Origin of the sequence: Streptomyces sp. NPDC048278, assembly GCF_040652195.1 — a bacterium.
Classification (GTDB): Bacteria; Actinomycetota; Actinomycetes; order Streptomycetales; family Streptomycetaceae; genus Streptomyces.
This window is the reverse complement of sequence record NZ_JBEZLP010000003.1, coordinates 110,379-551,225: the sequence shown is the minus strand read 5'-3', so window position 1 is coordinate 551,225 and position 440,847 is coordinate 110,379. Positions and strand designations below refer to the sequence as shown.

Here is a 440,847-nt window from a genome sequence, read left to right as displayed (position 1 = left end):
AGCAACCGTCGTCCACGGGGAGCCCGGATGATCGACACGCCGTCCCTGGTGGACCAGTACTGCCACGGCGCCCTTACGGGGCGCTGTCCGGGCCCCGTAAGGGGCGCGGGGAACTGCGCGATCAACCCCCACCGGCCCGCGGATCAATCACGACCGCCCGACGGAACCCCGAGCACCCGCGCCTCGACATCCGGGTCGACCCCGATGCCCGCCCGCACGGGCACCGCACCGTCGAGGCCCCGCAGCCACTCCCACGTGTCGGCCACCGTCACCCCCACCGGCCGGCACCGCAGCCCCGTCGCCAACGCCCGCGACACGTCCACTCCGTGCACGCCGTCGTGCAGCTCGCTGTCCGGCGGCACCCACACCGGCAGCTGCGTCCACGGCTCGATCCCGGCCGCCAGGACCGCCTCCGGCCCGGTCCACCGCAGCTCGGCAGCCGAGCCGGTGCTCCGCCGGCACGCTTCGAGCAGCTCGCCCATCGTGGCGTGCCCCGGCGGACTCACCAGGTTGTACGGCCCGGACAGGCCCTGCTCGAACGCCCCGAGGGTCCACTCGGCGAGGTCCCGGACGTCCATGAACTGCACGGGCAGCCCGCGCGGGCCCGGGGCCAGCACCGGCCCGCCCCGCGCGATCCGGGTCAGCCACCAGGGCAGCCGGCCGACGTTCTCGTACGGCCCGAGGATCAGCCCGGCCCGTACCAGCACCGAGCCGTCCGCGCCGAAGGACTCCACGGCGGCCAGCTCACCGCCCCGCTTGTCCTGCGCGTACTCGGTCGCCTCCGCGCCGGGCGCGGCCCCCGTCACCAGGACCGCCTCCTCGGTGTACCCGGCGGGGCGCGGCCAGTCGTACACCGAGAGGCTCGACACGTACGTATACCGTCCCGCACGGCCCCGCAGCAGCCGTGCCGTCGCCTGCACGGCCCGGGGCGCGGAGGACCAGGTGTCGACGACCGCGTCCCACTCGGTGCCGTCCGCCAGCGCGGTGAGGCCGTCGGGTGCGGTGCGGTCGCCGTGCAGCGACCGCACCCCGGCCGGGGGCCGACGGCTGCCCCGGTGGAACACCGTCACCTCCCAGCCGCGCCCGAGCGCCGCCTCGACGACCGCCCGCCCCACGAACTCCGTACCGCCCAGCACCAGAAGCCTCATGCCGTTGATCGTGCCCCCGGGGGACACCGGACCCAACAGGGTTCAGCCGAGGGCGGAGCGGCCCGTCGGAAGCGGTGTCTCAACGGCCCGTCGGCGGCGTGTACTTGTATCCCACCCGGCGGACCGTCTGGATCGCCCGGCGGTGCTCCGCGCCGAGCTTGCGACGCAGCCGCGCGACATGGACGTCGACCGTGCGGCCGTCGCCGACGTGGCCGTAGCCCCAGACCGTGGTGACCAGCTGGTCGCGGGTGTGCACCCGGCCCGGGTGCGCCACCAGATGGGCGAGCAGCTCGAACTCCAGGTAGGTGAGGTCGAGTTCACGCCCGTCGACCTGGGCGGTGCGCTCCACGGTGTCGACGGTGACGAGCGGCGGCCGGCTGCCGGTCGCGGTGGGTGCGGCGGCGGACGCGGTGGCGGGTTCCACGGCCGGCTGCTGCGGGTCCGGGACCGCGACCGGCAGGAAGGGCGGCTGCTGGTCCGCCGGAACCAGCACCAGGTAGCCGATCATCGGCGGCTGGCCCGGCAGGGTGGGCAGGGTGTGCTGCGGGGCGGGCAGCCAGGTGGCGCCCGGTGGCAGCAGCTCCGTCATGTCCACGACCTCGTCCCGGTCGACGGCACGCAGCCGGTGCCGGGCGGGCGAGGAGCCGTTGAGGGCGGAGGCGGGGGAGAGAGAACGAGTGGTCGCCATGAGACGTCAGCTCTTTCGCGCGAGGAGTCAGTCGGTCGAGGGCGACGGCCGCGATTCGTGGTCGGGGTCGCCGCGGGGACGTACTGCTTTCCGCGCTGGCCGAAGGCCGGGGTGTACGGCTTTAGAGGGCCCGCGCGTTCGTCGCGCGGCAACACACCCGGTCGAAGTCGTGGTGCTGACGGGAAGGCCAGAACGGCTCAAGGTCCTGGCGACCCGTCGCGCTGCACTTCTGGAAGCTGGCCATGCGCCCATTGAAGCAGACACGGCCGGGAAACTGGACCCTCCTCTCACTGCTTGGACGCTTCCTTGGCCTGACGTTGACGGAGCCGGCCGCGCCGTCATGCCGAAGGGGGCGCCCACCGTGACGGTGGGCGCCCCCTTCGGGAGCGGAGCGCGGGGATCAGACCTGGCCGGCCTTGTCCAGGGCGGTGCAGCAGGTGTCGACGATCAGCCGGGTCACGACGTACGGGTCGACGTTGGCGTTCGGGCGGCGGTCCTCGATGTAGCCCTTGCCGTCCTTCTCGACCTGCCACGGGATGCGGACCGAGGCGCCGCGGTTGGAGACGCCGTAGGAGTACTCGTTCCACGGGGCGGTCTCGTGCAGACCGGTCAGGCGGTCGTCGATGCCGGCGCCGTAGTTCTTGACGTGGTCGAGCGGCTTGGAGCCCTCGCCGAGCGACTCGCAGGCGGTGATGATCGCGTCGTAGCCCTCGCGCATCGCCTTGGTCGAGAAGTTGGTGTGCGCGCCGGCGCCGTTCCAGTCGCCCTTGACCGGCTTGGGGTCGAGGGTGGCGGAGACGCCGAAGTCCTCGGCGGTGCGGTAGAGCAGCCAGCGGGCCACCCACAGGTGGTCGGAGACCTCCAGCGGGGAGACCGGGCCGACCTGGAACTCCCACTGGCCGGGCATGACCTCGGCGTTGATGCCGGAGATCGCGAGCCCCGCCTTCAGGCAGTTGTCCAGGTGGGCCTCGACGATCTCGCGGCCGAAGATCTCGTCGGCGCCGACACCGCAGTAGTAGCCGCCCTGGGGGGCCGGGAAGCCGCCCTCGGGGAAGCCCAGCGGGCGGGAGCCGTCGAAGAAGGTGTACTCCTGCTCTATGCCGAAGATCGGCTCCTGCGCTGCGAACTTCTCGGCGACCTCGGTCAGCGCGGCCCGCGTGTTGGAGGAGTGCGGGGTGAAGTCGATGTCCAGCACCTCGCACAGGACGAGGACGTCGTCGCCGCCGCGGATCGGGTCCGGGCAGGTGAAGACCGGCTTCAGCACACGGTCCGAGGAGTGCCCCTCGGCCTGGTTCGTGGAGGACCCGTCGAAGCCCCAGATCGGCAGCGCGTCGAGACCGGCGGGGGCGCCCGCGATGATCTTCGTCTTCGAACGCAGCTTGGCCGTCGGCTCGGTGCCGTCGATCCAGATGTACTCAGCCTTGAAGGTCACGGGCCACATCCTTCGGGGTGGGTCGGGCGCACTTGCGGGTGCAGTGGCGCTACGGCACTGGGGCGCCTCGGTGTTGCCCGGAAGCCTGTCAACAGGCGATTTCCCGATCATTGCTCGAATGTGAACCCGGTGTTACCTGGTGGTTCTGTGGTGCGACTCACGTTGTGAGGGCCGGGTGGGCGGGGTACGGAGCCCAATTCGGGCACCGTACCCGCGCCTTCGCGGCGACCGCCGGCCTTCCCTCCGTCAAGGCCGGCGGCCGAGCCGCGAGCCGCCACCGCGACCTGCCGCTTCGGTCTGTCCCTTCGACCTGTCCCTTCGGGTCAGCCGACCTTCTCGATCACCGCGCGGCGGATCAGGAACTTGCCCGGTTCCCGGACCTGTTCGAAGGCCGCGTTGTTGAGCAGCACGCAGCTGCCGGAGACCGACGTGACCTTCACCGTGGTGGACTTGTTGTTGTCCAGGTTGGTGACCTTCAGCGTGGTCCCCGCCGGGAACTGGTTGCTGGAGGCGGCCGGCGTACCGGCCTCGCCGGACAGCGTGACCGTCGATCCCTTGCAGACCTGCTGCCCGGAGGCGGCGGCGCCACCGGTGTTGCCCGTGTTACCGGTGTTGCCGGTGGCCGCGCTCTGCGACGGCGCCGCCGTGGCGGTCTGGCCGGTCTGCCCGGTCTGGCCCGTCTGCGTCCCGTTCGCCGCCTGGGAGCCCTGAGCCGACTCCCCAACGACGCAACCGGACGCCTTCTGCTGGACCTTGATCTGTTCGATGACCGCCTGCCGGTTGGCGATCCGGGCCGCCGACTGGGCGTCCGGGTTCGCCTGCTGCCCGGCGATGAACTTCTGGTTGTTGCCGAGGGCCGTGGCCAGCCCCGAGCAGACGGTCGAGTCCGCCGCGGACGACAGGGTCTTCGCGCTCTGCGAGCTCTGTGCGGCGTTCGAGGTGGACGCCAGGACGAAGGCCCCGCCGCCGGCCACGGCCGCGGCGCCGACCAGCAGTGCGACCGTCTTCTTGGCGCCGAGAGTTCTCCTACGCGACATGCGCGCCTCCTGAGAAGGGGTGGGGGAACGTACGCCGATAGGTACGAGATACCGAACGTCGTTACTCAGCGGTTACAGGAGTCGCCGAAGTAACCTGCGTCACATTGGAGTTGAGGGCTGTTCAGCTCTTGCTCCTGGACAGCGCTTCCTGTAGTGCCTCGTCGGTACGGGCGATCAGTGCCGTGCCGTCGTCGGCGGTGATGATCGGCCGCTGGATGAGCCTCGGGTGCTCGGCGAGGGCGGTGATCCATCGGTCCCGCGCGCCCGCGTCCCGCGCCCACGCCTTCAGTCCCAGCTCCCCGGCGACCGCCTCCTGGGTGCGGGTGATGTCCCACGGTTCGAGCCCGAGCCGTTCGAGTACGGCCCTGATCTCGTCCTCCGTCGGTACGTCCTCCAGGTAGCGGCGGACGGTGTAGTGGGCCCCCTCGGCATCGAGCAGGCCGATCGCGCTGCGGCACTTCGAGCAGGCCGGGTTGATCCAGATCTCCATGCGGGAACGGTACGCGAGGCGCCCTCCGGAGCTGCTCTGTTCGAATTTCAGGGGGTGTCGCCGGGACTCCGCACGCACCTCGCGCCCCATCTGAAAAACCCATCCCCACCTGGGTGTTCCGTGCCTTCGCGGGCTGTCTCGTTGTCAGTGCCGACCGGTACACTGGATGCAGTGTTCGAGAGGGGCGCCGGGAAGTCCGGAGGCGCTCCGACCGCGACAGGAGGATGCCTGTGCCCGCTGCCGCACTGAAGCCGAAGCCGAAGTCCCTGCCGACCCAGTCCACCGCGAAGCGTGCGGTGCTGCTCGACTCGCCGTACGCGCCGGCGGAGAAGCGTCCGCTGCCGGCCGGGCGGCCACGCGAGTGGTACGTCTCCCACAACCGCCGCCTGAAGGCCATGCGCCTTGCCATCGCCCTGCTCGACTCCGGCGTCTACATGCCCAACCAGGCACGCAACGAGACGATACGGAGCACGGCGGAGAGCATCGGGATCCACCCGCCGTCGGACACGACGTGCCACATGGTGCGGGCCCTGATGCGATATTCGCGGTGAGCCGCCGGTGCCGGGTGCCGTTCGCCTGCGGCGGTGCCCGGCGCCGGGGCACCCTTGCCGCACGGCCGCGGGCCGGTGGGGGTTGCTCGCGCAGTTCCCCGCGCCCCTGAAAGACAAAGACCCAGCTGCGGGCAGGCGTGCCGCAGGGCGGCACGGGTGGGCGCGGCGGCACCCGGCAAGCGCCGGTAAGCGTCCCCCCGGCGTCACCCACCCAGCTCCCGTTCCACCGGTGTCCGGAACCGTGGGGTCACTCTCGCGGGGCCCACCCAGCCGCGGAGTCGCTCCGCCTCCGCCGCGACCGCCTGCTCGGCCTCTGCGCGGACGCCCGGGTCGGGGATCCGCCAGACGATCTCGCCGTCCCGGCGCTGCGCCCAGCCGCCCACCACCACCCCGTTCCACCACACCGTCGGGCCCACGTTGCCGCTTCTGTCGAAGAGCAGCGGTCGCAGCTCGGGCGGCAGATACCAGTCCCGCTGCTGCCATGCCATGGCTGTGGGGTCGAGGGCGGGGAGCAGGGCCGCCCAGGGGCGGGACGGGCCGGTGACCGCAGGCAGATCGCCGGCGGTCACGTACCCGGTGCCGCCCTCGTCCAGGGTCACCGGCTCCGCCCCGATCGCGGTCAGCGCCCGGCGGACCTCGGTCACCCGCCACCCCGTCCACCACTTGAGGTCCGCCTCCGTGGCCGGGCCGCACGCGTGCAGCCAGCGGCCGAGCAGGACCGACTGGGCCTCGGCCGGGTCCAGCTCCGGATGGTCCGGTGCCTGGGCCCAGCGGAACTGGCTCGACGTCCAGGAGCCCAGCGGGCGGCCCCGCACCACCTTGCCCTCCACGCCCAGCACCCGCAGCAGGCGTGTCGAGACGGTGTGGACGCCCTCGTAGCTCTTGCCGGCGGCGTACGGGAACTGCTCGCGCAGGCGTGGTTCGGCAGCCGCCAGCTCCGTCGCCGTCGCCTGGCCGAGCCGGGCCAGCTCGGCCAGCGTCGAGGACTCGACCTCCGCGAGCCAGGCCGCGTCCGGAGCGCCCGCCCGCGCCATGTCCTTCACCAGCGCGGCGCGTTCGCGGGCGGCCACCGTCAGGCCCGTCGAGGCGTGGACGACCGCCGTGAGAGCCGCGGGGAAGACGAACACCGTGTGCCGCATGCCGTGCATCCGCACCAGGGTGCGGTCCCCGTACAGCGCCCGCTCCGTCTCCGGCACGGTCTTCGCCGGCTCGGCCAGCCGCGCCCCCACCGCCAGGTACACCGTCGCCGGGTCCGAGCCGTGCAGCGCCACCAGCGCCTCGGCGACCTCCTCCGGCGCCGTCGCCCGTGCCGGGTCCGCCAGCCGGTGGCGCACCGCCAGCCGGGCCCGCCGCTCCGCCACCCCGATGTGCCGCCGCCCGCCGCTCATGCCGACCTCCCCGTGGACTCCTGACCGCATCCTGCCCGACGGCACTGACAATCACCTGTTCGCCGGACTCGGCATGCGGGCGCCCCCGCTCCTCCCTTTCACTGCGAACAGCAGGTCAAGGAGGGAGCAGCCGACCGAGGGGAGCGCCGTATGACCACACCCGCCGACCGTGCCGCCCGTGGCAAGGCCGCCCGCAAGCGGGCTCCCCGCTCGGCCCACGGCCGCTGGCTGCCCTCCGTCGACCGCCCCGACCCCGTCGCCGTACTGGAGCGCCAGGGCCGCGACCGGCTGCCCGAGCTGCTGCCGATCCGGTACGGGCGGATGGCCGCCTCGCCCTCCGCCTTCCTGCGCGGCGCAGCCGCCGTGATGGCCGCCGACCTCGCCGCCCGGCCGCACACCGGGCTGACCGTGCAGCTCTGCGGCGACGCGCACCTGCTGAACTTCGGGCTGTACGCCTCCCCCGAGCGGTCCCTGCTCTTCGACCTGAACGACTTCGACGAGACGTTCCCCGGGCCCTTCGAGTGGGACGTCAAACGGCTCGCGGCCTCCGTCGCCGTCGCCGCCCGCGAGAACGGGCACAGCGACCCGGAGGCCCGCGGCTCCGCCCGGGCCGCCGTGGCCGCGTACCGGACCGCCATGCGGCGGCTGGCCGGGCTCGGCGAACTCGCCGTCTGGTACGAGCGGGTCGACACCGACACCCTGACGGCCCTGGTCCGCTCCGCGCGCCGCCGGCGCCGGATCGAGGACACCCTCACCCGGGCCCGGCGCCGCACCAGCCTGCACGCGCTCGGCCGGCTCACCGAGACGGCCGGCGGACAGCGCCGCATCATCAAGGACCCGCCGCTCCTCGAACCGGCCGGCGCCTCCGACATGGCCTCCCTGCGCAAGATCTTCAGCGACTACCGCTCCACCCTCGCCGGGGAGCGCAGGCTCCTCCTCGACCGCTACCGCTTCGTCGACGCGGCCCGCAAGGTCGTCGGCGTCGGCAGTGTCGGCACCCGCTGCTTCCTCGTGCTGCTGGCCGGCCGCGACGCCGACGACCCGCTGTTCCTCCAGATCAAGGAGGCCCGGACGTCCGTACTGGAGCAGCATCTGCCGAGCGGCCCGTACGCCCACCACGGCCACCGGGTGGTCGCCGGGCAGCGGCTGCTCCAGGCCGCGGGGGACATCTTCCTGGGGTGGCTGACCGGGCCCCAGGGACGCGCCTTCTACTGGCGGCAGCTGCGCGACACGAAGGGCTCCGCCGAGGTCGCCGCCATGGACCCGACGGGCCTGCGCGGCTACGCCACCCTGTGCGGCACGGCCCTGGCCCGCGCCCACGCCCGTTCCGGTGACCGCATCGCCATCGCCGCCTACCTGGGCGGCACCGACACCTTCGACCACGCGGTCACCGACTTCGCCCTCGCCTACGCCGACCAGACCGCCACCGACCACGCCGCCCTCGGCGCGGCCGTCACCGCGGGCGTCCTGACGGCGGCGCCGGGGGTCTGAACCGGCCGTTCCGGGTCAGCCGTGCCGCGGCAGCAGCAGCCTGACGAACTCCCGCCAGTCGTCCGGGTGGTCGCGGAACCACAGGCCCAGCCGGTGCTGTGCGTCCGGGAGGTCGAAGCGGGTGTACCGGGACCGGCTGCGCAGGGCGTCCTGGACGGCCTCCGTCACCTGCGGGGGGATCACCGCGTCCGTGCCCGGCACCGCCAGTACCGAACGGCCGGCATAGGAGCGCAGCGCCTCCAGGGCGGGTGAGGCGCGCCAGGAGTCCGGGGTGCGGATGAGTTCGGTGAAGCGGCGGGTGCCGTCGCCGAAGGGAACGTCCCAGGACTCCGGGGTGTAGACCGCGGGGGAGCAGAGGCCGATCGCCGAGGCCCGGTCGCCGTAGTGCCGTACGAGATCCGCGACCGTCTGGCCGCTCATGCTGAACCCCACCAGGACCAACGGGCGTTCCGGCTCCACCTGGGCGTCGATCACCGCCGTCGCCTGCCGGAAACGGCGGCGCAGGCTCAACTCCGCGAGCACGCCCGTGCTTTCGCCGTGACCGGAGAAGTCGAAGGCCAGGGCGGGGCAGCCGTGGGCGGTGAACTCCGCGAGCAGGGGGCGCAGTCGCCGTTCGTTGCCGGTGCCCGCGCCGTGCAGCAGGACGGCGACCGGTCCGTCCGTGCCGTGCGTGCCGTCCGTGCCGTGCGCTGCCGGGGTACGGACCCCGCTGAGGCGTTCGCCGTCGTACTCGTGGGTGAAGCAGGTGAGTTGGTCCATGCCGCACATTCACCCACGGCCGCCCCACACGTGCACGCACGAAAACGGGATGCACGCCGAGTGACCGGCTCCCTACGCTGGAGAAGCGTTGCGGAGTGGTCCACCACCGCTTTCCGAAGGTCCGGCCGAGCCTCCGGGACTCGGGACTACACTGCCGCGCACCGACGGACGGCCGCCCGTCCCCCGCGCGCCGTGGGATCCGTCGACCGCTCACACCACACCACGCCACGGAGGCCCGTCATGGGCACCATCGTCCTATCCGGAACCGTCGTCCTGGTCATCCTCGGATTCGGCAACCACAACTGGTGGCTCGCCGCCGTCGCTCTGCTCTTCCTGTACGTGCAGTACGGACGGGGCTCGTCGTCGGCCTCCTCGTCGGGCGGTTCCTCGTCCGGCGGGGGAGGGGGCATGGCCGGCGACTACAAGACGTACCGCGACCGCCGTGACCAGCAGGCCAAGTGGGAGCGCCGGTACCGCCGCGAGCGCCCTCTGGAGTCCAGGCGCCAGCAGAACCAGAAGGGCAAGTGACCCACGGGTGCCTCCGGCCGGTCAGAGGCCGGGGGCACCCCAGACCGGGAACCAGCGGCTGAGGTCCTGCTCGATCCGCAGGTCGGCGGCGAGCGCCGCCTTCACCTGCAACTCCAGCGCGCCGTCCCGCCGCTGACCGGAACCGGGCAGTGGCGCGAAGGGGTAGAACGTGCCCCGCTTGTAGAGGTAGACGAGCGCGAGCCTGCGCCCGCGCTCGTCCTCGAAGGCGGCCAGGGAACAGAGCAGCTGCGGGCCGAAGCCGTTGACCTCCATCGAGCTGTTCACCGCGTGCAGGTCGTTGACCAGCTGCGGAAGCTGGTCGGGGGAGCGCTGCGAGATGAGCCAGGAGTACCCGTAGTCGTCCTGCTGCAGCTCCACCGGAACCCCGCCGCGGTCCGAGTCCGCGTCGAGGAGGGCCTGGACCTCCCGGTGGGTCTGCTCGAAGGCCGCGCCCTCCACGGTGGCGAAGCACACCGCGCCCCCGCCGGTGGGCCTGAACCCGGCCGCCGCCTCCAGCGTCAACGCCGCCGACGGCAGCGCGAACAACTGGTCGAGATCGGGCGCGACCGGCTTCGTACGGCCCAGCAGGATGTCCAGGAACCCCATGCTCACCCGGCCTTTCCGGGCGTCGCCGCCTCACCCAGTTCCGCCGAGATCCGCCCGAGCTGTTCGAGCCGCTGCTCCAGGGGCGGGTGAGTGGAGAAGAAGCGCTCGATGCCGGGCTCCTTGCCGGTCGCCGGGGTGAAGTAGAACGCGTTGAAGGCCTGGGCCGTGCGCAGGTCCTTGGTCGGGATCCGCGCGATGTCACCGGAGACCTTGGTGAGCGCCGACGCCAGCGCGGACGGCCGCCCGGTGAGCTGGGCGGCGGCCCGGTCGGCGGCCAGCTCCCGGTACCGGGACAGGGCCCTGATCAGCAGGAAGCTGATCGCGTACACGGCCGCGGAGACCCCGATGATCGCGGCGAACACGGCGGCGGTGTTCTGGTCCCGCCGGCCGCCGCCGAAGAGCTGCGAGTAGAACGCGAACCGCACGATGAGTCCCGCGATCACGCCCAGGAAGGACGCGACCGTGATCACGGCGACGTCCTTGTGCGCCACGTGCGACAGCTCGTGCGCGAGCACGCCCTCCAGCTCGGCGGGGTCCAGCCGCCGCAGCAGCCCGGTGGTCACGCAGACCACCGCATGATCGGGATTCCGCCCGGTCGCAAAGGCATTCGGCATGTCCATGTCGGACACGGCGACGACCGGCTTCGGCATGTCCGCGATCGCGCACAGCCGGTCCACCACGGCATGCAGCTCCGGATACTCCTCCCGCTCCACGACCCGCCCGCGCATGGCGAACATCGCGATCCGGTCGGAGAACCAGAACTGCGCCACGAACATCGCGCCCACCAGTACGACGACCAGCAGCCACGACTTCAGCAACACGATCAACGCGGCAACGAAGCCGACGTACAACAACCCGAGCAGGAACAGCGTGACCGTCATCCGCACGGTCAGCCGGCGGTCGCTCCGGAAGCGGCTCTGCATCTTGCCTCACCCCGCAGTCAGGCACTCGTCCCGCTGTCCAGTGTGCACCTGCCGGGGGCAATGAGGAGGTTCCGAACGTGCCTAGTAGCGGCAAAAGGTCGCTGTGAAGCAAGGGCGGCACCAAGCGCCCCGTAAGGGGCGCGGGGAACTGCGCGACCAGCCCCCGCGCACCTGTACTCGGCGCACGACCGGAGCGACTACGGCAAGTGGCTTCTAGTAGGGCGACCGCGTCTGTACGTACCCCAGCAGCACGATCACCGCCGCCACGCACCCCAGGACCAGCACCGTCGACACCCACGACGACCGCCGCGGAGCGGCCGGCCCCGGATCCGGCCGGAACGGCACCGGGCCGGGCGGGTTCGCCTTCCAGCGGGCGGCGAGCATCCGCGCCCGCGCGGACGGCTCCCTGTGCTCCGCCTGGTCGGCCCAGCGCAGGTCGAACTCGCGCTCGTCCTCCTGTTCCGCCATCCCGTTCCCCCTCCATTTCGAACGTCAGTACCCGGGCACGATACGGCGGCACCCCTGCCCCGAGAAACAGGAACGGGCCGCCGGCGGTCGGAGGGGTGTCCGTCACACGTCGATGCCCCGCTGGGCGCGCCGTGTGTTCCCGCCGGTCGTCACGGTCGACCATCGACGCATGCCCATTTGATTTTTGGATGGTGGAGACTTGACGGGACACCGGCGGAGGAGGGCGGGAGCTGCGGGGCGCTGGATCCACTCATCCGCACGGCCCGGACACGGTCGCCCTCGCCCTGTCCCACCCCGCTCCCGCGTGCCGGCCCGCCGTCCGGAACAGCTCGGGGCCGGCGGCGGCCCGGAAGAAATAATGATCATCTTTGGTTGCGCCCCGACACCGGTGCGCCCGTACGGCGGGCCGCACGCACGAGGTCGCATGAATCGAGCAAGTGGCCCCACTTCAGGCCGAGGAGACAGAGCATGAGCACACGGTTAGCCGACGATCTCACCTTCCGGGTGCTGGGGACGGTACGGGCCTTCCGCGGCGGGACGGAGATCGCGGTCGGCCCTCCCCAGCAAGCGGCCGTGCTCTCGGTCCTGCTGCTGCGCGCCGGGCACGCGGTGAGCTACGACGATCTCACCGAAGCGCTGTGGGGGAGCACGCCGCCCAAGTCCGCGGCCACCACGATCCGTACCTACGTCTGGCGGCTGCGCCGGCTGCTGGAGCGGGACCCCTCCACCCCGGAGATCCTGCTGTCGGCCGGCGACGGGTACCGCCTCGTCGTGCCGGCCGGTGCGGTGGACGTCTGGCACGCCGAGACACTGGCCCAGCAGACCGGCCGGCTCAGGGCCGAGGGGCGTCCGGAGGAGGCCGGGGAGGCGGCCGGCCGGGCACTCGCCCTGTGGCAGGGCGAGTCGCTGGCGGGGGTCCCCGGCCCCTTCGCGGCGCGCAGGCGCGACAGCCTGGAAGAGCTCAAGGTCTCCCTCCGGATGGAGCGCCTCGACCTGGCCCTGCTGCTGGGCCGCTTCCAGGCGTCGCTGCCGGCGCTGAGCGAACTCAGCGCCGAACACCCCCTGCGCGAACGGCCCCACGCCCTGCTGATGCGCGCCCTGTCCGCGACGGGCCGGCAGTCGGAGGCACTTGCCGTGTACGACCGCATGCGCCGTCGTCTCGCCGAGGAGTTCGGCGTCGATCCCGGGCGTGAGCTGGCCGAGGAGTACACGCGCATCCTCAACGGCGCCGCGGCACCCGAAGTGCCGCCGGAAGCGGGACCGGCCCGGACCCGTACCGGTCGGGCCGCCGGTCCGCCGGCGCCGCCGGACGACGACGGAGGACATCGGCACGCCGACGACCGCCGGCCCCCCGCCGAGGCCGAGCAGCGCCCGGAAGCGGGCGACGGGAAGGAGCCGGAGCCCGGCCCGCCGACGACCCGGGACCCGGGGCGGGCGCCGGCTTCGGCGGGCGAGGCGGCTCCGGACCGATCTCGGTCGGCCTTTCTGCCCATTCCGGCGCAGCTTCTCGCCGACACACCGGTCTTCATCGGCCGCGAGGCGATCGCGGGACGCCTGCACACCCTGCTCACGACGTCGGATCAACGCGCGTTGACCACGGTCGCGGTGGCCGGCATGGGGGGCGTCGGCAAGACCACGCTCGCCGTGCACGCGGCGCATCGCGCGCGGCACTGGTACCCGGACGGCCAGCTCTACGCCGACCTGCGCGGCAGCAGCGTGGCGCCGGCCGACCCGTTCGGCATCCTGGGCAGTTTCCTCACCGCGCTGGGCGTGCCGGGCGACGAACTCCCCGCGGAACTGGAGGACCGCGGGCGGCTCTTCAGGTCCCTGCTGGACCCCCGCCGGGTCCTGGTCGTGCTGGACAACGCGCGTGACGCGATGCAGCTCCGCCATCTGTTACCCGGCAGCGCCGGCTGCGCGGTGATCGCCACCAGCCAGCCGCGCCTGTCGGGTCTGGACGCCACCGTGCACATCGGCCTGGACGTGTTCACCCCGGACGAGGCACTGGCCCTGATGGAGGAGGTGGTCGGCACCGCCCGCCTCGCCGCCGAACCCGAGGCCGCGCGGGCGCTGGTCGCCGCCTGCGGCCAGCTGCCCCTGGCGACGCGGATCGTGGCGGCGCGACTGGCGGCCCGCCCGGGGTGGGCGATCGCCTCCCTGGTGCGCAAGCTCGCCGACGAACACGGGCGCATGTCCCATCTGCGCTTCGGGGACATCGCCATCGACGCGGCCTTCGAGCTGGGCTACCAGCAGCTCAACGCCGAGCAGGCCCGCGCCTTCCGGCTCCTGGCACCGGCCGCCGAGCCCGACCTCGCGCTGCCCGCCGCGGCAGCGATGCTCGACCTCGACCAGGAGAGCGCCGAGTACGTGGTGGAGTCCCTGGTCGACGCGTCGATGATGGAGTCGCCCGCGCCGGGCCGCTACCGCTACCACGATCTGCTGCGGGCGTTCGCCCGCAGCCTTCCCGCGCCGCCCGGCGAAGGGCCCGCCGGGGCCGCGGTCCGGCGACTGCTCGACTTCCTCCTGGCCTCCACCTGCCAGGCCTTCCACCAGGTCGTGCCCGGCGACCCGGTGACCGACTCCCTGGTGCGGTTCCGTTCCCCCGGTCTGGACTTCGCCGACCCGGGAGCGGCCCGCGCCTGGGTCGCGGAGGAGTCCGACGGCATCCTGGGGGCCGTGCGGCAGGCGGTGCACGATCCGGGCGCGCTCCCGGTGGCGACGGATCTGCTGATCGTCCTCAGTGTCTTCGGGCAGGAGGTGGGGCTGCCCCGGCTGAGCGCGGCGGCCGAAGTGCTGGCCGCCGCCGCCGAGAAGCACGCGGACCGGCGGGCGCTGGGACGGGCCCGGTGGCTCAGCGGCTCCCTCGCCCTGCGCGCCGGTGATCCGGCGCGGGCCGAGAGGCTCGTCACCAAGGCGGTGCAGGACTGCTGTGACACGGGCGACCGGGTCATCCTGCGGCAGGCGCTCAACGACCTGGGGCTCGCGGCACAGTTCCTCGGCCGCTACGAGGACGCCCTCGCCCACTTCGACGCCGCCCTGGTCCTGGCGGAGGAGCTGGGGCACCGTTCCGGCAAGGTGGCCACCGCCCTGAACGCCGCGCTCACCCTCATCCGCCACGGCCGGGCCACCGAGGCGGTCGCCCCGTGCGAGGAGGCGCTGGCGGAACTGCGGTCCATGGACGAGGACGCCGGGATGACCGCGTACGCGCTCTACGTACTGGGCCTGGCCCTGCACGGCATGCACCGCTGGGAGGAAGCGGCCGGACGGCTCGGGGAGTGCCTGCGGCTGTCCCTGGCCGAGGGCCTTCGGGACCGTGCCGCGCAGGCCGGTTACCGGCTCGCGGACACCTTGCGCCACATGGGCGACCTGGACGGCGCCCGCCGCCATGCGGAGGAGGCGCTCACGGTGCTGGAGGAGAGCGGCGGGGACCGCGATCTGGCCACCGCCCGGCTGGTGCTGGGCCAGGTCCTGATCGAGAGCGGGCACCTCGGCCGGGCGCGGACGCAGCTCGACGAGGCGTACGCGATGTTCAGCCGGCTCGGGCTGCCCGAGGTCCGGGAGGCCGCCGACGCCCTCGCGGCGATCGGGCACGCGCCCGCACCCTGCGCCGACCGCTGCTGACGGACGGCAGCCGGTCGTCTCGTCGGACCGGCTGCCCGACCTCCGCCGGACTCCTGGGGCCGCGACAGGCGACGTCCGCCTCCTCGCGACGCCCGCGCACACCGGACGCCGCTCCCGGTCAGGCAGACCCTGCCGTGCGCGCTAGCTGGTGGCCGTGCAACTGCTGCAGCTCGACCCGGTGTTGTTCCAGGAGACGACGGCCTGACGGTCCGACCGTGCCCCGTCGTGCGATCCGGCTCTTTCGGCGACGCCGGCCGTGCCGGCCAGCAGCACGAGGAGTCCGAGGGCGACGGCGATACGCCGGGACGGTACGAGGGTCTTGCCACGCATCATGACGCGCATCTCTCACTAGGTGCGGCGGGGCCGCTTCGTTCCTGGACCCGGCGATGCTCGCACGCCCGTGTCAACAGCCCGTCGACCCGAGGTCGACACGTACCGTCGAACCGGGATAGACGCTCTGTCGACACAGGTCACCTAGCGTTCTCGGCGGTCGGGCCACCCGGCCTTGCCGCAACGCCAGAGATCGAAGGAGAGCGACATGACTCGCAACCACGCCACCGGCCTGCGTCCCCGCCTCGACAAGGTGAAGGTCAAGGCCGCCAAGGCCTGAGGCACCGCATGGTAGCGGCTGCCGGGGAGCTCGCCTCCCCGGCAGCCGCCGCACCTCCGCACCGCTTCCCCTCTGGTACATCCGCACGTCGCGGCGGCAGCCGCCGCGCACGGCCCTGCGAGAGTGGTCCTTGACTGTCTACGACCTGAACGCCCGTCTTCCGGGGCCGGCGGACACCTCCGTCTCCCTGCTGGCCGTCGTCGACGAGCGGCTGAAGACCACCAGCATCTGCCTCGCGCTGGCCCACGGTTCGCGCGACGACCCGGAAGGCCGCGGCGGTGTGGCCCACCTGCTGGAGCACCTGGTGATGTCCTGCCCGCTCAAGGGCGACGGGCCGGAACCGTCGTTCAGCGAGTACGTGGAGCGACGGGGCGGCCAGGCCAACGCCCAGACCGGGCTCGAAGTGATGCTGTACTACGCGCAGGTGCACGCCGACGACGCCGAGGACGTGGCCGCCGCGCTGTTGCGCGCCGTGTCCGAACCGGTGCTCGGCGACGACACGCTGGACGGTGAACGCTCCGTCGTACTACAGGAGTTGACCACCGCAGCCGCCGACCCCTCGGACGTCGTCCAGGACACGGTGCTCGCGCGGCTCTTCCCCGGACACCCGCTGGGCAGACCGGTCGGCGGTGAGCCCGGCCAGCTGAACGCGGTGACACTGGAGGAACTGACGGCCGTCCACCGCGACCGGTTCGTGCGGGCCCCGGGAGCGCTGGTGGTGGTGGGCCCGCGGATCCCCGAGGTGCTGGCCGGTGCGGCCGTCGCCGGGGACGGACAGCCCCCGGTCCGCGCGCCGCACGTACCGCTGGATGCCACCGCCCCGGACGACCCGCTGCCGGATCCCGCCGACGCCGACTTCACCTGGCTGTGCTTCGGCGCGCGGTCCCCGAGGGCGGACGCTCCCGGGCGGGCCGCCTACGGTGTCCTCGCCCACCTCCTGGGCTCCAGCCCCTCGTCCCTGCTGTACCGCACTCTGCGCACCGAGCACGCGCTGTCCTACTCGTTCCACGCCTGGGACCGGGGCTACCGCGAGTCGGGAGCCTGGCGGCTGCTGATCGGCACCGAGGCGTCGGCGGCCGGCAGAGTCCGCGACCTGGTGGACGGGTTGCTGGCCGCCGTGGCCGAACAGGGGCCGGACCGCGACGACTTCGACGCGGCCGTCCGGCAGGCGGAGATGAGCCTGGTCCTGGAGTCGGAGACACCGCTGGAGTACGCCAAGCTGATCGCCGAGCGCACCTGCGCCACGGACCGTGTGTGGTCCCTCGACGACGACATCGCCGAGTTGCGCCGGGTGAGCGCCGACGACGTACGGCGGGCCGCCGCGCACGTCCGCCGCGAACTGCTGCTGACCGCCCGCTCGGTGGCCTCCTGATGTACGCCGCCGAGAGCTATCTGAAGTCCGCCGAGGACGCGGAACTGCTGGTCACGGTCGAGGGCCTGCCGTGTGTGGCGGGCGTCTCCACCGACCCCCTGTCGAACGAGCGGCGCCTCCTCGTCGAGTACGCCGATCCCGGGCTGCTGTCGGACCCCGGGTCCGTCCGTACCCTGTGGCGGACGCTGCTGGCCGGGCATCCCGACGTGTCCGCCCTCGTCGTGCGCACCGGGGGCGCCGTCCGTCTGGCGCCGCCGTGGCACCCCGACCTCACCTATGTGCGGCTGTCCGAGGACGCCGACGTGTCCGCCGGCCCGGACGCCCCCCGGGTCACCCCCGCAACGGAGGAGCAGCTGCCTCTGGTGGCCGACTGGCTCGTCCGCGCCATCCTGCACGCCGCGCGGGAACAGCAGCGGCCGGCCGACCCGGAGGCCGCGACCGCCGAGGCCGCCGCGCTGCTCGGCACCCCGACCCGGGAGTCGCTGCTGGTCCGGGAGCATGGAGTCCCGGTCGGTCACGCGACCGTCATCGGCCGGGCCTGGGACGAGATCACCGCCGAGACGCACATGGAACTGGTCGACGTCCTCGTCGAACCCGGTGCCGACGGCCCCGCCGGCCGCCGGGCCCTGGTCGCCGCGGTCGCGGAACTCGCCCGCACGGCGGGGCTCCCCCTGACCGGGCACGTCGTGCACGGCCCGGACGGCGGCGGCGACCGGGTCACCGCGGCCCTGTGCGCCCGCGGCTGGACGGTACATCACCGTTACTGGACGGCCCGTGCCGATGAACTGGCCGCGACACCGGAGGGGACCCGGCGACCGTGAACGCAACCCTGACACCACTCGACCTCGGACTGCTCCACCGGCTGCTCGACGTCCCCGAGCACGAGGGGCCGTACCGCCTGGTGCGCAGCGCCCAGCAGACCTCCGGGACGCTCGCCCAGCTGGTCGTCTCCCTGGCCGTCCGGGAGGGCGTCGAACCCGGCAGCGGCAGCAGGGACCTGTTGACGCGGGCCCGGTCCCGCGCGGCCCGCTACGCCGAACTGCGGGCGGCGCTGGCAGACGTCCCCGGGCTGCGGGTCGTCAAGGGTCCTTCGCTGGCCGGCCACTATCCGCCGGGCACCCGGCGGCCGGTGGGCGATCTCGACGTCGTCGCACCGGACGAGGAACGGCTGTGGCGTGCCGCGGCCGTGCTGTGCGCCGAGGGCGGCGAGCCCGCGGAACTGTCGCTGTTCACCGCCGCCGGGCGGCTTCAGGTGATGCTCGCCGTCCTCTGGCCCTCCCCCGACCCCTTGATGGAGGAGGAGATCCGGGTCGAGCTGTGCACGGCCGCGTTCTCCGGCGACTTCACCGCCGTGCCCGTACGGCCGGAACTGCCCGCCGACCAGGTGCTCGCCGACCTGCTGTCCGTGGCCGAGGAGCGGTTCCAGCGCGCCTTCCACGCCAAGGACGCCGTCGACCTGCTGATGCTGCTCGACAGCGGCGCGCTGGAACCGGCGGCGGTGGCCGCAGCCGCCGTCATCTGGCGGCTGGCACCCGAACTCGTCGAACTGCTCGACCTGTTGAGCACGGCCGTCGACCATCCCGCGGCCGAGCCGCTGCGGCAGGCCCTGGCCGCCTCCGCGGCGGCGGAGACCACGCGCCGGGCCGCCGTGTCCCCACCGGAACACGAACCGGCCGGTTCGGTGGCCGCCCGGCTGGAGACCGGCCGTCCGGTCTGGGGCATGCCCCTGACCCGTACGGCACGGCCCGGGGACAGGTGCGTGCTCGACCACCGGTCCTGCCCGACGCTGGCGCGCACCCCGGTCGGCGACTTCCTGCTGGTGGCCGACGAACTCGTCGACCCGGAGCTGCACGCCGCGGCCCTCGCCGCCGTCGCCGACGAGGAGGCCGCGGTATGACCGCCCCGGACCTTCCCGCGATCGAAGTCCGCTCGCTCACCAGGGAGTTCGGCTCCCGGCGGCGGCCGGACGCCATGGTCACCGCGCTGCGCGGTATCGACCTGACCGTCCGCCGCGGCGAAGTACGCGGTCTGCTCGGGCCGAACGGCGCCGGCAAGACGACGCTGTGCAAGATCCTCACGACCGTGCTGCTGCCCAGTTCGGGCACGGGCCGGGTGTGCGGCCACGACGTCGCCGCCGAACCGCGGGCGGTCAAGCCCCTGATCGGCATCGTCTTCGGCGGCGACCGCGGCCTGTACGGGCGGATCTCGCCCCGCCAGAACCTCGGCCTGTGGGGTGCGCTCTACGGGCTGCACGGCCGTGAACTCCGGCGGCGCACCGACGAGTTGCTGGACCGCGTCGGCCTGAGCGAACGGGCCGACGACCGGGTGGACGGCTTCTCCCGGGGCATGAAGCAGCGCCTGCACCTGGCCCGCGGGCTGGTCAGCGACCCCCGGGTGCTCATCCTCGACGAACCCACCACCGGCATGGACCCGCTGGCCGCCTACGACTTCCGCAAGCTGGTGGGGGAACTGCGTGCGGAGGGCCGTACCCTGCTCATCACCACGCACGACATGGCCGAGGCCGAGGCCGTGTGCGACCAGGTCACCCTGATCGACCAGGGCCAGGTACTGGTGACCGACCGGCCCGAGGTACTGGCCCGGCGGATGTCGGCCTACGAACGGGTGGAAGCCGCCGCCGTGCCCGCCGCCGTCGCCGAGGACCTGCGCGCTCTGCCCGGGGTCTCCTCGCTCGACCGGACACCCGACGGGCGGATCACCGTCGAGATCTCCGCCGCCGACACCACCGGCGAGGTACTGCGCCGACTGGTCGCGGCGGGAGTCACCTCACTGGCCACGGTCCGCCCCGGACTCGCGGAGGTCTACCGGCACCTGGTGCACGACCGCGGAATGCGGGTGACCAGGTGAACCCGACCCTGTTCTGGCAGGTCTTCCGGCTCCAGGTGCTGATGACCCTGCGGACCCCGGACACCCTCCATGTCTTCGTGACCGCACCGCTGTACACCTGTGTCTTCCTGGCCATCACCGAGCACGCCGACCGTCGCGACCTGGCCGGCTTCGCCGTGCTGGCACCGGTACTGATGTCCCTGTGGTCGATGGCGCTGATGGCGGGCGGCGAGCTGATCGGCCACGAACGTGAACGGGGCACTCTGGAGGCCGTGGTGGCCACCCCGGCGCGCTACTCGTCGGTGATCACGGCGCGGATCGCCGCCGTCACCCTGCTGAGCACGCTGAGCCTGGCCGAGGCCTGGATCGTCGCCTGGACCGGTTTCGGCATCACGGTGACGATCGCGCACCCGGTGCTGTTCGTCCTCGGAGTGCTGCTCACCGCCGCCGCGATGGCCGGCACCGCGAGCTGCGTGTCCGCCCTGTTCGTGCTGGCGCCCTCGGCCCGCATCCTCCAGAACACCCTGAGCTTCCCCTTCTTCCTCCTCGGCGGGGTCCTGGTGCCCGTGAGCTACCTGCCGCACTGGTTGCAGCCGGCGAGCAAGGCGGTGTTCCTGTCCTGGAGCGCGGACGTGCTGCGGAGCGCCGTCAGCCCCGGCCCCGTCCGCGGCACGACCGGCGGACTGCTCGCCGTCGTGCTGCTGGGGCTGGCGGGCTACGCCGCCGGGACGCTGCTGATCGACCGAATTCTGCGCAGGGTCCGGGTCACCGGCACCCTGGCCCGGATGTGAGGCCGTATGGACATCACCGCCGCCCGTGTCGTCGGCGTCACCCGCGTGGTGCGCGCCGCCGCCGCCAACGCCCTCGCCGACTTCAGAGCGACCTACACCTGGTACAGCTGGACGTTCGGCTGGCTGGGCCGGATGCTGTGCCAGGTCACCTTCTTCGCGTTGATCGGCTCCTTTCTGCACTCCGCCGAGCAGACGCGCTATCTCGTCCTCGGCAACTCGGTGATGACCTGCGTCATCGAGGCCATGACCGTGGTGGTGTCGACCAGCTGGGAACGCGCCCAGGGCACGCTGGCGCTGCTGGCCGCCGCCCCCAGCGAGATGGGCTGGGTCTTCCTCGGCCGCAGCCTCCAGTGGCCGGTCAGCGGCTGCGGCACCTCACTGGTCGCGCTGCTCCTGCTGGACCCGCTGTTCGGCGTGCACTTCGCCGCGGCCCAGGTGCCGTTGCTGGTGGCGCTGGTGGCGCTGACCGCGTTCGGCACCTACGGCTTCGGCCTGTTCCTCGGCGCGTTCGTGCTCGCCGCGCCGGCCGTCCGCAACATCGTGTACAACACGGCGTTCCTCGTCACCATGGCGATCAGCGGCGTACAGGTCCCCGTCGGGTTCTGGCCGTCCGGTGTGCGGCTGCTCGCCGCGACACTCCCGGCCACGCACGGCGTGGCCGCGGTGCGTGCCCTCGCCGACGGCGCAGGACCGGCCGCCGTCGCCCGCCCGGCGGCGTTCGCGGCCCTGGCGGGCGCGCTGTGGCTGGTGGCCGCGCTGACCGCCTTCCGCCTGTCGGCGGAGCGGGCCCGGCGGCACGACGGATACGAGTTCGCCGTATGAGCGGCGAGGCGTACGAACAGAAAGGGCACCCGATGTCCCAGCAGGCGGTACCCGAGGACCTGAGCGTTCTGGTCGTCAAGCCGGACGGCTACCGCTCCCCGCAGGTGCGCGAGTACCTCGACACGCTCCTGGACGCCTCGGGGCTGAGTGTCGAGCTGCGCTACGAGGCCTGCCTGGAGGACGAGGACGTGCTGGACACCTGGCCCAAGTTCGCCGGGCCCAAGTACCCGATCACCGCCGAGCTGCTGAGGCTGTATCTGACCAGCGGACCGTGCGAGGTCGTCGTCGTGCGCGGACCCGACGTGGTGCGGAGGTGCGCGGAGGTGCGCGGCGAGGTGCGGGCGCGGTTCGGCACCTCCGCGTTCGCCAACTGCGTGCACACCCCGACCGAACCCCACGAGATCGCCCCCAACGTGGAGAAGTACCTGGTCAGCCTGCCTACGGGGCAGCCCTTCACCCGGCATCGCGACGAGGGCGTCACGGTGGGGATCACCGGCCGGCTCGCCGCCGTACCCCGGTCCGTGCTGCTCGGTGAGGCGCGGGCCTTCTGGAAGACCGCGCAGCGGGACGGGTGGCGCGCCGCCTGGCGCCCCCGACCGAGGGGCGGGGCGTTCGGCGCCTGTCTGCTGCCCGGTGATCCGCACTCCGTGGACCACGGCATGTCGCTGATCGCGGACGCCCTGCCCGGGCTGACCCCGCGGGAGGTGATCTCCGCCTATGTGGAGGCCGAGGTGGAGGGCCGGTCCTGCCTGCTGACCGGTACCGAGACGCAGGCCCGGGACCTCGCCGGCCTGCTGGCGGCCCGGGGCCTGCACACCGAGGCCCGGCCCCTGGCCGCCGTCTAGGACGGGCCCCGAAACCACCGCGCGTGACCCGTCCCCGTGGCCCGCCGCCCCGCCCGCCCTTCTTGGAGCGCCCATGAGCCTGCAAAGTCCCCGAACGCCGCTGCCCCCTCACCTCGTGGCCCCGGACCTCGTGCCCGAGCAACAGGCCGCCGACACCAGTGCCGTCTACTACCCGGTCTCCGAAACCCGGATGGTGGCCGGTGAGGGCATCCACCTCTACGACTCCGACGGACGCAGCTACATCGACTGCGCGTCCGCGACCTTCAACCTGAGCCTCGGCTACCGCCACCCCGCCGTGATCCAGGCCATCAAGGACCAGGCCGACCAGCTCATCCACGTGACATCGGGCTTCCAGACCGCCCCCATCAACGCCCTCGCCCACCGCCTGGTGAAGCTGGCTCCCAAGACCATCAGCAAGGCACACCTGAAGGTGGACGGCGGTTCGGCCGCGAACGAGGGCGCCGTGAAGATGGCGCAGCGGGCCACCGGCCGCCGGGATGTCGTCACGCTCTTCCGCAGCCACGTCGGGCAGACCGTGATGATGGCCAGCCTGTCCGGCAACGCCTTCCGCAAGCAGCCGCTGGCACAGCTCTACCACGGCGGCCTCCAGGTGCCGGACCCGTACTGCATGCGCTGCTTCTACGGCCAGGACCCGCGCACCTGCGGACTGATGTGCGTCGACCGCATCAACGACTTCCTGGAGTACGCCAGCAGCGGCAGCGTGGCGGCCGTCCTCGTGGAGCCCATCTCGGGCAACGGCGGCAACATCGTGCCGCCGGACGGGTACTTCGCGGCGCTGCGCGAACTGTGCGACGCGCACGGCATCAAGCTGATCTTCGACGAGGTGCAGACCGGCATCGGCCGCACCGGGCGCATGTTCGCCGCCGAGCACTTCAGCGTGGACCCGGACGCCATCACCCTCGCCAAGGGCCTGGGCGGCTCAGGCGCCCAGGTCGCGGCCATCCTGACCAGCGACGAGCTGGCCGGCCTGCCGACCAACGACCACTCCTTCACCTACGGCGCCAACCTGCTGGCCGCCGCCGCGGCGCTGGCGACCCTGGACGTCATCGACGACGCGGACTTCCTGGCCAACGTCCGGGCGACCGGCGCGCACATCCTGGACCGGCTGGAGACGCTGCGCGGTACCCGCCCGCACATCGCGGACGTACGCGGTGTGGGGCTGATGATCGGCGTCGAGATCGTCGACGAGTCCGGCCGGCCGAGCGCCGCGCTCACCAACCGGCTCGCCGAACGGGCCCTGGACCACGGGCTGGTCATCCGGACCTCCCGCTACGGACACGGCAACGTCCTGAAGATCCGTCCGCCGCTCGTCCTCACGCTCGAAGAGGCCGACGTCATCTGCGACCGCTTCACCGAACTGCTGCTGGCGGAGGGCATATAAATGGATCACCGGTCAACGCCCGCCACGACGCGCCGGACCGGCGTGGACAGCGACACGGCCTTCATCGGCGGCGGCTTCCGTACCACCACCTTCCTCTCCTCGGCCCCCGCCGTGCTGCGACGGCGCGTCCGCGTGTACGAACGCGGCACCACGCTGGGCCCCGGCGGCTTCGCCCGCTACGGCATCACCACCAGCTCGATCGGCTCCCGCTTCTTCAAACACCTCGACCTGAGCGGCCCCTTCGCGCCCCTGGCCCACTCGCCTGAGCTGACCGACGTCGCCCGCGCCGAACAGCCGGTCGCCATGGACCGGCTGGCCACCGCCCTGACCACCCTCGGCCGGACGCTCCAGGAAGCCCTCGGGGAGGACGGTGTGCGACTGGGCAGCACGGTCGTCGCGGTGCACGCCGACCGCGACCGGCACCGGGTGGAGCTCCGGCTCGCCGACGGCAGCACGGAGTCCTGCCGGCACGCGGTGCTCGCCACCGGCCGGACCGAGCGCGCGCACCCGGAACTCGCGCCCTGGCGGGGGAAGGTGACACCGTCCGGCACCGTGATCTCCACGTCCCACCGGCCGCAGGTCAAGGAGCTGCTGCTCGCGGCGGGCGGACGTCCCGTCGTCGTCACGGGTGCCTCGCACAGCGCGATGTCCGCCCTCCAGGTCCTGCTCGACCTGCGGGCCGAACTGCGCGCCGAGCGCCCCGGTGCGCCGCTGCCCGTCGTCCATGTCGTCCGCCGCGGCCCGGCCCGGCTCGTGTACGACAGCGCGGACCACGCCCGCAGCGGTCAAGTGCCGGGCCGGGAAAGGCCGTTCGACCCGGCCGCCGACGTCTGCCCGGCGACCGGCATCGTCTACCGCGACTCGGGCCTGCGCCATCAGTCGCGAGCCCTGTACTGCGCGCTGTGGGCGGGCGAACTGCCGGGCACGGCGCTCGTGGACGCGCCCGTCCTCGCCGCAGCGGCCGGACTGCTCGACGAGGCCGCACTGGTCGTCCAGGCGCTCGGTTACCACGGACAGGCCCCCGACCTCCATCTCGACGGTGTGCTGGTGCGCCCCGGCGACTCACCTGAACGGCTCCTCGCGGACGACGACGGAGCCCTCCTGGTGGACGGGTCCGCGTACCCGCTGCTGTCCGTGCTCCGGGTGGAGCCGACCCCGCTCGACCGCCGTGACAACACCGCCTACGCGAGCGACCTCTACCGGCGACTCGCCGGCCGCCTGGACCGCCTGGCCGCCCCGTTCGCGGAGGTGGGTGCGTGAGAGGCGAACCCGTTCTCGACGCGCTGGCCGCCCTGCTGGACCGGCGGCGCGACGGCACCCGCCCGTACACGGTCGGCGTCACGGGGGTCGACACCGCGGGCAAGTCCCGGCTGGCCGAACGGCTGCGGACCGCACTGGAGCGGCGGGGCGTGCCCGTCGCCGTGGTGCACGTGGACGACTTCCACCGCCCGCGCGCCGAGCGGTACGACCCCGCGCTGCCGGCGCCGCGCCAGTACTACGAGCGCAGCATCGACTTCGCCCGGCTGGCCGCCGAAGTGCTGTCCCCCCTGCGGGAGGACGGCAGGCTCCACCGCACCGTCGCCGGCCTCGACCTGCCCTCCGACGCGTGGACGACGGTCCGGTACGACATCGGTCCGGACGCCGTGGTGATCCTGGAGGGCGTGTTCCTCTACCGCGGTGAGACACGGCCGTACGTCGACCTCTTCGTCCACCTCGACGTCGACGAGCAGACCGTGCTGGAGCGGGCCCGGCGGCGCGACCTGCCCGACCAGGGCGCGGAGGTCATGGCCAAGTACGCCGACAAGTACCTGCCCGCCCAGCGCGCCTATCTGGCCGAGCACCCCCCGCAGGCGTTCGCGCACGTCGTGATCGACAACTCGCGCTGGGAGTCGCCCGCCGTCCGGACCTGGCCGGGCGGGCCCCGGGCCGTGCTGTTCGACCTGTGGAAGACGCTCGTCCCGCTGCCCGAGGAGCTGAAGCGGCGCACCTTCGAGGCCACCGCCACGGCGCTCGGACAGCGCCCGGAGGACCTGGCCGACGCGTGGAAGCGCACCAGGGAGGTGCGCGAGACCCGCCCGTTCGCGGACTACCTCGACTGGCTGCGCGACCAGGTGGGCGGCGCCTGGTCCCCGCTCCAGGCGGAGGCGGCGGCGACGACCCGCCGGCTCCACGGCGAGGCCTTCGCCACCCCGCTGCCGGGCGCGGTCGAGGCCGTGGCGGTGGCCCGGCGACTCGGGATGCGGACCGCGCTGGTCTCCAACTGCACGTCCGACGTACGGGAGATGGTGCGGGACTCCGCGTTCGCGGGGCACTTCGACGCCCTGCTGCTGTCCGCGGAGGCCGGCGTCATGAAACCCGACCCGGAGCTGTTCCGCGCCGCCGCCGACCGGCTCGGCGTGCCGCCCACCGCCTGTGTCTTCGTCGGCGACGGCACCGACGGCGAGCTGTCCGGCGCCGTCGCCGCGGGGATGACCGCCGTCCTGGTGGAGTGCGGCGAGCCGCGTTCGTGGACCGGGCCGCGGATCGCCGCCCTGCCCGCGCTGACCGACCTTCTCGTCTCCGACCTCGCCAAGGGGTGATCCGCCGTCATGCGCGTCCACCACAAGGTCCTGCTCGTTCCCATGCAGCCGACGCCCAACGGCCGGCTGCACATCGGCCACGGCGGCGGCACCTACCTCCGGGCCGACGTCATCGCCCGCGCGCTCCGCGCCCAGGGCCACGAGGTCGCGGTCATCACCGGCAGCGACGTGTACGAGGACTGGGTGGTGGCCGCCGCCCATCGCGAAGGCCGTTCGCCCGAGGAGACCTACCGCGACCACCACACGGGCATCGCCCGCGATCTCGACCGTCTCGGCATCGGGCTGGACGTCTGGATCGACCCGGCAGGCGACACCCACCGGGACGCCTACCGGCACCTGCACGAGGACGTCCTGGACCGGCTGCGGACGTCCGGCGCAGCCCGCCTCGAAGCCGAACGCATCCCGTACGCGCAGGACACGGGACGAGCGCTGGTCGGGCCGTGGATCGCGGGGGAGTGCCCGCACTGCGGACGCCCGTGCGGCGGCAGCACCTGCACCTACTGCGGCGAGTACTTCGTCCCCGAGCAGCTGGTGCGGGCCCGGTCCCGGATCGGCGACAGCCCGGTCGAGTGGCGTACCGAGCAGAACTGGTTCGCGACGGCCGAGGATCCGTCGGCCATCGCCGACCGGCACCGCGCGGCGGGTCTGCGGCCGGTGTTCCTCGCCCCCCTGCTGCGCGCTCTGGACCAGCACGGCGGCCGGATCCGGCTGACCGGCCAGGGCGACTGGGGCATCCGTGGCGAAGGCCTGCCCGCCGACAAGGTGATCAGCAACGGCTACTTCCTCTACAGCGTCTACTGCGGTGAGGTGCACCGGTCGCTGACCGGCGCCGCGGTCAACCCCTTCGCGCCCGGCAGCGGTGTCACCACCGTCGGCCTGTTCGGCAGCGACAACTCCACTCCCGGGCTGCTGGTACCGGACGTGATCTCCCAGGGCTCGCAGGGGACCCTGGAGCCGTTCGACGCCACCGTCGTCAACGGCATGCTGCACTTCGAGGGCCACAAGTGCTCCACCAGCAAGCGGCACGGCATCTGGCTGTCCGAGCTGCTGGAGGGCACGTCCGTGTCCGCGGACGAGCTGCGCCACGCCCTGCTGCACGCGCCCCTCGACCACGGTCCCGCCGACATCTCCGTCGAGACGATCACCCGGCACGTCAACGTCCTGCGCGACTGGCGGGCGACGGTGCTGCGCCCCGCCCTGGACCGGTTGCGGGAACAGCAGGGGCCCGTGCGACGGGCCGAGCCCGCGCTCAAGGCGGCAGCCGACCAGTACGCGCTGCTGACCCCCTTCTCTCCCGACCTGACGGGCGCCGTGGCGGCTTTCGACGAGTGGATCGACAGGCCCCTCGTACCGGACGCGGAGTGGCTCGTGGGGGTGGCCCTGCTGGGCCGGCCGCTCCTTCCCGACCTGGCCGACCGGGTCTGGGCGCGGCTCGGCTTCCCCGGCAGTCCCGACCTGCGGCAGGCGGCCCACCTCGAACCCCGGCCGCAGCGGCTCCCCGACCCCGGCGCGCCCTCGCTGCCGGGCCCGCTCGACGCGGCGGCCCTGCGCCCGTACGTCCACCTCCAGGAACCGGAGTGACCCGACGTCCCGTCCCCTGGCTCCGGCCCGCGGTGCCGGGCCCGGAACAGGCCGTCGGCCGTGCCCTTCCCGGAGAGGAAGAGCACGGCCGACGGCCTATGCACGGCCCGGGGAAGCGGTGACCCGCTCCGCCCCGGGGCGATGTCACACGTCGAAGTAGAGCTCGAACTCGTGCGGGTGCGGGCGCAGCTGCAGCGGGGCGATCTCGTTGGTGCGCTTGAAGTCGATCCACGTCTCGATCAGGTCGGGCGTGAAGACGTCACCGGCGAGCAGGAACTCGTGGTCGCGCTCCAGGCGGTCGAGGACGGCCGGGAGGGAGGTCGGGACCTGGGCCACGTTCGCGTGCTCCTCGGGAGCCAGCTCGTAGAGGTCCTTGTCGATCGGCTCGGCCGGCTCGATCTTGTTCTTGATGCCGTCCAGGCCCGCGAGCAGCAGGGCCGAGAAGGCCAGGTACGGGTTGCCGGAGGAGTCGGGCGCGCGGAACTCGACACGCTTGGCCTTCGGGTTCGAACCCGTGATCGGGATACGCATCGCGGCGGAACGGTTGCGCTGCGAGTACACCAGGTTGATCGGGGCCTCGAAGCCCGGGACCAGACGGTGGTACGAGTTCACCGTCGGGTTGGTGAAGGCGAGCAGCGACGGGGCGTGCTTGAGGATGCCGCCGATGTAGTAGCGGGCGGTGTCCGACAGGCCCGCGTAACCGGCCTCGTCGTAGAAGAGCGGGGAGCCGCCGGCCCACAGGGACTGGTGGACGTGCATGCCCGAGCCGTTGTCACCGAAGATCGGCTTCGGCATGAAGGTCGCGGTCTTGCCGTTGCGCCAGGCCACGTTCTTCACGATGTACTTGAAGAGCTGCAGGTCGTCGGCGGCGGCGAGCAGCGTGTTGAACTTGTAGTTGATCTCCGCCTGGCCGGCGGTGCCCACCTCGTGGTGCTGGCGCTCGACCTGGAGGCCGGACTTGGCCAGCTCCAGGGAGATCTCGGCACGCAGGTCGGCGAAGTGGTCGACCGGCGGGACCGGGAAGTAGCCGCCCTTGTAGCGGACCTTGTAACCGCGGTTGTCCTCCAGCGCGCCCGTGTTCCAGGCACCCGCCTCGGAGTCGATGTGGTAGAAGCTCTCGTTCGCCGAGGTGGCGAAACGGACGCTGTCGAAGACGTAGAACTCGGCCTCGGGACCGAAGTACGCGGTGTCCGCGATACCGGTCGACGCGAGGTAGGCCTCCGCCTTCTTCGCCACGTTGCGCGGGTCACGGGAGTACTGCTCGCCCGTGATCGGGTCGTGGATGAAGAAGTTGATGTTGAGCGTCTTGTCCCGGCGGAACGAGTCCACCCGGGCCGTCGACAGGTCCGCGCGCAGCGCCATGTCGGACTCGTGGATCGCCTGGAAACCACGGATCGACGAACCGTCGAACGCGAGCTCCTCGTCCGGGTCGAACGCCTCGACGGGCAGCGTGAAGTGCTGCATGACGCCCGGCAGGTCGCAGAAACGGACGTCGATGAACTTGACGTCCTCGTCCGCGATGAACTTCTTGGCCTCGTCGGCGTTCTGGAACATCCAGCTCCTCCTACTCCCGGCCGTTCCCGTGCCGGGGTGGTAGTTCGTTCGTGCGGCCAGTGCGGTGGCACACGTTGTCGTCGACCCTAGGGACGGGTGATTTCTCGGGCGTGACCCATTTGTTTCGCTGAAGTTAACCGAGCGCGGTTCCACCGTAGCCCGTGGCACCCCGCCGACCCAGGGTCGCGGCCGGGCCCAGTACCGTGGACGGGTGGACAACAGGCAAGCAATCGGATCGTGGCTCTCCGGACCCCGCGCGGCCATGGAGGACGCGGGTGCCGAGTTCGGGTACCGGGGCGAGCAGCTGGGTCTGCCGGAAGAGGGGCCGGGCTCCATCGCCCGCCCCGGGCGGCGGCTCGGCGCGCTGGTCGTGGACTGGGCGCTGTGCGAGTTGATCGCATACGGCCTGATCACCAAGGGCTACAACCCGGCGACCACCGGCAACTGGGCTCTGCTCGTCTTCTTCGTCCTGGGCGTCCTCACGGTGGGCACGATCGGGTTCACGCCGGGCAAGCGGCTGTTCCGGCTGCGGGTCGTCGGCGTCGGCACGGGCCGCGTCCAGCCGCTGCGCGCCCTGGCCCGCACGGTGCTCCTGTGCCTCGCGATCCCGGCGCTGGTCTGGGACCGGGACGGCAGGGGGCTGCACGACCGGCTGGCGAAGACGGTAGAGGTCCGTATGTAGGTGCGGGCCGGTGGGGGCTGATCGCGCAGTTCCCCGCGCCCCCAGAAAACATAGCCGCGGGCAGGCGTGCCGCAGGGCGGCACGGGTGGGCGCTGGGGGTCCCCCCGGCCGAAGGCTGGGGGAGGCACCCTGCAAGCGCCGGTGAGCGTCCCCACCCCCGGCCCGCCCCACCCCGCTCACCTCCTCCGCAGCACCCGCGCCAGCACGTCCCGCAGCTCTCCCTCCGGGTCGGGCACGGCCCCTTCCGAGCGCCACGCCACGTACCCGTCCGGCCGCACCAGCACCGCGCCCTCCGCCGTCGTACCGTGCGCCGCGGCCCAGTCGCCGCCCTCCGCGTCGTACACAAGATCGCCCGCCGCACCGACGCGGTACGTGTCCAGCCGCAGCCGCTCCGTGTCCGCGATCCGCCGGGCGGCGGCGTGCCAGGCCGCGCCGCCCGCCGACTCCGCGTCGCTCAGCAGCACCAGTGACCGTTCGTAGAGGTCGAGCGTGGACACCCGCTCCCCCTCCCGGCGCAGCCACAGGTGCGGGGCCCGGCTGCCCGGCTGGCCGGTGAGGTTCATCCCGTTGGGTACGAGCGGCTGGTCCGGGTCGGCGCCGAGGACCGCGCCCTTCGGGTAGCGGTAGCCGAGCACGACGTTGAGGATGCCGCCGCGCCGGTCGGCGCCGACGCCGGGGGCCGGCGCGAAGCCCGGGTGGCTGTGCTCCACGGAGCGGGCGGAGGCGCGGGCGCTGGTGGCGAGGGCGACCGGGCGGCGTTCGGCGTCGTACGACTCCAGCAGGCCGGGCCCGGCCCAGCCGTCCAGGACCGCCGCCAGCTTCCACGCGAGGTTGTGGGCGTCCTGGATGCCGGTGTTGGAGCCGAAGGCGCCGGTCGGGGACATCTCGTGCGCGGAGTCGCCGGCCAGGAAGACCCGCCGGTCGGCATAGCGTTCCGCGACCCGTTCGGCGGCCCGCCAGGACGCCCGGCCGGTGATCTCGACGTCGAGGTCCGGGACGCCGACGGACCGGCGGATGTGCCGGGTGAGCCGTTCCTCCGTGAACTCGTCGAGGGTTTCGCCCCGTTCGGGGTGCCAGGGAGCGTGGAAGACCCAGCGCTCCTTGTTGTCGACGGGCAGGAGCGCGCCGTCGGCCTCCGGGTCGGTGAGGTAGCAGCAGATGAACCGGCGGTCCCCGACCGTGTTCTGCAGCAGCTTGGAACGGAAGGTGATGCTGACGTTCGCGAACAGGTCACCGGGGCCCGTCTGGCCGATGCCGAGCCGGCCCCGGACCGGGGAGCGCGGGCCGTCGGCGGCGACCAGGTAGTCCGCCCGGACGGTGTACATCCGGTCGGAGTCACGGTCACGGATGTACGCCGTCACTCCTTCGGGGTCCTGTTCGAAGGACTCCATCTCGTGGAAGTAACGCAGGTCGCCGGTGAGCGACTCGGCCGCCCGGCGGAGCACCGGTTCGAGGTCGTTCTGGCTGCACAGGCACCAGCCCGTGGGGCTGAACCTCTTGAGCCCGCCGCCCGGGTCGATCTCCTTGAACAGCCAGTCGCCGGCGTCGCCGACCAGCGTCGGGGTCTGCAGGATGCCGTGGTTGTCGGCGAGGAGGGAGGCCGCGGCCTTGATGTCCGGCTCGATGCCCGCTCTCCGGAACAGCTCCATCGTCCGCACGTTGTTGCCCCGGCCGCGTGGGTGGACCGAGGTCCCGGAGTGTCTCTCGACGAGCATGTGGCGTACGCCCAGTCGGCCCAGGAAGAGGGACATGGACAGGCCCACGAGCGAGCCGCCCACCACGAGGACGGGGACCTGGTGATCGGTTTTCTGGTGCATCGGGCACTCCAGAGGCGGGTGTTGGTGCGTCAGGTGCGTTGCAACGTCCATGCCCGTCCGGGCCCCCTCGGGAGGGGTTCCGCGGGCTCAATCACCCACCTGGTTCACGCGAGTCGCGCGCTTCGGAGGACCGGCACAGGATCAAGAAGCGCTGACGCCGCGTCATCGGCGAAGGCGCAGGCCGCTGCCCAGCGAAGGAGATGTGCGAAGCATGACGACGATCTCGGAAAAGGTTTCGGCAAAGCCGACCCGAACGACCCGCCCGGTCTCGACACGGGTCTCCCAGTCCGTCTTCGACGGCTCCCGGCTCCGGGTCGTCCTGCTGGTGGACGTCTACGACGGCGCGCAGCAGCAGTTCCTGGAGGCCTACGAGCAGCTGTGCAACCAGGTCGCCCAGGTGCCCGGCCACGTCAGCGACCAGCTCTGCCAGTCGATCGAGAACCCCTCCCAGTGGCTGATCACCAGCGAGTGGGAGAGCGCCCCGCCGTTCCTCGCCTGGGTGAACAGCGAGGAGCACGTGGAGATGGTGAAGCCGCTGCACAACTGCGTCCGTGACACCCGCTCGCTCCGCTTCCACGTGGTGCGGGAGACCGGCGGCCCGTCGGCGGACGCCGTACGCGTCCTGCAGGCCCAGCCGCGGATGGGCGACGGCGTGATCCGCCACGCGCTCACCTTCACGGTCACGCCGGGCAGTGAGGCCAAGGTCGCGAAGATCCTCGCGGACTACGCCTCGCCCGAGGCGAAGGTCGACGACTCCACCCGGCTCTGCCGGACCTCCCTGTTCATGCACGGCAACCGGGTCGTGCGGGCCATCGAGGTGCGCGGCGACCTGATGGCCGCCCTGCGCCACGTCGCCCGGCAGCCCGAGGTGCGGGCCGTGGAGGAGGCCATCAACCCCTACCTGGAGCAGGAGCGCGACCTCGACGACCAGGAGTCCGCACGGGTGTTCTTCACCCGGGCCGCGCTGCCGGCCGTCCACCACGTCACCGCCGAGGAGCTGGCCGAGGGCGAGCGGCACGCGCTGTACTACCCGGCCCGCCCGGGTTGCGGGATGCGGCTCGCGGAGCTGCTCGCGCAGCAGGACGAGGCCGCGGCCGAGGACCCGGCGAGCCCGGTGCTGCACAGCACGGTCTTCCAGCGCGACGACGTGGTCGTCCGGCTGATCGAGCAGCGGCCCGGCACACCCGTGGACGTCACCCCGGCCCACGCGCTGACCGCCCTGCTGGACGGCGACGCGGTGCGGATGCAGCTGATCACCGACCGCCGCTCACCGGACGCCTGACGCCCGACGCCCGACCCTTCAACGTCGCATCACCCCCACGGAGGAACGCAGACATGCAGCCCATTCCGAAGATCGTGGACCTCAGCGAGGTCGAGCCCAACACCCGGCGCGGCGGCGATCTGCGCGCCATGCTCACCCCGGCCACGGTGGGTTCCACCAGCGGTTTCATGGGTGTGGCCATCGTGCAGCCGGGCGACCGCATCGCCGAGCACTACCACCCGTACTCCGAGGAGTTCGTGTACGTCGTCTGCGGCGAGATGGAGGTCGACCTGGACGGCGAACCGCACCCGCTGCGGCCCGAGCAGGGGCTGATGATCCCCATGAACATGAAGCACCGCTTCCGCAACGTCGGCAGCGCCGAGGCCCGGATCGTCTTCCACCTCGGCCCGCTGGCCCCGCGCCCGGCGCTGGGCCACGTCGACACCGAGGAGACGGAAGCCGTCGCCGTGGGGCAGGTCCGGTCGTGACCCGGCGCGTGGCGGTTACGGGCATAGGCATCGTCGCTCCGGGGGGTGTGGGCGTACCGGCGTTCTGGGATCTGCTCGCCTCGGGCCGGACCGCGACGCGCGGCATCACCTTCTTCGACCCCTCGGGCCTCAGGTCGCGGATCGCCGCCGAGTGCGACTTCGACCCGGTGGCACACGGCCTGGACGCCGAGGAGATCGAGCGGGCGGACCGGTACATACAGTTCGCCCTGGTCGCCGGCGACGAGGCGGTCCGGGACTCCGGTCTCGACCTGGGCCGGGAGGACCCCTGGCGGATCGGGGTCTCCCTGGGTACGGCCGTGGGCGGCACCACCCGCCTGGAGCACGACTACGTCCTGGTGAGCGGCGCGGGCCAGCGCTGGGACGTGGACCACCGGCAGGCGCAGCCGCAGCTGCACCGGGCGTTCTCCCCGAGCACCCTCGCCTCCGCCGTGGCGGAACGTTTCGGCGCCCAGGGTCCGGTGCAGACCGTGTCCACCGGCTGCACCTCGGGCCTGGACGCCGTCGGCTACGCCTTCCACACCGTGCAGGAGGGCCGCGCCGACATCTGCATCGCCGGTGCCTCGGACTCCCCGATCTCACCCATCACCATGGCCTGCTTCGACGCGATCAAGGCCACCTCCCCGAACAACGACGACCCCGAGCACGCCTCCCGCCCGTTCGACAACCGCCGTGACGGGTTCGTCATGGGCGAGGGCGGCGCGGTGCTCGTCCTGGAGGAGGAGGAGCACGCCAAGGCCCGCGGCGCGCACATCTACTGCCTCCTCGACGGCTACGCCACCTTCGGCAACGCCTACCACATGACCGGTCTCACCAGCGAGGGCCTGGAGATGGCCCGCGCCATCGAGACCGCCCTGGACCACGCCCGCCTCGACCCCACCGCCATCGACTACGTCAACGCGCACGGCTCCGGCACCCGGCAGAACGACCGCCACGAGACGGCCGCCGTGAAGAAGGCGCTCGGACAGCACGCGTACTCGACACCCATGAGCTCCATCAAGTCCATGGTGGGCCACTCGCTCGGCGCGATCGGCGCCATCGAGGTCGTCGCCTGCGTGCTCGCCCTGGCCCACCAGGTCGTCCCGCCCACCGCGAACTACGAGACCCCCGACCCCGAGTGCGACCTCGACTACGTGCCGCGGGTCGCCCGCGAACGGAAGCTCGGCGGCGTCCTGTCCGTGGGCAGCGGGTTCGGCGGCTTCCAGTCCGCGGTGATCCTGACCCGGCAGAGAGGACGGACACGATGAGCGAACCGCCTGCCCGACGGGCGGCCGTCACCGGCATCGGTGTCGTCGCGCCCAACGGAACCAGCACCGAGACCTTCTGGAAGTCCGTCCAGGAGGGACGCAACGTCCTCGACAAGGTGACCCGCGACGGCTGCGAGCACCTGCCCATGAAGGTGGCCGGCGAAGTCCGCGACTTCGACCCCACGGCCGCCGTCGAGGAACGCCTCATCGTCCAGACCGACCGCTTCACGCACTTCGCGATGGCCGCGGCCGACCTGGCACTCGAAGACGCCCGGCTCGGCCGCGCCGACACCGACGGCTCGCCGTTCGACGTCGGCGTGGTCACCGCGGCCGGCTCCGGCGGCGGCGAGTTCGGCCAGCGCGAGCTCCAGCAGCTCTGGGGCAAGGGCAGCCGGTTCGTCGGCCCCTACCAGTCCATCGCCTGGTTCTACGCGGCCAGCACCGGCCAGATCTCCATCCGGCGCGGCTTCAAGGGCCCCTGCTCGGTGGTCGCCGCCGACGAGGCCGGCGGCCTGGACGCCCTCGCCCACGCCGCCCGCGCGGTGCGGCGCGGCACGGACGTCATCGTGGCCGGCTCCACCGAGGCGCCCATAGCTCCGTACTCGGTGGTCTGCCAGCTCGGCTACGAGGAGCTCAGCCGGGAGACCGACCCGGCCCGCGCCTACCGCCCGTTCACCGAGCAGGCCTGCGGGTTCGTGCCGGCCGAGGGCGGCGCCATGCTCGTCGTGGAGGACACCGGCTCGGCCCGCCGGCGCGGACTGCCGGTCCGGGCCACCATCGACGGCCACGCGTCGACCTTCACCGGCGCCTCCCGCTGGGCCGAGTCCCGGGCCGGGCTCGCCCAGGCGATCCGCGGGGCGCTGGCCGAGGCCGGCTGCGCCCCCGAGGAGGTCGACGTGGTCTTCGCCGACGCCCTCGGCGTCCCGGCGGCCGACCGGGCGGAGGCGCTGGCCATCACCGACGTCCTCGGCGCGCACGGCAGGCGGGTGCCGGTCACCGCGCCCAAGACCGGGATCGGCCGCGGCTACTGCGCGGCCCCCGTGCTGGACACCGCCGCCGCGGTGCTGGCAATGGAACACGGGCTGATCCCGCCGACCCCGGGTGTCCACGACATCTGCCACGACCTCGACCTCGTGACCGGCAGCGCCCGCGCGGCGCGGCCACGCACGGCACTGGTGCTCAGCCGGGGCCTCATGGGGTCGAACTCGGCGCTCGTGCTGCGCCACGGCGCGGCCGAGTGAGTCGAACACACCAGCTGCCCAGCAGAGCAGCTAAGAAGAAGGAGTCGCTATGAGCATCACCGTGGACGAACTGTCCGAACTCATGAAGAAGGCCGCCGGCGTCACCGTCTCCCCGGCCGACCTCCAGGACCGGGCCGACAGCGGCTTCGACGTCCTCGGCGTCGACTCGCTCGGCCTGCTCGGCATCGTCGGCGAGCTGGAGAACCGGCACGGCGTGCCCATGCCGGTGGACGCCGAGCGGTGCAAGACGCCCCGCCAGTTCCTCGACCTCGTCAACAGCGCCATGCCCGCGGGAGCCTGACATGACCGGACACACCCAGAACGAGATCACCATCGCCGCACCCGTCGACCTGGTCTGGGACATGACCAACGACGTGGCCAACTGGCCCCAGCTGTTCAGCGAGTACGCCAGCGCCGAGATCCTCGAGGACGACGGGAAGAAGGTCACCTTCCGGCTGACCATGCACCCCGACGACAACGGCAAGGTGTGGAGCTGGGTCTCCGAGCGCGAGGCGGACCGCCGCGCCCTCCGGGTCAGGGCCCGCCGGGTCGAGACCGGCCCGTTCGCGCACATGGACATCCTCTGGCAGTACGAGGAGGTCCCCGCCGGCACCCGGATGGTCTGGACCCAGGACTTCGCGATGAAGCCGGAGGCCCCGGTCGACGACGACTGGATGACCGACAACATCAACAAGAACTCCAAGATCCAGATGGCCCTGATCCGGGACAAGATCGAGAAGGCGGCCACCGGCCGGCGTCCCGACCCGGCCCTGGCCGACTGATCCGACTGAGCCGACCGAACCGCACGAGCCGTACGACAGGAGAGACACCGTGCACCAGGCCCTGATCGTCGCCCGTATGGCACCGGGCTCCGCCCCCGACATCGCGAAGGTGTTCGCGGACTCCGACCGGGGAGAACTGCCGCACCTCGTCGGGGTCACCCGGCGCAGCCTCTTCCAGTTCGGTGATGTGTACATGCACCTCATCGAGTCCGAGCGCGAGCCGGGACCGGCCATCGCCAAGGTCACCTCGCACCCCGAGTTCAGGGACGTCAGCGACCGTCTCACGGCGTACGTCAGCGCGTACGACCCGGAGACCTGGCGCTCCCCGAAGGACGCGATGGCCCAGCGCTTCTACCTCTGGGAGCGCGACGGCGGCGCGTGATCCCGCGTACCGCCGTACGCCAACGGTGCCGGACCCGCGCACGACGCGGGCCCGGCACCGGCGCATGCCGGGGTACCCGTCAGGCGGGCACCGTGCAGTCGAAGGCGTGCAGGTACGGGTTGACCGGCCGGATGTCGTTGACGTTCAGGCCCGCCTCCGTCAGCCGGCGCACCATGCTGTCGGTGGTGTGCTTGGCCCCGCCGACGTTCAGCAGGAGCAGCAGGTCCATCGCGGTGCTGAACCGCATCGACGGGGTGTCGTCGACCAGGTTCTCGATGATCACCACCCGGGCCCCGGGCCCGCCCGCCGCGATCACGTTGGCGAGCAGCCGCGCGGTGGAGTCGTCGTCCCACTCCAGGATGTTCTTGATGATGTAGACGTCCGAGTCGACCGGTACGGCCTCCCGGATGTCGCCGGGCACGATCCGCGCCCGGTCCCCGAGGTCGCCGCCCTCGCGCAGCCGGGGCAGGGCCTTCTCCACCACCTTGGGCAGATCCAGCAGGTAGCCCTTCATCGCCGGGTACTTGTCCAGCAGGCTGGCCACCACGTGCCCCTGCCCGCCGCCGAGGTCCGCGACCGAGCGGCTGCCGGAGAGGTCGAGCAGGGCGGCGACCTCCCGGGCCGACTGCTCGCTGGAGGTGGTCATCGCCCGGTTGAAGACGTCCGCGGATTCCGGCGCGTCCTCGTTCAGGTAGACGAAGAACTCCTTGCCGTAGAGGTCCTCGACGACGTTGCGGCCGGTGCGCACGGCCTCGTCGAGCATCGGCCAGGCGTCCCAGGTCCACGGTTCGGTGCACCACATGGCGATGTAGCGCAGGCTGTGCGGGTCGTCCTCGCGCAGCAGCCGGGAGGTCTCGGTGTGGGCGAACGTCCCGTCCGGCCGCTCGGCGAAGACGCCGTAGCAGGACAGGGCGCGCAGCAGCCGGCGCAGCGGCTTCGGGTCCGTCTTCACCGTCGACGCCAGGGACTCCACCGTCATGGGGGCGTCCCCGAGCGCGTCGGCGACGCGCAGCCGGGCGGCGGCGCGGACGGCGGCGGCACAGGCCGCCCCGAACACGAGCTCGCGCAGCCGCATCGACGGCGGCGGAGCGTCCTCCTCCGGCCCCTTGGCCGGCGTCGTGAGGTCGCGTGCTGGTGCGGTCATGTGCCGCCTTCCTTCCGTGTGGGGGGTCGTACGGCCGTCAGGTCAGCACAGACCCGAGGGCTTGGACTTCTTGCAGGTGTTGTCCTTGAAGGCGTTGCCGTGCTTGCCGGCCTCCTGGTTGACCAGGTCGGCGGGGGCGTTGCCCGACAGCTTGTTGCGGGTGATCTGGTTCTTGTCGCTGGTGACACCCACGAAGCTCTTGAAGACCACGACACCGCCCGACAGCGGCGACTTGCCGGAGTTGCCGGTGACGGTGTTCCCGGTCACCAGGGTGTTCTCGGCGCCGGTCAGCACGATGCCGGAGCCCTGCAGGAAGGCCAGCCGGGCGGTCTTCTTGCAGTACTTGTTGTTCTTCACGACCTGGTTGTCGGCGACCGTCAGGTGACCGGCCTTCGGTTTGTTCTCGTCGCCGACGACGAAGACGCCCGCGCAGTTCCCGGTGACCGAGTTGTCGGAGACCGTGAGGTTGCGCAGCCGGCGGACGGTGACGCCGATGCGGTTGTTCTCCAGCAGGTTGTGCTCGACGACCGTGCCGAACGTGTCGACGGCGCCCTTCTCCGCGGTCACGGAGTTGGCGAGGAAGATGCCCGCGTCGCCGTTGTTCCGGGCGACGTTGTTCTGGTACATGCTGTGGACCGACCGCTCCTCGGCGAGGCCCCACTGCCCGTTCTTCACGGCGGCCACGCCGTGCACGTGCAGGTTGGCCGTGCCCACGGCCATGACGCCGGTCCGGGAGAACCCGGTCACGGTCAGGTGGGCGACGGTCACGTCCTCGACGGGCTGGTTCTTGGCGCCGACCACGCAGATGCCGTTGCCCATCTCGGCGCAGGACTTCACGGCGGTCTTCTTCGTGCCGCGCATCGCCTTCGTGGCCTTCTTGGACTTCTTGACCGGCTCCAGCACGGTGTCCGGACCCACGCCACGCAGGGTGAGGCCGGGCGTGGTCACCTTGACGCTCTCGTGGTAGGTGCCGGCCAGCACCAGGACCGTGTCACCGGGCTCGGCGGCGTCGACCGCCTTCTGGATGGACTCACCCGGGTGCACGGTCAGAACGCCGTGCGAGGAGGTCGCCGGAGCGGCACCGAGGAGGGAGCCGCACAGGGCGGCGCTGCACGCGAGGTATGTGATATGGCGTTTTGTCACATCCGGCAGATTAGGAGCAGATGACCCGATAAGCGGCCGGATACTCCGTTCGGCGGCGTGTCACGACCGCCCTGCTTGGAGGCCCTGCTTGGAGCGCCCCATAGGGGCGCGGGGAACTGCGCGAGAAACCACGAAGGCGCGGCAGTCGCCAACGCAACCACCGCGCCCGAGCTCGTAGGCGTGCCTACCGGCGTCTACCGCCCCCGAGGCCCACCCTTGGGCATCCGCATCCCCTTGGGCATCGGCCCCTTCGGCAACGGCATGTTGGACATCAGGTCCCCCATCGCCCGCAGCCGGTCGTTGGTGGTCGTCACCTGCGGCCCCGTCAGCACGCGAGGGAACTTCAGCATCGTGGTCCGCAGCTTCTTCAGCTCGACCTGGCCGTCACCCGTGCCCACGATCACGTCGTGCACCGGCACGTCCGCCACGATCCGGGCCATCTTCTTCTTCTCGGCGGCCAGCAGGGTCTTCACCCGGTTCGGGTTGCCCTCGGCGACCAGGACGATGCCGGCCTTGCCGACCGCCCGGTGCACCACGTCCTGGCTGCGGTTCATCGCCACCGCCGGCGTCGTCGTCCAGCCCCGCCCGATGTTGTCCAGCACGGCCGCCGCGGCGCCCGGCTGGCCCTCCATCTGTCCGAAGGCCGCCCGCTCGGCCCGCCGGCCGAAGACGATCGCCGTCGCGAGGAACGCGAGCAGCAGGCCCAGGATGCCCAGATAGACCGGATGGCCGATCAGGAAGCCGATCACGAGGAAGACGGCAAGGGTGCCGAGACCGACACCGGCAAGCACCAGACCGATCACCTTGTCGGCCTTGCGCGTCATCTTGTACGTCAGGACGATCTGCTTCAGTCGTCCCGCATTCGCAGCGTCCGCTGCGGGTTCCTTCCTCGCCATGCCCCGAAGTCTACGTGGCCCCGGGAGTGCCGACGACGGCAGTGTCCGGGAAGGGCCGCGGAGGGGGCGTCAGGAGCGGCCGGCGGCCTGCTCGAGGAAGCGCTGGGCCTCGACCCGGTCCTTGGCGCGACGGCGGTCCTCCAGCACGGAGGTCCAGGCGTTCTGGCGTGCGGTGCGCTGACCGCCGCTCATGAGGATCGACTCGACGGCGCGCAGCGCGTCGGTGAAGGACGGGATCGCGGTGGCGCGAACGGGCGCGGCCTGCATGGTGGAGGTCCCCCCTCGAGGTGGGTGTACATGCTGTGATACCAGGGTCACTGTTCGGTGTTACCAGGGCGTGACCGACCGGTCAAACGCCAATGAAGCCTTGATACGCGGGCCCGGAACGCTGACGCGGCCCTGACGGCGTCCTCATCAGCGAGGACGGTCAGGACCGCGTCCATTCGGTCACTACTGACCGGTAATAGTTTGTGCGTGAATTCACACGCTCGGCGGCCGGGCCGGTTCGGGCCGCCGCCGGACCTCCCGTCAGACCGCCTGCGCGGCGACGAACGCGCCCCGCTTCTCCACGGCCATCTGGTACAGGCGGCCGGCGCGGTACGAGGACCGGACCAGCGGGCCGGACATGACACCGGAGAAGCCGATCTGCTCGGCCTCCTCCTTCAGCTCCACGAACTCCTGCGGCTTGACCCAGCGCTCCACGGGGTGGTGGCGCACGCTCGGGCGCAGGTACTGCGTGATGGTGACCAGCTCGCAGCCGGCCTCGTGCAGCTGGCGCAGCGCCTCGGAGACCTCCTCGCGGGTCTCGCCCATGCCGAGGATGAGGTTGGACTTGGTGACCAGGCCGAAGTCGCGGGCGGCCGTGATGACCTTGAGCGAGCGCTCGTAGCGGAAGCCCGGGCGGATCCGCTTGAAGATCCGGGGCACCGTCTCGACGTTGTGCGCGAAGACCTCGGGGCGGGACGAGAAGACCTCGGCGAGCTGCTCCGGGACCGCGTTGAAGTCGGGGGCGAGCAGCTCGACCTTGGTGCGGCCGGCCTCGCGCTCCGCCGTCTGCGCGTGGATCTGGCGGACCGTCTCCGCGTACAGCCAGGCGCCGCCGTCCGCCAGGTCGTCGCGGGCGACGCCGGTGATGGTCGCGTAGTTCAGGTCCATGGTGACCACGGACTCGCCCACCCGGCGCGGCTCGTCGCGGTCCAGCGCCTCGGGCTTGCCGGTGTCGATCTGGCAGAAGTCGCAACGCCGGGTGCACTGGTCGCCACCGATGAGGAAGGTCGCCTCGCGGTCCTCCCAGCACTCGTAGATGTTCGGGCAGCCGGCTTCCTGGCAGACCGTGTGCAGGCCCTCGCTCTTCACGAGGTTCTGCATCTTCGTGTACTCGGGGCCCATTTTCGCCCGGGTCTTGATCCACTCGGGCTTGCGCTCGATGGGGGTCTCGGCGTTGCGGACCTCCAGGCGCAGCATCTTGCGTCCGTCGGGTGAGACTGCGGACACGACCGGCTCCCTAGCGATTGATTCTTCGGCGACCTTCAGGGTACGCCCGTTGATTTGAATGCCCGGTGTGGGTGCTGGGCTCCCGGGGCCTGCCGCCCCCGGACCCCCGCTGACGGCCTTCGGCCTCGTCCTCAGACGCCGGACGGGCTGACGGTTGCCGGTGTCTTCTCGATCACCCTCGGCTTCAGGTCCGCGTTCTCCAGTACGGCCGTCAGGTGGCGCTCCACCACCGGCAGCACCTCCTCGATCGTCACGTCCCGGTCCAGTTCGGCGGCGAGGGAGGCGACGCCGGCGTCGCGGATGCCGCACGGGATGATCCGGTCGAACCACTTGTTGTCCGGGTTCACGTTGAGCGCGAAGCCGTGCATGGTCACGCCCTTGGCCACCCGGATGCCGATGGCGGCGATCTTGCGGTCCTCGCGGCGCTGGCCGGCGTTGGAGGGGGCGTACTCCGGGCCGTTGAGGCGCGGGTCGAACTCGTCGTCCGTCAGCCGGGGGTCGAAGTCCAGGGAGAGGCCGCCGAGGGCCTGGGGGCGCTGCTCGACCGGGTCGCCGAGCACCCACACCCCGCTGCGCCCCTCGACCCGGGTGGTCTCCAGGCCGAACTCGGCGCAGGCGCGGATCAGGGCCTCCTCCAGGCGCCGGACGTGGGCGACCACGTCCACCGGGCGCGGGAGCTTCTGGATCGGGTAGCCCACCAGCTGGCCGGGGCCGTGCCAGGTGATCTTGCCGCCGCGGTCCACGTCGATGACGGGGGTGCCGTCGAGCGGCCGTTCGTTGTCCGCGGTGCGGCGGCCCGCCGTGTAGACCGGGGGGTGTTCGAGCAGCAGGACCGTGTCGGGCACCTCGTCGGCGAACCGTGCCGCGTGCACCCGGCGCTGCTCGTCCCACGCCTCCTGGTACTCGACGGCGTCCGCGCCGAACCCCATGCGGACGAACCGCAACTCACTCACGGCAAGCGCCTCCCTCGGGCGATGGGTGTGTCAGGCACATAACGCGCCCAAGCCACTGTACGTCCGCCCGTCGCGCGTCAGCCCTGGGACCAATCCTCACACGATCGGATGAATGAACGGCGAGATGTGCGATCGACTGCTCACTCTCCGCTACATTCGCGCCGTCCACGAGCGCCAAAAGGGCTGCTCACCGGCAATCCGGGCACAAGCGACCGAGCTGAGCCAGAAGGCAGGAGACCGCACCCCAGATGACGGACCGACCCGCGCAGCGCACCCCCAACCGCCAGCTCGCCGCGCTCATCGCAGAAGCAGGGTTCTCCAACGCGGGTCTGGCCCGGCGCGTCGACCAACTCGGACTCGAACACGGGCTGGATCTCAGATACGACAAGACATCGGTCACCCGGTGGCTGCGCGGTCAGCAGCCCCGGGGCACCACCCCCGCCCTGATCGCCGAGGTCTTCACCCGGCGCCTCGGCCGCCGGCTCACCGCGCAGGACCTGGGTCTCGACGCCTGTGCCCCGGTCTACGCCGGGCTGGAGTTCGCGGCCACCCCCGAGGAGGCCGTCGACATCGTCAGCGGGCTCTGGCGCAAGGACTCCGGCAGCCACGCCGAGCTCCGCAAGATCGCCTTCACCCCGGCCGGGCTGGTCGTGCCCAGCCGGGACTGGCTGATCGGCCGCGCCGACGACAAGGTGGCCCGCGGCGAGCCGGCGGCGCAGGTGACCGCGGTCCGGGTGCCGGCGCAGACCCGGCCGGCCCCGCCCAAGCCGGTGCCGCTCGCCCCGGTGCGGCCACGCGGGCAGGCCGAGCGCGGGCCCGGTCAGAAGGTGACCGGCGGTGACATCGCCGCGCTCCGCTCGGTCGGCGAACTGTTCCGCTCCCTCGACGACCAGTACGGCGGCGGCCACGCCCGGCAGGCCCTCGTCCGGTACCTGGAGCACGAGTGCGAGCCGATGCTGCGCGGCACGTACGGGGAGCAGACCGGCCGCAGGCTGTTCGGCGCGGCGGCGGACCTGACCCGGCTCGCGGGCTGGACGTCGTACGACATCGCCGCGCACGGCCTCGCCCAGCGCTACTTCGTCCAGTCGCTGCGGCTCGCCCAGGCGGCGGGGGACCGGTCCTACGGCTCCTACGTCCTCGTCACCATGAGCCGCCAGGCGGTCTACCTCGGCCACGGCCGGGAGGCGGTGCAGCTCGCGCGCGTCGCCCAGCAGGGGGTGGGCACGAGCGCCCCGCCGGTCGTGCAGGCTCTGCTCCACGCGGCCGAGGCGCGGGCCCACGGGGTGCTCGGCGAGGTGCGCGCCTGCACGGGGGCGCTCGTCCGTGCCGAGCGGGCCCTGGAGACGGCCCGTCCCGGCGACGAAGTCCCGTACTGGGCCCGCTTCTTCGACGAGGCGCAACTGGCCGACGAGTTCGGCCACTGCCACCGGGACCTCCAGCAGTTCCGGGCGTCCGCGCAGCACGCCGAGCGCTCCCTGCAACTCCGTGCGCCCTCCTATGCCCGCAGCCGCCTCTTCTGCCGCGTCGTCCTCGCCACGGCCCGCCTGGGCCTGGGCGAACTCGACCAGGCGTGTGCGCTGGGGGTGGAGGCGGCGGGGGCGGCGGCGGAGATGCGCTCGGTCCGCGCGCTCGAGTACGTCAAGGACTTCGAACGCCGACTGGAGCCGTACAAGGACGCAGCACCGGTGAAGGGCTACCGCGAGAAGGTCGCCACCCTGAACTGACCCTCCCCTGCCCCCGGTTCCCACCGTCGCCGGGTGCCGCGCCGTCGTGGCTGATCGCGCAGTTCCCCGCGCCCCTGGCGGGGCGGCGCTCTGCTGTGCCCCTTGCGGGGGCGCGATACCGCTCGCCTTCTCTTTCCGCCGCAGCGGTGGCCAGCCACGATGGCGTTGTCCGGCGGCGCCGAGCCGACCCTTGCCGGCTCCTGCCGTTCGTCGGGTGCGGCGCCGTCGTGGCTGGTCGCGCAGTTCCCCGCGCCCCTTGTGGGGCGCGAGTGCTGCTTGCGTTTTTCTGTGGTGGCGAGAGGGGGCGTTAGGCGGCTCGGCGTTGTAGGGGTTCTGACCTGTTCAGGGAGGTTGTTGTGGTGAGGTCGGTCAGGATTGCCGCGGTGGCTCGGTGGGCTGAGTGGAGGGCTCCCTGGACGGTGCTGGTGTCGCGGTGGTCGCCGCAGACGTAGAGGCCGGCGAGGAGGCGGACGGGGCGGCGGAGGTCGTGCGGGGGGCGCATGGCGGGGATGGCCTCGGGGGTGTGGTGGACCGCGAGGGTCTCCCAGCGGCGGGTGGACGTGCCGTAGAGGCGGGTGAGGTGCATGCGGACCGCTGTGTCGACGTCGGAAGGGGGCGTGCCGAGGACGGTGGAGGAGATCAGGGCGCGGCCCTGGGGGGCGCGGCTCGGGTCGATGTTGCTGACGACGGAGGTGTGGGAGACGGGGCCGCCCCGGTCGGCGTCCAGGAGGAGGGACGTTCCGGTCGTGAGGGTCACCGGCTCGTCGGTCGTGTGGTGGACCACCGTCACCCGGTGGAAGTCCGGGACGCGCAGACCCGGGAGCAGCTCCGCGGCGGCCCTCGCGTCCGTGGCGACCAGCACCGCCCGGCAGCGGATCTCGCCGTGTTCGGCCGTCGTCACCGAGGTGGTGGAGACCGAGGTGACCCGTACGCCGGTGTGCACCGTGCCCGGCGGCAGCGCGCGGGCCAGGAGCTCCGGGAGGACCTCGGCGCCGCCCTCCGGCACGCACAGCCGCCCGCTCGCGAAGGACCGCAGCGCGAGGTCCGCGCACCGGCTGGACGTCGTCAGCTCGGGGTCGCAGAGGAGGGCCGCGAGCAGCGGGCGCAGGAAGCCGTCGATCGTGCGGGCGGGCACCCCGCGCTCCGCGAGGGCGTGGGCGGCGGGGAGTTCGGGGCGGGCGAGGATGCGTTCGACCGGGGTCGTGGCGATACGGCCCAGCGCGGCGCCCAGACGGGCCTGGTCGACCGCGCCGCCCATCGGCGCGGTCGAGCGCGGCGGTGCCACCGGCGAGCCGCCCCTGGGGGCGCTTGCCAGGGCGCGCACGGCATACAGTGCGCCCCTCGCGCTTCCGCCCCCCGCAGGGGCGCCGGCCCGGTGCCTGCGCCCGTCGCGATGCAGCAGCACGCCGGGCGCGTACCGGCGCAGAACCAGGGCGTCCAGTCCCGGGGCGAGCCGCAGCTCCGGATAGGACGTGGACAGGAGCTGCCCGATCCGGTCGAGCCGGAAGCCGTCCACCTTCTCGGTCGACATGCGTCCGCCGACGTAAGGGGCGGCCTCCAGGACCGCGGTCGTTACTCCTGCGCTGTTCAGCCGATGAGCCGCGGAGAGTCCGGCGATACCGGCTCCCACGATGACGACGTCCGCCTGGTACGCGGGCTCATGCACGAGGCCCCTCCTCGATTGCGCGTCCGGTGGAGACGTGATGCCCCCAACAAGCTCCGGGGATACCCGAGTTCGGGTCGAGGTTAGGACGGTGATCGGTCAAGGACAGTCGCGCATGAACAGGGCACGGTCGCACGGCGGTCGCATACGGTCACAGGGGCCGTCAGGCCGCGCGGATCGCGTCCTCGATGCCCGGGAACGCGAAGGTGAACCCCGACTCCAGCAGCCGCTTCGGCACCACCCGTTGGCTGCCCAGCACGTCCCCGGCCATCTCGCCGAGGGCCGCCCGCAGCACCGGGGAGGGCACCGGGAAGCGGGCCGGGCGGCGCAGCACCCGGGCCATCGCCGCGGTGATCTCGGCGTTGGTCAGGGGGTCGGGCGCGGTGAGGTTGAAGGGCCCCGCCAGACCCTCGGTCTCCATCAGGAACCTGATCGCGGCCACCTCGTCGTGCAGCGCGATGAACGACCAGTACTGGCGGCCGTCGCCCAGCCGGCCCCCGAGCCCGGCCCTGAAGAGCGGGAACAGCCGGCCCCAGGCCCCGCCCCCGCGGGCCACCACCAGACCCGTGCGCGGGAACACCGTCCGTACACCCGCCTCCTGCGCCGGGGCCGCCGCCTCCTCCCACTCCACGCACAGCGACGGCAGGAAACCGTCCCCGGGCGGGGCGTCCTCGTCCACGGCCCGGTCACCGGTGTCGCCGTAGAAGCCCATCGCGCTGCCGCTCACGAACACCCGCGGCGGGTCCGGCAGCGCCGCCACGGCCTCCGCGAGCGCCGCCGTGCCGAGCACCCTGCTGTCCCGGATCTCCCGCTTGTAGGCGTCCGTCCAGCGCCGGTCGCCGATCCCGGCCCCGGCGAGGTTCACCACCGCGTCGCAGCCGGCCAGGCCCGCGGTGTCCACGTACTGCCCGCCGGGGTCCCAGCAGACCTCGCCGGTGCCGTGGGCCGCGCGCCGCACCAGGCGCACCACCTCGTGCCCGTCCGCCCGGAGGGACCGCACCAGGGCGCTGCCGATGAGGCCGGACGCGCCGGCCACCGCGATACGAGAACGTTCCATGGGTCCCAGCATGCCGGGAAGGACGGGGGAAAACCCCTGGGGCCCCGGTACCGGCCGACTTAGGGTGACCGCATGCCGGAACCGTACATACGCACCGCCCTGCCGGACGACGACGAGGAGCTCTCCGCCCTCGACCGCGCCACCTGGTCGTACCTGCACGCGGTGCTGCCGAGGCCGCAGCCGCCGTACGACCCCTTCTTCGGCGAGCGGCACGCCCCCGAGGACACCCTGGTCGCCGAGGCCGACCGGCGCATCGTCGGCTACATCCGCCTCGGCCTCGCCTACAAGGTCGCCTCCAACGCGCACGTCCGGCAGATCCAGGGCCTCGCGGTCGCCGAGGAGGCCCGCGGCCGGGGTGTGGCGCGGGCGCTGCTGCGGGCGGCGATGGAGGAGGCCCGGCGCCGCGGCGCCCGCCGGATCCGGCTCGGCGTCCTCGGGCACAACACCCCCGCCCGCCGGCTCTACGCGTCGGAGGGCTTCACCGTCGAGGGCGTGCTGCCGGGGGAGTTCTTCCTGGACGGCGAGTACGTCGACGACGTGATCATGGGCCGGCCGCTGTGAAGCCCAAGGCTTGACGCCCAAGGCATGACGCCCAGGACGTGACGCTCAGGACGTGATCAGCTCGCCCGTGTCCACCGGCGAGGTGGCGCGCGCCCCGCGCGCGGCGTCCGTGGCCACCTCGTCGGCGGTCAGCACGTACCCCGTCTCGTCGTCGGACGTGGAGCGGGCGAACACCACGCCGTACACCTTGCCGTCGGTGGTCAGCAGCGGGCCGCCCGAGTTGCCGGGGCGGACCGTGGAGCGGATCGAGTAGATCTCCCGGGTCACGGTGGCGTCGTTGTAGATGTTCTGGCCGGTGGCCTGCACCTTGTTCGCCACGGTGGCCGCCTGGAGGTTCAGGTTGCCGTCCTGCGGATAGCCGGCCACCACCGCGGAGTTCCCGCGCGCCGCGCTCGTGTCGAACTTCAGCACCGGAGCCCGCAGCTGCGGCACGTACAGCACCGCCACGTCCCGGTCCGGGTCGAAGAGGACGACCTCCGCGTCGTACGTCGGACCGACCCCGCCGATCCGCACGCTCGGGCTGTCGATGCCGGCCACCACGTGCGCGTTGGTCATCACGTGCTCCGGCGCGAACACGAACCCGCTGCCCTCGCGGCCCTGGGTGCCGGAGGAACCCTCGATCTTGACCGTGCTGCGCTTGGAGGCGTTGGTGGCCGCCGCCGTGACGTTGTCCCCGGAGGGCTTGGCGACCTGGGCCGTCGACTCGTTCTCGAACGGGTTGAAGACCTGCGGGAAACCCGCCTCGGTCAGTGCGGAGGTGGCCCGCGAGAACCAGGCCGGGGTGGTGTCCGGCATCGCGCTCTGCACCGTGCCCAGCAGCTTCGAGTCGCGGATCGCCGTCGTCACCGCGGGCGACGAGGACGCGCCCAGCACGCTCGCCGCCACCCAGGCCACGATCAGCACCGCCACCGAGTTGGCGACCGCGCCCCCTATCCCGTCGGCCACCCTGAGCGGCCCCTGGTCCAGCTCCCGGCGCAGCCGCAGCGCCAGCCGCCCGGCCAGCTCGTGCCCCACCACCGCCGGCACCAGCACCGTCAGCACCGCGACCACCGTCGCCGTCGCCGTCCCGCGCGTGACCAGCTCCATCACCCACGGCAGCACCCACACGCCGATCACCGCGCCGCCCACGAACCCGGCCAGCGACACACAGCCGGCCATCAGCCCGCGCCGGTAGCCGGACGCCGCGTAGACGAGGACCACCAGTACGAGCACCAGGTCGAGCAGGTCCACGGAGCCGCCTTTCTCTCGGTGCCCTTAATACGGCCGGGACAGGTCCAGTGATCAGTTCACGCGCGCGAGGCCACGGGAACCGGCCACGCGTGCGTGTACCCCCTGAAACGCCCCGGACCAGGACGATGGTTCCACCAGGTGGCACAGCACACATCGCGGGCGCAGACGATCACCCCGAGAGTGATTGCCATGCGTGTCATCCCACGAGCGGGGCGGCGCACCAGGATCACCGCCCTGACGCTGCTCGGCTGCCTGCCCGGTCTCGCCGCCGTCCTCGCCCTGGTGCTGTGCACCCAGGGCGCCGACCGCACCGTCGCGATCCACCTGGCCGCGCCCGCGCCCGCCAGCCCCGCGGCCTTCCACCGGGCGCCCCGGCCGCACATCGTGCCGCGCTCGGCCTGGCTCGACGCCACCGTCCGCCGCACCCAGCCGCCACCGCGCTACGACGACCAGGTCGTCGCCGTCTTCGTGCACCACACCGACTCGCCCAACGGCTACTCCTGCGCGCAGTCCCCCGAGATCATCCGCCGCCTGTACACCGGCCAGACCGGCGACCGCGCCTGGGACGACATCGGCTACAACTTCCTCGTCGACCGGTGCGGCACCGTCTACGAGGGCCGCGCGGGCGGCGCGGACCGGGCCGTCACCGGCGCGCACACCCAGGGCTTCAACCACCGCACCGCCGGCATCGCCGCCCTCGGCACCTTCACCGCCGGGGTACCCGTGCCGCGCGCCATGACCGACGCGATCGCCGCCGTCGCCGCCTGGAAACTCGGGCTGGCCGGCGTCGACCCGCGCGGCAGCGCCCGGCTGGTCTCCAGCAACGGCCTCAGCCGGTACCGGGAGGGCACCGTCGTCGCCCTGCCCGCGGTCGCCGGCCACCAGGACGGCTACCGCACCAACTGCCCCGGAGCCGCCCTCGCCGCCAGTCTCCCGGAGATCAGGGAGACGGCGGCCCGGTTGCAGGGCAGGTCGGCCCAGGCGGGAACCCCTCTGCGCACCCTCATGGAAAAGCCCCCGACGACCGCCCTCGGACCACCCGCGAAAGCGTCCACAGGAACGCCATAGGCGGCACGCAGGCGGCTCAGATCCCCGCGCCCTACCGTCAGGGACATCAGAAGCCGACTGGAGGTGGGGATCATGAACAGCAGTCGTACCGAAGCCCGTACGGACGCCACGCAGGCCACGGAGAAGGGCGGCCGGGGCAGGTCCTGGGGACCCTGGGCCGTGGTGTGCGCGGTCGCGACGGTCGTCCTCGGCCCGGCCGCGGTCACCGCGTCCGCCCTCGACCAGGCCAACGCGGCGCCGATGCACCACGCGGTCAAGGCCGAGCAGACCCAGGCGTACATCCCGTCGGACGCGACCCGCCGCCGTACCGCGGCCTGAGCCACACCCGTCCGGGTCCGACCTCAAGTTCCAACCGTCCGGGCCCTACCCCTTGAAGCGGTCCCACAGTCTGGGGAACCGCTCGGCGAGCGCCCGGCCGTTCTCGAAGTCGACCGGGGCGCCCTCGGGTTCGGAGGGCGCGGGGGCGATGCCCAGGTCCGGCGCCACCGTCCCGGTCAGCTGCTCGTACGCCTCGTCCGCCGCGTACCCCAGCTCCTCGCCGTCGCCGTCGATCTCCTCGTCGAAGTCGGCGAGCAGCTCGGCCAGCGCGTCCGGGTCGTGCAGGGCGCCCTCGAAGATCTCCCGGCCCTGGGCGATGAGCCAGCAACGGAAGAAGTCGAACGCGTCGTCGCTGGCCCCGTCCAGCAGCACCCAGGCGGCACCCCACAGGTCCCAGCGGTAGGCGCGGTTGTAGCGGGCCTCGAAGTGCCGGGCGAAGTCCAGGACAAGATCGGGCTCCAGCTGGAGCAGCCGCTCCACGAGCAGGTCGGCCTGCTCCTCCGGGTCGCCCTCGGCCGCCTCGCGGGTGGTGTCGACCAGCTCCCAGAACTCCGTCTCGTCCATCACGGGTCCAGCATCGTGCCTGGGCGCCGGGGGCGCACGCGGAGTGGTGCGGATTGTTATCCACCGTCACTCCGGCGTGCGTCACCCCGTCAACCGGTCAGAGCGCGTAGCGCTCCCGTGCTTCCTTCACCGCGGTCGCCTTGACCTCGCCGCGCCTGGCCAGCTGGGCCAGGGCCGCCACGACGACCGACTCGGCGTCGACACCGAAGTGGCGGCGGGCCGCGTCCCGGGTGTCGGAGAGACCGAAGCCGTCGGCGCCGAGGGAGGACCAGTCCTGCTCGACCCACTGCGCGATCTGGTCCGGGACCTGGCGCATGTAGTCGGACACGGCCAGCACCGGGCCCTCCGCGCCGTGCAGCACCTGACGCAGGTACGGCACCCGCTCCTCGCCGCGCAGCAGGGCCGCGTCCGCCTCCATGGCGTCACGGCGGAGCTCCGTCCAGGAGGTGGCGGACCAGACGTCGGCGGCCACGCCCCACTCCTCGGCGAGCAGCCGCTGCGCCTTCAGCGTCCAGTGGATCGCCGTACCGGAGCCGAGCAGCTGGATGCGCGGGGCGTTCGCCGGCACGGACAGCCCGGCCGACTCCGCCGTGTTGAAGCGGTACAGACCCTTGACGATGCCCTCGTCGACACCGAGCCCGGCCGGCTTGGCGGGCTGCGGGAGCGGCTCGTTGTAGACGGTCAGGTAGTAGAAGACGTTCGGGTCCTCGCCGGGGGCCGCCTCGCCGTACATCCGGCGCAGACCGTCCTTGACGATCGTCGCGATCTCGTAGGCGAAGGCCGGGTCGTACGACAGCGCGGCCGGGTTGGTCGCGGCGATCACCGGGGAGTGGCCGTCGGCGTGCTGGAGGCCCTCGCCCGTCAGGGTCGTACGGCCGGCCGTGGCGCCGACGAGGAAGCCGCGGCCGAGCTGGTCGCCGAGCTGCCACATCTGGTCGGCGGTCCGCTGCCAGCCGAACATCGAGTAGAAGATGTAGAACGGGATCATCGCCTCGCCGTGCGTCGCGTACGCGGTGGACGCGGCGATGAAGTCGGCCATCGAACCGGCCTCGGTGATCCCCTCGTTGAGGATCTGGCCGTTCTTGGCCTCCTTGTAGTACATCAGCTGGTCGCGGTCGACCGGCTCGTACGTCTGCCCCTTGGGCGAGTAGATGCCCAGGGAGGGGAAGAGGCTCTCCATGCCGAAGGTGCGCGCCTCGTCGGGGACGATCGGCACCCAGCGCTTCCCGGTCTCCTTGTCGCGGACCAGGTCCTTGACGAGGCGGACGAAGGCCATGGTCGTCGCCACGTTCTGCGTGCCGGAGCCCTTGTCGAAGGAGGCGAAGGCCTTGTCGGCGGGGGCGGGCAGCGGGGCGAGGGCGTGCGTACGGCGGGCCGGGGCCGGGCCGCCGAGGGCCGCGCGGCGCTCCTGGAGGTAACGCACCTCGGGGGAGTCGGCGCCCGGGTGGCCGTAGGGCACGACGCCGTCGGCGAAGGCGCTGTCCGGGATCGGCAGCTCCAGCAGCTCCCGCATCGTCTTGAACTCGTCCACCGTCAGCTTCTTCATCTGGTGGTTGGCGTTCTTCGACGCGAAGCCGTTGCCGAGGGTGTGGCCCTTGACGGTCTGGGCGAGGATCACGGTCGGCGCGCCCTTGAACTCGACGGCGGCCTTGTACGCGGCGTACACCTTGCGCGCCTCGTGACCACCGCGCGAGAGGTGGAAGCACTCCAGGATCTTGTCGTCGCTGAGCAGCTTCGCCATCTCGGCGAGCGCCGGGTCCTTGCCGAAGAAGTCGGCGCGGATGTAGGCGGCGTCGCGGGTCTGGTACGTCTGCACCTGCGCGTCCGGTACCTCGCGGAGGCGGCGTACCAGCGCACCGGTGGTGTCGAGCTGGAACAGCTCGTCCCAGGCGGTACCCCAGAGCGTCTTGACGACGTTCCAGCCGGCGCCGCGGAACTGGGCCTCCAGCTCCTGCACGATCTTGAAGTTGGCGCGGACCGGGCCGTCGAGGCGCTGCAGGTTGCAGTTGATGACGAAGGTGAGGTTGTCGAGGCCCTCGCGGGAGGCGAGGGCGAGCGCCGCCGTCGACTCGGGCTCGTCCATCTCGCCGTCGCCGAGGAAGGCCCAGACGTGGGACTGCGAGACGTCCTTGATGCCGCGCGCGGTCAGGTACCGGTTGAAGCGGGCCTGGTAGATGGCCGAGAGCGGGCCGAGGCCCATGCTCACCGTCGGGAACTCCCACAGCCAGGGCAGGCGGCGGGGGTGCGGGTACGACGGGAGGCCGTTGCCGCCGGCCTCCTGGCGGAAGTTGTCGAGGTGCGCCTCGGTCAGGCGGCCGTCGAGGAACGCGCGGGCGTAGATGCCGGGGGAGGCGTGGCCCTGGATGTAGAGCTGGTCGCCGCTGCCGGCCGCCTCAGGGGATTCCTTGCCCTTGAAGAAGTGGTTGAAGCCGGTCTCGTAGAGCCAGGCGGCGGAGGCGAAGGTCGCGATGTGCCCGCCGACACCGTGTTTGGCGCCCCGGGTGACCATCGCAGCCGCGTTCCAGCGGTTCCACGCGGTGATCTTCCGCTCCATCTCCTCGTCGCCGGGGACGGCCGTCTCGGCGGCGGTGGGGATGGTGTTGAGGTAGTCCGTCTCCAGCAGCTTCGGCAGCGCGACGCCGTCCGCCTCGGCACGCTCCAGCGTGCGGCGCATCAGGTATGCGGCGCGGTGCGGCCCGGCCTCCCTGGCCACGGCGTCCAGGGAGGCCCGCCACTCGGCGGTCTCCTCCGGGTCCCGGTCGGGGAGCTGGTCGAGCGCGCTCGGCTGGATGGCCTGGGGGTCGGTCATGTCGCCGCCTTCCTCAGTCGAAGGGGGTTCCCTCATCGGCAAGGGGTTCAGGGGTGCCCTTGGTCTTTGGCAGGACAGGGCAGAGGGCCCGGGTGCGGGCCCGTCGGTGACTCTAACTCCCTGATCGATGATCGATCAAAGGGTTGCGGGCAAAACCTCTCGATTCCGAGAAAGTCGGCACGGGGTGCCTTCGGCAATGGCACCGGGTGACGTGATCCAGTCGACGTTTACGCAGGTGGGGCGGTGTTTGAGCGGGGGAGCGCTCTTGTGTGGGGGCGCCGATTTTCTGGGGGCGCGGTGCTCGGTCGGGTGCCGCGACGTCGTGGCTGGTCGCGCAGTTCCCCGCGCCCCTGAGGGGGCGCTTTTCGGCTCACGGTCTTGGGGCGCAGCCCAGGACGTGGGATTTGACGATGTCGGCGATGCGGGGGTCGCGGCGTTTGAAGGCGGCGACCAGTTCTTCGTGTTCCTCGGCGTAGGACTGCTGGACCGTGCCCAGCCAGCGGATCGACAGGGCCGTGAAGACCTCGATGCCGAGGCCCTCCCAGGTGTGCAGCAGCACCGAGTTGCCGGCCGCCCGGACCAGCTCGCGGTGGAAGCCGACCGTGTGGCGGACCTGGGCCGTGCCGTCGGCGTTGCGGTCGGCGTCGTAGAGAGCCGCCACGTGCGGTTCGAGCGCCGAGCAGTCCTCGGCCAGCCGCTCCGCCGCCAGCTCCGCCGCGATCGCCTCCAGGCCGGCCCGCACCGGGTAGCTCTCCTCCAGGTCGGCCGCCGTCAGGTTCCGCACCCGCACGCCCTTGTTCGGCGCCGACTCGATGAGCCGGAGCGACTCCAGCTCGCGCAGCGCCTCCCGCACCGGCGTCTGGCTGACCTCCAGCTCCGTCGCGATCCGTCGCTCCACGATCCGCTCGCCCGGCTTCCAGCGCCCGCTGACGATTCCCTCCACGATGTGCTCGCGGATCTGTTCGCGCAGCGAGTGGACGACGGGCGCGGTCATGGGAGCTCCTTAAGGGCGTTTGACGTTTAGACAATAAGGCCGGACCGTCTTTCGGGAGAGGCGCACGGGGGCGCTTTCGCGCAGGTGAGACGAGACTTACACGAACACCGGGACGACGGTGCCCCGCCCGGAAGAACTCCGGACGGGGCACAGTGAACCCTGTGGATCAGAGACCGAGCTCGACCTCGAACTCGCCCGCCTCCAGGATCGCCTTGACGGCCGTCAGGTAACGGGCCGCGTCGGCGCCGTCCACCAGGCGGTGGTCGTAGGACAGGGTCAGGTACGTCATGTCGCGGACGCCGATGACCGTGCCCTCCTCCGTCTCGATGACGGCCGGACGCTTGACCGTGGCACCGATGCCGAGGATCGCGACCTGGTTCGGCGGCACGATGATCGTGTCGAACAGCGCGCCGCGCGAGCCGGTGTTGGAGATGGTGAAGGTCGCGCCGGACAGCTCGTCCGGGGTGATCTTGTTGGCGCGGACCTTGCCGGCCAGGTCGGCCGTGGCCTTGGCGATACCGGCGATGTTGAGGTCGCCCGCGTGCTTGATGACCGGGGTCATCAGGCCCTTCTCCGAGTCCACCGCGATACCGACGTTCTCGGTGTCGAAGTAGGTGATCGTGCCCTCTTCCACGTTGATCCGGGCGTTGACGGCCGGGTGGGCCTTCAGCGCCTGGGCCGCCGCCTTCACGAAGAACGGCATCGGGGAGAGCTTGACGCCCTCGCGGGCCGCGAACGAGTCCTTGGCCTGGGCGCGCAGGCGCATCAGGCGGGTCACGTCCACCTCGACCACCGAGGACAGCTGCGCCTGCTCGTGCAGCGCCTTGACCATGTTGTCGCCGATGACCTTGCGGATGCGGGGCATCTTGACGGTCTGGCCACGGAGGGGGGAGACCTCCAGGGCCGGGGCCTTCCTGGCAGCGGCGGCGGCCGGAGCGGCGGCGGCCACGGGGGCCGGGGCAGCGGCGGCGGCCTTCGCGGCCTCGGCGGCGGCGAGCACGTCCTGCTTGCGGATCCGGCCGCCGACGCCGGTGCCCTTGACGCTGCCCAGGTCGACGCCGTTCTCGGCGGCGAGCTTGCGGACCAGCGGGGTGACGTAGGCACCCTCGTCGACCGGAGCGGCCGGAGCCGGAGCCGGGGTGACGGGGGCGGCGGCCACCGGCGCGGGGGCCGGAGCCGGAGCGGCCGGGGCCGGAGCGGCGGCGACCGGAGCCGGCGCCGGAGCGGCCGGGGCGGGCGCGGGGGCCGGCGCGGCAGGAGCCGGAGCCGGAGCCGCGGGGGCCGGGGCAGCGGCGGCGGGCGCCGGAGCCGGGGCGGCCGGGGCCGGGGCAGCCGCCGGAGCGGCACCCGCGGCGCCGATGACGGCGAGCTTGGCGCCGACCTCGGCGGTCTCGTCCTCGCCGACCGTGATCTCCAGCAGCACACCCGAGACGGGCGCCGGGATCTCGGTGTCGACCTTGTCGGTCGAGACCTCGAGCAGCGGCTCGTCGGCCTCGACGGAGTCGCCGACCGACTTCAGCCAGCGGGTGACGGTGCCCTCGGTGACGGACTCACCGAGCGCGGGCAGGACCACGTCCGTGCCGGACGCGCCACCGGCCGGAGCGGCGGGCGCGGCGGCGGGGGCCGGGGCGGGGGCTGCGGGGGCCTCGGCGACCGGCGCGGGGGCCGGAGCGGCCGGAGCCGGGGCGGCCACGGGCTCGGCGGCCGGGGCCGGAGCGGCAGCGGGGGCGCCGGTGCCGTCGTCGATGATCGCCAGCTCGGCGCCGACCTCGACCGTCTCGTCCTCGGCGACCTTGATCGAGGCCAGGATGCCCGAGGCGGGGGCCGGGATCTCGGTGTCGACCTTGTCGGTCGACACCTCGAGCAGCGGCTCGTCGGCCTCGACGCGCTCGCCCTCGGCCTTCAGCCAGCGGGTGACAGTGCCCTCGGTGACGCTCTCGCCGAGCGCCGGAAGGGTTACGGAAACCGCCATGGTTTCGGTTGCTCCTTACGAATTGCGGAAGTCTGTGTTCAAGCGGAGTCGCTTGTGTCGACCGAGGGTCAGTCGTGCGAGTGCAGGGGCTTGCCGGCCAGGGCCAGGTGGGCCTCGCCGAGCGCCTCGTTCTGCGTCGGGTGGGCGTGGATGAGCTGGGCGACCTCGGCGGGCAGCGCTTCCCAGTTGTAGATCAGCTGGGCCTCGCCGACCTGCTCGCCCATGCGGTCGCCGACCATGTGGACGCCGACCACGGCACCGTCCTTCACCTGGACGAGCTTGATCTCGCCGGAGGTGTTCAGGATCTTGCTCTTGCCGTTGCCCGCCAGGTTGTACTTCAGGGCGACGACCTTGTCCGCACCGTAGATCTCCTTGGCCTTGGCCTCGGTGATGCCGACGGAGGCGACCTCGGGGTGGCAGTACGTCACCCGCGGCACGCCGTCGTAGTCGATCGGGACGGCCTTCAGACCGGCCAGGCGCTCCGCCACCAGGATGCCCTCGGCGAAGCCGACGTGCGCGAGCTGGAGGGTCGGGACCAGGTCGCCGACGGCGGAGATGGTCGGGACGTTCGTCCGCATGTACTCGTCGACCAGGACGTAGCCGCGGTCCATGGCGACACCCTGCTCCTCGTAGCCGAGACCGGCGGAGACGGGGCCGCGGCCGACGGCGACGAGCAGGACCTCGGCCTCGAACTCCTTGCCGTCGGCGAGGGTGACCTTGACGCCGTCGGCGGTGTACTCGGCCTTCGAGAAGAAGGTGCCCAGGTTGAACTTGATGCCGCGCTTGCGGAACGCGCGCTCAAGAAGCTTGGAGGAGTTCTCGTCCTCGACCGGGACGAGGTGCTTGAGGCCCTCGACGACGGTGACGTCGGCACCGAAGGACTTCCACGCGGAGGCGAACTCGACGCCGATGACACCGCCGCCCAGGATGATCGCGGACTTCGGCACGCGGTCCAGGACGAGGGCGTGGTCGGAGGAGATGATGCGGTTGCCGTCGATCTCCAGGCCCGGCAGCGACTTCGGCACGGAGCCGGTGGCGAGGAGCACGTGGCGCCCCTGGATCCGCTGGCCGTTGACATCCACGGAGGTGGGGGAGGACAGCCGCCCCGTCCCCTCGATGTACGTCACCTTGCGCGAGGCGATCAGACCCTGCAGGCCCTTGTACAGGCCGGAGATGACACCGTCCTTGTACTTGTGGACGGCGGGGACGTCGATGCCCTCGAACGTGGCCTTGACGCCGAACTGCTCGCTCTCGCGGGCCTGGTCGGCGATCTCGCCCGCGTGCAGCAGGGCCTTGGTGGGGATGCAACCCCGGTGCAGGCAGGTACCGCCGACCTTGTCCTTCTCGATCAGGGCGACGTCCAGGCCCAGCTGCGCCCCGCGCAGGGCCGCGGCGTAACCGCCACTACCACCGCCGAGGATCACTAGGTCGAAAACGGTGCTGGCGTCGTTCGCCACGTCACGTCCTCCATGCATGTGCGCCGTACGCCGGGCACCTTTTTCCCATACGGGTGGTTGACCGGTCGGTCGGCTGGTGTCCGGCCGCTCTTCTTCGGCCCTGTGGGTGGGGCCCTGTCCTGCCGAGCCCCATCTTCGCACTTGTCGGAGGTGAACGAGACGCGGGGCTGGGGTGTGAGACACCACACGCTCACTTGATAACGCCCCGAGGGGAGCGCCCCGAAAGGGGCGCGGGGAACTGCGCGAGAACCCCCCCCCACGGCCCGCAGCCGCCGGACGACGGACCGGACCGGGTCAATGGGCGACGGGGCCTCGCGCTACCCGCATGCGAGGCCCCGTCCACAAAACCCGACGTCAGCCCAGGTCACCCTCGGCCGTCAGCTCGGCCAGCCGCACCAGCGTCCGCACCGCGGACCCCGTGCCCCCCTTCGGCGTGTAACCGAAGGCACCCCCCTCGTTGAACGCGGGCCCGGCGATGTCCAGGTGCGCCCAGGTGATCCCCTCGCCCACGAACTCACGCAGGAAGAGCCCGGCGACCAGCCCGCCGCCCATCCGCTCACCCATGTTCGCGATGTCCGCGGTCGGCGACTCCATCCCCTTGCGCAGGTGCTCCGGCAGCGGCATCGGCCACGCCGGCTCGCCCACCTCCTCCGCGGCCTCGTGCACCGCGGAGCGGAACGCGTCGTCGTTGGACATGATCCCGAACGTCCGGCTGCCCAGCGCCAGCATCATCGCGCCGGTCAGCGTCGCCACGTCCACGATCGCGTCCGGCTGCTCGGCCGACGCCGCCCACAGCGCGTCGGCGAGCACCAGCCGGCCCTCCGCGTCCGTGTTGAGCACCTCGACGGTCTTGCCGCTGTACATGCGCAGCACGTCACCCGGGCGCACGGCGGTGCCGGACGGCATGTTCTCGGCCAGCGCCAGCCACCCGGTCACGTTGACCGGAAGGCCGAGCCGGGCCGCCGTGACGACGGCCGCGAAGACCGCCGCCGCGCCGCTCATGTCGCACTTCATCGTCTCGTTGTGGCCGGCCGGCTTGAGCGAGATGCCGCCCGAGTCGTAGGTGATGCCCTTGCCGACGAACGCGAGGTGCTTGTCCGCGTCCGCGTGCGTGTACGACAGCTTCACCAGCCGCGGGGTCGCCGCCGAGCCGCCGCCGACGCCGAGGATGCCGCCGTAGCCGTCCTTGGCGAGGGCCTTGTCGTCGAGCACCTGGATCTTGAGGCCGTGCTCCTTGGCCGCACCCTGCGCGATCGCGGCGAACGCGGCCGGCGTGAGGTCGTTCGGCGGGGTGTTGATCAGGTCACGGGCCCGGTTGAGCTCCTCGGAGACGGCCGTGGCGCGGGCCAGGGCCGCCTTGTGGGCGGCGTCCCGCGGCTTGCCGCCGAGCAGCACGCCGTCGGCGAGCGGCACCCGGCCGTTCTTCGCCTTCAGGCTCTTGCCGGTGCCGGCACCGTTGTCCTTGTACGTGTCGAACGAGTAGGCGCCGAGCAGCACGCCCTCGCCGATCGCGCCGACGGCGGCAGCGTCCTCGACGGGCAGCGCGAAGGCCGCCTTCTTGGCCCCGGCCAGCGCGCGGGCGGCGACACCGGCCGCCCGGCGCAGGGCCTCGGCCTCGTAGTCCGCGTCCGGGCCGGGCTCGGCGCCCAGGCCCACCGCGATGACCAGCGGCGCCTTGAAGCCGGCCGGAGCGGGCAGCTTCGTCAGTTCGCCCTCGGCACCCGAGGCTCCGAGGGTCTCCAGGACGGCGGCCAGCTTCCCGTCGTAGGCCGTGTCCACGGCTTCGGCGCCCGGGGCGACGACCGGGCCCTTGGCGCCCTTGGCTACACCGATCACGATCGCGTCGGCCCGGAGGCCTGGCGCCGCCGAGGTGCTGAGAGTGAGAGCAGTCACGGTAGTGGGATCTCGCTTCCGATGTTGAGTTGCAGTGGCCGAGCGGGTGGGTCGACCGGGCCCGGGAAGCGACCCTAAGGAGTGTCCTCGGGCCGCGTTGCGACCGGGGCCTTCACCCCGTCGGCGAACACCCGGGACGAGCCTACGCGTGTGGATGCGTTCGCTCATTCCTGCGGTCGTTCACCTGGGGGTGGCGTCGTAGCCACTTTCCTCGGCCCGGACACCGCACCGGACGCCGCACCGGCCCTCGGTGTCCGGGCCGTACCGGGGATGGGAGATCATCCAGGGGGAACCCCGCCGCCTCCCGCCGCACCCCTTGGAGCCCGCCCGGTGAAACTCCGCACCGCCCCGCTGCTCGCCGTCCCGGCCCTGCTCGCCGGCTGCACCCAGGCCCCGGACGCGGGTGACGCCGGGCGCTGGCAGCCGCGGCCGGGCATCAGCTGGCAGTGGCAGCTCAGCGGCCGGGTCGACACCACCGTCAAGGCGTCCGTCTACGACATCGACGGGTTCGACCAGTCCGGGGCGACGGTCGCCGCACTGCACGGCAAGGGCCGCAAGGTCATCTGCTACCTCTCCACCGGCGCCTACGAGGACTGGCGCCCCGACGCGAAGAAGTTCCCGGCGTCGGTGCTCGGCCGCGGCAACGGCTGGGAGGGCGAGCGCTGGCTGGACATCCGCCGTACGGACGTGCTGAAGCCGTTGATGGCGGCCCGCATCGACATGTGCAAGGACAAGGGCTTCGACGCGGTGGAGCCCGACAACATGGACGGCTACAAGAACCGCACGGGCTTCCCCCTCACCGCGGCCGACCAGCTCCGCTACAACAGGCTCGTCGCCGGGCTCGCCCACGACCGCGGCATGGCGGTGGGCCTCAAGAACGACCTGGACCAGATACCGCAGCTGGTGGGCGACTTCGACTTCGCGGTGAACGAACAGTGCGCCCAGTACGGCGAGTGCGACGACCTGAAGCCGTTCGTCAAGGCGGACAAGGCGGTCTTCCACGTGGAGTACGAACTGCCGACGACCAGGTTCTGCGCACAGTCCCGCAAGCTCCGACTGAGCTCGCTGGAGAAGAAGTACGAGCTGGGAGTGTGGCGGAGGGCCTGCTGAAGCGCCGCGCCCCAAAGGGGCGCTGGGGGTCCCCCCGGCCGAAGGCTGGGGGAGGAACTGCGCGACCAGCCCCCACCGGCCCGCAGGTGTGACTCGACCCGTCAGCCCCCGAACGAGAACACCACGAGCGCCGCAGTCGCCGCCGTCTCCGCAAGCGCCCCGAACACGTCCCCGGTCACCCCGCCGAACCGCCGCCGACAGTGCCGCAGCAGCCCGTCCGTCGCGCCCTCCGCCACCACCACCGCGAGCAGCGCCCGCAGGCTGTCGCCCGGCCCGACCAGCGCCCCGGCGCCCGCCGCGAGCAGCATCACCGCGAACGTGACCACGGTCGCCCCCATCTTGGGCACCACCCCGGCCACCGCCGCCCCCAGCCCCTCGGGCCGGGCGGCGGGCACCCCCTCCACCGCGGCCAGCGTCAGCGCCAGCCGGGCCACCGTCGCCGCGACGACCGCCGCCAGGGCACCCCGCTGCCATCCGTCGCCGTACGCCTGGGCCAGCGCGGCCACCTGCCCGAGCAGGACGAAGACCAGGGTGACGACCCCGAACGGCCCGATGTCCGACTGCTTCATGATCCGCAGGGCGTCCTCGGCGGGCTTGCCGCTGCCCAGGCCGTCCGCGGTGTCGGCGAGCCCGTCCAGGTGCAGCCCCCGGGTGAGCACGGCCGGTACGGCGACGGCGGCCACCGCGGCCACCAGCGCGCTCGCCCCGGCCGCCAGCAGCAGCGCGCCGACCAGCCCCGCACAGGCGCCGACCGCGAGACCGGCCAGCGGAGCGGACAGCATGCCGCCGCGGGCCGCCTCGCGGTCCCAGCGGGTGACCTTCACGGGGAACACGGTGAGCGTGCCGAAGGCGAAGCGGACGCCGTCGAGCCAGGGAGTCGCAGAGGTCACAGCCACCGGCGCAGGTTACCCGGTGGTCAGGAAGCCCCGTCCGGGCCGGACTCCCGGTGGGGCTCGACGCCAGGGATAAAGTGCGCACATGGGACATTGGTTGGACCGGAACATCGTCGAGCCGGGCAAACTCCCACTGCTGCTCGCCCTGACCGCCTTCGTCCTGACCTTCGTGATCACACGGGTCATCACGCGGCTGATCCGCGCCGGGAAAGGCCCGTTCGGCAACGTGAAGGCCGGCGGGCTGCACATCCACCACGTGGTCCCCGGCGTCATCCTCGTCGTCGTGGGCGGGTTCGGCGCGGTCGCCGGTTCCCGCAACGGCGTCGGCGCGGCCCTCGCCGCGATCGTCTTCGGGATCGGCGCGGGACTGGTCCTCGACGAGTTCGCGCTGATCCTGCACCTCGGCGACGTCTACTGGACCGAGGAGGGCCGCAAGAGCGTCGAGGCCGTCGTCATCACGGCCGCGCTGGTCGGGCTGCTGCTCGCCGGTTTCTCGCCGTTCGGCGTCAACGACCTCTCGGCGGACGAACTCCAGGACCGGGGGGCCGTCATCGCCAACGTCGTGGCCAACTTCGGCCTCTCCCTCGTCGCCCTGAGCAAGGGCAAGACGCGCACCGCGATCTTCGGGGTGATCGTCCCGCTGGTCGCCCTCGTGGGCGCGTTCCGGCTGGCCCGCCCCGGTTCGGCCTGGGCCCGCCGCTTCTACGGCAACCGGCCGCGCGCCCGTGCTCGGGCCGGGCTGCGCAGCTATCACCACGACCGCCGCTGGTCCCGGCTCACCCTGACCCTTCAGGACTGGATCGGCGGCAAACCCGACCGCCCCGAACCACTGGAACTGCCCGGCCGCAGCCCGGGCCCGGGCCCTGGCCCCAGCCCCGGTCCCGACCCCGGCCGCCGGTGACGCCACCGGCGCCACAGCCGCCGCCCCGCCGGCCCCACCGCGCAGAGCAACGCGACCCCCGCGATGGCCGCCAGGTGCTCCTTTCCGGCCAGGTTGTCCTTCAGCGCCACCTCGACCGCCATCGCGGCCACCACCGCACCGGCGGTGACGTAGGCGCCGTACCGCCAGCCCAGGTAGACCGCGAGCCCGACGACGGCGGCCGACGGTCCGGTGTCCACCACCAGGGCGTCCGAGGCCGGCAGCCCCAGCGGACCGTGCGGCCCCAGCGCGATGCCCGTCCGCGCGTACAGCGTGCCGGCGAGGGTCGCCACGTACGCGACGACCAGGGTCCGGTACCAGCCCAGGCACACCTCGGCGATGCCGAGGACCACCAGGACCTGGACCAGCGCGCCCCACACCGGCAGGTCGAGCGCCGGCACGAACAGCGACAGGGGAGTACGCAGCAGGGCCGCCCAGAGCGGGTCCGCGGCGCGCACGGCCCCGGCGTTCTGCACGAGGCGGTAGCCCCACGACTGGTTCTGCGTGAACTGGAGCAGCGCGGTCAGGCACACCGCCCCGACCGTCAGCGGCACCGCCCGCAGCCGGCGCTTCGTCAGCGGGCCGCGCACGGTGGCGTACAGCAGCCCCCACTCGGCGCGGGCCCAGCGGGCGGCCGGCGTCATACGGCGGTCCTCATCCCTGCACTTCCCTCCGCGTGTCCAGCTGCCGCCGGTGCACCCACTTCGGCAGCCCCGGAGCCGTGGGCCCCAAAAACCCCTCCGCGCGCGCCGACGCCAGGCCGATGCGCGGGAGGTCCGGGCTCTTCTCGAAGAGCAGGAACCGGGGTTCCCAGATGGGCCGGTACTTGGCGTTGGCCCGGTACAGGGACTCGATCTGCCACCACCGGGAGAAGAAGCTCAGCAAGGACCTCCACAGCCGCAGCACCGGCCCCGCGCCGAGACGCGCACCACGTTCGAAGACCGAACGGAACATCGCGAAGTTGAGCGAGACCTGCGTGATCCCGATCTCCCGGGCACGCCGGAGCAGTTCGATGACCATGAACTCCATCAGTCCGTTGTCGGAGTCCCGGTCGCGTCGCATGAGGTCCAGGGACAGCCCGCCGGGCCCCCACGGCACGAAGGAGAGCAGGGCCCGCAGCTCACCCTCCCCGTCCGTGCACTCCAGCATCACGCACCGGCCGTCCCGGCCGTCCCCGAGCCGCCCCAGCGCCATGCTGAACCCGCGCTCGGTGGCCCCGTCCCGCCAGTCGTCCGCGCGCCGGACCAGGTACGACATCTCGTCCGCCGGGATGTCCTCGTGGCGGCGGATCCGCACCTCGTACCCCGCCCGGCCGACCCGGTTGTACGCCTGCCGGACGGTCCGCATCGCCCGCCCCTCCAGCGTGAACTCGGCGACCTCGACGATCGCCTCGTCCCCGAGCTCCAGCGCGTCGAGGCCGTGCCGCGCGTACACGGTCCCGGCCTCCTCGCCCGCCCCCATCACCGCCGGGATCCACCCGTGCGCCCGCGCCTCGGCGAGCCACGGCACGATGGCCCCCGGCCACGCCTCCGGATCCCCGATCGGATCCCCGGAGGCGAGCGACACCCCGCCCACCACCCGGTACGCGACCGCCGCCTTCCCGGTGGGCGACCACACGACGCTCTTCTCCCGCCGCAGCGCGAAGTACCCGAGCGAGTCCCGTTCGCCGTGCCGCTCCAGCAGTTCCCGCAGCCGTTTCTCGTCGTCCTCGGTGATCGGGTCGACGGCGCGGCGGGAGCGGAAGGCGGCGTAGAGGACGGCGAGCACGAGGACCGTGCTGAGCACGTTGACGACGACGTTCACCCAGTTCGGCGGGGCGATGTACGGGAACCGGGACGGGTCGGCGGCGACCGACACCAGGCGCAGGGTGCCGTAGTGCCAGCGCTCCAGGAACGTCGAACGCGCGGCGTGCGGCGCCTGGTCGGTGACGGTCACCAGGAGGGCGGCGAGCAGCGAGGCGACGAGGCCGCCGGCGACGGCGACGGTGGCGGCGAGGCGCGGGTTCGACCGGTCGCCCTTCGCGTAGAACTCCCGCCGCCCGACCAGCAGGGCCACGACGAAGGCGGCGGTCAGCACGATCGAGATCCAGTTCTGCGCGTACCGCCGGATCTCCGGGAACGCCATGGCGAACGCGAACAGCGCGAGGAAGAGCCCGCTCAGCACCAGGTTGAGGATCCACGCGGCCCGCTTGCGCCGCCGCATCGTGATCGCGAGGAACGCGGTGAAGACGCCGGAGGCGAAGCCGGCCGTCAGCAGGTACGGCGTGAAGAGGTTCTCCTGGTTGTGCCGCCGCACGTCCTGGCCCAGCGAAACCCACACCGCGCTGAGGAAGTTGACGAAGGCGACGGCCCGCAAGTACCACACGGCGAAGGCGGCGGCCCGCTGGGAAACCCCGGCACCCCGCCGCCCCGGCCCACGTCCCTCGGACCGCTCCACGGCAATTCGGACATCTCCCATGGAGAGCGATCATATGGGCGCCCACACCTCAAACCCCGCCGCACGCACCCTTGTCGGCTTCGCTCCTCTGCCGGCCGTGCGTGCCGGCTCCGTCTCCCCGCCGGTCTCCTCTGCCCGCCGCGACGGTGGTCGGCCAGGACGGCGTATCCCGGCGGTGCCGTCCCGGCCGTGACCCGCGGGCCCGCTACTCCTCCGGCTTCTCCTCCGGCTTCTCCTCGGGCTCGGGCTGCTTCTCCGGAAGCTCCGCCGCCAGTGCCGCCGCGGCCTGCACCAGCGGCAGGGCCAGCAGGGCGCCCGCGCCCTCGCCGACCCGCACGCCCTGCTCCAGGAGCGGCTCCAGGGCCATCCGGTCCAGGGCCTTCGCCTGGCCCGGCTCCCCGCTGTCGTGGGCGGCCAGCCACCAGTCCGGCGCCCGGAACGCGATCCGCTGCGCGACCAGCGCGCACGCGGCCACCACCACGCCGTCCAGCACCACCGGCAGCTTCCGCACGGCGGACTGCAGCAGGAACCCGGTCATCGCCGCGAGGTCGGCCCCGCCGACCGTCGCCAGCAACTGCAACTGGTCCCCGAGCACCGGCCGCGCCCGCCGCAGCGCGTCCCGGATCGCCGCGCACTTCCGCATCCACGCGAGGTCGTCGATGGGGAGCCCGCCCCGTCCGGTCACCACGGACGCGTCCGTCCCGCAGAGCGCCGCGACCAGGACGGAGGCCGCCGTGGTGCCGCCGACGCTGACGTCGCCGAGGACCACCAGGTCGGTCCCCGCGTCGGCCTCCGCGTCGGCCAGCGCGAGACCCGCGCGGAAGGCCGCCTCGGCCTCCTCCAGGGTCAGCGCGTCCTCGATGTCGATCCGGCCGCTGCCCCGCCGCACCCGGTGTCGCACGACCTCCTCGGGCAGCGCGTCCGGGTCGCAGTCCAGCGCCATGTCCACGATCCGCACCGGTACCCCGAGCCGCCGGGCGAGCACCGCCACCGGGCTGGCCCCTTCCAGAACCGCCCGCACCAGCACCTCCGCGCTGCCCGCCGGCCGGGCGGAGACGCCGAGTTCGGCGACGCCGTGGTCGCCGGCGAAGAGCAGCACCCGCGGCCGTTCCACCGGCCGTACCGGTACCGAACCCTGCGCGGCGGCCAGCCACTCACCCAGGTCGTCGAGGCGGCCCAGCGACCCGGGCGGCACGGCCAGCCGCTCCCGGCGTGCCTCGGCGTCACGGCGCACACCGCCGTCGGGGCGCTCGATCAGATCGGTGAAGTCGTCGAGATTAAGCGAGCTCATTCGCCGAACAGTACCGGCAACCGACGAACGGTTAGGTGCCAGATCGCCACCACACCCGCACGGCGCCTTGGCAGGCAAGATCGGTATCCCATACGTTCCGGTTTGCAGTGGATTGCGTTCAGGGAGTACTCGCCCGTACCGGGAGCACAGGGAGCCGCCCATGCCGCCGCGCACGCCCGAACCCGCCCCGGGCCCCGACCGGTTCCACGAGCCGCGCCGCGAGGGCTGCCCCTGGTGCGGCTCCCGGCGGCTGCGCACCCGCCTGCGCACGACCGACCTCCTCCACCACCGGCCGGGCACGTTCACCGTCGACGAGTGCCGGGACTGCGCCCACACCTTCCAGAACCCCCGGCTGTCCGCGGCCGGCCTCGCCCTCTACCACCGGGACTTCTACGACGGCCGCCTGGAGGACTACACCGACCGCCTCCACACCACCCGCGCGGGCCGCCGCAGGCACCGCGCCGCCGCCCGCGTGATGCTGGCGCTGCCGGAGCCGGAGAGCTGGCTGGACGTGGGCACGGGCCACGCCCACTTCCCGCGCGCGGCGAAGGAACTCTTCGCCTACACCTCGTTCGACGGCCTGGACCCGACCCTCCGGGTGGGGCGCGCCCAGACCGAGGGCCACATCGAGGAGGCCCACTGCGGGTACCTGGCCGCGCCGGAGGTGCTGGCCCGCCTGCGCGGTCGCTACGACGTCGTCAGCATGTTCCACCACCTGCAGCACACCCCCGACCCGCGCGCCGAACTCCGCGCCGCCCTCACCGCGCTGCGGCCCGGCGGCCACGTCCTCATCGACGTCCCGAACCCGCGCAGCGCGTTCGCCCGGCTCCTCGGCAGGTGGTGGATCCCCTACGGCCAGCCCCGCCACCTGCACCTGATGCCGCTGGGCAACCTCCGGGCGGAGCTGGAGGCCCAGGGCTGCGAGATCCTCGGAACCGACCGGAAGTCGCCCCACCTGCCGTACGACATCTCGGCGGCGGTCGGCCTCGTGCTCGGCCGGCTCCTGCCGAAGCGGTGGCTGCGGGTAGCGGCCCCGCTGGTCGCCGCGGCGAGCCTCGCCGACCACACCCTGGCCCCACTGCTCCGCCGCACACCGTTCTCCAACGCGTACCGGATCGTCGCGAGAAAGGCCCGCTGACGACCGCTCGCGCGCCCGCGGACCGGCGGGGCTTTCCCGCGCAGTTCCCCGCGCCCCCAAAAGACTAAAGACCCCGCCGCGGTCAGCCGGTTCACCGCGGGCCGGTGGGGGCTGCCCGCGCAGTTCCCCGCGCCCCTTACGGGGCGTTGCAGCTGTCGTGGCTACTCAGCTGCGGGCAGGCGTGCCGCAGGGCGGCACGGGTGGGCGCGGGGGCACCCGGCAAGCGCCGGTGAGCGTCCCCCCGCCCCCACTCACCTCAGCACCACCACCTGCCCCGCCACCACCAGCAAAACCTGCTCGCACTCACCCGCGAACGCCGCGTTCAGCCGCCCGAGTTCGTCCCGGTACCGCCGTCCCGACGCAGTCGCCGGCACGATCCCCGACCCCACCTCGTTGGAGACGGCCACCACCGTCCGCCGACTCGCCCGCACCGCCTCCGTCAGCTCCCGCACCCGCTCCCGCAGGGCCTTCTCCCCGCCCGACGCCCACTCCGTGTCGTCCCACGCCCCGACGGAGTCCATCGCGTCCGTCAGCCACAGCGAAAGACAGTCGACCAGCAACGGCGGCCCGTCCTCCGCCAGCAACGGCGCCAGGTCGCACGTCTCCGTCGTACGCCAGGACCCCGGCCGCCGCTCCCGGTGCACGGCCACCCGCGCCGCCCACTCGGTGTCCCCGCCGCGGGTACCGCCCGTGGCGACGTAGAGCACGTCCGGGAAGGACTCCAGCCGCCGTTCGGCCTCCACGGACTTCCCGGACCGGGCCCCGCCCAGCACCAGCGTCCGGCGCGGTACGTCGGGCACGTCCTCGTACACCCCCACGGTCAGCGTCGTCCCGTCCGGCACCGCCCGCGCCCCGGCCGCCGCCAGCCGGCGCCGCAACTCCGGCCCTGGCGGCACCTCGTGGCCGAGATGGACGGCGACGACATCCGTGGTCGGCCCCACCGCGCCGACCGCCCGCAGCCGCGCCAGCGCGTCCGGCCGCCCGACGACGTCGAGGAGCACCAGGTCGTACGCCTCCGCGCTCCCGTTCTCCAGCCCGGCCTGCGCCCCGCCCGGCGGCAGGTACAGGAGCCGCTGCCCGTCGGGGCCGGTCACCGCGTACCCGGTGCCGCCCGCGTCCATCGCCACCGCCCGCACCCGATGCCCCGTCAGCAGCGCCAGCTCCCGCCCGTCCGGCACCCGCCCCGGCTGCGGCAGCCCGGCCGGCACCTCGACGGCGGGCCCGTCGTGCGGATGCGACAGCAGCACCTGCCGTACCCCGCCGAGGGACAGCCCGGCCCGGGCCGCCGCGAACGCCACACCCGGCGTCAGATCGAGCAGCAGCGTCCCGTCGACGAGCACCGCGGTGGCGGCCCGCGCGTCCTCCCCGACGGCACACGCACAGGCCGCACAGGGACAACCGGGCGAAGGCAGCCCCGCAGGAGCACCGGTACCGAGCAAAGTCACTTCCACGCCCTGATTTTCACCCGTCCCAACGGTTCCTGCTTGAGCGGCGTCCGGTGGGACGCGCCCCCGAAGGGTCGCGGGGCTGTATTCGACTTGCGGCTGCCGCCGCGTGGGCGCGACCAGCCCCCACCGGCCCGGCACCTGCCCCACAACCAGCGGAGTTTTCGTCGGCGCCCTTATACGATGCACCAGTTGGATCAAAGGAGGCCTACATGGCGGCATGGACATGGCGGTTCGAGAAGTCCGACGGGACGGAGGTCCAGCCCGCGGTGGAGCCCGAGGAGTTCACCACCCAGGGCGACGCCGAGTCGTGGATCGGCGAGCAGTGGAAGGCCCTGCTGGCCGGCGGCGCCGACCAGGTGCGGCTCTTCGAGGACGCCACCGAGATCTACGGCCCGATGAGTCTGCACGCGGACGAGTCCTGAGGCATGCCGGTCCGGGGCGGCCCTCGCCGGCCGCCCCGCCGGTCACTGCTCGCCCAGCGTCACGTCCACCGTCCTGCCGATGCCGTCCCGGCTGTAGGTCACCGTCGTCTTCTGCCCCGGCCGGTCCGAGGCGAGCGACTCGGCCAGTGAGGTGATGGTGGTGATGTCGTCGTGGCCCACCCGGGTGATGATGTCCCCGGGCCGGATGCCCGCCTTGTCGGCCGCGCCACCGTGCTCCACGGTCACCACGGCCACCCCGGCCGGCTGGTAGTTCACGTCGACGACCGTGCGCCCGGAGATGTCGAGCGCGGCCCGCCCCGAGTCGGTCACCTTCCCCTGCTTGATGATCTGGTCGGCGACCGTCTTCACCATCGACCCCGGGATGGCGAACCCGATCCCGGGCGCCGCGCTGCCGCCGAGGTCGGGGTCGCTCGCGGCGAGCGTGGGGATGCCGATGACCTGGCCGTCCAGGTTGACCAGCGCACCGCCGCTGTTGCCGGGGTTGATGGCCGCCGAGGTCTGCACCATGTTGGGGATGGTGGCGCCCGTACCGCCGCCCGCGCTGTTCTCGCTGACGGTCCGTCCGGTCGCCGACACGATGCCCTCGGTCACGCTGGACGACAGCCCGAGCGGCGATCCCATGGCCAGCGTGATCTGCCCGACCGAGACCTTCTCGGTGTCCCCGAAGGCAGCCGCCTTCAGCCCGTCCGGGATCCTGTCGAGCCTGATGACCGCCAGGTCCTGCTGGGGGTAGGAGTACACCAGCGTCGCGGTCAGCGGTTCCTCCGTGTTGGCGGTCGTCACCTTGAACCGCTTCTCGTCGCCCACGACATGCGCGTTGGTGACGATGTGTCCGTTGCCGTCGTAGACCACGCCCGAGCCGAGGTCGCTGCTGGCCTGGATCTGCACGACCGACGGCAGGACGTCCTTGATCACCTTCTGGTACCGGTCCTGCAGTTCGGTCGCCGCCAGCGGGACGGCCGCCGCACGGGCGGCGGCGGTGTCCTCGGCCGCGTCACCGTCGAGGGCGGAGCATCCGGAGACCAGGGCGAGGCAGCAGGAACCGAGCGCGGCGGCCGTACGCAGGGTCCGGCGGGCGGGGGAAGCGTCCATGTCCCGAGTCTCGCCGCGACGGTGACGCTCCGGCTCGCGCTGCTGGCCCGAACGAGCGGCAGCGGCACCGGCCACCGGGTGTGCTCAGCCGCGGACCCCGCACAGGTGCAGCAGCGCCGCGACCGACCGGTACGGATCCGTCCGCCCGGCCCGCTCCTCCACCGCCAGCAGCGTCTCCAGGTCGGCCGGTGCCGCCGCGTCGTCCGCGGCGGTGTCCGTGAACACCCGTACGCCGTACCAGGACTGCAGCGGCGCCCCGATGCCGGCGAGCGCGCCGGTGAGGGTGGCCAGCCGGTCGGCCCGGACGTCCAGGCCCAGCCTGTTCCGGTACGAGACGGTGTCGAAGGCCTCCAGGGCGCCCGCCCAGTCACCGCTCAGCCCCGGCCGCACGGCCAGCGCGTCGGCGTTGCGCACCAGCAGCGACAGCAGGCCGCCCGGGGCCAGCATCCGGGCCAGTCCGGCGAGCAGCGCGTCCGGCTCCTCGACGTACATCAGCACCCCGTGGCAGAGCACCACGTCGAAGCTGCCGGGGAGGAAGTGGACACCCGTGTCCCGGCCGTCCCCCTGGACGATCCGCACCCGCTCGCGGATGCCCTCCGGCTCGGCGGCCAGGGCCCGGCGCGCGGCCGTGACCATCGCCGGTTCCTGCTCGACACCGGTCACCTGGTGCCCGGCCCGGGCCAGCCGCAGCGCCTGCGTGCCCTGGCCCATCCCCACGTCGAGCACCCGCAGCCGCTGCCCGACCGGGAACCGCCCGGCTATCTGCTCGTCGAGCTGACGGGCCACCAACTGCTGCCGTACGACGTCACGCAGCCCGCCCAGCCTGTTCAGCCAGGCTTCTGCCGCACTCTCGGAGAACGGCTCAGCGCTCAGGGCCGCTCTCCGCGCTTGACCTGCGGCTTGGGCAGCCGGAGCCGACGCATCTGGAGGGAGCGCATCAGGGCGTAGGCGACGGCGCCCTTCTTGTTCTGGTCGGGGAAGCGCTCGGCGAGGCGCTTGCGCAGCCGCAGGCCGCTGATCACCGCGTCGAGCACGATCAGCACGATCACGACCAGCCACAGGAGCAGCGCGATGTTCTTGATCGCCGTGTTGTTGACCACACTCATGACCAGGATGACCACGGCCAGCGGCAGGAAGAACTCCGCCACGTTGAAACGCGAGTCCACCCAGTCGCGGGCGAACCTGCGGACCGGGCCCTTGTCACGGGCGGGCAGGTACCGCTCGTCGCCGGTGGCCAGCGCCTGGCGCTGCCGCTCCATGGCGGCGCGCCGGTCGTCGCGCTGACGCTTGGCGGCGTCCTTGCGCGTCGTCGGCGTGTTGGCCACGCTGCGCCGCTGGGTCTGGGCCTCACTGCGCTTGGGAGTGGGCCTGCCCTTGGGGGCCTGCGGGTCACGGGTCTGCTTGGAGTCGGTCACGACCGCCTTGTCGGCGGGGGCCTTCTCATCCTTGGCACGGCTACGGAACACAAAACCCAAGGGTACGGGGTGGCGGGGTGTGGGCCCTAGTCCGGCGGGGAACGATCCCGCAACGCCGGTCGTCTCCATGGGGGGACAGAGGGGACGTCGGGGACGCTTCGCTCAGGGAGACACCTACTACCTGTGCCGGAGCGGAGCTGTCGGTAGTCGTCCTTGGGGATGAGCGCATCGGTCCCCGAACAGTGCGGTAATGGAGGCAGGGCCCGTACTGTGGGTTCTGTCGCAGGATCTGTGAGCTGGAGTCCGTCAGAAGGGGGCGCGCGAAGCCCATGAGCGGTGTCATGAAGCGTATGGGGATGATCTTCCGCGCGAAGGCGAACAAGGCCCTGGACAGGGCCGAGGACCCGCGCGAGACCCTGGACTACTCGTACCAGAAGCAGCTGGAGCTGTTGCAGAAGGTCCGCCGCGGCGTCGCCGACGTGGCGACCAGCCGCAAGCGGCTCGAACTCCAGCTGAACCAGCTCCAGCAGCAGTCCTCCAAGCTGGAGGACCAGGGCCGCAAGGCGCTCGCGCTCGGCCGTGAGGACCTCGCCCGCGAGGCGCTCTCCCGCCGCGCCGCCCTCCAGCAGCAGGTGACCGACCTGGAGACGCAGCACGCCACCCTCCAGGGCGAGGAGGAGAAGCTCACCCTCGCGGCCCAGCGCCTCCAGGCCAAGGTGGACGCCTTCCGCACCAAGAAGGAGACCATCAAGGCCACCTACACCGCCGCCCAGGCGCAGACCCGCATCGGCGAGGCCTTCACCGGCATCTCCGAGGAGATGGGCGACGTCGGCCTCGCGATCCAGCGCGCCGAGGACAAGACCCAGCAGCTGCAGGCCCGGGCCGGCGCCATCGACGAGCTCCTCGCCTCCGGCGCCCTGGACGACCCGACCGGCACCGCCAAGGACGACATCGCCGCCGAGCTGGACCGGCTCTCCGGTGGTACGGATGTGGAGCTGGAGCTGCAGCGCATGAAGGCCGAGCTCGCCGGCGGTTCGCCCCAGCAGGCGATCGAGGGCGGCACCGGCCAGGGCCAGCAGTCGCAGCAGCCGCAGGACACCCCGCGCTTCGACAAGCAGTAGCCGACGCCTGGAGGGCGACATGGCCGACATGGTCGTGAGGATCATGGGGGAGGGCCAGGTGAGGCTGGCCGAAAGCCACCTCGCCGAACTGAACAAGCTGGACGACGAGCTCCTCGCGGAGACCGAGTCCGGCGACGAGGCAGCCTTCCGCCGCACCCTGACCGCCCTCCTGGACAAGGTCCGGGAACTGGGCACTCCGCTCCCGGACGACGCCCTGGAACCCTCCGACCTCATCCTCCCGTCCCCGGACGCGACCCTGGCGGAGGTCAGGGCCCTGCTCCGGGACGACGGTCTCATTCCAGGCTGACGCTCACGTAGACAGCCCGTCCGGCGTTTGAGGACGAGGCCGTTCAGGCCGAAGCGGGGGTCTGGGGGCGGCAGCCCCCAGGGAGGACGGTGCCCGCGGCGGCCCGAACCGACAGTTCCGGCCCGCACCAACCCGCCGTACTGTTCAGTACGTGAGCACTCTCGAAAGAGCCCGCTGCAGAGCCGGCGCCCATCCACTCGCCGTGGACGCGGTCATCGCCGCGGGCGCCCTCGTCTGCATGGTCGTGAGCTCTTTCGCGGTGCCGCACGGCGCACACGGCGTCGCCTGGGGCATCCGCACCCCGGATCCGCTCAGCCTGCTGCTGATGACGCTCGCCGCCGCGGCCCTGGTCTTCCGCCGGTACGCCCCGAAGACGGTCCTCGCCGTCACCGGCGCCGCCTCCGTCGTGGAGTGCGTCACCGGCGACCCCCGCGCCCCCGTCGCGATGGCGGCCGTGGTCGCCCTGTTCACCGTCGCCGCCACCACCGACCGCCGCACCACCCTGCGGGCCGGCCTGCTCACCATGACCGTGCTGACCACCGCCGCGATGGTCGCCGGCCCGCTGCCGTGGTACGCCCAGGAGAACCTCGCGATCTTCGCCTGGACCGGCATCGGCGCCACCGCCGGGGACGCCGTCCGCAGCCGGCGCGCGGTCGTCCAGGCCATCCGGGAGCGGGCCGAGCGCGCCGAGCGGACCCGGGAGGAGGAGGCCCGCCGCCGGGTCGCCGAGGAGCGGCTGCGCATCGCCCGGGACCTGCACGACGTCGTCGCCCACCACATCGCCCTGGTCAACGTGCAGGCCGGGGTCGCCGCGCACGTCATGGACAAGCGGCCCGACCAGGCCAAGGAGGCCCTCGGCCACGTCCGCGAGGCCAGCCGCTCCGCGCTGAACGAACTGCGGGCCACCGTCGGCCTGCTCCGCCAGTCCGGCGACCCCGAGGCGCCGACCGAGCCCGCCCCCGGCCTGCACATCCTGGACGAACTCGCCGACACGTTCCGCAACGCCGGCCTCCAGGTCGAGGTCGCCCGCGCCGACCAGGGCGCCACCCTGCCGGCCGCCGTCGACCTGGCCGCCTACCGGATCATCCAGGAGGCCCTGACCAACGTGCAGAAGCACGCGGGACCCGACGCCAAGGCCGAGGTGAGCGTCGTACGCGTCGGACCGCAGATCGAGGTCACCGTCCTCGACAACGGCTCCGGCGAGGACACCGCCCCCGAGGAGGGCGGCGGCCACGGGCTGCTCGGCATGCGCGAGCGCGTCACCGCCCTGCGCGGCACCCTCACCACCGGCCCCCGCTACGGCGGCGGCTTCCGCGTCCATGCGATCCTGCCGGTCAAGACCGACACCGACGACCGTACGGGCGACCGTGCGCACGGCCGGGCCAAGGGCCGCACGGCCGCCCTGGGGGATTCCGTATGACGATCCGTGTCCTGCTCGCCGACGACCAGGCACTGCTGCGCAGCGCGTTCCGGGTGCTCGTCGACTCCGAGTCCGACATGGAGGTGGTCGGCGAGGCCTCCGACGGCGCCGAGGCGGTGGCGCTGACCCGGGAGCGGGCGGCCGACGTCGTCCTGATGGACATCCGGATGCCGGGCACCGACGGGCTCGCCGCCACCCGGCTGATCAGCGCCGACCCCTCCCTCGCCCATGTCCGCGTGGTGATCCTCACGACCTTCGAGGTCGACGACTACGTCGTCCAGGCGCTGCGTGCGGGCGCCTCGGGCTTCCTCGGCAAGGGCAGCGAACCCGAGGAACTCCTCAGCGCCATCCGGGTCGCCGCCGGCGGCGAGGCGCTGCTCTCCCCGACGGCCACCAAGGGGCTGATCGCCCGCTTCCTCGCCCAGGGCGACCTCGGTGACGACGGCCGCGACCCGGCCCGCACCGACCGGCTCGACGCCCTCACCTCACGCGAGCGCGAGGTCCTGGTCCAGGTCGCCGGCGGGCACTCCAACGACGAGATCGCCGAACGCCTGGAGGTCAGCCCGCTGACCGTGAAGACGCACGTCAACCGGGCCATGGCCAAGCTGGGCGCGCGGGACCGCGCGCAGCTCGTGGTGATCGCGTACGAGTCGGGGCTGGTCCGCCCGAGGATGGACTGATCTCCACCCGGGCGTACTGCGGGCGGAGTAGGAGCCGGATAAGGGAACGGCACCCTGGGGCTACCCGAGCAGGTCCGCGCATGGGTGAGAGTGGTGCGGTGGGCGCTCACAGGTGCCCCCTGTGCCGTCCGTCTGCCGCTCACAGCAGCTCACCGAAAAGAGACCCCGACCCATGTCCTGGCTGTCCAGATTCAGCCTCGCGCAGCGGGCCCTGATAGGCCTCGTCTCCCTGATCGCGCTCGTCTTCGGGGCGATCGCCATCCCCCAGATCAAGCAGCAGCTGCTGCCGACGATCTCCCTGCCCATGGTGTCGGTCATCGCCCCGTACCAGGGGGCGGCGCCCGACGTCGTCGAGAAGCAGATCGTCGAGCCGATCGAGAACAACCTCGAAGGCGTCGACGGCGTCACCGGCGTCACCTCCACCGCGAGCGAGGGCAACGCCGTGATCATGGCGTCCTTCGACTACGGCAACGACACCAAGCAGCTGGTCGCCGACGTCCAGCTGGCCGTCAACCGCGCCCAGCTCCCGGACTCCGTCGACCCGCAGGTCATCTCCGGCTCCACGGACGACATGCCGACCGTGGTCCTCGCCGTCACCTCCGGCAAGGACCAGCAGGCCCTCGCCGACCAGCTCGACAAGACCGTCGTCCCGGCCCTCAAGGACGTCGACGGCGTCGGCCGCGTCCAGGTCACCGGTGTCCGCGACCTCCAGGTCGACGTCACCCCCGACGACGCGGAGCTGGCGAAGGCCGGTCTCACCTCCGCGGCCCTCGCCCAGTCGCTCCAGGCGGCCGGCGCGACCGTCCCGGCGGGCTCCTTCGACGAGGACGGCGCCAACCGCACCGTCCAGGTCGGCGGCGGCCTCACCTCGCTGCGGCAGATCAGGGACCTGATGGTCACCGGGCAGGGCGTGCAGAAGCCCGTGCGCCTCGGTGACGTGGCCACGGTGCAGGAGCAGGAGGCCCCGGCCGACTCGATCACCCGCACCGACGGCCGCCCCAGCCTCGCCGTGAACGTCACCATGGACCACGACGGCAGCGCCGTCTCCATCTCGAACGCGGTCAAGGACAAGCTGCCGAAGCTGCGCCAGGACCTCGGCTCCGGCGCCACCCTCACGGTCGTCAGCGACCAGGGCCCGGCGGTCTCCAAGTCCATCAAGGGCCTCACCACCGAGGGCGCCCTCGGCCTGCTCTTCGCGGTCCTGGTCATCCTGCTCTTCCTGGCCTCGGTCCGCTCGACCCTGGTGACCGCGGTGTCCATCCCGCTGTCCGTGGTCCTCACGCTGATCGTGCTGTGGACCCGCGGCCTCTCCCTCAACATGCTCACCCTCGGCGCGCTCACCATCGCCATCGGCCGGGTCGTCGACGACTCGATCGTGGTCCTGGAGAACATCAAGCGCCACCTCGGCTACGGCGAGGAGCGCCGGTCCGCCATCCTCACGGCCGTGCGTGAGGTGTCCGGCGCGGTCACCTCGTCCACCCTCACCACGGTCGCCGTCTTCCTGCCGATCGGCCTGGTCGGCGGCATGGTGGGCCAGCTCTTCGGCCCCTTCAGCCTCACCGTCACCGCGGCCCTGCTGGCCTCCCTCCTGGTCTCCCTGACGGTCGTGCCGGTCCTGTCCTACTGGTTCCTGCGCGCCCCCAAGAGCACCCCGGAGGACGCCGAGGAGGCCCGCCGCAAGGCCGAGGAGAAGGAGGCCGGCAGCCGCCTCCAGCGCCTCTACGTCCCCGTCCTGCGCTTCGCGACCCGGCGCCGCCTCACCAGCGTGCTGATCGCGATCGCCGTCCTGGTCGTCACGTTCGGCATGTCCGGGCTGCTGAAGACCAACTTCTTCGACCAGGGCGACCAGGAGGTCCTCACCGTCAAGCAGGAGCTGAAGCCCGGCACCAGCCTGGCCGCGACCGACGTCCAGGCGAAGAAGGTCGAGAAGCTCCTCGCCTCCGTCGACGGCGTCAAGGACTACCAGGTCACCGTCGGCTCCTCCGGCTTCATGGCGGCCTTCGGCGGCGGCACCGACACCAACCAGGCGTCGTACTCGGTGATGCTGGACGACGCGAAGTCGTACGACAAGGTGCAGAACGCCATCGAGGACGGCCTGCACAAGCTGTCCGGCATCGGTACGACCACCGTGTCGGCCGGTGACGGCTTCGGCAGCCAGGACCTGAGCGTCGTCGTGAAGGCGGCCGACGGCGATGTGCTGCGCAAGGCCTCCGAGCAGGTCCGGGCCACGGTCGCGGGCCTCGACGACGTCACCGACGTCACCAGCGACCTGGCGCAGAGCGTGCCGCGCATCTCGGTGAAGGCCAACTCCAAGGCCGCGGCGGCCGGTTTCGACGACCAGACGCTGGGCGCCGCCGTCACCCAGGCCGTCAAGGGCACCACCGCCGCGAAGGCCACCCTCGACGACACCGAGCGGGACGTCGTCGTGAAGTCCGCCAAGCCCGCCGAGACCCTCGCGCAACTGCGCGCGCTCAAGCTCGGCCCGGTCAGGCTCGGCGACATCGCCACCGTGAAGCTGGTGGACGCCCCGGTGTCGATGACCCGGATCGACGGCCAGCGCGCCGCGACCGTCAGCGCGAAGCCCACCGGTGACAACACCGGCGCGGTCAGCACCCAACTCCAGTCCAAGATCAAGGCGTTGAAGCTCCCGGCGGGCGCCACGGCCTCGATCGGCGGGGTCACCTCGGACCAGGACAGCGCGTTCAAGAACCTGGGCCTGGCGATGCTCGCGGCGATCGCGATCGTCTTCATGCTGCTGGTCGCAACCTTCCGGTCGCTGGTCCAGCCGCTGATCCTGCTGGTCTCCATCCCGTTCGCGGCGACCGGCGCGCTCGGCCTGCTGGTCGTCACCGGCACCCCGATGGGCGTTCCCGCGATGATCGGCATGCTGATGCTGATCGGCATCGTGGTGACCAACGCGATCGTCCTGATCGACCTCGTCAACCAGTACCGCAGCCAGGGGTACGGCGTCGTCGAGGCCGTGATCGAGGGCGGCCGGCACCGTCTGCGGCCCATTCTCATGACGGCCCTGGCGACGATCTTCGCCCTGCTCCCGATGGCGCTCGGCGTCACCGGTGAGGGCGGGTTCATCGCCCAGCCGCTGGCGGTGGTCGTGATCGGCGGTCTGATCACCTCCACCCTGCTCACCCTGCTGCTCGTGCCGACGCTGTACGCGATGGTCGAACTCCGCAAGGAGCGCAGGGCCGGGAAGCGGGCCGCGAAGAAGGGGCGGAAGGACACGGAGTCCGCCCCCGCGTCCGAGGAGCCGCAGCCCGCGGCTGTGTGACGGTCCCGCGAACGGCGGCCGGTTTCCGGAACACCTCCGGGAACCGGCCGCCCACGCATGCGGGTTCCGTATGCTGGCGCCGCGAACTGCACGACGGGGAAGGGGAGTTTCGGCGTGCCGCTGCACAAGGACGACCCGAGGTCCCTCGGCGGGTACCGGCTGGCCGACCGGCTCGGGGCCGGCGGGATGGGCATCGTCTACCGGGGCCGCTCGCGCTCCGGGCGCGAGGTCGCCGTCAAGGTGGTGCACGCCCAGTACGCCGAGGACCCCGTCTTCCGGGCCAGGTTCCGGCAGGAGATCGAGGCCGCCCGCCGGGTCAGCGGCGCCTTCACCGCCCCCGTCCTGGACGCCGACCCGGACGCGCCGGCGCCCTGGATGGCCACCCAGTACGTGCCCGGCCTCTCCCTCGCCGCCCGCATCCGGGCCCACGGCGCGCTCCGCGTCACCGAGTTGCGACCGCTGGCCCTCGGCCTGGTCGAGGCGCTGCGGGAGATCCACCGGGCCGGGGTGGTGCACCGGGACCTGAAACCGGCCAACGTGCTGATGGCCGAGGACGGGCCCCGCGTCATCGACTTCGGCATCTCCCGGGCCGCCGAGAACCACAACACCCTCACCGAGACCGGGCAGATGGTCGGCACCCCGCCGTTCATGTCCCCGGAGCAGTTCACCGACGCCCGTACCGTCGGGCCCGCCTCCGACGTCTTCTCGCTGGGCGCGCTGCTGGTGTACTGCGTCACCGGACGCGGCCCCTTCGACGCCGACAGCCCGTACCTCACCGGCTACCGGGTGGTCCACAACGAGCCCGTCCTGGACGGCGTCACCGGCCCGCTGCGCGCGGTCCTGGAGCGCTGCCTGGCCAAGGAACCCGATGCCCGGCCCGGACTCGACGACCTGGCCCGCCAGTTCGCGGCGGCCCTGCCGGAGCCGGCCCCCGGCGAGACCGGGACGATGACCCTGCGGCTGCCGTCCGCCCGGGCCCTGGACGACGCCACCGCGCCGGACCACGGCCGTCGCCCGGGCCCCCGCCGAACCCCCCGGATCCTGCTGGCCGTGGCCGCGGTGACGGCCGTCGCCCTCGCCGGCTACTTCCTGCCCGGCCCGTGGAACGGCGACGGCGAGGCCCGCACGAACACCGCGTCGACCTCCGGATCCCGCTGGGGCGGCCTCCCCGACGGCTGGAAACCCTGGCAGACAACGGTGTCCGCGACCGCCGAGCAGGGCGTGAAGAAGGCGCCGGGCTACGAGGGCGACACCTCGCCGACCTGCGTCTCGGACGGGTCCTCCGTCTACTGCGGCGGCACCGCCCTCCTCCCCACCCGGGTCGACGCCACCACCGGCCGGACCCTCTGGCGCGCCGGCATCGCCCCCACGGGCACACCGGCCGACCGCTACATCACCACCGTCCTCGGCGTCGACGACGGCCGGGTCCTCGTCGAACTCCAGATCACCGACGAGAACGGCGCCGGAAAGGCGCAGTCCGTCATGGCGCTCGACGGCAAGGACGGCAGCAGGCTCTGGTCCCACGCGGTCCGCACCGACTCACTGGGCTCGGCCTACGGCGACGGGGTGACCCTGACCCAGGAGGGCGACGGCAGCACCTTCACCGTCCGCTCGGCACGGGACGGCAGCGTGATCAGCACCGTCCCGGTGCCCGGCGGCTGGCTCTGCTCGATGCTCTCCGCCGGTGACTTCCCCTATGTGGACTGCGGCGACCAGTCGGACGGCTCGCACGCCACGAAGTTTTACGTCGTCCACCCCGCCGACGGCTCGGTGCGCACCCTGAACTCTCCCGCCCAGACGGCCAGTTTCGTCGGCACCCTCTCCGGACAGCTGATCTTCCTGGAGTCGGACGACCAGGACGTCAAGAACGGCCCGGATCTCATCTACAACCGCATCGTGCGCGTCGACCCCGGCACCGGCGAACGCACTCTGACCCCGCTGCCCGAGAAGTACCGGGGCGGGCTGCCCACCCTGGCCCACGGCACGCTCTTCCTCGCCACCTCCAGCGGCCTGGTCACCGCGTTCTCACCGACGACCGGGGCCCGGCTCTGGGAGAGCCACACGACCCTGGAGTCGCCGGGCCAGGCCTCGGTGGACGCGAAGGGGCGCACGGTCTACATGGCGGGCATGAGCGGCCGGGTGGTCGCGCTCGACGTGGCCGAGGGCACCGTCCTGTGGGAGTCCACCGCCCGCGCCGAGGTGCTCGGCAACAGCGGCCTGCTGCCGACGGTGTGGTTCAACCGCGGCGCGCTCGTCCTCTCCACCTCCGACGGCACCCTCTTCACCCTCGACCCCGCGCACCCCGAGCGCACTGCGGTCGACCCGGGGTGACACAGGGGCCGTACGGCTACGGCAGTGCCAGCATCCGCTCCAGGGCCAGCTTGGCGAACGCCTCGGTCTCCTTGTCGACCTCGATGCGGTTGACCAGGTTGCCCTCGGCCAGCGACTCCAGGGTCCACACCAGGTGGGGGAGGTCGATGCGGTTCATGGTCGAGCAGAAGCAGACCGTCTTGTCGAGGAAGACGATCTCCTTGCCCTCGGGCGCGAAACGGTTCGCGAGCCGGCGGACCAGGTTCAGCTCGGTGCCGATCGCCCACTTGGAGCCGGCCGGGGCGGCCTCCAGGGCCTTGATGATGTACTCCGTCGAGCCCACGTAGTCGGCCGCGGCCACGACCTCGTGCCGGCACTCCGGGTGGACGAGGACGTTCACGCCGGGGATGCGCTCGCGCACGTCGTTGACGGAGTCCAGGCTGAAACGGCCGTGCACCGAGCAGTGGCCGCGCCACAGGATCATCTTCGCGTCCCGCAACTGCTCCGCAGTGAGCCCGCCGTTCGGCTTGTGCGGGTTGTAGAGGACGCAGTCCTCCAGGGACATGCCCATGTCCCGGACGGCGGTGTTGCGGCCCAGGTGCTGGTCCGGCAGGAACAACACCTTTGTTGCCGAGGGCTCCCCCTGCTCGAAGGCCCATTCCAGCGCCCGCTGCGCGTTGGACGAGGTGCAGATGGTGCCGCCGTGCTTGCCCGTGAACGCCTTGATGTCCGCGGACGAGTTCATGTACGAGACGGGGACCACCTGCTCGGCTATCCCGGCCTCGGTCAGCACGTCCCAGCACTCGGCGACCTGCTCGGCCGTGGCCATGTCGGCCATCGAGCACCCCGCCGCCAGGTCGGGCAGGACCACCTTCTGGTCGTCGGAGGTCAGGATGTCGGCGGACTCGGCCATGAAGTGCACACCGCAGAACACGATGTACTCGGCCTCCGGGCGGGCGGCGGCGTCCCGGGCCAGCTTGAAGGAGTCGCCCGTGACATCGGCGAACTGGATGACCTCGTCGCGCTGGTAGTGGTGGCCGAGCACGAAGACCTTGTCGCCGAGCTTCTCCTTGGCCGCGCGGGCGCGCGCGACCAGGTCGGGGTCGGACGGCGAGGGCAGGTCGCCGGGACACTCGACGCCCCGCTCGCTCTTCGGGTCGGCCTCACGGCCGAGCAGCAGCAGGGCGAGCGGGCTCGGCTGTACGTCGAGCTCCGTGGTCTGGGCGGTGGTCACGACACGCACCCTTTCTACTTTTCGTCGTTCTGACGTTATCTATCATAACTGCTTCACGTCACTTTGACGATGGCCATAGCGTCGATGTGACATCAATCCCGGCGCCGAACGGGAGGGTGGCCGCCAGGTGGCCGCGGTGTGGTCGCCATGTGTGCAGGTCGCCGTGGGTGGCCAAGGCGACTGCTGTGTGTCACCGCGGGCATGTGCGAGCATGAAGACGTAGGAAAAACGCGAGAACGCGCATGCCGGCCCGGAATGAATCAGCGGACCCGCCGGTTGCACTCGTCGGCAAGCAGTCTCCGTACAACCCGGGAGAGATGTAGATGTCCGTATCGGACGAGACCAGCACCGCCACCGACGGCATCATCCTGAGCGACGCCGCCGCGGCCAAGGTCAAGGCCCTGCTCGACCAGGAAGGCCGTGACGACCTCGCCCTGCGCGTCGCCGTCCAGCCCGGTGGCTGCTCCGGCCTGCGCTACCAGCTCTTCTTCGACGAGCGTTCCCTCGACGGCGACGTCGTCAAGGACTTCGGCGGTGTCAAGGTCGTCACCGACCGTATGAGCGCTCCGTACCTGGGCGGCGCGTCGATCGACTTCGTCGACACCATCGAGAAGCAGGGCTTCACGATCGACAACCCGAACGCGACCGGCTCCTGCGCCTGCGGCGACTCCTTCAGCTGAACCGAAGGGCACACAGCAGGAAGGCGGCGGCCCCTCGTGGTGAGGGGCCGCCGCCTTCCTGTGTGGATGCGGATGCTCATCGCACCTGCGGGGTCAGCGTCGTCGCCTTCTCCTTCGGGACGGCGCCGCCGTCCGTGCCGACCACCTTCCGGCCGTCCAGGGGCGCGTCGAGGCGGATCGTCTGGTGGTACTGCTTGGCGATCATGACGCAGATCTTGTCCGGCCAGGGCGTCGCGGTCACCTGCACCACCACCTGCTCCGACCCCTCGTCGGCCGTGGCCTTGTAGTCGGCGCACACCCCGCCGGTGAAGGCGACGGTCAGCTCGCGGCCGTCGGCCGTGTAGCCGTCCACCTTCACGTCCTTCGTGGTCCCCGCCGAGGCGCTCGCACTCGCCGAGGGAGTCGGCGTCGAGGCGGAGGCCAGGTACTTCGGGTCCACCGCCGGATAGGTCACGGTGTACGAGTCCGCCGCCCCGCTCACCCGGAACAGCCAGGACGGCACCAGCGCCTGCCGCCCGTCGACGGACTGCGCGGCGAGCCCGAACACCGCCTTCTCGACCACGGCGGACGCCGCGGACGCCGCCGCCGACGGCGTCGACGCGGCGGACGGCGTCGACGCGCCGCACGGCTGCTCCAGCCGGTCCTTCAGCGGTACGGAACTGGCGCAGCCGCCGATGCCCATCCGGTGGTCGGAGCGCGGTGCCGCGTTCATCAGCGCCAGCGTCTTCTCGGCGCCCAGCACCGGATACGTGTCGCCCTTGGCGGGCACCGCGAGCATCCCGTTGCCGCCGACCACCTCGCCCTGCCTGCTCACGGTCAGCCCGGTCGTCCAGCCGTACGTCGGCAGCCCGCCGACCACCGGATCGGCGTTCACCACCCGCTGGGCACCCATCACCTGGCTCGCGTCGAGCTTCGCGCCGTCCTGGCCGAGCGCCTTCAGCACCGGCGCCGCCGCCTGCTCGGCGTCACCGACGCTCACCGGGTCACCGGCGGGCGCCGCCGGGTCCTGCGCGCACACCAGGCCGCTCTTGCAGTTGTCGGTGCCGGGGGCGTAGCGGCTGTACGTCCAGAGGCCCGGGGCGGCCCGGTTCACCTGGAGGCTCCCGCCCGAGCCGTCGTTGTCGGTGCCCACCTTCCAGACCTGGCCCTCGGCCACCGGGGACCCCTCGATCCCGAGCGCCTTCGCCAGCGCGGCGACCCGGTCCTTGGAGACCTCGCCGGAGGGCCGGTACACGGCGGCCGAGCCGGGGCCCGCGGGGAGCGATCCGCTCGCCCGGTACGTCACGCCGTAGGGATTGGGCTCGCCCGGGGCTATGCCGTTGCCGCCCGAGGAGCCCGAGGAGTAGCCGTCCAGGGCGAGGGGCGGGGGAGTGGAGCCGCCGGACGCGCCGGTGGTCGTACCGCCGCCGGAGTCGGAGCCGGAACCCGTGCTCGCGGCGAGGTAGGCGCCCCCGCCGCCGACCAGCAGGACGGCGGCGGCCACGGAGGCGATGACTAGGGCGGGGGAGCGGCGGCGGGGAGCGAGGTCGTCGGCGAGGTCCGCGGCCTCCTCGGCACCGGCGTCGGTTTCGGCGCCGGTTTCGGCCTCGGGTGCTCCGGGAGCCTCAGGAGCGCCGGAGGCATCGGAGCCCACGGCCGCTTCCGCCTCGGCCGGGGGCTGGGGCTCCGCGGTCTCGGCGGCGGCCGGGGCGGCGGGCTCGGCGACGGTCTCGGCGGCCGGGGCCACCTCCGGTTCGGGAGCCTCGTCGGGCTCCGGCACCTCCGCTACGGCGGCCTCGGCTGCTACGGCGTCCTCGGCGGGCTCCGCGTCGGCATCGGAGCGGGCATCGGCGGCGGCGACCGCCTCGGCCTCGACCTCGGCAGCCTTCGGCGACTCCGTGGTCTCCCGGGCCTCGGGGGGCTCCCCGGTGCCGCCCGCGGTCGCGTCGTCCTCGTTCTCGGGTCGCTCGCTCTTCACCGCATCGCTCCTTGCCGTGTCGTATCCCGCCTCCCCTTCACGGGGGACGGCGATGGGACGCGGGAGGGGAGCGCGCGGTTCCCTGGAAACGCGCCGGGCGGGACTCTCAGTCGCCGTAGTCGGACATCGCGTCCAGGAGCCTGGCGGACTTCTTCGGCACGGTGACCCCGTGGATGAGTGACGGCGGCACCGGGCGGGCATCGCTGTGATCGGGAACCACCCAGTGCGGAGCCATCCGGGCGCAGTCCCCGCGCAGCGACGCGAGGTCGTCGTCGAGGTCGGCCGGAGCGGGGGCGTGGACCTTGAGGTTCGTCATGACGGAACCGTAAGCACGCCGGGTGCCGCGAAGAAAGATCTACTATCGGGTAGTTTTGGCACCTTCAGGGCGCCCACCCGGACCCGGTAGCGTTAACTGTCAATAACGCCTCCCCTTCAGGAGAGTCCCAGCCGTGCGCATCGCAGTCACCGGCTCCATCGCCACCGACCACCTCATGACCTTCCCCGGCCGCTTCGCCGACCAGCTGGTCGCGGACCAGCTGCACACGGTCTCGCTGTCCTTCCTGGTCGACAATCTGGACGTGCGGCGCGGCGGCGTCGGCGCGAACATCGCGTTCGGCATGGGGCAGCTCGGCACCCGGCCGATCCTGGTCGGCGCGGCGGGCTTCGACTTCGACGAGTACCGGGCCTGGCTCGACCGGCACGGCGTCGACACGGACTCCGTCCGTATCTCCGAGACCCTGCACACCGCGCGTTTCGTGTGCACGACGGACGCCGACCACAACCAGATCGGCTCCTTCTACACGGGCGCGATGAGCGAGGCCCGCCTGATCGAGCTGAAGACGGTCGCCGACCGGGTCGGCGGACTCGACCTGGTCCTGATCGGCGCGGACGACCCGGAGGGCATGCTCCGCCACACGGAGGAGTGCCGGACCCGGTCCATCCCCTTCGCCGCCGACTTCTCCCAGCAGATCGCCCGGATGAACGGCGACGAGATCCGGATACTGCTGGAGGGCGCGACGTACCTCTTCTCCAACGAGTACGAGAAGGGGCTCATCGAGACGAAGACCGGCTGGAGCGACGAGGAGATCCTCGCGAAGGTCGGCCACCGGGTGACGACGCTCGGCGCACGCGGGGTGCGGATCGAGCGGGCCGGCGAGGAGACCATCGAGGTCGGCTGCCCCGACGAGGAGCGCAAGGCCGACCCGACGGGTGTCGGCGACGCGTTCCGTGCCGGGTTCCTGTCCGGGCTCGCGTGGGGGGTCTCGCTGGAGCGGGCGGCCCAGGTGGGCTGCATGCTCGCGACGCTCGTCATCGAGACGGTGGGGACGCAGGAGTACCAGCTGCGGCGGGGTCACTTCATGGAGCGGTTCACCAAGGCGTACGGGGACGAGGCCGCGGAAGAGGTTCGCGGGTACCTGGTCTGACGTCGTCGGGTGCCGGTGCGTGGGGGCTGGTCGCGCCCACGCGGCGGCAGCCGCACATCGACCCGGCCCCGCGCCCCTTTCAGGGGCGTTCAGCTGAGCCGGCGTACCAAGTAAGCCGTTCCTCGCTCCGCCTTCTCCTCGCCCTCGTACTCCTGGCCCCGCATCTCGCACCACGCCGGGATGTCCAGCCGTGCCGCCTCGTCGTCGGACAGGACCCGGACCCTGCCGCCCACCGGCACGGTGCCGATGACCTTCGCGAGTTCGATGACGGGGATCGGGCACCGCTTGCCCAGTGAGTCGACGACGACCTCCGCCGCGTGGACCGTGGCCGTCGGCACCGGCGCCCCCAGCTTCTCCCGCACCCCCGCCACCACCCCCGGCAGTACCGCCAGGAACCGCTCCACATCCCCCTCGGCCGTCCCCGCAGGCAGCGACACCCGAACGTTCCCCTCGCTGAGCACGCCCATCGCCTTGAGCACATGGCTCGGCGTCAGCGTGCTGCTCGTGCAGGACGATCCCGACGAGACCGAGAAGCCCTCCCGGTCCAGCTCGTGGAGGAGTGTCTCCCCGTCGACATAGAGACAGGAGAAGGTGACGATCCCGGGCAGCCGCCGCTCCGGGTCGCCCACCACCTCCACGTCCTCCACCAACTCCGGTACCCGTACCCGGATCCGTGCCGTCAGCTCCCGCAGCCGTACGGCCTCCTGCTCCGCCTCCGCCCGTACGGCCCGCAGCGAGGCCGCCGCCGCGACGATCGCCGGCAGGTTCTCGAAGCCCGGTGCCCGCCCCGACTCCCGTTCGTCCGAGGCCCCTTGGACGGCGAACCGCACCCCCTTGCGCACCACGAGCAGCCCCACCCCGGCCGGTCCGCCCCATTTGTGCGCACTCGCCGTCAGCAGCGACCAGCCGCCCTCGACCCGCCCCCACCCCAGCGACTGCGCCGCGTCCACCAGCAACGGCACCCCGGCCGTCCGGCACACCTCGGCCACCTCCGCCACCGGCTGCACCGTTCCCACCTCATGGTTGGCCGACTGGAGGCAGGCGAGCGCGGTGTCGGGGCGGAGAGCGGCCTCGTAGGACCCCACCTCCACGGCTCCCGTGCGCCCCACCGGCACCTGGGCGACCGCACCCCCCTCGGTCTCGAACACCTCGGCCGAATGGAGCACCGAGGAGTGTTCGACGGCTGACACGATCAGGTGACGTCCGGTACGGCGCCGACCGGCCAACGCACCCGAGACGCCCGCGTGTACAGCCCGGGTGCCCGAGGGGGTGAACGTCAGCTCGTCCGCCCGGCACCCCACGGCCTCGGCAGCCGCCTCCCGCGCGGCGTCCAGCAGCATCCGCGCCTTCCGCCCCTCCCGGTAGAGACGAGAGGGATCGGCCCACCCGTCGTCCAGAGCGGCCAACAAGGCCTGCCGAGCGACGGGATGGAGGGGAGCAGCGGACGCAGCGTCAAAGTAGGGCACACGGCAACGGTAGAACGCCGGTGGATCACCCGACCTCAGGGGCGCGGGGCTGTGCCGATATGCGGCTCCGCCGCGTGGGCGCGACGAGCCGCAACGCAGCTGCACCCGCAACGCAAACCGCACCAACCCGAGCTATTGGGCGCCCATTCCCACCCCTACGGAGTGACAGGCGGCGCGTATGCCCCCCTCCCCGCGAACCCCCGAATCGCGTCGGCTAGGGTTTGGTCCGCATAAACATCCAAACCCCTGCCCGACGCAGGGCGGCGACCGACCAGCGAGAAGGCCGCAGCCGACCGCGCGGGCGAGACTCTCGGGAAGGCGCTACGTGAGTCCCAACGGCTCCGACCGCTCGCCGCGGCGCCCGATGCGGCGGAAGCTGCTGCAGGCAATGACCGCGGGCCTGGTCCTGGCATCCGCTACCGGATGTACATACAAGGACTTCCCCCGCCTTGGTATGCCCACCCCGACCACGGAAGAGGCTCCGCGGATCCTCTCCCTGTGGCAGGGCTCCTGGGCCGCCGCGCTCGCCGTCGGCGTGCTGGTGTGGGGCCTGATCATCTGGAGCGCCATCTTCCACCGGCGCAGCCGCACCAAGATCGAAGTCCCGGCCCAGACCCGGTACAACATGCCGATCGAGGCGCTGTACACGGTGGTGCCGCTCATCATCGTCTCGGTGCTGTTCTACTTCACCGCGCGGGACGAGACGAAGCTCCTCAGCCTCTCCGACAAGAAGCCGGACGTCACGGTCAACGTCGTCGGCTTCCAGTGGAGCTGGGGCTTCAACTACATCACGCCCGTCGACGGTGTCTCCGGCGACGCGAAGACCGACCAGAACCTGGCCGCCATTCCGGACCGGTTCAAGGACGCGTTCCCGGCCAACGCCGGTGGTGTGTACGACGTCGGTACGCCGGGCACGAAGAACCCGCAGACCGGCAACCCCGGTCCGACGCTCTGGCTCCCCAAGGGCGAGACCGTCCGCTTCGTCCTCACCTCGCGTGACGTCATCCACTCCTTCTGGGTGGTGCCGTTCCTGATGAAGATGGACGTCGTCCCGGGCCACACCAACGCGTTCCAGGTGACTCCCAACCAGGAGGGCACCTTCCTCGGCAAGTGTGCCGAGCTCTGCGGCGTCGACCACTCCCGGATGCTGTTCAACGTGAAGGTCGTCTCGCCCGAGCGCTACCAGCAGCACCTCAAGGACCTCGCCAAGAAGGGGCAGACCGGTTACATTCCCGCCGGCATCGCGCAGACGAGCCACGAGAAGAACCGGGAGACGAACAACCTGTGAGCATCCTCAACGAACCCCAGGGTGCCGCGGCAGCTGAAGGCTCTTACGCAGATGAGCTGCCGGTCAGGCGCAAGCAGCCCGGCAACGTGGTCATCAAGTGGCTCACCACCACCGACCACAAGACCATCGGAACGCTGTATCTGGTCACGTCGTTCGCGTTCTTCCTGATCGGCGGTGTGATGGCGCTGCTCATGCGCGCCGAGCTCGCCCGCCCCGGTCTGCAGATCATGTCGAACGAGCAGTTCAACCAGGCGTTCACGATGCACGGCACGATCATGCTGCTGATGTTCGCGACGCCGCTGTTCGCCGGCTTCACGAACTGGATCATGCCGCTCCAGATCGGCGCCCCCGACGTCGCCTTCCCGCGGCTGAACATGTTCGCCTACTGGCTCTACCTGTTCGGCTCGACCATCGCGGTCGGCGGCTTCCTCACCCCGCAGGGCGCGGCCGACTTCGGCTGGTTCGCGTACTCCCCGCTGTCAGACGCGGTCCGCTCGCCGGGCATCGGCGCCGACATGTGGATCATGGGTCTGGCCTTCTCCGGCTTCGGCACGATCCTCGGCGCGGTCAACTTCATCACCACGATCATCTGCATGCGCGCGCCCGGCATGACGATGTTCCGCATGCCGATCTTCGTGTGGAACGTGCTGCTGACCGCCGTCCTGGTCCTGCTCGCCTTCCCCGTCCTCGCCGCCGCGCTGTTCGCGCTGGAGGCGGATCGGAAATTCGGGGCACATGTCTTCGACGCGGCGAACGGCGGAGCACTGCTCTGGCAACACCTCTTCTGGTTCTTCGGCCATCCAGAGGTGTACATCATCGCGCTGCCGTTCTTCGGCATCATCTCCGAGGTCATCCCGGTCTTCTCCCGCAAGCCGATGTTCGGCTACATGGGTCTGGTGGCCGCGACCATCTCGATCGCCGGTCTGTCCGTGACCGTGTGGGCGCACCACATGTACGTCACCGGCGGTGTGCTGCTGCCGTTCTTCTCCTTCATGACCTTCCTGATCGCGGTACCGACCGGTGTGAAGTTCTTCAACTGGATCGGCACCATGTGGAAGGGCTCGCTGTCCTTCGAGACACCGATGCTGTGGGCCACCGGCTTCCTGATCACCTTCACCTTCGGTGGTCTGACCGGTGTCATCCTCGCCTCGCCCCCGATGGACTTCCACGTCTCCGACTCGTACTTCGTGGTGGCGCACTTCCACTACGTGGTGTTCGGCACGGTCGTCTTCGCGATGTTCTCCGGCTTCCACTTCTGGTGGCCGAAGATGACGGGCAAGATGCTCGACGAGCGGCTCGGGAAGATCACCTTCTGGACGCTGTTCATCGGCTTCCACGGCACCTTCCTGGTCCAGCACTGGCTCGGTGCCGAGGGCATGCCGCGCCGGTACGCCGACTACCTGGCGGCCGACGGCTTCACCACCCTGAACACGATCTCGTCGATCAGCTCCTTCCTGCTCGGCCTGTCGATCCTGCCGTTCCTCTACAACGTGTGGAAGACGGCCAAGTACGGCAAGCCGGTCGGCGTCGACGACCCGTGGGGCTACGGCCGTTCGCTGGAGTGGGCGACCTCCTGCCCGCCGCCGCGGCACAACTTCGTCACCCTGCCGCGGATCCGCAGCGAATCGCCGGCCTTCGACCTGCACCACCCTGAGATCGCCGCCCTGGAGCAGCTGGAGCACGGCCAGGCCGTCGCCGCTGTCGCGGGCAGCAAGGAGGCCGGCAAGTGAAGATCCAGGGCCGCATGTTCGTGTGGCTGAGTGTCTTCGTCCTCGTCATCGCGATCGTCTATGGCGTGTGGTCGAAGGAACCGGCCGGTACCACGGCACTCTTCCTGGCCTTCGGCCTCTGCATCATGATCGGCTTCTACCTGGGCTTCACCGCCTCGCGCGTCGACGCGGGTGCCCAGGACAACAAGGAGGCCGACGTCGCGGACGAGGCCGGCGAGATCGGCTTCTTCAGCCCGCACAGCTGGCAGCCGCTCGCCCTGGGCGTCGGCGGTGCGCTGGCCTTCCTCGGTGTCGCCGTCGGCTGGTGGCTGCTGTACTTCTCGGCACCCATCATCATGATCGGCCTCTTCGGCTGGGTGTTCGAGTACTACCGCGGTGAGAACCGCACCCAGTAGGCACGCGCCGAACGCAGCGGGAGCCCGGACCCTCCGACAGGAGAGTCCGGGCTCCCGCCGTTTCCGGCCGTTCGCGCCTTCGGCGCAGTGCGGGTCCCCCGTCCGGACTACCTGCCGCGCCGGTCCGGAAAACATCTCATAGCGTGACAGCATGAGTCACTCTCCGTGCGCCCGTACCGTCGTCAGCTGCACCCTGCTGGTGACCGCCCTCGGCGTGGGCCTCACCGCCTGCAGCGCGGACGGCAACCCCCTCGCGGACAAGCCGTACGACGCGGCGGACCAGATCTCCTTCAACACCCCCACCGGGACGGGCAAGCGGGCCGACCCCGACAAACCCCTGGAGGTGGTCGCCAAGAGCGACGAGGACCGCATCACGGACGTGACGGCCCAGGACGCCACCGGTCGCTTCGTGGCGGGCGAACTCGACGCCGACGGCCGCCGGTGGCACAGCACCTCCCCGCTGGCCGCCAACGCCCACTACACGGTCCAGGTCAGCACCGAGGACCAGGACGGCGCACCCGGCCGCAAGACGCTCGCCTTCGACACCAGCACGCCCACCACCCGGCAGCGGCTGAAGGTGACCTTCGGCCCCAAGGCGGGCGAGTACGGCGTGGGCCAGCCGGTCACCGCCCAACTCGACCAGGCCATCAAGGACAAGGCCCAGCGCGCCATCGTCGAGCGCGCTCTCCGGGTCGACTCCGTCCCGGCCGTCGAGGGCTCCTGGTACTGGGTGAGCGACAAGGAACTCCACTACCGGCCCAAGGACTACTGGCCCGCCCACGCCACCGTCCAGGTGCACAGCAACCTGGACGGCATCAGGATCAGCGACCGCCTGTGGGGCGGCCCCGCCGCGCCGCTGAAGCTCACCATCGGCGACAAGCTCCTCGCCGTCACGGACGCCGCCGCCCACCAGCTGACGGTCTACAAGGACGACAAGGAGATCAACCAGATCCCCGTCACCACCGGCAAACCGGGTTTCGAGACCCGCAACGGCGTCAAGGTCGTCCTGGAGAAGCAGTACTTCGTACGCATGCGCGGCACCACGGTCGGCATCGCCGAGGGCACCTCGGACTCCTACGACCTGCCGGTCTACTACGCCACCCGGGTGACCTGGTCCGGCGAGTACGTGCACGCCGCGCCCTGGTCGGTGGGGTCCCAGGGGTACGCGAACGTCAGCCACGGCTGCACCGGCATGAACACCTCGAACGCCGAGTGGTTCTTCGACACCTTCCACCCGGGCGACCTGGTGAAGGTCGTCAACTCCAACGGCAAGGCGATGGAGAACTTCGGCAACGGCTTCGGCGACTGGAACCTCGCCTGGAAGGACTGGCGCAAGGGCAGCGCCCTCACCGACGGCACCTCGGACAGCCCGAACCCACAGAACGCGGTGAGAGTGCAGCCGGCCGCACTGTGAATCGCCCCCAAGGGCAGCCGACCCAGGGGCGCGGGGAACTGCGCGAACGGCCCCCACCGGCCCGCACTCGCGCACGCACCGCGCCCCACCGCCCCCTAGGCGCTCAGCAGCCTCTTCTGCCGCAACAAGGACGCCAGCGCCCCCGCGAACTCCACCGGCTCCACAGGCAGCGTCACAGCCGCGTCCGCCCGGCTCCACGTGGCCAGCCACGCGTCCTGAGGCCGCCCGATCAGCAACAGCACCGGCGGGCAGTTGAACACCTCGTCCTTGATCTGCCGGCACATCCCCATGCCCCCCATCGGCACGGCCTCGCCGTCGAACACGCACACGTCGATGCCGCCCTTGTCCAGCTCGGCGAGGACCGCCGCAGGCGTCGCGCACTCCACGAACTCGACGAACGGCACATCGGGAGCCGGCCGCCGGCCGGCGGCGAGCCGCACCTGCTCGCGGGTGTTGGAGTCGTCGCTGTAGACCAGCACCGTGGCGGTCGGCTGCATTGTTCCTCCGATACGCGGGGACGGGAGTCGTCGTACGGACAGGACCGATGGGCCGGATGCTACTCCCCTGAACACCTCGTCAACACCTGTTGGAACACCGCTTCGATGGGCCATCCGGGCACTACACAGGGGGCGGACACTCCGAACGGCACCCCCCGGAGTGAGCGCGAGATAAGCGACCGACATAATGTCGGTCGTGGCGACAGCAACGACAGTAGAAACCGGGCACGCGCACCCGTCGGTCAACAGGCCGAACCTCACCAGCGTCGGAACCATCATCTGGCTGAGTTCCGAGCTGATGTTCTTCGCGGCCCTCTTCGCGATGTACTTCACCCTGCGATCGGTGACCGGCGAGGCTCACTGGAAGGAGATGGCGAGTCATCTCGACATCCCCTTCTCGGCGACCAACACCACGATCCTGGTGCTCTCCTCCCTCACCTGCCAGCTCGGCGTGTTCGCCGCCGAGCGCGGGGACGTGAAGAAGCTCCGGGGCTGGTTCATCGTCACCTTCATCATGGGTGCGATCTTCATCGGCGGTCAGATCTACGAGTACACGAACCTGGTCAAGGAGGACGGCATCTCGCTCTCCTCCGACCCGTACGGTTCGGTGTTCTACCTGACCACCGGCTTCCACGGCATGCACGTGACGGGCGGCCTCATCGCCTTCCTGTTCGTCCTGGGGCGCACCTACGCGGCGAAGAGGTTCACGCACGAGCAGGCGACCGCGGCCATCGTCGTGTCCTACTACTGGCACTTCGTCGACGTCGTCTGGATCGGCCTCTTCGCCACGATCTACCTGATCAAGTAGCCGGGCCGGCACCACGCGCCGCAGAAGCGCATTTTCCAGAAGCTTCCAGAAGCATCGACGCAGAAGATCCTGACACCGGGGTAATCCGTGAAAAAGCTCTCCGCACGACGACGCCATCCGCTGGCGGCGGTCGTCGTCCTACTCCTCGCGCTGGCATGCACAGGGGGGCTGTACGCCGCGTTCGCACCCGCGGGCAAGGCGCAGGCCGATGAAACATCCCAGTCCCTGACCATCGAGGAGGGCAAGAAGCTCTACTCGGTCGGTTGCGCCAGCTGCCACGGCACCGGCGGTCAGGGTTCGTCCGACGGCCCCAGCCTGGTGGGCGTGGGCGCCGCGGCCGTGGACTTCCAGGTCGGCACCGGCCGGATGCCGGCCGCCACCTCGCAGGGTCCGCAGGTCGTCAAGAAGAAGAACATCTACACCCAGGCCCAGATCGACCAGCTCGCGGCGTACATCGCCTCGCTGGGCGCCGGTCCCGAGGTCCCGACCTCGGAGCAGTACGGCCCGGACGGTGCCGACATCGCCAAGGGTGGCGAGCTCTTCCGCACCAACTGCGCGCAGTGCCACAACTTCGTGGGCGCGGGCGGTGCGCTGACCAAGGGCAAGTTCGCCCCGAGCCTTGAGGGCGTCGACCCGAAGCACATGTACGAGGCCATGCAGACGGGCCCGCAGAACATGCCGTCCTTCCCCGACACGACGCTGACGGAGAAGAACAAGAAGGACATCATCGCGTACCTGAACGCGGTCAACAGCAGCAACACGGAGAACCCCGGCGGTCTCAACCTGGGCGGCCTCGGGCCGGTCAGCGAGGGTCTGTTCGCGTGGATCTTCGGTCTCGGTGCACTGATCGCGGTCGCCGTCTGGGTCGCCGCTCGGACCGCAAAGGCCAAGAAGTCATGAGTAGCCAAGACATTCCAGAAGAGAACCTGCCCGCTGAGCAGGACCACCACGCGCACGGCGCGGTGAGCCTCGCGGACGAGAAGGACCCCTTCTCGGACCCGGGTCTGCCGCCCCACGAGCACCGGATCCAGGACATCGACGAGCGGGCCGCCAAGCGGTCCGAGCGCGTCGTGGCCCTGCTGTTCACGGTGTCGATGCTGGCCACCGTCGGGTTCATCGCGTCCTACGTGACGATCCCGAAGGACAAGTCGATCTTCGTCTTCCCGATCGGTCACATCAGCGCGCTGAACTTCGCGCTGGGCCTGACCCTCGGTGCGGCGCTGTTCTGCATCGGCGCGGGCGCGGTCCACTGGGCCCGCACCCTGATGTCCGACGTGGAGGTCGCCGACGAGCGGCACGCCATCGCGGCCGAGCCGGAGGTCAAGGCCAAGGTCCTGGCCGACTTCAAGCAGGGCGCGAAGGAATCGGCGATCGGCCGGCGCAAGCTGATCCGCACCACGATGTTCGGCGCGCTGACCCTGGTCCCGCTCTCCGGCGTCGTGCTGCTGCGCGACCTCGGCCCGCTGCCGGGCACCTCGCTGCGCCACACGGCGTGGTCGAAGGGCAAGCTGCTCGTCAACATGAACACCAACGAGCCGCTGCGTCCCTCCGACGTCGCCGTCGGCTCGCTGACCTTCGCCAAGCCCGAGGGCGTCGAGGAGTCCCAGGAGGACTTCCAGAACGTGATGGCGAAGGCGGCCCTGATGATCATCCGGCTGCAGCCGGACAACATCAAGGACAAGCGCGAGCTGGAGTGGTCGCACGAGGGCATCGTCGCCTTCTCGAAGATCTGCACCCACGTGGGCTGCCCGATCTCGCTGTACGAGCAGCAGACCCACCACGTGCTCTGCCCGTGCCACCAGTCCACCTTCGACCTCTCCGACGGAGCCCGAGTGATCTTCGGCCCGGCCGGCCACGCCCTGCCGCAGCTGCGCATCGGCGTGAGCGAGGAGGGCTACCTCCAGGCGCTCGGCGACTTCGACGAGCCCGTCGGTCCTGCCTTCTGGGAGCGCGGATGAGCACTACAGAGAACACCGAGTCCCGCGAGCGCGGGAAGGCACCGGCCGGCGAGCGAGTCGCCGACTGGGCCGACGGACGGCTCGGGATCTACTCCCTGGCCAAGTCCAACATGCGCAAGATCTTCCCCGACCACTGGTCGTTCATGCTGGGCGAAGTGTGCATGTACAGCTTCATCATCATCATCCTGACGGGTGTGTACCTGACGCTGTTCTTCCACCCGTCGATGAACGAGGTGGCGTACCACGGCAGCTACGTCCCGCTCCAGGGACAGCTGATGTCCGAGGCGTTCAACTCGACCCTGCACATCTCCTTCGACGTGCGCGGTGGCCTGCTCATCCGGCAGATCCACCACTGGGCCGCGCTGATCTTCCTCGCCGGCATGTTCGTGCACATGATGCGCGTGTTCTTCACGGGCGCGTTCCGCAAGCCGCGTGAGATCAACTGGCTGTTCGGCTTCCTGCTGTTCGTCCTGGGCATGTTCACCGGCTTCACCGGTTACTCGCTCCCGGACGACCTGCTCTCCGGCACCGGTGTCCGCTTCACCGAGGGCGCCATCCTGTCGATGCCGATCGTCGGCACGTACATCTCGTACTTCCTCTTCGGCGGCGAGTTCCCCGGCCACGACTTCGTGGCGCGGTTCTACTCGATCCACATCCTGCTGCTGCCGGGCATCATGCTCGGCCTGATGGTGGGCCACCTGATCCTGGTCTTCTACCACAAGCACACGCAGTTCGCGGGTCCCGGAAAGACCGAGAAGAACGTCGTCGGCATGCCGCTGCTGCCGGTCTACATGGCCAAGGCCGGAGGCTTCTTCTTCCTGGTCTTCGGTGTCATCGCGGCCATCGCGGCGACCACCCAGATCAACCCGATCTGGGCCATGGGCCCCTACCGCCCGGACCAGGTGTCCACCGGCGCCCAGCCCGACTGGTACATGGGCTTCGCCGAGGGTCTGATCCGGTACATGCCCGGCTGGGAGATCAACTTCTGGGGCCACACCCTGGTCCTGGGCGTCTTCATCCCGCTGGTCCTGTTCGGTCTGGTGCTGGGCGCGATCGCGCTCTACCCGTTCATCGAGTCCTGGGTCACCGGCGACAAGAGCGAGCACCACATCCTGGACCGCCCGCGCAACGCCCCGACCCGCACCGCCTTCGGTGTCGCCTGGGTGACGGTGTACATGATCGGCCTGATCGGTGGTGGCAACGACCTCATCGCCACCCACTTCCACCTGTCGATCAACGACGTGACCTGGTTCGTCCGGATCTTCTTCTTCGCCGGACCGGTGATCGCGTTCATCGCCACCAAGCGGATCTGCATGGGCCTCCAGCGGCGTGACCGCGACAAGGTGCTGCACGGCCGCGAGACCGGCATCATCAAGCGGCTGCCGCACGGTGAGTTCATCGAGGTCCACGAGCCGCTCTCGCAGGAGCAGCTGCACACCCTCACGGCGCACCACCAGTACGAGCCGGCCCAGGTCGGCCCGGCGGTCGACGAGAACGGTGTCGAGCGCAAGGTCAAGGGCGCCGAGAAGCTCCGCGCCAAGCTGAGCAGCGCCTACTACGGCGAGGACAACCAGATCCCGAAGCCGACCGTCGAGGAGTACAAGGAGATCACGAGCGGCCACGGCCACCACTGATCGACCGCGTCGCCACGCCACAGCCGAAGGGCCCCCGTCCGTACATCGGACGGGGGCCCTTCGCCGTGCCCGGAGCTGGATAGGGTAGGTCTGGAAACCGGATATGTGGCGTACGACGATCAGGAGCGGCCGTATGAGCGCTGTGACCCCCGCTGGAGGCGACACCGCGGCGGGCCGTTCCTGGCCCGAGGTACTGAACGCGCTGCTGTACGGCCAGGACCAGAGCGCCGACGCGACGTCCTGGGCGATGGACCAGATCATGCGCGGGCAGGCCACCGACGCCCAGATCGCGGGCTTCGTCGTCGCCCTGCGGGCCAAGGGCGAGACCGTCGAGGAGATCAACGGGCTCGTCCGCACGATGTACGAGCACGCCAACGTCATCGAGGTACCGGGCCGCACGGTCGACATCGTCGGCACCGGCGGCGACGGCGCGAAGACGGTGAACATCTCCACGATGTCGGCGCTCGTGGTGGCCGGCACCGGGGCGAAGGTCGTCAAGCACGGCAACCGCGCGGCCTCCTCCGCGTCCGGGGCCTCCGACGTCCTGGAGAAGCTCGGCGTCAACCTCGACCTGACCCCGCAGCGGGTCGCCGAGGTCGCCGAGGAGGCCGGCATCACCTTCTGCTTCGCCGTCAAGTTCCACCCGGCGCTGCGCTACGCGGGCGCCGCGCGCGGCCAGCTGGGCATCCGCACGGTCTTCAACATCCTCGGCCCGCTGACCAACCCGGCACGGGTCCGCGCCCAGGCCGTCGGCGTCGCCGACCCCCGCATGGCCCCCGTCGTCGCGGGCGTCTTCGCCGAGCGCGGCCACTCCTCCCTCGTCTTCCGCGGCGACGACGGCCTCGACGAGCTGACGACGACGGCCACGTCCCGCGTCTGGATCGTCCGCGACGGCAAGGTCACGGAGGAGACCTTCGACCCCCGTGACGCCGGCCTCGACCTGGTCCCCGTGGAGGCGCTGCGGGGCGGCGACCCGTCGTACAACGCGGAGGTCGCCCGCAGGCTCCTGGACGGCGAGCAGGGCCCGGTACGGGACGCGGTGCTGCTGAACTCGGCGGCGGCGCTGGTGGCCCTGGATCCGGGCACCGGGGCACTGGCCGAGCAGCTCCGGGCCGGCATGGGCAGGGCGGCCGAGTCGATCGACTCGGGTGCCGCGAAGCGGGTGCTCGAGCGCTGGGCAGCCGCGACGAACAAGTAGGCGGCACGGCCGACGGGGCGGAGGCGCGGTCAGGCCCCGCCGGGCCCCGCCGTCGCGGCTGACCGCCGGTGCCTCTTGTTCCGACGCAACGGCGCGCAACCCGACACGGTGTTGTCGGCGGTGCCCGGCCGGCCAGGCCCCCGTCCCGTCATCCGGACAGAAGTTGCGCGGCGGCGATCACTTCCCATACGTTTCTTTCCAGGTCATGAGTGACAGTCATGAGGCCCCGGCCGACTGTCCGGCAACCCTCCGTCCGTGGCGGGGTGCCCCGGGTGAAGACCAGGTCGTAGGCAGCGAGGTCTACGGCAAGCGCGGACCCCTCACGAAACACCAGGGGTCCTGGTCGTCGAGGGAGCCTTCTGTGAGCAAGCGAATGCGATAGGGCGCCGAGCCCCGCCTCCGCACACCCCTTTCACCCTTCCCCGTGCTTGAGCCGTACCGGTTCGCGCGGTGATACCCCTTGCCTCTCACAGGAGTTCCGCCATGTCCGTCTCCACCGCTGCCGCCGCCCAGTCCGTTTGTGCACCCCTGCCCGTTCTGGGCCGGGATGTCACCGTCCCGCTCGTCACCGGCGGCGAGGTCGCCTACGCCGCCCTCGACTACGCGGCCAGCGCCCCCGCCCTCCAGCGGGTCTGGGACGACGTGGCCGCGTACGCGCCCTACTACGGCAGCGTCCACCGCGGCGCCGGCTACCTCTCCCAGCTCTCCACGGACCTCTTCGAGAACGCCCGCCGGACCGTCGCCGAGTTCCTCGACTGCCGCCCCGACGACCAGCTCGTCTTCACCCGCTCCACCACGGACTCCCTGAACCTCCTGGCCCGCGCCCTCCCCGCCGACTGCCAGGTCTTCGTCTTCGAGACCGAGCACCACGCCTCCCTGCTGCCGTGGCAGGACGCCCGCGTCACCTACCTCAACGCACCCCGCACCCCGCGGCAGGCCGTCGAGACCCTGGAGCGCGCCCTCGCCGACCGTGACCCCTACGGCCCGGCCCTGGTCTGCGTCACCGGCGCGTCCAACGTCACCGGCGAGCTGTGGCCGGTACGGGAACTCGCGGCAGCCGCCCACGCGCACGGCGCCCGGATCGTCCTGGACGCCGCCCAGCTGGCCCCGCACCACCCCGTCTCCGTCCAGGACCTGGACGTCGACTGGGTCGCCTTCTCCGGACACAAGCTGTACGCCCCCTTCGGCTCCGGCGTCCTCGCCGGCCGCGCCGACTGGCTGCAGGCCGCCGAGCCGTACCTCGCGGGCGGCGGCGCCAGCCGCAAGGTCACCCGGCGCGAGGACGGGGGAGTGGCCGTGGAGTGGCACGAGAGCGCGGCCCGGCACGAGGCGGGCTCGCCCAACGTGATCGGCGCCTACTCCATCGCCTCCGCCTGCAAGGCGCTCACCGAGGCCGGTTTCGACACGCTGGTCGCCCGCGAGCGGCAGCTCATCGATGCGGTGCGGGCGGGGCTTGCCGAGGTGCCGGAGGTCCGGGTCCTCTCCCTCTTCGGCGACGACGCCCCCCGCGTCGGCGTGATCAGCTTCGTGGTGGAGGGCTGGAACAGCTCCCACTTCGCCGCCGCCCTCTCCGCCGAGTACGGCATCGGCGTCCGCGACGGCCTCTTCTGCGCCCACCCGCTGGTCAGGACCCTGCTGGGCTCCGACCCGCAGACCCAGGGCGAGTGCGGGGCGCCGGAGGCGGCACCGGGCGAGAAGTCCCTCAACGCGATCCGCGTGAGCTTCGGAGCGGGGACGCCGGACGAGCACGTGGAGCGCTTCGTGACGGCGGTACGGGAACTGGTGACCGACGGCGCCAAGTGGTCCTACCGCACGGAGGACGGCCGCTGCGTCCCGGCGGTGAGCTGACCCACCTGTTTTTTGGGGGCGCGGGGAACTGCGCGCTCAGCCCCCACCGGCCTGCGGCCGGGCACGAAGCGCCGTGGCCCCCCGCGGGTCCGTCGTGGCTGGTCGCGCAGTTCCCCGCGCCCCTGGCGGGGCGCTTCAGCGGGCGGCGCTTTCTAGCTGTCCAGGCCGATCGCGAACGCCGCTTCCAGGTCGTGCTGGGAGTACGTGCGGAACGCGACGTGCGTGTCCGTGGCCTCCACGCCCGGGATCTTGCTGATGGAGCCGGGGATGACCTCGGCCAGGTCCTCGTGCTGCTTCACCCGGACCATGGCGATCAGGTCGTACGTGCCGGTGACGGAGAAGACCTCGCTGACACTCTCCAGCGCGGCGATCCGTTCCGCGATCTCGGGGATCCGGTCCACGCTGGTCTTGATGAGGACGATCGCGGTGATCACGGCTGGTTCTCTCCCTCGGGTGCCGGAGCTGGGGCGACCTTCACTTTAGTCGCCCGCCCGTCGCCCACCACCACCCTTCCAAGGCCGCGCTTCGCGCCCTTCTTTTTCCTGTACCGCACCCACGCGTAGCCGAACCCGAGCCCGAAGCCGACCAGGTGCGCGAGGTAGGCGACGCCGGGGCCGGAGGGGGCCTGGCCCAGGGCCAGCCACTGCAGGGCCGCCCAGAACGGGAGGACCACCCAGGCCGGGAACCGGAGCGGGAGGAAGAAGAGGAAGGGGAGGAGACTGGTCACGCGGGCGTTGGGGAACAGGTACAGGAATGCTCCGAGGACCGCCGAGATCGCCCCGGACGCGCCCACCAGCGACTGCGGGGACGTGGCGTTGGCGACCGCGTAGCCGAGCAGCGCGAGGTAGCCGCAGCAGATGTAGAAGAGAGTGAACTCCACGCGGCCCATCCGTTCCTCGGTCATCGCCCCGAAGACGAAGAGGAAGAGCATGTTGCCGAGGAGGTGCACCCAGCTGCCGTGGATGAAGAGCGCCGTGGCCGGGGTGAGCGCCTCCCGCACCGGACCGTCGAACAGGTCGGCGGGCACCACCCCCCAGTGCCGGAAGTACGCCCGCTGGGCGGTCGCGAGGGCCTCCCCGGTGCCGTAGGACGGGTTGAAGCCGGAGGCGGGGCCGAGCACGAAGATCAGGCAGCACACGGCGATCAGGGTGTACGTCATGGGCGCGGACGTGCCCCGCAGACTTCGCAGGGTCCGGGCCGCCGTCGTGTTCCAGTTGCCGATCATGGACATAGAGCATGGCGTAACGGGACGCAGTGGTGCAGATCGCCTCGCCGCCGCGGACAGGGCGGCGTCGAGTACCCGCCAGGCCGTAGGGTTACGAGCCACACGCGTCGGGACGGCGCGTCACGGACACTAGAAGGAAGCGAACAAGCCACGATGACGGTTCCCCTGCCGACCGCCACGACGCGGTGGCGCTGCACCCTCTGCGGCAACCTCACCCGCTTCGACGTGACCCGCTCGTCGAAGGTGGTCGAGTACGTCCACCTCGACCTGGCCGGTGAGCCGAAGGTCGAGGAGCGCGAGGTGGTCAGTGAGACCATCGAGTCGGTGCGCTGCCGCTGGTGCAACGCGGTGGACCAGGTGGAACTCGTGGACAGGCCGGGCGCCGACTCCTGAGACCGGGAGCGGCCCCGCACAGGCGATGGGGTGTGACGGATGGTGGAGACCACAGGCGGGGGGCCGGGCGACGGCACCGCCGAGGTGCTTGACCGTCCGTTGCCCGACGGCGTGCGACGGCGTGTCGTACAGATCGTGTCCGACGGTTTCGGCGGTCTGACCGTCGCCGAACTGCCCGCACAGCTGCGGCAGTACGCCCGCTTCGCCCCGAATCGCCGGGCCAAGTTCGCGGGGAACGCGATGGCCGCCGCGCTGGAGACGGACACCCTCTTCCGGCAGCGGATCGGGGAGAAGCTGAGAGAGGCCCATCCGGAACTGGCCGGTGCCCTGGACTCCGGCTCCCCGCCCCCGGCCGCGGACCCGCTCGACGTGGCGGCCGCGGCCTATGTACTGCGCCCCACGGGCTGGGTGAAGCTCGTGGCGGCGGCCGGCGAGGAGGCCCAGCGGGCCGACGCCGAGCGGGCCGACGAGGAGAGCCGGGCCGAACTGGAGCGGCTGCGCGAGGAGCTGGACCGGGCCCGGGAGCAGACCCGGTCCGAGACGGAGCGGCTGCGCACCGAGCTGGACGCGGCGAAGAAGGAAGCGGAATCGCTTCACCGCAAGCTGCGGGCCGCGCTGAGCGACGTCAAGCGGGGCGAGGCCGCGCTGCGCAAGCTGCAGGGCGAGATGGAGACGGGGCGGGCCGAGGGGCAGTCCCTGGTGTCCGCCGCGGAGAGCGAGAGCCGTCGGCTCAAGGCCCGCCTCGGCGAGGTCGAGGCGGCCCTGGAGGCCAGCCGCCGGGCCGCCCGCGAGGGGCGCAGCGTCGAGGACATGCGGCTGCGGCTGCTGCTCGACACCGTCCTCGACGCGGCCCAGGGGCTGCGCCGGGAGCTGGCCCTGCCACCGGTGTCGGTACGGCCCGCCGAGACCGTGGACGCGGTCGAACCGGGACGAATGACCCCGAAGGACATCGCGGCGCGCGCACTGTCCGAGCACGACCCGGCCATCCTCAACCAGCTGCTCGCGCTGCCCCAGGCGCATCTGGTCGTCGACGGCTACAACGTGACCAAGACCGGCTATCCGCAGATGCCGCTGGAGAAGCAGCGGCTGCGGCTGCTCGGTCAGCTCTCCACGCTCGCCGCCCAGACCGGCGCCGAGGTCACCTGTGTCTTCGACGGCGCCGAGCTGGCCGCGCCGGTGCTGCTCGCCCCGCCGCGCGGGGTCCGGGTCCTCTTCTCCAAGCCGGGCGTCACCGCGGACGAGTTGATCCGCCAGCTGGTGCGTGCCGAGCCGCCGGGCCGCCCGGTGATCGTCGCCTCGACCGACCGCGAGGTCGCCGACGGGGTCGCGAAGGCGGGTGCCCGTCCGGTCGCTTCTGCGATGCTTCTGAAGCGACTGTCCTGAACGTTCAACCCGCATATGCAATGCCCGAATTGACCGAAGCGTCACGCAACGTAGCGTCAATCGAGCATTACCGCTCGTGAGTTATGTGCAAAGAGTGCGTTGCGTGACCAGATTTTTCGCTGTTGGGTTTGAACTGATCACGGCGAGGTCACTAGGGTCGAGCCTCGAACCTCCACACGGGTGATCACTCAAACGAAGGAGCCCGTCTCCGTGGCGTCCCATCGTCGACCCAAGCAGCAGAGCCGTGCGCGCGTGACCGTGCTCACGACCGCAGCCGCCGCAGCCGTAGTCCTCAGCGCCAACGCCGCCAACGCGGCGCCCAGCGAGAAGCTGACCAAGGACGAGGTCAAGGCGAAGGTCGACAAGCTCTACGAGGAGGCCGAGCAGGCCACCGAGAAGCTGGACGGCGCCAAGGACAAGCAGCAGAAGCTGCAGAAGGAGATCTCCACGATCCAGGACAACGTGGCCCGGGGGCAGGAGGACCTCAACAAGCTGCGGGACAGTCTCGGTTCGCTGGCCACCGCGCAGTACCGCTCCGGCGGCATCGACCCGTCGGTCCAGCTCTTCCTCTCGTCCGACCCGGACGACTACCTCGACAAGGCCTCCACGCTCGACCAGTTGAGCAGCCAGCAGGTCGAGGCCCTGAAGAAGATCCAGGACAAACAGCGCGAACTCGCCCAGGAGCGGGCAGAGGCCTCCGACAAGCTCAAGGACCTCTCCGCCACCCGCACCGAGCTCGCCAAGCAGAAGTCGGCCGTCCAGGGCAAGCTCGCCGACGCGCAGAAGCTGCTCAACACCCTGACCGCCAAGGAGAAGGCCGCCCTCGACGCCGAGCAGGCCCAGGCCGCCAGCCGCGCCTCCTCCCGCGTGGACCTCGGCAACACGGGCTCCGCCTCCGGCCGGGCCGCGTCCGCCTTCGCCGCCGCCCAGTCCGTGATCGGCTCCCCGTACGTCTACGGCGCCTCCGGCCCGTCCTCCTTCGACTGCTCGGGCCTGACCTCCTGGGCCTACGCCCAGGCCGGCGTGACCATACCCCGCACCTCCGAGGCGCAGGCCAACGCCGGCACCCGCATCTACAGCGCGAGCGACCTCAAGGTCGGCGACCTGGTCATCTTCTACGGCGACTACCACCACGTCGGCCTCTACGCCGGCAACGGCCAGGTGCTGCACGCCCCGCACACCGGCGCCGTGGTCCGCTACGAGGCGATGAGCGACATGACCTTCGAGTTCGGCGTCCGGATCTGACCACCGCCGAGACTCCGCGCCCCGTCAAGATCGCGATGCCCGGGCGTCCGAACGGGCGAACTGTTTCAGCCTGATGTACCCCCCGCCCCGCCTGTGACCTGCGTCAGAGGCGGGGCGTCGCGTTGTGCGGCCGGGGAGGGCCTTTGGCCGGTGCGTGTCCGCGCGGCTAGCATCGCCGCGTCCAGTGACGGAAGTCGCCGGACCTACCGCCGGACGGGCGGGAAGTCACGCCTGTGGAGGCTGCGTAGGACCGACCCGCACGGGTCGGCGGCGGCCTGTGAAGCAGGAACCCGCGGTGGCGCCGCTGAGCGGCGCGGACCGGATCTCCTGCCCTGGGCGGGGGAGGGCGTCAATGTCTGGCGCGTTTCCCCCGACGCCGGGGGAGACCGTCGGCGTCCGACGATCGGAAGGAATGCGGCTTCCCGTGGGGTCTCACCGTCTCGTACCGTCGTCCGGGTTCAACCGGGGCGCCGGTGCCGCAATCTGCGTGCTGTCGGCCACGGCCGCCGCGCTCGGCGCCGTACCGGCGAGCGCCGCCCCGCACGCCGACAGCCGTGCCGAGGTGGACCGGCTGTACCAGCAGGCCGAGGAGGCGACCCAGGCCTACGACAAGGCCGACGAGCGGGCCGGCGCGCTGCGCCGCGAGGTGAACGACTCCCAGGACCGCATCGCCCGCCAGCAGGAGCGCATCAACACCATGCGGGAGGCGCTCGGTTCGCTCGCCGGCGCCCAGTACCGCTCCGGCGGCATCGACCCCACCGTGGCCCTGCTCTTCTCCGACGACCCGCAGGACTACCTCGACCGGGCCTCCCTCCTCGACCGCATCGACGTCCGCCAGGCCGGCCAGCTCAGGCGGCTCCGGGCGGCGATGCGCGAACTCGCCCAGGAGCGCGCCGAGACCACCGGGAACCTCGCCGAACTGGAGCGCAGCCGCCGGACGGTCGCCGCCCACAAGGCCGTCGTGGAGAAGAAGCTCGCGAGGGCCCGGCGGCTGCTCGACACGCTGCCCGCCGCCGACCGCGCCGCCTTCGAGCACTCCTCCCGCGGCGACGACCGGGCCGACCTGCCCGACCTCTCCGACGTCGCCGTCCCCGACGGCCGCGCCGCCGCCGCGATCGCCGCCGCCCGCTCCGCCCTCGGCAGGCCCTACGTCTGGGGCGCCAACGGCCCCTCCGGCTTCGACTGCTCGGGCCTGATGCAGTGGTCGTACGCGCACGCCGGGGTCCACCTCCCGCGCACCTCGCAGGAGCAGCGCTACGCCGGCCACCAGGTGCCGCTCTCCCAGGCGCAACCCGGTGACCTGGTCGTCTACCGCTCCGACGCCAGCCATGTGGGCATGTACGTCGGCGACGGCCAGGTCATCCACGCCCCCTACCCGGGCGCCCCGGTCCGCTACGACCCGGTCGGAATGATGCCGGTCTCCTCCGTCACCAGGCCCTGACTTCCGGGCTCCTGCCCTTACGATCGGAAAGTGGCTGGTCGTGGACGGGCGTGGCGCTCAGGAGCGGTGGGGCTGTGTCTGCTGCTCCTGCCGCTGGCCGGATGCGGCGGCGGGCAGTCGTCGACCGGCACGGCGATGGCCGAGGTGCAGCAGCTCCTGGACCGCCGCTCGGCCGCGGTCCTCGGCCACGACGAGCAGGCGTACGCCGCGACCGGCGCCCGGAGCTCGTACGCCGACCTGCGGGCCGTACCGCTCGCGGACTGGAGCTACCGGCTGACCGCCCTCCACCCCGACGGCGCGGGCGCCACCGCCGACGCACAGCTCAGCTACCGGATACAGGGGTACGACAAGGCACCGGTGACGACGGACCGGGCGCTGACCCTCAGCCGCACCGCCGACGGACAGTGGTATGTCACATACGACAAGCCCGCCAAGAAGTCCGGGCAGCAGCTCTGGGACCAGGGCGAGGTGACCGCCGTCAGGAGCACCCACACCCTCGTCCTCGGCGTCGGACAGTCCCGGGCCACCCTGCGCGGCTACGCCCACCTCGCCGACACCGCCGTCCCCGAGGTCTCCAAGGCCTGGGGCACGGACTGGACCCGGCGGGTGGTCCTGCTCGTCCCCGGGTCGCTGAACGGCATGGCGGGCTTGCTGGGCGCCCCCGCCGCCAACTACAAGGGCATCGCCGCCGTCACCACCGGCGAGGCGGGCGGTTCGGGGCAGGCCCCGGCGGACCGGGTCATCCTCAACCCGGAGGCGTACGCCGTCCTCGGCGCGGTCGGCAGACAGGTCGTCCTCACCCACGAGACGACGCACGTGGCCACCCGCGCGCACACCACGGCCGCCACCCCGCTCTGGCTCTCCGAGGGCTACGCCGACTGGATCGGCTACCTGGACACCGGCCGCACGCCCACCGAGGCGGCCCCCGAACTCGCCCGCGCCGTCGAGGCCGGGGACGTCCCCGCGGACCTCCCGGCCGACCAGGACTTCGGCTTCACCGACGACCCCACCAAGCTGGCCCAGGCCTACGAGGGCGGCTGGCTGGCCTGCCGGATGATCGCCGCCCACTGGGGCGAGGAGAGGCTCGGCGCCTTCTACCGGGCCGTCGGCGCGCACAAGCAGCGCCCGGGCGCGGTGGAGGACGCCCTGAAGACGGAGCTCGGCACGACCCTGCCGGACTTCACCGCCCGCTGGCGCGACTACCTGACGGCTCAGCTGGGCGGCTGAGCCGGCCGCACCCGGGCTCAGGAGGAGACCGGGGTCTCCTCCGCGCGGGTCGCCTGGGCCGGGAAGGGGGCGACGGCGGTCTCGGTCACCGTGGCGCGCCACAGGGTGCGGGCCGCCGTCACCGTCGCCGCGACCAGCAGGCCGTTGCGCAGGGCCAGCAGGGTGATGCCGTACCAGTCGCTGACGACGACGTGCGAGAAGCCGACCGGGAACTCCAGGACCGTCACGAAGGCCGCCAGGAGGAGCAGGACGGCCGGGAGGGTCATGCGGCCGGCCCGGAAGCAGAGGCAGACGGCGGCCAGGCCCACCAGCCAGACCATGTACTGGGGGCTGATCACCCGGCTGGTGACCGTGAACATCAGGACGCCGGTGAAGGCCGCGTCCGCGAGCGTGTGGGAGCGGAAGCGGACCGCCGACAGCCGCCACAGCAGCAGCCAGCCGAACGCGAGCGCGGTCAGCAGCAGGGCTGCCGTGCTCACCGCCTGCACGTGCGGGCCGAGGAATTCGATCGAGCCGTAGTTGAGCAGCACCTCGCCGTGCCAGCCGTAGTGCCGGGCGACGTGGAAGACCAGCGCGCCGAGGGACTCCACCTCGGTGCCCCGGTCCCGCTGGAAGGTCAGGAACGAGAACGCGCCCGGCATGGCCACCGCGAACAGCGTGCCGACCGCGCCCGCGGTGAGGGCCGCCGACGCCCAGGCCCGCCGCCGTACGGCGCCCACCAGCAGCAGCGCCGGCCACACCTTGACCATCGCGCCGAAGCCCGCCAGCGCGCCCATGAGCCGGGGATGCCGGGCCCCGGCGAGCAGCGCGGCGACGGCGACGGCGGTGACCATCAGGTCGTAGCGGGAGTAGACGGTCGGGCCGAGGAGCGGGACGCCCAGCACCCAGACCCAGGCGCCGCGCAGGGTACGGCCCGGGCGCCGGCCCGCGTAGAGCAGGAGGGCGAGGACCACCGCGTCCGCGAGGCAGGCCAGCACGAAGAAGGCGGTCGGGTAGTCCAGGAAGGGGAGCAGCCCGGGGGAGAGGATCGCCAGGGCAGCCGCGGGCGGGTACTGCCAGGTGACGTCGTCCAGGGGAAACGTTCCGTGCCGCAGGACCTCGTACCAGCCCTGGTAGATGACGGAGACGTCGCTGGTGACGTCCGCGCCGGGGAACACGAACACCTTCAGGACGAACAGCAGCAGCACCAGCCGGGTGGCGCTCCAGACAACCAGCGGCAACGCCAGGGCACGCCGCGCGTCCGTCCTGTCCACCTGAGCCCCTGTCCGTCGGCACCGCCGGGTCGAATCGGCCACATGATCTCCCGGCGTCCTGTGCGGGGGCCATGAAGCACGGCCGAACACACTGTGCAGGTAGGGTCGGCGCCGATGGACAAGACCCTCGTCGTGACCAATGACTTCCCGCCCCGGCCGGGCGGAATCCAGGCCTTCCTGCACAACATGGCCCTGCGTCTGGACCCCGAGCGGGTCGTCGTCTACGCGTCGACGTGGAAGCGGGGCCGGGAGGGCGCCGAGGCCACCGCCGCGTTCGACGCCGAGCAGCCCTTCACCGTCGTACGCGACCGTACGACGATGCTGCTGCCGACGCCAGGGGCGACCCGGACGGCGGTGGGGCTGCTGCGCGAGCACGGGTGCACGTCCGTGTGGTTCGGGGCGGCGGCGCCGCTGGGCCTGATGGCGCCCGCGCTGCGCAAGGCCGGTGCGCGGCGGCTGGTCGCCACCACCCACGGGCACGAGGCGGGCTGGGCCCAGCTGCCCGCGGCCCGGCAGCTGCTCGGCCGGATCGGCGAGGCGACCGACACGATCACCTACCTCGGCGAGTACACGCGGTCCCGGATCGCGACCGCGCTCAGCGCGCAGGCGGCGGGGCGGATGGTGCAGCTGCCGCCGGGGGTGGACGAGAAGACCTTCCATCCCGGCTCGGGCGGGGCGGCGGTGCGGGCGCGGCTGGGGCTGAGCGACCGGCCGGTGGTCGTGTGCGTGTCGCGGCTGGTGCCGCGCAAGGGGCAGGACACGCTGATCCTCGCGATGCCGCTGATCCTGGCCGCCGAGCCGGACGCGGTGCTGCTGATCGTGGGCGGCGGGCCGTACGAGAAGGCGCTGCGGCATCTGGTCCGGGAGACCGGGGTCGAGGCGTCGGTGCGGTTCACGGGGGCCGTGCCGTGGGCCGAGCTGCCGGCCCACTTCGGCGCGGGCGACGTGTTCGCCATGCCGTGCCGGACCCGGCGGGGCGGGCTGGACGTGGAGGGGCTCGGGATCGTGTACCTGGAGGCCTCGGCGACCGGGCTGCCGGTGGTGGCGGGGGACTCCGGCGGGGCACCGGACGCGGTGCTCGACGGGGAGACCGGGTGGGTGGTGCGGGGCGGCTCCGCCGAGGAGGCCGCCGAGCGCATCGTGGCGCTCCTGGGGGACGCCGAGCTGCGTCAGCGTATGGGGGAGCGGGGGCGGCGGTGGGTCGAGGAGCGGTGGCGGTGGGATCTCCTTGCGGAGAGGCTGGAGACGTTGCTCTAGAGGGCCGGGTCAGGTGTCGGCTGCGGGTGCGTCGGGGCTGGTCGCGCAGTTCCCCGCGCCCCTTCGGGGCGCGTTGTCACTAACTCTGTCGTACCTCTAGGCGGAACCGGAAAATCCGCACATGCTGCGCGCATGACAGTAAAACTGATGCAGCGTCAGCTGACGAGACGTCACATCCTGGGCATGATCGCCCTCCAGACCGCCGCCGCGGCCGGTCTCACCCGTGTCGGTCTCCAGTCGGCGCAGGCCGCCGAGGAGGCGGCCGACGTCGACAACGCGCCCGCGATCGTGGTCGGTTCGGGGTACGGCGGGGCCGTGGCCGCGCTCCGCCTCGGCCAGGCCGGGGTGCGCACCCTCATGATCGAGATGGGCCAGCTGTGGAACACGGCCGGCTCCGACGGCAAGATCTTCTGTTCCACCGCCGCCCCGGACAAGCGGTCCATGTGGTTCAAGACCCGCACCGAGGCCCCGCTCGCCACCTTCCTCTGGCTGGACGTCGTCAACAAGGACATCGCCTCGTATCCGGGAGTCCTCGACCGGGTGCACTACGACAACATGTCCGTGTACGTGGGCCGCGGCGTCGGAGGCGGCTCGCTGGTCAACGGCGGGATGGCCGTGACCCCGCTCCAGTCGTACTTCACCGAGCAGTTCCCGACCGTGGACGCGACCGCGATGTACAACACGTACTTCCCGCGCGCCCGCACCATGCTCGGCGTCAACACCGTCGACTCCACCTGGTTCGAGTCGACCGAGTGGTACCAGTTCACCCGGACCTCCCGGAAGGCCGCCGCCAACACCGGGCTCAAGACCACCTTCGTGCCCAACGTCTACGACTTCGGGTACATGCAGCAGGAGGCCGCCGGCACCGCCACCAAGTCCGCGCTCGCCCAGGAGGTCATCTACGGCAACAACTACGGCAAGAAGAGCCTCGACAAGACCTACCTCGCCGCCGCCCTCGGCACCGGCAACCTCACCATCCACACCCTGGAGAGGGTGAAGGCGATCACGCGGGCGAGCGACGGGTCGTACCTGCTGAGCGTCGACCGGATCGACACCACCGGGGCCGTCGTCGAGAGCAAGCAGTACAGCTGTACGTACCTGTTCCTCGGCGGCGGGAGTCTCGGGACCACCGAGCTGCTCGTGCGGGCCCGGGACACCGGGGCGCTGCCCGCGCTCAACTCCAGTGTGGGGGCGGGCTGGAGCACCAACGGCAACACCATGCTGGGGCGCGCCAACCACATCTGGGACACCACCGGAGCCAACCAGGCGACCATGCCGGTCATGGGCATCGACGACTGGGCCAACACCGACAACCCGGTCTTCGCGGAGATCGCCCCGCTGCCCATCGGGTTCGAGACCTGGGTGAGCCTGTACCTGGCGATCACCAAGAACCCTCAACGGGCCTCCTTCACCTACGACGCGGCGAGCGACGGGGTGAAGCTGGGCTGGACCGCGGCCCAGAGCGCGGTCTCGGTCGCCATGGCCAAGAAGCTGTTCGACCGGATCAACGCGGCCAACGCGACGATCTACCGGTACGACCTGTTCGGGTCCGGCAGCAAGGTCTTCGCCGACGACTTCTGCTACCACCCGCTGGGCGGCTGCGTACTGGGCCAGGCGACCGACAGCTACGGCCGGGTGAAGGGGTATGCGAAGCTGTACGTCACGGACGGCTCGCTCGTGCCCGGGAACATCGGTGTGAACCCGTTCGTCACCATCACCGCGCTCGCCGAGCGGGCGATGGAACGGGTTCTCGCCGAGGACTTCTGAGCGCCGGAAGGACGCCCCGGGTGCCGCTCTACTTCTGGTAGATGGCCTCGATCTCGTCCGCGTAGTCCTTCGCCACCACGTTGCGCTTGAGCTTCAGGGACGGCGTCAGGTGGCCCGACTCCTCCGAGAACGGGGAGGACAGAATGCGGAACTTCCGCACCGATTCCGCCTTCGACACCGCGGCGTTGCCGTCGTCGACAGCATCCTGGATCGCCGCGAGCAGATCCGGGTCGTCACGCAGCGACGCCGCGGTGGAACCCGCCGGCTTGCCGTGGTCCGCCGCCCAGCGGCCGAGGAACTCGTCGTCGATGGTGATCAGCGCGCCCACGAACGGCCGCCCGTCCCCGACCACCATGCACTCCGCGACCAGCGCGTGCGCGCGGATGCGGTCCTCGATCACGGCCGGGGCGACGTTCTTGCCGCCCGCGGTGACGATGATCTCCTTCTTGCGGCCGGTGATCCTGAGGTAGCCGTCCTCGTCCAGGGTGCCGATGTCCCCGGTGTGGAACCAGCCGTCGGCCAGCGCCTCGGCGGTCGCGGCCGGGTTGTTCCAGTACCCCTTGAACAGGTGCTCGCCGTGCAGCAGCACCTCGCCGTCGTCCGCGATGCGGATCACCGAGCCGGGCAGCGGCTGCCCGACCGTGCCGATCTTGGTCCGGTCCCAGGGGTTGAACGCGGTCGCCGCACAGGACTCGGTCAGGCCGTAGCCCTCCAGGACCGTGAAGCCGATGCCCCGGAAGAAGTGGCCCAGCCGTTCGCCGAGCGGGGCGCCGCCGGAGATGGCGTACTCGCCCCTGCCGCCCAGCACCGCGCGCAGCTTGCTGTAGACGAGCTTGTCGAAGGTCTTGTGCTTGATCTTCAGGCCGAGGGTCGGGCCCGACGGGGTGTCCAGCGCCTTGCTGTACGCGATCGCGGTGTCCGCGGCCTTGTCGAAGATCTTGCCCTTGCCGTCCGCCTGCGCCTTGGCGCGCGCCGAGTTGTAGACCTTCTCGAAGACGCGCGGGACGCCCAGGATCAGCGTCGGCCGGAACGCGGCCAGCTCGTCGGTGAGGTTCTTGATGTCGGGGACGCAGCCCAGCTTGATCGGCGCCATCATCGGGGCGATCTGGACGAGCCGGCCGAAGACGTGCGCGAGCGGGAGGAAGAGGAGGACCGAACACTCGCCGGTGCGGAACAGCGGGCGCAGCCGCTCCACGATGTTGCCGCACTCCGCGAAGAAGGCGCGGTGGGTGAGGACGCAGCCCTTGGGGCGGCCGGTCGTACCGCTCGTGTAGACGATGGTCGCCGGGTCGTCCGCCTTCGCCTGCGAGCTGCGCTCGTCGACCGTGGCGTCGGTGACGCCCTGGCCGAGTCTGCCGAGCTCCTCCAAGGCGCCGGCCTCGATCTGCCAGACGTGCTTGAGGGCGGGCAGCGTCTCGCGCACCGACTCGACGGCGGCCGTGTGGCCGTCGAGTTCGACGATGCAGGCGGTCGCGCCGGAGTCGCTGAGGATCCACTGCACCTGCTCGGGCGAGCTGGTCTCGTACACCGGCACGGTGACCGCGCCGGCGCTCCAGATCGCGAAGTCGAGGAGCGTCCACTCGTAGCGGGTGCGGGACATCAGGCCGACCCGGTCGCCCGGCTGGATGCCGGAGGCGATGAGGCCCTTCGCCGCCGCATGCACCTCGGCCAGGAAGGCGGTGGCGGTCACGTCCGTCCACACACCCCCGACCTTGCGGGCCATGACGGCTACGTCGGGATGCTGCGCGGCGTTTCTGCGGACGATGTCGGTCAGATTGCCGTCCGCGGGGACCTCGTACAAAGCCGGAAGGCTGAACTCGCGCAAGACTGCTGCTCCTCATAGGGCGCCGACGCCACGACGTTGTGCGATGCGACGGTGCGGTCCAAGGCTCGGGCAGGTACTCAGGGCATCGCCACGGGCTGGAAGATCCGTTGGTTGAAATCCTGAGCACGACTGGACTGCCCGGACGTTACCCGCCGGTATGGCTTCTTCGACAGGGGGGTCCGGCGAGATGTTCGGTGCGTCACACAGGTTGGTGTTCCATTGCGTACGGTAGTCCAAGGCCTTAGTGACTGACCAGTAACCGCAGGTCCGGCCATCGCCTGTTCACGTTTGCCGCACAGGCCTACGCTTGATCACCATGGCAGCAACACCCCCGGGTACCCGAAGGACCCGCGTCCATGTGGTCAGCGACGTGCACGGCAACGTCCGTGACCTGGCCAGAGCCGGTGACGGCGCCGACGCCCTGATCTGTCTCGGCGACCTGGTCCTCTTCCTCGACTACGCCGACCACTCCCGCGGCATCTTCCCCGACCTGTTCGGCGTCGAGAACGCCGACCTCCTCGTCGAACTCCGCACCGCCCGCCGCTTCGAGGAGGCCCGGGAACTCGGCGCCCGGCTCTGGGGCGGCATCGGCATGGACCGCGCCACCGCCATCGAGAAGGCCGTGCGCAAGCAGTACGCCGAGATGTTCGCCGCACTCCCGACACCGACGTACGCGACCTACGGCAACGTCGACATGCCGCAGCTGTGGCCCGAGTACGCCGGGCCCGGCACCACCGTGCTGGACGGCGAGCGGGTCGAGATCGGCGGGTGGGTCTTCGGCTTCGTCGGCGGCGGCCTGCGCACCCCCATGCGCACCCCCTACGAGATCTCCGACGAGGAGTACGCGGCGAAGATCGAGGCGCTCGGCGAGGTCGACGTGCTCTGCACGCACATCCCGCCCGAGGTACCGGAGTTGGTCTACGACACCGTGGCCCGCCGTTTCGAACGGGGCAGCCGCGCCCTGCTGGACGCCATCCGCCGCACCCGCCCCCGCTACTCGCTCTTCGGCCACGTCCACCAGCCGCTGGTGAAGCGGATGCGGATCGGGGCCACCGAGTGCGTGAACGTCGGGCACTTCGCCGGTACCGGCCGGCCCTGGGCGCTGGAATGGTGACGACCCCGGACTGGGGGTGAAGTCGGCTGGTCGGGCGCGCGGTAGCCTTCACGCGGCACACGCGTGCGTACGCCCGCGCACGCCGACCCCTTTACTGGTCCCACCGGTCCCACCGGCCCGTATCTGGAGGAGCCACGGCGATGGCGGAACACACCAGCTCGAACATCACGATCGAGGCGGCCCCGGCCGACGTCATGGCGGTGATCGCCGACTTCGGGCGGTACCCGGACTGGACCGGCGAAGTGAAGGAGGCGGAGGTCCTCAAGACCGACGCCCAGGGCCGTGCCGAGCAGGTCCGCCTGGTCATGGACGCCGGCGCGATCAAGGACGACCAGGTCCTCGGGTACACCTGGACCGGCGACAACGAGGTCTCCTGGACGCTGGTGAAGTCCCAGATGCTCCGCTCCCTGGACGGCTCCTACCTCCTGAAGCCGGCGGGCGCGGGCTCCACCGAGGTCACGTACTCGCTGACGGTGGACGTGAAGATCCCGATGCTCGGCATGATCAAGCGCAAGGCCGAGAAGGTCATCATCGACCGAGCACTGGCGGGCCTGAAGAAGAGGGTCGAGTCGGGGGAGAAGTGACGCAGGGACGCGTCGCGGGGGTCCCGTGGCCGTCCGGCTGCGGGTCCGTGGGGGTTGCTCGCGAGTTCCCCGCGCCCCTGAAGGGGCTTCTTGGCTGCGGGCAGGCGTGCCGCAGGGCGGCACGGGTGGGCGCGGCGGCACCCTGCAAGCGCCGGTAAGCGTCCCCACCCCCGGCCCCCAGCACAGGGCACCGATCAAGCGAGCCCCGCTTCGGTTACGGTTCACCCTCATGCGCACCATCCTGATCACCGGCCCCGGCGGCAGCGGCCGTACGACCGTCGCCGCGGCCACCGCCCTGCGCGCCGCGGCCGACGGCACCCCCACCCTCGTCCTGAGCGCCGACCGCACGGACACCCTCGGCGCCGCCCTGGGCACGGCGACAGGACCGGAGCCCACCCGCGTCACCCCCACCCTCACCGCCTGGCGCCCGGACGCCGCCGCCCGCTTCCGCGAGGACCTCACCGCCTTCCAGACCCGCGCCGCGAACGTCCTCGACCTGCTCGGCGCCTCCCGCCTGGACGCCGAGGAGCTCACCCCCCTCCCCGGCGCCGAGGAACTCTCCTTCCTCCGCGCCCTGCGCGACGCCGCCCTCTCCGAGCGCTACGAACTGCTCGTCGTGGACCTCCCGCCCGCCCCGCAGGCGCTCGCCCTCCTCTCCCTCCCCGAGGAACTCCGCCGCTACCTGCGCCGCCTGCTCCCGCCCGAACGGCAGGCGGCCCGCGCCCTGCGCCCCGTCCTCGGCCGCCTCGCCGGCGTCCCCATGCCCGCCGACTGGCTCTACGAGACGGCAGCCCGCTGGGACGTCGAGCTCGCCGCCGTAGCGGCCGTCCTCGCCGACCGCGACACCGCCGTACGCCTGGTCGCCGAACCCGGCCCGGCCGGCGCCGACGCCGTCCGTACCGCGCGCCTCGGTCTCGCCCTGCACGGCCTGCCCGCCGCGACCCTGGTCGCCAACCGCGTGCTGCCCGAGGCCACCCCCCTGCACGCCCTCGTCGCCCAGCAGCGCAAGGCCCTCGCGGAGTGGGGAGAGACGTACGACGTCACCGCCGTCGCCCACCTCGGCCACGACCCGCGCGGCACCGACGACCTCGCCGCGCTCGCCGTACCCGGTGTCAACGCCGCGCCCGCCCCGGTCGAGTGGCAGGTCGCCGACCGGATCGAGGCGGACGGCGTCCTCGTCTGGCACATCCCGCTGCCCGGCGCGATACGGGACGGCCTCGACCTCGTCCGGCGCGGCGACGAGATCGTGATCACCGTGGGCGGCTTCCGCCGGATCGTCGCCCTGCCGTCGGCCCTGCGCCGCTGCACCGTCGCCGGGGCCGCCCTGCGCGACGGCGAGCTGCGCCTGCGGTTCGCGCCGGACCCGGAGCTGTGGCCGCGCTGACGGTGAAACCGGTACGCCCGTTCGGGTAACGTCGTAGAGACGAACCGTAGTCAGGAGTCCGTCATGAGCGAAGAGCGCCCCGCAGCCGACGCCTCCGAGGCCGCGGACGAGGTACGGGCGACGGACGACGACGCCTGGGCCACCGCCTGCGCCGAGGACCTGGAGGCCGAGAAGGCCCGCCGCCGCGCCCAGTACGGCCCGCCCCCCGGCTCGGCCGCCGAGGAACTGCGCAGGCTCGTCGACGCCGTCGCCGACAAGCTCTCCGGCATCCAGACCCCGCTGCTCGGCGCGGTCGCCGGACCCGCCGCCCAGCAGGTGGTCAGGCAGGTCGTCCAGCAGGCGAAGAACGCCGTCGAGCCCGTCCTGGAGCGCAACCCGGACGTCTTCGACCACCTGGCCGCCGCCGGCAGCGAACTCCTCGCCGCCTACCGCTCCGCGGTCCAGCACCAGGAGACCCGCTGGACCTCCGGCACCCCTGACAAGGGCGAGGAGCCCGGCCCCGGCGAACGCATCGATCTCGACTGACAGCCCCCCTCGGGTACGGTTGGCCGTAGCGGGGCTCGACCGAAACTGAGGGATTCATGGGACTCACCATCGGCGTCGACATCGGCGGCACGAAGATCGCGGCCGGCGTGGTCGATGAGGAAGGCAACATCCTCTCGACCCACAAGGTGCCGACCCCGGGTACGCCCGAGGGCATCGTGGACGCCATTGCTTCCGCCGTAGAGGGTGCGCGCGCCGGGCACGAGATCGTCGGCGTGGGCATCGGCGCCGCCGGTTACGTGAACCGGCAGCGTTCCACGGTCTACTTCGCGCCCAACATCGACTGGCGCCAGGAGCCGTTGAAGGAGGAGGTCGAGGCCCGCGTCGGCCTCCCCGTGGTCGTGGAGAACGACGCCAACGCCGCCGCGTGGGGCGAGTACAAGTTCGGTGCGGGCAAGGGCCACCGCAACGTCATCTGCATCACCCTCGGCACCGGCCTCGGCGGCGGCATCATCATCGGCAACAAGCTGCGCCGCGGCCACTTCGGTGTGGCCGCCGAGTTCGGCCACATCCGGATGGTCCCGGACGGGCTGCTGTGCGGCTGCGGCTCGCAGGGCTGCTGGGAGCAGTACGCCTCCGGCCGCGCCCTGGTCAGGTACGCCAAGCAGCGCGCCAACGCCACCCCCGAGAACGCCGAGGTCCTCCTCGCCCTCGGCGACGGCACCCCCGAGGGCATCGAGGGCAAGCACATCTCCGTGGCCGCCCGGCAGGGCGACCCGGTCGCCGTCGACTCCTACCGCGAGCTCGCCCGCTGGGCCGGCGCCGGCCTCGCCGACCTGGCCTCCCTCTTCGACCCCTCCGCGTTCATCGTCGGCGGCGGCCTCTCGGACGAGGGCGAACTGGTCCTCGACCCGATCCGCAAGTCCTACAAGCGCTGGCTGGTAGGCGGCAACTGGCGCCCGGTCGCCGAGGTCATCGCGGCCCAGCTGGGCAACGAGGCCGGCCTGGTCGGCGCGGCCGACCTGGCCCGGGAACCCGACCCGATCATGTAATCGCGGCCCACGGGTCCCACCTGCTTCTGAGGGGCGCGGGGAACTGCGCGACCAGCCACCACGCACCGGCAGTCGTCCACTCACCTCGCGCCCCACCCCCGTAGGCGCACAGCCCCTCTCCCGGCGTACATTGATCAATATGGCGACGCTCCCCAACTCCCACACAGAGCCCGACGGTTCCGCCGTCATCCGCGTCCTCAGCTACAACATCAGGTCCCTGCGGGACGACACCGGCGCCCTCGCCCGCGTCATCAAGGCCTGCGCCCCCGACCTGGTCCTGGTCCAGGAAGCCCCCCGCTTCTTCCGCTGGCGCAAGAAGCTCGCCCGCCTGGCCTCCGCCGCCGACCTGGTGATCCTCACCGGGGGCGGCACGGCGGCCGGCCCGGCGATCCTCTGCGACCTCCGCGCCACCGTCGAGCGCACCGAGGACGTCCTCCTGCCCCTCACCCCGGGCCTGCACCGCCGCGGCCTCGCGACCGCCGTCGTCCGGTTCGGCGGCGCCCGCCTCGGCGTCACCAGCTTCCACCTCAGCCTCCAGCAGGACGAGCGCTACGAGCAGGGCGGCATGCTCCTCGACCGGGTCGCCGGCCTGGGCGTGGAGCACGCCGTCGCGGGCGGCGACCTCAACGACCGCCCCGACGGCCGCACCTTCCGCCGCCTGGCCGCCGCCTACCAGGACTGCCGGACCACCGCACCCTGGGGCGGCGAGCTCACCTCCCCGTCCACCGACCCCCACCAGCGCATCGACGCCGTCTTCGCGACGAAGGGCATCGAGGTGCTCGGCTGCGGCGTCCCCGAAGACCTGCCCGGCGTGACCGGAACAGACCTGAGGGCGGCCACGGACCACCTTCCGGTCCTGGCCGCCCTCAGAATTCCGGCAGCGTCCTAGGGTCTGTCTCCGTCCCGCGTCCCGGCGGGCGCTCAGACCACGGCGCCCCGCCCCGGGTCCCCCTCGTCCTCGTCATCCGTCTTCATGCGGGTCACCAGCGCGACGAAGCCGCCCAGGAAGCCGCCGATGCCCAGCGTCGCCAGCCACCAGGTCATGTCCCAGCCCAGCAGCACCGCGAGCAGCAGCAGGATCGGGCCGCCCACCACGCCCAGCCAGGCGAACTTGGCCGTGGCGTCGGCCTCCGGCAGCGGCGGCGGCTCGGGCGGCACGAAGTGGCCCTCGTCGTCCTCGTCGAAGTCGTCCTCGGACGGCTCCGGCGCGGTGTAGTCGCGCGGGCCCACCCCGGGCGCGAAGGAGACGGAACCGCCCAGCGGCTGGACGGGCCGCTGCTCCTCGGCCGCCGCGGCTCCCGTCCCGGCGGCCTCGGTGTTCGCGTCGGTCGTCCCGTCCTCGTCCATCGCGGGCAGCGCCAAGTCCTTCACCGGCTTGTACGGCGTCGTGCCCGGGGGGTCCGGCGGTTCGTCGCCGTACCCCGCGACGATCGCCGCCCAGGCGGCCTCCTCGTCGAAGGGCACCCCCGTCTCGTCCGGCTCGCGGTCCTCGCGGTCGGAGTCGTGCTCAGCCAACTGCGGCCGTCCCTTCCTTGCCGACACTGGGTGCGAGCCGGCCGATGAAGGCGAGGCTCTCCTCGAAGATCCGGTCCGCGTCATGGTCCAACGTCGCGACGTGGTAACTCTGTTCCAGCACGACCTCCGTTACGTCCGTGGACGACACCCGGCTCAGGATGCGGGCGGAATCCACCGCCGGAACCACGTGGTCCTCGGCGCTGCGCAGGAGCAGCAGCGGCTGGGTCACCTGCGGCAGTTCCTTGTCCACCTGACGGAAGAGGTTCCGCAGCGAGTGCGCGCTGTGCAGCGGCACCCGGTCGTACCCGGTCTCCGCGGCGCCCGGCTTCGCGATGTCGCTGGCGATGCCCTTCGTCGTGCGCACGAGATGCCGGGCCACCGGAAGCGCGTACGCCGACAGGCCGTGCACCTTGTTCGCCGGGTTGACGATCACCACGCCGTCCACACCCGTACCGTTCCGCGCGGCCAGCCGGAGCGCCAGCGTGCCGCCCATGGACAGGCCCGCCACGAAGACCTGGGAGCAGCGCTCGCGCAGCAGCCGCAGCTCGCGGTCCACCTCCGCGTACCAGTCCTGCCAGCCGGTGACCACCAGGTCCTCCCAGCGGGTGCCGTGTCCGGGCAGCAGGGGCACGGACACGGTCAGGCCGTGTGCCGCATGGTGTTCGGCCCAGGGGCGCAGCGACTGGGGCGATCCGGTGAAGCCGTGGCAGAGGAGGACGCCGGCCTCCCCGCCGTCATGGCGGTACGGCTCGGCTCCGGGGAGAACCGGCACCTTCGGTCTCCAATTCATTCGAGTTCGTTCGAAATCGTTCGAATCGTTCGGCGGGGGTGGAACTGCGAGAGCCGTGGACGACGACTCCAGTTGTGCTTCACCGTACGCGACGGCACTGACACCGACCAGGGTCGTCGGGCCCATTCCCGGCGCTCCGGGTTAAGGTCTGATCGACGGAAACAGGAGGCACTCGGTGTTGTACGGCGCGATGAAGGTCGCTATCGGGGGACCGCTCAAGGTCACCTTCAGACCCTGGGTGGAGGGCCTGGAGAACGTCCCGGCCGAGGGTCCGGCGATCCTGGCGAGCAACCACCTGTCGTTCTCGGACTCGTTCTTCCTGCCCGCGGTGCTGGACCGCAAGGTCACGTTCATCGCGAAGGCCGAGTACTTCACCACGCCAGGGCTGAAGGGCCGCCTCACGGCCGCCTTCTTCAAGGGCGTCGGCCAGCTCCCCGTCGACCGCTCCGGCGCCCGCGGCGCCGGCGAGGCCGCGGTGCAGAGCGGCATAGACGTGCTGGAGCGCGGCGAGTTGTTCGGCATCTACCCGGAGGGCACCCGCTCGCCCGACGGCCGCCTCTACCGGGGCAAGCCCGGCGGCCTCGCGCGTGTGGCGCTCGCGACCGGCGCCCCGGTCGTCCCGGTCGCGATGATCGACACGGAGAAGATCCAGCCGCCGGGGCAGGTGATGCCCAAGCTGATGCGGCCGGGCATCCGGATCGGCAAGCCGCTGGACTTCAGCCGCTACCAGGGCATGGAGCACGACCGGTTCGTGCTGCGCGCGGTGACCGACGAGGTCATGTACGAGATCATGAAACTCTCCGGCCAGGAGTACGTGGACATCTACGCGACGGCCGCCAAGCGGCAGATCGCGGAGGCCGCCAAGGCCGGGAAGGACGCGGCGAAGGCCGAGAAGAAGGCCGCCGAGTCCTAGGCCGGCGGCAGGGGGCCCGCAGCCGGGGGGACCGGCGGCCGGGGACGGGCAGGGGGACTGGGGGACATGAGCAAGCGGGAACGCGTCATACGGATGTCGGTCGAGCAGCCGCTGTGGCGTGCCCTCACCGGTTACCGCGTGCTGACCCTGCTGTACGCGATCGGCCTGTTCGCCTCGGCCTACGACGACTACGACCGCGTGGGCGTCGCCATCGCCTACTACGCCGTCCTGACCGTCTGGACCCTGGCGACCCTGCCCCGCGTGCAGAACGCGGCGGCCTGCACCAAGCGCTTCCTCGCCGTGGACCTCGCCGTCGCGCTCACCGGCATCGTGCTGACCCCCTGGGTGGTCACCCAGGGCCACATCGACCGCGGCGGCCCGACCCTGCCGTCGATCTGGACCGCCGGCTCGGTCCTCGCCTACGCCCTCAAGGGCGGCTGGCGCTGGGCCGCGTTCGCCTCCACCCCGGTGGCAGCCGCCAACCTCGTCGAACGCGGCCACCCGGCCCGCGACACCGTCCACAACGTGATCCTGGTCTGGGTCGCCTCCATCGCCATCGGGTACGTCGTCGAGGTCGCCCGCGCCTCCGAGCGCACCCTCGCCCGCGCCCTGGAGATCGAGGCGGCGACCCGGGAACGGGAGCGGCTCGCCCGGGACATCCACGACAGCGTGCTCCAGGTGCTCGCCATGGTGCAGCGGCGCGGCGCGGACCTCGGCGGCGAGGCGGGCGAACTGGGCCGGCTGGCCGGCGAGCAGGAGGTGGCCCTGCGGACCCTGGTCTCCGGCGGCCTGGTGCCGCCCTCGCGGCTCTCGGAGGACGAGGCCGAGGGCGCGGTCGTGCGCCTGGTCGAGGAGCCGGACGACAGCGGCCCCGTCGACCTGCGCCCGCTGCTCTCGCGGTACGCCGGGTCCCGGGTCAGCCTCGCCGAGCCGGGCGCGCCGGTGGAGCTGCCGCCGGGCGCCGCACGCGAGTTGGCCGCAGCCGTCGGGGCCGCCCTGGACAATGTGCGCAGGCACGCGGGCGAGGCCGCCCGGGCCTGGATCCTCGTCGAGGACGAGCCCGGCGAGGTCGTGGTGACCGTACGGGACGACGGCCCCGGCATCCCGGAGGGCAGGCTCGCCCAGGCCGAGGGCGAAGGGCGGCTCGGGGTGGCCCAGTCGATCCGGGGCCGGCTGCGCGACCTCGGCGGCAGCGCCGAGCTGTTCTCGACTCCCGGGCAGGGCACGGAAGTAGAGCTGAAGGTACCGAAGGTCTCCCCGGGGAAGGCGGAGCGGCGATGAGCATCAGGGTCATGGTGGTCGACGACCACCCGATGTGGCGGGACGCGGTCGCCCGTGACCTGGCCGAGTCCGGTTTCGAGGTGGTCGCCACCGCGGGCGACGGCGAGCAGGCGGTGCGCCGCGCCAAGGCAGCCGCGCCCGACGTCCTCGTCCTGGACCTCAACCTGCCGGCCAAGCCGGGCGTCCAGGTCTGCAAGGAACTCGTCGGCCACAACCCGGCGTTGCGGGTCCTGGTCCTCTCCGCGAGCGGGGAGCACGCGGACGTCCTGGAGGCCGTGAAGTCCGGCGCGACCGGTTATCTGCTCAAGTCGGCTTCCACGGAGGAACTCCTCGACGCGGTCCGCCGTACCGCCGTCGGCGACCCGGTGTTCACACCCGGCCTCGCCGGTCTGGTCCTCGGCGAGTACCGCCGGCTGGCCTCCGAGCCCGCCCCGGAGGCGGACGCCGACCGGCCCGACGCGCCCCGGCTCACCGACCGCGAGACCGAGGTGCTGCGCCTGGTCGCCAAGGGCCTGAGCTACAAGCAGATCGCCGAACGCCTCGTCATCTCCCACCGCACGGTCCAGAACCACGTCCAGAACACCCTCGGCAAACTCCAGCTGCACAACAGGGTGGAGCTGGTGCGGTACGCGATAGAGGCCGGCCTCGACGACGACTGATCTGATCTGATCTTCGGGTGGCCGTAAACCAACCGCCTGACAATTCACCGGAATTGCCCTTCCGCGCCCATCCCTGTGTGAGCTGGATCACCATTAGCGTGAGTCCCACCAGGCAACCGCGGCGAAGGGACATTTCCATGCGGGTCGGAGTACTGACCGGAGGCGGCGACTGCCCCGGGCTCAACGCCGTCATCCGGGGCGTCGTCCGCAAGGGCGTGCAGGAGTACGGCTACGACTTCGTGGGCTTCCGGGACGGCTGGCGCGGACCCCTCGAAGGCGACACCGTCCGCCTCGACATCCCCGCCGTGCGCGGCATCCTGCCCCGCGGCGGCACCATCCTCGGCTCCTCGCGGACCAATCCGCTCAAGCAGGAGAACGGCATCCGCCGGATCAAGGACAACCTCGCCAAGCTGGAGGTCGACGCGCTGATCGCGATCGGCGGCGAGGACACCCTCGGCGTCGCCGCGCGCCTCACCGACGAGTACGGCGTGCCCGTCGTCGGCGTCCCGAAGACCATCGACAACGACCTGTCCGCCACCGACTACACCTTCGGCTTCGACACCGCCGTCGGCATCGCCACCGAGGCCATCGACCGGCTGCACACCACCGCCGAGTCCCACATGCGGGTCCTGGTCTGCGAGGTGATGGGCCGGCACGCCGGCTGGATCGCCATCCACTCCGGCCTCGCCGGCGGCGCCAACGTCATCCTCATCCCGGAACAGCGCTTCGACGTCGACCAGGTGTGCGCCTGGGTCACCTCCCGCTTCAAGGCGTCGTACGCCCCGATCGTGGTCGTCGCCGAGGGCGCCATGCCCAAGGACGGCGAGATGGTCCTCAAGGACGGCACGCTGGACTCCTTCGGGCACGTCCGGCTCTCCGGCGTCGGCGAGTGGCTGGCCAAGGAGATCGAGAAGCGCACCGGCAAGGAGGCCCGGACCACCGTCCTCGGGCACATCCAGCGCGGCGGCACGCCCAGCGCCTTCGACCGCTGGCTCGCCACCCGCTTCGGCCTGCACGCGGTCGACGCCGTCCGCGACGGCGACTTCGGCAAGATGGTCGCGCTGCGCGGCACCGACATCGTCCGGGTGCCGATCGCGGAGGCCACGGCCAAGCTGAAGACCGTGGACGTGAAGCTGTACGAGGAGGTCGGGGTGTTCTTCGGCTGACAGCCGTCGGCCACCTCTCCCGGCCCGCGCGTCGTCACGGTCACCGTGACGACGCGCGGCGGCGTCCTGCACAAGGCCGAGCTTTGACGCAACGGCTGCGGCGAGACACCTGAGGGGCGCGGGGCTGTATTCGATATGCGGCTCCGCCGCGTGGGCGCGACCAGCCCCCACGCACCCGCACCCGCACCCGCAACTCAAGCCTGAACGGTTCCAGCGCCGCGCAACTGACCCACCAGCTCGCGGACAATCACCGCCCCGTTCAGCGTGAGCACCGACTCGGGATGGAACTGCACCCCGGCGAACCCCGGCCCCCGCAACGCGTGCACCTCCCCGTTCTCCGCCCGGCTCACCTCCACCCCGTGCGCCGCCAGCTCCCGCGCCGCCTCCTCGTCGCAGCGGGCCACGAAGCTGTTGTAGAAGCCGACCGTCTCCGGCCGCCCGAACAGGTCCACGGCCGTCTGCGCCCCCTGGTAGGGCACCTCCTTGCGGACGATCTCCAGCCCCAGCTCCGCCGCGATCAGCTCGTGCCCCAGGCAGACGCCCAGCACCCCGTGGCGGTGCTCGCGGATCACGGTCGACGTCAGCTCCCGCAGGAACCGCATCTTCGGATCGTCCAGGTCGGACGGGTCGCCGGGCCCGGGGCCGAGCACCACCGGGCCCCCGTGCGCACGCACGGCCGCCCGCAGCCCCGGCTCGTCGTAGCGCCGGACGGTGACGTCGAGCCCGCCGGCCCGCAGCACGTGCGCGAGCATCGCCGTGAACGTGTCCTCGCCGTCGACCACGAGCGCGTGCCCGGCCAGTTCCCCGGTCCGCTCCTGCATCCGCAGCCAGAACGGCGCCAGGGAGGCCCGCCGCCCGTCCAGCGCGGCCCGCACCCGGGGGTCGTCGGCCAGCCGCGGCCCCGTCCGCTCCGCGCGCGGCCGGGCCTGCCGTACCCCGAGGGCCGCCAGCACCCCCGCCACCTTGGCGTGCGTCTCGGCGACCTCGCCCGCCGGGTCCGAGCCGCGTACCAGGGTGGCGCCGACGGGGACCCGCAGCCTGCCGTCCGCGTCGATGTCCGCGGTACGGATCAGGATGGGGGAGTCGAGGGTCTGGCCGCCGCCGGAGCCGCGGCCGAGCAGCGCCAGCGCCCCCGCGTAGTAGCCGCGCCCGCCCACCTCGTGCCGTTCGATCACCCGGCAGGCGTTCTGCACCGGGGACCCGGTCACGGTCGCCGCGAACATGGTCTCCCGCAGCACCTCCCGCACGTCCAGCGAGGACCGGCCGCGCAGCTCGTACTCGGTGTGCGCGAGGTGCGCCATCTCCTTCAGCCGGGGCCCGACGACCACACCGCCCATGTCGCCCACCGTGCACATCATCTTGAGCTCCTCGTCGACGACCATCGACAGCTCCTCGATCTCCTTGCCGTCGGCGAGGAAGCCGAGCAGGTGCTCGGGGGTGGGGCCCTCGGCCGGGTAGCGGTACGTGCCGCTGATCGGGTTCATGACCACCGTGCCGCCGGACATCCGCACGTGCACCTCCGGACTCGCGCCGACCAGCGTCCGGTCCCCGGTGTGCACCACGAACGTCCAGTACGCGCCCCGCTCGCCCTCGAGGAGCCGGCGGAACAGCGCCAGCGCGTCGGCGCGTCCGAAGCCCGGGATCTCGCCCTCGTACGTCCGCCGGATCACGAAGTTCGCGCCCTCGCCGCGGCCGATCTCCTCGCGCAGCACCCGGTCGACGATCTCCGCGTACGCGTCGTCGTCGACGTCGAAGGCGCCGGACTCGACGTGGACGTGGTGGGAGGGGAGGGCGGCGAGCGCCTCGTCGAGTGGAATGTGACATACCACTGTCGGGGTCAGGACCAGCAGCGGTGTCCCGTCGTCCCGCACGTCGAACCCCCGTTCCCTGATCTGCCGGTACGGGATCAGCGCCAGCCCCTCCTCGGGCAGGTCGGCGAGCCGGTCACGGGAGGTGACCGGGCCGAGGAGGAGTTCCACCGTGTCCCCCTCGTGGCCGGGCGTGCGGCGGCGGAGCAGGGCGAAGGGACGGTCGTCGTGGAGCAGCTGGGTCAGGTCCATGGTTCCTCTGCCTGGTGCGGCGGGTGAGGGAGGAACGGCCCCGGAAACACCGAAGGCCGCCCCTCCGGGCGGCCTTCGCGAAGTCTTGCGTACGCGCAGTCAGTGGGCCGCCGGAGAAGCGGTCCACCACCAGTTCTGGGTCGAATGCGCGAACATGCGGGGAACCATACCCCAGCGAGCGCCCTGTCCACAGGACAATCACTCTGTCTCACCAGTCGAGCGGGAGGAAAACATGGCGACACGACCCCGTAATGTTTACGAGGTGACCGTGAACGCTAAGACCAGCCTCGGTGCTGGCAACACCTGGCGAAACCTGCCCGCGGCGCAGCAGCCCGAGTACCCCGACCCCGAGGCTCTGCGCGCAGTCGTTGCGGAGCTGGAGTCGTATCCGCCGCTCGTCTTCGCGGGCGAGTGCGACCAGCTGCGCGCCCGGATGGCGGCCGTCGCCAAGGGCGAGGCGTTCCTCCTCCAGGGCGGCGACTGCGCCGAGGCCTTCGACGCGGTGTCCGCCGACCACATCCGCAACAAGCTCAAGACCCTCCTCCAGATGGGTGCCGTGCTGACGTACGCCGCGTCGGTGCCCGTGGTGAAGGTGGGGCGGATCGCCGGCCAGTACAGCAAGCCGCGCTCCAAAGGGACCGAGACCCGCGACGGCGTGACGCTGCCGACGTACCGCGGCGACTCGGTGAACGGCTTCGACTTCGACGAGAAGGCCCGGATCCCGGACCCCGAGCGGCTGAAGCGGATGTACAACGCCTCCGCCTCGACGCTGAACCTCGTGCGCGCCTTCACCACCGGCGGCTACGCCGACCTGCGCCAGGTGCACGCCTGGAACCAGGACTTCGTGAAGTCGTCCCCGTCCGGCCAGCGCTACGAGCAGCTCGCCCGCGAGATCGACAACGCGCTGAACTTCATGCGGGCCTGCGGCGCGGAGCCCGAGGAGTTCAAGACGGTCGAGTTCTTCTCCTCGCACGAGGCGCTGCTGCTGGACTACGAGTCCGCCCTGACCAGGGTCGACTCGCGCACCGGCAAGCTGTACGACGTCTCCGCGCACATGGTGTGGATCGGTGAGCGCACCCGGCAGATGGACGGGGCGCACATCGAGTTCGCCTCGAGGATCCGCAACCCGATCGGTCTCAAGCTCGGCCCGACGACGACCGCCGAGGACGTGCTGAAGTACATCGACCGCCTCGACCCGGACCGGGAGCCCGGCCGGCTGACCTTCGTCGTCCGGATGGGCGCCGACAAGGTCCGCGACAAGCTCCCCGAGCTGGTCGAGAAGGTCACCGCCTCGGGCGCCACCGTGGCCTGGGTGACCGACCCGATGCACGGCAACACCTTCGAGGCGGCCTCGGGCCACAAGACCCGCCGCTTCGACGACGTGCTCGACGAGGTCAAGGGCTTCTTCGAGGTCCACAAGGCGCTCGGCACCCACCCGGGCGGCATCCACGTGGAGCTCACCGGCGACGACGTCACCGAGTGCGTGGGCGGCGGCGACGAGATCTTCGTCGACGACCTGCACCAGCGCTACGAGACGGCCTGCGACCCGCGGCTGAACCGCAGCCAGTCCCTGGACCTGGCGTTCCTCGTCGCGGAGATGTACCGCGACCAGTAGGGCGGCCTCACAGGGGGGTGGGGCGCGGATCACATACGATCCGCGCCCCACCCCACTTTTGCGCTCGCCGGGTGATGGGTAAGGTTAGGATTGCCTCACCGATCCATCGGGGCGGCACCACTGATCGATCCCGGCGGGAGGTGAATCCGCGTGTACGTCTGCAGCTGCTTCGGAGTGACCGAGGCGCAGGTCAAGCAGCACGCGGAGGACGGTGCCTGCACCCCCCGCCAGATAGCGTCCGCCTGCAAGGCGGGTACGGACTGCGGTTCGTGCGTCCGCCGCATCCAGGCGATCCTCGGCCGCGGCAACTGCCCACGCCGCGACCTCGCCGACCAGGGCAAGCCGGTGCTCACGGCCCTGAGCCCCGAAGGGCGCGGGGCTGTGTCCAACGGCGGCTCCGCCGCGGGGGCGCGACCGGCCGTGACGGGCCCGCAGACGGCCGACGACCTGCCTCGGCCCTTCCCGCGGAGCGCCTAGCTGCTCTCCGGCTGCTCGATGATCTGCGCGATGTAGAGCGCCTCGCCGAGCTTCTCCACCAGTTCCAGCTGGGTGTCGAGGTAGTCGATGTGGTGCTCCTCGTCCTTCAGGATGTCCTCGAAGATGTTCGCGGACGTGATGTCGCCCTTCTCGCGCATCACCTTGATCCCGCGCTTGAGGCGGTCGATCGCCTCCACCTCGATCTGCCGGTCGGCCTCGAACATCTCCTTGACGGTCTGCCCCACGCGGACGTGGAACAGCCGCTGGTAGTTGGGCAGCCCCTCCAGGAACAGGATCCGGTCGGTGAGCACCTCGGCGTGCTTCATCTCGTCGAACGACTCGTGCCGGGTGTACTTCGCGAGCTTGTACCAGCCGAAGTTCTCCTGCATCTTCGCGTGCAGGAAGTACTGGTTGATCGCGGTGAGCTCACCGGTGAGCTGTTCGTTGAGGAATTCGATGACCTCGGGGTCGCCCTGCATCGCAGAGGCTCCTTCCACGGACTGGGGTGTTTGCGGCGCATGATTGCACCGGCGTAGAAGATCGTCCAGTAAGTGTTGACTTAGTAAGTAAGTGCATACTTGGAGCCAGTTGCCCGATTTGTTGATCCGTGGGTGGTCTGCCTGGTCAGATGCACCGTCCGTGGTCTGTCAGGATGGAAGGCATGGGTCATCCGGTGGAGCGCGCGTCTCGGGAAACCGCGGGAGCCGGGCTTCCGCCGGGACAGCGACTGCAGCGCGGCTGGCCGGTCACCCACTACGGCCCGGTGCCCAAGTTCCGGCCCGAGCGCTGGGAGTTCCGGATCTTCGGCGCCACCGGCGACGGGGACGCGCACGTCTGGAACCACGAGCAGTTCACGGCCCTGCCGTACGCCACCGTGGTCGCGGACCTGCACTGCGTGACGAAGTTCAGCATGCTCGGCGCGGAGTGGGGCGGGATCCCGGCCCGGACCGTCCTGGAGCTCGCGCCGCCCGCCCCCGATGTCACCCATGTGATGGTCTGGGCGGAGTACGGCTTCAGCTCCAACATGCGCCTCGCGGACTTCGCCGCCGAGCGCACCCTCTTCGCCACCCACAAGGACGGTGAACTGCTTACCGCCGAGCACGGGTTCCCGGTCCGCCTGGTCGTCCCCCACCTGTACGCCTGGAAGGGCCCCAAGTGGGTCCGCGGCATCGAGTACATGACCGCCGACCGCCGCGGCTTCTGGGAGGAGCGCGGCTACCACAACATCGGCGACCCCTGGAAGGAACAGCGCTACTCCTACCAGGAGGGACCGGGGGACGGCCCGGAACTCTGAGCCGCGGGCGAGGGCCCGGCTCAGCTCTCCCGGAGCCGCTTGAGGCGCTCGACGTCGGCCGCGTGCCCCTCCTTGCCGCCGGGCGTCTCGATGACCAGCGGTACGCCCGCGGTCGCCGGGTGGGTCATCAGCGCACGGAACGGGTCCTCGCCGATGTGCCCGGAGCCGATGTTCTCGTGCCGGTCCTTGTGCGCGCCCACCACGTCCTTCGAGTCGTTGGCGTGGATCAGCTTCAGCCGCCCCTCGCCGACGGTCGACACGAGCAGGTCCAGCGTCCCGTGCATCCCGCCCGGCCCGGTCAGGTCGTGCCCGGCGGCGAAGACGTGGCAGGTGTCCAGGCAGACACCGAGCTTCGGATGGGCGTCCAGTGCCTCGAAGTACGGGCCGAAGTCCCAGGTCCGCGAGCAGAGCGAGGAGCCCTGTCCGGCGGTGGACTCCAGGAGCAGGAACGGGTCGTCGTCGTGGGTCAGCTCGTCGAGCAGCGGCAGCAGACGTGCCCGCACCTGCTTCAGCGCCACGTCCCGGGCCCGCCCGCCGGTCGCGCTGCCGGTGTGCACGACGACTCCCAGGGCCCCGATCTCCCGGCCGCGCCGCAGCGAGTGCCGCAGCGACTCCACCGACTTCTCCACGGTCGCCTCGGTGTGCGAACCGAAGTTGATCAGGTACGGGGCGTGCACGTACGCCGGGATCGACTCCTCGGCGCAGGCCGCGCGGAACGCCTCGTCCTGCCGGGGGCTGCCCGCCGGGGTGGCCCAGCCGCGCGGGTTGGCGACGAAGACCTGCACGGTCTCGGCCTTCAGCTCACGGGCGTAGGACAGCCCCACGGAGTGCAGACCGCCGGCCACCGGGACGTGGCCGCCGACGGGGTTGCGGGCGGGGCCTGACTGCTGACTCTTCACCCGTCAAGGGTGTCACGGCGCCGCCGGCGCCCGGTCAGCGGATGGTGATCGTGATCGTCGACCCCTTGGGCGCCTGCTCGCCGGCGTCCACCGACTGCTTCCGCACGGTGTTGCCGAACAGCCCGAGCAGCCCGCGGTCCTCCTTGACCTGGAAGCCGGACTGCTCCAGCAGCTTGGTCGCATCGTCCACGGTGGCCCCGAGCACGTTCGGCACCTCGACCAGCTCCGGGCCCTTGGACAGCGTCAGCGTCACGGTGTCGCCCTCGGCGGCCTGCGCGTCACCCGCCGGGGTCTGCCGGGCGACCTGCCCCTGGTCGTACTCGGAGTTGACCTCGGTGGCGGACACCGTCACCTTCAGCCCGGCCTCCTGGAGCTCCTGCCGGGCGTCGTCCAGGTCGTCGCCGGTGACGTCCGGGACGTCGACCGGGGCGCCCTTGCTGACGACGAGCGCGATCGCGGTCCCCGCGTGCCGCTTGCTCCCCGCCCCCGGATCGGTCGAGATGACCGTCCCCCTGGCCACGTCCTCGCTGAACTCCCGGGTCACCATGCCCGGTTCCAGCCCGTCCGCCGTGAGCAGCAGCCTGGCCCTGGCCAGTGTCCGCCCCTGCACGTCCGGCACGGCCACCGTCTCGGGGCCGTCCGAGACGGTGAGCGTCACCGAGTCGTTGCTGCGGATGCGCTTGCCGGCCTCCGGGTCGGTGCTGATCACCGTGCCCCGCTTCACCGTGTCGCTGTAGGCGTGTTCGACCGACCCGACGTCGAGCCCGGCCTCCTTCAGCCGCGCGGTGGCCTGGGCCTCGGTCTTCGACAGCAGCGGCGGGACCTTGGTGAACTGCCCCGAGTTGATGTACCAGACGCCGGTGCCCGCGCCGAGGAGGATCAGCGCGGCGACGACCAGCGTCAGCAGCCCGCGCCGGGACCGACGGCCCCCGCGCCGCCGGTCGGGTACAGGCGGCGCCTCGAACCTGCTGGTCCGCAGCACCCCCTCGTCCTCCTCGTTGACGGGCAGCGGCCGGGGCACCGTCAGCGACCGGGGTATGACACTGGTCCGGTCCTCGGCGATGTCGTGCGCCTGAGCCAGCGCCTGCGGCGGTACGGCGTCCAGCTGCTCGGCGCCGAGCCTGCTCCGCGCCTCCCGCAGCAGGGCGAGCAGCGCGACGGCGTCGTACGGCCGGACCGCGGGATTGCGGGCGGTCCCGAGGGCGACCAGCTCGTCCAGCTCGTGGGCGAGCCCCGGCACGACGGCGGACGGCGCCGGCACGTCCTCGTGCAGATGCTTGTAGAGGATCACCGCGGCCGAGTCCGCGTCGTGCGGCTTCTCCCCGGTGAGCATCTCGTACAGCACGACACCGCACGCGTAGACGTCGACCCGCGGATCGGCGGTCCCGTTCTCGACCTGCTCGGGCGCCAGGTACGACAGGGTGCCGAGCACGGCGCCGGTCGTACTGGTGACGGAGTCCACGGACCGCACCAGCCCGAAGTCCGCGACCTTGACCCGCCCGTCGTCCCCTATCAACACGTTCTCGGGCTTCATGTCCCGGTGCACGAACCCGGCCCGGTGCGCGGCGCCCAGCGCGGCCAGCACCGGCTCCATGATGTCCAGCGCGGCCCGCGGCTGCAGCGCGCCGCGCTCGCGCAGCACGTCCCGCAGGGTGCAGCCGGCGACGTACTCCATGGCGAGATACACGTACGACCGGTCGGCCCCCTGGTCGTAGACCTGGACCACGTTCGGGTGGGCCAGCCGGGCGACGGACTTGGCCTCCCGGATGAACCGCTCGACGAAGGAGACGTCGGCGGCGAGCGCCGGGTGCATCACCTTCAGCGCGAGCACGCGGTCCAGCCGGATGTCCAGGGCCCGGTAGACCGTGGCCATCCCGCCGACGGCGATCCGCGCGTCGACGCGATACCGGCCGTCGAGCACCTGCCCGACAAGGGGGTCCTGAAGGGTCGTATCCACCCAGCGAGTGTACGAGCACCGGCTGACACCCCCACAGGTGAGACCGCTTTCCCCGGGTGACTGCAGCGCACCTGTGACGCTTTGCACCTGGCTGAAATACATTCCCCCCGTCCCGCAGCCGCCGACGGCGCTCGGCCCCCACGGGAGAGCCCGGCCTTCCAGCGAACAGTTTCGGGCGGTGCGTGGGTGGGAGCGAAGGCGGGAGCGGACCGGCGTTCAGAAGGCAGGGCGCTCGGGGTCCAGCACGGCCAGGCCCTCCGCAGGAGAGGACGCCTCCGCGAGGTACCGGCGGGGAATCCGCCCCGCCAGCCGGGCCAGCCGCCCCGCCTCCACCCCGGCCCGCATGGCGTGAGCCATCCGCTCGGGATCCTGCGCCCGCGTCACCGCCGACGCCAGCATCACCCCGGCACACCCCAGCTCCATCGCCAGCACCACGTCCGACGCCGTACCGGCCCCCGCGTCCAGAATCACCGGCACCCGCGCGTGCTCGACGATCAGCTGGAAGTTGTGCGGGTTGCGGATCCCGAGCCCGGACCCGATCGGCGACCCGAGCGGCATCACCGCGGCGCACCCCACGTCCTCCAGCTTCCTGGCGAGGACGGGATCGTCGTTCGTGTACGGCAGCACCGTGAACCCGTCGTCGACCAGTGTCTCCGCCGCGTCCAGCGTCTCGACCGGGTCCGGCAGCAGCGTCCGCTCGTCGGCGATGACCTCCAGCTTGACCAGATCGGTCCCCAGCGCCTCCCGCGCCAGCCGGGCCGTCAGTACGGCCTCACCGGCCGTGTAGCAGCCCGCCGTGTTCGGCAGCACCCGGATCCCGAGCCGGTCGAGCACCGACAGCACGGACCCTCGTACCCCCGGGTCCACCCGCCGCATCGCGACCGTGGTCAGCTCGGTCCCGGACGCGACGAGCGCCCGCTCCAGCACCTCCAGGCTGGGCGCACCCCCGGTACCCATGATCAGCCGGGAGGAGAACGTCGTACCCCCGAGGACGAACGGATCGTCGGCCATGGCGTTCAGCCTCCCTGCACGGCGGTCAGGACTTCCACCCGGTCGCCGTCGGCGAGCCCGGTCGTCGCCCACTGCCCGCGCGGTACGACGGTCTCGTTGACGGCCGCGGCCACCCCGGAGGGCGCGACCGTGAGGGACCGTACGAGCGAGTCGAGAGCGGTGCCCGGGGCGATCTCCCGGCGCTCCCCGTTGACGGAGATGGTGACGGAGATGTTCATGCGGTCTGCTCCACGAGTACGTCGGAAACCGGGCCGAAGCGCCTCGGTGTGAACGGACGGGCCTCCGCCGGCAGCTCGCCGCCGGTCAGCAGCTCGGCCATCACGTCTCCGGTGACCGGCGTGAGCAGCACCCCGTTGCGGTAGTGGCCGGTGGCCAGCAGCAGTCCGTCGAGGCGGGTCGGCCCGAGCAGCGGCGCGTTGTCGGGGGAGCCGGGGCGCAGCCCGGCCCGGGTCTCGGTCAGGGGCAGCTCGGTGATCCCGGGCACCAGCTCGTGCGCGTCGCGCAGCAGCTCGTACACGCCGCCCGCGGTGACCGCCGTGTCCCAGCCCAGCTCCTCGCTGGTCGCGCCGACCACCAGTTCGCCGTTCTCCCGGGGCACCAGGTAGATGTTCCCGCCGCGCACCACGGCCCGGACGGTCCGGCTGAGGAACGGCGCGTACGGGGCGGGCACGGTCAGCCGCAGCACCTGCCCCTTGACCGGCCGCACCGGCGGCAGCACGTCGTCGGGCACGCCCGCGAGCCGCCCGCTCAGGCTTCCGCCGGCGAGGACCACCTGCCCGGCGCCCCACGTGTCACCCGCGCGGGTGCGGACACCGGTGGCCCGCTCCCGCGCCACCTCCAGGCGCTCGGCCCAGTCGTGGTGGAACACCACCCCGGCCCGCTCGCACGCGGCCACCAGCGCGGCCGAGAGCCGGCGCGGGTCGATCTGGTGGTCGCCGTCGACCCGCAGCCCGCCGCGCACACCGGGCGCGAGCATCGGCTCCAGGCGCCGGCACTCCCGCCCGGACAGCCACTCGGACTCCAGGCCCGACTGCTGCTGGAGGGCGTGCAGCTCGCGCAGATGGGCGCGGTCGTCGGCGTCCAGCGCGACCGCGAGGGTGCCGCACCGCCGGTAGCCGAGGTCGTGGCCGGTGAGCTCGGTCAGCTCGGCGGCGAAGGCGGGATAGCGGCGCGCGGAGGCCAGGTTGAGCCCCAGCAGGGTCTGCTCGCCGTAGTGCAGCTCGGTGACCGCGGCCAGCATCCCGGCCGCGACCTGCGCGGCACCGCCGCCGGGCGCGGGGTCGACCACGGCGACGGCGAGCCCGCGCTGGGCCGCCCGCCAGGCCGTGACCAGGCCGATGATGCCGCCCCCGATGACGAGGACGTCGGACGTACGTGAGGACATGGGCGTCCAGCCCCTCCCTTCGCCGGCATGACCCGGATCAGGTTCGTACGGTCGGAGGCCGCCAGCCTCCCTCTCAGCCCGGTGCGTCCGGGCTCCCGCGTGTGCTTCCCCGCCACCCTAGCCCGCGGGGCTCCGCCCTTGTAAGACGGCCTCGGGCGGCGCTGTGGCCAGTGCGGCGGACAGCGCAGCGGAGAGTGCTGTGGAACAGGTCACTCGTCGCGCCCCTGACTGACTCTTTGTCAGTTGTCTATCGTTCTTGTCTATGGTGATCACGTGAGCGAGCAGACGCAGCGACGGAGCACGTCACAGACGCGGCGCGTGGTCGTCGTGGGCGCGGGCATGGCCGGGGTGCAGACCGCCGTCGCCCTGCGCGAGCAGGGGTTCACCGGGACCGTCACGCTGATCGGCGCCGAGCCGCACCAGCCGTACGACCGGCCGCCGCTCTCCAAGGCCGTACTGCTCGGCAAGTCGGAGGGGTCCGCCTTCGAGGTCGACTTCGAGGCGCTCGGCATCGAGCTGGCGCTCGGTCGCGAGGCCCTGGGCGTGCGCACCGCCGACCGCGAGCTGGACACCGGGACCGGACCGGTGCCGTACGACGTCCTGGTCCTCGCCACCGGCGCCGAGCCGATCACCCTGCCCGGCACCGAGGGCGTGCCCGGCGTGCATCTGCTGCGCACCCTGGACGACGCCGAGCGGCTGCGGCCCGTGCTGGCCCGGCAGCACGACATCGTGGTCGTCGGCGCCGGCTGGATCGGCGCCGAGTTCGCCACCGCGGCCCGCGAGGCCGGCTGCGCGGTCACCGTGGTCGAGGCCGCCGACCGTCCGCTCGCGGGAGCGCTTCCCGCCGAGGTCGCCGCGCCGATGGCCGCCTGGTACGCGGACAGCGGCACCGACCTGCGCACGCACGCGCGCGTGGCGGGCGTCGAACCCGGCGCGGTGGTGCTCGACGACGGCTCACGGCTGCCCGCGGGCGCCGTCGTGGTCGGCATCGGCGCCCGCCCCGCCACGGCCTGGCTGGCCGGCTCCGGCATCGAGCTGGGCACCCACCGCGAGGTGCTGGCCGACGACCGCCTGCGCACCGACGTCCCCGACGTCTACGCCGTCGGCGACTGCGCGTCCTTCCCGTCCGGCCGCTACGGCGAGCGCCTGCTGATCCACCACTGGGACAACGCCCTCCAGGGCCCGCGCACGGTCGCCGCCAACATCCTCGGCGAGACCGACGCCGTCTACGACCCGGTGCCGTACTTCTGGTCCGAACAGTTCGGCCGCTTCGTCCAGTACGCCGGCCATCACGCCGCCGCCGACCACCTGATCTGGCGCGGCGACCCGGCCGGCCCGTCCTGGAGCGTCTGCTGGCTCCGCGAGAACCGCCTGGTCGCCCTCCTGGCGGTAGGCCGCCCCCGGGACCTGGCCCAGGGCCGCCGCCTGATCGAGGCGGGGCGCCAGATGGACGCCGAGGCACTGGCGGACCCTGGACGCCCCTTGAAGGATGCGACGTACGGCTGAACGGCGCCCCGCACGGGGCGCGGGGAACCGCGCGACCAGCCCCCACCGCGCCGCACCCGAACAACGACCCATCGCGGCCCACCCGGCAATGCGCCTACCCTTGACCCCGTGACCGAGATTGACACGAAGATCGATGCTCTCGTCCCCGCCTGGCTCACCGTCCCCGACATCGCAGAGATGATGGACGTCGAGGTGACGCGCGTGCGCCAGCTGGTCAAGGAGGGCCAGCTCATCGCCGTCCGCCGCGGTGAGAACAGGGCACTGCACGTCCCCGCCGCCTTCATCGACGGCGACAAGGTCGTCAAGGGCCTGTCCGGGACCCTGACGCTCCTGCGGGACGACGGCTTCAGCGACGAAGAGATGCTGGAGTGGCTCTTCACTCCCGACGAGACCCTGCCCGGCACCCCCGCGCAGGCGCTCAGCGAGAATCGCGGCACGGAGGTGAAGCGCCGCGCCCAGGCGCTCGCCGTCTGAGGCAGCCAGTACCGACACCACGGGGGACCACCGATGACCGACACCGCCCGCGCCCAGCTGGCCGACGCCCGCCTCTACCTGTGCACGGACGCCCGTAAGGAGCAGGGCGACCTCACGGAGTTCCTGGACGCGGTCCTGGCGGGCGGTGTCGACATCGTGCAGCTGCGCGACAAGGGCATGGAGGCCGCCGAGGAGCTGGAGCACCTCGCCGTGTTCGCCGACGCCTGCGCCCGGCACGGCAAGCTGCTCGCGGTCAACGACCGTGCCGACGTGGCGCACGCGGCCGGTGCCGACGTGCTCCACCTCGGCCAGGGCGACCTGCCGGTCCCGGCCGCCCGGGCGATCCTCGGCCCGGACGTCCTGATCGGCCGCTCCACGCACGCCGGGTCCGAGGCCGCCGAGGCCGCCGTGCAGGACGGCGTGGACTACTTCTGCACCGGTCCCTGCTGGCCCACCCCCACCAAGCCCGGCCGCCCCGCCCCCGGCCTCGGTCTGGTGCGGTACACCGCCGCCCTGGCCACCGACCGCCCCTGGTTCGCGATCGGCGGCATCGACCTCGGCAACCTCGACCAGGTGCTGGACGCGGGCGCCCGCCGGGTGGTCGTCGTCCGCGCGCTCACCGCGGCCGACGACCCGGGCGCGGCGGCGGCCGAGTTCGCGAAGCGGCTGCGGGCGCTGTGACGTGTCCAGTATCCGGACACGAGGTCCACGAGATGTCGACAATTCGGGCAAATGTCCCGACTGCGGTTGGGTGACCGCCCGCCCCTGACTAACCTGCGGGTATGGCCCTTGGAACCGCATCCACCAGGACTGACCGCGCACGCACCGTGCGCGACATGCTCGCCACCGGCAAGACCACGTACTCGTTCGAGTTCTCGGCGCCGAAGACCCCCAAGGGCGAGCGGAACCTGTGGAGTGCGCTCCGGCGGGTCGAGGCGGTCGCCCCCGACTTCGTCTCCGTGACCTACGGCGCCGGCGGCTCCACCCGCGCCGGCACGGTCAGGGAGACCCAGCAGATCGTCGCGGACACCACGCTCACCCCGGTCGCCCACCTCACCGCGGTCGACCACTCGCTCGCCGAACTGCGCAACATCATCGGGCAGTACGCGGACGCCGGGATCCGCAACATGCTCGCGGTGCGCGGCGACCCGCCCGGCGACCCCATGGGGGAGTGGGTGGCGCACCCGCAGGGTCTGACCTACGCGGCCGAACTCGTCCGCCTCATCAAGGAGTCGGGCGACTTCTGCGTGGGCGTCGCCGCCTTCCCGGAGATGCACCCGCGCTCCAGCGACTGGGACACCGACGTCCGGCACTTCGTCGACAAGTGCCGCGCGGGCGCCGACTACGCCATCACGCAGATGTTCTTCGAGCCCGAGTCGTACCTTCGCCTTCGTGACCGGGTCGCCGCGGCCGGTTGCGAGACGCCGGTGATTCCGGAAATCCTGCCCGTCACCAGTGTGAAGATGCTGGAACGGCTGCCCAAACTCAGCAACGCGGCCTTCCCGGACGCCCTGAAAGAGCGGATCCTCACAGCAAAAGAGGATCCGGCGGCGGTACGCTCCATTGGCATCGAACACGCCACGGAGTTCTGCGCCCGGCTGCTGGCCGAGGGAGTGCCAGGACTGCACTTCATCACGCTCAACAACTCCACGGCGACGCTGGAAATCTACGAGAACCTGGGCCTGCACCATCCCCCGCGGGCCTAGACCGGCCGCACCGGAGTAGGACACACTGCGTAGCGGTCACAGGGAGAGGGGCGTACATGGGCTGGACGGTCCTCTACGTAGCGTTCGGCATCGTCGCGCTGTGGTTGCTCGGCGAGGTACTGCTGCAGTACAAGGCGCGGCTGCGCTGGCGGCTGCTCGCCTTCGTCGGATTCCTCGGAGTCGTCTTCGGTGTCCTGATCCCGTCGGTCATCGTCATCGGTGTGGGCGCGATCGCCTTCGCGGTCGGCCAGACCTACGTCACGCTGTCCTTCCGCCGCGGCTTCGAGGCCGGCTGGGCGGTCAAGCGCCCCGGTGCGGACGGTGAGGGCGGCGGCCTGACCAAGCGCCGCCGCGGCGAGCCGGACGAGGACCAGGGTCCGGAGGCCACCGGCCCGGACGCGGCCGACGCCGCCTACGCCGAGCAGCAGGGCGCCTACGCCGCGGCCCCGGGCGGCGGCGATCCGTCCTACGGCGGCGACGAGTACGACCGCGACGACGTGTTCACCCCGGCGGCCCGCACCATGGAGCCCGGCGCGGCCGAGAGCACCGCGGTGTACGAGCCGCAGCCGATGCCCGACGACACCGGCTCCTACGGCGTCTACCGCGACACCGGCTACGCCGCCACCGGCGACCAGCAGGCCGCCTACGCGACCGCCGGCCAGGACCAGGCGTACGCCGCCCAGGGCACCGACCAGAACTACGCCTACGACTACTCCGGCTACGGCCAGCAGCAGTACGGCTACGACACGAGCGGCGGCCAGCAGCAGTACGCCAACTACTCCGACCCGTACATCGGCAACCAGACCTACGGCGGAGCCGGGTACGACCAGTCGTCGTACGGCACCCAGCAGTACGACCAGCAGGGCTATGCCCAGGGTCAGTACGGCAACGGCAACGCCACCGGCGGCTACGGCGAGACCCCGGCGGGCGGTGTCTGGGTCCCGCAGCAGCGCGCCGACGAGACCTACGGCGGCGAACTCCCGCAGGAGCAGCAGTACCCCTACCAGGGCCAGGGCCAGGGCGACGGCCAGGGGCAGCAGCAGGGCCACCAGGGCAACGGGTACGACGAGCAGTACCGTTTCTGAACCGTCCTCGTCCCCGTCCGGGCGGCACCGCGTCTCACTGCGAGCCGCGGAACTCCGGCCCCTCCACGATCAGCCCGGCCACCATCGCCCCCGACATACCCGCGTGCGGGAGCCCGCCACCGGGATGGGACCAGCCGCCGGCGGTGAACAGGCCCGGTACCGCCGTGGTGTTGGAAGGATGCAGCGCACCCTCCGCCGCGGCCAGCGCGGGCGGCGGCACCGCACCGCCCGAGGCGCCGGTCTCCCGCTCGGTGTCCACGGGCGTGCGGACCTCGCGCCACAGCACCCGCTCGCACAGCCCCGGCAGGGCACGCTCGGCGGCGGCGACCATCCGGTCCGCGAAGGCGTCGGCGGCCCCCGGAGCGGCCCAGTCGTGCCAGGCGGTCGACGGCACCGTGGCCGTCACGACCACTGACTCGTGCTCTGTGTCGGGACGCAGGGCCGGATCGTCCGGCCGGTCCACGACGACCGTCGGCAGATCGGGCAGCTCCCCGTGCCTCAACGTGTCCAGGTCGCCCTCGGCGTCGGGGCCGTGTACCACCGTGCGGTGTACGGCGGTCGGCTCCCGTGCGCCGCGCAGCGCCAGACACACGACCACCCGGCCCAGGTAGCCGTCCTCGGATTGCGGGCGCACGTCCTGCGGGCCGTACAGCTCCCTGTCCGCGACCAGGCGGCCCAGCCGCCACGGCCCCGTACCGACGACGAAGTCCGCCTCCACCGCCGTGCCGTCGGCCAGCTCCACCCCGGCCGCCCGGCCCTCCTTCTCCGAAACCCCTACGACCTCGGCGCCGAAGACGAACTCCACCCGCCGCTTCACACACCGCTCGTACACCGCGCGGGCCAACTCCCGTATGCCGCCCCGCACGTACCAGGTGCCGAAGGCGTGCTCCAGGTACGGCAGCACGGCCGTGCTCGCCGGGGCGCTGCCGGGATCGATGCCGTGGGCGAGCGCGTAGCCGTCCAGCAGCTGTCCCAGCCGCGGGTCGCGCAACTCCCAGGCGCCGATTTGGAACAGCGTGCCCGCCCGGCGCGTGCGCAGCAGCTTCTTGTGGGGGACCGACGGGTACGGTTCGCGGTCGGCCAGTACCTGCCAGTTCGGCCACAGCGGCTCCTCCAGGAGCGGGCGCCGGGTGCGGTCCCAGGCCTCCCGGGCCCGCACCAGGAAGTCGCCCCAGCGCTGCCCGGCACCGGCCCCGAGGGCCTCGTCCAGGGCGGCGACGACACCCGCGCGGGACGCGTTCGGCAGGGACACCTCGGTGCCGTCCGCGAAGACGTGCCGGGCCGACGGGTCCACCTGGACCAGCTCGACGCAGTCCTCCAGCGGCTCCTTGCCGGTCTTGACGAACAGATCCCGGTACACGGCGGGCAGCGGCAGCAGACCGGGGCCGGTGTCGAAGGCGAACCCGTCGCGCTCGAACCGGCGCACCGCGCCGCCGTACGTCTCCGTGCGCTCGTACACCGTCACCCGGTGGCCCGCGACGGCCAGCCGGGCAGCCGCCGCCATGGCGCCCATCCCGGCGCCGATCACCGCAATCCGTCCCATGCCCGCGACTTTATCGACCGCCACTGACAGTGCGGTCCGGTGGGCCGTCAGCCCGGTGGCGGGGGCAGGTGCGCGGCCAGCCGCCGTTCCTCCCGGCGCTGGGCCCTGCGGCGCCAGAACCGCCGGATCCGGGAGATCAGGAACACCAGCACGATCAGACCCGTGGCGAGCAGCACCGCGGCGACGACCGCAGCGGCCAGCGGGTGGAACATCGCGAACGACACGATCCCGGCGACCCCGAGGTCCTCGGCGAAGCTCAGCACGATGTTGCTGAACGGCTCCGGCGAGGTGTTGACCGCCATCCGGGTCCCGGCCTTCACGGTGTGGCTGGCCAGGGCCGTGGAACCGCCGACCAGCCCGGCCACCACGTCGTTGACCGAGCCGCTGTGCCCGGCGAGCAGCGCGCCGACCCAGGCGCCCGCCACCGGCCGGATCACCGTGTGCACGGAGTCCCACACCGAGTCGACGTACGGGATCTTGTCGGCGACCGCCTCGCAGAGGAAGAGCACGCCCGCGACGATCAGCACCTCGGGGCGCTGCAACGTCTCGGGGACGTCGTCGCTCAGGCCCGTCGCGCCGAAGAGACCGAGCAGCAGCACCACCGCGTAGGCGTTGATTCCGCTGGCCCAGCCGCTGGTGAAGACCAAGGGGAGTACCGACACGGACGCGATCGTAACCAGTCCGGGGCCGCGCGTCCTGGGCGCAGGTGCGCAGACCTGAGTACGTCTACCCAGGGATCGAGTTGAGTACGCGCACGGATGGGCCGCGACCTGCGGGAACGGGAGAGTGGAGACACGGAAAGGGGCGCGGGGTCCGGCACCGCCGACACGGGGCGGCGGAACGGCACCCTCGCCCTTGACCGCTCCTTCCGCCGATTCGCGTCGGCGGAAGCGAGACACGGGGGAGAGGGGACCCGGGGGAACAGCGGGAAACCGGGGGAACACGGGGGAGCACGAAGGTGCACGGGGGTGCACGGAAGGCGCCGGTCCGACGGCGGCCCGCGGGGGACGCGGCCGGCGCCGGACCGGCGCTTTCGCACACCCGGCTCAGCGTTTCCCGCTCACCCGCCCCTGGAGGAGCCGGGACAGCGCCGCGTGGACGTCGTCCAGAGAGCGCTCCGGCTGGAAGGACTGCCAGTCCAGGGCCGCCACCAGCACCATCCCGACCAGCGCGGCAGCCGTCAGCTGGACGTCGATCTCGTCGCTGAACTCGCCGTTCTCCACCCCTTCGCGCAGCACCCCCTCGACGACCGCGACGGCCTGCTGCCTGACCACCATCAGCGTCGACTGCCAGGCCCGGTTGGTGCGCCACAGCTCCGCGACGTAGAGCTGGGTGAAGGCCGGGTAGCGTTCGATGAAGACCAGGCCCGCGCGGACCATCGCGTCCAGCGCGTCGACCCGGCTGCCGCCCTCCCGCGCGGTCCGCTCGGCGGCATCCTTCAGGGAGGCGGTGAGCAGGCCCACGCCGTGCCGCAGCAGCTCCTCGAAGAGGACCGACTTGCTCGCGAAGTTGTAGTAGACCGTGCCCTTCGCGACGCCTGCCCGTTCGGCGATCTCGTCCACCGTGGTGGCCGAGAAGCCCTGCTCGGCGATGAGCGTGACGGCGGCCTCGTAGAGCTTCTGCCGGGTGGCCTCACGGCGTGTGCTGCCGCCCGTGGTGCTGCTGCTTTCCATGGTCCCGATTCTCACAGGAACGGCGGCCCCCGCGGGCACCGAAGAGGAGGTCATGGAGGTCCTCACAGGCTCAGTTCAGGATGCAGCCGGTCCAGCGTCCACACCTGGCGGCGCCGGGCGGAGACGGCGGTGAGCGCCAGGGCACCCGCCGTGAACGCCACCAGGACGGCGCAGGCCTGCCACACCGGCCCCAGTCCGCCGCCCGTGATCAGCCGCCGCAGGGCCGCCACGACGTAGCTCATCGGGAGGAACGGGTGGATCGCGTTGAAGAAGCCCGGGCTGGTCTGCACGGGATACGTGCCGCCCGCCGACGTCAGCTGGAGCATCAGCAGGGCGAGCACCAGGATCCGTCCGGCCGCCCCGAAGCGCGCGTTCAGCCACTGCACGATCGCCGCGAAACAGGCCGCGACCAGGAACAGGAACCCGACCGTCCCGGCCGCGCGGGCCATCTGCAGCCCGATCGCCCAGTGCAGTACGGCCATCAGGGCGGACGTCTGCAGCACCCCGACCGCGGCCACCGGCAGCCAGCCCGCCAGCGCGATCCGCCAGGCCGCCGAACCGGCCGCCAGGGCACGCCGGTTGAGCGGCTGGATCAGCATGTAGGCCACCATCGCGCCGACCCACAGGGAGAGCGGGATGAAGTACGGGGCGAACCCGGTGCCGTAGTTGGGCGCCTTGTGCAGGTCGTGCGAGGCGAGCTGGACCGGGTCGGACATCACCCCGGTGCGTTCGTCACGGTCCTGCTTGTCGTAGTCGGGGATCTTCGCCGCGCCGGCGTGCAGGCCGCCGGCGAGCGTGTTGGACCCGTCGGCGAGCTTGTACATCCCGCCGTTGAGGTCGTAGGCGCCGGACTCCAGCCTGCCGAGGCCGCTGTCGAGGCCGGTGGCGCCGGTGACGGCGGTGCCGAGTCCGGTGTGCAGCTTCGCGGCGCCCGCGGCGACCCGGGCCGCGCCGTCGTTCAGCGTGTCGATCTTCTTGACGGCGTCGGCGACGTCCTCGGAGAGGTGCGGGGCGCGGTCGGCGAGGGCCCGCGCCTGGGTCTGGAGCGTGCCGAGGTTCCCGTCGAGCGTCTTCAGGTCGCCGTTCTGGTCGGCGATCAGCGTGTTCAGGTCGTCGGCGACGGCGGCCACGTCGTCGGCCGCGTCCCTGGCCTTCTTCAGGTCGGGGCAGACCGGGTCGGTCAGCAGGTCCGCCGAGCAGCGCGCGGCGTAGACCTGGTCCAGCGTGTCCGCCGCCGCGTGGGCGGTCTTCCGGGCCGCCGGAGCCGTCTTCACCAGGACGCCCAGGTTGTCCCGGACGGTCCCCGCCGAGTCGGCGACCAGCCGGGCGGTGTCACCGATGGTCTTCTCGTTCTTCGCCAGGTACGGGCCGACCTTGCCGTAGACCCCGTCGACCTGGTCCGCCAGGGCCTGGGTGCCGTCCGCGACCTGCCGCGAGCCGTCGGCCAGCGTGCCGGCGCCCGCGTCCAGCTTCCTGATCCCCTTGGCGAGCTTCGCGCTGCCGGTCCTGGCGTCCGCGAGGCCGTCCGCGAGGTCCTTCGACCCCTTCTCGGCCTTCCCGATGCCGCCGGCCAGGGTGTCGGCGCCCTCGGCGGCCTTCACGGTCTGCCCGTGGATGTCGGCGAATGAGATGAAGATCCGGTCCAGGAAGGAGCGGGACGCCTTGGTGGAGGCCGCCGAGCGCACCTCGTTGAAGACCGTGCGGGAGATCTGCCCGACGATGTAGTTGTTCGCGTCGTTCGTGCGTACCTGGAGCGCGCCGGTCTCCGGGGAGTCGCCCGCGCTGGAGGCGATGCGCGCGCTGAAGTCGGCGGGCATGGTCAGCGACAGGTAGTACGTGCCGTTCTCGACGCCCCTGCGGGCCTCGGCGGCACTCACCTCCTGCCAGTCGAAGGTCCTGCTGTCCTTCAGCCCGGCCACGAGGTCGTCGCCCGCGGTGAGCCTGCTGCCGCTCGCGGTCGCCCCCTTGTCGTCGTTCACGAGCGCCACGGGGATGCGGTCGAGGCGGCCGTAGGGATCCCAGAACGACCACAGGTACAGCGCGCCGTACAGCAGCGGCAGCACCAGCAGGGCCACCAGGGCCGCGCGCGGCAGCCGGCCCCGTCCGAAGCGCCTGAGCTCAAGCGCGGCCAGTCGTGGCGAGCGCATCGCCGGCCTCCTCGTCTTCGTCGTCTTCGTCGTCTTCCTTGTCTTCGGCGTCTTCGGCGTTTTCCTCCGATGCCGGTGCGGTCGCGGTGCTGACGACGACGGCCCCCGCCATCGCCTGTCCGCACACCGCCACCACCGTCGTCCCGGCCTCGGCGATCGACGCCAACAGCGCGCGCACCTCGGCCCGTTCGGACTCCGACAGCTTCAGGTCCGCGTCGTCCACGGCCAGCAGCCGCGGCTTTCCGACCAGCGCCAGCGCCACGGACAGCCGCAGTGCCTCGATCCGCTCCAGATCCCGTACGGCGGTCCGGGCGCCCTTGGGCAGCGACTCCGGGTCGAGCCCGGCAGCGGCCAGCGCGTCGTCGATCCGCTGCCGGGCCCGCGCCCCGCGCTCCGCGCGCGGACGCAGCAGTGCGCGCAGGGAGTCACCGAACCGGCGCTGCAGCAGGGCCCGTTCGCGCAGGTGCTCGCCGACGGTCAGGGCGGGTTCGAGGTCGGTGACCCCGGCCACGTTGGCCACCGCGCTGATCCGGCGCACCGCCGACAGCTGTTTCGGCAGCCGGGCCGCGCCGACGGTCGCGGTGCCCTCGGTGGCCTTCATCCGGCCGGTGAGCGCCAGCAGCAGACAGGTGCGGCCGGAGCCGGACGGCCCCTCCACCGCGATCAGCGCGCCGGGCCCGGCGTCCAGGGAGATCCCCCGGAACGCCCAGCCCCGCGGGCCCTTGAGCCCGAGGCGCTCGGCCGTGACAGGTACGCCGTGCACAGGTTCCCCCCTGCTCTTCCTTCGGAAATTTTTTGAACTGACTGGTCAGTGCAAAAACTACTCCGAACCTGTGATCGAAGCAAAAGCCCAGGTCGGAACGGATTGTCAGTGCCATACCTCACGATGGGCACATACGGCACCCCGTGTGAGGGCGCCGTCACTCAGACGACAGGAGGTTCGTCATGGCCAACTCGTCAGCGTCCGCCGCCCACCGGCGCCGCGCCACCGGCCCTGCCCCCTCACTGACCGGCCCGGCGAGCGATGTGCACCCCGTGCTCCGCCGGGCCACGGCCCCGCCCGCCGCCCTCGACCTGCTCACCCAGGCCCGCGCCGCCCTCGACGAGGCCGAACTGCTCGACACCCCCAACGAGCGCTACGCGACCGCCCACCTGGCCGCCCTGCGTACCGCCGCCGCCGTACTCGCCGCCCGCGCCCGCCCCGAGACCTCGCCCCGGCGCCGGGCCAGGATCCGCAGCGCCTGGGAGGTGCTCCCCGAGGTCGCGCCCGAGCTCGCCGAGTGGAGCGCGCTGTTCGCCTCCGGCGCCGCCCGCCGGGCCCGTGCCGTGGCCGGCATCCAGGGCGCGGCGGGCCGCCGGGACGCCGACGACCTGATACGCGACGTGGCGATGTTCCTCCGTATCGTCGAGCGGATGCTCGTCCTCCAGCCGGTGCTGCCGCAGCCGCGCCGCCAGGACGGGGAGCGGCCCGCCGGCGACCCGGGAAGGGAGCTGCCCGACGCGGGATGACCAGGCAGGTGACCAGGCTGGGCGGCATGGGCAACAGGCGGCGGAGGCGATAGGGCGAAGGCGGCGGAGGCAATAGGGTGGAGAGCGCCTGAAGCCTTCCCGCCTCCCGCACCCCGGGCCGGGCAGGCACCCCGTTCGCGCCGCCGGGCAACAGGCGGTGCCGCGCCGAGGAGTCAACTGCCGTGCCGGACCCCACTCGACCCCGCGCTTCTCTCCGTACCGCCGTGGTCTGGGAGGTTCTTCAGGACGCCCTCGACCGCCGGGTCAAGGCCACCGGCCGGGACGCGCTGGACGTCCTGGACACCGGCGGCGGCAGCGGCAACTTCGCCGTCCCCCTGGCCCGCCTCGGCCACCGCGTCACCGTCGTCGACCCGAGCCCCAACGCCCTGTTCGCGCTGGAGCGCCGGGCCGCCGAGGCCGGCGTGGCCGACCGGGTCAAGGGCGTCCAGGGCGACGTCCTCGGCCTGTTCGACGTGGTCGAGCGCGGCGCCCACGACGTGGTCCTCTGCCACGGCGTCCTGGAGCACGTCGACGACCCGGCCGAGGGCGTGCGCAACACGGTGGCCGCGCTGCGCTCCGAGGGCGTCCTCAGCCTCCTCGCCGCCGGGCTCGGCGGAGCCGTGGTCGCCCGCGCCCTCGCCGGCCACTTCACGGAGGCCAAGCAGGCCCTGGAGGACCCCGAGGGGCGCTGGGGCAGCGGTGACCCGATGCCGCGCCGCTTCACCGCCGAGCAGCTCACCGGCCTGGTCGAGGGTGCGGGCCTGGCCGTGACCGCCGTGCACGGCGTGCGGGTCTTCGCCGACCTGGTCCCCGGCGTCCTGGTGGACACCGAGCCGGGCGCCCTGGACGCCCTCCTCAAGCTGGAGGCCGCCGCGGCCGAGCTCCCCGCCTTCCACGCCGTCGCGACCCAGCTGCACGTGCTCGGTGAGACACCGGGTGCCACCGGGGTCTGAGACTCTCCTGGGCCGAGCCCGCTGATCAGGGGCTCGACAGCGGATGGAGTACGCCACAGGCCCCCCGATCGAGGGGTTTGCGCCGTATGATCGAGGGAGACCAACCCGGCATGACGGGTCGGCTCCCGGGGAATGGAAGCCTCAGCGAGCCGGGACTGCCATGGCGGGTTCCGGTTGGCCAATTGGCCTAGAGGGGCGGGTTTCACGGGGGCGATTCCCTGCCTATCCTGAAGGGACCCCCCGGGTCGCCCCGGCGACTGCACGATGAGGAGGACGCCGTGCCGCTCTCGGAGCACGAGCAGCGAATGCTTGAGCAGATGGAGCGAGCGCTGTACGCCGAAGACCCCAAGTTCGCGACAGCGCTTGAGGGAAGCGGCCTGCGGACGTACACCCGGCGCCGGGTCTACCAGTCGGTGGCCGGCTTCCTCGTGGGTATCGCGCTCCTCATCGCCGGAATGGTCGTCCAGCAGGTCTGGGTCAGCGTGGTGGGCTTCCTCGTCATGCTCGGCTGTGCGGTCCTCGCCGTCACCGGCTGGCGCAAGGCCCCCAAGCCCGGCGAGCAGCCCGCGGCAGGGCCGCAGGCCCGCCGCCAGGGTCGGCCGAAGCGGTCCGTGATGGACCGCATCGAGGAGCGGTGGCAGCGCCGCCGTGACGAGCAGGGCCACTGACGGCTTCGCCGGAGGGGCCGACAGGCCTGGCAGAGCGTGACTGAGGGGTGACCGTCACCGGACGGTCACCCCTCAGTCGTCGCCGAGCGCCGAGCCATCGCCGCGGACCGGCGGGGGTTGTTCGCGCAGTTCCCCGCGCCCCCAAAAGAGAAAGACCTGGTTGCGGGCAGGCGTGCCGCAGGGCGGCACGGGTGGGCGCGGCGGCACCCGGCAAGCGCCGGTGAGCGACCCCACCCCCCGGCGCCGGCCCCCTCAGCTCTCCTGCTCCGACGGCTTGCGCAGGGTCGGCCGGAGCGCCGCTGCCCGCTCCCGCAGCCGGGTCCAGGCTGCCGACGCCGCCCACACCGCGCGCACGCTCGACCGCGGAGCGAACAGGGCCCGCAGACGGGTGGGCACGCCGACCGTGCCGTTGAACGCGGCCGTCACCCGGCGGACGTCGTCCGCGAGGCCCGCCGTCGGCCGCGGCCGTGGCGCGTACAGCACCTGTTCGACCGCGTCCGCCACCCGGTGCACCGAGGCCCCGGTGGCCGGATCCAGGCTGCCGAGCCGGACGATCCGGGCAGCCGCGTTGCGCGGGGTCAGCGACTCGTCCGGGAGGATGCCGAAGTCCCAGGCCGTGTCGGTCAGTTCCAGCCAGACCGCCAGCGTGTGCGCCGCCATGCCCGCGGGCGTACGGTCGTGCGCCCCGAGCCGGCTCGCCCGCGCCCGCTGCCGGTACAGCAGCGGCGACAGCGGCACCGCCAGTACGGCGAGACCGCCGAGCGCCCACAGGGCCAGCTGCCACCACGGCGGGCCGCCGTCGCCGCTTCGCACCGTGGCCGCCGCGGACGGGTCGGCGCAGCCGCCCTGCTTGCGCATCTGCGGCGTGCAGCTCTCGCTCTGCGAGGCCGAGGCCGACGGCTCCGCCGAGGCGCCCTTGGAGGGCAGTGCCTCGTCCGGCACCGAGGAGCCGGGCGTCTGCGACACCGTGTACGACGGGGTGGTGCCCCGGGTCGGGGTCGGCTCGAAGCGGGTCCAGCCCACGCCCTCGAAGTACAGCTCGGGCCACGCGTGCGCGTCCTTCAGGCCCACCGACACCGTGCCGTCGGCCTGCGGGGTGCCCGGCGCGAAGCCCACCGCGACCCGGGCGGGAATGCCCAGCGTCCGGGCCATCGCGGCCATCGCGAAGGAGAAGTGCACGCAGAAACCGCGCTTCTGCTTCAGGAAGTTCGCGATCGCGCCCTCGCCCCGGCCGACCTCCACCTGGGTGTCGTACTGGAAGCCGCCCGTCACCGCGAAGTAGTCCTGGAGCTTGACCGCCTCCTCGTAGTGGTTCGCCGAGCCCGCGGTGACCTCCTTCGCCGTCTGCGCCACCACCGACGGCAGCGAGGAGGGCACCTTGGTGTACTCCTTCTCCATCGCCGCCGAGGCGTCCGGCGCCGAGGCCAGCTGCTCCGCCGTCGGCTGCACGTCGAGGCTGGTGACCTGGTAGGTCTCGCCGCGCGTGTTCTGCCCGTGGTCGCCGACGAGGGTCATCCCGACCGGCTCGTAGCGCCAGGTGCCGGGCACCTTCACCCCGCTCGGCGGGTACGGCATCGGCAGCCAGTCCTGGGCGTACCAGTCGGCGGCGGCGATCGTCGACTGCACCGTCGTCCGCTTGACGTCGGCGCCCAGCCCCGCCGGGGTCGGGAACCTGCCCGGCACACCGGTGATGTGCCGCTGGGCCGGCTTCCAGGTGGTGCCGTCGAAGTCGTCGAGGGACACGATCCGCAGGTACAGGTCGGAGACGTCGTCGCTGGTGGTCCGCACGGACAGCACCTGGCGGTCCTCGTCCACGTTGAGGCTGTCCCGCAGCGAGACCAGCGGGTTGACCGCGGAGATCGTGCCGCCGCTCCCGTCGCCCACGCCGACACCGGCCCCGGCGCCGTCCAGCAGGCCGCCCTGGATCGAGGGCATCACGAAGGGCACGAACAGGGCGACGCTCAGCACGGCGAAACCGATCCGGCGCCCGGTGCGCACCGGGGCCACCGCGCCGCTCTCCTGGCCGCCCGGGGTGCGCGCGGCCCCGCCGAACACCCGGCCCCACTGCGCGAGCCGGTCCCGGCCCTCGGCGAGCAGCAGCATCAGATAGCCGGCCGCCGCCACCAGGAACCACAGCCAGTCGGTCGGCCCGTCGGACAGCCCCGCCGCCACCGAGTACAGCGCGAGCAGCGGCAGCCCGGCCGGGGCCGCGCTGCGGAAGGTCACCGCGAGGGTGTCCACGACCAGTCCGACGACCAGCACCCCGCCGATCACCATCAGCCGGATCCCGGGCGTCAGCGGCGCGGGTATCGCGTACCGGCTGACGTCGTCCGAGCCCTGCTGGAGCAGGTCGCCGAGGTAGCGGAAGGTGTCCGGGCCGGGGATCACCCCGGCGATCGCGTGGCTCCGGGCGAAGACCACGGTCAGCATCAGCAGCGTGACCAGGGCCTGCGCGGCCACGGTCAGCGACCGGGCCAGCGGCACCCGCCGGGCGGCGGCGCCCACGCCCGTCTGCACCGCCAGCAGGAACGCCGCCTGGAACAGCCAGGTCGTCGGGGAGACCAGCGGCAGCAGGGAGCAGGACGCCATCAGCGTCGCCGCCGCCGCGGTGAGCGCGAGCCGGGCGCGTCCGCTCATCGCCATGCCTCCCCGCTCAGCGCGGCCGACCCGGTGCGCTCCCGGTCGGCCTGCCGCCACAGCTCGGCCACCGAGGCGCCGCGCTCCACGCTGACGGTCGTCCAGCCGGCCTCGCGCAGCATCCGCAGCCGCTCCTCGTACGCGTCGCCGGGAGCGGGCACGTCGGTCGGCTCCCTGACCCAGGTGTCCGGGTCCAGCACGAAGGCCACGGCACCGCCGCTGCGCTGGCGCATCTTCGCGGCCACCGTCGCCTGTTCCTCGTCGAGGTCGCCCAGGAAGGCCACCAGCAGCCCCTCGTTCCCGCCGCGCAGCACGTCGTAGGCGCGGGACAGGCCGGCGCCGTCCGAGTGGTCGATCACGGCCAGGGTGTCCATCATCAGCCCGGCCGCCTCCGCCGACTCCTGTCCCGTGCCCGCGAAACCGTCGGTGCCCTCGCCGGGCACCGAGCTGCCGGTGTCGGTCAACAGCCGGACCGAGAAGCCGCGTTCGAGCATGTGGACCAGGACCGAGGCGGCACCGGACACCGCCCATTCGAACGCCGAGTCCGGGCCCGCGCCCTCGTAGGCGCCGCCCCGGGTGTCGAGGAGGACCGTGCAGCGGGCGCGCTGCGGCTGCTCCTCGCGGCGCACCATCAGCTCGCCGTAGCGGGCGGTGGAGCGCCAGTGCACCCGGCGCAGGTCGTCGCCGTACCGGTAGCCGCGCGGGATCACGTCGTCCTCGCCGGCCAGGGCCAGCGAGCGCTGCCGCCCGTCGCCGTAGCCCTTCGCCTCGCCGCTGAGCCGGATCGGCGGCAGCGGCTCGACCTTCGGGATCACGGTCAGGGTGTCGAAGGTCGAGAAGGAGCGGGTCAGTTCGCACATGCCGAACGGGTCGGTCAGGCGCAGCTGGAGCGGGCCCAGCGGATAGCGCCCGCGCAGGTCCGAGCGGACCCGGTAGGACACCTCGCGCCGGCCGCCCGGCTCCACCCGGTCCAGGACGAAGCGGGGGCGCGGGCCGAGGACGTAGGGCACCCGGTCCTGGAGCATCAGCAGACCGGTGGGCAGCCGCGAGACGTTGTCCATCCGCAGATGGACCCGGGCCTCGCTGCCGGCCGGCACCCGCGCGGGGGAGAGCCGGCGGCTGCCCGACACCCGGTAGCGGGTGCGGTAGAGCACGACCACGCAGAGCAGCGGCAGCACGGCGAGCAGCAGCCCGACCCGGCGCAGGTCGGCCTGGCCGAGGATGTACGCGCAGATCACCGCCGCGATGCCGGCCGCGAGGAAGGACCGGCCGCGGGTGGTCAGCCCGGCCAGGGCCGTGCGGAGCCCGCCCGCCTCCTCGCGGCCGGCCTCCGCCGGGGCGGCCATCACAGACTCCGCGGGGGCTGCTGGGGATAGGCCGGCACGCCCCGGCCGAGACCGCCGAGGCCGGTCTGCTGCGGGGAGGCCGCGGGCACCGGGGTGGCCTGCAGGATCTCCTGGACGACCTGTTCCGCGGTGCGCCGGTTGAGCTGGGCCTGGGCGGTGGGCAGCAGCCGGTGCGCCAGGACCGCGACGGCGAGCGCCTGCACGTCGTCCGGCAGCGCGTACTCCCGGCCGCTCAGGGCCGCCGCCGCCTTCGCCGCGCGCAGCAGGTGCAGCGTCGCGCGCGGGGAGGCGCCGAGTCTGAGGTCGGGGTGGTTGCGGGTGGCGGCGACCAGGTCCACCGCGTACCTGCGGACCGGCGCGGCGACGTGGACCCCGCGCACGGCCTCGATCAGCTTCACGACGTCATGGGCGTGCGCGACCGGCTGGAGGTCGTCCAGGGGGTTGACCGCGCCGTGGATGTCGAGCATCTGCAACTCGGCCTCCACGCTGGGGTAGCCCACCGAGACGCGGGCCATGAAGCGGTCCCGCTGGGCCTCGGGCAGCGGGTAGGTGCCCTCCATCTCGACCGGGTTCTGGGTCGCCACCACCATGAACGGGCTGGGCAGTTCGTAGGTCTGCCCGTCGATGGTGACCTGCCGCTCCTCCATCGACTCCAGCAGCGCGGACTGGGTCTTGGGCGAGGCGCGGTTGATCTCGTCGCCGATCACGATCTGCGCGAAGATCGCGCCCGGCTTGAACTCGAAGTCCCGGCGCTGCTGGTCCCAGATGGACACGCCGGTGATGTCCGACGGCAGCAGGTCGGGCGTGAACTGGATGCGCCGCACCGTGCAGTCGATGGACCGCGCCAAGGCCTTCGCCAGCATCGTCTTGCCCACGCCAGGGACGTCCTCGATCAGAAGATGTCCCTCGGCGAGCAGCACGGTCAGCGAAAGCCGTACGACCTCGGGCTTGCCCTCGATCACACCCTCCACCGAACTGCGGACCCGCTCCACAGTGGCGGTCAGATCAGTGAGGCTCGCTCGATCGTCATAGGTCGTCACCCGGCCCTCCTCGGCCCGTTATTGCCCGGCCGGTGCGTCGTCTCGCACAACCGGCCCACCCCGAATCACGGACACCACGCGTGAATGGTTCCGCGCGACGTCTCACACCGCATTCTTGCTGCCGTTACCGATTCGTGTCACTCGCCTGTGGACAACTGCCCGCAGTATGTCGGTCTTACGGCCTTTCGACCGCCTATTCGACAGGGGGCCGACAGCTTACGGCGGGCCCGTTCCGGGGCGCACGGTCTGCTCGGCCGACCCGAGCGCGGCGCCGGAGCCGGGATCGATGCCAGGGGGCAGGGGCCGGGGTGGTGCAGGGGTGTGACGCGCCCGGACCGGGCCGAGGGGCGGCCCGGTCGGGCGGGTGGAGCTTCGGGGCGGCCGGTCAGGCCGGGTCGATCTCGCGCAGGAGGCCGCTGCGGACGTCGAAGACGAAGCCGCGTACGTCGTCGGTGTGCTGCAGGAACGGCGAGGTGCGCACCCGCTGCATGGACTGCCGGACGTCCTGGTCGACGTCCCGGAAGGACTCCACCGCCCAGGCCGGGCGCTGGCCGACCTCCATCTCCAGCTCGGTGCGGAAGTCCTCGGTGAGGGCCTCCAGACCGCAGCCGGTGTGGTGGATCAGCACGATGCTGCGGGTGCCGAGCTTGCGCTGGCTGATGGTGAGGGAGCGGATCACGTCGTCGGTGACCACACCGCCGGCGTTGCGGATGGTGTGGCAGTCGCCGAGTTGCAGGCCGAGTGCCTTGTGCAGGTCGAGGCGGGCGTCCATGCAGGCCACCACGGCCACGTGCAGCACGGGCCGGGCGTCCATGCCGGGGTCGGTGAAGGCGGACGCGTAGGTCCGGTTGGCGTCGACCAGGCGGTCCGTCACGGTGCCGTCCATGGTTATGGCGCCTTCGGATCCAGTGGGAACTGCTGCGGAAGTCGTCATAGTCATGACGTTACTGGTCACGCGCGTTCAGGGCCTGCTGTGAGAGGGGACAAAGAACGTCATCGTGGCTTGTTGTGAGCTAACCCACACGGAGGGCAAAACGCGTCCGCACGGGTGATTTCCGATGAATCCCCGTCCCGGCCGGGACGCCGTACGCGCCGCGCAGGCCGGTTGATTGACCGCGCGACACGGTGGACTAAAGTGACGCGAAGCGGGAGGCGAGGCTCTCCCCGCTGGTGAAATCCCCTGGAGACCCCGGCACTGTGCCCGGGCCGTCTCCCCACGTGCGCGGTGCGCGTACCGAGCGGGCGGGGACCCGGCGGTGCGTCCCCGTGCCGGAACTGAGAGGCCCCCTTGAGCCAGAGTCGACACGTCCCGGTGATGCTCCAGCGGTGCCTGGATCTGCTGGCACCCGCTCTGGAGCGGCCGGGCAGTGTGGTCGTCGACTGCACCCTCGGCCTCGGCGGCCACAGCGAGGCGCTGCTCACCCGCTTCCCCGAGGCCCGTCTGGTCGCCCTGGACCGTGACAAGGAGGCCCTGCGCCTGTCCGGCGAGCGGCTCGCCCCCTTCGGTGACCGCGCCACCCTGGTGCACGCCGTCTACGACGAGCTCCCCGCCGTACTCGACCGCCTCGGCATCGCGCGCGTGCAGGGCGTGCTGTTCGACCTCGGCGTCTCCTCCATGCAACTCGACGAGGCCGACCGCGGCTTCGCCTACGCCCAGGACGCGCCCCTGGACATGCGCATGGACCAGACGACCGGCATCAGCGCCGCGGAGGTCCTCAACACCTACCCGCCCGGTGATCTCGTCCGCGTCCTGTTCCAGTACGGCGAGGAGAAGCAGGCCAAACGGATCGTCTCGGCGGTCGTCCGGGAGCGCGAGAAGGAGCCGTTCACCAACAGCGCCCGGCTCGTCGAGCTGATCCGGGACGCGCTGCCGCAGGCCGCCAAGCGCACCGGTGGCAACCCGGCCAAGCGCACCTTCCAGGCGCTGCGCATCGAGGTCAACGGCGAACTCGCCGTACTGGAAAGGGCGATCCCGGCCGCCGTGAAGGCCCTCGCGGTCGGCGGACGGATCGCCGTGCTGTCGTACCACTCGCTGGAGGACCGCCTCGTCAAGCAGGTGTTCGCGGCCGGCGCCGCCACCACCGCGCCGCCCGGGCTGCCGGTCGTGCCCGAGCAGTACCAGCCCCGGCTCAAGCTGCTCACGCGCGGTGCCGAACTTCCCACCGAGGAAGAGGTCGCCGAGAACCGCAGGGCCGCTCCGGCGCGTCTTCGGGGAGCCCAGCGCATCAGGGAGGAAGCCGAGTGAGCGAGCGGGGTTCGCGGACCCACCGGAGGACGCGTGAGTAGGAAACCCGAGCTGCGCGGGCGGGCGGCCCGGCTCGCCCGGCTGTTTCCGGCCGGCCGTGCCCGCCAGGCCGCCCGCACCCCGTTCGTCCTGCTCGTCGTCCTGCTCCTCGGCGGCGGCCTGATCGGCCTGCTGGTGCTGAACTCGGCGCTCAGCGAGGGCTCGTTCAAACTCGACGACCTGCAGAAGCGGACGAAGAACCTCACCGACGAGGAACAGGCGCTGCAGCGGGACATCGACGCCTACTCCGCCCCCGACGCCCTCCAGCGCCGCGCCCGCGAACTCGGCATGGTCCCCGGCGGCGACCCGGTCTTCCTCGGTCCGGACGGCACCGTGAAGGGCGTCCCCAGCCCCGCCGCCCTCCGGCAGACCACCGTGCCGCCCGCCCCCGAGGCGCTCGGCACGCAGTCCGCCGGCGCGCCCGCACCGACGGTCTCCGACTCCGCGCCGGTGACCGCGCCCGGGGCGCCGGGGGCGACCCCCGCGCAGACAGCCACGCCGACGGCCACGCCGACACCCGACCCGGCCCTCACGCCCGGGACACTCCCGACCACGACCCCCGGCAGGTGACGGAAGTGCCAGACACTTCTGGAAACAGGCAGCCGCCGCGCCGCCGTGTGCCCGGCCCCGCCAAGCCGCCCCGCCCCCGGGACCCCAGGGGTGCCGTCCGGAGCCGGTCCGCCCCCGGTCCCGGCGCCCGCCCGGTGCGCCGCCCGGGCGGACCGCGCCCCCCGGCCGCACCCCCGCTGCGCCTCGGCAGCCCGCGCCCCCGGCTGCGCATGGTCGGCCTCGCCCTGACCCTGGTGCTGATGGTCTTCGTCGGCCGCCTGCTCCAGGTCCAGGCCGTCGACGCCAGCGCCTACGCGGCGAAGGCCGAGCAGAACCGCTACGTCGTGCACACCCTGGCCGCCGAGCGCGGCGGGATCACCGACCGCAACGGCGTGGCACTGGCGATCAGCGAGGACGCGTACGACATCACCGCCGACCCCACGATGTTCACCAGCAAGCAGCTCAAGGTGAACGACGGCCCCGAGCAGGCCGCCGCGCTGCTCTCCCCGATCCTCGGCAGGAACCAGGCCGACCTCGTCAAGCTGCTGAGGCCGCAGAACAAGGACCTGCGCTACGTCCGGCTCGCCACCCGGCAGACCCCGCAGGTCTGGAAGCAGATCAAGGACCTGAAGTCGGCGCTCACCACCAAGGCCGAGACCGACAGCGGCACCGTCAACGTGCTGGCCGGCGTCTTCGCCGACCCGAGCAGCCAGCGCGTGTACCCCAACGGCGACCTGGCCGCCGGGATACTGGGCTGGGTCAACGCCGACGGCAAGGGCGGCGGCGGCATCGAGCAGCAGCTCGACAAGGAGCTGACCGGCAAGGACGGCAAGATCCGCTACGCCCAGTCCGGCGGCCGTGAGGTGCCCACCGCGGGCTCCACCGAGACTCCGGCCGTGCCCGGCTCCGACGTCGAGCTCACCATCGACCGGGACATCCAGTGGGCCGCGCAGAACGCCATCACCGAGCAGGTCAAGAAGTCGAAGGCGGACCGCGGCTACGTGGTCGTCCAGGACACGCAGACCGGGCAGATCCTGGCGATGGCCAACTCGCCCGGCTTCGACCCGAACGACCTCTCGACGGCCGACGCCGACGCGATGGGCAACGCGGCCGTCCAGGACGCCTACGAGCCCGGTTCCACCGCCAAGGTGATGTCGATGGCGGCCGTCCTGGAGGAGAACGCCGCCACCCCGCTCACGCACGTGGTGGTGCCCAACCGGCTGCACCGCGGCGACCGGCTCTTCAAGGACGACGTCGACCACGACACCTGGTACCTCACGCTCAACGGCGTGCTCGCCAAGTCCAGCAACATCGGCACCATCCTCGCCACCGGCCAGCTCGGCAGGACCCAGGAGCAGGCCAACCAGGTCCTCTACTCGTACCTGCGCAAGTTCGGCATCGGCAGCTACTCCGGGCTGGACTTCCCCGGCGAGACCAAGGGCATCCTGGCCGCTCCGAACAAGTGGTCGACCTCGCAGCAGTACACGATTCCTTTCGGTCAGGGCTTCTCCATCAACGCCATGCAGGCGGCCTCCGTCTACTCGACGATCGCCAACGGCGGGGTCCGCGTCGAGCCGACGCTGGTGCGCGGCGCCAAGGGTGCCGACGGCCGCTTCACCCCGGCCGTCCAGCCCCGGAAGACCCGCGTGATCAGCCAGAAGACGGCCAAGACCCTCGCCGAGATGCTGGAGTCCGTCGTGGACGACGAGCAGGGCACCGGCGCCAAGGCGGCCATCCCCGGCTACAACGTCGCGGGGAAGACCGGCACCGCCAACCGAGTGGATCCGGCCACCGGCAGGTACCGCGGCTACACCTCGTCGTTCGCCGGGTTCGCACCCGCCGACAAGCCCCGTATCACCGTCTACTGCGCCATCCAGAACGCCACCGCCGGCAGCTACTTCGGCGGCCAGATCTGCGGTCCGATCTACAAGCAGGTGATGGAGTTCGCCCTCAAGACCCTCCAGATCCCGCCGACCGGAGCCAAGGCGGCCGATCTGCCCGTCGACTACAAGCCCTGATCAGCGCCCCAGCACTTCGCACAGACCACCAGGAACGAGCTCGTGACAACGATCACCCCCGATCCCGGGAACCACGGGACGCCGCGCCCCTCGCTTCGCTCGCAGGAGGGTGCGCCCGGTACGCTCACCGCCGTGCCACACGCTGATCAGTCCCAAACCACCCAGAAGGGCGCTTCCGTGACATATCCGGGGCCGCCCAGGCCGGTTCAGGTCTCCGCAACACCCCTCGCGGAGCTCGCCGATCAGCTGGGTGCCGCCGAGCCGGAACCCGCGAAACGCACCGTCGACGTCACGGGCATCACCCATGACTCGCGCGCGGTCCGCCCCGGCGACCTGTACGCCGCCCTGCCGGGTGCCCGGCTGCACGGCGCCGACTTCGCCGCCCAGGCCGCCGGCCTCGGCGCGGTCGCCGTGCTGACCGACCCGACGGGCGCCGAGCGCGCCGCCGCGACCGGCCTGCCGGTCCTGGTCGTCGACGACCCGCGCGCGCGGATGGGCGAGCTGGCGGCGACCATCTACGGCCGCCCGGGCCGCGACCTGCTCCAGATCGGCATCACCGGCACGTCCGGGAAGACCACCACGGCGTACCTCGTCGAGGGCGGCCTGAAGACCACGCGCAGCACGGGTCTCATCGGCACCGTCGAGATGCGCATCGGCGACGAGCGCATCAAGTCCGAGCGCACCACCCCCGAGGCCACCGACCTCCAGGCCCTGTTCGCCGTGATGCGCGAGCGCGGGGTCGAGGCGGTCGCCATGGAGGTCTCCAGCCACGCCCTGGTCCTCGGCCGGGTCGACGGCTGCGTCTTCGACATCGCCGTCTTCACCAACCTCAGCCCGGAGCACATGGAGTTCCACTCCGACATGGAGGACTACTTCCGGGCCAAGGCACAGCTGTTCACCCCGGCACGCAGCAGACGGGGTGTGGTCAACGTCGACGACGAGTACGGCCGCCGGCTCGCCCGGGAGGCGTCCGTCCCGGTCGTCACCTACTCCGCGGAGGGCCACCCCGACGCCGACTGGCGGGCCGCGGACGTGCACATCGGCCCGATGGACTCGACGTTCACCGTGGTCGGGCCAGAGGGCGTGCGGATCGCCGCCAAGTCACCGCTGCCGGGCCCCTTCAACGTGGCGAACACCCTCGCCGCGATCGTCGCGCTCGCCGCCGCCGGGCTCGACCCGCAGACCGCCGCCGACGGCGTCGCCGCCGTGCCCGGTGTGCCGGGCCGCCTGGAGCGGGTGGACGCCGGTCAGCCCTACCTCGCGGTCGTCGACTACGCCCACAAGACGGACGCCGTCGAGTCGGTCCTGCGGGCCCTGCGCAAGGTCACCAAGGGCCGGCTGCACATCGTCCTCGGCTGCGGTGGGGACCGCGACCGGACCAAGCGGGCCCCGATGGGCGCCGCCGCGGCCCGGCTCGCCGACAGCGCCGTACTGACCTCCGACAACCCCCGCTCCGAGGACCCCCTCGCCATCCTCGCCACCATGCTCGAAGGCGCCGCCTCGGTGCCCGCCCACGAGCGCGGCGAGGTGCTCCTCTTCGAGGACCGGGCCGCCGCGATCGAGGCCGCCGTCGCCCGCGCGCACCCCGGCGACACCGTGCTGGTGGCCGGAAAGGGCCACGAGCAGGGCCAGGACATCGCCGGCGTGATCCGTCCCTTCGACGACCGCCAAGTGCTTCGCGAAGCTATCCAGAAGACCCAGGGATGAACTTGTGATCGCCCTCTCTCTCGCCGAGATCGCAGAAGTCGTCGGCGGGCAGACGCACGACATACCGGATCCGTCCGTCCAGGTCACCGGCGAAGTCGTCCGGGACTCCCGCGAGGTGGGGCCGGGCAGTCTGTTCGCCGCCTTCGTGGGCGAGCGCGTGGACGGCCACGACTTCGCCGCCCAGGTCGTCGAGCAGGGCGCGGTCGCCGTACTGGCGTCGCGCCCCGTCGGCGTGCCCGCGATCGTCGTGGACGACGTCCAGACCGCCCTCGGCGCCCTCGCGCGTCATGTCGTACGACGGCTCGGCGCGACCCTCGTGGCGCTGACCGGCTCGGCCGGCAAGACCAGTACCAAGGACCTCATCGCCCAGGTGCTGCGCACCAAGGCGCCGACCGTCTTCACGCCCGGCTCGCTCAACAACGAGATCGGACTGCCGCTGACGGCCCTGTCCGCCACCGAGGACACGCGGTTCCTGGTGCTGGAGATGGGCGCCCGCGGCATCGGCCACATCCGCTACCTCGCCGATCTGACGCCCCCGAGGATCGGCCTGGTCCTCAACGTCGGCACCGCCCACATCGGCGAGTTCGGCGGCCGGGAGCAGATCGCCCAGGCGAAGGGCGAGCTGGTGGAGGCGCTGCCCGCGGCCGAGGACGGCGGGGTCGCGGTCCTCAACGCGGACGACCCGCTGGTGTCGGCCATGGCCACCCGTACCAAGGCGAAGGTGGTCCTTTTCGGAGAGTCGGCCGAAGCGGACGTACGGGCCGAGAACGTACGACTCACGGACACGGGACAGCCCGCGTTCAGCCTTCACACACCCTCCGGTGCAAGCGATGTGACCATGCGCCTGTACGGTGAGCACCACGTGTCGAACGCGCTCGCCGCGGCCGCCGTCGCCCATGAGCTGGGCATGTCCGCGGAAGAGATCGCCCTCGCGCTCTCCGAGGCGGGCTCCCTCTCCCGCTGGCGTATGGAGGTCACCGAGCGCCCGGACGGCGTGACCATCGTCAACGACGCCTACAACGCCAACCCCGAGTCCATGCGAGCCGCGCTGCGCGCGCTCGCGGCCATGGGCACAGCCGCACAGGCAAGGGGGGGACGCACGTGGGCGGTGCTCGGCAAGATGGCCGAGCTCGGGGACGAGGCTCTCGCCGAGCACGACGCGGTCGGACGGCTCGCCGTCCGGCTCAATGTCGGCAAGCTCGTCGCCGTCGGGGGAGTGGAAGCCTCCTGGCTGCAACTGGGCGCATATAACGAGGGTTCGTGGGGTGAGGAGTCGGTGCACGTGTCCGACGCACAGGCGGCGGTCGACCTGTTGCGCAGCGAGTTGCGCCCGGGGGACGTCGTCCTCGTGAAGGCGTCACGGTCGGTGGGCCTGGAGAGCGTTGCGCAGGCGCTCCTCCAGACCGGTGCCGAGGGTGTTGATGCCCGATGATGAAGCAGATCCTCTTCTCGGGTGTCATCGGTCTCTTCCTGACGCTGATCGGCACCCCGCTGCTGATCAAGCTCCTCGCCCGCAAGGGCTACGGCCAGTACATCCGTGACGACGGCCCGCGCGAGCACGCCAGCAAGCGCGGTACGCCGACGATGGGCGGTATCGCCTTCATCCTGGCGACGGTCGCCGCCTACTTCCTGTCCAAGGTGATCACCGGCTACACCCCGACCTACTCGGGCGTGCTGGTGCTCGGCCTGATGTGCGGGATGGGCCTGGTCGGCTTCCTGGACGACTACATCAAGATCGTCAAGCGGCGTTCGCTCGGCCTGCGGGCCAAGGCGAAGATGGCCGGGCAGCTGATCGTCGGCATCTCCTTCGCGGTGCTCTCGCTTCAGTTCGCCGACGCCCGCGGCAACACCCCGGCCTCCACCAAGCTGTCCTTCATCACGGACTTCGGCTGGACCATCGGCCCGGTGCTGTTCGTGGTCTGGGCGCTGTTCATGATCCTCGCGATGTCCAACGGCGTGAACTTGACGGACGGTCTGGACGGTCTGGCCACCGGCGCCTCCGTGCTCGTCTTCGGCGCCTACACGTTCATCGGCGTCTGGCAGTTCCAGGAGTCCTGCGCCAACGCGACGACCCTGACCAACCCCAACGCCTGCTACGAGGTACGCGATCCGCTGGACCTCGCGGTCATCGCCTCCGCGCTGATGGGTTCCTGCCTCGGCTTCCTGTGGTGGAACACCTCGCCGGCCAAGATCTTCATGGGCGACACGGGTTCGCTCGCGCTCGGCGGTGTCCTGACGGGCCTGGCGATCCTCTCCCGCACGGAGCTGCTCGTCGCCATCATGGGCGGCCTGTTCGTCCTCATCACCATGTCGGTCGTCATCCAGGTCGGCTCCTTCCGGCTCACCGGCAAGCGCGTCTTCCGGATGGCACCACTCCAGCACCACTTCGAACTCAAGGGCTGGTCCGAAGTCCTTGTGGTGGTCCGCTTCTGGATCATCCAGGGCATCTGTGTGATTGTCGGACTCGGGCTCTTCTATGCAGGATGGGCAGCGGACAAGTGACCGACTGGCAGGGCAAGCACGTCACCGTCGCCGGGCTCGGCGTCTCCGGTGTCCCGGCGGCCAAGGTTCTCCACGCGCGCGGTGCGGTCGTCACGGTCGTCAACGACGGCGACGACGCACGCGCGCGTGAACAGGCCGCCGAACTGGAGGCCCTGGGCGTCACGGTCCGGCTCGGTGACGGCGCCACCCTGCCCAAGGGCACCGAACTGATCGTCACCGCGCCCGGCTGGAAGCCGGACAAGCCGCTGTTCACGGCGGCCCGCGCGGCCGGCATCGAGATCTGGGGCGACGTCGAACTCGCCTGGCGGCTCCGCGGCCGGGACGGCAGAAAGGCCGCCCCCTGGCTCGCCGTCACCGGCACCAACGGCAAGACGACCACCGTCCAGATGCTGGCGTCGATCCTGAAGGCCGCGGGCCTGCGCACGGCCGCCGTCGGCAACATCGGCGTCTCCCTGCTCGACGCGGTCCTCGGTGACGAGGAGTACGACGTCCTCGCGGTCGAGCTGTCCAGCTACCAGCTGCACTGGGCGCCCTCGCTGCGCGCCCACTCCGCGGCCGTGCTGAACCTCGCCCCGGACCACCTGGACTGGCACGGCTCCATGGAGGCGTACGCCAGGGACAAGGGCCGCATCTACGAGGGCAACCGGGTCGCCTGCGTCTACAACGTCGCCGACAAGCTCACCGAGGAGCTGGTGCGCGAGGCCGACGTCGAGGAGGGCTGCCGGGCCGTCGGCTTCACCCTCGGCACCCCGGGCCCCTCCCAACTGGGCGTCGTGGACGGGATCCTCGTCGACCGCGCCTTCGTCGAGAACCGGCAGAAGAACGCCCAGGAGCTGGCCGAGGTCTCCGACGTCAACCCGCCGGCCCCGCACAACATCGCCAACGCCCTCGCCGCCGCGGCCCTCGCCCGCGCCTTCGGGGTGCCGCCCGCGGCCGTACGCGACGGGCTGCGGGCCTTCACGCCGGACGCCCACCGCATCGCGCACGTGGCCGACGTGGACGGGGTCGCCTACGTCGACGACTCCAAGGCGACCAACACCCACGCGGCCGAAGCCTCGTTGGCGTCATATGAGTCGATCGTATGGATTGCGGGCGGTCTGGCGAAGGGCGCGACCTTCGACGAGCTGGTCGCCAAGTCGGCAAAGCGACTTCGCGGCGCGGTGCTCATCGGCGCCGACCGGGCCCTCATCCGGGACGCCCTCGCGCGACACGCGCCGGAAGTCCCGGTCGTCGACCTCGACCGGACCGACACTGGGGCGATGCTCGCGGCGGTCCAGGAGGCCCGGCGGCTGGCGGTCGAGGGCGACACGGTGCTCCTTGCGCCCGCCTGTGCCTCCATGGACATGTTCGCCAACTACAACCAGCGCGGTGACGCGTTCGCCCAGGCTGTTCGCGAACTCGGCGCCTGACCCGGCCGCCTGCCGGGCGACCTTGGGAGGGACGCGTGGGACGGTCGACGTTCAGCGGAGGCGTTGATGTCCGGTAGCCGCACCGGCCGCCCGCCCGTACAGCGGGCGGTCCGCCGCCCCGGCGCGCCCCGCGCCGGACGCGAGAACCCGCTGCGGCGGTTCTACCTGCGCGCCCACCGCGCCTGGGACCGGCCGCTGACCGCGTACTACCTGATCCTCGGCGGCAGCCTGCTGATCATCGTGCTGGGCCTGGTGATGGTCTACTCGGCCTCCCAGATCACCGCGCTGCAGATGTCGCTGCCCGGCTCGTTCTTCTTCCGGAAGCAGTTCCTGGCCGCCTGCATCGGCGGCGTGCTGCTCCTTGTGGCCTCCCGGATGCCGGTGAAACTGCACCGGGCGCTCGCCTACCCGATCCTCGCCGGCGCCGTCTTCATGATGGCCCTCGTGCAGGTCCCCGGGATAGGGATGTCCGTCAACGGCAACCAGAACTGGATCTCGCTCGGCGGCTCCTTCCAGATCCAGCCCAGCGAGTTCGGCAAGCTCGCCCTGGTGCTGTGGGGCGCCGACCTGATGGCCCGCAAACAGGAGAAGCGGCTGCTGACCCAGTGGAAGCACATGCTGGTGCCGCTCGTTCCGGTGAGCTTCCTGCTGCTCGGGCTGATCATGCTCGGCGGCGACATGGGCACGGCGATCATCCTCACCGCGATCCTGTTCGGCCTGCTGTGGCTGGCGGGCGCCCCGACCCGGCTGTTCGCCGCCGTGCTGTCCATCGCGGGCGTGCTCGGTGTGATCCTCATCAAGACCAGCCCCAACCGGATGGCCCGGCTCGCCTGCATCGGCGCCACCGAGCCGAGGAGCGGCGTCGCCGACTGCTGGCAGGCGGTTCATGGCATCTACGCCCTGGCCTCCGGCGGTCTCTTCGGCTCCGGCCTCGGTGCGAGTGTGGAGAAATGGGGACAACTCCCCGAAGCCCACACCGACTTCATCTTCGCCGTCACCGGTGAGGAACTGGGCCTGGCGGGGACGCTGTCGGTACTGGCCCTCTTCGCGGCTCTAGGCTATGCGGGTATCCGCGTGGCCGGACGCACGGAGGACCCCTTCGTGAGGTACGCCGCGGGAGGCGTGACCACCTGGATCACCGCCCAGGCGGTGATCAACATCGGTGCGGTGCTCGGTCTGCTGCCGATCGCCGGCGTCCCCCTCCCGCTGTTCTCCTACGGAGGCTCCGCCCTGCTGCCGACCATGTTCGCCATCGGGTTGCTGATCGCCTTCGCGCGCGACGAGCCCGGTGCGCGGGCGGCGCTTGCGATGCGGCAACCTCGCTTTGGTAGAAAGCGGGGAGCCGGGGGCCCTCAGGGGCCTCGGAGATGGAACACGATGCGACGGCGTGCCCCCGCGGCCCGCCCGTCCGGAGAGCGGTGAATTTCGGTGCATGTCGTACTCGCTGGTGGGGGGACCGCCGGCCACATCGAGCCCGCGCTCGCCCTCGCGGACGCCCTGCGCAGGCAGGACCCCACCGTGGGGATCACGGCCCTGGGCACGGAACGCGGCCTGGAGACCACGCTCGTCCCGCAGCGCGGCTACGAGCTGGCGCTGATCCCCGCGGTGCCGCTGCCCCGCAGGCCCACCCCCGAGCTGATCACCGTCCCCGGCCGGCTGCGCGGCACCATCAAGGCGGCCGAGCAGATCCTGGAGCGCACCAAGGCGGACTGTGTCGCGGGCTTCGGCGGCTATGTCGCCCTGCCCGCCTACCTCGCCGCCAAGCGCCTCGGCGTGCCGATCGTGATCCACGAGGCCAACGCCCGCCCCGGCCTCGCCAACAAGATCGGCTCCAGGTACGCCGCCAAGGTCGCCGTCTCCACCCCGGACAGCAAGCTGCGCGACGCCCGCTACATCGGCATCCCGCTGCGCCGCTCCATCGCCACCCTGGACCGCGCCGCCGCCCGCCCCGAGGCCCGCCACCGCTTCGGCCTGGACCCCAACCTGCCCACGCTGCTGGTCTCCGGCGGCTCCCAGGGCGCCCGCCGCCTCAACGAGGTCGTCCAGCAGGTCGCGCCCTGGCTGCAGCAGGCCGGCATCCAGATCCTGCACGCGGTCGGCCCGAAGAACGAACTGCCGCAGGTGCACCAGATGCCGGGGATGCCCCCGTACATCCCGGTAAGTTACCTGGACCGGATGGACCTCGCGTACGCCGCGGCCGACATGATGCTCTGCCGCGCGGGCGCGATGACCGTCGCCGAGCTCTCCGCCGTCGGACTCCCGGCCGCCTACGTCCCGCTGCCCATCGGCAACGGCGAACAGCGGCTGAACGCCCAGCCGGTGGTCAAGGCCGGCGGCGGCCTGCTGGTCGACGACGCGGAACTCACCCCGGAATGGGTGCAGCAGAACGTCCTGCCCGTGCTCGCCGACCCGCACCGGCTGTACGAGATGTCCCGCGCGGCGAGCGAGTTCGGCCGCCGGGACGCCGACGACCTGCTCGTCGGCATGGTGTACGAGGCGATCGCCTCAAGCCGGTAGGACCGTATGACGAAAGGCAAGTGAGCAGCGTGGCCGGACCGACCACCACCGCCGAACGCGGTGAACGCCAGCGGGAGTCGTCCGGCCCGCCGCTCGTCCGCCGGCTGCGGAACCGGCGCTTTCGCAGGATCGTCATCCTGGTGCTGTCCGTGCTGCTCCTCGGCTCCGGCTCCGTCTGGCTGCTGTACGGCTCCCCGTGGCTGCGCGTCCGCCATGTCTCCGTCTCCGGTACGGCCGTTCTGACCCCCGAAGAGGTCCTGGAGGCCGCCGACGTCCCCGTCGGGGCGCCGCTGGTCTCCGTGGACACCGACGGGATCGAGGCCCGGCTGCGCCGGAAACTGCCCCGCATCGACACGGTGGACGTGGTCCGTTCCTGGCCCCGCGGAATCGGGCTGAAAGTGACCGAGCGTACTCCCGTGCTGCTCATCGAAAAGGGCGGATATTTCACCGAAGTGGACCGGGAAGGCGTCCGGTTCGCCACGGTTTCGCGAGCGCCGAAAGGCGTCCCGGCGCTGGAATTGAGTCTGTCCCGGTCGGGTTCGGCCACCGCGAGCCTGCGCCGGTTCGGCACCGACCGGCTCGTGCGGGAGGCGGTCGACGTCGCGCGGGCCGTTCCGGCCGTCGTCCGCCGGGACACCCGGACCCTCAAGGTCCGTTCCTACGACGACATCTCGCTGGAGTTGGGCGGCGGCCGTGTCGTGGAGTGGGGCAGTTCCGAGAACGGCGCCGCGAAGGCGCGTACGCTCACCGCACTCCTGAAAGCCGCTCCGGGCGCCCGGCACTTCGACGTGAGTGTTCCCACCGCCCCTGCGTCATCGGCGAGTTGACGCACATCAGCGCAGGCCAGCACCCTGGTTGGGCACTGCTACGGCTGATCACATAGGGTGAAAAGAAAAACGGGAGGTTCGGCGTGTTCGTTGAACGGGCGCCACTTGTCGACTTAGTGTCCTGTTCAGAAGACTTCAAGGAACGGACACACTGGTAACCCTAAACTTCAACGTTAGGGTTCGGGTCGGCGCTACGGACCGTCCCAATCGGCATCTGCCGTCCCGCGCGGGCACCGTACGTGGACGGCAACGTAATTCGAGGCGAGAGGCCTTCGACGTGGCAGCACCGCAGAACTACCTCGCAGTCATCAAGGTCATCGGTGTCGGCGGCGGTGGTGTCAATGCCATCAACCGGATGATCGAGGTCGGCCTCAAGGGCGTCGAGTTCATCGCCATCAACACCGACGCACAGGCGCTGTTGATGAGCGACGCCGACGTCAAGCTCGACGTCGGCCGCGAACTCACCCGCGGACTCGGTGCCGGCGCCAACCCGGCCGTCGGCCGCAAGGCCGCCGAGGACCACCGCGAGGAGATCGAGGAGGTCCTCAAGGGGGCCGACATGGTCTTCGTGACGGCCGGCGAAGGCGGCGGCACCGGCACCGGCGGCGCGCCCGTCGTGGCCAACATCGCGCGCTCGCTGGGCGCCCTCACCATCGGCGTGGTCACCCGCCCGTTCACCTTCGAGGGCCGGCGCCGCGCCAACCAGGCCGAGGACGGCATCGCCGAACTCCGCGAAGAGGTCGACACCCTCATCGTCATCCCGAACGACCGGCTGCTGTCCATCTCGGACCGCCAGGTCTCGGTGCTCGACGCCTTCAAGTCGGCCGACCAGGTCCTGCTCTCCGGCGTCCAGGGCATCACCGACCTCATCACCACCCCCGGTCTGATCAACCTCGACTTCGCCGACGTCAAGTCGGTCATGTCCGAGGCCGGTTCGGCCCTCATGGGCATCGGCTCGGCCCGCGGCGACGACCGCGCGGTGGCCGCCGCCGAGATGGCGATCTCCTCGCCGCTCCTGGAGGCCTCCATCGACGGCGCCCGGGGCGTCCTGCTCTCCATCTCCGGCGGCTCCGACCTCGGCCTGTTCGAGATCAACGAGGCCGCCCAGCTGGTCAGCGAGGCCGCCCACCCCGAGGCCAACATCATCTTCGGTGCGGTCATCGACGACGCCCTCGGCGACGAGGTCCGGGTCACCGTCATCGCGGCCGGCTTCGACGGGGGCCAGCCCCCGGCCCGCCGGGACAACGTGCTCGGCTCGTCCTCGGCCTCCGCCCGCCGCGAGGAGCCCGCTCCGGCCCGGCGCGAGCCCGAGCGCCCCTCCTTCGGCTCGCTGGGCAGCGTGACCCCGAAGGAGGAGCCGGAGCCGGCGCCCGAGCCGGTGGCCGACATCCCGGTCGCCCCGCCGGTCCCGCCGTCCCGTTCCTACACGGACAGCGCGGCCGAGGAACTGGACGTACCGGACTTCCTCAAGTGATCCTTACGACGTGATAGGACAGCGCGAGACCGTGAGCGGCGCGCACTTCGTCTTCACCGACAGGTGGGGCGGGGTGAGCGCCGCTCCGTACGAGGAGCTCAACCTGGGCGGGGCGGTCGGCGACGACCCCGGCGTGGTACGGACCAACCGGGAGATCGCCGCCAAGTCGCTCGGCCTGGACCCCGGACTGGTGGTCTGGATGAACCAGGTCCACGGAAACGACGTCGCCGTCGTGGACGAACCCTGGGGAGACCGGCCGGTGCCCGAGGTCGACGCGGTGGTCACCGCGCGCCGGGGGCTCGCCCTCGCCGTGCTCACCGCCGACTGCACGCCGGTCCTGCTGGCCGACCCGGCCGCCGGGATCGTGGCCGCCGCCCACGCGGGCCGGCCCGGCATGATCGCCGGAGTCGTCCCCGCCGCCGTACGCGCCATGACGGAGCTCGGCGCCGACCCGGCCCGGATCGTCGCCCGCACCGGACCCGCCGTCTGCGGCCGATGCTACGAGGTTCCGGAGGCGATGCGCGCCGAGGTGGCCGCCGTCGAGCCGACGGCGCACGCCGAGACCAGCTGGGGCACTCCGGCGGTGGACGTGAGCGCCGGAGTGCACACGCAGCTCGCGCGCGCCGGAGTGCTCGACCGGGCGCAGTCGCCGGTGTGCACGCTGGAGTCGGGCGATCACTTCTCGTACCGGCGCGACCGCACCACCGGGCGGCTCGCCGGCTATGTGTGGCTGGACTGATGGGGCATGACGGACCGTAAGACGGAGATCGCCGCAAACCTGGCGAAAGTGGAGGAGCGCATCGCCGCCGCCTGTGCGGCGGCCGGGCGCAAGCGGGAGGAGGTGACCCTGATCGTGGTCACCAAGACCTACCCGGCGAGCGACGTGCGGATCCTGTCGGGGCTGGGGGTGCGCCACGTCGCCGAGAACCGGGACCAGGACGCGGCCCCCAAGGCCGCCGAATGTTCGGATCTCCCCTTGATCTGGCACTTTGTCGGTCAACTGCAGACCAATAAAGTGCGATCCGTGGTGGGTTACGCGGGCCTCGTGCAGTCCGTGGACCGCCCCAGGCTCGTGGACGCGCTGTCCAGGGAGGCGGTGCGGGCCGGGCGCGAGGTCGGCTGCCTCCTCCAGGTCGCGCTCGACGCGGGCGCGAACGGCCGGGGGGAACGCGGCGGCGTGGCTCCGGACGGAATCGAAGAGTTGGCCGCCCTCGTCGCCCGTTCGCCGGGACTGCGGCTCGACGGCCTCATGACCGTCGCTCCGCTCACCGGGGAGTATGCGGGGCGCCAACGCGCGGCGTTCGAGCGGTTGATGGATTTGTCGACCGACCTGCGCCGAGACCATCCGGCTGCGAACATGGTCTCCGCAGGGATGAGTGCGGACCTTGAGGAAGCCGTGGCCGCCGGGGCGACACATGTACGCGTCGGCACTGCGGTACTCGGAGTCCGCCCCAGGCTCGGGTAACGTCGCCAAGAAGTCGGACCACAGCAGAAAATATGGTCAATGCCGCCCCAAGGCGGTCACAACGACCTTGTGGATCGCGGGACTTGGCAGTCGTCACCGATCCACCACAGAGCGGAGGACTCAGAGCATGGCCGGCGCGATGCGCAAGATGGCGGTCTACCTCGGCCTCGTGGAGGACGATGGGTACGACGGCCGCGGATTCGACCCTGACGACGACTTCGAGCCCGAACTGGACCCGGAGCCCGAGCGGGACCACCGGCGGCACGAGCCGCCACACCAGTCCCACGGTTCACACCTGTCCCAAAGGGACGATTCGGTACGAGTGGTGCAACCGTCGCCCCCGCGCGAACCGGTGTCGCATTCCGCCGCGCTCCCCGCGGAATCGGGACGCCCGGCGCGCATCGCCCCCGTGGCGTCCATCACACAAGAACGCGCAAGCCTGGAGAAGAACGCACCGGTGATCATGCCCAAGGTCGTGTCGGAACGAGAGCCTTACCGGATCACCACGCTTCACCCCCGGACGTACAACGAGGCCCGTACCATCGGGGAACACTTCCGTGAGGGCACTCCGGTGATCATGAATCTGACTGAGATGGATGACACAGACGCGAAGCGACTTGTCGACTTTGCGGCCGGTTTGGTGTTTGGTCTTCACGGAAGCATCGAGCGGGTGACGCAGAAGGTGTTCCTGTTGTCGCCTGCTAACGTCGATGTCACGGCGGAGGACAAGGCCCGCATCGCAGAGGGCGGGTTCTTCAACCAGAGCTGAGACGCAAGACCGGTACCAGGCACGGAAACAGGGGAGAGGGAAAGCACGGATCATGAGCGTGTTCCTGGATGTGATCTACATCGCGCTGATGTGCTTCCTCATCGTGCTGATCTTCCGGCTGGTCATGGACTACGTGTTCCAGTTCGCCCGCTCATGGCAACCCGGCAAGGCGATGGTGGTCGTACTTGAGGCCACCTACACTGTCACCGATCCACCGCTCAAGCTTCTGCGGCGGTTCATCCCGCCGCTGCGTCTCGGGGGCGTGGCGCTCGACCTGTCCTTCTTCGTACTGATGATCATCGTCTACATCCTGATCGCGATCGTTGGTCGGCTGTGATGAGCGATGTGACCTACCGTCTTGCCGATGCCGACGACTACGTTGAGGTGAAGAGATGCCGTTGACCCCCGAGGACGTGCGGAACAAGCAGTTCACGACCGTCCGCCTCCGAGAAGGCTATGACGAGGACGAGGTCGATGCCTTCCTCGACGAGGTCGAAGCCGAACTGACGCGCCTGCTCCGCGAGAACGAGGACCTGCGCGCCAAGCTGGCCGCGGCCACGCGCGCCGCTGCCCAGAACCAGCAGAACATGCGCAAGCCTCCGGAGCCGCAGGACCAGGGCGGCATGCCCCAGCAGGGCGGAATGCCGCAGCAGGGCATGCCCCAGCAGGGTGGCATGCCGCAGCAGGGCATGCCCCAGGGCGGTATGCCGCAGCAGGGCATGCGAGGTCCCGGCGCTCCGGTGCCCGCCGGCATATCGGGCCCGCCGCAGCAGCAGATGGGTGGCCCCATGGGCGGTCCCCCGCAGCTGCCGAGCGGCGCCCCGCAGCTGCCGGCCGGTCCCAGTGGCCAGGGCGGTCCGCAGGGTCCCGGTCCGATGGGCCAGGGCCCGATGGGTCAGGGTCCGATGGGCCAGGGTCCGATGGGCCAGGGCATGGGCCAGGGTCCCGGCCCGATGGGTCAGGGCATGGGCCAGGGCCCCGGTCCGATGGGTCAGGGCATGGGCCCGATGGGTGGCCAGCCCCCCATGCAGCAGCAGATGGGCGGCCCGATGGGCGGCCCCATGGGTGGTCCGATGGGCGGCCCCGGTCAGGGCCCCGGTGGCGACAGCGCCGCCCGTGTCCTCTCGCTGGCCCAGCAGACCGCCGACCAGGCGATCGCCGAGGCCCGCTCCGAGGCCAACAAGATCGTCGGCGAGGCCCGCAGCCGCGCCGAGGGTCTGGAGCGCGACGCCCGCGCCAAGGCCGACGCGCTGGAGCGGGACGCGCAGGAGAAGCACCGCGTCGCCATGGGCTCCCTGGAGTCCGCGCGCGCCACGCTGGAGCGCAAGGTCGAGGACCTGCGCGGCTTCGAGCGCGAGTACCGCACGCGTCTGAAGTCGTACCTGGAGTCGCAGCTGCGTCAGCTGGAGACCCAGGCCGACGACTCCCTGGCGCCTCCGCGCACCCCGGCCGCGGCCTCCCTCCCGCCGTCCCCGACGCCCTCCATGGCCCCGGCCGGCGCGAGCGCCCCGTCCTACGGCGGCAACCCGTCCATGGGCGGCCCCTCGATGGGTGGCCCGTCGATGGGCGCCCCGTCCCCCGCTGCCCCGTCCTACGGCGGCCAGCAGCAGATGACGCCGGCGATGACCCAGCCGATGGCGCCGGTACGCCCGCAGGGCCCCTCTCCGATGGGCCAGGCGCCGTCCCCGATGCGCGGCTTCCTGATCGACGAGGACGACAACTGACGCCGGGCGCGTAACGCGCGCGTAGCCGTCGGCAGAGCATCAAAGGGCGGGGCCCCGGATTCCGATCCGGGGCCCCGCCCTTTTTACGCGGGTTGCGTCCCACCCCGCTTCCCAGCTGCGCTCTCCGCGCCCCCACCCCCACCAAGGGGCGCGGGGAACCGCGCACGCTCACGGTCCCGACCCGCGGACGTGAGGGGCTGGTGCCTCCGAAGGGGCGCGGGGAACCGCGCACGGCGGCTGCTCCGGCCCGCACCCATGAGAAGGGGCCCGATCCCCACCATGGAGACCGGGCCCCTTCTCGGACAGTCCGGCGGCTACGCCTTGCGCAGGCGGAACGTCAGCGAGAGCCCCTCGTCGGTGAAGGGAGCGCCGTAACCGTCATCCCCCTCGCCCTGCGAGAAGTCGGTCGCCAGCACCTCGTCGGCGATCAGCGCGGCATGCTCCGCCAGCGCCGCGATCACCGCCGGGTCGGTCGACACCCACCTGAGCGCGATCCGGTCGGCCACATCCAGCCCGCTGTTCTTGCGCGCCTCCTGGATCAGCCGGATCGCGTCCCGGGCGAGCCCGGCCTGCCGCAGCTCCTCCGTGATCTCCAGGTCGAGCGCCACGGTCGCACCGGAGTCCGACGCCACCGACCAGCCCTCACGCGGCGTCTCCGTGATGATCACCTCGTCCGGCGCCAGTGTCACCGTCTCGCCCTCGACCTCCACCGACGCCGTGCCCTCGCGCAGCGCCAGCGACAGTGCGGCGGCGTCCGCCGCGGCGACCGCCTTGGCGACCTCCTGCACCCGCTTGCCGAACCGCTTGCCCAGCGCCCGGAAGTTGGCCTTCGCGGTCGTGTCGACCAGCGAGCCGCCCACCTCGGAGAGCGACGCCAGCGAGGAGACGTTCAGCTCGTCGGTGATCTGCCCGTGCAGCTCCGGGTCGAGCGCGTCGAAGCCGACCGCCGCGACCAGCGCCCGGGACAGCGGCTGCCGCGTCTTGACGCCCGACTCCGCGCGCGTGGCCCGGCCCAGCTCCACGAGGCGCCGTACCAGGACAATCTGCCTGGACAGCTCCGGGTCGATCGCGGACAGGTCCGCCTCCGGCCAGGACGACAGGTGCACCGACTCCGGGGCGCCCGGGGTCACCGGCGCGATCAGGTCCTGCCACACCCGCTCGGTGATGAACGGGGTCAGCGGGGCCATCAGCTTGGTGACCGTCTCCACCACCTCGTGCAGCGTGCGCAGCGCGGCCTTGTCGCCCTGCCAGAAGCGGCGCCGCGAACGGCGGACGTACCAGTTGGACAGGTCGTCGACGAACGCGGAGAGCAGCTTGCCGGCGCGCTGGGTGTCGTACGCCTCCAGCGCCTGCGTCACCTGGTCGGTGAGCGCGTGCAGCTCGGAGAGCAGCCAGCGGTCCAGGACCGGGCGGTCGGCCGGCGCGGGGTCCGCCGCGGACGGCGCCCAGCTCGACGTACGGGCGTACAGCGCCTGGAAGGCGACCGTGTTCCAGTACGTCAGCAGCGTCTTGCGGACGACCTCCTGGATCGTGCCGTGCCCGACCCGGCGGGCCGCCCACGGGGAGCCGCCGGCCGCCATGAACCAGCGCACCGCGTCCGCGCCGTGCTGGTCCATCAACGGGATCGGCTGCAGGATGTTGCCCAGGTGCTTGGACATCTTGCGGCCGTCCTCGGCGAGGATGTGGCCCAGGCAGACCACGTTCTCGTACGACGACCGGTCGAAGACCAGCGTGCCGACCGCCATCAGCGTGTAGAACCAGCCGCGGGTCTGGTCGATCGCCTCGGAGATGAACTGCGCCGGGTACCGGCTCTCGAACAGCTCCTTGTTCTTGTACGGGTAGCCCCACTGCGCGAACGGCATCGAACCCGAGTCGTACCAGGCGTCGATGACCTCCGGCACGCGCGTGGCCGTCTTCGCGCACTGCGGGCACGGGAAGGTGACCTCGTCGATGAACGGGCGGTGCGGGTCGAGATCCGACTGGTCGGTGCCGGTCAGCCCGGTCAGCTCCGCGCGGGAGCCGACCACGGTGAGGTGCTCGTCCTCGCAGCGCCAGATCGGCAGCGGGGTGCCCCAGTAGCGGTTGCGGGACAGCGCCCAGTCGATGTTGTTGTTCAGCCAGTCCCCGTACCGGCCGTGCTTGACCGTCTCCGGGAACCAGTTCGTCTTCTCGTTCTCTTCGAGGAGGCGGTCCTTGATCGCCGTGGTGCGGATGTACCAGGACGGCTGCGCGTAGTAGAGCAGCGCGGTGTGGCAGCGCCAGCAGTGCGGGTAGCTGTGTTCGTACGGCAGGTGCTTGAAGAGGAGGCCGCGCTGCTTGAGGTCCTCGGTGAGCCGTTCGTCGGCCTTCTTGAAGAAGACGCCGCCGACCAGCGGCACGTCCTCCTCGAAGGTGCCGTCCGGGCGGACCGGGTTCACCACCGGCAGGCCGTAGGCGCGGCAGACCTTCAGGTCGTCCTCGCCGAAGGCGGGGGACTGGTGGACCAGGCCCGTACCGTCCTCGGTCGTGACGTATTCGGCGTTGACGACGTAATGCGCCGGTTCCGGGAACTCAACCAGCTCGAACGGACGTTGATAGGTCCAGCGCTCCATTTCGGCGCCGGTGAAGGTCTGGCCCGTGCTCTCCCAGCCCTCGCCGAGCGCCTTGGCGAGCAGCGGCTCGGCGACGACGAGCCGCTCCTCGCCGTCGGTGGCGACGACGTAGGTGACCTCCGGATGCGCGGCGACCGCCGTGTTGGACACCAGGGTCCACGGGGTGGTCGTCCACACCAGGAGCGCGGCCTGGCCGGCGAGCGGACCGGAGGTGAGCGGGAAACGGACGTACACGGAGGGGTCGACGACCGTCTCGTAGCCCTGCGCCAGCTCGTGGTCGGACAGGCCGGTGCCGCAGCGCGGGCACCAGGGGGCGACGCGGTGGTCCTGGACCAGCAGACCCTTGTCGAAGATCGTCTTCAGCGACCACCAGACCGACTCGATGTACTCGGGGTCCATGGTCACGTAGGCGTCGTCCAGGTCGACCCAGTACCCCATGCGGGTCGTCAGCTCGGAGAACGCGTCGGTGTGCCGGAGCACGGACTCCCGGCACCTGGCATTGAACTCGGCGATGCCGTACTTCTCGATGTCCGGCTTGCCGCTGAAGCCCAGCTCCTTCTCGACCGCCAGCTCGACCGGCAGGCCGTGGCAGTCCCAGCCGGCCTTGCGGGCCACGTGGTAGCCGCGCATGGTGCGGAAGCGGGGGAAGACGTCCTTGAAGACGCGCGCCTCGATGTGGTGGGCGCCGGGCATGCCGTTGGCGGTGGGCGGGCCCTCGTAGAACACCCACTCGGGGCGGCCCTCGGACTGCTCCAGGGTCTTGGCGAAGATCTTCTGCTCGCGCCAGAAGTCGAGCACGGCGTGCTCGAGGGCGGGCAGGTCGACCTGTGCGGGCACCTGGCGGTACGTCGGCGCTGTCATCTGCGAGCTTCCTCCAACGGACTTGCTGCCTTCCGTCGGAGGGACGAGAGCCGGTCTTCCCGGACGCCGTGTGCGGCGCGCTCCCGCGGTACCACCCTCCTTGGCCCGCCGGACGCCGTACGCGCCGGTGAGCCCCCTCATTGGGGTCGCGAAACCGGCTCTACTGACCCTGGCAGGGCTTTCTTCCGGCGGCTCCGGGGTGATCTTCGCGTCGCGCTCGCCCCCGGGCTTCCACCGTCCCCGGGTCGCTCTGGGCTGCGTACGCCGCTACTCGTCCCCATCCACGCTTCTCGCTGCGCCCAGTGTACGGCGCCGCACGGACAGCGGCCGACCCGTTTTCCGGGCGCCGCCGGGGCCGGGCGGTCCACCTGCGGAGATGACCCGAATGGCGCGGTACGCGTGTTCGCATCCTGGGATGTCCGGCCCGGCGGATTACCGCGCGGGGAGCTGGGCACAACGGATGCATACCTGCTGCGTGGGGGGCGCGGGGCGGGCGGATCGGGCGGCGTGCCCCGTTGCCGCGGGACTCAAGTCGATTTATCGTCCCAGCACGATTCGCGTGCAAGATCACAATATGTGAAGGGGTCGCTGCCATGGTGGCGAAGAAGACCGCGGGGGGCAGCGGAGACAAGGGCACGCACGCGACAGCGGCGGCGGCTCCTTCCAGGAAAACACCAGGTGAGAAGGGGTCCGCCGAGAAAGAGGCCGTAACGAAGGCGGTAACGAAGGCGCCGGTGGCGAAGGCGGCCGGGAAGAAGGCCGCCACCAGGAAGGCCGACGGGGCGAAGTCGGCGAAGGCGGAGAAGAGCGCGTCCAGGGCCGCGGCGACGAAGACCGCGGCGGCTAAGAGCACGGCCAAGAAGAGCACGGCCAAGAAAGCGGACGCGGCGCGGGCCGCGAAGCAGACGGGAGCCACGACGGTGGTTGCGAAGAAGACTCCTGGCACGGCCAGGGCGGCGGACACCGCCGTCCCCAAGGCACGGGTCGCCACGGCGGCTGCGGGCGAGCTCGCGGTGCGTCCCGGCGAGGACCCGTGGACGCCGGAGGAGGTCGAGGACGCGCGCACCGAGCTGACGGCCGAGGCGATGCGGCTGCGCGCCGAGCTCGACGCGTCCGAGAGCTCCCTGGCCGGGCTGATGCGGGACTCCGGGGACGGCGCCGGTGACGACCAGGCCGACACCGGCACCAAGAACATCACCCGCGAGCACGAACTGGCCCTGGCCGCCAACGCGCGCGAGATGCTCGAACAGACCGAGCGCGCCCTGCAGAAGCTCGACGCGGGCACCTACGGCCTCTGCGAGAACTGCGGGAACGCCATCGGCAAGGCCCGGATGCAGGCCTTCCCGAGGGCCACCCTGTGCGTGGAGTGCAAGCAGAAGCAGGAACGCCGCTACTGAGCATCGGGGTCCCCTGGGGCGTGCCGTAGTCTCGTCCCGAGGCAGGCACCTAGGTTGAGGGACTCACGTGGCAGAGGCGGAACGCATCATCGGTACGCCGGGCACCCCGGACGACGGCGGCGAGCGGACGGCGGCGCCCGACGCGTCCGGTGCGTCCGGTGCGGATCAGCAGTCCACCGTGGACCGGCGGCCCGGTCGCGGGCGCCGGATCGCCGTGCTGTTCGCGGTGGCCGCCTTCGCGTACGCCCTCGACCTGGTCAGCAAGATGATCGTGGTCGCGAAGCTGGAGCACCACGCGCCGATCGAGGTCGTCGGCGACTGGCTGGAGTTCCACGCGATCCGCAACCCGGGTGCGGCCTTCGGCTTCGGCGGCGCCTTCACGATCATCTTCACGCTGATCGCGGCGGCCGTGATCGTCGTGATCTTCCGGCTGGCGCGCAAGCTGTACAGCTTCCCCTGGGCGGTCGCGCTCGGCCTGCTGCTCGGCGGCGCGCTCGGCAACCTCACCGACCGGATCTTCCGCTCGCCGGGGATCTTCGAGGGCCAGGTCGTCGACTTCATCGCGCCCAAGGACTTCGCGGTGTTCAACCTGGCCGACTCGGCGATCGTCTGCGGCGGCATCCTGATCGTGCTGCTCTCCTTCCGCGGCCTGGACCCCGACGGGACCGTCCACAAGGACTGAGGCCCGCAGAGGAGCCTCCGGGGGCTTGCGTACGGTGCTGCCGGCGGTGTCCGGCATACTCGACGGGTGAGCACGATTCCCGAGATCCGAACCCTGCCCGTGCCCGACGGCCTGGAGGGCGAGCGCGTCGACGCCGCCATCTCCCGCATGTTCGGCTTCTCCCGCACCAAGGCGGCCGAGCTGGCCGCGGCAGGCAAGGTCCAGGTCGACGGCTCGGTGGTCGGCAAGTCCGAGCGGGTGCACGGCGGGGCCTGGCTGGAGGTCGAGATGCCGGGGGCGCCCGCGCCCGTGCAGATCGTCGCGGAGCCCGTCGAGGGCATGGAGATCGTGCACGACGACGATGACGTGGTCGTGATCGTCAAGCCGGTCGGCGTGGCCGCGCACCCCTCGCCGGGCTGGACCGGCACGACCGTGATCGGCGGGCTCGCCGCCGCCGGCTACCGCATCTCCACCTCCGGCGCCGCCGAGCGCCAGGGCATCGTGCACCGCCTCGACGTCGGCACCTCCGGCCTGATGGTGGTCGCCAAGTCGGAGCGGGCGTACACGTCGCTCAAGCGCCAGTTCAAGGAGCGCACGGTCGACAAGCGCTACCACACGCTCGTGCAGGGCCATCCCGACCCGACCAGCGGGACCATCGACGCCCCCATCGGCCGTCACCCGCAGCACGACTACAAGTGGGCGGTCACCGCCGAAGGCAAGCCCTCGGTGACCCACTACGACCTCATCGAGGCGTTCCGCTCGGCCTCCCTGCTCGACGTGAAGCTGGAGACCGGCCGCACCCACCAGATCCGCGTCCACATGGCCGCCCACCGCCACCCCTGCGTCGGCGACCTCACCTACGGCGCCGACCCGACGCTCGCCAAGCGGCTGCACCTGACCCGCCAGTGGCTGCACGCCGTCCGCCTCGGCTTCGAGCACCCCGCGGACGGCGAGTGGGTCGAGTTCGCCAGCGAGTACCCGGCCGACCTGCAGCAGGCGCTCGACCAGGTCCGCGAGGAGACCTACGGATGAGCACGCGCGCGTACGCGGTCCGGGTCGCCGAGGATCCCGCCGACCTGGAGGCGTGCTTCGCCGTCCGCAAGCAGGTCTTCGTGGTCGAGCAGGGCGTCCCCGAGGACCTGGAGTACGACGACTACGACCCCGTCGCGGTGCACGTCCTGGCGGTCCGCGAGGACGGCGTACCGCTCGGCACCGGCCGGTTGCTCTACGGCGAGCAGGCCGCGGCCAAGACCGGCAACGACCTGTCCCTGGGCTCCCTGGGCCGGCTCGCGGTCTCCGCGGAGGCCCGCGGCCTCGGCGTCGGCGTCGCCCTGGTCCGCGCCATCGAGGAGGCCGCACGCGCGCGTGGCCTGGCCGCGGTGGACCTGCACGCGCAGACCCACGCACTGGGCTTCTACGAGCGGCTGGGCTACGAGCCGTACGGCCCGGAGTACGAGGAGGCGGGCATTCCGCACCGGGGGATGCGCCGGGTTCTGTAGCCGGCATGGCACGCTTGAGGCCCGCTGTGTGATCGTCTACACCCGGAGCGCTGGCCGTGGATCAGTTGGCCCTGTTGTTCGTGCTGCTGCTCGGGGCCCTGGTGAGTGTTCCGGTGGGGGACCGGTTCGGACTGCCGGCGCCCGTGCTGATGACGTTGTTCGGGATCGTCCTCGCGGTCGCCGACTTCGTGCCGAACGTGAAGATCCCGCCCGAGCTGATCCTGCCCGGCCTGCTGCCGCCGCTGCTCTACGCGGCCGTCCGGCGGACCTCCTGGCGGCAGTTCGCGGCCAACGTCAGACCGATCTTCCTGCTCGCCGTCGCCCTGGTCTTCGTCACCACGCTGTGCGTGGCCGTCGTCGCCAACGCGATCGTGCCCGGGCTGCCGATCGCCGCCGCGATCGCGCTGGGTGCGCTGGTCGCCCCGCCCGACCCGGTCGCGGCGACCGCCGTCGCCGGACAGCTCGGGCTGCCGCGCCGGCTGGTGTCGATCCTGGAGGGCGAGGGCCTCTTCAACGACGTCACGGCCATCGTGCTCTACCACGTGGCCATCGCGGCCGTCGTCAGCGGCGCGTTCTCGCCCTGGCGGGCCGGGCTGGACTTCCTGCTGTCCGCCGTGGTCGCGGTCGCCGTGGGCCTGGTGCTGGGCTGGGGCGCGAACAAGCTGATGGACATCCTCGGCGACGCGACCCTCCAGATCGGCCTGACCCTGATCGTCCCGTACGCCTCCTACGTCATCGCCGAGGAGCTGCACGGCTCCGGCGTCCTCGCCGTGCTCACCACCGCCCTGTTCATCGCCGAGTACGCCACCGACGCCGACGACGTCATGACCCGGCTCGCCGGATACACCTTCTGGGACATCGTCGACACGCTGGTCACCGGCGTCGCGTTCGGGCTGATCGGCCTGGAGCTGCACAACGCGATCCGCACGGCGTCCGGCCGCTGGGGCGAGCTGCTCGGCTGGGCCGCCGCGATCGTGGGCGTGGTGGTCGTGGTGCGGCTGGTCTGGCTGCTGCCCGCCACCTGGCTGACCAAACGGCTGCACGCCCGGCGGGACTACGACGAGGAGATCCCGACCAGCTGGCGGGAGACCGTCGTGATGTGGTGGTCCGGGATGCGCGGGGTGGCGTCGGTGGCGCTGGCCCTGGCCATCCCCCTGACGACCGACGACGGATCCCCCTTCCCGGACCGCGACGAGATCGTCTTCATCGCCTTCGGCGTGATCATGGCGACGCTGGTCCTCCAGGGGCTGACCCTGCCGTGGCTGGTGAAACGGCTCGGGGTACGGGCCGACACCGACCGCGAGAAGGAGATCGAGAAGGAGCTGGCGGTACGGGCGGCGAAGGCGGCACGGCGGCGCCTGAAGGAGATCGAGCAGGTCGAGGACCTGCCCGAGGACGTGACGGAGCAGATGCTGCGGCGGGCCTTCGAGATCGGGTTCCGGATCAGTCCCGACGTGGTGGAGGACGAGCGGCGGGAGGGCCACGACAAGCGGGTGCGGCGGCTGAAGCGGCTGCGGCGGATCCAGCAGGAGATGCTGAGCGCGGCGCGGCACGAGGTGCTGGCGGCGCGCAGCGAGCCGGGGGCGGATCCGGAGATCGTGGACCGGGTGCTGCGGCACTTGGACGTGCGTAGCCTGCGGTGACGCTCCGCTGGGGGTGCCGTGATGTGCCGTCGGTCGGCTGCGGCGCCGTCGTGGCTGGTCGCGCAGTTCCCCGCGCCCCTCACGGGGCGCTCTGCCGCGACCGGTAATACAAGTACATGGCGGCTGTGGACAGTCGCAGGCGCTGTCGGCTTCGCCCTCGTAGTCTCGGATCATGGCTCGGAACATTGTGATCAGTGGTGGAGGAACCGGGATCGGGCTCGCCGCGGCGCGGGTGTTCGCCGGCGAGGGGGACCGTGTGCTGCTGCTCGGGCGGCGCAGAGAGGTGCTGATGAGGGCGGGAGTGCCGGGGGCGGAGGTGTACGCCGCCGATCTGGCCGAACCCGAGCAGGTGCGCGGAGTCGCGCGGTTCGTCGCGGAGGAGTTCGGGACCGTGGACGTGCTGATCCACAGCGCCGGGGGGAACGCGGCGCTCGCGCCGGACGCGGCGGCCGGTGACCCGCTGGACGCCGCCGCCCGGGCCTGGACCGGCAACTTCCGGCAGAACACGCTGACCGCCGTGCTGCTCACGGAGGCGCTGAAGGACCGGCTCGCCGACCCCGGCGGTCGAGTGCTGTTCCTCAGCTCCATCGCGGCCTTCCGGGGCTCGGGGAGCGGCTCCTACGCCGCGTCCAAGGCCGCCCTGCACCCCTACGCCCACGACCTGGCCCGCGAGCTCGGCCCCCGCGGGGTCACCGTGAACGTGGTCGCGCCCGGATACGTCGAGGACACCGAGTTCTTCGGCGGCCCGGTGGCGGAGGCCCGGCGGGAGCGCCTCGTCGCCGAGACCTCGACGGGGCGGGCCGGCACGCCCGGTGACGTCGCCGCCACCCTGCACTGGCTGGCCTCCCCGGCCGCCGGGCACGTCACCTCGCAGATCGTCCAGGTCAACGGCGGCGCCGAACGCGGCCACTGAACGGGGGCTCAGCCGCGGCCGGTGCGGGGCGGCTCGTGCAGGCGCCGGCCCGCCGCCGCCCCGTCCTGGGAGGGGATGATCCCGCCGGGCGGCAGGACCGCGTCGGCCGTGTTCACCCGGGGCAGGGCGTAGGGGTGCTCCGCGTTCAGCCAGGTGATCATCTGCTCGCGGACGGTCACCCGGACCGTCCAGATGTCGTCCGCGTCCTTGGCGGTCACCAGCGCCCGTACCTGGATGGTGTTGGGCGTGGAGTCGGTGACCACCAGGCCGTAGGCCCGCCCGTCCCAGGCCGGGCACTCGCGCAGGATGTCCTGGAGCCTCTCCCGCATGGCCTCGATCGGTGCCGAGTGGTCGACGTGCCAGTAGACGATCCCGGTCATCTGCGGGGTGCCCCGCGACCAGTTCTCGAAGGGTTTGGAGGTGAAGTACGACACCGGCATGGTGATCCGGCGCTCGTCCCAGGTCCGTACCGTCAGAAAGGTCAGGGTGATCTCCTCGACCGTGCCCCACTCGCCGTCGACCACGACCGTGTCGCCGAGGCGCACCATGTCGCCGAAGGCGATCTGCAGACCGGCGAACATGTTCGCCAGGGTGGACTGGGCGGCCACACCGGCGACGATGCCGAGGATGCCGGCGGAGGCCAGCAGCGAGGCACCGGCCGCGCGCATCGCCGGGAAGGTCAGCAGCATCGCCGCCACGGCCACCACGCCGACGACCGCCGTCACCACCCGCATGATCAGCGACACCTGGGTGCGCACCCGGCGGACCCGGGCCGCGTCGTGGTGGACCCGGGCGTAGCGGTCGTAGGTCGACTCCACGACGGCCGCCGTGATCCGCACCACCAGCCAGGCTGCCGACCCGATCAGCATCAGGGTCAGGACCTGGCCGACGGCGATCCGGTGCTCCCGGATCAGCTGGGCCTGGTCGTAGGAGCCTCTGAGCAGGGCCGCGCACAGCACCAGCTGGTAGGGGATGCGACCACGGCGCAGCAGGCCCCACAGGGGTGTCTCGCTGTGCCGTGTGTCGGCCTTGCGCAGCAGCAGGTCGGTCGCCCAGCCGATCAGCAGGGTGAGGACGACGGCGCCGCCGACCACGATCAGCGGGCGGAGTACGTTCTCCATCTCCATGGAACCGAACGTAACCGCTTCCGCGGGGTCCTGAACATGCCGTTCGACGAGAAGGGGGTGACAGGCGTCACCCGGCAGGCTGGCACCATGGGTTCATGAACATCATGCTCTTTCACTCGACCTACGGCCTCAGGCCCGCGGTGCGCGAGGCCGCGGACCGGCTGCGTGCCGCCGGGCACGAGGTGTGGACGCCGGACCTGTTCGAGGGGCGCACGTTCGACACGGTCGAGGAGGGCATGGAGTTCAACGAGTCGATCGGCAAGGACGAGCTGCTGAAGCGGGCCGTGCTGGCGGCGGCGCCGTACTCGGAGCGCGGGCTGGTGTACGCGGGGTTCTCGCTGGGCGCCTCGATCGCGCAGACGCTGGCCCTCGGCGACGAGCGGGCGCGGGGGCTGCTGCTCCTGCACGGCACCTCGGACATCGCGCCCAGCGCCTCGGTGGACGAGCTGCCGGTGCAGCTGCACGTGGCCGAGCCGGACGCCTTCGAGACGGACGACTGGCTGAGCGCCTGGTACCTGCAGATGGGCCGGGCCGGCGCCGACGTGGAGATCTACCGGTACCCGGGGGCCGGTCACCTCTACACCGACCCGGGCCTGCCGGACTACGACGCGGAGGCCGCCGAGGCCACCTGGCGGGTGGCGCTCGGCTTCCTCGACACGCTGTGACCGGCCTCGGCTGCCTGTTCGCATGAAGCCGCGACCGGGGCCGGTACGTCAGGCGTGTCTACCGTCGTTGCGGTGTGCTGGAGGTCCCGCTCAGCCGGGGAAGCACTCCTTGGGCGGGTTCACCAGCGACGCGAAGTGCCCGGACCACACCCAGGCCGTCGGCTGGGAGTCGTAGATCCGGAACCACCGTTCGCCCGACGGGGTCTTGGTGGTCGAGCACTGGATCCGCTCGACCGTCTTGAACGCGTCTACGCGGTACCGGGTCGACGAGGAAGTGGGCTGGGAGTAGACGGGAGCCCCGTGGGTGTCCAGCACGGTCAGGTTGACGTATGCCGGTGCCGCCGATGCCTCCTGCGCCTGAGCGACGGTCGCGAGACCGGCGAGGGCCATGGTGGCTATCAGTACGGCGGACTTCTTCATGGCACGCTGGGGGGTGGCCATTTGTCTCCAATCGTGATCGGTTTCTGACGGACCATCGGTGTGACGGCCCGTCAACTTGATCACGCTACCAACGGGGTTCCGAACGGGCGATCTATTTATTCGCGGGTGGCCTCCCGGCGGAGCTACACCGGGTCGTACGTCCGCTCCACCTTCTGCGTGCCCGTGCGGGTGCGGTACGACCGCTCCCAGGACGAGGTGGCGTCGGCCTTCGTCTTGTCGGAGAGGACGTAGTAGTCCATCTGCGCCCGCGCGGCCGTGATGTCCAGGACGCCGTAGCCGTGCCGGTCGGTGTCGACCCAGTGCACGTGCCGGTTGGCCAGCTGGATGACCGGCGCGGCGACGGCGGAGACGACGCCGGGGGAGACCTTGAGGATGTCGTCCAGGTTGTCGGAGGTCACCGAGGTGACCACGAACTCGGTGGCGGCGGAGGCGGACAGCGGGTAGGTCCCGGCGTCGACCGGCACGTCGTTGGCCCAGGCCATGTGGATGTCGCCGGTGAGGAACACCGTGTTGCCGATGGCGTTGGAGCGCAGGTGGGCCAGCAGCTCGCGGCGGTCGTCGGTGTAGCCGTCCCACTGGTCGGTGTTGAGGGCGAGGCCGTCCTGGGGCAGGCCGAGCAGCTTGGCGAGCGGCTTGAACAGGTCGGCGGAGAGCGAGCCGATGGCGAACGGCGAGATCATCACCGAGTTGCCGACCAGCCGCCAGGTGGTGTCGGAGGCCTTCAGGCCGGCCTTGAGCCAGTCGAGCTGGGCGCGGCCGGTGATGGTGCGGTCCGGGTCGTCGACCGAGCCGCTGCCCGTGGACACCTGCTGGGAGCGGAAGGAGCGCAGGTCGAGCAGGGAGAGGTCGGCGAGCTTGCCGAAGCGCAGCCGGCGGTAGGTGGTGCCGGCGATGGCCGGGCGGACCGGCATCCACTCGAAGTAGGCCTGCTTGGCGGCGGCCTGACGGGCCGTCCAGGTGCCTTCGGTGCCCTCGGTGTGGTTCTCGGCACCGCCGGACCAGGAGTCGTTGGCGAACTCGTGGTCGTCCCAGATCGCGATGACCGGAGCCTTGGCGTGCAGGGCCTGCAGGTCGGTGTCGGTCTTGTACTTGCCGTGCCGTATGCGGTAGTCGGCGAGCGTGATGATCTCGTGGGTGGGCGCGTGCTCCCGGACCACGGTGTCGCGGGTGCCGTACTCGCCGGTGCCGTACTCGTAGATGTAGTCGCCGAGGTGCAGCCAGGCGTCGAGGTCGCTCCGGGCGGCCAGGTGCCGGTAGGAGGCGAAGTATCCGGCCTCCCAGTTGGCGCAGGAGACGACGCCGAAGCGCAGGCCCGCGACGGTGGCGTCCGCCGCCGGCGCGGTGCGGGTGCGCGCCACCGGCGAGTCCGTGGCGCCGGCCGAGAAGCGGAACCAGTAGTCGGTGGCCGGGGCCAGGCCGCGGATGTCCGCCTTGACGGTGTGGTCGGAGGCGGCGGTCGCGGTCGTGGAGCCCTTGGAGACCACGTTCGTCAGCGCCTTGTCGGTGGCGACGACCCAGCTGACCTGGGTGTCCGGGCCGATCCCGGAGCCCGGCGTCGCGTCGGCGGCCGGCGTCACCCGGGTCCACAGCAGGATGCCGTCGGGGAGCGGGTCGCCGGAGGCGACGCCGTGCAGGAAGGCGGGCGCGTCCGAGGCGGCCCGGGCCGGCAGCGCGGCGGCCAGCGGCGCAGCCAGGACAGCGGTCGCCGCCGCGGCCTTGACGACCGTACGGCGGCGGGGCGTAAGCGAGTTGGAGCCGTCGTCGGCTCTGAATCGACTGGTCACGAGGGATCAGGTTACTGACCGGTATGAAAAGGAGCGGGCGAACAGGTGAAAGTTCGCCCGCTCTTCTTCTCGTGGTCGGCGGCCGAGGCTCGCGGCCGGTCCTCGGGTCAGGCCTTGAGGGCCGCGCCCACCACACTGTTGAAGTCCGCCACCGTCAGGAGCGGGGAGCCGCCGTTGAGCTGCTTGCCGTCCATGACGAAGCCGGGCGTGCCGGTCACGCCGTCCTTGTTGTCGTCGAACTGCTTCGACATGGCCATCGCCCAGGCGTCGTAGGTGCCCTTCTTGACGGCGTCCTGGAACTTCGTGTTGTCCTTCAGCGCCGGCACGGTCTGGGCGACCTTGATGAGGTAGCTGTCGTCCTTGAACTTGTCGGTCGTCTCGTCCGGGTGCCACTTCGTCGAGTACAGCGCGGTCTTGTAGTCGAGGAAGGCCTGGTCGCTGACGTTCAGTGCCGCGCCCAGCGCGCTCAGTGCGTTCTTGGAGCCCTCACCGTTGTCCTTGTTGTCGATGAACGTGGCGCCGACGTACTGGAACTTGAACTCGCCGTCGTCGATGTCCTTCTTGAAGGTGGCACCGACGGTCTGCTCGAACTGGGCGCACACCGGGCAGCGCGGGTCCTCGTAGACCTTGAGGGTCTTCTTGGCCGTGGACTTGCCGATGATGACGGTGGTGCCGTCGGTGCCCGTGGTGTTGGCCGGGGCGACGACCTTCTCGTCCTTCACGGCCTCCCAGTGGCTGGGCTTGTTGGCCTGGACGACGGCGTAGCCTATGCCGCCCGCCGCGGCCAGCACGGCCACGACCGAGCAGGCCACGATGAGCTGGCGCCTGACCTTGGCGCGCTTGGCCTGCTTCTCGCGCTCGGCGCGCAGTCGCTCCCGGGCCGCGTTCTTGGCAGCTGCGCTGTTCCGCTTGCTCATGTTGGTGATCTCCATAGGGGACGCGCACATGGTGTACGCGGGATACGTGTGGGGGACTCGTCGTGCTCGGGCGGGCGGGGCGCTCAGGCGAAGGGCAGGGCGAGCGCCCCGGAGCACGGCGGTCCGCGTCGTCCCAGGGAGTGCGCGAGGAGCAGGTCGCGGACGGCGGCCGGGCGCGGCGCCGGGCGCGGCAGCCGTCGTACCGGAGCCGGCCGGACCGTGCCCGCGGCGGCGGCGAGGAGCAGCGGGCGGAAGGTGGTGGCGGCGACGGCGCGCAGCAGCTGGGTCAGGGCGCGCTCGCCGCGGCGCAGCCACGCGGCGGCGAGCAGGCCGACACCGACGTGCGCGGCGAGCAGCAGCCACGCGGCGGTCGGGTCGGCGTCCGTGAGGGCCGCCGCGGCACGGGAGCCGTCGGCCATCCGGGCCAGCGGGGTGCCGACCGTGCCGCCGTGGCAGAGCACGTCGAAGCCGACCGCGCGCAGCGGACCGGCGATGGGGCCGCCCGCCCGGCCGTAACAGGCGTGCTGGCCGGTGGTGAAGATCGTGTCGGCGGCCAGCTCCAGCGGGATCAGCAGGGCCGCGATCCGGCCGAAGCCGCGCTCGCGGCCCGCCAGCGCGTACGCCGTGCAGAACACGCCGGCGGCGACCGCGGCCACCGTCGTGAACGGCAGCGGGGCCCGGGACAGCAGCACGTGCGACGCGGTGCTGAGTGTCACGACGAAGGCCGTGAACAGCGCCGCGCGCACGGCTCTGAGCTGGGTCCCGGATATGTCCATAGCGGTGGAGAGTCTGTCACGTACTCATGTAGGGGACCCCTAAAAGGGCCCTGAGAATCGGCGAAGGTTACAGCCCTGGAATGCGGCCGTTGCGGAAGAGGTCGACGAAGATCTGGTGGTCGGCACGCGCGCGTGCGCCGTAGCTGTGCGCGAAGTCGGCGAGCAGGCCCGCGAAACCGTCCTCGTCGGCCGCGATCGCCGCGTCGATGGCCCGCTCGGTGGAGAACGGCACCAGGGACTCGCCGGAGGTGTCGTCGGCCGCCGAGTGCATGGACGCCGTGGCCCGGCCGAGGTCCGCGACCACCGCCGCGATCTCCTCCGGGTCGTCGATGTCGCTCCAGTCCAGGTCCACCGCGTACGGCGAGACCTCGGCGACCAGCTGGCCCGCGCCGTCCAGCTCGGTCCAGCCCAGCCACGGGTCGGCGTGCGCCTGCAGGGCGCGCTGCGAGATCACCGTGCGGTGGCCCTCGTGCCGGAAGTAGTCCCGGATCGCCGGGTCCGTGACGTGCCGGGAGACCGCCGGGGTCTGGGCCTGCTTGATGTAGATCACCACGTCGTTCTCCAGGGCGTCCGTGGCGCCCTCCAGGAGGATGTTGTACGACGGCAGGCCTGCCGAGCCGATGCCGATCCCGCGGCGGCCCACGACGTCCTTGACGCGGTAGGAGTCCGGCCGGGACAGGGACGACTCGGGGAGCGTCTCCAGGTAGCCGTCGAAGGCGGCCAGGACCTTGTAGCGGGTGGCCGCGTCCAGCTCGATGGAGCCGCCGCCGGAGGCGAAGCGGCGCTCGTAGTCGCGGATCTCCGTCATCGAGTCCAGCAGCTCGAAGCGGGTCAGCGAGCGGGCCGCGCGCAGCGCGCCGAGCAGCGGGCCCTCGGCGCTGTCCAGGGTGAACGGCGGCACCTCGTCGCTCTTCGCGCCCGTCGCCAGCGCGTGGATCCGCTCGCGGTACGCGTCCGCGTACACCTCGACCAGCTCGGTGATCTGCTCGTCGCTGAGCGCCTTCGCGTACCCGATCAGCGCGATGGAGGCGGCGAAGCGCTTCAGGTCCCAGGTGAACGGGCCGACGTAGGCCTCGTCGAAGTCGTTGACGTTGAAGACCAGGCGGCCGTTGGAGTCCATGTAGGTGCCGAAGTTCTCCGCGTGCAGGTCGCCGTGGATCCACACGCGCGAGGTGCGCTCGTCCAGGTACGGGCCCGTGTATATCCGCCCGCCGCCGAGACCGGCGTGCTCCGCGTCCAGGTCGTGGTAGAAGAGCGCGGCCGTGCCCCGGTAGAAGGCGAAGGCCGAGGCCGCCATCTTCCGGAACTTCACGCGGAACGCGGCCGGGTCGGCGGCCAGGAGCTCGCCGAAGGCGGTGTCGAATACGGCGAGGATCTCCTCGCCGCGCTGCTCGCCGTTGAGCTGGGGGTCCGACATCGCTGGGTGCCTCCTGGTGCGTGTGGTGCCTGACATGTGGCGCGGATCTCTCGCCCGGACCAACGTGCGACGGTCCCCGGGAGTGCCCGCTTTCTCGGCACGAAGGTACGCGGGGCAGCCCGCCGGGTGTCAGTGCCGAGGCATAGGATTCCGCTGTCCCACCAGACTGTCCGCAGCCGGTCGGAAGATCGTCGACGCCTGCCCACCCGTCGCCCGACCACCGCCCCTCAACGAGGCGCTTCGCGCCGCACCTGCTTGATTTCGGAGGCCGAAACCGTGTCAAAGCCGCCCTTCACGCACCTGCACGTCCACACCCAGTACTCGCTGCTGGACGGTGCCGCGCGGCTCAAGGACATGTTCAACGCCTGCAACGAGATGGGCATGACCCATATCGCCATGTCCGACCACGGCAACCTGCACGGGGCGTACGACTTCTTCCATACGGCGAAGAAGTCCGGGGTCACCCCGATCATCGGGATCGAGGCGTACGTCGCCCCCGAGTCCCGGCGCAACAAGCGCAAGATCCAGTGGGGCCAGCCGCACCAGAAGCGGGACGACGTCTCCGGTTCCGGCGGTTACACCCACAAGACGATGTGGGCCGTGAACAGCACCGGCCTGCACAACCTCTTCCGGCTCTCCTCGGACGCCTACGCCGAGGGCTGGCTGCAGAAGTGGCCCCGGATGGACAAGGAGACGATCTCCCAGTGGTCCGAGGGGATCGTGGCCTCCACCGGCTGCCCCTCCGGCGAGCTCCAGACCCGGCTGCGCCTCGGCCAGTACGACGAGGCCCTGAAGGCCGCCGCCGAGTACCAGGACATCTTCGGCAAGGACCGCTACTTCCTGGAGCTGATGGACCACGGCATCGAGATCGAGCACCGGGTCCGCGACGGCCTCCTGGAGATCGGCAAGAAGCTCGGCATCCCGCCGCTGGTGACGAACGACTCGCACTACACCTACGCGCACGAGGCGACCGCCCACGACGCCCTGCTGTGCATCCAGACCGGCAAGAACCTCTCCGACCCGGACCGCTTCAAGTTCGACGGCACCGGCTACTACCTGAAGTCCACGGACGAGATGTACGCCGTCGACTCCTCGGACGCCTGGCAGGAGGGCTGCGCCAACACCCTCCTGGTCGCCGAGATGGTCGACACCACCGGCATGTTCGAGGCCAAGAACCTCATGCCGAAGTTCGACATCCCCGACGGCTTCACCGAGGTCACCTGGTTCAAGGAGGAGGTCCGCCGGGGCATGGAGCGCCGCTTCCCCGGCGGCATTCCGGACGACCGCCAGAAGCAGGTCGAGTACGAGCTGGACGTCATCATCCAGATGGGGTTCCCGGGCTACTTCCTCGTCGTCGCCGACTTCATCATGTGGGCCAAGAACAACGGCATCGCGGTCGGCCCCGGCCGAGGCTCCGCGGCCGGCTCGATCGTCGCCTACGCCATGGGCATCACCGACCTCGACCCGATCCCGCACGGCCTGATCTTCGAGCGGTTCCTCAACCCCGAGCGCGTCTCCATGCCCGACGTCGACATCGACTTCGACGAGCGTCGGCGCGTCGAGGTGATCAGGTACGTGACCGAGAAGTACGGCGCCGACAAGGTCGCCATGATCGGCACCTACGGCAAGATCAAGGCCAAGAACGCCATCAAGGACTCCGCGCGCGTCCTTGGCTACCCGTACGCGATGGGCGACCGCCTCACCAAGGCCATGCCCGCCGACGTCCTCGGCAAGGGCATCGACCTCGACGGCATCACCAACCCCTCGCACCCCCGGTACAACGAGGCCGGCGAGATCCGCGGGATGTACGAGAACGAGCCGGACGTCAAGAAGGTCATCGACACCGCGAAGGGCGTCGAGGGCCTGGTCCGGCAGATGGGCGTGCACGCGGCCGGCGTGATCATGTCCAGCGAGCCCATCGTCGACCACGCCCCGATCTGGGTGCGGCACACCGACGGCGTGACCATCACGCAGTGGGACTACCCGCAGTGCGAGTCGCTCGGCCTGCTGAAGATGGACTTCCTCGGCCTGCGCAACCTGACGATCATGGACGACGCCGTCAAGATGGTGAAGTCCAACAAGGGCATCGACCTCGACCTGCTGGCCCTGCCGCTCGACGACCCGAAGACCTTCGAACTCCTCCAGCGCGGCGACACCCTGGGCGTCTTCCAGTTCGACGGCGGACCCATGCGCTCCCTGCTGCGCCTGATGAAGCCCGACAACTTCGAAGACATCTCCGCCGTCTCCGCGCTCTACCGTCCCGGCCCGATGGGCATGGACTCGCACACCAACTACGCGCTGCGCAAGAACAAGCTCCAGGAGATCACCCCGATCCACAAGGAGCTGGAGGAGCCCCTGGAAGAGGTCCTGGCCGTCACCTACGGCCTGATCGTCTACCAGGAGCAGGTCCAGAAGGCCGCCCAGATCATCGCCGGGTACTCGCTCGGCGAGGCCGACATCCTGCGCCGCGTGATGGGCAAGAAGAAGCCCGACGAACTGGCCAAGAACTTCGTCCTCTTCCAGAAGGGCGCCCGCGACAAGGGCTACAGCGACGAGGCGATCCAGGCCCTGTGGGACGTGCTGGTCCCCTTCGCCGGCTACGCCTTCAACAAGGCGCACTCCGCCGCGTACGGTCTGGTCTCCTACTGGACCGCCTACCTGAAGGCGAACCACCCCGCCGAGTACATGGCCGGACTGCTCACCTCGGTCAAGGACGACAAGGACAAGTCGGCCGTCTACCTCAACGAATGCCGCCGCATGGGCATCAAGGTGCTCCCGCCGAACGTCAACGAGTCGGTGCACAACTTCGCGGCGCAGGGCGACGACGTGATCCTGTTCGGCCTGGAGGCCGTCCGCAACGTCGGTACCAACGTGGTCGAGTCGATCATCAGGAGCCGCAAGGCCAAGGGCAAGTACGCGTCCTTCCCCGACTACCTCGACAAGGTCGAGGCGGTCGCCTGCAACAAGCGCACCACGGAGTCGCTGATCAAGGCCGGCGCCTTCGACACCATGGGGCACACCCGCAAGGGCCTCACCGCGCAGTACGAACCGATGATCGACAACGTGGTCGCGGTCAAGCGCAAGGAGGCCGAGGGCCAGTTCGACCTCTTCGGCGGGATGGGCGAGGAGGACAACAGCGAGCCCGGCTTCGGACTGGACGTCGAGTTCACCACCGACGAGTGGGAGAAGACCTACCTGCTCGCCCAGGAGCGGGAGATGCTCGGTCTGTACGTCTCCGACCACCCGCTCTTCGGCCTGGAGCACGTGCTCTCCGACAAGGCCGACGCCGGTATCGCCCAGCTCACCGGCGGCGAGCACGCCGACGGCGCGGTCGTCACCATCGGCGGCATCATCTCCGGCCTCCAGCGCAAGATGACCAAACAGGGCAACGCCTGGGCGATCGCCACCGTGGAGGACCTCGCGGGCTCCATCGAGTGCATGTTCTTCCCGGCGACCTACCAGCTGATCTCGACCCAACTCGTCGAGGACGCGGTCGTGTTCGTCAAGGGCCGCCTCGACAAGCGCGAGGACGTGCCCCGGCTGGTCGCCATGGAACTGGCGGTCCCGGACCTCTCCAACGCGGGCACCAACGCGCCCGTGATCCTCACCATCCCGGCCACCCGGGTCACCCCGCCCATGGTCAGCCGGCTCGGCGAGATCCTCAGTCACCACAAGGGCGACAGCGAGGTCCGGATCAAGCTCCAGGGCCCGACCAAGACGACCGTGCTGCGCCTGGACCGGCACCGGGTGAAGCCGGACCCGGCGCTGTTCGGCGACCTCAAGGTGCTGCTCGGCCCGTCCTGCCTGGCCGGATAGACCCCGGCTCCCGACCGGTCTGCACGTGCAGACCGGTCCTGCACGTGCAGAAGGGGCGCACCCGCGACGGGTGCGCCCCTCCTGTGTGCCCGGGCTTCAACAGCCCGTGGGGACCTGGTCAGTCCGCTCAGTTGTGGCCGAAGCTCTTCTGCTTCTTGCGCGCCACGTCGGCCGGGCTGCCCTGGATGTGCGACACCGGCGAGTCCTGGGACTCGCTCGACGTACGCTGCCCGTGCTGCTCGTGGGTCTGCTCGCTCTGCGAGGTGCGGTTCTGGGAGCCACCCTTGCGGTTCTTGTTCTTGGCCATGGTGATCTGCCTCCTGTGGGGGATCTAGGGGCCGAATTCAGATTCACATAGGCTGACAACGGACGCATTTCGGATAATTACCGTGTGTGACAGGGCTTGTCGGAGAGCGAGGTCCCGAAACGCCACGCCGAAGATCGAGTTCGGGCCGTTAACCCCCGCGTGGTCGGGCAGACTCGAAGGAAGCCCCGAAAGCAAACCTCCCGGAAAGAGGGTGAGTCGCGTGGACCGCTGCATCGTCCTGGTGGACGCCGGGTATCTGCTGGGTGCCGCCGCCAGTCTCCTCGCCGGTGAGCCCTCCCGATCCCGCATCACCGTCGACCACGCCGCGCTGATCCAGGCGCTGCGCGACCGCGCGGAGTCCGACACCGAGCGTCCGCTGCTGCGCATCTACTGGTTCGACGGCGCCCCCGACCGCGTCCCCCAGCCGGAACACCGCCGGCTGCGCGTGATGCCCCGGGTGACCGTCCGGCTCGGCGCGCTGACCCGCAGCGACGGGCGCTGGGCGCAGAAGGGCGTGGACGCGGCCATGCACGCCGAACTGACCGAGCTGGCCAGGAACAGGGCCTGCTCCGACGTCGTCCTGGTGACCGGCGACGGGGACCTGCTGCCGGGCATGATGGCCGCGAAGGAGCACGGGGTCGCCGTACACCTGTGGGCCGTGCAGGCCGCCGACGGGGACTACAACCAGTCCGAGGACCTGGTCGCCGAGGCCGACGAGCGGCGGGTGCTGGACCGGGCGTGGATCACCCAGGCGGTACGGGCCAAGGAGCTGACCGCGGTCTGTGCGCCGCCGCCGGTGCCGCGGCCGGAGATCGCCGCGATCCTCTCGGCGCCGCTGCCCGAGCCGTCGCTGGCGGCGGCCCCCGAGCCGGGTACCGAGGACGTGGACCGGGCGCCTGCCGCGAGCATCGTGGAGAACGGGGCGCCGGAGCGGGTGCCCGCGCCGAAGGGGGTGCCCACGCCCAAGGACCTCGCCGCGCTGCGGGCGCCGGGCGCGCAGCCGGTGCCGCAGCCGGTCCAGCAGGCGGCGACCACGGCCACGCTGCGGTGGTCCTCCGACAAGGGGTGGGTGGACCGGCCGGGCGTCGCGGCGGAACCGGCGGAGGCGGCCTCCATGCCGACGCTGGCGCAGCTGACCACCGCGGAGCAGCGGTGGGCCGACCGGGAGGAGGACATCACGACCGTCGGCGGGGACCCGTACGAGGTCGGGCAGGTGTTCGCCAAGCGGTGGATGTCCCGGCTCGGGGACCCCGCGCATCTGCAGAAGCTGTCGGGGATGTATCCGCGGATTCCGCACCGGATCGACGGGGAGCTGTTGCGGTACGCGGCGCGGTTCGGGCTGCTGGCGCACAAGGACGACCAGATCGACGAGCATGACCGGTACGCCATTCGGGCGGGGTTCTGGAGGGAGTTCGATGTGCCGGCGGGGGCCGGGGAGCATGCGTCCGCGGAGTGACGGAGGGTGACTTCGGCTGCGGGCCGGTGGGGGTTGTTCGCGCAGTTCCCCGCGCCCCTTTCAGGGGCGCTCCTCTCACGGAGTCGGGAAGCGAGGCGCCCCAAAGGCGAGTAAACGGGCCCGACCCCGTAGGCTCGTCCCTTGTGAGTACGGGCGTGGGTCGGGCACTTCGGCGGCAGGGTGATGTCGTGTGTGCCGTGCGTGGGCTGACCAAGACCTACGCCGCGGTCAAAGGACGGCGTGGCGCTCCCGGCGTGCCCGAGGTGCGGGCCACCGACGGGGTGGAGCTCGACGTCCGGCGCGGGGAGATCTTCGGGCTGCTCGGGCCGAACGGCGCCGGCAAGTCGACACTCGTACGGCAGCTCACCGGGCTGCTGCGGCCCGACGCGGGCAGTGTCGAGATCCTCGGGCACGACATCGTGCGGCACCCGGAGCGGGCCGCGCGGATCCTCGCCTACCTGGGGCAGGAGTCCAGCGCCCTCGACGAGCTGACCGTCTCCCTCGCGGCCGAGACCACCGGGCGGCTGCGCGGTCTGGACGTACGGCAGGCGCGGAGCGAGCGCGACGCCGTCCTCGACGAGCTGGGCCTGACGCCGATCGCCGGGCGGGCGCTCAAGAAGCTCTCCGGCGGCCAGCGGCGGCTCGCCTGCTTCGCCGCCGCGCTGGTCGGGGAGCGGTCGCTGCTGGTGCTCGACGAGCCGACGACCGGGATGGACCCCGTGGCCCGGCGGGCCGTGTGGGCCGCCGTGGACCGGCGGCGGGCCGAGCGGGGCGCCACCGTGGTGCTGGTCACCCACAACGTCATCGAGGCCGAGACGGTCCTCGACCGGGTCGCCGTCCTCGACCAGGGGCGGGTCATCGCCTGCGACACCCCCGCGGGGCTCAAGGAACGGGTCGCCGGCGAGGTACGGGTCGAGCTGGTGTGGCGGGAGCGGGCACCGCTGGACGTGCCCGAGGTGGCTGTCCTGCGCGAGCGCGCCGTCGAGTCCGGCCGGCGCTGGACACTGCGGCTCGTGCCCGAGGAGGCACGTGCCGTCGTCGCCACGGTGACCGGCGGGGCCGCCTTCGCCGCCCTCGACGACTTCACCCTCGCCACGCCGAGCCTGGAGGACGTCTACCTGGCGCTGGGCGGCGCCGCACGGCAGGGGCTGGTGAAGGCGTGACCGTGAACGTGAACGTGAACCCGAGGGTGAACAGGACGGCGGCCGGGCGCGTACGGAGAGACGCGGCGGCGGTACGGGCCGCAGGTGCCGCAGGGAAAGGGAGCAGCGCGACGTGAGTGTCGTACCCGCTGAGGTTCTGCCGGGCGGTGCCCTGGCCGTGGAGGAGACGGCGCCGGACGGCCCGGCGGCCGAGCTGGGCCCGCGGGCGCGGCTGTGGCCGTCGCTGGTGGCCGTCTACCGCGCGCAGCTGTCCCGGGCCCGGGTGGCACGGATCCCGCTGCTGTTCGTCGCGACCTTCCAGTCCGTCGGCATCATGATCATGATGCGCGGGGTGGTGGACTCGCGGGGCGAGGCCCAGTCCGTGGTGGCGGGTTCGTCGGTGGTCGTGGTCGCCTACGTGGCGCTGAACCTGCTCGCGCAGTACTTCGGGCAGCTGCGGGCGAGCGGCGGGCTCGACCACTACGCCACGCTGCCCGTGCCGCCCGCCTCGGTGGTGCTCGGGGCTGCCGCGGCGTACGCCTCCTTCACCGTGCCGGGGACGCTGGTCACGGCCGTCTTCGGCTGCGTGCTGTTCGGGCTGCCGCTCGGGAACCTGTGGATCCTCGTCGCGGTGATCCCGCTCGCCGGGGCGGCCCTGGCCGGGCTGGGGGCGGCCTGCGGACTGCTCGCGCCGCGCCCCGAACTCGCCACCCTGCTCGGCCAGCTGGGCATGTCGGCGGCGCTGCTGCTCGGCGTGCTGCCGCCGGACCGGATGCCCGGGATCATCCGGTTCGCGCGCGATCTGCTGCCTTCGACGTACGGCGTCGAGGCCTACGCCCGGACGTTCGGGGCGCGGCCGGACTGGGCCGTCGTCCTCGCTGACCTGGGTGTCTGCGCCGGGGTGGGGGTCGTCTCGCTGGCCGTCGCCACGTGGGCGTACCGCAGGGCCGCCGTCCGGTGACGCGCCCCACAGGCCGAACTGGCACGATGGCATCGTGACCGCACCGTTGACGCCGCCTCCGCCGCCGCACGACCAGTCCCCGCACCAGGCCTGGCAGCCTCCGCCGCCTGCCGGGGAGGCCGCGGGGGAGTACGGACAGTACGCAGCGTACGGACAGGACGGTCCCGGGATGAAGACCGAACTGCGGGAGGCCGCGGTGATCGCCGTCGCGGTGGCGGTGAGCGGGGTGCTGCTCGGGTTCCTGTGGCTGTGGCTGGCGCCGCACGTGCCGCTGGTGGGGGACCAGTCCGGGAAGAGCTGGGCGGTCTACCTCAAGGACAGCGAGGGGGAGCAGGCCGCCGGGGTGGACGGGACGTTCACGCTGCTGGCGCTCGCGTTCGGGGTCGTGAGCGCGGTCGTGGCGTTCGTGTGGCGGCGGCGTGGGGGTGTGCCGTTGGTGGTGGCGCTGGGGGTCGGGGGGCTGCTGGCGTCGGTGCTGGCGTGGCGGCTCGGGGTGTGGATGGGGCCGGAGCAGGACGTGATAGCCCATGCGAAGGCCGTGGGCAAGGGGGTGACGTTCTCCGCGCCGCTGAAGCTCGGGGCGAAGGGGGCGTTGCTGGCGTGGCCGTTGTCGGCGCTGGTCGTGCACCTGGGCCTGACGGCACTGTTCGGCCCCCGCGACCCGGAGCCACCGTACGAGGACGGCCCGTACCCCACCCCACCGGCCTGACCTTCCACGCCCCCGCCGCCCCTGCCCGGTGTGTCGTCAGGGGCGATGCGTCGTCAGGGGGCGTCGGAGATCCCGTGAGGGGACTCTGCGGGGGTGGTGGGTGGTGGAGTGTCCGGCGCCCCCCGACCGTCTATGCCGGGCGGCGACCGTGGTTCGAGCGGGCCTTCTTCAGGCGCCACTTTCTTTTCCGTGTCTTCTTCGACATGTCCTCTGTACTTAACCCAGTACGGAGGCCTCGTCGAGAGGTCACGCACGGCCGATCGGGGCCAGGGTCGCGTCCGTGAGGGTCGCGAGGGCGGTCGGCGCGAGTTCCACCTCCAGGCCCCGGCGGCCCGCCGAGACGCAGATGGTGGGGTGGGCGGAGGCCGAGGCGTCCAGGACCGTGGGGAGCTTCTTGCGCTGGCCCAGCGGGGAGATGCCGCCGCGGACGTAGCCCGTCGTGCGCTCGGCCAGGGCCGGGTCCGCCATCGCCGCGCGCTTGCCGCCGACCGCCGTGGCCAGGGCCTTGAGGTCCAGGCTGCCGGCCACCGGCACGACCGCGACCGTCAGCGCGCCGTCGATGTCCGCGACCAGGGTCTTGAAGACACGGTCGGGGGACACGCCCATCGCCTCCGCCGCCTCCTCGCCGTAGGACGGGTGGGCGGGGTCGTGGTCGTAGGCGTGGACCGTGAAGTCCACGCCCGCCGTGGTCAGGGCCACCGTCGCCGGGGTGCCACCGGCGCCGGACTGCTGCTGCTTCTTCGGTTTCTTCGGCATTCAGGAGACCCCGGCTCAGTTCAGGCTCGTCGGCGACCGCGTCAGCTCCGCCGCGGGCAGTGACGGCAGGTTACGGATGATCGCCGTCTCGGAGCGAAGGAGTTTCAGCTCGTCGCGCAGGCGGGACGCCGTGTCGGGGGCCTGGAGCAGGCGTTGCTTGGTGGGGGTGTCGTGCATCATCGCGGCGGCGACCAGGTACGAGACGACGGACGGTTCGTCGGGAAGGTCGACGCCCGTGGAGAGCGAGCGTTCACGCGCGCCGGCCAGACGCTTCTGGTACTGGCGGAAGGCCCGCAGGACGCCCTCGGCCAGCGCGCCGGCCTCGTCGCCCTGCTCCTCCGTCAGCTCCTCCAGCTCCGCCGTCAGGAACGGGCCCGACGCGTCGACGGAGACCAGCCGCACCCGGTTCGTCCCGGTGGCCAGCACCTCGAACGTGCCGTTCGCCCGCTCCCGGATCGTCGCCGCGTCCGCCACACAGCCCACCCGGTGGAAGGACTTGAGGGGGTCGGGCCCGAAGCCGGCCGCCGGGCCCCGGTCGGGCTGCGCCGTCGGGTCGGGCATGCCCGGCGCGCTCGGCGCCACCTCGAGGCCGTCGCGGATCGCCACGACGGCGAACCGGCGCGGTTCTTCCTCGGGCGTCTTCAGCAGGTCGCGCATCATGGCGCGATAGCGCTCCTCGAAGACGTTCAGCGGCAGCACCAGCCCCGGGAACAGCACCGAGTTCAGCGGGAAGAGGGGGAGACGGACGGTGGTCACGGCGCCACAGCCTAGTGGTCATCGGCGGGAACATGTCCGCCGTGCTCGGCCCGTGGGCGCCCCGCGGCCCTCGGCGAGGGGATCAGTACGGCCTCGGGGAGCGGTTCCGTACCGGCCAGCAGATGGGCGCGCAGGCCTGCGAAATGGCCCAGCGGGTCCTCGGAGAGCCGGTCCCAGGGGAAGGACGTGACGTGCGGCCCGATCAGCCGCAGCTGGGCCCGGGCGGCCTCCCAGCGTTCCAGGCGGACCAGCAGGTACATCAGATTGTTGCGGATCTCGGCCGGCCAGGTGTCGGCCGCCGGGAACCGCGCGGACAGGGCGATCGCCCGGTCGGCCGCCGCGTCCAGGCGGGCCCGCTGCACCTCGGGGCCGCAGCCGTCGGTGAGGTAGGCGAAGGCGGCGCGGGCCGGCAGGGCCTGGACGAGGGAGTCGGCCGGAGCGTCCTGCGCCGCCAGGTCGGCGAAGTCGAAGCACTCGTGGTGCGAGCCGTGCCAGTAGGTGCCCAGGTAGCGCAGCGCCGCCACATGGCAGCCGTAGTGGTGCGGGGCGCGGCGGACCGCCGCCTCCCACAGCTCCTCGAAGTACTTGTGGCCGGCGTTCGTCCCGCGGGCGTGGTCGAGCGCGATCCGCCACGGCACCGGGTCCCGGTCGTCGCCGCGCGCCGCCGCCGTGATCAGCGGGCTGAGCGGTCGCAGCAGTTCCGCGCGGGCGGGGGAGTCCCAGGCGTGCACCACCGCGAGCTGGGCCTGGACCAGCAGCAGGTCCGGGTCGTGCGGGGCGGCGGCGGCCCACTGGCCGAGCCACTCGGCGCGGGAGCGCGCGAACAGGGCGAGCCGGTGCACGTACCGGTCGCGTTCCTCCCACTCGGCCGCGGCCCGGGTGCCGGCCAGCAGCGTGGCCGCCGCCTGGTACTCGCCCCGGCCTGCCGCGACCAGCGCGGGGGCGAGGCGTTCGTCGGGCGCGTCGAGGAACGCCTCGTCGTCGGCCGGGAGCGGTCCGGCGGCGAGAGGCGCAGCGTTCGTTGCCCTCCGTGTGGAACGGAAGAGCGCGCGCAGCGAAGCCATGGCGTTGACCATTGAAAGTCCGCAGGTCGGGGCAGCGCCAGACGGTATGGCCAACTCCACGAAAGTTGTACGGCCGTCGGTCAAGGGAAGGTAAAAGGTGACTGTTGCTCACCTGTTCGGTACCTGTCAGTGCCACGCCACGCCACGCCACGCCACGGCAAGGCACCGCCCGGCCCGCCGCCGCTGCCCCGGTGGCAGCCCTCGTCACCCCCGCCGCAGCAGCCTCGTCGCCCCCGCCGCCACCGTCGTCGCCAGGATCCAGCCCAGCAGGATCATCACCGCCGCCGCCCACTGCCAGCCGCCGGTGAGCCGCCACTGGCCCACCTGGCCCAGGTCGATCACCGGCAGCAGCAGGTCCAGGACGAACAGCGCCGGGTCCCAGGCCGGGTGGCCGCCCGAGTTCATCGGCGGGTGCGGGGCGTGCGCGAACGCGAGCGTGCCCGCCGCCCACAGCACCGCCATCCACACCGCCGCCCGGCCCGGCCGGTAGCCGTAGGCCACCGTCAGGTCCTGCGCGTACCCCCAGAGCTTGGCGGCCGGCGGCAGCGTCTCGCGGCGCCGCCGCTGCTTGGCGAGCAGCACCTCGCGCGCGTCCTCGTCCTCGCCGGCGGCGCGCAGCACGGTCGCCAGGCGCTCGTACGGCTCCGGGTTGTACTCGGCGGTCGCCGCCGCCACCCAGTCCAGCCGCCGGGTCAGCGGGAACGGGCCCTGCGGCACCAGGTTCTCGTAGCCGAAGCCGCCCATGTGCAGCCGTCCGGGACCCGGCCAGCTGGTCGCCTGGTCGACCAGGTTGGCTACCCGGGCACCGGACAGCACGACCCGTCCGCGCTGCGGCTCCTCCCCGAGGAACCGCAGCTCCGGCGCCTGCACCCGGCGCAAGGACAGCTCCTGGTCGTCCGTGAAGGCCAGCCGCGCCCGCTCCAGGTCCACCGCGTCCCCGAACCGCCCGTCGTCCAGCCGGATCCCGCCCTGGCACTCGAACCGCTGGATCCGCGTCCCGCGCGCCGGGGTCGTCCCGCTCTGCCAGGGGCCGCCCACCCCGGCGGGGGTCAGGTACAGGGTCCGGCCGACGGTCAGCTGGGGCGCGTTCAGCGCGAACCGCCCGTCGGGGTTGCGCAGCCGCGCCCCGCGCAGGCTCAGCGACACGCCCACCTTGGCGCTGCGCAGGCTCAGCTCCCCGTGCGTCTCCAGGAGCTCCGCCTGCAGGTCCTGGCCGACGGTCATGCCGTCCGCCGCGATCGACCGCCCGCTGCGGTCCCGGTAGACCACCGCCTGGTTCAGCAGCAGGTCGGTGCCGATGTGCGCGTCGGTGAGCCGGACCCCGCCGAGGAAGCGGCAGCGCGGCAGATGCAGGTCACCCTCCGTGTGCAGGCGGGCGGCCTCCAGGCGGGGTGCCGTGCAGTCCACGAACCGCGCGGTGGTGAAGTGCGCCTCCGGCAGCAGGATCTCGTCGTCGAACCGGCAGCCGCGCAGCTCCAGGTACGGCGTGACCGTGCCGCCCGCCAGGTCCAGGGGGCCGGTGATCCGGACACCGACCAGCTTCAGCGAGGCCACCCGGCCGGCGAGCGCGGGCGGCCCGTCGAGCAGCAGCCAGCACACGATCCGCGCGCGCACGGTCCGCTCGGGTCCCCACGGATGGCCGCCGTGCGGATCGTCCACGCGCGGGTCGCCGCTGCTCAGGTCGTACACGCTGCCGTTGCGGAACGCCTGCCACATACCGGCCTCGGCCGCGGTCAGATCGTCCGGCAGGTCCCCGTCCCGGACGCCGTCCCCCAGGGTCACGGCTCTTCCTTCTTCCTCAGCTACTCGCGAGTCATGTTTCGGTACAACCGGTGATGCCCGGTGGGTGAGATCCCGAACACAGGAAGTGAAGGCGATCTTCCGGGTTCCGGCCAGGCTATGCACCGGCCGTGGCCCCGCGTCCCGTATCGGCCATGCGGTGGCGGCCGGTGCGGTCGTCGGCTCACGTTCTGTATCAGCCATTGATACGCGCGGACGGGCTCCGAGTGCCGTCTGAGAGAATTGAGCCTGTGATCTCCCGAATCGATCTGCGCGGCGACGCCCTCCCCGAGGGCCTCGCTCTGCGCGACCTGCTGCCCCGAGCCGACTTCGACGTCTCGGCCGCCCTGGAGAAGGTGCGTCCGATCTGCGAGGCCGTGCATCATCGGGGCGACGCGGCGCTGATCGACTTCGCCGAGAAGTTCGACGGGGTCACGCTGGAGCAGGTCCGGGTCCCGGCCGAGGCTCTGGCCAAGGCGCTGGACGAGCTCGACCCGGCCGTGCGCGCGGCCCTGGAGGAGTCCATCCGGCGCGCCCGTCTCGTCCACCGCGAGCAGCGCCGTACGGACCACACCACCCAGGTCGTGCCCGGCGGGTCCGTGACCGAGAAGTGGGTGCCCGTGGAGCGCGTCGGGCTCTACGCGCCCGGCGGCCGGTCGGTCTACCCGTCCTCCGTGATCATGAACGTGGTGCCCGCGCAGGAGGCCGGCGTCGGGTCCATCGCCCTCGCCTCCCCGGCGCAGGCCGAGTTCGAGGGCCTGCCGCACCCGACCATCCTCGCCGCCTGCGCCCTGCTCGGCGTCGACGAGGTGTACGCGGCCGGCGGCGCCACCGCCGTCGCGATGTTCGCGTACGGCACCGAGTCCTGCCCGCCCGCCACCATGGTCACCGGCCCCGGCAACATCTGGGTGGCCGCCGCCAAGCGCTACTTCACCGGCCGGATCGGCATCGACGCCGAGGCCGGCCCGACCGAGATCGCGGTCCTCGCGGACGCCACCGCCGACCCGGTGCACGTCGCAGCCGACCTGATCAGCCAGGCCGAGCACGACCCGCTCGCGGCGGCGGTGCTGGTCACCGACTCGGTGGAGCTGGCGGACGCGGTGGAGAAGGAGCTGGAGCCGCAGGTCGCGGCCACCCGGCACGTCGAGGACCGGATCGTCCCCGCGCTGAAGGGCCGGCAGTCCGCGATCGTCCTGGTCGACGGCGTCGACGAGGGCCTGCGGGTCGTCGACGCGTACGGCGCCGAGCACCTGGAGATCCAGACGGCCGACGCCGCCGCCGTGGCCGACCGGGTGAAGAACGCGGGCGCGATCTTCATCGGCCCCTGGGCGCCGGTCTCCCTCGGCGACTACGCCGCCGGGTCCAACCACGTGCTGCCCACCGGCGGGTGCGCCTGCCACTCCTCCGGCCTGTCCGTGCAGTCGTTCCTGCGCGGCATCCACATCGTCGACTACACGAAGGACGCGCTGGCCGACGTCGCGCACCACGTGGTCACGCTCGCGGAGGCGGAAGACCTGCCCGCGCACGGCGCGGCGATCAAGGCAAGGTTCGGATGGAAGGTACCGACGGGCAAGTGAGCTTCGGCATCGACGATCTCCCCGTACGGGACGAGCTGCGCGGCAAGTCCCCCTACGGCGCGCCCCAGTTGGACGTCCCCGTACGGCTGAACACGAATGAGAACCCCTACCCGCTGCCCGAACCGCTGGTCGAGCGGATCACCGAGCGGGTGCGCGAGGCGGCCCGGGACCTGAACCGCTACCCCGACCGGGACGCGGTCCAGCTCCGCACCGAACTGGCCGGCTACCTGACGAAGACCGGCAACCACCCGCTCACCATCCGGAACGTGTGGGCGGCCAACGGCTCCAACGAGGTCATCCAGCAGCTGCTCCAGACCTTCGGCGGACCCGGCCGTACGGCGATCGGCTTCGAGCCGTCGTACTCGATGCACTCGCTCATCTCGCGCGGCACCGGCACCCGCTGGATCTCCGGCCCCCGCAACGCGGACTTCACCCTCGACGTCGCGGCGGCCTCGGCGGCCATCGCCGAGCACCGGCCGGACGTCGTCTTCATCACCACCCCCAACAACCCCACCGGCAACGCGGTCCCGGCCGAGACGGTCCTCGCGCTCTACGAGGCCGCCCAGACCGCCAAGCCGTCGATGGTGGTGGTCGACGAGGCCTACATCGAGTTCAGCCACGGCGCCTCGCTGCTGCCGCTGCTGGAAGGTCGGCCGAATCTCGTCGTCTCCCGGACCATGTCGAAGGCCTTCGGTGCGGCCGGCCTGCGCCTCGGCTACCTCGCCGCGCACCCCGCGGTGGTCGACGCCGTACAGCTCGTACGGCTGCCGTACCACCTGTCGTCGATCACCCAGGCGACCGCGCTGGCCGCTCTGGAGCACACCGACACGCTGCTGAAGTACGTCGAGCAGCTGAAGGCCGAGCGGGACCGGCTGGTCGCCGAGCTGCGCGCGATCGGCCTCGAAGTCACCGAGTCCGACGCCAACTTCGTGCAGTTCGGGCGGTTCGAGGACCCGCACGCGGTGTGGCAGCGGATCCTCGACCGGGGGGTCCTGGTCCGGGACAACGGCGTGCCCGGCTTCCTGCGGGTGTCCGCCGGAACCCCCGAAGAGAACGACGCGTTCCTCGACGCGGTACGTGAAGTCAAGAAGGAGCTGGACGCATGACCCGCGTAGGGCGCGTGGAGCGCACCACCAAGGAGACCTCGGTCCTCGTCGAGATCGACCTCGACGGCACCGGCAAGACCGACATCGCCACCGGCGTCGGCTTCTACGACCACATGCTCGACCAGCTCGGCCGGCACGGTCTGTTCGACCTCACCGTGAAGACCGACGGCGACCTGCACATCGACTCGCACCACACCATCGAGGACACCGCCCTCGCCCTCGGCGCCGCCTTCAAGCAGGCCCTCGGCGACAAGGTGGGCATCTACCGCTTCGGCAACTGCACGGTCCCGCTGGACGAGTCCCTCGCCCAGGTCACCGTCGACCTGTCCGGCCGCCCGTACCTGGTGCACACGGAGCCGGAGAAGATGGCGCCGATGATCGGCGAGTACGACACCACCATGACCCGGCACATCCTCGAGTCCTTCGTCGCCCAGGCGCAGGTCGCCCTGCACGTGCACGTACCGTACGGACGTAACGCGCACCACATCGTGGAGTGCCAGTTCAAGGCTCTCGCGAGGGCGCTGCGCTACGCCTCCGAGCGCGACCCGCGCGCGGCCGGCATCCTCCCCTCGACGAAGGGCGCGCTGTAAGCGATGAACAGCCTCTCGACCATACTGATCGTCGTCGGACTCTTCCTGGTCGGCGGAATCATCTCCTTCGTCAAGCAGAAGATGCCCACCAGCCTGATCGTGCTGCTCTCGATCAGCGCCGCCCTGTGCCTGGTGGCGGGCGTCATGAGGCTGGAGGTGTGGAATTGACCGCACCGTCGAAAAAGGTCGTCGTCTTCGACTACGGCTTCGGCAACGTCCGGTCCGCCGAGCGCGCCCTCGCCCGCACCGGGGCCGACGTCGAGATCACCCGTGACTTCGACAAGGCCATGAACGCGGACGGCCTGCTGGTGCCCGGCGTCGGCGCCTTCGCCGCCTGCATGGAGGGCCTGCGCGGGGCGCGCGGGGACTGGATCATCGACCGCCGGCTGTCCGGCGGACGGCCGGTGATGGGCATCTGCGTCGGCATGCAGATCCTGTTCGCGCGCGGCATCGAGCACGGCGTGGAGACCGAGGGCCTCGACGAGTGGCCCGGCTCGGTCGAGCCGCTCCAGGCCGAGATCGTGCCCCACATGGGCTGGAACACGGTCGAGGCCCCGGCCGGCTCCCGACTGTTCGCCGGCCTGGACACGGACGCGCGCTTCTACTTCGTGCACTCCTACGCGGTCCACGACTGGACCCTGGAGACGACGAACCCGGCGATGCGCGCCCCGCTCGTCACCTGGTCGACGCACGGCAAGCCGTTCGTGGCCGCCGTGGAGAACGGCGCCCTGTGGGCCACCCAGTTCCACCCCGAGAAGTCCGGCGACGCCGGCGCCCAGCTCCTCACCAACTGGATCGGAACACTGTGAGCAAGCTCGAACTCCTCCCCGCCGTCGACGTCCGCGACGGCCAGGCCGTCCGCCTCGTGCACGGCGAGTCCGGGACCGAGACCTCCTACGGCTCCCCGCTGGAGGCCGCGCTCGCCTGGCAGGCGTCGGGCGCCGAGTGGCTGCACCTGGTCGACCTGGACGCGGCGTTCGGCACCGGCGACAACCGTGCGCTGGTCGCCGAGGTCACCGGGGCGATGGACATCAAGGTCGAGCTCTCCGGCGGCATCCGCGACGACGCCACCCTCGCCGCGGCCCTCGCCACCGGCTGCACGCGCGTGAACCTCGGCACGGCCGCCCTGGAGACCCCGGAGTGGGTCGCCAAGGTCATCGCCGAGCACGGTGACAAGATCGCGGTCGGCCTGGACGTGCGCGGCACGACCCTCAGGGGCCGCGGCTGGACCCGTGACGGCGGCGACCTCTACGAGACGCTCGCCCGTCTCGACCAGGAGGGCTGCGCCCGCTACGTCGTCACCGACATCGCCAAGGACGGCACCCTCCAGGGCCCGAACCTGGAGCTCCTGAAGAACGTGTGCGCGGCGACGGACCGGCCGGTCGTGGCCTCCGGCGGCGTGTCGTCGCTGGACGACCTCCGGGCCCTCGCCGACCTGGTACCCCTCGGTGTCGAGGGCGCCATCGTCGGAAAGGCCCTGTACGCCAAGGCGTTCACCTTGGAAGAAGCACTGGAGGCAGTGTCACGATGACGTCCGATGCCGTACGGCGCGTGCAGAGCGGAAGTCCCTGGGAGGAGAGCTTCGGTTTCGCCCGCGCCGTCGCGGCGGGCGACCGTGTGGTGGTGGGCGGCACGACGTCCTTCAAGGGCACCGTGCTCTACGGGGAGGGCGACCCGTACGAGCAGGCCAGGGTGGCCTTCGCCGGCGCCCTGGAGGCGATCGCCGAGTTCGGGCTCGGACCGGAGTCGGTGATCCGCACCCGCCTGTTCCTCGCGCACGCGCGCGACATGGACGCGGTGGGACGCGCCCACAAGGAGGTCTTCGACCTGGTGCGCCCGGTGACCACGTTCGTCGTGGTGACCGGCTTCGTCGACCCGCGCATCCTGGTCGAGGCAGAGCTAGAGGCATACAGAGGAGCCGTGGATTCATGACCCTGGCGGTCCGAGTCATCCCCTGCCTGGACGTGGACAACGGCCGGGTCGTCAAGGGCGTCAACTTCCAGAACCTGCGCGACGCGGGCGACCCGGTCGAGATGGCCAAGGTGTACGACGCGGAGGGCGCCGACGAGCTGACCTTCCTGGACATCACCGCGTCCTCCGGCAACCGGGAGACCACCTACGACGTGGTCCGCCGCACGGCCGAGCAGGTCTTCATCCCGCTGACCGTCGGCGGCGGCGTCCGTACGGCGGAGGACGTCGACAGGCTGCTCCGCGCCGGCGCCGACAAGGTGGGCGTCAACACCGCGGCCATCGCCCGCCCGGACCTGATCCGCGAGATCGCGGAACGCTTCGGCCGCCAGGTCCTGGTCCTCTCGGTCGACGCCCGGCGCACGGACTCGGGATCCTTCGAGGTCACCACCCACGGCGGTCGCCGCGGCACCGGCATCGACGCCGTCGAGTGGGCGCACCGGGCCGCCGAGCTGGGCGCCGGGGAGATCCTGCTCAACTCGATGGACGCGGACGGGACGAAGGACGGCTACGACCTGGAGATGATCACCGCCGTCCGCAAGCACGTCACGGTCCCGGTCATCGCCTCCGGCGGCGCCGGCGCCCTCGCCCACTTCCCCCCGGCCGTCACGGCGGGCGCGGACGCGGTCCTCGCCGCCTCCGTCTTCCACTTCGGCGACCTGCGGATCGGCGAGGTGAAGCAGACCCTGCGCGAGGCGGGCCACCCGGTGCGCTGACACCGCGCCGACCCCGGCCCCGGCACCCACGGAGGACGCCGGGGCCTTTCACCGCCCAGATGCGAAAGGAAAGTTGCGCAAAAAATATTGCGCAACATAACTTTCGTATCTAGGGTCGACGGCATGACGGACAGGGAACGGGACCGCCCGATCACCGACATCGGCACCCTCAAGGCGCTGGCCCACCCGCTGCGCATGAAGCTCTACCGGGGCCTGTGCGTGGCCGGCAAGGCGACGGCCTCGCACCTCGCCGACCAGGTCGACGAGGCCGTCTCGCTGGTCAGCTACCACCTGCGCAAGCTCGCCGAGCACGGCCTCGTCGAAGCGGCCGAACCGCAGAGCGCGGACGGCCGGGAGCGCTGGTGGCAGCCGGCCTCCGAGGGCATCACCATCCGGGACCGCGACTTCCGGGACGCGCCCGAGAAGGCCGCCGCCCACCTCGCCGCCACCCGGCTCTTCCACGACCAGCGGGCCGACCTGTACCGCCGCTACCTCGACGAGCGCGCCACCTGGAGTGCCGAGTGGAACGCCGCCGCCCCCGACAGCGAGTCCCTGCTCCGCCTGACCGCGGCCGAACTGGCCGAACTCCGCGAGGAACTGCTCGCCCTGGCCAGGAAGTACGACGAGAAGGGCCGGTCCGCCGAGGCCGACGGCGACACCGAAGGGCGCGAGCACGTCGCGCTGCACGTGTACGGCTTCCCGTTCCGCCTCTGAGAAGGGCCCACCTCCGTGACCGCGACCCTCACAGCCCCGGCCACCGCCGCACCGCGCCCCGCCCACCGCGACCCCAACGTCCTGCGCTGGCTCGGCGCCTACACCTCCTCCATGGTCGGCGACAGCGTCTACTACATCGCCCTGTCCTGGGCCGCAGTCCAGGGCGGGTCACCCGCGCAGGCCGGGGCGGTGATGTCCGTCAGCGCGCTGCCCCGGGCCGTGCTGATGCTGTTCGGCGGGGTGGTGGCCGACCGGCTCGGCCCCCGCCGGGTCGTCATCGGCTCCGACGCCGTCCGCTGCGCGGCCGTCCTCGCCGTTTCCGCGCTGCTGTTCCTGACCAGCCCCGGCCTGTGGCCGCTCGCCGCGCTCGCCCTGGTCTTCGGCATCGTCGACGCCGTGTTCATGCCCGCCGTGGGCGCCCTTCCCGCGCGCGTGACCAGCCGCGACCAGCTCGCGCGCGTACAGGGCATGCGCGGTCTCGCCATCCGCGTCGCGAGCATCCTCGGTGCCCCGCTCGGCGGCCTCGGCGTGGCCGTCGGCGGCGCCGCGGCGGCCTTCGGCCTCGCCGGGCTGCTCATCGCCGTGTCGGTACCCCTGCTGACGACCCTGCGGGTGCGGGAACTCCCGGCCGACGACCGCGCCGCCGCCCCCACCCCCTGGCAGGATCTGCGGGCCGGCCTCGCCCACGTCCGCCGCCACCGGATCCTGGCCCCGCTGATGCTGGCCATAGCCCTCAGCGACCTGGGCTTCGTCAGCCCCCTCAACGTCGGGCTGACCCTGCTCGCCGACCGGCGCGGCTGGGGCGCGGCAGGCGTGGGCTGGGTGCTCGCGGGGTTCGGCGCCGGCGCCGGGGCCGCCTCCCTGCTGCTGACCGTGCGGGGTCGGCTGCCGCGCGCGGGCCTGGTCGCCGGCGTCTCGATCCTCGCCGGGTCCGTCGCGATCGGCGCCCTCGCCTTCGTACCGGGCCTCGCCGGCGCGGTCGGCGTCGCCCTGCTGATCGGCCTGCTCGCCGGGCTCAGCGGCGCCATGTGCGGGGCGCTGCTGCAGACCCAGGCCGACCCCGCCTACCTGGGGCGGGTCACCGCCGTGTCCGGTCTGGTCAGTCTGGGTCTCACTCCGCTCAGCATGCCGTTCACGGCCGCCGCCATCGGCGTCTTCGGGATCGGTCCGGTCTACGTCGTCAGCGCGGCCGTGTGTGGGCTCGGCGGGGTCGTCGCGCTCGCCGTACCGGGGCTGCGCCGGGCCGAGCTGCCCCGCTGAGCGCGGTCAGCCCTTCGGCTGGGTCAGCTGGATCAGGTTGCCGACCGTGTCGTCCAGGACGGCGGCGAGCACCGGCCCCTGGGCCTGGGGTTCGTGGGGGAAGCGGACGCCCAGGGTGCGCAGGCGGTCGTACTCCGAACGGATGTCGTCCACGGAGAAGACGATGGCCGGGAGGCCCGCCGCGTAGACGGCCTTGCGGTACGGGTCGGCGAGGGGGCCCTGGCCCGGCTCCAGCAGGAGCTGGAGGTCCGGCTGGGCGCCCAGCGGGGCGCCGACCGTGACGAACAGGCTGCCGTCGCCCAGGTCCAGGCGGGTACGGGTCTCGAAGCCGAGGACGTCCGTGTAGAAGGCGTGCGCCTTCGGCACGTCGTCCACGTACACGCTCGTCATCGCGACCCTGATCACCGGGGGCTCCTCAGATGCCCAGTTTCCTGGACTCCTGCAGCTTGGCGATCGCGTTCTCGTCGCCGGTCACCTCGACCTTGGCCGCGGCCTGCCGGCCGAACGCGAACATCAGCAGCTCGGAGGGCTCGCCGGTCACCGTCACCACGGGGGCGCCGCGATGGGCGACCGCCGTCTGGCCGTCCGGGCGGCGCAGCACCAGGCCCGTCGGCAGGCCCCGGCCGAGCAGCCGGGCGGTGCGCTCCAGGCGGGCCCACAGCGCCTCCTGGAAGACCGGGTCCAGCTCCCGCTGCGACCAGTCGGGCTGGGCCCGGCGGACGTCCTCGGTGTGCACGTAGAACTCGACCGTGTTGGCCGCCTCGTCCACCTGCTTGAGCTGGAACGGCGAGAACCGCGGCGGACCGGTGCGGATCAGCTGGATGAGCTCCTCGTACGGCTTGGCGGCGAACTCGGCCGTCACCTTCTCCAGGCGTGGCGCGAGCTGCTTGATCACCGTGCCCCCGGCCGCGTCCGGCCGGCGTTCGCGCACCACGACGTGCGCGGCCAGATCCCGGGTGACCCAGCCCTCGCAGAGGGTGGGCGCCTCGGGACCGGCGGTCTCCAAGAGGTCGGCGAGCAGGAGCCGTTCACGCTTGGCGAAGGTCGACATAACGCCAGCCTACGACCACACGCACCGTCCGGACAGTGGACACGAACCGTGACTGTCGGTGCCGCGCGGCACAATGGCACACATGACCAGTACGACCGGTAGGACGGGCACGCCCCCGTCCAGTGGCCTCGCCCCGGAGATCGCCGCCCGCCTCAAGCGCAGCGCCGACGGACTCCTCCCCGCCATCGCCCAGCAGTACGACACCGGCGAGGTGCTGATGCTGGGCTGGATGGACGACGAGGCGCTGCACCGGACCCTCACCACCGGCCGCTGCACCTACTGGTCGCGCAGCCGCCGGGAGTACTGGGTCAAGGGCGACACATCCGGCCACTTCCAGTGGGTGAAGTCGGTCGCCCTCGACTGCGACGCCGACACCCTGCTGGTCAAGGTCGACCAGGTGGGCGCCGCCTGCCACACCGGCGACCGCACCTGCTTCGACGCCGACGTGCTCCTCAAGGACGCCGAACACGGTCACGAGGGCGTCGAGTCCGGTCCCGGGCGGGCCGAGTCCGGTCCCAGGGGCACCGGCACCGGCGTACCCGCCTCGGATCAGTAAGGTCTGCCGCCATGGACCTCGAGACCTTCCGCAAGCTCGCTGCCGACCGGCGAGTCATCCCGGTCACCCGCAAGCTCCTCGCCGACGGCGACACCCCGGTGGCGCTCTACCGCAAGCTCGCCGCCGAACGCCCCGGCACCTTCCTGCTGGAGTCCGCCGAGAACGGCCGCACGGCGTACCAATGGTCCCGGTACTCCTTCGTGGGCGTCCGCTCCGCCGCCACCCTCACCGTCCGCGACGGCCAGGCCCACTGGCTCGGCGTCCCGCCCGTCGGCGTGCCCGTCGACGGCGACCCGCTGGACGCCCTGCGCGCCACCATCGAGGCCCTGCACACCCCGCACGACCAGGGGCTGCCCCCGTTCACCGGCGGCATGGTCGGCTACCTCGGCTACGACATCGTGCGCCGCCTGGAGAAGATCGGCCCGGGAGAGCGCGACGACCTCCGGATCCCCGAGCTGACCATGCTCCTCACCAGCGACCTCGCCGTCATGGACCACTGGGAGGGCTCGGTCCTGCTGATCGCCAACGCGATCAACCACAACGACCTCGACAGCGGCGTGGACGAGGCCCACGCCGACGCCGTGGCCCGCCTGGACGCGATGGAAGCGGACCTCTCCCGGCCGGTCGCCCAGCCGCCCGCCGTCCTGCCGCCCTCCGAACTCCCCGAGTACACCGCCCTGTGGGGCGGCCCCGACTTCCAGGCGGCCGTCGAGGACGTCAAGGAGCGCATCCGCGCGGGCGAGGCCTTCCAGGTCGTCCCCTCCCAGCGCTTCGAGACCCCGTGCACGGCGAGCGCACTGGACGTGTACCGGGTGCTCAGGGCCACCAACCCGTCCCCGTACATGTACCTCTTCCGCTTCGACGGCTTCGACGTCGTCGGCTCCTCCCCGGAGGCCCTGGTCAAGGTCGAGGACGGGCGGGCCATGGTGCACCCCATCGCCGGCACCCGGCCGCGCGGGGCCACCCCGCAGGAGGACCAGGCCCTCGCCGACGAGCTGCTGGCCGACCCCAAGGAGCGCGCCGAGCACCTGATGCTCGTCGACCTCGGACGCAACGACCTGGGGCGGGTCTGCCGGCCCGGCTCCGTCGAGGTCGTCGACTTCATGTCCGTCGAGCGGTACTCGCACGTCATGCACATCGTCTCGACGGTCACCGGAACGGTCGCCGAGGGCCACACCGCCTTCGACGTCCTCACCGCCTGCTTCCCGGCCGGCACCCTCTCCGGCGCCCCCAAGCCCCGGGCGATGCAGATCATCGACGAACTGGAGCCGTCCAGAAGGGGCCTGTACGGCGGGTGCGTCGGCTACCTCGACTTCGCCGGCGACTCCGACACCGCCATCGCCATCCGCACCGCCCTGCTCCGCGACGGCACGGCGTACGTCCAGGCCGGCGCCGGCATCGTCGCCGACTCCGACCCGGCCGCCGAGGACCAGGAGTGCCGCAACAAGGCGGCGGCGGTCCTGCGGGCGGTGCACACGGCCAACAGACTGGGCAAGTAGGCGCACCGGACCGGGCAAGTGGGGTGCTTATCACCCGACCCCGGGTGACCGTTCGTGCGGGGTTCAGGCGATAGTGGAGTACGTGACTGCTGTTCCTCACCCCTCTTCCGAAGCCGGCGAACCCGCCCGGTCCGGCCGCCGCAGCCTCGCCGTGGCGCTGCTCTTCGGCGCACTCGGCGCGGCCGTGGCCCTGCTGTCCACCCGGCAGCGCTGGGCGGAGGGCACCGCGACGGTGGCCGGCGGCGACTTCCCGCTGACCGCCAGGGGCAGCGATGTCACCGGTGTCCCCGCGGCCCTCGCCATAGTGGGCCTCGCCGCGCTCGTCGCCGTCTTCGCCGTCCGCAAGGCCGGCCGCTTCCTGGTCTCCGGCCTCCTCGCGCTCTCCGGCGCCGGCATCGTCGCCGCGGCCCTGCTGGGCGCGTCCGACGGCTCCGCGCTCGACGAGAAGGCCGCCGAGGCCAGCGGTGACACCTCCGCCACGGTGGACGCCCTCAGCCACACCGGCTGGCCGTACGTCGCCGCGGCCGGCGGTGTGCTCATCCTGATCGCCGGGCTGCTGGCGCTGCGGTACGGGCGGCTGTGGCCCGCGATGTCCGGGCGGTACGAGCGCGGCACGGGGGCGGAGCGGCCGAGGCGGGCGCCGAAGCCGGTCGATCCCGACCGGCCCGAGGACATCTGGAAGGCGCTGGACCGGGGCGAGGATCCCACCGGCGCGTGACGCTTCGCCGGGGGGCGCCGTGACAGGCCGTTCGTCGGCTGCGGCGCTGTGGGGGCCGGTCGCGCGGTTCCCCGCGCCCCTACGGGGCGCTTCAGCTACGGGGCGCTACAGCCGGCGGGGGTTTCAGTCGATGTGGCGAATCAGACGCCACCCCCGCGTCCCGCACCGGTGCTCGTACGGGACAATGGAGGTCGAGCGTCCGGAAGGACACGTACGAGCAACGAGGAGCAAGTCATGGCGGGCAGCAGCCACGGTCACACCCCGGCCGCCTGGACCGGCGTCACCATCGCCTTCATCGGTTTCTGCGTCTCGGGCGCCTTCATGGTGATGGCCCAGCCGCTCGGCTTCTGGGCCGGCATGGTGATCGTGGTCCTCGGCGGCGTGGTCGGCATGATCATGCGCTCCATGGGTCTCGGCCAGCCGAAGCAGAACAACGGCGGCGCCCTGGTGATGTCGCACTCCGCCCCGGTCGTCACCCGCGAGCCGGTCGCCGCCGAGGGCTGACCGACCAGAGCTTTCCCGAGGGGCGTCCGGATCCGGACGCCCCTCTCGTGCGTGTGCCGACCGTACGGGGCACAATGCGAGGCGTGAACGCCGACCGTCACAGCGCAACCGCCCCACCGGTGATGCCCTCCCTCCGGGGCCGGCTGGTCATGCCCGTCGCGGTGCTGGGAGCCGTCGCCGCGGCCTTCGCCTACGTCGGCACCGTCGACCCCAACCAGCCCGGCCACTACCCGGTCTGCCCGCTCTACCGGTTCACCGGCCTGTACTGCCCCGGCTGCGGCGGCCTGCGCAGCGCGCACGCCTTCGTCCACGGCGACTTCCCGGCCGCGCTGCGGGACAACGCGGCGGGCGTCCTCGCCTATCTGGCCTTCGCCGCCGTGTGGACCGTCTGGGTGGTGCGCGCGGCGCGCGGCCGACCCGCCCGGATCGAGCTGAGGCCGGTGCAGGCGTGGAGCCTGGGCGCGTTGCTGCTGGTCTTCACCGTTGTCCGGAACCTGCCCTTCGGTGGCTGGTTGCATCCTTGATCAACCGATGGATGTCCAGTTACTGGGACCGGCGTCAACCGGATGTGGGGCCTGCCCCGTCCTCCGGATACCATCGCAGTGACCATGAGTTTTCGGCCCATGGGTTTTTGACCGCCTGGAAGAACCGTCCGGAAGGGGGCCGCTCGCGTGAGTGTGCTCGACGAGATCATCGACGGAGTCCGTGCCGACCTCGCGGAACGGCAGGCGCGCGTCAGCCTCGACGAGCTCAAGGAGCGCGCGGCGAAGGCACGGGCAGCCAAGGACGGCGTGGCCGCGCTGCGCGGTGAGGGCGTCAAGGTCATCTGCGAGGTGAAGCGCTCCAGCCCCTCCAAGGGCGCGCTGGCCGCGATCGCCGACCCGGCAGGGCTCGCCGCGGACTACGAGGCGGGCGGCGCGGCCGTCATCTCGGTCCTGACCGAGCAGCGCCGCTTCGGCGGCTCGCTGGCCGACCTGGAGGCGGTCCGGGCCCGGGTGGACATCCCGGTGCTGCGCAAGGACTTCATCGTCACGTCGTACCAGCTGTGGGAGGCCCGCGCGTACGGCGCCGACCTCGCGCTGCTGATCGTCGCCGCCCTCGACCAGCCGGCCCTGGAGTCGCTGATCGAGCGCGCCGAGTCCATCGGCCTCACCCCGCTCGTCGAGGTCCACGACGAGGACGAGGTGGAGCGCGCGGTGGACGCCGGCGCCAAGGTGATCGGTGTCAACGCGCGCAACCTGAAGACCCTGGAGGTGGACCGCTCCACCTTCGAGCGGGTCGCCCCGGAGATCCCCGCCCACGTCGTCAAGGTCGCCGAGTCCGGCGTCCGCGGCCCGCACGACCTGATCGCGTACGCCAACGCGGGCGCCGACGCGGTCCTGGTCGGCGAGTCCCTGGTCACGGGCCGCGATCCCAAGGCGGCGGTGGCCGACCTGGTGGCGGCGGGCGAACACCCCGCGCTCCGGCACGGCCGGGGCTGATCACCCGCTAGGCTGAACCCGATGACTCTCACGGTGACGACGACAGTGGACCGGTACGCCCGCCTCGCGCGCGGCTGCCGGCCCCGCGGTTGCCGTGCGCCGGCCCGCCGAATCCACGGCCGCCGCGTCCGCTACGTCATCGGAGACGAACCAGGACAGGTGAACGGCCGTCGATGGCAGCGCGCCCCAAAGGGGCGCGGGGAACTGCGCGACCGGCCACACACGGTCTGAGGTCGTACGACGGACTCCGCCCCCACGGCGAATAGTGTCTTTTCACACGCACTCACCGTGAGGTTTCCGCATGCCCAGCGACTACTTCTTCCCTGACCCAGAAGGCCAGGTGCCCTCCCCGGAGGGCTACTTCGGCGCCTTCGGCGGCAAGTTCATCCCGGAGGCCCTCGTCGCCGCCGTGGACGAGGTCGCCGTCGAGTACGACAAGGCCAAGCACGACCCCGAGTTCGCCCGCGAGCTCGACGACCTCCTGGTCAACTACACCGGCCGCCCCAGCTCCCTGACCGAGGTCCCCCGCTTCGCGGAACACGCGGGGGGCGCCCGGATCTTCCTCAAGCGCGAGGACCTCAACCACACCGGCTCGCACAAGATCAACAACGTGCTGGGCCAGGCCCTGCTCACCAAGCGCATGGGCAAGACCCGGGTGATCGCGGAGACCGGCGCCGGCCAGCACGGCGTGGCGACGGCCACCGCCTGCGCGCTGTTCGGCCTCGACTGCACCGTCTACATGGGCGAGATCGACACTCAGCGCCAGGCCCTCAACGTGGCCCGGATGCGCATGCTCGGCGCCGAGGTCATCGCCGTGAAGTCCGGCAGCCGCACCCTCAAGGACGCCATCAACGAGGCGTTCCGCGACTGGGTGGCCAACGTCGACCACACCCACTACCTGTTCGGCACGGTCGCAGGACCGCACCCCTTCCCGGCGATGGTCCGCGACTTCCACCGGGTGATCGGCGTCGAGGCCCGCCGCCAGATCCTGGAGCGCGCGGGGCGCCTCCCCGACGCCGCGATCGCCTGCGTCGGCGGCGGCTCCAACGCCATCGGCCTCTTCCACGCCTTCATCCCCGACGCGGGCGTCCGCCTCATCGGCTGCGAGCCCGCGGGCCACGGCATCGAGACCGGCGAGCACGCGGCCACCCTCACCGCCGGCGAGCCCGGCATCCTGCACGGCTCCCGGTCCTACGTCCTCCAGGACGACGAGGGCCAGATCACCGAGCCGTACTCGATCTCCGCCGGTCTGGACTACCCCGGCATCGGCCCCGAGCACTCCTACCTCAAGGACTCCGGCCGCGGCGAGTACCGCGCGGTCACCGACGACGCGGCCATGCAGGCCCTGCGCCTGCTCTCCCGCACCGAGGGCATCATCCCGGCCATCGAGAGCGCCCACGCCCTCGCCGGCGCCCTGGAGGTCGGCAAGGAGCTCGGCAAGGACGGGCTGATCGTCGTCAACCTGTCCGGGCGCGGCGACAAGGACATGGACACCGCCGCGCGCTACTTCGGCCTGTACGACACCGAAGCCGACGCCGTGGTCGAGGCCGACGCGGCCGACACCGCCGAGATCGAGGGGGACGCCAAGTGAGCGGGAACATTCAGCTGCTGAACGACACCCTCGCCGGCGCGAAGGCCGAGGGCCGCGCCGCGCTCATCGCCTACCTCCCGGCCGGGTTCCCGACCGTGGACGGCGGCATCGAGGCGATCAAGGCCGCCCTGGACGGCGGCGCGGACGTCGTCGAGGTCGGGCTGCCGCACAGCGACCCGGTGCTGGACGGCCCGGTCATCCAGACCGCCGACGACATCGCCCTGCGCGGCGGCGTGCGGATCGCGGACGTCATGCGGACGGTCGAGGAGGCCCACGAGGCCACCGGCAAGCCGATCCTCGTCATGACGTACTGGAACCCCATCGACCGCTACGGCGTCGAACGCTTCACCGCGGAGCTGGCCGAGGCCGGTGGCGCGGGCTGCATCCTGCCCGACCTGCCGGTGCAGGAGTCGGCGCTGTGGCGGGAGCACGCCGAGAAGCACGGCCTCGCGACGGTCTTCGTCGTGGCGCCGAGCAGCAAGGACGAGCGGCTCGCCACGATCACCGCGGCGGGCAGCGGCTTCGTCTACGCGGCCTCGCTGATGGGCGTCACCGGTACCCGTGCATCGGTCGGGGCGCAGGCCCATGACCTGGTCGAGCGCACCCGGGCCACCGGCACCGGCCTGCCCGTCTGCGTCGGCCTCGGCGTCTCCAACGCGGCCCAGGCCGCCGAGGTCGCCGGCTTCGCCGACGGCGTGATCGTCGGTTCGGCCTTCGTGAAGCGGATGCTGGACGCGCCGGACCACGCGGCCGGCGTGGCGGCCGTCCGCGAACTCGCCGGGGACCTCGCGAAGGGCGTGCGCGGCCAGGCGTAACCCCTCGGGGAACTCCAGGCATGACAGAACATTCGGTCACTCGAACGGGTGGACCTGGGACCGGGGAGGCGCGGTGCGCCTCCCCGGTTCGTTCTGGGGGTGTGAGCGAGAAGAATCGTGACGGAAAGCGGATGGCCCGTGAGCGGCTGGCGGTCGAGCGCGAGAAGCAGAAGGCCGCGGACAAGCGACGGCGCGCGCTGATCGTCGGCGCGAGCGTCGTCTGTGTCCTGGGCCTGGCGGCGGTGGTCGGCGTGGTCGCCGCGAACTCGGGCAAGGACAAGAGCAGCGCGAGTTCCGGGCCGGTCGTGGCGCCCTCCGGCGCGCAGGGCAAGGACAGCCTCGCGATCCCGGTGGGCAAGGACGGCGCCAAGGCGACGCTCACCGTCTGGGAGGACTTCCGCTGCCCGGCCTGCCAGGCCTTCGAGACCGCGTACCGCCCGACGCTCCACGAGCTGGTCGACGCGGGTCAGCTCAGGATCGAGTACCACCTGGTCACGCTGATCGACGGCAACCTCGGCGGCAGCGGCTCCCGGAACGCGGCCAACGCGGCGGCCTGCGCCCAGGACGCCGGGAAGTTCCGCGACTTCCACGACGTGCTGTACGAGAACCAGCCGAAGGAGACCGACGACGCGTTCGCGAGCAACGACAAGCTGATCGAGCTGGCCGGCAAGGTGCAGGGGCTGAACACGCCGGCGTTCCAGAAGTGTGTCAAGAACGGCACCCACAACTCCTGGGTCGTCAAGTCCAACCAGGCCTTCCAGGCCGCGAAGTTCGACGGCACGCCGACCGTCCTGCTCGACGGCAAGAACATCTACCAGGACCAGACCATGACCCCGGCCAAGCTGAAGCAGCTGGTCGAGGACGCGAACAAGCAGTAAGGGGGGTAAGCGTTTCTCACGCCCCCGTTATGGAGCCGTAGCCGGGCTGGTTGCCGTCGGCCCGGTCCGGCACGGTAGCGTCGACCCTGCCATGGAAGAACTTGCCTACATTCCCAGCCCGTCGCGCGGAGTGATCCACCTCGGACCCATCCCGCTGCGCGGCTACGCGTTCTGCATCATCATCGGTGTCTTCGTAGCCGTCTGGCTCGGCAACAAGCGCTGGATCGCCCGGGGCGGGCGGGCCGGCACCGTGGCCGACATCGCGGTCTGGGCCGTACCGTTCGGCCTGGTCGGCGGGCGCCTCTACCACGTGATCACGGACTACGAGCTGTACTTCAGCGCGGGCCGTGACTGGGTCGACGCGTTCAAGGTCTGGCAGGGCGGCCTCGGCATCTGGGGCGCGATCGCGCTCGGTGCGGTGGGCGCCTGGATCGGCTGCCGCCGCCGCGGCATCCCGCTGCCGGCCTACGCCGACGCCATCGCCCCCGGCATCGCCCTCGCCCAGGCGTGCGGTCGCTGGGGCAACTGGTTCAACCAGGAGCTGTACGGCCGGGAGACGCATCTGCCGTGGGCGCTCCACATCACCTCCTCCGAGGGCGGCCGGGTGCCGGGCTACTACCACCCGACGTTCCTCTACGAGTCGCTGTGGTGCATCGGCGTCGCCTTCCTCGTCATGTGGGCCGACCGCCGCTTCACACTGGGCCACGGGCGGGCGTTCGCGCTGTACGTCGCCGCGTACTGCGTGGGCCGCGGCTGGATCGAGTACATGCGCGTCGACGACGCCCACCACATCCTCGGTCTGCGGCTCAACGACTGGACCGCGATGATCGTGTTCCTGCTCGCGGTGCTGTACATGGTGCTCTCCGCGAAGAAGCGGCCGGGCCGGGAGACGGTGGTCGAGCCGGGTGTCCCCGACGGTGAGGACGTCTCCGACGGCGAGGCCGACGGTGCTGGTGAGACTGACGGTGCTGGTGAGGCCGGCGGTGCCGGTGCGGCCGTTGAGGCGGAGGCCTCCGGCGACGGGGCCGAAGCAGGAGCCAAGGACGCCGACACCGACGCCGATGAGGCGAAGGACGAGGTCAAGGACGAGGCCGGGTCGGGGACCAAGAAGAGCTGACCTGCCTGTCGTACGACGAAGAGGGCGCCCGGGATCGAACCGGGCGCCCTCTTCGTGTGTGCGAGTCGTCGGCGGGGTCAGCGGCGGTTCAGCAGGGACAGCGTTCTGCGGGCCGCCGCCACCACTGCCGCGTCGATGAAGCTGCCGTCGGGGAGGGCCTGGGCGCCCTGTTCCGTGGTGGCTGCCTTGATGACCGTTTCCGCCTGTTCCAGTTCGGCCTCGGTCGGGAGATAGGCCCGTTCGATGATCGGGAGCTGCCGGGGGTGGATCGCGGCGCGGCCCAGGAACCCCAGGGCGCGGCCGTGGGCGCAGGAGGCGGCGAGGCCGTTGAGGTCGCGGGTGTCGGGGTGGACCGACTGGGGTGGCGGGGCGAGGCCCGCCGCCCGCGCCGCGACCACGATCCGGGAACGGGACCAGTCGAGGCCGATGTCGTCCCGTACCCCCAGGTCGGCCCGTAGGTCCGCCTCGCCCAGGGAGATGCCCCGCAGGGCGGGGTGGGCGGCGGCAATGGCGTAGGCGTGCTCGATCCCGAGGGCCGATTCGAGCAGGGCGTAGAGGGGGAGGCTGGCGGTCCGGGCCGCGAGATGGCGGATGTCCTCGGGGCCCGTGACCTTCGGGAGGCGGAGTCCGGCGAGGCCGGGGAGGGCGAGAAGGGCCTCGATGTCGGTCTGTGCCCAGGGGGTGTCCAGGGCGTTGATCCGGACGTGGACCGGGACCGGCTGCGGGCGGGCGAGGAGCTCGGCGGTGGCGGTACGGGCGTAGTCCTTGCGGTCGGGGGCGACCGCGTCCTCCAGATCGATCACCACCACGTCGGTTCCGGAGGCCAGCGCCTTGGCGACCACGTGCGGCCGGTCGCCGGGGACGTACAGCCAGGTCAGCGGGAACGGCACCGCGCTCATACGGCACCCTCCGCGCGCAGGGCCCGTACCTCGGCCGGGGTCAGGCCCAGCTCGGCCAGCACCTCGTCCGTGTCGGCGCCGTGCGGGCGGCCGGTCCAGCGGATCGCGCCGGGGGTGGCGGAGAGCCGGAAGAGGACGTTCTGCATGCGCAGGGGGCCCAGATCGGGGTCGGACACGGTCGTGATCGTGTTCAGCGCCTGGTACTGCGGGTCCTCCATGACGTCCCGCACGTCCTGGATCGGCGCCACCGCCGCCTCCGCCTTCTCGAACTCGGCCAGCACCTCGGCACGGGAGCGGACCGCGACCCAGCCGCCGACGGCCGCGTCGAGGACGTCGGCGTGCGCGGCCCGCCCCGCACCGGTCGCGAACCACGGCTCGTCGATCAGCTCCGGCCGCCCGACCAGGCACATCACGCGTTCGGCGATCGACTGGGCCGAGGTGGAGACGGCGACCCAGTCGCCGTCCGCCGTGCGGTAGGTGTTGCGCGGGGCGTTGTTGGCGGACCGGTTGCCGGTGCGTGCCTGGACGTAGCCGAGCTGGTCGTACCAGGTGGGCTGCGGGCCGAGGACGGCCAGGATCGGCTCGATGATCGCCATGTCGACGACCTGGCCCTCGCCGGTGCGGTCCCGGGCCGCGAGCGCGGTCATCACGGCGTACGCGGTGGCCAGCGCCGCGATGGAGTCGGCCAGCCCGAACGGGGGCAGCGTCGGTGGGGCGTCCGGTTCGCCGGTGATCGCCGCGAAGCCGCTCATCGCCTCGGCGAGGGTGCCGAAGCCGGGGCGGCGGGCGTAGGGGCCGAACTGGCCGAAGGCGGTGACCCGGGTCAGGACAAGGCGCGGGTTGGCGGCGGAGAGCTCCTCCCAGCCGAGGTCCCACTTCTCCAGGGTGCCGGGGCGGAAGTTCTCGATGATCACGTCGGCGGTGGCGGCCAGCCGCAGCAGCGTGGCACGGCCACCGGGCTTGGACAGGTCGAGGGTGAGGGTGCGCTTGTTGCGGCCGAGCAGTTTCCACCACAGGCCGACGCCCCCCTTGGCCGGGCCGTGGCCCCGGGAGGGGTCGGGCTTGGCGGGGTGCTCGACCTTGACGACCTCGGCGCCGAAGTCACCGAGGAAGGTGGCGGCGAGGGGGCCGGCGAAGAGGGTGGCCAGATCGAGGACGCGCAGACCGGTGAGGGGCGGGGACTGGGGGTGCGTCGCCGGACCTGTGGGTGCAGTGCGTGCTGTGGGCGTCATGGGCGTCATGGGCGACTCGGGTGTCGTGCTCATGCGGTGTACTGGGTTTCGATCTCCGGGCGGTACGGCATCGACTCCGTCGCCCCTTCCCGCTGCACGGAGATCGCCGCCGCGGCTGCCGCCCAGGACAGGGCCTCGCGGATCGGTTTCTCCTCGGCCAGGGCCACCGCGAGGGCGCCGACGAAGGTGTCGCCCGCGCCGGTCGAGTCGACGGCGGTCACCCGCGGAGCGGGGATGACGAGCGGGGCGGCGTCGCGGGTGAGGTAGAGGCTGCCGGCCGCGCCGAGGGTGACGACGACCCGCGGCACCTGGTCGAGGAGCGCCGCCGCGGCGTCGCGCGGGTCGGCGCGGTCGGTGAGGGTGGCCGCCTCCCGTTCGTTCGCCACCAGCAGGTCGACGTGGTCGAGGAGTTCGGACGGCAGCGGGCGGGCGGGGGACGGGGTGAGGACGGTCCGCACGCCGTGGCGGCGGGCGGCCTGCGCACCGGCCACGACCGCCGCGAGAGGGATCTCCAGCTGGAGCAGGAGCATGTCGGCGGAGGCGATGACGCCCTCGTCGCCGGGGGAGAGATGGTCGACGGTGCCGTTGGCGCCGGGGATCACGACGATCGCGTTGCCGCCCTCGTCGTCCACGACGATGTGCGCCGTGCCGGACGGACCCTCGATCGTGCGCAGCGAGTCCGTGTCCACGCCGGAGTGTTCGAGGGTCTCGCGCATCCGGGCACCGTAGGCGTCGTGGCCGACCGCGCCGATCATCGAGACGGTGGCGCCGGCGCGGGCGGCGGCGATCGCCTGGTTGGCGCCCTTGCCGCCGGGGATCGTCCGGAACGTCCGTCCGGTGACGGTCTCACCGAGCTGCGGGGCCCGCTCGGCGTACGCGACGAGGTCCATGTTCATGCTGCCGAGTACGGCGATGTGGGTCATGAGCGGGTCGCCTCCAGGTGGGTGAGGTGGGCGAGGGCGTCGAAGCCGGTGCCGTCGAAGCCGGCGACGGAAGTGGCGAGGCGGTTCTTGAGCGGGATCGTCCAGCGGTCGGGGAGCGCGTCGGGGTCCCCCGCGAGCAGCCCGGCCACGGAGCCGGCGGTCGCGCCGTTCGAGTCGGTGTCCCAGCCGCCGCTCACCGCCCGGCAGACGGAGCCGGTGAAGTCGCCGTCGGCGTGGGTGAGGGCGGCGGCGATCAGGGCGGTGTTGGGGACGGCGTGCACCCAGTGGTGGGTGGGGGAGTGGACGCGGTGCAGTTCGTCCACGACCGTCTCGAAGTCCTCGTGGGTCTCGGCCAGCCCGACCGCCCGCTCGATCGCCTGCGCCAGGCGGGACCGGGGCGGGATCACCGTCCGGCCGGCGCGCAGACAGGCGTGGACGTCGTGGGTGCCGGTGGCGGCGGTGGCGATGACGGTCGCCGTGAACATCGCCGCGTAGACGCCGTTGGCGGTGTGGGTGAGGGTGGCGTCCCGGTGCGCCTGCTCGGCCGCGGCGGCCGGGTCGCCGGGGTTGGTCCAGCCGTGCGCGTCGGCGCGGATGAGGGCGCCGATCCACTCCCGGAAGGGGTTGCGGTGGCGGGCGGTGTGCGGGGGTTCGATGCCGGTGAGGAGGTTGCGGTAGGCGACGCGTTCGGCGGTGAAGGTGCGGCCGGCGGGAAGCTCGTCGAGCCAGAGGGCGGCCACGTCGGCGGTGGTGAAGTCCCTGGTGTGGCGCTGGAGCAGGAGGAGGTTGAGGAGGGGGTAGTTGAGGTCGTCGTCCTCGGGCATGCCGTCGATGTTCTCGGCGAGGGAGGTGGGGGCCGAGCGGCGGTTCCAGGGGTGGGCGGCGAGGAGTTCGGCGGGGACGCCGTGGGCGGTGAAGTAGTGGTTCAGCGGCCAGTTGCCGGTGGCGTGGGCGAGTTCGCGGATCGCGTGCAGCGGAAGCTTCTCGACGGGTTTGCCGAGCAGACACCCGACGGCTCGGCCAAGCCAGGCGGCCTGGTACGCGCGGGGGGTGGGGGCGGGGGTGGGGACGCTTACCGGCGCTTGCAGGGTGCCGCTGCGCCCACCCGTGCCGCCCCAGCGGCACGACTGCCCGCAGCTGGGTCTTTGTCTTTCAGGGGCGCGGGGAACTGCGCGATCGGCCCCCACCGGGGCGCAGCCGTACGACGGCCACTCCGGGCACAGTGCCCGGATCGCTTCGAGATCCGTCGGCTCGTCCAACCTGCTCGGCAGGTCCGCGAGTTCGTCGAGGAGGTCTTCCGCGAGGCGGCGGAGATAGCGGGACGCCCGGTCCGGCGACGCGCCCGCACGGCTCGGCGCGTCCGCGCCGCCCGCCGCCCGCCAGCGCGCAGCGATCGCCGACGGCTCCCGCCCGTCCTGCCGGGCCTGGCACAGCTCGTGGCCGAGCAGGTCCTCCGGCTGGACCCAGGTCAGCCGGAGCAACTCGGACCTCCGAGGCGGACGAAGTGCTCCTCGTGGGCGCGGCGGCGTTCGATGTCGCGGGCGAAGACCTCCCGGGCCACCCCGGCCAGGACACGGGGCGGTTCCCAGAGGTCGAGGCGGCTGGCCTCGGCGACCCGCTTCGACCAGTCCTCGGGGACCGGCGAGCCCAGCGCCCCGGCGATCGCGCCGGCCATCGTCGCGATGGAGTCGCAGTCCCGGCCGTAGTTGACGGAACCGAGGACGGCGTGCCGGTAGTCGCCGTCGGCCACCAGCAACATGCCGAGGGCGACGGGGAGTTCCTCGATCGCGTGGAGGCGGGAGGGGCGGCGGGCGCCGAGGGAGGGGGACCGGTAGTGGGGGCCCACCGTGTCGTAGGGGGCGACCGCCTCGCGCACGGGGGTGAGCGCCGACTCGAAGTCGGAGTGCTGGGCGGCCGTTTCACAGACCCGTTCGATCGCCTCGCGGGTGCCGTCCTTCGCCACGGACAGGCAGACGCCGACCACGGAGTCCGTGGTCGCGCCGGACGCGGTCGCCGCCGCCACCGCCGCGGCGAAGACGCCCGCCGCCTCCCTGCCGTACGACGACTGGTGGGCGCCCGCGACGTCCAGGGCCTCGGCGTACGCGGCCCGCGGGTTCGCCGCGTTGACCAGGCCGACCGGGGCCATGTACATCGCGGCACCGCAGTTGACGATGTTGCCGACGCCGGCCTCGCGGGGGTCGACATGGCCGTAGTGGAGGCGGGCCGCCAGCCACTTCTCGGCGAGGAAGACCCGGTGGAGGGGGATGGTCTCCGTCTCCAGCTCCGGGATCCAGCGGGGGTTGGTCATCAGGTCGGGGACCAGGTGGTCGGCGACCGCGTACGCGTCGAGGTGGTCGCGGACCCTGGCGTACACCCGTACCAGCGCATGGGTCATCAAGGTGTCGTCGGTGACGTGCCCGTCGCCCTTGTGGTATGGCGCGATGGGGCGGGCGGTGCGCCAGGCGTCGCCGTTCCAGGGGCCGACGATGCCGTGGATCCGGCCGCCGTGGCGTTCGAGGATCTGGTCGGGGGAGTAGCCCTCGACCGGACCGCCGAGGGCGTCGCCGACGGCGGCCCCGACCAGTGCTCCGGTGATCCGGTCGTCGAGCGAAGCTCCGGTGTTTTCTTCTCCTTTGGGCGTCATGCACCGAATCATCCACCTGCATGGGCCGGTTGTGCGGCTTCCAGGAGTTCGGCGAGTTCCACCAGATCCGTGCCGGTGAGGCGGGGGAGGGCGCAGCCGGAGAGGGTGCGGCAGGCGTCCCGCCAGGACGGCGGGATCGCGGTCGCGCCGCCGAGGGCGCCGGTGAGCGCGCCGGCCAGGGCGGGGGCCGAGTCGGCGACCCGGGAGAGACAGGCGGCGGCGGGTACGGCCTCGGCGATCCGGCCCCGGGCGGCGGTGGCGAGGGCGAGGGCGACCGGGACGGTTTCCGCGGCGGCGATGCCGTAGCTGTAGACGTGGTCGACGATTTGGTGTTCGAGGAGGGGGAGCAGGGCGAACGCGGAGTCCGTGGTGCCGGCGAGGGTGAGGGCGTGCCGGGTGTTGCGGCCGATCTCGGTGGCCTCGGGGAGTTCGCCGAGGGCCGCGGCCACGCAGGTCTCGACCTCGGCGCCGACGAGGGCGAGGGCGAGGGCCGCGGCCATGGCCCGGGCGCCGTGCACGCCGTCGCCGTCCTGGGTGTAGCGGGCGTCGAACTCGGCGAGGTCGGCGGCGCGTCGGGGGTCGCCGGGGTGGGCGACGGCGAGGGCGCAGGCGCGGACGCAGGCGGCGTCGTCGAAGTAGTGCGGGTTGTCGTGGCCGGTGGCGGGCGGGCGCAGGCCGGCGGCGAGGTTGCCGAGGCCGGCGCGGACGGAGATGCGGGCGCGGAGGGGGAGTACGGCCGACTCGATCTCCGGGGCGCGTTCGGCCGCGGCGGCGACCTCGGAGGCGACGGCGGTCCAGGTGAGGTCGATGGCGGCGCGGGTACGGAGCTCGCGGCTGAGGTCGCCGAGGACGGTGTCGTCGCCGGCGCGCAGCACGGCTTCCGCGGCGAAGGCCGCCCACTCGGCGTCGTCGGAGGGGCCGAGGCGGAGGGGCTCGGGGGGCTGGTTGAGGGCGATGGGGACGGGGAGGGTGGTGGTCGCGTTCTGCTCGGCGAAGGTGTCGAGTTCGCGGGTGAGGCGGCGGGTCCATTCCGGCATCCGGGATGCGCGGTGCCGTGCGGAAGGCCATCCGGCGGCGTCGCCCGCGGCGAGGCCGAGCAGCAGCCCCTCGATACGCCGCCGCTTCACCGGAGCCCCTCGCTGCAGCCGGCCCCCAGGGGGCTCCGCCCCCTGGACCCCCAAGCCCTCGCCCACCCACCACCCGACTCGGTCGGCAGAGAAGCGGACGCCGGCGGCTGCGGCTCGGTGGGGATGAGCGCGACCGGTTCGGGGCGCGACTCGCTCTGCGGGAGGGCTGGCGCGGCGGGGTTCGGCTCGGTCCGCGGGTAGGCGGCCGGCTCGGTCTGCGGGAGGGCTGGCGCGGCGGGGTGCGGCTCGGTCCGCGGGTAGGCGGCCGGTTCGGGGTGCGGCTCGGTCTGCGGGAGGGCTGACGCGGTCGGGTGCGGCTCGCTCCGCGGGAGGGCTGGCGCGGCGGGGTGCGGCTCGGTCGGCGGGAGGGCGGCCGGTTCGGGGTGTGGCTCGGTTCGCGGGAGGGCTGGCGGGGCGGGGTGTGGCTCGGTCGGCGGGAGGGCGGCCGGTTCGGGGTGCGGCTCGGTTCGCGGGAGGGCTGGCGCGGCGGGGTGTGGCTCGGTGGTGATGGGGCCGGGTGGTTCGGGTCGTGGCTCGGTTGGGAGGAGGGTCGGTGGCGTGGGCTGTGGTTCGGCCGGGAGGAGGGGCGGTGGTGTGGGGTGTGGCTCGGTCTGCGGGAAGGTTCGGGGTGGGGGTTGTGGGGTCGTCTGTGTCGAGGCCGTGCTCAGCAGTAGTTCCGCTACCTCCAGGACGTGGTGGCCCGCCATCGACGGTAGGCAGCTGCCGCGGGCGGGGCCGATTGCCGCTGCCCACTCCGGGGGGATCGACGCTTCTCCCCGCGTCGCCCCGGCCAGCGCGCCGGCCACCGCGGCCGTGGTGTCCGCGTCGCGTCCCATGTTGACGGCGGTCAGTACCGCGTCCCGGAAGTCGCCGTCGGCCGCCGCGTACGCGCCGAAGGCCAGGGCCACCGCCTCCGGGGCCAGGTCGGTCCACGGGTAGCCGCCGATGACCACCGCGGAGCGGACCGCCCGTTCGCCGCGGTGGGCCACGGACACCGCGCGGCGCAGGGAACGGGCCGTCCAGGAGTCGTCGGGGACGACGGCGAGTGCGGCGGCCACCACCGCCGTCGGCGGGGCCCCGGCCATCGCCGCCGCGACCCCCGCCGCCACCGCCTGGCCGCCGTAGATGCCCTCGCCCTCGTGGCTCACCGAGCCGTCGACGGCGACGAGCCGGGCCGCCTCGGCGGGACGGCCCGCCGCGAAGACGCCGAAGGGGGCCGCCCGCATGGCGAGGCCGTCGCTCCAGGCGTGCCGGTGCTGCGCGGAGATGGGGGCGGCGAGGCCCCGGCGGAGGTTCTCCAGGGTGCCGCGTTCGCTGAAGCCCGCGCCCTTGAAGGGGCCCTCGGCGCGGTCGGCGATCCACTCGTGCCAGGCCGCCTCGACATGGGCCGGGGTGAGCGCGGAGCCGTGCCGGGCGAGGAGGAGGCCGGAGAAGATCGCGTACTCGGTGTCGTCCGTACCGGCGGGACGGTCGGTCACGTACCCCGTGATGCGGCCCCAGCGGGCGCGGATCTCGGAGGGCTTCATGTTCTCCGCCGGCGCCCCGAGCGCGTCTCCCACGGCCAGGCCAAGCAGCGCGCCCCGCGCCCGGTCGTGCAGCTCCGCAGCGCGCTCGTCGGGGGCGGGGACCGGCGGGGTGCAGACGATCGATGCCATGGGCGGGCCTCTCCGGGAGGGGCTTCGCGCGAGGGCGCGGAACCGTTTGCGGATGTGTCCCACCAACGGCGGTTGACCGCAGCCTGACCGGCCTCTACATCACCCGGTCGACATTTGTGCACACCCTCGCACGTGTGAGCGGGAAGCGGTAAAACCGCAGGTTAGCCGAGCCTTTCCTTGCTGGCGACGGGGAATGCCGGGGCGTAACGTCAGCGTTGTCGAAAGATAGAACTTGTCCAAACTTAGCTTTGCCTCAGCTTATTCGGGGCACACCGCGAGACCTTTTGGGGGACCCCTCATGGCCGTCATCGAGACGCAGGCGACTCTGCACGAAGCCCACCGCGACAACCACACCCACCGGGATGTGAACGGGGGCTGGCTGCGGCCCGCCGTCTTCGGTGCCATGGACGGGCTGGTCTCCAACCTCGCCCTGATGACCGGTGTGGCCGGCGGGGCCGTCGGCCACCACACCATCGTGATCACCGGGCTCGCGGGTCTTGCCGCCGGTGCTTTCTCGATGGCCGCCGGCGAGTACACCTCCGTCGCCTCGCAGCGCGAGCTCGTCGAGGCCGAGCTGGACGTCGAGCGCCGGGAGCTGCGCAGGCACCCGCAGGACGAGGAGGCCGAGCTGGCCGCGCTGTACGAGGCGCGGGGCGTCGAGCCGGCGCTGGCCCGGGAGGTCGCCCGGCAGCTGTCCGCCGACCCGGAGCAGGCGCTGGAGATACATGCCAGGGAGGAGCTGGGCATCGACCCCGGCGACCTGCCCTCGCCGCTGGTCGCCGCCGTCTCGTCCTTCGGGTCGTTCGCGCTGGGTGCGCTGCTGCCCGTGCTGCCGTTCCTGCTCGGCGCGACCGCGCTCTGGCCCGCCCTGCTGCTGGCCCTCGCCGGACTGTTCGGCTGCGGTGCCGTGGTGGCCAAGGTGACCGCGCGGACCTGGTGGTTCAGCGGTCTGCGGCAGCTCGCGCTGGGCGGCGCGGCGGCCGGTGTGACGTACGCCCTGGGCACCCTTTTCGGGACGGCCGTAGGATAGGGCGACTGGTAGCTATGCAGTGGACTGCATAAGTACCCGTTACTCGCTGGTTTCGAATGCTTAACCACTGGGCATGAGCCGTAAGCGCCGCAGGCAATGAGGCCTGCCATGCACCTGTGGGGTGGCGCGACGCTCACCCCCGCCCCTGCGGACCGATGGACACGGATCTGTCCGGATCGGTCCCCCACCACCTTCACCGCTTTGCGCGGTACCTCGCCGTAAACCCCTACGGCGTCCGCATGTTGGAACGGTGTATCCAGTTCCCGAGAACCGCTTCATCATGTAACCTGCGTGAAATTTCGCAACAAAAACGCAGAGGGCCAGCGTCGTCCCTCGGCACCTGCTATACGCCACTGACGACGACGGGAGAGCCGATGCGTACGCCGCGCCAGCCGTCCCAGCACTCCACGAACGGCCGAAACTGGTCGTTCATGGATGCTCGCCCTGCTGCGCAGGGTATGTACGACCCCCGCAACGAGCGCGACGCCTGTGGCGTCGGCTTCGTGGCCACCCTCACCGGCGAGGCGAGCCATGCGCTGGTCGAGCAGGCGCTCACGGTTCTGCGCAACCTGGAGCACCGCGGCGCGACCGGCTCCGAGCCCGACTCCGGAGACGGCGCCGGCCTGCTCTCCCAGGTGCCCGACGCCTTCTTCCGCGAGGTGGCCGGATTCGAGCTGCCCGCGGCAGGTTCGTACGCCGTCGGCATCGCCTTCCTGCCCGAGGACGGCACGCAGGACGCCGTCTCGCAGATCGAGACGATCGCGGCGGAGGAGGGCCTCACCGTCCTCGGCTGGCGCGAGGTTCCGGTCGCCCCGCAGCTGCTGGGCGCCACCGCCCGCTCCACCATGCCGGTCTTCCGGCAGGTTTTCGTCACCGACGGCGCCAGCGAGGGCATCGCGCTGGACCGCAGGGCGTTCGTGCTGCGCAAGCGCGCCGAGCGCGAGGCGGGCGTCTACTTCCCGTCCCTGTCCGCCCGGACGATCGTCTACAAGGGCATGCTGACCACCGGCCAGCTGGAGCCCTTCTTCCCGGACCTGTCCGACCGCCGCTTCGCATCCGCGATCGCGCTCGTGCACTCCCGGTTCTCCACGAACACCTTCCCGTCGTGGCCGCTCGCCCACCCCTACCGGTTCGTCGCCCACAACGGTGAGATCAACACCGTCAAGGGCAACCGCAACTGGATGCGGGCCCGCGAGTCGCAGCTGGTCTCCGACCTGTTCGGCCCGCAGGAGAAGCTGGACCGGGTCTTCCCGATCTGTACGCCCGACGCCTCGGACTCGGCCTCCTTCGACGAGGTGCTGGAGCTCCTGCACCTGGGCGGCCGTTCGCTGCCGCACTCCGTGCTGATGATGATCCCGGAGGCGTGGGAGAACCACGACTCCATGGACCCGGCCCGCCGCGCCTTCTACGGCTACCACTCCACGATGATGGAGCCCTGGGACGGCCCCGCCTGCGTCACCTTCACCGACGGCTCCCAGGTCGGCGCCGTTCTCGACCGCAACGGTCTGCGTCCCGGCCGCTACTGGGTCACCGACGAGGGCCTGGTCGTCCTCGGCTCCGAGGTCGGCGTCCTCGACATCGATCCCGCCAAGGTGGTCCGCAAGGGCCGGCTGCAGCCCGGCCGGATGTTCCTCGTCGACACCGTCGAGCACCGCATCATCGAGGACGACGAGATCAAGGCGGGCCTCGCCGCCGCGCAGCCGTACGCGGAGTGGCTGGAGGCCGGCGAGATCGAGCTGGGCGACCTGCCCGAGCGCGAGCACATCGTGCACACCCACGCCTCGGTCACCCGCCGCCAGCAGACCTTCGGCTACACCGAGGAAGAGCTGCGCGTCCTCCTCGCGCCGATGGCCAAGGCCGGTGCCGAGCCGATCGGCTCCATGGGCACCGACTCGCCGATCGCCGCGCTGAGCGAGCGCCCCCGGCTGCTCTTCGACTACTTCACCCAGCTGTTCGCGCAGGTCACCAACCCGCCGCTGGACGCGATCCGCGAAGAGCTCGTCACCTCGCTGCGCTCGTCCCTCGGCCCCGCGGGCAACCTGCTCGACCCGAACGCCGCCTCCTGCCGCTCGGTCGTGCTGCCCTTCCCGGTGATCGACAACGACGAGCTGGCCAAGCTCATCCACATCAACGCCGACGGCGACATGCCCGGCTTCAAGGCCGCGACCCTGTCCGGCCTGTACCGGGTCTCCGGCGGCGGCGACTCCCTCGCCGCGCGCATCGAGGAGATCTGCGCCGAGGCCGACGCGGCCATCGAGAACGGCGCCCGGCTGATCGTCCTGTCGGACCGCCACTCGGACGCCGAGCACGCGCCGATCCCCTCGCTGCTGCTCACCGCGGCCGTCCACCACCACCTCATCCGCACCAAGCAGCGCACCCACGTGGGCCTGCTCGTCGAGGCCGGTGACGTCCGCGAGGTCCACCACGTCGCCCTGCTGATCGGGTTCGGCGCCGCCGCCGTCAACCCGTACCTGGCCATGGAGTCCGTCGAGGACCTGACCCGCGCGGGCACCTTCCTGCCGGGCATGGAGGCCGACCAGGCCATCCGCAACCTGATCTACGCGCTCGGCAAGGGTGTCCTGAAGGTCATGTCCAAGATGGGCATCTCCACGGTCGCCTCCTACCGCGGCGCCCAGGTCTTCGAGGCCGTCGGTCTCGAAGCCGGCTTCGTCGACAAGTACTTCAACGGCACCGCCTCCAAGATCGGCGGCGTCGGCCTCGACGTCATCGCCAAGGAGGTCGCCGCCCGCCACGCCAAGGCCTACCCGGCCTCCGGCATCGCGCCTGCCCACCGCGCCCTGGAGATAGGGGGCGAGTACCAGTGGCGCCGCGAGGGCGAGCCGCACCTGTTCGACCCGGAGACGGTCTTCCGCCTCCAGCACTCGACCCGTGCCAACCGCTACGACATCTTCAAGAAGTACACGGACCGCGTGAACGAGCAGTCCGAGCGGCTGATGACGCTCCGCGGCCTCTTCGGCTTCAAGAGCGACCGCCCGTCGATCTCCGTCGACGAGGTCGAGCCGGTCTCCGAGATCGTCAAGCGGTTCTCCACCGGCGCCATGTCCTACGGCTCCATCTCGCGCGAGGCCCACGAGACCCTCGCCATCGCCATGAACCAGCTGGGCGGCAAGTCCAACACCGGTGAGGGCGGCGAGGACCCGGACCGCCTCTACGACCCGGCCCGCCGGTCCGCCATCAAGCAGGTCGCCTCCGGCCGCTTCGGCGTCACCTCCGAGTACCTGGTCAACGCGGACGACATCCAGATCAAGATGGCCCAGGGCGCCAAGCCCGGCGAGGGCGGCCAGCTGCCCGGCCACAAGGTCTACCCGTGGGTCGCCAAGACCCGGCACTCCACCCCGGGCGTCGGCCTGATCTCCCCGCCGCCGCACCACGACATCTACTCCATCGAGGACCTGGCCCAGCTGATCCACGACCTGAAGAACGCGAACCCGCAGGCGCGGATTCACGTCAAGCTGGTCTCCGAGGTCGGCGTCGGCACGGTCGCGGCCGGTGTGTCCAAGGCGCACGCGGACGTCGTGCTCATCTCCGGCCACGACGGCGGTACGGGCGCCTCCCCGCTGACCTCGCTGAAGCACGCGGGCGGCCCCTGGGAGCTGGGCCTCGCCGAGACCCAGCAGACCCTGCTGCTCAACGGCCTGCGCGACCGGATCGTCGTGCAGACCGACGGCCAGCTGAAGACCGGCCGTGACGTGGTCATCGCCGCGCTGCTCGGCGCCGAGGAGTTCGGTTTCGCGACCGCGCCGCTCGTCGTCTCCGGCTGCATCATGATGCGCGTCTGCCACCTCGACACCTGCCCGGTCGGCGTCGCCACCCAGAACCCGGTGCTGCGCGACCGCTTCTCCGGCAAGGCCGAGTACGTCGTGAACTTCTTCAGGTTCATCGCCGAGGAGGTCCGCGAGATCCTCGCCGAGCTGGGCTTCCGCACCATCGAGGAGGCCGTCGGCCACGCGGAGGCGCTCGACGTCACCCGTGCCGTGAACCACTGGAAGGCGCAGGGCCTGGACCTGGCCCCGCTCTTCTACGTGCCCGAGCTGCCCGAGGGCGCCGCCCTGCACCGGACGATCGCGCAGGACCACGGCCTGGAGAAGGCCCTGGACAACGAGCTGATCAAGCTCGCCTCCGACGCCCTGGCCGCCTCCAGCGCCACCGACGCCCAGCCGGTGCGCGCCCAGATCAAGGTGCGCAACATCAACCGCACGGTCGGCACCATGCTCGGCCACGAGGTGACGAAGAAGTTCGGCGGCGCGGGTCTGCCCGACGACACCATCGACATCACCTTCACCGGCTCGGCCGGCCAGTCCTTCGGCGCCTTCCTGCCGCGCGGTGTCACGCTCCGTCTGGAGGGCGACGCCAACGACTACGTCGGCAAGGGCCTCTCCGGCGGCCGGGTCATCGTCCGTCCGGACCGGGCGGCCGACCACCTCGCCGAGTACTCCACCATCGCGGGCAACACCATCGCGTACGGCGCGACCGGCGGCGAGCTGTTCCTGCGCGGCCGGACCGGCGAGCGGTTCTGCGTCCGCAACTCCGGCGCCCTGGTGGTCTCGGAGGGCGTGGGCGACCACGGCTGCGAGTACATGACCGGCGGTCACGCGGTGGTCCTCGGCGAGACGGGCCGCAACTTCGCGGCCGGCATGTCGGGCGGTGTCGCCTACGTGATCGACCTGAACGTCGACAACGTCAACGTCGGCAACGTCAGCGCCGTCGAGGCGCTCGACGACACCGACAAGCAGTGGCTGCACGACGTGGTGCGCCGGCACGCCGAGGACACCGGCTCGACGGTCGCTGAGAAGCTGCTCGCCGACTGGGACGTGGCCGTGCAGCGGTTCAGCAAGATCATCCCCAGCACGTACAAGGCAGTGCTCGCCGCCAAGGACGCCGCCGAGCGAGCCGGTCTCTCCGAGACCGAGACCCACGAGAAGATGATGGAGGCGGCGATCAATGGCTGACCCGAAGGGCTTCCTGAACCACGGCCGTGAGGTCGCCAAGACCCGCCCCGTCGCCGACCGCGTCCGGGACTGGAACGAGGTCTACGTCCCGGGTTCGCTGCTGCCGATCATCAGCAAGCAGGCCAGCCGCTGCATGGACTGCGGCATCCCGTTCTGCCACAACGGCTGTCCGCTCGGGAACCTGATCCCCGAGTGGAACGACTTCGCCTACCGCGAGGACTGGCCGGCCGCCTCCGAGCGCCTGCACGCCACGAACAACTTCCCGGAGTTCACGGGCCGCCTGTGCCCGGCCCCGTGCGAGTCGGCGTGCGTGCTCGGCATCAACCAGCCGGCCGTCACCATCAAGAACGTCGAGGTCTCCATCATCGACCAGGCGTGGGAGGCGGGCACGGTCGCTCCGCAGGCCCCCGAGCGCCTGTCGGGCAAGACCGTCGCCGTCATCGGCTCGGGCCCCGCGGGCCTGGCCGCCGCCCAGCAGCTGACCCGGGCCGGCCACACGGTCGCCGTCTACGAGCGCGCCGACCGCATCGGCGGCCTGCTCCGCTACGGCATCCCCGAGTTCAAGATGGAGAAGCGGCACATCAACCGCCGTATCGAGCAGATGCGCGCGGAGGGCACCCGCTTCCGTACCGGCATCGAGATCGGCGTCGACCTCAAGGCGACCGACCTGAAGAAGCGGTACGACGCGGTCGTCATCGCCGCCGGCGCCACCACCGCCCGTGATCTCCCCGTCCCCGGGCGGGAGTTGAAGGGCGTGTACCAGGCGATGGAGTACCTGCCGCTCGCCAACAAGGTCCAGGAGGGCGACTACGTGGTGTCGCCCGTCTCGGCCGAGGGCAAGCACGTCGTCGTGATCGGCGGCGGCGACACCGGCGCGGACTGCGTGGGCACCGCCCACCGCCAGGGCGCGGCCTCCGTCACCCAGCTGGAGATCATGCCCCGGCCGGGCGAGGACCGCGCGCCGAACCAGCCCTGGCCGACCTTCCCGATGCTCTACAAGGTCACCAGTGCGCACGAGGAGGGCGGCGAGCGGGTCTACTCCGTCTCCACCACCCACTTCGAGGGCGACGAGGAAGGCAACGTCCAGTGGCTGCACCTCACCGAGGTGGAGTTCATCGACGGCAAGCTGACCTCGAAGCCGGGCACCGAGCGCAAGATCCCCGCCCAGCTGGTCACCCTCGCCATGGGCTTCACCGGCACCGACCGGGTGAACGGCGTGGTCGACCAGTTCGGTCTCGAACTCGACGAGCGCGGCAACGTCGCCCGCGACGCCGACTTCCAGACCAACGTGCCGGGCGTCTTCGTCGCCGGTGACGCGGGCCGCGGCCAGTCCCTGATCGTCTGGGCGATCGCCGAGGGCCGCTCGGCCGCCAAGGGCGTCGACCGCTTCCTCACCGGGGCGAGCGACCTGCCGGCCCCGATCCGCCCGACGGACCGCTCGCTGATGGTCTGACCCGCCTCCCCCAAGACGTCCCGTACAAAGGCGTACGGAACACTGACGGCGCCTGCCCCACAGTCCCCGACCGGACGATGGGCAGGCGCCGCCGCCTTTCCGCGATCAAGTAACCTCGGCCTCCTGAACCAGGGCGAGGGGGAGCAGGACATGGCCGCGATCAGTCTCAGCAAGGTGGAGCAGACCGCGCCCGCGCTCGTCGGCGCCTACCGCTCGGCCGGGATCTCCCTCACCAAGCACGGACTCGACGGACTCCGGGCCGCCGTCTACCTGGTCGTCGACTACTCCGGCTCGATGAAGCCGTACTACGCCGACGGCAGCGTGCAGGCGCTCGCCGACCGGGTCCTCGGCCTCTCCGCGCACCTGGACGACGACGGTCAGGTCCCCGTCGTCTTCTTCTCCACGGACATCGACGCGGTCACCGACATCAGGCTGGCCGAACACACCGGCCGGATCGAGAAGATCGCGGCCGGGCTCGGGCACATGGGCAAGACCAGCTACCACCTGGCGATGGACGCCGTGATCGACCACTACCTGGACAGCGGCGCCACGGACCCCGCCCTGGTCGTCTTCCAGACCGACGGCGGCCCGATCAACAAGCTCGCCGCGGAACGCTATCTGTGCAAGGCGGCCCGGCTGCCGCTGTTCTGGCAGTTCGTCGGCTTCGGCGACCCGCACAGCAAACAGTTCGACTTCCTGCGCAAGCTCGACGAACTGGCGGTGCCGGGAAAGCGCGCGGTGGACAACGCGGGCTTCTTCCACGCCGGTTCGGACCCGGGGAAGGTGCCGGACGGCGAGCTGTACGACCGTCTCGTCGGCGAGTTCCCGCAGTGGCTGGCGGCGGCGTGGGCGGCGGGCATCGTACGGGCCGGCTGACCCGGCGGAGTCCGCCGACTTTACGCGGCACCGTTGGCTGTAGCGCTCCGGCGTGCCACCCTGAGGGGTGATCCGGCGGGGAGGCGACGCGACGTATGGACGACGCGGCACGAACGGTGAACGGGCAGGCACGGGTGGGGAGTTCCGCAGACCGGGCGGAGCCGCCCGGCAAGGGTGAGAAGCTCGCGGACTGGGCGGACAGCCGACTGGGGCTGTACTCCCTGGCCAAGGCCAACATGCGCAAGGTGTTCCCGGACCACTGGTCCTTCATGCTGGGCGAGATCTGCCTCTACAGCTTCCTCATCCTGATCCTCACCGGCATCTACCTCACCCTGTTCTTCGAGCCCAGCGGCGCCGAGGTCGTCTACCACGGCACCTACGAGCCGCTGAACGGCATCATCATGACCAAGGCGTACGAGTCGACGCTGCACATCAGCTTCGACGTGCGCGGCGGACTGCTGATCCGGCAGATCCACCACTGGGCGGCGCTGGTCTTCGTGGCCGGCATGTTCGTCCACATGATGCGGGTGTTCTTCACCGGCGCCTTCCGCAAGCCCCGTGAGGTCAACTGGCTGTTCGGCTGGACCCTGCTGTTCCTGGCCATCCTCACCGGCCTGACCGGCTACTCGCTCCCCGACGACCTGCTCTCCGGCACCGGCGTCCGGTTCGCCGACGGCGCGATCCTGTCGATCCCGATCGTCGGCTCGTACATCTCGATGTTCCTGTTCGGCGGGGAGTTCCCGGGCCACGACATCATCTCGCGGTTCTTCCCGATCCACGTCCTGCTGCTGCCCGGGATCATGCTCGGGCTGGTCGTCGCCCACCTGATCCTGGTCTTCTACCACAAGCACACCCAGTACCCGGCGCCCGGACGCGACCAGAAGAGCGTGGTCGGCATGCCCTTCCTGCCGGTCTACATGGCCAAGGCCGGCGGTTTCTTCTTCCTCGTCTTCGGCGTCCTCGCGTTCATCGGCGGCATCGCCACCATCAACCCGGTGTGGGCCTTCGGCCCCTACCGCCCCGACCTGGTGACCACCGGCGCCCAGCCCGACTGGTACCTCGGCTTCTCCGAGGGGCTGATCCGGGTGATGCCCGGCTGGGAGATCAACGCCTGGGGCCACACCCTGGAACTGGGCGTCTTCATCCCCTTCTCGCTCTTCCCGCTCTTCCTCGTGGCCATCGGCGTCTACCCGTTCATCGAGGCGTGGATCACCGGCGACAAGCGCGAGCACCACATCCTGGACCGCCCGCGCAACGTCCCCGTCCGCACCGCCCTCGGCGTGGCCTGGCTGAGCATCTACGGCGTCCTCCTGATCGGCGGCGGCAACGACGTCGTCGCCACCCATCTCCATCTCTCCATCAACTCGATCACCTGGTTCGTCCGGATCTCCGTCTTCGTCGTCCCCGTCCTCGCCTACATCGCCACCAAACGCATCTGCCTCGGCCTGCAGCGCCGGGACCGCGACAAGGTGCTGCACGGCAGGGAGACGGGCCTCATCAAGATGCTTCCGCACGGCGAGTACATCGAGGTCCACGAACCCCTCAGCCAGGAGAGCCTGTTCGTCCTGACCCAGCACGAGCAGCCGCCGCCGTACGAGCTCGGCCCGCTGGAGGACGCGAACGGCGTACGGCGCAAGGTCACGCTCGCGCAGCGGCTGCGGGCGAGCATGGCGAAGGGAATGTTCGGCCCGGACACCCACATCCCGAAGCCGACGCAGGAGGAGTACCGGGAGCTCACGAGCGGGGATCACCACTGAACGCCGCGAGCTGAAGCGCCCCTTCAGGGGCGCGGGGAACTGCGCGACAAGCCCCCACCGGCCCGCAGGTCAGCCGCGACCTTCGAGCACCTCTCTGCCGCATTCCTCCGGTGTCCCCCAAGCTCCCCGCAGCGCCCGTGCCCTGGTCAGCCAGAGCGACAGGTCGTACTCCGCCGTATAACCGATCGCCCCGTGCAGTTGCAGAGCAGCCGCCGCACTCTTGCACGCCGCCTCGCACGCGCTGAGCTTCGCCGCGGCCACATCCGACGGAGCCATCGTGACCGCCGCCCCGAAGACCATCGGCCGCGCGAACTCCAGCGCGATCCGCACGTCGGCCAGCCGGTGCCCGACCGCCTGGAACGACCCGACGGGCACGCCGAACTGGGTCCGCTGCTTGACGTACGCCACCGTTCTGTCGAGCAGCGCCAGCCCCACCCCCAGCGCCTGCGCGGCCGTGGCCAGCCGGGCCCAGGTCAGTGCCTCCGCCCAGGGCGGCTCCGCAGCGAGCAGTTCGCCGACCGGAAACAGCGGGGTGAGCCGGCGTGCGGGGTCCAGGGACCGGCGCACCGCCCCGGCGCCCGAGGAGAGCCGGACGCCCTCCGGCGCGGCCACGAGCCGGACATCGGCCGCGTCCCCGTCCAGCGCCGGCCCGTAGCCGTGCTGCTCGAACGCCACCGTCGCCACCGTCCCGCCCGTCGCGATCCCCGGCAGGAACCGCTTGGCGAGGCCCCCGCCGTCGTCGAGCAGCACCGCTGCCGCCACCGTCTCCGCCAGCGGCCCCGGCACCGCGAACCGCCCCAGCTCGACGAACGCGACGGCGAGTTCGACGGCCCGGCGCCCCACCCCGCCGTACTCCTCCGGCACCGCGAGCCCGAACACCCCGGCCTCGCCGAGCCGACCCCACAGCGCCCGCCCGCGCGCCCGCTCACCGCGGCTCCAGTCACGTATCACCGCCGGGGTGTCCGCCGCCGTCAGCAGTCCCCGCAGGGCGTCGGCGAAGTCCCGCTGCTCGGTGTCGAGGAGGAAACGCATGTCAGCGGCGTCCCTTCGGCAGGCCGAGCAGCCGCTCGGCGACGATGTCGCGCTGGATCTCGTTGGTGCCCGCGTAGATCGGACCGGCGAGGGAGAAGACGTACCCCTCCGACCACGGCGTGTCGGCCAGTTCGCCCTCCGCGCCGAGCAGGTCGAGCGCCGTCTCGTGCAGGGCCAGGTCCAGCTCCGACCAGAACACCTTGTTCAGGCTGGACTCCGGGCCGAGCGACTCGCCGTCCAGGAAGCGGGCGGCGGCCGAGTAGGTGAACAGCTGGTAGGCGCGGGCGCCGGCGACGGCGTCGGCCACCCGGGCCGCGGCCCACTCCGGCCTGCCCCGCGCCTGCCAGAGATCCCGCAGCCGGTCGGCGGCGGCCAGGAACCGGCCCGGCGACCGCAGGGTCAGTCCCCGCTCGTTCCCCGCGGCCGACATCGCGATCCGCCAGCCCTGGCCCGGTTCGCCGATCACGTCCTCGTCGGGCACGAACACCTCGTCCAGGAACAGCTCCGCGAACGCCGGCTTGCCGTCGAGACGCCCGATCGGGCGCACGGTCACCCCCGGCGCGCGCAGGTCGAACATCAGGTAGGTGAGCCCCTGATGCGGCCTGGGCAGGTGCGGCTCGCTGCGGAAGAGGCCGAACGCGCGGTCCGCGAAGGCCGCCCGCGACGACCACGTCTTCTGGCCGGTCAGCAGCCAGCCGCCGGCCGTCCGCACCGCTCTGGAGGTGAGGGAGGCCAGGTCGGAACCGGCCCCGGGCTCGGACCACGCCTGCGCCCAGACCACCTCCCCGGTCGCCATCGGCGGCAGCACCCGCGCCCGCTGCTCCCCGGTCCCGTGGTCGAACAGGGTCGGTGCGAGCAGGCTGACGCCGTTCTGGCCGACCCGGCCCGGCGCGCCCGCCGCCCAGTACTCCTCCTCGAAGACCAGCCAGCGCAGCAGCCCCGCGCCCCGGCCGCCGTACTCCTGTGGCCAGGACACCACCGACCAGCGGTCCGCGGCGAGTTCGGCCTCCCAGGCGCGGTGCGCCGCGAAGCCCTCCGCCGTCTCCAGGGAGGGCAGCGGGCGGCGCGGCACATGCGCCCTGAGCCAGGCGCGGGCCTCGGCGCGGAACTCCTCGTCCGCCGGGCTGTGGGTCAGGTCCACGGTCGCCGTCACCGTCCTTCCCTAACAAGTGTTTGGTAGGTTAGCGTGGGCCCATGACAGGCGTCGAGAGTCCGGAGTACGTGCCCGGGCACGGGCTGCTTGACGGGCGCACCGCCGTCATCACCGCCGCGGCCGGGGCGGGGATCGGCGGGGCGACCGCGCGCCGCTTCCTGGAGGAGGGCGCCCGCGTGCTGATCAGCGACGCGCACGCGCGGCGCCTGAAGGAGTACGCGGCCGAGCTGGCCGGCGAACATCCGGGTGCCGTCACCGCCTTCCCGTGCGATGTCACCGACGAGGCCCAGGTACAGGGGCTCTTCGACACCGCCGTGCGGGAGCACGGACGGCTGGACATCGTCGTCAACAACGCGGGTCTTGGCGGTACTTCGGCCCTCGTCGACATGACGGACGACCAGTGGACGCGGGTCCTGGACGTCACCCTCAACGGCACCTTCCGGTGCTCGCGCGCCGCCCTGCGGCTCTTCCGCGAGAGCGGGCAGGGCGGGGTCATCGTCAACAACTCCTCCGTCGTCGGCTGGCGCGCCCAGGCCGGCCAGGCCCACTACGCCGCCGCCAAGGCCGGGGTGATGGCGCTGACCCGGTGCGCGGCGATCGAGGCGGCCGGCTACGGCGTGCGGGTCAACGCCGTGGCACCGAGCCTCGCCATGCACCCGCACCTGGTGAAGGTGACCTCGGCCGAACTGCTGGCGGAACTCACCGCCCGCGAGGCCTTCGGGCGGTACGCCGAACCCTGGGAGGTCGCCAACGCCATCGTCTTCCTGGCGTCCGGCTACTCCTCCTACCTCACCGGAGAGGTCGTCTCCGTCAGCAGCCAGCACCCGTAGGACGAGAATGTACCCGTGCCGACCAAGAAGAAGCCCCAGGTGACCGCCGCGAGCAGGCGCGCGGCTGCCGCTGCTCCAGCCCGGCGCCGCGAACTCCTCGACACCGCCGCCGACGTCTTCGCCGAGCAGGGCTACAACGCCACCACCGTACGCAAGATCGCGGACCACGCGGGCATGCTCGCCGGCAGCCTCTACTACCACTTCGACTCCAAGGAATCGATGCTGGAGGAGATCCTGCGGACCTTCCTCGACGAGCTCTGGGACGGCTACGACACCGTCCTGGACGCCGGGCTCGGTCCCCGCGAGACGCTCGAAGCGCTGGTCACCGAGTCCTTCCGGGAGATCGACCGGCACCGCGCCGCCGTCGCCATCTACCAGAAGGAGAGCAAGCAGCTGGTCGCGCAGGAGCGGTTCGGCTTCCTCGCCGAGTCGCAGCGCAGGTTCGAGAAGGCGTGGCTGTCGACGCTGGAGCGCGGGGTCACCGCGCGCGTCTTCCGCGCCGACCTCGACGTCCGCCTCACCTACCGGTTCGTGCGCGACACCGTGTGGGTCGCCGCCTCCTGGTACCGGCCCGGCGGACAGCACAGCCCGGAGGAGATCGCCCGCCAGTACCTGTCGATGGTGCTGGACGGGATCGCCGTCCGTGAGTAGTCCATCCATTCGTTGAAAGTCCCTTTCTGCCGAGGGAGTTGCTGACATGGCCGAGGCCTACATCGTCGAAGCGGTGCGTACGCCGGTCGGACGGCGCAAGGGCGGACTGAGCGGGGTCCACCCGGCCGACCTGGGCGCCCATGTGCTGACCGCACTGGTCGAGCGGTCGGGTGTGGACCCGGCCGCCGTCGAGGACGTCGTCTTCGGCTGCCTCGACGCGGTGGGGCCGCAGGCGGGCGACATCGCCCGCACCTGCTGGCTGGCGGCCGGGCTGCCCGAGGAGGTGCCGGGCGTCACCGTCGACCGCCAGTGCGGCTCCTCGCAGCAGGCCGTGCACTTCGCCGCGCAGGCCGTCCTCTCCGGCACCCAGGACCTGGTGGTCGCAGGCGGCGTCCAGAACATGTCCCAGATCCCCATCGCCTTCGCCTCCCGGCAGGCCGCCGAACCGCTCGGCCTGACCGAGGGTCCCTTCCTGGGCAGCGAGGGCTGGCGGGCCCGGTACGGCCGGCAGCCCGTCAACCAGTTCGCCGGCGCCGAGATGATCGCCGCCAAGTGGGGCATCACCCGCCGGGACCAGGAGGAGTTCGCCCTGAACTCCCACCGGAGGGCGCTCGGCGCCATCGACGAGGGCCGCTTCGAGCGGGAGATCGTGCCCTACGGCCCGGTCGCGGTGGACGAGGGCCCGCGCCGTGACACCTCCCTGGAGAAGATGGCCGCCCTGAAGCCGGTCGTCGACGGCGGCACCATCACCGCCGCCTGCTCCTCCCAGGTCTCCGACGGCGCCGCCGCCATGCTCCTCGCCTCCGAACGCGCCGTCCGCGAACACGGGTTGCGCCCCCGGGCCCGCGTCCACCACCTGTCCGTCCGCGGCGAGGACCCCATCCGGATGCTCTCCGCGCCGATCCCGGCCACCGCCCACGCCCTGAAGAAGACCGGCCTCACCATCGACGCCATCGACCTCGTCGAGATCAACGAGGCCTTCGCCCCGGTCGTCCTCGCCTGGCTCAAGGAGACCGGCGCCGACCCCGCCAGGGTCAACGTCAACGGCGGCGCGATAGCCCTCGGCCACCCGCTCGGCGCCACCGGCGTCAGGCTGATGACCACCCTCCTGCACGAACTGGAGCGCACCGGCGGCCGGTTCGGCCTGCAAACCATGTGCGAGGGCGGGGGACAGGCGAACGTGACGATCATCGAGCGGCTCTGATCCCTCACCCGAGGAAGCCCTCACCCGAGGAAGCCCTCACCCGAGGGAAGCCCTCACTTGAGGGCCATGAGCCGATCCCGGGTCTCCTCCGCCTCCTTCATGATCCGTCCCACCAGCTCCGCGCACGACGGCAGGTCGTCGATCACCCCGGCGACCTGCCCGGACGCCATCACCCCGAGATCCGTGCGGCCGTCCACCATCGCCGACCTGAGCAGCATCGGCGTGTTCGCGGCCAGCAGCACCTGACTCCAGGACAGCTCCTTGCCGTGCCGCAGGGCCAGGCCGTCCCGCACCATCTGCCGCCAGGTGAGCCCGGACAGTCTCCGGAACCCCGCCGCGCGCCGGATCGCGTGCAGCAGACTCCGGGCCCGGCCCGAGCGCTCCAGCGCGGCCACCAGATCGGTCCGCAGCATCCGGTGCGGCAGCCCGTCCACCGCCCGGGTGACGGTGACGTCCCTGACCGTCGCCGCCAGATACCTGGCCTTCACCGCGTCCGGCACCGTCGAGTCCGAGGTGAGCAGGAACCGGGTGCCCATCGCGACCCCCGCCGCGCCGTACGCCAGCGCCGCCACCAGCCCCCGGCCGTCGAAGAAGCCCCCGGCGGCCACCACCGGTATCCGCACCGCGTCCACCACCTGCGGCAGCAGCACGCTGGTCGCCACCTCGCCGGTGTGCCCGCCGCCCTCGCCGCCCTGCACGATCACCGCGTCCGCGCCCCACGCCGCCACCTTCTCGGCGTGCCGCCGCGCCCCCACGGACGGGATCACCACCACGCCCGCCTCCTTCAGCTCGGCGATCAGCCCGGGGGAGGGGGCGAGCGCGAAGGACGCCACCCGCACACCCCCGTCGATGATCAGCCGGACGCGGTCGCCGGCGTCGGCCGCGTCCGCCCGCAGGTTCACCCCGAACGGGGCGTCCGTACGGCACCGCACCTCGGCGATCGCGGCCCGCAGCTGGTCGAGGGTCATCGTGGCGGAGGCCAGGATGCCGAGGGCCCCGGCTTCCGCCGTCGCCGAGACCAGGCGGGGGCCCGCCACCCAGCCCATCCCCGTCTGCACGATCGGATGCCGGACCCCGGCCAGCCGGGTCAGCGCCGTCTCCATCAGCCGGCCACCTCCTTCGTCCGCGCGCCGGCCGGATCCAGCACCTCGCGGATCAGCCGCAGCTCCTCCGCGTCCGGTTCCCGGGTGTACGGCACCTCGTCCGGGACGGTCAGCGCGAAGTCGGTCGCCTCCCGGACCTGGTCGACGCTCACCCCCGGATGCAGCGCCGCCAGCCGCATCGACCGGTCCGGGGTCTCGAAGTCGAGGACGGCCAGATCGGTGACGACCCTCGGGATGCGGTGGAAGCGCTCCGTGCCCGGATGCGCGGCGACCCGGTCGTACCCCACCCCGCACACCATGTCGACCTGCGCCACGAACACCCGCCGGGAGTGCTTCGGGACCCAGTAACTCGTCGGGTTGTTGAGGGTGTTGAGCGGCGCTCCGCGCACCCCCAGCAGCTGGCGGCGGGGCCGGGACCAGTCGCCGATGCAGGAGATGTTCTGGTTGCCGTACCGGTCGAGCTGGCTCGCGCCCATCATCACGTGCCGGCGCCCGCCGGACACCAGGGCGAGGTGCTGCCGGTAGGGCAGCCAGCCCTCGGGCGTCCCGTCCGGGCGGACCAGCAGCGCCTCGCCGTCGGTCAGCAGCAGGTCCGGCGCGAAGGTCAGCCGGGCCAGGCGGGCGCCCAGGGAGGGGATCAGACCCATCGGGCTCGCCAGGATCTCACCGGAGCCGCGCCAGGCCTCGGCGCAGGCGATGACGCAGTACTCGGAGCGCAGCACGTCCATCAGCCCTGACCCTCCTGCCGGTTGCGCACCGCCGCGCGGTAGGCCTGTTCGTCCCCCGCCAGGAACCGCTCGGCGAACTCCGCCCACGGGGTCGTCGCGTACAGCCGCTGGAACTCCTCGTCCCGGCCGTAGTCGGGCGCGCAGGAGGTGAAGTGCGCGCCGCCGGGAGCCTCCACGACCCCGGTCACATCGAGCCGCCTGACGAGCAACGACTGCGGCGGGGCCTCCTTCGTCAGCTCGGCGGTGTCCACGATCCGTTCGCAGGAGACGTAGGCCGCGTCCGCCGCCTGGCAGAACAGATCGTCGAAGTACGGGTCGGGGCCCAGGTACTGCCCGTTGCCCAGCCGGTCGGCGCGGTTGACGTGGACCAGCGCCGCGTCCAGGCGCAGGGCGGGCATCGCCACGAACGTCTCCCCGTCGTCGTACGGCGAAGTCACGGTCCGCAGGGCCGGGTTGACCCGCATCACGTCCGAACCGATCCCGGCCCGCACCGGCAGGAAGGGCAGCCGGCTCGCTGCTGCGCGCAGGCCCCACATGAACATGCCCTCGTCGACCTCCGTCAGCTCGAACGCCCCGCGCTCGCGCCCCGCCCGGTAGTGCGGTTCCAGCGGCACGGAGTCGAGGGTGACGAACGCCGTCACCAGCTTGCGCACCCGGCCGGCCGCGACCAGCATCCCGACGTCCGGGCCGCCGTACGAGACCAGGGTGAGATCGCCGATGTCGCTCCGGAGCAACGCTCTGACCAGGGACATCGGCTTGCGCCGGGAGCCCCAGCCGCCGATGCCGAGGGTCATGCCGCTGGTGAGCCGGGCGACGACCTCGTCGGCGGTCATCGTCTTGTCAGTCATCTGTCGCGGCCTCCTTCCCGAAGGTGTCGCGGACCCGGTCGGCCACCCCGCTGAGGGCGGCCTCGAAGGTGAAGCCCTGTTCGAAGCGGTAGCTGCGCCGCACGTCGACGGGGTCGATGCCGTTGATGGCGGCCTTGGCGAGGCGCAGCAGCCGGCCGTCCTTGGCGGCTATCTCCCGCGCCAGCTCCAGCGCGGCCGACAGCAGTTCCCCGCCCTGCACGACCCGCCACACCGAGCCGTGCGCGTGCAGCTCGGCGGCGGTCGCGGTGCGCGAGGTGAAGTACAGCGTCCGCATCAGATGGGGCGGGACCAGGCGGGCCAGGTGGGTGGCCGCGCCCAGGGCGCCCCGGTCCAGCTCCGGCAGCCCGAAGACGGCGTCCTCGCTCGCCACGATCGCGTCCGCGTTGCCCACCAGCCCTATCCCGCCGCCCAGGCAGAAGCCGTGCACCGCGGCCACCACCGGGGTCTCGCACTCGTACACCGCCGCGAAGGCCTCCGCGCAGCCCCGGTTGGCGCCGAGCAGTGCCGCGTCCCCGTCCGCCTGTATCTCCTTGATGTCCACGCCCGCGTTGAAACCCCGGCCCCGCGCGGTCAGCACGACACACCGGGTCCCGGGGTCGCGACCGGCCGCGCGCACCGCGTCCGCCAGCGCGAACCAGCCCCGCACCGGCAGGGCGTTCACCGGTGGGTGGTCGACCGTGACGAGCGCGATGCCCTTTTCCGGAGACGAGGTGGAGACACCCATGGACGCATCAGCTACCTTCGCACTCAGCTGCCTTTCCACCAAACATTTGTTAGGTGTGAGGCTTCGAAGCTAGCAGCCGGTGCGGACGAGCGGGAGGCCCTGTGGATAACTCGCCGAGCGGCAGGACGGTCGTCGTCACCGGCGGTACCAGGGGGGTCGGCGCCGGGATCGCCCGGGCCTTCGCGGAGACCGGCGCCCACGTCCTGGCCTGCGCCCGCCGACCGCCCGAACAACCCCTGGACGGCGTCGAGTTCAGCCCTCTCGACCTGCGCGACCCGCCCGCGGTACGCGCTTTCTTCGACGCCCTGCCCCGGCTCGACGTGCTCGTCAACAACGTGGGCGGCACCCCCTACCGGCGGCTCGCCGACGCGGACGCCGAGCGGCACGCCCGGGTGATCGAGCTGAACCTCCTCACCCCGCTGACCGCCTCCCTCGCCGCGTACGAGCACCTGCGGCGGGCCAGGGGAGCGGTGGTGATGATCGGCAGCGTCAGCGGCGGCCGGCCCTCGCCGGGCTCCGCCGCCTACGGCGCGGCCAAGGCGGGCCTTGAGCACCTCGCCCGGTCCATGGCGGTGGAGTGGGCGCCGGAGGTCCGGGTCAACACCCTCGTGGTCGGCATGGTCCGCACCGAACTGGCCGGCCTCCACTACGGCGGCCTGGACGGCATCGACGCCGTCTCCCGCACTGTCCCGCTCGGCCGCCTCGCCGCCCCCTCCGACGTCGGCGCCGCCGCCGTCTTCCTGGCCTCCGACGCGGCGGCCTACGTCAGCGGGGCGAGCCTGCTCGTGCACGGGGGCGGGGAGCGGCCCGCCTTCCTCGACGCCGCAACCGCCAACAAGCCGTCCGACCAGCCGGACCGGCCGGACCAGGAGGAGTGAGATGAACGGAATCTGCGCGGGCCGGGTCGTGGTCGTCACCGGCGCCGGGCGCGGGCTCGGCCGGGCGCACGCGCTCGCCTTCGCCGCCGAGGGCGCCCGCGTCGTCGTCAACGACCTCGGCGTCGGCCTCGACGGCGGGCCGGCGGAGGACAGCCCCGCCGCGGCCGTCGTGGACGAGATCCGGGCGGCCGGCGGCGAGGCGGTGGCGCACGGCGGCGACATCGCGACGGACGCCGGTGCCGAGTCACTGGTGGCGGCGGCCCTGGACGCGTACGGCCGCCTCGACACCCTCGTCAACAACGCCGGCTTCCTGCGCGACCGCATGCTCGTCAACCTCGGCGAGGACGACTGGGACGCGGTCATGAGGGTGCACCTCAAGGGCCACTTCCTGCCGCTGCGGCACGCCGCCGCGCACTGGCGGGCCGAGGCCAAGGCGGGCCGTACCCCGGTGGCCCGCATCGTCAACACCAGCAGCGGCGCGGGACTGCTGGGCTCGGTCGGGCAGGGCAACTACAGCGCCGCCAAGGCCGGCATCGTCGGCCTCACCCTGGTCGCGGCGGCCGAACTGGCCCGCTACGGCGTCCAGGTCAACGCGATCGCCCCGGCCGCCCGCACCCGGATGACCGAGCACGCCTTCGCCACGACCATGGCCGCCCCCGACGCCGGCTTCGACGCCATGGCCCCCGGGAACGTCGCCCCGCTCGTGGTCTGGCTGGGTTCCGCCGCGAGCGCCGGCGTCACCGGGCGGGTGTTCGAGGCGGAGGGCGGCCGGATCACCGTCATGGAGGGATGGCGGCCCGGTCCGACCGCCGACAAGGGAGCCCGGTGGACCCCGGCGGAGGCGGGGGAGACGGCCCTGAAACTGCTGGCCGAGGCGGAGCCGCCGGGGGCGGTGTACGGGGCGTGAGACCGGGGGCGCGGGGAGCTACGTGTCGCACTCCAGTACCGACCGGCACAGCGAGCAGCGGGCCCGGACCCGGCCCCGGACCGGCACCCGGATCCGCTGGTGGCAGGTCGGGCACGGGAACGAGACCCGCAGCCGGCCGCCGCTGTCGGGAGTGAAGGCGTAGGCGGCGCCGGGCTGCGGAGGCGGCGCGCCGGGCGCGTGGCGGCGGTCCCGGGCGTAGCGGCGGCGGCCCGCCCAGCCGGCCGCGCTCAGCGGCGGCTGCTCCCCGTCCTGGCGGGCCCGGGCCATGCCCTTCTGGTAGGCCGTGTAGGCCTGCGGGCTGGTGAACCACACCGAGGGGTCCTCGTGGAAGACGAGGGCGCGCTTGGCCAGCACGTAGCCGAACTCCTCCGGGGTGAGGTAGCCGAGCTTCTGGGAGGCCTCGCCGTGCTCCCGGTAGGCGTCCAGGAGCAGCCAGCCGGCCCCGAGGTAGGTGGTCGCCGTGTCGGTGAGGATCTCGTTCTCCCGGACGCTCGGGAAGGACAGGTCCAGGCGGTGCAGGTACACGTGCATCACCTCGTGGGCGAGGGCCGCGCCGATGTCCCTGCGGTGGGTGCGGAAACGGTCGTTCAGCTCGACGAAGTACTCGGGGCCCGCGGTGAGTTCGACGTTCGCCGCGTGGGTCATGTCCTTGAAGCCGACGACCATGCGGGCGTCGGGCAGGCGGAAGTGCCGGACGATCTCGCGGGCGACGCGCTGCGAGCCGAGGTGGAGGTCGTCGGTGTCGCAGAACGCGACGTCGGCGGGGGCGACGCTGGTGGCGAAGGTCTGGACGGTGTCGTAGGACAGCCGTCGGTACAACGCCGTGACGGCGGCCCGCACGGTGTCCAGGTGCGGGTAGCCGTGTTCTACCGGGCCGCCGTTCGCCACGTCAGGTACCCCCACGGACGCCGCTGGAGCTGTCTTCCACAGTATGCGGGGGACGGGGAGGATTGGGGGCGGAAGGTTGTTCGTGCGCCAGCGGCCGGTGGGGGGGCCTCGCGCAGTACCCCGCGCCCCTAAAGGGGCGCCACGCGTGCCGTTCCTTGATCGGTTTCCTGGAGTTCCAGGATCCAGATCTCGTTCTCGCCCTCCTTGAGGACCGGACCCGGCACGTACAACGACTCCTGCGGGCCCGCCGACCAGTAACGTCCCAGGTTGAAGCCGTTGATCCAGACGAAGCCGCGGGTCCAGCCCGGGAGTTCCAGGCGGGCGTCGCCGGCGTCGTGGACCGTCACCGTGCCCCGGTAGAGGCCGGGGGCGCCGTCCTCCGGAAGCGGGCCGAAGGGCACCGCGTCCACACCGCCCTCGAAGGCGTCGAGATCCAGGCCACGCGCGCGTACCCCGTGCAGGAACTGGCGTTCGTGCAGGATGCCCCCGGTGATGCCCTTCGGTTCGCCCGAGCGCGGGCCGTAGTTGACGCGGCCCAGAGTCTCCACCCAGAGCTCCACGCGCGCGGGGCCGGCGACCGGCTTCTTGAGCTGGGGTTCCTCCTCGGTGAGGACCCCGGCCCGCTCGCCGTCGACGTACACGACCGCGAGGTCGCGCAGGCCCCGCGCGGTGAGCGGGTACGGCTGGCGCGGGCCCGGCACGTCCACCTCGTAGCGGACCAGACCCCGGGCGATGTCCAGCTCCTCGAAGGTGGGCGGGACGGCGTGCACGCGTTCCGGGGTGCCGAGGGTCTCCAGGACGGCGGACAGGGGGGCCCAGCCGGTCGTCTCCACGTCCGTCCGCGAGGCCAGTGCGGGCGGCGCCGGGGGCAGTTCGGGCAGCGGGCCGTCGTGGTACCCGGCGAGGACCTCGCGGAAGCGCCAGAACTTCTCCGTGGGACGGCCGAACTCGTCGATCGGGGCGTCGTAGTCGTAGGACGTCACGTCCGCCTCCAGCGGGCCCTCGTGCAGCTCGCCGCCGGGGCGGTTGGCGCCCGCCCAGCCGGCGAAGTTGGTGCCGCCGTGCGCCATGTAGACGTTGACCGACGCCCCGCACTCCAGGATCTCCCGCAGCGCCGCCGCCGCGTCCCCGGCGTCCCGTACGACGTGCTCGCCGCCCCAGTGGTCGAACCAGCCGCACCAGAACTCCATGCACATCAGCGGACCGTGCGGCTGGTGCCGGCGCAGGGTCTCGAAGGCCTCGCGCGCGTGCGAGCCGAAGTTCACCGTCGCGAGCAGGCCGGGAACCGAGCCGCCGGTGAGCATGTGGTCCTCGGGGCCGTCCGAGGTGACCAGCGGCACCGTGACGCCCTCGGCCCGCAGCAGGCCGGTGAGGTGGGCCAGGTAGGCGGCGTCGGAGCCGTAGCTGCCGTACTCGTTCTCGACCTGCACCATGATCACCGGGCCGCCCCGGTCCTGCTGCCGGGACACCACCTCGGGCAGCAGGCGGCGGAACCAGCGGTCCACGTAGCGCAGGAAACTCTCGTCACGCGTGCGTGCCCGTGCGCCCAGCTCGCCCGTCACCCAGTGCGGCAGACCGCCGTTCTCCCACTCCGCGCAGATGTACGGCCCCGGCCGCACGATCGCCCACAGGCCCGCCGCCCGGGCCGCGTCCAGGAAGCGGCCGAGGGCCTCGACGTCCCGGAAGCCGCCCGCGTGCGGTTCGTGCAGGTTCCACGGGACGTACGTCTCCACGCAGTTCAGCCCCATGGCGCGCAGCAGCGCCAGCCGGTGGCCCCACTGCTCCTCGTGCACCCGGAAGTAGTGCAGCGCTCCGGACAGCAGCCGTACCGGCCGACCGTCGAGGAGGAAATCGGTTTCGCCCACCGTGAAGTCGCTCATACGCTCACTTTGTCCTGCTGGCATGTGCCGACACCATGGACAAAGATCGGCAGCACTTGGACGAAAGAGCCGACAAGAAGGAGCACGCAGTGCCGGGAGGGGCGCCGATCTTCCGCACCTGGATGCGGTTCTTCACACCCGGCGCCGTCCATCAGCGGCTCGGCCTGGCCTGCTGGGGCGTCGGCCTCCAGTACGGCGCGGTGCCCGCCGTCGGCCCGCGTCTGCTCGACCATCACGTCGCCGTGGTGATCACCTCGGGCCGGGGCTGGTACCGCACGCCCGACGGGCGCAGCACCGCCGTCGTCGCGCCCGCCCTGGTGTGGCTCACGCCGGGCGTCCCGCACCACTACGGGCCCGATCCGGACAGCGGCTGGGACGAGGCCTTCGTGACGTTCACCGGGCCCGACACCGCGACCTACACGGAGCTCGGCTACATCGAGCCCGAGCGGCCCGTGGTGCCCCTCGCGGACGCCACAGGACCCCGGGACGTCATCGCCCGGATCGCCCGGGCCGCCCGGCAGGGCAACCCCCTCCTGGAGGTCGAGACCGGCGCCGCGGTGCACGAGCTGCTCGTCGCCCTGCGCCGCGCGCGTGCCGACCTCGCCCCCGACGGCGACCCGGTGCTGCACGCCCTCGCCCGCGACGCCTGCACCGGCATGACCGTCGCCGACCACGCGGCCCGGCACGGCATGACCCCGGCCGAGCTGCGCACCGCCGTCCGCCGGGTCGCCGGGTGCAGTCCCAAGGACTACCTGATCGGCATCCGCCTCGGCCGCGCCCAGGAACTCCTCGCCACCACCGAACTGTCCGTGGCCGCCGTCGCCCGCCGCGTCGGCTACGACGACCCGGCCTACTTCTCCCGCCTGTTCACCCGCCGGGTCGGCACCGCCCCGGTGCGCTTCCGTGCCCAGCAGAGCCGGGCCGTGCCCGACGACTGGAACGAGGACCTCCGGGAGGACGGCGAACCGGGTCCGCCGGTGGCCGAACCCGCCCACCGCCCCTAGGGACCACCCCGCGGCCCCCTTTAGGGTTGACACCCATGACCTCCAGCAACACCGGTACCGGTGACGTCGACCCCGCCGTCCGCGAGGAACTCGGCCGGCTGCGCGACAGCATCGACAACATCGACGCGGCCGTCGTCCACATGCTCGCCGAGCGTTTCAAGGCCACCCAGCAGGTCGGCCGCCTCAAGGCGGTCCACCGGCTGCCCCCGGCCGACCCGGCCCGCGAGGCCCGGCAGATCACCCGGCTGCGGACCCTCGCCGAGAACGCCAAGCTCGACCCCGCCTTCGCCGAGAAGTTCCTGAACTTCATCATCGCCGAGGTGATCAGGCACCACGAGTCCATCGCCGAGGACACCGTCAACGGGGGACCGGCGGACGACGCGCACTGATCCGGCGCCGGCCCCCACGGGCGCGTACGACGGCGCTCACCAGCGCCGTCCCCGTCCGCCCCGCGACCCCCGGGGCGGACATAAGCCGCGTACCGCTCCTGCCCCTGTGCGTTGCCGGTGTCATCGGGCAGCATGGCCCGCATGTCCGTACTGACTCGCGACGAAGCGCAGAGCCGCGCCGAGCTCCTCGACGTCCACCGCTACACGATCGACCTCGACCTGACCACCGGGGACGAGACCTTCGACTCCCGCACCGTGATCAGGTTCACGGCCCGGTCCGACGGCGACACCTTCGTCGAGCTGAAGCCCGCCACCCTGCGCGCCGTCGCCCTCGACGGACAGCCCCTCGACCCCGAGACGCTGGACCAGGGCCGGCTGCCCCTGAGGGGTCTCGCCGCGGGCGAGCACGAGCTGCGCGTCGAGGCCACCATGCGCTACTCGCGCACCGGCGAGGGCATGCACCGCTTCACCGACCCCACGGACGACGCGACGTACGTCTACACCCAGCTGTTCATGGACGACGTGCAGCGGGTCTTCGCCGCCTTCGACCAGCCCGACCTGAAGGCCGTCTTCGAGCTCACCGTGACCGCCCCCGAGGGCTGGACGGTGCTCGCCAACGGCGTCACCGAGCACCTCGGCGAGGGCCGCTGGCGGGCCGCCGCCACCCCGCTGATCTCCACCTACCTGGTCGCCGTCGCCGCCGGCCCCTGGCACTCGGTGCGCACCGAGCACCGCGGACTGCCCTTCGGCATCCACTGCCGACGCTCCCTCGCCCCGCACCTCGACGCCGACGCCGACGAAATCCTCGACATCACGCGCGCGTGCTACGACCGCTACCACGAGAAGTTCGAGGAGCCCTACCCCTTCGACTCCTACGACCAGGCGTTCGTCCCCGAGTTCAACGCCGGCGCCATGGAGAACCCGGGCCTGGTCACCTTCCGCGACGAGTTCGTCTACCGCTCCGCCGTCACCGACACCGAGCGGCAGACCCGCGCGATGGTCATCGCCCACGAGATGGCCCACATGTGGTTCGGCGACCTCGTCACCCTCAGGTGGTGGGACGACATCTGGCTGAACGAGTCCTTCGCCGAGTACATGGGCTACCAGACCCTCACCGAGGCCACCCGCTTCGCCGACACCTGGGTCGACTTCGGCGTGGCCCGCAAGGCCTGGGGCTACGATGCCGACCAGCGCCCCTCCACCCACCCGGTCGCCCCCGAGGCCGTCGACGACACCGCCGCCGCCCTGCTCAACTTCGACGGCATCTCCTACGCCAAGGGCGCCTCGGCGCTGCGCCAGCTGGTCGCCTGGATGGGCGAGAAGGACTTCCTGGCCGGCATCAACATCCACTTCCAGCGGCACCGGTTCGCCAACGCCACCCTCGCCGACTTCATCGACTCCCTCGCCGCCGCCACCGAACGCGACGTGCACGCCTGGGCCGACACGTGGCTGCGCACCACCGGCGTCGACACCCTCACCCCGGTCCTGGCCACCGCGGCCGACGGCATCCGCACCCTCACCGTCGAACGCACCGGCAGCCGCCCGCACCGCGTCTGCGTCGGCGTCTACGACCAGGACCTCGCCGACGAGGGCCGGCTCACCCTGCGCGAGCGCGTCGACCTCGACATCCCGCAGACCGCGCCCCAGGTCCTCGGCAAGCGCCCCGCCCTGCTCGTGGTCAACGACGGCGACCTGACCTACGCCAAGGTCCGCTTCGACGCCGAGTCCGCCGCCACCGTCCGCGCCCGCCTGTCGGGCCTGCCCGACCCGCTGACCCGCGCGGTGGTCTGGAACGCCCTGCGCGACGCCGTCCGCGACGGGGAACTCCCGCCCGCGGCCTACCTGGAGGCCGCCCGCGCCCATCTCCCGCACGAGACCGACCTCGCCCTCGTCCAGGGCGTGCTGGCCTTCACCGCGGTCCACGTCGTCGACCGGTACCTCGGGCCCGAGGACCGCCCCGCCGCCCTCGCCACCGTCTCCGCCCTCTGCCGCGACCTCATCCGGCGCACCGAGGACGGCGACAACCCCGGGCTGCGCCTGATCGCCGTACGGCACTTCATCGCCGCCGCAGCCCACCCCGACACCATCGCCGCCTGGCTCGCCGAGGGCACCGTGCCCGGCGGGCCGGAGCTCGACCCCGAGCTGCGCTGGCGCATCATGACCCGGCTCGCCGTCCTCGGCGCCGTCGACGAGGGCCGGATCGCCGCCGAACTGGCCCGCGACCCCAGCGCCAGCGGCCAGGAGGGCGCCGCCCGCTGCCGGGCCGCGCTGCCCGACCCGGAGGCCAAGCGCGCGGCCTGGGAGGCGATGTTCACCGGCGACGAGCTGTCCAACTACCTGTTCACGGCCACCGCCGAGGGCTTCTGGCATCCCGAACAGGCCGACCTGGTCCGCGCGTACGTGCCGCGCTACTACCAGGACGCGGTCGCCGTCGCCGCCCGGCGCGGCCCCCGCATCGCCACCGTCACCGGCCGGCAGGCCTTCCCCGCGCACGCCGTCGACGCCGAGAACCTCGCCCTCGGCCGCGCCTGCCTGGAGGACGCCGACCCGGTCACGGCCCTGCGCCGCCGCCTGATCGACGAACTGGACGACCTGGAAAGGGCGTTGCGGGTCCGCGAGGCGTAGCGCCGCGGAGGTACGACGACACGGGCGCGGCCGGTCCGGAATCACGAGGCGGGGACCGGCCGCCGCTCCCGGGCTCGGTGAGGCCGCCGGCTCCTGACCTGACCGTCAGCCCGTGGTCAGCCGCAGTTCCGCCCGGCGCACCCCGCCCTCGCGCGGTCCCGCCCGCCGGTTGCCCACCTCGGCCGTCCCGGGCGCCGGCGCGCCCAGCGCGAAGCCCAGGTGTTCCAGGAAGCACTCCCCGGGGCGCCAGCCCGGCGGCACCGACGCCGTCACCAGGGAGAGCCCCTCGGCGTGCGCGAGCAGCGACTCGGCCAGCGCCCGGCCGAGGCCCCGGCCGCGCGCCCAGGGGGCCAGCAGGAACAGCCCCACGGCGACCGCGCCGGGCACCGGATGGTCGCGCACCGCGTCCACCAGGCCCGAGACGACCCCGTCCCGCTCCAGCACCAGCAGCACCTTGCCGGCGGGGTCGGCGCCCTCGGGCAGCCCGTAGAACAGGCTCTGCACGTCGCCCGGTCCCGACGGCAGCCCGGTCGCCGCCACGAACCAGTCCTCGCAGGCCTCGAAGAGGTCGAGGAGCGGCGCCTCGTCCGCGGGCCGCGGTTCCCGCACCAGCACCCGCTCACCGGGCACGTCGATCATCCACGCGTCAACCACGCGACCGACGTTAACCCCGGTCAGCCCCGCTCTCAACGCCCTTTCACCGCTTGCTCCGACGCGCCCGGGGCGCACCGCCCCGACAGGTTTTCCCCGCACGGCAGTACCCACTTTCGGGTTTCGATCGTTGAACTTTGGGGGCGCGCAGACCCAATCCCCTACAAACTGGAACTCCCCCAGCGGACAACCCCTTTCGGCCGGCGCACCGAGGAGAGCCCATGAGCACGCCGCCTCTCGCATCCGGACCCCAGGGCCCCGACGCCCTGCGGCCCCTGCTGGACACCGTGCTCGACGCGCTGCGCGCGGGCGGCCGGGCGCGCGGCGGACCGCTGCCCGCGGGCGGACCCGAGGCGGTGGCCGAGCGGGTCGCGGACGCCGTGGGGGACCTGCTCCCGGACGACGGCGACCCCGACGCCCTGCGCACCCTGGTGACCGCCCTCGCCGAGGGCGCCGCCGACCCCGCCGACCCGCTGTGCGCCGCGCATCTGCACTGCCCGCCGCTGGCCGTCGCCACCGCCGCCGACCTCGCCGCGAGCGCCCTCAACCCGTCCCTGGACTCCTGGGACCAGGCCCCGGCCGCAGCCGCCCTGGAAGCCCTGGTCACCCGCACCCTCGCGCACACCATCGGCCTCTCCGACGCGGTGGTCACCACCGGCGGCACCGAGTCCAACCAACTTGCCCTGCTGCTGGCCCGCGAGGCCCTCGGCGGCGGCCTCCGGCTGGTCTGCGGGGCCAACGCACACCACTCGCTGCCCCGCGCCGCCTGGCTGCTCGGCCTGCCCGACCCCGTCGTGGTCCCCGCCCCGAACGGCACCCTCGACCCGGCCGCCCTGCACGCCGCCCTCACCCAGCTGCCCCGGCCGCTGCTGGTCGCCGCCACGGCCGGCACCACCGACGCCGGACTCATCGACCCGCTCGCCGAGATCGCCGGGCTCTGCGCCGCCCACGGCGCCCGGCTGCACGTCGACGCCGCCTACGGGGGCGGCCTCGCCTTCAGCGACCGGCACCGGGACAAGCTCGCCGGTCTGGAGCGCGCCCACACCGTCACCCTCGACCTGCACAAACTGGGCTGGCAGCCGGTCGCCGCCGGCCTCCTCGCCGTCGCCCGCCCGGCCGAGCTCGGCGTCCTCCACCACCACGCCGACTACCTCAACGCCGACGACGACACCGAGGCCGGCTACCCCGACCTGCTCGGCCGCTCGCTGCGCACCACCCGGCGCCCCGACGTCCTCAAGATCGCGGTCACCCTGAAGACCCTGGGCCGCACCGGACTCGGCACGCTGGTCGACCAGGTGTGCGCCCGCGCCCGGGAGTTCGCCGCCCTGGTCCGCGAGCACCCCGCCTTCGAGCTCTACGACCGGCCGAACATCAGCACCGTGCTGTTCCGCCCCACCGGAGCCACCGACGACGACGTCGCCGACGTACGGCGCAGGCTGCTGCACGACGGCCGGGCGGTACTCGGCCGGGCCCGGCTCGACGGCCGGCTCTGGCTCAAGGCCACCCTCCTCAACCCCCACACCCGGCCGGACGACCTGGCCCTCCTCCTGAAACTCGTAGAAGGAACCACCCCCAGATGACTACCCCCCCACGCCACGAGCCCGAAGCACCCCGAGACCTGGTCGGCGTCGGCATCGGACCGTTCAACCTCTCCCTCGCCGCACTTGCCCAGCCGCTCGCCGAACTCGACGCCGTCTTCTACGAGCAGCGTCCCGCCTTCGACTGGCACGCCGGGCTGCTGATCGACGGCGCCACCATCCAGGTCCCGTTCCTCGCCGACCTGGTGACCCTCGCCGACCCCGCGAACCCCTGGTCGTTCCTCAACTACCTCAAGGCCCGCGACCGGCTCTTCCCCTTCTATTTCGCCGAGCGCTTCCACATCCGGCGCGCCGAGTACGACGCCTACTGCCGCTGGGTCGCCGAGAGCCTGCCCGGACTCTGCTTCTCCCACCAGGTCGACGGCGTCCGCTGGAACTCCGAACGCGACCTGTTCGAGGTCGACTTCACCCGGCTCGACGCCGAGGGCGAGGCCGAGTCGCTCGGCCGTACGTACACGAGGAACGTCGTGCTCGGGGTCGGGACCGTCCCCTACGTGCCGGACCCGCTCAGGCCGCTCGTGGAGTCCCCGGGCGTCCCGGTCATCCACGCGGCCGACTACCTCGACCACCGCGCGGCCTTCCTCGCCGCCGAGCACGTCACCGTCGTGGGCTCGGGGCAGTCCGGCGCCGAGGTCTTCCTCGACCTGCTGCGCAACCGGCCCGCCGGCCGCGAGAAGCTGCACTGGATCGGGCGCGGCGAGGCGTTCGCGCCCATGGAGTACTCCAAGCTCGGCCTGGAGCACTTCACCCCCGACTACACCCGCTACTTCCACGCCCTCGCCGAGCCCGTCCGGGACCGGCTCGTCTCCGCCCAGTGGCAGCTGCACAAGGGCATCGACGCCGACACCATCGCCGCCATCCACGACGAGCTGTACCGCCGTACGCTGCACGGCGGCTGGCCCGAGGCGGTCCTGACCCCGGGCGTCCAGGTCCGCACCGCCGGGCGTGTCGCCACCACCAAGGTCGAGCTCCACCTCGAACACGTCCAGCAGGGCAACCGCTCCCGGCTCACCACCGACGCCGTCGTCCTGGCCACCGGCTACCGCGAACGCCCCCTCGGCCGCCTGCTCGCCGGGCTCGACCCCTACCTGCGCCGGGACAACAGCGAACGCCCGCGCGTGGACGAGCGGTTCCGGCTCGTCCTCGACCCGTCGGTGACCGGAGCGGCCTACGTCCAGAACGCCGAACTCCACAGCCACGGCGTCGGCGCCCCGGACCTCGGCCTGGCCGCCTGGCGCAGCGCCACCATCCTCAACTCCCTGACGGGCAAGGACCCCTACCCGCTGCCCGCGCGCACCGCCTTCACCAGCTTCGGCCTGGAGCGGCCGGAGGAGCGGGTCCCGGCACAGCAGCAGCCGAGGCAGCTCACGCCGCTGGTCGACTGAGCGGCGGGGCGCCGGCCCCCGGACCGGCGCCCCCTCGACTCCGCCAGAGACCCCCTCGAGGCCCCCTCAGGAACTCCGTCAGAACATCGGTGTGCCGTCGCGGGTCAGCTTCCAGTCCACCGACGCGAAGTCCTTCGGGTCGAGGACGCCCTTGGCGGTCACCCACTCCGCGATCCTGGTGCGGATCTCCGTCGACTCCGACCACAGCTCCTTGGCCGAGGCGACATGCGGGAACGCACCGCCGCCGTTGGCGCGGTAGTTGTTCACCGCGAGCACGAACTGCCGGGCGTCGTCGAGGGCGGCACCGTCGTAGGCAAGGTTCTTGATCCGGGACCCGGCCGCCTGTGCGACGTCGATCTCGTACGTCAGGCCCGAAACGTAGTCGTAGTTGTAGTCCGGGCGGTTGCCGGCGTTCGTCAGCTTCTCCACGTCGACGGTGACGTCGGCGGCCGTCCGGACGAAATACTCCGCCGAGTACTCCAGGTACGCCCGGATCTGCGCGCCCGTCATCACCTTGGCGACCAGCGTGTTGTCGTACACGTACAGGCTCGACAGGTCCCGGATGGTCACCTTGCCGGCCGGGATCTCGGAGGTCCGCGAGAACGGCGAGGCCTGTGCGAGCACCGGCAGCGACGCGTACTCGGTGCCCGCGAGGGCCGCCTTGACCACGTCCTCCTGGACCTTGGTGATCAGGTCGATGATCGGGGCGTCCCGGTAGCGGGCGTCGACCGTGGTGAGGGCCTCGGTGGCGGTGCCGACGACCTGGTTGACGTACGCGACGACCTCGGCGTGCTCGTCCTTCAGGAGCCGGGTGATCCTCGGGTCGTCGGCGACCGTGCTGGAGTTCAGCAGCGAGGCCGCGACCGACTCGACCTCCCACGCGCCCTTGTCGAACACCAGCTCGATGTCGAAGAGCGAGAGGCGCTCGGCGTAGCACAGCGGCTCGGAGAGGACGACGGTCCTGCCGGTGGCCTCGTTGACGACCTTCAGCTCCGGGATCTCCACGTGCGCGTGCCCGACCAGGATCGCGTCGATGCCCGGCACCTGCCGGGCCACGTTCGCCGCCGCGTTCTCCACGTACGGCACCTGGTCGCCGTAGGAGGAGGTGCCCGAGGAACCGGAGTGGGCCGAGACCACGACCACGTCGGCGCCCATCGCCTTCAGCTTCGGCACCCACTTCGCGGCCTGCTCCTCAAGCCCCGGGAAGGCCAGCTTGCCCTGGACGTAGGCCTTGTCCCAGATCGCGATGCCCGGGTTGGTCAGGCCGAGGACGGCGACCTTCACCGGCGGGGCGCCCGGGACGTGGAACTTCTTGATGAGGTACGGCGGGAAGGCCGGCCGCAGGGTCTTCGCGTCGACCGCGTTGGCGCCGAGCAGCGGGAAGTCCAGCTGGTCCTCGAACGTGCGCAGGGTCTCGATGCCGTAGTTGAACTCGTGGTTGCCGAGCGCCGCCGCGTCGTACCCGATCGCGTTCATGGCCTGCGCCATCGGGTGCACCGGTCCGCCCTTGGCGGTGATCGGGTCGACCTTGGCGTAGTAGTACGTCAGCGGGGTGCCCTGGATGGTGTCCCCGGCGTCGAGCAGCAGGGTGTTGCGGCGGCCCTTCGCCTTGCGCACCTGCTCGACCAGGGTCGAGATGCGCGCCAGGCCCATCGCGTTGCCGGCCTTGTCGGAGTACTCCGCGTCCTTGAAGTAGTCCCAGTTGAAGACGTGCCCGTGCAGGTCGGTGGTGCCCATGACGGTGAGGGAGTACCGCCTCGGGTGCCGGGCGGGCCTGCCCGACGCCTGCGCCGGGGCCGCCGCCGCGCCGGCGACCGCCACCCCCGCTCCGGTCGCGGCCGAATTCTCCAGGAACTTCCGGCGGTTCAAGGGCATGTCTGCATCTCCTCGGGATTTGGTCAACGACGCGCGTAGATTCTGTCCTGTGCACGACCGCCGACAACAGGCCCGGGAGGTTTCGATCTGGTGACCTGAGCATGCCGCATTCAACAAGTGCGAGATGCTCATAGGAGCGGGGTGCCGCACAATTCAACACTTGTCAATAGGCCTTCACGCAAAGGTTGTTGGGTCGTCATGTGCGACCAATTCTCTACCCGCCGGTAAGGCCTAGGCTCGAAGACATGCGCCGAGCAAAGATCGTTTGTACTCTGGGGCCCGCCACCGACTCGTACGACCAGATCAAGGCCCTGGTCGAGGCCGGCATGGACGTCGCCCGATTCAACCTCAGCCACGGCAGCTACGCCGAGCACGAGGAGCGCTACCAGCGCGTCCGCAAGGCCTCCGACGAGACCGGTCGCAGCGTCGGGATGCTCGCCGACCTTCAAGGCCCGAAGATCCGGCTCGGCCGCTTCACCGAAGGCCCCGTACTCCTCGAACGCGGTGACACCTTCGTCATCACGGTGGAGGAGGGCGCCGAGGGCGACCGGCACCAGTGCGGGACGACGTACACGGGCCTGGCGGGCGACGTCACCCCCGGTGAGCGCGTCCTCGTGGACGACGGCAAGGTCTGCCTGGAGGTCACCCACGTCGACGGCCCCCGGGTGCACACCACGGTCGTCGAGGGCGGCATGGTCTCCGACCACAAGGGCCTCAACCTCCCCGGCGTCGCCGTCTCCGTGCCCGCGCTCTCCGAGAAGGACGAGGCCGACCTGCGCTGGGCGCTGCGCACCGGCTTCGACGTCATCGCCCTCTCCTTCGTGCGCAGCGGCCGGGACATCGAGGACGTCCACCGCATCATGGACGAGGAGGGCCACCGCCTCCCGGTGATCGCCAAGGTCGAGAAGCCGCAGGCCGTCGAGAACATCGACTCCATCGTGGCCGCCTTCGACGGCATCATGGTCGCCCGCGGCGACCTCGGCGTGGAGATGCCGCTGGAGCAGGTGCCGATCGTCCAGAAGCGCGCCGTCAAGCTGGCCAAGCGCAACGCCAAGCCGGTCATCGTCGCCACCCAGATGCTCGACTCGATGATCGAGAACTCGCGCCCCACCCGCGCCGAGGCCTCCGACGTCGCCAACGCGGTCATCGACGGCACGGACGCGGTGATGCTCTCCGGCGAGACCAGCGTCGGCAAGTACCCGATCGAGACCGTGCGCACCATGGCGAAGATCGTCGAGGCGGCCGAGGAGGACATCCTTGCCAAGGGCCTGCCGGAGCTGACCGAGAGCAACAAGCCCCGCACCCAGGGCGGTGCGGTCGCCCGGGCCGCCGCCGAGATGGGCGACTTCCTGGGCGCGAAGTTCCTGGTCGCGTTCACCCAGTCGGGAGACACCGTCCGCCGGCTCTCCCGCTACCGCTCGCCGATCCCGCTGCTCGCCTTCACCCCGGAACCGGCCACCCGCTCCCAGCTCAACCTCACCTGGGGCGTCGAGACCTTCCTCGGTCCGCACGTCGACTCGACGGACAAGATGGTCGACCAGGTCGACGAGCTGCTGCTGAAGTACGGACGCTGCCGGAAGGGCGACGTCGTCGTCATCACGGCGGGCTCCCCGCCCGGCGTCTCCGGCTCCACCAACATGGTCCGGGTCCACCACATCGGTGAGGACGACAGCCCCAAGTGACGCGCGAAGGGCCCCTCCGGCCGGCGGAGGGGCCCTTCGACCACGCGATCGGCCACGGAATTACGCGACCTTGGAATCCAAGGAAAAGTGCCCCGGGTCGGACTCGAACCGACACTGTACGGGTTTTGAATCCGTTGCCTGCTGCCAATTGGGCTACCGGGGCTCGAAGAATCAAAGGTGAACCCCGACCCTCCGCGCGTCCACCATACCGTAGCTAGGTAGGCTCTTGTCAGCAGTACCCCTGCCCTGAACGAGGAGCCCCCGTGACCGCCGCCGAGTCGCCCCAGCCAGTCGACGCACCCGACGACAAGTCGCATGTGCCTCCGCTGACGACCCGTGTCGTCATCGCCGAGGACGAGGCCCTGATCCGGCTCGACCTCAAGGAGATGCTGGAGGAGGAGGGCTACACGGTCGTCGGTGAGGCCGGGGACGGCGAGAAGGCCGTCGAGCTGGCCCGCGAGCACCGCCCCGACCTGGTCATCCTCGACGTCAAGATGCCCAAGCTGGACGGCATCTCGGCGGCCGAGAAGATCGCCGAGGAGTCCATCGCCCCGGTCCTGATGCTCACCGCCTTCTCGCAGCGCGACCTGGTCGAGCGGGCCCGCGACGCCGGCGCGATGGCGTACCTGGTCAAGCCGTTCAGCAAGAGCGACGTGGTCCCGGCGATCGAGATGGCCGTCTCCCGGTTCAGCGAGCTGAAGCAGCTGGAGGCCGAGGTCGCCGACCTCTCCCAGCGCCTGGAGACCCGCAAGCTCGTCGACCGCGCGAAGTCCGTCCTCCAGACCGAGTACGGCCTGACCGAGCCGGCCGCGTTCCGCTGGATCCAGAAGACGTCGATGGACCGCCGCATGTCGATGCAGCAGGTCGCCGAGGCCGTCATCGCGGACAGCGACGAGAAGAAGTCCGGCAAGGGCTGACGCGATGCGTGCGTAGGCCCGCGCCCCGGAGAAACAGGCGCGGGCCTACGTTTTTAGGGGCGCGGGGAACTGCGCGACCAGCCCCCACCGTCCCGCGGACGACCGACTGCCTACCTAGTCCTCGCCCAAGTAGGCCTTGCGAACCGACTCGTCGTGCAGCAGGTCCTGTCCGCTGCCCGACAGCACGATGTTGCCGACCTCCATCACATGCCCCTGGTCGGCCAGCGACAGCGCCGCCTGCGCGTTCTGCTCGACCAGCAGAATCGTCGTCCCCTGCGACTTCAGCTCCACGATCGTCGCCATGATCTTCTGCATCATGATCGGCGACAGCCCCATCGACGGCTCGTCCAGCATCAGCAGCTTCGGCTGGGACATCAGCGCCCGCCCCATCGCCAGCATCTGCTGCTCACCGCCCGACAGGGTGCCCGCGGCCTGCTTGCGCCGCTCGCCCAGGATCGGGAAGAGGTCGTAGGCCCGCTGGATGTCCTTCTCGATGCCCGGCTTGTCGTTGCGCAGGAACGCCCCGAGGCGCAGGTTGTCCTCGATGGTCATGCGCGGGAAGATGTGCCGCCCCTCGGGGGAGTGGGCGAGGCCCAGCGACACCACCTGGTGGGCCGGAATCTTCTTCAGCGACCTGCCGTTGAACCGGATCTGCCCGCCGACCGGCTTGAGCAGCCCGGACAGCGTGCGCAGGGTCGTCGTCTTGCCGGCGCCGTTGGTGCCGATCAGGGTGACGACCTCGCCGGCCTCGACCTTGAAGGAGATGCCCTTGACGGCCTCGATCTTGCCGTAGGCGACCCGCAGGTCCTCTACTTCGAGCAGTGCGGTCATCGGTCGGTCTCCTTGCCGGGCACGGCGTCGGTCGGGTTCTCGGCGTCGGCTGCCGCTTCCGCCGCCTCGACCTCGGCGACCTCCTCGTCGCCGGGTGCGTTCTCGAACGGCTCGCCCAGGTATGCGGCGACGACCCGCTCGTCGCCCTGCACGGTCGCGCTGTCGCCCTCGACGAGTTTCTCGCCCTGTACCAGGACGGCGACACGGTCGCAGAGGTTGAAGATGAAGCGCATGTCGTGCTCGATGACGAGCACGGCGATGCCCTTGTCGCGGATCGCGAAGACCAGTTCCTCGGTGGTGCGGGTCTCCTGCGGGTTCATGCCGGCCGTCGGCTCGTCGAGCAGCAGCAGACCCGGCTCGCTGGCCAGCGCCCGCGCGATCTCCAGCTTGCGCTGCTCGCCGTAGGGGAGGTTGCGGGCCAGGTGCTCGGCCTTCTTCTCCAGGCCGACGAACTCCAGGAGCTCCATGGCGCGTTCCCGGGAGGCCTTCTCCGCGCGGTGGAAGCCGGGGCCGCGCAGGAGGGCGGACCAGAGGCCCTCCTTGGTGCGGGTGTGACGGCCGACCAGCACGTTCTCCAGGACCGTCATGTTGGCGAACAGCCGGATGTTCTGGAAGGTACGCGCGATACCGGCCGCCGTCACCTTGAACGACTTCGGCGGCAGGACCTCGCCCTTGTAGCGGACCTCGCCCTCGGTGGGGATGTAGAGGCCAGTGAGGCAGTTGAAGAAGGTGGTCTTGCCGGCGCCGTTCGGGCCGATCAGGCCGACGATCTCGCCGCTCCTGACGGTGAAGTCAACGTTGCGTACGGCGGTGAGACCGCCGAAGCGCATGGTCACACCGCGTGCGTCGAGCACGACCTCGCCGGGGGCGGCGTCCTGGACGGTTGTTTCCGTGGTCATCGTGGTCAGGCCCCTGCCTTGGTGAGGACGGCGGGCGCTTCGGCCTCTTCGTGGAACTCGAGCTGGCGGCGCCGGTTGGGGATCAGGCCCTCAGGACGGAAGCGCATCAGCAGGATGAGCGTGACGCCGAAGGCGAAGAGCTGGTAGTCGCCGAGGAACTGGAGCTTGGCCGGGATCAGGTACAGCAGGGACGCGCCGACCAGCGGGCCGGAGATGGTGCCCATGCCGCCGAGGACCACCGCGGCCAGCAGGAACGCCGAGTTGGGCGGCACCACGTAGGCGAACTGGTACTGCTCCGGGGTCACCGTGTAGGTGACGTGCGCCTGCACCGAGCCGGACAGTCCCGCGAGGCAGGCGCCCAGGGCGAAGGCGATGAGCTTGACCCGGAAGCCGTTGATGCCCATGGCGAGCGCGGCGGTCTCGTCCTCGCGGATGGCGACCCAGGCGCGGCCGATACGGGAGTCGCTGCTGCGCCGGAAGACGATGACCACGATGAACGTGATGATCAGCATCAACAGCAGGTAGTTGGCGAACCGCCCGATGGTGGAACCGAGGATCTGGTGCTCGGCACCGAAGTCGAAACCGAGGATGTCCAGGTTCGGGATCGAGGAGATGCCGTTGGAGCCGTTGGTGACGTCCGGGCCCGAGGTGCCGTCCAGGTTGAGGACGGTGATCCGGAAGATTTCTCCGAAGCCGAGGGTGACGATGGCCAGGTAGTCGCCGCGCAGTCGCAGGGTCGGGGCGCCGATGACGACACCGAAGATCATGGCGACCACCGCGCCGAGCAGCGCCGACGCCCAGAACGGCCACTGCACGTGCAGCGGTGAGGACGGCGAGCCGGAGACCAGGGCCGCGGTGTAGGCGCCGACACCGAGGAAGGCGACGTATCCGAGGTCGAGGAGGCCGGCGAGGCCGACGACGATGTTCAGGCCGAGCGCGACGGTCGCGAAGATCAGGATGTAGACGCCGATCGTCGCGTACTGGTCGTTGGACTGGGTGAACGGGAACGCCGCGGCGGCGAGAAAGGCGCCGGTCATGGTGATGTTGCGGTGCTTCCCGGTGATCGCCGAGACCCGGGCCACGATCCCGGCCTTGGAGAGGGAGGCGAAACCGAAGCCGGCGGTGATCAGGAAGCCGATGAACAACTGGTCGTACGACGTGCCGATGCCGTAGCTGAAGACGATCAGGCCCACGGCCATGGCCGCGACGATGACGAGGATCTCGGCCCAGGACGGCAACGGGGCCGCGGGGGCCGGGGTCCTGGCGGCGAAGGCCGCGCGGAAGGTGTTCCAGTTCTGCCGGGAGTTGTGCTTGAACAGCTCCCAGCCGGTGTCGTCCGGGTCGACCGGGTCCGGCTCCGGCCGCGCGAACGGCAGGGCGAGCGCGCCGACCACGGAGGCCAGGGTCGCGATCGCGACGACGTAGCCGCCCGGGTCCAGGTTCACCAGGCCGCCGAGTTTCACGCTGATGGCGATCACGGTGTACCAGGCGGTGCCGAAGGTGCCGAGCGCGGCCATCTTCAGCGCGCTGTCGGCGCTGCCCGGGGTCAGCGCGCCCAGGCCCTTCACGCCGTAGGAGGCGAGGCCGAACAACGTGGTGAGGATGCCGCCGATCAGCACCAGGACCTGAAGGCCGCCCGGGTAGCCGTAGACGGTGAGGTCACCGGGGAAGTCGGAGGTCCAGGTCCACGACATGAACGTGGAGACGATGGCGAGGACGCCGCCGCCGGTGGCGAGGGCCCGGCCGATCGGGGCCGGCAGTCCGATCAGACCGGACGCGGCGGGCGCCGGGGCGCTCGCGGTCTCGGGGGTCTCGGGGGTCTCGGATGCGGTGGTCTCAGTGGTCATCGGTGTCACGCCCTGTCCGCGACGCGTTCGCCGAGCAGGCCCTGGGGCCTGAACAGCAGTACGAGGATGAGGAGTACGAACGCCCAGACGTCGGCCCAGGACTGGCTGCCGAACTGGCTCATCCCGGGGATGTCCGAGATGTAGGCGGTCGACAGGGCCTCGGCGACACCGAGGACGAGGCCGCCGAGCATGGCACCGTAGATGTTGCCGATGCCGCCGAGGACGGCCGCGGTGAAGGCCTTCAGCCCGAGCAGGAAGCCCATCTTGAAGTCGATCTGGCCGTACTTGAGGCCGTAGGCGACACCGCCGACGGCGGCGAAGGAGGCACCGAGGGCGAACGCGATCACGATGATGCGGTCGGTGTTGACGCCCATCAGCTTCGCGGTGTCCGGATCCTGGGCGGTGGCCTGCATGCCGCGGCCGGTGCGGGTGCGCATCACGAAGTAGGCGAGGAAGGCCATGCTGAGCGGGGCCACGACCACCAGGAAGATGTCACCGGTCTGGATCGTGACGTTGCCGATGTTGAAGGGGCCGCCCGGGATGGTGGGGAAGGTACGGGCGGACTTGGCCTCGGGGTACCAGGCCCACACCGCCTGCTGCAGGGCCAGCGAGAGGCCGATGGCGGTGATGAGGGGGGCGAGACGCGGGGCGGTGCGCAGCGGCCGGTAGGCGAACCGTTCCGCTCCGACGGCTACCAGGACGGCGACGATGATGGCGCCCACCAGCATCAGGGGGAGAGCTATCCACATCGAGGTGCCGCTCGGCAGTACGTACGCGTAGACCGTGAGCGCGCCGAAGGCGCCGGTCATGAAGATCTCGCCGTGGGCGAAGTTGATGAGCTGGACGATGCCATAGACCATCGTGTAGCCGATGGCGACCAGCCCGTACATGGATCCCAGTAGCAGGCCGTTGACCAGCTGCTGCGGCAGTTCGTTCACCGCATGTCCTCCGAGACGTTCGGAAAGTTCGACGAATGAGGCCGGATGCGAGTCCGCGCGGGGCGCCAGTGGAACAGCGCCCCGCGCGGCTCGGTGATGCGTGCGGGTTGGGTCAGCTGCTCGGCGTGAACGTGCCCGAGGTAGCCGCCTTCCAAGCCTCGCCGTCGACCTTGTAGACGGTGAGCTGCTTGTTGGTCGCGTCACCGTACTCGTCGAAGGAGACCTTGCCGGTCACACCGTCGAAGGAGACGTTCTGCACCGCGGCGGTGATCTTCGCGCGGGCGTCGGACGGCAGCTTGCCGCCGTTGTCGTCGACGACCTTCTTCACGGCCTCGATGATCGCCCAGGCCGAGTCGTAGGAGTAACCGCCGTAGGCGCCGTACGCCTCGCTGTAGCCGCCGGCCTTGTAGTTGGCGACGAACTCCTTGGCGGAGTCGAGGGTCTCGACCGGGGCGCCGACCGAGGTAGCCATGTCGCCGGTGGCCGCGGTGCCCGCCAGCTTGATGTAGTCGTCGGCGTAGATGCCGTCACCGCCGACCAGCGGGACCTTGGCGCCGGCGGCCTTGAGCTGCTTGCTCAGCGGACCGGCCTGCGGGTACTCGCCGCCGTAGTAGACCACGGTGGCGCCCGAGTTCTTCACCTTGGTGACAACCGCGGAGTAGTCCTTGGAGTCGGGGTTGATGTGCTCGGTGCCGACCACCTTGCCGCCGAGCTTCTTGAACTCCCCGGTGAAGGTGGCGGCGAGGCCCGCGCCGTAGGTCTTCTTGTCGTCGATGATGAAGGCCTTGGTCAGCTTCGCCGTGTTGTACACATACTGCGCGGCGAACGGGCCCTGGATGGCATCCGTCGTCGCGGTACGGAAGTACGACTTGTACGGACGGGCCTTCGTCGTCTGCCAGTTGTCGCCCTGGGTCAGCGCCGGGTTGGTGTTGGCCGGGGAGACCTCGACCAGCTTCGCGTCGTCGAAGACCTTCTGCATCGACTGGGCGACGGAGGAGTTCAGCGGGCCGACCACGCCGTAGACGCTGTTGTCGCCGACGAACGCGGAGGCGTTCGCCTGGCCGGAGGAGGGCTGCGCCTGGTCGTCCTTGGCCTCGATCTTGAAGGTGACGCCGTCGACGTACTTCTTCTTGTTGGCCTGCTTGACCGCGAGGTCCACCGAGTTCTTGATGCCCAGGCCGAGCGCGGACAGGTCGCCGGTCAGCGGGGCGTCGACGCCGATCGTGACGGTGGTGCCACCGCTGCCGGAGTCGGAACCCTTGTCGCCGCTGTCGCGCGAACCGCAGGCCGTGAGGGTGAGCGCTCCCGCTGCAAGCGCGGCGGTGATGGCGATGAGCGAACGTTGACGCACGATCAGTCCTTTCCCCTGGACAACCGCATCCCCGTGGAAACGGTCGAGTCCCGCGCGTCTGGTTGAGGTAAGAATCCGGTGACGCCGTGACTGGCCGTGACTCTAGGCGGGCGCGGGGAATGTGGAGGAGGGTCTGACCCATGCTGTGACGCTCTTGTTATGACACGAGGTAATGCAGAGCGGTACACGGTGCGGAGAAGAGTGGAATTCAGGCCGATTCGCCCCGTCCGCATGGTGAGAACCCGCAGGACCCGCCGCCGTTGTATCAGGCGTCTCAGGAGTTTTGGTGGTTACCGAGAACGGTTGCTAACTGTTGCTACAGGCGACTTTCAAGGCGTGCGAGAGGTGCTGTGCGTAGCGGGATCCCAGGATGAAACTCTGTACTTGTATTGCGCGGGTATTACCCAGAGTTACGTCCAGGAAAGGCAGTCCGGCATCCTTCGGAACCGTCGCGCATTCGGTCACATGCATCGTGATCGTGATCTCGCGGGGTGAGCCCGCTTTTGTCCGAAAGGGGACGGGTGGTGACTCGGTCAGGGTGAGGCCGGCGTAGGGCTGGGTCACCCTGGGTACGGTGACCGGCGGCCCGTCCGTCACGGTCATGCGCACCGCGAAGCTGAAGCTGCGCGGCGGGGCGCCCGCGGGAGTGGCCCGGCCGTCCAGGAAGGCGAACGCCACCGCCTGTGCGGGGTAAGGGACTTCGGGCGGCGCCGGCGTCGGCGGGTGCGGGCGGGTCGCGATCAGATAGCCGCCGCCGGCGAGAAGAGCGGCGGCCGTGGCGAGGGCGAGGGCGCGGCGGCGGGCGGGGTGCGGGGGAGGAGGGACGGTCGCCTCGGGGGCGTCCGGTCCGTCCGGTGTGTCCCGGGCCCGGGTGCCCTCTCCCGGTTCGACGGGGCCGATGCCGCTGGTTCCGCTCGTGCCGCCCATGCTCATTGCCAGGGGCCTCCCGTCGGCGTCCCGTTGCGGTAGCGCCCGGCGCACGCGGCACGCGACCGACGGTCGATCAACCGGTCGGCGGCAGCGGCCCCTTGGGCGCGTTCCACGGCCCGTGCGGCGTCCACGACGGTCCGGAGGATCTCGTACTGCCCGTTGGACAGTCCCATCGACTGGTAGTCACCGTAGGTGTCGCTGTCGAGCACCTCGCGCGACCAATGGGCGACGATCGAGGCGCACAACTCGGCGGCGGAGGTCGTGGAGGGGGATGCGGAGGGATGCGTGGCGGAAGGGGCGGAGAAGACGGCGGAGGACGTGGGGCTCGCCGCATTGCGATCGGTGGCACCGGGACCGCCGCAGCCGCTCAGCAGAGCGAGCCCGAGCACCAGTGCGGCCGGCCCGGGCAGGCCGCTTCCTCGCCGTCCCATGCCCCGAAATTACGGGGGCGGACGGCGGGGAGCAATGGCTTCGGGGCCCGGCGGCCCCCGGCCCGGGGCCGGGTCAGCTCCTGACTTCGGAGGGGAGCCTGGTGCCGTCGAGGTCCCGCAGCAGGCAGGTCAGCCGCGCGCTGCACACCCGCCGGCCCTCCTCGTCGCTGATCACGATCTCGTAGGTCGCCGTGGAACGCCCCCGGTGTACCGGCGTGGCCACGCCGGTGACCAGGCCGGAGCGGGCGCCGCGGTGGTGCGTGCAGTTGAGGTCCACGCCGACCGCGATCTTCGAACTGCCGCCGTGCAGCATCGAACCGACCGAGCCCAGGGTCTCCGCCAGCACCGCGCTGGCACCGCCGTGCAGCAGCCCGTACGGCTGGGTGTTGCCCTCCACCGGCATGGTGCCGACGACCCGCTCCGCCGAGGCCTCCACGATCTGCACGCCCATGCGGTTGCCGAGGTGGCCCGCCGAGAACAGGGCCTGCAGGTCGACGCCGAGCGCGGCGTACTCGTCGATGACCTCCTGCGGGAACTTCACGTGCTGCTGCTCGCCCATGGGCCGGCTCCGTCCGTCGTGCGGGTGTCTCTCGGCTGAGCAAACGCTCAGTCGGCCGCCGATTCTTCCAGACGGGCTGAGCGGGCGCTCAGACGCCGCTCCTCGGGTGCGGCACGGCGCTCTCCAGCCGGACCACGACGGACTTGCTGGCCGGGGTGTTGCTGGTGTCCGCGGTGTGGTCGAGCGGCACCAGTACGTTGGTCTCCGGGTAGTAGGCCGCCGCGCACCCCGGCGCCGTCGGGTAGTGCACTACCCGGAAACCGCGCGCCCGGCGCTCCACGCCGTCCTTCCACTCGCTCACCAGGTCGACGTACGCCCCGTCGCCGACCCCCAGCCGCCGCGCGTCCTCCGGGTGCACCAGGACCACCCGGCGGCCGTTCTTGATGCCCCGGTAGCGGTCGTCCAGGCCGTAGATCGTGGTGTTGTACTGGTCGTGCGAGCGCAGCGTCTGCAACAGCAGCCGCCCCTCGGGCAGTTCGGGGTACTCGACCGGGGCCGCCGTGAAGTTCGCCTTGCCGGTGGCCGTCGGGAAGCGCCGCTCGTCGCGCGGGGCGTGCGGGAGCGCGAAGCCGCCCGGGTGCGCCACGCGCGCGTTGAAGTCGTCGAAGCCGGGGATCACGCGCGCGATGCGGTCCCGGACCGTCGCGTAGTCCTTCTCGAACTCCTCCCACGGCGTACGGCTGTTCTCGCCGAGCACCCGGCGGGCCAGCCGGCAGACGATGGCCGGCTCCGACAGCAGGTGCGGGCTCGCGGGCGCCAGGCGGCCCCGCGAGGCGTGCACCATGCCCATGGAGTCCTCGACGGTGACGAACTGCTCGCCGCCGCCCTGGAGATCGCGCTCGGTCCGGCCGAGCGTCGGCAGGATCAGCGCCCGCGCGCCCGTGACGACGTGCGAACGGTTGAGCTTCGTCGACACGTGCACGGTCAGCCGCGCCCGCCGCATCGCCGCCTCGGTGACCTCCGTGTCGGGGGTCGCGGAGACGAAGTTGCCGCCCATCGCGAAGAAGACCTTCGCCTCGCCGTCGCGCAGCGCTCGGATGGCGCGGACCACGTCGAAGCCGTGCTCGCGCGGGGGCGCGAAGCCGAACTCCTTCTCCAGGGCGTCCAGGAAGGCCGGGGCCGGCCGCTCGAAGATGCCCATCGTGCGGTCGCCCTGCACGTTCGAGTGGCCGCGTACCGGGCACACACCCGCGCCGGTACGTCCGATGTTGCCGCGCAGCAGCAGGAAGTTGACGACCTCACGGATCGTCGGCACCGAGTGCTTGTGCTGGGTGAGCCCCATGGCCCAGCAGACGATGGTGCGCTCCGAGGCGAGCACCATGCCGAGGGTCTGCTCGATCTCCGCGCGGGTCAGTCCGGTCGCGGTGAGCGTCTCGTTCCAGTCGGCGGCGCGGGCGGCCTGAGCGAACTCCTCGAACCCGTGGGTGTGCTCGCGCACGAACTCCTCGTCGACCGCGCCCTCCGTCTCCAGCACGAGCTTGTTGAGGAGGCGGAACAGGGCCTGGTCGCCGCCGATGCGGATCTGCAGGAACAGGTCGGTGAGGGCGGCGCCCTTCACCATGCCCTGCGGGGTCTGCGGGTTCTTGAACCGCTCCAGGCCGGCTTCCGGGAGCGGGTTGACACTGATGATCTTCGCGCCGTTGGCCTTGGCCTTCTCCAGGGCGGAGAGCATCCGGGGGTGGTTGGTGCCCGGGTTCTGCCCGGCCACGATGATCAGGTCGGCCTTGTACAGGTCCTCAAGGCTGACACTGCCCTTGCCGATGCCGATCGTCTCGCTCAGCGCCGAGCCCGAGGACTCGTGGCACATGTTGGAGCAGTCCGGCAGGTTGTTGGTGCCCAGCTCGCGCGCGAACAGCTGGTACAGGAACGCGGCCTCGTTGCTGGTCCGCCCCGAGGTGTAGAAGACCGCCTCGTCGGGGGAGGAGAGCGCCGCGATCTCCTCGCCGATGATGTCGAAGGCCTGCTCCCAGCCGACCGGCTCGTAGTGCTCGGCGCCCTCGGCGAGATACATGGGGTGGGTGAGCCGGCCCTGCTGGCCGAGCCAGTAGCCGCTGCGGTGGTGCAGGTCGGCGACCGAGTGCGCGGCGAAGAACTCGGGGGTCACCCGCCGCAGGGTGGCCTCCTCGGCCACCGCCTTCGCGCCGTTCTCGCAGAACTCGGCCGCGTGCCGGTGGTCGGGCTCCGGCCAGGCGCAGCCGGGGCAGTCGAAGCCGTCCTTCTGGTTCACCCGCAGCAGCGTCAGCGCGGTGCGCCGCACGCCCATCTGCTGCTGTGCGATGCGCAGCGTGTGACCTATGGCCGGCAGCCCCGCGGCTGCGTGCTTGGGCTCCGCGACCTGCGGGGCGTCCTGGACCGGGTCCTCCTTGGGCGGCTTCGTCGCCATCGCACGCTCTCCCTACTACGCCTGCACCACTGCCATGTGCACCCGATACTCGCACGCGGCACCGACAACCATCGAGCACGGTCGGCGCAGCGGAACGGAACCAGTGTTTGACGAGACCGGTGCTCAAGGGAGCCGAGCCCGCCTGCTCAAGGGGACCGAGCCCGCCGCAACCCGAACCGTCGGCCTTCACTGTCAGTGCGGCGTGGCAGGATCGGGGGCGTGGCAGAGACAGCAGCGAAGCAGACCGACAAGACCCCCGGCGGCCCCCGTCCCCGGCTGATGCTCATGGACGGGCACTCGCTGGCGTACCGCGCGTTCTTCGCGCTGCCCGCGGAGAACTTCACGACCGCGACGGGGCAGCCGACGAACGCGATCTACGGCTTCGCGTCGATGCTGGCCAACACCCTGCGTGACGAGGCGCCCACGCACTTCGCGGTGGCGTTCGACGTCTCCCGCAAGACCTGGCGCTCCGAGGAGTTCACCGAGTACAAGGCGAACCGCTCCAAGACCCCGGACGAGTTCAAGGGCCAGGTCGAGCTGATCGGCGAGCTGCTCGACGCCATGCACGCGCAGCGCTTCGCCGTCGAGGGCTTCGAGGCCGACGACATCATCGCCACCCTCGCCACCCAGGCCGAGGCCGCCGGCTTCGACGTCCTGATCGTCACCGGCGACCGCGACTCCTTCCAGCTCGTCACCGAGCACACCACGGTCCTCTACCCGACCAAGGGCGTCTCCGAGCTGACGCGGTTCACCCCGGAGAAGGTTTTCGAGAAGTACGGCTTGACGCCCGCCCAGTACCCCGACTTCGCCGCCCTGCGCGGCGACCCGTCCGACAACCTGCCCGGCATCCCGGGCGTCGGCGAGAAGACCGCCGCGAAGTGGATCAACCAGTTCGGCTCCTTCGCCGAGCTGGTGGAGCGCGTCGACGAGGTCAAGGGCAAGGTCGGCCAGAACCTCCGCGACCACCTGGAGTCCGTCAAGCTCAACCGCCGGCTCACCGAGCTGGAGCGCGGCGTGGAGCTGCCGAGGACGGTCGCCGAGCTGGAGCGTGCGCCGTACGACCGCACGAACGTCGCGATGATCCTGGACACCCTGGAGATCCGCAACCCGTCGCTGCGCGAGCGGCTCTACGCCGTCGACCCCGGCGCCGAGGAGGCCGAGTCGGCGCCGGCCGCCGAGGCGGGCGTGGAGGTGGACGGCTCCGTCCTCGGCACCGGCGAGCTGGCCGGCTGGCTCGCCGAGCACGGCAGCGAGCAGCCGCTGGGCGTCGCCACCGTCGACACCTGGGCGCTCGGCACCGGCTCGGTCGCCGAGGTCGCGCTGGCCGCGGCCGGGGGAGCGGCGGCCTGGTTCGACCCCGCGGAGCTGGACGAGGCCGACGAGAACGCGTGGGCGGCCTGGCTGGCCGACGCCGCCCGGCCCAAGGTCTTCCACAACGCCAAGGGCGCCATGCGGGTCTTCGCCGAGCACGGCTGGACCATCGAGGGCGTCACCATGGACACCGCGCTCGCCGCGTACCTGGTCAAGCCCGGCCGCCGCTCCTTCGACCTGGACGCGCTGTCCCTGGAGTACCTGCACCGCGAGCTGGCCCCGGCCGCCGCGGCCGACGGCCAGCTGGCGTTCGGCGCGGACGACGGCGCCGAGGCCGATGCCCTGATGGTCCAGGCCCGCGCGATCCTCGACCTCGGCGAGGCCTTCGCCGACCGGCTCCAGGAGGTCGGCGCCGCGGACCTGCTCCGTGACATGGAGCTGCCCACCTCCGTCCTGCTCGCCCGGATGGAGCGGCACGGCATCGCGGCCGACCGCGCGCACCTGGAAGCGATGGAGCAGATGTTCGCGGGCGCGGTCCAGCAGGCCGTGAAGGAGGCACACGCGGCGGCCGGCCACGAGTTCAACCTGGGCTCGCCCAAGCAGCTGCAGGAGGTCCTCTTCGGCGAACTGGCGCTCCCGAAGACGAAGAAGACCAAGACCGGCTACACCACCGACGCCGACGCGCTCGCCTGGCTCGCCGGCCAGACGGAGAACGAGCTGCCGGTGATCATGCTCCGGCACCGCGAACAGGCCAAGCTGCGGGTCACGGTCGAGGGCCTGATCAAGACCGTCGCCGCCGACGCCCGCATCCACACCACGTTCAACCAGACCGTCGCCGCGACCGGCCGTCTCTCCTCCACCGACCCGAACCTCCAGAACATCCCGGTCCGTACCGACGAGGGCCGCGCGATCCGCCGGGGCTTCGTCGTCGGCGAGGGCTTCGAGTCGCTCATGACCGCCGACTACAGCCAGATCGAGCTGCGCGTCATGGCCCACCTCTCCGAGGACGAGGGCCTGATCGAGGCGTTCACCTCCGGGGAGGACCTGCACAACACGGTCGCCTCCCAGGTGTTCGACGTCGACCGCTCGGCCGTCGACGCGGAGATGCGCCGCAAGATCAAGGCGATGTCCTACGGTCTCGCGTACGGGCTCTCCGCCTTCGGCCTCTCCCAGCAGCTGAACATCGACGCGGGCGAGGCCCGGGCCCTGATGGACACCTACTTCGAGCGGTTCGGCGGGGTCCGCGACTACCTGCGCCGCGTCGTCGACGAGGCCCGTGCCACCGGCTACACGGCGACCCTCTTCGGCCGCCGCCGCTACCTCCCGGACCTCAACAGCGACAACCGGCAGCGCCGGGAGGCGGCCGAGCGGATGGCGCTCAACGCGCCCATCCAGGGCACGGCGGCGGACATCGTCAAGATCGCCATGCTCCGGGTGGACGGCGCGCTGCGCGAAGCGGACCTGAAGTCCCGCATGCTGCTCCAGGTCCACGACGAAATCGTCCTGGAGATCGCCCCCGGCGAGCGGGACCGGGTCGAGTCGGTCCTCCGCGACCAGATGTCCAACGCGGTCCACCTCCGGGCCCCCCTGGACGTCTCGGTGGGCGTGGGCCCGGACTGGGAGTCGGCAGCGCACTGACGCCTCCGGCGAGCGCCGACAGGGGGCCCTTCCTCTCCGCCGCCCGTCAATATTTCTCCGCCGCCACGGTGCTCAGCCACGACGGCGGCTCTCGGCGGTGCCGAACCCACGGGACGTGTCCGGTTCGGCACCGCCGGCAAGCGCCACTGCGGTCGCACGCCGTTGCGGCGGAGAAGAAGGGGGCACCGGAGCGAAGGAGGGCGGCGCAGCGAAGCGGGGTGCGGCGGGGTAAAGGGGAGGTTTCCGGCCCGTCACTCGCGTGGACCCCGTCAGAACGCCCCGGTCTCCGCCACCGGCAAGGATGCGGCCATGGGTATACGTATGGTTCACCGCCGGACGCCCCAGAGCAGGCCCCCGGCCAAGGCCCGTTCCGCCTCCGCCTCCGCCGAGGTCACGGCGTCCCCGTCGGCCCCGGCCCAGGCGGCCGGCGCCAGCTCTGCCCGCATCCCCGCCGACCTCGCCGTCACCGTGCGCCGGGCCGCCACCCGGCTCCGGCGCAGGCTCCGCGCCCGCCCCGGCCCGCGCCAGTGGTTCGACCTCGCCCGCAGCTACCTCGCGCTGCTCCTCACCGCACTCCCCGGCCCCCGCCGCCCCCGCACCATGACCGTGTTCGTGGCGAGCCTCACCGAACGGCAGACGCGCTCCGCCGCGCGCCGTCGGTCACCGGAGCCGGACGCCACACCCTGACCGCCACGGCGTACCCCAGCACCCCCGTCAGCAGCCCCGCGCCCGCTCCGAAGAGCACGGTGGGGAGCAGCTCCCAGGGCTTCGCCGCAGCCCCCCAGTACTCCCACCACCGCGTCGCCCGCTGCACCGCCGCGAGCAGGGCGCAGCCGGTGATCGCGGCGCCGGCCCAGCACCGGTCCCGCACCGACAGCAGCGGCACCCCCACCGGCTCCCCGGCCGGCGCCCGCCGCACCGCGCGGACCGCGAACACGGCGACCAGGGCCGCGCCGACCACCGAACTGCCGTACTGGAGCAGGGTGTACAGCGGCATGCCCGCGACACTCCGGCCGATCGCCGGGATCAGCCGCGTCCCCCAGCGGTCGTGGTGCGTGAACGCGTCCCAGACGACGTGCGTGAGCCCGCCGGCCACGGCCGAGACGTACCACCATCCGGCCACCGGGAGCCCCGCACGCGCGCGTGGCGCCCCGCAGCGCAGCAGCGCGGCCACCCGCCCCTGCCGGGCGCGGGGCGCGAGCGCGACGAGGGGTTCCCGGACCAGCAGCCACAACGCCACCAGCGCCCAGGCGAACAGCACGTCGACGGTGAGGACACCGGTGAAGGAGTGGGTGACATCGCCGAACTCCATCGCGTCCGGCACCACGCTCGCCGCGTAGTAGGTGAGGTCGGGCGCGAAGGACCCCGCGACCAGCACCGCCGGCACCAGCCGTCCGCGCCCGGTCCCGTCGCCCCGCACCGCGGGCAGTACGGCGGCGGCATGGCTGAGAGTGAACGGCATCCGGGCCCCCTGGAACAGTCGTCGGCCGGAGCGCCGAACAAGTGATCGCGTACGACAAGTATCCGCGACACCACCATCGTTCAACGGGGGATGGCCAACTGGTGAAAATCGGGCACCGCCGGGTGTCCGCGGAAGGGAAGTTGTCGTAGGGTCGCCTGGGTCGCCGCCCCGGCGTGCTTGGCCGGATGCGCTACCTCACCACGCGAAAGAGGTAACAGGGGGCAACCACAGCACCGGGTCGACCGTCACACCAGGGGCGAGCGGACAGACGGAGACGGGCGCTCAGAAGGCGTCCAGGGGAGGGATTCACCTTATGGCGGCGCAATTCGGCAGGCGGCTGCGCAAGGGAGCGGCGACGACCGCCGCGGCCGCGTTGGCGGTGGCGGCTCTGTCCGCGTCCCAGGCACCGGGCGCCACGTCCGGGGACACGGGCAGGCAGGCCAACGCCGGCGCCAGCACCTCCGCGCCCGACGGATCCGGGGCCGCCGACGGCGCCACCGGCAACTCGCCGTACTACACGGACCTGCCGCCGCTCAACAGCCCCAACCCCAGCGCGAGCCCCTCGGCCTCCTCGTCGAGCATCGGCACCGCCGTCTCCCGTGGCGAGGCCGAGGCCGGCATCCCCGCCACCGTCCTCGACGCCTACAAGAAGGCCGAGGCGGAGCTGCGCGGTTCCAAGCCCGGCTGCAACCTGCCCTGGCAGCTGCTCGCCGCCATCGGCAAGGTCGAGTCCGGCCAGGCCCGCGGCGGTGACGTCGACGCCGAGGGCAACACCCTGCACCGGATCCTCGGCCCCGAGCTCGACGGCAACGGCTTCGCGCTCATCAAGGACACCGACGGCGGCGCGTACGACGGCAACAGCCAGTACGACCAGGCCGTCGGCCCCATGCAGTTCATCCCCTCGACCTGGGCGTGGGCGGGCCGCGACGGCAACGGCGACGGCGTCAAGGACCCCAACAACGTCTACGACGCGGCGCTCGCCGCCGGCCACTACCTGTGCCGCTACGGCTGGGACCTGTCCGTCCAGGCCGACATGAACAGCGCGATCCTCAGCTACAACAACTCGCAGGACTACCTCAACCTGGTGCTGTCCTGGTACGAGTTCTACCGCAAGGGCACCCACTCGGTCCCGAACGGCACGGGAACGGTGCCCACGCACCGCAGCGACGGCTCGACCGGCTCCGGATCCGACGGTTCCGGCTCCGACGGCTCCACGACGAAGCCGACCACGAGCACGCCCAAGCCCACCGAGCCCACGCCGGGCACCCCGAGCACGAAGCCGACCGTGCCGCCCACGGCCACCGACACCGTCGACCACCTGGAGGACGCGGGCACCGCCGCGCTCACGGCGATGGCGGGCGACGCGTTCGGCAAGCAGATCAGCACGCGCGCGGAGACCAAGGCCGGCCGGACCGTCGCCAAGGTCCGGGTCCGCTTCACCATCGTCGGGGACACGGACGCGGCCTTCAGCGGCGGCGAGGACACCGCCACGGTCGTCACCGACGCCAAGGGCGTCGCCGTCGCGCCGGCGCTCCAGGCGGGCGAGAAGACCGGCGCGTTCACGGTCCACGCGAGCGTGGTCGGCCGCACGGTCAAGGGCGTCGACTACGACGCGACCGTCACCGCGCGCGCCGCCGACACCCTGGCCCTCGTCAACACCACGGCGCTGTCCTGCACCCCGGGTGGCGAGTTCGCCGACCAGGTGCAGACGAAGGCCACCTACCAAGGCGCCGTCGCCGACAAGGTCGCCGCCACGGCCACGCTGGTCAAGTCGGCGGACGACCTGAGCGAGAACGACAAGGGCCCGTACTTCAAGGACGCGAACGGCAACGCCGTCCGTACCCTCACGGATCTCCAGACGGACGCGAACGGCATGCTCACGCTGCCCAAGCTGTACGCGGACGACACCACGGGCACGTTCCTGCTGCGCATCACCACGACCGGTGGCGCCACGCTCACCGTCGAGCTGACGGTCGCCGCGGCCGACCCCTCGTCGAGCCCGTCGCCGAGCGCATCCGCGTCGGCCTCCGCCTCCGCCTCTCCGAGCGCCTCCGCCTCCTCCTGATCCACCGTCGCACGACCACCAGGGCGCCCTCCCGCCGACGCGGGACGGCGCCCTCGTCGTCGTACGACCTGTTCTCATCTCACCCTCCCGTTGCTACCGTGCCCGGACCTGACGATCCATCAGGAAGCCGACGGCCGTAGGGAGGCCCCGTATGCGTGCCCTGATCGCCGCCGCGAGCGGTCTCGTCCTCGCGGTCGTCCTGGTCGTGACGATCAGCGCCGTGGGGTCGCCGGACGGAAGGACGTCCCCCAAACCGCTGCTCACCACGGTGCCGTCCCACCCGTAACCGCCGCCCCGGGAGGCCGAGATGCGCCGCAAGGCCAGTCTGGTCCTGCTCGCCTGTGCCGTGTTCTTCGCCGCGCTGTCCCCGCTGCTGCGCTGGTACGCCTTCCCGCGGCTCGCCAAGATCCCGGCGAACCAGTACCAGGACATGGTCCTGGTGGCGAAGAACGCCACGCTCCTCGACTACGGCACCATGACGGCGAAGAAGGTCCCCCAGGTCACCATCGTGCAGACCCTCAAGGGCGACGTGGCGGCGGCGAAGAAGATCGAGAAGACCGCGGGCCGGGACGTCGTCGTCTGGGACGGCCTCTCCTACGTCCAGGGACCCGACGGCAAGATGGTCTCCGAGATCCCCGAGCGCTACATCTTCGACGCCCACAGCCAGGAACCCGTGCACGCCACCGGCGAGATGGTCGACGGCGACCCGGTGACCCGGGACGGCATCGAGTTCAAGTTCCCGTTCCTCACCGAGAAACGGGACTACGAGTACTTCGACGCGCAGACCCGCACCACCAACCCCATCCACTACAAGGGGACGCAGACCTTCCGGGGCGTCAAGGTCTACTACTTCGAGCAGACCATTCCGTGGACCAAGGTCTCCATGCCCAAGAAGATGCCGGTCCAGGGCATCACCCCGGAGACCGTGGCCAAGACCGGCACCACCCGCTGGTACACCACCGTCCGCAAGTTCTGGGTCGAACCGGCCACCGGAGCACCCGTCTACGGCGAGGAGATCCACAAGGAGGAGCTGCGCGGCGGCACCCTGCTCGGCGGCCGTGCCAAGGTGACGGCCTTCGCCGGCGACGTGAAGATGCGCGAGGACTACATCAGGAGCACGGTCGCCCTGGTCAAGCACAACCGCACCCTCGTCCTGCTGCTGACCTCCTACCTGCCCTGGGGGTTCCTGTCCCTCGGCATCGCGCTGCTCGCCCTCTCCCTCTACCTGGAGGCCCGCAGCCGCCGCCCGGCCGACCCCGAGCCGGTCGACTCCTCGGTCCCGGAGCCGGTCAGCGTCTGAGCCGCGCGTTGGTGTGCCGGGTGGGCTCGGCCGTGGCGGGATCCTCGGGCCAGGGATGCTTCGGATACCGCCCGCGCAGCTCGGCCCGTACGCCCTTGTAGCCGTCCTTCCAGAACGAGGCGAGGTCGGCGGTGACCGCGGCGGGCCGCCCGGCCGGCGACAGCAGATGCACCAGCACCGGCACCCCGGCCACGGCGGGCGACTCCTGCAGGCCGAACATCTCCTGCAACTTCACGGCGAGCACCGGCTGTTCGGGGTTCCCGTAGTCGACCCGGACCCGCGACCCGCTCGGTACGGCGATGCGCTCCGGCGCCAGCTCGTCGAGCCGTCCCGCCGCCCCGCCCGCCCACGGCAGCAGCCGCCGCAGCGCCTCCCCGGCGTCGATCCGGCCGAGATCGGCCCGCCGCCGGGCCCGGCCGAGCTCCGGCTCCAGCCATTCGTCCACGCGCGCGTGCAGCGCGTCGTCGGAGACGTCGGGCCACGGCTCCCCGAGGTGCAGCCGGAGGAAGGCGAGGCGTTGCCGCAGTACGGCCGCGTCGGGCGTCCACCGCAACAGGCCGAGCCCCGCGCGCCGCAGCCCGTCGAGCAGCGCGTCGCGTACGAGCGCCGGGTCGGGGTCCCGCAACGGCCGCACCGTCAGCTCGATCGCCCCGAGCCGCTCCACCCGCCGCGCGACGACGTCCCCGTCGGCCCAGCGGACCTCCTGGTCCTCCGCGCACAGCGAGGCCGCCGCCGACCTGGCCGTGTCCTCGTCGACCACCGCGGCGAGCCGCACGCGCGCGTGCCCGCTGCCGACCGGGCGGTCCGCCACCGCCACGGCGATCCACGGCACGCCGCGCAGCGGGCTGCCGTCACCGAGCTCGGCCCGGGTCCCGGAGGCCATCAGGTACGACCCCCCGTCGGCCCTGGCGACCCGCTCGGGGAAGGCGAGGGCGGCCACCCGGCCCACCGCGCGGTCGTCCACGCCGGACACCGCGGCGGGCCCGTCGTCCGCCGCCAGCCGCCGTACCTCCGCGCGCCAGCGCCCGGCATAGGCGTCACCGCCCCGCCGGACGGTGCGCAGCGCGGCGGCCAGGTCGTCCCCGTACTCCCGCGGCGGCTCCTCGCTCAGCAGCGCGACCGCCTCCGCGCCCCCGCCCGGGGTGTCCAGCAGCGCCCGCCCCAGCCGCGGATGCACCCCCAGCCGGGCCAGCCGTACCCCCCGTTCCGTCGCCCGTCCGGCGGAGTCGACCGCGCCGATCGCCGTCAGCACCTCCCGGGCCGCCGCCATCGCCCCGGCCGGCGGCGGGTCCAGCAGCGCCAGTCCCGAGGCCCCCGGATCGCCCCAGCAGGCCGCCTGGAGGGCGAACGCGGTCAGATCGGCCACCCTGATCTCCGGGGCCGGAAAGGCCGTCAGCCGAGCGTCCTCGGCCTCGGACCAGCACCGGTACACCGCCCCCGGCGCCTCCCGCCCGGCCCGCCCCGCCCGCTGCCGCCCGGCCGCGCGGGACGCCCGTACCGTCGCCAGCGCGCTCAGCCCGCGCGCGTGGTCCACCCGGGGCTCCCGCGCGAGCCCCGAATCGACGACCACCCGTACCCCGGGGACGGTGAGCGAGGACTCGGCGACCGCGGTCGCCAGCACCACCCGGCGGCGCGCCCCGGGCGCCAGCACCGCGTCCTGCACGGCGGCCGGCGCCCTGCCGTGCACCTGGAGCACCTCCACGTCCCCCAGGTCACCCAGCCCGCCGGCCACCCGCGCGAGCTCGCCCACGCCCGGCAGGAAGCACAGCACGTCCCCGTCCCGCTCGGCCAGGGCCCGCCGCACCACCGACCCGACATGCGCGAGCAGCGCCGGGTCGACCCGCATCCCGTGCGGAGGCCGCACCGGACGCGCCGGCGGCGCCCACACCGTCTCCACGGGGTACGAGACCCCGGCCGCCTCGGCCACCGGCGCCCCGCCCAGCAGCCGCGACCACCCCTGCGCGTCCGTCGTCGCCGACGCGGCCACCAGGCGCAGCTCCGGCCGCAGGGTCTCCCGCACGTCGCAGAGGAAGGCCGCCACCGTGTCGGCGTCCAGATGGCGCTCGTGGCACTCGTCGAGGACCACGACGTCGGCGCCGGACAGTTCCTGGTCGCGTTGCAGACGCTGCAACAGCACACCGGTCGTGACGACCTCCACGCGCGCGTGCCGGCCCACGACCCGCTCGCCGCGCACGGTGTAGCCGACGCTCCGCCCGACCTGCTCGCCGAGCAGCCAGGCCATCCGGCGGGCCGCCGCGCGGGCGGCGATCCGGCGCGGCTCGGCGACCACCACCCGCCGCGCCGGCCCCTCGCCCAGCAGTCCGGCAAGCGCCAACGGCACCAGCGTCGTCTTGCCGGTGCCAGGCGGTGCCACCAGGACGGCGGTGCCGTGCCCGTCCAGGGCGTCGCGCAGACCGGGCAGGGCCTGCCGCACGGGCAGCGCGTCCAGGGCGTCGTAACGGATCACGCCCCTAGTGTCGTACGCGACCGGAAGCACCCCTCACGCGCGCGTGCGCTTGGCCGCGCGCGCGTGCGGTTCCAGAGGTGTTCGGTTCCCGGAGGTGTCCGGTCGGGTCCCGGGACGTTCAGTCGCGCTCGCACACGAAGATCGCCGTCCCGGGGATCAGGCCGCCCCGCAGCGGGGACCAGCCGCCCCATTCGGACGTGTTCCAGGCCGGCCATTCCGGCTCCACCAGGTCGACGAGCCGGAAGCCCGAGGTGGCGATGTCCCGGACCCGGTCGCCGAGCGTGCGGTGGTGCTCGACGTAGACCGCGTGGCCGTCCTCGTCCTGCTCGACGTACGGCGTCCGGTCGAAGTAGGAGGACGAGACCGAGAGCCCCTCGGGGCCCGGCTCGTCCGGGAACGCCCAGCGGATCGGGTGCGTCACCGAGAAGACGAACCGCCCGCCGGGACGCAGCACGCGGCACACCTCGCGCAGCACCAGACGCGGATCGGCGACGAACGGGAGCGCCCCGTACGCCGAGCACACCAGGTCGAAGGAGGCGTCCGCGAAGGGCAGCGCGCCCGCGTCCGCGCAGACCAGCGGAAACGATCCGCCGATGCGCAGCGCGTGCTGCAGCTGGCGGTGCGAGAGGTCCAGGGCCACCGGCCTGGCCCCGTGGGCGGCCAGCCAGCGCGCGCACTGGGCCGCGCCGGCGCCGATCTCCAGGACGTCCTTGCCCTTCAGCTCCTCCGGCGGGCCGAGCAGCTCCGCCTCCACCTCGTCGAGGCCCTCGGGACCCCATACGAAACGGTCGTCGCCGAGGAACGTGCCGTGCTCGACCTGGTACTCGTCGGCGTTGCGGTCCCACCAGCCGCGGTTGGCCCGGCTGCTCTCCGCGACCCCGGCAGCACGCCGGGTGGCTTCCGGTTCGGCCTCGGCGCCGGCCGTCGCACCGGCCTCTTCCAGGTCGAACGAATCGGGCTCTTGGATGATCGGCTCCCTCGTCGTACTCTTCCGTGCAACCCGTCGGCGGGTGTGTCACGGAGGGGGTCTCTCAGGCGTGCGTGGCCTGGTGGGACGTTTCTTGTGCCGGGTATGCGGTGTTCCGCCCCGGGTGTGCGCCTTCGCGCATTGACCCTGCCCGGCTGCCCCCGTATGCTACAAGTTGCGCTGCGGGCCTGCGCACCTCAGACGTAGCAGGCTGCGCTCGCATCTGTTGTATGTCCCCTCGGTTGTCGAGGCGTCACCAGTGTTTTCGGGTGGCGCTTCCTAGGCTGTCCGGCTTCTTCAGAGCGAAACAGGCTCCCGGCGTAAGCAGTACCTACGACTTCAATGTCCGTACCGGAGCCCTTTCTCACATGACGAGCAGCACCGAGACCACCGCCACCACCCCGCAGGTAGCGGTCAACGACATCGGTAACGAGGAAGCCTTCCTCGCCGCGATCGACGAGACGATCAAGTACTTCAACGACGGCGACATCGTCGACGGCGTCATCGTGAAGGTCGACCGGGACGAGGTCCTGCTCGACATCGGTTACAAGACCGAAGGTGTCATCCCGAGCCGCGAGCTCTCGATCAAGCACGACGTCGACCCCAACGAGGTCGTCGCCGTCGGTGACGAGATCGAGGCCCTCGTCCTCCAGAAGGAGGACAAGGAAGGCCGCCTGATCCTCTCGAAGAAGCGCGCCCAGTACGAGCGCGCGTGGGGCACCATCGAGAAGATCAAGGAAGAGGACGGCATCGTCACCGGTACCGTCATCGAGGTCGTCAAGGGTGGTCTCATCCTCGACATCGGCCTCCGCGGCTTCCTCCCGGCCTCCCTGGTCGAGATGCGCCGCGTCCGCGACCTCCAGCCCTACGTGGGCAAGGAGCTCGAGGCGAAGATCATCGAGCTGGACAAGAACCGCAACAACGTGGTCCTGTCCCGCCGTGCCTGGCTGGAGCAGACCCAGTCCGAGGTCCGCCAGACGTTCCTCACGACCCTCCAGAAGGGTCAGGTCCGCTCCGGTGTGGTCTCCTCGATCGTCAACTTCGGTGCCTTCGTGGACCTGGGTGGCGTCGACGGTCTGGTCCACGTCTCCGAGCTGTCCTGGAAGCACATCGACCACCCGTCCGAGGTCGTCGAGGTCGGCCAGGAAGTCACCGTCGAGGTCCTCGACGTCGACATGGACCGCGAGCGCGTCTCCCTGTCGCTGAAGGCGACCCAGGAAGACCCGTGGCAGCAGTTCGCCCGGACCCACCAGATCGGTCAGGTCGTCCCGGGTAAGGTCACCAAGCTGGTTCCGTTCGGTGCGTTCGTCCGCGTGGACGAGGGCATCGAGGGTCTGGTCCACATCTCCGAGCTGGCCGAGCGCCACGTGGAGATCCCGGAGCAGGTCGTCCAGGTCAACGACGAGATCTTCGTCAAGGTCATCGACATCGACCTCGAGCGCCGCCGCATCAGCCTCTCGCTGAAGCAGGCCAACGAGGCCTTCGGTGCCGACCCGGCCACGGTCGAGTTCGACCCGACCCTGTACGGCATGGCCGCGTCCTACGACGACCAGGGCAACTACATCTACCCCGAGGGCTTCGACCCCGAGACCAACGACTGGCTCGAGGGCTACGAGACCCAGCGCGAGGCGTGGGAGCACCAGTACGCCGAGGCGCAGCAGCGCTTCGAGCAGCACCAGCAGCAGGTCATCAAGAGCCGCGAGGCCGACGCCGCTGCCGCTGCCGAGGGCGGCGACGCCGCGGGTGCGGCTCCGGCCGCCGGTGGCGGTTCGTACTCCTCCGAGGGCGCCGACACCTCCGGTGCGCTGGCCTCGGACGAGGCGCTGGCCGCGCTCCGCGAGAAGCTCGCGGGCGGCCAGAGCTGATCGCTCACTGAGCAGTAGCTCCTGACTGAGGGACCGCACCTTTCGAGGTGCGGTCCTTCGGTGTTTCCGGGCCCGCCGAGGCCGACATCCGCGGCCATGTCCCGGAGTTGCTCGCCTAAGCCACGAACAGGGGCGCGCCGGACAAGGAGTTGACGGTCACCGACCAGGAGCGGCTCGTCGGGTTCCGCACGGACCGGGGCGAACCCGGCGGCAAACCGACGTACGAAGGCGGTGAGAGACGCCTGTTCGGGGCTCCGGCGGGAATGCCTGTGGTCAGTGCCGCGTTGACCCGTACGAACACGAGGAGGAGCGGTCACAGTGCTTGATCCGCAGGGTTTGTACGCATGGGAGCCGAAGGGGCTGGCGGTCGTCGACATGGCGCTGGCCCAGGAGTCGGCCGGTCTTGTCATGCTCTACCACTTCGACGGATACATCGACGCGGGTGAGACCGGCGACCAGATCGTCGACCGGCTCCTCGACTCGCTGCCCCACCAGGTCGTCGCCCGCTTCGACCACGACCGGCTCGTGGACTACCGGGCTCGCCGCCCGCTGCTGACCTTCAAGCGGGACCGCTGGACCGAGTACGAGGAGCCCAGCATCGAGGTCCGGCTGGTCCAGGACGCCACCGGCGCCCCCTTCCTGCTGCTCTCCGGCCCCGAGCCCGACGTCGAGTGGGAGCGCTTCGCCGCCGCCGTACGGCAGATCGTGGAGCGGCTCGGCGTCCGCCTGTCCGTGAACTTCCACGGCATCCCCATGGGCGTCCCGCACACCCGCCCGGTCGGCCTCACCCCGCACGGCAACCGCACCGACCTGGTCCCCGGACACCGCAGCCCCTTCGACGAGGCCCAGGTGCCCGGCAGCGCCGAGTCCCTGCTCGAGTTCCGGCTCATGGAAGCCGGGCACGACGTCCTGGGCGTCGCCGCGCACGTGCCGCACTACATCGCCCGCTCGCCCTACCCGGACGCCGCCCTGACCGTCCTGGAGTCCGTCACGGCAGCGACCGGCCTGGTCCTCCCGGGCATCGCGCACGCCCTGCGCACGGAGGCGCACCGTACCCAGACCGAGATCGACAGCCAGATCCAGGAGGGCGACGAGGAGCTCACCGCGCTCGTGCAGGGCCTTGAGCACCAGTACGACGCGGCAGCGGGCGCCGAGACCCGGGGCAACATGCTCGCCGAGCCGGTGGAGATCCCCTCGGCGGACGAGATCGGCCTCGAGTTCGAGCGCTTCCTCGCGGAGCGGGAGGGCGACAACTAGGGCCTGTCCGGCCATTCCCGTCAGGCCCTGGGGGCGACAGCCGGGGCGGGCCCCGTCACGGCCGGTGTCGGTGGCAGGGCCTAAGCTTCGGGGCATGCTGAAAGTTGGCCTCACAGGCGGCATCGGCGCCGGCAAGAGCGAGGTGTCGCGGCTGCTCGTCGGGCACGGCGCGGTGCTGATCGACGCGGACCGCATCGCGCGCGAGGTCGTCGCGCCCGGGACCCCCGGCCTGGCCGCCGTGACCGAGGCCTTCGGCCCTGAGGTGCTGGCCGCCGACGGCAGCCTGGACCGGCCGAAGCTCGGCTCGATCGTCTTCGCCGACCCCGCGCGACTCGCCGTGCTGAACTCGATCGTGCACCCCCTCGTCGGGGCCCGCTCCCGCGAACTGGAGAGCGGGGCCGCCGCCGACGCCGTGGTCGTCCACGACGTCCCGCTCCTCGCGGAGAACGGCCTCGCGCGGCTCTACGACGTGGTGGTCGTCGTGGACGTCGCCCCCGGGACGCAGCTGGACCGGCTGACACGGCTGCGGGGGATGACCGAGGACGACGCCCGCGCCCGCATGGCCGCGCAGGCCACCCGCGAGAAGCGCCTGGAGATCGCGGACATCGTGATCGACAACGACGTCCCCCTGGACGCGCTCCGGGAGCGCGTCGGGGAGGTGTGGGCCGACCTGGTGCGCCGCGCGCAGGAGCCCGGTGCGAGCGAGCGGAATGCGTCTTCGAAATAGCGGGCACCCGTCCGGGCGTTGAACCGCTTCAGTGAGGGAAGGACTTTGCCGTGCCCGAGACCAGCGGTTCGACCGGACGTACTCCGGAGACGCATGTCATCGACTTCCGTGCCGCCGAGCAACTGCTCAACGCACGGGACCCGCGGGGCGCGGTGAAGCTGCTCGACGGAGTGATCGGCGCGCACCCCGAGAACACCGCCGCCCGGCTGCTGCGCGCACGTGCCTTCTTCGCCGCCGCGCAACTGCGCCCCGCCGAACTGGAGTTCACCATCGTCCTGGAGCGGGAGCCGGACAACGCGTTCGCCCACTTCGCGCTCGCCCGCACCTACCAGCGCCAGGGCCGCGCCGACCTCGCGATACGCCACTTCCGGCTGGCCGCCGCCCTGGACCCGAACCCGGAGTACCTGAAGGCCGCCCGCTTCGACAGCGGCGAGTGAGCCGACGGAGCGTGTGCCCGCAGCGCGTGAGCCTGCGATGCGTGACGCGACGGAGGGTGTCCGGAGGATTCCTCACGGGTGACCGTGCTGGGGCGGGCGCCGGAACGGCGGCGGGCGGGTGTCCGCAGGCCGGTACGGCGGCACATCGCGGCCCGGCTGATAGTGCGGACCCTGCCGTATGTGCCTGAGGATCATGGCCATGTCGACGGTGGCCACCAGCCACAGCACCCCACACGCGGCGGCCCAGCCGGGGCGCCCGACCAGCGCGAACGCGGCGGTGCCGAAAATGGCCCAGGCCAGCCCCCACACGCTCAGCCACAACCGCGCTCGCAGCGCACTGCGGGCGGTCACCGGTTCACTGCCCGTACGCATCCCGGATCACCATTCCTGTCTGCAACGTACTCCTCGACCGGACGTTCACCAAGGGGGACCCCGCCGTGCTGCCGGACGCCGCCGACCTGCCCGACCTGCTCCTCGACCTCGCCGTGCCGCACGAGGACATCAACGAGGTGGTGGCACTGCGCCGCGCCGTGACCGCCGACCCCGCAGTGCGGCGGCTGCTGGAGGAGTGCGCCGAGGACGTGACCGGTGGCGTCCGGGAGGTGGACGACCCGTCCGGGCTCGGTGACCGGGCCGCCGAGGCCCCGGCCGCCCTCGGCGCGTACTTCCTCGTGTACGTCTTCCTCACGGCGGCGCCGCACGTCCGCGCGGTGCACCGGGCACGCGGCATTCCCGACGACGTCTCCCGCCACACGCTCGCCGACCTCGGCCGCGGCATGGCACTGCACCGCCGGCGGTACGGCACGGGAGGGCTGGGCGTACACCAGGCGCACTGGCTCACCCGGCACTTCTGCGGGCGGCTCTACCAGCTGGGACGGCTGCAGTACGAGCGGACCGGACTCGGCGAGCGCACGGCGCGGGCGATCAGATCGGCCGGTACCGAGGTGACCGGCGGTGAGCCCTCCCTGGACCTGCACATCCCCGACTTCCTCGGCCCGCTCACCCCGGTCGCCTGCGACCGCTCCCTGGACCATGCCCGTGAGTTCTTCGCGCGGCACTTCCCCGAGGAGCCGCACGCCGTCGCGACCTGCCACTCCTGGCTGCTCGACCCGCAGTTGCGCCGGTACCTCCCGGCGGACTCCAACATCATCCGGTTCCAGGAGCGGTTCCGCCCCGGATGGCAGGACCCGGAGCCGGCCGACACCACACCGGTCGGCTTCGTCTTCGGCGACCCGGACCTGCCGGTGCCGGAGCTGCCCCGGCGGACGTCGGTGGAGCGGATGGTCGGCGACCACTTGCGGGCGGGCGGCCACTGGTACGTCGGCCACGGATGGTTCCCGTGGGACCAGTGACGGCCGTCAACTGCGCCCTCCCGAAGGAAAGTTCCCGGCGGGCCTTCGAACTGCTCGAACGAGTGAACTGTCGGGGTGCGGGAACGGCGGTCCGGAGACCGGCCGTTGTTCGGGCATGACGGTTGAAATGCGTGAGGGGTACGAGGGAACGGGTCCGGGAGCGATCACCCCGGACGGCTGCGCGGTCGAGCTCTACGCGCGCCTGACCGTAGGCGCCGAGCCGGACGTCATCGAGGCGGCGGTCCCGGCCGGCGCCCGCATCCTGGAGCTGGGCAGCGGTGTGGGGCGCGTGACCCACCCGCTCCTGGAGCGCGGGTTCACGGTCACCGCGGTGGACGAGTCGGCGGAGATGCTGGCGCGCGTGCGCGGGGCCCGCACCATACGCAGCACCATCGAAGGGCTCGACCTGGGCGAGAAGTTCGACGTGGTGATGCTCGCGTCGTTCCTGGTGCACACCGGGGACGCGGAGGTGCGCCGGGGCATGCTGCGCACCTGCGCGGCGCACGTGGCGGACGACGGCTGCGTACTCATCCAGCGGGAGGGCGCGGACTACCACACCGAGGTGCCGCGCGAGCGCGTCGACCCCGGCGGCTACACCGTCCGGATCGTGTCGGCCGAACCGGTCGGGGACGGGGTGAACTCGGTCCGCGCGGAGTACGAGTTCCCGGACGCCACCTGGACCCAGACCTTCCTGGCCCGGCCGCTCACCCGGGAACAGTTCGAGGAGGCACTCGCGGAGACGGGACTGGAGGTGGCGGAGTATCTGACCGAGGACGGGACGTGGGTGAGGGCGGTAACGGCGGCTCAGCCCGGGTGACCCCGCCGGGCGGGCGGGGAGCAGGGTCCACCGGCCGGGCCGAACCCTGTCGGGCGGGCCGGACGGATCACCGTCCGCCGGGACGTCCACCGCTCGGCCGGCCTGCCGAGCCCATGCCACCCGAGCCCGCGCCACCCGCGCCGCCCATGCCACCCGCGCCGCCCGTCCCACCCATGCCGCCGAGGCTGCGCAGTCGCTCCAGGTCGCGGCGGTCGCGCTTGGTGGGGCGGCCGGCGCCGCGGTCGCGCAGGCCGATGGGGGCGAAGGCCTCACGGGGCGGGGGCGGCGGCGAGTTGTCGATGTAGCACACGGCGGCGACCGGGGCACCGACCCGCTTGCGGATCAGCCGCTTCACGATCACGACCCGCTCCCGCCCCTCGTGGCGCAGCCGCACCTCGTCGCCGACGCGCACGGAGTGGGCGGGCTTGACCCGCTCGCCGTTCACCTGGACGTGTCCGCCCCGGCAGGCGGTGGCTCCCATGGAGCGGGTCTTGATCAGGCGGACGGCCCAGACCCAGCTGTCGATCCGCACGTTCTCCCCGGGAGCGGGGCCCGCGGCCACGGCGGCGGCGACGGCCGCGGCGATCGCGGCGGGGTCGGGCGCGGCGGGCGCGGCGGGGTCGGGTGCCGGGGTGGCGGAGGCCTCGGCCTCCTCGCCGCTCGCGTGCTCCCTGCCGTCGCCCGCATCCTCAGAAGCCATGCCCCGACCTTAGCTCCCCGAGCCGACATCGACGGAACGGTTATACCGACGCCCGCAACCGCGCCCCGAAGGGCCGCGGGGCTGTTGTCGGTATGCGGCTGCCGCCGCGCGAGCGCGATCGACCACACACAACCCGCGGTCGCCGTCCCGCACAGACTGACACGGCGCTCCCGCGCCCCCCGGCCATCCACCAGGAGCCGCTCCGGCAAACACCTCCCCGGCCCTACCGTTGATGCGTGAACCACACCCCCCACACCCGGCTCGCCCACCTCGACGAGCGTGTCAGCGGCTGCCGGGCCTGTCCCCGCCTGGTCGCCTGGCGGGAGGACGTGGCGCGGACCAAGCGCGCCGCGTTCGCCGACTGGACCTACTGGGGCCGGCCCGTCCCCGGCTTCGGGCCGGCCGATGCCCGGCTGCTGATCATCGGCCTCGCCCCGGCCGCGCACGGCGGCAACCGCACCGGCCGGATGTTCACCGGCGACCGTTCCGGGGACGTGCTGTACCAGGCGCTGTACGACGTCGGGCTCGCCTCGCAGCCGACCTCGGTGAGCGCCGACGACGGCCTGGAGCTGTCCGGCGTGCGGGTCACCGCGCCCGTGCACTGCGCACCGCCCGCCAACAAGCCGACCCCCGGGGAGCGTGACACCTGCCGCCACTGGCTGGTCGAGGAGCTGACGCTGCTGCGGCCGACGTTGCGCGCGGCCGTCGTGCTCGGCGCCTTCGGCTGGCAGGCCGCGCTGCCGGCGTTCGCGGAGGCGGGCTGGAGCGTGCCGCGGCCCCGCCCGGCCTTCGCCCACGGCGCCCGGGTCGGCCTCGGCGGGCTGGACCTCTTCGGCTGCTTCCACGTCAGCCAGCGGAACACCTTCACCGGTCGCCTCACCCCCGAGATGCTCCGCGACGTGCTGCGGACGGCGGCGGAGGCGGCCGGAGTGGGGTGAGGGCACCGGTGTGCGGGCCGCGGGGAGGGCCGGAGCGGGGAGCGGGGTTCAGACGATCCGGGCCGCCGCCACCGGGCGGTCGTCCACCGTGTGGGTGCCGGTGGACGCGGAGGAGTTGACGCTCCAGCGGTACCGGGAGAACTCGCCGGTGACGTCGGACGCGTAGAACATCATGTGGCCGATGCCGACGCCCTGGAAGCTCTCGCCGTCCACGTTGCTGACCATCCGGGTGTCCGGGTAGCGCGGGTAGTTGCTGAGGCCGTAGACGCCGTGCGGGTCGGAGGTGCAGTCGACGATCTCGACGGCGTACTGGGTCTCGCCGGTGAAGTCGGCGACCCCGCTGAAGACGCCCTTGACCTCGCGGACCATGACGATGTGCCCGGTGTTCTCCGCGTCCTGCCCGTTGTAGTCGACGGCGATCAGATCGCCCGGCCGCAGGTCGGCGACCTTGCGGATGCGGCGGAAGCGGGGGCCGGCGGTGCTGTTCCGGAACGCCGAGCAATAGTCGGCGGCCTCCGGGCCCTTCTCCTGGAAGTACTGGAGGAAATAGGCGTCGGTGGCCCAGCCGTAGGTGTGTCCGAGCAGCGCCGTGACGAAGGACGAGCAGCGGGCCCGGGCCACCCAGCCGGCGAGGTCGTCCGGGCGGCCCCAGGTCACGGTCGCCGACGTGTCCCTCAGATAGACGTTGTTCGCGCGTGCGGTACGCCCGCTGACCAGGGCGATCTCGTCGGCGTCGAGGGCACGGCCGTAGGCGCGGACGTCGTCGACCGCGCCCTTGAAGCGGTTCACGTAACCGCCGTCCCAGCGGGCCCGGCCGATGCTGAAGCCCTGGGGCGCGGCCCAGGACAGGGTGGTGTCGGCACTGCCCTCCAGGGCGCCGTTCACGTAAAGCCGGACGTGGGCGCCGTCCCAGACGCCTGCCAGGTGGGTCCAGACTCCCGTCTTCGTCACCGGGGCGGCGGCGAGCGCCGAGACCTTGGTGGTCTGGTCCTCGCTGCGCACCTTGAACGCCCAGGTCCCGGCCGTGTCGTCGTACTGGAGCAGGAAGCGGCTCACGCCGGTGCCGTCCTGGCTCACGGCCGTGTACATGTTCGTCAGCACGGCGTCGTCGGCCAGCCGGACCCAGGCCGTGACCGTGAACGGCGCGGTGGTGTCCAGGACGGAGGCGGTGGCGGCGTAGGCGCCGGCGGTGCTGTCGAAGCTCAGTTCGCCGCCCGCCCGCAGTGCGGTCCAGCTCGCTCCCGTGCCCAGGGCGACCGGGTGCTCCAGGCCGGAGCGGTCGGCGCCGGAGCCGTCCAGCGGCCAGTGCCCGGCCAGTCCGGTCGGCAGGTAGCCGGCCGCCAGCAGCCGCTGGTACCGCACCAGCTGCTCGGCCTCGGCCAGATGCGGTGCGGCGACCGGGGTGAACGGCGTGTCCAGCGGTTCGTCGGCGGCGGCCGTCCCCGTACCCGCCGCCATGCCGGCCACCGCGCCCATTCCCGCCAGCGCGGCCCCGCTCAACAGCCCCCGCCTGCTCACCATCGTCATGCCCTCCCCGTCCGGTCCACTCGAAACCGCCTCCGGTCCGCCCGGATCCGACTCCGGCCTGCCCGGATCCGTTTCGATCCTCACTGGTGAGGAGAACTCTAGGAGAATCCTGTGCGAACTGGTGTTCCTGTGGACGAGTGACGGGCGGCCGGATTCCCAGGCCCTAGGCGTCGGTGTCCTCGCCGAACAGGTGCCGCACCGTCGACCGGTAGTTGGCCTGGACGTGGCCGAGTGCGCGGGCGCGGGCGCGGTCCCGGTCGCCGGAGGCGATCGCGTCGTACAGCTCGCGGTGCTCGGTGAGGAGCTGGGGCCACTCCTCGTTGCGCCGGGTGAGCCAGCGGAGCCGGCCGTCGACCGGTTCCATGACCGAGATGAGCAGGCTGTTGCCGGCCAGGGCCAGGATCCGGTCGTGGAAGCGGGTGTTGACGTCGGTGATCGTCTCGGCGTCGTCCGCCCGGGTGGCCGTCGCCGCCTGGTCGAGCAGCTCCCGCAGTTCCGCCAGCGCCTCGGGTGTCGCGCGTGCCGCCGCCAGCCCGGCCGCGTACACCTCCAACGCCTCGCGCAGCTCGAAGAGTTCCTTGACGTCGGTCGGGGTCAGCCGGCGCACGACCGTGCGGCGGGCCGACTCGAAGAGGACGAAGCCCTCGGCGACCAGGGCCCGGATAGCCTCCCGGACCGGTACCCGGGACACCCCGAACCGGTCGGCGAGCTCCCGTTCCACCAGCCGGTCGCCCGGGCCCAGCCGCCCGGCGATGATGTCCTGCCGCAGCGTCGCGAGGACGCGCTCGCGCACCGCGCCCAGAGGTTCGATCTTCGTGGTGGGGGAGCCCATGAGGTCATTTTCGCCGACCCGGAGGGCTTTTACGGAGCCGTAACGGGACGGACATCGGTCAGAACGCTTGACGGGAGCACCATGACCGCAGTTTGGTATACCAAAAGCTGGTACACCGGTTGGTTCCCTGGAGGCCCCGTGTCCCTCGCCGACCGCGCCGAAGCAACCGGCGCAACCGTGTTCGTCCCCGATCCCCGCCTCACCAACGAAGACCTCGCCCCCGCCGAGAAGCGGAACTGGAAGGTCTTCGACCTCTTCGCCATGTGGATGTCCGACGTCCACAACCTCGGCAACTACACCTTCGCCGCGGGCCTGCTGGTCCTCGGCATGAACGTCTGGCAGGTCTTCACCTCCCTCCTCGTCGGCTTCGTGCTCATCTACGTCGGCATGAACTGGATGGGCAGGATCGGCCAGCGCCACGGCGTGCCGTTCCCGGTGGTCAGCCGGATCAGCTTCGGTGTCTGGGGTGCCAACATCCCGGCGCTGATCAGGGCCGTGATCGCCATCATGTGGTACGGCATCCAGACCTATCTGGCGTCCGTCGCCGTCAACGTGATGCTGCTGGCCGCCTGGCCGGGCCTGAAGTCCCTGACCGAGAGCTCCTTCCTGGGCCTGGACACGCTGGGCTGGATCTCCTTCGTCTCCCTCTGGCTGATCCAGGCGGCGATCATCAGCCGGGGCATGGAGACGATCCGCAAGTTCCAGGACTTCTGCGGCCCGGCGATCTGGCTGGTCATGATCGCCCTCGCGGTCTGGATCCTGGCCAAGGCCCACTGGACCATCTCGCTCACCTCCACCCCGCACCCGGTCTCCACCGGCGAGCAGTGGCGGCAGTGGTTCGGCGCGATCGGCCTGATCCTCGCCACCTACGGCACCCTGATGCTCAACTTCTGCGACTTCTCCCGCTTCGCACCCGACTACCGCACGGTCCGCCGCGGCAACTTCTGGGGCCTGCCGATCAACTCCACGGCCTTCGTGGTCGTCTCGGTGATCGTCACGGCCGGCTCCCTGGAGGTCTTCGGCGAGGCCATCACCGACCCGGCCGAACTCGTCGCCAAGGTCGGCAACACCTGGGTCCTGGTCGTGGCCGCGCTGACCTTCGCGGTCGCCACCATGGGCGTCAACATCGTCGCCAACTTCGTCTCACCCGCGTACGACCTGGCCAACGTCTGGCCGCAGAAGATCAGCTTCCGGGTCGGCGGCATGATCAGCACGGTCGCCGCGCTGGTCGTCACCCCCTGGAACCTCTTCTCCAACCCCACCGTCGTCAACTACTTCCTCGGCGGCCTCGGCGCCTTCCTGGGCCCGCTGTTCGGCGTGATCATGGTCGACTACTACGTGATCAAGCGCGGCAGGGTGGACGTCCAGCAGCTCTTCGACGCGTCCCCCGGCTCGCCGTACCACTACCGCAAGGGCGTCAACCCCAAGGCCCTGTGGGCGTTCCTGCCCTCGGCGGCGGTCGCCGCGGTGCTCGCGCTGGTGAAGACGTTCAGCGACGTGGCGCCGTACTCCTGGTTCATCGGCACCGCGCTGGCCGCGGGCCTGTACCTGGCACTGTGCCGCCGTGACCGCGCGCCGGCCCCCGCCCCCGTCCCCGTCACCGAGGAGGTCTGACGAACGTGCGGATCGTCGTCACCAACTGCAACACCACGCAGGAGATGACCGCGGAGATCGTACGAGGTGCCCGGGCCGCCGCAGGCCCGGGCACCACCGTGACCGGACTGACCCCCGACTGGGGGCCCGAGTCGGCGGAGGGCTGGCTCGACAGCTACCTGTCCGCGGCGGCGGTCCTGGACGCGCTGCGGACGTACACCGGTCCGCCGTACGACGCGGTGGTCATGGCCGGTTTCGGCGAGCACGGGCGGGAGGGCGTCCGGGAGCTGATGGACGTGCCGGTCGTCGACATCACCGAGGCCGCCGCCCATCTCGCCTGTCTGCTGGGCCGCCGCTACGGCGTCGTCACCACCCTGGACCGGTCGCGCGGGCAGATCGAGGACAGCCTGGAGACCGCAGGGGTCGCCCGCAACTGCGTCGCCGTCGCCGGCACCGGACTCGGCGTCCTCGACCTCGCCGGTGACCCCGGGCGCACGGAGGCCGCGTTCCTCGCGGCGGCCGAGCGGGTGCGGGACGCCGGCGCTGAGGTCCTCGTCCTCGGCTGCGCCGGGATGACGGGGCTGCAGCAGGCGGTGGGGGAGAAGCTCGGGGTCCCGGTGGTCGACGGGGTCGGCGCCGCGGTGAAGCTCGCCGAGTCGCTGGTCGCCCTGGGACTTACGACCAGCCGCGCGGGCAGCTACCGCAAGCCGCTGCCGAAGACCCGGGTATGGGGTGCCGCACCGGGCCGACCGTAGCCCGAACGTCCTCCCGGACCCGGACCCGGACCCGGAGCCAGAGCTGGAGCCAGAGCCAGAGCCAGAGCCAGAGCCAGAGCTGGAGCCGGAGCTGGAGCCGGGATTGGGATTGGAGCCGGGATCGGGATCGGGATCGGCCGGAGTCGGCTCAGGGCCGCCACACGTACCGCACATCCGGCTCCCGCTCCTCGTTCCCGCTCCCGTCCGTGTGCTCGACGGCGACGAAGCCGTGCCGCTCGTAGAACCGGTGCGCGGGCTTGTTGACCTGGAAGGTCCAGAGTGTCAGCCCCGACGGCGAGCGCTCCTTGGCCAGCGCGACGCACCGGTCGCCGATGCCGTGCCCCCGCCACTCGGGGGCCAGGTACAGCTGGGACAGCAGGTCCCACGCGAGCACCATCATGCCCACGACGAGCCCGTCCGCCTCCGCGACCCAGGTCTCGCGCGCCGGCACCACGACGTCCCGGATGTACGCGCGCACCTCGTCGTCCGAACGCGGCCGGACGACGGTGGGCAGGGCGGCGTCGAACGACCGCAGCCAGACATCGGCGACCCCGGCGGCATCCGGCCCACCGGCACGGCGCAGTACCACCCCGGCGTTCACGCCCGCGCCCCCTCGGGTACGACGGCGGTGGCCGTGATCTCCACCAGCTGCCCGGTGTAGCCCAGACAGGCCACCCCGACCAGCGTCGACGAGTGCGGCCCGGTGCTGAGCCCGGAGGCCTCGACGACCTCCCACACGGCGGACAGCACCGCGGGCTCACTGCTCACGACGTACACGTCCGTCGCCAGCACGTGCCCCAGGTCGCTGCCGACCGAACGGAGCTGCTCCCGCAGGTTGGCGATCACCTGCTCGGCCTGCCGCGGCGGATCCCCCTCGCCGACGAGCTTCCCCTCGCCGTCCAGCGGAACGGAACCGGCGAGGAACGCGAGCCTCGTGCCGGTCTCCACGACGGAGACGTGCGAGTAGCCGGGCGGCGGAAAGAGAGCCGGGGCGGTGACACGCTGGATCACGGGGGCTCCTGGAGTGAAGGCGGACAACCGCTCGATCATCCGCGCTCGCACCGGACGACCGCACCCGAATTTCCCGACTCGCCGCCCCGCCTGCCCTCCCGCCCCGACAGCGACCGGGATCCGGCCGTCTACTACCGGGGCCGCTCTGACCCGGCCGGGACGCGGGGCGCCGACGACATCCTCGGCGGAATGCGAGCGGAGTCCGGGAAGTTGCTCCAAGACGTGGCCGCGGCGGAGCTGCTGTTCGGCTTGCGCGACCCATTCGAGCCGCTCGAAAAATGCTTGGGAACAAGCCAGTTGCCGCTGCTACCTTCCTTCGCGTGGCGAAACTCAATCAGATCATCGCGGTCGAGAAGGGCATCAAGTCCAAGGCTCATCAGGACCTGACGTCGGCGCATCACGGGCTGCAGAAGCCCGCGTTGCTGGCCGGTATCTCGCGGACGTACCAGCCGAAGGACGAGGAGGGCGAGCAGTTGCCGCCCGAGTCCACGCGGGTTCAGGTGAAGGCCGAGGACGTGCTGCGGGAGACCTCGGCCACGCTGACGCGGCTCTTCGACGTGACCGCCACCAAGGACTGGGCCAACTGCGAGGCCAGGGCGGACGTGACGGTGGACGGGCGGGTGCTGGTCGCCGGCGTGCCCGTCGCCTATCTGCTGTTCCTGGAGAAGCAGCTCGTCGATCTCAATACCTTTGTGCGGAAGCTGCCGGTGCTCGACGCCTCCGAGTCGTGGGCGCAGGATCCGTCCACCGACGCGTGGAAGACGGAGCCCGTGCGGACGCTGCGGACCAAGAAGGTGCCTCGGAACCATGTGAAGGCCGAGGCCACCGAGAAGCATCCGGCCCAGGTCGAGGTGTACTACGAGGACGTGCCGGTGGGGTACTGGACCACCGTGAAGTTCTCGGGCGCCCTGCCCGCACGGCGGGTCAACGAACTCCTCGACCGGGTCGAGAAGTTGCAGCAGGCCGTCAAGTTCGCCCGTGAGGAGGCGAACGGCGCCGACGTCGTCGACCAGCGGGTCGGGGACGCCGTGTTCGGCTATCTCTTCGGATAGCCTTTCCAGACTCCCCGGCCCCTGTGGCCGGGGTGCGCGAGGAGCGCAAAGCTGAAGCTGAGCCTTGTCGTGAAGAGCGGTCGTACCCCACAGAACACGGGGCGGGCCGCGTTGAATCTCAGACTCTCGCTCCAGACTCAGCATTCGCCGCCGATCGCCGGATCGACCGGGCCCGGGCCCCAGTACGTCGAAATGCAGGTTCAAGTCCTGCCCGCGCAGCTCGATGCGTGGTGGTCCAAAGGAAGGACGCGACGACCTTACGACTGACCCGGGTTCTCAAGTGTGCCGGCGTGTGACGATGGGTGGCATTCCTGGGCCCGGGGGCAGGCTACGCCCCCGGGCCCGCTCGCGTTCCGTCCCGAATCGGGCCCGTACGGAATTGCGTTCATAAAGAAAGCGGCTCTCCGGGGCACTCGTCACACCCACGCAATACGAGTGCACCTTTTCGTACCGGAACGCGATCTACCGTGGACACCGAAGCCAACAGCCCGGCCACCGTCGCCCGAAGGCACACCCCGCCCTCGTCCGGACAGGAGCCCCGTGTCCCGTCGCATCGCCCTGCCGCCCTGGCTCGCCCACGCGCTGCGCGCCCAGCGCGGGCCCGTGTCCTGGAGCGCCGTGACGAGAGGGGCGCTGGCCGCAGGGCCGTTGCTGCTCGCCGCGGTCCTGCTGCACCGCACCTCCCTCGGCGTCGTCGCGGCCATCGCCGCGATGCTCGCCGGGATCAACGACCGGCCCGGCAGCAGGCGGTCCGCCGTGCGGCGGCTCGGGGTGCCCGCGGCGGCCGGCGCGGTCGGGCTGCTCGTCGGGACGTACGGCGGGGAGCACCTCACCGCCCTCCCCCTCACTCTGCTGCTCACCGCCCTCGGGCTGGCCGCCGGCGGCATGAGCGCCGTCGGGCCCGTCGCCTCCGGGGCCGGTACCCAGCTGCTGGTCGCCGCCGCCATCGGCGCCGGGATGCCGGTCGCCGAGGCCGGCTGGCAGCGCGCCCTCGCCTTCCTCGCGGGCGCCGGCTGGCTGGTCCTGCTCCGCCTCGCCCTGCCCACCCCCGGTGCGCTCGCCGGCGACTTCCGCTTCGACGGGGAACGGGACGCCGTCGCCGCCGTGTACGACGCCGTCGCCGACCTCCTCGACGCGGTCGGCGGCGAGGCCGCGGGCCGCCGGCGCGTCGCCCTCACCGCCGCTCTCGACCACGCCCAGGACGCGCTCACCGGGCCCCGGCTGCGGCGCCACGCCAGCTCCGCCGCCGAACGCCGGTTGCACGCCCAGTACGCCGCCGCCCTGCCCCTCGCCGAGGCGGCCACCGCCCTCGCCTGGGCCGGGGAGCCGGTGTCCGCGCGGGCGGCCGAGGGGCCACGGCGGCTCGCCGCAGCCGTCCGGGCGAACGGCGGCACCGGTCCGCTGCCCGCACCCTCGCGGTCCGCGCCCGCGCTGCGCGCCCTCGACGACGCCCTGCTGCGCGCCGCGGCGGCCTTCGACCGGGCCGAGCCCGAGGGCGGCGGGCAGCGACCGCCCGCCCGGCGCCGCACCGCCGTCGACATCGTGCGGGCCGCGCTCGGCAGCGGCGGCCGGGAGTACGGGCTGCGGGTCGCCCTCTGCTTCGGGGCCAGCGCCGCCATCGCCCAGGCCCTGCACCACGCCCGCTGGTACGGCGAGCACCAGCACTGGTACTGGCTGCCCGCCACCGCCGTCTTCCTCGTCAAGCCCGATCTCGGGCCGCTCGCCTCCCGGGTGCTGTGCCGGGCCGCGGGAACCGTCCTCGGCGCCCTCGTCTTCGCCGGCCTCGCCGCCGTACTGCCCCGGCCCGAGGGACTCGTCGCGCTGGTCGCCGTCTGCGGGGCGCTGATCCCGGTCTCCACCCGGCACTTCGGCGCCCAGACCGCCGTCGTCACCGTCCTGGTGCTCGCCCTGGTCATGGTCGGCGGTGAACCGCAGGCCTCCGTCAGCCGGATCGGCGAGACGCTGCTCGCCTGCGTGCTCGTCCTGGTCGTCGGCCATCTGCCGATGCCGGGGCGGCGCGGCGGCGCGGTGCGCGCCCGGCTCGCGTCGGCCGGGCGGGCCGCACACGCCTACCTCGACCACGTCCTCGGCGGGTCCGGCGACCGCGGCGAACGCTGGGCCCTGCGCCGCGAGGCCTACCGCACCCTCGCCGAGGCCCGTGCCGCCATCGCCCTCGGCGCCGCCGAACTCCCCGCCCTCGCCCGGCACACCGAGGGCACGGACGCGGTGGCCGCCGTACTCGAACGGCTCGTGGACACGACCACCGCGTGTGCCGTGCACCTCGACGAGACGGGACGACTGACCGACCGGCACACCCGCCAGCTCCAGGACCTGGCGGGCGAGCTGGAGCGCGGAGGGCGACGGCTCGGGGTCGCGGTGCCGAGGATGCCGGTCGCGGCATAGGCGACCGCCGCCGCGCCGTACGCCTCAGTTCAGTCCGCGAACCGTGCCCACACCGGTGCGTGGTCCGAGCCCGCGACCCCGCGCCGCTTCGCCGGGTCCTCGCCGACCGACGGCAGCTCCGGCGGCGCGGTGGTGCCCGGCAGGCCGGTGCCCGCCTCCGTCAACCGGTGCACCAGGCGGTGGCTGAGGAGGATGTGGTCGATCAGCTCGCGCCGTCCCGAGTCGACACGGGAGTAACGCTGCTCGGCGGGTATGCGCGGGGCGACGTCCCACAGCCGCACGGCGTCGCCCTTGTCCGGGTGGTCGTAGCCGGCGGTGCCGAGTTCGGAGCCGGGCGGACCGAGGAGGATCTGGGTGGTGGCCGCCAGTACCTCGTCGTTGAGGTCGCCGAGGACCGCCACGTCGCGGGACGCGCCCTGTCCGGCGAGCAGTTCGTCCGCCAGCGCCCGCAGCGCCGTCGCCTCGGCGGCGCGCCGGTAGAGGGCGTACGCCCCGTAGCGCGCCCGTTCGCCCTCGTCGTGCGGGTAGAAGCGGTCGCCCGGATAGGTCAGGAGCTTGGACTTGAGGTGGGCCACGGCCACCGTGAGCGGTCCGGCCGGGGCCTGCACCGTGACCGCGAGGAAGCCCCGCCCGGCCTGGGCGGCGGTCGCGCCCGAGTCGTCCGTCTGCACCGGGCGCAGGCCGGCCGGGAACGCGGCCGTGTCGGCGGCCACCGTGAGCTCGGCACGGGCCAGGAAGCCGACCCGGATGCCCCGGCCGTCGGGGTGCGAGGAGAGGATGAACCGCCAGTTCGGGCCGAGCAGTCCGGCCAGATCCGCCAGGGCGTCGGGGTCGCCGACCTCCTGCACGCCGAGCAGGGTCGGGTCGAGCGGGCCGATCACGGCGGCGAGGGCGGCGAGCTTCGCCTCGTAGGCGGACTTGTCCTTGGGGCCGTAGGGACTGCCGGGCCGGTAGAGGTTTTCGAGGTTCCAGGTGCCCAGGAGCATGCCGGGCTCCTTCCAGGAGGTGGTGCGGCCAGCGTGCTCGTCCGGGCCGCCTCGCGACAGTTCCGGGACCGGATGCGCGGTTCGGCTCAGGCGGGCCGAGGACCGTGCCCTACGTCGGCGCGACGAGCCCGGCTGCCGCGGGTCGCGGCGTCGGCTGTGCGGGTCGTCGGGCGTGCGGGCCGGGTGACGGAGGCACGGAAAAAAACTTCGGGCGGGCCGATGAGTTCTCTTCCCTCCCGCGGTCACCACCCGGACCGACCGTTGTATCAGGAGGGCCCATGTCGCTTCCGGAGATCGTCTCGCGTGAGCGGTGGCGTGCCGCGCGTGCGGAGTTACTGCGCAAGGAGGAGGCGCTCACCCGGGCGCGGGAGGCGCTGAGCGCCGAGCGGCGCGGGCTCCCCATGGTCGAGGTGGACCCGGAGTACGTCTTCGAGGGCGGTGACGGCAAGGCGACTCTGCTGGACCTCTTCGACGGGCGGCCCCAACTCGTCGTCCACCACTTCATGTTCGCCCCGGAGTGGGCGACCGGCTGCCCCTGCTGTGCCGCTTTCCTGGACCAGATCGGCCACCTCGCCCATCTGCGGGCGCGCGGCACGGCGTTCGCGGTGGTCTCCCGGGCGCCGTTCACCCGGATCCTGCCGTTCAAGGCGCGGATGGGCTGGACGGTGCCCTGGTACTCGTCCTGCCACACCCACTTCGACCGCGACTTCAACCGCGACTTCGAGGCGACCATCGTCGTGGACGACGAACCGGTCGAACGGCCCGGCATCAGCTGCTTCCTGCGGGAGCACGACCGGGTCTTCCACACCTACTCGGTGTACGACCGCGGCCTCGACGGACTCGGCCCGACCACCTCCCTGCTCGACCTGACGGCCCTCGGCCGGCTGCCGGAGGGAAGCGACCGCGTCCGTTATCACGACGAGTACGAAGACTGACACATTCGGTCACGGAAGTGGCCGAAAGTCAGCCGAAAGTCAACGGACCCTCACCGTCCGCGCCGACGGTGTGTCGGGTATGTCTCAGTAGCGTCACCGGGCGAGCCATTCATGTTCTCCAGAGCGTTAACTCCTACAGGTACGACGCATTTCTGGAGGTGCAGGATGGTGAACGGGCGAACCGTGCTCGAGCGCTTTCCCGCAGGCGGACCGCGAGGATCATGGCCTGCGGAGGAGTTCGCGCAGGCCCGGCGGCTGGAAGGGCTGCCCGCCGAGGTCGTGATGGATCTGGCCACGGACACGTTCCTGGTCATCGTGCGCGGCACCGGCGGTCTGGAGAGCTGAGCGGTCTCCGACCGCTAACCGGCCTTGCGGACCGGCAGTTTCGCCGTGAACTGGTCCGCCTGGAGCGCGTACAGCTCCGCGTAGACCCCACCGCTGGCCAGGAGTTCGTCGGGGGTGCCCGACTCCACCACCCGGCCCTGTTCGAGGACGTGCACCAGATCCGCGTGCCGGACCGACGCCAGCCGGTGGGTGATCAGGACGACGGTCTGCCCGCTGCCCGCGAGGGCGCGGATCTTCTCGAAGACCTCCAGCTCGGCCCGGGCGTCCAGGGCGGCGGTCGGCTCGTCCACGATCAGGATGTGCCCGCGCCGGTAGGCGGCCCGCGCGATGCCCAGCCGCTGCCACTGGCCGCCGGACAGCTCGTGCCCGCCGCTGAAGTTGCGGGCCAGCAGGGTGTCCAGGCCGCGCGGCAGATCTTCGACCACCTCCTCCGCGCCCGCCTCCGCGACCGAGGCGGCCAGCCGCTCCTCGGTGAGCGGTGCCGACGAGCGGCCGACGGCCACGTTGACCTTGGCGGTGAACGGCCAGCGCTTGAAGTCCTGGGCGACCATGGCGATGCGCTCGGCGAGCCGGTGCCGGTCGGCCCGTGCCGCGTCGACACCGTCCCAGAGGATGCGGCCTCGGTCCGGCTGGTACAGCCCCGCCAGCAGCTTGACCAGGGTGGTCTTGCCGGACCCGTTCTCGCCGACCAGGGCGACGATCCGGCCGAGGGGGATGCTGAGCGTGACGTCGTCCAGGGCGGGGCGGGCGGCACCACCCGGATGCGCGCCCGGCTCATCGCCCGGTCCATCGCCCGGTCCATCGCCCGGCCCACCGCTCGGCCCACCGCCCGGCTCATCGTTCGGATAGCCGAAGGTGACGTTCTCGAAGCGGATCTCCCGGGGATCGTCGGGGAGCGGGTCGCCGCCGACCGGGATCGCCCGTTCGGCCGCCTCGACGTAGAGCCGCTCCAGGTCGCCCACGAACAGCGCCTCCTCGTGCAGCGTGTTGATCTCCAGCACGAGGGTGTTGAGGCTCGCCGAGCCGCTGCGGATCGCGATCACCGCCGTACCGGCCACCGACAGGGCCATCGCGCCGCTCAGCAGCAGCCCGCCCAGCGTCGCGTACGTGGCGACGGTCGCGAGGCCGGTCCAGGCCGCCGCGATCAGACCGGTACGGGCCGCGAGCCGGGCCAGCCTGGCCTGCTCCGCCTCCGCCGTCTCCGACATCGCCCGGTAGTGCCGCAGCAGGAACGGCCCGACCCCGTGCACCCGGATCTCCGGCGCCGCCTCCGGCTCGGTGAGCAGGGCGCTGATCAGGTGGCCGGCGCGGGCGTGCTGCACCCAGGTGTGGTACGACTCGTATCGGCGCCGGGCATTGGTCAGGGCGCCCCAGGCGCTCGGGATCGTCATGGTGATCAGCAGCGGGAGCAGCGCCGGGTGCAGCACCGTCAGCACACCGGCCGCGGTGACCAGCGAGATCATCGCGTTCACCACCCGCGTCCCGTACATGATCATGCGGCGGGCCGAGGAGGCGCCGTACTGCGCGGTGTCCAGCAGCTTGTGGAAGGCGTGGTCCTCGATCGCGGCGAGTTCGACGGCCGCGGCCCGCTCCAGGTACATCTCGGTCGCCACCCGCTCGACCTTGGGTTCCAGGCGGCCGGTGGCGTACGTGGACGCGGCGCGCAGCAGGGCGGCCACGAACATGACGGCGGCCATGGCCACCAGGGCGGGGGCGGCGCTGCGCAGCCGTTCCTCGATGGTGCCGGTGCCGGTGCCGATCAGCCGGCCGAGCACGCTGTTCACGGTGAGCAGGCTCACGGCCTGGGCCGCCCCGACGCCCACCTGCGCGGCCAGCACGATCCGCGTGGCCCCGGCGTCCGCCTGCCGGGCCAGCCGCAGACTGGACGCGAGCATGCCGGGCAGCCGGGTCATCATGGCGCGGAAGTCCAGCTCCAGGAAGGCGTTCCCGTGCTGGCTCCAGCCCATGTCGTAGCGGAGCGGCCCGCCGAAGAGCAGTTGCTCCGACTCCGACATCTCGGGCGCCGCCGTGTCCCGCCTCTTCCTCACCGCGATCCTCCCCGGGGCCGTGAGCGAGCGTGTCCGCGTCCGCCTGTCCGTCCGTTCGGCCGTTCGGCCGTGTGCGGATGTGTCCTTGGACGGTGTCCTTGGGCGGACGGCCACTATCGCGGGCGGAGCCGCCACCGGGCAGGGCGCGCGACGAGGTTCGCGGGGCGCGGGGGAGTGCACGAGGGGCAGGGGCCGAGGCGGGCCCGGGCGGCGGGCGGCGAGTTGTCGGCGGGCGCGGACCGGCCACGCTCCGGTCGGGCGGTCGCCGCTGTCGGGCGGGTCTTCCCTTGTCAGCCGAAGCCGCGCGGCGTCACGCGCTCAGGGGGCGGGACCACTCCGGTGTCGTCCCCGTCACCCGGCACAGGGCGAGGTACAGCGGTATCGGCGGGGTGTACGGCACCGTGCCCTCGGAGCGGTGGATCAGGCGGGCGGTGCCGGGAAGCGGGGCGCCCGGACCGTAATGGGCGGGGGCGGGCCAGGTGAGGGCGTCGTCGGAGTCGGCCGGGACGATCCACCACCAGCGCGTGCCATCGGCGTACACGCATCCCACCCGCGGCAGCCGCGGTACCACCAGCGGCCCGAGCCGCGCCGGTACCGCCACCGCGTCGCAGCCCAGCGGTGCCGTCATGCCCTCGGGCATCAGGAACGACCCGGCGCTCCCCGCGGACGACGACCGCCGGTCGCGCTTCAGGCGGATCAGCGTGTCGAGGCCCAGGGAATGGCCGGTACCGGACGCGCCGTTCATGCCTGCCTCCGCAGCGACACCGGCCCCAGCACCTCGGACCGCTCCGCCGGGCCGGAGCCCGACGACGGCCGGGGCACCGTGGTGTGCGCCGGTTCGTGGGACGGGCCACGCGACGGACCCGGCACGGGGCGAGCGCCCCAGCCCAGGTCGTTGCAGGGCTCCACGGTGTCCCGGGCGGCGTCGGTCCGGCGCGACAACTCCGCCCAGACCAGCAGCCCGGGCCCGTGCTCCTGAGCCCCCCAGGCCTGGCACAGCGCCTCGACGAGGAGCAACCCCCTCCCGTGCTCCTCCTCAGGGCGCTGCGGGGACGGGTGGGGCTCGTCGGGCGAACAGCCTTCGTCCTGCACGGCGATGCGCACCGTGTCGTCGTGGTCGTGCAACTCGCACACGACGCGACTGCTCGCGGTGTGCACGATCGCGTTGGTGACCAGCTCGGAGATGACCAGGGCGGCGGTGTCGCAGGCGTCCGCGCCGACCGACCAGCCGGCCAGCCGGGCGCGCACCAGGCGTCTCGCCTGGGCGGGGGAACCCGGATGCGCGGCCAGTTCGAACCGGAACCGGCGCTCGGCAGTGCCCTCTTCCGGGCGGGCTGCCTCCCCCACGTTCGAACGAGTTCGCACGGGAGGACCCCCATCAGCACCGAGACCGAGGCGGTCTGCGGCGGCGTCTGTTCCTAAGGGCGCGGACGGAATCACGCTTGCCACTATCTCCCCGCCGTGAACACTTGGCAAGTGTCACTCTGAAAAATGCAGAGTGCTGTGTGACGCGGTGAAGGGCCGTGGCACACTGCTCGCAACAGCATGTCGAGCGGCGCCAGTTGGGATGAGTGAGGATCCGACGGACCGATCCGGCCCATGCGATCGATGCGACCGAACAGGATGTTCCGGCTGTTACGGCCCATTCGGTCCTACCGGTCGGTCCGGTCATTCCGTCGGATCTTCGAATGAGTCTTCGAATGGCGCCGCTGGGCTGTCAGCATGCCGGGTGACACCTGTATGTGCGTGAGTGTGCAGGTGCCCTGCGCGTGAAGGTGCAGGCGTCATGCGTATGAATGTTGCGGGCGTCCTGCGCGTGACCGTGTAGATGCGTGGCGGCCGGACGCCGGTGAACCCGGCCCGGTGACAGGGAACTTCGTGGAGGTGGAGCGTGAGCGAGCCGCGGTCCGCGCCGACGGTGGGGCAGGTGGTCCTCGGCCGGCGCCTCCTCGACCTGCGGGAACGTGCGGGGCTCAAGCGTGAGGAGGCCGCCCGCGTGCTCCGCGTGGCGCCCGCCACCGTCCGCCGCATGGAGATGGCCGAGGTCGCCCTCAAGATCCCGTACCTCCAGCTGCTCCTGAAGGCCTACGGGGTGACCGACGACGAGGCCGACCTCTTCGTCCGGCTCGCCGAGGAGGCCAACAGACCCGGCTGGTGGCAGCGGTTCCACGACATCCTGCCGAGCTGGTTCTCCATGTACGTCAGCCTGGAGGGCGCGGCGAGCCTGATCCGCTCCTACGAGCCGCACTTCGTGCCCGGACTGCTGCAGACCGAGGACTACGCGCGCGGGGTGCTCAGGTCGGGCGCGGTCGGCCAGACCGAACCGGAGGAGATCGAACGCCACGTCGCCCTGCGGATGCAACGCCAGGAACTGCTCACCCGTGCCGAGGCGCCGCGCTTCTGGGCGGTGATGGACGAGACCGCCCTGCGCCGCCGGGTCGGCGGTCCGGAGGTGATGCGCGCACAGATCGACCGACTGCTCGACCTCACGAAGCTGCCCAATGTGACGCTCCAGGTCGCCCCGTTCTCCAGCGGGCCGCACCCGGGGACGTACGGGCCCTTCGTGCTGTTCCGATTCGCCATGCCCGAACTTCCGGACATGGTCTACAGCGAGTACCTGACCGGCGCCGTCTACCTGGACGCGCGCACCGAGGTGGCGACCCACCTCGAGGTCATGGACCGCATGGCGGCGCAGGCCGCTACGGCACAACGCACGAAGGAGATCCTCCGGGATCTCCGCAAGGAGCTGTGAATGGATCGCATAAAGCCCCAGTCCGGGCCGCGGAACCGCACCGAGCGGATCTACAACGGCATGCCTGCCCGGGAACTGGGCAGCGAGGGCTGGCACAAGCCGTGGAGCGGCGGCAACGGGGGCAACTGCCTGGAGGCGATGAAGCTGGCCGACGGCCGGATCGCCGTACGCCAGTCGACCGACCCGGACGGCCCGGCGCTGATCTACACCACGGACGAGATGACGGCCTTCATCGAGGGCGCCAAGGCGGGGGAGGCCGACTTCCTGCTCTCCTGAGCCCCTTCTGTCTCCCTCTGTCTGCTTTTCTTTCTCCTTATTCAACTTCTTTGTAATGGTGCTGAATTGATCATCGACCGCGTCAGACGCTTACGGAGTGCCTCGTGATCGACACCAGCAAGCCGCACCCGGCGCGCATGTACGACTGGTATCTGGGCGGCAAGGACAACTACCCCGTCGACGAGGAGATGGGGCGGCAGATGCTCGCCCTCGATCCCCGGGTGCCGGTGATGGCACGGGTCAACCGCGCCTTCATGCACCGTGCCACCCGGTGGCTGGCCGAGCACGGCGTACGGCAGTTCCTGGACATCGGCACGGGCATACCGACCGAGCCCAACCTGCACCAGATCGCCCAGGGCGTCGCGCCCGACGCCCGGGTGGTCTACTGCGACAACGACCCGATCGTGCTCGCCCACGCGGCGGCCCTGCTGCGCGGAACGCCCGAGGGTGCGACGGAGTACCTCCAAGCCGATGTCCGCGACCCGGAGGCGATCGTCGCCGGCGCGCGGGCGGTCCTGGACCTCGACCGCCCGGTCGCGCTCTCGCTCGTCGCCCTGCTCCACTTCGTCTCCGACGAGGACGGGGCGCACGAGCTGGTCGGCCGGCTGCTGTCCGAACTGCCGTCCGGCAGCTACCTGATGATGACCCACGCCACCGCCGACTTCACCCCGGAGGAGTCGGCTGCGGCCGTCGCGAAACTGCGGGCGGCCGGGGTCACGCTGGCGCTGCGCTCCCGCGAGGAGTTCGGCCGCTTCTTCGACGGCCTCGAACTCGTCGAGCCGGGTGTGTCGGTGGTCCACCACTGGCACCCGGAGCTGGGCGAGCCGGTACCGGGACAGGACGACGGGGTGATCCCGGGCTACGGGGCGGTGGCGCGCAAGCCGTAGGTGCCGGGAGGCCGCGGGTCCTCCGGAGCCCGGACTTCGCTCCGGAGCCCGGACTTCGCTCCGGAGCCCGGACTTCAAAGCCAGGACCACATCCGCCGGGCGCGCCCCTACACCGTCATCGGCCGGTCGTGCGGAGCTATCGGCGACGGCAGTCGCGAGCTCCCTGTCAGGTAGTGGTCGACGGCCGCCGCCACCGCCCGCCCCTCGGCGATCGCCCACACGATCAGCGACTGTCCGCGAGCCGCGTCCCCGGCGGTGAACACGCCAGGGACGTTCGTGGCGAACCCCGCGTCCCGGGAGACGGTGCCGCGCGGCTCCATCGCCACCCCCAGCTGGTCGATGAGCCCGTCCTCCCGGTCGGGCCCGGAGAAACCGAGCGCGAGCAGCACCATGTCGGCCGGGAGCGTCCGCCCGGTCCCCGGCACCGGCAGCCGCGCCGCGTCCACCTCGACCAGATGCAGCGACCGCACGTGCCCGCTTCCGTCGCCCGTGAAGCGAAGCGTCGACGCCGCGAACAGCCGCGCGTCCGCGTCCGCCGAGGGCGCCGTCTCCAGGTCCCGCGCCTCCTCGTGCGCCGCCGACAGCCGGTAGATCTTCGGGTACGTCGGCCACGGTTCGACGTCCTCGTCCCGCTCCGCGCCCGGCTGCGCGTAGATGTCCAGCTGGGTCACCGACGCGGCCCGCTCCCGCAGCGCCGTCCCCAGACAGTCCGCCCCCGTGTCACCCCCGCCCACGATCACCACATGCTTGCCGGCCGCCGACATCGGCGACTCCGCCAGATCCCCCTCGCACACCCGGTTGGCCAGCGGCAGATACTCCATCGCCTGGTGTATCCCGTCCAACTCCCGGCCCGGCACCAGAAGTTCCCGCCACGCCGTGGCCCCGGTCGCGATCACCACCGCGTCGTACCGGGCCCGCAGCTCCGCCGCCCGAAGGTCCCGCCCGACCGTCACGGACGTACGGAACTTCGTCCCCTCGGCCCGCATCTGCCCCAGCCGTCGTTCCAGATGGCGCTTCTCCATCTTGAACTCCGGGATGCCGTACCGCATCAGCCCGCCGAGCCGGTCGTCCTTCTCGTACACGGCGACCGTGTGCCCGGCCCGGGTCAGCTGCTGCGCCGCCGCGAGCCCGGTCGGCCCGGACCCGATCACCGCCACGGTCCGGCCCGACAACCGCTCCGGCGGCCTCGGCGAGGCGAACCCCTCCGCCCAGGCGTGGTCCGCGATGGCGCACTCGACGTTCTTGATCGTGACGGCGGGCTGGTTGATCGCGAGCACGCACCCCGCCTCGCACGGCGCCGGGCACAACCGTCCCGTGAACTCGGGGAAGTTGTTCGTGGCGTGCAGCCGGTCGCTCGCCGCCCGCCAGTCCTCCCGCGACACCAGGTCGTTCCACTCGGGGATCAGGTTGCCCAGCGGGCACGCGTCGTGGCAGAACGGCACCCCGCAGTCCATGCAGCGGTCCGCCTGCTTGCTGATGATCGGCAGCAGGGCGCCGGGGACGTACACCTCGTCCCAGTCCCGGACCCGCTCCTCGACGGGCCGCCGCGGCCACTCCTCGCGTGGCGTGGTCATGAACCCCTTGGGATCGGCCATGGTCGTCTTCCTCGCGTGCGATCACCCAGGCCGTGCGTCATCGGGCGGCACCCTTTCGGCCACGATACGTCCCCTCGGGCATGCCCGCAGAGTGGCTGACAGCGCTTTCCGGCACGGCTTCCTCAGCGGGGAGCCAGCAGGGAGCCAGCGGGAAGCCAGCCAGGAGTCAGCCGGGAGCCAGGTTGGCGTCAGCCGGAGGTCAGGCGGGACCCAGGCCCGGTCCGGCGGGGAACCGGCCGAGGGCCGATCCGCTCCCACGTCTCCCTCAGGCGTCTCCCCTCAGGCGTCTCCCCTCAGGCGTCTCCCTCAGGACAGGGCCAGTACATAGACGACCGCCGCCGCGGCCGACGCGACTGTGCGCGCGTGGTTCCAGAGCGTCCACTCACGCACGTACACCGGCCAGTAGGAGGCGGCCTCCGGGGTGCCGGGCTCCAGCTTGGCCAGTGCCTCGTTCCGGGGCACGTTCGCCATCGCGGTCAGCCCGAACGAACCGAACAGGTACAGCCCGCTGCCCAGCAGCAGCTCCACCTTCCCCTCGTCCGGCCACACCACGAACGTCACCACCGCGATCATCGCGCACACCACCGCCGACCCCGCGAACACCAGCATGAACGCCGGGGTCAGGGCCGCCCGGTTGATCGCGTTCATCGCGGCGACCCCCTGCGCCGACGGCAACGAGGCCAGCCCGCGCATCACGAAGGTCGAGAACCCGCAGAACACCCCTGCCGCCAGTCCGGCCCCCAGCACCCCCAGCAGGACCAGCACGTAATACGGCCCGTCGATCACGACCACCACACCCACTCTCGCCCCTGGACGCCTCCGCCTCTCAGATCAATGCCCACGGCCCACCCCTCTCCATGACTGTGAAGTCCGTCCACATACTCATCCGGATACACATCCGGCCAGAATCACTCCCGCCGTCACCCGGTCAGGCGGATCTCCACCCCGGCCTCCCACTCCCGCAGCACCGCCTCCACCGTCCCCGCGATCCGCCGCCGCGCCTCGTACCGCGGCACCCCGCTCATCAGCAGCTGGTCGTACGGCGTGTCCACGTGCCGTACCCCCGCCACCACCGCCGAGACCACCGCCCCCTGCGTCAGTGCCCGCCCGGCCGCGGTCCGCCCGACCCGCCCGCTGCCCCGCACCGACGCGTGCGCCGCGATCGCCCTTGCCCGCCCCACCGGGCAGCCCGGGAACAGACGCAGGATCTCCGCCGCGAACGCCTCCGTGAACCGCACGTCCTCGGCCGCCCGCCGCTTGGCGTCCCGCGCCCGGCGCCGCCGCCGTGCCTCGGCGTCGGCCAGACACCGCACCTCGGCACGGACCAGCGCGGCCTCCTCGACCAGGACGCCCTGCCGCTCGTACCGGCACTTGCGCCGGTTGAACCGGACCACCAGCGCCGACAGCGTGCTCTCCTCCCGCGACCGCCGGGTCAGCGCCGTGTCGCCACGGGGCAGGAACACCAGATGCCCGAGATCGGCGCACTCCAGGCACCGCGGCAGCCCGTCCTCCACCACCAGCAGCGACAACGGCCCCCGGCGGCACGCCGCACACCGCTTGTGCCGCAGCGGCTGCACGACCAGAAGCCCACCGTGGTGAGGGGGAGTTGCGAGGCGCGTCATATGCGGTACTTCCCCTCCCCGGAGACTGATCTCACGTCGTTCGCGCCCTCCCTCCGGGCCGGACGACGGTCGCCGGGCGCGCCTTCCCGCCCGGGGCGCGCCTGTCCCGCCGGCCGCCACCGGTGCCCGGCCCCGGAACCACCCCCGGCGTGCCCGAACGGCCGACCCGGCATCATGATCCTGTGCGACTCGAAGCGATCACCTGGGACCGGCTCGCCGAGCGTCTCGCCGAGCGGCTGGCCGAACTGAAGCCCGCCGACGGGAGTGCCTGGCCACGCGTGGCCTTCGACGGCGCCCCGGCCGCCCGGCCCGGCGACCTCGCGGAGCGCGTCGGTGAGGCGCTGCGGGTAAGGGGCCGGCCGTCGCTCGTCGTGGGCACCGAGGGCTTCCTGCGCCCCGCCTCGCTGCGTCTGGAGCACGGCAGGCGAGACGCGGAGTCGTACTACGGCGGCTGGTTCGACACCAACGCCCTGTGGCGGGAGGTCTTCGGCCCCCTCGATCCCGGCGGGACCGGTCGTGTCCTGCCCGATCTGTGGGACCCGGCCACCGACCGCGCCACCCGCAGCCCCTATGTCCAACTCCCGCCCGGCGGACTGCTCTTGCTGCACGGACCGCTCCTGCTGCGGCACTGGTTCCCGTTCGACCTGACCGTCCACCTCCTCCTGACTCCCGGCGCCCTGCGCCGCCGTACCCCCGAGGCCGACCACTGGACCCTGCCCGCCTTCGAGCGCTACACCGCCGAGACCGACCCCGCCGGCACCGCCGACGTCCTGATCCGCGCCGACGACCCGCGCCATCCGGCGTGGACCGGCTGAACGCCCGCGGCCGGGCGGCTCAGAGCCAGCCGTTGCGCCGGAAGCCGCGGTACAGCACCAGGCACGCCACGGATATGACGCCGATGACGAGCGGATAGCCGAACCGCCAGTGCAGCTCCGGCATGTGATCGAAGTTCATGCCGTACACACCGCACACCATCGTCGGCACCGCGATCACCGCGGCCCAGGCCGTGATCTTCCGCATGTCCTCGTTCTGCGCGACCGTCACCTGGGCCAGATGCGCCTGGAGGATGGAGTTGAGCAACTCGTCGAAGGCCGCGATCTGTTCCTTCGCCCGCATCAGGTGGTCGAACACATCCCTGAAGTAGGCCTGTATCTCCGGGGAGATCACCCGGATCGGCCGGGTGGTCAGCTCCTCCATCGGGCGGCCGAGCGGCACCACCGCGCGCTTCAGCTCCAGGAGTTCACGCTTCATCTGGTAGATCCGCCCCGGGTCGGCCCGCGCGCCGTTCTCCGCGAACACGGCCGCCTCGACCTGGTCGATGTCGCCCTGCACCGCGTCCGTGACGCTCAGATAGTCGTCGACCACATGGTCCGCGATGGCGTGCAGCACGGCTGCCGGCCCCTTGGCGAGCTGACTCGGCGTGGCCTCCAGCTCCTCGCGCAGCGGCCCGAGGGAGCCGTGCCGGCCGTGCCGTACCGTGATCACGAAGTCCTCGCCGACGAACACCATGATCTCGCCGGTGTCGACCACCTCGCTGGTCGCCGTCAGCTTCTCGTGCTCGACGTAGCAGACCGTCTTGAACACCGCGAACAGCGTCTCGCCGTACCGCTCCACCTTCGGGCGCTGATGGGCCTCGACCGCGTCCTCCACGGCCAGCGGGTGCAGGTCGAACAGCTCGGCGATGCCCGCGAACTCGCTGTCCGTCGGCTCGTGCAGCCCCAGCCAGACGAACCCGTCCCCCCTCTTGCGCACCCGTTCCACCGCGGAGAACAGATCGCTGCACTCCGGCACCCGTGCCCCGTCCTCGTACGTCACGCAGTTGACCACCGAGGAACCCAGCGGGGACCGTGCGTGATGGTTCAGGTCGACACGGGGCCGCCGCCGGGCCAGCCGCGCCACCCTGCGCAGGCCGCCGGCCCTGCCCAGCCCTGTGACCTTCCGCAGATTCCCTGCCATCGTCATTCCGGATCTCCTTGCATGGATCCACTCGCGCAACGCTTCCCGCCCTGCCCGGCAAGTCTGCCAGCCCGGTGTGAGACACGGGTAAGCCTGTGGGAACGGCGAGTTCCGGTTGGTTCCCGCCTGTGGACAACCGGACTCCCGACCCGGACTCCCGACCGGTCTCCCGATCCGGGTTCCCGACCCGAGTGCCCCGCGTCCGCCGACGGCACGCTCGCCGCGGCGGGCACTCCGGGCGACTGAAATCATCGCCGCATGACACAGGACGACGGATATCTCCTCGACAACCGCCAGAGCGAGGCCGGACAGCGCTTCGACGCCTTCGCGGACCTCTTCGACCCGACGACCTTCCGTCACGTCGACGCATGCGGTCTGGGACCGGGCGGGAGCTGCTGGGAGGTCGGGGCCGGCGGCACCTCCGTGGTGTCCTGGCTGGCCGGGAAGGTCGGGCCGACCGGCCGGGTCGTCGCCACCGACATCGACACCTCGCTGCTCGCCGCGGCCGTCCACGGACCCGTCGAGGTCCTTACCCACGACGTCGGCGCGGAGGAGCCGCCGGGGGAGGGCTTCGACCTGGTGCACGCCCGGCTCGTCCTGGTCCATGTGCCGGACCGGGAACGGGCGTTGCGATCCATGATCAAGGCCCTGCGGCCCGGCGGACGCCTGCTGATCGAGGACGCCGACCCCGCCCTCCAGCCCCTCACCTGCCCCTACGAGTACGGCCCCGAGCAGCAGCTCGCCAACCGCCTGCGGCAGGGCTTCCGCAAGCTCCTCGCCGAACGCGGCGCCGACCTGTCGTACGGCCGCAAGCTTCCGCGACTGCTCCGCGAGGCCGGGCTGCACGACGTGGAGGCCGACGCCTTTTTCCCCGTCGCCTCGCCCGCCTGCACCGCCCTGGAGATCGCCACCGTCCGGCAGATCCGGGGTCGGCTCGTCGCGGCCGGCCTGGCCACCGACGAGGAGATCGACCGGCATCTGGCCAACGTCGCGACGGGCGGCATGGACCTCGCCACGGCTCCGATGATCTCGGCGTGGGGCCGCAAGGCGTAGGCCAGGCGCCCCGGGGCGGGGTGCGGTGCGGTGCCCGGGTCAGCCGTGGGCAGGCGGTCGCGCACCCACGCGTTCCACTGCCCGCGCGCCCGCCCGGCAGCCCAGGACCGCCGCCTCCCGGGCATCCGCGCCGGCGACCAGCGCGGCGAGGAACGCCCCGGTGAAGGCGTCGCCGGCGCCGGTGGTGTCCCGGGGCGTCGCCGGTGCGGCCGGGACGCGGGCGAGGACGCTGCCCGACCGGGCCACCAGCGCACCGTCCGCGCCCGCCTTGGCCACCACCAGCGGCACCTGGCGGCTCAGCTTGGCCGCGGCGTCCGCCGGATCGGGCAGCCCTGTCAGCAGACAGGCCTCGTCCCGGCTCGGCAGCAGGACGTCCACCCCCTCGACGAGCGTCAGAAAGCGGTCCACGCCGAGCGCCACCAGGAACCCGGCCGACGCCGGGTCCAGGCTCACCGGTACGCCACGCGCGCGTGCCGCCGCCACGGCCGTCGCCAGCAGCGCCCGGCTCGGTTCGGAGAACAGCAGGTAGCCGGAGAGATGCAGCCGGGCCACCCCGTCGAGCAGCGCGTCCGACCAGTCGGCGGGCTCCAGCCGCAGGGACGCCCCGCTGTCCGTGAGGAAGGTCCGCTCGGCCGAGGCACCGCTGTCGACCAGGCAGATCACCGTCCCCGTCGGGGCCTCGGGGTCCACCACGAGCCGGGGCCGCACCCCGGAGGCGACCAGCTCCCGCTCGTGCCACCGGGCCGTGTCCGCGCCGACCCGCCCCAGCAGCCGTACGTCCGCGCAGCCCGTGTGCGCCGCCCAGCACGCCACATTGGCGCCCGCCCCGCCGGGCAGGGTCCGGATCACGGCGCCCGTGTCGGTGCCGGCCGCCAGCGGCCCCCGGTACCGCGCGACGACATCGGTGACGACATCCCCGACGACCAGCAGCGCCCCGCTCCCGCCCCGCGCCGGGACCCCGAGGGACATCGCCTCCCTGCGGGGGGTCACCTCCCCACCGGATGACGCCGTCCCGCCCGGCGCCGCCGCCCCCTCGGTCGTCACCCCCTGGCCCACGCCGAGGCGATCCGCGCCGCCAGTCCGACATTGCCGCGCACGGCCGCCAGATTGGCCTCCAGCGAGGCACCGTCCGTGTGCCGGACCAGATAGTCGAGCAGGAACGGCGTCACCGCCTGACCGGCGATCCCTTCCGCCTCGCACGCGTGCAGCGCGTCGGCGAGCACGCGCGCGTGCAGCGCGGGATCGAGCTGCTCCGCCTCCGGCACGGGGTTGGCGACGATCAGCGCCGAGTCCGCCGCGTCCAGCGCGTCCTGTGCCCGCATGACATCCGCGACCTGCTCCGGGCTCTGGAGCGTCCAGTCGACCGGATGCCCGGAGTCGGACAGGTAGAAGCCCGGGAAGCGGTCCGTGCCGTAGCCGGCGACGGCCACGCCCAAGGTCTCCAGCCGCTGCAGGGTCGCCGGCACGTCCAGGATCGACTTCACGCCCGCGCACACCACCGTGATCCGGGTGCGGGCCAGCAGCCCCAGGTCGGCGGACTCGTCCTGGGTCGCCGTCCACTCCCGGTGCACCCCGCCGAGCCCGCCCGTCGCGAACACCCGGAGGCCGGCCAGCGCCGCCAGCTGCGCCGTCGCCGACACGGTGGTCGCCCCGCTCGCCCCCGCGGCCACGGCGAGCGGCAGGTCGCGGTGGCCCAGCTTGCGGATCCCGTCCTCGTTGGCGATCCGCTCCAACTGGTCCTTGTCCAGACCGACATGGGGCCGCCCGTCCAGCACGGCGATGGTCGCGGGCACCGCACCCGCGCGCCGTACCGTGTCCTCCAGCTCCAGTGCCACCTGGAGGTTGCGCGGGCGTGGCAGCCCGTGCGCGATGATCGTGGACTCCAGGGCGACCACCGCGCGACCCGCGCCGAGCGCCTCCCTGACCTCTTCCGACACCATCAGCACCACGCCTGCCTCCTGTCCGTCGGTCTTCCCTCATCTCTGGCGGGGGCCGTACCCGGATAAACGCTTGCGCCCTGTGGGGGACGCCACCAGCCTGGGCGGCATGACGAATCACCCGGTACGTCTGGACCACGTCGTCCTCTGGGTCGCCGACCCGGCCGCCGCGGCCGGCTTCTACGAGCGGATGCTCGGCCTGGAGCCGCTGCGGATCGCCGAGTTCACCGCGGGAGAGGTGTCGTTCCCCTCCGTACGCGTCAACGAGGAGACCATCATCGACCTCGCACCGCTCACCCTCGCCGAGCGCATGCCGGCGCTTCCCGGCGCCGCCGACAGCGCGGGCCACCCCGTGAACCACGTCTGTCTGTCCCTGCCGTCCGACGCCTTCGACGCCCTGCGCGCCCGCCTCGCCGAGCACGCCGTCCCCATGACCGACATCGGCCACGACTCCTTCGGCGCCCGCGGCAAGGCCCCGCGCAACTTCTACTTCAGGGACCCCGACGGCAATGTCGTGGAGGCTCGGCACTACGGCTGACCGCACAGGCGGGGCGCCGCGCGGCCGGGGTTCGGGGGAGTGCCCCTCAGAACAGCGGCTCGGGCAGCACGCCCTCCAGGGCGAGCAGCTTCCGCTTGGTCTCCAGACCGCCCCCGAACCCGCCGATCCCGCCGTCGCGCTCCACCACCCGGTGACAGGGCACGACGACCGGCAGCGGATTGGCGCCCATCGCCGCGCCCACCGCCTGGGCCCCGCCGGGCTGCCCGACCCGCCCCGCCAGGTCGCCGTACCCGACCACCGTGCCGTACGGGACGCCGGCGGCCAGTTCGCGCAGCACCTGCCGGTTGAAGCCGGAGATCAGCGACCAGTCCAGCGGCAGGTCGAAGTCCTGCCGCCGGCCCGCGAAGTACGCCCGCAGCTGGGATATCGCCTCGGCCAGCACCGGCTCCGCCGGATCCTCGACGGGCTCGGTGCCGAGCCGGGCCGCCAGCCGCTCCACCGCCCGCTCCCGTACCGCGTCGGTGGCGTGGAACACCACGTTGACCAGGCCGCTGCCGGTCGCCGCGAGCAGCAGCGGACCGATGTCGGTGGCCACGACGGCCCACACCACCCGCTGCCCGTACTGCCCTTCGCTGTCCATGTGCCCCACCGTACGGCCCGCCACTGACAATGCCCGCCACCGCGGTCCGGGTCAGCCCGCGCACAGCGCGGCCCGCACCACGTCCGGCTTGTTGGTGATGATCCCGTCCACGCCGTAGCCGACGGCCTTCCAGGTGGTGACGGCGTCGTTCACCGTCCAGGTGAAGACGCGCAGCGATCTGCCGTGCGGCCCCGCGACCGAGTGCACCTTCTGCACGTAGGCGGCGGAGATCGAGTCCACCGAGGGGTTGATCAGGTCCACGAAGCCCGCGTACCGCCGCAGGGACCCCGTGGACGGTGTGCCGAGGTACCCGGTCGTCAGGGCTGGCCGGAGGCCGTGCACGATGCGCAGGCTGTCCGCGCTGAAGCTCTGCACGACGAGCCGGTTCAGGTGCGGGCGGTCCAGCCAGCCCTCGGCACCGAGCAGATCGAGGGTCTGCCGTTCGATGCCGGGGTACAGCTCAGGGTTCTTGATCTCCAGGAGCAGCTTCTCGTGGTTGTGCTCGACCCGGCGCATGTACTGCGCCAGCGTCGGTACACGCGTGCCCCGGTACGACGGCGAGAACCAGCCGCCGGCGTCCAGCCGCGCGATCTCGGCCGCGGTGAAGTCCTTCACCTTCCAGGGCGCGCGGCCGGGAAAGACCTGTTCGACGTCGGTGGTCCGCGCAAGGCTGTCGTCATGGATGACGACGAGCCGGCCGTCCTTGGTGCGCTGGACGTCGTTCTCGACCCAGGTGAAGCCCAGCGAGACCGCCTTGTCGATGGCGGCCAGCGTGTTCTCGGGGGCATAGGCGGAGGCACCCCGGTGCGCGAGCACCGTGGGCTCGGCGGTGTCACCGGCCCGGGCGGCGGGGACGGGGCTCAGCAGGGCGGCCGTTCCCAGCAGCGTGGTGGCCGTGGCGGCGACTGCGCGCGCGTGCATGCGCACTCCTCACGTCGAGAGAATACGGACAGCACAAGAGTGACAGCAGGGAGTGAACAGCGGCCGGGTGCGGGACGGTCACGGATCGAATGGCGTGACCCAAGGCCGCTCACCGTTGCCGCACAACTGAGGCAAGGGCGTGTTTCTTTGCCGGAAAATCGTTCGACCATTCCGGTGCGGGTCATACTCTCTGCGTCAACCCTGACCGCTCGGGCGGTCCTGGGACGGGGGCGCATTGCACATATTCCGGGACGCAAAGGGTGAAGGGCAGCCGCGCATGCAGGGCACGGTCGACGGATTCAGCTACGGGGTCGTCACCCCGCTGGTGGCCTATCTGATGGCCTGCCTCGGTGGCGCCCTCGGGCTGCGCTGCACGACCCGGGCGATGCTGGTGGCCCACTCCTGGCGACCCGCCTGGCTCGCCCTGGGGTCTGCGGCGATCGGCTCCGGCATATGGACCATGCACTTCGTCGCCATGATGGGGTTCAGCGTCAAGGAGACGCCGATCCACTACGACAAACCCCTCACCTACACGAGCCTCGGCCTCGCCATCGTCATGGTCGGCGTCGGGATCTTCATAGTCGGCTACCGGGGCGCCACCGGAACCGCGCTCTTCACGGGCGGCACGATCACCGGCCTCGGCATCGCCTCGATGCACTACCTGGGCATGGCCGGGCTGCGCCTCAACGGGACCCTGGAGTACAACACGCTCACGGTGGCCGCCTCGGTCGTGATAGGGGTCGTCGCCGCCACCTCGGCCCTGTGGGCGGCAGGACAGGTCCGCGGCTTCCTGTGGAGCGTCGGCGCGAGCCTCGTCATGGGGCTCGCCGTGAGCGGCATGCACTACACCGGCATGGCCGCCCTCACCGTCCACCTGCACAGCGCCGGCGTCACCTCGCCGGGCGACTCGCCCGCCTCCCTGCTCGCCCCCATGCTGATCGGCCCGCTGGCCTTCCTCTGCCTGGCCGCCGTCGTCGTGATCTTCGACCCGCTGATGGTCACGGGCAAGCCCGACCGGCTCCGCGTGGAGCACAAGCCGGGTGTCCCGGCCGACGAGGTCACCCACCATCCGGGCCGCCGCCCGCAGGTCCGCGTCGGCCGCCAGCAGAGCCACCACAGCGCGCGCACGCCGCAGAACCGCTGATCAGAACCCGTTGTCAGTGCGGGGTCGTACGGTGGATGCCATGCGGCCCGTTTCCCACATCGAACGCACGGTGGCGCCCTTCGAGGTCGTCAGCCCGTACCAGCCCAGCGGCGACCAGCCGGCGGCCATCGCCGACCTGGCCAGGCGCATCGAGGCCGGCGAGAAGGACGTCGTCCTCCTCGGCGCGACCGGCACCGGCAAGTCCGCCACCACCGCGTGGATGATCGAGAAGCTCCAGCGCCCCACCCTGGTGATGGCGCCGAACAAGACGCTGGCCGCCCAGCTGGCCAACGAGTTCCGCGAGCTTCTTCCGAACAACGCGGTCGAATACTTCGTCTCGTACTACGACTATTACCAGCCCGAGGCCTACGTCCCGCAGTCGGACACCTACATCGAGAAGGACTCCTCGATCAACGAGGAGGTCGAGCGGCTGCGCCACTCCGCCACCAACTCGCTGCTCACCCGCCGCGACGTGATCGTGGTCGCCTCGGTCTCCTGCATCTACGGCCTCGGTACCCCGCAGGAGTACGTCGACCGCATGGTCCCGCTGCGGGTCGGCGACGAGATCGACCGCGACGACCTGCTGCGCCGCTTCGTGGACATCCAGTACACGCGCAACGACCTGGCGTTCACCCGCGGCACCTTCCGAGTCCGCGGCGACACCATCGAGATCTTCCCGGTCTACGAGGAGCTCGCCGTCCGCATCGAGATGTTCGGCGACGAGATCGAGGCGCTGTCCACCCTGCACCCGCTCACCGGCGAGATCATCAGCGACGACCGGCAGCTGTACGTCTTCCCCGCCTCCCACTACGTCGCGGGCCCCGAGCGTCTGGAGCGGGCTGCCAACGACATCGAGAAGGAGCTGGGGGAGCGCCTGGCGGAGCTGGAGAAGCAGGGCAAGCTCCTGGAGGCCCAGCGGCTGCGCATGCGCACCACGTACGACCTGGAGATGCTCCGCCAGATCGGCTCCTGCTCCGGCGTGGAGAACTACTCGATGCACTTCGACGGCCGCCTGCCCGGCTCCCCGCCGAACACCCTGCTCGACTACTTCCCGGACGACTTCCTCCTCGTCATCGACGAGTCGCATGTCACCGTCCCGCAGATCGGCGCCATGTACGAGGGCGACGCCTCCCGCAAGCGCACCCTCGTGGACCACGGCTTCCGGCTGCCCTCCGCCCTGGACAACCGCCCCCTGAAGTGGGAGGAGTTCCAGGAGCGGATCGGACAGGCCGTGTACCTGTCGGCGACCCCCGGAGCCTACGAGCTCTCCCGCGGGGACGGCGTCGTCGAGCAGATCATCCGCCCCACCGGCCTGGTCGACCCCGAGGTCGTCGTCAAGCCCACCGAGGGCCAGATCGACGACCTGGTGCACGAGATCCGCAAGCGCACCGAGAAGGACGAGCGGGTCCTGGTCACCACCCTCACCAAGAAGATGGCCGAGGACCTCACCGACTACTTCCTGGAGCTCGGCATCCAGGTGCGCTACCTGCACAGCGACGTCGACACCCTGCGCCGTGTCGAACTGCTGCGCGAGCTGCGCTCCGGCGAGTACGACGTCCTGGTCGGCATCAACCTCCTGAGGGAAGGCCTCGACCTGCCCGAGGTGTCCCTGGTGGCGATCCTCGACGCCGACAAGGAGGGCTTCCTGCGCTCGGGCACCTCGCTGATCCAGACCATCGGCCGCGCGGCGCGCAATGTCTCCGGCGAGGTCCACATGTACGCCGACAAGATCACCCCGGCGATGGAGAAGGCCATCGACGAGACCAACCGGCGCCGGGAGAAGCAGGTCGCCTACAACAAGGCCAACGGCATCGACCCGCAGCCGCTCCGGAAGAAGATCAACGACATCGTCGCGCAGATCGCCCGCGAAGAGGTCGACACCGAACAGCTGCTCGGCTCGGGCTACCGCAAGCTGAAGGACGGCAAGGCGGCCAAGGCTCCCGTTCCGTCCCTGGGCGACAAGGCGGCCAAGGGTGCGAAGGCCGGCAAGGCCGCCAAGGGCAAGGCCGGGGAGACGGTGCCCACCGACCGCCCGGCCGCCGAACTCGCCGAGCAGATCGAGGAGATGACGGAGCGCATGCGTGCCGCCGCCGCTGATCTGCAGTTCGAGATCGCGGCCCGGCTGCGTGACGAGGTCTCCGAGATGAAGAAGGAACTGCGTCAGATGAGGGAGGCGGGCCTGGCCTGAGCCCTGGGCCGCGGCCGGACCCCGGCAACGGCGCGAAGTGTTGCAAGACCGACACAAAGCGCGGGCCGGGGTTCGGCACTGTCAGTGGCGCTGCATAGGGTTTCGGGCAACCGCGCACTTCGCGGCCACCGGCGACATCGACGAGGGGACGCAGCCGTGACCGTCAACATGACCAAGGGTCAGGCCATCAGCCTGGAGAAGAAGGACGGCGGCTCCCTGAGCTCGGTCCGCATGGGTCTTGGTTGGAAGGCGGCGCCGCGGCGCGGGCTGTTCGGCTCGCGCACCCGTGAGATCGACCTGGACGCCTCGGCGGTGCTGTTCGCCGACAAGCAGCCCGTCGACGTCGTGTTCTTCCGTCACCTGGTCAGCGACGACGGCTCGGTCCGTCACACGGGCGACAACCTCGTCGGCGGCGCGGGCCAGGGCGGCGACGACGAGGCCATCCTCGTCGACCTCGCGCGCGTGCCGGTCCACGTCGACCAGATCATCTTCACCGTCAACTCCTTCACCGGCCAGACCTTCCAGGAAGTGCAGAACGCCTTCTGCCGGCTGGTCGACGAGAGCACCGGTCAGGAACTCGCCCGCTACACGCTCGACGGCGGCGGCGAGTACACCGCCCAGATCATGGCGAAGGTGCACCGGTCGGGATCCGGCTGGACGATGACGGCCCTGGGCGTCCCCGCCAAGGGCCGCACCTTCCAGGACCTGGTGCCGGCGATCCTGCCGATCCTCTAGGCGGCCCGCCGCCACGGTGCCGCAGACTCCGGACGACAGCGCCGGACGACCCGATGCGGCACTTCCGGCGGAGCGTTCAGCGACGGCACACGAGGACACGACACACAGGGGGGCGCGGGCAATGGCGGCCGAGCTGGTGCGCGGGCAGAACCATCCGCTCTCACGGATCCGGATCGAGATCCGGATCTCGGCCGACGCACCGGTCGTGGCCGGGGCCACCCTCGCCGACGAGAGCGGCCGGGTCCCGGGCGCCGACGCGGTGGCCCATCCCGGCGCGCCCACGCTGCCCGGGATCGAGGTCTCCCGGCAGGCGGCCACCGAACACCGGCTCGCCGTCGACCTCGACGCCATGCCCGAGACCGTCCACCGGGTCAGCGTCCTGATCGCACTGCCCGCCGCGCCCGGCGGCCCGCTCCGCTTCGGCGCCCTCGCCGCACCGCGCGCCGCGGTCACCGGACTCGACGGCACCGAGGTCGCCGGCTACACCCTCACCGGCCTGGACGCCGAGTCGGCGGTCGTCGCGCTGGAGCTCTACCGACGCCAGGCCGCCTGGAAGATCCGCGCGGTGGGCCAGGGCTACGCGGAGGGCCTGACGGGGCTCCTCACCGATCAGGGCCTGCCCCAGGCCGCCGAACTCGCCCGCGGGATCGAGGAAGCGGTGGCGCGCGGCCTGGCCCGCTCGGTCCCGGCCCGCACCAGGGACACCGACCGCTCCCGGCGTACGGCCGCCCCCGTCACCGGCTCCGACCTGCCGGGCACCACCCCGGCGACCGGGTCTCCGTACGACGTCCAGGCGCCCGGCGACGGCGACAGCGCCGTCCGGCCCGCCCCCTCCGACGGACCCGGCGGGACGGAGCCCACGCCCGGCGGCGGTGCCGGGCCCTCGGCTTCCGGCGGGCCAGGCGTCCCGGCGGACGCGACCTCCACCGGCGGCCCCGTCGACTACACGCATCCGAAGCGCCGCCAGGCATCCCGGCCTCCGGCCCCCGAGGCCGCGGCGGCCCCGGCGGACGGACCCGTGCCGCCCGTGGCGGGTGACGCCGTCGGCTGGACCATGGACGAGCGGCTCTACAACCAGGTCTGGGGGATGTTCGAGGATCTGGCCCGCTCCGCCGCCGCCTGTCGCAGCGCTGTCGACTTCGCCGAGTCGCGCCTGGAGAAGGAGCTCGACCAGGTCCTCTCCGATCCGCGCAGCCGCCTGGGCTCGGTGGGCGAGGCCGCACGCGAGGCGGCCCAGGCCCGGCAGGCCCAGCTCGTCGACCAGGCACGAGCGGCGCTCGACCGGGACCTCGCCCAGCTCACCGCCGAGTCCGAGGTCGTCGAGCCCGCGCTGCCACCCGCGTACGCCCGCTGGGACAACCCGGTCTGGCATGGCTACCGGGTGCCCACGGAGACGCCGATGGCCGTCCGGCTGGGCGACCTCCACCTCCCGGAGAGCGCCCCGCTGCGCATCCCGATGCTGGTCCGGCTGCCCCTGGAGCGGGGCCTGTGGATCGACAGCGGCGTACCCGACGCCTCCTCGTTCGCGTTCGAGGAGACGGGTGAGCTGCGGCACCTCGCCCTGCAGACGGCGGTGGCGCTCGCCGCCCGGTTGCTCGCCGTCCATCCCGCGGGGGAGTTCGGCGTGCAGGTCGTCGATCCGGCGGGGGCGGGCGCGTCCGCGTTCGCACCGCTGACGGGGGCCGGCGCGCTGGACGCGCCGCCCGCGACCGGTGCCGCCGGTGTGGCGGGTGTGCTGGGGCGGCTCACGGAGCGCGTCGACCTGGTGCAGATGGCAGTACGCGGCGGTGCGTCCGACGCGCTTCCACCCGGCCTGGACACCTCGCGACAGCTGCTGATCGTGAACGACTTCCCGCACGGCTTCGACGACCGGGCCGTCACCCAGCTGCGCTACCTCGCGGACGAGGGTCCGGACGTCGGCGTTCATCTCCTGCTGGTCGCCGATCGCGAGGACGCCGCCGCCTACGGCCCGTTGCTCGATCCGCTCTGGCGTTCACTGATGCGACTCACACCGGTACCGGACGACCACCTGGCCGATCCGTGGGTGGGGCATGCCTGGACGTACGAGCCCTGCCTCGTGCCGCCCGGCAGCCTGGTGCTCCAGCAGGTGCTCACCCAGGTCGCGACGGCTCGCGCCAAGCGTATGTAAAGTCGCCCTGACCAGCAAACTTGGTCTTTCTTTTGCCAAGCACTTTACCTTTCCTTGGTGATTGGGGTACTGTTTTCCGTACGGAGGGGAGTACTCCCTGTCTGCTGCGGCGTACCCGTCAATACGGATCCGGTCGGATCCCGGGGCGTCGGCCCGTCCCGGGTGGAAGAGACCTCCGGTAGCGCAACGCCGAATCTTTGCCGTTCACTAACCGGAGGCAACAGTGGATGTATCCGCGACCCTGTGGGTCCTCACCGTCCTGGGGCTGGCCGCCCTGATCGGGGTCGACTTCTTCATCGGCCGCAAACCGCACGACGTGTCCGTCAAGGAAGCCGGAATCTGGACCGTCGTCTGGATCGCCCTGGCCGGACTCTTCGGCCTCGGCCTGCTCGTCTTCGGCGGCGGCCAGCCCGCCGGCGAGTTCTTCGCGGGCTTCATCACCGAGAAGTCGCTCAGCGTCGACAACCTCTTCGTCTTCGTCCTGATCATGGCGAAGTTCGCGGTGCCCTCGCAGTACCAGCAGCGGGTGCTGCTCGTCGGTGTCCTCATAGCCCTGGTGCTGCGGGCCGTCTTCATTGCCGCGGGCGCAGCGATCCTCGCCAGCTTCTCGTGGGTCTTCTACCTCTTCGGCGCCTTCCTGATCTGGACGGCCTGGAAGCTGATCCAGGAGGCCCGGGCCGACCAGGAGGAAGAGGAGTTCGAGGAGAACAAGCTGCTCAAGGCCGCCGAGCGCAGGTTCGGCGTGGCCGACCGCTACCACGGCACCAAGCTGTGGATCCAGCAGAACGGCAAGCGGGTCATGACCCCGATGCTGGTCGTGATGCTCGCGATCGGCACGACCGACGTCCTGTTCGCGCTGGACTCCATCCCCGCGATCTTCGGCCTGACGCAGGACCCGTACATCGTCTTCACGGCCAACGCCTTCGCGCTGATGGGTCTGCGGCAGCTGTACTTCCTCATCGGCGGACTGCTGAGGAAGCTGGTCCACCTCTCCTACGGTCTGTCGATCATCCTCGGCTTCATCGGCGTCAAGCTGGTGCTGCACGCACTGCACGAGTCCGGCGTCCATGTCCCGGAGATCAGCATCCCGGTCTCCCTCGGCGTGATCTGCGCGGTCCTGATCGTCACCACGATCACCAGCCTGCGGGCCTCGAGCAAGCAGGCGGCGGCCGAGACGGCGCAGACTTCGGGCGAAGGCGCTCCGAAGGACAGCATCGACGTCTGACCACGTCGGACGTAGGAACAACCACCCCGCGCAGCGGTGCGAAGCGCATTGCCGACCCACCGCTCCGGATGCTTCGTTGGGTGGCGGAACGTCCCCGGTCCGGGGACGCCGCCGCCCGGTGGAGGCAACCGTGACATTCGTCCAGATCATCGACTTCGAGACCGACCGCATCGACGAGCTGAAGGCCCTCGCCGACGAGATGGGCAGCCGGCTCGCCGGCCGCGAGAACAGCCCCACGCGTCGCCTGATCCTCAGGGACCGCAGCCGGCCCGACCACTACCTCGGCGTGATCGAGTTCAACTCCTACGAGGAGGCCATGCAGAACAGCAGCGACCCCGAGACGAGCAAGTTCGCCGAACAGATGGCCGCCCTGTGCACCCGGCCGCCGTCCTTCACCGACTGTGACGTCGTGGACCAGACCGACTTCACGTAATCGCCCGACCAGTCGCACCCGTACACCCCGGGGGTCGTGCCGCTCCTGCGGCAGGCCCCCGGAGCCCGAAAGGACCGGAATGCGAAGCCCGTACGCCTCTGCCACCATCGCTGCATGATCACTCGGTTCAGGTCGCTCACCATCCAGTGGACGTTCCTCGTGCCGGTGCTCGCGGTCGTCCTGCTCGTCTTCACCTGGGGCCGCAGTCTGCCCGGCGCCGTCGTCGCGCTGGTGACCCTGGTCCTCGCCGGATCGGTCCTCGCCGCGGTCCATCACGCCGAAGTCGTGGCACACCGGGTCGGCGAACCCTTCGGCTCCCTGGTCCTCGCCATCGCCGTCACGATCATCGAGGTCGCCCTGATCGTCACCCTCATGGTCGACGGCGGCGACAAGAGCTCCACCCTGGCCCGGGACACCGTCTTCGCGGCCGTGATGATCACCTGCAACGGCATCGTCGGCCTCTGCCTCCTCGTCGCCTCACTGCGCCACGGCACCGCGGTCTTCAACCCCGAGGGCACCGGCGCCGCGCTGGCGACCGTGGCCACCCTGGCCACGCTCAGCCTCGTCCTGCCGACCTTCACCACCAGCAGACCGGGCCCGGAGTTCTCCGGTGTCCAGCTGACCTTCGCGGCCCTGTCGTCACTGATCCTGTACGGCCTGTTCGTGGCCACCCAGACCGTGCGGCACCGCGACTACTTCCTGCCGATCACCCGGCAGGGCGAGGTGATCACCGCCGACGACCACGCGGCGGTCCCGTCCGCGCGCGCCGCCCGGACCAGCCTCGGCCTGCTCGGCCTCGCGCTCGTCGGGGTCGTCGGACTGGCCAAGGGCGTGTCGCCGACGATCGAGTCGGGAGTGGCGGCGGCCGGCCTGAACCAGGCCGTGGTCGGCGTGGTCATCGCCCTGCTGGTCCTGCTTCCCGAGACCATCGCCGCCCTGCGCTCGGCCCGCCGCGACCGCGTGCAGACCAGCCTCAACCTGGCGCTCGGTTCGGCCATGGCCAGCATCGGCCTGACCATCCCCGCCGTGGCCCTCGCCTCCGTATGGCTCTCCGGCCCCCTGGTCCTCGGCCTCGGCGCCACCCACATGCTGCTGCTCGCGCTGACCGTGGTGGTCAGCTCCCTGACGGTGGTGCCGGGCCGGGCCACACCGCTGCAGGGCGGCGTCCACCTGGTGCTGTTCGCCGCCTACCTGGAACTGGCGATCAACCCGTAGCGGGTCCGGCGGTCCTCATCCGGCGACCGGCTCGGCCTCCGCCACGGGCGCCGCCACCGGACGCGTCTCCGGCAGCAGCGCGAAGCACCCCAGGCTCAGCAGCGCGATCGCCGTCAGATACGCCCCCACGGCCCAGGGCACGCGCCCGCTGTGTTCCGCCAGCGCCGTCGCCACGATCGGCGTCAGCGCGCCCCCGAGGACCCCGCCGAGGTTGTAGCCGACGGCGGCGCCGGTGCAGCGCAGACGGGGCTCGTACAGCTCCGGCAGATAGGCGGCGACCACGGCGAACATGGTGATGAACGCGATCAGGGCACCGGTGAACCCGAGGAACATCAGCAGCGGTTGTCCGGTCGAGAGCAGCGCGACCATCGGGAACATCCACAGCGCCGAGGCCGTGCACCCCGCCAGGCACAGCGTCCGCCGCCCGTAGCGGTCACCCAGCAGGGCCATCACCGGGGTGAGCGCCCCCTTCACCACGACGGCGGCCATGACGCACGTCAGCATGACGGTGCGGCTCACCCCGACCCGCTCCGTCCCGTACGCCAGCGACCAGGTCGTCACCGCGTAGAACACCGCGTACCCGACCGCGAGCGCCCCCGCCGTCAGCAGCACCAGCCGCCAGTGCTGCCGTACGACCTCCGCGAACGGCATGCGCGCCGGCTCCTCGATCTCCAGGAACTGCGGACTCTCGGGGAGCGACGAACGCAGCCACAGCCCGCCCAGCGCCAGCACCCCGGCCGCCCAGAACGGCACCCGCCAACCCCACTGCGCGAACCGGGCGTCCGTGAGAGAGGCCGACAGGGCCAGGATCACGCCGTTGGCGAGGAGGAAGCCGATGGCCGGACCGATCTGCGGAAAGCTCGACCACAGGGCGCGCCGTCCGGCGGGCGCGTGCTCCGCGGTCAGCAGCACCGCCCCGCCCCACTCCCCGCCGAGCCCCAGCCCCTGCAGAAAGCGCAGCACCAGCAGCAGTACGGGAGCGGCCATGCCGATCCTGTCGTACGACGGCACGAACCCGACCGAGACCGTCGACGCACCCGTCAACAGCAGCGACGCGACCAGCACCGGACGTCGGCCGCGCCGGTCCCCGAGGTGCCCGAACAGCACCGAGCCCAGCGGCCGGGCCACGAACCCCACGCCGAACGTCCCGAACGCCGCGAGCGTCCCCGCGAGCGGTGAGAACGTCGGGAAGAACAGCGGCCCCAGGACGAGCGCCGCGGCCGTCCCGTAGACGAAGAAGTCGTAGAACTCGATCGCGGTCCCGGTGAGCGAGGCGGCTGCCAGCCGCAGCATCGAGGGGGTCCTTACGGTGCGTGCATCATGCATGCTCCGTCAACTACCCAGGGTGATCGCGGGTTACGGGGGCGCGCGGTGGTGAGATACCCCGCGCAGGAGCCGCCGCGCACCGTGATAGACCGGACCGAGCAGCGGTCGTTCCCGGGCCGTTCGTCTCTCCCGCGGATTCCCGCGGATCTCCCACGGACCGGAGGAAGCGTGCCCCGCACCCTGGCCAACGCCCCGATCATGATCCTCAACGGGCCCAACCTGAACCTGCTCGGCCAGCGCCAGCCCGAGATCTACGGCTCCGACACGCTCGCCGACATCGAGGCCCTGTGCGCCAAGGCGGCGGCAGCGCACGGCGGGACCGTGGACTTCCGGCAGTCCAACCACGAGGGCGAACTGGTCGACTGGATCCACGAGGCCCGCCTCGGCCACTGCGGGATCGTCATCAACCCGGGCGCCTACTCGCACACCTCGGTCGCCATCCTGGACGCCCTCAACACCTGCGACGGCATGCCGGTGCTGGAGGTCCACATCTCCAACATCCACAAGCGCGAGTCGTTCCGGCACCACTCCTACGTCTCCCTGCGCGCCGACGGGGTGATCGCCGGATGCGGCGTGCAGGGCTATGTGTTCGGCGTGGAGCGGGTGGCGGCGCTGGTCGGCGCCGCGACCGCGGACGCGTAGCGCCTCAGAGCCGACCGGCCTCCACGATCCGCCGCAGGAAGCGCCGAGTGCGCTCCTGCTGCGGATCACCGAACACCTGCTCGGCGGTGCCGCGTTCGAGTACGACACCGCCGTCCAGGAAGCAGACCTGGTCGGCGACGTCCCGGGCGAAGCCCATCTCGTGCGTCGCCAGCACCATCGTCATGCCCTCGCCCTTCAGGTCACGGACCACCGTGAGCACCTCGCCCACCAGCTCCGGATCGAGGGCTGCCGTGATCTCGTCGAGCAGCAGCAGCCGGGGCCGCACGGCCAGGGCGCGCACGATCGCCACCCGCTGTTGCTGGCCGCCGCTCAGCCGGTCGGGGTAGGCGCCCGCCTTGCCGCCCAGTCCGAGGCGCTCAAGGAGACCCCGGGCCCGCTCCTCGGCCTCCGCGCGGGAGACGCCGTGCACCCGCCGCGGCGCCAGGGTGACGTTGTCCAGCACGGTCATGTGCGGGAAGAGGTTGTACGCCTGGAAGACCACGCCGATCCGGCGGCGCACCGCGTCCTGGTCGGCGCGCGGGTCGGTGATCTCCTCGTCGTCCAGCCAGATCGCGCCGTCGTCGATCTCCTCCAGGAGGTTGGCGCAGCGCAGCAGCGTCGACTTGCCGGACCCGGAGGCGCCGATCAGCGCCGTCACCGTGTGCGGGGCGACCTCCAGGTCCACGTCGCGCAGCACGACCGCATCCCCGAACGTCTTGCGCACGGACTCCATGCGCAGAACAGGCGCGTCGCTCATATGGCTCCTCCCTGGGCCCGCTGCCGGTCCATCCGGGCCGTCACCCAGTCCGTGAAGCGGGTCATCGGGATGGTCAGCGCCACGAAGACCAGCCCGGCGACGATGTACGGCGTGTAGTTGAGGCTGCGCTGGGCGATGATGTCGGCCGCCCGCACGGCGTCGATGGCGCCGCCGATGGACACGAGCCCCGTGTCCTTCTGCAGCGACACCAGGTCGTTCAGCAGTGGCGGTACCTGGCGGCGCACGGCCTGGGGGAGCACCACGTGGCGCAGCGCCTGCCGGTTGGTCAGCCCCAGCGAGCGGGCCGCGGCGCGCTGCGAGGGGTGCACGGACTCGATGCCCGCGCGGAACACCTCGGCGACGTACGCGGAGTACGTCAGCGTCAGCGCCGTACCGCCCAGCAGCACGGGATCGACGGTCACGCCCTGGAGGCGCAGCGCGGGAACCCCGAAGACCACGATCATCAGGTTGATGAGCAGCGGCAGACCGCGGAAGAAGTCCGTGTACGCCGCCGCCAGCGCCCGCAGCGGGAAGAAGACGGGCCCCGGCAGCGTACGGGCGATGGCGATCAGCATGCCCAGGACGAGCACCAGCACACCGCAGATCAGCAGCAGCCGGACGTTGAGCCACAGGCCTTCGAGGACCTTGGGGAACGCCTCGCGCGCGTACTGGCCGTCGAAGAAGGTCTCCTTGGTGCGCTCCCAGCCCGGCGCGCTGACCACGACCAGGTACAGGACGACGGCCGTGACCAGGGTCGACAGCGCGGCGATCGCGGTCGCGCGGCGGGCGCGGGCGCGCCGGTAGCGCTCCCGCTCCAGCCGCCGCTCGGAGGGGGTGTAACCGTCGGCGCCCGCAGGGGCACCGGCCGGCATGTCGCCCTTGTCGTCCGCACTCTCCTGGCCGGACTCGTCCTTGGCGACCGTCACTTGAGCACCGGAGCGTCGACGGCGTCGGACAGCCACTGCTTCTCCAGCCCGGCCAGGGTGCCGTCCTTGCGCAGGGCGTTTACGGCCGAGGTCACGCAGGACGTGAGGCCGCTGCCCTTGTCCAGGACGAGGCCGAACTGCTCGGGTGTGTCGCCCTGGTTCTCGAACTGGCCGACGATCTCGGCGTTCGTCACCTGGGCGGCGGTGATGTAGAAGGCGGTCGGCAGGTCGACGACGATCGCGTCCACCTGGCCGTTCTTGAGCGCCGACACGGCCTGGTCGTTCTTGGAGAACACGGCCGCCTCCTGCGACGGCTTCACCACGTCGCTGATGTAGTTGAGGCTGGTCGTGCCGACCTGGGCGCCCAGCTTGAGCCCCTTGAGACCTGCGATGCCCGTCGCCTTCGCGGCCTTGCTGCCCTTGAGCGCGACGACCGCCTGGCGCACGTCGTAGTAGCCGGACGAGAAGTCCACGGCCTTCTTGCGCTCGGCGCTGATGGACACCTGGTTGATGTCGAAGTCGAAGGTCTTCACACCGGGGGCGAACGCCTTGTTGAACGGAACGCTCTGCCAGACGACCGCGTTCTTGTCGTACCCCAGCTGCTTCGCCACGGCGTACGCGACCGCCGACTCGAAGCCCTCGCCGTTGGCCGGCTTGTCGTCCTTGAACCACGGCTCGTAGGCCGGTTCGTCCGTCGCGATGGTCAGCTTGCCGGCGGTCCGGGTCGCCAACTTGCCCTTGGCACAGGTGGTTCCGGCCGACGACGAGGACCCGCCGGACGCCTTGTCGTCCGGCTGCGGAGCGCAGCCGACGGCGGTGGCGAGCAGGGCTATGGTGGCGGCGGCGACAGCGCTGCGCAGTGCGTGCGGGGCAGGGTGCATGGCGGGAGAGTGACAGCGAACTCCACGTTTGTCCACGTCAAGCGGGTATTTGTCCGCATACTGGGAACGGGTGTTGCGGCCTTGTGAACGCCGCGCGTGGGGGAGTGGATACGCCGGGGCCGCCGGTCGAGGGCGGGGAATGCTGACCGGCGGCCCGTACCGCGCAGGAGCCGTCATCCTGTGCGGGGCTGCCACCAGTTGACTGCTCCAGGACGCGCGCGGGGAGCGTGCGCCGGGCGCCGACGCGTGCGAACTGTTCACACGGGGCGCGCGATGGGCCCGCGCGCCCCGCTCTCACCACCGGCGCTCCTCGCTCCAGCCTCGGGCGCCCCCTCGGCACTCACCAGCCGCGCGCGTGCCACTCCGGCAGGTGGGGGCGTTCCGTGCCGAGCGTGGTGTCGTTGCCGTGCCCCGGGTACACCCAGGTCTCGTCCGGCAGCACGTCGAAGATCTTCGTCTCGACGTCGTGGATCAGGCTCGCGAAGGCCTTCGGGTCCTTGCGCGTGTTGCCGACGCCGCCGGGGAAGAGGCAGTCCCCGGTGAAGACGTGCGGATGGCCGTGCGGGTCGTCGTAGACCAGGGCGATGGAGCCCGGGGTGTGGCCGACCAGGTGGCGGGCGGTCAGCTCGACGCGGCCGACCCGGATCACGTCGCCGTCGCCGACGAGGACGTCGGTGGTGACCGGGATGCCGGGCGCGTCCGCGCGGCCCGCGTACGTCCGCGCGCCGGTCGCGGCGACGACCTCGGCCAGCGCCTGCCAGTGGTCGCCGTGCTGGTGCGTGGTGACGACGGACGCGATGCCGTCGTCACCGATCGTGCCGAGGAGCGTCTCCGCGTCGTTGGCCGCGTCGATCAGCAGCTGCTCGTCGGTGGCGCGGCAGCGCAGCAGATAGGCGTTGTTGTCCATCGGCCCGACCGCGATCTTGGTGATCATCAGGTCCTTGAGCTCGTGCACGTCCGCCGGTCCGCCGACCGTCACCTCTCCGCTGTACGTCATGGCGGTCAGCCTATAGCGGGGAGCGGGCGGCGATGTGCCGCACGTTACAGCGGCGGCAGCGCGGGCAGGGAGCCGCCCTTCACGAGCAGGGCCGAGCCGTCGCGGCGGCCGGCCAGCCAGCCGAGCAGGTCGGCGGCGGATCCCTCGACGGCGACCGGCCCTCCCGGCGCACCGCCGCCCGTGGTCCAGACCCGGCCGCCGTCGCTGCGCAGCCCGGTCGACGGGACCTCCGGGTGCCCGCCGAAGCGCTCCGCGAGAAAGTCGATCTCCCGCTCGGCGAACTCCGTCGGCAGGTCCTCCAGCTCGTACCCGATCCCGAGGTCGACATGGTGCAGCTCGACCTCGGCCCAGCGGCGGAACGGCACCCGGGAGGCGATGTCGGTGACCCCGTTGCGCAGCTCCACCGCGCGCGTCCAGTCCGCGGGCTCGGCCGCCCGGGCCCGGAATCCGGCATGGCTCGCGCGCAGGTCGTCGAGGTGGACGTCCAGCGCGCGCGGGGCGTCCCGCTCGATGTCGGCGTCCCGCACCTCGGCGGAGACGTACATGGGACGCCCGTCCAGGACGTTGGCGAGCGCGTCCGCGTTGCGCGCCAGGTGGGCCAGAACGTGGCCGACCGTCCAGCCGGGCAGCCGTGACGGTCGCGCGCCGGCCGCGTTGTCCAGGGCGGCGGCAGCGGTGAGGAGCCGGTCGGTCGCTTCCTGTACAGACGCCAGGTCATGAGCGTGATCAATCATGGGGCTGACAGTAGCCCCGCCACACCTTCGGGTGAAGGTTTCGCACCAGCTCCGTAAATCGAATGCGCGTGCTATATCGTCGGTGGCGGCGTCGGGCATGCTGGATGGTCCGGGATTGTTCACGCATCCAGGAATCCGACCGGCGTTGTCAGTGGCTCCCCCTAGTCTGAAGAAGCACGGGGCCCTGCCCCTGCCACTTCTCTCAAGAAAGGTGCGGACCGGCTGTGGCCGACCGTCTCATCGTCCGTGGCGCGCGCGAGCACAACCTGAAGAACGTCTCGCTCGACCTGCCTCGTGACTCGCTCATCGTCTTCACGGGTCTGTCCGGTTCGGGCAAGTCCTCCCTGGCCTTCGACACGATCTTCGCCGAGGGCCAGCGCCGCTACGTGGAGTCGCTCTCCTCGTACGCCCGCCAGTTCCTCGGCCAGATGGACAAGCCGGACGTGGACTTCATCGAGGGTCTGTCCCCGGCGGTGTCCATCGACCAGAAGTCGACCTCGCGCAACCCGCGCTCGACGGTCGGCACCATCACCGAGGTCTACGACTACCTGCGGCTGCTCTTCGCGCGCATCGGCAAGCCGCACTGCCCCGAGTGTGGCCGCCCGATCTCCCGCCAGTCGCCGCAGGCCATCGTGGACAAGGTCCTGGAGCTCCCCGAGGGGAGCCGCTTCCAGGTGCTCTCACCGCTGGTGCGCGAGCGCAAGGGCGAGTTCGTCGACCTCTTCGCCGACCTCCAGACCAAGGGCTACTCCCGCGCGCGCGTGGACGGCGAGACCATCCAGCTCTCCGAACCGCCGACCCTGAAGAAGCAGGAGAAGCACACCATCGAGGTGGTCGTCGACCGCCTCACGGTGAAGGACACCGCCAAGCGCCGCCTCACCGACTCCGTGGAGACCGCGCTCGGCCTGTCCGGCGGCATGGTCGTGCTCGACTTCGTCGACCTCCCCGAGGACGACCCGGAGCGCGAGCGCATGTACTCGGAGCACCTGTACTGCCCGTACGACGACCTGTCCTTCGAGGAGCTGGAGCCCCGCTCCTTCTCCTTCAACTCGCCCTTCGGCGCCTGCCCCGAGTGCACCGGCATCGGCACCCGCATGGAGGTCGACCCGGAGCTGATCGTCCCGGACGAGGACAAGTCGCTCGACGAGGGTGCCATCCACCCCTGGTCGCACGGCCACACCAAGGACTACTTCGGCCGCCTGGTCGGCGCCCTCGCGGACGCGCTGGGATTCCGTACGGACATCCCCTTCGCCGGGCTGCCGCAGCGTGCCAGGAAGGCCCTGCTCTACGGCCACAAGACGCAGATCGAGGTCCGCTACCGCAACCGGTACGGCCGCGAGCGCGTGTACACCACGCCCTTCGAGGGTGCCGTGCCGTTCGTGAAGCGCCGGCACAGCGAGGCCGAGAGCGACGCCAGCCGCGAGCGCTTCGAGGGCTACATGCGCGAGGTGCCCTGCCCCACCTGCCAGGGCACGCGCCTGAAGCCGATCGTCCTCGCGGTCACGATCATGGACAAGTCGATCGCCGAGGTCTCGGCGATGTCCATCAGCGACTGCGCCGACTTCCTGGGCGAGCTCAGGCTCAACGCGCGCGACAAGAAGATCGCCGAGCGCGTGCTCAAGGAGGTCAACGAGCGGCTGAAGTTCCTGGTCGACGTCGGCCTGGACTACCTCTCGCTCAACCGCGCGGCGGGCACCCTCTCCGGCGGCGAGGCCCAGCGCATCCGCCTGGCCACCCAGATCGGCTCCGGTCTCGTCGGCGTCCTCTACGTCCTCGACGAGCCGTCGATCGGCCTGCACCAGCGCGACAACCACCGGCTGATCGAGACCCTGGTCCGGCTCCGCGACATGGGCAACACGCTCATCGTCGTCGAGCACGACGAGGACACCATCAAGGTCGCCGACTGGATCGTCGACATCGGCCCCGGCGCCGGTGAGCACGGCGGCAAGGTCGTGCACAGCGGCTCCCTGAAGGAGCTGCTGGCGAACGAGGAGTCGCAGACCGGCCAGTACCTGTCGGGCCGGAAGGCGATCCCGCTGCCCGACATCCGCCGTCCGCAGGACCCGTCCCGCCGGCTCACCGTGCACGGCGCCCGTGAGAACAACCTCCAGGACATCGACGTGTCCTTCCCGCTGGGCGTCTTCACGGCGGTCACGGGCGTGTCAGGGTCCGGCAAGTCGACGCTGGTCAACGACATCCTGTACACGCACCTGGCCCGCGAGCTGAACGGCGCGCGGAGCGTCCCCGGCCGGCACACGCGTGTGGACGGCGACGACCTCGTCGACAAGGTCGTGCACGTCGACCAGTCGCCCATCGGCCGCACCCCGCGGTCGAACCCGGCCACGTACACCGGCGTCTTCGACCACATCCGCAAGCTGTTCGCCGAGACCACCGAGGCGAAGGTCCGCGGCTACCTGCCGGGCCGCTTCTCCTTCAACGTCAAGGGCGGTCGCTGCGAGAACTGCGCGGGCGACGGCACCATCAAGATCGAGATGAACTTCCTCCCGGACGTCTACGTCCCGTGCGAGGTCTGCCATGGTGCCCGGTACAACCGGGAGACCCTGGAGGTCCACTACAAGGGCAAGTCCATCGCCGAGGTCCTGAACATGCCGATCGAGGAGGCCACGGGGTTCTTCGAGGCCGTCCCGTCGATCGCCCGGCACCTCAACACGCTGAAGGACGTCGGCCTCGGCTACGTCCGCCTCGGCCAGTCCGCGACCACCCTGTCCGGCGGCGAGGCACAGCGCGTGAAGCTTGCCAGCGAACTGCAGAAGCGCTCCACCGGGCGCACGGTCTACGTCCTGGACGAGCCGACCACCGGTCTGCACTTCGAGGACATCAGCAAGCTGCTGAAGGTCCTCGGGGGCCTCGTCGACAAGGGCAACACGGTCATCGTCATCGAGCACAACCTCGACGTGATCAAGACCGCCGACTGGGTCGTCGACATGGGTCCGGAGGGCGGTGCCGGCGGCGGACTCGTCGTCGCGGAGGGCACGCCCGAGGAGGTCGCCGGAGTCCCCGCCAGCCACACCGGCAAGTTCCTGCGCGAGATCCTCGGCGCCGACCGCATCAGCGACGCCAGCTCGGTGAAGGCGCCGCGCAGGACGGCGGCGAAGAAGACGGTCGCGGCGAAGAAGACCGTCGCGGCCAAGTCGACGGCGGCGAGGAAGACGGCGACCGCCAAGGCCTCCGACGGCACGACCGCCGACAGCACGGTCACGAAGAAGGCGGCCGGGGCCACGAAGAAGGCGGCGCCCGCGAAGAAGACGACGCGGGCCCGCAAGGCCTGAGCCTTCCGGGCGGCGGGTTCGGAAAAATCCAGAAAAGTGCGGCGCCCCGCGGGAACTCCTCGCGGGGCGCCGTTCGTTCCACGATCAGCCGCCCGATTTCCGCGGCCACGACGGACCTTGACCCCTCAACAGCGAGTCAGAGCGAGAAGCCTTCGAGCTCGGAGGCGTACGGCGGTTCCGCGCCCGCCCGGGAGCACGTGACCGCTGCCGCCCGCGCCGCGAATCGCAGCAGCCCCGTCCAGCCGTCGGCGCCCAGCCCCAGGAGCGCCTCGGCGGACAGTGCGTCCTGCGCTGCCAGACCGTGCAGCAGAGCCGCGTTCACCGTGTCACCGGCGCCGATCGTGTCCACGACGGCGACCTCCTCACCGGGGACGGCGTACACGGTGCCGTCGCGGGTGAAGGCACTGAGACCGTCACCGCCGTGGGTGATCACCACGGCCGAAGGACCCGCCGCCAGCCATTCGTGCGGAGTGCCGCCGAGCCACAGGGCATCCTCCTCCGAGAGCTTGAGGAGCGTCACCGAGGGCAGCCAGCTCTTGAAACGGGCCCGGTAGGCGTCCGGATCCGCGATCAGACCCGCCCGGATGTTCGGGTCGAGTGCGGTGAACAGGCCCCGCCCGGCCGCGTCGCGCATCAGCTCCTCATAGGCGCTCGCCCCCGGTTCCAGGACGAGCGAGAGCGTGCCGAAGGAGACGGCCCGGGCCCTGGCGGGGAGGCCGGCGGAGGAGGTGAACAGGCGGTCGGCCGTGCCCTCGACGTAGAAGGAGTAGGAGGCGGAGCCCCGCGGGTCGATCGTGGCAGCCGCGAGGGTGGTCGGTTCCGGGCCGCGCTCCACCAGGGAGACATCCACCCCCGCCCGACGCAGTCCGTCCAGCAGGGCCTCGCCGAAGGCGTCACGGGAGGCCCGGGAGCAGAACACGGTGAGGGAGCCCAGGCGGCCGAGGGCCACGGCCGTGTTGTACGGGCCGCCGCCGAGCGCCGGCTGCAGGGCCGCGAGGGCGCCCGTGCCCTGCGGTACCAGGTCGATCAGTGCCTCACCGGCGACGACGATCACGAGAGGGGTCCTTTCCCGGGGTGCTGGGGCTCAGGGGCGCAAAGGGTGGTGCCAGGGGTGCCCGCGGCGCTGTCCTCCTCCCGGCACCCGCACGACGTCCGGTGCACGAAGGCGCAGGGGAGCCGTACGGTCCGGGCGGGCCGGTCGGGTGAGGCCAGCCGCTCCAGGAGCACCCGAACCGCTTCGGCGCCGAGTTCCCTGCTGGGCTGGGCGATGGCGGTGAGCCGGGGCGAGAAGAGGTCGGCCCAGGCGAAGTCGTCGAAACAGCACAGGACGATGTCGTCCGGTACGGACAGGCCCCGCGCGCGCAGAACGCGCAGGGCACCGATGGTCATCGCGTTGTTGGCGGTGACGAGTGCCGTGGGCGGGGCGGCGAGGGACAGCAGGGCGGCGGTGGCCCGCTCGGCGCCCGCGGACTCCGAGTCGCCGGGGACGACCAGGCAGTCCTCGAAGGGCAGCCCGGCCGTGTCCAGCCCCTGCCGGTAGCCGGCGACCCGCTCGCTGGTGGTGCTCAGCCCGGGCAGCCCCGCGACCAGGCCGATCCGGCGGTGCCCGAGACCGGCGAGATGGGTGACGAGCCGGGCCATCGGCTCGGTGTTCTCGGCGCAGACCTGGTCGAAGGGCGGAGCGATGTCCGTGCGGCCGTCGATGACCCGGTCGAGGAGGACGGTCGGTACGGCATGACGGCCGAGGTAGGCGAGGAGTGCGCGCGGGTCGGCGGAGGGGGCGACGATCAGGCCGTCGACGCGGCGCTCGTGGAGGAGCTGGACGACCTTGCGTTCGTGCTCGGGGTCGTCGTGCGGGTCGGCGATGAGCAGGCTGTAGCCGCGCTCCAGGGCAGCCGCCTCGACGCCCTGGAGGATCTCCGTGAAGTAGGGGTTGCTGATCGCCGACACCGCGAGCCCGATGGAACGGGTGCGGGACGTGACCAGGGAGCGGGCCAGGGTGTTGGGCGTGTAGCCCAGCTCCTCGATGGCGTCGAGCACGGCCTGACGGGTGTGCGGCAGCACCGGGCGGGTCTCGTTCAGCACATGGGAGACCGTCGCCACGGAGACACCGGCGCTCCGGGCGACGTCGGCCATGGTGGGCATGGGACTCCCCTCGTCGCCCCCGCCCGGGGCGAGGGCGCTCTGGTTCCGGCTCGGGCTGCCAGGACACGTCGGTACGCCGGTTCCCGCTCGGACGTCCCGAGGATCCCGCGGACGTTCGCGGGATCCCCGGCCGGAAGCTACCCCATCGGAGACGATCGCGTAAACGCTTGCGCAAGCGTTTACGCGCTTTCGAGTGAGCCTGCCGCCCTCACCGCGCCCCACGACGCCCCCCACCCCGAAGCGGTGCGATCCGCCCAGGTAGTGTCTTCTCGCACGGTCCCGGGCGGCTGTCTCCCGGAGTCCCGCACCGCCCCGATCCACCTGGAGCCCATCGTGCCCGCCCGCCCCTTCGCGAGCCGCCGTACCGTCCTGCGCGGAGCGGCCGTCACATCGGCCGCCGGACTGGGGGCCGCCGCCTGCAAGGCGCCCGGCGGTGCGGCCACGGCGGCGGCCACGCCGACCGCACCGGTCGACCTCGGTGCCGAGAGCGAGGTCGCCGAGGGCGGCGCCCGGCTCTACCGGGAGCACAACGTGGTCGTCAGCCGGTCCGCCGACGGCGCGCTGAAGGCGTACAGCACGATCTGCACGCACGCGGGGTGCCCGATCAACAAACTCCAGGGCACGACCCTGGTCTGCCCCTGCCACGGCAGCGAGTTCGACGCCGCGACCGGGAAGGTGGTGCGGTCGCCGGCCACCGAGCCGCTGAACGAGTTGCCGGTCAAGGCGGCGAACGGCCGGATCGTGGCGGGCCCCGGCGCCTGACCGGGGCTGGGGCTCAGCGCCGGTTCACTCCCAGTCCCAGCCGATCCCCAGCAGACCCGGCCGTACCCGGGGTTCGACCACGTGGACGGAGCGGTGCACTCCGCTCAACGGCAGGGTCTGCCGCCCGCTGCGGGGGGCCGCAGCCGAGTGCTGGGCGAAGCGGTGGCAGCGCGTCGGCAGGGCGTCGGCGGCGAAACGCACCTGAAGGGTGTACTGGCCGCCCGGAAAACCGAAACCGCGGACGTACTCGCGTGAGACACCGGCCGTGCCGTCCTCGACGGCGTAGCGGAAGAGGAAGGTGTCGCCGGAGCGCAGACGCGTGCCGAAGAGGAGTTCGGCGACGAGGAGGCCGGTCTCCGGGTCCGAACGGACGCGTCCCGCACGGCAGTTCTCCAGCGCACGCACGGTCATGTGCTGCGGGGCGCAGCCGGGGTCGCCGTGGTGGACGGCCACGAAGCGGTCGACCCCGTCCCGGTGGGCGCGGACGATGTGCTGCGACTCGCGGGCGGCCAGTTCACGGTGGGCGCCGATCCGTACCCGCTCGTGGTGTCCCAGGGTGTGCAGGCCGCCGTCGCGGGACCAGTCGAGTTCGGCCTGCATCCGGTCCAGGACGTCGCAGGCCTCCAGCAGGGAGCGGTAGGAGCGGGCGGCGGGGCGGCGCACGGCAGGCTCCTGGTCGGCGCTCTCGGCGAGCAGCCGGATCAGGGACTCGTCCGGGAGCTGGAGTATCTCCTCCAGTGCGCGGACGGCCCGCAGCGACTCCGGGCGCTGGGGCCGGCGGGCGCCCTGCTGCCAGTAACTCAGGCTGGTGACGCCCACTTTGACGCCGTAGCGGGACAGGTGGTGCTGCACGCGCTGGAGCGGCAGTCCCCGGGCGGCGATCGCGGCGCGCAGGGCCACGTGGAAGGGGCCGCCGCTCAGGGCCGAGTCCAGTTCCGCGGTCGCGACGTCCGCGTGCTGTGTGCCGTGCCGCATGCAGGGGGCCTTTCTGTCGGGGGGTTCAACGGCTGGTCAGGCCGTTGGCGCGGCTCGGGGCCACCCCGTCGGCGCCCGGGGCGGCCGTACCTGGGCATGCCGCGTCCGCAGGCCGTCGCTCACGGCCCCGAGTTCCACCGCATTGAAGCGTGTTGACCAATCCCCGACAACACCTTCGGCCGGTCGGGAGCGCCCACCTGGCCGGGGTACGACCCCGTCTCCGGCGGGACCGCGCGGGTGCGGCCGTGCCGCTTCCGGCCGGCAGGCCGGAGATCGTACGGGGGCGAGGGGTCGATTTGCGGAGGAAGCAGAGCAAGATCCGCCGCGATCCGCGAAAGCCGAGCCGAGCCGCACCGAACCGGTCGCGGACCGGTCCCGCGCCCGCGGCATGCCGGAACGGCTCGCGATGTCGCGGAGGTGTCCGGTTTCGCGATCCGCCCTCCAGGCGGGAGGAGAAGGAGACGGCCGGCGGCGGGCGGGCACCCACGGGTATGGGCAGCCACGGATATGGGCAGCCACGGGTATGGGCGGCCACGGGTCCGGGCGTGTGCCCAGCGGCGCGGAGTCCGCGGAGTCCTCGTACCGACTTCCGACAGTGCGTCTCTCGCCACACCTCCGCGGTCCCCGGCCCGCAGCCGGTGAGCACGGACCCCTGCCCACGAAACCCCGGAGCCCACTCGGCGCAGCGCCCAGAGCACCCCCGCCGTCCCGCTCGCCCCGCCCGCGGTTGTCCACAGGCTCGTCGCGGTGTCGGTGCTCGCCAGTAGGGTGTGAGACATGGCCGACCCCTCCAGCTACCGCCCCAAGCCGGGACAGATCCCGGACAGTCCCGGGGTGTACAGGTTCCGTGACGAGCACCGCCGGGTGATCTACGTCGGAAAGGCGAAGAGCCTGCGCCAGCGCCTGGCGAACTACTTCCAGGACCTGGCGAGCCTGCACCCCCGCACCCGGACGATGGTCACCACCGCGGCGTCCGTGGAGTGGACCGTGGTGTCCACGGAGGTCGAGGCGCTCCAGCTGGAGTACTCCTGGATCAAGGAGTACGACCCCCGCTTCAACGTGAAGTACCGCGACGACAAGAGCTACCCGTACCTCGCGGTGACGATGAACGAGGAGTTCCCGCGGGTCCAGGTGATGCGCGGTCACAAGAAGAAGGGCGTGCGCTACTTCGGGCCGTACGGCCACGCGTGGGCGATCCGGGACACCGTCGACCTGCTGCTGCGCGTGTTCCCGGTGCGCACCTGCTCCGCCGGCGTGTTCAAGAACGCCGCCCGCACCGGCCGCCCCTGCCTGCTCGGCTACATCGGCAAGTGCTCGGCCCCCTGCGTCGGCCGGGTCGAGCCGGACGAGCACCGCGAACTGGCCGAGGAGTTCTGCGACTTCATGGCCGGCCGCACCGGCACCTACCTCCGCCGTCTGGAGCAGCGGATGACGGAGGCCGCCGAGGAGATGGAGTACGAGCGGGCCGCCCGGCTGCGCGACGACATCGAGGCCCTGAAGAAGGCCATGGAGAAGAACGCGGTCGTGCTCGCCGACGCGACCGACGCCGACCTCATCGCCGTCGCGGAGGACGAGCTGGAGGCGGCCGTCCAGATCTTCCACGTGCGCGGCGGACGCGTGCGCGGCCAGCGCGGCTGGGTGACGGACAAGGTGGAGGACGTCACCACCGGGGCTCTCGTCGAGCACGCCCTCCAGCAGCTCTACGGCGAGGAGACCGGGGACGCCGTCCCCAAGGAGGTGCTGGTCCCGGCGCTGCCCGAGCCGGTGGAGCCGGTCCAGGAGTGGCTCACCGGCCGCCGCGGGTCGAACGTCTCGCTGCGCATCCCGCAGCGCGGCGACAAGAAGGCCCTGATGGAGACCGTGGAGCGCAACGCCCAGCAGGCGCTCGCCCTGCACAAGACCAAGCGTGCCTCCGACCTCACCACCCGTTCGCGCGCGCTGGAGGAGATCGCCGACGCCCTGGATCTGGACAGCGCCCCGCTGCGCATCGAGTGCTACGACATCTCGCACCTCCAGGGCGACGACGTGGTGGCCTCCATGGTCGTCTTCGAGGACGGCCTGCAGCGCAAGAGCGAGTACCGGCGCTTCCAGATCAAGGGCTTCGCCGGCCAGGACGACGTGCGCTCCATGCACGAGGTGATCACCCGCCGCTTCCGCCGCTACCTCGCCGAGAAGGAGCGGACCGGCGAGTGGGTGGAGGACGGCGCCGAGGACGCCCGCACGGAATCCGACCACAGCGCCGAATCCGACCCCACCGCGGAATCCGGCCGCACCACGGAATCCGGCCGCACCACGGAGACCGACAGCCCCTCACCCGCCCCCGACGCGGCCTCCGACGCCGCCCCCGTCAACGGTTTCAAGGACGAGGACGGCCGTCCCAAGAAGTTCGCCTACCCGCCCCAGCTGGTGGTCGTCGACGGCGGGCAGCCGCAGGTCGCCGCCGCCCGGCGGGCGCTCGACGAGCTCGGTATCGACGACATCGCCGTGTGCGGCCTCGCCAAGCGCCTCGAAGAGGTGTGGCTGCCCGAGGACGACGACCCGGTGGTCCTCCCGCGCACCAGCGAGGGTCTCTACCTGCTCCAGCGCGTCCGGGACGAGGCGCACCGCTTCGCCATCACCTACCAGCGCACCAAACGGGCCAAGCGCTTCCGCTCCAGCCCCCTGGACGACGTACCGGGGCTCGGCGAGACCCGCAAACAGGCGTTGATCAAGCATTTCGGCTCGGTGAAGAAGCTGCGATCCGCCACAATCGAGCAGATCCAGGAAGTACCCGGGATAGGCCGCAAGACGGCCGAGACCATCGCCGTGGCCCTCGCCCAGGCGGCCCCGGCCGCACCCGCCGTGAACACGGCGACCGGAGAGATCATGGATGACAGGGAAGACGAGGCGCCCGAGACGACGGCGGACGCCTCGGGGGAGCCCGTACCCGCGGGCGCCCCGGACGATCGACGGGGCCAGGAGAGATGACCGAGCGCGACGCACAACCCACAGCACAGCGAGATCCGGCGTTCAGCGAAACGCAGGGCGAGCCCAAGGAAACGCACAACGAGGCGCGCCAGGATCAGCCGCAGGAGGCGCAAGCCGAAGCGGTCCAGGAAAACGGAGCAGAAGTGAGCACGGACGCCACCGCTGCCGGGGTGCCCGAGGCGGCCATCCCCGAGCTGGTGATCATCTCCGGCATGTCGGGAGCCGGCCGTTCGACGGCGGCGAAGTGTCTGGAGGACCTCGGCTGGTTCGTCGTCGACAACCTCCCGCCGGCCCTCATCCCCACCATGGTCGAGCTGGGCGCCCGCTCCCAGGGCAACGTGGCGCGGATCGCGGTCGTCGTGGACGTGCGCGGCCGGCGCTTCTTCGACAACCTGCGGGAGTCCCTCGCCGACCTCGACAGCCGGGGCGTCACCCGCAGGATCGTCTTCCTGGAGTCCTCGGACGACGCCCTGGTCCGCCGCTTCGAGTCGGTGCGCCGCCCGCACCCGCTGCAGGGCGACGGCCGGATCGTGGACGGGATCGCCGCCGAGCGGGAGCTGCTGCGCGAGCTGCGCGGCGACGCCGACCTGGTGATCGACACCTCCAGCCTCAACGTGCACGAGCTGCGCGCCAAGATGGACGCCCAGTTCGCCGGCGAGGAGGAGCCCGAGCTGCGGGCGACGGTGATGTCGTTCGGCTTCAAGTACGGCCTGCCGGTCGACGCCGACCTGGTCGCCGACATGCGGTTCCTGCCGAACCCGCACTGGGTGCCGGAGCTGCGCCCGTACACCGGCCTCAACGAGGAGGTGTCGGCGTACGTCTTCAACCAGCCGGGCGCCAAGGAGTTCCTCGACCGGTACGCCGAGCTGCTGCGGCTGATCGCGACCGGGTACCGGCGTGAGGGCAAGCGTTACGTGACGATCGCCATCGGCTGCACGGGCGGCAAGCACCGCTCGGTCGCCGTGTCCGAGAAGCTCGCCGCTCGCCTGGCCGCCGAGGGAGTGGAGACCGTAGTCGTGCACCGGGACATGGGGCGCGAGTGACCGAGCGCAGTCCACGGCTGAGCAGGCTGCGCCGGATGGTGCCCGAGTCCCGCACGGGCCGTCCCGTCGAGGCCCGCGGCGCCCGGCCGCGCCGCCGCGGTGCCCAGCCCAAGGTGGTCGCCCTCGGCGGCGGCATGGGCCTGTCCGCCTCGCTGGCCGCCCTGCGGCGGATCACCGGCGACCTCACCGCCGTCGTCACCGTGGCCGACGACGGCGGCTCCAGCGGGCGCCTCCGCGACGAGCTGGGTGTCCTCCCGCCGGGTGATCTTCGCAAGGCCCTCGCCGCCCTGTGCGGTGACGACGACTGGGGGCAGACCTGGGCCCGGGTCATCCAGCACCGCTTCCAGTCCAAGGGCGACCTGCACGAGCACGCGGTCGGCAATCTGCTGATCGTCGCCCTGTGGGAGCAGCTCGGCGACCACGTCCAGGCCCTGGACCTGGTCGGCAGGCTGCTCGGCGCGCACGGGCGCGTGCTGCCGATGTCCGCCGTGCCGCTGGAGCTGCAGGCCCTGGTCAAGGGGCACGACCCGGAGCGGCCGGAGGAGGTGGACCTCGTTCGCGGGCAGGCCACCGTGGCGCTCACGCCCGGCGAGGTGCAGTCCGTGCACCTGGTGCCGCACGACCCGCCGGCCGTGCCGGAGGCGGTGGCGGCCGTCCTGGACGCGGACTGGGTGGTGCTCGGCCCGGGCTCCTGGTTCTCGTCGGTGATCCCGCACCTGCTCGTCCCCGATCTGCTGGACGCGCTCACCGAGACCAAGGCCCGTAAGGTCCTCTCCTTGAACCTGGCACCGCAGCCGGGAGAAACCGAAGGCTTCTCACCGCAGCGTCATTTGGAGGTTTTGGGGCGACACGCCCCTAAACTCGCCCTGGACGTGGTGCTGGCCGACGAGGCCGCCGTGCCCGACCGCGACTCGCTCACCGAGGCCGCCAAGCGGCTGGGAGCCGCGGTCGAGCTGAGCCCCGTGGCCCGGACCGACGGTTCACCCCGGCACGACCCGGAGCTGTTGGCCGCCGCGTACGACCGTATTTTTCGGATGCATGGAAGGATCGGCCCATGGCGATGACGGCAGCGGTGAAGGACGAGATCTCCCGGCTACCCGTCACCCGGACCTGCTGCCGGAAGGCGGAGGTCTCCGCCATTCTGCGGTTCGCGGGCGGCCTCCACCTGGTGAGCGGGCGCATCGTGATCGAGGCGGAGCTGGACACCGCGATGGCGGCCCGGCGCCTCAAGCGGGACATCCTGGAGATCTTCGGCCACAGCTCCGAGCTGATCGTGATGGCACCCGGCGGGCTGCGCCGCGGCTCCCGGTACGTCGTGCGGGTGGTGGCGGGCGGCGACCAGCTGGCCCGCCAGACCGGGCTGGTGGACGGCCGGGGCCGGCCGATCCGGGGCCTGCCCCCGCAGGTCGTCTCCGGGGCCACCTGCGACGCCGAGGCGGCCTGGCGCGGCGCCTTCCTGGCGCACGGCTCGCTGACCGAGCCCGGCCGTTCCTCCTCCCTGGAGGTGACCTGCCCGGGCCCGGAGGCCGCGCTGGCCCTGGTCGGCGCCGCCCGCCGGCTGTCCATCGCCGCGAAGGCCCGCGAGGTGCGCGGGGTGGACCGAGTGGTCGTCCGTGACGGTGACGCGATCGGCGCGCTGCTGACCCGGCTCGGCGCGCACGAGTCGGTGCTGGCCTGGGAGGAGCGCCGGATGCGGCGCGAGGTCCGCGCCACCGCGAACCGCCTCGCCAACTTCGACGACGCCAACCTGCGCCGCTCCGCCCGCGCGGCCGTCGCTGCCGGTGCCCGCGTCCAGCGTGCGCTGGAGATCCTCGCCGACGAGGTTCCCGAGCACCTCGCGGCGGCCGGCCGGCTGCGCATGGAGCACAAGCAGGCCTCCCTGGAGGAGCTGGGCGCGCTCGCCGACCCGCCGCTCACCAAGGACGCCGTCGCGGGCCGGATCCGCCGGCTGCTCGCGATGGCCGACAAGCGGGCGTCCGATCTGGGTATCCCGGGCACCGAGGCCAACCTCTCCGAGGAGCTGGCCGACAACCTGGTCGGCTGACCTCACGTCAGTTCTCGGGTGCGGGCGGTGCGTTGGGCCGTCCGCACCTGATCTTTACACGTGAGTGGATTTCCCATGGGTCGGCTGTGAGTCACCCTTGACTGGATCATCAAGTGTCATGAGCCTGGCATGGTTCGCCGCGGTGGCGAACCTCTGCTAGGGGGGTTCATGAGACACAGAGCGAGATCGATCCTCGCTGTCGGCGCGCTCCTCGTCGGCTCGGCCGCACTCGCACCCATGGCCCAGGCGCAGACCGGGAGTCCGGGAAGGCCCGACCCCGACCAGGTCAAGGTCTTCCGCGCCGACGTCACCAAGAACCAGATTCCGCTCCTGCTCGCAGCCGGGCAGGACGGCCATGAACTCGGCGACCAGGTCACCGGATCCGGCAGGACGGAAGTCGAGCTGTACCTCACCGACCAGCAGGCGAAGAAGCTGGAGAAACAGGGCGTCGACCTCACCGAGCACACGGTGTCGGCCAAGGCCGAGGCGCGCGTGGAGGACGCCTCCCAGGGCGTGTTCCGCCCGTACAGCGGCACCGGCGGGCTCGAACAGGAGATCCTCGCGACCGCGCAGGCCAACCCCGGTCTCACCAAGGTCGAGTCCATCGGCAAGACGCTCGACGGCCAGGACATCCTCGCGCTCAAACTGACCAAGGGCGCGAAGAAGTCGAAGGACGGCGCCAAGCCCTCCGTGCTGTACGTGTCCAACCAGCACGCGCGCGAGTGGATCACCCCGGAGATGACCCGCCGGCTGATGCACTACTACCTGGACAACTACAGCACCGACAAGCGCGTCAAGAAGATCGTCGACTCGACCGAGCTGTGGTTCGTGCTGTCCGCCAACCCCGACGGCTACGACTACACCTTCCAGAACTCCAGCACCCGGCTCTGGCGCAAGAACCTGCGGGACGTCAACGGCGACGGTGTCATCAGCACGGGTGACGGCGTCGACCTCAACCGCAACTTCGGTTACAAGTGGGGCTACGACGACGAGGGCTCGTCGCCCAACCCCACCAGCGAGACCTACCGCGGCGCGAGCCCCGAGTCCGAGCCCGAGACCAGGGCGCTCGACTCCTTCGAGAAGCGGATCGGGTTCACGTACGGCATCAACTACCACTCCGCCGCCGAACTCCTCCTCTACGGCGTCGGCTGGCAGGTGGCCACCCCGACCCCGGACGACGTCCTCTACAAGGCGCTCGCCGGCACCCCGGACAACCCGGCGATCCCCGGCTACCACTCACAGGTCTCCTCGGAGCTGTACACCACCAACGGCGAGGCGGACGGCCACGCGTCGAACGTCAACGGCATGGCGATGTTCACCCCGGAGATGTCGACCTGCCAGACGGCCTCGGACATCGACCCGAACGACGCCTGGAAGGCCGCCGACTGCCCGTCGGTCTTCAACTACCCGGACGACGAGAAACTGATCCAGGACGAGTTCGCGAAGAACATCCCCTTCGCGCTCTCCGTCGCCGAGACCGCCGCCCACCCGGACCAGCCGGTCTCCTCGGTCGGCCTGAGCGCCGCCGACTTCACCCCGGCGGCCTTCTCCACGTCGTACTCGCGCGGTGCCGACCAGCAGGTCTCCGTCGTCGTCCGCAAGGCGGTCCGCGACAAGGAGCTCAAGTACCGCGTCGACGGCGGACGCATCCGCGACAGGGCGCTGAAGCCCTGGAAGGGCGGCCGGACCTACGGCGGCGACGACAACCTCTACTTCGACGAGTACCGGGCCGAGGTGAAGGACGGCGACCCGGGCGACCGGGTCGAGGTGTGGTTCACCGGCGAGACGAAGGGCGGCAGGAAGGTCTCCAGCGCGCACTTCACGTACACCGTCGCCGAGCGGCCCAAGGCGGACACCCTGGTGGTCGCCGAGGAGGGCGCCAAGGCCACCCAGGCGCAGACCTACGTCGACGCGCTGAAGGCCGCCGGGCGCAAGGCGCTCGTCTGGGACGTCGCCACCCAGGGCGCACCCGACGCGCTCGGCGTGCTCGGGCACTTCAGGACCGTCGTCCACTACTCGGGCACGAGCGGTCCGGGCAACGACACCCAGCTCCAGCTGCGCGCCTACCTCAACGAGGGCGGCAGGCTGGTCGAGGCCGGCGAGCTGGCCGGCGGCAGCGTGAACCTCGCCGACGGCACGCCCTCCAACGACTTCAGCCAGTACTACCTGGGCGCCTACTCCCGTACGTCGACGCCGGGGGCCACCGGCTTCACCGGCTCCGCGGCGCTGGACGGCTTCACCGGACCCCTGAGCGGCACGTCCGCCAACCCGCTCGACAAGGCCGGGACCTACGCCGTCACCTCCGACGAGCTCTCCACCGACACCTATCCCCAGTTCGCGAGCGCGGGCGCGGGCCAGTTCGCCGGGACCCTCAACCCGTACGGGCCGTACTCCGGGTCGTACATGGCCGCGGCCGTGCACACCGACGACGCCTACAAGCGCCTCACCCGCACCGTCGACCTCACCGGTGTCACCGCGTCCCAGCAGCCGACCCTCGGTGCCAGGCTGCTGTGGGACACGGAGCCCGGCTACGACCACGCGGTCGTCGAGGCGCACGTCGTCGGCAGCGACGACTGGACGACCCTGCCCGACAGGAACGGGGCCAGCAGCAGCGCCGTACCCAGCGAGTGCGGGGCGGGCTTCCTGATCGCCGAGCACCCGTGGCTCAAGCACTACCTGACCATCGGGGACAACCAGTGCACCGCGAGCGGCACCAGCGGCTCGTGGAACAGCTTCACCGGCAGCTCGACGGGCTGGCAGCCGGTGAGCTTCGACCTGAGCGCCTACGCCGGGAAGACCGTCGAGATCTCCATCGCCTACATCACCGACCCGAGCAGCGGCGGGCACGGCGTCCTCGTCGACGACACCTCGCTCGGTCTCGGCGGCACGGCCACCGAGACCGAGGGCTTCGAGACCTCCCTCGGCCCCTGGAGCGTGACCGGCCCGCCCGCGGGCAGCCCGACCGCCCTCAAGGACTGGGAGCGGACCGGCGCCCTGTTCATGACGTACGGAGCGGTCACCACCGACCGCACCGTGCTGCTCGGTTTCGGTCTGGAACAGGTCACTTCCGCGGCCGATCGTGCCGCTCTGGTGAAGAAGGCGTTGACAGCACTCGACAACTGACGCCGACGGCACTCGACAAGTGAGCCGACCCGCTCACGAACGAGTGAAAGCGCGGTAAAAACCGGTCGACATTCCCTTATGAACCAGGGCAATACGACCATGGATCCGGGGCGGTCCGTACCCCTACTGGCGGGTACGGGCCGCCTCGCCGTGTATGGGGCATCTGGATGTCACCACGGAAGCCTCAGGGAGGTAGGGTCATGGGTGGTCGGGGACATCCCAAACACAGCTCGCCGGCACCGCATGGCCGGCGTACCAACGAGGAGATCGGTTCGTGACGATCCGCGTAGGCATCAACGGCTTCGGTCGTATCGGTCGCAACTACTTCCGCGCGCTGCTGGAGCAGGGCGCTGACATCGAGATCGTGGCTGTCAACGACCTGGGTGACACCGCGACCACCGCGCACCTGCTGAAGTACGACACGATCCTGGGCCGCCTCAAGGCCGAGGTGTCGCACACCGCCGACACGATCACCGTCGACGGCCACACCATCAAGGTGCTGTCCGAGCGCAACCCCGCCGACATCCCGTGGGGCGACCTGGGCGTCGACATCGTCATCGAGTCGACCGGCATCTTCACCAACAAGGAGGACGCCGCCAAGCACATCGCGGGCGGCGCCAAGAAGGTCCTCATCTCGGCTCCGGCCAAGAACGAGGACATCACCATCGTGATGGGCGTCAACCAGGACAAGTACGACGCGGCCAACCACCACGTCATCTCCAACGCGTCCTGCACCACCAACTGCGTGGCGCCGATGGCTAAGGTCCTCGACGAGAACTTCGGCATCGTCAAGGGCCTGATGACGACGGTGCACGCGTACACCAACGACCAGCGCATCCTGGACTTCCCGCACAAGGACCTGCGTCGCGCGCGGGCCGCCGCGGAGAACATCATCCCGACCACCACGGGTGCCGCCAAGGCCACCGCGCTGGTCCTCCCGCAGCTCAAGGGCAAGCTCGACGGCATCGCCATGCGCGTCCCGGTCCCGACCGGCTCCGCCACCGACCTGGTCGTGACGCTCCAGCGCGAGGTCACCAAGGACGAGGTCAACGCCGCGTTCAAGAAGGCCTCCGAGGACGGCGACCTGAAGGGCTACCTGGCGTACACCGAGGACGAGATCGTCTCCTCGGACATCGTCGGCGACCCGGCCTCCTGCACCTTCGACTCCTCCCTGACCATGGTCCAGGAGGGCAACACGGTGAAGATCCTCGGCTGGTACGACAACGAGTGGGGCTACTCCAACCGCCTCGTCGACCTCACGGTCTTCGTCGGCGACCAGCTCTGATCGGCCGAACAGGCACCACGATGCGGTAGCAGGGCTCGGGCAGCGCACGGTCGCGCCGCCCGGGCCCTGACGCACGTAAGGATCGACCCGACCGCATACGGTTCGATCAGTCCTCGTACGATCAAGAGCCCTCCTGTAGGAGTCCCCAACCATGAAGACGATCGACGAACTCCTCGCCGAAGGGGTCGACGGCAAGCGGGTCTTCGTCCGTGCCGACCTCAACGTGCCGATGGCCGACGGTCTCATCACCGACGACGGCCGCATCCGCGCCGTCCTGCCCACCGTCAAGGCCCTCGCCGACGCGGGCGCCAAGGTGGTCGTCGCCTCCCACCTGGGCCGTCCCAAGGGCGCCCCGGACCTGAAGTTCTCCCTGCTCCAGGCCGCCGAACGGCTCGCCGAACTGCTCGGCGCCCCGGTCGCGTTCGCCCAGGACACCGTCGGCCCCGCCGCCCACGACGCGGTCAACGGCCTGGAGCCCGGCCAGGTCGCGGTCATCGAGAACCTGCGCTTCAACGCCGGCGAGACCGCCAAGGACGACACCGAGCGCGGCGAGTTCGCCGACCGGCTCGCCGCCCTCGCGGACGTCTACGTCGGCGACGGCTTCGGCGCCGTGCACCGCAAGCACGCCTCCGTCTACGACCTCCCGGCCCGGCTGCCGCACTACGCCGGCTACCTCATCGCCACCGAGGTCGGCGTCCTGAAGAAGCTCACCGAGGACGTCCAGCGGCCGTACGTCGTCGTGCTCGGCGGTGCCAAGGTCTCCGACAAGCTCGCCGTGATCGACCAGCTGCTCGGCAAGGCCGACCGCATCCTCGTCGGCGGCGGCATGGTCTACACCTTCCTGAAGGCCAAGGGCTACGAGGTCGGCAGCTCCCTCCTCCAGGAGGACCAGCTCGAGACCGTCACCGAGTACCTGGAGCGCGCCGAGAAGACCGGCGTCGAGATCGTGCTGCCCGTCGACACCCTGGTCGCCCCCGCGTTCCCGGACCTGTCGGCCAAGGGTGCCACCGACCCCGACACGGTCCCCGCGGACGCCATGCCGGCCGGCCAGATGGGCCTGGACATCGGCCCGGAGACCGGCAAGCTGTACGCCTCGAAGCTCGCCGACGCCGCCACCGTCTTCTGGAACGGCCCCATGGGCGTCTTCGAGCACCCCGACTACGCCGCGGGCACCCGGGCGGTCGCCCAGGCCCTCGTCGAGTCCAAGGGCTTCACCGTCGTCGGCGGCGGGGACTCCGCAGCCGCCGTGCGCATCCTCGGCTTCGACGAGAACGCGTTCGGACACATCTCGACCGGTGGCGGCGCCTCCCTCGAATACCTCGAGGGCAAGACGCTCCCCGGCCTCGCCGCACTGGAGGACTGACCCAATGAGCACGCGCACGCCGATCATGGCGGGCAACTGGAAGATGAACCTCAACCACCTCGAGGCCATCGCGCACGTCCAGAAGCTCGCCTTCGCCCTGGCCGACAAGGACTACGAGGCCGTCGAGGTCGCCGTCCTGCCGCCCTTCACCGACCTGCGTTCCGTGCAGACCCTGGTCGACGGCGACAAGCTCAAGATCAAGTACGGCGCCCAGGACATCTCGGCACACGACTCCGGCGCCTACACCGGCGAGATCTCCGGCCCCATGCTGGCCAAGCTGAAGTGCACGTACGCGGTCATCGGCCACTCCGAGCGCCGCCAGTACCACGCCGAGACCGACGAGATCGTGAACGCCAAGGTCAAGGCCGCCTACAAGCACGGTCTGACCCCGATCCTGTGCGTCGGCGAGGAGCTGGACGTCCGCGAGGCCGGCAACCACGTCTCCCACACCCTCGCCCAGGTCGAGGGCGGTCTCAAGGACCTCCCGGCCGAGCAGGCCGAGACCGTCGTGATCGCCTACGAGCCCGTGTGGGCCATCGGCACCGGCAAGGTCTGCGGCGCCGCGGACGCCCAGGAGGTCTGCGCCGCGATCCGCGCCAAGCTCGCCGAGCTGTACAGCCAGGAGCTGGCCGACCAGGTCCGCATCCAGTACGGCGGCTCCGTCAAGGCCGGCAACGTGGCCGAGATCATGGCACAGGCCGACATCGACGGTGCCCTCGTCGGCGGTGCCTCGCTGGACGCGGACGAATTCGTCAAGATCGTGCGCTTCCGCGATCAGTGACCGGGGCGAGCGAGTAGGCCCCGGGGACGATCCGTCGTACTCTTGCGGGGACAAGGCGGTCAGCTGCCTTGTCCCCGTCGTTCATCCGAATCCGAGAGAGTTGGTCCAGCCGTGGTTTTGGGGTTCTCGATCGCCCTGATCGTCTTCAGCCTGCTGCTGATGCTGCTGGTGCTGATGCACAAGGGCAAGGGCGGCGGCCTCTCCGACATGTTCGGTGGCGGTATGCAGTCCTCCGTCGGCGGCTCCTCGGTCGCCGAGCGGAACCTGGACCGGATCACCCTGGTGATCGGTCTGCTGTGGCTCGCGTGCATCATCGTCCTCGGCCTCCTGATGAAGACGAACAGCTGATCCGCGACGCGCCACACACGCACAATCTGTACGTAAGGCCCCATGTTCGGTACGCGCACCTGAGCGCGGCCTATCATGGGGCTTGCGTCTAGGTGCTGGGGCGGTAACTCCCACCACTGGACGCGCGTTGGGCCTTACGTAGACTGAGGCGCTCGCAACGAAGCGACACGCCGACTCGCTTCGCGGCACCATCACGCAGGGAGTTACGACCGTGGCAAGTGGCAACGCGATCCGAGGTAGCCGGGTCGGGGCGGGGCCGATGGGCGAGGCCGAGCGCGGCGAGTCCGCGCCGCGTCTGCGCATCTCCTTCTGGTGCTCCAACGGGCACGAGACGCAGCCCAGCTTCGCCAGCGACGCGCAGGTGCCCGAGACCTGGGACTGCCCGCGCTGCGGCTTCCCGGCCGGTCAGGACCGGGACAACCCGCCGGACCCGCCGCGCACCGAGCCGTACAAGACGCACCTCGCGTACGTACGGGAGCGGCGCAGCGACGCGGACGGCGAGGCGATCCTCGCCGAGGCGCTCGCCAAACTGCGGGGCGAGATCTAGAAGTTGGGACCGGCCGGGAGCCTGCGGGCGCCTGGCCGGAGCTGTCTCCGCGGCCGGCCCCGGCCCGTTGTCAGTGGCGCCCTCTACGGTTTGCGCATAGGCGAATCGTGAGGGGGCGGCGGTGACGGAGAGCGAGGCGGCACCCGCATGGCGCGGGGGATTCGGGCGGCTGTGGACGGCCGCCGTGGTCTCCCGGTTCGGAGACGCGTTACGGACGTCCGCGCTGCCCCTGCTGGCCGCCCGGCTGACCGACGACCCGCTCGCCATCGCCTCGGTGACCGCCTGCGGCTATGCGCCGTGGCTGCTGTTCGGCCTGCTCGGCGGTGCCCTCGCGGACCGGGTGGACCAGCGGCGCGCCATGTGGGCGGTGGACACGGTACGAGGGTTGCTCGTCGCTGCCTTCGCGCTCGCCGTGGCACTCGGTCACGCCTCGATCCCGCTGCTGCTCCTGCTCGCCTTCGCGCTCACCACCCTGCAGACACTCTTCGACAACGCGTCCACGGCCCTGCTGCCCTCCCTGGTCGACCGGCACGCCCTCGGCGGGGCCAACGCCCGGCTGATGACCGGCCAGCAGATCGCCGGCGGCCTGCTCGGCGCCCCGCTCGTGCCGCTGCTCCTGACGGCCGGCGCGGCCATGCCCTTCGCGGCCGACGCGAGCACCTACCTGGCCGCCGCCGCCCTGGTCGCCTCCCTCCGGACCAGGCCGCCGGAGCGGGCGCCACGCCCGGCCGGCAGCACCCTGCGCACGGAGATCGGCGAGGGGCTGCGCGCCCTGTGGCAGGACCGCGCCCTGCGGGCCACCTGCGTGGCCACCCTGCTCTGCAACGTCGGCATGGGCGCCCTGATCGCCACCCTCGTGCTGCACGTCACACGCTGGCTGGACGCGGGCACCGCCGGATACGCCGCGGCCATGACCGCGTACTCGGCCGGCAGCATCACCGGCGGCTTCCTCGCCCAGCGCATCGCCCGCCGCACCGGCCGGGTGCGGGCCCTGCTGGTCGCCGGGACCGTCCAGACGTCGTCCCTGCTGCTCATGGGCACCGTCCGGCACCTCGGCGCGCTCGTCGCCGGCATGCTGCTGCTCGGCGCGATGAACATGGTGTGGAACGTCAACCAGGTCACGCTGATGCAGCAACGCGCCCCCGAGTCGATGACCGGCCGGATCGCCGCCGCCTTCCGCACCGCCTCCACCTCCGGCGCACCACTGGGCGCCCTCCTCGGCGGAGCCGTCGCGGGAGCCTACGGCCTGAACGGGCCCGCGCTGCTGGCCGCCGTCCTCTTCGGCCTGGCCGTCACCTCGTTGATACCGGTGCGCCGGCCGGACGTACCTGTTGTTGCGCCGCGGGACAGCGCGACGGCAGGCCGTGCCCCGAGCTGATCAACTAGGTTGGAACGGCGGCGGCACAGGCACGCATCAGGACAGGTGCAAGGAAGAAGGCTGAAGTCGGAATGAACGCAGACGGCCGTACCAGGCTCAACCAGACGCCCGAGTGGACCGCGCTCGCCGAGCACCGGGAGGAGCTCGCCGAGACCCATCTGCGGGACCTGTTCGCGGCCGACCCGGGACGCGGCACGGGCTACACCCTCCAGGTCGGCGACCTCCACATCGACTACTCGAAGCACCTGGTCAACGACGAGACGCTGCGGCTGCTGCGCGAGCTGGCCGCCGCCACCGACGTCTTCGGCCTGCGGGACGCCATGTTCCGCGGCGAGAAGATCAACGTCACCGAGAACCGCGCGGTCCTGCACACCGCCCTGCGCGCCCCGCGCGACGCGGTGGTCGAGGTCGACGGCGAGAACGTGGTGCCGCAGGTGCACGCGGTCCTGGACAAGATGAGCGACTTCGCCGAGCGGGTCCGCTCGGGCGAGTGGACCGGCCACACCGGCAGGCGCATCAGGAACGTCGTCAACATCGGCATCGGCGGCTCCGACCTCGGTCCGGCGATGGCCTACGAGGTGCTGCGCAGTTTCACCGACCGCGATCTCACGGTCCGCTTCGTCTCCAACGTCGACGGCGCCGACCTGCACGAGGCCACCCGCGACCTGGACCCGGCGGAGACCCTCTTCATCATCGCCTCCAAGACGTTCACCACGATCGAGACGATCACCAACGCCACCTCCGCCCGCAACTGGCTCCTCACCGAGCTGAAGGCCGGTCAGGAAGCGGTCGCCAAGCACTTCGTGGCCCTCTCCACGAACGCCGAGAAGGTGTCGGACTTCGGCATCGACACGGCCAACATGTTCGAGTTCTGGGACTGGGTCGGCGGCCGTTACTCCTACGACTCCGCCATCGGCCTCTCCCTGATGATCGCCATCGGCCCGGACCGCTTCCGCGAGATGCTCGACGGCTTCCACCTGGTCGACGAGCACTTCCGCACCGCCCCCGCCGAGGCCAACGTGCCCCTCCTGCTGGGCCTGCTGGGCATCTGGTACGGCAACTTCCACGACGCCCAGTCGCACGCGGTCCTGCCGTACAGCCACTACCTCTCCAAGTTCACCGCCTACCTCCAGCAGCTGGACATGGAGTCCAACGGCAAGTACGTGGCGCGCGACGGCAAGGAGGTCGACTGGCAGACCGGCCCAGTCGTCTGGGGCACGCCCGGCACCAACGGCCAGCACGCCTACTACCAGTTGATCCACCAGGGCACCAAGCTGATCCCGGCGGACTTCATCGGCTTCGCCGAGCCGGTCGCCGAGCTGAGCGGTGAACTCAAGGCCCAGCACGACCTGCTGATGGCGAACTTCTTCGCCCAGACCCAGGCGCTGGCCTTCGGCAAGACCGCCGAGGAGGTCCGCGCGGAGGGCGTGGCCGAGGCGCAGGTGGCCCACCGCACCTTCAAGGGCAACCACCCCACCACCACGATCCTGGCCCGCGAGCTGACCCCGTCGGTCCTCGGCCAGCTCGTCGCCCTCTACGAGCACAAGGTCTTCACCCAGGGCGCGATCTGGAACATCGACTCCTTCGACCAGTGGGGCGTGGAGCTGGGCAAGGTGCTCGCCAAGCGCATCGAGCCCGCCCTGACCGAGGGCACCGAGGTGCCCGGCCTGGACGCGTCCACGACGGCACTGGTGGCCACGTACCGGGAGCTGCGCGGGCGTTAGACCGGACACAGAAAGAACCCGTACGGCCGCCGGGGCCGTACGGGTTCTCTGTCAGTGCTTCGTCACGCCGAAGCCGGCGGATACAGCGACCGTGGCAGCTGGGAGGCCGCCGTCGAGTCCAGGAGCCACAGGGTGCGTTGGCGGCCCTGGGCGCCTGCTGCCGGGGCCTGGATCTCGCCCGCGCCGGAGAGAGCGATGGCGACGGCCTCGGCCTTGTCCTCGCCCGCCGCCAGGAGCCAGACCTCGCGGGCCGAGCGGATGGCGGGGAGGGTGAGGGAGACGCGGGTCGGAGGCGGCTTGGGGGCGCCGTGGACGCCGACCACCGTGCGTTCCGTCTCGCGGACCGCGGGCAGCTCCGGGAAGAGCGAGGCCACGTGGGTGTCCGGCCCGACGCCCAGCATCAGGACGTCGAAGGTGGGCACCGGACCGTGGTTCTCCGGGTCGGCCGCGGCGGCCAGCTCCGCCGCGTAGGACTCGGCTGCCGCGTCCACGTCCGTGCCCCAGGGGCCGTCCGACGCGGGCATGGCGTGCACGCGCTTCGGGTCCACCGGGACCTGGTCGAGCAGGGCGTCGCGGGCCTGGGTGACGTTGCGCTCCGGGTCGCCCTCGGGCAGGAAGCGTTCGTCGCCCCACCAGAGGTCGAGCCGGCCCCAGTCGATGGCGTCCCGGGCCGGGGCCGCCGCCAGGGCGGCCAGCAGGCCGTTGCCGTTGCGACCGCCCGTGAGGACCACGGACGCCTCGCCCCGGGAGGCCTGGGCGTCCACGATCTTCGTGATCAGACGGGCCGCGGCGGCCTGCGCCATCAGTTCCTTGTCGCGGTGCACGACCAGCTGGGGAGTGCTCATGTCGTCTTCGCCCTCTTCTTCAGCGGCGGCGGTTCCTGCGGTGCCGCTTCTGTCGTGGGAGCCGCGGCAGCGGCTGCGGGGGCTGCTGCGTGGGTGACCGGTTCTCCTTTGGGCAACGGGTCCGGCGTCGAGGCGGTGTCCTGCGCTGCCGGAGCCGACGACGCGTTCAGGCGCTCCACGCCGAACCGCAGCGCCGACGCGTAGGTGTCGTCCGGGTCGAGCCGGCGCAGCTCCTCCGCGATCAGCTCGGCCGTGTCGCGCCGCTTCAGCGCCACCGCGCGGTCGGGCTGGCCGTCGATGGACAGGGTCGCGAGGGAACCGTCCGCGCGGTCCAGCGCGATCGCGCCCTCGCTGGTGGCGAGCCGGACCGCGGTCAGGCCCGGGCCGGCCGACAGGGAGCGCTTGACGGGGACGTCCAGCCGGTCCGCGAGCCACATCGCCAGCAGCTCACAGCTCGGGTTGAACTCCTCGCCCTCCACCTCGACGGCCTTGACCTCGCAGACCACCTGGTCCAGGGCCGCCGCCAGCATCGAGCGCCAGGGCGTGATCCGGGTCCAGGACAGGTCCGTGTCGCCGGGGGTGTAGGCGTCCGCGCGGGCGGACAGCTCCCGTACCGGCTGCTCGGAGGAGTAGGTGTCGGTGACCCGGCGCTGGGCGAGGGCGCCCAGGGGGTCCTGCGCCGGGTCGAGCGGGGCGTTCACCGGCCACCAGACGACGACCGGCGCGTCCGGCAGCAGCAGCGGCAGCACCACCGAGTCGGCGTGGTCGGCGACCTCGCCGTGCAGCCGCAGGATCACGGTCTCGCCGGAGCCCGCGTCCGCGCCCACCCGGACCTCGGCGTCCAGGCGGGACGCCGTGCGGTCGCGGGGGGAGCGGGAGACGCGCTTGATGACGACCAGGGTGCGCGAGGGGTGCTCGTGCGAGGCGTCACCGGCGGCCTTCAGGGCGTCGTACGCGTTCTCCTCGTCGGTGACGATGACGAGGGTGAGCACCATGCCCACGGCGGGCGTGCCGATGGCCCGGCGGCCCTGCACCAGCGCCTTGTTGACCTTGCCGGCCGTGGTGTCCGTGAGGTCTATCTTCATGGGCGGCGCCAGCTCCGTCCGTCTCGTGCCAGCATCTCGTCGGCCTCGGCGGGGCCCCAGGTGCCGGACTTGTACTGGGCGGGCCTGCCGTGCGTGTCCCAGTGCTCCTCGATCGGGTCGAGGATCTTCCAGGACAGCTCGACCTCCTCCGTGCGCGGGAAGAGGTTGGAGTCGCCCAGCAGGACGTCCAGGATCAGCCGCTCGTACGCCTCGGGCGAGGACTCGGTGAACGACTCGCCGTAGGCGAAGTCCATCGAGACGTCCCGGATCTCCATCGAGGTGCCGGGCACCTTGGAGCCGAAGCGGACCGTGATGCCCTCGTCGGGCTGGACGCGGATGACGATCGCGTTCTGGCCCAGCTCCTCCGTCGCCGTGTGGTCGAAGGGGGAGTGCGGGGCCCGCTGGAAGACCACCGCGATCTCGGTGACCCGGCGGCCGAGCCGCTTGCCGGTGCGCAGGTAGAAGGGGACGCCCGCCCAGCGGCGGTTGTCGATCTCTAGCTTCACCGCGGCGTAGGTGTCGGTCTTCGACCTGGAGTCGATGCCGTCCTCTTCGAGGTAGCCGATGACCTTCTCGCCGCCCTGCCAGCCGGCCGCGTACTGGCCGCGCACGGTCGAGGCGCCCAGGTCCTTCGGCAGCCGTACCGCGCCGAGCACCTTCTCCTTCTCCGCGGCCAGCGCGTCCGCGTCGAAGGAGGCCGGCTCCTCCATGGCGGTCAGGGCCATCAGCTGGAGCAGGTGGTTCTGGATGACGTCACGGGCCGAGCCGATGCCGTCGTAGTAGCCGGCCCGGCCGCCGATACCGATGTCCTCGGCCATGGTGATCTGCACGTGGTCCACGAAGGACCGGTTCCAGATCGGCTCGTACATGGTGTTGGCGAAGCGCAGCGCCAGGATGTTCTGGACGGTCTCCTTGCCGAGGTAGTGGTCGATCCGGAACACCTGGTCCGGTTCGAACACCTCGTGCACGACCTTGTTGAGCTCCTCGGCCGACTTCAGGTCGTGGCCGAAGGGCTTCTCGATGACCGCGCGCCGCCAGGAGCCGCCGGACTGGTCGGCCAGCCCGTGCTTCTTCAGCTGCTGGATGACCACCGGGAAGGAGCGCGGCGGCACGGACAGGTAGAAGGCGAAGTTGCCGCCCGTGCCCTGTGCCTTGTCGAGTTCCTCGATGGTGGAGCGCAGCCGCTCGAACGCGTCGTCGTCGTCGAAGGTGCCCTGGACGAAGCGCATCCCCTGGATGAGCTGCTGCCAGACCTCCTCGCGGAACGGGGTGCGCGCGTGGTCCTTGACGGCGTCGTGGACCTCGGCGGCGAAGTCCTCGTGGGCCCACTCACGGCGGGCGAAGCCGACCAGGGAGAAGCCCGGCGGCAGCAGACCCCGGTTGGCGAGGTCGTAGACGGCGGGCATGAGCTTCTTACGGGAGAGGTCGCCCGTGACGCCGAAGATGACCAGACCCGACGGCCCCGCGATACGCGGGAGCCGTCGGTCGGCGGGGTCACGCAGCGGGTTGCTGCTTGACAAGATGTCAGCCCTCCGAGGGGGCCAGGCGCTCCAGCTCCGCCTGGGTCGACTTGAGCAGGTCGTTCCAGGACGCCTCGAACTTCTCGACGCCCTCGTCCTCCAGTACCTGGACCACGTCGTCGTACGAGATCCCGAGCGCCTCGACGGCGTCGAGGTCGGCGCGGGCCTGCTCGTACGTGCCGGTGATCGTGTCGCCGGTGATGCCGCCGTGGTCCTCGACCGCGAGGAGGGTGGCCTCCGGCATGGTGTTGACCGTGTTCGGCGCGACCAGGTCGTCGACGTACAGGGTGTCCTTGTACGCCGGGTCCTTGACGCCGGTGGAGGCCCACAGCGGGCGCTGCTTGCGGGCGCCCGCGGACTCCAGGGCGGTCCAGCGGTCCGAGGAGAAGACCTCCTCGTACGCCTGGTAGGCGAGCCGGGCGTTGGCCACGGCGGACTTGCCGCGCAGCGCCTTGGCGTCGTCGGTGCCCAGGTCGTTCAGGCGCTTGTCGATCTCGGTGTCCACGCGGGACACGAAGAACGACGCCACCGAACGGATGAGCGAGAGGTCGAGGCCGCGCTCCTTGGCCTTCTCCAGGCCGGTCAGGTAGGCGTCCATGACCTTGCGGTAACGCTCCAGCGAGAAGATCAGCGTCACGTTGACGCTGATGCCGAGGCCGATGACCTCGGCGATCGCCGGCAGACCCGCCTCGGTGGCCGGGATCTTGATGAGCGTGTTGGGGCGGTCCACCAGCCAGGCCAGCTGCTTGGCCTCGGCGACGGTCGCCTTGGTGTTGTGGGCGAGGCGCGGGTCGACCTCGATCGACACGCGGCCGTCCTGGCCGTCGGTCGCGTCGAACACCGGGCGCAGGATGTCGGCGGCGTCGCGGACGTCCGCCGTGGTGATCATGCGGATGGCCTCTTCGACGGTGACCTTGCGGGCGGCGAGGTCGGAGACCTGCTGCTGGTAGCCGTCGCCCGAAGAGATCGCCTTCTGGAAGATCGTCGGGTTGGTGGTGACGCCCACGACGTGCTGCTGGTCGATCAGCTCGGCGAGGTTGCCGGACGTGATCCGCTTGCGCGACAGGTCGTCCAGCCAGATCGCGACGCCTTCGTCGGAGAGGCGCTTGAGTGCGTCTGTCATGGAATTACATCTCCTACGTGTCGTATAAAGCGTCAGCGCTGGGCGGCGGCGATGGATTCCCTGGCCTTGGCGGCCACGTTCTCGGCAGTGAAGCCGAACTCCTGGAAGAGCACCTTGCCGTCGGCGGAAGCACCGAAGTGCTCCAGGGAAACGATGCGGCCGGCGTCCCCGACGTACTTGTGCCAGGTGAGACCGATGCCGGCCTCGACCGAGACCCGAGCCCTCACGGACGGCGGCAGGACGCTGTCCCGGTACCCCTGGTCCTGCTCCTCGAACCACTCCACGCACGGCATGGACACGACGCGCGTGGGCACGCCGTCGGCCTCCAGCCGCTCGCGCGCCTCGACGGCGACGTGCACCTCGGAGCCGGTCGCCATGAGGATGACCTCGGGGGTCCCGCCGGACGCCTCGAACAGGACGTAGCCGCCCTTGACCGTGTCCTCGTTCGACTCGTACACCGGCACGCCCTGACGGGTCAGCGCCAGGCCGTGCGGGGCGCCCTTGCCGAACACCTTCGTGTAGCGGCGGAGGATCTCGCGCCAGGCGATCGCGGTCTCGTTGGCGTCGGCCGGGCGGACCACGTTCAGGCCCGGGATGGCACGCAGCGAGGCGAGGTGCTCGACCGGCTGGTGGGTGGGGCCGTCCTCGCCGAGACCGATGGAGTCGTGGGTCCACACGTACGTCACCGGCAGGTGCATCAGCGCCGACAGCCGCACCGAGTTGCGCATGTAGTCGGAGAAGACGAGGAACGTACCGCCGTAGACACGGGTGTTGCCGTGCAGGGTGATGCCGTTCATCTCCGCGGCCATGGAGTGCTCGCGGATACCGAAGTGGATGGTCCGGCCGTAGGGGTTCGCGCCCGGCAGCGGGTTGTCCGCCGGCAGGAACGAGCTGTTCTTGTCGATGGTCGTGTTGTTCGACCCGGCGAGGTCGGCGGAGCCGCCCCACAGCTCGGGGATCACGGCACCGAGGGCCTGGAGGACCTTGCCGGAGGCGGCACGGGTCGCGACGCCCTTGCCGGGCTCGAAGACCGGGATCTTCTCCTCCCAGCCCTTGGGCAGCTCGCCCGCGGCGATCCGGTCGAACTCGGCGGCCCGCTCGGCGTTGTTGTCCCGCCACAGCTGGAACGACTTCTCCCACTCGGCCTTCGCCGCGGCACCGCGCTCCCCGGCCTGCCGGGTGTGGGCGATGACCTCCTCGGCGACGTCGAAGTTCTTCTCCGGGTCGAAGCCGAGGACGCGCTTGGTGGCCGCGACCTCGTCCGCGCCCAGCGCCGAGCCGTGGGCGGCCTCGGTGTTCTGCGCGTTCGGGGCGGGCCAGGCGATGATCGAGCGCATCGCGATGAAGGACGGCTTGTCCGTCACCTTCTTCGCGGCCTCGATCGCGTTGTAGATGGCGTGCGGGTCCAGGTCGCCGTCCGGCTTCGGGGCGATCCGCTGCACGTGCCAGCCGTAGGCCTCGAACCGCTTGACGGTGTCCTCGGAGACGGCCGTCTCGGTGTCGCCCTCGATCGAGATGTGGTTGTCGTCCCACAGCAGGACCAGGTTGCCGAGCTTCTGGTGGCCGGCCATCGAGGACGCCTCGGCGGAGATGCCCTCCTGGAGGCAGCCGTCACCCGCGATGCAGTAGACGAAGTGGTCGAACGGCGACTCGCCCTGCGGTGCGTCCGGGTCGAACAGACCGCGCTCGTAGCGGGCGGCCATGGCCATGCCCACCGCGTTGGCGACACCCTGGCCCAGCGGACCCGTGGTGGTCTCCACGCCCTTGGTGTGGCCGTACTCCGGGTGGCCCGGCGTCTTCGAGCCCCAGGTGCGGAAGGCTTCGAGGTCTTCCAGCTCCAGACCGAAGCCGGCCAGGTAGAGCTGCGTGTAGAGGGTCAGCGACGAGTGACCGGCGGACAGCACGAAGCGGTCGCGGCCCACCCAGTCGGGGTCGGACGGGTCGTGCCGCATCACCTTCTGGAAGAGGGTGTACGCGGCCGGCGCCAGGCTCATCGCCGTACCCGGATGGCCGTTGCCGACCTTCTGTACGGCATCGGCGGCCAGGACGCGGGCGGTGTCTACGGCCCGCTGGTCCAACTCGGTCCAGTCGAGGTCTGTGGTGGTCGGCTTGGTGCTCACCCTGGGTCAGGGCTCCTCTCCACATGTTCGGTTACCGGTCCCCGGGCACACGCCCGCACCGGCTGCCGGTGCACTGGGTGCCCACCGGCCGTTGTCGAGCCTACCCCCGTAAGGACGTGCATTTTTTCGAGTGTTTCCAGACTGCCGGGACTCTCGGGGATCCGCCTCCCGACTGGCCGAGAAGGCATGTCGGCACACGAATGCAGTTGAATACGCAGCCGCTCATCTGACTGCTCAATCGAGCCACGTCACCCCTCTCCCGAGACGCCTCCCAACACGACCCCACCCCCGCGAAGGTCGGGGTATGGGCAACGTCTAAAGTGGCGTGGTACGCGCGAGCCTTTACCGTGAGTTCACACGGCGGGCTCGCTGGGAGTCTCTGTCAGGGGTGTGCGTGACGGCCGTCGAATCCCGTCCAGCGGGGGTACTCGGTGCGAGCGAGAGCCCGAGTCACCGGCCGTTCGGGGCCCGTGTCAAAGCTTTCGTGGCGCTGACCAAGCCACGGATCATCGAGCTGCTGCTCATCACCACCGTTCCGGTGATGTTCCTGGCGCAGCGGGGTGTACCCGACCTGAGGCTGGTGCTGCTCACCTGCCTCGGCGGCTACCTGTCCGCGGGCGGCGCCAACGCGCTGAACATGTACATCGACCGCGACATCGACGCGCTGATGGACCGCACCTCGCAGCGTCCGCTGGTGACCGGCATGGTCAGCCCGCGCGAATGCCTCGCCTTCGGTATCTCCCTGGCGGTGGTCTCCACCCTGCTGTTCGGCCTCACCGTCAACTGGCTGAGCGCCTGGCTGTCACTCGGAGCGCTGCTCTTCTACGTCGTCGTCTACACGATGATCCTCAAGCGCCGTACCTCGCAGAACATCGTGTGGGGCGGCATCGCCGGCTGCATGCCGGTGCTGATCGGCTGGTCGGCCGTCACCGACTCGCTCTCCTGGGCGCCGCTCATCCTCTTCCTCGTCATCTTCTTCTGGACGCCGCCGCACTACTGGCCGCTCTCCATGAAGGTGAAGGACGACTACGCGCGCGTGGGCGTGCCGATGCTGCCGGTCATCGCCTCCAACAAGGTGGTCGCCAAGCAGATCGTCATCTACAGCTGGGTGATGGTCGCCGTCTCCCTCCTGCTCACCCCCCTCGGCTACACCGGCTGGTTCTACACGCTGGTCGCGCTCGCGGCGGGCGGCTGGTGGCTGTGGGAGGCGCACGCTCTGCAGCACCGCGCGAAGGCCGAGGTGTCGGGCGGGAAGCTCAAGGAGATGCGGCTGTTCCACTGGTCCATCACCTATGTCTCGCTGCTCTTCGTGGCCGTCGCCGTGGACCCCTTCCTGAGGTAGGGGTCACTCCGCCCCTCCGTCGCCAATCGATCTACCCGTCGGTAGCATCCTGTCCATGGCAGACACGCAGCAGGTTGAGGCGGACCAGAAGGCCGAGCGCAAGGTCGCGCGCCTCGCCAAGCAGATCAGCACCTTCGCCAAGGCCCACGGCGGCGCCGAGGGCCAGGTGGCCTACATCGGCGAACGCGGCGCCCGTATCGTCCTCGTCGGCGAGGACGGCGGCTGGGGCGACCTGGTCGCCCCGACGTACGAGATCGCCGAACAGGCCGTAGCCAAGTCCGGCATCACGGTCCACGAGTCCTTCGACGGCGAGTTCGCGGCGAAGGTGACGACGGGCCCGTACGAATGGAAGCGCATGGCCGGCATTCAGATCGGCGGCTGAACAGCGCGCCCCTCGGGGGCGCTGGGGGTACCCCCGGCCGAAGGCTGGGGGAGGAACTGCGCGATCAACCCCCACCGGCTGGTGGTCGAACAACTACCGCACCCCGCGACCTCCATCCCGGTTCCCCCGTTAAGACGGTTAAGCAACCGTCGTCCACGGGGAGCCCGGATGATCGACACGCCGTCCCTGGTGGACCAGTACTGCCACGGCGTCCTCCGTACGGAACTCGGCCTCGGCACCTTCGAGGCCCAGCTCGCCCGCACCGAAGGCCCCCCGGCCGCCGGCACCACCCTCTTCGACACCCAGACCGGTTTCGCCGTACGGCGCTGGTGCCCCCCGCTCCTCGGCCTGGAACCCCACTGCGCCCCGGCCCGCTACCTGGCCCGGCGCCGCGAACTCGGCGTCCTGGAGGCCGGCCGTCGCCTCCTGCGCGGCAGCGGCATCACCACCTACCTCGTCGACACCGGCCTGCCCGGCGACCTCACCGGCCCCGACGAGATGGCCTCGACCGGCGCCGCGGCGGCCCGCGAGATCGTCCGCCTGGAACTCCTCGCCGAACAGGTCGCCGACACCTCCGGCACCGTCGAGGCGTTCCTCGCCAACCTCGCCGAGTCGGTGCACGGCGCGGCGGCCAACGCGGTCGCCTTCACCTCCGTCGCCGGTCTCCGGCACGGCCTGGCACTGGCCCCCGAACCCCCCGGTCCCGGTGAGGTCAGAGGCGCGGCCGGCCGCTGGCTGGCCGCCCGCCGGGTGGGCGGCGAGCTGACCGACCCGGTCCTGCTGCGGCACCTGCTCTGGATCGCCGTGGCCTCCGGCCTCCCGCTCCAGCTGCACGCGGGCCTCGGCGAGCCCGGCGCCCGCATCGACCGCACCGACCCGGTCCTGCTCACCGACTTCGTCCGCGCCACCGCCGGCCTCGGCACCGACCTGGTCCTCCTGCACGGCTACCCCTACCACCGCCACGCCGCCCACCTCGCCGGCGTCTTCCCGCACGTGTACGCCGACTCGGGCGCGGCCCTCATCCGCACCGGCGCCCGGGCCGCGACGATCCTCGCCGAGATCCTGGAACTGGCCCCCTTCGGCAAGATCCTCTTCTCCAGCGGCGCCCACGGCCTCCCCGAGCTGCACGTGGTCGGCGCCCGCCTCTTCCGCGAGTCCCTCGCCCGGGTGCTGGGCACCTGGGTCGCCGAGGAGGCGTGGTCGCTCGGCGACGCCCAACGCGTGGCCAGGCTGATCGCGGCGGAGAACGCGAAACGGGTGTACGGGCTGGAGTGAGCTGTCCGGACTGAGCCGAGAACTGTCGGGCCGGCCGGGCCCGGCCGGCCCGGGACTACTTGGGTCCGGCGATCGACGCGCTCACGGCGTCGTACGCCTGAGCGGGCACGTCGGCCGCGACCTCGGCGCGTTCGCGCAGCGACAGCAGGACCCGGAGCACGCCGATCCAGACCAGGCAGGAGCCGAACATGTGCAGGCCGACCAGGACCGTCGGCAGGTGCGTGAAGTACTGGACATAGCCGATCACGCCCTGCCCGAGCAGGATCAGGAACAGCTCGCGGACGCGGTCCCGCGGCCCCTGGGGCGCGCCGACGCCCTTGAGGAAGAACCACAGCGCGAAGGTCAGCGACACCACGATCCAGGCGAACACCGCGTGCAGCTCCGCGACGCCCGACCAGCTGACGGCGATGCGCTCGACGTCACCGGAGTCGCCCGGGTGCGGTCCCGCGCCGGTCACCACCGTGCCGGCGGTGACGAGCAGCAGGGTCACGGCCACCAGGGCCCACACCAGCTGCTGCACGGCCTTGCCGACCAGCGGGCGCGGCTCCCCGTCGCCCTCGCGGGTGCGCTGCCACATCAGGGCGGCGACCGTGATGAGGGCGGTCGCCAGCAGGAAGTGCGCGGCGACGGTGTACGGGTTGAGGCCGACGAGCACCACGATGCCGCCCAGGATCGCGTTGCTCATCACGAGCCAGAACTGCGCCCAGCCCAGCCGGGTCAGGCTGCGCCGGAACGGCTTCTGGGAGCGGGCCGCGATGATCGCCCAGCCGACCGCCGCGCACAGCACGTAGGTCAGCATGCGGTTCGTGAACTCGATGGCGCTGTGGTAGCTCAGCGCGTCGGTCGGGGTCAGCGAGCCGTCGGTGCACTCGGGCCAGGTCGGGCAGCCGAGCCCGGACCCGGTGAGCCGCACCGCGCCGCCGGTGACCACGATGACCACCGACATGACGAGCGCGGCGAGGGCCGCACGGCGGACGGTCCGGGGATCCGGGGTCCAGCGGTCGGCGATGAAGGCGAGCGGGTTGCGCACGGCCGCTACGAGGTCGGCGGGGGTCAGCTTTGGCACGGGCACCATCGTAGGGGGCCGCTTGTGCATGCGTTCACGAGGGTCGGGTCGTCGTGGGTCACAACAACCGCCGGATGCGGTCCGACTCCCGCCTGAGCCGGTCGGCCTCCTCGTGGTCGCCGCGGTCCGAGGCGCAGTCGGACAGGTGCTCGCACACGGCCATCAACGCGGGATGGTCGTCGCCGAGGGCCGCCCGGAATATCCCGTCCGCCTCCCGGAGCACGCGCTCCGCGGCGCCGCCGTCGCCCTGGGCGCGCAGCACCGGACCGAGCCGGGTCAGGGACTTGGCGCGGTAGTAGTGCCGCTCGCCGTAGAGGCGCAGGTAGATCGCCTCGGCCTGCTCCAGCGTCCGCCGCGCCTGGGCCGGCCGCCCCTGCGCGAGCCGTAAGGAGCCGAGCTTGTTGAGGCAGGCCGCGTACTTGTGCTCCTCCGCCTCGCTGCGTTTGCGGTGCAGCTCCACCACCGGACCGAGGAGCCGCTCGGCCCGGTCCAGTTCGGCGCGGGCCCTGCGGCTCAGGTCGCGGCGGTGCAGCAGGCGCAGGCTCCGGCGGGCCTGCTCCTTGTGGCTCTCGCTGCGCCGGCGCAGCACGTCCGACAGGAACTTGGCGATCTGGGCCGTCTCGAAGTCCTCCGGTCCCCGATGGGCGCCGAACACCGTCAGGGCCTCGGTGAGCATGGTCTCCGCCTGTTCCAGCTGCCCTCTGTCCTGGGCGACGATGCCCAGGTCGCGCTGGAGCATGGCCCGGAACACGGTGTAGTCGGGGGGCTCCTGGTTGCCCCTGGTCGGTATGCACTCCTCCGCCCGCAGGTAGTGCCGGGTGGCCTCGGTGAGGCGCCCCGCGTTCCGGTGGATCAGCCCGGTCTCCTGCTCGGCGACGGCCCAGTCGAGGCTCTCCTCCCGCCACGCCTGCCCCTCGTAGATCCCGACCGCGGTCCGGACCGCGCGCAGCGCCTCGGGGAAACGGTTGTGCTCGCGCATGATGCCTCCCAGCTGCCGCTGGCAGTGGGCCCGTAACCGCAGGAACGCCTCCTCCTCGCGGTCGTCGCACAGCTGGAGGGCACGGCGGCACTCCCGCTCGGCATCGTCCAGCCCGGCCAGGAGATAGTGCTGACGGGCCACGGCGTACCGCGCCGTCGCGCGGCCGAGGAGGTCGCCGTTGCCGATCTCGCGCAGCTCGGCCTCCCGCTGGAAGAAGTCCAGGGAACGCACCCAGTCGCAACGGTGCTCCTGATAGGCGCCGACGCGGTGCAGCAGCCGGGCCAGCGCCTCGGGGTCCTGGGACGCGCCGAGCCCGCCGTCGGCGTCGTCGCCCCAGGTGAGCTTCTCGATGACGGCCTCGACGTGCGGCATCAGCCGTTCGCAGACCGGCCTGGAGGCCAGCAGGTCCGGAGTCGTGGGGAAGCAGGCCTCCACGAGCCTTACCGCCGCCTGGGACCACTCCAGGCGCTCGGCCAGGCTCAGCCCGTCGTGGATCAGGGTCTGGACGCGTGGGTGCATGCCGTAGGCGGCGGAGCCGTCGCGCCAGTCCCCGCTGCGCGTCAGCAGGGAGTGGTCCACCAGCAGCAGAACGGCGCGGTTGAAGGTGACCGGGTCGGCCATCACCGTCCGCAGCCGGACCGGGAGGACCGACCGGAACTGCATCAGCGTGGCCTTCTGGACGTCCTCCGAGGCGAGGAACGTACACAGCCGCAGCAGATCCACCGCGGCGGGAGAGGTCTCCGAGATGCGGGAGATGGCGAGCCGGAAGGTGTCCTCGACCGAGGCTCCACCGGGCAGGTCGCGCAGGTACTCGGCCACCGTCGTCTCCGCCTGGACGATGTAGGCCGCCGCCTGTTCGAGGGCCAGCGGCAGCCAGCCGAGCTGGCGGCCGAGCCGGGTGAAGGCCTCCAGATCCTGTTCCGAGGCCTCTTCCGGCTCGATGCCGAAGCGCTTTCGGAGGAACTCGATGCCCTCGTCCTCCGGGAAGACCCGGAGCTCGATGGGGCTCGCGCGCAGGCCGTCCCACCCCTGGTTCTGCTGGGTGGTGATCAGCACCTCGCCGTCGCCCTCCGAGGGCAACAGGCTGCGCAGCGCGTCCTCGTAGGCGGGCCAGCCGTCGTAGACGAGCAGCCAGCCGCGCTGGTCGCGCAGCCAGCGCCACAGGTTCATGAGGACGACGTTCTTGCTCTCCTGGTCGTGGATGCCCACGTACTGGGCGAACTCCAGCAGCTCCGTGCGCAGCGCGTCGGGCCCCGAGGCGTTGAGCCACCAGGTCAGGGAGTGCCGGTCCAACTGGTCGCGGGCGTAGGCCACGGCGAGCTGGGACTTGCCGGCACCGGTCGCCCCGTACAGCACGCAGACCCGGGGCACCGGCCGTTCGTCCCGGCGGCGTCCGCGGTCCGGGCTCCGCAGCACACCCACGATGCGTTCGGTCTCGGCGGTGCGGCCGGTGAAGTACATGCTGAGGACGGGCAGGTTGTGCGGCGGCCCCTGGGACGCGCTCGTCGGCATGTCCGGCAGGAGGTCCGGGCCCGATCTGCGGGCGACCTGCGCGGCGATGCCGCCGGCCAGGCCCGCGACCAGCCCCGCGGCCACGGACAGCCCCCACAGCAGCGCGCCCCCGGAATCGGCGGCTTTCACGGCCACCGCCACGAACGCGGTCGTTCCGGTTCCCGCCCCCGCGGAGACAGTGATCACCCAAGCGCGCATGTGGTTCCCCCGAAGCCACGCCACTGTCGTGGGATTCGACCCACGTTCAGAGCGAATGTCGTCGAATCTTCTGTTTTCCCTACTTCTCGGCCGTGCAACCAATCGGTAACCGGTTCGTTGAAACCATCAGTTCGGGGCCGGTCGGTGGAATAACATCCCGGCCTGCGCAAGTCTGTTCTGCCGTTCACCGGGTGTGGCCCGAGCACGGTGGCAAGGGTGCCCGGAGGCGGCAATGTGGCAGGAGTCGGATCGACGGACCCCGAAGGCGCTGAACGTCGCCTTCGTCCACTGGGCGTTCCCGCCGACGGTCGGCGGCGTGGAGTCGTACCTCTGGAACTGCTCCAGGCTGCTTGCCAGAAGCGGGTACCGGGTGACGGTGTTCACCGGGACCTCGGACGTCCGGACGCCCCCGGAGGGCGGGGTCGAGGTGCTGCGGCATCCGGGGCTCGACCTGTCCCGGGCGGCCGGAGGCGCTCCCGAGCGGGCTGAACTGCGCACGTGGTTCAGGGGTGAACTGGCCCGCAGGGAGATCCGGTTGGTCCACGGCCACAATCTCCACCACTTCTCGGCGGCACCGGCCGAGGCGCTGCTCGACCTCAGAGCCGACCTGGACCTGGTGCTGCTGCACACGTACCACAGCATCTGGCGTGACCCCGAGAGCGTGGCCCTGGCCCGGGCGTGCGGTGAGTTCGACGCGCACTTCGCGGTCTCCGGCTTCCTCCGTGACGCCTGCACGGAGGATCTCGGGGTGGAGGGCGCGGAACTCATGTATCTCGGCATCGACGCCGAATCTTTTCTCCGGGTTCCGGAACTCGCCGATCCGGCACCGGACGACGAGGCGCTCATTCTGCTGCCGGCCCGCCTCATTCCCGACAAGGGAGCGCTGATGGCCGTACAGGCCATGCGCCGGGTCCTGAACGAAAACCTTTCGGTGCGCCCTCGCCTTGTTCTGATGGACACACCGAATTCGGTTGATTTCCATGGTGAAAAGGTCGGTTTCAGAGATGACGTGACCCGGCTTGCCAAGGATTTGAACGTCGCGGACCGTGTGAGTTTCGACCGGGCGGGCGTGGACGGAATGCACGAGCTGTACCGGCGCGCGCGGGTCGTGGTCTGTCCCTCGACGTTCGCCGAGCCCATGGGCCTCGCGGCGCTGGAGGCGATGTGTTCGGCACGCCCCGTGGTCGCCACCGACGTGGGCGGCCTCGCCGAGGGAGTGGGCCGGGACGGCTCGACCGGGTTCCTCGTACCGCCCGGCGATGCGGACGCGCTCGCCCGTCACCTCACCGAACTGCTCCGCTCGCCGAGCCTGGCACGCACGGTCGGCAATGCGGCGCGGAAGCGTGTCGTGGCGGAATTCGACTTGGCGAGTCGTTGTCTGCCCTCCTTGCTGCTGGCCTACGAGAAGTGCTCGGGTCTTCCGTTCCGGCGGCGTCAGGAGGCCACGTGCCATCCCTCGGGCAGCCCCTCGACCGAGACCCCGTCCGCCGGGTGATCCGTACGGACGGCGATGCTCCGTCCTGCCAGGCGGATGCCCTCGACCCCGCGCAGCAGCGGTGCGGCGCGGGAGAGGTCCTGGACCATCGGGGCGACATGGAGGACGCGCTGCGTGGCATCCGGGCGGAGCCCCAGCAGGGCGCCGAGCAGGGCCACCCCCGACGCGGCGGACCAGCCCTGCGGACGGCAGGCGGCGGGATAGGCGAGCGGAGCGGGGGCTCCCGGGGTGCGGCTGTCGCCGCCGTACAGTTCCGGCATCCGGTACGCGAAGTGGCTCGCCGCGTCGAGCAGTCCGGTCGTCAGGGCGTACGCCTCCTCGTGGCAGCCCGCCGTGGCGAGGCCCTGGATCGCGATCGCCGTGTCGTGCGTCCAGACCGAACCGTTGTGGTAGCTCAGCGGGTTGAAGCCCGGCAGAGCGCCGGAGCGGCTGCGCAGCCCCCAGCCGGAGTTCAGTTCGGGTGAGGCGAGCCAGGCAGCCACGTCCCGGCAGCCGTCGGCGTCCAGGATGCCGGTGGAGAGCAGCTGGCCCATGTTGGAGGCGGGGCCGCTGACCGCCTCCAGACCCCGGCCCACGGCGATCGCCACGTACCGCGGGGCCGGACCGTGCCGGACCGGCACCCAGAAGGTGTCGGCGAAGTGTTTGCGCAGCGCGTCCGCCCAGGTACGGAGCCGCACGCCGGCGTCGTGACGGCCGCGGGCCGACAGCAGGTCGGCCAGTCCCGTCGCCGCCTGGTAGGCGTATCCCTGCACCTCGCAGAGTGCCAGCGGCGGTTCGATATGGCGGCCGGTCGCGTCCCGGACCGCGTCCTCGCTGTCCTTCCACGACTGGTGGCGCAGCCCGCCGGACCGCGGGTAGTAGCGCAGGAACCCGTCCTCGTCCCCGGCGCAGGTCGCCAGCACCCACTCCATGGCGCGCTCGGCGTACGGCAGCAGCGCTTCGACCTCCTCCGTCGGCAGCCCCCAGTGCCACGCGTCCACCAGGAGCGACACGAACAGCGGGGTCGCGTCCACCGAGCCGTAGTAGCGGGAGGGAAGACGCAGGCCATGGCCGTGTTCGGCGTCGGCCGGGCGCAGCTCGTGGAGAATGCGGCCGGGTGCCTCCTCCCGGAACACGTCGTGGGCCGTGCCCTGGCGCCGCGCGAGGGCCCACAGGGTGCCGCGGGCCAGGTCGGTGCCCAGCGGCAGCATCATGCGCGCCGACCAGATCGAGTCGCGGCCGAACAGCGTCAGGTACCAGGGACAGCCCGCCGCGATGAACTGGTCCTCGGCGCCGCCCGCCGTTCGCGTTCCGCGTTCGGGATCCGCGAGCCGCAGTGCCCCCAGGTCGTCGAGGCCCCGGCGGACCAGTGCCACCAGCCGCGGGTCGCCCGCCACCCGGGGTTCGGCCCAGGGAACCGGGGACCGGGGGGCGCCCGGGTGGCCGGGCGGGGTGGGGACGGCGCCGCCGGTCACGCTGACCCGGGCGTGCCAGTCCTCGCCGGGTCGCAGCACGATCCAGGGCCAGCCGAAGGTACCGCCCTCCGGCCCGTCCGTGACCTGCGGAACCTCCGACGCCCCGGCCTCGGCCACCGCACGGACTTCGGCTCGGCCCGCCGGGCCCTGCCAGCCCAGGCCGCCGCCGTCCGCGGAGACGGTGCACGGCACGGTGGGCGTGGGCCGGCCCTGCTTGACGTCGGCGATGTCCGCGAGGTCGGTCGCCAGCGCCAGTTCCACGCGGAGCGGACGGACGACCGTACCGACGTTGCGCACCTGGATGAACTCGCCCTGGCCCGCGACCCGCACCCGCTCGACGATCAGGGTGGGATCGTCGGTCGGGTCGCCCTGGTAGCGGTGGACCGAGGTGAAGCGGACCCGGTCGGGGCCCAGCGGCTGTACGCCGATCGGCTCGGGTTCGCGTCCGTCGATCAGCAGGCAGGCCGTGTGCAGAAGCCTGCGGTCATGGCCGTAGAAGCCCTCCGCCCGGCGGCCACGCAACTGTCCGTCCCGCGGCGATGCCACGAAGGCCGGGGCCGCCACGCACATCACGACGTCGTGCAGCAACGGTTGGAGAGCGCTGGGGAGTTCCGCCGACTCGTACACGGAGCGTCTTTTCCCGCTGGGCACGAACGTCACTCACATGGCCCAGCGGTGGCTGCCGCTCCGCTACCGTGCGCCTGTCACTCCCAGCGGAAGAACCTCCCGGCCGCCCCCAGCCCCACCACCGCCCACACCGCGAGGATCCCCAGGTCGCCCCAGGGCATCGCCGCGCCGTGCTGGAGCACGTCCCGCAGGCCGTCCGACAGGGCCGAGATGGGGAGCAGGCCGAGGGCCGACTGCGCGCCGCCGAACTTGTCGAGGGGGACGATGACCCCGCCGCCGACGAGCAGGAGCAGGAACACCAGGTTGGCGGCGGCCAGGGTCGCCTCCGCCTTGAGGGTGCCCGCCATCAGCAGGCCGAGGCCGGAGAACGCGGCCGTGCCGAGGACCAGGAGGAGCAGGACAGCGAGGGGGTTGCCGTGCGGGGACCAGCCGAGGGCGAGGGCGATCGCCGTCAGGAGGAGCACCTGGAGGACCTCGGTGACCAGGACCGACGCCGTCTTGGCCGTCATCAGGCCCCAGCGGGGGAGCGGGGACGAGGCGAGCCGCTTGAGGACGCCGTAGCGGCGTTCGAAGCCCGTCGCGATGGCCTGGCCGGTGAAGGCCGTGGACATGACGGCGAGGGCGAGGACGCCGGGGGCCAGGAAGTCGACCGAGCTGCCCTTGCCCGTGTCGACGATGTCCACCGAGCTGAAGAGCACCAGGATCAGCGTCGGGATCACGACCGTCAGGAGCAGTTGCTCGCCGTTGCGCAGCAGCATCCTGGTCTCCAGGGCCGCCTGCGCCGCGATCATGCGGGGGAGCGGGGCGGCGCCCGGCCTCGGGGTGAAGGTGTCGGTCGCGGTGGTCATGAGCGCAACTCCTTGCCGGTCAGCTCCAAAAACACGTCCTCAAGCGTGTGGCGTTCGACCGAGATGCGGTCGGGCATCACGCCGTGCTGGGCGCACCACGAGGTCACCGTGGCCAGCAGCTGCGGGTTGACCTTGCCGGCGACCCGGTAGGAGCCCGGGGTCAGCTCGGCCGCCGTGGAGTCGGCCGGCAGCGCCTTGAGGAGGGAGCCGACGTCGAGGCCGGGGCGGCCGGTGAACCGCAGGGTGTTCTCGGCGCCGCCCTTGCACAGCTGTTCGGGGGAGCCCTGGGCGATCACCCGGCCGGCGTCGATGATCGCGACGTCGTCGGCGAGCTGCTCGGCCTCCTCCATGTAGTGCGTGGTGAGGATGACCGAGACGCCGTCCGCGCGCAGGTCCCGGACCAGGTCCCAGGTGGCGTGGCGGGCCTGCGGGTCGAGGCCGGCCGTCGGCTCGTCGAGGAAGACCAGTTCGGGGCGGCCGACCACGGCCATGGCGAGCGCGAGGCGCTGCTGCTGGCCGCCGGAGAGGCGGCGGTACGACGTCCGGCCGCAGCTGCCGAGGCCCAGCCGCTCCATCAGCGCGTCCACGTCCAGCGGATGCGCGTGCAGCTTCGCCACGTGCCGCAGCATCTCGTCGGCGCGGGCGCCCGAGTAGACGCCCCCGGACTGGAGCATCACGCCGACTCTGGGGCGCAGCTCGGCCGACTGCCGTACAGGATCGAGGCCCAGGACGCGCACCGTGCCGGAATCCGGCTTGCGGTACCCCTCACAGGTCTCGATCGTGGTCGTCTTGCCCGCCCCGTTGGGGCCGAGTACGGCGGTCACGCCCGCCTCGGCGGACAGATCGAGGCCGTCCACAGCGGTCTTGGCGCCGTACCGCTTCACCAGGTCCCGCACCTGGACCACCGGCTCACTTCGCATGGTGACAGAGTCTAAGGACGCCGGCCGTCACCCGGACGGCCGGGTGCTAGATCTCCTCCTCACGGGGTCGATGTACGGCCAGCCATCGCTCGGCGTAGGCCACCGCGTCCGCCACGGGGAAGAGCCGGGCGTCCGCCGCGCCGACCTTCGCGCGGACGACGACGCTCCGGTCGCGTTCGAAGTCGTAGCCCAGTTCGTCGAAGCGGTCCGAGGTGATCGCGACCTCGGTGACCTCCTCCCAGCCGCCCCCGGGGGCGGGGCGGCCGACCCGGACGCGCGGGGTGGGGATCCGGTACTCGGCGAGATGGAAGCTGGTGCAGGTGGCGTAGCCGGTGCCGAGCATGAGCACGCGCGCGTGCAGCTGCTCCAGCCGGGCCAGCGGGCTGCGCTCGCCGAGCCGGCAGTCCGGGGCGTGGCCGTCGAGGATCTCCGCCGCGCGGGGGCCGACGGCCGCGAAGGAGGTCTGCGGGTGGGCGCTGCGCAGCGCACCCGGCCAGGTCCGCAGCGTCTCCGGGATCACGCCGACCCCGCGGGTGGGGGTGGTCCGGGGGTCGTACGGCGGCATGGTGGCCCGGATCGTCTCCCACCACTCCTTCGGCACCGGCGGTTGCTGCCAGACCGCGGGGTCCGAGAGGTCGCCGCTCTGGGCGGGGACCACCAGGGTGCCGTCCGGACCGACGGTGTCGAGGAGGGCCTGGACGACGGCCACGGCTCCGCCGTTCACCCAGCCGAGGGAGCTGAGCGACGTGTGTGCGAGGAGGGTCTCGCCGGGCTTGACACCCAGCTGGTGCAGCTGCCGCGCGAGGCTGTCCCGCGTGACAAGAGGGCCGGTCGGAGGGGGTGTGGGCATGGTTCCGGAGTGTTCCCGAGGGGGCCGTGGAACGCCACCGAATTGGCTGAGGGATGATCGATCAAAGATCGTTTCTGCAGGTCAGGGCCCATGCCTGGTTAGGCATACCTAAGTGATGCAGGGCACCGTCCTGTCGCCCGGACGCCGCTTGCCTGGCTCTGAGGAATTACGCAACAATGGCGTTGTGAAAAACGTCGGCGAGGCTCGGGAGACCCCCACGGGGACCCCGCAGCAGGAGGAGCTAGCGACCGGAGAGCGCTCGACGCGCAACCGGGTCGCGCGGTCGATCCTGGACCACGGCCCGTCGACCGTCACCGAGCTGGCCGGACGCCTGGGCCTGACCCCCGCGGCCGTACGCCGGCATCTGGACGCCCTGGTCGCCGACGACGTCGTGGTCGCGCGCGAGCAGCGGGTGTACGGGGCGCGGACGCGCGGCCGGCCCGCCAAGGTCTTCGCGCTCACCGACTGCGGCCGGGACGCCTTCGACCAGTCGTACGACAAGCTCGCCGCCGACGCGCTGCGCTGGATCGCCGAGCAGGGCGGTGGGCAGGAGGCGGTCGCCGCCTTCGCGCGGGCCCGGATCATGGCCCAGGCGAGCGCCTACCGCAAGGCGATCGAGGGCGTCAGCGCCGACGAGCGCACCGAAGCGCTGGCCAAGGCCCTGAGCCTGGACGGGTACGCTGCGACGGCGCGCACCGCACCGGTCGGCGAACAGCTGTGCCAGCACCACTGCCCGGTCGCCCATGTCGCGGAGCAGTTCCCCCAGCTGTGCGAGGCGGAGACGGAGATCTTCGCCGAGCTGCTCGGAACGCACGTCCAGCGACTGGCGACCATCGCGCACGGCGACGGCGTCTGCACGACGTTCATCCCCAAGATTTCCACTGACGCATCTGCTAGCACGGCCGGGAGGAACCCCGCATGACTCTCCCCACGGAGACTGCCCACCCTGAGCTCGAAGGCCTGGGCAAGTACGAATACGGCTGGGCCGACTCCGACACGGCCGGCGCCTCCGCCAAGCGCGGCATCAACGAGGACGTCGTCCGGGACATCTCGGCGAAGAAGTCCGAGCCCGAGTGGATGACCAAGCTCCGCCTCAAGGGCCTGCGCCTCTTCGAGAAGAAGCCCATGCCGAACTGGGGCTCGGACCTGTCGGGCATCGACTTCGACAACATCAAGTACTTCGTGCGCTCCACGGAGAAGCAGGCGGAGTCCTGGGAGGACCTGCCCGAGGACATCAAGAACACCTACGACAAGCTGGGCATCCCGGAGGCGGAGAAGCAGCGCCTGGTCGCCGGTGTCGCCGCCCAGTACGAGTCGGAGGTCGTCTACCACCAGATCCGCGAGGACCTGGAGGAGCAGGGCGTCATCTTCCTCGACACCGACACCGCGCTGAAGGAGCACCCGGAGCTCTTCAAGGAGTACTTCGGCACCGTCATCCCGGTCGGCGACAACAAGTTCGCCTCGCTGAACACCGCCGTGTGGTCGGGCGGCTCCTTCATCTACGTGCCGAAGGGCGTGCACGTCGAGATCCCGCTCCAGGCCTACTTCCGCATCAACACGGAGAACATGGGCCAGTTCGAGCGGACCCTGATCATCGTCGACGAGGGTGCCTACGTGCACTACGTCGAGGGCTGCACCGCCCCGATCTACAAGTCGGACTCGCTGCACAGCGCCGTGGTCGAGATCATCGTCAAGAAGAACGCCCGCTGCCGCTACACGACCATCCAGAACTGGTCGAACAACGTCTACAACCTGGTCACCAAGCGCGCCGTCGCCTACGAGGGCGCCACCATGGAGTGGATCGACGGCAACATCGGCTCCAAGGTGACGATGAAGTACCCGGCCGTCTACCTGATGGGCGAGCACGCCAAGGGCGAGACCCTCTCCATCGCCTTCGCGGGCGAGGGCCAGCACCAGGACGCCGGCTCCAAGATGGTCCACATGGCGCCGAACACGTCGTCCAACATCGTGTCGAAGTCCGTGGCGCGCGGCGGTGGCCGCACCTCCTACCGCGGTCTGGTCGAGATCGGCGAGGGCGCGGCCGGATCCAAGTCGAACGTGCTGTGCGACGCGCTGCTCGTCGACACGATCTCCCGCTCCGACACGTACCCCTACGTGGACGTCCGCGAGGACGACGTGTCCATGGGCCACGAGGCGACCGTCTCCAAGGTCTCCGAGGACCAGCTGTTCTACCTGATGAGCCGCGGTCTGAGCGAGTTCGAGGCGATGGCGATGATCGTGCGCGGCTTCGTCGAGCCGATCGCGAAGGAGCTCCCCATGGAGTACGCCCTCGAACTCAACCGGCTGATCGAGCTCCAGATGGAAGGCGCGGTCGGCTAAGCGACCGCCGTCACCGTCACGCCACTCACGTAAGAAAGCGAGCAGACCGACAGCCATGGCTGAGGCTCAGAACTCCCCGGTGGGCTCCACCACCGCCGGCGCCATCGCGGTGGCCGCCGAGTCGACCGTCGCCACGCGCATGAGCGCGCCCCCCTCCTTCGACGTCGCGGACTTCCCGGTCCCGCACGGCCGCGAGGAGGAGTGGCGGTTCACCCCGCTGGAGCGCCTGCGCGGGCTGCACGACGGCACGGCGGTCGCCACCGGCGACAGCCTGAAGGTCGCGGTGGAGGCCCCCGAGGGCGTCACCGTCGAGCTGGTCGGCCGCGACGACCCCCGGCTCGGCCGGGCCGGCGCCCCCGTGGACCGGGTGGCCGCCCAGGCGTACTCCGCCTTCGAGCAGGCCGGCGTGGTCACCGTCCCCAAGGAGACGGTGCTCACCGAGCCGATCCGGATCAGCGTGCACGGCCAGGGCGGCGTCGCCTTCGGCCACCAGGTCATCGAGCTGGGTGCCTTCGCCGAGGCCGTCGTCGTCATCGACCACACCGGTGACGTGGTCACCGCCGCCAACGTCGAGTACGTCCTCGGCGACGGCGCCAAGCTCACCGTCGTCTCCGTCCAGGACTGGGACGACAAGGCCGTCCACGTCGCCCAGCACAACGCCCTGGTCGGCCGCGACGCCAGCTTCAAGTCCGTGGTCGTCACCTTCGGCGGCGACGTCGTACGGCTGCACCCGCGCGTCGCCTACGCCGGCACCGGCGGCGAGGCCGAGCTGTACGGCCTGTACTTCACCGACGCCGGGCAGCACCAGGAGCACCGCCTCCTCGTCGACCACAACACCCCGCACTGCAAGTCCAACGTCGCCTACAAGGGCGCGCTCCAGGGCGACGAAGCGCACGCGGTGTGGATCGGCGACGTCCTCATCGAGGCCAAGGCCGAGGGCACCGACACCTACGAGATGAACCGCAACCTGGTCCTCACGGACGGCGCGCGGGTCGACTCGGTGCCGAACCTGGAGATCGAGACCGGCGAGATCGTCGGCGCCGGGCACGCGTCCGCCACCGGCCGCTTCGACGACGAGCAGCTCTTCTACCTGATGGCCCGCGGCATCCCGCAGCACGAGGCCCGCCGCCTCGTCGTCCGCGGCTTCTTCGCCGAACTGGTCCAGCAGATCGGTGTCGCCGACATCGAGGAGCGCCTGCTCGCCAAGATCGAGGAGGAGCTGGAGGCCTCGGTCGCATGACGACGACTGCGTTCGTACGCGCCTGCGGGCTGAGCGAGCTGGAGGAGGACACCCCCAAGCGGGTGGAACTCGACGGCACGCCGGTCTCGGTCGTCCGTACCGAGGGAGAGGTGTTTGCGATCTACGACATCTGCTCCCACGCCAACGTCTCGCTCTCCGAGGGCGAGGTGGAGGACTGCCAGATCGAGTGCTGGCTGCACGGTTCGAGCTTCGACCTGCGCACCGGCAAGCCGTCCGGCCTCCCGGCCACGCGCCCCGTCCCCGTTTACCCCGTAAAGATCGAAGGGGACGACGTGCTCGTCTCCCTCACCCAGGAGTCCTGAGGCACCCATGGCAACGCTTGAAATCCGAGACCTGCACGTCACCGTCGAGGCCGACAACGCCACGAAGGAGATCCTCAAGGGCGTCGACCTCACCGTGAAGCAGGGCGAGACGCACGCCATCATGGGCCCCAACGGCTCCGGCAAGTCGACCCTCGCCTACTCCCTCGCGGGTCACCCGAAGTACACGATCACCGGCGGCACCGTCACCCTCGACGGCGAGGACGTCCTGGAGATGTCCGTCGACGAGCGCGCCCGCGCGGGCCTCTTCCTGGCGATGCAGTACCCGGTCGAGGTCCCCGGTGTCTCGGTCTCCAACTTCCTGCGCACCTCCGCCACCGCCATCCGCGGCGAGGCCCCCAAGCTGCGCACCTGGGTGAAGGAGGTCAAGGAGACCATGGAGCGCCTCTCCATGGACCCCTCCTTCGCCGAGCGCAACGTGAACGAGGGCTTCTCCGGCGGTGAGAAGAAGCGCCACGAGATCCTCCAGCTCGAACTGCTCAAGCCGAAGATCGCGATCCTCGACGAGACCGACTCCGGCCTCGACGTCGACGCCCTTCGCATCGTCTCCGAGGGCGTCAACCGCGTCCGCGAGACCGGCGAGGTCGGCACCCTGCTGATCACGCACTACACGCGCATCCTGCGCTACATCAAGCCGGACCACGTCCATGTCTTCGCGGGCGGCAGGATCGTCGAGTCGGGTGGCCCCGAGCTCGCCGACAAGCTGGAGGCCGAGGGCTACGAGGCATACACGAAGGGTGGCGTATCCGCGTGACACAACTGCCGGGCCTCCTCGACACCGAGGCGATCCGCAAGGACTTCCCCGTCCTGGACCGGCTGGTCCACGACGGCAAGAAGCTCGTGTACCTGGACAACGCGGCGACCAGCCAGAAGCCGCGCCAGGTACTGGACGCCCTCAGCGAGTACTACGAGCGCCACAACGCCAACGTCCACCGCGGTGTGCATGTGCTCGCCGAGGAGGCCACGGCGCTGTACGAGGGCGCGCGCGACAAGGTCGCGGAGTTCGTCAACGCGCCCAGCCGCGACGAGGTGATCTTCACCAAGAACGCCTCGGAGTCGCTGAACCTCGTGGCCAACATGCTCGGCTGGGCCGACGAGCCCTACCGGGTGGACCACGAGACCGAGATCGTCATCACGGAGATGGAGCACCACTCCAACATCGTGCCGTGGCAGCTGCTCGCGCAGCGCACCGGCGCGAAGCTGAAGTGGTTCGGCCTCACCGACGACGGCCGGCTCGACCTGTCCAACATCGACGAGGTCATCACCGAGAAGACGAAGATCGTCTCCTTCGTGCTGGTGTCGAACATCCTGGGCACGGTCAACCCGGTCGAGGCGATAGTGCGCCGCGCCCAGGAGGTCGGCGCGCTCGTCTGCATCGACGCCTCCCAGGCCGCGCCCCACATGCCGCTGGACGTGCAGGCACTCCAGGCCGACTTCGTGGCCTTCACCGGCCACAAGATGTGCGGCCCGACCGGCATCGGCGTCCTCTGGGGCCGCCAGGAGCTGCTGGAGGACCTGCCGCCGTTCCTCGGCGGCGGCGAGATGATCGAGACCGTGTCGATGCACTCGTCGACGTACGCCCCGGCGCCCCACAAGTTCGAGGCGGGCACCCCGCCGATCGCGCAGGCGGTCGGTCTGGGCGCGGCCATCGACTACCTCGACGCCATCGGCATGGACAAGATCCTCGCCCATGAGCACGCGCTCACCGAGTACGCGGTGAAGCGGCTGGCCGAGGTCCCCGACCTGAAGATCATCGGCCCCACCACGGCCGAGGACCGGGGCGCCGCGATCTCCTTCACCCTCGGGGACATCCACCCGCACGACGTGGGCCAGGTCCTCGACGAGCAGGGCATCGCGGTCCGGGTCGGCCACCACTGCGCACGGCCGGTCTGCCTGCGGTACGGAATTCCTGCGACCACGCGAGCGTCGTTCTATCTGTACTCCACTCCGGCCGAGATCGACGCTCTGGTCGAGGGCCTGGAGCACGTACGGAACTTCTTCGGCTGAAGGGCGTGAGCTGAGACCGTGAAGCTGGACTCGATGTACCAGGAAGTCATCCTGGACCACTACAAGCACCCGCACGGGCGTGGTCTCCGGGACGGCGATGCCGAGGTGCACCATGTGAACCCGACGTGCGGCGACGAGATCACCCTCCGAGTGAAGTACGACGGCACGACCATCGCGGACGTCTCGTACGAGGGCCAGGGCTGCTCCATCAGCCAGGCCTCGGCCTCCGTGCTGAACGACCTGCTGGTCGGCAAGGACCTGGCGGACGCGCAGAAGGTCCAGGAGACCTTCCTGGAGCTGATGCAGTCCAAGGGCCGGATCGAGCCCGACGACGCGATGGAGGAGGTCCTGGAGGACGCCGTCGCGTTCGCCGGTGTCTCCAAGTACCCGGCCCGGGTCAAGTGCGCCCTCCTGAGCTGGATGGCGTGGAAGGACGCGACGGCCCAGGCGCTGGGTGGCGCCGACGCCGAAAGGAAGACGGCATGAGCGAGACCGTTGAGATGAAGCCGGCCTCGGAGGAAGAACTCCGCGAGGCGCTGTACGACGTCGTCGACCCCGAGCTGGGCATCGACGTCGTCAACCTCGGGCTGATCTACGGCATCCACATCGACGACGCGAACATCGCGACGATCGACATGACCCTGACGTCGGCGGCCTGCCCGCTGACCGATGTCATCGAGGACCAGGCCAAGTCCGCCACGGACGGCATCGTCAACGAGCTGCGCATCAACTGGGTCTGGATGCCCCCGTGGGGCCCTGACAAGATCACGGACGACGGCCGTGAGCAGCTGCGGGCGCTCGGGTTCAACGTCTGACACCGCGTACATGAAGGCGGCGGCACCCTTGCCGGGGTGCCGCCGCCTTCATGTGTCTCAGCTCAGCCCGTCCACGAGGTCGAAGAAGAAGTCCTGGCGGTTGGTCGTGTTGTAGCCGTAGGGGTCCAGACGCAGCTGGAAGTTCTTGTGGCGCAGGGCGTAGTTCGGGTAGTTCACCGACTGGAACAGCACGTCGTCGGAGAACCCCACCTTCTGCGGGCAGAAGGTGGCGTCCTGCCTGAAGAGGTTGCTGCCGTCGTAACTCTCGGCGCGCAGCACGAAGTTCTGGTGGCGCAGGTACAGCCCGTCGTGCGTGGCGAAGGAGTAGCAGGAGGCGTTCGCCAGGCCCTTGACCAGCTCGAAGGTCGAGTCCTCGCGGGACTCGGAGCCGCGGGGCTGGTCGAGGTACACGTAACTGCCGCTCACGTGCCAGTAGCGGTCCGGGTAGTTGACCGAGCGGACCGACTTCTCGGAGGTGCTGGGCTGCTGCCCCGAGCCGCCCGACCCTCCTGAGCTGCCCGAACCGCCGGAGCCGCCGGAGCCGCCCGAACTTCCCTTGGACGGCGTGGACTTGGACGGCTTCGAGCTGGACGGCGAGCTCTTCGGGCCGGTGCCGGACGAGGTGGCTGTCGCGGTGGCGGACGTGGACGAGGTCGGCGAGGTCGCCGACATTCCCGACGTGCCCTTGGGCGCACCGGACGCGTCCGACGCCGACGGCGAGGCGAAGGAGAGCAGGCCGGGGCCGTTGTCGGTGTTCGCGGAGGCCGTGGGACCGGCCGATGACGTCTTGTCAGGGGCGTTGTGGCTGACGGCTATCGCGGTGACGCAGGCGACGACGGTGGCGATGGCCAGCGTGCCCGCCAGCCAGAGTCTTCGGGTTCCGGGAGCCCGGGAGGTGTCGGGGGCCCAGCCGTTCTCCCAGGCGGGATGCGGCGGGGGTTGGGGGGTGGTTTCTGGCATGCGCGTTTCCTCCAGCGGCGCCAAGGCAGCGGCGGCCGGGGGTGTGAAGGTGAGGTGGGTGAACTGTGAAGCAATGGTGGATCACAGAGGTGCACACACTAGTGGAGCCATGAGGCTCGGGGGAGCCGTTTCAGCTAGCGGTTTCTGTGAGCATTAAACATCTTCGTGTGGCGAACGGGGGTGCGAACGCCGTTCCCGGTGCTTTCCGGTCGCCCGCTCGCCACTTCGCCGTTATGTACAGTCGTACACATCGTTGCGTACCCTCGTACACATGGGATATCTGACGCTCGCCGGCGCCATAGCCGCCGAGGTCGCCGCGACGACGGCGATGAAGTACGCGGACGGCTTCAGCAGGCTCTGGCCGTCGCTGCTGACGGCGGTGGGATACGTCGTCTCGTTCCTGCTGCTGGCCGAGACGCTCAAGTCCGTGTCGATCGGCACGGCGTACGCGATCTGGTCCGGCGTCGGCACCGCCGCCATCGCCGTACTGGGCCTGCTCCTGTTCGGGGAGACGCTGACCCCGGTCAAGGTGGCCGGGATCGTGCTGATCGTCGGGGGAGTGGTGGTCCTGAACCTGGGAGGCGCGCACTGATGCCCCGCCGTTACGACCCCGACCGCCGCCAGCGGATCATCGAGGCCGCGATCCGCGTGGTCGGCGAGAAGGGACTCGCCGGGCTGAGCCACCGCACGGTCGCCGCCGAGGCGGACGTACCGCTCGGCTCCACGACGTACCACTTCAAGACCCTCGACGAGCTGATGGTGGCCGCGCTGCGCCAGGCCAACGAGGGCTTCGCCAAGACGGTCGCCGCGCACGGCGGCCTGGCCGACCCCGCGGCGGACCTCGCCACCGCCCTCGCGCGCATCCTCGGCGACTGGCTGAGCGGCGACCGCACCGCCGTGGAGCTGGAGTACGAGCTCTACCTGGCCGCCCTGCGCCGCCCGGCCCTGCGCCCGGTCGCCGCCGAGTGGGCCGACGACCTCGCCGAGCGGCTCGCCCACCGCACCGACCCGGTCACGGCGCGGGCGCTGGTCGCGCTGATGGACGGGATCTGCCTCCAGGTGCTGCTGACGGGGACGCCGTACGACGAGAGGTACGCGCGAGAGGTCCTGGGGCGCGTGATTCCCTGAGCGGAACGCGTCCGTCGCTCCCTCCCCGCCGAAGAAGTCCGGGGCACCGTGAACCCTTCGGCGGGCATCGGGGAACAGGGGGCGACACACACGCACCGACGCACCAGGGGGAGCCCCACGTGAGCGGACCGCCGCCGGCCACGGCACAGGCGGGGGACGACGCGGACATCGTCGCCCAGTCACTGGAACAACCAGAGCTCTTCGCCCGGCTCTACGACCGCTACGCGCCCGACATCCACCGGTACGCGGCCCGCAGGCTCGGCGACACCGCGGCCGACGACGTCACCGCCGACACCTTCCTCGTCGCCTTCCGCATCCGCTCCCGCTACGACCTCGCACGCCCCAACGCGCGCCCCTGGCTGTACGGCATCGCCGGCAACCTGATCGGCAAGCAACGCCGGGCCGAGGTGCGGGCACTCAAGGCGCTGGCGCGCACCGGGCACGACCCGGTCGCCGCGTCCTGGAGCGAGTCCTGGGTCGAGCACACCGACAACCGGATCGACGCCCAGGGACCGCTCGCCGGCGCCCTCGCCGCACTGACGGCGGGCGACCGGCACGTCCTGCTGCTCGTCGCCTGGGCCGACCTCACCTACCAGGAGGTCGCCGAGGCGCTGGACATCCCGGTCGGCACGGTCCGCTCCCGGCTCAACCGGGCCCGGCGCAAGGTACGTACGGCGCTGGGCGCCGATCCGGCATTCGTGCGCGACACCGCGGAGGTGGTCTAGCGATGGACGAGATGACCGAGGTGCGCGCGCTGCGCGCCCACGCGCCGGTCCCCGACCGGGCACGGCTGGCGCCGGGACGCGCCCGGCTGACCGACGCGGCACGGGACGGGGAGCGACGGCGGGCCCTGTGGTGGCGGCGGGAGTTCGCGATCGTCGCGGTCGTTGCCGCGGTGACCGCCGTGGCCGTCACCGCGGCCCTGCTGGCGGGCGGGAGCGGCACGGGACGCAGGGTCCAGCCCGCGACGCCGCACATCGACCTGAAGGGGCTGAGCGCGCACGACTTCCTGGAACGGGCGGCCGACGCGCTGGACAAGCAGCCGGCGGGCACCGAGCCCTCCGGGAAGCAGTGGGTCTACGCGACCGTGGCGGGGGGAGGGCCCGACGGGGACCTGACCTCCGAGTACTGGAACCGGTACGACGGCGAACAGCGGGCCGATCGCCCGGCGGTCGGCGATTCCGGGATCACGATCAGCCGGGGACATACCGCGCGCCGCGGGCTGGAGGACTACGACTCGCCACGTGAGGTGTACCGATTCATGGCCTCACTGCCGGCCGACGGCGAGGGGACGCTGCGGGCGCTCCGCAAGAGGAACGCCGTCCCGAACAGCACGGTGGCCGGAGCCGCGGCCCGGACGTGGGACGACTACGCCGAGATCAACGCCCTCCTCCAGGCGGACTTCGTGCCGCCCGCGGGGCTGGCCTCCCTGTACCGCGCCCTCGCGCTCCTGCCCTACGGGAGCGTCACCGATCACCTGGTCGAGACGGTCACCGGCCGCAAGGCCGTCGCCCTGACCCAGGACGTCGTCGGCGTCGGCCCGGGCCTGCTCCCGAAAAGGGCCGACGGCACGCCCAGGATGGCCAAACAGACGCTGATCGACCCGCTGACCTTCCACGTCGTGGGCTGGCGCACGCTCGTGGAAGGCAAGGTCGCCGACACGCAAGAACGGCTCACGACCGCGGTGGTGGACAAGGCAGGCGAGCGCCCCTGACACCACCCCCCTGACCCGGGCGGCCCGCACCACGGGGGAGTGCGGGCCGCCCGGCGCATCCTCACGGCCCGCCCCCTGAGACGCCCCGCACGCTGGTTCGCCTCGCAGGCCCCCGGCCGGTTAGGTTGCCCTCATGACCGACACGACTGCTCCCCGCCCCACCGGTGCCGCCGCCGCCGGCCTCGCCACGATCGCCGCCGACGGCACCGTCCTCGACACCTGGTTCCCCGCCCCCGAGCTGGTCGCCGAGCCCGGCCCGGCCGGCACCGAGACGCTCTCCGCCGAGCGGGCGGTGGAACTCCTCGGAGAGGGCGCGGCCCAGGCGATCGGCCCGGACCCCCGCCGCAACGTCGAGGTCGTCGCGGTCCGTACGGTCATCGCCTCGATCGACGAGAAGCCGATCGACGCCCACGACGTCTACCTGCGCCTGCACCTGCTCTCGCACCGGCTGGTCAAGCCGCACGGCCTGAGCCTGGAGGGCCAGTTCGGCTTCCTCGCCAACGTCGCCTGGACCTCGCTCGGCCCGGTCGCCGTCGACGAGATCGAGACGGTCCGGCTGAACGCCCGCGCCGAGGGACTGCACCTCCAGGTCACCTCGGTCGACAAGTTCCCGCGGATGACCGACTACGTCGTCCCGAAGGGCGTGCGCATCGCGGACGCCGACCGGGTCCGCCTGGGCGCGCACCTCTCCGAGGGCACCACCGTCATGCACGAGGGCTTCGTCAACTTCAACGCCGGCACGCTCGGCACGTCGATGGTCGAGGGCCGCATCTCGGCCGGCGTCGTGGTCGGTGACGGCTCGGACATCGGCGGCGGCGCCTCCACCATGGGCACGCTGTCCGGCGGCGGCAACGTCATCATCTCCATCGGCGAGCGCTGCCTGATCGGCGCCGAGGCGGGCGTCGGCATCGCCCTCGGCGACGAGTGCGTGGTCGAGGCCGGCCTGTACGTCACCGCGGGCACCCGCGTCACCATGCCCGACGGCCAGATCGTCAAGGCCCGCGAGCTGAACGGCGCCTCCAACATCCTCTTCCGCCGCAACTCGGTCTCCGGCGCCGTCGAGGCCCGCCCGAACAACGCGGTGTGGGGCGGGCTGAACGAGATCCTGCACAGCCACAACTGACGCACGGCGGGGCCCGTGCCTGCCGTGGCCGCCCCGTCTGTCGGTCGTCGCCGAGCGCCCTTCCATGGTCCGAGAACGGTCCGGGGGAGGGCGCTCACCGTTTTCCGCCGGGCGGGGCATCGGGCTGTTTCCCCGCTTGCGGAGCGGCTGCGACAGCTGCGCCGGCGACCGTTCCCGCCTCCGGGCGCGTGGGGGCTGGTCGCGCAGTTCCCCGCGCCTCTTGCGGGGCGCAGTCACCTGGTCCGGCGCCCCCCCCGGATGCCCAGGACGGGCGGGGGAGGGGATGGGACGCTGGAGAGAAGGGCCCCGGTCGGCCGGAGGACACGCGCCGAGCGTCGCCAGGCGGCCCTACCGCGTGGATCCGGCCCGGGACCGCGCGACCAGCGAGGAAGGCAGGTGCGTCCCATGCGCACGTCGACCCGTATCGCCGGTGCTCTCACCGGCCTGACCCTCACCCTCGGCGGAGCGGTCCTCGCCGCTCCGGCGGCCCGGGCGGACATCCCCGCCTGCACGCGGATGGCCGAACTGGCGGGTGCCACCGTTTCCGGCTCCGTCACGGCGGCCTGCGGCCGTGGCGTGTCCGGAGACCTGCAGAGTTGTGTGACCGGGCTGACCGGTGCCGGAGTGGCGGGCGGCGCCGCGACCGCTGCCTGCCGGGCGGCGGCCCACGAACCGCGCTAGAGGACCGCGCAGCCCTGCCTCGCGGGCCTCATGCGGAGCACCCATGCTGAGGAGGAGGGCGCCGTCGTCTTGAGACCCGTCCTTCCCGAAGGCCGAACGAAGGCGCCTGAGAGAAGGAGGAAGTCATGCGCATGCGAAGAATCCTGGGCCTCGCCCTGGCCGCGGCAACCCTTGCAGTCGTGAGCGCCGTCGGCGCCGCCGGCGCCGGGGCCGCCTCGTCTCCGAACATCACCAGGGACGACTGCACGGCCGCCGGCGGACAGGTCGTCGCACGCCCCTACGCCGGCTACGTCTGCACGCTGCCCGACGGGACCACACAGGCGATCACCTGACCGCTCGGCGCACGGCGGGGCGAGTCCGGCCGGTGCGTCCGGGGCGGTGGTCCGGCCTCCCGTACGAGACGGCGCCGTAGCGGCAACCACCGAGGAGCCGACCGGCACGGTACACCCGCCGGTCGGCTCCGCCGTGCTCCGCGACGGCCCCGGGGACGACTCCGTCGTTCGGCCCATCAAGGGCACCGGCCGCAACGCCGAAAGGGACCAGGCGGAGTCGCCCCGCCCTCGCGTTCCGGCACACCTCCGCGCCCCTGGCCGCCCCGATCCCGGCCGACAGGCCCGGAGGAGATCCCGCATGCGCGTCTTGCTGCCGCTGACCGCCGTCACCACCGCCGCGCTCCTGCTCGTCACGGGCACCGGCGCGACCCCCGCCGGGGCGGTCCGGGACCCCGGCGGCACACCGCTGGTCAGGGTGTCCGACGGCGACCCGTACGCGAAGTGCACCGTCGGGGCGAGATCCCCCGACAGCGTCGTTTATCCGGGCACCGAGGTCGAGCCGTACCTGTCCGTCGATCCGCGTGACCCGAAGCGCGTGGTCACCGTGTTCCAGCAGGACCGCTGGAACGACGGCGGCGCCCGTGGCCTGGCGGCAGCCTGGACCACGGACGGCCGCACCTTCCACCGGAGCACGCTGCCGTTCAGCCTGTGCGCCCCCGGCGGCGCGGACTACGAACGGGCCACCGACCCCTGGGTGAGCACCGGACCGGACGGCACGGTCTACGCCGGCGGGGAGGGCGTCGACTTCACGAAGAGCACGCGCACCGCCCTCCTGGCCGCCACCTCCCGCGACGGCGGCCGTACCTGGCGGAACCTCACCACCACGCACGTCGACGAGCAGCCGTTCTTCAACGACAAGCCCACACTCACCGCCGACCCGGTCCGCAAGGGCACCGCCTACCAGGTCTGGAACCGCCTCGACAACGACCCGCCCGGCCCCAGCTCCCTCGACGGCCCCGGCTTCATCTCCCTCACCCGCGACGGGGGCCGCACCTGGAGCGAGGCCCGGCCGTTCGTCGACACCGGCGCCGTGCCCAACACCCAGACCATCGGCCACCAGATCGTCGTCGACCGGCGCACCGGCACCCTGTACGACTTCTTCGACCGGATCACCTACGCCGACGACCTGACCACCGTCGCCGAGGCCCGCTACCAGATGGTCACCTCGACCGACGCCGGAGAGAGCTGGAGCGCTCCGGTCACCGTGGCCCGGGACACCTCCGTACCGGAGGTCGACCCGAACGACCCCGCCAAACTGCTGCGCGACGGGACCACGCTGCCGAGCCCGGCCGTGGACCCCGGGTCGGGCACGCTGTACATGGCCTACGAGGGCTCGGACTTCTCCGGCGGCGAGTTCGACTCCGTGCAGCTCGTGCGGTCCGGCGACGGCGGACGCACCTGGGGGAGGCCGGAGTTGATCAGCCCCGGGGGCGTTCCGGCCTTCTCGCCGTCGATCGCGGTCACGGAGCAGGGGACGGTCGCGCTCACCTACTACGACCTGCGCTTCCTCAAGCCCGGCGACACCACCACCCTGCCCACCGCCTACCAACTGGCCACGCTCCGGCACGGAAACCCGAGGCTGCGGACCGAACGACGGATCTCGCGGGTCTTCGACTGGCTGCAGGCGCCGTTCGCCGGGGGCTACTTCCTCGGCGACTACCAGGGCCTGGCGGCGGACGGCAAGGGAGTACGGGCGGTGCTCACCGAGACGAACTCCGGCGCACCACGGAACCGTACGGACGTGTACAGCGGCGGTTTCCCCACCCGCTGACCGACGCGCACGCCCCGCGGCGCGTGGCCGCGGGGCTCCCCTTTCAGGGATTGCCTCGGTTGGGGCACCAGCCAGCCTGATCTTCACCCATCCGGGTGGCACGCCATGGTGCGCCATTCGGGTGAAACCGTGAACCGGTATCCCGGGACACCGGCCGCCGATCAGGCGGCAGCCGGCTCGGCGCACTCCTCGTACACCGCCCGCAGCCGGTTCGCCGTCTCCCGGTCGGCGGCCCGCAGCGGTGCCCGTACCGGGCCCGCCGGCAGGCCGAGCCCGGCGAGCAGCGCCTTCGCCGTGACCGTGCCCGGCAGGTCCGCCGCCATCATCGCCTCGATCAACGGCGTGGCCCGCAGCTGGAGTTCGGCGGCCCGGGTGGTGTCGCCCGCGTCGAACGCGTCCAGGATCGCGGCGACCCGGGACGGGACGACGTTGGCCACCGTGCTCACGCAGCCGGCCGCCCCCACCGCGTACAGGGCGAGGATGTGCTCGTCGCAGCCCGCGTAGTACGCCAGGTCCGTGCGCGCCAGCACCTTCTGGGTGCCGAGGAAGTCGTACGAGCAGTCCTTCACGGCCACGATCCGGGGGTGCGCGGCGAGCCGGACCAGCGTCTCCGGCTCGATCCGGGTGCCGGTGCGGCCCGGGATGTCGTACAGCATCACCGGGAGCCCGCTCGCGTCGGCCACCTGAAGGAAGTGCGCCTCCAGAGCGTCCTGCGGGGGCCTGCTGTAGTACGGCGACACCACCAGGACGCCGTCCGCGCCCGCCTTCTCGGCCGCGAGCGTGAGCTCGACGGTGTGCAGGGTGTCCGCGGTGCCCACGCCCGCCACCACCGCGACCCGCTCTCCCACCGCCGCCCGGACGGCCGCGATCAGCTCGGCCTTCTCCGTGTCCGTCGTGGTCGGCGACTCGCCCGTGGTGCCGTTCAGCACCAGGCCGTCGCAGCCCTCCGCCACCAGATGCGCGGCCAGCCGCCGCGCGCCGTCGAGGTCGAGCGTGCCCGCTTCGGTGAAGGGGGTGACCATCGCGCAGAGGGTGCGGCCGAACGGGCGGGGCGGACGGACGGTGCCGTGTGGGTTCGTCATGGGAGTAGTCTCGGCGGCACGAAAGCTTAGCTCTACTTAATTCTTCTACGTGATACGGCTTAGCGATGCTAAGTCGTCGAGTCGGCGGGCGTCCGAGGCCCTGTGTCCAACTCCGCCCCTCATGGGCCACTATGGGCCGGACGGTCACCGACGGCAGGTCATGGGTCATTGGGAGGCACCATGAGGCTGGGCAAGGCACTGGCCACCGGGGTCGCTGAGGAGCGGTCGCCCCTTCACGACGACGTACCCGAGTTCATCGAACGCCCCGAATCCTCCGAAGTGAGCCAGGAGGCTCAGGGGATCCGCGAAGCCCGGGGCGCGTCCGAAGAGGCCCCGGCCGCCCGATGAGGTGGTGGCTCCCGGCGGAACGGCCGACGGAGCCGCCGACCGGCTACAAGATCGCCCACGCGATGCTGTCCCAGGACGGTGCGCGGGCCGGGTTCACCGGTGTGTCGCTGGGCGGCGCGCTGCCGTACGGAGTGCTGGACGACGCGTCCTGCGTCTACGGCCGACGGCATCGCCCGCCCGCGCGGCTGTGCGACTGCGGCTTCCACTGCGTGCACGAACGCGAGGTCGCCGAGGCCCTGTTGTGCACCGCCGAGCACCGGGCGGCCGTGCTGCTCGAAGTCTCCGTCCTCGGTGCGTACATCCGCTTCGAGCGTGGCTTCCGCTACGCCCGGCAGCGGGTGCGGACCGCGACCGTGGGGCCGTGCGCCTGCGGTGCGCCGGCCGTCGCGTTCGCCGACGCGGGCTGGGGCAGGCCTGGTTGGCGCGCCCTGGCGGCCACCTGTGCGGGCTGCGTACGCGCGCGTACGTCCGTCTCGCTCGCCGGGTTCGCCCGGCTGGCGGGGCAGGGGCAGGGGCTGTGGGTGATCGGCGGAGGCGCGGGGCGCCGTGACGGCCGTCCGGCGGCGGAGGCGGCCGGGGCGGAGGCGGGGGAAGGCTTCGGGGTGCCCGAGCTGGTCGCGGAGGCGGCCCTGTTGCAGGCCCGCCTCGACTGGTTCCAGAGCCAGCTGGCCCGGCTCGGTGACCGGGGTGACCGGGATGACCGGGGCGGACGGGGCGAGCAGGACTGAGTGCCGGTGGCGGCGACAGCCCCCAGGGTCGGCCGCCACCACCGAAAATTCCGTTCACATGGACAAAAAAAGTTTTCGGTGAGACGGTGGGGCCATGCTGGACGTCACCGTGATCGAGGACCCCGAGGCAGCGGCCGTTTCGCTGGACCCCGTACGGGCCAGGCTGCTCGCCGAACTGGCCGACGCGCCCGCGTCGGCCGCGATGCTGGCCGGCCGGATCGGGCTGCCCCGGCAGAAGGTGAACTACCACCTGAAGACGCTGGAGCGGCACGGCCTGGTCGAGCTGGCGGGAGAGCGGCGCAAGGGCAACGTCACCGAGCGGCTGATGCGCGCGACCGCCGCGTCGTACGTCATCTCGCCGGCCGCACTGCCCGCCGTGCAGCCGGACCCGGACCGGTTCCGCGACCAGCTCTCCGCGCACTGGCTGCTCGCGCTCGGCGCGCGCCTGGTGCGCGACGTCGGCATGCTGGTCAGCGGGGCCGCCAAGGCCCGCAAGCGGCTGGCGACCTACGCGCTGGACGGCGAGGTCCGCTTCGCCTCCGCCGCCGACCGTGCGGCCTTCGTGCAGGAGCTGACGGCGGGCGTGAGCGCGCTCATCCGCAAGTACGACGCACCCGACGCGGAAGGCGGCCGGGACCACCGGATCGTGGTCGCCGTCCATCCCACGGTCAAGGACCGGCCCACCCCCGAGCTGGAACAGTAGGCGGCAGGAGCCCCATCATGTCCAAGGAATTCGAGATCGCCCGCGAGTTCGAGGTCGACGCGACACCCGGAGAGGTGTGGGAGGCGATCACGAACGGGACCGGCGGCTATCTGTGGCCGATGCAGCCGCCCGAGCCCCGGGTGGGCGGCACGGCGGCCTTCGGGTCCACCGTCGCCGCCTACGACCCGCCGCACCACCTGGTCACCCGCAGCGAGGACGTCGGCTTCCCGACGCAGAGCGCCAACCAGCTGGAGCACGTCATCGAGGAGCGCGACGGCGGCCGTCGCGCCTGGGTGCGCTACGTGCACAGCGGGATCTTCACCGACGACTGGGACAACCAGTACGACGGCGCGAGCCGGCACACCGACTTCTACCTGCACACCCTGCGCGAGTACCTCACCCGCTTCGCGCCACGGCCGGTCACCTTCGCCCAGCTGAACGGGCCGGAGGCGTCCCGGGCGCCGGACGCCTTCACCGCCGTGGGCCGCGCCCTCGGCCTGCCGGACGACCTGGCCGCGGGCGCGAAGGCGAGCGTCCGGGGGCCGGCCGGGCGGGCGCTGGAGGCGGTGGTCGACTACCGCGACCCGTACTTCGTCGGGCTGCGCACCGAGGACGCCCTCATCAGGTTCTTCGGACGCAACCACTGGGGCGCCCCGGTCGGCATCAGCGTCCACGACTTCGCGCCGGACGCCGATGCCGAGGCCAACGAGACCGCCTGGCAGGACTGGCTGAACGGGGTGTTCAGCCAGTCCTGAGCAGCCTGCGGCCGGTTACGGGCGGAAACGCAGTACCTGCGGGTCGTGGTCGCTGATCTGGTCGTGGAACTCCGAGTTGATGTGCACGCTGTCGTACTCGAAGTCGCCCTTGCCCCGGATCTGCTTGCTGATCAGGATCTGGTCCAGGACCTGCTCGTTGCCCTGGTAGTCGTAGGTGTAGCGCTCCTTGGTCGGCAGCGACTGGATCGCCGACCAGAGCGCGCCGTGGCTCTCCAGGATCTTGGTGGTGCCGGAGAAGTCGAAGTCGTTCATGTCGCCGAGCGCGATGACCTCGGCGTCCTTCTGGACGTCGAGGATGCTCCGGACGAACGCGTTGACCAGCGTCGCCTGCGCGTGGCGCTGGGTCTCCGAGCTGCGCACCACCGGCTGGTACTGCGCGGTCAGCCCCTGGTCGCCGCCCTTGGAGTTCAGGTGGTTGGCGATCACGAAGACCGTCTTGCCCTGGAAGACGAACTCACCGGCGAGCGGCTTGCGGCTGGCCGTCCAGGCGGTGTTCGCCGGGTCGACACGGCCGGGGGAGGCCGTCAGCTGGGCCTTGCCGTGCACCTTGGTGACGCCCACCGCGGTGGTGGAGTCGCCGCCCGCGCGGTCGACGAAGGAGACCCGCTCCGGGTTGAACAGGAAGACCTGGCGGATGTTGCCGCCGGGCTCGCCGCCGTCCTGGTCGTTGACCGGGTTGATGGAACGCCACTGGTACTTCGGGCCGCCGGCCGCGACGATCGCGTCGATCAGCTTGTTCACCGTCACGTCGGCGGCGACCGTGCCGTCGTCCGTCGCGCCGTTGTTGTCCTGGATCTCCTCCAGGGACACGATGTCGGGCGACTGGAGGTTGTTCACGATCGCGGACGCGTGTGCGGCGAAGGTGCCGTCCGAGGGGTCGAGGTTCTCGACGTTGTAGGTCGCCACCGCCAGCTGGCCGTGCGACTGCTTCTTCGTCGTCTCGCGCTGCAGGCCACCGCTCTTCAGGGTGCCCAGCGTGCTCGCGACCAGGGTGTAGCCGCCGTACTGGTTGTAGTCCATCGGGCCGGTCGTGGCGCCGGCCAGGGTGTCGCCGACGTTCGCCACCGGGAAGTCCGCGGTCGAGCCGAGGGACTGGATCTGCAGGCGGCCGGTGTTCTGGTCGCGGTAGGAGCGGTACAGCGAGCCGCCGCGGTTGGTGCGGTTCTCGTGCGGCTTCACCGTGACCCACAGCTCGGCGTACGGGTCGGTGGCGGTGACCACGCGGGCGTTCTCGACCCGGACGTTCATGCCCTCCAGGGACTCGTAGTAGTCCAGGGCGTACTTCTTCGGCTGGAGGGTCAGGCCGTTGACCGAGTTGCTCGCGGCCGGGTCGCCCGCCGGGGTGTACGCGCTCGGCACCGACTTCTTGTCGATCACCACCGGGGCCGGGACCGCGTTGCCGGTGGAGACGGTGGTGACCGTCGGCTTGGTGATCTCGGTCAGCGACTGGTTGCCGGTGGAGGCGCCGCCCGGGACGTACTCGGAGACCGTGCCGGTGACCGTGACGGAGTCGCCGACCGCGACCTTCGGGGTCGAGCTGGTGAAGACGAAGACGCCCTCGCTGGTGGCCGGGTTGTCGTCCGGCGTCGGATCCTGGATCCAGAAACCTCTGGAGGAGCCGTAGGTGCGCGTACCCGTGACGATGCCGGGCACGTCCGTCACCTTCTGGCCGGCGTACGGCGAGGTGCGGGTGGTGCCCTGGACGTCGTGGATGCGCAGCCCGTCGGCCTGGGCGGGCGAGGTGAGGGCGACGGTGGAGGCCGCGCTGCAGACGGCGGCGACGGTGAGCGCGGCGAGACGCGCGGAAGACCTGCTCGGCAAGGGAATCCCTCCGGGGACATACGGAAGCGCCGGGACGAGGGCGGTTTATGGAGCGTTCATGACACGTTCATGTATGTCATGCGACGCGGATATGACACGCGTAGACGTCGAGTGAACAGTTGTCCCCCCGTTTTCTACGCGCGTCAATCTCCTGCCTGGCCGCGGTAGTTGTCAAGGTTTCAGCCATGTACGGGGCCGGGCGGGGAGATGAACCGGGCGGCATGGGTGGAAATCCGTCTAGGCTGAGCGGCTGAGCCGTACGGCGTCCAGGTGGTCGTACGGCCGTCGATACGGTGTCCATGTCGCCGTACGACCGTTGAGGCGTCCGAGGAGAACCAGCCGATGTCTGACAGCGCCCCCCTGCCCCCGGTGCGGTTGCGTTCCGAAGCGGAGCTGGCGCACGCCGCGCTGTCCACGCCGTTGCTCACCCGGGCCGCCCGGCTCGCCCGCTGGGCAGGCCCCGACACCCGCGTGGACGCAGGTGGCGAGCTGGTCGAGGAACAGCTCCCGGCCGCCGCCGAGGCGCTCGGGCTCACCGGGGAGGACGCCGTCGCCTACGCCGGCGAGGCCTGGCGGGTCGCCGTGGACGCCGGCCTGGTCGAGATCGCCGACGAGGAGGCCGGGACGGTGGCGGCGGGGGAGGAGCTGGCGCTGCTCACCGGGGGCTCGCCGCACGACGTCCTCGCGGTGTGGCAGGCCGCGCTGGAGACCGTGATCGCGGACGCGAGCGTGCCCGACCTGGACGGGATTGTCGACGCGCTCGACGAGGGCGGCGAGGTCGATTTCTCGTCACTCGGCTGGGACCCCCAGGCGGAGGCGGACTTCCTCGACGGCGTCCTCGGCAACCTGTACCTGCTGACCGTGAGCGAGGGCGGTCCCGGCGAGGCGCCGGTGCCGCTGCCCGCGCTCGCCGCGTCGATGATCGTGCCCAGCGACATGGGGGAGCCGACCAACGACGTCCTCGAACAGGTCTCCGACGCGATGATGCGGCTCGACGACCAGTTCCGCCTGCTGGAGCCGGTCGGGCTGGTGGAGTACCAGCCGGTCGACGAGGCGCTGATGGCCGACGCCGAGGAGGAGCCGGCGGCGGGCCCGGTCGACGAGGCCGACGTCTCCCGCTACGGCATGGTGCGGCTCACCCCGCTCGGCGCCTACGGGCTGCGGGCGCGGCTGCTGGAGGCCGGGTTCGCGGCGCCGGCGGTCGGGGAGCTCGCCGACAAGGGCGCGGACGCGCTGCTCGACGGCACGGCGGCGTTTCCGCAGGGGGCCGCGCAGGCCGAGACCGAGCAGTGGCTGGCCCGCCGGGAGTCCCTCGCCGCGGCCCGGGAGCTGCTGGCCGCCGCGCGCGGTGCGGACGCGGGTGCCCCGCTGCGGCGGCTCCGCTGCCAGCAGGCGCTCTCCCTGCTCGGCGCCGAGGCCGAGCCCGCCCTCCGCGAGGTCCTCGACGACCCCGAGCTGGGCGGCCTGGCGAGGGTCTGGCTGGCCGAACGCGGCGCGCCGGACGTGCCCGCCCCCTCCCAGGACATGATCTTCTGGCTGACCATCGACACGGTGGCCGCACAGCTGGCCGCCGAGGGGAACTCCGAGGAGCTCCAGGCGCTGGTGGAGGGCCTCGCCCAGCAGCACAGCGGCTTCTTCGCCGAGGCGTGGCGGGTCGGCCACCCCGACACGGCCGACGTCCTCGAAGCGATGGGCCGCCTCCACCCGGACAAGAGGGTGGCCAAGGAGGCCCGCAAGGCGGCGTTCAAGGCGCGGTCCCAGCACGGGGGGTAGCGGCCGAAGGGGCGAACGCGCCGTCGCGGCGGGCGTGAAGTGGCTGTGGGGAACCGTTGCCCTCTGTGGGGTTCTCTTGGGGCGGGCTTTTGGGTGACGTGGGGCCGGGCTTACGGATTCATGGAACTTACGGCCGCGATGTCGCCCTGCGTTCAACCGGTGTTCAGGGGTGGGCGGGAGCGTGTGCGCCGAGTTGAGGTCCGCCACCCTCCACGGCACTCCGACCGTCACAGGAGACACCATGTCGCTCACCCGCAGGGACTTCACGACGAAATCCGCGATCACCGGGGCCGGTGTCGCGCTGGCGGGCAGCGTCGGCGCGCTCGCCACCGCCCCCAACGCCCTCGCCGCCACCGACATCGAGGCGGCCGGGTCGGCGCACGGGCACGGACACGGCGGTGTCGGCTACGGGCCGCTGGTCGAGGACCCCGACGGCATCCTCGCGCTCCCCGCCGGCTTCACGTACGAGATCATCACCTACAGCGGCAGGACCAGGCTGGAGTCGGGCGAGTTCACCCCCTCCAACCACGACGGCACCTCCACCTTCGACGGCCCGCGCGGCGCCACCCTCCTCGTCAACAACCACGAGCTGGCCGGTGCCCGCGCCAACTGGCCGTACCCGGTTCCGCTCACCGAGGGCCTCGTCTACGACCCGGCCGCGGCCGGCGGCTGCACGGTCGTCGAGGTCCGCCCCGGCGGGCACGTCGCCGAGTGGGTCGGCATCGCAGGCACCGCCACCAACTGCGCGGGCGGCAACACCCCCTGGGGCACCTGGCTGACCTGCGAGGAGACCGAGGACAAGGCCGGCACCAACGGCTTCACCAAGGACCACGGCTACGTCTTCGAGGTCGACCCCGAGGACCGCAGGGCCAACCGGAACCCCAAGCCCCTCAAGGCGCTCGGCCGTTACGCCCACGAGGCCGTCGTCGTCGACCCCAAGCGCGGCCACCTGTACCTGACCGAGGACGCCTCCAACCCGAACGGCCTGCTCTACCGCTGGACCCCGCCCGAGCACTTCCACCACGGGCACGGCAGGCTGCGCACCCTCGGCGACGACGCCGGCACGCTCCAGGCGTTCAAGTGCTTCGACTCCGGCGGCCAGTTCGTCGACGACCTCTCCCGCGCCACGAAGATCGGCACGGTCTACGGCGTCGACTGGATCGACGTACCGGACCGCGACGCGAAGACCACCTCCGTGCGCAAGCAGTTCACCACCGGCCAGGTCACCCGCGCCCGCAAGCTGGAGGGCATGTGGTGGGGCGACGGCGGCGTGTACATCGTCTCCTCCTACGCCCGTGCGGAGAGCCCCGTCCAGCACGACGGCTCGGTGTGGTTCTACGACCCCAAGCGCCGCACCCTCACGCTCAAGGTCCGCATCGGCGTCAACCCGGACCCGTCCGTGGAGGGCAACTTCGACGGCCCGGACAACATCACCGTCTCCCCGTACGGCGGCCTGGTCATCGCCGAGGACGGCGAGGGCCTCCAGCACCTGTTCGGCGCCACCGACAGCGGCCGTACCTACCCCATCGCCCGCAACGAACTCAACATCGGCACCGAAGACGACCCCGAGTACAGCGAGTTCACCGGCGTCACCTTCTCGCCCGACGGCCGGACCCTGTACGCCAACATCCAGACCCCGGGCATCATGCTCGCCATCACCGGTCCCTGGAAGCGCCAGCAGCGCGGCTAGTTAATTCGCTCGCCCGGCCCGCGGCCCCCCTCCTAAGGTTGTACACGTCCAGGTGCGAAGGCAGGACCTACTTCCACTGATAATGGGGCGGTCGCGGGTTCGAGTCCCGCCACCGGTACAACGTGCCGGTGTAGCTCAGGGGTTAGAGCACCTACGTCGGTTCCGCCGGCTTCGATCTCTGGACACCGAAAACTTCATGCACCTCCCGGTGCGTGTTCTTGACCTCGGGAGGCGCAGCTCAAGGTGGGTGTCCGGTGCGAAGACAGCGGGTACTTCGGGGACTGGTGGGGGTGAATCCCTCATGCGGGTTCGAATCCCGTCATCGGCTCGGGGCCGATGTGGCGGAACGGAAGACGCGCCAGTTATAAGCAACCGCAGTCGATTTCGACCTCGGACACCCTCCTGTTGCCGCGCCTCCTCCCAGACTCCATTGAATTCGGGGGGAATTCACCATGGCGCGATTCAACACCAAGGCGGCCCGGGCGCAGCCCACTTCGCGGGTCACCTCCACGGGACGCGTGCTTCGCACCTACGAGGGCGGCCGTGGCCGGGAGCGGGACGCGCGGTCCGAGCTCTTCCTGCTCGCCGTCGCCAACTTCGTCTCGCAGCGGACCTTCTACGAGTCCGGCGCGGACCGCGACGACCGCTTCGCCACGCTCCTGCGTGAGCTCGCCGTCACCGACCCGGCCTGGACGGCCGGTCTGCTCGGCTGGCTGCGCGGCGAGGGCAACATGCGGACCGCCTCGATCGTGGGCGCCGCCGAGTACGTGCACGCCCGCCTGACCGCGGGCGCCACCGACGGCCCCTCGAACCGTCAGGTCGTCGCCTCCGTGCTCCAGCGGCCCGACGAGCCCGGCGAGCTGCTCGCCTACTGGACGGCGACCTACGGCCGTGCCGTTCCCAAGCCCGTCAAGCGGGGGATCGCCGACGCCGTACGGCGGCTGTACCACGGCAAGTCGCTGCTCAAGTACGACACCGCGTCCAAGGGGTACCGCTTCGGCGACGTCCTCAACCTGGTGCACGCGGCGCCGGACCCGGACAAGCGGTGGCAGGGCGAGCTGTTCCGGTACGCCCTGGACCGGCGGCACAACCCGGACAGCGCCGTACCGCCCGTGTCGAGCCCGGTGCTCGGCGCGCACCGTGAGCTGATGGCACTGCCCGTCGGGCAGCGGCGTGCGGTCGTCGCCGGGCCCGGTGGCGCCGAGCGGCTCGCGGCGGCCGGCCTCACCTGGGAGGCGCTGGCCGGCTGGCTCCAGGGCCCGATGGACAAAGCCGCGTGGGAGGCGGTCATCCCGTCCATGGGGGCCATGGCGCTCGTCCGCAACCTGCGGAACTTCGACGAGGCCGGTGTCTCCGACGAGGTCGCGGCCACCGTCGCGGCCCGCATCGGCGACCCGGCGGAGGTGGCGCGGTCGCGGCAGTTCCCGTTCCGGTACCTCGCCGCGTACCAGCACGCGCCGTCGCTGCGCTGGTCGTACCCGCTGGAGCGGGCGCTCGGTCACTCGCTGGCCAACGTGCCCGCGCTGCCGGGGCGGACGCTGGTGCTCGTGGACCGTTCGGGCTCGATGTTCTACTCGCGGCTGTCCGAGCGCTCGGAGCTCAACCGGGCCGACGCGGCGGCGATCTTCGGCACGGCGCTCGCGCTGCGGGCCGCGGACGCGGACCTCGTCGAGTTCGGTACGACGAGCAGGCGGCTGGCGTTCGGCGAGGGCGAGTCGGTGCTGAAGGTCCTGGGCCGCTTCGGCGACCTGGGCGGCACCGACACCACCTCGGCGATCCGCTCGCACTACCGGGGACAGGACCGGGTGCTGATCGTCACCGACGAGCAGTACGCGTTCAACCGGCACGGCGACCCGACCCGGCAGGTCCCGGCGCACGTACCGGTCTACACCTGGAACCTGGCCGGCTACCGGGTGGGCCACGGCCCGTCGGGCAAGGGCAACCGGCACACCTTCGGCGGCCTCTCGGACGCGGCCTTCCGCATGGTCCCCCTGCTGGAGGCGGCCCGGAACGCCGCCTGGCCGTGGGAGACGGCTGCGGCCTGACCGCCGCCCTCCGATCGTGACCCGCACCTTCACGGGGGGTGCGGGTCACACCCGTGCCCGCCACCCCCTTGCCCTCGCCCCCTACTGATATCTAACATTTCAATTCATGGAGGCCCTACGACCCGTCGCCCGTACCCTGCTCCGCGACCGCGCGTACACCGCGATCCGGGACGCCATCGTCGCCGGGGACATCGAACCGGGCGCGGTGGTGCGCGACGCCGAGTTCGCGGAGCGGCTGGGGCTGTCCCGGGCGCCGGTGCGGGAGGCGTTCGCACGGCTCGTCGACGAGGGGCTCCTGGAGAGCAAGCCGCAGAGCTACACCCGGGTCACGCCGGTCGTGGCCGCCGAGGTACGGGACGCGGCGGCCGTGGTCGGGGCCATGCACGAGCTGGTCACGCGGGCCGCCGTGCCCCTGCTGGGGGACGCCGACCTGGACCGGATGCGGGTGGCCAACGTGCAGTTCGCCGCCGCCGTGCAGGCCGGTGACGTGGACGGGGCGCTGCGCGCCGACGACGAGTTGCACGACGTCCTGGTCCGGGTGGCCGGCAATCGCGCGGCTGCCGCCACCGTGGCCCGCTACACCCCGCTCATCCGCCGCCTGGAGCGCCGCCGCTTCGGCGAGGGCGGCTCCTGCCGCTCGACCGGTCTGCACGAACGGCTGATCGCGGCGTGTGCCGCCGGTGACACGGAGGCGGCGGTCCGGGTCACGGCGGAGATCTGGCGCAGCCTCGCCGACCTGGCCGACCCCGACTGACCCCAGGAGCTTCCATGTCCCTTTCCTCCTACGCCCGTTACCCCCTCCTCTTCGGCCCCTCGCCCGTGCACCCCCTGGAGCGCCTCACCGCCCACCTCGGCGGCGCCGCGCTGTGGGCCAAGCGGGAGGACTGCAACTCCGGGATCGCGTACGGCGGGAACAAGACGCGCAAGCTGGAGTACCTGGTCGCGGACGCGCTCGCCAAGGGCTGCGACACCCTCGTCTCCATCGGCGGGGTGCAGTCCAACCACACCCGCCAGGTCGCCGCCGTCGCCGCCCGCGCCGGGCTCAGGTGCGTGCTGGTGCAGGAGAGCTGGGTGGAGTGGCCGGACTCGGTCTACGACAAGGTTGGCAACATCCTGATCAGCAGGCTGGCCGGGGCGGACGTACGGCTGGTCCGGGCCGGGTTCGGCATCGGCTTCAAGGAGAGCTGGGAGCTGGCGCTGCGCGAGGTCGAGGAGTCCGGCGGCAAGCCGTACGCTATTCCGGCCGGCGCCTCCGACCACCCGCTCGGCGGCCTCGGCTTCGCCGGCTGGGCGTACGAAGTCGCCGAGCAGGAACAGCAGTTGGACGTCTTCTTCGACACGGTGATCGTCTGTTCGGTGACCGGGTCGACGCAGGCCGGCATGGTCGCGGGGTTCGCCGCGCTTCAGGAGGCGGGCGGCCGGGAACGCCGGGTGATCGGCATCGACGCGTCGGCCAAGCCCGCCGAGACCCGCGAGCAGGTGGCCCGGATAGCCCGGCGCACCGGCGAACTCATCGGGGTCGAGGGTGAGTTGACCGTGGAGCTGGACGACCGCTACCACGCCGGCGTCTACGGCGTCCCGGACGACACCACCCTCGCGGCGATGCGGCTGGCCGCCCGCACCGAGGGCATGGTCACCGACCCGGTGTACGAGGGGAAGTCGATGGCGGGGATGGTCGACCTGGTGGAGCGGGGCGAGATCGGCGCCGACTCGACGGTGCTGTACGCCCACCTGGGCGGGCAGCCGGCGCTGAACGCCTACAGCGCCTTGTTCTAGCCGGTGTGCGCCAGTGGTCGACTGCGGCGCCGTCGTGGTTGCTCGCGCAGTTCCCCGCGCCCCTGAAGGGGCGCTCACCCCAGCGCCCTGCTTTTAGGGGCGCGGGGAACTGCGCGACCAGCCCCCACGCACCGGCAGCCGGCGCACGGCCCGCACGGCGCGTGCAGCTAGTCCCCCTGCTTCCGTGGCGTCGTGATGACGAACCCCGCCACCAGCAACGCGGCCACCGCGACCAGGGAGCCGATGCCGAAGGCGCGGGCCGCGCCGTGGGTGAGGATGTCGGCCGGGGTGCCCGTCGCGTGGCGGGTCGCCGTGCCGTAGACCGTGACCAGGACGGCGAGTCCGAGGGTGCCGCCCAGCCACTGCAAGGTCTGCAGCAGGCCGGAGGCGGCGCCCGCCTCCCGCGGCCCGATGCGGGCGAGGATCGTCGCGTTGAGCGGCATGAAGCTCAGGCCGACGCCCACGCCGAGCAGCAGCAGCGGACCGAGCAGCCCGGTGGCGTAGCCGTCGCCGGGCCGCAGCCGCCACAGCCAGCCGCCGGCGGCGACGAGCAGGGTGATGCCGGTCAGCAGGATCGGCTTGGCACCGAAGCGGGCCAGCAGCTTCGGCAGCAGCCGCACCACGGTGAACATGGCCAGCGTCATGGGCAGGAACGCGAACCCGGCGCGCAGCGGGCTGTACTCCAGGACCTGCTGGCAGATGAGGGTGAGGAAGTAGAAGGCGCCGAACATGCCCGCCGGCAGCAGCATCAGGGTGAGATAGCCGCCCGCCCGGTCCCGGTCGGCGAACAGCCGCAGCGGCATGATCGGCTGGCCGGCCCGGGACTCGACCAGGGTGAAGCCGAGGAGCAGCGCGACGGCGCAGCTGAAGCCGAGCAGGGAGCGGGTGTCGGTCCAGCCGTCCTCGGAGACCCGGATGAACGCGTACACCAGCGAGGTCATCCCGGCCGTCCCGGTCAGCGCGCCCGTGAGGTCGAAGCGGCCCGCGTGGCGCGGGGTCTCGGCGACGAACCGGGGCAGGGCCAGGAAGAGGGCGATGCCGATCGGCACGTTGATGAGCAGGGCCCAGCGCCAGGAGGCCCAGGAGGTGAGCATGCCGCCCAGGACCAGGCCGACGGAGCCGCCGATGCCGGCCACGGAGGAGTAGATGCTCAGGGCGTGGTGGCGGCGCGGGCCCGGGGGGAAGTTGGTGGTGATCAGGGCCAGGGTGCTGGGCGCGATCAGCGCGGCACCGGCGCCCTGCAGCGCCCGCGCCGCGAGCAGCCAGCCGCCTTCCGCGGCGAGGCCGCCGAGCAGCGAGGACAGTGCGAACAGCAGTGCCCCGGCGCCGAGCGCACGGCGGCGGCCGGCGATGTCGCCGACGCGCCCGCCGAGCAGCAGCAGGCCGCCGAAGGCGAGGGTGTAGGCGTTGAGCACCCAGGACAGGCCGGTCCGGCTGAACCCCAGGCCCTGCTGGATGTCGGGCAGCGCGACGTTGACGACGGTGGCGTCGACGCCGACCATCATGTAGGCGGTGACGATGACGAGGAGAGCGGTGCCGAGCCTGGCGGGGTGCGCGGAGTCCGGCGGGGCGGCGGCGGTGGACGGGGCGGACGGGCTGGACGGGGCGGACATGAGGTTCTCCCGGTCTGTGCGTCCCCGGCGCGGGCATGGTGAAGTACGGGCAGGTGGACTGCCCGTGGCGCACACACGCAGCACACGGCGATAAGCGGGGACTGTCTCCGTTTAGTCTTCGATAAGATACGGAGAGAGTCCCCGGTTCGCAAGGAGTAACTGGATGACGCAGGTCAGGCCCATGCGCGCGGACGCCCGCCGCAACTACGAGCGGCTGCTGAAGGTCGCCGTCGAGGCCTTCGCCGAGCACGGTGAGAACGCGTCGCTCGACGACATCGCCAAACGGGCGGGCGTCGGCTCCGGCACGCTCTACCGGCACTTCCCGACCCGGCAGGCGCTGCTGGAGGCCGCGTTCGTGGACCGGCTGGAGGGGCTGGCGGCGAAGGCCGGCGAGTTCGCCGCGGAGCTCGCGCCCGGCGCGGCACTGACCGAGTGGCTGAACGAACTGTGCCTCGCCACCATCCAGGTGCGCGGCCTGAAGACCCTGCTGGGCTCGGCCGTCACGGACGGCAGCTCCGCCACGGTCACGGCCTGCGGCGTCACGGTCCGCGGCGCCGCCACCCGCCTGGTGGACGCGGCGAAGAAGGAGGGGACCCTGCGCCCGGACATCGAGCCGATCGAACTCCTGCGGCTCGCACACGGGTTGGCCACGGCCTCGGAACTGGCCGACGGGCAGGGCAGGGAGATCCGGCGCTATCTGGCACTGCTCACGGAGGGGTTGCGGCCGTAGCGCCCACGGCCGCACACCCGTCGCCGGACCAGGGTCAGAGCGCCTCCGCCCCCGGCTTGACCATGTTCCGTACCGTCCGGGCCTTCACGAACGAGCCCATCGCCGTCATGTCCCACTCGCCGGAGAACTGGCGGACCAGCTTCGCCATCAGCACGCCCGTCTGCGCCTCGGCGCTGGTGAGGTCGAAGCGGACCAGCTCCTCGCCGGACGCGGCGTCCAGCAGACGGCAGTAGGCCTTGGCGACCTCCGTGAACTTCTGGCCGGAGAAGGAGTTGACGGTGAAGACCAGGCCGGTGACCTCCGGGGGAATCCGGCCGAGGTCCACCGCGATCACCTCGTCGTCCCCGCCGCCCTCACCGGTGAGGTTGTCGCCCGAGTGCTTGATCGCGCCGCCCAGGATGGACAGCTTGCCGAAGTAGCAGCTGTCGATGTGGTTGCGCTGCGGGCCGTAGGCGATGACCGAGGCGTCCAGGTCGATGTCCTTGCCGCGGAACGCCGGCTCCCAGCCCAGGCCCATCTTGACCTGCGAGAGCAGCGGGCTGCCGCCCTTGACCAGGGACACGGTCTGGTTCTTCTGGAGGCTGACCCGGCCCTTGTCGAGGTTGATCTTCCCGGCGCCGGGGGCGGGCGGAGCGGGCGGCATCGGGGGAGCGGCGGGGGCCGGCGGGGCCATCGCGGGGGCCGTCGGCTGCGCGGCCGGGGCCGGGGCCGGTTCCTCCACCGTCACGCCGAAGTCGGTGGCGATGCCGGCCAGCCCGTTGGCGTACCCCTGGCCGACCGCGCGGGCCTTCCACGCGCCGTTGCGCAGGTAGATCTCCACGATCACCAGGGCCGTCTCCGTGCCCAGCTGCGGCGGCGTGAAGGTGGCCAGCACCGAGCCGTCGTCCGCGTTGCGGACCGTGGCCGTCGGCTCGATGCCCTGGAAGGTCTGGCCTGCGGCGTCGGGGCTCGCGGTGACGACGATCTTCTCGATGCCGGGCGGCACGGCCGCCGTGTCGACGGTGATCGCGTCCGGGGCCGTACCGCCGCCGGAGCGGTACGTCACACCCGGGCCGCTGGGCTGGTTGTAGAAGATGAAGTCGTCGTCGGAGCGCACCTTGCCGTCGCCCGTGAGCAGCAGGCCCGACACGTCGAGCCGCACGGGGGCGGAGACGTCCACCGCCACCCGGGAGACCGGCAGAGGGATGTTCGAGCCAGGGGTCATAGCTGTCATGCCGGGTGAACGAACGGCCCCGCTTTACCGTTCCCTTAAACTTCAGGGTCCACCACGACCGCTACGGCACCACGACGATCTTCCGTCCCACGCCCGCCGCGAACTGCTCCAGCGCCTGCGGGTAGCTGTCGAGCGGCAGCCGGTCGCTGATGAAGACCTCCGGGTCCAGGACCCCGTTCGCGAACAGCTCCGCCGCCCGCTCGTAGCTGTGCAGGACGGCCATGGAGCCGGTGATGGTGATCTCCTGGTTGTAGATGCGGTACGGGTCGATCGTCACCCGGGTCGCGTAGTCGGCGACGCCGAACTGGAGGAAGGTGCCGGCCTTGGCGACCCGGCCCAGGCCGTCCTGGATCGCCGCCGCGTTCCCGGTCGCGTCGATCACCACCTCCCAGCCCCGCGGCCGGTCCAGCTCGTCCGCGTTCGCGGCGGTCGCCGAGACGCCCAGCCGCTGGGCGGTCTCCAGGCGGGCCGGGTTCAGGTCGACCACGTCGACGCTCGCCGCGCCGGTCCGCTTGGCCAGCTCCAGCATCATCAGGCCCATGGTCCCCGAGCCGTAGATGAGCACGTGCGCGCCCAGCCTCGACTTCAGGACGTCGTAGCCGCGCACCGCGCAGGACAGCGGCTCGACCAGGGCCGCGTCCTGGGTGCGGACGTGCTCGGGGAGCTTCACGCAGTTGGCGACGGGGGCGACGGCGTACTGGGCGGCGCCGCCCGGCACGGTCACGCCGATCGCCGCCCAGCGCTCGCAGAGGTTGTTGTGGCCGTCCCGGCAGTAGCGGCACTCGTGGCAGTACAGGGACGGGTCGACCGCGACCCGGTCGCCGATCGCCACCTCGGTCACCTGGGAGCCGACGCCGACCACCTCGCCGGCGAACTCGTGGCCCGGCACGATCGGCAGCTTGGGCGCGAACTCGCCCTGGAGGATGTGCAGATCGGTGCCGCACAGGCCGCACGCGGCCACCTCCACCACGACCTCGCGGGGGCCCGGTGCCGGGTCGGGGACCTCGGTGACGACGGCACGGCCCACGGACTCGATGACGGCGGCCTTCATTTCACGGCTCCCAACGACAGGCCCTGGACCAGCTTGTCCTGGGCGGCGAACCCCGCGGCGAGCACCGGCAGGGAGACGACGAGCGACGCGGCGCACACCTTGGCCAGGAACAGGCCCTGGCTGGTGATGAAACCGGTCAGGAAGACGGGGGCGGTCTCGGCGACCACGCCCGTCAGGACTCGGGCGAAGAGCAGTTCGTTCCAGCTGAAGATGAAGCAGATCAGGGAGGTGGCGGCGATGCCGGGCAGGGCGATCGGGGCGACCACGCGCGCGAGGATCGTCGGCAGCCGGGCGCCGTCGATCTGCGCGGCCTCGATCACCGCGACCGGGACCTCGGCGAGGAACGACTGCATCATCCACACCGCGATCGGCAGGTTCATGGAGGTGTAGAGGATGACCAGGAACCAGATGTTGTCCAGCATCCCGGTGTTCTTCGCGAACAGGTAGATCGGCAGCAGTCCGGCCACGACCGGCAGCATCTTGGTGGAGAGGAAGAAGAACAGGACGTCCGTCCACTTCCGCACCCGCCGGATCGACAGCGCGTAGGCCGCCGGGAAGGCGAGGACGAGGACGAGGAGCGTCGAGACGATCGACGCCACCGCCGAGTTGACCAGCGCCGGCCAGGGGCTCGCGCCGCCGCCCGCGCCGAAGAACTCGCGGTAGCCGTCCAGGGTGAGGGCGGCGCCGAAGGAGGGCGGGTTGGTCGCCGCGTCCGCCTCGGAGTGGAAGGACGTCAGCGCCATCCAGGCGATGGGGAAGAAGAAGACGATGCCGGCCAGCCAGGCCACCAGGCCGATGCTGCGGCCCCGGTGCTTGCCGGCGCGTAGGGCGAGGCTGCTCATGCGCGGGACGCCTCCTCTCGGAACAGGGACGACACCACGCGCAGGGCGAAGGTCGCGATGATGATCGAGCCGATGACGACCAGGACGCCGGCGGCCGAGGCGAGGCCGTTCTCGTGGGCCTGGTAGAAGTTCTGGTAGACGGTGTACGGAAGGTTGGCGGTGCCGAGGCCGCCGGACGTGATCGTGAAGACCGCGTCGAAGTTCTGGACGATGTAGATCGATCCGAGCAGGGCGCCGAGTTCGAGGTAGCGGCGCAGGTGCGGGAGGGTCAGGTGGCGGAAGACCTGCCATTCGTTCGCGCCGTCCACCCGCGCGGCCTCGATCTGCTCGGGGTCCCGGCTCTGCAGCCCGGCCAGCAGGATCAGCATCATGAACGGCGTCCACTGCCACACCAGGGCGGCCTCCACGGCCAGCAGCGGGGTATGGGAGATCCAGTCGGGCTGCGGCCCGCCGACGTAGTGCAACAGGCCGTTGAGCAGGCCGTACTCGGGGTTGTAGAGGACGTGCTTCCAGAGCAGGGCCGCGGCCACCGGGACCACCAGGAACGGTGCGATCAGCAGGGTGCGGACGACGCCCCGGCCGCGGAACCTGTTGTTCAGGAGCAGCGCGAGCGCGAGGCCGAGGACCAGGCTGACCAGCACCACCGTCACCGTGAGCAGCACGGTCGTCCAGACCGAGTGGCGCAGGTCGGCGTCGGTGAGGACCTGGCGGTAGTTGTCGACGCCGGCGAAGTGCCGGGCCTTCGGGTAGAGGGCGTTCCAGTCGAAGAAGGAGATGACCACCGTGGCCACGAAGGGCAGCTGGGTCACCACGATCATGAAGACCAGGGCGGGCAGGAGCGGGGCCCGGGTGGTCCAGGCGCGCAGCCGGGCGGAGGGTGGCCGCGTGGCGCGTGCGGGGGTGGCCGCACGGGGGGTTGCTGTCGTCACGGTCATCGTCCCTCGTACTCCTTGGAGATCTTCTCGGCGAGCTGCTGGGACTTCTTGAGGGCCGAGTCGACGGACTGCCGTCCGGCGACGGCCGAGCTGATCTCCTGGGAGACCTTGGTGCCGAGATCGGTGAACTCGGGGATGTCGACGAACTGGATGCCGGGCGCGGGCCGCGGCTGCACGCCGGGGTCGTTCGGGCGGGCGCTCTCGATGGCCTCCTTGGTCATCTCCTGGAAGGCCGCGGCCGACTTCACGTAGTCCGGGTTCGTGTACGTCGAGGCGCGCTTGCCCGCGGGGACGTTGGACCAGCCGCTGGTCTCGCCGACCAGCTCCTCGTACTCCTTGCCGGACGCCCAGGAGACGAACTTCCAGGCCTTGTCCGGGTTGCGGGAGGCCTTCTGGATGCCCCAGGCCCAGGTGTAGAGCCAGCCTGCGGACTTGGTCTGCTCCACGGGCGCCGGGACGTAGCCGAGCTTGCCCTTGACCGGGGAGCCGTTCGCCTCCAGGAGGCCGGCCGCCGAGGTCGCGTCGTACCACATGGCGGTCTTGCCCTGGGTCATGTTGTTGAGGCACTCGGCGAAGCCGGACTGGGGGGCGCCGGACTCGCCGTGGGCGCGGACCAGGTCGACATAGAACTTCGTCGCCTTCTCGAAGCCGGACCCGGTCAGCTGTGCCTTCCAGTCCTTGTCGAACCAGGTGCCGCCGAAGGTGTTCACGACCGTGGTCAGCGGCGCCATCATCTCGCCCCAGCCGGGCAGGCCGCGCAGGCAGATGCCGCGCATGCCGGACCGCGCGCCGTCCACCTTCGCGGCGAGGTCGGCGACCTGCTGCCAGGTGGGGTGCGCGGGCATCGTCAGGCCCTTCGCCGCGAACACGTCCTTGCGGTACATCAGGAACGACGACTCGCCGTAGAAGGGTTCGCCGTAGAGCTTGCCGTCGTCGGCGGTCAGGGACTCGCGCATCGGCTTGAGGATGTCCTGCTGGTCGAAGCCCGGGTCCTTCGCGACGTAGGAGTCCATCTCGTGCAGCCAGCCGTTGCGGGCGTAGATCGGGATCTCGTAGTTGGACAGGGTGGCCACGTCGTACTGGCCGGCCTGGTTGGCGAAGTCCTGGCTGATCTTGTCGCGGACGTCGTTCTCGGGCAGGACGGTGAAGTTGACCTTGATGCCGGTCTCCTTGGTGAAGCGCGGGGCGAGCTTCTGGAGTTCCGTCATCTGGGGGTTGTTGACCATCAGCACGTTGATCGAGTCGCCGCCGGAACCGGACCCGCCCGCACCGACCCAGCAGCCGGAGAGCAGCGGGGCGAGCAGCGTCCCTGCGGCGGCCATGGCGAGGGTGACTCGCGGCCTCCGTCGGCTCGGGGTTCGCATGGATCGCTCCTGGAGGAATCGGGATATATAGGGCATTGATGGGTGTGGAGCGCCCTCGGGGGAGGGCGGTGGTGGGTCAGACCCGGATGACCTGCGGGCCCAGCAGGGAGTAGCGGTGGGCCTCGGCCGTGGGGAGCAGGGTGCTCGTCACGATCGCCTCCAGGGCGCCGATCTCGGCGAAGCGGCAGAAGCTGACGGCTCCGAACTTGGTGTGCACGCCCGCGAACACCGTCCGGCGCGCGGCCCGGATCGCCTGCGCCTTGACCTCGCTGACGGCGGGGTCCGGGGTGGTCAGGCCGTGCTCGCGCGAGATGCCGTTGGCACCGATGTAGGCGAGGTCGAGCACGAAGCCGGCGAGCATCTTCGTCGTCCAGTGGTCGACGGTGGCCAGCGTGCCGGCCCGGACCCGGCCGCCCAGCAGCAGGACCGACATGTTCTCGGTCTCCGCCAGTGCGCCCGCGACCGGCAGCGACGCCGTGACCACGGTCAGCGGCCGGTCCGTCGGCAGTGATTCGGCGATGAGCCGCGGGGTGAAGCCCTCGTCGACGAAGACGGTCTCGGCGTCGCCCAGCAGCTCGGCGGCGGCCGACGCGATCCGCCGCTTCTCCGGCACGTGGCTGGTCGACCGGAAGGCGAGGGTGGTCTCGAAACCGGCGCTCTCGACGGGGTACGCGCCTCCGTGGGTGCGGCGCACCAGACCGTGGTCCTCCAGGGCGCGCAGGTCGCGCCGGATGGTCTCCTTGGCCACGCCCAGGGCGTCGGCGAGCGCGGTGACGTCGACGGAGCCCGTGGCGCGCGCGGCCCGCACGATCTCGCGCTGGCGCTCCTCCGCCGTCTGCGTGCTCATCTCGTCACCCACTTCCTTGTGGAGGTGCCCGTTCGGGCCATGCAGCAAGTTCTACAGCGGGTGTGCGGGGCTGACCAGGCCTGTTGCGGGCCCGATACTGCCCGGGTGGGCCCGTTTGCCGGGCGGAGTGCCCGCCTCGGACCTGCGCGGCTGCCGGGGGAGGGGTGGGATCGGGCGGCCCGGATGCCCGAACGCGGCGGCGGGCGGGCCCGTTCGGTGCCCGCCCGCCGCCGCGTGCGATCGTTTCGCGCCGTCGCGTGCACGGTGCCGCGTACTAGTACGGCCAGACCGGCGGGTCGTCGACGAAGCGCCCGCCGAGGTGGGTGTGGGCCGGCTTCTCCGGGTCGAGTTCGCCGTGCTCGGCGATCAGTTTCTCCGCGAACTGCTCGGAGTCGTCCTGCGGATCGTAACCGAGCGCCCGCGCGCTGCTCAGGTCCCACCACAGCCGGGTGTTGGCGGACGAGCCGTAGACGACGGTGTGGCCGACCTCCTCGGCGGTCAGGGCCGCGTGGAAGAGGCGGGCGCCGTCGGCGGGGCTCATCCACACCGAGAGCATCCGCACGTCGGCCGGTTCCGCGAAGCAGGAGCCGATGCGCGCGGAGACCGTCTCCAGGCCGTGCTTGTCCCAGTACAGCTGGGCGAGGTCCTCGCCGAACGACTTGGACAGGCCGTAGAAGGTGTCCGGGCGGCGCGGGGTGTCCACCGGGATCAGCGGATCGCCCGGGCGCGGGGCCGGGGTGAAGCCGACGGCGTGGTTGGAGGAGGCGAAGACGATGCGCGGCACGCCGGCCTCGCGGGCGGCCTCGTACAGGTTGTAGGTGCCCTCGATGTTCGCGCGGAGGATCTTCCCGAACGGTGCCTCCAGGGAGATCCCCGCGAGATGCAGGACGGCGTCCACGCCCCGCACCGCCTCGCGCAGCGCGTCCGTGTCGCCGAGGTCGGCGGTGATCGCGTCCGGTTCGCCCTCGATCGGCCGCACGTCGAACAGGCGCAGCTCGTAGCCGTACTCCGGGAGCAGGGACCGCATCAGGGTGCCGAGTCCGCCGGCGGCACCGGTGAGCAGTAGCGTGCGGGGCGTGGGCATCCACGGTCTCCTTGGATCGCTGCCGGTCGTGTCCGTGTATGAAATTCACATTCATGGACACGCTAGGGAGGTGTGACGTACCGAGTCAAGTGTGCCGTGGAGTGCGGGAATCCGCTCGGCTGTTGGTCGTTTGTCGCCTTGACCGGCCCCGAGGGGGCCTCGTAACGTGGTCGCGTTCATGAATATGGACGCCGATCAGAGACATGCATCAGCAGCACGATCTGCGTCGACCGCCTCGACAGGGAGCGCCCGTGACGCCAGCCCCTCTCGCCGCCCGGCTCCGTGACCCGCGCGGGCCGCTCTTCTTCCCCGTCACCGCCTACGGTCCCGACGGCTCCCTCGACCTCGACGCCTACCGCGAGCACGTCCGCCGGGGCGTCGAGGCCGGCGCCGCCGCCGTCTTCGCCTGCTGCGGCACGGGGGAGTTCCACGCACTGCTCCCCGAGGAGTTCGAGGCCTGCGTCGGCGCGGCCGTGGAAGCGACCGGCGGCCGGGTGCCGGTGGTGGCCGGCGCCGGCTACGGCACCGCGCTCGCCGTACGCTACGCGCGTCTCGCCGAGGCCGCGGGCGCCGACGGCCTCCTCGCCATGCCGCCCTACCTGGTGGTCGCCGGCCAGGAGGGCCTGCTGCGGCACTACCGCGAGGTGGCGGCGGCCACCGAGCTCCCCGTGATCGTCTACCAGCGCGACAACGCCGTGTTCACCCCGCCCGCGGTCGTCGAACTCGCCCGCACCGAGGGCGTCATCGGCTTCAAGGACGGCCTCGGCGACCTGGACCTCATGCAGCGCATCGTCAGCGCCGTCCGCACCGAGGCCCCCGGCGACTTCCTCTACTTCAACGGCCTGCCCACCGCCGAACAGACCCAGCTCGCCTACCAGGCCATCGGCATCGGCCTCTACTCCTCCGCCGTCTTCTGCTTCGTCCCCGAGATCGCCCTCGCCTTCCACGCCGCCCTGCGCGAGGGGAACCGGGCGACCGTCGAGCGACTGCTGGACGGCTTCTACCGCCCGTTCGTCGAACTCCGCGCCCAGGGCCGGGGATACGCCGTCTCACTGGTCAAGGCCGGTGTACGACTGCGCGGCCTGGACGTCGGCGAGGTCCGCCCCCCGCTGCACGAGCCCGCCGAGGACCACGTGAAGCAGCTCGCCCAGCTGATCGAGCGCGGCTGCGCACTGCTGGAGGAGGACGCGTGACGCATCCGGGAGCGAACCGGGCAGGACGGCCGAGGACGTCGGCGTTCGTGTACCCCTGGGACGTCGACGGGGACCCCACGGCCGCGGAACGCATCGCCGCACTCGGCGTCGACCAGGTCACCCTGGCCTCCGCCTACCACTCCACCCGCGCCCTGACCCCGCGCCACCCCCGCCACCGCATCGTCACCGCCGAGTACGCGGCCGTCTACTACCCGCCGGGCGAGCACTGGGCGGGCCGCGGACTCCGCCCCCACCGGGCGGGCGACTGGGCCCCCGGCGACGCCTACGGGGAAGCCGCCGAAGCCCTGGCCGGCGCCGGCCTCGACGTCCACACCTGGGTGATCCTCGCCCACAACTCCCGCCTGGGCGCCGAACATCCGGACACCTCGGTCGTCAACGCCTACGGCGACCGCTACCCCTGGGCACCCTGCATCGCCCAGCCCGCCACGCGCGCGTACCTGGCCGACCTCGCCGCCGAGGCCGCCGTCCGCCCCGGCGCGGCCGGCACCGAACTGGAGTCCCTCGGCTGGTACGGCCTCCAGCACCTGCACGCCCACGACAAGACCGCCGGGGTCGGCCTCGGGGACGCCGGCCAGTACCTGATGGCACTGTGCTTCTGCCCCGCCTGCCGGGCCGGCTACGGCGAACAGGGCCTGGATCCGGACGAGTTGGCCGCCGCCGTACGGGAGGCCCTGGAGCCGCTGTGGCGGGGCACGGGCGACGACGCCGGCTGGCCCACGGTGGAGAAGCTGCTCGGCGAGCCGGTCGCGGCGGCCACGCGCGCGTGGCGCGACGGACAGGCCCGCACGCTCCAGGAGACGGCCGTGACCGCGGTCCGGGCGGCGGCCCCCGCGGGCTTCCGGGTGCTGCTGCACGCCGACCCGGTGAGCTACCACTGCGGCGCCAACGCGGGCGTGGACCCCGCCTGGATCCTGTCCGTCGCGGACGGCGTCGTGGTCCCCTGCACGGCCGGTACGGCCCTGCTCGCGCCCTTCGCCGAACACGCCCGCGCCGACACCGTCCTGGCCGCCAACTTCACGGTGGTCTCCGGGATGGGCGGCAGCCCCGGCACCCTCGCCGCCGACGCCGACCGCGCCCGTGCGCTGGGCGCGACCGAACTGCGCCTGTATCACGCCGGGTTGGCGTCGGACGGCGACCTGGCCGCGGTACGGGAGGCGTTGCGCTGAGCCAGTGACCCGGCGGTGAGGAGCAGCGCGCCGCCGAAGACCGGCAACAGCAGGCGCTGGTCGACGAGTTCGACGAGAGCGGCCCCGGCGGCCAGTCCGACCACGTTCGGTGCGAACATCAGCGTGTCGGCCGTCGCGGTCGCCCGGCCCAGCGCGGCGGCCGGGATCTCGCGCTGTACGGCGGTGTGGGCGGCGATCAGGACGCAGGGCAGGCCGATACCGCCGGCGAGGCTGCAGGCCAGGAGTGCCATGTCACACGGCACGGCCCGCCCCGCCACCGCCACCCCCGTCAGCGCGATCCCGTACGCCGCGAACCGCCGCTCCCCGAGCCGCCGCAGCGCGGGCCCCGCCACCAGCCCGACGCCGACCGAGCCGACGCCCTGGACGGCGTACATCACCCCCGTGTAGGCGGGGGAGTGACCGAGGGCGGCCACGACGGCGTAGTTCATGCTGCTGCCGAGCGAGGCCAGGCACATCGTGGCGCCACCGGCCCGGACCAGCGGTCGCAGCACCGGATGCGCCCACAGCAGCCGGACGCCCTCGACGGTCTGCCGCCGCCAGTTCCCGGCGGCCGGCTCCGGTCGCTCCTCGCGCACCCGGAGCAGCGCGCACACCCCCGCCGCCAGCACGAAGGTCAGCGCGTCCAGCAGCGCCACGCCCGGCCCGCCGTACGCCGTGTACAGCGCTGCCCCGGTCAGCGGGGCGACCAGCTTCATGCCCTCCCGGGCGGTCGTCCGCAGCCCGTTGAAGTCGCCGAGGAGGGCGGGATCGACGGCGGCGGCGACGAGGGCGGAGTTCGCCGCGTCCTCCACCACGCCCGCCGCGCCGTATACGAGGAGAACCGCGAACAGGAGCCGGACGGAGGCGGGGGAGCCGACGGTCAGCAGGGACAGCAGAAGACCCGCGAGACCGAGGTTGACGCAGATCAGCAGGGGCTTGCGGCGGACGCGGTCGGCGAGGGTGCCGAGGACCGGCCCGGCGAGGGTGGGGGCCCAGAGGGCGGCGGTGCACAGGGCGGCGAGGCCGTCGGAGCCGGTGAGGTCCTTGACCCAGACACCGGACACCAGCCAGAGCGCGGAGGTGCCGAAGCCGGAGACCACGACGCCGGTGAGGTAGAGGGCCGCGTTGCGGTCGCGGAGCAGGCGGGTCACGGCCCGCGAGGAGGTGGTCGTCATGCCTGGTCATCGTGGGTCTAAGGCGGGGGTGCGGGGATCGGGAAGGTGCCCTAGAAAGGAAGACGGGGCCGATGAGTTCCGGGAGGCCGTGCGGTCTGCCTCCCGAAGGGGATCGGGGAGTCCGGGCGGACGACCGAACCGGTGCAGCGGGAGGCAGCACGATGACTGGTACGACCATGATCGACCTCGGCCCGCAGGCGAGGATCGTCGCGGAGCTCGCGGAGGGGGTGACGGACGGGCAGCTCGCGGCGGCGACGCCGTGTCCTGAGTACGCCGTGCGTCACCTGCTGGGCCATGTGGCGGGTCTGTCCGCGGCCTTCCGGGACGCGGCCCGCAAGGACCTGGGGGCCACGACCGGCCACCGCCCCGGCGCGGAGCTGCCGGTGCTCGGACCGGAGTGGCGGCAGGAGCTGCCCAGGGCGCTCGACGCGCTGGCGGAGGCCTGGCGCGACCCGGCCGCGTGGGACGGCATGACGCGCGCCGGCGGGATCGACCTGCCGGGCGGGGTGGCAGCCGCGGTCGCCGCCGACGAACTGGTCATCCACGGCTGGGACCTGGCCCGGGCCACCGGCCAGGAGTACGCCCCCGATCCCGCGGCGCTGGAGGCGGCGTACGGCTTCCTGCGGATGGCCGCGGAGGGCGACCGCGGCCCGTTCGGCCCCCTCGTGCCGGTACCGGAGGGCGCGCGGCTGCTGGACCGGGCGGTGGGGCTGAGTGGCCGGGACCCGGGGTGGACGGCGTAGAAGCACGCGAACGGTGAGTGGCCGGGGACCCGGATCCGTACTCTCCTCGCCATGCCCTTGAGCCTCACCGTCCTCGGCACCGCCTCCCCCTACCCCCGGCCCGGCCGCCCGTGCTCGGGCTACCTGGTGCGGGGCGGCGGCGCCGAGGTGTGGGTGGACGCGGGCACCGGGACCTTTGCGGAGTTGCAACGGCACACGGATCCGGCGCGGCTCACGGCGATCTGGATCTCGCACCTGCACGCGGACCACAGCGCCGATCTGTCGGCCGCCGCGTACGCGTACGCCTTCGGTGGCCTGACCCCGGCCGCGCCGATCCCGGTCTACGCGCCGCAGGAGTGCGCACAGCGCCTGGCGGGCTTCTTCGGGCGGCCGGACCTCGGCTTCCTGGGCGGGGTGTTCGACTTCCGGCCGCTGTACGACGGGCACGCCGTCCGGCACTGGAACCTGCGGCTCGCCGCGCGGGCGGTGGCGCACGGCACGGAGGCCTACGGGCTGCGCGCCGAGTGCCAGGGCAGCGTGCTGGCGTACTCGGGGGACAGCGGACCGTGCGCCGCGCTGACCGACCTGGCCACCCGGGCGGACGTCTTCCTGTGCGAGGCCGACCTCGACAGGCATCGCGAAGGCGAACGCGTACACCTGACCCCGGAGGACGCGGGCCGGATCGCCCGGGACGCGGAAGCTCGGGAACTCCTGATCACCCACGTGGGCCCGTCCCTGACCCGGGAGACGGCGGCGGCCCGGGCCGAGGCGGTCTTCGGGCGGGGGACGGCGGTGGCCCGGGAGGGCGAGGCGCGGGGTTTCTGAAACGGCCGGGAGCTGTCCCGTGAGCGTTGCTCCGGGGCGGCTGGGCCGGGTTCAGGAACCCTCCTCGGCGGAGGGTTGATCCGTTGCCCTCCCGACGGCGGGGATCAGGTCCGCGACCCGGTCGAGTTGGTCGCGCTGGGAGCGCAGGTCCAGGGCGCCGAGCCGTACGACGAGGTGCCGAACACCGGCGGCGACGTACCGTCCCAGACGCTCGAGCACCTGGTCGGCGGAACCGGTGACGACCGCCTGGATCTGCTCCAGCTCCGGCAGCGGCATGCCGTAGGTGGCCCGTGCGTAGCCGTCCAGGGCCCGGCGGCCACTCTCGACGTCCTCGTCGATCCGTACTGAGACGAACAGCGCGGGCGTGATGTCCTCGGCTGCGCGTCCGGCGTCGGCCGCCGCCCTGCGGACATCGTGGAGGCCGGACGCGTAGTCGTCGGGGTCTGGCGGGTAGGGCAGCCATCCGTCGTACAGCCGGCCGGTGCGGGCCAGCGCCGCGGGGGTCGCACCGCCGAGCCAGACGGGCGGGCCGCCGGGCCGGGCCGGCCGGGTCATGGGCGGGATGCCGTCGAACCGGAGGATGTCGCCGTGGAAGGCGTCGGCGCCGTCCCACAGGGCGCGCCACAGAGCGACGGTCTCGTCCAGGCGGGCGAAGCGTCTTTCCCACGGCAGTTCGGACAGCGTGTAGAGAGGCCGTCCGAAGCGGCCGGGGAAGCCGGCGCCGACGGCCACCGTGAGCCGGCCACCGGACAGCAGGTCGATCGACGCGAGTGACTGCGCGGCCTGGACCGGCCGCCGCAGGAACGGCAACAGCGCGGCTGTGCCCAGCGTCGCCGTCCCGGTCACCGGGGCGAGCGCGGCCAGCATCGTGAGCGCCTCGATGCGAGGGCTGAGCAGGGAATCGTTGACGAAGAGCGAGGAGAAGCCCGAGCGTTCGGCGTGACGGCCGAAGGCGACCAGTTCACGAGGGTCGTCGGCCGCCGCCCACTGGGCGGTACCGGTCGGAAGCAGTACACCGATGTCCATGCCGGCGATGTTCACGACCGGTGCGGGCCGCGGCAATTCCCTGCGGGGAATGGCCCGGGGGCCGCCGCCGCCGTTACAACAGGCCCGTGGACTTCCCCAGCGCCCTTCGCGAACGTCGCGCCCGCCGTCGTCTCAGCCAGCTCGACCTGGCGTTGCGGGCCGGCACCACCCAGCGGTACCTCAGCTTCGTCGAGTCCGGCAGATCCGTCCCCGGCCGGAACATGGTCGTACGTCTGGCCGAGTCGCTGGAACTGCCGCTACGGGAGCGCAACGAGCTGCTGCTCGCCGCCGGGTACGCGCCCGCCTACCCCGAAAGCCCACTCGACGACCCGGTGCTGGCCCCCGTGCGCACGGCGATCGACCACATCCTCCGCGGACATCTGCCCTATCCGGCGCTGGTCGTGGACCGCGGCGGTGACCTGATCGCCGCGAACACCGCGTTCGACCTGATCACCGAGGGTGCGGCGGCCGAACTGGTGGGTCCGGGCACGAACGTCTACCGCCTTGCGCTGCACCCCGACGGCCTGGCGCCCCGCATCCACAACCTCGCCGAATGGGCGCGGCACATCCTGGCCCGCCTCGGCCACCTGGAGGAGCTGCGCGCCGAGCTCGCCGGGTACGTTCCCGCGCTGGAGCCGTCCGCCGGGGCACTGGGTTTCGCCGTCCCGCTCCGCCTGCGGTCCTCGTACGGTGAGCTACGCCTGATGACGACCGTGACGACCTTCGCCACCGCCGTCGACGTGACACTCGCCGAGCTCAAGCTGGAGGCGTTCCTGCCGGCCGACCCGGCGACGGCCGAGGCACTCTCGGCCGCCGCCAGGTCTTCTTCTGCCGGTCAGGCCCCCGGAAACATGTAGTCGGCCTTGATCCGGCCGTCGTCGTCGAGCACGAGGATCTCCAGGCCGCCGCCCACGACGTCACCGGTTTCCGTGGACACCGTCTCCCAGCCGAACCTGACCACGCCGTTCAGGCGTACCGCGTCGGCGCGCGACCGAAAAGTGAAGCCCATCTTCTCGACGAACCGCTCGTAACTCCGTGCCACCCGGGTCTCGATGGCGTCGTACCCCTGGGCCTCCAGGGTCGTGTGGTCGAAGCCGAGTCCCGCGGCGATCTCCCGGATCTCCGCGGGCGGCCGGAGGACGTGGGTGGCGTCCTCGGCCCACAGCCGCTCGATGGCCGCGCGGCGTTCGGCGGCGTCCGGCACGATCCACTGGGCCAGGTAACGGTCGGCCAGGCGCTGCGCGTCGATCTCGATCATGTACGTCTCCTTGCCGGCAGGTCGATTCGCACCAGAGCCTGCGGCGCGCGGCCGTGACCGGCAATTCCCGTCAGGGAATGGACACCACCTTTGTCAGAAGCATTGACGAAACACAGCCGTCCTCCTAGCTTCGTCCGCGTCGTACTTCGTACGTCATATATGAGACGCGATACGCGAGATCAGATACGTCAGATCGGGTCCCGTGCCCGATCGTGACCCCGAGAGGTGCGCATGACCTCTGTGCCCATGCCGATTCCGTCGCGCACGCAGTTCGTGCTGGACGCGATCAAACACCGCATCCTCACCGGGCAGCTGACGCCGGGTCAGGCCCTGGTGGAGACCGAGCTCGCCGCGCAGTTCGGGGTGTCCAAGACCCCCGTGCGGGAGGCGCTCAAGACCCTCGCCGGGACCGGGCTGGTCGTGATGAGCCAGTACAAGGGCGTCACGGTGCGCATGGTGGACGCGGACATGGCGCGGGAGGTCTACGACGTACGGCTGCTCCTCGAACCCGAGGCCCTCCGGCGGGCCGTGCGGCGCGGCGCCTCGCTCGACGCGGCCCGCGACGCCCTCACCCGTGCCGCCGACGCCACCGACACTGCCGAACGCTCCCTCGCCAACCGCGACTTCCACCGCGCCCTCTACCTCCCGTGCGGCAACCCGCTCCTCGGCCGGATGCTCGACGAGGTCCGTGACCAGGCCGCCCTCGTCTCCGCCGTCGCCTGGGCCGCCTCCCCCTCCTGGGAGCAGGAGGCCGGTGAGCACCGGGAGATCCTGCGGCTGGCGCTGGCGGGCGACGCCGACGGTGCCGCCCGCACCCTGCACACCCACATCGCGTCCTTCGTCGACCGGGCGTTCCCCCAGGCGGCCGACCAGGCCGACCAGACAGGTCAAGCAGGCCAGGCAGGTCAAGCAGGTCAGGCGGGTCAAGCAGGCCAGGGAGGCCAGGAATGAGTGGCGTGGCGTTCGAGACGCAGCGGGCGGCCCTCGCCGACGTGGTGGCCATCCCGGTCACCCCCTTCGCCGAGGACGGCGGCGTCGACCAGGCCGCCCACCGGGCCCTGCTGCGCCGGCTCCTCGACGGCGGGATCCGGACCCTCACCCCGAACGGGAACACCGGCGAGTTCTACGCCCTGACCCCCGAGGAGCGGCGGCTCGTCACCGAGTCGACGCTCGACGAGGCCGGGGACCGGGCCGTGGTCCTCGTCGGGGTCGGGCACGACATCCCCACCGCCGTCGCCTCCGCCCGGCACGCCCGGGAGCACGGCGCCCGGATGATCATGGTCCACCAGCCCGTCCACCCGTACGTCTCCCAGGCCGGCTGGGTCGACTACCACCGGGCCATCGCCGCCGCCGTCCCCGAACTCGGCGTCGTCCCCTACGTACGCAACGCCCAGCTCCCCGGTGCCCGCCTCGCCGAACTCGCCGACGCCTGCCCCAACGTCGTCGGCGTCAAGTACGCGGTGCCGGACGCCGCCAAGTTCGCCGCCTTCGCACGTGACGCGGGGCTCGACCGGTTCGTCTGGGTCGCCGGCCTCGCCGAGCCCTACGCACCCTCCTACTTCTCGGCCGGCGCTACCGGCTTCACCTCCGGTCTGGTGAACGTCGCCCCGGCCGTTTCGCTGAACATGATCGAAGCGCTTCGATCCGGTGACTATCCGGCCGCCATGAAGGTCTGGGAACAGATCCGCCGCTTCGAGGAACTCCGCGCCGCCAACGGTTCCGCCGACAACGTCACCGTGGTCAAGGAGGCCCTCGCCTCCCTCGGCCTCTGCCGCCGCGACGTCCGGCCGCCCAGCAGGCACCTGCCCGAGGAAGAGCGCGCCGAGGTCGCCGCCATAGCCGCCGGATGGTCGATATGAACGCACCCGACACGCCCGCCCCCCGCAAGAGGCCCGAGGAGCTGCGGAGCCACCAGTGGTACGGCACCGAAGGCCTCCGCTCCTTCAGTCACCGCGCCCGCACCCGCCAGCTCGGCTACCTGCCCGAGGAGCACCTCGGCAAGCCGGTCATCGCGATCCTCAACACCTGGTCGGACATCAACCCCTGTCATGTGCACCTCCGTGACCGGGCGCAGGCCGTGAAGCGGGGCGTCTGGCAGGCGGGCGGGTTCCCGCTGGAGTTCCCGGTCGCCACCCTCTCCGAGACCTTCCAGAAGCCGACCCCGATGCTCTACCGCAACCTCCTCTCCATGGAGACCGAGGAGCTGCTGCGGTCGTACCCGGTGGACGGCGCGGTCCTCATGGGCGGCTGCGACAAGTCCACCCCGGCCCTGCTCATGGGCGCCGCCTCGGTCGACCTGCCCACCGTCTTCGTGCCCGCCGGGCCCATGCTCCCCGGCCACTGGCGGGGCGAGGTCCTCGGCTCCGGCACCGACATGTGGAAGTACTGGGACGACAAGCGCGCCGGACTGATCGGCGACTGCGAGTTGCAGGAGCTGGAGAGCGGCCTCGCCCGCTCGCCCGGGCACTGCATGACCATGGGGACGGCCTCCACGCTGACGGCCGCCGCGGAGGCGCTGGGCGTCACCGTCCCCGGCGCGTCCAGCATCCCGGCCGTCGACTCCGGGCACGACCGGATGGCCGCCGCGTCGGGCATGCGGATCGTCGAACTCGTCCACCGGGACCGCAGGCTCTCCGCGCTCCTCACCCCGGACGCCTTCGAGGACGCCGTCACCACCGTCCTCGGGCTCGGCGGCTCCACCAACGCCGTCATCCACCTCATCGCCATGGCCGGCCGGGCCGGGGTCCGGCTCACCCTCGACGACTTCGACCGCATCGCCCGGACCGTCCCCGTCCTCGCCAACGTCCGCCCCGGCGGCCACAGGTACCTCATGGAGGACTTCCACTTCGCGGGCGGCCTGCCCGGCTTCCTCTCCCGCATCCCCGACCTGCTCCACCTCGACCGGCCCACGGTGTCGTACGACAGCTACCGCGAGCAGCTCGCCGGCGCCCGGGTGCACGACGACGACGTCATCAGGACCCGCACCGACCCGGTCGCGAGCGAAGGCGGAGTCGCCGTGCTGCGCGGCAACCTCTGCCCGGACGGCGCCGTGATCAAGCACATCGCCGCCGAACCGCACCTGCTCAAGCACACCGGCCGGGCGGTCGTCTTCGACGACTACCGGACCATGCAGCGCACCATCGACGACCCCGCCCTCGGCATCACCGCCGACAGCGTGCTCGTGCTGCGCAACGCCGGGCCCAAGGGCGGTCCGGGCATGCCCGAGTACGGCATGCTGCCCATCCCCGACCACCTCCTCAGGCAGGGCGTGCGGGACATGGTCCGGATCTCCGACGCCCGGATGAGCGGGACGAGTTACGGCGCCTGCGTGCTGCACATCGCCCCCGAGTCGTACGTCGGCGGGCCGCTCGCCCTGGTCCGCACCGGGGACGCCATCACCCTGGACGTCGCGGCCCGCACCCTCCGGCTCGACGTGGACGACGTGGAGCTGGCGCGGCGCCGGGCCGCCTGGACCCCGCCGCCGGTGCGGTACGAGCGCGGGTACGGCGCCCTCTACGACCAGCAGATCACCCAGGCCGACACCGGCTGCGACTTCGAGTTCCTGGCCCGGCCGGGAGAAGTCCCGGACCCGTACGCGGGCTAGCCCCATCCGCACGACGATCGTCGAAGCGCTTCAACCATGTGCTTCAACCATGTGCATGTAGCAAGCGCTTCCTGTACCCGCTGTCACCATGCGAACGGAGAGACAGTCATGGCCCAAGCCGCAGCCGTGGCGAACCCGCCCGCGCCACCCCGGCGGCGCCGTGCCTCCGCGACGCCGCGCAGGCTGCCGTTCCTGCTGATCGCCCCGGCGGTCCTGCTGATGCTGGGCTTCATCGCCTACCCGGTGCTCAGCGTCTTCTACTACAGCCTTCAGGACTACAACCCGACCAAGCCCTGGCGGAACGGCTTCGCGGGCCTCGGCAACTTCACGCGGGCCTTCGCGCACGACCCCCAGTTCTGGGACACGCTCACCTTCAGCGCCAAGTGGGTCGTGGTGGAGGTCGGGCTCCAGCTGCTGTTCGGGCTGGCGCTCGCGCTGATCGTCAACCAGACGTTCGTGGGGCGGGCCCTCGGCCGGGCACTGGTCTTCTCGCCGTGGGCCGTCTCCGGAGTGCTGACCTCCGCGATCTGGGTGCTGCTCTACAACTCCCAGACCGGCATCACCCGTTACCTCGCCGACGCGGGCATCGGGTCGTACGGCACCAGCTGGCTCTCCGACCCCTCGACCGTCTTCCCGGCGGCCGTGGTCGCCGACCTGTGGCGGGGCGTGCCGTTCTTCGCGATCCTCATCCTCGCCGACCTCCAGTCCGTCTCCAAGGACCTGTACGAGGCGGCGGAGGTCGACGGGGCGAGCCGCCTCAAGCAGTTCTGGCACATCACGCTGCCCCATCTCAAGGACGCCATCGTGCTCTCCACGCTGCTGCGCGCGGTGTGGGAGTTCAACAACGTCGACCTGCTCTACACCCTGACCGGAGGCGGCCCGGCGGGGGAGACGACGACCCTTCCCCTCTACATCGCCAACACCAGTGTCGACGCCCACGACTTCGGCTACGCCTCCGCGCTGACCACGGTGGCCTTCGTGATCCTGCTCTTCTGCTCCGTCCTCTACCTGCGGCTGAGCAAGTTCGGAGGCGAGACCAAGTGATCACCGAGATCGCCCCCGCGGCCGGGCCCGCCGTGTCCGAGCCCGTCCGGCCGGGGAAGAAGCGCCGCGCCTGGGACGAGGCCCCCCGCTGGCAGATCTACCTCCCCCTCGGGATCTACCTGCTCTTCACGCTGGTCCCGTTCTACTGGATCCTGCTCTTCGCCCTCCGCCCGGCCGGCTCCACCTCGCTGGTCCCCTGGCCGGTCACCTTCGACCACTTCCAGAAGGTGTGGACCGAGCGCAGCTTCGGCACGTACTTCACCAACAGCGTCTACGTCGGGGTCTCGACCCTGGTGCTGACCACCGTCGTCGCCCTGGCCGGCGGCTACGCCCTGGCCCGCTTCGACTTCCGGCTCAAGCGCGGCTTCCTGCTGGCCCTGCTCTGCTCCCAGTTCGTGCCGGGCGCACTGCTGCTCGTCCCGCTCTTCCAGATCTTCGCCGAGCTCCGGATGATCAACTCGCTCGGCAGTGTCGTCGTCGCCGAGACCGTCTTCCAGCTCCCGCTGTCGATGATCCTGATCAGCGGCTTCATCAGGAACGTGCCGTACTCCCTGGAGGAGGCCGCCTGGGTCGACGGCTGCAACCGGCTCACGGCCTTCCGGATCGTCGTGCTTCCGCTGCTGCGGCCGGGGCTGGTCGCGGTCGGCTCCTTCGCCTTCGTGCACGCCTGGAACCACTTCCTGTTCGCCCTGATGTTCCTCTCCGACCAGAGCAAGCAGACCATCCCGGTCGGCCTCAACACCCTGATGAGCGCCGACAGCGTGGACCTGGGCGCGCTGGCCGCGGGCGGGATCATCGCCGCCGTACCCGTCGTGATCGTCTTCGCCTTCATCCAGAAGTGGCTGATCACCGGCTTCAGCGCGGGGGCGGTGAAGGGATGAGACACGTCGCGGGCGGACCGGGGAAAACGCTTACCCTGCATCCAAAGATCGACGACGCAGGGAGGACACCGTGAACTCTTCACCCATCGACCTCGTTCTGGCGGGCGCGCGCGGCCACGGCCGCTGGCACCTGGAGAACATCCGCCGGCTCCAGGAGAAGGGCGTCGTACGGCTCGCCGGCATCTGCGAGCTGACCCCGCTCGGCCCGGACGAGCTGCCGGAGGGGCTCGGGCAGCCCGAGCAGTCCGCCGACTTCGGTGCCCTGCTCGACGCGACCGGCGCCGGGATCGCCGTGATCTGCACGCCCATCCCCACCCACACGGACCTGGCCCTGACGGCCGCCGAGCGGGGTGTGCACGTGCTTCTGGAGAAGCCGCCTGCGCCGTCGTACGCGGAGTTCCGGCGGATGGCCGACGGGGTTGCCAAGGCGGGCGTGGCCTGCCAGATCGGCTTCCAGTCGCTGGGCTCGCACGCCGTGCCGGCGATCCGGCGACTGATCGCGGAGGGTGCCATCGGCGAGGTGGTGGGGGTCGGCGGCGCGGGTGCCTGGGCCCGCCCCGAGGCCTACTACCGGCGGGCGCCCTGGGCCGGCAAGCGGCGGCTGAACGGCGTCGACGTCGTGGACGGGGTCCTCACCAACCCCCTCGCGCACGCCGTCGCCACCGGCCTCGCCCTGCTCGGCACCGACCGCGCGGAGGACGTCACCGGCATCGAGACCGAGCTGCTGCGCGCCAACGACATCGAGTCCGACGACACCTCCTGCGTCCGGGTCACCACCCCGCGCGGCCCGGTCACGGTCGCCGCCACGCTCTGCGCCGAGGAACCGGGCGAGCCGTACGTCCTGGTGCACGGCACCGGCGGCCGGATCACCCACTGGTACAAGCAGGACCGGGTGCTGGTGCAGCGGGCGGACCACGGCCCGGAGGAGACCGAGTACGGCAGCACGGACCTGCTGGAGAACCTCGTCGACCATGTCACCACCGGCGCCGCCCTGCTGGTGGAGCCGGACGCGACCGGCGCCTTCATGAAGGTCGTTGAAGCGATTCGACTGGCCGACGCCCCGGTCGCGCTGCCCGCCGACGCCTGGCACCGCCTGCCGGAGGACGGGCGCCGGGTCGTGACCGGCATCGACGCCCTGGTCGCGGCCGGTGCCGACACCCTCTCCCTCTACTCCGAACTGGGTGCCCCCTGGGCCCCGCCGAAGGGGGTGAGCCCATGAGGGACGCCGGTCGGCCAGGTGCCGCGGGCGTTGCCGGAGCCGCCGCCTTCACGCACTTACGCGTCACCCCCTGCTGACCCTGACAGAGGAGAGCCGATCGATGAAGAGCAGCATCCGCAGAAGCAGGCGCGCGGCCGTCGCCGTCGCCCTGGGCTCCGTGCTCGCGCTGACCGCCACCGCCTGCGGCGACGACGGCAGCGGCAGCGCGGGCGACAAGGGCGGCGAGGGCTCCGGCAAGGGCACGATCACCTTCTGGGACAACAACGGCGGTGTCCGCACCGACGTCTGGAAGGAGATCATCGCCGACTTCGAGAAGCAGAACCCCGACATCAAGGTCACGTACGTCGGGGTGCCCGCCGCGAGCGTCCAGTCGAAGTACGACACCGCCATCCAGGGCGGCGGACTGCCCGACGTCGGCGGGGTCACCACCGCGATGCTCGCGGAGGTCGCGGCGCAGGGCGCGCTGGAGCCGCTGGACGGCCGGCTCGCCAAGAGCCCGCTGAAGGGCAAGCTCAACGAGAAGTTCCTGGAGAGCGTCACGGCAGCCGGCGGCGACGGAAAGACGTACTCCGTGCCGACCTCCGCGAACAACGGCACCCTCTGGTACCGGTCCGACCTGTTCGGCGCGGCGAAGCTGGCGGCGCCGACCACCTGGACGAACTTCTACGCGGCGGCCGGCAGGCTCACCGACAAGGCGAAGAACAGGTTCGGGTACACGATCCGGGGCGGGGAGGGGTCGATCGCGCAGGCGCTGGACGCCACCTACGGCCAGAGCGGGATCACCTCCTTCTGGAACGGCGACACGACCACCGTCAACGATCCGAAGAACGTCGCCGCCCTGGAGAAGTACGTCGGCCTGTACAAGAAGGACACCCCCTCCGCCGACGTCAACAACGACTTCACCAAGATGGTCGCGCAGTGGGATTCCGGCACGATCGGGATGCTGAGCCACAACCTCGGGTCCTACGCCGACCACGAGAAGGCGCTGAGCGGGAAGTTCAAGGGAATTCCGAATCCGACGCTGGACGACGGCACCCGGGTGCAGGTCTCCAATCCCGTCGACGGTCTCGGTCTCTTCAAGTCGAGCAAGAACAAGGCCGCCGCCTGGAAGTTCATCGAGTTCGCCGCCTCGCACGAGGCCAACAGCAAGTGGAACGAGTCGGCGGGGCAGGTGCCGGCCAACAACGAGGCGGCGCAGGACGCGTGGGTGCAGGCGTCGGAGCCGACGAAGCTGGCCGCCGAGGCGCTCAACGGGGCGACGACGAAGATCGTGCAGCTTCCCTACTACCTGCCGGACTGGAACACCGTCTCCAAGGCCGACAACGAGCCGAACTTCCAGAAGGTGCTGCTCGGGAGGATGACGGCGAAGGAGTTCCTGGACACGTTGGCCGATCAGCTGAACAAGGCGCAGGCGGATTGGAAAGCCCATCACTGACAGCTCGGGTGGTTGCGGCTGTGGGGTGCTGCGGGTCGGTTGTGGCTGATCGCGCAGTTCCCCGCGCCCCTGAAGCAAGGAAGGTGAACGGTCTTGTCACTTACCCGTAGACAGGTCACCGCGGCAGGCCTCGCCGCCGTTCCTCTCGTCGGCCGGTCTTCCGGCGGGAAACGCACTCTCTACATCGCCGGTGATTCCACCGCCGCCCAGAAATACGCCGACGCGGCGCCCGAGACCGGGTGGGGAATGGCGTTGCCGTTCTTCCTCGGGAAGGGGATCGGCGTCTCCAACCAGGCCGTGAACGGGCGGAGTTCCAAGAGCTTCGTCGACGAGGGACGGCTGGACGCCGTCCTCGCCGCCATCCGGCCGCACGATCTGCTGCTCGTCCAGTTCGCGCACAACGACGAGAAGAGCGACGATCCGACCCGGTACACCGAGCCCTGGAGCACCTACCAGGACTACCTGCGGCTCTACATCGAGGGCGCCCGGGCGCGCGGTGCCCGGCCGGTGCTCGCCACGCCCGTCGAACGGCGGCGGTTCGACGCCGACGGCAACGCCGTGCCGACGCACGGCGACTACCCGGCGGCGATGCGCGCGCTCGCCGCGCGGGAGGGGGTCGCGCTGCTCGACATCGAGGCGCTGTCGCTCGCGCTCTGGCAGGCGCTCGGGGTCGAGGCGACCAAGACGTACTTCAACTGGACCGACACCGAGCAGGACAACACGCACTTCAACCCGCCGGGGGCCATCGCCGTGGCCCGGCTCGTGGCGCAGGAGTCGCTGCGCACCCGGGTGCTGGCCCGGCACGACGTCGTCCGGCTGCACGAGGACATACCGACCTCCTGGATCACCTGGCCACCCGCATAGCCGAGGAGAACCGCACAGTGCGTACTCAGATATGTCATGCACGCGTCATGGGAGCGCTGGTCGGCTGCACGGCCCTGGTGCTGGCCGTGACCGGAAACGCCCAGGCCGCGGCCCCGCACCGGGTCGCGCTCGACCGGCAGGTACTGGCCGCGAACGACGGCTGGGGAGCGGCCGGCACGGGGACCACCGGCGGGGCCGCCGCCGACTCCGCGCACGTCTACACCGTCACCACCTGGGACGAGTTCAAGGCCGCCCTCGCCGACGGCGGCAGCGCACCGAAGATCGTGAGAGTCGTGGGGACCATCGACGCGGACGGGCCGAGCTGCGCCTCGTTCGCCGTGCCCGGCTACGACTTCGACGCCTACCTCGCCACGTACTCACCCGAGGCCTGGGGGCACTCCACCAACCTGGACAACGAGCCCGCCGACAGCCCGGAGGGGCTGCGCCGCGCGTCCCAGGCCGCCCAGGACGCCTACATCAAGGCGTTCGTGCCGGCCAACACCACCATCGTCGGCGTCGGCAAGGACGCCGGCTTCAAGGGCGCAAGCCTGCAGATCAAGGCCGTCGACAACGTCATCGTCCGCAACCTGGGCTTCGAGAGCCCCCTCGACTGCTTCCCGCAGTGGGACCCGACCGACACCGCTGACGGCAACTGGAACTCCGAGTACGACAGCGTCGACATCTACGGCGGCACGCACGTCTGGATGGACCACAACACCTTCACCGACGGCGACCACCCGGACAGCACCCTGCCGTACTACTTCGGGCGGATCTACGAACAGCACGACGGCGAGATGGACATCGTCAAGGGCGCCGACCACATCACCGCCTCCTGGAACGTCTTCGCGGACCACGACAAGACGATCCTCGTCGGCAACAGCGACAGCGCGTCCACGGCGGCCGTCGACCGGGGGCACCTCAAGGTCACCTTCCACCACAACCTCTTCTCCAACCTGGTGGAGCGGGCACCCCGGGTGCGGTTCGGGCAGGTCGACTCCTACAACAACCACTTCGTCGCCGAGGACGGCTACGGCTACAGCTACGGCATCGGGATCGAGTCCCAACTCGTCGCCGAGCACAACGCGTTCACGCTGCCCGACACCGTCGGGGCGGGCTCGATCCTGAAGAAGTGGAACGAGTCGACGCTCACCGCCGACGACAACTACGTCAACGGTGAACCGACGGACCTGATCGCGGTCCACAACGCGCAGATCCCGGCCGAGACCCTCACGGCGGGTTCGACCTGGACCCCGACCCTGCGCACGAAGGTCGACCCGGCACCGGCCGTCCCGCGCATCGTCGACTGCGGCGCGGGCGCCGGTCACCTGCGCTGACGCGCGTCCGTCGCGGCCGGGGCGCGCACCGGAGTCCGCCCCGGCCCCACCCCCCACGGCAAGGAGTACCGCCACCCCTCTCCCTCTCCAAGGAGCACCCGCATGTCCTCGCCCCACCTTCCCCTGTCCAGACGAGGTCTCCTCGCCGCGGGCGCCGGGGCGGGCGCCGCGCTCGCCCTGGCCGCCCTCCCCGCCCACGCCGGCGCCCGCCCCTTCGGGCGGTACGGCTCCCCGGAGCGCCGCCGCACCCCGCAGACCCTGTACGTCGACCCGCACGGCCGCGGCGACTTCAGCACCGTCCAGGCCGCCGTCACCGCCGCCACCGGCAGCGGCCGGACCCTGGTCCTCGCCCCGGGCGTCTACCGGGAGACGGTCGCCCTCGACACCACCCGCACCGAGGCCACCTGGATCGGCGCCGCCGAGGACCCGGGTGCCGTCGTCATCGCCTTCGACCACGCGGCCGGCACCCCCAAGCCCGGCGGCGGCACGTACGGCACCACCGGCTCCGCCACCGTCACCGCGCAGGCCGACGGCTTCACCGCCCGCTGGATCACCTTCGCCAACGACTGGCTGCGCGCCGACCACCCCGACATCACCGGCACCCAGGCCGTCGCCCTCAAGGTGCAGGGCGACCGCAGCGCCTTCCACGACTGCCGGTTCCTCGGCCACCAGGACACCCTGTACGCGGACTCGACGGCCCTGGGCGTGTTCGCCCGGCAGTACTTCGCGCGCTGCTACGCCGAGGGCGACGTCGACTTCGTGTTCGGGCGGGCCACGGCCGTCTACGAGCACTGCCACTTCCGCACCCTGAACCGGACCGACCTGGCGACCGCCCCGTACGGGTTCGTCCTCGCGCCCTCGACCGCGGCTGCCAACCCGTACGGCTACCTCGTGAGCCGGAGCCGCATCAGCAGCGAAGCCCCGGACGCCGCCTACAAGCTGGGCCGCCCCTGGGTGCCCAGCTCCGACACCACGGCCCGCCCCTCGCTCGTCGTCCGCGACTCGTACCTCGGTCCCGGCGTCGACGCGGTCGCGCCCTACACCGACATGTCGGACGCCTTCCCCTGGCAGAACCAGCGCTTCGCCGAGTACCGCAACTCCGGTCCCGGTGCCGCGATCAGCGTCCCCGAGAACCGGCCCCAACTCACCGCCGAACAGGCCGGGTCCGCGACCAGGGAGGCCTACCTCGGTGACTGGACGCCCTGGAAGGAGTGCTGACGTGCCGACCCGACGCGCACTTCTCGCCGCCGGAGCGGCGGCGATGGCCATGGGCTCGGCCACCGCCTTCACCCGCGACCGCCGCACCCTGCACGTCCGCCCCGGCGACTCCGTGCAGGCGGCCGTGGACGCGGTCCCGGGCCCCGGCTGGACGATCGTCGTGCACCCGGGGACGTACCGCGAGGTCGTCAACGTGCCTGCGGAAAAAGAGGAGTTGACACTGCGCGGCGCGAGCCGCGACCCGCGGGCCGCCGTCGTCGTGTACGACAACGCCAACGGCACGCAGAAACCCGACGGTTCGGGTACCTACGGCACGGCCGGCTCGGCCACCTTCACCTCGGCGGCGCCCGGGCTCGTCGTCCGCGATCTCACCCTCGCCAACGACTGGCTGCGCGCCGACCACCCGGAGATCACCGGCACCCAGGCCGTCGCCGCCTGCCTGACCGGGGACCGGACCCACGTCGAGAACGTGCGGCTCCTCGCCCACCAGGACACCCTGTTCGCCGACACCACCGAACTCGGCTCCTTCGACCGGCAGTTCTTCCACCGCTGCCACATCGAGGGCGACGTCGACTTCGTCTTCGGACGGGCCGTCGCGGTGTACGAGCACTGCCACTTCCGCACCCTGCAACGGGACGTGGCCTTCACCCCCAAGGGCATGGTCTTCGCCCCCTCGACCGCCCGTGCCAACCCGCACGGGTTCCTCGCCGTCCGCTGCCGGTTCTCCTCCGGCGCGGAGGACGGGGCGTACAAGCTGGCGCGGCCCTGGGTGCCGACGTACGAGACCACCGCGTGGCCCTCGCTGGTCGTGCGGGACAGTCGCATCGGCCCCGGGATCGACCCCGTCGCGCCCTACACGAACATGCGGGACGCCTACCCCTGGCAGTCCATGCGGTTCCGCGAGTACCGCAACTCCGGGCCGGGCGCGGTCGTCACCGTGCCGTCGAACCGGCCCCAGCTCTCCGACGCCGAGGCCCGGTCGCACACCCCCGCGGCCTACCTCGGCGACTGGACACCCGTCCGCTCGCTCTGAATCCCCCTGATCGACGAAAGGACCCGCACGTCATGCGTCGTATCAGCACCTTCACCGCCCTCGCCGTGACCACGGCCTCGCTCGGACTGGCCGTCGTCGCCACCCCGGCGCACGCGGCGACCGTCGTGGTCAGCAACTCCACCGACCTGACCAGCGCCATCAAGAACGCCACCGCCGGCACGGTCATCCAGGTCCGCGGCGGCACCTACTACCCGACGGCCACCCTCCAGTCCACGACGAACGGCACCTCCTCCGCGCCGGTCACGCTCACCGCGTACGGCTCGGAGACCGTCAAGATCGACGGTTCGTCGCTCGCCGCCGGCTCCTGGATCTTCAAGCTGACCGCGGACTACTGGAACGTCTCGAACATCACCTTCCAGAACTCCCCGGACAGCGCGGTGGTCTGCCAGTCCTGCACCGGCACCAACTGGACCAACGTCAAGACCATCGACGGCGGCGACTCCGGCTTCACCCTGACCGGGGACGGGACCGTGAACAACACGGTCAAGAACCTCGACTCGTACGGCAACTACGACGCCGCCACGCACGGACAGAACGCCGACGGGGTCGCCATCAAGTTCGGCTCCGGCACCGGCAACCTCGTCACCGGAGCCCGCCTGTACAACAACTCGGACGACGGGATCGACATGTGGTCCTTCTCCTCGCCGGTCACCGTCGAGCACACCTGGTCCTTCGGCAACGGCGTCAACCGCTGGGGCGACTCCGCGTTCGAGGGCAACGGCAACGGCTTCAAGCTGGGCGGCAACGGCGTCACCGTCGCCCACGTCGTCAACAACTCGGCCGCCTGGGGCAACTCCGGCAACGGGTTCACCGAGAACTCCAACACCGGCGCGATCGTCATCAACCGCACCACCGCCTACGCCAACGGCGGCTGGGGCTACTACTTCGCTACCAGCGCGGCCCGGCTCGGCAAGAACCTCGCGGTGAGCAACGGCAGCGGCTCGGTCAGCAAGGGCTCCTCGGTGGTGTCCGCCGGCAACAACTGGGACAGCGGCATCTCCACGCCGTCGTTCGTCTCCACGGACGCCTCCACCACGTACAACGCCCGTAAGTCGGACGGCTCCCTGCCTGCGACGACCTTCCTCACGACCGGCAGCACCACGATCGGCGCCACTATGAACTAGGTGAACCAAGCGGAATCCTCCGTTCAGGGCGCTTGACCCGGTTTTTGCCTGTGGATGAGATATCGATCAGGCAACGGGTCTCGCGCCCGCCAGGGTGACGCGCGTAGAACTCCTGTCATGCATAAGTCACTTCGGATCGCGGCGGTCACCGCCGCCTGTGCCGTCGCCGGGGGCGCCCTCTACGGCGCCGGTGCCGCCACCGCCGGTCAGTCGACCGCGAACTCCACCCACGAGCCGTACAACATCGGGCTCCTGGTGAAGGACATCGACACCTACTACGGCACCACCGCCGACGCCGCCGGTGTCTACCAGGCGTCGCCGGACAGCCCGTACGCCAAGGACCTGGCGCGCATCGACACGGCCGTCGAGCGGCAGATCGACAAGGCGGCGCGCAAGGCCCACCGCCACGGCGAGAAGCCCGCGATCGTCTTCGACATCGACGACACGCTGCTGCTCAGCCTCGACTACGAGAAGCGCTACAACTACACGTACAACGGCACCACCTGGGCCGACTACGTCAACAAGGCCGACCGGCCCGGCGTGTTCGGCAGCGCCGAGCTCGTGCGGTACGCCGAGAGCAAGGGCGTCGAGGTCTTCTACAACTCCGGTCTGAGCGAGGCGCAGCGCACCGCCGCCGTCGAGAACCTGAAGAAGATCGGCGCCGACGTCAACCTCGACGCCGCGCACATGTTCCTCAAGGACAAGGCCAACCCGCCGTCCTACCTGGGCGCCTGCGCCACCCCGGGCACCTGGAACTGCACCACCGTGCAGTACAAGTCCGGCACCCGCAAGCACATCGAGAAGGACCTCGGGTACGAGATCGTCGCCAACCTCGGCGACCAGTACTCGGACCTGGACGGCGGCTACGCGGACCGCACGTACAAGCTGCCGAACCCGACGTACTTCGTGTCGTAGTCCGAAGCCGTGGTCGTGGCCGTGGTCGTGGCCGGGAAGGGCGGCAACCCTTTCCGGCCACGGCGGCGACTGGGAGACAGAAACGGGCCGGGGCGGCCCCTCCGGCCCGTTTCGCTCCCATCGTCAAGGAAAGGAACGGCCAGTGCGCTTCAGCACCGGACGCCATCGCAGGACGCGTACCCTCTCGATCGCCGCCGCGGTGGCCGTCGCCGCGGGCGCGGGCGGCGTCTACCTCGGCCTGTCGAACGGCGGTGCCCAGGCCGCCACCAGCACGGTCACCGTCTCCACCACCGCACAGCTGGAGTCGGCCGTCGCGGGCGCCGCCGCCGGTACCGTCATCCAGGTGCGCGCGGGCACGTACTACCCGACCGCCACGCTCAAGTCGACGGCCAGCGGCAGCAGTTCGAACCGCATCACGCTCAAGGCGTACAGCGGCGAGAAGGTGCGGATCGACGGCTCCAAGCTGCCCGCCGGCCAGTGGCTCACCGGGATCTACGGCAGCTACTGGACCGTCCAGGACCTCACCTTCCAGAACTCCCCGGCCCAGGGCTTCGTCGTCACCTCGTCCACGGGCGGGATCTTCAAGAACCTCGTCACCGCGGACAACGGCGACTCCGGGTTCACGCTGCGCGGCGACGACACCGTGAACAACCTCGTCCAGAACCTCGACAGTTACGGCAACTACGACAAGGCCGGGCACGGGCAGAACGCCGACGGCATCGCCATCAAGTTCGGCTCGGGCACCGGCAACAAGGTCACCGGCGCGCGTCTGTACAACAACTCGGACGACGGCCTCGACCTGTGGCAGTTCTCGTCCCCCGTCAGGATCGAACACAGCTGGGCCTTCGGCAACGGCAGGAACCGGTGGAACGACTCCGCGTTCGAGGGCAACGGCAACGGGTTCAAGCTGGGCGGCGGGGGCGTCGCCGTCGCGCACGTCGTCAACGACGACGCGGCCTGGGACAACACGCTGAACGGGTTCACCGAGAACTCCAACACCGGGGCGATCGTCCTCAACCGCAACACGGCCTACGCGAACACCCAGGCCGGGTTCTTCTTCGAGACCGGCAAGGCGCGGCTGGCGCGGAACCTCGCGGTGGGCAACGGGGGCGGGGCGGACAAGCTGGGGTCCCGGTCGGTGTCGGCGGCGAACAGCTGGGACGGTGGGGTGAGCGTGCCGGCGTTCAGGTCGACGGACGCGACGTCCGCGTACGCGGCGCGGCCGACGAGCGGGGCGTTGCCGGTGACGGTGTTTCTGACCACCGGGTCGGCTGCCATCGGATCCACCATGGACTGACGGGTGCGTTGCGGACCGCGGGGCGGTGGGGGCTGGTCGCGCCCACGCGGCGGCAGCCGCAGATCAAACACAGCCCCGCGCCCCTTTCGGGGCGCCGGTGTCCCGTCGGTCAGGAGTCACCCTCACTGTTTGTGTGCGTCGCGAAATTGCCCGTCACCGCGTACTGCTTGCCGGACGCCGT

At 71.7% G+C, this 440,847-nt stretch carries 395 protein-coding genes, 1 tRNA gene, 1 pseudogene and 2 riboswitches (1 of these 399 cut by a window edge); of the genes and pseudogenes, 236 read left to right on the top strand and 161 right to left on the bottom strand.

Translation table 11 applies throughout. The features are described from left to right. Positions 1–143 precede the first annotated feature (143 nt). The 5 genes from AB0D74_RS08670 to AB0D74_RS08650 form a co-directional block, all read right to left on the bottom strand. Positions 144–1,148, bottom strand: coding sequence for an NAD-dependent epimerase/dehydratase family protein (locus AB0D74_RS08670; protein WP_362581913.1), 1,005 nt, complete (start codon positions 1,146–1,148; stop codon positions 144–146). A gap of 79 nt (positions 1,149–1,227) precedes the next feature. After that, complete coding sequence (locus AB0D74_RS08665) at positions 1,228–1,836, bottom strand: winged helix-turn-helix domain-containing protein (RefSeq protein WP_362581911.1); 609 nt, start codon at positions 1,834–1,836, stop codon at positions 1,228–1,230. Between the two features lie 400 nt (positions 1,837–2,236). Continuing rightward, the gene (glnII, locus tag AB0D74_RS08660) at positions 2,237–3,268 is read right to left on the bottom strand and encodes a glutamine synthetase (protein ID WP_351717459.1); all 1,032 of its coding nucleotides are present in this window, start codon (positions 3,266–3,268) and stop codon (positions 2,237–2,239) included. A 323-nt stretch (positions 3,269–3,591) separates the two neighbouring features. Continuing rightward, a complete protein-coding gene (locus AB0D74_RS08655; RefSeq protein ID WP_362581908.1) occupies positions 3,592–4,305 on the bottom strand; it encodes a hypothetical protein in 714 nt (237 codons plus the stop codon). A gap of 121 nt (positions 4,306–4,426) precedes the next feature. Next, positions 4,427–4,795: an ArsC/Spx/MgsR family protein gene (locus AB0D74_RS08650; RefSeq protein WP_362581906.1), complete on the bottom strand. Its 369-nt coding sequence runs from the start codon at positions 4,793–4,795 to the stop codon at positions 4,427–4,429. A gap of 230 nt (positions 4,796–5,025) precedes the next feature. Between AB0D74_RS08650 and AB0D74_RS08645 the strand changes: the two genes are divergently transcribed. After that, positions 5,026–5,346 carry a hypothetical protein gene (locus tag AB0D74_RS08645; protein ID WP_362581904.1) on the top strand — a complete coding sequence of 107 codons (321 nt, stop codon included), beginning with the start codon at positions 5,026–5,028 and terminating at the stop codon, positions 5,344–5,346. Between the two features lie 203 nt (positions 5,347–5,549). On the opposite strand, the gene AB0D74_RS08640 is transcribed toward AB0D74_RS08645, so the two are convergent. After that, positions 5,550–6,734: a winged helix DNA-binding domain-containing protein gene (locus tag AB0D74_RS08640; protein WP_362581902.1), complete on the bottom strand. Its 1,185-nt coding sequence runs from the start codon at positions 6,732–6,734 to the stop codon at positions 5,550–5,552. A 150-nt stretch (positions 6,735–6,884) separates the two neighbouring features. Between AB0D74_RS08640 and AB0D74_RS08635 the strand changes: the two genes are divergently transcribed. Continuing rightward, positions 6,885–8,225 carry a DUF2252 domain-containing protein gene (locus tag AB0D74_RS08635; RefSeq protein ID WP_362581900.1) on the top strand — a complete coding sequence of 447 codons (1,341 nt, stop codon included), beginning with the start codon at positions 6,885–6,887 and terminating at the stop codon, positions 8,223–8,225. Positions 8,226–8,240: 15 nt separating this feature from the next. Here the strand turns inward: AB0D74_RS08635 and AB0D74_RS08630 are convergent, their stop codons facing one another. Continuing rightward, a complete protein-coding gene (locus AB0D74_RS08630; protein ID WP_362581898.1) occupies positions 8,241–8,984 on the bottom strand; it encodes an alpha/beta hydrolase in 744 nt (247 codons plus the stop codon). A 240-nt stretch (positions 8,985–9,224) separates the two neighbouring features. On the opposite strand from AB0D74_RS08630, the gene AB0D74_RS08625 reads away from it, so the two are divergent. After that, the gene (locus AB0D74_RS08625) at positions 9,225–9,512 is read left to right on the top strand and encodes a hypothetical protein (protein WP_362581896.1); all 288 of its coding nucleotides are present in this window, start codon (positions 9,225–9,227) and stop codon (positions 9,510–9,512) included. A 21-nt stretch (positions 9,513–9,533) separates the two neighbouring features. Here AB0D74_RS08625 and AB0D74_RS08620 read toward each other — a convergent pair whose 3' ends face one another. The 3 genes from AB0D74_RS08620 to AB0D74_RS08610 all read right to left on the bottom strand — a co-directional run bounded on the left by AB0D74_RS08620 (position 9,534) and on the right by AB0D74_RS08610 (position 11,509). Continuing rightward, positions 9,534–10,118 carry a hypothetical protein gene (locus tag AB0D74_RS08620; protein WP_362581894.1) on the bottom strand — a complete coding sequence of 195 codons (585 nt, stop codon included), beginning with the start codon at positions 10,116–10,118 and terminating at the stop codon, positions 9,534–9,536. A 2-nt stretch (positions 10,119–10,120) separates the two neighbouring features. Beyond that, positions 10,121–11,041, bottom strand: coding sequence for a zinc metalloprotease HtpX (gene htpX / locus AB0D74_RS08615; RefSeq protein WP_362581893.1), 921 nt, complete (start codon positions 11,039–11,041; stop codon positions 10,121–10,123). Between the two features lie 213 nt (positions 11,042–11,254). Beyond that, positions 11,255–11,509 (bottom strand): hypothetical protein, encoded by a 255-nt coding sequence (locus tag AB0D74_RS08610; protein WP_362581891.1) that lies wholly within the window; start codon positions 11,507–11,509, stop codon positions 11,255–11,257. 468 nt (positions 11,510–11,977) lie between these two features. On the opposite strand from AB0D74_RS08610, the gene AB0D74_RS08605 reads away from it, so the two are divergent. Beyond that, the gene (locus AB0D74_RS08605) at positions 11,978–15,130 is read left to right on the top strand and encodes a BTAD domain-containing putative transcriptional regulator (protein ID WP_362581889.1); all 3,153 of its coding nucleotides are present in this window, start codon (positions 11,978–11,980) and stop codon (positions 15,128–15,130) included. A 141-nt stretch (positions 15,131–15,271) separates the two neighbouring features. On the opposite strand, the gene AB0D74_RS08600 is transcribed toward AB0D74_RS08605, so the two are convergent. Continuing rightward, a complete protein-coding gene (locus tag AB0D74_RS08600) occupies positions 15,272–15,463 on the bottom strand; it encodes a hypothetical protein (RefSeq protein WP_362581887.1) in 192 nt (63 codons plus the stop codon). Between the two features lie 407 nt (positions 15,464–15,870). On the opposite strand from AB0D74_RS08600, the gene AB0D74_RS08595 reads away from it, so the two are divergent. The 11 genes from AB0D74_RS08595 to AB0D74_RS08545 all read left to right on the top strand — a co-directional run bounded on the left by AB0D74_RS08595 (position 15,871) and on the right by AB0D74_RS08545 (position 27,976). Next, positions 15,871–17,112, top strand: a complete 1,242-nt coding sequence (locus tag AB0D74_RS08595; RefSeq protein WP_362581885.1) for a pitrilysin family protein — start codon at positions 15,871–15,873, stop codon at positions 17,110–17,112. Continuing rightward, positions 17,112–17,933: a hypothetical protein gene (locus AB0D74_RS08590; RefSeq protein ID WP_362581883.1), complete on the top strand. Its 822-nt coding sequence runs from the start codon at positions 17,112–17,114 to the stop codon at positions 17,931–17,933. The genes AB0D74_RS08595 and AB0D74_RS08590 overlap by 1 nt, the downstream gene beginning before the upstream one ends. Beyond that, on the top strand, positions 17,930–19,009 hold the full coding sequence (locus AB0D74_RS08585; RefSeq protein WP_362581881.1) for a hypothetical protein: 1,080 nt from the start codon (positions 17,930–17,932) through the stop codon (positions 19,007–19,009). The genes AB0D74_RS08590 and AB0D74_RS08585 overlap by 4 nt, the downstream gene beginning before the upstream one ends. Next, complete coding sequence (locus tag AB0D74_RS08580; protein ID WP_362581880.1) at positions 19,006–19,977, top strand: ABC transporter ATP-binding protein; 972 nt, start codon at positions 19,006–19,008, stop codon at positions 19,975–19,977. Before AB0D74_RS08585 ends, AB0D74_RS08580 begins: the two co-directional genes overlap by 4 nt. After that, complete coding sequence (locus tag AB0D74_RS08575; RefSeq protein WP_362581878.1) at positions 19,974–20,747, top strand: ABC transporter permease; 774 nt, start codon at positions 19,974–19,976, stop codon at positions 20,745–20,747. Before AB0D74_RS08580 ends, AB0D74_RS08575 begins: the two co-directional genes overlap by 4 nt. A gap of 6 nt (positions 20,748–20,753) precedes the next feature. Further along, positions 20,754–21,569, top strand: a complete 816-nt coding sequence (locus AB0D74_RS08570) for an ABC transporter permease (RefSeq protein WP_362581876.1) — start codon at positions 20,754–20,756, stop codon at positions 21,567–21,569. A 32-nt stretch (positions 21,570–21,601) separates the two neighbouring features. Then, the gene (locus AB0D74_RS08565) at positions 21,602–22,414 is read left to right on the top strand and encodes a hypothetical protein (RefSeq protein WP_362581874.1); all 813 of its coding nucleotides are present in this window, start codon (positions 21,602–21,604) and stop codon (positions 22,412–22,414) included. A 73-nt stretch (positions 22,415–22,487) separates the two neighbouring features. Next, complete coding sequence (locus AB0D74_RS08560; RefSeq protein ID WP_362581872.1) at positions 22,488–23,816, top strand: aminotransferase class III-fold pyridoxal phosphate-dependent enzyme; 1,329 nt, start codon at positions 22,488–22,490, stop codon at positions 23,814–23,816. Next, positions 23,817–25,076: a hypothetical protein gene (locus AB0D74_RS08555; RefSeq protein WP_362581870.1), complete on the top strand. Its 1,260-nt coding sequence runs from the start codon at positions 23,817–23,819 to the stop codon at positions 25,074–25,076. Then, positions 25,073–26,395, top strand: a complete 1,323-nt coding sequence (locus tag AB0D74_RS08550; protein ID WP_362581868.1) for an HAD-IA family hydrolase — start codon at positions 25,073–25,075, stop codon at positions 26,393–26,395. Before AB0D74_RS08555 ends, AB0D74_RS08550 begins: the two co-directional genes overlap by 4 nt. Before the next feature lie 9 nt (positions 26,396–26,404). Continuing rightward, positions 26,405–27,976, top strand: coding sequence for a class I tRNA ligase family protein (locus AB0D74_RS08545; RefSeq protein WP_362581866.1), 1,572 nt, complete (start codon positions 26,405–26,407; stop codon positions 27,974–27,976). A gap of 144 nt (positions 27,977–28,120) precedes the next feature. Here AB0D74_RS08545 and glnA read toward each other — a convergent pair whose 3' ends face one another. Further along, positions 28,121–29,530, bottom strand: coding sequence for a type I glutamate--ammonia ligase (glnA, locus tag AB0D74_RS08540; RefSeq protein WP_355726002.1), 1,410 nt, complete (start codon positions 29,528–29,530; stop codon positions 28,121–28,123). Positions 29,531–29,741: 211 nt separating this feature from the next. On the opposite strand from glnA, the gene AB0D74_RS08535 reads away from it, so the two are divergent. Next, the gene (locus AB0D74_RS08535; protein WP_362581863.1) at positions 29,742–30,212 is read left to right on the top strand and encodes an RDD family protein; all 471 of its coding nucleotides are present in this window, start codon (positions 29,742–29,744) and stop codon (positions 30,210–30,212) included. Between the two features lie 176 nt (positions 30,213–30,388). On the opposite strand, the gene AB0D74_RS08530 is transcribed toward AB0D74_RS08535, so the two are convergent. Further along, positions 30,389–32,029, bottom strand: a complete 1,641-nt coding sequence (locus tag AB0D74_RS08530; RefSeq protein ID WP_362581861.1) for an FAD-dependent monooxygenase — start codon at positions 32,027–32,029, stop codon at positions 30,389–30,391. Positions 32,030–32,240: 211 nt separating this feature from the next. Here AB0D74_RS08530 and AB0D74_RS08525 point away from each other — a divergent pair, with 211 nt between their 5' ends. Genes AB0D74_RS08525 through AB0D74_RS08495 form a run of 7 tightly spaced genes read left to right on the top strand, consistent with a single transcriptional unit; the run spans position 32,241 to position 37,448 of the window. Further along, entirely contained in the window at positions 32,241–33,311 is a 1,071-nt protein-coding gene (locus AB0D74_RS08525; RefSeq protein ID WP_362581859.1) for a SchA/CurD-like domain-containing protein, read from the top strand. Between the two features lie 53 nt (positions 33,312–33,364). Further along, positions 33,365–33,778, top strand: coding sequence for a cupin domain-containing protein (locus AB0D74_RS08520; protein ID WP_362581857.1), 414 nt, complete (start codon positions 33,365–33,367; stop codon positions 33,776–33,778). Then, complete coding sequence (locus tag AB0D74_RS08515; RefSeq protein ID WP_362581855.1) at positions 33,775–35,043, top strand: beta-ketoacyl-[acyl-carrier-protein] synthase family protein; 1,269 nt, start codon at positions 33,775–33,777, stop codon at positions 35,041–35,043. Before AB0D74_RS08520 ends, AB0D74_RS08515 begins: the two co-directional genes overlap by 4 nt. Continuing rightward, positions 35,040–36,284, top strand: a complete 1,245-nt coding sequence (locus tag AB0D74_RS08510; protein ID WP_362581853.1) for a ketosynthase chain-length factor — start codon at positions 35,040–35,042, stop codon at positions 36,282–36,284. Before AB0D74_RS08515 ends, AB0D74_RS08510 begins: the two co-directional genes overlap by 4 nt. A 49-nt stretch (positions 36,285–36,333) precedes the next feature. Next, positions 36,334–36,585 (top strand): acyl carrier protein, encoded by a 252-nt coding sequence (locus AB0D74_RS08505; RefSeq protein ID WP_089101200.1) that lies wholly within the window; start codon positions 36,334–36,336, stop codon positions 36,583–36,585. A 1-nt stretch (position 36,586) separates the two neighbouring features. After that, a complete protein-coding gene (locus tag AB0D74_RS08500) occupies positions 36,587–37,066 on the top strand; it encodes an SRPBCC family protein (protein WP_362581850.1) in 480 nt (159 codons plus the stop codon). Between the two features lie 49 nt (positions 37,067–37,115). Then, positions 37,116–37,448, top strand: coding sequence for a TcmI family type II polyketide cyclase (locus AB0D74_RS08495; RefSeq protein WP_217552701.1), 333 nt, complete (start codon positions 37,116–37,118; stop codon positions 37,446–37,448). A 79-nt stretch (positions 37,449–37,527) separates the two neighbouring features. On the opposite strand, the gene AB0D74_RS08490 is transcribed toward AB0D74_RS08495, so the two are convergent. The 6 genes from AB0D74_RS08490 to lipB form a co-directional block, all read right to left on the bottom strand. Next, positions 37,528–38,592: a methyltransferase gene (locus tag AB0D74_RS08490; RefSeq protein ID WP_362581848.1), complete on the bottom strand. Its 1,065-nt coding sequence runs from the start codon at positions 38,590–38,592 to the stop codon at positions 37,528–37,530. Positions 38,593–38,634: 42 nt separating this feature from the next. Beyond that, the gene (locus AB0D74_RS08485) at positions 38,635–39,735 is read right to left on the bottom strand and encodes a right-handed parallel beta-helix repeat-containing protein (RefSeq protein ID WP_362581846.1); all 1,101 of its coding nucleotides are present in this window, start codon (positions 39,733–39,735) and stop codon (positions 38,635–38,637) included. 194 nt (positions 39,736–39,929) lie between these two features. Beyond that, positions 39,930–40,631: a DUF4191 domain-containing protein gene (locus AB0D74_RS08480; RefSeq protein WP_362581844.1), complete on the bottom strand. Its 702-nt coding sequence runs from the start codon at positions 40,629–40,631 to the stop codon at positions 39,930–39,932. Between the two features lie 69 nt (positions 40,632–40,700). Next, positions 40,701–40,898, bottom strand: a complete 198-nt coding sequence (locus AB0D74_RS08475; RefSeq protein WP_123977777.1) for a hypothetical protein — start codon at positions 40,896–40,898, stop codon at positions 40,701–40,703. A 261-nt stretch (positions 40,899–41,159) separates the two neighbouring features. Next, the gene (lipA, locus tag AB0D74_RS08470; protein WP_362581842.1) at positions 41,160–42,125 is read right to left on the bottom strand and encodes a lipoyl synthase; all 966 of its coding nucleotides are present in this window, start codon (positions 42,123–42,125) and stop codon (positions 41,160–41,162) included. 131 nt (positions 42,126–42,256) lie between these two features. Beyond that, positions 42,257–43,078, bottom strand: coding sequence for a lipoyl(octanoyl) transferase LipB (gene lipB, locus AB0D74_RS08465; protein ID WP_362581840.1), 822 nt, complete (start codon positions 43,076–43,078; stop codon positions 42,257–42,259). A gap of 248 nt (positions 43,079–43,326) precedes the next feature. On the opposite strand from lipB, the gene AB0D74_RS08460 reads away from it, so the two are divergent. Beyond that, entirely contained in the window at positions 43,327–44,802 is a 1,476-nt protein-coding gene (locus AB0D74_RS08460; protein WP_362581838.1) for a regulator, read from the top strand. Between the two features lie 307 nt (positions 44,803–45,109). Here the strand turns inward: AB0D74_RS08460 and AB0D74_RS08455 are convergent, their stop codons facing one another. Together AB0D74_RS08455 and AB0D74_RS08450 are read right to left on the bottom strand one after the other, a co-directional pair. Beyond that, positions 45,110–46,468, bottom strand: coding sequence for an NAD(P)/FAD-dependent oxidoreductase (locus tag AB0D74_RS08455; RefSeq protein ID WP_362581836.1), 1,359 nt, complete (start codon positions 46,466–46,468; stop codon positions 45,110–45,112). A 160-nt stretch (positions 46,469–46,628) separates the two neighbouring features. After that, positions 46,629–47,522: a TIGR01777 family oxidoreductase gene (locus tag AB0D74_RS08450; protein ID WP_362581834.1), complete on the bottom strand. Its 894-nt coding sequence runs from the start codon at positions 47,520–47,522 to the stop codon at positions 46,629–46,631. A 72-nt stretch (positions 47,523–47,594) separates the two neighbouring features. Between AB0D74_RS08450 and AB0D74_RS08445 the strand changes: the two genes are divergently transcribed. Then, positions 47,595–48,083 carry a GNAT family N-acetyltransferase gene (locus AB0D74_RS08445; RefSeq protein WP_362581832.1) on the top strand — a complete coding sequence of 163 codons (489 nt, stop codon included), beginning with the start codon at positions 47,595–47,597 and terminating at the stop codon, positions 48,081–48,083. 45 nt (positions 48,084–48,128) lie between these two features. Here AB0D74_RS08445 and AB0D74_RS08440 read toward each other — a convergent pair whose 3' ends face one another. Next, entirely contained in the window at positions 48,129–49,313 is a 1,185-nt protein-coding gene (locus tag AB0D74_RS08440) for a MarP family serine protease (protein ID WP_362581830.1), read from the bottom strand. A gap of 189 nt (positions 49,314–49,502) precedes the next feature. On the opposite strand from AB0D74_RS08440, the gene AB0D74_RS08435 reads away from it, so the two are divergent. Both AB0D74_RS08435 and AB0D74_RS08430 read left to right on the top strand, forming a co-directional pair. Then, positions 49,503–50,381, top strand: coding sequence for a peptidoglycan recognition protein (locus AB0D74_RS08435; RefSeq protein ID WP_362581828.1), 879 nt, complete (start codon positions 49,503–49,505; stop codon positions 50,379–50,381). Between the two features lie 72 nt (positions 50,382–50,453). Further along, positions 50,454–50,699 (top strand): hypothetical protein, encoded by a 246-nt coding sequence (locus AB0D74_RS08430; protein WP_362581826.1) that lies wholly within the window; start codon positions 50,454–50,456, stop codon positions 50,697–50,699. 45 nt (positions 50,700–50,744) lie between these two features. On the opposite strand, the gene AB0D74_RS08425 is transcribed toward AB0D74_RS08430, so the two are convergent. The 6 genes from AB0D74_RS08425 to AB0D74_RS08400 all read right to left on the bottom strand — a co-directional run bounded on the left by AB0D74_RS08425 (position 50,745) and on the right by AB0D74_RS08400 (position 60,388). Continuing rightward, positions 50,745–51,263, bottom strand: coding sequence for a DUF4240 domain-containing protein (locus AB0D74_RS08425; protein WP_362581958.1), 519 nt, complete (start codon positions 51,261–51,263; stop codon positions 50,745–50,747). 97 nt (positions 51,264–51,360) lie between these two features. Then, the gene (gene aceE / locus AB0D74_RS08420) at positions 51,361–54,072 is read right to left on the bottom strand and encodes a pyruvate dehydrogenase (acetyl-transferring), homodimeric type (protein WP_362581824.1); all 2,712 of its coding nucleotides are present in this window, start codon (positions 54,070–54,072) and stop codon (positions 51,361–51,363) included. A 370-nt stretch (positions 54,073–54,442) separates the two neighbouring features. After that, entirely contained in the window at positions 54,443–55,066 is a 624-nt protein-coding gene (locus AB0D74_RS08415) for a GntR family transcriptional regulator (RefSeq protein WP_362581822.1), read from the bottom strand. Between the two features lie 166 nt (positions 55,067–55,232). Beyond that, positions 55,233–57,038, bottom strand: a complete 1,806-nt coding sequence (sucB, locus tag AB0D74_RS08410) for a 2-oxoglutarate dehydrogenase, E2 component, dihydrolipoamide succinyltransferase (protein ID WP_362581820.1) — start codon at positions 57,036–57,038, stop codon at positions 55,233–55,235. 68 nt (positions 57,039–57,106) lie between these two features. Continuing rightward, positions 57,107–58,495, bottom strand: a complete 1,389-nt coding sequence (gene lpdA, locus AB0D74_RS08405) for a dihydrolipoyl dehydrogenase (protein WP_355726858.1) — start codon at positions 58,493–58,495, stop codon at positions 57,107–57,109. Positions 58,496–58,849: 354 nt separating this feature from the next. Beyond that, positions 58,850–60,388, bottom strand: a complete 1,539-nt coding sequence (locus AB0D74_RS08400; protein ID WP_362581819.1) for a leucyl aminopeptidase — start codon at positions 60,386–60,388, stop codon at positions 58,850–58,852. 330 nt (positions 60,389–60,718) lie between these two features. On the opposite strand from AB0D74_RS08400, the gene AB0D74_RS08395 reads away from it, so the two are divergent. Beyond that, on the top strand, positions 60,719–61,498 hold the full coding sequence (locus tag AB0D74_RS08395) for an endo alpha-1,4 polygalactosaminidase (RefSeq protein WP_362581817.1): 780 nt from the start codon (positions 60,719–60,721) through the stop codon (positions 61,496–61,498). Positions 61,499–61,599: 101 nt separating this feature from the next. On the opposite strand, the gene AB0D74_RS08390 is transcribed toward AB0D74_RS08395, so the two are convergent. Further along, positions 61,600–62,394 carry an adenosylcobinamide-GDP ribazoletransferase gene (locus AB0D74_RS08390; RefSeq protein ID WP_362581815.1) on the bottom strand — a complete coding sequence of 265 codons (795 nt, stop codon included), beginning with the start codon at positions 62,392–62,394 and terminating at the stop codon, positions 61,600–61,602. An 82-nt stretch (positions 62,395–62,476) separates the two neighbouring features. On the opposite strand from AB0D74_RS08390, the gene AB0D74_RS08385 reads away from it, so the two are divergent. Continuing rightward, positions 62,477–63,292 carry a hypothetical protein gene (locus AB0D74_RS08385; protein WP_362581813.1) on the top strand — a complete coding sequence of 272 codons (816 nt, stop codon included), beginning with the start codon at positions 62,477–62,479 and terminating at the stop codon, positions 63,290–63,292. Here the strand turns inward: AB0D74_RS08385 and AB0D74_RS08380 are convergent. The 3 genes from AB0D74_RS08380 to cobT all read right to left on the bottom strand — a co-directional run bounded on the left by AB0D74_RS08380 (position 63,181) and on the right by cobT (position 67,037). Beyond that, entirely contained in the window at positions 63,181–63,954 is a 774-nt protein-coding gene (locus tag AB0D74_RS08380; protein ID WP_362581811.1) for a hypothetical protein, read from the bottom strand. The two genes, AB0D74_RS08385 and AB0D74_RS08380, sit on opposite strands and share 112 nt — an antisense overlap. A gap of 10 nt (positions 63,955–63,964) precedes the next feature. Beyond that, a complete protein-coding gene (locus AB0D74_RS08375; RefSeq protein WP_362581809.1) occupies positions 63,965–65,767 on the bottom strand; it encodes a phosphatidylglycerol lysyltransferase domain-containing protein in 1,803 nt (600 codons plus the stop codon). A gap of 184 nt (positions 65,768–65,951) precedes the next feature. After that, positions 65,952–67,037, bottom strand: a complete 1,086-nt coding sequence (cobT, locus tag AB0D74_RS08370) for a nicotinate-nucleotide--dimethylbenzimidazole phosphoribosyltransferase (protein ID WP_362581807.1) — start codon at positions 67,035–67,037, stop codon at positions 65,952–65,954. A 160-nt stretch (positions 67,038–67,197) separates the two neighbouring features. Here cobT and AB0D74_RS08365 point away from each other — a divergent pair, with 160 nt between their 5' ends. Further along, the gene (locus tag AB0D74_RS08365; protein ID WP_362581805.1) at positions 67,198–68,175 is read left to right on the top strand and encodes a class I SAM-dependent methyltransferase; all 978 of its coding nucleotides are present in this window, start codon (positions 67,198–67,200) and stop codon (positions 68,173–68,175) included. A gap of 251 nt (positions 68,176–68,426) precedes the next feature. Here the strand turns inward: AB0D74_RS08365 and AB0D74_RS08360 are convergent, their stop codons facing one another. After that, the gene (locus AB0D74_RS08360) at positions 68,427–69,626 is read right to left on the bottom strand and encodes a bifunctional adenosylcobinamide kinase/adenosylcobinamide-phosphate guanylyltransferase (RefSeq protein ID WP_362581803.1); all 1,200 of its coding nucleotides are present in this window, start codon (positions 69,624–69,626) and stop codon (positions 68,427–68,429) included. A gap of 206 nt (positions 69,627–69,832) precedes the next feature. On the opposite strand from AB0D74_RS08360, the gene AB0D74_RS08355 reads away from it, so the two are divergent. Next, positions 69,833–70,045 (top strand): hypothetical protein, encoded by a 213-nt coding sequence (locus tag AB0D74_RS08355; RefSeq protein ID WP_362581801.1) that lies wholly within the window; start codon positions 69,833–69,835, stop codon positions 70,043–70,045. Between the two features lie 42 nt (positions 70,046–70,087). Here the strand turns inward: AB0D74_RS08355 and AB0D74_RS08350 are convergent, their stop codons facing one another. The 3 genes from AB0D74_RS08350 to AB0D74_RS08340 all read right to left on the bottom strand — a co-directional run bounded on the left by AB0D74_RS08350 (position 70,088) and on the right by AB0D74_RS08340 (position 72,702). Beyond that, on the bottom strand, positions 70,088–71,158 hold the full coding sequence (locus tag AB0D74_RS08350; RefSeq protein ID WP_362581799.1) for a trypsin-like peptidase domain-containing protein: 1,071 nt from the start codon (positions 71,156–71,158) through the stop codon (positions 70,088–70,090). Positions 71,159–71,242: 84 nt separating this feature from the next. Then, the gene (locus tag AB0D74_RS08345) at positions 71,243–71,944 is read right to left on the bottom strand and encodes a methyltransferase domain-containing protein (RefSeq protein ID WP_362581798.1); all 702 of its coding nucleotides are present in this window, start codon (positions 71,942–71,944) and stop codon (positions 71,243–71,245) included. A gap of 83 nt (positions 71,945–72,027) precedes the next feature. Beyond that, on the bottom strand, positions 72,028–72,702 hold the full coding sequence (locus AB0D74_RS08340) for a DUF3043 domain-containing protein (RefSeq protein ID WP_362581796.1): 675 nt from the start codon (positions 72,700–72,702) through the stop codon (positions 72,028–72,030). 200 nt (positions 72,703–72,902) lie between these two features. Here AB0D74_RS08340 and AB0D74_RS08335 point away from each other — a divergent pair, with 200 nt between their 5' ends. The 6 genes from AB0D74_RS08335 (at position 72,903) to AB0D74_RS08310 (ending at position 81,718) form a co-directional block, all read left to right on the top strand. Beyond that, entirely contained in the window at positions 72,903–73,694 is a 792-nt protein-coding gene (locus AB0D74_RS08335) for a PspA/IM30 family protein (protein WP_362581794.1), read from the top strand. Positions 73,695–73,722: 28 nt separating this feature from the next. Beyond that, positions 73,723–74,001 carry a hypothetical protein gene (locus AB0D74_RS08330; RefSeq protein WP_362581956.1) on the top strand — a complete coding sequence of 93 codons (279 nt, stop codon included), beginning with the start codon at positions 73,723–73,725 and terminating at the stop codon, positions 73,999–74,001. Positions 74,002–74,152: 151 nt separating this feature from the next. Next, on the top strand, positions 74,153–75,421 hold the full coding sequence (locus AB0D74_RS08325) for a histidine kinase (RefSeq protein WP_362581792.1): 1,269 nt from the start codon (positions 74,153–74,155) through the stop codon (positions 75,419–75,421). After that, a complete protein-coding gene (locus AB0D74_RS08320; protein ID WP_362581790.1) occupies positions 75,418–76,101 on the top strand; it encodes a response regulator transcription factor in 684 nt (227 codons plus the stop codon). The genes AB0D74_RS08325 and AB0D74_RS08320 overlap by 4 nt, the downstream gene beginning before the upstream one ends. Positions 76,102–76,273: 172 nt before the next feature. Beyond that, positions 76,274–79,387 carry an efflux RND transporter permease subunit gene (locus AB0D74_RS08315; RefSeq protein WP_362581788.1) on the top strand — a complete coding sequence of 1,038 codons (3,114 nt, stop codon included), beginning with the start codon at positions 76,274–76,276 and terminating at the stop codon, positions 79,385–79,387. A gap of 114 nt (positions 79,388–79,501) precedes the next feature. Next, positions 79,502–81,718 carry a PQQ-binding-like beta-propeller repeat protein gene (locus AB0D74_RS08310; protein WP_362581786.1) on the top strand — a complete coding sequence of 739 codons (2,217 nt, stop codon included), beginning with the start codon at positions 79,502–79,504 and terminating at the stop codon, positions 81,716–81,718. 16 nt (positions 81,719–81,734) lie between these two features. On the opposite strand, the gene nadA is transcribed toward AB0D74_RS08310, so the two are convergent. Next, a complete protein-coding gene (nadA, locus tag AB0D74_RS08305; protein ID WP_362581784.1) occupies positions 81,735–82,931 on the bottom strand; it encodes a quinolinate synthase NadA in 1,197 nt (398 codons plus the stop codon). Between the two features lie 323 nt (positions 82,932–83,254). Between nadA and AB0D74_RS08300 the strand changes: the two genes are divergently transcribed. Next, entirely contained in the window at positions 83,255–83,611 is a 357-nt protein-coding gene (locus AB0D74_RS08300) for an iron-sulfur cluster assembly accessory protein (protein ID WP_030951236.1), read from the top strand. Positions 83,612–83,687: 76 nt separating this feature from the next. Here AB0D74_RS08300 and AB0D74_RS08295 read toward each other — a convergent pair whose 3' ends face one another. After that, entirely contained in the window at positions 83,688–85,568 is a 1,881-nt protein-coding gene (locus AB0D74_RS08295) for a hypothetical protein (RefSeq protein ID WP_362581782.1), read from the bottom strand. Positions 85,569–85,674: 106 nt separating this feature from the next. After that, the gene (locus AB0D74_RS08290) at positions 85,675–85,884 is read right to left on the bottom strand and encodes a hypothetical protein (protein ID WP_362581780.1); all 210 of its coding nucleotides are present in this window, start codon (positions 85,882–85,884) and stop codon (positions 85,675–85,677) included. 133 nt (positions 85,885–86,017) lie between these two features. Here AB0D74_RS08290 and AB0D74_RS08285 point away from each other — a divergent pair, with 133 nt between their 5' ends. Further along, positions 86,018–86,992 carry a carbohydrate kinase family protein gene (locus AB0D74_RS08285; protein WP_362581778.1) on the top strand — a complete coding sequence of 325 codons (975 nt, stop codon included), beginning with the start codon at positions 86,018–86,020 and terminating at the stop codon, positions 86,990–86,992. An 89-nt stretch (positions 86,993–87,081) separates the two neighbouring features. Here the strand turns inward: AB0D74_RS08285 and AB0D74_RS08280 are convergent, their stop codons facing one another. Continuing rightward, positions 87,082–88,458 carry an aminotransferase class V-fold PLP-dependent enzyme gene (locus AB0D74_RS08280; RefSeq protein WP_362581776.1) on the bottom strand — a complete coding sequence of 459 codons (1,377 nt, stop codon included), beginning with the start codon at positions 88,456–88,458 and terminating at the stop codon, positions 87,082–87,084. 325 nt (positions 88,459–88,783) lie between these two features. Here AB0D74_RS08280 and coxB point away from each other — a divergent pair, with 325 nt between their 5' ends. The 4 genes from coxB to AB0D74_RS08260 all read left to right on the top strand — a co-directional run bounded on the left by coxB (position 88,784) and on the right by AB0D74_RS08260 (position 93,285). Beyond that, complete coding sequence (gene coxB, locus AB0D74_RS08275; RefSeq protein WP_362581774.1) at positions 88,784–89,746, top strand: cytochrome c oxidase subunit II; 963 nt, start codon at positions 88,784–88,786, stop codon at positions 89,744–89,746. Then, positions 89,743–91,476: a cytochrome c oxidase subunit I gene (ctaD, locus tag AB0D74_RS08270; RefSeq protein WP_362581772.1), complete on the top strand. Its 1,734-nt coding sequence runs from the start codon at positions 89,743–89,745 to the stop codon at positions 91,474–91,476. The genes coxB and ctaD overlap by 4 nt, the downstream gene beginning before the upstream one ends. After that, positions 91,473–91,871: a cytochrome c oxidase subunit 4 gene (locus tag AB0D74_RS08265; protein WP_093503960.1), complete on the top strand. Its 399-nt coding sequence runs from the start codon at positions 91,473–91,475 to the stop codon at positions 91,869–91,871. The genes ctaD and AB0D74_RS08265 overlap by 4 nt, the downstream gene beginning before the upstream one ends. Positions 91,872–92,022: 151 nt before the next feature. After that, on the top strand, positions 92,023–93,285 hold the full coding sequence (locus AB0D74_RS08260) for an Ig-like domain-containing protein (RefSeq protein ID WP_362581771.1): 1,263 nt from the start codon (positions 92,023–92,025) through the stop codon (positions 93,283–93,285). Between the two features lie 95 nt (positions 93,286–93,380). Here the strand turns inward: AB0D74_RS08260 and AB0D74_RS08255 are convergent, their stop codons facing one another. Further along, positions 93,381–93,782, bottom strand: coding sequence for a hypothetical protein (locus AB0D74_RS08255; protein WP_362581769.1), 402 nt, complete (start codon positions 93,780–93,782; stop codon positions 93,381–93,383). A gap of 187 nt (positions 93,783–93,969) precedes the next feature. Between AB0D74_RS08255 and AB0D74_RS08250 the strand changes: the two genes are divergently transcribed. The 6 genes from AB0D74_RS08250 (at position 93,970) to AB0D74_RS08225 (ending at position 101,228) form a co-directional block, all read left to right on the top strand. Continuing rightward, positions 93,970–94,590 (top strand): heme-copper oxidase subunit III, encoded by a 621-nt coding sequence (locus tag AB0D74_RS08250; protein ID WP_189260663.1) that lies wholly within the window; start codon positions 93,970–93,972, stop codon positions 94,588–94,590. An 87-nt stretch (positions 94,591–94,677) separates the two neighbouring features. Continuing rightward, positions 94,678–95,490 carry a c-type cytochrome gene (locus AB0D74_RS08245; RefSeq protein WP_362581767.1) on the top strand — a complete coding sequence of 271 codons (813 nt, stop codon included), beginning with the start codon at positions 94,678–94,680 and terminating at the stop codon, positions 95,488–95,490. Next, positions 95,487–96,548 (top strand): Rieske 2Fe-2S domain-containing protein, encoded by a 1,062-nt coding sequence (locus AB0D74_RS08240; RefSeq protein WP_362581765.1) that lies wholly within the window; start codon positions 95,487–95,489, stop codon positions 96,546–96,548. Before AB0D74_RS08245 ends, AB0D74_RS08240 begins: the two co-directional genes overlap by 4 nt. Beyond that, entirely contained in the window at positions 96,545–98,182 is a 1,638-nt protein-coding gene (locus tag AB0D74_RS08235; RefSeq protein WP_362581763.1) for a cytochrome bc complex cytochrome b subunit, read from the top strand. The genes AB0D74_RS08240 and AB0D74_RS08235 overlap by 4 nt, the downstream gene beginning before the upstream one ends. 133 nt (positions 98,183–98,315) lie before the next feature. Next, on the top strand, positions 98,316–99,380 hold the full coding sequence (gene trpD / locus AB0D74_RS08230; protein ID WP_362581762.1) for an anthranilate phosphoribosyltransferase: 1,065 nt from the start codon (positions 98,316–98,318) through the stop codon (positions 99,378–99,380). Positions 99,381–99,581: 201 nt separating this feature from the next. After that, positions 99,582–99,698, top strand: a riboswitch (SAM riboswitch). Between the two features lie 165 nt (positions 99,699–99,863). Continuing rightward, positions 99,864–101,228 carry an aminotransferase class V-fold PLP-dependent enzyme gene (locus AB0D74_RS08225; RefSeq protein WP_362581760.1) on the top strand — a complete coding sequence of 455 codons (1,365 nt, stop codon included), beginning with the start codon at positions 99,864–99,866 and terminating at the stop codon, positions 101,226–101,228. A 152-nt stretch (positions 101,229–101,380) separates the two neighbouring features. Here the strand turns inward: AB0D74_RS08225 and AB0D74_RS08220 are convergent, their stop codons facing one another. Both AB0D74_RS08220 and AB0D74_RS08215 read right to left on the bottom strand, forming a co-directional pair. After that, a complete protein-coding gene (locus tag AB0D74_RS08220; RefSeq protein ID WP_020137395.1) occupies positions 101,381–101,662 on the bottom strand; it encodes an Lrp/AsnC ligand binding domain-containing protein in 282 nt (93 codons plus the stop codon). Beyond that, complete coding sequence (locus tag AB0D74_RS08215) at positions 101,659–102,453, bottom strand: rhomboid family intramembrane serine protease (protein WP_362581757.1); 795 nt, start codon at positions 102,451–102,453, stop codon at positions 101,659–101,661. The genes AB0D74_RS08220 and AB0D74_RS08215 overlap by 4 nt, the downstream gene beginning before the upstream one ends. A gap of 153 nt (positions 102,454–102,606) precedes the next feature. Between AB0D74_RS08215 and AB0D74_RS08210 the strand changes: the two genes are divergently transcribed. The 5 genes from AB0D74_RS08210 (at position 102,607) to AB0D74_RS08190 (ending at position 108,142) form a co-directional block, all read left to right on the top strand. Beyond that, a complete protein-coding gene (locus AB0D74_RS08210; protein WP_009309707.1) occupies positions 102,607–102,846 on the top strand; it encodes a hypothetical protein in 240 nt (79 codons plus the stop codon). A 39-nt stretch (positions 102,847–102,885) separates the two neighbouring features. Continuing rightward, positions 102,886–104,229 carry an NYN domain-containing protein gene (locus tag AB0D74_RS08205; RefSeq protein ID WP_362581755.1) on the top strand — a complete coding sequence of 448 codons (1,344 nt, stop codon included), beginning with the start codon at positions 102,886–102,888 and terminating at the stop codon, positions 104,227–104,229. Positions 104,230–104,439: 210 nt separating this feature from the next. Then, on the top strand, positions 104,440–105,474 hold the full coding sequence (locus tag AB0D74_RS08200) for an NlpC/P60 family protein (RefSeq protein WP_362581753.1): 1,035 nt from the start codon (positions 104,440–104,442) through the stop codon (positions 105,472–105,474). 424 nt (positions 105,475–105,898) lie between these two features. Then, positions 105,899–106,915, top strand: coding sequence for an NlpC/P60 family protein (locus tag AB0D74_RS08195; RefSeq protein ID WP_362581751.1), 1,017 nt, complete (start codon positions 105,899–105,901; stop codon positions 106,913–106,915). Positions 106,916–106,945: 30 nt separating this feature from the next. Continuing rightward, positions 106,946–108,142 carry a hypothetical protein gene (locus AB0D74_RS08190; RefSeq protein WP_362581749.1) on the top strand — a complete coding sequence of 399 codons (1,197 nt, stop codon included), beginning with the start codon at positions 106,946–106,948 and terminating at the stop codon, positions 108,140–108,142. A 17-nt stretch (positions 108,143–108,159) separates the two neighbouring features. Here the strand turns inward: AB0D74_RS08190 and AB0D74_RS08185 are convergent, their stop codons facing one another. Beyond that, on the bottom strand, positions 108,160–109,395 hold the full coding sequence (locus AB0D74_RS08185) for a glycosyltransferase family 87 protein (protein WP_362581747.1): 1,236 nt from the start codon (positions 109,393–109,395) through the stop codon (positions 108,160–108,162). 114 nt (positions 109,396–109,509) lie between these two features. Here AB0D74_RS08185 and AB0D74_RS08180 point away from each other — a divergent pair, with 114 nt between their 5' ends. Together AB0D74_RS08180 and AB0D74_RS08175 are read left to right on the top strand one after the other, a co-directional pair. Beyond that, positions 109,510–110,652: a glycosyltransferase family 4 protein gene (locus AB0D74_RS08180; RefSeq protein WP_362581745.1), complete on the top strand. Its 1,143-nt coding sequence runs from the start codon at positions 109,510–109,512 to the stop codon at positions 110,650–110,652. 183 nt (positions 110,653–110,835) lie between these two features. Continuing rightward, positions 110,836–112,419, top strand: coding sequence for a GMC oxidoreductase (locus AB0D74_RS08175; protein ID WP_362581954.1), 1,584 nt, complete (start codon positions 110,836–110,838; stop codon positions 112,417–112,419). A gap of 28 nt (positions 112,420–112,447) precedes the next feature. Here AB0D74_RS08175 and AB0D74_RS08170 read toward each other — a convergent pair whose 3' ends face one another. Then, a complete protein-coding gene (locus AB0D74_RS08170; protein ID WP_362581743.1) occupies positions 112,448–114,244 on the bottom strand; it encodes an AMP-dependent synthetase/ligase in 1,797 nt (598 codons plus the stop codon). Positions 114,245–114,602: 358 nt separating this feature from the next. On the opposite strand from AB0D74_RS08170, the gene AB0D74_RS08165 reads away from it, so the two are divergent. The 6 genes from AB0D74_RS08165 to AB0D74_RS08140 all read left to right on the top strand — a co-directional run bounded on the left by AB0D74_RS08165 (position 114,603) and on the right by AB0D74_RS08140 (position 119,750). Beyond that, positions 114,603–115,358, top strand: coding sequence for a metallophosphoesterase (locus tag AB0D74_RS08165; RefSeq protein ID WP_362581952.1), 756 nt, complete (start codon positions 114,603–114,605; stop codon positions 115,356–115,358). A gap of 140 nt (positions 115,359–115,498) precedes the next feature. After that, positions 115,499–115,942, top strand: coding sequence for an SRPBCC family protein (locus AB0D74_RS08160; protein WP_093503999.1), 444 nt, complete (start codon positions 115,499–115,501; stop codon positions 115,940–115,942). Between the two features lie 229 nt (positions 115,943–116,171). Next, entirely contained in the window at positions 116,172–117,326 is a 1,155-nt protein-coding gene (locus tag AB0D74_RS08155; protein ID WP_362581741.1) for an ArsA-related P-loop ATPase, read from the top strand. 63 nt (positions 117,327–117,389) lie between these two features. After that, positions 117,390–117,851, top strand: coding sequence for a DUF5304 domain-containing protein (locus AB0D74_RS08150; RefSeq protein WP_362581739.1), 462 nt, complete (start codon positions 117,390–117,392; stop codon positions 117,849–117,851). A 56-nt stretch (positions 117,852–117,907) separates the two neighbouring features. Continuing rightward, positions 117,908–118,861: an ROK family glucokinase gene (locus AB0D74_RS08145; RefSeq protein WP_362581737.1), complete on the top strand. Its 954-nt coding sequence runs from the start codon at positions 117,908–117,910 to the stop codon at positions 118,859–118,861. Positions 118,862–119,000: 139 nt separating this feature from the next. After that, positions 119,001–119,750: an endonuclease/exonuclease/phosphatase family protein gene (locus AB0D74_RS08140; protein ID WP_362581735.1), complete on the top strand. Its 750-nt coding sequence runs from the start codon at positions 119,001–119,003 to the stop codon at positions 119,748–119,750. Between the two features lie 32 nt (positions 119,751–119,782). On the opposite strand, the gene AB0D74_RS08135 is transcribed toward AB0D74_RS08140, so the two are convergent. Together AB0D74_RS08135 and AB0D74_RS08130 are read right to left on the bottom strand one after the other, a co-directional pair. Further along, positions 119,783–120,376 (bottom strand): hypothetical protein, encoded by a 594-nt coding sequence (locus AB0D74_RS08135; RefSeq protein ID WP_362581733.1) that lies wholly within the window; start codon positions 120,374–120,376, stop codon positions 119,783–119,785. Next, a complete protein-coding gene (locus AB0D74_RS08130) occupies positions 120,369–121,148 on the bottom strand; it encodes an alpha/beta fold hydrolase (RefSeq protein ID WP_362581731.1) in 780 nt (259 codons plus the stop codon). The genes AB0D74_RS08135 and AB0D74_RS08130 overlap by 8 nt, the downstream gene beginning before the upstream one ends. Positions 121,149–121,344: 196 nt before the next feature. Here AB0D74_RS08130 and AB0D74_RS08125 point away from each other — a divergent pair, with 196 nt between their 5' ends. The 4 genes from AB0D74_RS08125 to AB0D74_RS08110 all read left to right on the top strand — a co-directional run bounded on the left by AB0D74_RS08125 (position 121,345) and on the right by AB0D74_RS08110 (position 125,185). Then, a complete protein-coding gene (locus tag AB0D74_RS08125) occupies positions 121,345–122,079 on the top strand; it encodes a lysophospholipid acyltransferase family protein (RefSeq protein WP_362581950.1) in 735 nt (244 codons plus the stop codon). 66 nt (positions 122,080–122,145) lie between these two features. Then, the gene (locus AB0D74_RS08120; RefSeq protein ID WP_362581730.1) at positions 122,146–123,360 is read left to right on the top strand and encodes a DUF5931 domain-containing protein; all 1,215 of its coding nucleotides are present in this window, start codon (positions 122,146–122,148) and stop codon (positions 123,358–123,360) included. Beyond that, positions 123,357–124,019, top strand: a complete 663-nt coding sequence (locus AB0D74_RS08115) for a response regulator transcription factor (protein WP_362581729.1) — start codon at positions 123,357–123,359, stop codon at positions 124,017–124,019. The genes AB0D74_RS08120 and AB0D74_RS08115 overlap by 4 nt, the downstream gene beginning before the upstream one ends. A 137-nt stretch (positions 124,020–124,156) precedes the next feature. After that, positions 124,157–125,185 carry a 6-phosphofructokinase gene (locus tag AB0D74_RS08110; RefSeq protein WP_362581727.1) on the top strand — a complete coding sequence of 343 codons (1,029 nt, stop codon included), beginning with the start codon at positions 124,157–124,159 and terminating at the stop codon, positions 125,183–125,185. Positions 125,186–125,379: 194 nt separating this feature from the next. On the opposite strand, the gene AB0D74_RS08105 is transcribed toward AB0D74_RS08110, so the two are convergent. Both AB0D74_RS08105 and AB0D74_RS08100 read right to left on the bottom strand, forming a co-directional pair. Next, complete coding sequence (locus tag AB0D74_RS08105) at positions 125,380–127,245, bottom strand: anthranilate synthase family protein (protein ID WP_362581726.1); 1,866 nt, start codon at positions 127,243–127,245, stop codon at positions 125,380–125,382. Positions 127,246–127,344: 99 nt separating this feature from the next. Continuing rightward, positions 127,345–127,401, bottom strand: a complete 57-nt coding sequence (locus AB0D74_RS08100; protein WP_071659820.1) for a trp operon leader peptide — start codon at positions 127,399–127,401, stop codon at positions 127,345–127,347. A 106-nt stretch (positions 127,402–127,507) separates the two neighbouring features. Here AB0D74_RS08100 and AB0D74_RS08095 point away from each other — a divergent pair, with 106 nt between their 5' ends. After that, entirely contained in the window at positions 127,508–128,860 is a 1,353-nt protein-coding gene (locus AB0D74_RS08095) for a class II 3-deoxy-7-phosphoheptulonate synthase (RefSeq protein WP_362581724.1), read from the top strand. Between the two features lie 150 nt (positions 128,861–129,010). Then, positions 129,011–129,337, top strand: coding sequence for a (2Fe-2S)-binding protein (locus AB0D74_RS08090; RefSeq protein ID WP_362581722.1), 327 nt, complete (start codon positions 129,011–129,013; stop codon positions 129,335–129,337). Here AB0D74_RS08090 and bfr read toward each other — a convergent pair. Next, positions 129,334–129,816, bottom strand: a complete 483-nt coding sequence (gene bfr, locus AB0D74_RS08085; protein WP_362581720.1) for a bacterioferritin — start codon at positions 129,814–129,816, stop codon at positions 129,334–129,336. The two genes, AB0D74_RS08090 and bfr, sit on opposite strands and share 4 nt — an antisense overlap. 182 nt (positions 129,817–129,998) lie before the next feature. On the opposite strand from bfr, the gene AB0D74_RS08080 reads away from it, so the two are divergent. Beyond that, positions 129,999–130,631, top strand: a complete 633-nt coding sequence (locus AB0D74_RS08080) for a sulfite oxidase-like oxidoreductase (RefSeq protein WP_362581718.1) — start codon at positions 129,999–130,001, stop codon at positions 130,629–130,631. A gap of 20 nt (positions 130,632–130,651) precedes the next feature. On the opposite strand, the gene AB0D74_RS08075 is transcribed toward AB0D74_RS08080, so the two are convergent. The 5 genes from AB0D74_RS08075 to thiO form a co-directional block, all read right to left on the bottom strand. Further along, positions 130,652–131,530 carry a deoxyribonuclease IV gene (locus AB0D74_RS08075; protein ID WP_362581716.1) on the bottom strand — a complete coding sequence of 293 codons (879 nt, stop codon included), beginning with the start codon at positions 131,528–131,530 and terminating at the stop codon, positions 130,652–130,654. Between the two features lie 34 nt (positions 131,531–131,564). Continuing rightward, a complete protein-coding gene (gene pknB / locus AB0D74_RS08070) occupies positions 131,565–133,487 on the bottom strand; it encodes a Stk1 family PASTA domain-containing Ser/Thr kinase (RefSeq protein WP_362581715.1) in 1,923 nt (640 codons plus the stop codon). Between the two features lie 216 nt (positions 133,488–133,703). After that, positions 133,704–134,498 carry a thiazole synthase gene (locus AB0D74_RS08065; RefSeq protein ID WP_362581713.1) on the bottom strand — a complete coding sequence of 265 codons (795 nt, stop codon included), beginning with the start codon at positions 134,496–134,498 and terminating at the stop codon, positions 133,704–133,706. Positions 134,499–134,503: 5 nt separating this feature from the next. After that, the gene (thiS, locus tag AB0D74_RS08060; protein WP_362581711.1) at positions 134,504–134,716 is read right to left on the bottom strand and encodes a sulfur carrier protein ThiS; all 213 of its coding nucleotides are present in this window, start codon (positions 134,714–134,716) and stop codon (positions 134,504–134,506) included. Next, entirely contained in the window at positions 134,713–135,882 is a 1,170-nt protein-coding gene (gene thiO, locus AB0D74_RS08055) for a glycine oxidase ThiO (protein ID WP_362581709.1), read from the bottom strand. Before thiO ends, thiS begins: the two co-directional genes overlap by 4 nt. After that, positions 135,880–135,991, bottom strand: a riboswitch (TPP riboswitch). It overlaps the preceding gene by 3 nt. 164 nt (positions 135,992–136,155) lie before the next feature. On the opposite strand from thiO, the gene AB0D74_RS08050 reads away from it, so the two are divergent. The 5 genes from AB0D74_RS08050 (at position 136,156) to AB0D74_RS08030 (ending at position 140,653) form a co-directional block, all read left to right on the top strand. Next, positions 136,156–137,388: an FAD-dependent oxidoreductase gene (locus AB0D74_RS08050; RefSeq protein WP_362581707.1), complete on the top strand. Its 1,233-nt coding sequence runs from the start codon at positions 136,156–136,158 to the stop codon at positions 137,386–137,388. A 108-nt stretch (positions 137,389–137,496) separates the two neighbouring features. Beyond that, complete coding sequence (locus AB0D74_RS08045) at positions 137,497–137,862, top strand: Rv2175c family DNA-binding protein (protein WP_362581705.1); 366 nt, start codon at positions 137,497–137,499, stop codon at positions 137,860–137,862. 33 nt (positions 137,863–137,895) lie between these two features. Beyond that, positions 137,896–138,543 (top strand): thiamine phosphate synthase, encoded by a 648-nt coding sequence (gene thiE / locus AB0D74_RS08040; RefSeq protein WP_362581703.1) that lies wholly within the window; start codon positions 137,896–137,898, stop codon positions 138,541–138,543. 101 nt (positions 138,544–138,644) lie between these two features. Next, entirely contained in the window at positions 138,645–139,568 is a 924-nt protein-coding gene (gene metF / locus AB0D74_RS08035) for a methylenetetrahydrofolate reductase [NAD(P)H] (RefSeq protein ID WP_362581701.1), read from the top strand. 56 nt (positions 139,569–139,624) lie between these two features. Beyond that, on the top strand, positions 139,625–140,653 hold the full coding sequence (locus tag AB0D74_RS08030) for a hypothetical protein (protein WP_362581699.1): 1,029 nt from the start codon (positions 139,625–139,627) through the stop codon (positions 140,651–140,653). Positions 140,654–140,687: 34 nt separating this feature from the next. Here AB0D74_RS08030 and AB0D74_RS08025 read toward each other — a convergent pair whose 3' ends face one another. From AB0D74_RS08025 to AB0D74_RS08005, 5 genes are all read right to left on the bottom strand, one after another. Continuing rightward, on the bottom strand, positions 140,688–142,196 hold the full coding sequence (locus AB0D74_RS08025; RefSeq protein WP_362581697.1) for an NAD(P)/FAD-dependent oxidoreductase: 1,509 nt from the start codon (positions 142,194–142,196) through the stop codon (positions 140,688–140,690). Positions 142,197–142,243: 47 nt separating this feature from the next. Then, on the bottom strand, positions 142,244–142,858 hold the full coding sequence (locus tag AB0D74_RS08020) for a DUF4126 domain-containing protein (protein ID WP_362581695.1): 615 nt from the start codon (positions 142,856–142,858) through the stop codon (positions 142,244–142,246). A gap of 384 nt (positions 142,859–143,242) precedes the next feature. Beyond that, positions 143,243–143,869: a TetR/AcrR family transcriptional regulator gene (locus AB0D74_RS08015; RefSeq protein ID WP_362581693.1), complete on the bottom strand. Its 627-nt coding sequence runs from the start codon at positions 143,867–143,869 to the stop codon at positions 143,243–143,245. 62 nt (positions 143,870–143,931) lie between these two features. Further along, positions 143,932–146,016 carry a YhgE/Pip domain-containing protein gene (locus AB0D74_RS08010; protein ID WP_362581691.1) on the bottom strand — a complete coding sequence of 695 codons (2,085 nt, stop codon included), beginning with the start codon at positions 146,014–146,016 and terminating at the stop codon, positions 143,932–143,934. Continuing rightward, complete coding sequence (locus AB0D74_RS08005) at positions 145,988–146,779, bottom strand: ATP-binding cassette domain-containing protein (RefSeq protein WP_362581689.1); 792 nt, start codon at positions 146,777–146,779, stop codon at positions 145,988–145,990. The genes AB0D74_RS08010 and AB0D74_RS08005 overlap by 29 nt, the downstream gene beginning before the upstream one ends. 182 nt (positions 146,780–146,961) lie before the next feature. Between AB0D74_RS08005 and AB0D74_RS08000 the strand changes: the two genes are divergently transcribed. The 3 genes from AB0D74_RS08000 (at position 146,962) to AB0D74_RS07990 (ending at position 149,146) form a co-directional block, all read left to right on the top strand. Continuing rightward, positions 146,962–147,525: an SAV_6107 family HEPN domain-containing protein gene (locus tag AB0D74_RS08000; protein ID WP_362581687.1), complete on the top strand. Its 564-nt coding sequence runs from the start codon at positions 146,962–146,964 to the stop codon at positions 147,523–147,525. 182 nt (positions 147,526–147,707) lie between these two features. Next, positions 147,708–148,478 carry a methyltransferase gene (locus AB0D74_RS07995; RefSeq protein ID WP_362581685.1) on the top strand — a complete coding sequence of 257 codons (771 nt, stop codon included), beginning with the start codon at positions 147,708–147,710 and terminating at the stop codon, positions 148,476–148,478. 278 nt (positions 148,479–148,756) lie between these two features. Then, positions 148,757–149,146, top strand: a complete 390-nt coding sequence (locus AB0D74_RS07990) for a DUF3040 domain-containing protein (protein ID WP_362581683.1) — start codon at positions 148,757–148,759, stop codon at positions 149,144–149,146. Positions 149,147–149,398: 252 nt separating this feature from the next. Here the strand turns inward: AB0D74_RS07990 and AB0D74_RS07985 are convergent, their stop codons facing one another. The 4 genes from AB0D74_RS07985 to AB0D74_RS07970 form a co-directional block, all read right to left on the bottom strand. After that, the gene (locus tag AB0D74_RS07985; protein WP_362581681.1) at positions 149,399–151,783 is read right to left on the bottom strand and encodes a DUF3488 and transglutaminase-like domain-containing protein; all 2,385 of its coding nucleotides are present in this window, start codon (positions 151,781–151,783) and stop codon (positions 149,399–149,401) included. Beyond that, positions 151,780–153,129: a DUF58 domain-containing protein gene (locus tag AB0D74_RS07980; RefSeq protein ID WP_362581679.1), complete on the bottom strand. Its 1,350-nt coding sequence runs from the start codon at positions 153,127–153,129 to the stop codon at positions 151,780–151,782. The genes AB0D74_RS07985 and AB0D74_RS07980 overlap by 4 nt, the downstream gene beginning before the upstream one ends. Continuing rightward, positions 153,129–154,169, bottom strand: coding sequence for a MoxR family ATPase (locus tag AB0D74_RS07975; RefSeq protein WP_362581677.1), 1,041 nt, complete (start codon positions 154,167–154,169; stop codon positions 153,129–153,131). The genes AB0D74_RS07980 and AB0D74_RS07975 overlap by 1 nt, the downstream gene beginning before the upstream one ends. 385 nt (positions 154,170–154,554) lie before the next feature. Further along, positions 154,555–155,103, bottom strand: a complete 549-nt coding sequence (locus AB0D74_RS07970; RefSeq protein ID WP_362581676.1) for a carbonic anhydrase — start codon at positions 155,101–155,103, stop codon at positions 154,555–154,557. A gap of 354 nt (positions 155,104–155,457) precedes the next feature. On the opposite strand from AB0D74_RS07970, the gene rsmH reads away from it, so the two are divergent. The 16 genes from rsmH to AB0D74_RS07890 all read left to right on the top strand — a co-directional run bounded on the left by rsmH (position 155,458) and on the right by AB0D74_RS07890 (position 173,414). After that, entirely contained in the window at positions 155,458–156,414 is a 957-nt protein-coding gene (rsmH, locus tag AB0D74_RS07965; protein ID WP_362581674.1) for a 16S rRNA (cytosine(1402)-N(4))-methyltransferase RsmH, read from the top strand. A gap of 33 nt (positions 156,415–156,447) precedes the next feature. Then, entirely contained in the window at positions 156,448–157,023 is a 576-nt protein-coding gene (locus tag AB0D74_RS07960) for a septum formation initiator family protein (RefSeq protein WP_362581672.1), read from the top strand. Between the two features lie 5 nt (positions 157,024–157,028). After that, on the top strand, positions 157,029–159,020 hold the full coding sequence (locus AB0D74_RS07955; protein WP_362581670.1) for a penicillin-binding protein 2: 1,992 nt from the start codon (positions 157,029–157,031) through the stop codon (positions 159,018–159,020). A 42-nt stretch (positions 159,021–159,062) separates the two neighbouring features. Further along, the gene (locus AB0D74_RS07950; RefSeq protein WP_362581668.1) at positions 159,063–160,727 is read left to right on the top strand and encodes a UDP-N-acetylmuramoyl-L-alanyl-D-glutamate--2,6-diaminopimelate ligase; all 1,665 of its coding nucleotides are present in this window, start codon (positions 159,063–159,065) and stop codon (positions 160,725–160,727) included. A gap of 4 nt (positions 160,728–160,731) precedes the next feature. Beyond that, positions 160,732–162,159, top strand: a complete 1,428-nt coding sequence (gene murF / locus AB0D74_RS07945) for a UDP-N-acetylmuramoyl-tripeptide--D-alanyl-D-alanine ligase (RefSeq protein WP_362581666.1) — start codon at positions 160,732–160,734, stop codon at positions 162,157–162,159. Next, positions 162,159–163,229, top strand: a complete 1,071-nt coding sequence (gene mraY, locus AB0D74_RS07940; protein WP_362581947.1) for a phospho-N-acetylmuramoyl-pentapeptide-transferase — start codon at positions 162,159–162,161, stop codon at positions 163,227–163,229. Before murF ends, mraY begins: the two co-directional genes overlap by 1 nt. Next, positions 163,211–164,638, top strand: a complete 1,428-nt coding sequence (murD, locus tag AB0D74_RS07935; protein WP_362581664.1) for a UDP-N-acetylmuramoyl-L-alanine--D-glutamate ligase — start codon at positions 163,211–163,213, stop codon at positions 164,636–164,638. The genes mraY and murD overlap by 19 nt, the downstream gene beginning before the upstream one ends. A 66-nt stretch (positions 164,639–164,704) precedes the next feature. Continuing rightward, a complete protein-coding gene (ftsW, locus tag AB0D74_RS07930; protein WP_362581662.1) occupies positions 164,705–166,060 on the top strand; it encodes a putative lipid II flippase FtsW in 1,356 nt (451 codons plus the stop codon). Positions 166,061–166,066: 6 nt separating this feature from the next. Then, positions 166,067–167,155, top strand: coding sequence for an undecaprenyldiphospho-muramoylpentapeptide beta-N-acetylglucosaminyltransferase (gene murG / locus AB0D74_RS07925; RefSeq protein WP_362581660.1), 1,089 nt, complete (start codon positions 166,067–166,069; stop codon positions 167,153–167,155). Positions 167,156–167,184: 29 nt separating this feature from the next. Next, positions 167,185–167,982, top strand: a complete 798-nt coding sequence (locus AB0D74_RS07920) for an FtsQ-type POTRA domain-containing protein (protein ID WP_362581945.1) — start codon at positions 167,185–167,187, stop codon at positions 167,980–167,982. A 277-nt stretch (positions 167,983–168,259) separates the two neighbouring features. After that, on the top strand, positions 168,260–169,456 hold the full coding sequence (gene ftsZ / locus AB0D74_RS07915; RefSeq protein WP_089101080.1) for a cell division protein FtsZ: 1,197 nt from the start codon (positions 168,260–168,262) through the stop codon (positions 169,454–169,456). 10 nt (positions 169,457–169,466) lie between these two features. Continuing rightward, complete coding sequence (gene pgeF, locus AB0D74_RS07910; protein ID WP_362581658.1) at positions 169,467–170,195, top strand: peptidoglycan editing factor PgeF; 729 nt, start codon at positions 169,467–169,469, stop codon at positions 170,193–170,195. Positions 170,196–170,201: 6 nt separating this feature from the next. Continuing rightward, entirely contained in the window at positions 170,202–170,921 is a 720-nt protein-coding gene (locus AB0D74_RS07905) for a YggS family pyridoxal phosphate-dependent enzyme (RefSeq protein WP_362581656.1), read from the top strand. Positions 170,922–171,048: 127 nt separating this feature from the next. Then, the gene (gene sepF, locus AB0D74_RS07900; protein ID WP_362581654.1) at positions 171,049–171,690 is read left to right on the top strand and encodes a cell division protein SepF; all 642 of its coding nucleotides are present in this window, start codon (positions 171,049–171,051) and stop codon (positions 171,688–171,690) included. Positions 171,691–171,742: 52 nt separating this feature from the next. After that, positions 171,743–172,027, top strand: a complete 285-nt coding sequence (locus tag AB0D74_RS07895; protein ID WP_046729537.1) for a YggT family protein — start codon at positions 171,743–171,745, stop codon at positions 172,025–172,027. A 55-nt stretch (positions 172,028–172,082) separates the two neighbouring features. Next, complete coding sequence (locus tag AB0D74_RS07890; protein WP_362581652.1) at positions 172,083–173,414, top strand: DivIVA domain-containing protein; 1,332 nt, start codon at positions 172,083–172,085, stop codon at positions 173,412–173,414. A gap of 314 nt (positions 173,415–173,728) precedes the next feature. Here the strand turns inward: AB0D74_RS07890 and ileS are convergent, their stop codons facing one another. Then, on the bottom strand, positions 173,729–176,866 hold the full coding sequence (gene ileS / locus AB0D74_RS07885; RefSeq protein WP_362581650.1) for an isoleucine--tRNA ligase: 3,138 nt from the start codon (positions 176,864–176,866) through the stop codon (positions 173,729–173,731). Between the two features lie 734 nt (positions 176,867–177,600). Here ileS and AB0D74_RS07880 point away from each other — a divergent pair. From AB0D74_RS07880 to AB0D74_RS07855, 6 genes are all read left to right on the top strand, one after another. Continuing rightward, positions 177,601–178,263, top strand: a complete 663-nt coding sequence (locus AB0D74_RS07880; protein WP_362581648.1) for a TraR/DksA C4-type zinc finger protein — start codon at positions 177,601–177,603, stop codon at positions 178,261–178,263. A 67-nt stretch (positions 178,264–178,330) separates the two neighbouring features. Further along, positions 178,331–178,945 (top strand): signal peptidase II, encoded by a 615-nt coding sequence (lspA, locus tag AB0D74_RS07875; RefSeq protein ID WP_362581646.1) that lies wholly within the window; start codon positions 178,331–178,333, stop codon positions 178,943–178,945. 66 nt (positions 178,946–179,011) lie between these two features. Further along, on the top strand, positions 179,012–179,956 hold the full coding sequence (locus AB0D74_RS07870) for an RluA family pseudouridine synthase (protein ID WP_362581644.1): 945 nt from the start codon (positions 179,012–179,014) through the stop codon (positions 179,954–179,956). Further along, the gene (locus tag AB0D74_RS07865; RefSeq protein WP_362581643.1) at positions 179,953–180,423 is read left to right on the top strand and encodes a GNAT family N-acetyltransferase; all 471 of its coding nucleotides are present in this window, start codon (positions 179,953–179,955) and stop codon (positions 180,421–180,423) included. The genes AB0D74_RS07870 and AB0D74_RS07865 overlap by 4 nt, the downstream gene beginning before the upstream one ends. Before the next feature lie 56 nt (positions 180,424–180,479). Beyond that, positions 180,480–182,066 carry a Na+/H+ antiporter gene (locus AB0D74_RS07860; RefSeq protein WP_362581641.1) on the top strand — a complete coding sequence of 529 codons (1,587 nt, stop codon included), beginning with the start codon at positions 180,480–180,482 and terminating at the stop codon, positions 182,064–182,066. A 172-nt stretch (positions 182,067–182,238) separates the two neighbouring features. Next, positions 182,239–182,979, top strand: coding sequence for an SDR family oxidoreductase (locus AB0D74_RS07855; RefSeq protein WP_362581640.1), 741 nt, complete (start codon positions 182,239–182,241; stop codon positions 182,977–182,979). An 8-nt stretch (positions 182,980–182,987) separates the two neighbouring features. Here AB0D74_RS07855 and AB0D74_RS07850 read toward each other — a convergent pair whose 3' ends face one another. Then, positions 182,988–184,100: a mechanosensitive ion channel domain-containing protein gene (locus AB0D74_RS07850; RefSeq protein WP_362581943.1), complete on the bottom strand. Its 1,113-nt coding sequence runs from the start codon at positions 184,098–184,100 to the stop codon at positions 182,988–182,990. Positions 184,101–184,201: 101 nt separating this feature from the next. Here AB0D74_RS07850 and AB0D74_RS07845 point away from each other — a divergent pair, with 101 nt between their 5' ends. Then, the gene (locus AB0D74_RS07845) at positions 184,202–184,771 is read left to right on the top strand and encodes a dienelactone hydrolase family protein (protein ID WP_362581638.1); all 570 of its coding nucleotides are present in this window, start codon (positions 184,202–184,204) and stop codon (positions 184,769–184,771) included. Positions 184,772–184,861: 90 nt separating this feature from the next. Here the strand turns inward: AB0D74_RS07845 and AB0D74_RS07840 are convergent, their stop codons facing one another. The 5 genes from AB0D74_RS07840 to AB0D74_RS07820 all read right to left on the bottom strand — a co-directional run bounded on the left by AB0D74_RS07840 (position 184,862) and on the right by AB0D74_RS07820 (position 190,106). Then, positions 184,862–185,212 carry a hypothetical protein gene (locus AB0D74_RS07840; protein ID WP_362581636.1) on the bottom strand — a complete coding sequence of 117 codons (351 nt, stop codon included), beginning with the start codon at positions 185,210–185,212 and terminating at the stop codon, positions 184,862–184,864. Positions 185,213–185,334: 122 nt separating this feature from the next. Continuing rightward, complete coding sequence (locus tag AB0D74_RS07835; RefSeq protein WP_362581634.1) at positions 185,335–186,996, bottom strand: alkaline phosphatase D family protein; 1,662 nt, start codon at positions 186,994–186,996, stop codon at positions 185,335–185,337. Between the two features lie 107 nt (positions 186,997–187,103). Next, positions 187,104–187,913, bottom strand: a complete 810-nt coding sequence (locus AB0D74_RS07830) for a thioredoxin domain-containing protein (RefSeq protein ID WP_362581632.1) — start codon at positions 187,911–187,913, stop codon at positions 187,104–187,106. Positions 187,914–187,996: 83 nt separating this feature from the next. Continuing rightward, positions 187,997–188,689 (bottom strand): hypothetical protein, encoded by a 693-nt coding sequence (locus AB0D74_RS07825; protein ID WP_362581630.1) that lies wholly within the window; start codon positions 188,687–188,689, stop codon positions 187,997–187,999. A 67-nt stretch (positions 188,690–188,756) separates the two neighbouring features. Continuing rightward, the gene (locus tag AB0D74_RS07820; protein ID WP_362581628.1) at positions 188,757–190,106 is read right to left on the bottom strand and encodes a DUF2252 domain-containing protein; all 1,350 of its coding nucleotides are present in this window, start codon (positions 190,104–190,106) and stop codon (positions 188,757–188,759) included. A gap of 276 nt (positions 190,107–190,382) precedes the next feature. Here AB0D74_RS07820 and dnaE point away from each other — a divergent pair, with 276 nt between their 5' ends. Then, the gene (gene dnaE / locus AB0D74_RS07815; protein WP_362581626.1) at positions 190,383–193,922 is read left to right on the top strand and encodes a DNA polymerase III subunit alpha; all 3,540 of its coding nucleotides are present in this window, start codon (positions 190,383–190,385) and stop codon (positions 193,920–193,922) included. 127 nt (positions 193,923–194,049) lie between these two features. Here dnaE and AB0D74_RS07810 read toward each other — a convergent pair whose 3' ends face one another. Next, entirely contained in the window at positions 194,050–194,229 is a 180-nt protein-coding gene (locus AB0D74_RS07810; protein WP_362581624.1) for a hypothetical protein, read from the bottom strand. Positions 194,230–194,449: 220 nt separating this feature from the next. Between AB0D74_RS07810 and AB0D74_RS07805 the strand changes: the two genes are divergently transcribed. From AB0D74_RS07805 to AB0D74_RS07790, 4 genes are all read left to right on the top strand, one after another. Next, entirely contained in the window at positions 194,450–195,685 is a 1,236-nt protein-coding gene (locus AB0D74_RS07805) for an NYN domain-containing protein (RefSeq protein WP_362581622.1), read from the top strand. A 188-nt stretch (positions 195,686–195,873) separates the two neighbouring features. Continuing rightward, positions 195,874–196,848 carry an ABC transporter ATP-binding protein gene (locus AB0D74_RS07800; RefSeq protein ID WP_362581620.1) on the top strand — a complete coding sequence of 325 codons (975 nt, stop codon included), beginning with the start codon at positions 195,874–195,876 and terminating at the stop codon, positions 196,846–196,848. A 112-nt stretch (positions 196,849–196,960) separates the two neighbouring features. Beyond that, entirely contained in the window at positions 196,961–197,788 is an 828-nt protein-coding gene (locus tag AB0D74_RS07795) for an ABC transporter permease (protein WP_362581618.1), read from the top strand. 34 nt (positions 197,789–197,822) lie between these two features. Further along, positions 197,823–198,497 (top strand): AAA family ATPase, encoded by a 675-nt coding sequence (locus AB0D74_RS07790; protein WP_362581616.1) that lies wholly within the window; start codon positions 197,823–197,825, stop codon positions 198,495–198,497. A gap of 246 nt (positions 198,498–198,743) precedes the next feature. Here AB0D74_RS07790 and ybaK read toward each other — a convergent pair whose 3' ends face one another. The 4 genes from ybaK to AB0D74_RS07770 form a co-directional block, all read right to left on the bottom strand. Beyond that, a complete protein-coding gene (ybaK, locus tag AB0D74_RS07785) occupies positions 198,744–199,253 on the bottom strand; it encodes a Cys-tRNA(Pro) deacylase (RefSeq protein ID WP_362581614.1) in 510 nt (169 codons plus the stop codon). Positions 199,254–199,268: 15 nt separating this feature from the next. Beyond that, positions 199,269–200,009: an LON peptidase substrate-binding domain-containing protein gene (locus tag AB0D74_RS07780; RefSeq protein ID WP_362581612.1), complete on the bottom strand. Its 741-nt coding sequence runs from the start codon at positions 200,007–200,009 to the stop codon at positions 199,269–199,271. A gap of 11 nt (positions 200,010–200,020) precedes the next feature. Next, a complete protein-coding gene (locus AB0D74_RS07775) occupies positions 200,021–201,085 on the bottom strand; it encodes a hypothetical protein (protein ID WP_362581610.1) in 1,065 nt (354 codons plus the stop codon). Positions 201,086–201,277: 192 nt separating this feature from the next. Further along, positions 201,278–202,855 (bottom strand): oxidoreductase, encoded by a 1,578-nt coding sequence (locus AB0D74_RS07770; RefSeq protein WP_362581608.1) that lies wholly within the window; start codon positions 202,853–202,855, stop codon positions 201,278–201,280. Between the two features lie 248 nt (positions 202,856–203,103). Here AB0D74_RS07770 and hisD point away from each other — a divergent pair, with 248 nt between their 5' ends. The 10 genes from hisD (at position 203,104) to AB0D74_RS07720 (ending at position 210,783) form a co-directional block, all read left to right on the top strand. After that, on the top strand, positions 203,104–204,429 hold the full coding sequence (gene hisD, locus AB0D74_RS07765) for a histidinol dehydrogenase (RefSeq protein ID WP_362581606.1): 1,326 nt from the start codon (positions 203,104–203,106) through the stop codon (positions 204,427–204,429). Beyond that, a complete protein-coding gene (locus AB0D74_RS07760; protein ID WP_362581604.1) occupies positions 204,426–205,535 on the top strand; it encodes a histidinol-phosphate transaminase in 1,110 nt (369 codons plus the stop codon). Before hisD ends, AB0D74_RS07760 begins: the two co-directional genes overlap by 4 nt. Further along, on the top strand, positions 205,532–206,125 hold the full coding sequence (gene hisB / locus AB0D74_RS07755) for an imidazoleglycerol-phosphate dehydratase HisB (protein ID WP_362581602.1): 594 nt from the start codon (positions 205,532–205,534) through the stop codon (positions 206,123–206,125). Before AB0D74_RS07760 ends, hisB begins: the two co-directional genes overlap by 4 nt. 3 nt (positions 206,126–206,128) lie before the next feature. Next, complete coding sequence (locus AB0D74_RS07750) at positions 206,129–206,293, top strand: hypothetical protein (protein ID WP_351704898.1); 165 nt, start codon at positions 206,129–206,131, stop codon at positions 206,291–206,293. Continuing rightward, positions 206,284–206,934, top strand: a complete 651-nt coding sequence (gene hisH, locus AB0D74_RS07745; protein ID WP_362581599.1) for an imidazole glycerol phosphate synthase subunit HisH — start codon at positions 206,284–206,286, stop codon at positions 206,932–206,934. Before AB0D74_RS07750 ends, hisH begins: the two co-directional genes overlap by 10 nt. Then, complete coding sequence (gene priA / locus AB0D74_RS07740; protein ID WP_362581597.1) at positions 206,931–207,656, top strand: bifunctional 1-(5-phosphoribosyl)-5-((5-phosphoribosylamino)methylideneamino)imidazole-4-carboxamide isomerase/phosphoribosylanthranilate isomerase PriA; 726 nt, start codon at positions 206,931–206,933, stop codon at positions 207,654–207,656. The genes hisH and priA overlap by 4 nt, the downstream gene beginning before the upstream one ends. Beyond that, the gene (locus AB0D74_RS07735) at positions 207,653–208,057 is read left to right on the top strand and encodes a Rid family hydrolase (protein ID WP_362581595.1); all 405 of its coding nucleotides are present in this window, start codon (positions 207,653–207,655) and stop codon (positions 208,055–208,057) included. Before priA ends, AB0D74_RS07735 begins: the two co-directional genes overlap by 4 nt. Then, positions 208,054–208,809 carry an imidazole glycerol phosphate synthase subunit HisF gene (hisF, locus tag AB0D74_RS07730; RefSeq protein ID WP_362581593.1) on the top strand — a complete coding sequence of 252 codons (756 nt, stop codon included), beginning with the start codon at positions 208,054–208,056 and terminating at the stop codon, positions 208,807–208,809. Before AB0D74_RS07735 ends, hisF begins: the two co-directional genes overlap by 4 nt. Positions 208,810–208,932: 123 nt before the next feature. Then, positions 208,933–209,523, top strand: a complete 591-nt coding sequence (locus AB0D74_RS07725; protein ID WP_362581591.1) for a helix-turn-helix domain-containing protein — start codon at positions 208,933–208,935, stop codon at positions 209,521–209,523. A gap of 15 nt (positions 209,524–209,538) precedes the next feature. After that, complete coding sequence (locus AB0D74_RS07720) at positions 209,539–210,783, top strand: MFS transporter (protein ID WP_362581589.1); 1,245 nt, start codon at positions 209,539–209,541, stop codon at positions 210,781–210,783. Between the two features lie 6 nt (positions 210,784–210,789). Here AB0D74_RS07720 and AB0D74_RS07715 read toward each other — a convergent pair whose 3' ends face one another. Continuing rightward, positions 210,790–211,188, bottom strand: coding sequence for a VOC family protein (locus AB0D74_RS07715; protein WP_362581587.1), 399 nt, complete (start codon positions 211,186–211,188; stop codon positions 210,790–210,792). A gap of 10 nt (positions 211,189–211,198) precedes the next feature. Continuing rightward, positions 211,199–211,834: a TIGR03085 family metal-binding protein gene (locus AB0D74_RS07710; protein ID WP_362581585.1), complete on the bottom strand. Its 636-nt coding sequence runs from the start codon at positions 211,832–211,834 to the stop codon at positions 211,199–211,201. Between the two features lie 82 nt (positions 211,835–211,916). Here AB0D74_RS07710 and hisI point away from each other — a divergent pair, with 82 nt between their 5' ends. The 10 genes from hisI (at position 211,917) to lgt (ending at position 220,993) form a co-directional block, all read left to right on the top strand. After that, on the top strand, positions 211,917–212,390 hold the full coding sequence (hisI, locus tag AB0D74_RS07705; RefSeq protein ID WP_362581583.1) for a phosphoribosyl-AMP cyclohydrolase: 474 nt from the start codon (positions 211,917–211,919) through the stop codon (positions 212,388–212,390). Between the two features lie 11 nt (positions 212,391–212,401). Beyond that, positions 212,402–213,889: an anthranilate synthase component I gene (locus tag AB0D74_RS07700; protein ID WP_362581581.1), complete on the top strand. Its 1,488-nt coding sequence runs from the start codon at positions 212,402–212,404 to the stop codon at positions 213,887–213,889. A gap of 73 nt (positions 213,890–213,962) precedes the next feature. Beyond that, entirely contained in the window at positions 213,963–214,607 is a 645-nt protein-coding gene (locus AB0D74_RS07695; protein ID WP_362581579.1) for a TIGR02234 family membrane protein, read from the top strand. A gap of 234 nt (positions 214,608–214,841) precedes the next feature. After that, positions 214,842–215,111, top strand: coding sequence for an HGxxPAAW family protein (locus AB0D74_RS07690; protein WP_362581577.1), 270 nt, complete (start codon positions 214,842–214,844; stop codon positions 215,109–215,111). Positions 215,112–215,185: 74 nt separating this feature from the next. Further along, positions 215,186–215,635 carry a DUF2752 domain-containing protein gene (locus AB0D74_RS07685; protein WP_362581575.1) on the top strand — a complete coding sequence of 150 codons (450 nt, stop codon included), beginning with the start codon at positions 215,186–215,188 and terminating at the stop codon, positions 215,633–215,635. A gap of 147 nt (positions 215,636–215,782) precedes the next feature. Beyond that, complete coding sequence (gene trpC, locus AB0D74_RS07680; protein ID WP_362581573.1) at positions 215,783–216,592, top strand: indole-3-glycerol phosphate synthase TrpC; 810 nt, start codon at positions 215,783–215,785, stop codon at positions 216,590–216,592. 301 nt (positions 216,593–216,893) lie between these two features. Next, entirely contained in the window at positions 216,894–218,183 is a 1,290-nt protein-coding gene (gene trpB / locus AB0D74_RS07675; RefSeq protein ID WP_362581571.1) for a tryptophan synthase subunit beta, read from the top strand. After that, positions 218,180–218,998: a tryptophan synthase subunit alpha gene (gene trpA, locus AB0D74_RS07670; protein ID WP_362581569.1), complete on the top strand. Its 819-nt coding sequence runs from the start codon at positions 218,180–218,182 to the stop codon at positions 218,996–218,998. The genes trpB and trpA overlap by 4 nt, the downstream gene beginning before the upstream one ends. Before the next feature lie 101 nt (positions 218,999–219,099). Then, positions 219,100–219,876 (top strand): thioredoxin domain-containing protein, encoded by a 777-nt coding sequence (locus tag AB0D74_RS07665; protein ID WP_362581567.1) that lies wholly within the window; start codon positions 219,100–219,102, stop codon positions 219,874–219,876. Positions 219,877–219,967: 91 nt separating this feature from the next. After that, positions 219,968–220,993: a prolipoprotein diacylglyceryl transferase gene (lgt, locus tag AB0D74_RS07660; protein ID WP_362581565.1), complete on the top strand. Its 1,026-nt coding sequence runs from the start codon at positions 219,968–219,970 to the stop codon at positions 220,991–220,993. A 77-nt stretch (positions 220,994–221,070) separates the two neighbouring features. On the opposite strand, the gene AB0D74_RS07655 is transcribed toward lgt, so the two are convergent. The 7 genes and pseudogenes from AB0D74_RS07655 to AB0D74_RS07625 all read right to left on the bottom strand — a co-directional run. Continuing rightward, positions 221,071–221,892 carry a CoA ester lyase gene (locus AB0D74_RS07655; RefSeq protein WP_362581563.1) on the bottom strand — a complete coding sequence of 274 codons (822 nt, stop codon included), beginning with the start codon at positions 221,890–221,892 and terminating at the stop codon, positions 221,071–221,073. Next, positions 221,889–223,124: a CoA transferase gene (locus AB0D74_RS07650; protein ID WP_362581941.1), complete on the bottom strand. Its 1,236-nt coding sequence runs from the start codon at positions 223,122–223,124 to the stop codon at positions 221,889–221,891. Before AB0D74_RS07650 ends, AB0D74_RS07655 begins: the two co-directional genes overlap by 4 nt. A 29-nt stretch (positions 223,125–223,153) precedes the next feature. Beyond that, positions 223,154–224,047, bottom strand: coding sequence for a ribokinase (gene rbsK, locus AB0D74_RS07645; RefSeq protein ID WP_362581561.1), 894 nt, complete (start codon positions 224,045–224,047; stop codon positions 223,154–223,156). Next, positions 224,044–225,528 (bottom strand): ADP-ribosylglycohydrolase family protein, encoded by a 1,485-nt coding sequence (locus AB0D74_RS07640; RefSeq protein ID WP_362581559.1) that lies wholly within the window; start codon positions 225,526–225,528, stop codon positions 224,044–224,046. Before AB0D74_RS07640 ends, rbsK begins: the two co-directional genes overlap by 4 nt. Further along, positions 225,516–226,691 (bottom strand): ADP-ribosylglycohydrolase family protein, encoded by a 1,176-nt coding sequence (locus AB0D74_RS07635; protein WP_362581557.1) that lies wholly within the window; start codon positions 226,689–226,691, stop codon positions 225,516–225,518. Before AB0D74_RS07635 ends, AB0D74_RS07640 begins: the two co-directional genes overlap by 13 nt. Before the next feature lie 8 nt (positions 226,692–226,699). Continuing rightward, complete coding sequence (locus AB0D74_RS07630; RefSeq protein WP_362581555.1) at positions 226,700–227,884, bottom strand: ADP-ribosylglycohydrolase family protein; 1,185 nt, start codon at positions 227,882–227,884, stop codon at positions 226,700–226,702. Between the two features lie 602 nt (positions 227,885–228,486). Continuing rightward, positions 228,487–229,473, bottom strand: a pseudogene (locus AB0D74_RS07625) (ADP-ribosylglycohydrolase family protein); the annotation flags it as partial. A gap of 298 nt (positions 229,474–229,771) precedes the next feature. On the opposite strand from AB0D74_RS07625, the gene AB0D74_RS07620 reads away from it, so the two are divergent. The 5 genes from AB0D74_RS07620 to AB0D74_RS07600 all read left to right on the top strand — a co-directional run bounded on the left by AB0D74_RS07620 (position 229,772) and on the right by AB0D74_RS07600 (position 239,559). Next, a complete protein-coding gene (locus AB0D74_RS07620; protein WP_362581553.1) occupies positions 229,772–230,503 on the top strand; it encodes a VIT1/CCC1 transporter family protein in 732 nt (243 codons plus the stop codon). A gap of 431 nt (positions 230,504–230,934) precedes the next feature. Next, positions 230,935–235,473 carry a glutamate synthase large subunit gene (gene gltB / locus AB0D74_RS07615; RefSeq protein WP_362581551.1) on the top strand — a complete coding sequence of 1,513 codons (4,539 nt, stop codon included), beginning with the start codon at positions 230,935–230,937 and terminating at the stop codon, positions 235,471–235,473. Next, complete coding sequence (locus tag AB0D74_RS07610) at positions 235,466–236,926, top strand: glutamate synthase subunit beta (RefSeq protein ID WP_362581549.1); 1,461 nt, start codon at positions 235,466–235,468, stop codon at positions 236,924–236,926. Before gltB ends, AB0D74_RS07610 begins: the two co-directional genes overlap by 8 nt. A 150-nt stretch (positions 236,927–237,076) precedes the next feature. Beyond that, on the top strand, positions 237,077–237,802 hold the full coding sequence (locus AB0D74_RS07605) for a VWA domain-containing protein (RefSeq protein ID WP_362581547.1): 726 nt from the start codon (positions 237,077–237,079) through the stop codon (positions 237,800–237,802). A gap of 95 nt (positions 237,803–237,897) precedes the next feature. Continuing rightward, the gene (locus tag AB0D74_RS07600) at positions 237,898–239,559 is read left to right on the top strand and encodes a cytochrome bc complex cytochrome b subunit (RefSeq protein ID WP_362581545.1); all 1,662 of its coding nucleotides are present in this window, start codon (positions 237,898–237,900) and stop codon (positions 239,557–239,559) included. A 69-nt stretch (positions 239,560–239,628) separates the two neighbouring features. On the opposite strand, the gene AB0D74_RS07595 is transcribed toward AB0D74_RS07600, so the two are convergent. After that, entirely contained in the window at positions 239,629–240,591 is a 963-nt protein-coding gene (locus AB0D74_RS07595; RefSeq protein ID WP_362581543.1) for an acyl-CoA dehydrogenase family protein, read from the bottom strand. Between the two features lies 1 nt (position 240,592). Next, positions 240,593–241,732 (bottom strand): acyl-CoA dehydrogenase family protein, encoded by a 1,140-nt coding sequence (locus AB0D74_RS07590; protein WP_362581939.1) that lies wholly within the window; start codon positions 241,730–241,732, stop codon positions 240,593–240,595. A 53-nt stretch (positions 241,733–241,785) separates the two neighbouring features. Here AB0D74_RS07590 and AB0D74_RS07585 point away from each other — a divergent pair, with 53 nt between their 5' ends. Genes AB0D74_RS07585 through AB0D74_RS07575 form a run of 3 tightly spaced genes read left to right on the top strand, consistent with a single transcriptional unit; the run spans position 241,786 to position 244,429 of the window. Beyond that, positions 241,786–242,574 (top strand): SDR family oxidoreductase, encoded by a 789-nt coding sequence (locus tag AB0D74_RS07585; protein WP_362581541.1) that lies wholly within the window; start codon positions 241,786–241,788, stop codon positions 242,572–242,574. Between the two features lie 15 nt (positions 242,575–242,589). Continuing rightward, positions 242,590–243,225 (top strand): TetR/AcrR family transcriptional regulator, encoded by a 636-nt coding sequence (locus AB0D74_RS07580; RefSeq protein WP_362581539.1) that lies wholly within the window; start codon positions 242,590–242,592, stop codon positions 243,223–243,225. 46 nt (positions 243,226–243,271) lie between these two features. Continuing rightward, on the top strand, positions 243,272–244,429 hold the full coding sequence (locus tag AB0D74_RS07575) for an acetyl-CoA C-acetyltransferase (RefSeq protein ID WP_362581537.1): 1,158 nt from the start codon (positions 243,272–243,274) through the stop codon (positions 244,427–244,429). Between the two features lie 53 nt (positions 244,430–244,482). Here AB0D74_RS07575 and AB0D74_RS07570 read toward each other — a convergent pair whose 3' ends face one another. The 4 genes from AB0D74_RS07570 to AB0D74_RS07555 are packed head-to-tail and all read right to left on the bottom strand — an operon-like array spanning position 244,483 to position 247,853. Beyond that, the gene (locus tag AB0D74_RS07570; RefSeq protein ID WP_362581535.1) at positions 244,483–245,532 is read right to left on the bottom strand and encodes a nitronate monooxygenase; all 1,050 of its coding nucleotides are present in this window, start codon (positions 245,530–245,532) and stop codon (positions 244,483–244,485) included. Continuing rightward, the gene (locus tag AB0D74_RS07565; RefSeq protein WP_362581533.1) at positions 245,532–246,260 is read right to left on the bottom strand and encodes a CoA-transferase; all 729 of its coding nucleotides are present in this window, start codon (positions 246,258–246,260) and stop codon (positions 245,532–245,534) included. The genes AB0D74_RS07570 and AB0D74_RS07565 overlap by 1 nt, the downstream gene beginning before the upstream one ends. After that, complete coding sequence (locus AB0D74_RS07560; RefSeq protein WP_362581531.1) at positions 246,260–247,108, bottom strand: CoA-transferase; 849 nt, start codon at positions 247,106–247,108, stop codon at positions 246,260–246,262. The genes AB0D74_RS07565 and AB0D74_RS07560 overlap by 1 nt, the downstream gene beginning before the upstream one ends. After that, on the bottom strand, positions 247,101–247,853 hold the full coding sequence (locus tag AB0D74_RS07555) for an enoyl-CoA hydratase family protein (RefSeq protein ID WP_362581529.1): 753 nt from the start codon (positions 247,851–247,853) through the stop codon (positions 247,101–247,103). The genes AB0D74_RS07560 and AB0D74_RS07555 overlap by 8 nt, the downstream gene beginning before the upstream one ends. Before the next feature lie 101 nt (positions 247,854–247,954). Here AB0D74_RS07555 and AB0D74_RS07550 point away from each other — a divergent pair, with 101 nt between their 5' ends. Continuing rightward, positions 247,955–248,731 (top strand): SDR family oxidoreductase, encoded by a 777-nt coding sequence (locus tag AB0D74_RS07550; RefSeq protein WP_362581527.1) that lies wholly within the window; start codon positions 247,955–247,957, stop codon positions 248,729–248,731. 1 nt (position 248,732) lies between these two features. Beyond that, the gene (locus AB0D74_RS07545; protein WP_362581525.1) at positions 248,733–249,638 is read left to right on the top strand and encodes an SDR family oxidoreductase; all 906 of its coding nucleotides are present in this window, start codon (positions 248,733–248,735) and stop codon (positions 249,636–249,638) included. A gap of 18 nt (positions 249,639–249,656) precedes the next feature. Here AB0D74_RS07545 and AB0D74_RS07540 read toward each other — a convergent pair whose 3' ends face one another. Continuing rightward, the gene (locus AB0D74_RS07540; RefSeq protein WP_362581937.1) at positions 249,657–250,547 is read right to left on the bottom strand and encodes a hypothetical protein; all 891 of its coding nucleotides are present in this window, start codon (positions 250,545–250,547) and stop codon (positions 249,657–249,659) included. Positions 250,548–250,675: 128 nt separating this feature from the next. After that, on the bottom strand, positions 250,676–252,427 hold the full coding sequence (locus AB0D74_RS07535; protein WP_362581523.1) for a beta-galactosidase family protein: 1,752 nt from the start codon (positions 252,425–252,427) through the stop codon (positions 250,676–250,678). Positions 252,428–252,534: 107 nt separating this feature from the next. Between AB0D74_RS07535 and AB0D74_RS07530 the strand changes: the two genes are divergently transcribed. The 3 genes from AB0D74_RS07530 (at position 252,535) to pepN (ending at position 256,445) form a co-directional block, all read left to right on the top strand. Then, positions 252,535–253,431: an AraC family transcriptional regulator gene (locus AB0D74_RS07530; RefSeq protein ID WP_362581935.1), complete on the top strand. Its 897-nt coding sequence runs from the start codon at positions 252,535–252,537 to the stop codon at positions 253,429–253,431. Between the two features lie 35 nt (positions 253,432–253,466). Then, positions 253,467–253,820, top strand: coding sequence for a chorismate mutase (locus tag AB0D74_RS07525; RefSeq protein WP_362581521.1), 354 nt, complete (start codon positions 253,467–253,469; stop codon positions 253,818–253,820). Positions 253,821–253,961: 141 nt separating this feature from the next. Next, complete coding sequence (pepN, locus tag AB0D74_RS07520) at positions 253,962–256,445, top strand: aminopeptidase N (protein ID WP_362581520.1); 2,484 nt, start codon at positions 253,962–253,964, stop codon at positions 256,443–256,445. 105 nt (positions 256,446–256,550) lie between these two features. Here the strand turns inward: pepN and AB0D74_RS07515 are convergent, their stop codons facing one another. Further along, positions 256,551–257,099, bottom strand: coding sequence for a GNAT family N-acetyltransferase (locus tag AB0D74_RS07515; protein ID WP_362581518.1), 549 nt, complete (start codon positions 257,097–257,099; stop codon positions 256,551–256,553). Between the two features lie 218 nt (positions 257,100–257,317). On the opposite strand from AB0D74_RS07515, the gene AB0D74_RS07510 reads away from it, so the two are divergent. Further along, complete coding sequence (locus AB0D74_RS07510; protein WP_362581516.1) at positions 257,318–258,676, top strand: aminotransferase class V-fold PLP-dependent enzyme; 1,359 nt, start codon at positions 257,318–257,320, stop codon at positions 258,674–258,676. Then, positions 258,673–260,079 carry a SidA/IucD/PvdA family monooxygenase gene (locus AB0D74_RS07505; RefSeq protein WP_362581514.1) on the top strand — a complete coding sequence of 469 codons (1,407 nt, stop codon included), beginning with the start codon at positions 258,673–258,675 and terminating at the stop codon, positions 260,077–260,079. The genes AB0D74_RS07510 and AB0D74_RS07505 overlap by 4 nt, the downstream gene beginning before the upstream one ends. Before the next feature lie 78 nt (positions 260,080–260,157). Here the strand turns inward: AB0D74_RS07505 and AB0D74_RS07500 are convergent, their stop codons facing one another. Next, the gene (locus AB0D74_RS07500; protein ID WP_362581512.1) at positions 260,158–261,954 is read right to left on the bottom strand and encodes a 5'-nucleotidase C-terminal domain-containing protein; all 1,797 of its coding nucleotides are present in this window, start codon (positions 261,952–261,954) and stop codon (positions 260,158–260,160) included. A gap of 245 nt (positions 261,955–262,199) precedes the next feature. Between AB0D74_RS07500 and pyk the strand changes: the two genes are divergently transcribed. Then, the gene (pyk, locus tag AB0D74_RS07495; protein ID WP_362581511.1) at positions 262,200–263,636 is read left to right on the top strand and encodes a pyruvate kinase; all 1,437 of its coding nucleotides are present in this window, start codon (positions 262,200–262,202) and stop codon (positions 263,634–263,636) included. Between the two features lie 88 nt (positions 263,637–263,724). Here the strand turns inward: pyk and AB0D74_RS07490 are convergent. Then, a tRNA-Leu gene (locus tag AB0D74_RS07490) sits at positions 263,725–263,799 on the bottom strand. A 100-nt stretch (positions 263,800–263,899) separates the two neighbouring features. On the opposite strand from AB0D74_RS07490, the gene AB0D74_RS07485 reads away from it, so the two are divergent. Further along, positions 263,900–264,553, top strand: coding sequence for a response regulator (locus AB0D74_RS07485; protein WP_362581509.1), 654 nt, complete (start codon positions 263,900–263,902; stop codon positions 264,551–264,553). Positions 264,554–264,667: 114 nt separating this feature from the next. Here AB0D74_RS07485 and AB0D74_RS07480 read toward each other — a convergent pair whose 3' ends face one another. The 9 genes from AB0D74_RS07480 to AB0D74_RS07440 all read right to left on the bottom strand — a co-directional run bounded on the left by AB0D74_RS07480 (position 264,668) and on the right by AB0D74_RS07440 (position 274,722). Next, entirely contained in the window at positions 264,668–265,384 is a 717-nt protein-coding gene (locus AB0D74_RS07480) for an ABC transporter ATP-binding protein (RefSeq protein WP_362581507.1), read from the bottom strand. Further along, positions 265,381–266,283 carry an ABC transporter ATP-binding protein gene (locus tag AB0D74_RS07475; protein WP_362581505.1) on the bottom strand — a complete coding sequence of 301 codons (903 nt, stop codon included), beginning with the start codon at positions 266,281–266,283 and terminating at the stop codon, positions 265,381–265,383. The genes AB0D74_RS07480 and AB0D74_RS07475 overlap by 4 nt, the downstream gene beginning before the upstream one ends. Positions 266,284–266,288: 5 nt before the next feature. Further along, entirely contained in the window at positions 266,289–268,130 is a 1,842-nt protein-coding gene (locus AB0D74_RS07470) for a branched-chain amino acid ABC transporter permease (RefSeq protein WP_362581503.1), read from the bottom strand. 5 nt (positions 268,131–268,135) lie between these two features. After that, positions 268,136–269,068 (bottom strand): branched-chain amino acid ABC transporter permease, encoded by a 933-nt coding sequence (locus AB0D74_RS07465; protein ID WP_362581501.1) that lies wholly within the window; start codon positions 269,066–269,068, stop codon positions 268,136–268,138. A gap of 112 nt (positions 269,069–269,180) precedes the next feature. Then, positions 269,181–270,419, bottom strand: coding sequence for a branched-chain amino acid ABC transporter substrate-binding protein (locus tag AB0D74_RS07460; protein ID WP_362581499.1), 1,239 nt, complete (start codon positions 270,417–270,419; stop codon positions 269,181–269,183). 306 nt (positions 270,420–270,725) lie between these two features. Further along, positions 270,726–271,352: a Tat pathway signal sequence domain protein gene (locus tag AB0D74_RS07455; RefSeq protein WP_362581497.1), complete on the bottom strand. Its 627-nt coding sequence runs from the start codon at positions 271,350–271,352 to the stop codon at positions 270,726–270,728. Beyond that, positions 271,349–271,780 carry a hypothetical protein gene (locus tag AB0D74_RS07450; RefSeq protein ID WP_362581495.1) on the bottom strand — a complete coding sequence of 144 codons (432 nt, stop codon included), beginning with the start codon at positions 271,778–271,780 and terminating at the stop codon, positions 271,349–271,351. Before AB0D74_RS07450 ends, AB0D74_RS07455 begins: the two co-directional genes overlap by 4 nt. A gap of 73 nt (positions 271,781–271,853) precedes the next feature. Next, positions 271,854–272,339: a hotdog fold thioesterase gene (locus AB0D74_RS07445; protein WP_362581493.1), complete on the bottom strand. Its 486-nt coding sequence runs from the start codon at positions 272,337–272,339 to the stop codon at positions 271,854–271,856. Positions 272,340–272,427: 88 nt separating this feature from the next. Then, the gene (locus AB0D74_RS07440) at positions 272,428–274,722 is read right to left on the bottom strand and encodes an FdhF/YdeP family oxidoreductase (RefSeq protein ID WP_362581491.1); all 2,295 of its coding nucleotides are present in this window, start codon (positions 274,720–274,722) and stop codon (positions 272,428–272,430) included. A gap of 219 nt (positions 274,723–274,941) precedes the next feature. Between AB0D74_RS07440 and polA the strand changes: the two genes are divergently transcribed. Further along, the gene (polA, locus tag AB0D74_RS07435) at positions 274,942–277,671 is read left to right on the top strand and encodes a DNA polymerase I (RefSeq protein ID WP_362581489.1); all 2,730 of its coding nucleotides are present in this window, start codon (positions 274,942–274,944) and stop codon (positions 277,669–277,671) included. 309 nt (positions 277,672–277,980) lie between these two features. Further along, a complete protein-coding gene (locus AB0D74_RS07430) occupies positions 277,981–278,358 on the top strand; it encodes a hypothetical protein (protein ID WP_362581487.1) in 378 nt (125 codons plus the stop codon). On the opposite strand, the gene AB0D74_RS07425 is transcribed toward AB0D74_RS07430, so the two are convergent. Then, positions 278,294–279,133, bottom strand: a complete 840-nt coding sequence (locus AB0D74_RS07425) for a DUF4184 family protein (RefSeq protein WP_362581485.1) — start codon at positions 279,131–279,133, stop codon at positions 278,294–278,296. The genes AB0D74_RS07430 and AB0D74_RS07425 overlap by 65 nt on opposite strands. A 313-nt stretch (positions 279,134–279,446) precedes the next feature. On the opposite strand from AB0D74_RS07425, the gene AB0D74_RS07420 reads away from it, so the two are divergent. From AB0D74_RS07420 to AB0D74_RS07410, 3 genes are all read left to right on the top strand, one after another. Next, positions 279,447–281,198: a lytic transglycosylase domain-containing protein gene (locus AB0D74_RS07420; RefSeq protein WP_362581483.1), complete on the top strand. Its 1,752-nt coding sequence runs from the start codon at positions 279,447–279,449 to the stop codon at positions 281,196–281,198. Positions 281,199–281,349: 151 nt separating this feature from the next. Next, positions 281,350–281,484 (top strand): SPW_0924 family protein, encoded by a 135-nt coding sequence (locus AB0D74_RS07415; protein WP_362581481.1) that lies wholly within the window; start codon positions 281,350–281,352, stop codon positions 281,482–281,484. Between the two features lie 21 nt (positions 281,485–281,505). Further along, complete coding sequence (locus AB0D74_RS07410) at positions 281,506–282,498, top strand: DUF3068 domain-containing protein (RefSeq protein WP_362581479.1); 993 nt, start codon at positions 281,506–281,508, stop codon at positions 282,496–282,498. On the opposite strand, the gene hrpB is transcribed toward AB0D74_RS07410, so the two are convergent. Both hrpB and AB0D74_RS07400 read right to left on the bottom strand, forming a co-directional pair. After that, positions 282,488–284,965, bottom strand: coding sequence for an ATP-dependent helicase HrpB (hrpB, locus tag AB0D74_RS07405; protein ID WP_362581477.1), 2,478 nt, complete (start codon positions 284,963–284,965; stop codon positions 282,488–282,490). The genes AB0D74_RS07410 and hrpB overlap by 11 nt on opposite strands. Before the next feature lie 118 nt (positions 284,966–285,083). Further along, the gene (locus AB0D74_RS07400; protein ID WP_362581933.1) at positions 285,084–285,932 is read right to left on the bottom strand and encodes a class I SAM-dependent methyltransferase; all 849 of its coding nucleotides are present in this window, start codon (positions 285,930–285,932) and stop codon (positions 285,084–285,086) included. A 368-nt stretch (positions 285,933–286,300) separates the two neighbouring features. Between AB0D74_RS07400 and rpsA the strand changes: the two genes are divergently transcribed. The 4 genes from rpsA (at position 286,301) to AB0D74_RS07380 (ending at position 290,218) form a co-directional block, all read left to right on the top strand. Continuing rightward, complete coding sequence (rpsA, locus tag AB0D74_RS07395) at positions 286,301–287,797, top strand: 30S ribosomal protein S1 (protein ID WP_046729628.1); 1,497 nt, start codon at positions 286,301–286,303, stop codon at positions 287,795–287,797. Between the two features lie 318 nt (positions 287,798–288,115). Beyond that, positions 288,116–289,054, top strand: coding sequence for a PAC2 family protein (locus AB0D74_RS07390; protein ID WP_362581474.1), 939 nt, complete (start codon positions 288,116–288,118; stop codon positions 289,052–289,054). A 94-nt stretch (positions 289,055–289,148) separates the two neighbouring features. After that, positions 289,149–289,781, top strand: coding sequence for a dephospho-CoA kinase (coaE, locus tag AB0D74_RS07385; protein WP_362581472.1), 633 nt, complete (start codon positions 289,149–289,151; stop codon positions 289,779–289,781). A 50-nt stretch (positions 289,782–289,831) separates the two neighbouring features. Continuing rightward, positions 289,832–290,218, top strand: coding sequence for a tetratricopeptide repeat protein (locus AB0D74_RS07380; RefSeq protein WP_362581470.1), 387 nt, complete (start codon positions 289,832–289,834; stop codon positions 290,216–290,218). 72 nt (positions 290,219–290,290) lie between these two features. Here the strand turns inward: AB0D74_RS07380 and AB0D74_RS07375 are convergent, their stop codons facing one another. Continuing rightward, positions 290,291–290,590 carry a DUF6343 family protein gene (locus AB0D74_RS07375; protein ID WP_362581468.1) on the bottom strand — a complete coding sequence of 100 codons (300 nt, stop codon included), beginning with the start codon at positions 290,588–290,590 and terminating at the stop codon, positions 290,291–290,293. Positions 290,591–290,655: 65 nt separating this feature from the next. Here AB0D74_RS07375 and AB0D74_RS07370 point away from each other — a divergent pair, with 65 nt between their 5' ends. Next, complete coding sequence (locus AB0D74_RS07370) at positions 290,656–291,570, top strand: acyltransferase domain-containing protein (protein ID WP_362581467.1); 915 nt, start codon at positions 290,656–290,658, stop codon at positions 291,568–291,570. Between the two features lie 127 nt (positions 291,571–291,697). Then, positions 291,698–292,387, top strand: a complete 690-nt coding sequence (locus AB0D74_RS07365; RefSeq protein WP_362581931.1) for a class I SAM-dependent methyltransferase — start codon at positions 291,698–291,700, stop codon at positions 292,385–292,387. 67 nt (positions 292,388–292,454) lie between these two features. Here the strand turns inward: AB0D74_RS07365 and AB0D74_RS07360 are convergent, their stop codons facing one another. Next, positions 292,455–293,087 (bottom strand): RNA-binding S4 domain-containing protein, encoded by a 633-nt coding sequence (locus AB0D74_RS07360; RefSeq protein ID WP_362581465.1) that lies wholly within the window; start codon positions 293,085–293,087, stop codon positions 292,455–292,457. A 236-nt stretch (positions 293,088–293,323) separates the two neighbouring features. On the opposite strand from AB0D74_RS07360, the gene AB0D74_RS07355 reads away from it, so the two are divergent. Then, complete coding sequence (locus AB0D74_RS07355; RefSeq protein ID WP_362581463.1) at positions 293,324–294,025, top strand: uracil-DNA glycosylase; 702 nt, start codon at positions 293,324–293,326, stop codon at positions 294,023–294,025. 48 nt (positions 294,026–294,073) lie between these two features. Here AB0D74_RS07355 and AB0D74_RS07350 read toward each other — a convergent pair whose 3' ends face one another. Together AB0D74_RS07350 and AB0D74_RS07345 are read right to left on the bottom strand one after the other, a co-directional pair. After that, positions 294,074–295,552 (bottom strand): LamG domain-containing protein, encoded by a 1,479-nt coding sequence (locus tag AB0D74_RS07350; RefSeq protein WP_362581461.1) that lies wholly within the window; start codon positions 295,550–295,552, stop codon positions 294,074–294,076. 163 nt (positions 295,553–295,715) lie between these two features. Then, positions 295,716–296,384 (bottom strand): GntR family transcriptional regulator, encoded by a 669-nt coding sequence (locus tag AB0D74_RS07345; RefSeq protein ID WP_362581459.1) that lies wholly within the window; start codon positions 296,382–296,384, stop codon positions 295,716–295,718. A 138-nt stretch (positions 296,385–296,522) separates the two neighbouring features. Between AB0D74_RS07345 and AB0D74_RS07340 the strand changes: the two genes are divergently transcribed. After that, positions 296,523–297,998 (top strand): NCS1 family nucleobase:cation symporter-1, encoded by a 1,476-nt coding sequence (locus AB0D74_RS07340; RefSeq protein ID WP_362581457.1) that lies wholly within the window; start codon positions 296,523–296,525, stop codon positions 297,996–297,998. 5 nt (positions 297,999–298,003) lie between these two features. Continuing rightward, positions 298,004–298,732: an aspartate/glutamate racemase family protein gene (locus tag AB0D74_RS07335; protein ID WP_362581455.1), complete on the top strand. Its 729-nt coding sequence runs from the start codon at positions 298,004–298,006 to the stop codon at positions 298,730–298,732. A 148-nt stretch (positions 298,733–298,880) separates the two neighbouring features. Here AB0D74_RS07335 and AB0D74_RS07330 read toward each other — a convergent pair whose 3' ends face one another. Further along, positions 298,881–299,333, bottom strand: a complete 453-nt coding sequence (locus AB0D74_RS07330; RefSeq protein ID WP_362581453.1) for a GNAT family N-acetyltransferase — start codon at positions 299,331–299,333, stop codon at positions 298,881–298,883. Next, positions 299,330–299,743, bottom strand: coding sequence for a RidA family protein (locus AB0D74_RS07325; protein ID WP_362581451.1), 414 nt, complete (start codon positions 299,741–299,743; stop codon positions 299,330–299,332). Before AB0D74_RS07325 ends, AB0D74_RS07330 begins: the two co-directional genes overlap by 4 nt. Before the next feature lie 320 nt (positions 299,744–300,063). Between AB0D74_RS07325 and AB0D74_RS07320 the strand changes: the two genes are divergently transcribed. Beyond that, positions 300,064–300,795: a hypothetical protein gene (locus AB0D74_RS07320; RefSeq protein ID WP_362581449.1), complete on the top strand. Its 732-nt coding sequence runs from the start codon at positions 300,064–300,066 to the stop codon at positions 300,793–300,795. Positions 300,796–301,335: 540 nt separating this feature from the next. Beyond that, positions 301,336–303,198: an FUSC family protein gene (locus AB0D74_RS07315; RefSeq protein WP_362581447.1), complete on the top strand. Its 1,863-nt coding sequence runs from the start codon at positions 301,336–301,338 to the stop codon at positions 303,196–303,198. 29 nt (positions 303,199–303,227) lie between these two features. Here the strand turns inward: AB0D74_RS07315 and AB0D74_RS07310 are convergent, their stop codons facing one another. Then, positions 303,228–304,184: an endonuclease/exonuclease/phosphatase family protein gene (locus AB0D74_RS07310; protein WP_362581445.1), complete on the bottom strand. Its 957-nt coding sequence runs from the start codon at positions 304,182–304,184 to the stop codon at positions 303,228–303,230. 278 nt (positions 304,185–304,462) lie between these two features. Between AB0D74_RS07310 and AB0D74_RS07305 the strand changes: the two genes are divergently transcribed. Together AB0D74_RS07305 and AB0D74_RS07300 are read left to right on the top strand one after the other, a co-directional pair. Beyond that, the gene (locus tag AB0D74_RS07305) at positions 304,463–305,119 is read left to right on the top strand and encodes a DUF899 domain-containing protein (RefSeq protein ID WP_362581443.1); all 657 of its coding nucleotides are present in this window, start codon (positions 304,463–304,465) and stop codon (positions 305,117–305,119) included. A 165-nt stretch (positions 305,120–305,284) separates the two neighbouring features. Next, positions 305,285–305,464 (top strand): hypothetical protein, encoded by a 180-nt coding sequence (locus AB0D74_RS07300; protein WP_362581441.1) that lies wholly within the window; start codon positions 305,285–305,287, stop codon positions 305,462–305,464. Between the two features lie 14 nt (positions 305,465–305,478). Here the strand turns inward: AB0D74_RS07300 and AB0D74_RS07295 are convergent, their stop codons facing one another. The 3 genes from AB0D74_RS07295 to AB0D74_RS07285 form a co-directional block, all read right to left on the bottom strand. Then, positions 305,479–307,479: an ABC transporter ATP-binding protein gene (locus AB0D74_RS07295; RefSeq protein ID WP_362581929.1), complete on the bottom strand. Its 2,001-nt coding sequence runs from the start codon at positions 307,477–307,479 to the stop codon at positions 305,479–305,481. A 343-nt stretch (positions 307,480–307,822) separates the two neighbouring features. Then, positions 307,823–308,257 (bottom strand): hypothetical protein, encoded by a 435-nt coding sequence (locus tag AB0D74_RS07290; RefSeq protein WP_362581439.1) that lies wholly within the window; start codon positions 308,255–308,257, stop codon positions 307,823–307,825. After that, positions 308,254–308,961 carry an ATP-binding protein gene (locus tag AB0D74_RS07285; RefSeq protein ID WP_362581437.1) on the bottom strand — a complete coding sequence of 236 codons (708 nt, stop codon included), beginning with the start codon at positions 308,959–308,961 and terminating at the stop codon, positions 308,254–308,256. Before AB0D74_RS07285 ends, AB0D74_RS07290 begins: the two co-directional genes overlap by 4 nt. 442 nt (positions 308,962–309,403) lie before the next feature. On the opposite strand from AB0D74_RS07285, the gene AB0D74_RS07280 reads away from it, so the two are divergent. The 3 genes from AB0D74_RS07280 to AB0D74_RS07270 all read left to right on the top strand — a co-directional run bounded on the left by AB0D74_RS07280 (position 309,404) and on the right by AB0D74_RS07270 (position 311,427). Next, positions 309,404–310,264 (top strand): helix-turn-helix transcriptional regulator, encoded by an 861-nt coding sequence (locus AB0D74_RS07280; RefSeq protein ID WP_362581435.1) that lies wholly within the window; start codon positions 309,404–309,406, stop codon positions 310,262–310,264. Next, entirely contained in the window at positions 310,265–310,540 is a 276-nt protein-coding gene (locus AB0D74_RS07275; RefSeq protein WP_089100964.1) for a DUF397 domain-containing protein, read from the top strand. Between the two features lie 104 nt (positions 310,541–310,644). Continuing rightward, positions 310,645–311,427: an SAM-dependent methyltransferase gene (locus AB0D74_RS07270; protein WP_362581433.1), complete on the top strand. Its 783-nt coding sequence runs from the start codon at positions 310,645–310,647 to the stop codon at positions 311,425–311,427. A 107-nt stretch (positions 311,428–311,534) separates the two neighbouring features. On the opposite strand, the gene AB0D74_RS07265 is transcribed toward AB0D74_RS07270, so the two are convergent. The 3 genes from AB0D74_RS07265 to AB0D74_RS07255 form a co-directional block, all read right to left on the bottom strand. After that, positions 311,535–313,022, bottom strand: a complete 1,488-nt coding sequence (locus AB0D74_RS07265; protein ID WP_362581431.1) for a glutamate synthase subunit beta — start codon at positions 313,020–313,022, stop codon at positions 311,535–311,537. Positions 313,023–313,328: 306 nt separating this feature from the next. Further along, positions 313,329–313,808, bottom strand: a complete 480-nt coding sequence (locus AB0D74_RS07260; RefSeq protein WP_362581927.1) for an anthrone oxygenase family protein — start codon at positions 313,806–313,808, stop codon at positions 313,329–313,331. A gap of 134 nt (positions 313,809–313,942) precedes the next feature. Then, complete coding sequence (locus AB0D74_RS07255) at positions 313,943–314,644, bottom strand: DUF2293 domain-containing protein (protein ID WP_362581429.1); 702 nt, start codon at positions 314,642–314,644, stop codon at positions 313,943–313,945. 182 nt (positions 314,645–314,826) lie between these two features. On the opposite strand from AB0D74_RS07255, the gene AB0D74_RS07250 reads away from it, so the two are divergent. Beyond that, positions 314,827–315,459: a uridine kinase gene (locus AB0D74_RS07250; protein WP_362581427.1), complete on the top strand. Its 633-nt coding sequence runs from the start codon at positions 314,827–314,829 to the stop codon at positions 315,457–315,459. 19 nt (positions 315,460–315,478) lie between these two features. On the opposite strand, the gene AB0D74_RS07245 is transcribed toward AB0D74_RS07250, so the two are convergent. Beyond that, a complete protein-coding gene (locus AB0D74_RS07245) occupies positions 315,479–316,606 on the bottom strand; it encodes a magnesium and cobalt transport protein CorA (RefSeq protein ID WP_362581425.1) in 1,128 nt (375 codons plus the stop codon). Positions 316,607–316,858: 252 nt separating this feature from the next. On the opposite strand from AB0D74_RS07245, the gene AB0D74_RS07240 reads away from it, so the two are divergent. Then, entirely contained in the window at positions 316,859–317,653 is a 795-nt protein-coding gene (locus AB0D74_RS07240) for a methyltransferase domain-containing protein (protein WP_362581423.1), read from the top strand. Positions 317,654–317,692: 39 nt separating this feature from the next. Here AB0D74_RS07240 and AB0D74_RS07235 read toward each other — a convergent pair whose 3' ends face one another. Together AB0D74_RS07235 and AB0D74_RS07230 are read right to left on the bottom strand one after the other, a co-directional pair. After that, positions 317,693–318,622, bottom strand: a complete 930-nt coding sequence (locus AB0D74_RS07235) for a sugar kinase (protein WP_362581925.1) — start codon at positions 318,620–318,622, stop codon at positions 317,693–317,695. Between the two features lie 71 nt (positions 318,623–318,693). Then, positions 318,694–319,602 carry a pseudouridine-5'-phosphate glycosidase gene (locus tag AB0D74_RS07230; protein WP_362581421.1) on the bottom strand — a complete coding sequence of 303 codons (909 nt, stop codon included), beginning with the start codon at positions 319,600–319,602 and terminating at the stop codon, positions 318,694–318,696. Positions 319,603–319,699: 97 nt separating this feature from the next. Here AB0D74_RS07230 and AB0D74_RS07225 point away from each other — a divergent pair, with 97 nt between their 5' ends. Then, positions 319,700–320,128 (top strand): VOC family protein, encoded by a 429-nt coding sequence (locus tag AB0D74_RS07225; RefSeq protein WP_362581419.1) that lies wholly within the window; start codon positions 319,700–319,702, stop codon positions 320,126–320,128. 46 nt (positions 320,129–320,174) lie between these two features. Here the strand turns inward: AB0D74_RS07225 and AB0D74_RS07220 are convergent, their stop codons facing one another. Both AB0D74_RS07220 and AB0D74_RS07215 read right to left on the bottom strand, forming a co-directional pair. After that, positions 320,175–320,729 (bottom strand): methylated-DNA--[protein]-cysteine S-methyltransferase, encoded by a 555-nt coding sequence (locus AB0D74_RS07220; RefSeq protein WP_362581417.1) that lies wholly within the window; start codon positions 320,727–320,729, stop codon positions 320,175–320,177. A gap of 51 nt (positions 320,730–320,780) precedes the next feature. Then, positions 320,781–321,650, bottom strand: coding sequence for a glycerophosphodiester phosphodiesterase family protein (locus tag AB0D74_RS07215; RefSeq protein WP_362581415.1), 870 nt, complete (start codon positions 321,648–321,650; stop codon positions 320,781–320,783). A gap of 277 nt (positions 321,651–321,927) precedes the next feature. Here AB0D74_RS07215 and AB0D74_RS07210 point away from each other — a divergent pair, with 277 nt between their 5' ends. The 7 genes from AB0D74_RS07210 to AB0D74_RS07180 all read left to right on the top strand — a co-directional run bounded on the left by AB0D74_RS07210 (position 321,928) and on the right by AB0D74_RS07180 (position 330,739). After that, a complete protein-coding gene (locus AB0D74_RS07210) occupies positions 321,928–322,794 on the top strand; it encodes an MHYT domain-containing protein (protein ID WP_362581413.1) in 867 nt (288 codons plus the stop codon). A 40-nt stretch (positions 322,795–322,834) separates the two neighbouring features. After that, positions 322,835–324,982 (top strand): excinuclease ABC subunit UvrB, encoded by a 2,148-nt coding sequence (gene uvrB / locus AB0D74_RS07205; RefSeq protein WP_362581411.1) that lies wholly within the window; start codon positions 322,835–322,837, stop codon positions 324,980–324,982. A gap of 156 nt (positions 324,983–325,138) precedes the next feature. Beyond that, positions 325,139–325,717 (top strand): TerD family protein, encoded by a 579-nt coding sequence (locus AB0D74_RS07200; RefSeq protein ID WP_362581409.1) that lies wholly within the window; start codon positions 325,139–325,141, stop codon positions 325,715–325,717. A gap of 121 nt (positions 325,718–325,838) precedes the next feature. Continuing rightward, entirely contained in the window at positions 325,839–327,866 is a 2,028-nt protein-coding gene (locus AB0D74_RS07195) for a TerD family protein (protein WP_362581407.1), read from the top strand. A 223-nt stretch (positions 327,867–328,089) separates the two neighbouring features. After that, positions 328,090–329,091: a TerC family protein gene (locus AB0D74_RS07190; RefSeq protein ID WP_362581405.1), complete on the top strand. Its 1,002-nt coding sequence runs from the start codon at positions 328,090–328,092 to the stop codon at positions 329,089–329,091. Between the two features lie 130 nt (positions 329,092–329,221). Beyond that, positions 329,222–329,524: a hypothetical protein gene (locus AB0D74_RS07185; protein ID WP_362581403.1), complete on the top strand. Its 303-nt coding sequence runs from the start codon at positions 329,222–329,224 to the stop codon at positions 329,522–329,524. 114 nt (positions 329,525–329,638) lie between these two features. Next, positions 329,639–330,739 (top strand): ionic transporter y4hA, encoded by a 1,101-nt coding sequence (locus AB0D74_RS07180; protein WP_362581401.1) that lies wholly within the window; start codon positions 329,639–329,641, stop codon positions 330,737–330,739. A 15-nt stretch (positions 330,740–330,754) separates the two neighbouring features. On the opposite strand, the gene AB0D74_RS07175 is transcribed toward AB0D74_RS07180, so the two are convergent. Then, on the bottom strand, positions 330,755–332,065 hold the full coding sequence (locus AB0D74_RS07175) for an MFS transporter (protein WP_362581399.1): 1,311 nt from the start codon (positions 332,063–332,065) through the stop codon (positions 330,755–330,757). 168 nt (positions 332,066–332,233) lie between these two features. On the opposite strand from AB0D74_RS07175, the gene aroQ reads away from it, so the two are divergent. Further along, the gene (aroQ, locus tag AB0D74_RS07170; RefSeq protein ID WP_362581397.1) at positions 332,234–332,707 is read left to right on the top strand and encodes a type II 3-dehydroquinate dehydratase; all 474 of its coding nucleotides are present in this window, start codon (positions 332,234–332,236) and stop codon (positions 332,705–332,707) included. 4 nt (positions 332,708–332,711) lie between these two features. Here aroQ and AB0D74_RS07165 read toward each other — a convergent pair whose 3' ends face one another. The 5 genes from AB0D74_RS07165 to AB0D74_RS07145 all read right to left on the bottom strand — a co-directional run bounded on the left by AB0D74_RS07165 (position 332,712) and on the right by AB0D74_RS07145 (position 337,002). Further along, a complete protein-coding gene (locus AB0D74_RS07165) occupies positions 332,712–333,464 on the bottom strand; it encodes an amino acid ABC transporter ATP-binding protein (RefSeq protein ID WP_362581395.1) in 753 nt (250 codons plus the stop codon). After that, positions 333,461–334,390, bottom strand: coding sequence for an amino acid ABC transporter permease (locus tag AB0D74_RS07160; RefSeq protein WP_362581393.1), 930 nt, complete (start codon positions 334,388–334,390; stop codon positions 333,461–333,463). The genes AB0D74_RS07165 and AB0D74_RS07160 overlap by 4 nt, the downstream gene beginning before the upstream one ends. Next, positions 334,387–335,271 (bottom strand): ABC transporter substrate-binding protein, encoded by an 885-nt coding sequence (locus tag AB0D74_RS07155; protein WP_362581390.1) that lies wholly within the window; start codon positions 335,269–335,271, stop codon positions 334,387–334,389. The genes AB0D74_RS07160 and AB0D74_RS07155 overlap by 4 nt, the downstream gene beginning before the upstream one ends. Before the next feature lie 340 nt (positions 335,272–335,611). Beyond that, positions 335,612–336,268, bottom strand: coding sequence for an MBL fold metallo-hydrolase (locus tag AB0D74_RS07150; protein ID WP_362581388.1), 657 nt, complete (start codon positions 336,266–336,268; stop codon positions 335,612–335,614). A 44-nt stretch (positions 336,269–336,312) separates the two neighbouring features. After that, the gene (locus AB0D74_RS07145) at positions 336,313–337,002 is read right to left on the bottom strand and encodes a maleylpyruvate isomerase family mycothiol-dependent enzyme (protein ID WP_362581386.1); all 690 of its coding nucleotides are present in this window, start codon (positions 337,000–337,002) and stop codon (positions 336,313–336,315) included. Positions 337,003–337,226: 224 nt separating this feature from the next. On the opposite strand from AB0D74_RS07145, the gene uvrA reads away from it, so the two are divergent. Beyond that, on the top strand, positions 337,227–340,292 hold the full coding sequence (uvrA, locus tag AB0D74_RS07140) for an excinuclease ABC subunit UvrA (RefSeq protein WP_362581384.1): 3,066 nt from the start codon (positions 337,227–337,229) through the stop codon (positions 340,290–340,292). A 136-nt stretch (positions 340,293–340,428) separates the two neighbouring features. Here uvrA and AB0D74_RS07135 read toward each other — a convergent pair whose 3' ends face one another. Both AB0D74_RS07135 and AB0D74_RS07130 read right to left on the bottom strand, forming a co-directional pair. Continuing rightward, on the bottom strand, positions 340,429–341,346 hold the full coding sequence (locus AB0D74_RS07135; RefSeq protein ID WP_362581382.1) for a carbohydrate kinase: 918 nt from the start codon (positions 341,344–341,346) through the stop codon (positions 340,429–340,431). Continuing rightward, the gene (locus AB0D74_RS07130) at positions 341,343–342,437 is read right to left on the bottom strand and encodes a LacI family DNA-binding transcriptional regulator (RefSeq protein WP_362581380.1); all 1,095 of its coding nucleotides are present in this window, start codon (positions 342,435–342,437) and stop codon (positions 341,343–341,345) included. Before AB0D74_RS07130 ends, AB0D74_RS07135 begins: the two co-directional genes overlap by 4 nt. A 333-nt stretch (positions 342,438–342,770) precedes the next feature. Here AB0D74_RS07130 and AB0D74_RS07125 point away from each other — a divergent pair, with 333 nt between their 5' ends. Further along, positions 342,771–343,199: a Rieske (2Fe-2S) protein gene (locus AB0D74_RS07125; RefSeq protein WP_362581923.1), complete on the top strand. Its 429-nt coding sequence runs from the start codon at positions 342,771–342,773 to the stop codon at positions 343,197–343,199. 24 nt (positions 343,200–343,223) lie between these two features. Here AB0D74_RS07125 and AB0D74_RS07120 read toward each other — a convergent pair whose 3' ends face one another. Then, positions 343,224–344,174 carry a hypothetical protein gene (locus AB0D74_RS07120; protein WP_362581378.1) on the bottom strand — a complete coding sequence of 317 codons (951 nt, stop codon included), beginning with the start codon at positions 344,172–344,174 and terminating at the stop codon, positions 343,224–343,226. A 777-nt stretch (positions 344,175–344,951) separates the two neighbouring features. Between AB0D74_RS07120 and uvrC the strand changes: the two genes are divergently transcribed. From uvrC to pgi, 12 genes are all read left to right on the top strand, one after another. Beyond that, the gene (gene uvrC, locus AB0D74_RS07115) at positions 344,952–347,141 is read left to right on the top strand and encodes an excinuclease ABC subunit UvrC (RefSeq protein ID WP_362581376.1); all 2,190 of its coding nucleotides are present in this window, start codon (positions 344,952–344,954) and stop codon (positions 347,139–347,141) included. Next, the gene (rapZ, locus tag AB0D74_RS07110) at positions 347,138–348,184 is read left to right on the top strand and encodes an RNase adapter RapZ (RefSeq protein WP_362581374.1); all 1,047 of its coding nucleotides are present in this window, start codon (positions 347,138–347,140) and stop codon (positions 348,182–348,184) included. The genes uvrC and rapZ overlap by 4 nt, the downstream gene beginning before the upstream one ends. Then, entirely contained in the window at positions 348,181–349,248 is a 1,068-nt protein-coding gene (gene yvcK, locus AB0D74_RS07105) for a uridine diphosphate-N-acetylglucosamine-binding protein YvcK (protein ID WP_362581372.1), read from the top strand. The genes rapZ and yvcK overlap by 4 nt, the downstream gene beginning before the upstream one ends. Then, positions 349,239–350,228 carry a DNA-binding protein WhiA gene (gene whiA, locus AB0D74_RS07100; protein ID WP_030791337.1) on the top strand — a complete coding sequence of 330 codons (990 nt, stop codon included), beginning with the start codon at positions 349,239–349,241 and terminating at the stop codon, positions 350,226–350,228. The genes yvcK and whiA overlap by 10 nt, the downstream gene beginning before the upstream one ends. 168 nt (positions 350,229–350,396) lie before the next feature. Continuing rightward, the gene (locus tag AB0D74_RS07095) at positions 350,397–353,351 is read left to right on the top strand and encodes a M14 family zinc carboxypeptidase (RefSeq protein ID WP_362581369.1); all 2,955 of its coding nucleotides are present in this window, start codon (positions 350,397–350,399) and stop codon (positions 353,349–353,351) included. 274 nt (positions 353,352–353,625) lie between these two features. Next, positions 353,626–354,636, top strand: a complete 1,011-nt coding sequence (gap, locus tag AB0D74_RS07090; RefSeq protein ID WP_089100930.1) for a type I glyceraldehyde-3-phosphate dehydrogenase — start codon at positions 353,626–353,628, stop codon at positions 354,634–354,636. A 151-nt stretch (positions 354,637–354,787) separates the two neighbouring features. Beyond that, positions 354,788–355,999: a phosphoglycerate kinase gene (locus AB0D74_RS07085; RefSeq protein ID WP_362581367.1), complete on the top strand. Its 1,212-nt coding sequence runs from the start codon at positions 354,788–354,790 to the stop codon at positions 355,997–355,999. A 4-nt stretch (positions 356,000–356,003) separates the two neighbouring features. Further along, complete coding sequence (gene tpiA / locus AB0D74_RS07080; RefSeq protein WP_362581365.1) at positions 356,004–356,780, top strand: triose-phosphate isomerase; 777 nt, start codon at positions 356,004–356,006, stop codon at positions 356,778–356,780. A 117-nt stretch (positions 356,781–356,897) separates the two neighbouring features. Then, a complete protein-coding gene (gene secG / locus AB0D74_RS07075; RefSeq protein ID WP_362581921.1) occupies positions 356,898–357,128 on the top strand; it encodes a preprotein translocase subunit SecG in 231 nt (76 codons plus the stop codon). A 211-nt stretch (positions 357,129–357,339) separates the two neighbouring features. After that, a complete protein-coding gene (locus AB0D74_RS07070; RefSeq protein WP_003976875.1) occupies positions 357,340–357,675 on the top strand; it encodes an RNA polymerase-binding protein RbpA in 336 nt (111 codons plus the stop codon). A 184-nt stretch (positions 357,676–357,859) separates the two neighbouring features. Next, positions 357,860–359,053, top strand: coding sequence for an MFS transporter (locus tag AB0D74_RS07065; RefSeq protein WP_362581919.1), 1,194 nt, complete (start codon positions 357,860–357,862; stop codon positions 359,051–359,053). Between the two features lie 71 nt (positions 359,054–359,124). After that, on the top strand, positions 359,125–360,777 hold the full coding sequence (gene pgi, locus AB0D74_RS07060; protein WP_362581363.1) for a glucose-6-phosphate isomerase: 1,653 nt from the start codon (positions 359,125–359,127) through the stop codon (positions 360,775–360,777). A gap of 62 nt (positions 360,778–360,839) precedes the next feature. Here the strand turns inward: pgi and pgl are convergent, their stop codons facing one another. Genes pgl through tkt form a run of 5 tightly spaced genes read right to left on the bottom strand, consistent with a single transcriptional unit; the run spans position 360,840 to position 367,470 of the window. Next, entirely contained in the window at positions 360,840–361,622 is a 783-nt protein-coding gene (gene pgl / locus AB0D74_RS07055; RefSeq protein WP_362581361.1) for a 6-phosphogluconolactonase, read from the bottom strand. Further along, positions 361,619–362,707, bottom strand: coding sequence for a glucose-6-phosphate dehydrogenase assembly protein OpcA (gene opcA / locus AB0D74_RS07050; RefSeq protein WP_362581359.1), 1,089 nt, complete (start codon positions 362,705–362,707; stop codon positions 361,619–361,621). Before opcA ends, pgl begins: the two co-directional genes overlap by 4 nt. Continuing rightward, complete coding sequence (gene zwf, locus AB0D74_RS07045) at positions 362,704–364,227, bottom strand: glucose-6-phosphate dehydrogenase (protein WP_362581357.1); 1,524 nt, start codon at positions 364,225–364,227, stop codon at positions 362,704–362,706. The genes opcA and zwf overlap by 4 nt, the downstream gene beginning before the upstream one ends. A gap of 4 nt (positions 364,228–364,231) precedes the next feature. Further along, on the bottom strand, positions 364,232–365,350 hold the full coding sequence (gene tal, locus AB0D74_RS07040) for a transaldolase (RefSeq protein ID WP_362581355.1): 1,119 nt from the start codon (positions 365,348–365,350) through the stop codon (positions 364,232–364,234). Between the two features lie 32 nt (positions 365,351–365,382). Further along, positions 365,383–367,470: a transketolase gene (tkt, locus tag AB0D74_RS07035; RefSeq protein WP_362581353.1), complete on the bottom strand. Its 2,088-nt coding sequence runs from the start codon at positions 367,468–367,470 to the stop codon at positions 365,383–365,385. A 388-nt stretch (positions 367,471–367,858) separates the two neighbouring features. Between tkt and AB0D74_RS07030 the strand changes: the two genes are divergently transcribed. The 3 genes from AB0D74_RS07030 (at position 367,859) to AB0D74_RS07020 (ending at position 370,469) form a co-directional block, all read left to right on the top strand. Further along, the gene (locus AB0D74_RS07030) at positions 367,859–368,812 is read left to right on the top strand and encodes a heme o synthase (protein WP_362581351.1); all 954 of its coding nucleotides are present in this window, start codon (positions 367,859–367,861) and stop codon (positions 368,810–368,812) included. Positions 368,813–368,867: 55 nt separating this feature from the next. Beyond that, positions 368,868–369,194 (top strand): hypothetical protein, encoded by a 327-nt coding sequence (locus AB0D74_RS07025; RefSeq protein WP_362581349.1) that lies wholly within the window; start codon positions 368,868–368,870, stop codon positions 369,192–369,194. A 168-nt stretch (positions 369,195–369,362) separates the two neighbouring features. Then, positions 369,363–370,469: an amidohydrolase family protein gene (locus AB0D74_RS07020; RefSeq protein WP_362581348.1), complete on the top strand. Its 1,107-nt coding sequence runs from the start codon at positions 369,363–369,365 to the stop codon at positions 370,467–370,469. A gap of 55 nt (positions 370,470–370,524) precedes the next feature. Here the strand turns inward: AB0D74_RS07020 and AB0D74_RS07015 are convergent, their stop codons facing one another. Then, the gene (locus AB0D74_RS07015; protein ID WP_362581346.1) at positions 370,525–371,544 is read right to left on the bottom strand and encodes a COX15/CtaA family protein; all 1,020 of its coding nucleotides are present in this window, start codon (positions 371,542–371,544) and stop codon (positions 370,525–370,527) included. Positions 371,545–371,593: 49 nt separating this feature from the next. Further along, entirely contained in the window at positions 371,594–374,212 is a 2,619-nt protein-coding gene (locus tag AB0D74_RS07010; protein ID WP_362581344.1) for a tetratricopeptide repeat protein, read from the bottom strand. 244 nt (positions 374,213–374,456) lie between these two features. Here AB0D74_RS07010 and AB0D74_RS07005 point away from each other — a divergent pair, with 244 nt between their 5' ends. Then, a complete protein-coding gene (locus tag AB0D74_RS07005; RefSeq protein WP_362581342.1) occupies positions 374,457–375,719 on the top strand; it encodes a glycosyltransferase family 4 protein in 1,263 nt (420 codons plus the stop codon). On the opposite strand, the gene AB0D74_RS07000 is transcribed toward AB0D74_RS07005, so the two are convergent. The 4 genes from AB0D74_RS07000 to AB0D74_RS06985 form a co-directional block, all read right to left on the bottom strand. Then, on the bottom strand, positions 375,659–377,800 hold the full coding sequence (locus AB0D74_RS07000) for a glycogen debranching N-terminal domain-containing protein (RefSeq protein ID WP_362581341.1): 2,142 nt from the start codon (positions 377,798–377,800) through the stop codon (positions 375,659–375,661). The two genes, AB0D74_RS07005 and AB0D74_RS07000, sit on opposite strands and share 61 nt — an antisense overlap. A gap of 77 nt (positions 377,801–377,877) precedes the next feature. Then, positions 377,878–378,648, bottom strand: a complete 771-nt coding sequence (locus AB0D74_RS06995) for an ABC transporter permease (protein ID WP_362581339.1) — start codon at positions 378,646–378,648, stop codon at positions 377,878–377,880. Beyond that, positions 378,645–379,568: an ABC transporter ATP-binding protein gene (locus AB0D74_RS06990; RefSeq protein WP_362581337.1), complete on the bottom strand. Its 924-nt coding sequence runs from the start codon at positions 379,566–379,568 to the stop codon at positions 378,645–378,647. The genes AB0D74_RS06995 and AB0D74_RS06990 overlap by 4 nt, the downstream gene beginning before the upstream one ends. Positions 379,569–379,614: 46 nt before the next feature. After that, positions 379,615–380,418 (bottom strand): AAC(3) family N-acetyltransferase, encoded by an 804-nt coding sequence (locus AB0D74_RS06985; protein ID WP_362581335.1) that lies wholly within the window; start codon positions 380,416–380,418, stop codon positions 379,615–379,617. A 184-nt stretch (positions 380,419–380,602) separates the two neighbouring features. On the opposite strand from AB0D74_RS06985, the gene AB0D74_RS06980 reads away from it, so the two are divergent. From AB0D74_RS06980 to AB0D74_RS06945, 8 genes are read left to right on the top strand one after another with little or no spacing between them, the layout of a single operon-like run. Further along, positions 380,603–381,340, top strand: coding sequence for a metalloregulator ArsR/SmtB family transcription factor (locus tag AB0D74_RS06980; RefSeq protein WP_362581333.1), 738 nt, complete (start codon positions 380,603–380,605; stop codon positions 381,338–381,340). Beyond that, the gene (gene sufB / locus AB0D74_RS06975) at positions 381,337–382,758 is read left to right on the top strand and encodes a Fe-S cluster assembly protein SufB (protein ID WP_351326265.1); all 1,422 of its coding nucleotides are present in this window, start codon (positions 381,337–381,339) and stop codon (positions 382,756–382,758) included. The genes AB0D74_RS06980 and sufB overlap by 4 nt, the downstream gene beginning before the upstream one ends. Before the next feature lie 55 nt (positions 382,759–382,813). Then, complete coding sequence (sufD, locus tag AB0D74_RS06970; protein ID WP_362581331.1) at positions 382,814–383,998, top strand: Fe-S cluster assembly protein SufD; 1,185 nt, start codon at positions 382,814–382,816, stop codon at positions 383,996–383,998. Further along, the gene (locus AB0D74_RS06965; protein ID WP_362581330.1) at positions 383,995–384,321 is read left to right on the top strand and encodes a non-heme iron oxygenase ferredoxin subunit; all 327 of its coding nucleotides are present in this window, start codon (positions 383,995–383,997) and stop codon (positions 384,319–384,321) included. The genes sufD and AB0D74_RS06965 overlap by 4 nt, the downstream gene beginning before the upstream one ends. 7 nt (positions 384,322–384,328) lie before the next feature. After that, positions 384,329–385,093: a Fe-S cluster assembly ATPase SufC gene (sufC, locus tag AB0D74_RS06960; protein WP_362581329.1), complete on the top strand. Its 765-nt coding sequence runs from the start codon at positions 384,329–384,331 to the stop codon at positions 385,091–385,093. Then, positions 385,090–386,346, top strand: a complete 1,257-nt coding sequence (locus AB0D74_RS06955) for a cysteine desulfurase (RefSeq protein WP_362581327.1) — start codon at positions 385,090–385,092, stop codon at positions 386,344–386,346. Before sufC ends, AB0D74_RS06955 begins: the two co-directional genes overlap by 4 nt. An 18-nt stretch (positions 386,347–386,364) precedes the next feature. Then, a complete protein-coding gene (gene sufU, locus AB0D74_RS06950) occupies positions 386,365–386,832 on the top strand; it encodes a Fe-S cluster assembly sulfur transfer protein SufU (protein ID WP_362581325.1) in 468 nt (155 codons plus the stop codon). Beyond that, positions 386,829–387,161 carry a metal-sulfur cluster assembly factor gene (locus AB0D74_RS06945; RefSeq protein WP_351485771.1) on the top strand — a complete coding sequence of 111 codons (333 nt, stop codon included), beginning with the start codon at positions 386,829–386,831 and terminating at the stop codon, positions 387,159–387,161. The genes sufU and AB0D74_RS06945 overlap by 4 nt, the downstream gene beginning before the upstream one ends. Before the next feature lie 57 nt (positions 387,162–387,218). On the opposite strand, the gene AB0D74_RS06940 is transcribed toward AB0D74_RS06945, so the two are convergent. Continuing rightward, complete coding sequence (locus AB0D74_RS06940) at positions 387,219–388,121, bottom strand: AbfB domain-containing protein (protein ID WP_362581323.1); 903 nt, start codon at positions 388,119–388,121, stop codon at positions 387,219–387,221. A gap of 271 nt (positions 388,122–388,392) precedes the next feature. On the opposite strand from AB0D74_RS06940, the gene AB0D74_RS06935 reads away from it, so the two are divergent. The 8 genes from AB0D74_RS06935 to AB0D74_RS06900 all read left to right on the top strand — a co-directional run bounded on the left by AB0D74_RS06935 (position 388,393) and on the right by AB0D74_RS06900 (position 394,870). Further along, on the top strand, positions 388,393–388,713 hold the full coding sequence (locus AB0D74_RS06935; RefSeq protein WP_362581321.1) for a multidrug efflux SMR transporter: 321 nt from the start codon (positions 388,393–388,395) through the stop codon (positions 388,711–388,713). Further along, positions 388,713–389,249 carry a TetR family transcriptional regulator gene (locus AB0D74_RS06930; protein WP_362581319.1) on the top strand — a complete coding sequence of 179 codons (537 nt, stop codon included), beginning with the start codon at positions 388,713–388,715 and terminating at the stop codon, positions 389,247–389,249. Before AB0D74_RS06935 ends, AB0D74_RS06930 begins: the two co-directional genes overlap by 1 nt. 119 nt (positions 389,250–389,368) lie before the next feature. Further along, on the top strand, positions 389,369–389,974 hold the full coding sequence (locus AB0D74_RS06925) for a sigma-70 family RNA polymerase sigma factor (protein ID WP_362581317.1): 606 nt from the start codon (positions 389,369–389,371) through the stop codon (positions 389,972–389,974). A 2-nt stretch (positions 389,975–389,976) separates the two neighbouring features. Further along, on the top strand, positions 389,977–390,963 hold the full coding sequence (locus tag AB0D74_RS06920) for a CU044_5270 family protein (protein WP_362581315.1): 987 nt from the start codon (positions 389,977–389,979) through the stop codon (positions 390,961–390,963). A gap of 133 nt (positions 390,964–391,096) precedes the next feature. Further along, a complete protein-coding gene (gene dapD / locus AB0D74_RS06915) occupies positions 391,097–392,086 on the top strand; it encodes a 2,3,4,5-tetrahydropyridine-2,6-dicarboxylate N-succinyltransferase (protein ID WP_362581313.1) in 990 nt (329 codons plus the stop codon). A 405-nt stretch (positions 392,087–392,491) separates the two neighbouring features. Beyond that, complete coding sequence (locus AB0D74_RS06910; RefSeq protein WP_362581311.1) at positions 392,492–392,767, top strand: hypothetical protein; 276 nt, start codon at positions 392,492–392,494, stop codon at positions 392,765–392,767. Positions 392,768–392,892: 125 nt separating this feature from the next. Continuing rightward, complete coding sequence (locus AB0D74_RS06905) at positions 392,893–393,099, top strand: hypothetical protein (protein ID WP_362581309.1); 207 nt, start codon at positions 392,893–392,895, stop codon at positions 393,097–393,099. 298 nt (positions 393,100–393,397) lie between these two features. Then, on the top strand, positions 393,398–394,870 hold the full coding sequence (locus AB0D74_RS06900; RefSeq protein WP_362581307.1) for a sialidase family protein: 1,473 nt from the start codon (positions 393,398–393,400) through the stop codon (positions 394,868–394,870). A gap of 161 nt (positions 394,871–395,031) precedes the next feature. Here the strand turns inward: AB0D74_RS06900 and dapA are convergent, their stop codons facing one another. Next, on the bottom strand, positions 395,032–395,952 hold the full coding sequence (dapA, locus tag AB0D74_RS06895; protein ID WP_362581306.1) for a 4-hydroxy-tetrahydrodipicolinate synthase: 921 nt from the start codon (positions 395,950–395,952) through the stop codon (positions 395,032–395,034). Between the two features lie 344 nt (positions 395,953–396,296). Here dapA and AB0D74_RS06890 point away from each other — a divergent pair, with 344 nt between their 5' ends. The 3 genes from AB0D74_RS06890 to AB0D74_RS06880 all read left to right on the top strand — a co-directional run bounded on the left by AB0D74_RS06890 (position 396,297) and on the right by AB0D74_RS06880 (position 398,486). After that, positions 396,297–397,028 carry a hypothetical protein gene (locus tag AB0D74_RS06890; protein WP_362581304.1) on the top strand — a complete coding sequence of 244 codons (732 nt, stop codon included), beginning with the start codon at positions 396,297–396,299 and terminating at the stop codon, positions 397,026–397,028. Between the two features lie 94 nt (positions 397,029–397,122). Continuing rightward, on the top strand, positions 397,123–397,731 hold the full coding sequence (locus tag AB0D74_RS06885; protein WP_362581302.1) for a helix-turn-helix domain-containing protein: 609 nt from the start codon (positions 397,123–397,125) through the stop codon (positions 397,729–397,731). Positions 397,732–397,748: 17 nt separating this feature from the next. Beyond that, entirely contained in the window at positions 397,749–398,486 is a 738-nt protein-coding gene (locus tag AB0D74_RS06880; RefSeq protein WP_362581300.1) for an SRPBCC domain-containing protein, read from the top strand. 15 nt (positions 398,487–398,501) lie between these two features. Here the strand turns inward: AB0D74_RS06880 and AB0D74_RS06875 are convergent, their stop codons facing one another. Further along, positions 398,502–400,328, bottom strand: coding sequence for an endonuclease/exonuclease/phosphatase family protein (locus tag AB0D74_RS06875; RefSeq protein WP_362581298.1), 1,827 nt, complete (start codon positions 400,326–400,328; stop codon positions 398,502–398,504). Positions 400,329–400,670: 342 nt separating this feature from the next. On the opposite strand from AB0D74_RS06875, the gene AB0D74_RS06870 reads away from it, so the two are divergent. The 5 genes from AB0D74_RS06870 (at position 400,671) to AB0D74_RS06850 (ending at position 407,612) form a co-directional block, all read left to right on the top strand. After that, positions 400,671–402,101 (top strand): hypothetical protein, encoded by a 1,431-nt coding sequence (locus tag AB0D74_RS06870; RefSeq protein ID WP_362581296.1) that lies wholly within the window; start codon positions 400,671–400,673, stop codon positions 402,099–402,101. A gap of 241 nt (positions 402,102–402,342) precedes the next feature. Further along, on the top strand, positions 402,343–403,791 hold the full coding sequence (locus tag AB0D74_RS06865) for an alkaline phosphatase PhoX (RefSeq protein WP_362581294.1): 1,449 nt from the start codon (positions 402,343–402,345) through the stop codon (positions 403,789–403,791). A 452-nt stretch (positions 403,792–404,243) separates the two neighbouring features. After that, entirely contained in the window at positions 404,244–405,836 is a 1,593-nt protein-coding gene (locus tag AB0D74_RS06860) for a TROVE domain-containing protein (protein WP_362581292.1), read from the top strand. A gap of 106 nt (positions 405,837–405,942) precedes the next feature. After that, positions 405,943–406,590, top strand: coding sequence for a GntR family transcriptional regulator (locus tag AB0D74_RS06855; protein WP_362581291.1), 648 nt, complete (start codon positions 405,943–405,945; stop codon positions 406,588–406,590). A 14-nt stretch (positions 406,591–406,604) separates the two neighbouring features. Further along, a complete protein-coding gene (locus AB0D74_RS06850; RefSeq protein ID WP_362581289.1) occupies positions 406,605–407,612 on the top strand; it encodes a 1-aminocyclopropane-1-carboxylate deaminase in 1,008 nt (335 codons plus the stop codon). A 167-nt stretch (positions 407,613–407,779) separates the two neighbouring features. On the opposite strand, the gene AB0D74_RS06845 is transcribed toward AB0D74_RS06850, so the two are convergent. Beyond that, positions 407,780–409,225: an MFS transporter gene (locus AB0D74_RS06845; RefSeq protein ID WP_362581288.1), complete on the bottom strand. Its 1,446-nt coding sequence runs from the start codon at positions 409,223–409,225 to the stop codon at positions 407,780–407,782. 163 nt (positions 409,226–409,388) lie between these two features. Here AB0D74_RS06845 and AB0D74_RS06840 point away from each other — a divergent pair, with 163 nt between their 5' ends. After that, positions 409,389–409,955, top strand: coding sequence for a helix-turn-helix domain-containing protein (locus tag AB0D74_RS06840; RefSeq protein WP_362581286.1), 567 nt, complete (start codon positions 409,389–409,391; stop codon positions 409,953–409,955). 34 nt (positions 409,956–409,989) lie between these two features. Here AB0D74_RS06840 and AB0D74_RS06835 read toward each other — a convergent pair whose 3' ends face one another. The 7 genes from AB0D74_RS06835 to AB0D74_RS06805 form a co-directional block, all read right to left on the bottom strand. Next, positions 409,990–411,159, bottom strand: coding sequence for a TerD family protein (locus AB0D74_RS06835; RefSeq protein ID WP_362581284.1), 1,170 nt, complete (start codon positions 411,157–411,159; stop codon positions 409,990–409,992). Between the two features lie 70 nt (positions 411,160–411,229). Next, the gene (locus AB0D74_RS06830; RefSeq protein WP_362581282.1) at positions 411,230–412,219 is read right to left on the bottom strand and encodes a zinc-dependent alcohol dehydrogenase family protein; all 990 of its coding nucleotides are present in this window, start codon (positions 412,217–412,219) and stop codon (positions 411,230–411,232) included. Beyond that, the gene (locus AB0D74_RS06825; protein WP_362581280.1) at positions 412,216–413,061 is read right to left on the bottom strand and encodes a carbohydrate ABC transporter permease; all 846 of its coding nucleotides are present in this window, start codon (positions 413,059–413,061) and stop codon (positions 412,216–412,218) included. Before AB0D74_RS06825 ends, AB0D74_RS06830 begins: the two co-directional genes overlap by 4 nt. After that, positions 413,058–413,996, bottom strand: coding sequence for a sugar ABC transporter permease (locus AB0D74_RS06820; RefSeq protein ID WP_362581278.1), 939 nt, complete (start codon positions 413,994–413,996; stop codon positions 413,058–413,060). Before AB0D74_RS06820 ends, AB0D74_RS06825 begins: the two co-directional genes overlap by 4 nt. Beyond that, the gene (locus AB0D74_RS06815) at positions 413,993–415,360 is read right to left on the bottom strand and encodes a sugar ABC transporter substrate-binding protein (RefSeq protein ID WP_362581276.1); all 1,368 of its coding nucleotides are present in this window, start codon (positions 415,358–415,360) and stop codon (positions 413,993–413,995) included. The genes AB0D74_RS06820 and AB0D74_RS06815 overlap by 4 nt, the downstream gene beginning before the upstream one ends. Before the next feature lie 76 nt (positions 415,361–415,436). Then, positions 415,437–416,207, bottom strand: coding sequence for a DeoR/GlpR family DNA-binding transcription regulator (locus AB0D74_RS06810; RefSeq protein ID WP_362581274.1), 771 nt, complete (start codon positions 416,205–416,207; stop codon positions 415,437–415,439). Between the two features lie 274 nt (positions 416,208–416,481). Then, on the bottom strand, positions 416,482–417,291 hold the full coding sequence (locus AB0D74_RS06805; RefSeq protein WP_362581272.1) for an NAD(P)-dependent oxidoreductase: 810 nt from the start codon (positions 417,289–417,291) through the stop codon (positions 416,482–416,484). A gap of 251 nt (positions 417,292–417,542) precedes the next feature. On the opposite strand from AB0D74_RS06805, the gene AB0D74_RS06800 reads away from it, so the two are divergent. Beyond that, the gene (locus tag AB0D74_RS06800; RefSeq protein WP_362581270.1) at positions 417,543–418,484 is read left to right on the top strand and encodes a 5-dehydro-4-deoxyglucarate dehydratase; all 942 of its coding nucleotides are present in this window, start codon (positions 417,543–417,545) and stop codon (positions 418,482–418,484) included. Continuing rightward, positions 418,481–419,671 carry a hypothetical protein gene (locus tag AB0D74_RS06795; protein ID WP_362581268.1) on the top strand — a complete coding sequence of 397 codons (1,191 nt, stop codon included), beginning with the start codon at positions 418,481–418,483 and terminating at the stop codon, positions 419,669–419,671. Before AB0D74_RS06800 ends, AB0D74_RS06795 begins: the two co-directional genes overlap by 4 nt. On the opposite strand, the gene AB0D74_RS06790 is transcribed toward AB0D74_RS06795, so the two are convergent. After that, positions 419,614–420,846 (bottom strand): MFS transporter, encoded by a 1,233-nt coding sequence (locus AB0D74_RS06790; RefSeq protein WP_362581266.1) that lies wholly within the window; start codon positions 420,844–420,846, stop codon positions 419,614–419,616. The two genes, AB0D74_RS06795 and AB0D74_RS06790, sit on opposite strands and share 58 nt — an antisense overlap. Positions 420,847–421,007: 161 nt before the next feature. Here AB0D74_RS06790 and AB0D74_RS06785 point away from each other — a divergent pair, with 161 nt between their 5' ends. Together AB0D74_RS06785 and AB0D74_RS06780 are read left to right on the top strand one after the other, a co-directional pair. Beyond that, positions 421,008–421,589, top strand: coding sequence for a TIGR03086 family metal-binding protein (locus AB0D74_RS06785; protein WP_362581264.1), 582 nt, complete (start codon positions 421,008–421,010; stop codon positions 421,587–421,589). Positions 421,590–421,640: 51 nt separating this feature from the next. Beyond that, positions 421,641–422,393 carry an MBL fold metallo-hydrolase gene (locus AB0D74_RS06780; RefSeq protein ID WP_362581262.1) on the top strand — a complete coding sequence of 251 codons (753 nt, stop codon included), beginning with the start codon at positions 421,641–421,643 and terminating at the stop codon, positions 422,391–422,393. Positions 422,394–422,444: 51 nt separating this feature from the next. On the opposite strand, the gene AB0D74_RS06775 is transcribed toward AB0D74_RS06780, so the two are convergent. Beyond that, a complete protein-coding gene (locus AB0D74_RS06775; protein WP_362581260.1) occupies positions 422,445–423,419 on the bottom strand; it encodes an LLM class flavin-dependent oxidoreductase in 975 nt (324 codons plus the stop codon). An 86-nt stretch (positions 423,420–423,505) separates the two neighbouring features. Here AB0D74_RS06775 and AB0D74_RS06770 point away from each other — a divergent pair, with 86 nt between their 5' ends. Continuing rightward, entirely contained in the window at positions 423,506–424,276 is a 771-nt protein-coding gene (locus AB0D74_RS06770; RefSeq protein ID WP_362581258.1) for a helix-turn-helix domain-containing protein, read from the top strand. On the opposite strand, the gene AB0D74_RS06765 is transcribed toward AB0D74_RS06770, so the two are convergent. Next, positions 424,255–424,677 carry a hypothetical protein gene (locus AB0D74_RS06765; protein ID WP_362581256.1) on the bottom strand — a complete coding sequence of 141 codons (423 nt, stop codon included), beginning with the start codon at positions 424,675–424,677 and terminating at the stop codon, positions 424,255–424,257. The two genes, AB0D74_RS06770 and AB0D74_RS06765, sit on opposite strands and share 22 nt — an antisense overlap. Positions 424,678–424,908: 231 nt before the next feature. Between AB0D74_RS06765 and AB0D74_RS06760 the strand changes: the two genes are divergently transcribed. From AB0D74_RS06760 to AB0D74_RS06695, 14 genes are all read left to right on the top strand, one after another. Next, positions 424,909–425,628, top strand: coding sequence for a GntR family transcriptional regulator (locus AB0D74_RS06760; RefSeq protein WP_362581254.1), 720 nt, complete (start codon positions 424,909–424,911; stop codon positions 425,626–425,628). Further along, the gene (locus tag AB0D74_RS06755) at positions 425,625–426,536 is read left to right on the top strand and encodes a dihydrodipicolinate synthase family protein (RefSeq protein WP_362581252.1); all 912 of its coding nucleotides are present in this window, start codon (positions 425,625–425,627) and stop codon (positions 426,534–426,536) included. The genes AB0D74_RS06760 and AB0D74_RS06755 overlap by 4 nt, the downstream gene beginning before the upstream one ends. Then, entirely contained in the window at positions 426,533–428,281 is a 1,749-nt protein-coding gene (araD, locus tag AB0D74_RS06750; protein WP_362581250.1) for an L-arabinonate dehydratase, read from the top strand. The genes AB0D74_RS06755 and araD overlap by 4 nt, the downstream gene beginning before the upstream one ends. Before the next feature lie 108 nt (positions 428,282–428,389). Continuing rightward, complete coding sequence (locus AB0D74_RS06745; protein ID WP_362581248.1) at positions 428,390–429,325, top strand: sugar ABC transporter permease; 936 nt, start codon at positions 428,390–428,392, stop codon at positions 429,323–429,325. Continuing rightward, on the top strand, positions 429,322–430,206 hold the full coding sequence (locus AB0D74_RS06740; protein WP_362581246.1) for a carbohydrate ABC transporter permease: 885 nt from the start codon (positions 429,322–429,324) through the stop codon (positions 430,204–430,206). The genes AB0D74_RS06745 and AB0D74_RS06740 overlap by 4 nt, the downstream gene beginning before the upstream one ends. Positions 430,207–430,276: 70 nt before the next feature. Further along, on the top strand, positions 430,277–431,425 hold the full coding sequence (locus AB0D74_RS06735) for a Gfo/Idh/MocA family oxidoreductase (protein WP_362581244.1): 1,149 nt from the start codon (positions 430,277–430,279) through the stop codon (positions 431,423–431,425). Between the two features lie 100 nt (positions 431,426–431,525). Next, the gene (locus AB0D74_RS06730; protein WP_362581242.1) at positions 431,526–432,860 is read left to right on the top strand and encodes a sugar ABC transporter substrate-binding protein; all 1,335 of its coding nucleotides are present in this window, start codon (positions 431,526–431,528) and stop codon (positions 432,858–432,860) included. A 93-nt stretch (positions 432,861–432,953) separates the two neighbouring features. Then, positions 432,954–433,724 carry a rhamnogalacturonan acetylesterase gene (locus tag AB0D74_RS06725; protein ID WP_362581240.1) on the top strand — a complete coding sequence of 257 codons (771 nt, stop codon included), beginning with the start codon at positions 432,954–432,956 and terminating at the stop codon, positions 433,722–433,724. Between the two features lie 47 nt (positions 433,725–433,771). After that, positions 433,772–435,058 carry a pectate lyase gene (locus tag AB0D74_RS06720; protein ID WP_362581238.1) on the top strand — a complete coding sequence of 429 codons (1,287 nt, stop codon included), beginning with the start codon at positions 433,772–433,774 and terminating at the stop codon, positions 435,056–435,058. A gap of 102 nt (positions 435,059–435,160) precedes the next feature. Further along, entirely contained in the window at positions 435,161–436,276 is a 1,116-nt protein-coding gene (locus AB0D74_RS06715; RefSeq protein WP_362581236.1) for a pectinesterase family protein, read from the top strand. Positions 436,277–436,319: 43 nt separating this feature from the next. Continuing rightward, positions 436,320–437,309: a pectinesterase family protein gene (locus AB0D74_RS06710; protein WP_362581917.1), complete on the top strand. Its 990-nt coding sequence runs from the start codon at positions 436,320–436,322 to the stop codon at positions 437,307–437,309. Positions 437,310–437,341: 32 nt separating this feature from the next. Next, positions 437,342–438,454 (top strand): chondroitinase-B domain-containing protein, encoded by a 1,113-nt coding sequence (locus tag AB0D74_RS06705; protein WP_362581234.1) that lies wholly within the window; start codon positions 437,342–437,344, stop codon positions 438,452–438,454. A 117-nt stretch (positions 438,455–438,571) separates the two neighbouring features. Continuing rightward, positions 438,572–439,369: an HAD family acid phosphatase gene (locus AB0D74_RS06700; protein ID WP_362581232.1), complete on the top strand. Its 798-nt coding sequence runs from the start codon at positions 438,572–438,574 to the stop codon at positions 439,367–439,369. Between the two features lie 142 nt (positions 439,370–439,511). Next, on the top strand, positions 439,512–440,666 hold the full coding sequence (locus tag AB0D74_RS06695; RefSeq protein ID WP_362581230.1) for a right-handed parallel beta-helix repeat-containing protein: 1,155 nt from the start codon (positions 439,512–439,514) through the stop codon (positions 440,664–440,666). A 109-nt stretch (positions 440,667–440,775) separates the two neighbouring features. Here the strand turns inward: AB0D74_RS06695 and AB0D74_RS06690 are convergent, their stop codons facing one another. Then, positions 440,776–440,847, bottom strand: partial view of a hypothetical protein gene (locus tag AB0D74_RS06690; protein WP_362581228.1) — the final stretch only. 780 nt of this gene lie beyond the right edge of the window; the window shows 72 of its 852 coding nt (coding positions 781–852); its start codon lies off the right edge, out of view; the stop codon is at positions 440,776–440,778.

Excerpts from the sequence above, each read along its gene's own strand:
- AB0D74_RS08670 (WP_362581913.1), bottom strand. The coding sequence starts at position 1,148 with ATGAGGCTTCTGGTGCTGGGCGGTACGGAGTTCGTGGGGCGGGCGGTC.
- AB0D74_RS08665 (WP_362581911.1), bottom strand. The coding sequence starts at position 1,836 with ATGGCGACCACTCGTTCTCTCTCCCCCGCCTCCGCCCTCAACGGCTCC.
- AB0D74_RS08655 (WP_362581908.1), bottom strand. The coding sequence starts at position 4,305 with ATGTCGCGTAGGAGAACTCTCGGCGCCAAGAAGACGGTCGCACTGCTG.
- AB0D74_RS08650 (WP_362581906.1), bottom strand. The coding sequence starts at position 4,795 with ATGGAGATCTGGATCAACCCGGCCTGCTCGAAGTGCCGCAGCGCGATC.
- AB0D74_RS08640 (WP_362581902.1), bottom strand. The coding sequence starts at position 6,734 with ATGAGCGGCGGGCGGCGGCACATCGGGGTGGCGGAGCGGCGGGCCCGG.
- AB0D74_RS08635 (WP_362581900.1), top strand. The coding sequence starts at position 6,885 with ATGACCACACCCGCCGACCGTGCCGCCCGTGGCAAGGCCGCCCGCAAG.
- AB0D74_RS08630 (WP_362581898.1), bottom strand. The coding sequence starts at position 8,984 with ATGGACCAACTCACCTGCTTCACCCACGAGTACGACGGCGAACGCCTC.
- AB0D74_RS08625 (WP_362581896.1), top strand. The coding sequence starts at position 9,225 with ATGGGCACCATCGTCCTATCCGGAACCGTCGTCCTGGTCATCCTCGGA.
- AB0D74_RS08620 (WP_362581894.1), bottom strand. The coding sequence starts at position 10,118 with ATGGGGTTCCTGGACATCCTGCTGGGCCGTACGAAGCCGGTCGCGCCC.
- htpX (WP_362581893.1), bottom strand. The coding sequence starts at position 11,041 with ATGCAGAGCCGCTTCCGGAGCGACCGCCGGCTGACCGTGCGGATGACG.
- AB0D74_RS08610 (WP_362581891.1), bottom strand. The coding sequence starts at position 11,509 with ATGGCGGAACAGGAGGACGAGCGCGAGTTCGACCTGCGCTGGGCCGAC.
- AB0D74_RS08605 (WP_362581889.1), top strand. The coding sequence starts at position 11,978 with ATGAGCACACGGTTAGCCGACGATCTCACCTTCCGGGTGCTGGGGACG.
- AB0D74_RS08600 (WP_362581887.1), bottom strand. The coding sequence starts at position 15,463 with ATGATGCGTGGCAAGACCCTCGTACCGTCCCGGCGTATCGCCGTCGCC.
- AB0D74_RS08590 (WP_362581883.1), top strand. The coding sequence starts at position 17,112 with ATGTACGCCGCCGAGAGCTATCTGAAGTCCGCCGAGGACGCGGAACTG.
- AB0D74_RS08580 (WP_362581880.1), top strand. The coding sequence starts at position 19,006 with ATGACCGCCCCGGACCTTCCCGCGATCGAAGTCCGCTCGCTCACCAGG.
- AB0D74_RS08570 (WP_362581876.1), top strand. The coding sequence starts at position 20,754 with ATGGACATCACCGCCGCCCGTGTCGTCGGCGTCACCCGCGTGGTGCGC.
- AB0D74_RS08565 (WP_362581874.1), top strand. The coding sequence starts at position 21,602 with ATGTCCCAGCAGGCGGTACCCGAGGACCTGAGCGTTCTGGTCGTCAAG.
- AB0D74_RS08560 (WP_362581872.1), top strand. The coding sequence starts at position 22,488 with ATGAGCCTGCAAAGTCCCCGAACGCCGCTGCCCCCTCACCTCGTGGCC.
- AB0D74_RS08555 (WP_362581870.1), top strand. The coding sequence starts at position 23,817 with ATGGATCACCGGTCAACGCCCGCCACGACGCGCCGGACCGGCGTGGAC.
- AB0D74_RS08545 (WP_362581866.1), top strand. The coding sequence starts at position 26,405 with ATGCGCGTCCACCACAAGGTCCTGCTCGTTCCCATGCAGCCGACGCCC.
- glnA (WP_355726002.1), bottom strand. The coding sequence starts at position 29,530 with ATGTTCCAGAACGCCGACGAGGCCAAGAAGTTCATCGCGGACGAGGAC.
- AB0D74_RS08530 (WP_362581861.1), bottom strand. The coding sequence starts at position 32,029 with ATGCACCAGAAAACCGATCACCAGGTCCCCGTCCTCGTGGTGGGCGGC.
- AB0D74_RS08525 (WP_362581859.1), top strand. The coding sequence starts at position 32,241 with ATGACGACGATCTCGGAAAAGGTTTCGGCAAAGCCGACCCGAACGACC.
- AB0D74_RS08520 (WP_362581857.1), top strand. The coding sequence starts at position 33,365 with ATGCAGCCCATTCCGAAGATCGTGGACCTCAGCGAGGTCGAGCCCAAC.
- AB0D74_RS08510 (WP_362581853.1), top strand. The coding sequence starts at position 35,040 with ATGAGCGAACCGCCTGCCCGACGGGCGGCCGTCACCGGCATCGGTGTC.
- AB0D74_RS08505 (WP_089101200.1), top strand. The coding sequence starts at position 36,334 with ATGAGCATCACCGTGGACGAACTGTCCGAACTCATGAAGAAGGCCGCC.
- AB0D74_RS08500 (WP_362581850.1), top strand. The coding sequence starts at position 36,587 with ATGACCGGACACACCCAGAACGAGATCACCATCGCCGCACCCGTCGAC.
- AB0D74_RS08490 (WP_362581848.1), bottom strand. The coding sequence starts at position 38,592 with ATGACCGCACCAGCACGCGACCTCACGACGCCGGCCAAGGGGCCGGAG.
- AB0D74_RS08480 (WP_362581844.1), bottom strand. The coding sequence starts at position 40,631 with ATGGCGAGGAAGGAACCCGCAGCGGACGCTGCGAATGCGGGACGACTG.
- AB0D74_RS08475 (WP_123977777.1), bottom strand. The coding sequence starts at position 40,898 with ATGCAGGCCGCGCCCGTTCGCGCCACCGCGATCCCGTCCTTCACCGAC.
- AB0D74_RS08460 (WP_362581838.1), top strand. The coding sequence starts at position 43,327 with ATGACGGACCGACCCGCGCAGCGCACCCCCAACCGCCAGCTCGCCGCG.
- AB0D74_RS08450 (WP_362581834.1), bottom strand. The coding sequence starts at position 47,522 with ATGGAACGTTCTCGTATCGCGGTGGCCGGCGCGTCCGGCCTCATCGGC.
- AB0D74_RS08445 (WP_362581832.1), top strand. The coding sequence starts at position 47,595 with ATGCCGGAACCGTACATACGCACCGCCCTGCCGGACGACGACGAGGAG.
- AB0D74_RS08435 (WP_362581828.1), top strand. The coding sequence starts at position 49,503 with ATGCGTGTCATCCCACGAGCGGGGCGGCGCACCAGGATCACCGCCCTG.
- AB0D74_RS08430 (WP_362581826.1), top strand. The coding sequence starts at position 50,454 with ATGAACAGCAGTCGTACCGAAGCCCGTACGGACGCCACGCAGGCCACG.
- AB0D74_RS08425 (WP_362581958.1), bottom strand. The coding sequence starts at position 51,263 with ATGGACGAGACGGAGTTCTGGGAGCTGGTCGACACCACCCGCGAGGCG.
- aceE (WP_362581824.1), bottom strand. The coding sequence starts at position 54,072 with ATGACCGACCCCCAGGCCATCCAGCCGAGCGCGCTCGACCAGCTCCCC.
- AB0D74_RS08415 (WP_362581822.1), bottom strand. The coding sequence starts at position 55,066 with ATGACCGCGCCCGTCGTCCACTCGCTGCGCGAACAGATCCGCGAGCAC.
- sucB (WP_362581820.1), bottom strand. The coding sequence starts at position 57,038 with ATGGCGGTTTCCGTAACCCTTCCGGCGCTCGGCGAGAGCGTCACCGAG.
- AB0D74_RS08385 (WP_362581813.1), top strand. The coding sequence starts at position 62,477 with ATGGGACATTGGTTGGACCGGAACATCGTCGAGCCGGGCAAACTCCCA.
- AB0D74_RS08380 (WP_362581811.1), bottom strand. The coding sequence starts at position 63,954 with ATGACGCCGGCCGCCCGCTGGGCCCGCGCCGAGTGGGGGCTGCTGTAC.
- AB0D74_RS08375 (WP_362581809.1), bottom strand. The coding sequence starts at position 65,767 with ATGGGAGATGTCCGAATTGCCGTGGAGCGGTCCGAGGGACGTGGGCCG.
- cobT (WP_362581807.1), bottom strand. The coding sequence starts at position 67,037 with ATGAGCTCGCTTAATCTCGACGACTTCACCGATCTGATCGAGCGCCCC.
- AB0D74_RS08365 (WP_362581805.1), top strand. The coding sequence starts at position 67,198 with ATGCCGCCGCGCACGCCCGAACCCGCCCCGGGCCCCGACCGGTTCCAC.
- AB0D74_RS08355 (WP_362581801.1), top strand. The coding sequence starts at position 69,833 with ATGGCGGCATGGACATGGCGGTTCGAGAAGTCCGACGGGACGGAGGTC.
- AB0D74_RS08350 (WP_362581799.1), bottom strand. The coding sequence starts at position 71,158 with ATGGACGCTTCCCCCGCCCGCCGGACCCTGCGTACGGCCGCCGCGCTC.
- AB0D74_RS08340 (WP_362581796.1), bottom strand. The coding sequence starts at position 72,702 with ATGGAGACGACCGGCGTTGCGGGATCGTTCCCCGCCGGACTAGGGCCC.
- AB0D74_RS08335 (WP_362581794.1), top strand. The coding sequence starts at position 72,903 with ATGAGCGGTGTCATGAAGCGTATGGGGATGATCTTCCGCGCGAAGGCG.
- AB0D74_RS08330 (WP_362581956.1), top strand. The coding sequence starts at position 73,723 with ATGGTCGTGAGGATCATGGGGGAGGGCCAGGTGAGGCTGGCCGAAAGC.
- AB0D74_RS08320 (WP_362581790.1), top strand. The coding sequence starts at position 75,418 with ATGACGATCCGTGTCCTGCTCGCCGACGACCAGGCACTGCTGCGCAGC.
- AB0D74_RS08315 (WP_362581788.1), top strand. The coding sequence starts at position 76,274 with ATGTCCTGGCTGTCCAGATTCAGCCTCGCGCAGCGGGCCCTGATAGGC.
- AB0D74_RS08300 (WP_030951236.1), top strand. The coding sequence starts at position 83,255 with ATGTCCGTATCGGACGAGACCAGCACCGCCACCGACGGCATCATCCTG.
- AB0D74_RS08290 (WP_362581780.1), bottom strand. The coding sequence starts at position 85,884 with ATGACGAACCTCAAGGTCCACGCCCCCGCTCCGGCCGACCTCGACGAC.
- AB0D74_RS08260 (WP_362581771.1), top strand. The coding sequence starts at position 92,023 with ATGAGTCACTCTCCGTGCGCCCGTACCGTCGTCAGCTGCACCCTGCTG.
- AB0D74_RS08255 (WP_362581769.1), bottom strand. The coding sequence starts at position 93,782 with ATGCAGCCGACCGCCACGGTGCTGGTCTACAGCGACGACTCCAACACC.
- AB0D74_RS08250 (WP_189260663.1), top strand. The coding sequence starts at position 93,970 with ATGTCGGTCGTGGCGACAGCAACGACAGTAGAAACCGGGCACGCGCAC.
- AB0D74_RS08240 (WP_362581765.1), top strand. The coding sequence starts at position 95,487 with ATGAGTAGCCAAGACATTCCAGAAGAGAACCTGCCCGCTGAGCAGGAC.
- AB0D74_RS08235 (WP_362581763.1), top strand. The coding sequence starts at position 96,545 with ATGAGCACTACAGAGAACACCGAGTCCCGCGAGCGCGGGAAGGCACCG.
- trpD (WP_362581762.1), top strand. The coding sequence starts at position 98,316 with ATGAGCGCTGTGACCCCCGCTGGAGGCGACACCGCGGCGGGCCGTTCC.
- AB0D74_RS08225 (WP_362581760.1), top strand. The coding sequence starts at position 99,864 with ATGTCCGTCTCCACCGCTGCCGCCGCCCAGTCCGTTTGTGCACCCCTG.
- AB0D74_RS08215 (WP_362581757.1), bottom strand. The coding sequence starts at position 102,453 with ATGATCGGCAACTGGAACACGACGGCGGCCCGGACCCTGCGAAGTCTG.
- AB0D74_RS08210 (WP_009309707.1), top strand. The coding sequence starts at position 102,607 with ATGACGGTTCCCCTGCCGACCGCCACGACGCGGTGGCGCTGCACCCTC.
- AB0D74_RS08205 (WP_362581755.1), top strand. The coding sequence starts at position 102,886 with ATGGTGGAGACCACAGGCGGGGGGCCGGGCGACGGCACCGCCGAGGTG.
- AB0D74_RS08180 (WP_362581745.1), top strand. The coding sequence starts at position 109,510 with ATGGACAAGACCCTCGTCGTGACCAATGACTTCCCGCCCCGGCCGGGC.
- AB0D74_RS08175 (WP_362581954.1), top strand. The coding sequence starts at position 110,836 with ATGATCGCCCTCCAGACCGCCGCCGCGGCCGGTCTCACCCGTGTCGGT.
- AB0D74_RS08160 (WP_093503999.1), top strand. The coding sequence starts at position 115,499 with ATGGCGGAACACACCAGCTCGAACATCACGATCGAGGCGGCCCCGGCC.
- AB0D74_RS08155 (WP_362581741.1), top strand. The coding sequence starts at position 116,172 with ATGCGCACCATCCTGATCACCGGCCCCGGCGGCAGCGGCCGTACGACC.
- AB0D74_RS08150 (WP_362581739.1), top strand. The coding sequence starts at position 117,390 with ATGAGCGAAGAGCGCCCCGCAGCCGACGCCTCCGAGGCCGCGGACGAG.
- AB0D74_RS08145 (WP_362581737.1), top strand. The coding sequence starts at position 117,908 with ATGGGACTCACCATCGGCGTCGACATCGGCGGCACGAAGATCGCGGCC.
- AB0D74_RS08140 (WP_362581735.1), top strand. The coding sequence starts at position 119,001 with ATGGCGACGCTCCCCAACTCCCACACAGAGCCCGACGGTTCCGCCGTC.
- AB0D74_RS08120 (WP_362581730.1), top strand. The coding sequence starts at position 122,146 with ATGAGCAAGCGGGAACGCGTCATACGGATGTCGGTCGAGCAGCCGCTG.
- AB0D74_RS08115 (WP_362581729.1), top strand. The coding sequence starts at position 123,357 with ATGAGCATCAGGGTCATGGTGGTCGACGACCACCCGATGTGGCGGGAC.
- AB0D74_RS08110 (WP_362581727.1), top strand. The coding sequence starts at position 124,157 with ATGCGGGTCGGAGTACTGACCGGAGGCGGCGACTGCCCCGGGCTCAAC.
- AB0D74_RS08105 (WP_362581726.1), bottom strand. The coding sequence starts at position 127,245 with ATGGACCTGACCCAGCTGCTCCACGACGACCGTCCCTTCGCCCTGCTC.
- bfr (WP_362581720.1), bottom strand. The coding sequence starts at position 129,816 with ATGCAGGGCGACCCCGAGGTCATCGAATTCCTCAACGAACAGCTCACC.
- AB0D74_RS08080 (WP_362581718.1), top strand. The coding sequence starts at position 129,999 with ATGGGTCATCCGGTGGAGCGCGCGTCTCGGGAAACCGCGGGAGCCGGG.
- AB0D74_RS08065 (WP_362581713.1), bottom strand. The coding sequence starts at position 134,498 with ATGGCCGACGATCCGTTCGTCCTCGGGGGTACGACGTTCTCCTCCCGG.
- thiS (WP_362581711.1), bottom strand. The coding sequence starts at position 134,716 with ATGAACATCTCCGTCACCATCTCCGTCAACGGGGAGCGCCGGGAGATC.
- thiO (WP_362581709.1), bottom strand. The coding sequence starts at position 135,882 with ATGTCCTCACGTACGTCCGACGTCCTCGTCATCGGGGGCGGCATCATC.
- thiE (WP_362581703.1), top strand. The coding sequence starts at position 137,896 with ATGACCGACACCGCCCGCGCCCAGCTGGCCGACGCCCGCCTCTACCTG.
- metF (WP_362581701.1), top strand. The coding sequence starts at position 138,645 with ATGGCCCTTGGAACCGCATCCACCAGGACTGACCGCGCACGCACCGTG.
- AB0D74_RS08030 (WP_362581699.1), top strand. The coding sequence starts at position 139,625 with ATGGGCTGGACGGTCCTCTACGTAGCGTTCGGCATCGTCGCGCTGTGG.
- AB0D74_RS08025 (WP_362581697.1), bottom strand. The coding sequence starts at position 142,196 with ATGGGACGGATTGCGGTGATCGGCGCCGGGATGGGCGCCATGGCGGCG.
- AB0D74_RS08015 (WP_362581693.1), bottom strand. The coding sequence starts at position 143,869 with ATGGAAAGCAGCAGCACCACGGGCGGCAGCACACGCCGTGAGGCCACC.
- AB0D74_RS08010 (WP_362581691.1), bottom strand. The coding sequence starts at position 146,016 with ATGCGCTCGCCACGACTGGCCGCGCTTGAGCTCAGGCGCTTCGGACGG.
- AB0D74_RS08000 (WP_362581687.1), top strand. The coding sequence starts at position 146,962 with ATGGCCAACTCGTCAGCGTCCGCCGCCCACCGGCGCCGCGCCACCGGC.
- AB0D74_RS07985 (WP_362581681.1), bottom strand. The coding sequence starts at position 151,783 with ATGAGCGGACGCGCCCGGCTCGCGCTCACCGCGGCGGCGGCGACGCTG.
- AB0D74_RS07980 (WP_362581679.1), bottom strand. The coding sequence starts at position 153,129 with ATGGCCGCCCCGGCGGAGGCCGGCCGCGAGGAGGCGGGCGGGCTCCGC.
- AB0D74_RS07970 (WP_362581676.1), bottom strand. The coding sequence starts at position 155,103 with ATGACGACTTCCGCAGCAGTTCCCACTGGATCCGAAGGCGCCATAACC.
- mraY (WP_362581947.1), top strand. The coding sequence starts at position 162,159 with ATGAAGCAGATCCTCTTCTCGGGTGTCATCGGTCTCTTCCTGACGCTG.
- murD (WP_362581664.1), top strand. The coding sequence starts at position 163,211 with ATGGGCAGCGGACAAGTGACCGACTGGCAGGGCAAGCACGTCACCGTC.
- ftsW (WP_362581662.1), top strand. The coding sequence starts at position 164,705 with ATGTCCGGTAGCCGCACCGGCCGCCCGCCCGTACAGCGGGCGGTCCGC.
- AB0D74_RS07905 (WP_362581656.1), top strand. The coding sequence starts at position 170,202 with ATGACGGACCGTAAGACGGAGATCGCCGCAAACCTGGCGAAAGTGGAG.
- sepF (WP_362581654.1), top strand. The coding sequence starts at position 171,049 with ATGGCCGGCGCGATGCGCAAGATGGCGGTCTACCTCGGCCTCGTGGAG.
- AB0D74_RS07895 (WP_046729537.1), top strand. The coding sequence starts at position 171,743 with ATGAGCGTGTTCCTGGATGTGATCTACATCGCGCTGATGTGCTTCCTC.
- AB0D74_RS07890 (WP_362581652.1), top strand. The coding sequence starts at position 172,083 with ATGCCGTTGACCCCCGAGGACGTGCGGAACAAGCAGTTCACGACCGTC.
- ileS (WP_362581650.1), bottom strand. The coding sequence starts at position 176,866 with ATGACAGCGCCGACGTACCGCCAGGTGCCCGCACAGGTCGACCTGCCC.
- AB0D74_RS07865 (WP_362581643.1), top strand. The coding sequence starts at position 179,953 with ATGAGCACGCGCGCGTACGCGGTCCGGGTCGCCGAGGATCCCGCCGAC.
- AB0D74_RS07855 (WP_362581640.1), top strand. The coding sequence starts at position 182,239 with ATGGCTCGGAACATTGTGATCAGTGGTGGAGGAACCGGGATCGGGCTC.
- AB0D74_RS07850 (WP_362581943.1), bottom strand. The coding sequence starts at position 184,100 with ATGGAGAACGTACTCCGCCCGCTGATCGTGGTCGGCGGCGCCGTCGTC.
- AB0D74_RS07845 (WP_362581638.1), top strand. The coding sequence starts at position 184,202 with ATGAACATCATGCTCTTTCACTCGACCTACGGCCTCAGGCCCGCGGTG.
- AB0D74_RS07840 (WP_362581636.1), bottom strand. The coding sequence starts at position 185,212 with ATGGCCACCCCCCAGCGTGCCATGAAGAAGTCCGCCGTACTGATAGCC.
- AB0D74_RS07830 (WP_362581632.1), bottom strand. The coding sequence starts at position 187,913 with ATGAGCAAGCGGAACAGCGCAGCTGCCAAGAACGCGGCCCGGGAGCGA.
- AB0D74_RS07825 (WP_362581630.1), bottom strand. The coding sequence starts at position 188,689 with ATGGACATATCCGGGACCCAGCTCAGAGCCGTGCGCGCGGCGCTGTTC.
- AB0D74_RS07820 (WP_362581628.1), bottom strand. The coding sequence starts at position 190,106 with ATGTCGGACCCCCAGCTCAACGGCGAGCAGCGCGGCGAGGAGATCCTC.
- AB0D74_RS07810 (WP_362581624.1), bottom strand. The coding sequence starts at position 194,229 with ATGGCCAAGAACAAGAACCGCAAGGGTGGCTCCCAGAACCGCACCTCG.
- ybaK (WP_362581614.1), bottom strand. The coding sequence starts at position 199,253 with ATGCCGAAGAAACCGAAGAAGCAGCAGCAGTCCGGCGCCGGTGGCACC.
- AB0D74_RS07775 (WP_362581610.1), bottom strand. The coding sequence starts at position 201,085 with ATGGTCAACGCCATGGCTTCGCTGCGCGCGCTCTTCCGTTCCACACGG.
- hisB (WP_362581602.1), top strand. The coding sequence starts at position 205,532 with ATGACCCGCGTAGGGCGCGTGGAGCGCACCACCAAGGAGACCTCGGTC.
- AB0D74_RS07750 (WP_351704898.1), top strand. The coding sequence starts at position 206,129 with ATGAACAGCCTCTCGACCATACTGATCGTCGTCGGACTCTTCCTGGTC.
- AB0D74_RS07735 (WP_362581595.1), top strand. The coding sequence starts at position 207,653 with ATGACGTCCGATGCCGTACGGCGCGTGCAGAGCGGAAGTCCCTGGGAG.
- hisF (WP_362581593.1), top strand. The coding sequence starts at position 208,054 with ATGACCCTGGCGGTCCGAGTCATCCCCTGCCTGGACGTGGACAACGGC.
- AB0D74_RS07725 (WP_362581591.1), top strand. The coding sequence starts at position 208,933 with ATGACGGACAGGGAACGGGACCGCCCGATCACCGACATCGGCACCCTC.
- AB0D74_RS07710 (WP_362581585.1), bottom strand. The coding sequence starts at position 211,834 with ATGTCGACCTTCGCCAAGCGTGAACGGCTCCTGCTCGCCGACCTCTTG.
- hisI (WP_362581583.1), top strand. The coding sequence starts at position 211,917 with ATGACCAGTACGACCGGTAGGACGGGCACGCCCCCGTCCAGTGGCCTC.
- AB0D74_RS07700 (WP_362581581.1), top strand. The coding sequence starts at position 212,402 with ATGGACCTCGAGACCTTCCGCAAGCTCGCTGCCGACCGGCGAGTCATC.
- AB0D74_RS07690 (WP_362581577.1), top strand. The coding sequence starts at position 214,842 with ATGGCGGGCAGCAGCCACGGTCACACCCCGGCCGCCTGGACCGGCGTC.
- AB0D74_RS07685 (WP_362581575.1), top strand. The coding sequence starts at position 215,186 with ATGCGAGGCGTGAACGCCGACCGTCACAGCGCAACCGCCCCACCGGTG.
- trpB (WP_362581571.1), top strand. The coding sequence starts at position 216,894 with ATGCCCAGCGACTACTTCTTCCCTGACCCAGAAGGCCAGGTGCCCTCC.
- lgt (WP_362581565.1), top strand. The coding sequence starts at position 219,968 with ATGGAAGAACTTGCCTACATTCCCAGCCCGTCGCGCGGAGTGATCCAC.
- AB0D74_RS07655 (WP_362581563.1), bottom strand. The coding sequence starts at position 221,892 with ATGAGCGCGGTGCCGTTCCCGCTGACCTGGCTGTACGTCCCCGGCGAC.
- AB0D74_RS07650 (WP_362581941.1), bottom strand. The coding sequence starts at position 223,124 with ATGACGCCCACAGCACGCACTGCACCCACAGGTCCGGCGACGCACCCC.
- rbsK (WP_362581561.1), bottom strand. The coding sequence starts at position 224,047 with ATGACCCACATCGCCGTACTCGGCAGCATGAACATGGACCTCGTCGCG.
- AB0D74_RS07635 (WP_362581557.1), bottom strand. The coding sequence starts at position 226,691 with ATGACGCCCAAAGGAGAAGAAAACACCGGAGCTTCGCTCGACGACCGG.
- AB0D74_RS07620 (WP_362581553.1), top strand. The coding sequence starts at position 229,772 with ATGGCCGTCATCGAGACGCAGGCGACTCTGCACGAAGCCCACCGCGAC.
- gltB (WP_362581551.1), top strand. The coding sequence starts at position 230,935 with ATGGATGCTCGCCCTGCTGCGCAGGGTATGTACGACCCCCGCAACGAG.
- AB0D74_RS07610 (WP_362581549.1), top strand. The coding sequence starts at position 235,466 with ATGGCTGACCCGAAGGGCTTCCTGAACCACGGCCGTGAGGTCGCCAAG.
- AB0D74_RS07605 (WP_362581547.1), top strand. The coding sequence starts at position 237,077 with ATGGCCGCGATCAGTCTCAGCAAGGTGGAGCAGACCGCGCCCGCGCTC.
- AB0D74_RS07600 (WP_362581545.1), top strand. The coding sequence starts at position 237,898 with ATGGACGACGCGGCACGAACGGTGAACGGGCAGGCACGGGTGGGGAGT.
- AB0D74_RS07595 (WP_362581543.1), bottom strand. The coding sequence starts at position 240,591 with ATGCGTTTCCTCCTCGACACCGAGCAGCGGGACTTCGCCGACGCCCTG.
- AB0D74_RS07585 (WP_362581541.1), top strand. The coding sequence starts at position 241,786 with ATGACAGGCGTCGAGAGTCCGGAGTACGTGCCCGGGCACGGGCTGCTT.
- AB0D74_RS07575 (WP_362581537.1), top strand. The coding sequence starts at position 243,272 with ATGGCCGAGGCCTACATCGTCGAAGCGGTGCGTACGCCGGTCGGACGG.
- AB0D74_RS07570 (WP_362581535.1), bottom strand. The coding sequence starts at position 245,532 with ATGGAGACGGCGCTGACCCGGCTGGCCGGGGTCCGGCATCCGATCGTG.
- AB0D74_RS07565 (WP_362581533.1), bottom strand. The coding sequence starts at position 246,260 with ATGGACGTGCTGCGCTCCGAGTACTGCGTCATCGCCTGCGCCGAGGCC.
- AB0D74_RS07560 (WP_362581531.1), bottom strand. The coding sequence starts at position 247,108 with ATGACTGACAAGACGATGACCGCCGACGAGGTCGTCGCCCGGCTCACC.
- AB0D74_RS07555 (WP_362581529.1), bottom strand. The coding sequence starts at position 247,853 with ATGGGTGTCTCCACCTCGTCTCCGGAAAAGGGCATCGCGCTCGTCACG.
- AB0D74_RS07545 (WP_362581525.1), top strand. The coding sequence starts at position 248,733 with ATGAACGGAATCTGCGCGGGCCGGGTCGTGGTCGTCACCGGCGCCGGG.
- AB0D74_RS07535 (WP_362581523.1), bottom strand. The coding sequence starts at position 252,427 with ATGAGCGACTTCACGGTGGGCGAAACCGATTTCCTCCTCGACGGTCGG.
- AB0D74_RS07525 (WP_362581521.1), top strand. The coding sequence starts at position 253,467 with ATGACCTCCAGCAACACCGGTACCGGTGACGTCGACCCCGCCGTCCGC.
- pepN (WP_362581520.1), top strand. The coding sequence starts at position 253,962 with ATGTCCGTACTGACTCGCGACGAAGCGCAGAGCCGCGCCGAGCTCCTC.
- AB0D74_RS07510 (WP_362581516.1), top strand. The coding sequence starts at position 257,318 with ATGAGCACGCCGCCTCTCGCATCCGGACCCCAGGGCCCCGACGCCCTG.
- AB0D74_RS07505 (WP_362581514.1), top strand. The coding sequence starts at position 258,673 with ATGACTACCCCCCCACGCCACGAGCCCGAAGCACCCCGAGACCTGGTC.
- AB0D74_RS07500 (WP_362581512.1), bottom strand. The coding sequence starts at position 261,954 with ATGCCCTTGAACCGCCGGAAGTTCCTGGAGAATTCGGCCGCGACCGGA.
- pyk (WP_362581511.1), top strand. The coding sequence starts at position 262,200 with ATGCGCCGAGCAAAGATCGTTTGTACTCTGGGGCCCGCCACCGACTCG.
- AB0D74_RS07480 (WP_362581507.1), bottom strand. The coding sequence starts at position 265,384 with ATGACCGCACTGCTCGAAGTAGAGGACCTGCGGGTCGCCTACGGCAAG.
- AB0D74_RS07475 (WP_362581505.1), bottom strand. The coding sequence starts at position 266,283 with ATGACCACGGAAACAACCGTCCAGGACGCCGCCCCCGGCGAGGTCGTG.
- AB0D74_RS07470 (WP_362581503.1), bottom strand. The coding sequence starts at position 268,130 with ATGACCACTGAGACCACCGCATCCGAGACCCCCGAGACCCCCGAGACC.
- AB0D74_RS07455 (WP_362581497.1), bottom strand. The coding sequence starts at position 271,352 with ATGAGCATGGGCGGCACGAGCGGAACCAGCGGCATCGGCCCCGTCGAA.
- AB0D74_RS07450 (WP_362581495.1), bottom strand. The coding sequence starts at position 271,780 with ATGGGACGGCGAGGAAGCGGCCTGCCCGGGCCGGCCGCACTGGTGCTC.
- AB0D74_RS07445 (WP_362581493.1), bottom strand. The coding sequence starts at position 272,339 with ATGGGCGAGCAGCAGCACGTGAAGTTCCCGCAGGAGGTCATCGACGAG.
- AB0D74_RS07440 (WP_362581491.1), bottom strand. The coding sequence starts at position 274,722 with ATGGCGACGAAGCCGCCCAAGGAGGACCCGGTCCAGGACGCCCCGCAG.
- AB0D74_RS07430 (WP_362581487.1), top strand. The coding sequence starts at position 277,981 with ATGGGTATACGTATGGTTCACCGCCGGACGCCCCAGAGCAGGCCCCCG.
- AB0D74_RS07425 (WP_362581485.1), bottom strand. The coding sequence starts at position 279,133 with ATGCCGTTCACTCTCAGCCATGCCGCCGCCGTACTGCCCGCGGTGCGG.
- AB0D74_RS07420 (WP_362581483.1), top strand. The coding sequence starts at position 279,447 with ATGGCGGCGCAATTCGGCAGGCGGCTGCGCAAGGGAGCGGCGACGACC.
- AB0D74_RS07415 (WP_362581481.1), top strand. The coding sequence starts at position 281,350 with ATGCGTGCCCTGATCGCCGCCGCGAGCGGTCTCGTCCTCGCGGTCGTC.
- AB0D74_RS07410 (WP_362581479.1), top strand. The coding sequence starts at position 281,506 with ATGCGCCGCAAGGCCAGTCTGGTCCTGCTCGCCTGTGCCGTGTTCTTC.
- rpsA (WP_046729628.1), top strand. The coding sequence starts at position 286,301 with ATGACGAGCAGCACCGAGACCACCGCCACCACCCCGCAGGTAGCGGTC.
- coaE (WP_362581472.1), top strand. The coding sequence starts at position 289,149 with ATGCTGAAAGTTGGCCTCACAGGCGGCATCGGCGCCGGCAAGAGCGAG.
- AB0D74_RS07375 (WP_362581468.1), bottom strand. The coding sequence starts at position 290,590 with ATGCGTACGGGCAGTGAACCGGTGACCGCCCGCAGTGCGCTGCGAGCG.
- AB0D74_RS07365 (WP_362581931.1), top strand. The coding sequence starts at position 291,698 with ATGCGTGAGGGGTACGAGGGAACGGGTCCGGGAGCGATCACCCCGGAC.
- AB0D74_RS07360 (WP_362581465.1), bottom strand. The coding sequence starts at position 293,087 with ATGGCTTCTGAGGATGCGGGCGACGGCAGGGAGCACGCGAGCGGCGAG.
- AB0D74_RS07350 (WP_362581461.1), bottom strand. The coding sequence starts at position 295,552 with ATGACGATGGTGAGCAGGCGGGGGCTGTTGAGCGGGGCCGCGCTGGCG.
- AB0D74_RS07345 (WP_362581459.1), bottom strand. The coding sequence starts at position 296,384 with ATGGGCTCCCCCACCACGAAGATCGAACCTCTGGGCGCGGTGCGCGAG.
- AB0D74_RS07310 (WP_362581445.1), bottom strand. The coding sequence starts at position 304,184 with ATGCTCCTGGGCACCTGGAACCTCGAAAACCTCTACCGGCCCGGCAGT.
- AB0D74_RS07305 (WP_362581443.1), top strand. The coding sequence starts at position 304,463 with ATGTCGCTTCCGGAGATCGTCTCGCGTGAGCGGTGGCGTGCCGCGCGT.
- AB0D74_RS07300 (WP_362581441.1), top strand. The coding sequence starts at position 305,285 with ATGGTGAACGGGCGAACCGTGCTCGAGCGCTTTCCCGCAGGCGGACCG.
- AB0D74_RS07295 (WP_362581929.1), bottom strand. The coding sequence starts at position 307,479 with ATGTCGGAGTCGGAGCAACTGCTCTTCGGCGGGCCGCTCCGCTACGAC.
- AB0D74_RS07290 (WP_362581439.1), bottom strand. The coding sequence starts at position 308,257 with ATGAACGGCGCGTCCGGTACCGGCCATTCCCTGGGCCTCGACACGCTG.
- AB0D74_RS07275 (WP_089100964.1), top strand. The coding sequence starts at position 310,265 with ATGGATCGCATAAAGCCCCAGTCCGGGCCGCGGAACCGCACCGAGCGG.
- AB0D74_RS07265 (WP_362581431.1), bottom strand. The coding sequence starts at position 313,022 with ATGGCCGATCCCAAGGGGTTCATGACCACGCCACGCGAGGAGTGGCCG.
- AB0D74_RS07255 (WP_362581429.1), bottom strand. The coding sequence starts at position 314,644 with ATGACGCGCCTCGCAACTCCCCCTCACCACGGTGGGCTTCTGGTCGTG.
- AB0D74_RS07245 (WP_362581425.1), bottom strand. The coding sequence starts at position 316,606 with ATGACGATGGCAGGGAATCTGCGGAAGGTCACAGGGCTGGGCAGGGCC.
- AB0D74_RS07240 (WP_362581423.1), top strand. The coding sequence starts at position 316,859 with ATGACACAGGACGACGGATATCTCCTCGACAACCGCCAGAGCGAGGCC.
- AB0D74_RS07235 (WP_362581925.1), bottom strand. The coding sequence starts at position 318,622 with ATGTCCCTCGGGGTCCCGGCGCGGGGCGGGAGCGGGGCGCTGCTGGTC.
- AB0D74_RS07225 (WP_362581419.1), top strand. The coding sequence starts at position 319,700 with ATGACGAATCACCCGGTACGTCTGGACCACGTCGTCCTCTGGGTCGCC.
- AB0D74_RS07220 (WP_362581417.1), bottom strand. The coding sequence starts at position 320,729 with ATGGACAGCGAAGGGCAGTACGGGCAGCGGGTGGTGTGGGCCGTCGTG.
- AB0D74_RS07215 (WP_362581415.1), bottom strand. The coding sequence starts at position 321,650 with ATGCACGCGCGCGCAGTCGCCGCCACGGCCACCACGCTGCTGGGAACG.
- AB0D74_RS07210 (WP_362581413.1), top strand. The coding sequence starts at position 321,928 with ATGCAGGGCACGGTCGACGGATTCAGCTACGGGGTCGTCACCCCGCTG.
- uvrB (WP_362581411.1), top strand. The coding sequence starts at position 322,835 with ATGCGGCCCGTTTCCCACATCGAACGCACGGTGGCGCCCTTCGAGGTC.
- AB0D74_RS07195 (WP_362581407.1), top strand. The coding sequence starts at position 325,839 with ATGGCGGCCGAGCTGGTGCGCGGGCAGAACCATCCGCTCTCACGGATC.
- AB0D74_RS07180 (WP_362581401.1), top strand. The coding sequence starts at position 329,639 with ATGATCACTCGGTTCAGGTCGCTCACCATCCAGTGGACGTTCCTCGTG.
- AB0D74_RS07175 (WP_362581399.1), bottom strand. The coding sequence starts at position 332,065 with ATGCATGATGCACGCACCGTAAGGACCCCCTCGATGCTGCGGCTGGCA.
- AB0D74_RS07165 (WP_362581395.1), bottom strand. The coding sequence starts at position 333,464 with ATGAGCGACGCGCCTGTTCTGCGCATGGAGTCCGTGCGCAAGACGTTC.
- AB0D74_RS07155 (WP_362581390.1), bottom strand. The coding sequence starts at position 335,271 with ATGCACCCTGCCCCGCACGCACTGCGCAGCGCTGTCGCCGCCGCCACC.
- AB0D74_RS07150 (WP_362581388.1), bottom strand. The coding sequence starts at position 336,268 with ATGACGTACAGCGGAGAGGTGACGGTCGGCGGACCGGCGGACGTGCAC.
- AB0D74_RS07145 (WP_362581386.1), bottom strand. The coding sequence starts at position 337,002 with ATGATTGATCACGCTCATGACCTGGCGTCTGTACAGGAAGCGACCGAC.
- AB0D74_RS07130 (WP_362581380.1), bottom strand. The coding sequence starts at position 342,437 with ATGCCCACCATGGCCGACGTCGCCCGGAGCGCCGGTGTCTCCGTGGCG.
- AB0D74_RS07120 (WP_362581378.1), bottom strand. The coding sequence starts at position 344,174 with ATGCGGCACGGCACACAGCACGCGGACGTCGCGACCGCGGAACTGGAC.
- uvrC (WP_362581376.1), top strand. The coding sequence starts at position 344,952 with ATGGCCGACCCCTCCAGCTACCGCCCCAAGCCGGGACAGATCCCGGAC.
- rapZ (WP_362581374.1), top strand. The coding sequence starts at position 347,138 with ATGACCGAGCGCGACGCACAACCCACAGCACAGCGAGATCCGGCGTTC.
- whiA (WP_030791337.1), top strand. The coding sequence starts at position 349,239 with ATGGCGATGACGGCAGCGGTGAAGGACGAGATCTCCCGGCTACCCGTC.
- AB0D74_RS07095 (WP_362581369.1), top strand. The coding sequence starts at position 350,397 with ATGAGACACAGAGCGAGATCGATCCTCGCTGTCGGCGCGCTCCTCGTC.
- AB0D74_RS07085 (WP_362581367.1), top strand. The coding sequence starts at position 354,788 with ATGAAGACGATCGACGAACTCCTCGCCGAAGGGGTCGACGGCAAGCGG.
- tpiA (WP_362581365.1), top strand. The coding sequence starts at position 356,004 with ATGAGCACGCGCACGCCGATCATGGCGGGCAACTGGAAGATGAACCTC.
- pgi (WP_362581363.1), top strand. The coding sequence starts at position 359,125 with ATGAACGCAGACGGCCGTACCAGGCTCAACCAGACGCCCGAGTGGACC.
- pgl (WP_362581361.1), bottom strand. The coding sequence starts at position 361,622 with ATGAGCACTCCCCAGCTGGTCGTGCACCGCGACAAGGAACTGATGGCG.
- opcA (WP_362581359.1), bottom strand. The coding sequence starts at position 362,707 with ATGAAGATAGACCTCACGGACACCACGGCCGGCAAGGTCAACAAGGCG.
- tal (WP_362581355.1), bottom strand. The coding sequence starts at position 365,350 with ATGACAGACGCACTCAAGCGCCTCTCCGACGAAGGCGTCGCGATCTGG.
- AB0D74_RS07025 (WP_362581349.1), top strand. The coding sequence starts at position 368,868 with ATGGCAGACACGCAGCAGGTTGAGGCGGACCAGAAGGCCGAGCGCAAG.
- AB0D74_RS07020 (WP_362581348.1), top strand. The coding sequence starts at position 369,363 with ATGATCGACACGCCGTCCCTGGTGGACCAGTACTGCCACGGCGTCCTC.
- AB0D74_RS07015 (WP_362581346.1), bottom strand. The coding sequence starts at position 371,544 with ATGGTGCCCGTGCCAAAGCTGACCCCCGCCGACCTCGTAGCGGCCGTG.
- AB0D74_RS07005 (WP_362581342.1), top strand. The coding sequence starts at position 374,457 with ATGTGGCAGGAGTCGGATCGACGGACCCCGAAGGCGCTGAACGTCGCC.
- AB0D74_RS06995 (WP_362581339.1), bottom strand. The coding sequence starts at position 378,648 with ATGACCACCGCGACCGACACCTTCACCCCGAGGCCGGGCGCCGCCCCG.
- AB0D74_RS06990 (WP_362581337.1), bottom strand. The coding sequence starts at position 379,568 with ATGCGAAGTGAGCCGGTGGTCCAGGTGCGGGACCTGGTGAAGCGGTAC.
- AB0D74_RS06985 (WP_362581335.1), bottom strand. The coding sequence starts at position 380,418 with ATGCCCACACCCCCTCCGACCGGCCCTCTTGTCACGCGGGACAGCCTC.
- sufB (WP_351326265.1), top strand. The coding sequence starts at position 381,337 with ATGACTCTCCCCACGGAGACTGCCCACCCTGAGCTCGAAGGCCTGGGC.
- sufD (WP_362581331.1), top strand. The coding sequence starts at position 382,814 with ATGGCTGAGGCTCAGAACTCCCCGGTGGGCTCCACCACCGCCGGCGCC.
- AB0D74_RS06965 (WP_362581330.1), top strand. The coding sequence starts at position 383,995 with ATGACGACGACTGCGTTCGTACGCGCCTGCGGGCTGAGCGAGCTGGAG.
- sufC (WP_362581329.1), top strand. The coding sequence starts at position 384,329 with ATGGCAACGCTTGAAATCCGAGACCTGCACGTCACCGTCGAGGCCGAC.
- AB0D74_RS06945 (WP_351485771.1), top strand. The coding sequence starts at position 386,829 with ATGAGCGAGACCGTTGAGATGAAGCCGGCCTCGGAGGAAGAACTCCGC.
- AB0D74_RS06940 (WP_362581323.1), bottom strand. The coding sequence starts at position 388,121 with ATGCCAGAAACCACCCCCCAACCCCCGCCGCATCCCGCCTGGGAGAAC.
- AB0D74_RS06935 (WP_362581321.1), top strand. The coding sequence starts at position 388,393 with ATGGGATATCTGACGCTCGCCGGCGCCATAGCCGCCGAGGTCGCCGCG.
- AB0D74_RS06930 (WP_362581319.1), top strand. The coding sequence starts at position 388,713 with ATGCCCCGCCGTTACGACCCCGACCGCCGCCAGCGGATCATCGAGGCC.
- AB0D74_RS06920 (WP_362581315.1), top strand. The coding sequence starts at position 389,977 with ATGGACGAGATGACCGAGGTGCGCGCGCTGCGCGCCCACGCGCCGGTC.
- dapD (WP_362581313.1), top strand. The coding sequence starts at position 391,097 with ATGACCGACACGACTGCTCCCCGCCCCACCGGTGCCGCCGCCGCCGGC.
- AB0D74_RS06910 (WP_362581311.1), top strand. The coding sequence starts at position 392,492 with ATGCGCACGTCGACCCGTATCGCCGGTGCTCTCACCGGCCTGACCCTC.
- AB0D74_RS06905 (WP_362581309.1), top strand. The coding sequence starts at position 392,893 with ATGCGCATGCGAAGAATCCTGGGCCTCGCCCTGGCCGCGGCAACCCTT.
- AB0D74_RS06900 (WP_362581307.1), top strand. The coding sequence starts at position 393,398 with ATGCGCGTCTTGCTGCCGCTGACCGCCGTCACCACCGCCGCGCTCCTG.
- dapA (WP_362581306.1), bottom strand. The coding sequence starts at position 395,952 with ATGACGAACCCACACGGCACCGTCCGTCCGCCCCGCCCGTTCGGCCGC.
- AB0D74_RS06890 (WP_362581304.1), top strand. The coding sequence starts at position 396,297 with ATGAGGTGGTGGCTCCCGGCGGAACGGCCGACGGAGCCGCCGACCGGC.
- AB0D74_RS06885 (WP_362581302.1), top strand. The coding sequence starts at position 397,123 with ATGCTGGACGTCACCGTGATCGAGGACCCCGAGGCAGCGGCCGTTTCG.
- AB0D74_RS06880 (WP_362581300.1), top strand. The coding sequence starts at position 397,749 with ATGTCCAAGGAATTCGAGATCGCCCGCGAGTTCGAGGTCGACGCGACA.
- AB0D74_RS06870 (WP_362581296.1), top strand. The coding sequence starts at position 400,671 with ATGTCTGACAGCGCCCCCCTGCCCCCGGTGCGGTTGCGTTCCGAAGCG.
- AB0D74_RS06865 (WP_362581294.1), top strand. The coding sequence starts at position 402,343 with ATGTCGCTCACCCGCAGGGACTTCACGACGAAATCCGCGATCACCGGG.
- AB0D74_RS06860 (WP_362581292.1), top strand. The coding sequence starts at position 404,244 with ATGGCGCGATTCAACACCAAGGCGGCCCGGGCGCAGCCCACTTCGCGG.
- AB0D74_RS06855 (WP_362581291.1), top strand. The coding sequence starts at position 405,943 with ATGGAGGCCCTACGACCCGTCGCCCGTACCCTGCTCCGCGACCGCGCG.
- AB0D74_RS06850 (WP_362581289.1), top strand. The coding sequence starts at position 406,605 with ATGTCCCTTTCCTCCTACGCCCGTTACCCCCTCCTCTTCGGCCCCTCG.
- AB0D74_RS06845 (WP_362581288.1), bottom strand. The coding sequence starts at position 409,225 with ATGTCCGCCCCGTCCAGCCCGTCCGCCCCGTCCACCGCCGCCGCCCCG.
- AB0D74_RS06840 (WP_362581286.1), top strand. The coding sequence starts at position 409,389 with ATGACGCAGGTCAGGCCCATGCGCGCGGACGCCCGCCGCAACTACGAG.
- AB0D74_RS06835 (WP_362581284.1), bottom strand. The coding sequence starts at position 411,159 with ATGACCCCTGGCTCGAACATCCCTCTGCCGGTCTCCCGGGTGGCGGTG.
- AB0D74_RS06830 (WP_362581282.1), bottom strand. The coding sequence starts at position 412,219 with ATGAAGGCCGCCGTCATCGAGTCCGTGGGCCGTGCCGTCGTCACCGAG.
- AB0D74_RS06825 (WP_362581280.1), bottom strand. The coding sequence starts at position 413,061 with ATGAGCAGCCTCGCCCTACGCGCCGGCAAGCACCGGGGCCGCAGCATC.
- AB0D74_RS06820 (WP_362581278.1), bottom strand. The coding sequence starts at position 413,996 with ATGACCGTGACGACAGCAACCCCCCGTGCGGCCACCCCCGCACGCGCC.
- AB0D74_RS06815 (WP_362581276.1), bottom strand. The coding sequence starts at position 415,360 with ATGCGAACCCCGAGCCGACGGAGGCCGCGAGTCACCCTCGCCATGGCC.
- AB0D74_RS06810 (WP_362581274.1), bottom strand. The coding sequence starts at position 416,207 with ATGAGCACGCAGACGGCGGAGGAGCGCCAGCGCGAGATCGTGCGGGCC.
- AB0D74_RS06805 (WP_362581272.1), bottom strand. The coding sequence starts at position 417,291 with ATGCCCACGCCCCGCACGCTACTGCTCACCGGTGCCGCCGGCGGACTC.
- AB0D74_RS06790 (WP_362581266.1), bottom strand. The coding sequence starts at position 420,846 with ATGACGACCACCTCCTCGCGGGCCGTGACCCGCCTGCTCCGCGACCGC.
- AB0D74_RS06785 (WP_362581264.1), top strand. The coding sequence starts at position 421,008 with ATGACTGGTACGACCATGATCGACCTCGGCCCGCAGGCGAGGATCGTC.
- AB0D74_RS06780 (WP_362581262.1), top strand. The coding sequence starts at position 421,641 with ATGCCCTTGAGCCTCACCGTCCTCGGCACCGCCTCCCCCTACCCCCGG.
- AB0D74_RS06775 (WP_362581260.1), bottom strand. The coding sequence starts at position 423,419 with ATGGACATCGGTGTACTGCTTCCGACCGGTACCGCCCAGTGGGCGGCG.
- AB0D74_RS06765 (WP_362581256.1), bottom strand. The coding sequence starts at position 424,677 with ATGATCGAGATCGACGCGCAGCGCCTGGCCGACCGTTACCTGGCCCAG.
- AB0D74_RS06760 (WP_362581254.1), top strand. The coding sequence starts at position 424,909 with ATGACCTCTGTGCCCATGCCGATTCCGTCGCGCACGCAGTTCGTGCTG.
- AB0D74_RS06755 (WP_362581252.1), top strand. The coding sequence starts at position 425,625 with ATGAGTGGCGTGGCGTTCGAGACGCAGCGGGCGGCCCTCGCCGACGTG.
- araD (WP_362581250.1), top strand. The coding sequence starts at position 426,533 with ATGAACGCACCCGACACGCCCGCCCCCCGCAAGAGGCCCGAGGAGCTG.
- AB0D74_RS06745 (WP_362581248.1), top strand. The coding sequence starts at position 428,390 with ATGGCCCAAGCCGCAGCCGTGGCGAACCCGCCCGCGCCACCCCGGCGG.
- AB0D74_RS06730 (WP_362581242.1), top strand. The coding sequence starts at position 431,526 with ATGAAGAGCAGCATCCGCAGAAGCAGGCGCGCGGCCGTCGCCGTCGCC.
- AB0D74_RS06720 (WP_362581238.1), top strand. The coding sequence starts at position 433,772 with ATGGGAGCGCTGGTCGGCTGCACGGCCCTGGTGCTGGCCGTGACCGGA.
- AB0D74_RS06715 (WP_362581236.1), top strand. The coding sequence starts at position 435,161 with ATGTCCTCGCCCCACCTTCCCCTGTCCAGACGAGGTCTCCTCGCCGCG.
- AB0D74_RS06710 (WP_362581917.1), top strand. The coding sequence starts at position 436,320 with ATGGCCATGGGCTCGGCCACCGCCTTCACCCGCGACCGCCGCACCCTG.
- AB0D74_RS06705 (WP_362581234.1), top strand. The coding sequence starts at position 437,342 with ATGCGTCGTATCAGCACCTTCACCGCCCTCGCCGTGACCACGGCCTCG.
- AB0D74_RS06700 (WP_362581232.1), top strand. The coding sequence starts at position 438,572 with ATGCATAAGTCACTTCGGATCGCGGCGGTCACCGCCGCCTGTGCCGTC.